Below are 461,373 nucleotides of genomic sequence, written 5' to 3' on the forward strand. Positions count from 1 at the left end.
GAGATGGTAGTACTTCAGATGAGGCTAACCCTAATTATACGTATTCTGAAGGTGGCCTTTATGATGTGAAATTAACGACTACGAGCTCAGATGGGTTAGTTGCTAAGGACTCTACTCAAGTAGGTCCAATATCAGTTGGTTTTACCTTTGCAGTTGAAGATACACAAGTAACTTTTACCAATGCTACTTCTGGGGCGGAGTCTTTAGTATGGGATTTTGGTGATGGTAATTCTACGGAATGGTCTTATGAAGACACTGAAAATGATCCTAGCTTTAGTCCTGTTCACACTTACAAAGATGTTGGTCCTTATGATGTGGTTTTAACGGCTACAAATTTTGCTGGTGATACATATGCTGTATCTCAAAAAGTTGAAGGCTTAGTACTTTCTACTGTACCAGATTTTACATTTGAAAATGTAACTGGTTTACAAGTACAATTTACAGATGCTTCAATTTTGGCAGAAACTCATGCTTGGGATTTTGGTGATGGTAACTCATCTACTGAATTAAATCCTACTCATACCTATGCGGCAGCAGGAACGTATGAAGTGACTTTAACAACCACTAATATTGAAGGTGTTGCCAAAAGTATTTCTTATTTCGTACCTGTTGGAGGTGTTCAGCCTACATTTAAAGCTATAGTGCTTAATGGTACAGGTGATGAATACATCGGGAATACAGGAGATAACGCTGATGCTTGGGATATGACACCTGGTTCAACGGTAATAGACGATAATTTAGGTGAAATTCCTAGTCCATATCAAGCTTTATGGAACAACGGGGCATTAAATACTTACATTGATGATAACTTTTGTACCAACGAACAACCTGGTTCTACTAGTGATGGAAACTATGTTAATGGTGTAAAAACTAGAGGTCTTAAACTTTATGAACCTTGTCGTAGATTGTATCAATTGCTTAAAGTTGAGCCTGGAGTGGAATATACCTTTACAATTGATTCTAGATCTGAAGCTCCTGGTATAAACACTGAAATCTTTATTCTAAATAATGAGATTACTACAGAAGCTGGAATTGATGCAGATCCAATGTCTGAATCTGATGCTTATTTTGTAATCAATAACGATTACAATCCTGATAAACCTTCTGCGGGTAATGATACGTTTACAACAAATACTTTCACGTTTAAAGCGTCAAGTGACATTATTGTAATTTATGTAAGAGCTACTAATGCCATTGATTCTAGTAATGAAGTGTTTTTTGATAACATAGACATCATCACTCCTGGATTCTAGTTTAAATACGGATCCAACAATTAAAAAAAAGTAAAATGAAAAATTTTCGAAAAGAAATTTTAGGATTATTACTTATAGTTTTTATATCTGTAAATGCTACTTGTCAAGATAAGACAAGTAGCAGTACAGATACAAAGGCCAAAACTGAAAAAAAATCTAAAAAGAAAAAGAGAAGAGGTAAAAAAGTAAGACTTCCAGATATTGACTTAAGTCATTGGAAGGTTACGCTACCAGTTCTTAATGAAAAGGGTAAGCCTTACGAAATTGACCCACCAGAAATTTTAGATTTTGCTTCTAATGAAGTTGCAAAACCTTATATGTATATTGATTCTACGGATGGTTCTATCGTTTTTCACGCTATGCCAACGAAATCAACTACAAAGAACACCAAATACACAAGGTCGGAGCTTAGAGAACAAATGGTTCCTGGTGAAAACAATGTGAATTGGACTTTTAAAGATGGTGGTTATATGAAAGGTACCATTGCCATGGATGCGGTTTCTAAAGATTCCAATGGGAAGTATCACAAAGTTATTATTATGCAAATTCATGGTCGCTTAACTAATGAGCAACGTGATTTAATAGGGCAAGATGATAATAATGCACCGCCTATCCTTAAAATCTATTGGCAAAATGGTAAAGTTCGAGTTAAAACGAAAGAACTTAAAAACATATCGGCTTCAAGTGAAGAGATTTTACATGAAGATGCTTGGGGCGATGATGAAGGATTTAATTTTGAACAAGAAGTTAACTTTAGAAAATTTACTTTAGAAGTAAAAATATCTGAAGGTAAAATGGTTATCGTCTTAAATGGTAATGAGTATAAAGTATATGAAAATATACATATGCAGCGTTGGGGTGTGTTTGAAAACTACTTTAAAGCTGGGAACTATTTCCAGTCTAGAGACGATGGGGCTTTTGCCAAAGTTAAGTTCTATGACTTAGAAGTAAGTCATTAAATAATAGAGTTAAGAAGTATAATTACTAAAAGGGTTTTAAAGTGGGATTGGTTAGAGTCAGAAGTGTCTCACAAGTCTCGTCAACAAAAGAATAATACTTGTTTGACTTATTGTTAAGTGTTAATTTAGCACGAATTTTTGAGTTTGTAAAAAGGTATAAACTGCGGTTATATATTTGTATATTTTAGAATTTAGAGAAATTGCTAAATTAATTTGGTTATAAAAATCACGTGATAAGATGAAATTAGACGTATTTACAGTAAGTGACAACAACAATAAAGCACAAAAGGCGATAATAAGTCAGATTAAAGAATTAATAAATTATAAAAATTTAGAACCCGGCGATAAGTTACCATCAGAGAGAATGCTTTCAGAAAAGTTTGGTGTTACTCGTGGATTAATACGTGACACTATTCAAAAGTTAGAATTTTATGGTCTTTTAAAGTCTATTCCTCAAAGTGGAACTTTTGTTGCCAATATTGGTGTTGTAGCGATGAACGGTATGATAGATGACATTTTAAGGTTGGAATCACCTGATTTTAAATCTCTAGTTGAAACAAGGATTTTGCTAGAATTAAAAACAGTGAGTTTAGCATCTTTACGACGTACAGAAGAGGATCTGAGAAATATTGAAGAAGCGTTACTTGCTTATGAAGTTAAAGCCCTAGCAGGTGAAGATGCTGTGCAAGAAGATTTGCTTTTTCACTTAGCCATTGCAAAAGCGAGTGGTAATGCTACCATGAATATGATGATGTTAACCATTATTCCACAAATAATTATGGATTTTGAGAAATATCATGTTTGTGATAAAGATCAATCTTTACTGGGTATTAAAGAACACCGAGGTATATATGAATCTATAAAAACTCAAAACTCGGCTGAAGCAAGAGAAAAAATGAAAGATCATTTTAATTTTTTGTATCAGTATTGTTATAGTACAGAACAATAAAAATAATATGGGTAATGGTTTGAATTACAAATTTTTAACTGTTACTTGTCATAACTTTATAAAGGAAGAAACATTATAATAATGTTCTTCCTTTATAATGTATTAAAAAATGCAAATAACGATTTGTATAATGCTTTTAAGACTTTTGTAAGTCTTCGAGGTTCATTAATGTTTATAAATAAATAAAAATATGAAAGTAAAAGGTTTACGTTGGTTTATCATAGGACTAATCTTTTTGGCAACGGTTATCAATTATATTGATAGAAGTGCCCTAGCAATTATGTGGGGGAGTAATGATCAGCCTGATTCAATCTCTGGAGCTTTAGGACTCACAAAAAGTGATTATGGTCTAATTCTAAATATTTTCATGGTGTTTTATGCACTAGGACAATTATTTTCAGGTAAATTATTTGATAAAGTTGGGACTAGAATAGGTTATGTAATTAGTATTGGTGTTTGGGGATTATCTTCATTCTTACACTCTACAGTGCGTGGTTTAGTTGGACTTACCATTTTTAGAAGTACATTAGGTGTTTCTGAAGCAGGTAACTGGCCAGGCGGTGTTAAAAGTAACGCCGAGTGGTTTCCAATTAAAGAACGTGCATTTGCACAAGGTTTATTTAACGCTGGAGCTTCTATTGGTTCAGTAATTGCGCCACCATTTATTGCTACTTTATTCGTTGCTTTCGGATGGAGAACTACATTCATGGTCATTGGTTCATTTGGTATCCTTTGGATTATTCCATGGTTAATTATTAACAAATCAGGACCTAAAACTCACCCTTGGATTACAGAAGAAGAACAAAAATTCATTATCGAAGGTCAGAGTAAAGCAGATCAAGCAGCTACAGCAGATACTAAAGGTTTAAGCTTAGGTCAAATTTTATCACACAGAGAGTCTTGGGCTATTGTAATGGGACGTTTCTTTTTAGAGCCTATCTGGTGGTTATTTGTAGGTTGGATGCCTCTTTACTTGGCCGATGTTTACGGTTTTGATGTAAAAGAAGTTGGTATGTTTGCATGGGTACCCTACGTTGGTGCTGCTCTTGGTAGTATCGCCGGTGGTTATGTTTCTGGACAAATTATTTCTAAAACACATTCTATAGATAAAGGTAGAAAATTAACCATTTTAATTGGTGGTATCATCATGTTCTTAGGATTAATTGCTACTATTATGTTTGGAGATTCTCCAGAACGTTTTGTGGCTATTGTATTCTTTGTATTATTTGGTTTCCAATTTGCTATCGGAAATGTTCAAACATTACCAAGTGATTTATTTAGTGGTAAATCTGTTGGATCATTAGCAGGTCTGGCTGGTATGGTTGGTGTATTCTCTGTAATCTTAATGAACTTCTTAGTTCCTATTATTCAAGAGAAATTTTCATACACGCCAATTTTTGTAGCCATTGCTATTGCGGTTCCATTAGGATTAGGTTCCATTTACTATTTCGCAAGAGAAATTAAATCAGTAGAAGAATAAATAAAAAAATAATCAAATTTAAATTATAATAAAAATGAGTAATTCAGGAAATAAAGTAGCGGTTGTAACCGGAGCCACAGGTGGTATTGGATTTGAAGTTGCAAAACGCTTAGGAAAAGACGGTTATACTGTTGTATTAAATGGTATTGAAGACGAAGCTGGAGCTAAAAGAATTGAAGAATTAACAGCTTTAGGTATTAAAGCTGAGTATTTCGGTTTTGATGTAACTAAAGATGAAGAGGTTACTGAAAATATTACTAAAATTGGTGAAAAGTATGGTAGAATTGACGTTCTTGTAAACAATGCAGGTGGTATTGGTGTGAGAGCTAGATTTGAAGAAATGACAACGGAGCAATACCGATTTGTTATGGCTTTAAACCTTGATTCTGTATTTTTTGCTTCAAGAGCTGCGATTCCTTTCCTTAAAAAAGGTGAGAATGCATCTATTATTAACTATACCTCTAATGCTGCATGGAATGGTGCAGGACCTGGTGCTGGAATCTATTCTGTATCAAAAGGTGGTGTACAATCTATAACAAGAGCATTAGCTAAAGATTTAGCTGAATATGGAATTAGAGTAAACGCAGTATCTCCAGGTACAATTGATACGCCTTTCCATGCGCAAATTAAAGCTACTAAGCCAGAAGTTTTCGCTTCTTGGGCAAATAGTGTTTTATTAGGAAGATTAGGTCAGCCAGAAGAAGTTGCTGGTGTTGTTTCTTTCTTAGCGAGTGACGATGCGTCTTTCATGACTGCTGAAACTGTCCAAATTGGTGGTGGTCAAGCTTTAGGTATCTAAGAATAAAATATTAGTTTAATTTAAAGGAATGTACTACTTAAATGGCACATTCCTTTTTTTGTATTTTTAAGTTATATCTGTGGTAATTCCCTCATTGCCCACTTGTTTAAAGAAATTTAATTCATGTTGTTATGAGTAAAATTACCCTGCTTATTGCTATTTTATTTTGTGTTACTCTAAGTTATAGCCAAACCAAAATTGCTAAACTTACCTTTGAAAACGACCCTACTAGCACAAGTCCTGAAATAACGGATATGTCGTATACGGTTAGTCCGGCTGAATTTACTGATTTTAGTAATTCAACTAAGCCGCGCTATTTTATCCGTTCAAAGGATGCTGATGTTATGCATACCAACCTGGTTAGAAATACAGACTTAGGGGAATACAGTTTTGGAGTTAGAGATAATAATCAGAATAGTAATGTAACGCCTTCTTTTTTAAACTTAGAGTCCGTTGATATTTCAGGTTATGACAATATTCAATTTAAAATTTATTTAGCAATTGATACTGATGCCCCAAGATGGGATGCAAGCAATTCTGCCGGTGGGACAACTAGAGACTATGTTGATTTTGAATATGGCCTAGATGGAGGTACGCCAACCCAATTCCTATACATCAGGTCTGATGATACTAATAACAATAATACAGAACCTTGGATTGATTTGGATTTAGATGGTGTTCAAGATGCCGAACTTACAAATACGTTCACGCAGTATACTATTGATATTCCAACGTCTTCTTCCAATATATTAGATATTAGTATTGAATTTAACTTAGACGGTCTAGGTGAAGATATCGTAATTGATAATATTGAAATATGGGGTACGCCAATAGGCTGTTCAGGTTCCGCAATTTGGGATGGTAATTTGTGGAGTAATGGTTCAGGACCAGATATTAATACACCAGCAAGAATTGAAGGGGATTATAATACCGATGTTGATGGTGATTTTTCTGCCTGCTATTTGATTGTAAGTAGTGGTGCTACACTAACAATTACGGAAAATCATTTTGTAGAGGTTTCCGGATTAGTCGATATTTCAACTGGATCGAACCTTATCATTGAAAATAAGGGCACACTGGTTCAACATGAAGATAGTGCTAATTTTATCCTTGTTCCTACAGCGACATCTAAATTTATCAAAACAACAGAATATTTAAATAACTGGTATGATTATACCTATTGGAGTTCACCTGTTCATGGCCTAACCATTAATACAAGTCCATTCGCTGATACATTTCGTCGTTATTGGTTTAATGGATCCAATTATGTTGATAATCAAATTGAAATTCTAAATACAAATACATACACTCCAGGACAAGATGATATCGATGATAATGGTGACGATTGGCAGGTCGCTGGTAACGCGATGACCATTGCCCCTGGTACTGGCATTGTTGCCTCTCGTAAAGCCGCTGGCTTTTCTCCGGGGACTTATGATTATGAGTTCTCTGGGCGGTTAAATACCGGTGTTATTGACGTAAATGTTAGTTACAACGCAACGAATAATGGCTTGTATTGGAATTTACTCGGAAACCCATATCCTGGAGCATTAGATTTTGATGCATTTGCGACACATAATTCTGATGTTATTGAAGGTGCCGCATATTTATGGTCGCAAGCGACACCTCCTTCATCAAACGCTAGTGGAAGCGATGCCAAAAACTTTGCACAAGATTATATCATCATAAACTCGGGGAGTGGAAGTGTTAATAACAACCCTGACACCTTATTGGATTACATTCCTTCAGCGCAGTCGTTTTTTGTGGTTATGAAAAAAACAGTACCAATAAATACCGTAACGTTTAATAATAGCATGCGTGTTACCAACCCAGCAAGTAATGCTCAGTTTTTTAAATCCTCGAATTCTAAACAAGCTTCTGCGAAAGCTAATAAACTATGGATTAATCTAACAACAAATAGTGGTGGGTTTAATCAGGTTTTATTGGCCTATGTGGACGGTGCCACAGATAAATTCGACGGTCTGGCTTATGATGCACCAAGAAATTTATCTAGTGGCTTGCCATTTATAATCTACACATCTATTGATGAGAAGTTAGGAGAGAAATACGCTATTCAAGGGAAATCGGTGTCTAGTTTGAATGCATCTGAAATTGTGCCTCTAGGGTTTTCAACTAGCATTAGTTCAGGAAGACTTTATACCCTTTCTATCGGTCATTTTCAAGGTGAATTCTTTAATACCAACAGTGTCTTTCTAAAAGATAATTTACTTGGTCTAGAACATAATCTTTCTGATAGTGAATATGCCTTTACTTCAGAATCAGGTGATTTCTCCGATCGTTTTGAGATCGTTTATACCAGTAAGGTACTATCCGATGACATCAGTAATGCAAATGAGGAGCTATTAAAAATATACAACCTACAAGACAAAAAACTCATGTTTAAGGCAGCAAAAGGCTTGTCAGTACAAGAAGTGGTACTTTATGATGTGTTAGGTAGAAAACTTTACGAGGTAAAAGGACAGAACAACACCGAGACGTTTTCGTTCAACAATTTAAGCCAAACGGCATATGTAGCAAAAGTTCGTTTATCTAACAATCAGTTACTAACAAGAAAAATAGTTTTGAATTAAACTTTTGCTGTTTTTTTTCTTAGCTACACTAGAAACCGTATATCAGTATACAAGATCCGAATAAAGCAAATTTCTAGAAATAAACCCATCTTAATGCATATATAAAGTAAAGGTATTATAATCTAAAAAGTCGATTTACTTTTTTACCAGTGATGAATCACGAACAATCAGCTCTGCCTCTAGAATCTTTTTATTCAAACTTTGTTTAATAACCGGCGCTTTCATGTGTTCTAAAAAGGTTTGAGCGGCCAATCTGCCAATTTCTTCACTGTGTTGGTTTATCGAAGAAATTGAAGGGGTCACCATGGACGTAAAAGGTTCGTTTCCAAAACCTACTAGAGCGATGTCTTGAGGCACTCTTATGTTATTTTCCTTAAGAACTTGTAAAGCACCTAAAGCGGCATAGTCACTGGCTACATAAACAGCATCGGGTCTGTTTTTTAATTGTAATAGCTGCGCCATTTTTGCTCTACCATCTTCTATGGTTAGGCTGCCCTCTAATAACAACTCGGGTTCTAGAGGCAAATGGTAGGTTTTTAATGCATCCATATAACCTCTAATGCGGTTATTGAAAATACGCGTGTGTTTGTAGCCTCCAATATGCGCAATGCGCTTACAACCCTGTTCTACTAAATGCTGAACAATAATGCCACTACTTTTATAATCGTCTATACCTATATAATCAACGTTTAAGTCATTTTCACCACGATCGAATAGAATAAGCGGAATGCCTTTAGTTTTAATTTTATTGTAATAATTTAAATCGATAGTTTCATTGGCCATCGAGGCTATAATGCCATCAACTTGGGTATATAATAAAGTATCAATATTGTCGCATTCCTTTTTGTACGATTCGTTGGAATGCGTCATAATAATATTGTACCCTTTCTTATTTAAAACTTCCTCCATACTCTGTACTACTGAAGAGAAAAAATGGCTGTTTGTACGTGGGGCAATAATGCCAACCAAATTACTTTTTCCTTTACGTAGGGCACTCGCCAAGTGGTTCGGGTGGTAGTTCAAGTTTTTAGCCACTTGCTTTACCGCCTTTTTAGTTTTCTCACTAATACGTGAATCGTCATGCAACGCTTTCGATACCGCAGCAGGCGAAATGTTAAGCACGTTGGCTATATCTTTTATGGTGGTTTTTCTTTTGATATTTATTTTTTTTATATATTTGCTTAAACGTTTAAGCAAATGTAATTCTTAAATTTTTATAATCAAAACAGATTAAGAAAACTGTTTTGAAGATGAAGCCTTTTACATAGTGATGCTTAATCGTTTAAGCAAAACATAATTTTTGAATATTAAATAATAAAAGAAATGAGTAAAGTAGTAACGTTTGGAGAAATCATGTTAAGATTAGCTCCTCAAGGATTTTTAAGATTTTCTCAAGCTAACAATTTTGATGTTGTTTATGGTGGTGGTGAATCTAACGTGGCAGTATCATTAGCTAACTATGGTGTTTCTTGTGATTTTGTAACACGTTTACCAAAGAACGATATTGGTGAGTGTGCGATGATGGAAATGCGCAAAAGAGGCGTTGGTGTTGATAAAATTGTTTGGGGTGGTGATCGTTTAGGAATCTATTTCTTAGAAACAGGTGCTGTTTCAAGAGGTTCTAAAGTGGTTTACGATAGAGCGTATTCTTCTATGTCTACTATTGAGTCTGGAATGATCGATTGGGATGCTGTTTTTGAAGGTGTTGAGTGGTTTCACTGGACTGGTATTACACCAGCGATTTCTCAAAGTTCTGCAGAAGTATGTTTAGAAGCTGTTAAAGCGGCTAGCGCAAAAGGTATTACAATCTCTACAGATTTAAACTACCGTGCTAAATTATGGAAGTACTGTGATGATGCACATAGAGAGTCTATCATGACTGAATTAACATCTTACTGTGATGTTGTTTTAGGAAACGAAGAAGATGCTGAAATGCACTTTGGTATCAAACCAGAAGGAATTACAGTTCAAACTGCTGGTCATGATGTAAAAGCTGAGGCTTTCTTATCTGTTTGTAAGCAAATGATGGAGAAATTCCCAAGAGCTAAAAAGGTAATTACTACTTTAAGAGGTTCTATCTCTGCATCTCATAACACATGGGCTGGAGTTTTATATGATGGAAAACAAATGTTAGAAACGCGTCAATACCAAATTACAGATATCGTTGATAGAGTAGGTGGTGGTGATTCATTCATGGGAGGTTTAATCTACGGATTATTAACGTACCCAGATGATGACCAAAACGCACTTGACTTTGCTGTTGCTGCATCTTGTTTAAAACACACTATTAAAGGTGATGCTAACTTAGCAACCGTTGATGAAGTTAAAAAATTAATGGGTGGCGACGCTTCTGGTCGTGTAGCTCGATAATAAATAAGTAAAAAGGTAATGAGGCAACTCATTACCTTTTTTTTATATATGGAAAAATCTATTGCAATTATATGTGGTGGTGGACCCGCTCCAGGCATTAATACTGTGATTAGTACCCTTGCAAAAACCTTTATTAAAGATGGTTATAATGTGTTAGGTGTACATCATGGGTATAAAGGCTTGTTTTCAGATGATCCTCAAGTTGAAATTTTCGATTTTAATAAAGCAGATCGCATTTTTAGTCGAGGTGGTTCAACTTTAGTAATGAGCCGTTTTAAGCCTAAAGATTCCGATTTTAAAGCCGATTTCTTCCAAAAAAACAATGTCAAATTATTGGTTACTATTGGTGGCGATGATACGGCCTCAACAGCAAGTCGATTAACAAAATTTCTTGTTAGTAAACAGCTGGATGTTGCCCATATTCACGTGCCTAAAACCATAGACAACGATTTGCCACTACCGGATAGAAACCCCACTTTTGGATTTCATACCGCAAAAGACGAAGGTGTACGTATAGGAAACACGGTTTATGAAGATGCTAGAACAAGTCAGAACTGGTTTGTTGTATCGGCCATGGGGCGATCAGCAGGGCATTTGGCCTTTGGTATTGCTTCAGCCTGTCATTTTCCTATGATGATTATCCCAGAAATGTTCAATAAAACGAACATTACTTTCGATAAGCTTATCAATATGATTATATCTTCAATCATTAAAAGCAAAATTAAAGGGATTGAATACGGCGTGGCTTTAGTAAGTGAAGGTGTTTTTCATTTTATGGATGAAGATGAAATCAAGAACTCAGGTATTAATTTTACCTATGACGATCATGGACATCCTGAATTAGGAAACGTTAGTAAATCACATATCTTCAATTACCTTTTACAAGTAAAACTGAAAGAATTAGGATTAGAAATTAAGTCGAGACCCGTAGAAATTGGTTACGAATTAAGATGTTGTAATCCTATAGCTTTTGATTTAACTTTGTGTACCTTATTAGGAATTGGTGTTAAAAAATTATTTGATGAAGGCGTAACAGGTTGTATTGTAAGTGCTAATTCAAGAGGTGATATAACCCCTTTATATTTAAGTGATTTTGAAGATGAGAACGGTAAAGTTCCTCCAAGATTGGTTGATATAAATTCAGATATGGCTCAGTTATTCATTAATCACCTTATTTATATTAGAGAGCGTGATTATGAAGAAGCAAAAAAATATGTAGTTAATCCAGAAGACTACGATGTTAAGAAAATTTTAAACTGGAATTAAACAAAATAAACAATTATGGCACAATTTTCAAGATTAGAAGTGGCGCAAGCCATGAAAGATACAGGAATGATTCCTTTATTTTTCCACAGTGATATAGAATTAAGTAAAAAAGTATTAAAGGCTTGCTACGATGGTGGTGCGCGTTTAATGGAGTTTACAGCTCGTGGAGATTTCGCTCACGAAGTTTTTGGAGAATTAACGAAGTATGCTATTGCTGAATTACCAGGAATGATTATGGGTGTTGGTTCTGTAACCGATGGCGCTGCAGCTTCATTATACATGGCTTTAGGTGCAAACTTTATCGTTACACCAGTGTTAAGAGAAGATATTGCAATCGCTTGTAACCGTAAAAAAGTACTTTGGTCTCCAGGATGTGGTTCATTAACTGAAATCGCTAGAGCGGAAGAATTAGGATGTGAAATCGTAAAATTATTCCCTGGTGATTTATACGGACCAAAATTCATAAAAGGTATTAAAGGTCCTCAACCTTGGACAAGCATTATGCCAACTGGTGGTGTTTCTCCAACTGAAGAAAACCTTAAAGGATGGTTCGATGCAGGAGCAACTTGTGTTGGAATGGGATCTCAATTAATCTCTAAAGATATTATTGCTAATAAAGATTACGCGAAGTTAGAGCAAGACGTAAAAGATGCTTTAGCTATTGTAAAGAAGGTTAGAAAATAATCAATATTTTATTGTAGTCTTAATTTAAGGTTACAACAATGAATAAAAGACAGTGAAGTTTGTTTCACTGTCTTTTTTTGTTTTAATCTATTACTAGATTACAAAAAAAAAGAGCTACCGTTTTAGGTAGCTCTTTTCGATTGAATATATACTTATTAATATTACTTTCTACACAATGGATCGGCTCCAATGGTACCTACTAAACTGTTTAGATAGGATTCAGAGCTTACTTCATTATAATGGTTTTTAACCTCCTCTAAACGATCGTCTATATGCATTTCTGCAGCGATATTCGTATTGTTAGGGTTTGTAATGAAAGCTTCTAAATAAGCTATTTCATTGGCGTAAAACTGAATGTCTTTTTGTTGTTTTAATTTCAGTCTTTCTTTATACCAATCACTATTTAATACATAGTCTCTATCAAATAATTTTCTTAATTCTGGATCACTCATTGGTTTTCCTTCATAATGACCATAAGCCATCATATGAATTAGAACTTTTAACGGTGGAATGGCAGCCTCAATACTTCCGTCTTCAAAATATCGTAAAGCTACTTTTTCTTGAGCTTCAACGATGTTTTTAATACCGTCAACATAATCTTCCATACCTTGCAGTTCTGGTTTCAACATTTCTTCGTTAAAAACAGCGGTAGGCTCATCAAACAAACGGTTTAAACATAAGTGCGAAAACTGTTTAGTGATTCTATACCCTAAACGGCTTGCCAAAATGGTTTCTCCGTTATATTCAAAATCATCTATTTTTTCTAAACATCCTGTTTCAATTAATTTTTTAGGATCACGGTCAGATGGTTCTAATCGTGCCCAAATTTCAGGGATAAGTAAACTAATATCATGGTCTACTTGATTGTTACCACCAACATAACCTGCAGCTGTACTAAACGCATCAGATTCCGTTAAAATATGCGACAGTAAAGCGTTGTTTAAGTCACTTGTAGGCGTTAGCATATTAAATGGCCCCTTAGTTAAAGCGCCCTCTGAACCTGCTCCAGTTGTTGATGGTGATTTACCTGTTAAGCTACAAATAAAGTCCATAAATAACTCTGGAGTTTCTTGGTAGTGAATCGGGTTGTACACAGCTAGTGCACGTATTCCAGCTTCCTTATCAGCAGGGTTATTTCGTCTACCAGGTAAAACAGCGTTTACAACATTAATAACAGGATCTTCAGATTTTATTTTTCTAACCAAACGTACACCAACTTCAGCTAAATAAGTCGCTTCAGTTTCGCTCACGTTTACATTAGGCTCTAAATATCTTGGGTTTTTCGTAGGTTCACCATTCACAATTCGCGTGTGGGACGGTAATACGAAATACTCTTCGTCTTTAGGGCTATTTACAATTTCAGTAATGAAATCTTTTACCGGCTGTGTGTATTTATCAAAATGAATCGTGTCATTATAAATATCGATAGCATCTTGTTTTTTCAACAACTCATAGTTTGTTAAAAAACGACCATCGGTAACAATATCTAACTCAGCATTTTTATCATAACCTCTCACCACAGCTTCATCAGGACGTTGGAAAAGGTGTGCCTCACAGTTTGTAACCACTTTTAAACTCTTGTTTGTAAACTCAGGGTTTAGGTTATTAATCTGCTCTCTTGGTAAGGTGATTGATGCTGTGATGTCATCTTCAGTCTGAATTTTTTCACAAGGCGAAAAGTCAGATCTTAATTTATTAAGCATCCAGTTTCCTTTTTGATTAAATCCAATACGCACATAACTACCAACTACAGGCGTGTTATTATGAAGTAAACCTGTACCGTTTTCACCGTTAATAATTTCAACCGACATGTAATCTTTCCAGTTTAAAACACCACGTGCTTGTCTGTATAAACGTTTTACAAACAATACTAACGATCTAATGTGAACTGGAATTTCTTCCAACATTTGGTTATACTCATCCGAATTTTCATCCGAAGGGGTTAATAATTTTACAGCCGAACTTAAAGTTCTTTCCTCACTTAAGAACGATCTTGATTTTGGTCTGTTCGGGTCTTTTACCTTCCAACGTGTGGTGTAATCAAATTCGATGATTTCATCTGCTTTTTTGAAATCCTCTTCTATATCCTGAATGTTAAATGTGCTATAAGTAATAGCATTTTGCATGGATTTTGAAATCTCCGATTTTCCACCACCAGAAACCGTACAAGGTTTGTGGCAAAAAATACCTTCAGCAAAGGTGTCTACAATACGCCATAAATCAACCGACTTATGCTTTTCAAGTCTAAATTTATTTCCTGTAGGGTGTACGTAAGTTTTACGAGGCGAAAGAATTAACTTCTCTTCTTTACCTTCGTGTTCCCAAGTAATGCTGTTAGTGTTTGTGTTAACATAAGCATGTTCTGGAATATAAATAATGTCTGGATATTTTTTATCAATCGCATAATTTCCAGGTTGTACTTCGATACGCTCACCTAATAAGGTTTTAACTTCTTCAAAACTGTGTTTGTTGTGATGGAATGCGGTATAATCTTTACCATCTAAAGTACTTCCCATTACACGTCTAGCAAAAGCAATGGCTCCACCAGCATGCTCCTCTTCAACTAAACCATAAAGGTTAGCCGAGTAGCTTATTTGTGTTTTTATTTCTTTTTTAGAATACCCGTAGTAGTTATCTGCGATGATGGTTACTACCACGCCGCGATCGTCTCTACAGGTAATTTTAAAGGCGCCACCATCGTTGTAAAGTTCATCTTCATTTTTCCAGCACATACCGTCATTTTTTTGACGTTCTGTAGCCTCATCAAAATGAGGAAGACCTAAATCTTTCTTTTTAAGTTTTAACAACTGTGGTGCTAAAATAATACAGCCGGTATGACCTGTCCAATGTTCAGGATCTAAAGCAGCATCATTTAAAGCTAAGTGTGGGTCGCCAGCATTACCAAAAATAGACTCCACGAAATCTAAATTACTCACAAGGCTTCCTGGAGCAAAGAAACGCACTTCTAATGATTTTTCTGAAATCACCCCTTTAACCTCTGGACAAACCACTGGTCTTAACATCATAGACACTAGTGTCTTGGCTTGCTCATCTTCAGGCTGACTAGATGTAAAAGGTAAGTTTTTTAACTCGTTAGAAGGGTTAAATGCAGCATGTAAAAAGTGTGCAAAAACTTCTCTTGGAACTTCTTTTTTATCTAAAGGAACAGGAAGTGGACCTTCTACAATATGAAACGTTCCTTTTGTTGTTCTTTTATCGTGTAAAGGATTATTTAAAATACCTTGTTTTATCCTTTTTGAAGTAACCATGTTACTTTCAAATGAATCGCCATCTGGTGGTAAACTCACTTCTCTAGCTTGACCTTTTCTAGATAGAATTAAGGTGTTGTTAGGGATGACATATGATTTACCAGTTTTTGTATCTTTTAAATAGTCGTTTAAAAAATTTTGAATACGAGAATCTGCAGGTGAATGATGTGTTGCTAAAAGTCTAGACTTGGCTTGTACATTCTTTATGATTCCACTTGTTAATTCTTCAAATTTCGGATTGCAAAATTTGACTGCACTATCCGGTTTGTCTTTAAAAGTTGGCAACCAAAGGGAAGCTAACTGTAAGTTCGTAAATTGGATAATGTCTTTTCTTGATTCTTCTTGCATGATGTCTAAAAGTTACTTTGTGGTATATTTAATACACTTATTCTAACACAAATTTATGTTGTTATACTTTCATAAAAGCTGTCAAAAGTCAGTCTTCCAAAGAATAATTTTAATTATTTTCTTCGAAAACGATTGCGTTTATGCTTTTAACGAAGATAAAACATATTGTAAGTAAAATAGTGCGATTTCTAATTGTTATTTAAAAGCATTTAATCCTGTAATATCTAATCCTGTAATTAATAAATGTATATCATGAGTCCCCTCGTAGGTAATCACACTTTCCAAATTCATGGCGTGTCTCATAATGGAGTATTCACCAGTGATGCCCATGCCACCTAAAATTTGTCGCGCCTCTCTAGCGATATTAATAGCCATATCTACATTGTTTCTTTTGGCCATAGATATTTGTGCAGATGTGGCTTTGTCTTCATTTTTTAAAACGCCTAAGCGCCAAGTTAAAAGTTGGGCCTTAGTAATTTCTGTTATCATTTCGGCTAGTTTCTTTTGTTGTAACTGAAACTGTCCTATAGGTTTGCCAAACTGTGTGCGCTCTTTACTGTATCTTAAGGCGGTGTCGTAGCAATCCATGGCCGCACCAATAGCACCCCAAGCGATGCCGTATCTTGCCGAGTCTAAACAACCTAGCGGAGCACCTAAGCCCGATTTATTGGGTAATATGTTTTCTTTGGGAACTTTTACGTTGTCGAATATCAATTCACCTGTGGCCGATGCCCGTAAAGACCATTTATTATGTGTTTCTGGCGTTGTAAAACCAGCCATGCCTCGTTCTACAATAAGGCCATGAACACGGTCTGTCTCATCTTTTGCCCAGACTATGGCAATTTGGGCAAAAGGCGCATTGCTAATCCACATTTTGGCTCCGTTTAGCAAATAGTGATCGCCTTGATCTTTGAAATTAGTAATCATGCCACTGGGGTTGCTGCCGTGATCAGGTTCTGTTAATCCGAAACAGCCCATCCATTCACCACTAGCTAGTTTGGGTAAGTATTTTTTGCGTTGTGCTTCGTTGCCATATTTCCAAATGGGATACATCACCAATGACGATTGTACCGATGCCGTGCTTCTAATGCCCGAATCACCACGTTCAATTTCCTGCAAGATAAGACCGTAAGAAATTTGATCCAATCCAGCACCGCCATATTCTAGAGGAATGTAGGGTCCAAAAGCACCAATTTCTGATAGGCCTTTTATAAGTTGTTTAGGGAATTTCGCTTTTTGAGCGTAACTTTCAATAATGGGAGACACTTCACGCTTCACCCATTGTCGGGTAGCTTCTCGAATCAGTTTGTGTTCATCTGTTAGTAGGTCGTCTAGTTTATAATAATCTGGTGCTTCAAATAAATCTGGACGCATAAAGATGAATTTAATTTGAGATTCGCTTTAAAATTGTAGAAAAAGCGGCTTGTTTTTGCTTTTTCTGTACATTTTCCTCTCAAATTTAATCAATCTTATCTATTAATTTACATTTTTAAATAGAAATCTTTTGTTAAGTTTATGTAATCTTCTGTGTAGTCATGTCGCTGATTTTCAATAATAAGCGTTTTGGTTTTTATGTCGCTTTCGCGGAAGGAGAACTCTAAAAGGCAACGCTTAATCTCCGAAGTGGGACTCCCTTTTACATGAAGCCTTTTATTAAGGAAAAGGTTGACTTCTGAAGCTAATGCGATAAATCGGGCCTCTTCTTTATAAGGAATAACAACCGTAAATACCCCTGTATCAGATAATAATGATGAAACTCCATGTAATAAGTGATCAAAAGGTAAAGCCTCTTGAAAACGTGCTAAATCGCGGGAAACATTATTGGTTTTATAATCTTCACTATAAAATGGTGGGTTGCAAACAATAAGGTCGTATTGATCCTCTATTTCATCTACAAACTCTTCTAGCGATGCATGGTAACAGAATAAGCGGTCACCCCAATCCGATTGTTCAAAATTGTCTACACATTGCTCATAAGCTTGGTCGTCAATCTCTAAGGCGTCAATAATTTCGGCGGCAGACCTTTGCGCTAACATTAAAGCTAAAACGCCTGTTCCAGAGCCAATATCTAAAATGGAAAAGGGGTGTTTTTCTAATGACGTCCATGCGCCCAAAAGCACGGCATCGGTGCCAATTTTCATGGCGCATTGATCTTGATTTACTTTAAACTGTTTAAATAAAAAAGGCTTTTCCGACATGCTCTAAATTTAAATGGCAAAACTAAGGAATAATGATTTTCCATGGCTATGTAATTTTTAAAATAGCGCTTTTTAAAAATGGTAATCCGTTTTTTTGTATATTGATGTAATACTCAATTTGATTAGTATGAGAGCTTTACGTTGTTAAAATCTGTGAATTTTGTGTTATTAAACCTGTTAAAATGTATTAAATATTGCTAAACAGTGTTAAATAAAATTTAACAAGACAGCGCATAATCTATTTTTGTAATACCAACTTGTTCTCTCTCTCCCTTAGTGTAGTTGGTACTAAGAACTTAAAAGAAGATAGCTATGAAAACAAAAGAAAAATTTATAAGCAACTTAAACAGCCTTTTAATTATGAATGCTGAAGTTGAAAAGATTTACACCGAACTTGTTGATAAGGTTTCCGATGAGGATTTAAAAACCTTTTTTAGTCAACAAGGGATGCAAAGAGGTGAATTCTCCAAAGACTTGAAAGCCAAAATTGTAAGCCTTGGTGGTTCTTACGAGAATAAAGGTCGTGTGCAGAGCGAATTGTATAAGTTCTGGATGAATATTAGAAACTTCGTCATGTTTAACAAAAGCGAAGAAAGCTTAATGAACGAAGTTCGTGATATGCAAGGTTTAACTATTAATAAGTATAACGACTTATTACGTATGTTAGGTTTGCCTCTTTCTATCTGCAAGCTTTTAATCAAGCAGCGCGATAGAATTCAAGATGCTAAAGATAGCATCGAAAGACACAGTTTAATCGCTTATGCTTAAGCGTTAATGTATTAGTATAAAAAGAAGCGTTTTAAAACAAGGTTGTTTTAAAAGTTAGATTTATGTTGTTCTAATTATCCAGAAAGATGTAAGTATAGCTTTTAAAGCAGCTTTTTTTTATGAATACCAGGTTTGTCTATTTTTTAGTTCTAGCTATTCTAAATATAAATCAATGAGGCCTTCTGGGGTTTCAACTACAATGGTTTTATTACTGCGGTCAACCTTCACAATAAATTCATCATTCATAGGAATTAGAATTTCTAAACCGTCACGATCAATTTCAAAAAGGGCTTGGGTCGTCGAGTCGTTTATCGCTTTGATGGTGCCCACTTTTCCAAAGTTTACATCTTCAATGGTAAATCCAATGACTTCGTGGAAATAGAATTTATTGCCTTCCAACTTTGGGAGTAAATCTAAAGGTAGGTATAAGTCAGTTTTCATAATCGCATCAGCATCGGCTTCGGTGTCTACTTCTTCGAATTTGATTCTAAGGAGTTCCGATTTGTGCAATTGTGAACTTTCAATAAAAAAAGGAATGAGGTTGTTTCTTAAATCTAAAAAAATAGCATCTAAATTTTCGTAAACTTCAGGTTCATCGGTGTCTAATTTTGCTAATACTTCACCCTTAAAACTGTACTTTTTTACAATTTTACCTAAATAGAAACAATCTTCTTTTTTCATTGTAAGTGCTTTTTTTCATTTCCGCGAAAGCGGAAATCTCTTCAAATTTAATCCTAGAGTAAAATACATTCCCGCCTTTGCGAATATCTCTTTACTTGTTTGTTCTGTAGCTGTGTTTTAATTATGAGATTCCGATTTGCATTCGGAGCGTCTTAAAAATTAAACAAAGGCTAATAATATAGAGATTCCCGCTTTCGCGGGAATGTTTAATAATGACCCTAAGAGTTATTATTAAACAAAAAACTCCGATATTTCTACCGGAGTTTAAAAGTATAAAAAAAAGTTTTTTTATTCTTCTTCGTTTGATGCTTCAGCTTCAGCAGCAGGAGCTTCTTCAGCAGCCTCTTCTACTACAGGAGCAGCGGCAGCAATTCTTGCTTCGTTAACAGCTTTCTCAGCAGCTAATGCTTCAGCTTTTGCTTTAGCTTGCTCTTCAGATAAACCTTCAACTTTAGCTTGAACTTTACCAGCTTTTTCTTCTAACCAAGCTGTGAATTTAGCCTCAGCTTGCTCTTCAGTTAAAGCGCCTTTTCTAACACCACCAGCAAGGTGATTTTTTAATAAAGCACCTTTTTCTGATAAAAGGTTTTTTGCAGTGTCAGTTGGTTGTGCACCATTCTGTAACCACTGTACAGCTCCGTCAACGTTTAATTCAACAGTTGCAGGATTTGTGTTTGGATTGTAGATACCTAATTTCTCTAAGTATTTACCATCTCTTTTCGCGCGAGCATCTGCTGCTACGATCCAGTAAAAAGGTTTTCCTTTTTTACCGTGTCTTTGTAATCTAATTTTTACAGGCATAATAATTAATTATTTGAGGTTCTCGACCTCGATTATTAATGAGGGCGCAAAGATACTATATTTTTTTAATTTTCAGTGGTTTATTGTTGCTTAAATTAAAAAAGTAAGCATACCGGTGTTGGTGTTTTATGGTCTTGTAAGAAACTGAGTTCTCCTGTGTTAGGATCAATTTTAAAAACTACCAAGTTGTTGCTTCTACGATTGGCTACGATTAGAAATTTACCTGTTGGGTCTATAGCAAAGTTTCTTGGCCAATCGCCATGAACTGATGCGTTTTGAATTTTTTCAATAGTGCCTTTTTTAGGATGACGTTTAAAAACCGCTATGGTATTTTCACCGCGATTGGAAGCGTATAAAAATTGCTCGTCTTTAGATAAATGGATGTCAGCCGAAGCATTTTCGCCTTTAAAATCTTCTGATAAAGTGGAGTCGAAATCAATTTCTTTAAATTTATTGTTCGATCTTTTTATTGAGGCAACACTGCTACCTATTTCATTAATCACATAAAAAAATTCACCATCTTGAGTCGTAGTAAAATGTCGAGGGCCCGGGTTGTCTTTTGTTTTTACAATAGCATCAGTGTCTAGTTTGTACTCGCCCTTTTTTAATTCGTATTGAAAAACAGAATTGGTACCTAAATCGGCAACAAACAAGTCGTCATTAATAAAATGTGCAGAATGTGCGTGTGATTTTGTTTTTTCTGAATTATGATCGAAAACCTGAGAGGCATCACTTAAAGTGCCGTCCTCATTTATTGGGAATATCGCAAGGGTGCCTCCTCTGTAATTTGAAACGGCGGCCTTAGTTCCTGCTTTGTTTAAAGCAATATGGCAAGGCAGTTCGCCATGACTACGCATTCTGGTAAGCATTGTTAGCGAACCATCCTCGTTAACGACATATGATGAAACAAATCCGCTATTGGTGGCATTGGTCGAGTATAAATATTTTCTGTTTGGACTGTATTCTAAAAACGACGGGTTGTCAATTTTTATAGCTAAAGTTTGCTTGCTTAACGTGCCGGTTTCGGTGTTAAATTGAAGTTGATAAATGCCTTCGGCATCTTCGTTGGTGTAAGTACCCACGTAAAGCGGGATGTTTTGAGCGTGCATTTTTGTTGTAAAAACGGCTAAAACCAATAATATAAGGTGTCTGTACTGCATGTGTTAAATTTTAATGGTCTAAATTATGATAATTTATCTTAATGGTAAAGGCTATTTTGTTAAGGGCTCTTAAACCTTTGGTAAAGTCTGTTAAATCCTTGTGTTTGCAAGGTGTTTGACTTACATTGATAATAGTGATGTGAAACAATACACATCCTAAAAGAAGTTATTGGAATTTAAAATGAAAGCGTTATTATGAAGTATACTGAAGAAATTTCAAATAAATTAAACGAATTATTAATCAAGAATTTTGATGCCGAGAAAGGTTATCTCAACGCGGCAGAAACCGTTGATGATCCTAAGCTTAAAATGTTTTTTAAAAGAAGAGCCATCGAACGTGGTGACTTTGCTAAAGCTTTAAGAATTGAGATTTTAAGATACGGTCAAATCCCTGAGGACGGCGGCAGCTTTAAAGCGGCCATGCACCGAAATTGGGCCATACTAAAAACCATGTTAGCGTCGGATGATGCTGAGGTGGTTTTAGAAGAAGCTATTCGTGGCGAAGAAGAAAGTTTAAAAGCCTACGATGAAATTCTTAAAGATAGAAACCTGCCACCAAGTATTGATGTGATGCTGAATAATCAGCGTCGAGCTATTCAAGCGGCAATAAATTCAGAAAAAGTTCACGAAGAGTTAATCTCTTAATACAGATTAAATAGTGGCTAATTGAGGTTGCCTTAAAAGTTAAAACAATCGTTATGCTGTATGTAAAACAGCGTCTCATGACATTCAAATGATTATGAGAATCTGAAACACATTCAGATTGACGTGAAATCGACTTTTAAGGCAGCCTCTTTTTTTTGTTTACAACTTTTAGGTAATCGGTTTTTAAAACTGTAAATTCTACGTATTTTTATGAGCTAAGATTTATTTTTCTAATCGCCTTATTTACAAACGCCTAAACTTCAAAAATGTACTTAATTTTCGATACAGAAACCACAGGATTGCCTAAACGCTGGGATGCACCCATAACCGATGTAGATAATTGGCCAAGGTGTATTCAAATCGCATGGCAGTTGCATGACGAAATGGGACGCTGTATTGAGAGTCAGGATTATTTGGTGAAACCCGAAGGTTTTAATATTCCTTATGATGCTGAGAAAATTCACGGTATTTCTACCGAATTGGCCGAAGAGCAAGGCGTGTCTTTAGCTGAGGTTTTAGAGAAATTTAATGAGGCCCTAGGAAAAACAAAATTTGTAGTCGGACAAAATGTGAAGTTCGATTTAAATATTATGGGCGCCGAATTTGTGCGTGAGGCCGTTGAAAATAACTTGCAAGAGCTCCCTGTTTTAGATACCTGTACCGAGCATACGGCCGAACTTTGTAAAATCCCCGGTGGACGCTACGGAAAATTTAAACTCCCAACCCTTACCGAATTACATGAGTTTCTATTTAACGAGCCATTTGCCGAAGCGCATAATGCGACTGCCGATGTGGAAGCGACAACCCGCTGTTTTTTAGAGCTTATTCGTTTAGAGGAATACACTAAAGAAGCACTGGACGTTCAGCCCGATTATTTCGAGAATTATAAAAAGGTCAATCCAGAGCCCATTCAACTTATCGGATTAAAGCATATCAACCTTAAACGGGAGAGTGCTAAAATCCAAGAACGCATCAAAAAGGCGCAAACCGTTGATGTGTCTTCCGAAGAAATCAAACAAAATATTTCTGAATTAGCCGATGTCGATTTTGTGCATCTGCATAATCACTCGCAGTTTTCGGTATTACAATCAACCATGGGTGTGGCCGATATTGTTTCGGCAGCAGCAAAATACAACATGCCGGCTGTGGCTTTAACCGATCATGCCAATATGATGGGGGCTTTTCACTTTGTGAATGCGGTAAACCGACACAATAGTGGGGTTCAAGCCAAAATTAAAGAGGCCGAAGCTACAGGAGCAACCGTTACTGCCAAAGAAATTAAACCCATTATTGGTTGTGAATTTTTTGTTTGTGAAGATCACTTAGATAAAACGCGAAAAGACAATGGGTATCAAATTGTCCTACTCGCTAAAAATAAAAAGGGTTATCATAACCTAGCCAAATTATCATCGCATGCCTTTGTAGATGGTTTTTATTATTTGCCTAGAATTGATAAAAAATTAATTCAACAATATAAAGAAGATATCATGGTGCTCACCGGAAACTTATATGGTGAGGTGCCAAGTAAAGTGCTTAATGTTGGTGAAAACCAAGCGGAAGAAGCGCTTTTGTGGTGGAAAGAAGAGTTTGGCGACGATTTGTACGTCGAGATTATGCGCCACAATCAAGAAGATGAAAATCGTGTGAATCCCGTGCTTATAGAACTGGCGCGTAAACATGATATCAAATTGGTAGCTTCAAACAACACCTATTATCAAGATAAAAAAGATGCTAATGCGCACGATATTTTACTTTGTGTAAAAGATGGTGAAAAGCAGGCGACACCAATTGGTCGCGGACGCGGGTACCGATTCGGATTGCCAAATCAGGAATACTATTTTAAGTCTTCCGAAGAAATGAAACAGCTTTTTAAGGATGTTCCTGAAGCGATTTCTAATGTGCAAGAGGTTGTAGATAAGGTTGAGGCTTATCAATTAGCACGTGATGTTTTATTACCAGCTTTTGATATTCCAGAGGAATTTAAGCATGATGAAGATTTAGTTGATGGTGGTAAGCGTGGTGAAAATGCTTTTTTAAGACATTTAACTTATGAAGGCGCTAAGAAACGTTACGGCGAACCCCTTTCGGAGGAAGTTATTGAACGTCTCGATTTCGAATTAAGCGTTATTGAAAATACCGGGTATCCAGGATATTTCTTGATTGTTGAAGATTTTATTCGCGAGGCCAGAAATATGGATGTTTCGGTGGGGCCAGGACGTGGTTCGGCAGCAGGGTCGGTGGTGGCCTACTGCTTATGGATTACCAATATTGACCCCATGAAGTACGATCTGCTTTTTGAGCGTTTCTTAAATCCCGATCGTGTGAGTATGCCCGATATCGATATTGATTTCGATGATGAAGGTCGAAGTCGTGTTATGGATTATGTCATTGATAAATACGGCTCCAATCAGGTGGCACAAATTATCACTTACGGTACCATGGCGGCAAAATCGTCTATTCGAGATACGGCACGTGTACTGGATTTACCGCTTTTTGATGCCGATAGAATTGCCAAGTTAATTCCGAATATGTCTAAGCTGAATAAAATATTTGGTTTAGATGAAAAAGCATTGGCTTCTAAATTTAGAGCTGAAGAATTAGAAAAAGTAAACGAGCTTTTAAATATTGCCGATGGAAGCGATTTGCAAGCTGAAACTTTAAATCTAGCCCGAACTCTTGAAGGTTCGGTTAGAAATACGGGTATTCATGCCTGTGGGGTAATTATCACGCCAGACGATATTACCAAATTCGTTCCGGTGTCTCTAGCTAAGGATTCCGATTTGTATGTCACCCAGTTTGATAACTCGGTGGTGGAAGATGCAGGACTGCTGAAAATGGATTTCTTGGGACTGAAAACCTTAACCCTTATTAAGGATACGGTTAAAATTGTAAAAGCCAAACATGGTATAGAGCTCGATCCCGATAGTTTTCCTTTAGATGATGAGAAAACTTACGAATTGTTCCAACGCGGTGAAACGGTTGGGGTGTTCCAATACGAATCACCCGGTATGCAAAAACACCTTCGCGATTTAAAACCTACGGTTTTTGAAGACTTAATTGCCATGAATGCCTTGTATCGTCCGGGGCCAATGGAATATATTCCGAGTTTTGTTAGAAGAAAGCATGGCGATGAAGAGATTGAGTACGATTTACCAGCCATGGAAGAGTACCTCAAGGAAACTTATGGTATTACGGTATATCAAGAGCAGGTAATGTTACTGTCGCAAAGTCTTGCAGGGTTTACAAAGGGTGAGGCCGATGTACTGCGTAAGGCGATGGGTAAAAAGCAAATTGCGGTACTTGATAAAATGAAACCTAAGTTTATCGAGCAAGCCAGCGCCAACGGTCATGATGCCAAAATTTTAGAGAAAGTTTGGAAAGACTGGGAGGCCTTTGCAAGTTATGCCTTTAATAAATCGCACTCCACCTGTTATGCTTGGATTGCTTACCAAACCGCTTATTGTAAAGCGCATTATCCTGCCGAATATATGGCGGCGGTGCTTTCAAATAATATGAATGATATTAAGCAGGTTACGTTTTTCATGGATGAATGTAAACGTATGAAGCTTGATGTATTGGGGCCCGATGTGAATGAGAGTTACTATAAGTTTTCGGTAAATAAAGATGGGGCCGTTCGTTTTGGAATGGGGGCGATAAAAGGTGTTGGTCATGGAGCTGTAATGACTATTGTTGATAATCGGGAAGATGGGCCATATAAATCCATATTCGATTTAGCAAAACGTATTGATTTAAGAGCAGCCAATAAAAAAGCTTTTGAAAACCTAGCTTTAGCTGGTGGTTTTGATGGTTTGGCCGATACACATCGCGCGCAATTTTTTCATGATGATGGCGATGGTATTACTTTTTTAGAAAAAGCCATTAAATATGCACAGAAACATAAAGAAAATGAAAACTCAGCGCAAGTAAGTCTGTTTGGCGAAGCTAGTGAGGTGCAAATTGCCGAACCCGAAGTGCCGCCTTGCGAGTCGTGGGGTACCATGGAAAAATTGAGTAAAGAGCGTGAAGTGGTAGGGGTATATATTTCTGGGCATCCTTTAGATGATTTTAAAACCGAAATGAAAACCTTCTGTAACGCGCAGGTAGGTATGTTTAATGATTTAGAAAAATATGTAAATCGCGAGTTGGTTTTTGGTGGTGTGGTAACCGATGTGCAGCATCGTGTGAGCAAGCAAGGTAAAGGATGGGCTTTATTTACTATTGAAGATTACTACGATAGTTTTGAGTTTAGAATTTTTGGCGAGGAGTATTTAAAGTTCAGACACTTTTTTATGCCTAATAATTTTGTGTTTGTAAAGGCTTTTATCCGTGAAGGTTGGGTGAATAAAGACACAGGGAAGAAAGGCGATCCGAGGTTGCAGTTTAACAGCTTTCAGTTGCTTCATGATGTGATGGAGAATTACGCTAAGAAGCTTTCTATTCAAGTGGATATTAATGATCTTGATGATAAAAAAGTGATGGATTTAAAAGAACTCATTCAAATGCACCCAGGAAATCAATCCCTTAATTTTGATGTTTACGACACTAAAGAAAAGGTGAAAATATCCATGCCTAGTAGAAGGCAAAAAGTAAGAGTGAGTCAGGAGTTGATTTCCGAACTTGAATCTCGATTTATAAGGTTTAAATTAAACTAATTTTTATAATCGTATCGACTCGGTGAAATTGGAAGTAATCTTAAATTATAATAACTCCGTTTTGTGATTTACGATGTTATAGATGAAGTGAAATATCACTTTTATAGAGGTGTTTTATGTCTAGAATTAAAGTAAGAAAGCGCTATTAATTGAAATTAATAGCGCTTTCTTAAGAATTGTAAATTATTTGTTGTGTGAGTTACATGCTACATTCGTTAAGTTCTTTGCCGAATCGAACTAATTCTTCAGGAGTATTTTTGAATTCATTGTTTTCTGCTTTTGCAACAATTTCAGGACATCCTTCGGCTATTTTCATTAATTTCTTTTTAAAACCAAATACAAAACCTGTAGACATCGTAGATTTTCCTTTGTCACTGTCTGGGGTAAGGATAACGGTTTCTTCGTTATTAAACATGTATAAGTTTAACTTTTTTGATTCGTAAATAACTTTACAAAGCTTCTCTGAAGCTCCTCCTAATAGCATTTGTCCGGCATCAATGCTTTCTCCTTTTATTGAAGATTCTTTAAAAGGAATGTTTTTGTAGTGTGTGCCATCAAGAAAAAGGACTTCATTGTACTTTTTAGCATTTTTAATTTTTGTGCCCACAAAAGCATTGTTGTCGTCGTATTGAATGGTTCTAATTTGATAAGCAATTTTGCTAATGTCTTTAGTTTCCATATCGACCAAAGTTGTGTCGCCAGCTTTAGATACTAAATATGCTTTAACTATTTCTAAGGCATCAGATTCTTCTTCAGGCTCCTCTTCGTTTGAAAGATCTTCAGTAACAACTTCAAAGTGTCTTGTTTTTATTTTGTTTGCTTCAAACTTTTCTAATAAATCATCAGCCATGCTAATGAAATTTTTTCCATCAGATTTGTCATAATCATTATCAATTATTTTTTGACCATATTCTTTAGTTTTCTCTGGCATATCAAGATAGTAGTACATTTTAGCTATATTGTAGTAGCTAGCATATCTTATTTTTCTAGCCTTTTTCTTGTCTCCGGTATATTTAGGGATTAAGCTTGTAAAATAATCTATTGAAGGTTGTAGCTCTGCTTTTAATTCATCAACAGTTATATTGTATTTCATTTTACTAAATGCGGTTTGCATAGATTCATAAACTTCATAATGTTTTACATGCTCAGGATGTTTTTTAGAGCCTAATATCCATAACTGCGCGTTTTCAGAACTCTTAATGACGTAGCCATAGGTGCTATTTAAATTTGAGTTTAATGTATTAATAAAAGCCTTTTTATGCTTGTTGGTGTAATCGTTTCTAATGGTATAGCGATTATTGTTATAGTGGTCTTGCGCTGCTTTATAAGAGCTAAATTCGCTACTTGTGTAATTATCACTTTCGGTATAATTTCTTTGGTAGTTATTTTCTGGGTTTTCTGAATTGTTTATAGTAATACTTGCAGAAGACGTATATGGTAATTGTACTTTGTACGTGTAGGATGTGGAAGTAACATTGCCCTCCTTGTCTTTGCTCTCGTGTTTGATTTTGTTAATGTTAACTTCTCCAATTTTTGTTCCAAGAAATGAAAAATTCACATCTAGAGTTCCATTGGTTTTTACTTTAGAAAAACCAGATAATGAGATGCCTCTAGTGTTTGTAGAATAGGTTCTTTTAGTGCTGTCTACGATTGGTTTTGAAGGAAGTTTCACATAAGAGATGTGGACATACTCTCTGTCTAAATTTGCGCTTTGGGAAAATGATAAAGCGTAGGTGGTTAATGCTAATACAATTGTAATTAGTCTAATCATAATTTTATGTTTTTAGTTGGGGTTTAAATGTAAAAAAAACGGAAGAAGGTCATCTAATTTTGAGTTGCTTTATTTAAATTTCAACGTTATTATTTGCGTATTGACGATAATTAGTTAAAAAACGTAGGGAATTTCTAAGGCATATGTGAAATATTTGTTAATATGATATTTTGTGTTTTGGCGTAATATTTTGTGTTAAATGGGGGTGTGAATTTGTTTTTTATTTTGAATTCGTTGAGCGTTGTTATAGAAGTTAAACTTCGCGCAAAGGATAGTAGCGGCATCCTTTTTTGTGTTTGAAGAGCTCGTTTATAAATGAATTTGGTGTTTGATTCTTAGTGTTTCCTTTGAAAAGGATACGGTTTTTAAACAAAAAAGATACAGCGGATAGCCTGGTTTATGCGCCCAAAACCTTATAGATAGTAGGAATTGATAACGCTATAAGTAAAACAAATTGTAAGATTGTAAGCTTTCGAGTTTTTTTTGACTAATTTTGTACTTTAACATTGAAGTAAAATAGATAAAATATAAATATTATGGCATTAGAGATTACAGATGCGACGTTTGAAGAAACGGTTTTAAAAAGTGATAAACCAGTTTTAGTTGATTTTTGGGCTGCATGGTGTGGACCTTGTAGAATGGTAGGACCAATTATCGAGCAAATTAGTGAAGAATACGACGGTAAAGCTGTTGTAGGAAAGCTAGATGTAGATGCTAACCAGGAATTTGCAGCCAAATATGGTGTTCGTAATATTCCAACAGTATTAGTTTTTCAAAACGGAGAAGTTGTTGGAAGACAAGTTGGTGTAGCGCCTAAAACGGCATATACTGAAGCTATCGACGCGCTTCTATAGTTTATAAGTCTATATTAATAAAAGAAAAGAGAAAAGGTTTGCCGTAATGGTAAACCTTTTTTTATTTTTAGAACAAAATTAAAATCAAAATGAGCGATAAAATAAAAGTACAGGATGCTATTGATAGCAAATTTATAGAACAACGTAAAGTGTTTTTATGGGGACAAGTTGATGATAAATCGGCAAAACATGTGATTGATCGATTGATGTATTTAGACAGTTTAGGAACAGAAGATATTGAGCTGTATATTAACAGTCCTGGTGGTTATGTGACTTCAGGATTTGCTATTTACGATTGCATTAAGGCGTTAAACAGCGAGGTGTCTACCATTTGTACAGGGTTTGCTGCGTCGATGGGTTCTATTATTTTATCGGCAGGAGCTAAAGGGAAACGTTTTATTCAGCCTCATGCTCGCGTGATGATTCATCAGCCTAGTGGAGGCGCTCGTGGACAGGCCAGTGATATTGAAATTACGGCTAAAGAAATTATTATCACTAAGGAGTTAAGCGCTAAAATTTTAGCAGACAATTGTGGTCAAGATTACGAGAAAGTAATGAAAGACTTTAATCGCGACCATTGGATGGGTGCCGAAGAATCGGTGGCTTACGGGATTGTTGATGGGGTGAAGTAAAAGCAAAGCCCCCTAACCCCTAAATAGGAACTTTCACTCATACGTAGAAAATATTTTCATAAAATTTTAAAACACACAGGTTCCACAAACGTGTTCCTCCCCTTCGGGGAGGCTAGGTGGGGCTCTTCTTATATGTTACAAAACGAACTCAACAAGGCGGAAGGTTTTAAAAACCTCGAACTTCTTGCCAAACAAGTGGTCGAGGGCTTTATTGCGGGTATGCATAAGAGTCCGTTTCATGGCTTTTCGGCAGAATTTGCCGAGCATAAAATTTATAATCAAGGCGAAAGTACCCGCCATATCGATTGGAAGTTGTTTGCAAAAACCGAAAAGCTATACACGAAGCGCTACGACGATGAAACCAACTTGCGTTGCCACATGATCATAGATAGTAGTAGTTCGATGCATTATCCTAAAAGGCAGTCTTTCTCTATAGATCATTTGAACAAAATAGGGTTTTCGGTACTAGCGGCTGCTGCGCTGATGCAAATATTAAAGAAGCAACGTGATGCTGTAGGATTGAGTGTGTATAGCGATCAGTACGATTATTACGCACCAGAAAAGGGGAGTGAGCGACACCATCAAATGTTGCTAAGTGCTTTGAGTGAGGTGGCTATTTCCAATTTGGAAAAGAAACAAACGGATACCTATAAGTATTTGCATGAAATTGCAGAGAAGATCCATAAACGCTCCATGATTTTTTTGTTTACGGATATGTTTCAAGCTTCGGAAGATGATTCTAAAATGTTTGAAGCCTTACGTCATTTAAAATATAACAAGCATGAAGTGGTGTTATTTCATGTTATGGATAAAAAGAAGGAGTTGGAGTTTGATTTTAACAATACACCAAAACGGTTTGTAGATGTTGAAACAGGGGAATATATTAATTTGTATGCCGATGCAGTTAAGGAAAGTTATCGGGATACTGTAGAAAAGTACTTTACAAATTTACGTTTGAAATGCGGACAGTATAAAATAAAGTATGTGGAGGCCGATATTAATGCTGATTTTAATCAGATACTAACGACGTATTTAATCGAGCGTCAAAAGTTCTCGTAAAAGGTCTTTTTTATTAAATAAAATGTGTTTAGTAAATATTTGATTTTCAGTACTTATAAAAATAAATGAAAATTTTTATAAAAAAAATTCAAAAAACGTTTGTGAAATTTAAAAAGGCGTGTATCTTTGCACTCGCAATAAAGCAACGGTCTGGTAGTTCAGTTGGTTAGAATGTCGCCCTGTCACGGCGAAGGTCGCGGGTTCGAGTCCCGTCCAGACCGCTAAAATTGCAAAAAGAAAGCTCTGAGAAATTAGGGCTTTTTTTGGCAATTATAATGAGGTTGTGTTGTTCACGCTATAAGCGTGATGTAGTTTACCAAAGTTATTTGGTATTCCAATGGAAAGCTTTCCTTTTTTCTGCGAAGAAGATGGGGATGCTTTTTTGTTTTAGGACGGTTTGTAGATTTCCAATTTTAAAAAAGCAGATACCCTTTAATCTTCAACAACAACAGCATCAAAGGTTTCAACGAGTGCAATAAATAATACACATGGACCATTGTTTAGGCACTTTGCTCGATGTGGTTTGCCTGCAGGTCCATATAAGTATGATCCTGCTTTAACAATTTTAGGAGCTTCGCCCTTGTATTGCACTTCCAAATCACCACTCATTAAAATCATCCGTTCCGGAGACTTATGTGTGTGTCGAACTACTTCAGTGTTGGGTTCAATTTTAAAAAACAAGTCTAAATTGGGTTTTGTCATTTCGCCGTGCAGAATGCTAAAAGAGCAGTTGGGGAAAAAATCTGGAGCATCATGCCATGTTAAGCTTTTATCAGATGGAAGTTTGGCAAAAGAAGCTTCTGTTGCGTAGTTGGCAGCTTGTTGTGCTTGTGCTATAGATAGCTGAAATAAAGCAATAAAACATATGGACTTAAGGGCGGATTTAAATGAGAGCGTTTTCATGATTTTTAGTTGAATGATTATTTCTAAAGATACGAAAATTATTTAAATCACTGACTGTTAAGTCTTTATGTTTATTTTTTGTTGATTGTGGTTGAAATTTTAAAAGTCGGATAAAGCTATCTTTCTATTGAAAATACTGGGTGTTTTTGATCTTAGTTGATATTGGATTAAGTTTTTAAAAAGCCTCCGCAAACCCAAAGTAAATCCCCGAAATGTTGTGAGGACCAAACCCGAAATCAATTCTAAGATTCGTATTGTTTTTAGAGTCCACTTTAATACGTAAACCGGCGCCGTAAGATAATTTCCATCCGTCAAGAGATAATTCTTCATAAGCACTGGCCACGCGTCCTGTTCCAATCCATGCTGCTGCTCCAAAAATATTCCAAATTGGCGCGCGGTACTCCACCTGCGAATCGACTAATACGTGGTCGCGATAAGCGCCTCTAAAGTAACCGCGCATTTGTGAATCGCTTCCAAGCATTGAAAGTTCGTAAAAGGGGGTGTTACCGGGCGTGTTACTCGTGGTGGCTTGAATGGCTACGATATGGTTTAACCACGGATTAAAATATTTTCTAGCATCAATTTCATATCTAGAAAATTGATAGGTGCTTCCTAAAAATTTAGGGTTGGTTATAATATACGTCATAATATACGCGCCCTGTTGGGGGTTGTATCTGTTGTCACGGCTATCATAAGAAAATGCTAAGCCAGTTCCTAAGGAAATCCCACCATCTAAACCTGTAACGTTATCCTGAATAAGGAAACTATCTGGTTCGGTTTCAATATTATAATAACTAGAAAAATTGATGGGAACCCCAACGTAATAGTATTTGTTAAAGCGGAACATGTAAGTTCCAAAGAACTTAATGCGTTCCAATTGTATTTCTTCTACGTCTTCTCGTTTAACATCATTGCCAATACCAAAAATAAAATCTGGCTGTTTCTGATAATTAATGTAGGCCACTACTACCCGGTCATTTTCCTTAAATATAAGTTCTGTAGAAATTGAGGCGTTAATTCTGCCCTTGGAGGATAATGTAAAGACTTCCGATAGTTTGGAAGGTTTCGATATGGTGTCTTTTTTAGAAAGGGCTAGCAAATTAAATTTAGTAAATCCATAAATATTTCCTGCTTCCGGATTGTGGGAATAAATAGGGACAGGGAATTTCTTGAAAAAGGCTTCAGCTTTCTTATTGAACTTATCAAATTTTGATTCGTGCTTAGTACTATCGGTCTCTTTTGTTTTTGTGATGGAATCATGCTGTGCGATAATAGTGTTCGTACAGATGAGAAGTAATAAAAGTATATGCCTTTTCATAAGCATTTGAATGATCTACAGAGAGGTTTTTTTAAAATTTAACTAGCATTAAGCTAAAGTAGGTTTAATTTTTTTAAATGGTGGTGCCCTATGAACTAATATACTGTGTTTTGAGTTCAGAATTTAGTGTTTCTTGATGTTCCGAGAAAAGGAGTTGTTGTTATTTTTTTAGTTATATTTAGGAAGTGTGACTTATGCTCTATCGTATGTTGAACTACGCAATTTAGTTCTAATGTTCATGTAGTATTTTAGAGAAAGCACTATCCCGAAAATTTCGGTGCTTTGTACCACGCATGCTTATGTTGTAGTAAGCTGTAAAATGATGACTGTAATACTTCGAGTTTGGAATGGTGATGCTTTTGTACAGTAAGTATAGCTAAAAATATTAATGTGGATCAGTTCTAGTTTTTAATGATAGCAGATTTTCAAAAAAAATAATTCATTAGTAGCAAAGAGTAATTTTGTACATTGCATGAGTTATACAATATTATAATAATTTATGGTGACCTTAAAACAATTGGCTAAAGAGCTAAATGTATCGATATCTACAGTTTCAAAAGCCTTAAATAATAGTACCGAAATAGGTGGTGAAACCGTAAAACGCGTTAAAGAGCTCGCCGAATTATATAATTATAAGCCGAACAAAGTGGCTTTAAGTTTAAAACAGAATAAAACCAAAACGATTGGTGTTATTATTCCGAATATTCTTAATCACTTTTTAGCTAAAGTGCTTTTCGGAATAGAAAGAGAAGCTACTAAAAACGGTTATAATATTATAACCTGTATTTCTAATGAATCTTTAGATAAAGAAAAAGAAGGTTTACAGTTACTTGCTAGCGGAAGTGTAGATGGATTTATTTTGTCGATGGCTGAAGAGACACAGGTTAAAGGTGAAGTTGAGCATTTTAAGAGAACCATCAGTCAAGGGTTACCTGTTGTTATGTTTGATCGCGTTGCTCATGATGTGATGTGTGATAAAGTAATTGTTGATGATTTTGAATCGACTTATAATGCTACAAAAACATTGTTGGCGGAAAACCGTAAAACCATTGGTTTTATTAGTAATATCAATGACTTAAGTGTTGGTAAGCTTCGAGAACGCGGTTACAATAAAGCGATTTTAGAAGCAGGAATGGAGCCCCTGGTTTTGAAAATTAAGAAAAAAGATGATCAGCAGAAAAAGATCAAAAATTTTTTCAAGAAAAATGGTCAACTAGATGGTATTATTGCCGCCGACAGTTCTTCAGGAATAATAGGTTTGAATATGGCTGTCAATTTTGGTTTGAAAGTACCAAAAGATGTCTCTGTAATTGGTTTTGCCAGTAAGTCTGATTCATATCATACGTTACCTAGATTAACCACTATTAGACAGCATGCTAAAGTTATCGGATCTAAAGCAGCCGAACTCCTTATTAATAGACTTCAGCAAACGCCTCAGGATGAGAATTTTCGCACTAAAATAGTGAAAACCAGCCTAATAAAAAACAAGTCTACACTTTAATTTGTTAAAATTTCATGTATTTCAGCGATTATAAGCCCCTTTTTTTTGAGGACTTAATAATTTAAAATATTTGTAATTATATTAGAACGCTGAATGATTAACAAATTGCTTCTTTATTTCCTTAAAAAATCATTCATGGCTATTTCTTAGCCATTTCCTCTCAATATCCATACGCTAATGGTCGTGTTTTTACACGCGATCTAAAATGTTTTGTCTAGGTAGTTTTTAGTGCTTAAAAACCAGACTATCTGTGCTTTAATTGTAAAATAGATATTAAACCTTAAATCCAAAAAAAAATGAAAATTTTAAAAATCACATTATTAGTAGCAGCCTTTATTACTTTACTCACGTCTTGTGCTAAAGAAGACTTTCACGAAGATGATATGTTGGTGATCAGTACTTCAACAACATTAATCACTGGCGGGAATATTCTCGAGCGCTAAATAATTCAAATAAAATTTCCAATAAAAAATAAAAGTAAAAAAATGAAAATTCTTAAAATCACATTATTAATAGCAGCCTTTATCACTTTATTCACGTCTTGTACCAAAGAAGACTTACATGAAGATGACATGTTAATAGACGATACCACAACAACTTATATTAATGGCGGGAATATTCTCGAGCGCTAATCAATTCAAATAAAATTTCCAATAATAAATAAAAGTAAAAAAATGAAAATTCTTAAAATCACATTATTAATAGCAGCCTTTATCACTTTATTCACGTCTTGTACCAAAGAAGACTTACATGAAGATGACATGTTAATAGACGATACCACAACAACTTATATTAATGGCGGGAATATTCTCGAGCGCTAAATAATTCAAATAAAATTTCTAATAAAAAATAAAAGTAAAAAAATGAAAATTCTTAAAATCACATTATTAATAGCAGCCTTTATCACTTTATTCACGTCTTGTACCAAAGAAGACTTACATGAAGATGACATGTTAATAGACGATACCACAACAACTTATATTAATGGCGGGAATATTCTCGAGCGCTAAATAATTCAAATAAAATTTCCAATAATAAATAAAAGTAAAAAAATGAAAACTCTTAAAATTACATTATTAATAGCAGCCTTTATCACTTTATTCACATCATGTACCAAAGAAGATTTGCACGAAGATGACTTGTTGATTGACGATACCACAACAACTTATATTAATGGCGGGAACATTCTTGAGCGCTAAAAAGTGTTTGTCGGTTAAAGGATCCTTTTGTTTAGGTTCTGGACTTAGTCTGTAGTTAAATTGAAAAATTATAGATACATTTGAAAGTGTTTACATTTTATGCTTTTGAAACGCTTCAACTACATTTTACTCTCGATTGTCTTTTGCGTTAATCTTTCTTTTGCTCAAAATTATAGTAAAGAAAAGTTTGATAGTATTTTGTTTTATCTGAATGATTCTAGTAATCCAAAATTTAGACAAGACCAAAGGAGAGACCTTGTTTTAAAAGCTAAAAAATTAGCTATAGAAATTAATAGTTATTCATTGCAGCTTCAGTGTAATAATAAATTATTGGAGTTAAATGAGGGGGTTGATAAAGCAGATTCTTTTTTAGAATTGAGTCATGAAAATCTAAAACTTGCCGAAAAGTATAAAGACACGGCTACCATTGCTCAAATAAATAAAAACATAGGCTATTACTATTTTGATAAACAGGTTGATAGTGCACATTTTTACAACCATAAAGCAGAAAAATTATTTAAGTCATTAAAAGATCACTTTAATACAGCTTCTGTATTGTTAGATATTGCTTTGCTTCAACGTGCTGCAAAGGACTTTACTGGTAGTGAGCTCACGTCCATTGAAGGAATCATGCTTCTAAATAAAATAAAAAATCCTACAAAAGAAGTTATTCGTAAAAAGGCATTCTTCTACAATAACTTAGGGGTGGTTTTCAATTTGTTGGAACAGTATGATAAATCTATTGAATATCAAAATAAGTCCATAGAACTCAAATTAAGGTTAAAAGGAAATAACAAAGCCGCTATTAGTATTTCAAAAAACAACTTAGGAAATGCTTTAAAAAATGCCGGACAGTATGAGTTGGCAATAAAGACTTTAGAGGAAATTCTTGAAGATGAGAATCTAGAAAAGGAAACACCTGATTCTTACGCCGTGGTTCTTGACAACTATGCACATACCTTATATTTATCGAACGATAGGGACGCCTTACCTGGTTTGTATCATAAAGCATTAAAAGCAAGCAAAACAGCTGGTGAAGATGGATATAATTCTATAATTATTCTACAACATTTAGCTGAATATTATAATGATATGGGATTCAAGGATTCTGCTAAATATTATGGATACGAGGCTAAGCGAGTTGCAGGTAAACATCATAACGATGCCTTATTGAAATCTTTGTTATTGCTTTCAAAAATTGAGGAAGGTGATATTGCCGCCAACCATTTAAGAAATTACGTGCGACTTAATGATAGTCTTCAGAAAAGTGAACGAGCTATCAGGAATAAGTTTACTAGAATTAAGTTTGAAACCAATGAGATTGAAGAAGAGAATATTAAAATAGCGAGGGAGCGCTTGTGGTTGTTAGTTATTTCTATTGTAGTTATTGTAGCTTCCTTTTTATTATACATCATATTTGCGCAGCGCAATAAAAATAAGAAGTTAGAGTTTATTCAACAACAACAGCAAACTAACGAAGAAATTTATAACCTTTTGCTTACACAAAATGAAGTCGTTGAGGATGCTCGAGCATTAGAAAAGAAGCGTATTTCTGAAGAATTGCATGATGGTGTTCTAGGGAAACTTTTTGGAGCTCGCTTAAGTTTAGATAGCTTAAACACCAATACGAGCCCTGAGGCTATGAAAACAAGAAGTCAGTATATCGCTGAGCTTAAAATGATAGAAGAAGACATTAGAAAAGTGTCGCATGAGTTAAATACCGATTTTGTATCTGGTTCTGGATTCAGAGATATTATTAAAACTTTAGTAGAAACCCAAACCGTGGCTTATGGGCTAGAATATAAATTAGAATGGCAGTCTACTATCGATTGGGATGAGGTTTCAAATAAAATAAAAATTCATTTTTATAGAATTATTCAAGAGGCGCTCCATAATATTTATAAACATGCCAAAGCTAACAAAGTGAGCCTTATTTTTAAACTTGAAAATAATGCTATTTGTTTAAGTATTATTGATGACGGTGTTGGATTTGATGTGAATAGAGCAAAATCTGGAATTGGTCTTAAAAACATGAATTCCAGAATCAAGGAAATAAACGGTAAAATACATATTACTTCTAAAAAAGTAGAAGGAACCACGGTAAATATAGATGTCCCCATATCTTAACCTAGAACTATGACTGAAAATATTAAAATACTCATGATTGATGATCACCCTATGATTATTGAGGGGTATCAAAACACGTTGCTTTATACTAAGCGCGACAATCAAGAACTAGAAATTGAAATTGCAAACAATTGCGACGAAGCGCTATTAGCGATAAACAAGGCCGTAAAAACAAATAAACCCTACGATGTATTATTTGTAGATATTAGTTTGCCGGCCTCATCTGATGGAAGTATGAATTCGGGCGAAGATTTAGCAGAGTTTGCTAGAAAGGTATTGCCTCAATCCAAAATAATCATTTTAACTATGTTTAATGAGTCGTTTAGAATTCATAACATTATTAAAACCATAAACCCTGAAGGTTTGTTAATTAAAAGTGATTTAACATCTAACGAATTAGCAAACGCTTTTCAAACGGTTATGGACAATGTGCCTTTTTATAGTGCTACAGTAAATCAATTAATACGAAGAACCATTAGTAGTGACATCGTGATTGACGATAAAAATCGAAAAATACTGCACCTGCTTTCACAAGGTGTTAAAACTAAAAATTTAGCGGCACATTTAGATATTTCATTAAGTGCTATAGAGAAAAGAAAAAAACAACTTCGTGACCTTTTTGAAGTTGAAGACGGACAGGATGAAACCTTATTAAATCAAGCGCGTAAAAAAGGTTTTGTGTAAGTAAAATCTATAAAAATATAAGGTTTTTAATTTTTTTTAAATTAAATTATATTTTTTACATCATGTAAACCCTTGTAAACTAAAGGTTTTCTGGGTTTCCGTAAGTTAGGTGTGGGTTTTCCGCAGTTTGAAAAGAATCATGTTATTTATCTTTGATGTATCAACAATTCAAAAATTAATTAATCCCTCAATTTTTTAGTTGATAATAGCAATTTACATAACCCTGTGGAGGTGAGAGACCCACAGGGTTCTTCTTTTTATAAAGTTTCCTTTTTTAATTAATGTCTTTGTTGCTTTGAAGCTATGTATTTCTGCCAACTTTAAATCCTAATTTACATAACACAAGACTCAGTGCATTAGGTTTTTCTTTTTTTTACCACCATAAAATCTAAAAATATTGTACTTTTCGGTTTCAGTTGTAATCCATGAAACACGCTATTGTTTTTTTATTGGTTTTAATGCTTTCATCTTGTGAGTATTTTAATGTGAAAAAAACATCTTCAGAAGCCATTTTAAATGAAGAGTTAAAAACTTTTAATTGGAATGATGTGGATGAGTATCCCAATTTTATAGTATGTGATGAATCAGCAAGTAAAGCAGAGCGACATCTGTGTTTTCAAAACACGTTAACCCATCATATCACCAATTTTTTGCAAAATGAAGGGATTATTGTCTCTCAAGATATTAATGATACCATTTTATTAGAATTTCAAGTGTCTAAAACTGGTGATTTGTCTTTAATGAGCTCTAGTGTTGATAGTCTAACGGTTGATGAAATCCCTAATATTGAAGAATTGCTAAATCAGAGTCTAACCGATTTACCTAAAATTTTTCCAGCCATTAAACGGGGTCAACAAGTCACTACAGAATTTAAGCTGCCTTTAATAATACGTGTTAATTAACCTAGCGTTTAAAAGTTCTGCCTTTCCAGTTGTAGTTTGAAAATAAAGCTATAAAAGCCACGTAAACACTAAAAAACGGGTAGAGAAAGGCGCTTAGTATGAAGTTTTTTAAAATAGAAGTCTGTTTAAAAAAACGAGCCGTTTTATAGAGCAGGTAAAAGTCAATCCCGCACTTTAGAATAAAGACTATGTTGAGGTTTTTAAATGAAAATAGACCAAACAGACTAAGTGCCAGGCCAATAACGAGGAGTAGGTTTGTAGCGAATACGAGAATTCCAGTAAGTTTCCCAAAACCATTTTTATAGGCCGTTGTTTTTGCGGCCCAACGTACCCGTTGTGAAATGAGTTGCTTCCAGTTTTCTTGAGCATTTGTTTTAACTATAGCCGCATCACATTTTAAATAATTAACACGATTTGCCTGCTTACTAAGCGCTTTTTCCAATAAAAATAAATCGTCCCCACTGGCAATATTCGAGTTGCCTTCAAAGCCAGAGACCTCTGCGAATAATGACTTTTTATAAGCAAAATTAGCACCATTACACATAAATGGTGTGTTTAAGCCGAATCCACCGATGGTAGCTCCTTGTAAACTTAAAACATCAAGACATTGAAAACGGTTTAAGAAAGACTCTTTTTCATGATAAGTTACAGGGCCAGCAATGCAATAAGAATCAGTTTTTTGAATATAAGCATCAAAGCAGTCTAACCAAAATTCTGGTAACACACAGTCGGCATCGGTGGTAATAATCCATTCGTGTTTGGACTGCCTTATGGCGGAAGTTATCGCGTCCTTTTTTGGAGAATTAGAGTGTCTTTCATTGGGTATTACTTTTAGATTGACGTTCTGGTCTTTAGTTAAATGCTGTATCAGCTTAACTGAGTCGTCTTCCGAGTCATCGTTAACTAAAATAACTTCAAATAGGGTTTTCGGGTAGTTAAGACTGTAAATCGATGTTATTAATTGGGAGAGGTTTTTAGCTTCATTACGAAATGGGATAACTATAGTAAACTTCGTTTTCGGCTTTTTGGTTACTACTTTAAAGGATTTAACCTGGCTGAAACCATACCCTAAGCTACCAATTAAAATACCGTAGGCGATAAGCACTGAAGTGAATAAAAACATCATGAGTCTATCTTGTTACTATGCTTAAAGTTGAGTACGTAAAAACATCCTATTAAGCTTGGAATCATAAAATTAAGCATCCACATCACCATGGTAATCGATAAAACAATAAGCTCGTGAGCGCCAACAAAAGCAAATAAATATACAGAAACACTACCTTTTATCAAGCCGTCAAAAAGTGTTATAGAAGGAATTATTGAGGCTATTAGGTACATGGAGGCTATTACGGAAATGGCCTCAAAATAAGGAAGGTGGATTTGGAAAATTTGTAACAAAAAATAAAATTGAAATGAGAAAACAGCGTAACGTAACAAGGATAATCCGAATCCATAGTAAAGGGTTTTTTTAGGAAATCGTTTAAAAAATCGCCTCAATTTTTTAATTGAAACCTGTTTGAATTTGAAATTTCCTTTTAAAATAAACCAACCAATAAAACTTAGAACAAGGACTAGAATTGTACTGTAAATGGCTAGATGCTCCAAGTTTAAAGGTGTATCGAAGCTTCGATAAAACCAAAATAAACCTATAAGGCCTATTATTGTAGTTACCGCTAATTGTAAAATATTATTAATAAAATTTATGGCTACAATATGTTTTCTAAAGGAAGCTTCATAATACATGGCTTTGGCACCATATTCACCAATGCGGTTAGGAGTTATTAGCGATGCAGTGAGCGATCCTAAGCATTGTTCGCAGGCCTGTTTTAATGAAATGTTCTTGAATGGACGAAGTAGTAATTGCCACTTAAAAAGTTCAATTAACCAGTTAATAGTGGATAAAATTAACAGAAAACTGAGTGTTTTGACCGAAAAAGCATTATTTTCAGACAAAATATTATAGAATTCAGAGAAATGTAACGTATTATTGTGTACAATTTTCTGATATATAAAGTAAAGCGCAGCAAGGACTATGCTTATTTTAATAAGCCTAAAAAGATATTGTTTGCTGCGGTATGAAAGTGTATGTGCTATGATGGTACAAATTAAATCAATATTACGAAATGATTGCTTATTTTAATCAAATTAAGAGTTCATGGGTGGTGGGTTTCTTGTTTTTGTGCTTTAATTTATCTCAAGCACAGGGCGAAACGAGTACATTTAAATTGCAGTTTGCAACGGGCGTTAATACCCCTATGTCAAATGGTTTTGTGAGTGATTTTGAAGCAAAGCCTATTAATTTTCCAACTATTAATTTAGGGCTGCAATATATGTTTAGCCAAGATTTTGGCGCTAAATTAGACTTAGGGTATATTCGATTTTCAAACAAAAATGAGAGTCCGGCGTTTAAAACAAATTATACCCGTTTAAATTTACAATTGGTTTATGATGCCACTCATATTATAAGATTCTCCCAACGTATGGCAACCTTTTTGCATGCGGGCCCTGGATTTTCCATGATTAGACCTTTGGATATTTATGGCGAAAATAAACTCAACTACCTTAATGCCATGGGAGGCATAGAATTTCATTACGCTATTAACGACGTTTTGTCCATTTATTTGGATGGTTCTTATATCTTTGGCTTCAGTAAAGACTATAATCAGGTGACTGATGGTTATGGTGCTTTTAACGGAGATATATTAACCGTAACAATTGGAGCGTCTATTTCGCTAAGCGGTTGTTACTTTTGTAATGATTAATGCAGGAAAGAATAATTTTAGGGATTGATCCTGGAACCACGATTATGGGTTTCGGACTTATAAAAGTGGTTGGTAAAAAGATGCACTTTTTGCAGATGAATGAGTTGGATTTGAAAAAATACGACGACCATTACATCAAGCTTAAACTTATTTTTGAACGTACTATAGAACTAATTGATACACACAATCCCGACGAAATCGCTATTGAAGCCCCCTTTTTTGGTAAAAACGTGCAAAGTATGTTAAAACTAGGTCGAGCACAAGGAGTGGCTATGGCGGCTGGTTTAAGTCGAGAAATCCCGATTACCGAGTATCTGCCTAAAAAAATAAAAATGGCCATCACAGGAAACGGAAATGCCAGTAAGGAACAGGTGGCTAAAATGCTTCAAAGTAATTTAGGCTTAAAAACTTTACCTAAAAACTTAGATGCTACCGATGGGTTGGCTGCAGCTGTTTGTCATTTTTATAATTCTGGACGCATCGAGGTGGGTAAAAGTTATTCAGGTTGGGCAGCATTTGTGAAGCAAAATAGTACAGAATCTCCAAAAGGAACTACAGTTATCAATCTGCGTTCTAAAAAGTAATCTTTAACAAATCGATATGGTATGAATAACTCTGCTCAAACAACACAGAGGTTTTCTCATTTGAAGCGCTCTAATGGTGCTGCCATATACATTCATATTCCCTTTTGTAAACAAGCCTGTTACTATTGCGATTTTCATTTTTCTACGTCTTTAAAAAAGAAAGATGAACTGCTACAGTCTTTAATTCTAGAATTAGAAATGCGTAAAGCAGATTTTGAAAATCTAATTATAGAAACCATATATTTTGGAGGAGGTACGCCTAGCTTATTGTCTCAGGAAGAGATTCAGGTGTTATTAGATGCCGTTTATAAACACTATACCGTTTGTGATGCTCCAGAAATTACATTGGAAGCAAACCCAGATGATTTATCGTCATCTAAAATAAGGGTATTGGCCCATTCGCCAGTAAACCGCTTGAGTATAGGTGTTCAGTCTTTTTTTGAAGATGATTTAAAAAGCATGAATCGTGCCCATAATGCCCATGAAGCCAAAGCTTGTTTAGAAGAGGCGATAGCTTATTTTGATAATATTACCATCGATTTAATATATGGTATTCCTAATATGAGTCTGGAAAAATGGGATGCCAATATAGCACTTGCTTTAGGATTTGGTGTGCCCCATATTTCCAGTTATGCGCTTACAGTTGAACCTAAAACAGCCTTGGATAGTTTTGTGAAAAAAGGCGTATTTCCGCCTATTGATGAAGATTTAGCGCTGCAACATTTTAATCATTTATTAAAGCGTACTCATGAAGCGGGTTTTGTGCATTATGAAATTTCAAATTTTGGGAAACCCGATTACTTTTCTAAACACAATACCAGCTACTGGCAAGGCAAACCGTATTTAGGTATTGGGCCTTCAGCACATTCATTTTTAGGTAATGAACGCAGTTGGAATGTTGCCAATAATAATAAATACATACAAAGTATAGCCAAAGGTGAATTGCCTAAAACAGTTGAGACCCTCTCGAAAATCGATAGGTTTAATGAGTATGTTATGACAGGCTTAAGAACCATTTGGGGCGTGTCGTTACCTCAAGTAGAAGCTGAATTTGGAGAGACGTTTCTTCAGTATTTACAAAAGCATGCAGCACCATTTTTAAACGATGATTTGTTGGCTATGTCAGAGGGTGTTAATGAAAATGGTCAAGTCATCAAAAGCCTTATAGCAACACAGAAAGGTAAATTTTTAATTGACGGAATTGCTTCAGAACTATTTATGATTTGATTATATTTGGATATGAATGCTACAATCCAATATAATTCACGAAAACTTCAAATTAATTTAAAAAAGCCCATAGATATTTCTATGCCGCTTCGTGCTTCCGAAAAAAATGTTCGGGCCTGGTATGTCGATTCGCCTAAAATAGAACCCGTAGAGGATGGCGAATGGAAAATAGCGGTTAAAAATGGCGCTTGTATAAATTTTAATAATGTTAGTTTTAATCCGCATGCCCATGGAACACATACCGAATGCGCAGGACATATTACTGAAGAAGTACACTCTATAAACGAACACTTAAAACAGTTTTTCTTTTTAGCTGAAGTCATTACCGTAGCGCCCGAGCGTTTAAATGGAGACTCGGTTATTTCTGAAAAGCAAATAAAGTTTGCATTAGGGAATAAAAAGCGTGATGCCTTAGTGATTCGTACCATTCCTAATACCTTAGACAAGTTATCGACGCATTATTCCCACACCAATCCGCCTTATTTACTAGAGGATGCAGCTATTTACTTAAGAGAAAAAGGTATAAAACACCTGTTAGTAGATTTGCCAAGTGTCGATAAAGAAAAGGACGAATGTATGTTATTGGCGCATAATGCGTTTTGGAATACCGCTGGTAAATTACGCCTTGACGCCACCATTACCGAGTTCATTTACGTGCCTAATCATGTTGAAGATGGTGAGTATTTTTTAAACCTCCAAATTGCACCTTTTGAGAATGATGCCGCCCCGAGCAAACCTATTTTATATGAGGTTTTAGATTAATTTTTAATTGTTTTGTAGCATGGATATTGAGCAAATTCGAGATTATTGTTTAAGCAAAAAAGGTGTTTCTGAAGATTTTCCGTTTGATGAGCATACTTTAGTTTTTAAAGTTTTGGGAAAGATGTATGCTTTAATTTCTTTAAAAAAGTGGGAGCAAGGCGAGCAGGCCATAAACTTAAAAGCCGATCCTGAATACGCTTTAGAACTACGCGCATCTCATAGTTGTATTCGAGCAGGTTATCATATGAATAAAAAACATTGGAATACAATCTATCTAAATGAAGAGGCATTACCATCCGATTTCATAAAAACATTAATCGATCATTCTTATGATATGGTTGTAAAAGGGATGACTAAAAAAATGCGAGATACTTTGTTAGAATGATAAACGTGTTGTTTTTTGTTGTATATTTGGTAACTCTCTAATTCACAATAACTTGTTGATAGTATAATCACAGCCCTGAAATCTTAAAGTCCTATATTATTAACTTTAATTTTATCAGATTATGAAAACTATCAAAACATTGTTTACAGCAGTAATTTGTTTATTGTTGCTGTCTCTTCCGATGCATGCTTTACAAGCTGAAGCGACACCCAATCAGAAAACCACCTACCTCACCGTTACCAAGCTACATTGGAATATGGATATGAAAGATTTTGATATGGACACGTGGAAGTCTATTGAGAAAGAGTATTTGAATAAGGTTGTTCGTAAGAATGAGCATATTTTAAGCGCTTCATATTATCTTCATCAAATGACACCAGACAGTCGCGATGTGTTGTACGTACAGTCTTTTGCTTCTTGGAATGATATAGAAAAATCCTGGAGTCGTAGTGCAGCATTAGAAAAGGAAGCTTGGACGAACGAAAAACACCTTAAAGAATTCAGAGGCAAAAAAAATGCCTATTTTGACATGGATCATTCTGATGAGATTTATGTTGTCTTACCGCATACCAAGCCTTTAAATTCCAAAGGAAAGGATATGATATGCTATATACGCACCAATCATATGCTACCTATTGAGAGAGGGTCTACTGATGAAATTAGAGGTTTAATTACAGACCATTTTGATAAAATGATTAAGGATAACCATTTAATTAAGGGCTATTATACGTTTAGACATGCTTGGGGATCGGATGGTAGTGAAATGGTTGAAGCTTACTTTTTTGATTCTATGACCGATATGGATAGTATGTTTGAAGGGATGAGTGCTCTTGAGAAAAAAATGTGGCCAAACGAGAAGGAGCGCAAAGACCGTATAGAGAAATTTAAAAAATATTTTACTCCAGTACATGGAGATGCCGTTTTTAAATACATCGCCGACCTTTCTAAATAGATTATTGGTTTTTGTTTATGATAAATCTTTTGATATTGTTCGCTGTCATATTTAATATTAACGTTGCAAACGGTGTTTATTAGCTGTATTTTTGAGCGTTCTACAAAATTATACCTATGAGCGTTTTACAGACACTAAAAGATCGAAGCAATAATACTTGCGAATTATGTACATCAGCGAATGATTTATCTCAATATACCATTCCGCCATCATTAAATGAAAATGTGGATAATGATATTTTGGTGTGTAAAACCTGTTTAGATCAAATAGAAGAAAGGGAAGAAATGAACCCTAACCACTGGCGTTGTTTAAACGATAACATGTGGAGCGAGCATGTGGCTGTTCAAATTATGGCTTGGCGCATGTTACAGCGTTTACGTCATGAGGGCTGGCCAAAAGACTTGGTAGATATGATGTATTTGGATGATGATGCTTTAGCGTTGGCACGGGCAACGGGCGAGCATGAAGATGAGGCTAATAAAATTATTCATCGTGATGTGAATGGCGTGATTTTAAGTAACGGTGATGCTGTGGTGCTTGTTAAAGATTTAAAAGTGAAAGGCTCTAGCTTGGTTGCAAAACAGGGTACGGCGGTTAGAAATATTCGTTTAGATCGAGATAATGATAAATATATTGAAGGTAAAGTAGGTGCTCAGCAAATTGTGATTATTACTGATTTTGTAAAGAAATTGTAAACTGGTAGTTCGTTTTGCTTGTGGCTACTTTTGACGCCTTCCAAGGTTCTCAATCTTAGTGATCCACTGACTTCTTTGATGCGCGCTAGCGTTTTTAATGATGCCAAAATATGACACTTTGGTGGTTTTTATACCGCAAAATTTTAATGTAGACTTTTTTAATTGGTTTACACTCGGTTTCCCGTAAACAAACCAATAGTACCAACTTGGTTGATCTAGGGTAGTGATGATATGCGCTGTTTTACCCTTTAAAAGTTTGTCCCAAAAAGGACTATTATCTCTGTATTTAAAAGCAAAGCCAGGTAAAAATAAGCGATCGATAAAGCCTTTCATAAGGGCAGGTAAGCCACCCCACCAGACGGGATGAATCCAAACCAAATGTTCGGCCCACTTTATTTTTTCCCAAGCTTCAAGAAGATCGGACTCTAGTTCGGTTCTTTTTTGAAAGCCAAACTCCAGATTCGGATTAAATTTTAAGTCGGAAATTGTAATATCTTTCACTTCTGCATGAGCTTCTAAGGCGCCTTTTTTATAGGCTGCTGCAAAGGCATGATTTAGGCTAGATTTATTGGGGTGACCGTTTATTATTAGTATGTTTTTAGACATGTTATTGTTTCTATTTGATGAGAAACAAAATTATACCGAATCCTTTAGGGCGAATAGGACAAATGTCTAAAAAGCAAATTCTTTACGGATGCGACTTAAATGTCTTTGTGTAACGCCTAAATACGAAGCTAAATATTGTAAAGGAATGTTTTGAAGGTAGGAGGGATGGTTTTTCACCAATTCGACATAACGCTTCGTGGCGTTACTTCCCTGCAAAAGAAAAATTCGTTTTTCCAATTCAATGTATTGTTGTTCGGCAATAACTTTTTGAAATTGTATCCAATTCGAACTGGTTTGAGACAGTTTTTCCATGTGATCTTTTGGAATAACTAAAAGTTCTGTTGTTTGGATGGCTTGAAGGTTTTCTTGGGTAGCTTGCCCTGTTAAAAACGATGAGTAGGCGGACATGAAATTATGAGGGAAAGTGATACAATAGGTCATGTCATCCCCTTTTTCAGTAATATAATACGATCTTAGAAGTCCGCTTAAAACAAAGCATACCGAGTTGCAGACTTCGCCCTCCTTAATATAATAATCTGATTTTTGAAGGGTTTTTGGGATAGCTAACCGAATAAACGCATCAATGTCGTCATCAGTTAAGATGTTATACGTTTTTAAAGTGTTTTTAAGGACTTCACTTTCCATTAGACTAATTTTGGTGGTCGTCTTAAATTTATTTTGTGGTAACTTGTTATTTCAATGCCATGAGTTTGCTTTCATTCTTCGTTAGAATGATATTGTCTTAAAAAACCGTATTAAGTAGAAGTGTCCGCAATGATTTTCCATGCGCCATCAATTTTTTTGAAAACAAGCATAAAAATGCCATCGGCATTGCCTACATCACGTTTAATATGGTATTCTCCTAAAACATAGTAAGCATCGTTACTAATTTTTGTGATATCATTTATTTTAAAGCTTAATTTTCCTGTGTGAGCTTCGGTAGGATATGCTTTTAAATAACGTTCTAGGGTATTATCCCAACCCAAAGTAACCCCGTGCGGACCATAAAATTTTAAAGAATCGCTTTTCCAGTAACCTTCCATGTAGGATTCGATATCGTTGTTTGACCAAGCCAGTCTTTGTTTTTTTAAAACTTTTTCGATGGCTTTTTGGTCTGATGTCTCTGGCGACTGTGCAAAGCTGGTCATGGCGAAGAGTAAACAAAAAAATAGGGCTAGTTTTTTCATGAACTGAAATCTGAATGTTAAAAAGGAAACGTATAAGCTAATAGTAAATGTAATGAAATCTTGAAATTAACATGTCTCTTGTCGATAAAATATGCAGGTAGATGTTTTTTGTCTAGACTTAAAATCTATTGGTCGATAAAATAGTTTATGAATGATTTTGGTTTTTTAAATTTACTGAGCAACCCTATAATGGACTTCTTAATTTTTTAGTTTAACCATTTAAAACATTTAGTATGGATTTAGTAATTACCAGCTGTAATAACTTTTACAAAGTTAAAGGCCACTTAAACAAAAGTAATGTTGGCATTTTTATCAACGAGTTTGATAATATTTTTAATAATCTAGATAGTCTTACTATTAGTATTAAGGACGTTGAGAGTATGGATAAATACGGCGTGGAGGCTTTATCTAAACTTCATAATGAGTCTATAATGAAAAACAAACAGTTTTCAATTATTGGTTATGGTTGTAAAGAACTTTATGACCACTTTAAAACAGAAGTTGCTGCCTAGAGCATTCTTCATTTTCGTTTTATAAATTTAGAAGAGGCTGTATAAAAAGTTTTAGTTTTTTTATTAGTTTAAGTTTGTTGAAATCCGAGTTAAGGATTGTTTTTAAGATTATTCGATAAGCTCAAAATAACAAAGAGGCTGTAATTTTTATATAGCTTTTTTTTGTGTTTTATTCTGCTTAAATCTAGTAAAACGTTTCAAGTTGACTGTGTTAGCGATAGGCGTGGAAAGCTTTTGGCGAGGCGTGCATCGAGCCAAAACTTGTAACAGATAGCGCGACGCCCTTTGGCTTCCTAAAAAAGCTAAAGGGCGTAACACCATAACCGACTTTAGATCAAAAAAATAAGTTTATTTTGAAAGTTCGGTGAAATATTTATAGAATAAAGGGATGGTTTCTATGCCTTTTAGATAGTTCCAGATGCCGAAATGTTCGTTTGGCGAATGGATGGCATCGCTGTCTAAACCAAAGCCCATTAAAATGGTTTTACTTTTTAATTCTTGTTCGAAAAGTGACACAATTGGGATGCTGCCACCACTACGTTGCGGTATTGGTGTTTTTCCAAAGGCGTCGCGATAGGCGTTTGATGCGGCTTGGTAACCAATACTATCGATAGGCGTGACGTAACCTTGTCCGCCATGATGCGGGTTTACTTTAACTTTTACACCTTCGGGAGCGATGGCCTCAAAATGTGTTTGAAATAAATTCGTGATTTCCTTCCAGTCTTGATTTGGCACGAGGCGCATCGAGATTTTCGCATAGGCTTTGCTGGCGATAACGGTTTTTGCACCTTCGCCGGTATAACCTCCCCAGATACCATTAACATCTAAAGTTGGTCTTATGGAGTTTCTTTCGTTTGTAGTGTATCCTGCTTCGCCATAAACAGCATCAATATCTAAGGCCTTTTTATAGTTCTCTAAATTAAAAGGCGCCTTGGCCATTTCGGCACGTTCTTCTTTAGATAGTTCTTCCACACGATCGTAAAAACCTGGAATGGTAATGTGATTGTTTTCGTCGTGAAGTTGTGCAATCATTTTGGTTAACACGTTTATGGGGTTAGCCACGGCACCGCCGTACAATCCAGAATGTAAATCGCGATTAGGGCCCGTAACTTCAACTTCTACATAACTTAAACCACGTAATCCTGTGGTTATTGATGGCACGTCGTTAGCTATCATACCGGTGTCGGATATTAAAATAACGTCGTTTTTAAGCTTATCGTGGTTGTTTTTAACAAAATCTCCAAGGTTAACGCTACCAACTTCTTCTTCGCCTTCAATCATAAATTTTACATTGCAGGGTAGCTGGTTTGTGTTGGTCATAAATTCCATAGCCTTAACATGCATGTACATCTGACCTTTATCGTCGCAGGCACCTCGGGCGAAAATGGCGCCATCGGGATGCTTATCGGTGGTCTTGATTACGGGTTCAAACGGTGGGGAATCCCATAAATTGATAGGGTCTGGTGGTTGCACATCGTAATGTCCGTAAACCAAAACTGTAGGTAGATTTTTATCTATTGTTTTTTCGCCATAAACGATAGGATTGCCTGGGGTTTCATTAATTTCAACAAAATCGCAACCGGCTTGTTCTAAACGAAGCTTAACGGCTTCAGCGGTTTTTAAAACATCGGTTTTATAGGCAGAATCGGCGCTAATAGAAGGGATTTTGAGGAGTTCAACCAGTTCGTTTAAAAAACGGTCCTTGTTTTGGGTGATGTACGTTTGAATATCTTTCATGCTATTTTTTCTTAAGATTGTATCAAAAGTATAAAAAAGAAACTTTTTTTGGTGTTATAAAGTTTGCAATTTAAAAATCTTGTTTATATTTGCAGTCCTTTAGCGGGCGTGGTGGAATTGGTAGACACGCTAGACTTAGGATCTAGTGCCGCGAGGTGTGGGAGTTCGAGTCTCCCCGCCCGCACTAATAAAGGAAAAGCTGACTATTTTATAGTTGGCTTTTTTGTTTTTTATACTTTTTTTAAAGGGGTAGCTAGTAGTATCTGGTCTCTCTATCTTTTCTTCGCTTAATCTTTGTATTAACCAAATAGCTATAAATTGCTAAGGATAATTAAATTTTTAGTTACTAAATCTTATGTAGTATTTATTCTCATTTTTTAATATGGGAATTTCGATTTGAGTTTAGAGATTATAATGACGACTTTAATTTTTTAAATTCTTGCTCTAAAAAAGCGAGTTTATCTAAAACTTGACTGTTTTTTAAATCGGGAACTCTATTGTAAAAAACGGATTTGATTTCCCAAAGTTCCTTAATTTCAGAAAACTTTAATACGCTTTCATCTATACCAACATGATCAGCTCTAAGGATAAAGGAGTTGTTGCTAGGATATACTCGTTTAAGTAAAAGGGCTTCGGCGGTGAGGATTAAATACACGCTAGGTGTTGTGATTTTTTCAAAATTGATTTTTGCAACCCATTGTCCTATAACAATATCCTTTGGGAATAAGCCGTTGTTTTCAGAGCTCATTTCGAGGTTGTTTACTACATAGGCTCTTAATTTATTATTGTTGGTAATGGGTAGGCTTAAATAATTTAAGTCCTTTATGTAATTCGGATTGCTAGCATGGTTTATATAAGATTCTTGGTCCTCAGGATTGATGCAAGGTATAGTGGTAAGTTTATTTCTATTTGGTAATTCAAGATTATCTTCCAAATCGCCTTTAAATTTTAAAAGTTGATTTACTGTAAGCTCTTTGGTTAAGATGGTATCGATTGGAATGCTAAAATGATTAGCAATTTTTATAATGGTCTCAATTTTTGGTTCGCTTCGGCCTTCTTCATAAGCACCTAAAGTACCTCGTTTAAGGTCGAATATATCAGCAAAAGCTTGTTGACTTAGTGCTTTTACACTTCTTATCTTTCTAATATTTTTTCCGAATAAAGACATATTTTTGCTAATTTTATTTGCAAATTAAAAATATTTGTGTAATTTAGTCTAACAATATTAGCAAAATATAGTATGAATAGCTAATGTTTTTAGTTTAAATCTGTTCGAACGGATAATTTATTAAAGTTAAATAATTGAAGGTTGTTTGTGATTTGTAACAGGCTTATTGATATTCTTTAACTTAATCTTAATACTTTTTTGTATTATTAAACTCTTAAAATTTAAGTGCTAACCATAAAAACCAACTATGAAAAATCATTTCAATATAACGAGAGATTTTTTACTTGAATTAAATTTTAACATCACAAGAGAAAACCATGAAGATGGGCTCTTGGTAATTCAAAAGGAAAATTTTGGAATTAAAAATCTTATAATAGGTGTTGCTCCACCAATATTAATAATGGAGCAGTTTATTTTTAAGATTAATAATCAGTCTGAGAAAATTTTTAAAAGTCTTCTACAAAAAAATAGAGATATCGTTCACGGTGCCTTTGTTTTGGATGATTCTGGCGAAAAAGTAATCTACCGAGACACATTACAAATAGAGAATATGGATTTAAATGAGCTGGAAGGTTCGCTAAACTCCTTAAGCCTCTTAATGAGTGAATACTCAGATAAAATCATTGAATTTTCAAAATATTAAAACAAAACATTATGAACATTTTTAGAAGATTATTTAAGATAGGTGAAGCAGAAACCAATGCTGCAATTGATAAAATGGAAGATCCCATTAAAATGACCGAGCAGGGCATAAGAGATATGAAATTGGATTTAGAAAAAAGTCTTGAGGCCTTAGCTCAGGTTAAAGCATTAGCTATTAGAGCTACGAACGAGCAGGAAGAATTTCAGAATAAAGTAGACGATTATCAAAATAAAGCCATTATTCTTTTAAAGAAAGCGCAGTCTAATGAAATAGATCCGACTGAAGCAGACAGGCTTGCTAAAGCGGCTTTAGTTGAAAAAGAAACGGCAGAGCAACAGGTAACTAGAGCTAAGGAAGAAACGACAAAATTTGAAAATAATGTAGCGCTGATGCAAAAAAACATTCAAACCATTAAAGCTAATATTGCGAATTGGGAGAATGAATTGAAAACCTTAAAAGCGCGTGTTAAAGTGAGCAATGCTACTAAAAACTTAAATAAACAAATGGCTGAGCTTGATAGCACAGGAACCGTGTCTATGCTTGAGCGTATGAAAGAAAAAGTGGCGCAAGAAGAAGCTTTAGCGGAAGCTTATGGCGATATTGCTAATGCATCAAAATCGATAGATGAAGAACTTGATAACGCAGCAGATACCTCTAAAGTTAAAGCTGATAGTGAGCTAGAAAAGCTTAAGGCGCAATTAGGAATGGGAACTTCTAAAGACGATTAATCTTGGAAGAGCTTATTAATATTCTTTTTTCTGAAGTCAATCTAATACTTAGCATTTTACTTATTATCCTCATTTTATATTGGATAATGACCATGGTAAGTGGTTTAGATTTTGATCCTGATTTCGATATTGATGTAGATGTTGATGCGGAAATTGATGCCGACTCGGGGATCGAAGGAGGTAACTTAGATTTTGAAGATATTTCGAATACCGAAGTAAATCAAGAGGATGTTGTTGGTAAAAGACGAAAGCCTTTAAAATGGTGGCAAATAGTATTGATATTTTTCAATTTTGTGGGGCTGCCATTTATGTTCACTTTTACTTTTTGGATTTTTATTTGGTGGTTTATAACTGTTATCACAACAGCTTTAACGCATACTTATGATAATTATTTAGGATTTGCAATAATGTTGATAGCTATCTTGCCAGCTTTAATTGTTACTAAAATTCTAACAAATCCTTTTAAAAGTTTCTTTAAACATCTAAACAAGGATGGTGATGCTCCCATAGACTATTTAGGCAGAAAAGCTACATTACTATCGTCAATTTCCCAGGACAAAATGGGTAATGCAGAGGTTAGTGTAAATGGTGATACCATGTCTATTTACGTGAAATCACTAGACGGCGAACCGCTTGTTTATGGTGCAACAATACTTATTATTAAAAGATCGGCCGATCGCAATTATTACCTAGTACAATCTTATAACGACTAATTAATCAAATTAAAATGGAATCAATTTTACCAATTATTGGAATTGGAATAGGCGTTTTACTATTCCTAATCATCGTTTATTTCGCGATAATCGCGATGTTTTACAAAAAAATACCGCAAGGACAAGCGCTCATTAGAACAGGGTTTGGTGGAACAAAAGTAGCGACCGACAAAGGTTTGTATACCGTTCCTGTTTTTCATAAAACAGAAATTATGGATATTTCGGTTAAGAAAATCCAAATTGAAAGACTGGCTCATGAAGGTCTTATTTGTAAAGACAACATGCGTGCAGATATCAAAGTGGCCTTTTTTGTTCGTGTTAATAATGATATTGAATACATCAAAAAAGTAGCGCAAACTATAGGGGTGGATCGTGCTTCGAAAATAGCAACTTTAGAAGATCTTTTTGAGGCTAAGTTTTCTGAAGCCTTGAAAACGGTAGGTAAGAAATTCGACTTTATCGAGCTCTATGAAGCTCGAAGAGAGTTTCGTGATGAAATTGTAAACATTATTGGTACCGACCTTAACGGGTATACTTTAGAAGACTGTGCCATCGACTTTTTAGAGCAAACTTCTGTAAAAGAATTAAAGGCTGATAATATTCTAGATGCTGAAGGTATTAAGAAAATCACCGAGCTTACTGCAGTTCAAAACATGAAAGCGAACCTGATTAAACGCGATGAAGAAAAAACAATCAGAAAGCAGGATGTGGAAGCTAGAGAAGCCATCTTAGAGCTAGATAAACAATTAGCCGAAAAAGAAGAGAAGCAAAAACGTGAGATTGCAAATATTAAAGCTAGAGAAGATGCTGAAACTTTAAAAGTTAATGAAGAAGAGCGATTAAAATCTGAAAGTGCTCGAATTGCTACTGAAGAAAAGGTTAAAGTTGCTGAAGAAAATATGCAACGTCAAGTAATCGTAGCGCTTAAAAATAAAGAACGTACTGAAGCTGTAGAAACTGAAAGAGTTGAAAAAGATAGGTTATTAGAGGCTACAGAGCGTGAGCGCGTTGTCACTCTTGCTCAAATTGAAAAAGAGAAAGTGGTTGAAGTTGAGAAAAAGAATATTCAAGATGTTATTAGAGATCGTGTGATGCTTGAAAAAGGTGTTGTTGAAGAGCAAGAAAACATGAAAGATATTCAAGCATTTAAAACAGCAGATAGAGATAAGCAAGTTAAAATTACAACTGCTGAAGGACTTGCTCAAGAAGATTTAATTAGAACAACTATAGCAGCCGAAGCTCAAAAAGAAGCGGCTAAACAAAAGGCTGAAGAGATTAATATTGAGGCATTGGCGCATAAAGAAGCTAGCCAGAAACAAGCTGAAGCGCGTAAAATATTAGCCGAAGCTCAAGCTAAAGAGGAAGCTACTGTTGGAATGTCTGAAGCTCAGGTGATGCATGCTAAAGCCGATGCTAATGAGCGTCAAGGATTAGTTGAAGCAACCATTATTGAGAAAAAAGCGAAAGCCGAAGCTGCTGGTATAGAAGCGAAAGCTGAAGCGAAACGTAAAGAAGGTATTGCGGAAGCCGATGTGATTAAAGAAAAAGCCATTGCCGATGCTTCTGGAATTGAAGAAAAAGCAGCAGCAATGAAAAAACTTGATGGTGTAGGTAAAGATCACGAAGAGTTTAAACTACGTCTTAATAAAGACCTTCAAATTGATTTAGCTAATATTAATATTCAAAAGGAGATTGCCGATGCACAAGCTCAAGTGATAGGGGATGCCTTAAAAGCTGCTAAAATTGATATTGTTGGTGGTGAAACCATGTTCTTCGATCAAATTGTCGGACAAATTACTAGAGGAAAAGGTTTTGATCGCTTAGTGCAAAACTCTAATAATATTCAAGAGGTTAAAACGGCTATTCTTGGTAGTGATGATGTAAAGGGAAATCTCTTAGAAAAAGTGAAGGATTTTGCTGTGAAATATAATGTTTCCACCGAAGATCTTAAGAATATTAGCGTAGCTAGTTTAATTGCAGATTTGAAAATGAAATCTAACGATAAGGAGGAGCATACCATGCTTGGAAATCTGTTAAACCTGGCTAAAGGTTTGGGCATTTCTGATAGTACCATTCCAAAGTTGAGAAAATAAAAGTAGAGGCTTTCTAAAAAGGCGATAATATTTGATTTGTCAGGTTGAGCTTATCGAAACCGATATTGATTGTTAATCAGTAAAACTATTTCGATAGGCTCAATAAGACAACTATATGCTCTTCAGCTTGCCTCAATTTTTAAAATTTAAAACGCTCAAACTAATTATAATTTAAAGTTTAGGACAGGATATAATGACAAAGGACCCTATAAAGGAAGCACATGCTCAAAAACTTGATGTTGGAACTTACGAGGTTATTCAAAACCGACTTCAAAAGCAAAAAACAGAATTACAGCAACGTCTTAAAAAACTTAACGAAGGTAGAAAGGTTGTTTTTGGATCCCTAGAAACAAAACTGATCACCAACGATCGTATTAATACAGAAAATAACTGTATTGCTAGAGATATAGTGTCTCTTGGAAACACTTGTTTGTTTGGTTATAATGTGCACTTTGGCTTACGAACAGATATTGCTTTAAATGATGTGTTGAGCATTTATCAATTTAAAGAAAATAGTTTCGAAGCTGTTTCTTTAGAGCTTCTTGAAGATGAGGTTTTTAAATTAGATTTCGAAAATCTCTTTAAATACTACCGCAATACTATTTTTTCAAAGTTCGCCATCATAGGGAATTACCTCTATATGGTTTTTCAGTTAAGTGATAGCGTTACAGATATTAAAACCTTTAAATGGTTAATAAAAGATGGTAGTCTTCAGTATATCGATAATCGAAGTGAACATGAGTACAAATTGCCATCACAACATGAATTTAATTGGCAGGACGTATCGCGAGATATGCATAGACACGGTGTACATGCCCATGTTTCAATCTTAGATCGAGTATTTGTAGAAACTATTGGAGGCGATTTAACTATTAAAGTTGAAGATAATACCGAAGATGGTAAAGGGATTTATTCTGAAGAAGTAAAATATAGAGACCAAACCCTAGATGATGCGCAGTATCGCTATGCAAATTTAGGCAACCTCATTGTTTTAGATGTAAAGCCATTTCAGGAAAGTTCGAGGTATTTTGTTTATAACCATAAACTGAAAGAAGTTCAGAAAATTGAAAGTATCAAGGATGCTTGTGTTTTACTTCCAGACGATCATGGCATTATTTTTCCTACAGGGTATTACCTTCAAACGGGCGAGTACCATATTTTCGATAACAGTATTTCCCATGTAAAATTTCAAGAAAAGGTAGCATCCCCAAATGGTGAAGATTATCTCTATGTGTTTTATTCTGCCGAAAACGGACTCTATAATTTAATGAGTTACAACGTGATTTCGCAAGAGATTCAAACACCCATAATTTGTAATGGATTTACCATTTTAGAAGATGGCGAGTTATGTTATTTCAGAAATGAAAATGAACAAACTAAACATCATGTTATTCAAATTTGGCAAACGCCTTACATGAAAAGCGATTTTATGCCTTCTGCGCATGAAGATAACTTGCTTTATAAAATTGGGAATAAAGATATTGTAAAGGCGATGGCCGAAGTAAATGGTCTTGTAAATCTTCTAAATAAAGCAGACGATTACGAGGGTTTGTATATTGATTTGGCTAAACAATCTAAGGATATTCTCGATGCTTATTATTGGTTAAAAGAAGCAGAAACCCAGCAATTAAACGAGCCTTTAAAAGAAATTAATCAAGCTGCAAATGCTGCCATTGATGAGTTTCAAAAAGTCTTGCAGTTAAAGAAAAATGCAGAACAACAAACTGCAGCGCTTGGTGAAAAGGCCGAGCTTTTATTTAATAAAATTAAAAGTACGGGGTTTAGAAGTATAAATGACTTTGTTAGTTTCCTTACGCAGTTAAGGGGTTTAAGAGGGGAGTCTATAAGTTTAAAGGAGGTGCGTTATGTTGATGAAAATTATATAGATGCGCTAGAAACGCAAATAGCCGAGCAAACCTCACGAATTTCAGAGCGTTGTGCTACCTTCCTTTTAGATGATAAAGCTTTAAAACCTTATGAAGATGAGGTTAAACTGAATGAAAAAGCTTTAGCGACCATTAAAAAAGTTGTAGATGCTAAAAATTTAGAGGAAAAGGTAAATGTAATATCTAAGGACCTCGAACTGCTTATCGACATTGTGTCGAATTTAGAAATTGAAGACACCTCACATTCTACCGGTATTATTAATAATATCTCATTAATATTTTCAACCATTAATCAGTTAAAAGCTGAAATTAAAAATAAGAGGAAATCTCTCGGGAGTGAAGAAGCTCAAGCCAGTTTTGCTGCACAGCTAAAGCTTATTGATCAGAGTATTATCAATTACCTTGATATTGCCGATGTGCCTGAGAAATGTGATGATTTTCAAACAAGAATTACCATTCAGCTGGAGGAGTTGGAAGGCAAGTACGCCGATTTCGACACCTTTATTAACTTGATTATCGAGAAAAGAGAAGAGGTATATAATGCCTTTCAGGCCCGTAAAAATAGTCTGGTTGAAAAGCGTAATAAACGGACTTTTGTTTTGCAAACTTCAGCAGAGCGTATTTTAAAAGGGATTCGTAAAAAGGCCGAATCGTTTTCGGAAGTTGCAGATATTAATGGCTATTTCGCCTCCGATATTTTGGTGAATAAAACCAGAGATATCGCCCAGCAGCTTCAAGACATGGATGATAGCGGTAAAGCGGAGGAAATTTTGTCTCTATTAAAATCTGCTCGTGAAGATACCTTGCGAAAACTTAAAGATAAAAAGGAACTGTATGAAGATGGGGATAATGTTATACGTTTAGGGAAGCACAAGTTTGGTGTTAATAATCAGGAATTAGATTTAACCATACTTTTTGCCGATGGCGGATTGAAGTACCACTTAACAGGAACCGATTTTTATCAAAAAATAGAAAATGAAACCCTTTTAGAGTCTGAAGAATTCTGGGATCAGGATTATATTTCTGAAAATAAAGACATCTATCGAGGGGCTTATTTGGCGTATAAAGTTTTTCAAAATAATAAAGCTTTAGTTCTAGAAAGTACCGAAGAAAACCTTTTAAACATCGTTCAAGAAGTAAGTAGTAAAGATTACTCGGAAGGTTATGTGAAAGGCGTTCATGATTTAGATGCGGTAAAGATTTTGTCTACGCTAGTTCAAAAACATAAAGCATTGGATCTTTTAAGATTTCATCCCGAAATTAGATCTTGTGCACAATATTTTTGGTATTTCACAGATAAGGAAAATCAGAAATACCTTGATGAAACTATAAAAGCTTCAGGAGAAGTGATTCAGTTTTTTCCAGCAACCCAAGAGTACGAATTCATATTAAGAAAACTTCAAAAGAGTATCTTTAAAATGGGAGAGACTTTGGGTATTTACGATGCGTCACTTTCCGCGGAAGCGGCAAAATACCTTTTTGATGAACTTCAAAACGACCATAGTTTTCAAAAGAGTGGTATTGCCATTCAAATAAAAGAAGCCTTTCTTAATAAATTAAAAGAAGAAAAAGCCGATCTTAAATTTAGGACAAGCATTGATAAATTAGAGTCTAACGAAGCAAAAGTGGCTTTAATTAGGCAGTGGGTTAAAGCCTTTTTAAGTAGTCAGCAAGATGAAGCGATTGGATTGAAGCTAAAATATGTTAACGAAGTAGTATGCCTCATTTTGTTTGAAGATGAAGCAGTCTTGAATACAAAATTTGTGTCTCCTTCGGAAAACATTGAAGGTTTGGCAGGCGAACATGAGACTATTCAAAATGGAGCATTCCATTTTAATTACCACGATTTTATAGCTGCGCATTCCAATTATTTTGAAGAAAAGGTTCCTGCTTACAATGCCTTTAGAAAGGCCAAGCATGAAGTGACCGTGCAGTTGAAAGAAGATTTAAAATTGGAAGAATTTAAACCGGGTATTCTGAGTTCCTTTGTAAGGAATAAGTTGATAGATCAGGTTTATTTTCCGCTTTTTGGTGATAATTTGGCGAAACAGTTGGGGGCTTTAGGTGACCAGAAAAGGACAGATAGAATGGGTTTATTACTGCTTATTTCTCCGCCCGGGTATGGTAAAACAACCCTTATGGAGTATATAGCAAATAGGCTTGGTCTTGTTTTTATGAAGATTAACGGTCCTGCTATAGGGCACGAGGTGACATCGGTTGATCCGTCGGCGGCAACGAATTCTGCAACTCGCGAAGAGCTAAAGAAATTAAACTTAGCCTTTGAAATGGGGAATAATGTGATGTTGTATCTTGACGATATTCAGCATTGTAATCCTGAGTTTTTACAGAAATTTATATCCTTATCTGATGGAACTCGAAAAATAGAAGGGGTTTACAACGGGAAATCCAGAACCTATGATCTTCGAGGAAAAAAATTCTGTGTCATCATGGCTGGGAACCCTTATACAGAAAGTGGTGAAAAATTTAGAATCCCTGATATGTTAGCTAATAGAGCCGATATTTATAACCTCGGGGATATTATAGGTGATACGGCGCATTTATTTAAGTTGAGTCTTATTGAAAACTCATTGACTTCTAACCCTATAATGCATCAATTAAGTAGCAAGAATTTTGATGATGTGTATCAATTACTCGATCGTATAGAGAACGGTAATCAAGAAGCGCAACTAACAGGTAATTATACCAGTCAAGAGGTTCAGGAATATGTTTCTGTTTTAGAAAAAATCATTCAAATTAGAGACACGGTTCTACAAGTTAATGCGAATTACATTAAAAGTGCTGCCATGGAGGATGAATATCGAACAGAGCCTTCTTTTAAACTTCAAGGTTCGTATCGTGATATGAATAAAATGGTTTCTAAAGTGGTGCCTGTTATGAATAATGAGGAATTAAAAACCTTAGTACTTACACATTATGAAAGCGAATCTCAAACGCTTACTTCCTCCGCGGAAGCGAATTTATTAAAGTTTAAAGAGCTCGTAGCACAATTAACAGATGTAGAACAAAAACGTTGGGCTGCTATAAAAGAAACGTTTCAAAAAAATAATAAACTTAAAGGTTTTGGGGATAAAAACGAAATGGCCCAGCTGCTTTCACAAATGATGCAATTTTCAGAAAACCTAGAAGGAATAAAGGAGGTGCTTCAAAGCGGATTGCAAAAATAGGACGTATCTCCCCGCCCGCACTAATAAAGGAAAAGCTGACTATTTTATAGTTGGCTTTTTTGTTTTTATGATGTTGATTTCATCAAGGTTAAGGGCAGATTCTGTTTTTATTATGGATTGTTTTAATGAGATTCTTATGGGAAAATTAAAAGAAGGAAGCAATTCATCACAATTTTAAATTCTGAAAATATTGTTTGTGAACAAACGGTCTTTTAAATGGAAGAGATTAGTGAAGGGGCTTTTGTTTATTCTACCACGTTTTTTCGGAGGATCGGTTAATACTCATTAAAAAGTCTTTATCACTTTAATTCTAAAAATAATATCATTTGTTTTATATAGCCCGCCGATATTCTGTTCGGTGTAATGGTAGGCTAACATGCCTTGTATTTTAAAGGTTTTATCGAATTGATAACCTGCGCCAGGAGTAATACGAATCACATCGCTAAATTGGGAGAGCTCTACAATATTAAAGAAAAACTCTACTCCCATAGGGAAGTAAAATCCGCGTTCTTCTTGAAATAGAAATCCTTGTAATCCAATATTAGCCATAATTTGATAGCGTAAACGTAAACCAAAATGGTTGCTAGGCTCTTGTTTTGTAATTAAAAAGCGTTCTTCTAAACGAAAATAATTAGTGAGATGTATACGTTGGGTGATATAAAAGCCAAGGCTGTAGCCTTGAAAAGGTCTAATTTCTAATGAATTATATCCCGATTTATTGTTGAAATAAAATAAACCTAGTCCGCCAATATAAGACTCAGTACGTTTTAAATTTTTAAATATAAATGGGCTAAATTGTTTCTCATAGCCAGCTCTTGCAATGTATCTATCCCAGCTATTTGAGTTTACTGTACGATAACCAATATCTGTTTTAAGGGAAACACTATCCTTTAACGTCCAGGTAGGGTTTAAAGACAGCCATAATTGTTGTGTAAAAGAATTGTCATCTTCAAGGGGTTCGTCTTGGGCATAGCTCATGTAGCTTAAGCAAAAAATAAAGCTATACAAGCAACGAATAAATATCGATTTAGATATGTTTTTATGAACAGGATTAAAACAATGCATGCATTTCAATGACTAGGGTAAGGTTATCGTAAAAATAAAGGATTTTTTTTACACTATGAAAGTAAATGTATAAAGGAAAGTAGTAAAGTTATCTGAATTTAATAGGTTTAAGTAGAGTCTTGTCGTCTATTTCCGGCATAAGGTAACTCCGTGTTATTTTATGGTAAAATACAGTTATTGGGCTTTGGGTTAAGTGGTTAGATTTGGAATATCTAAATTAATAACAACTAAACTTTAGTATTATGAAAAAAAATTACCTAATGATTTTATCATTTTTAGCTTGCTTAGTACTTCAAGCTCAAACGACCATTTATTCTGAAGACTTTACAGATCCAAGTTATAGTGCCATAGAAGCTCAAGATTTGGATTTGCATGCCGATTGGGCAGCTGGTCATTTTAACAACGCTAGTACTTGGATTTCAAGTGGAGCAAATTCCCAGATTTATACCCAAGCAAACTTTGCTTACAGCGTATTAAGTGCACCTATCACTGGTAGTGTAGGTGATGTTATTACTGTTAATTCTGTAATGATGTTAGGGTATAACAACCAAAACTTTAGTGTGTCAGACAAGGATATGGCTTTAGTTGGACTTACAGTTACAGCAAACCCTACTCAGGCTTCTGCTTTAGGCCAAACGCGTGACGGTGTTGTTATCAAAACCTTAATAGCCAATGGAGGTACAGTAGAACTAGTAAACACCATGGGAGGATTTGCTAACGCACTATCAATTAGTCAAGCTGATAAAAGTGCTTATGATATTGTTCAAGAGTACACGATAGGAGCAGATGCAGCTAGTACGACCAAAAAAGTTAGACTGCAAAACTTACTTAGTGGTGAAACTTCAATGGTAGAAGAGGTAACAGGAATTCAAGCTGATGTGTACAACGCTCTTGTAGGGTCTGGTGCCTATTATTTTAACTGGTCACTTGGTTTTTATGAAGCCGGAGGAACTAATATTAATACCTTGTTACAAAACAGAATAACAATCACTAGAAATGATGTGGTGCTTTCTACAGGTGAAAGAAACGAAGCTTTTGCTTTTAAAATGTATCCAAACCCTGTTTCAAATGCGTTGTATATTGATACACTAGAACCTCTTCAAAATGTATCGGTTTATAGCTTATTAGGAAAACAAGTATTATCCTTAAATAATGTTTCTAATAGTATTGATGTGTCTTCATTAAGTCCTTCAGTATATGTAATTAAGTTAACATCTGAAAGCGGTGTTGTAACTAAGAAATTTATTAAAAATTAAAAATAATAGTTAGTTTATTTAGTAGTTAAAGTTTTTAAGATTAAAGGCCGTTTAAATTCATTTTAAACGGCCTTTTTGGTTTTTCAGGTTTCAAGTAACAAAGTAACAAAGTAGCAAAGCGGCAAAGTAACAGAGTTTCAGAGCTTCAAAGATACTAGTGCCAACAGTCAATAATCAATAGTAAATATTAGATAGAAAATATCAAGTAGTTTGAAGCTGAGGTCTTGGGATTAAACAATCATGTTTTTTGAATGCCAACAGTCAACAATCAATAATCAACAATCAATATTAGAGTCAACGGTCAATAGCGATAAACAGTGTTTGATAATATTTTCGATGTTTAAATGTTGAGATGGATTTCGATTATTTTTTAATAAACTTTCCTGTTTTAATTTGATTGTTATGATTGGTTTTAATGAAATATATACCAGGTAATAAATGGCGAACATCTATTGGTTTAGTATGGTTTTCTAATTGTTTTTGAAAGACGCTTTGTCCCAATGAATTGAAAATAGTAATCTCAGCGTTCTGTGTGTCTTTTAAATATAAATAATCTTCTGTTGGATTAGGAAAAGCTTTTAGTTTGCTTTGTTTTGAATCTGAAACACTTAACGCATTATCTTTAGACCACACTCTTAAATAGTCCAAATACATGCTAACAGGCATTGCTGGTAGATTCTTGCTTGCTCTGCCATCTTCTTCGGGGTTTACTGGGACAAAGGCATTTCCGCTAAAAGTAACAAACGGAACACGCATACCTAGTGAAACGATAACTTGTAATGGGTTTTTGCTCCAGTGAGTATTATCTAAGGATTTTCCAACCTTAATACCATCGATATAAAAATGAATTTTATCTGGTGTTATTTCACAGCCGTAAGTATGCCATCCTTTAGCAGGGTCGAACCTGCCCGGAAGTTCATATTTGTTGAGCTGTGCATCTGGATTTTGTTTGGGACGTATAAAATTTCTACCATTTCCAGTGGCCACTTTAGTTGCTAAGTGTAAATTCGATTCTGCATCATAAATTAAATCTTGTACCCCGTTGTAATAGTCAAACTGTTGCAACTCGACTACATCAATTTCTGTATAGATGACCTCACCTACGGGTTTATCATCATAAAACTCACTATATAGCCAAAAAGCAGGGCATACGCCACGTCTTTTATCAATTCCTGAAGCTAGAGGTGCTTCTAGATCTGCGCCCCAAATACGGGCTTCTACATAGCCTACAAATCCGGTAGGTAATACGTTGGTGCTTTGTAAACAGCCCGTATTAAAGTACGTGCCATCAACAGGAGTGTTTCCAGTATTTTGACGTGCCGTAATTGATGCTGCTTGCTCGCCTTGATAGGAGGTAGGGAGGACATTAGTGTCGTTATTCCATTTCCAAGCGGCTACATTTGGTAGGTTGTTGGTTTTACTCCATTTTGTCCAGTTGATAGTGGTAGCATTAAATTCGTCGGTGTACTCCGGGAGTAAAGTCCACGTGTCGCTTGGGTTAAATGAATTTACAGGGTCTTGACCAAATAAACTCAGGCTTGTGAGTGCAAGGGTGGTAAATATGTAATGAGTTGTTTTCATTGTTTTTTTCGAATGGGGATTAAAAAAATAAAACCAATAACTTTAGAGGAGCTATTGGTTTTATTGTGGTTTTAATTAGGTAGTTAAATGGTAGTTGTAATACGTTTTTTTACTAAGTAATCTTCTAGTGCTAAATGCGAACAGTCGTGACCTATACCGCTATTTTTATATCCACCGTGTGGTAAATAAATCGCGTATTTTACACCGTTAATATGAATTTCACCAAACTCTAATTCTTCGGTAAATCGTTCAATACGTTTATGGCTATTGGTGAAAATGTACGAAGCCAATCCGAATTCGGTATCATTTGCTAGTTCAAGCACTTCATCGTCGGTTTCAAAAGGCATGATACCAGCAATCGGGCCAAAGGTCTCTTTTCTAAACAGATCCATATTTGTTTTAATGTCAGAAATGACAGTAGGTTCTATCCAGTTACCACCTTCAGGAAGGTTTTCTGGTATTTTCCCTCCGTATTGTAGTTTAGCTCCTTTGCTAACCGCATCGTCAATGAGGTCGAACATTCTATCGCGGTCTTTACGACTTACTACAGGACCCATAAATACTTCAGGGTTTTCTTTAATGCCGAAACCTATTTGGATTTCAGAAGCCTTTTTCACATAAGCTTCAATAAATGCATCGTAAATGTTTTTATGTACAAAAATGCGGTTAGCAGCTACACAAATTTGTCCGGTATTACCAAATTTAAGTCCGATAGCCAGATCTACAGCTTTGTCAAAATCAGCATCCTCAAAAACGATAAAAGGGGCATTACCTCCTAGTTCCATACCAAATTTTTTGATTGAAGTTGTACTGTCTGCAATAACGCGTAAACCTGTGTTTGTTGATCCAATCATGGTTAAAACAGCAGGGATATGACTGGTAGTCATTGTTGTTGCAACCTCGCTGCTTGGACCAGATAAAATGTTAACCACGCCAGCAGGGAAATTGATGCTATGCATAATTTCACCCACCATGTATGCCGATAAAGGCGATAGGTTAGAAGGTTTAATGATTAACGAACAACCAGCAGCTAAAGCAGGACCGATTTTATAACCCACATTTAAAAGTGGAAAATTCCAGGCTAAATAAGCCACAGCTACCCCTGCAGGTTTCGAAATCATTTTATGGGCATGGGTGTTCTCGTAATCTGGTATTTGCTCTTCGCGTAAATTTTGCATCGCAGCAGGATACCATTCTAAAGCTTCGGTAAGTCGGTCAATATCTTCTTGCGAGCCCGCATACGTTTTACCCATTTCATGAACCATAGCGGTTCTTAATTCATCTGCTTTATCTAAAATGGCTAGGCGCAATTTATGCATCCATTTAGTACGTTCGGCAAGCGAAAGTTTAGACCAATATTTAAATCCTTTTTGGGCTGTTTCAAGTGCTTTTAAAGCGTCTTCTTTTCCAGCTCGAGCTACTTGAGCGATAACTTCTCCTGTAGCCGGACAAATAACATCGTCACGTTCTTTGCTAACAGCATCTAGCAATTCGCCACCAATGTATAATTTTTTATATCCGAAATTTTGCGTTTTCATTTTCAATTTTTTTATATCAATTATATAGAAAATTCTTTTAAAACGGCCTCATCCACATCAATACCAAGGCCAGGTCGGTTAGGGACTTCAATATAGCCACCTTTCATTTCAATGGCAGGGTAAGTGAGTTTTTCACGTAATCCGTTTTCGGTTTGGTCGTATTCAATTAAGAAATTAGGTTGGTACATACGCCCAGGTACCGATTCGATATTAGCAATAAAATGCAGCGCCACATGAATTCCTATAGATGTGCCCCATGTATGCGGAATAATATCCACACCATTAGCACTAGCCAAGGCTCCAATACGTTTGGCTTCTGTGAGTCCGCCACTAGCACAAATATCTGGTTGGATGATGTCTACTGATTTGTTTTCAATTAGTTGTTGGAAACCAAATCGTAGGTATTCGCACTCGCCCCCCGATATAGGAATGGTAGTTTTTTGTCTCAATTCGTTATACTGCGAATAGAACTCTGGAGATATAGGTTCTTCAAACCAACCAATATCGTATTGTTCTATTTTTCGAGCCAACTCGGTAGCTTCCCTAAGGGTGTATGCGTGGTTGGAATCGACCATCAATTTAATATCTGGTCCGATGTACTCACGCATTTTTCTAACGTTTTCAATATCTTGTTTAATACCAAGACCCACTTTCATTTTCATGGCTTTAAAACCTTGAGAAATATAAAGTTTGGCTTCTTCCTCAAAATCTCTAGCAGGATTGTTATGGTCGGTAAAATACAATCCTGTAGCATAAGGTTGTATTTTGTTACGATGTGCCCCACCCAATAAGGTTGAAACGGGAAGGTTTAATATTTTACCTTTTAAATCCCAAATAGCAATATCTATGGCACTCATAGAAGCGACTAAAATACCACGTCTGGCAAAGTCTAAAGTTTTGCGGTACATGTGATTCCAGATTACTTCATTTTCTAAAGGATTTTTACCAATAACATGAGGTTCTAATAATTTAATACCAGAGGCTAACACGGTTGCAGGGCCATAACCCTCACCCCATCCGTACTGTCCGTTTGAAGCTGTAACTTTTACAACGCAAATGCAACGTTCGGCATATTCCCATTGTGAAAAGAAAAAACTCTTGGATAAGGTGTCTTTTAAAATAAACGTTTCTATTTTTTCTATTGTCATAATTTTGTTTTTTTTTATGCTTGGTTAGCCTTTGATTAAGAGGAATTAGTTATAAACTTCGGTGTCTGTTACCATAACATTATAAACGGTTGTTCCGTTTTCTGTTAAGGTGCCTTGTCCCGTTGTTTTATCGGCGTTAACCAAATAAGTAACCTCTTCTTCCCCTATATATTCGCCGTCCTCATCTAGAAGCTCAACTATTTTTGTTACCTCGATTTCATACGTTGTGTCGTTAGAGGTATCGCTATAGTCTTTAGTTGCATAATTAGATACGTTTACAGGCGTAGCGTATTCAATAATTAAGGGTTTTTCTTGGTATATGTTTATTTTAAACGGGCCATTGTTATTTATTTCTGTTAGACTGTAAACAGGTGTCTCTTCAGCATCAAAATCCTTAAAATTAGATTCGTCCTCACAAGCTACAAACATGATAACACATGCTAAAAGGCCAATTATATATTTCAATTTTTTCATTTTGTTTTGTATTTCAAATTATTAAGGTCTGTTTTCAATTACGACTAAGGAAAGCTCATCAAAATAGATCTCTTGTGGTCCTGATACGCCTGGATTATCCATGTCTAGAATACGTAAAGTGGTGCGTCGGTTGGCGTCAGATGATGTTATTTTACTAGCGACAACAAGTGGTGCATCGGCAGTTACTTTAACCCATTGTCCTCTTGGTGCAGTGGAAATATCGAAGTTTAAGTAGCCGTATGTTGGATTTCCGAATTCGGTTCTAAACGTGTTAATAGTAGTTCCTGGTTCAATGAATACCCAATAAGATACTTGGTAAGTTCCGGCATCAAGACCATTTGGGCTATCGGCCAAACCAAAGCCAAATAAGTTAATTAAGGGGATAGAAACATCTGGGATTTGGTAGCGCATACTCGCACTTCCTGTATAAGATTTCGTGGTTACACGCTCGTAAATTAAATCGCCATATTGACCATTACCTTGCCCTGGCGGAATCCAGTATTTTGATGATGCGAAAGCATTATCGACATTTCCTCCTGTAAGTTCAAAACTCGCCCAAGAGTTAGCTGGTAAAACGTTGTTGCCAAAATGCATTTGTACCAATTCTGGTCCAAATGGTTCTAAAGTTCTACTATCGGCCGATTCAATGCTAGATCCAGAATAGGAAACGGTAATTTCATCAGAATTGTAAATTGGAGCTGCTAAAATTAATTCAATAAAAGTCGCATCACTCGCACGAACTTTAGCGGTTTGAACAGGGATATCTTGATTAAATCCAGAAGTAGGATTGTTAACATGAACAGTGAAATTACTTTCTTGCCCAGCAAATGGAACGACTTCACCTGTTACCCTGAATGAGATGGTTTCGTTAGCCGCTTCGGTAAGCGCACCATCATAAACAAAAGGTTGTGAAGATTGAATGACTTTAACTTTTAAAGGAATAATTTTTTGTGCCGAATATTGTGGTGCAAGATCGCCTTGTATTGGTGTTCTAAACGATCTAAATATTCCAGCATTAAAAGTTCCTAGTTTGTAAAATTTAATTTCAGTTTCGGTTTGGGCATCTGTAATAATTTGATTTGGGACGCCTTGAACAATTCTCCACTCCGCTCTATTAGGTCGACCTGTTGTGGTATTGTCCTTAAAGGTTAACGAGCTGGCGGCTTCTACTTCAACTATCGGCCAAGTATTTTGGTCGTTAATGTCAATAATGTCGTCTTCCGAGACATTAATAATTTCATTACCATTTTGTAACACCGAAAAGGCAGGTAAAACGTCGGCATAGACATCAAATATAAATTTAGTGTCTACCACATACTCACCATTTTCTTCATAGGTGTCAATTTTCACCACTAAAGAGTCGTTTCCAGACATGTTTGGTGTAACGGGCTCTTTAAATTTGTTGATTAGTCTTACCGTGTTTGTGCCGCTATTTTTAAATAAAATAAAGGCCTTTTCATGGTCCATTGAGGTACCAAGATCTTCATCAATAAAGTTGTCTAATGTATCACTAGCTTTAAAGCCTGTTTTTAAAAAGTAGTTGCCTTCTTCAATCATCCATTCGCTGCTTGAAGCACCTTGAGATAAATTCATGAACGGAACATAACTACCTGTGTTGAGTTTGTACTTGGCTTCAGGACTGGGGTTGTTGGGGTCTAATCCCACTACCCACGACACATCCGATAAATCGTCTGGTGCTGTATAATCGGCGTACTCTTCTTCACAAGCAAAAACAAGTAGTAAGCTGAAAAAAAGCATATAGATATTAAAATTTTTCATGAGTTTTTGTTTTTTAGTTAAGGTTAGTGTTGGCATTTATTTCAGCAAATGGAATTGGGAAGTACCCATGTTTTTCTTCACTATAGTTTAAACTTGGGATATCGTATTCGTAATCTACCACGATATGTGCACCAGTTGGTTTCTGACTTTCAATAGAAGGGGAGTTACCTCGTGTGACAGTTGCGTTTTGTTTGTAGTTATAATAGATGAAATCGACACCGTAATATTCTTCGTTTGCTAATTCATCTAAGCGCTCTTTGAAGCCATAACCTTCTGATTTTTTCCATCTGCGGAAGTCTAAAGTTCTAATGCAATGTCCTTCAATTGACATTTCTAATGGTTTTTCAACACGCATGAGGTGTTGCATTAAAGATTGCTCGGTATAAACTTGCTCGTCGTAAGTATGAGCAATGTCTCCGTTTGAAGGTCCTAAAAGTACTAGACCCCATCTTTTACGAATCTCATTTATCAGATATAAAGCTTCGCTAACATTACCTGTTTTAATATCACACTCAGCTAGCATAAGAGCCACATCGGATAGTCGGTTTAGGGTGATGTTTTTTGATGAAAATTGTTGTCCGCCAGGAAGTTCACCTTCTACAGAAACAATATCGTGGTTTTGGTATTTTTTCCACCAAGCAAATCCCCAAGCTGTTCCGTTAAAACGACTGTATTCACTTGTTGTTCCGTCTAGATAATATGTGGTTTCGTTGTCGTCAACCAAAGCAATCATTGCTGATGCTCTTAAGGGTACATGTCGTAAAGACAAGTTTCCAGTAACAGGGTCGTTATAATAATTACGGTTGTCCAAAGGATCCATAGGTTCGTCTTTGTAAGCTGCAGCAATCCATGCAGGACCCGTTGCCGAACGTGTTTGAGATGTACGTACATTTAACCAGTTAGTACCAGATTCGCCGGTCCAAGGGGTTAAGTCGATACGCACCTGGTCTGGAGAAAAATTGATTTCGAAAATAGATTCACTGTTAAATTCACCTGCTGTAGTAAACATTTTAGACATATCGTACTCAAGGCTGTAACCATGGTTATTGATAACATCCTTAAAATAAGGTATAGCGTTAGAATAGTCCAACTCGTATAAATAACTGGTTCCTAAAATGGTTGCAGCGGCCCCAGATGTTACTCTACTTAAATCGTTATTAGGATAAGCGCCTTTTTTGTATAAATGTGCATAGGCATATTCTAAATCTTCACGGATAAAATCAATAACTTCTGATGCAGAAGATAGTGGTTTACTAAAATCTTCGTTAGTTTCAGGAACGCGATCACGAATGATTATGCTTCCTTCGTTAAATGACGTATACAAATAAAAGTGAAACAAACCTCTAAAGAAACGGGCTTGTGCCATTTGGGAAACCCATTCGGCAGGGTTTTCTTCTGCTCCCTTAATGTTTTCTAGAGCTTCAATAACTTGGTTGGCTCTAAAAATACCCGTGTAGTTGGTTTGCCATTTTTGTAAAACAGCATCTGTGCCACCATTGTAAAGGTGTAAATAAAACTCTTCGGTATTCTCAGGGTTTGGTCTTCCGTATCCTGGGTACCCCATATCCGAACGTAATATTTCTTCAAATTTAAGGATAACGCCAGGGTTGTGAAGTGTTTGATAAACGGCGTTAAGGCCTAGATTTGTATCCGATAGATTTCTCCAAAAGTTATCGGTAGACACTACGTTCGGGTTCTTTTCTTCTAAGAACTCGTTGTTTTCACAAGACGCCATAAAAGCGACTAGTAGTGATAGTGTTATATATTTTAGAATTCGTTGTTTCATAACAAATAAATTTCTCATTTAATTAAAAGTTGAAGTTGATACCGAACATATACGACGATGAAATTGGTCCTGTGTTTTTGTCTAGACCTCTTGCAGCAACGCCTCCACCTACTTCTGGATTATAACCAGAGTATTTCGTAATCGTTAATGGGTTTTGTGCTCTTACGTAAAATCGCAATCTGTTGAAGCCCCATCGCTCTACTGTTTTTCTAGGAATACTGTATCCTAAAGAAACCTGTCTTAACCTTAAGTACGATCCGTCTTCTAGCCATAAATCGCTGTATCCTAAGTAGTTTTGTTGTCTTCTCATATCATCGCGGTAAGCTGGAATAGGAGAATTTGAGTTGTTTTCAGACCATTGGTAGATTAAATCTTTATGACGTCCGAATCCATAAGCCCAAGCATCAAAACCATTCATGATTTCTTGTCCTAGTGCTGCGTACCAGTTCATAGAAAAATCGAAGCTCTTCCAATTGGCGTTAAAGGTGTATCCAATTTCGTAATCTGGCATTCCGCTACCGCTATAAACACGGTCGTTAACATCTAGTACACCATCGTTATTTTGATCAATAAATCTAGTGTCTCCCATACGGGCATTGTGATTAATTTTCTGTGCCTCGGCTAATTTTTCTTCGGTATCGATAATACCATCGGTTCTCCATAAAAAGAAAGATGCTACTTCATGACCTACTGCTAACGCTGTTATACGCGATTGTTGAGGTGCTCGACCTACAAGTCCAAAGTCGTTTGTTAATAAGAAGTCTGTACCTCCATTAATTTTAGTAATTTCGTTTTGGTTGGTAGCAAATGTACCGTTCATTCTAAAGTTAACTTTACCAATTTTGCCACGATATCCAATGGCTAATTCGGCACCGCTATTGGTCATGTTTCCAACGTTAAGGATAACACTAGCATTTTCTCCTCCTCCCGATGAAGGTGGTATGAAAACAGGGAAAAGCATATCGGTTTTATCAGCATTATAGTACTCGGCCGATAAGGTGATTTTGTTCTGTAAGAAGCCCATGTCTATACCAACGTTTCTTTGTACAGTCGATTCCCAACTTAAAACACGGTTTACAAAATCTTGTTGTGTAGCCCCTAATTCTAAAGATCCGTTTGCAGCAGCATAATTTACATCTTGAACGATACCAGCAGCGAATGCGTAATCTGGAATTCTATCAACACCTACGGTACCTTGACTGGCTCTAAGTCTTAGGTTATTCACAACGTTTTTATTCCAAAATTCTTCATCGGAAACGTTCCAAGCAAGCGCTATAGAAGGAAAGGTTCCCCAGTGGTTAAAACCTGGAAATTTTGATGAGCCATCGCGACGCACACTAGAACTTAAAATGTATTTACCTTTGTAGTTGTATTGTACTCTACCCATAATACCGATTCGTGTGGTTGTATAGTCGAATCCAGACGTAACACTTTGTGTTCCTGTAGCTAAATTTAAAACCTCACCATCAGGGTTCGTAGCACCGTTACGCCTAGCAGTAAAGGCCTCGCTTTGGTTTCTTTCTCCTGTTCCAAAAAGGGTGAAAGTTAGGTTGTGGTCGTCTACGATCGTTTTGTCATAGGTAGCACCAAACTCAGTAAGAATATTAGTTGTTGTTCTTGCTCTATTTTCAATGTAACTATCCTCTGGTTGACTTTGCAAGCGAGGCGGTGTTTGGTTGTTGTAGATTTCTTGATACGGACTAATCGTTTTTCCGTATTCATTTATCGTTGTAAGTCCTAAATTACTGGTTAGTGTTAAACCGTCAATAAGTTCATAGTTTAAATTAAGGCTAGCATTAGAACGGTTGGTTTTTAAAACATTCGTGGTTCTTAAACTTTCAATAACCCAACCTAATCGGTTTACATCATCTCCCCCTTGAGATAAATTATCAAAATTATCTAAGTTAATACCATTTTGTGTTGGTCGGTAAACAATAGACTGCGATAAAAGCATTTGTTGGGGTATCTCGCGTTGTTCTTTGTTTAAAGCTAAACTGGTTTGAATGCGTAATTTGTTTTTTTCGTAAACGGTATTCGCTCTTACGTTAAAACGATTAAAACCAGAGTTAATTTGTAAACCTTCTTGATCAAATAACCCTAAAGTTACATTATAGGTGATTTCTTCGGTTCCTCCAGCAATATTGATGTTGTAGTTTTGGGTAGGAACATTATTATTGAATATTAAGTCGTTTAGGTTGGTTTCGTTTTGAAACTGATTGGTTTGTTGTAAAATTTGTAACCCGACTTGATCATCAAAACCATTATTTACATTTCTACTTTGTACTACGTCAAAATACGTTTGCTCTACCGAATTCATTAATGGTACAGCTGCATTACGGTGTTGTATCGCGTAGCTACCGTTTAGACTTACCTCTAGAGTTCCAGGTTTACCTTGTTTTGTGGTAATTAAAATAACCCCCGTAGCACCACGAACCCCGTAAATAGCGGTTGAAGCCGCATCCTTTAATACGGTAAGGCTTTCAATATCACTTGGCGGAATTCTAGGGTCACCATTTTGGACGATGCCATCTACAACAAACAGTGGTGTGTTGTCTCCAGAAAGAGAAGTAATACCACGAATTAAAATTTCAGAATCTGCCCCAGGTTCAGAAGAAGAAACGACATTAACACCAGCCACTTGACCTTGTAATGCTGTTCCTAAATCGGGCGTTAAAATACTTTCAATTTCTTCAGAGTCTACAGTGGCGACAGCGCCTGTAACTTCTTTCTTTTTCACAGCACCGTATCCAATAACAACCACTTCATCCAAATCGACGAGACTTTCTTGTAAAATAATGTCATTTGTAGCATCTTTAATGACAACCGATTGCTCTTGGTATCCGATGTAGGTAAAAACAAGTGTTTCTCCTTTGGCTGCGTCGAGCGCATATTTTCCATCAAAATCACTTACAGCGCCACGAGTCGTTCCTTTCACAAGAATACTAACCCCAGGTAAGGGTATGCCGTCTTCTCCAGTAACAGTTCCGCTAACCGTAATGTTTTGGTTTTGTGCATAGAGGATGCTATGCGAAATAAAAAACAAAATAAGCAAGCACTTATTCCATGATGTTTTAAATCCTGTTGTTTTTTTTAAGTTCATTTGTTTAAGTTTAATTGGCAAATATTTATGAATATTTTGGGTCATACCTTTTTAAAAAATCAGTATACAATATTCGTAGAGCCAAAATTATTGGAATAGTGCCTATGTAAATCGGTAATATTTACCCTTAACTTAGCCAATATTACCTCCTTTAACTGTTTGTTAACGTTTTCATGATAAGAAGTCTAAAAGACGACTTTTAAGATACTAATTATTCTTATTAAATGAATTGAGGATTATGACTTAGGAAGTTTGAAAAAGCAAGATTATAATTGCTATGGAAATGACATAATGATAAAAAAAAGCGCTTCATAGCCGAAATTAATATTCGAACCATGAAGCGCCTTTAAGAAAAGTACGATTATAAAGATCGTTTTATTTTACATTTTTTAGTTCTATGCGCATTCGGTTTAAAAAAGGTTGAATTTCACTAAAAGGCCGATCAATAATGTCAGATAAAGCATCGTAATACTTTTTGTTTGCCGCCAGATTACGCTCATTTTTTTCGTCTGCGGTAATCAAAAACTTCTTTTGACGCTGTGCTGTTTCCATATAGGTTTCTGCCATTTCGGTTCTTGCATTAGCAATTTTTCGTTGTTGTCTCTTATTTAAATCAAACTCCTGGGTAGCTGCTCTAACAAAGTAGTTGGTTAACCGGTCTTGGTAATTTTCTTGTGCATAGCTTGATATACAAAAGACTGCAAAAGTTAGGGTTAAAAGTAGTTTTTTCATGATCATTTAATTTTAGGGATTATTCTGTATTTAATTTTTTTTGCCAGACTCTAACGTATTCAACTTCGAAGTCTATAATGCCATCATCTTTTTTGTTTTCAGGGCTATGGGCTTCAAGTTGAGCTTTCGTTTTTGGAATATCATGCCAAGGAAAAATTTCCATGTCTAACCATAGGTTTATAGGTTTGGTGGCTACATAGCCGTTATAGTCTTTTGGCAGTGGTTTTTCGGTACGATTTTTTTTGGCCCAAGCGGTAACTTCTTTTGCAGTTACTTCAGAGAAAAGCTTGCCGTCAATAAAGTATTTCACACCTTTTTCGCTCCATTCGACGCCCCAAATATGCCAGTCATCTGCAATTCTAAATCCAACGTCTTTTTTTTCGGTATAAGTAGGCTTTCCTCGTAAATTTTTCCAGTCTCTAATGGACCACCAAAGTTGGTTGTCAAGGTGTTTTTTGTTGGGGTTAATGGTGCCTCCGTAGGTTTCGAAGAAGTCGAATTCAAGGTTGTTGCCTGTAGCCCAAAATGCGCTAGAAACTGGCGCATTGGCTGCTTTACTTTTAATTTCAATATAGCCGTATTTAAAGTCTTTTCGACCTATAATACAGGGTGTTGTGATGTTCTCATAGGGCAAGGCTTCACCAAAAACAGGAGTAACTATATCTTCACTAAATGGGAAATCGGGTTCCCAGCGTGCTTCCAATATGAGTTTGCCGTTTTCTAGACGGTAGTTTCTTCCTGAAAATTGTGAAGGAGCGCGTCCTTTCCATACTTTTTTGTTGGGTTTGTCGGGGTGTTTGTAAACAGGTTTTCCGTTTTCAAATTTACCAACGATGTACCATTTTTCTTTATCGATTTCTTGGGTGTCAAACTCATCGCTTACTTCTGTATTTAATCTCCAGTCACCACTATTTTTAGGGTCTGAAAAAGGCACTACCTGCACTTGCTCTTTTTGAGGTTGATGAGCAGATTTTTGTCCGTTACATGCTATAGTCAAGCACGCTAGAAGTATTATAGTGGTGTAAAACGTGTATGTTTTCATTTTTTTAGAGTTCAAGTTCGCTTGGTAAGTACAAAATAAAGGGAAAAATGAGGTGCTGTATTCATAAGAATTACCAACTAATAAATAAAAATTACCATGCTATTCGTGATAAGGTAAAAAACTGCAATTAATGGGTAAATAATGGTAAGATTAAAAGGTGGTATTCCTGTTTTTTTGTGAATTGGATGCGGTTTGAAGTAAAATTCAAACTTATGCTCCTCTTAATTAACAAAGAAATTTATGGAACCAATACCTCAAAGTGCCATGGCACCAGAAATCATTAAAAAAATAGATGACTCTGGTATCATTGCGGTTTTAATCATTGATGAAGTCAAACACGCTGTGCCTGTGGCAAAAGCCTTATTAAAGGGTGGCGTTAGTGCAATAGAATTAACATTACGAACTCCGGCAGCTATTGAAGCTGCTATGCTTATTAAAAAAGAAGTGCCAGAAATAACTTTAGGTTTTGGTACGGTGCTAACTGTTGAACAAGTAAAGGCTGTTGTCGAGGCTGGAGCCGATTTTGCTGTAGCGCCTGGTTGCAACCCTGCTGTAATTGCTGAGGCTAAGAAATTGGGATTGTCATTTGCGCCAGGAATTATGACACCAACCGATATTGAATTTGCCATTGAACAGGGCTGTCGTGTTATTAAATACTTTCCAGCTGAAACCTCAGGAGGTATGGAGCATTTAAAAAATATGGTGGCGCCTTATCAATATTTAGGCTTAAAATTTATCCCACTTGGTGGTTGTAATATCGAAAATGCAGGGAGTTATTTGGAATCCGATTTAATAACAGCCATTGGAGGTTCATGGGTCGCAAAGCGACCTTTAATACAGTCGGAAGATTGGGATACTATTACTAAAAATGCCCAAGAAATCACCGATTTAATAGCCAAAATAAGATCAATACGTTAATAAAACGAATTTAGAATAAGACTCTAAATTCATAAAAATATATTTAAGAAGATGAAAAAGGTAGTAACATTTGGAGAAATTATGGGGCGTCTTGCGGCTCCGGCAAATTTACGTTTACGTCAAACTCGAAATCTAGAAGTAACCTATGCTGGTGCTGAAGCTAGTGTGGCAGCTTCCATTTGTAATTTTGGTGGCGAAGCGCGCTATGTTACGGCTTTGCCCAAACATGCATTGGCTGAAGCTACTTTAGATGCTGTACGAAGTGTGGGCGTTGATACCCAATTTGTATTAAGAACCGATGAGGGACGATTAGGCCTGTATTTTTTAGAAACAGGAGCGAATCAACGTCCAAGTAACGTGATTTACGATCGTGCCGATTCTGCCGTAGCGATTACTACACCAGATCAATATGATTGGACGGCTATTTTTAAAGATGCGCAATGGTTACATTTAAGTGGTATTACACCGGCCCTTTCTAAAACCTCTGCTGAAGCTACTTTGGTAGCGGCTAAAAAAGCTAAAGAGGCTGGAGCCATGGTTTCTATCGATTTAAATTTTAGAGGAAAATTATGGAAATGGGATTCTAGTAAATCTTCTAAAGAATTGGCTCAAGAAACCATGCGAACCATTTTACCATTTATTGATGTGGTGATAGGAAATGAAGAAGATTGTCATGATGTTTTAGGAATTCAAGCTGGTGAGACAAATGTACATTCTGGCGAATTGGATATCGAGCGCTATCCTGATGTTGCTCGTCAAGTAGTAAAACAGTTTCCTAATGTAAGTAAAGTGGCTATTACGTTACGCGAAAGTTTATCGGCAAGTCATAACAATTGGGGAGCCATGCTTTATGATGCGAAATTGGATAAGCCATTTTTTGCGCCTTTAGATGAGCAGGGCGATTATAAATCATTTCAAATTAAAAATATAGTAGACCGTGTTGGTGGTGGCGATTCTTTTGCTGGCGGATTAATATTTGCTTTAACAACACCAGACCTTAGTGAACCATCAATAGCGGTAAAATATGCTGTGGCGGCATCGTGTTTAAAACACTCCATTAAGGGGGATTTTAATTACTCAACTCGTGCAGAAGTAGAAGCCTTAATGGGCGGATCTGCCTCGGGTAGAGTTGTACGATAATTTTGTTAATTATTTAGTGGTTAAGTAAAATTCGGGGTTTTAATTGTTATATTACCTTTTTACTACGCCTATTGTTGTGATTTTTTAAAAATAATTATCTTTGAATTAATGAAACTAGTTTTAAAAAAATCGAATGAAACCTTATCAAAGAAATTGAATGTTTCTAGAAGAGACATTCCATGCTTTGATGTGGCTTGGCATTATCACCCCGAATTTGAATTAATCTACATCACTAAAAGTAACGGCCTTCGCTTTGTTGGCGATAGTGTTTCTCCTTTTCATCCTGGCGACTTGGTTTTAGTAGGTGCTTATTTGCCACACCTTTGGCGTAATGATGCTTCGTATTATGAAGAAGGTAGTGAAGAACATGTTGAAACCATTATTACTAAGTTTAAAAAGGATTTTTTAGGACCAGAGTTTTTTCAAATACCAGAGTTTAACGAGATCAATAAACTGTTGGGAGAATCTAAATTCGGAATCTGTTTTGGTAAATCGGTGAGTGAAAAACTTCATGATGAGCTCGTTAATTTACCCAGTTTAACGCCTGTTGAACAACACATTCAATTACTATCAATATTACAAAAACTGTCGCGAACTAAGGATATTACGATTTTGTCTTCTTCGGATATGCGTCAATCTACTACCGAAAGTTCAGAACGTATAGATAATGTACTTCGTTTTATTTCTGATAAATATGCAACGAATATTGGTTTGAATGATGTGGCCGATGTGGCCTGTATGACGACCAATTCATTTTGCCGATTTTTTAAGAAAACTACCAACAAGTCTTTTACCCAATTTTTAAACGAAGTGCGTATAAGAAATGCTTCTAGATTATTGGTTCAAGAAGATACTTCGGTTTCCTCGGTGTGCTATGCCGTTGGGTATAATTCCATTACTAATTTCAATAAGCAGTTTAAACAAATTATGGGTGTTACGCCTAAAGCATTTCGTGACGAAATATAACGCGAAAACCGCTTGAATGTAAAATTATAATTTTGGAATGTTACAGCTCCTTTGTCTGTAGATGAGACTCAATTATTTATTTGGTGTACATAATGTGGGACAAAAAGTCTCATATATGTTTTATTTGTACTGTTTTTTGTATTTTTGGTACACATGTAAATTATTAGCGATATAATGTCTCAGATTAAAAAACTTTCAAAACTTCCGCCAAAAAGAGAAAAAGTAGAAACAATTGAAATTCTTCGTCAATTAAGTAGGTCTTCAAATTCGTTAGGTGAATTAAAAGGTATCGCTAAAAGTATACCTAACCAGGAAATGTTGATAAATGCTGTTGTTTTACAAGAAGCTAAAGATAGTTCAGAAATAGAAAACATTATTACAACTCAAGACGAATTATATAAAGCCTTAGCAACAAACACAAAACAACCAACTCCAGTAAAAGAAGTTATAAATTATAGAAGTGCCATTTTTTCTGGTTTTGAATTAATACAAAAACAGGGTTTTTTAAAGCTAAGAGATATTGAAACAATTCAAAGAACCATTATGGAATATAATGCTGGAATTCGCTCATTGTCTGGCACTGTTTTAAAAAATGATAAAACAGGAGAAGTTGTTTATACACCTCCGCAAGAAAGAGAAGAAATATTAGATTTATTAGCTAATTTCTTAGAACATTTTAATGTTAAACAAGACGATTTACATCCATTAATCAATTTGGCTATTTTACACTATCAGTTTGAAAGTATTCACCCGTTTTATGACGGAAATGGAAGAACGGGAAGAATTCTAAACATCTTATATCTCATTATAAACGATCTTTTAGATATTCCAATTCTATACTTAAGTTCTTATATCAATGAAAACAAATCAGATTATTACCGCTTATTAAATACCGTTAATAATAAAGATGAGTGGTCTGAGTATATCATTTATATGCTAAAGGCAGTTGAAGTAACATCAAATAGAACCATTGAAAAAATAAATTCAATAAAAGCTCTATTAAATGAAACGGTATTGTTTGCTCAGGAAAAAGAACCAAAAATTTATAGAAAAGAATTAATTGAATTACTCTTTGAACAACCATACTCTAAAATAGAATTTGTTGTTGAAAAATTAGGCGTAGAAAGAAAAGCGGCTTCGCGTTATCTTAAAAAAATGGAAGAAATAGGAATACTAACTTCACAAAAGATTGGGAGAGAAAGTGTTTATGTAAATACAAAATTGATTGATATATTAAAAAAACACTAAGAATAATTCGGTATAGAACATATCATTAGTAATAAAACAGTTTTATGGGGAATAATTCTTGCCATAATTATCATAAGTACGGTTATTCACAAAATAAGATATTAATTAAACAGGGATAGCCAAAAGCTTGTAAGCACGCTGCTTTCCATAGATGAAACCAGTGTTGTCAAATCTTCAACCAAATGCCTCTTCTTTAGTGTAGGTACTATATACCAAAACATAGAACAAAAATTCCAATAAATACTTTTTTAGATTTTTAGCTTTAAGCTACAAATGTGCGTGTGGTTAGTAGGATCGTGTGGGTGTTTAGTAATTTGTTTTTCAGTGTTATACGAGGCTCGAGTCCGTTTTGAGTCTTTTTAATGTGTCGAGGAATCACCTTGTGATTTAGTGTTTTAAGGATTCTGAATGTATTTTCTTAAAAAGAAGATAAAATAGAGTTAGTGTAAGGTAATTTATTGAGATTTAACAAGAAATTAACTTCATTCCTTTGTAAAGGACATAAAAAAGGCTATTGGTAATTGAACTCAATTTAACACCAAACTCCGTATTTCTACACTTAAATATATAAAAACGGAGTTGCCTTTTTTTTTAACTGCATTATATAAAAATGACAGTAGGAAATCACTCTTAAAATTATTCTAATTCTAACTATTAATCGCTATGCCAATGGAGTAAAAACCACAAACCAATTACATTAACTAAAACAACATATCCTTTTTATAGGATAACAAAAACAACTTAACTAAACTTAAAAGAATCATGAAAAAAAAACAAGTAAATATTGAGTTTACAGGGTTTTCTGTGTTCAGGAAATTTTGGACTTGGAATTTATTGCTACTATGCCTATTTGCTATGCCAAGCAATATGTTTGCTAGCAACATAACGACAACGCTAGCGCCTTTGCAACAAACACAAACGGTAACTGGTAAAGTGTCTGATGCCGATGGGGTGCTTCTTGGGGTAACTATACTTGTAAAAAACACCACTAGAGGAGCTGTAACCGACTTTGATGGTGGTTTTACCATTGAAGCTAGTGCAGGAGAAACCTTAGTGTTTTCGTATTTAGGTTATATAACCAAAGAAATTAAAATCACTGAGGAAACCAATAATTTAAATGTCATTCTAGAGGCTGATGTGTCTGGATTAGATGAGGTCGTAGTTGTAGGGTATACCACTAGAAAACGTGGCGAACTTACCGGAGCGGTAAGTACTTTAAATACCGAAGAGGTTGAAAATACCACAAATCGCGATGTGGCCAAATCTTTATCAGGTAAAGTGGCTGGTTTAATCGTTTCAGATAGAGGGGGCTACCCAGGTTCTAACGATGATATTACCATGTTAATTCGTGGCCAGTCTACTTTAGGAAATAACGCGCCTTTAATTTTAATTGATGGTATCGTGGCCGGACAAGGGTCATTTTCGCAATTAGCACCTCAAGACATCGAGTCTTTAAGTGTATTAAAAGATGGTGCTGCTGCTATTTACGGTGCGCGTGCTGCCAATGGTGTGATATTAGTAACAACTAAAAGAGGTAAAATTGGAAAGCCTAAGGTTAATTTTTCTACGGCGTACAGTGTGGCGCAGTTGTCGGTTCAGCCTACATTAATGACTTCCGAGCAATTTGCTATTTATAGAAATGAGGTGGCCGATAGAAATGGGACACCGTTACCGTATTCACAAAGTGATATTGATAAATACGCAGCTGGTAACGATCCAATAAACTACCCAAGTACCGATTGGTATGATTTAACCTTCGCAGATTCTGCTCCCGAAATGAGAACGTCAGTTTCTATCTCTGGGGGTAGTGAAAACGTAAGGTATTTTGTTAGTGCCGATCACTTAGATCGTGAAGGTATGTTTGCTTCTGGCGATTTAAATTTTAAGCAAAACCAAGTGCGTTCTAATATCGATATTAACCTTTCCGATAACTTTAAAGTTGGTGTAGATTTAACTGGAAGATTTGGTGTGTCTAACGAGCCAGGTGTAGATGCGGCTTATATTTATAAGCATATTTATACCAACTTACCAACCGAAGTAGGTGTTTACCCTAACGGACTTCCTGGGTGGGGTGGTGAAAATGGAGGTAACCCTCTAGTCATGGCTAGTGATGAATCTGGTTTTGTACGCAGAACAGATAACGATTTACGAAGTAGATTTTCATACAATTGGGATTTAAACGATTTAGTAACCGGGTTGAGCGTTAATGGTTATGCTGGTGTACGCCGTATGAACAACGATGAAAAATCGTGGTATACCCCATGGACAGTTTATACTTACCAAGAAGGAACAGATACTTATGTGCCTTCAACAGGATACTCACAAAGAGGAGATCAACGTATTTTACAAGAAGCTTTCTGGAAGTTTGATGAGGTTTTATTGAATTCAACCATTCGATATTCCAATACTTTTAACGATGCACATTCGGTTAGTGCTTTTGTAGGGTATGAGCAACTAACGTCTAAAACACGTAGTTTTTCGGTTGAAAAATTAGATTTTCCTACCGCAGATCACTCAGAATTATTTGCTGGAAGTGATGAAGGGCAACGTTCTAATGGTGGATCGCTAGAAGCTGCTACCGTAAGTTACTTTGGTTCGTTTTCTTACGATTTCAAAAAGAAATATTTTGTTGATTTTACTATACGTCGAGATGGCTCAAGTAACTTTGGTCCAAGTAACCGTTTTGGTACATTTCCTGGGGTAGCTGTATCATGGGCAATTAACGAAGAAGGGTTCTTACAAAATGTAAACTGGTTAAATGCTTTAAAAATAAGAGGGTCTTGGGCTAAAATGGGTAACGACCGTATTGCGCCATTTCAATATTTAACACGTTATGACTATGGAACAGTGCCTAATGGTACGAATAATCCTCAAAATGTGCCGCAGCCTAATTATTACGTTTTTGGTGAGTCAGGAACAAGTTATAACGGCTATACCAGTGCAAACGTTCCTAATCCAAACATTACTTGGGAAACTGCTTATATGCGAAATGTAGGTTTAAGTTTCGCTTTGTTTAATAGTAAGCTTTCGGGTGACTTTAACTACTTCTATCAAAAAAGAGAAGGCATCCTAGAAACTAAAGAAGCTGCTATTCCAGATGCTACAGGTTTAACGCTACCAGATGAAAATATCGGTAAGGTGAATAATTTTGGTTTTGAAGTAGAAATGCAGTGGCGTGATAATATTGGTGCTGTAGATTATAATTTAGGTTTTAATTTCACCCAAGCTAAAAATGAAGTGGTGTATTTAGCCGAACCTGAAGATACTCCAGAGTGGTTGAAACAAGAGGGGAGACCAATCAATTCTTATGTGGTGTACCCAACCGATGGTATTTTCCGTGACCAAGATCAAGTAAATAATACAGCTGTTAAGCTAGATGGTACCGTAGAAGGTGAACCAGCATATCTAGATACTAATAATGATGGAGCAATTAATACGGCAGATAGAATTAGAACTTCGTCATCAAATGTACCAGAAATACAATATGGTATCAATGGAGGTCTGAGATATAAAAACTTCAATTTCAACTTCTTGTTCCAAGGACAGGCTGAAGCAGAAATTTTGGTGTTTTTCGATCAAATTGGAGCTAATCCTGATTTTATGTATACCGAAAGATGGACACCAGACAACAGAGATGCAGCCTACCCTAGAGCCTTCGGTCAAAATGATCCTTATAGTGGAAATCGAAATGATAACGTAGACAATTTTGAAGGTGCCGATTTCTGGCTTAAAGATGCGTCATTTTTAAGACTTAAAGAAGTGGAGCTTGGCTATACCTTAGGAAGGGATAAAATTAAAATAGCTGATATGAAATTATTCGTACGTGGATTTAACTTATTTACGATGTTTTCAGATATCTACGATATGGGCTTAGATCCAGAATCTACAGGTTATAACAACTTTAGAGGAGCGACTTATCCTTCTGTGAAATCTTTTACGTTTGGTGTAAACTTTAGTTTCTAATAAAATATAATTCAAAAATGAAAAATATAAAAATAATATATACGCTTGTAACGGTAGCATTTCTTGCCTTTACAGGCTGTGAAGATGTTCTTGATGTGGAAGCATCAGATGCATTTGCAGAAGATCTAATATATAGTGATCCCGTTCAAGTAGAGCGCCTAGTGTTTTCGGCGTATAACAGTACGGAAAGTTGGGGTGTTAATAAGTTTCAATGGTGGTCTAGACGTTTTAATATTGAAAGCGCCTCTATGGAAGCTAAATTTAATTTTAACGATTTAGATTTATTTAGACTTAGAGCAGGATGGGACCCGGCTAATATGGGAGTCCTTAGTGATAAGTGGCGTAATTACTGGGATTATGTGCGTTCTATTAATGAGTTTTTAGATCGTGTAGATGATAGTAAAGCGATGCAAGATAGTCCTTCAGAAGTTCTTATTTTAAAAGCTGAAATGAGGTTTTTAAGAGGAAATCTTTACAGTAAACTGCTTAAACTATACGGAGGTGTGCCTATTATGGAACATGCTTTAGGTTTAGATGATGACTACCAATTGGTAAGAAATACCTATGAAGAGTGTGTCGATTTTATTGTTAGTGATTTAGATTATGCTGCTAATATTTTACCGGAAACTAGACCGGGATCTGAGTTTGGTCGCGCAACAAAATTGTCGGCTTTGGCTGTTAAATCTAGAACGTTATTATATGCGGCTAGTGATTTACATGATCCAGCATTAGCACCTCAAGCAACTAACAAAGAACTTTATACCTATTCTAAAGCTTCGAAATGGCAAGATGCTGCCGATGCTGCAAAAGCCATTATCGATTTAGTTGGTGCCAGAGACTTAATTGCGGTGAACAACGATAAGGATTACCAAGACTTGTTTTTAGCTCCTAATCAAGATATTCTTTTTGCGAGATCTTATGGAAATCTATATTATGATTTTGGTACCGATGCAAATTCCTTACCAAACCAAACGCAAGCACCTAGTGGCTATGGCGGATGGGCGTTATCGTCGCCAACACACAACCATGCCTTATTGTACAGTATGGACGATGGTTCTCCTACAACATCTGGAAGTTACGATCCTAACGTCCCTAATGCTAACCGTGAAATGCGTTATTATGCGAATTTAAATTATAATGGGGCTGTGTTTAGAGAGCGTCAAGTAGAATATTTCCTTTCGGAAGACGTCAATGTTTATCCACATGGATTAGATTCGCCTGAAGGCTTAGGGAATGTATTGCACTCTTCTAAAACAGGTTACAATATGAGAAAGTTTCAAGACGAGAGTGTTGGTATGACAGAAACCTCTCCAGGCCGTCCGTTTATCTTATACCGTCTTGCCGAAATTTACTTGAACTATGCTGAAGCTCAATATCAATTAGGTAACGAAGCCGAAGCTAGATTGTTTCTTAACAAGAGTGTAACCAGAGCGTTATTGCCTGCTGTTACAGCAAGTGGAACAGATCTTTTGGAAGCTATAAAAAAAGAAAGACGTATCGAGCTGGCTTTCGAAGGGCATAATTTTTATGATGAAAGACGTTGGATGGAAGAAGATAAATTAGGCTTTGATGTTAGAGGTTTACAATGGACCAAGAAAACCGATGGAAGTTTAGTAAATACCGAATATACGGTAGTAAACAGACCATGGGATGACAAACAATATTATTTACCTATTCCTTCACTCGAAGTGGAAAAAGCACCTTCGTTATTGCAGAATGATGGTTACCTTTAATACCATGCTTTATTTAAACCGTAAATTATAGTTTACGTTTAATTATTAATTTGTTTAATTGGGAGATGCCGAGAACTTTTGTTCTCGGTATTTTTTTTGGCTTAACAATGTGGTAAAATGGGATTAGCAAGGGGTAAATTTCATTAATAATTAATAGGGGTTTTATGATTGTTTTGTATAAACTATATTTATAGGAATCACCAACGGTATGTTTGGGTAACTTTTACCGAGTCATACTATAACTAACACTATATGAAATCTTTATTTTATACCTTATTTTTAACTTGTTTCTTTCAGGTTGTTAGTGCTCAAAAACAGCCTAATATTATTTTGCTTTTTGCCGATGATGCCGGTTACGCCGATTTTGGCTTTCATGGTAGTAAAGTGATGATTACCCCAAATTTAGATAAGCTAGCCAAATCTGGAGTGCGTTTCCAGCAAGGATATGTTACCGATGCCACTTGTGGCCCGTCTAGAGCTGGTTTAATAACAGGGAAATACCAACAACGTTTTGGTTACGGCGAAATTAATGTGCCTGGTTATATGAGTGAAAACTCTAAGTTTTTAGGCGACGATATGGGCTTGCCTTTAGATCAGGTAACCATGGCCGATTATTTGAAAAAACTAGGCTATACTAATGCTATGTATGGTAAGTGGCACTTAGGTGATGCCGATCGTTTTCATCCGTTAAAAAGAGGTTTCGATGAGTTTTACGGATTTCGTGGTGGCGCAAGAAGCTACTTCCCGTATAAAGATTTTAAAGGCATTCACGACGACAATAAAATGGAGCGCGATTTCGGACACTTCGAAGAGCCAGACGGTTATGTAACAGATGTGCTTGCCGATAGAGCTATCAATTTCATTGAAAGACATCAAGATAAACCATTTTTTATCTACTTAGCATTTAATGCCGTGCATACACCTATGGAAGCAACACCAGAGGATTTAGCTAAATTTCCAAACTTAAAAGGGAAAAGACAAGAGGTTGCTGCTATGACCCTTGCACTCGATCGTGCTTGTGGAAATATTATGGATAAATTAAAAGAACTGGGTCTAGATGAAAATACTATCGTAGTGTTCTCTAATGATAATGGCGGTCCTACCGATAAAAATGCTTCTATAAATTTACCTTTAAGTGGTACCAAATCGAATCATTTGGAAGGTGGAATTCGCGTGCCTTATCTAATCAGTTGGCCTAAAGTACTAAAGAAAAACAGCACCTATAACTTTCCAGTAAGTACGATGGATTTATTACCTACATTTTATGCTGCAGGAGGTGGTAATGTAGCCGATTTAAAAGATGTTGATGGCGTTAATCTTATTCCTTTTGTACAAGGCAAAAATGATGAAAGACCTCACGAAACTTTATTCTGGAAAAAAGAAACCAGAGCTGTTTACAGAGAAGGCGACTGGAAATTAATTCGCTTTGCCGATCGTCCTGCCGAATTATATTTTGTGCCAGAGGATACTTCCGAATTAAACAATTTAGCTTCTAAATATCCAAGTCGTGTCAAAGACATGTATAAGAAATTATACGAATGGGAATTAACACTCGAGCGTCCTATGTGGATGTTAAAGCAGGAGTTTGAAAAATACGATAACGATCGTATGGACCGCTACCGTACTCCAGAAAAAGTACAGATAGAAATGTTTTCTAAACCTATTAAGGGGTAAAATAATTTTAATATAAAGTATATAGACAATATAATATAATGGGAACAAATCAAAAATTAAAGCAAATAAACATAGGGGATTGTAACTGGACAAACGGATTTTGGGCAGATAAATTTAAACTATGTGAAGAGGTTATGGTGCCTTATATGGGTGATGTTTTATGTGGAGATATCGGGCATGCTTTAAATAACTTTAAAATTGCAGCAGGAGAAAAAGAAGGCGAACACAAAGGGATGTTCTGGCATGATGGGGATTTCTATAAGTTTATGGAAGCCAAAACTTATGTGTATGCTTACTCCAAAAATGAAAGTCTTTTAAAAGAATTAGACGATTATATCGACCTGCTTTCTAGAGCACAGGAAGACGATGGGTATTTACAAACCCAAATTCAATTACGCGACGATGCCGATAGGTATGAAAACAGAAAGTACCACGAAATGTACAACAGTGGGCACCTTTTTATAAGTGCATGTACTCATTATAAAGTTACAGGACAAAGAAATTTCTTAGATCTAGCTATTAAGCACGCCGATTTAATGTACACCATTTTTATGCCGGATACTAAGCATTATGGTCGCTTCGGATTTAACCAAACGCAAATCATGGGTCTGGTTGAGTTATACCGTGTTACCCAAGATGAGCGTTATTTAAATCTTGCCGAAAAGTTTATAAATAATAGAGGGAAATATGAAATTAAGCACGACTCGACTACAGTAGGTTATCCAATTGGGGACATGGTTCAAGAACGTACACCATTACGTATTTCTGAAGAAGCTGTAGGTCATGCCGTTCTAGCCTTGTATTACTACGCGGGTGCTGCCGATGTGTATGCCGAAACCGGTGAAACAGCATTAATTGAAGCTTTAGATCGCCTTTGGTTAAATGTTACCGACAAAAAAATGTACGTTACAGGTGCTGTTGGTCAAGCACATTATGGAGCTTCTACCAATTTAGATATGATTGAAGAAGGGTTTATCGATGCTTATATGATGCCTAATATGACGGCCTATAACGAAACTTGTGCAAACCTATGTAATGCCATGTTTAGTTATCGAATGTTAAATATTCACGGTGAAGCTAAATATGCCGATATTATCGAGTTGGTGCTTTATAACAGTGGATTGTCTGGAATTAGTGTTGGAGGTAAAGAATACTTCTATGCGAATCCACTTCGTATGGTTAATAATTCTAGAAATTATGATGCTCATGCCGATGTGACTGAGACGCCAGACAGACAACCGTATTTAGATTGCTTCTGTTGTCCGCCAAATTTAGTGCGTACCATCGCTAAAGTATCGGGATGGAGTTATAGTGTAACCGATAATGGGGTGTCTGTGAACCTTTACGGAAGTAATACGTTAAACACGCAATTAGCCGATGGTTCAACCATAAAATTAAGTCAACAAACAGAATATCCATGGGATGGTAAAATTACCATTACCATCGATGAATGTAAAAATGAGGCTTTCGACATTAAGATGCGTATTCCAGGATGGGCTGAAAAAGCAAGCTTATCGGTTAATGGAGAAAAAATTAAAACTAAGCCAGTTTCAGGAACTTTCGAAACCTTATCTCGTGAATGGAAAAAAGGCGATGTGATTACGCTTAAACTTCCAATGGGAATTAAGTTAATGGAAGGACATCCTAGAATTGAAGAAGTAAGAAATCAAGTAGCCATAAAACGTGGTCCTATAGTGTACTGTATCGAATCTCCAGATTTACCTCTAGATACAAGCGTTCTTGAAGTGTATTTCAATGGTAATTCTAAACTAAAAGCGGTGCATAAACCAGACTTTTTAGGCGGTGTTACCGTAGTAGAGGGTGAATTTTTACTAAGAAAAGATAATAAGCAAGGCATGTATCGCAGTATTGATAAGCCTAATTTAGAAACGCATCAAACCCAATTTGTTCCATATTTCGCTTGGAGTAATAGAGGGCAAGCTGAAATGACAGTTTTCATGCCGGTAGTTTGGAGCTAATGATCTAATGAGAATTTTCAAAACATTTATGAAGTTTAATTTATTTTTATTCGCGTTTTTTTTGGGTTTTTCTTCTGTTCTTAGTGCTCAAGATGCTTCAGCCAATACGTTTGTTGAAGAGTTTAAAGCCTTTCCTAGAACAGAAAAAAACCTGAGAAAATGGGATGCCCCCGTAGTTGCCGATCTCGATCAAGATGGTTTCACCGATTTGATTATTAACGATCATGGCTATGGTGTGCAGGTGCTTTGGAATAATAACGGAAAATTTGCTAAACCTTTTGATGTGTTAATAGGTGATTTGCATGGTGTGTCTGTTGGCGATTTTGATGCTGATGGTAACCTTGAAATGATCATCTCAAGAGGTGGAGGCTCTGGCAGTAATGCTCGAAACTCTAAAATGTATAGAGTGAGCAAAAACCGCGAGTTTATACCGTTGCCAGATTTTAACGAACCCTTAGCTTTAATGCGCGGGCGCACTGTAAAATTTGTTGATGCCGATAACGATGGCGATTTAGATTTACTAAACTTCGCTTTTCCTGATTCAAATAAACAAGGGGAAAGCGAAAATTATGTTTACGAAAATAACGGGCAGGCCCAATTGGTTTTAAAAAACACCCTGCCTTCAAGTCACGGTGATGGCCAAAAGGTACTGCTTACCGATTTTAATCAAGATGGTATTTTCGATATTGTCATGTATGGCCATGGGAAGGTGAGAGCCTTTCAAGGCATAAAAGGGCTGGATTATAAAGAAGTTACCGAAACTATTTTTCCTTTTTCTTTAGAAAATGTGACCAGCATTTCTGAAATCGATGTCGATAACGATGGTAGATTTGATTTGTATTTTACTAGAGGTTTAGACTTTGAAAAAGGAGAAACTTTTTTTGATGCCGAAACTAAAACCTGGGGCTTTTATACCAAACGAGGTGAATTTGATTTTTCTAATTTAGAAGCTGGCGATGTTTTAAAGCTCACGAACTTTCAATCACAATGGCCTAATAACGCTACTTATTTCATTGGAGAATCGGCGTATAGCTACACTTTTGAAGGCGAAACGCATTCGGGCAAAAATATCACTTTAGTGAATAGCGATGCGCTAGGTTTTCCAGATCATCCCAATTTCAAAGAGAATACAGGCTGGTACATCGGGTATACAGGAAATGAAAGTTGGCGTATAGCGGGGTATTTATGGGCCCCAGCAACCGGGGTGGTGCAAAGTGTATCTCATTACCCAAAATACGAGCATCCAGAAGGATTAAGTGATGTGCTGTTAAAAAACACCGGAGGTAAATTTACCGATGTTACCAAAAAGTATAGGCTAGATAAAAAGGAGCATACTGTAGCAGCTTCAGTTGCCGATGTCGATAATAATGGTTTTAAAGATTTGGTGGTTATACCTCGTGGTGATCTGATTCATGAAAATAAGGCCATAGTTTATTTGAACACCGGGAAATCAGAGTTTAATCTGTTTGAAAATCACAGCATCATTTCAAAAGAACTTGGTGCTATAGGTATGGCAGTTGAAACTATAGATTACAATCAAGATGGAAGAATGGATGTGGTAGTTGGTAACGAAAGAGGTTTGTGGCATTTGTTTAAAAATCAGTTTCCAAAAAGCAAAAACTCAAACTTTATAAATGTTTCTGTTGGGCATTCCAATTCCGGGAATTGCACGGCTTTGGGAGCTAAAGTAACGCTATCGTCTTGTGGTAAAACACAGTCAACGGTTATTGGTTCTACAGGTGCGGCGTATTCATTAAGTTTTAATAATCTGGTTCATTTTGGATTGGGAGATTGTACAAAATCAGTAAAAATTAAAGTTTCTTATACCAATGGAGAGGTTATCGAGAAAAAAATAAAAACGCTCAATGGCGTAGTTTCCGTAGGGAAAAAATAAAATAAAGATATGAGTTCATTTAAGAAAAATGCGTTTTTATACGCTACAATTGTTGCCATAGGAGGTTTCGTTTTTGGTTTAGATGCCGCATTAATTTCGGGGGCTTTTAAATTTATAACTGCCGAATTTAATTTAAATGAATGGCAAGTCGGAGCCTTAGGTTTTGGGCCTGGAGTTGGTGTTTTGGTAGCTTTGCCTCTTGCCGCTTGGTCCAGTAATAAATATGGTCGTAAATCAACTTTAAAAATTATTGCAGCCATGTATTTAATTTCGGCAATAGGTTCCGCTTTGGCACCTTCATTTGCCGTACTTTTCGCCTTTCGTTTTTTAGGCGGATTAGCGTTTAGCTCCATTACTTTAGCCGCAATGTATATTGGTGAGCTAGCTCCAGCCGAATATAGAGGTGAATTGGTTTCTATGACGCAGATTAATATTGTAATCGGACTTACAGCTGCTTATTTTATAAACTATTGGATTTTACAGAAAACCAATTCTGATGCCCAGTGGGTGGTCGATTTAGGGTTAGACCGCTATACTTGGCGTTGGATGTTGGGTATCGAAATTGTTCCTGCCTTAATCTGGTTTGGGCTCTTGTTTATGGTGCCTCGTAGTCCAGCATGGTTGGTGTATAAAGGGAAATTTGATGAAGCTAAAGTTTCTTTGAGTAAAGTGATTCCTGAACATGAAATCGCTGGTCACTTAACCGATATGCAACACAGTGTGGAAGATAGTAGTTCCGACCGTTCTGTGATACATCAGTTAAAAGAAGTATTTAGTAAAAAAATGAGGGTGGTGGCTATTATCGCTTTAACCTTATCAATCGTTCAACAGTCTACAGGAATTAATGCCGTATTAACTTATGCGCCTACCGTAATGGAACAGCTAGGTTTAGGTGAGGAGGCAGCATTTCAACAAGCGATTTGGATTGGATTGGTTAGTATTGTATTTACTGTTTTATCTTTAGTATTAATCGACAAATTAGGACGACGCCCTATGATGATTTCGGGATTGATTTGGGTGGTTTTAAGTTTAGGTCTTTGTGCTTATGGCTTCGGAACGGCGAAATATCAATTAACCGAGAAAGCTATAGAAGAGATGCATGATATTCCTAATATTGATAAGTTATCGGTACTTGTTGGTAAAGAATATGCTACCGATATCGAATTTAAAGAAGCCGTAAAAGACCTTATAGGAGAAACTTCTGCAAGAGACAATTCTAGTGTTTTTATTCAAAAATCAGCAGTGCTAAATGCGACCTTAATTTTAATTGGAATCTTAAGTTTTATTGCCGCTTTTCACTTTTCGGTAGGCCCGATAATGTGGGTATTGTTATCCGAAATATTTCCTATTCACTTACGAGGAATGGCTATTCCGTTTTTCGCCTTACTTTCAAGTACGGTAAGTGCCTTAACGCAATTGTTCTTTCCTTGGCAATTGGCCAATATGGGGGCAAGTACCATCTTTATGTTTTACGGCGGTATTGTGATTATTGGTCTTTTAATTTTAGCGAAATTCCTTCCAGAAACTAAAAACTTAACCATAGAACAAATTCATGAAAAACTAGAGAAAAAATCTGGTTTAATGGGCTAGAGCCCTTTTCTAATGTCTTGGATATAAGCTGATAACTAAGGCTTATTATAAATTCATTTCTATTTTTTATTCGGTTTGTCGAAATACCCCAAAACTTTGGTGATGTTTTTGGGGTTCGGCAAACAATATCAGCTTATATCACCAGTGTAATTTCTTCTTCCTTTCATCATTTTATACCTATTAAAATCAAGGTAATTTTTAGTAGGTGTTAGGTAATTCCTAAACATTCTTTTAAATCAACTTCTAGTAAGTTTACTCTAAATTAAGTGGCGACTTTAATCCTTTGGTTTGGAGCTATCTTAATGAAACATTCTAATCAAATAGTTTTAATAAAGAAATGGGGTTATTAGACAGTAAAAAGCATGTGCTGGGGCCGTTTATGAAGATTAGCGATCCAGCTTTGGTTGAAATATCGGCATTCGCAGGATTCGATTTTGTAATCATCGATTTAGAGCATGGTCCTAACAATTTTCAAACCATTCAAGGTCATATAAGAGCAGCGCAAGCCAAAAATATTGTGCCTGTTGTTCGTGTTCCAGAAATTAATGAGAATATGATTTCGAAAGCTTTAGATATTGGTGCAGCCTACGTGCAAGTGCCTCAAATTGAAAATGCCGAAGATGCAAAACGCGTTGTAAAAGCAGCCAAGTTCTACCCGGAAGGGGCTCGTGGTGTTTGTAGGTACGTGAGAGCAGCCAATTATACTGCCATGCCTAAAGAAGATTATTTTTCTTCTGCAAATAAAAATACTGGGGTTATAATTCATATTGAAGGGAATATCGCTTTTAATAATATAGATGAGATTTTAAAAGTTGATGGGGTTGATGTTATTTTTATAGGACCTTACGATATGTCGCAGTCATGTGGCGTACCAGGGCAGGTAAATCATCCATCGGTAATCTCAAAAATGAAGGATATTGTTGAAAAAGCCAATGCTAAAGGTGTGGTTGTAGGCACCTTTGTGGAAAGCGCTAGTAGTGCTAAACAATGGATGGATTTAGGCGTGCAATATATTTCTTATGCCGTTGATGTAGGTATTTATTATGATGCTTGCAAATCGATTGTAGATGAGGTGAATACCTATGCTGAAAACACATTTTTAAAATCTTCATAATTCTAAAAATGAAAATGATACTAATTAAAAAAGCGTCTTTTAAAACAGCCTTATTATGCTTCGGATTTTTTGCCATCCTTGGATGTAAGCAAAAAGAAAACAAGGTTGGTGACACTGAAAAAACACAACAAAAGCCAAACATTTTATTTGTTGCTATTGATGATTTGCGTCCTGAAATTGGAGCATACGGCTCTAGTATTGCCGTTACGCCAAACATGGATAAATTAGCCAGTCAGGGGTTGGTGTTTAATCGTGCCTACTGTCAGGAGGCTATTTGTAGCCCTTCGCGAGCAAGTATAATGACAGGAGCAAGACCAGAATCGATAGGGGTTATTGAGAACTTTACTTATTTCCGCGATGCGAATCCCGATATTATTACTCTGCCGCAGCATTTTAAAAATAATGGTTACGAAACCACTTATACGGGTAAAATTTACCATAAAACAGGTTTTGCTGATTTAGACTTGTCTTGGAGTAGAAAACCGGCTTACGATAAAATGACCATCGAAAAAAGCAACACGCCTGGTGGTTTTGCAAAAAAAGAAAGTCAAGAAATGTTTCGAAAAAACCAAGCCGAGGTTATTGCTAAATACGGACCTAATGCGCCGAGAAATGGTTTAGGAAAAGGGCCTGCCTACGAAAATGCCGATGTGCCTGATCACTTTTACGAAGATGGTTATAATACCGAATTGGCTATAGTGACCTTAAAGGATATGCTAGAGAAAAACCCAGACAAACCATTCTTTTTAGGTTTAGGGATGAAAAAGCCACACTTAGATTGGTTGGCCCCTACGAAATATTGGGAGCTGTATAATCCAGAAGACATCCAGTTAACCAATCAACCAAATGCACCTGAGAATGGTGCGACTATGGGATTGCATCCTTCATTCGAGTTAAGAGCTCGATATGGGATTCCTAAAAAAGGTGACATAGACGATGAATTAGCCCGAACCTTGAAGCATGCTTATTTGGCTTGTATCAGTTATGTGGATGCGCAAATAGGAAAAATGATTGATGCCCTAGATGAGATGGGCGTACGCGATAACACCATCATTGTACTATGGAGCGACCACGGTTGGCACTTAGGTGAAATGGGTATCTGGGGAAAAGCTACTAACTACGAAATAGCTACTAGAGTACCATTAATGATATGGACGCCAGATATGCTTAAAGAAAATCGCGGGGTAAAGTCCAATGCTTTAGTTGAGCTGGTGGATATGTATCCTACTTTATGTGAATTGGCGGGCTTAGACCAACCAGAACATCTGGAAGGAAAAAGTTTTATGCCTTTATTAAGCGACCCAGACCAAGCTTGGAAACCAGCTGCTTTTAGTCAGTTTCCAACGCCGGCCTTACGCGAATGGGCAGCAAACCCATTGTCGCAAGGGATGCGAGAAACCTATTTTGGTCCGTTAATAGAAGAAGTAGAGGACAAAATTAAAAGTCAAGTAGGTGATGACTGGAATAGAGATCTTTTCGAAAATAAGCTCATGGGCTATGCCATGCGTACCAACGACTATAGATTTATTGTGTGGAAAGATTATACCAAAAAAGATAGCGAACCGCTTTTTTATGAGCTGTTTGACCATAGAACCGATCCCAATGAAACTAAAAATATTGCGAGTGAAAACCCAGAATTAGTAAAACAACTTTTAGAACAATTTAATAAAGGTTGGAAAGGTAATTACAAGCAGTAAAACTAAAATAAAATGAAAAAAACTAACAAACTTAAACAGCATGCTATTTGTTTATTCGTATTGAGCTTATCAATGAATAGCTTGTTAGCACAAAACCCAACAACCGACCCTACTAATTCAGAAGGCTGGATTTTAAATACTACGATTAGCGATGAGTTTAATGCCACACAATTAGATAAGTCTAAATGGTGGGTTTTAGGTGAAAATGGCGATTACCGTAACAAATGGAAAGGTAGAGCGCCAGGACAATACGCGCCCCATAATGTTAGGGTAGAAGGCGGTGAGTTAATCCTTACCAGCCAGTGGGAGCCTAGTTATAATTTTGCGAACGAAATACATGATGGTACGTGGTATGGAGGTTCTACAACCAGTTCCGATAACAGCAAACCTATCACCCAAGCTTGTGTGATGAGCGAAACTTTTTTTAAGTATGGTTATATGGAAATTAGAGCCAAAATTGCTGATGCCCCAGTGGTTTCAGCCTTTTGGACTACAGGATACCATTCTGAAATCGATATGATTGAAAATTTTGGAAAACTTCCTATAGGCAACCCAACGAACAGGCCTGCTAGTTTAACTAGAAAAATTCGTACTAATTTGATCAACTGGGATCCAGATATTCCTTCTAAACACCAAAATTGGAAAGTAGAAGACGATACTGGTGTGCAGTTAGCGGCCGAGTATCATGTGTATGGTTTTGAATGGGATAAAGATTATGTGAAAACCTATTTAGATGGTCAGCTTTTACGACACGTCACAAGACAAGAATTAGAATCCAAAGACCAATGGCGTCATGATGCGCCTCAAGAAATCTGGTTTGATAATGAGGTGTTTTCTTGGTATGGTTTACCATCACAGCCTGATTTAGCAACACCTGCCGAGTATAAAATTGACTATGTTAGAATCTGGCAAAAAAACATTACATCACCAGATTTTAATGCTCTAGGTTTTGAAGGCCCTTTTTATTTTCAGGGAAGAAGTCAGCCTTGGTGGAATGGCGCTGCAGCAAAATGGCGTATAAAAAATGAAAAACCGGCAACGGGCGATTTTAGTATGCGTTTTCAACATTCTGGAACTTTTACAGGTAATTACACCAGCTTTACGCCTAATGGTTCTTTAAACTTGCCTGCTGGTAGTAATGAAGTGAAATTTAAAATTTGGATAGACCCAAGTACCACCATTAGTGATATTAGATTGATTTTAGAAAAACCATGGACAATCATAGATGTTGATGTTTCTGGTGCTCAAAAAGGGCAATGGGTTGAGGTTTCTCAAAGCTTTAATCGAAGTGCAGCTTCCGACCCAAGTATTGTTGATGGCGATAGAATAAGATTACAGTTGCGTTCACAAAGCGTTACAGGCTCTCAGGCTTTATTTTATATCGACGATATGGAGTTCTCTAAAACATTAAGTATAGAACAACCTAAGGCTATGAAGTTTTCGGTGTATCCAAACCCAACTAGCGATGTATTGTACTTACAGTCACCTTTAAACGGTATCGTAAAAGTATATGATGCTTCTGGTCATTGGGTAAAAAGTTTCAATAAGGAGTCAAGAACAACCAAAATTGAAAACTTAGACTTAGCCTCTGGCATGTATATTTTTCAAATTCAATCTGAAAATCAATCTGCTTCTTCAAAAGTAATTATTAAATAAGTGATGATTAAAAGTAAAGGCATAATTCGAAATTGTTCCGTAATGGTGTTGCTCATGGCATGTTTTTTAGACATTTTAGAACCGGATATGCCTTTAACCTTTTTGGAAAATCCTGAAGTGATTCCTTTAGAAAACCGGTCTCGCCGAAAGTTTGATAATGCGGTTGTGGCCGATTTAGATCAAGATGGATTTCTAGATTTACTCTTAACAGAACATTCTCGGCGTGTGGAAGTTTTTTGGAATAATAAGGGTGTTTTTTCACAAGGAAAACCTTTTGTATTTGGGGATACGCACGGTATTGCTGTTGGTGATTATGACAAGGACGGCTTAATCGATGTTTTTGTTCAGCCTGGTGGTGGCGATGGGAAAAATCCGCGAAAGCTTAAGGGCTATTCTATAAGTAAAGATCGTAGCGTTTCAAAAGAAAAGGAATTTACACATTTTGAAGCCAGTCGTGGGCGTGCCGTAAAATTGGTAGATGCTAATAATAATGGCAATCTCGACTTGGTGTTAACCGCTTTCCCTAAAAATAATACCAGTGATCGTGCTCACTTTTTGTATAAAAAAGATGAAGCCCATGGTTTTTCGTTTTTAGAACTATTACCAACGGCTGATAGGTTTAATATGCGTACCCTAATAACCGATTTTAATAAAGATAATATTAAGGATTTTCTTTTTTATGGTGGCGCTAAAGTGATTGCTGTTCAAGGTGAAAAAGATTATGGTTATAAGGAAGTTACCAAGGATGTTTTAGGAAACTTGGCACATACCAATTTGGTAAGTAGTATGGCCGAAATTGATTTTGATAATGATGGTGATTTCGATTTGATTTTAACGCGTGCCAAGCATCCTTTTGACTCAGAAACGGATTACGATAAAACCCAAAAAACTTTCTATTTCTTAAATAGAAGAAAAACATTTTTGCATGATAGCCTTAAAATTAAAGGGGGTTTTAAGTTAGAAAATTTACAAATGGCCTATCCGCATTTTGATGTGTTTTTTGGAAAGGATAAGACCTTGTTCCAGAGAGAATCTGATGTTCATGGCGGACATAACTTAAGTGTTACAGCTAAAGAAGCTCAAGGTTGGCCTGAGGATACCTCACAAAAAGGTTTGTATATTGGTTATTTAGGTAACGGATATTGGCGAATAGCTGGATTTACTAGTGCGCCAACAACGGGAGTGATTCATAATGTTATGGAGCAACCAGAACTCGTGAAAATGCAGGACTTACCCGCAAAATTGTTAGAAAACAGAAACGGAAAATTTGTAGATGTTTCCGAAAAGTATGGTGTCGATGTTACAGAGCAAACCGCAGGAGTTACTGTGGCCGATTTCGATAATGATGGCTGGCAAGACATATTCATGGTGCGCTATGGACATTCGGCTTCACAGATCGAACAGTTTTTGTTTTTAAATCAAAAAGGTAAAGGCTTTTCATTAGCCCAAAATCATGGTATTATTAGAAAGGAGCTCGGCAGTACAGGTATATGTGCCGAAGTTTTTGATTATGATAAAGATGGCGATGTCGATATTATTTACGCCAATGAGCGTGGTAAGTGGCATTTATTTACCAATAATTTAAACCGTGCTAATAATTATATTACGGTGCATGTTGGTGATTCACCAATCCATAAAGTTTCGCCTATTGGGGCGGTATTAACCATAGAATCTGAGGGGTTGATATACCGACGCGTGGTAGGTGCAACCTCCTCATCCTATTCACAGAGTTATAATACCTATTTACATGTTGGTTTGGGAACTAAAAGAAAAATAGACAAGGCTTTTGTAACATGGAATAATGGCGAGTCTTTAGAACTGAACATTAAAGAATTTAATAAAACATACGAAGCTAATTAATCCTTAGAAATAAGACGACTAAAACTAAATCACATTGAAAACACTTAAAATCACACTTTGTTTCTTGCTTGTTAGCGCTTTCGCTACACATGTACGTGCTCAAGATAAAAATTTATTAACCGCAAAACTATTTGCTGATTTACCCGATAGTTGCCCGACGCCAGATGCGTTAGATATCGCTCCAGACGGTAGTTTAACACTGTCTTGTCCCAACTATGCCGATAGAAAAAAACCAGGTATTTTAATGCGAATTACTGAAGACGGACAAGTTGAAAAACTCGTAGAAGTTCCTGTTTTAGCCGCTTCGGGCATGTCGAGACCTATGGGGATTGCCTACGATGATGATGGAGGGCTTTATGTTTGCGACAACCAAACCAATAAAGGACGCTTATTAAAATTAACTTTTAAAGAAAATAAACTCAACTCGACCGAAGTTGTTGCTCAAGGTTTCAATTCTATAAACGGGATTCGATACCATAAGGGGTATGTTTATGTTACCCAAACGGCCTTGCCAAAGCTTAAAAAAGATAAGGTTGTTGGAGGTGTTTACCGTTTTAATATTAGCGACCGAAATATTCAGGTGAATAACGATAAATCGGATGCTAATTTAATTTACACTTCCGAAACCCAAAACAAAGACCGCCAAGTGGGGTTAGATGGTTTAGTGTTTAATAAACAAGGCGATTTGTTTGTTGGAAACCTTGGTGATGCTACCATTTATAAGCTTGTTTTAAATGACGAAGGCCAAGTGCAAAAGGAATCGGTTTACGCAAAACTTCCTTTAAATTCAGCTCCAGATGGCATTAATATCGACGCTAAAGGAAATTTATATGTTGCTGGTTTTGCACAAAATCAAATATTTAAAATTGATACCAATAAACAAGTAGAACTATTAGCGCAGTACCCAGATAACGATGGGACAGATGGCGGTCTAGATCAACCAGCCGATCTTATTGTTTACAACGGGAAGCTTATTATTTCTAATTTCGATTTAATGGTGGCAAAAGGGATGTTAAATTCCAAGCACGGTAAACCGTATACCTTGTCATCTATAGATTTAAAGGAATAATGTTTTATTCTAATAAGAACTAAAAAGCAATACAACATAAACTATTCAATCATATAAATTAAAATTATTAATCTAAAACTAAATTTTAATCACCTTAAAAACTAGTTTTAACACACAAATTTACAATCATGGGTATTTTAAAATCTTCACTCTTAAAACTAACTATTGGCTTATGTTTAGTTTTTAATTTTTTCGCTTGCGAGTCGGAAAAAACGTTAGAACAAGAGGCTTTATCTAAAATTGAAACTTTAGAAGGGCTTATGGAAAAAGCAAAAGCCAATTCTATTGATGTGGCTCGTGAAGAAACCACGGTTTGGTTTGCTAAAGAATTTTTGAAATTCGCCAATTGGGACGAAAACAATAAGGAAGCGGTAGAACTTTTGTTTAGTTACGAGCGCTACTATGCCGCAGATAAGGTGAAACTAGCGGAAGAATTACCCGATTTTGAGCGTGGAAAAGTGATTGAAATTTTAGATAAAAGTATAGACGACTTAAACAAAGAGCTTAAAGGTGACATTAAGCGTCGTCCTGTGCATAAAGTAGATTGGCACAATGCTAAAGCTGGCGACAATATGTTTGTAAGCAACGGAAAGCCATCGTTTCCCTACGATTATTTTTCGAAAACGGTAGGGCAGCCATTAACCAATACCGATGTGTATAACGATCACCTTGGTGCGCTTTATCACGGTGGAGAAAATTTGTATCCTGTAGATCACGATCGCGCTATTAATTCCTTTTTGCTGAAAGAAGACGGTACTTTCGATGAAGAACTCATGAAAGAGCTAACCGGTATTCCAGATACCAATATTGGGTTTTTAATCTACTGGTCTATGGGGATTCCAGAATGGATAGAAAAAAGAGAGCCTGAAATTAGAAAAGGAAGATCGTTGTTTACTGGTTTTGATATTGACAATCCATTAGCACGAGATACTTGGGGGAAAATAATTCGTCGAACTGGCGAACTTACTAAGGGTAAAAAAGTTACCGAATTGGGCTATATTTTTGCCAACGAACCACACTGGTATTCCGAAAAGGGACATTGGACGTATCAATATAAAGAAATGAATGGCATTTCTAAATACACCCTAAACAATTTTAGAGATTGGCTAAAAAACAAATACAATAACAACATTAATGCGTTAAATGAAAACTGGGAAACGAGCTTTAAAAATTTTGATGCCGTTGCTATTGAAATTCCAATAGCTAAGACATTACAAGGAAAGCCTATCTGGTTTGATTGGAACCGTTACAACATGCATCGTAGTACTTCTTGGTTTAAATTTATGCAAGATGAATTACATGCGGTTAATCCAGATGCCGATACCCATATCAAACTTTTTCCACGTACGTTTTACGAAGATTCACGTTCGCACGGAATGGATTTTGAAGCGCTTACCGAGCTAACAACCATGATCGGTCACGATGCTAAGGCCTTAGGAGGTCCAAGTATTCGTTCGCATATCAATTCCGATTGGCATAAAAACTACGCTTACAAATGGGATGGGATGGCCATTTTACATGATTTTTTAGAATCGGTTGGTCCAGATAAAATTAATGTGAATTCTGAGTCGCACTTTTTATCTTCAGGGCAGTGGCGCGAATTAGATACACGAACAAGTTACGTGCGTAATGTGTATTGGTTAGCAACCTTAATGGGTATGGATGCCAATATGGGATGGTTCTGGGCGCGTGATCCCGATGGATCGCCAGAAGATCGATTGGAAGGTGAATTGGATTTTTTCGATCCAGGTTTAGGAGGTGCTTTTGCTGGGTCTAACAATCAGCAACCGCACGTAACGAACGAAGTCACTCAGGTGATGTACGATCTTAATGCCTTTTCAGAAGAAATTATCGCGCTTAGAGAACAACCGCGTCCTTTACGTTTATTCTATTCCGAGACATCGGCAATAAACACGCCTAACTACATGACGCAAACGGGAAAACTTTACGAATCTTTGTTTTTTGAAGGTTTGTCGTTAGGTTTTGTAACTAAAAATATCATCGAAAAACAAGACAATGACCTTTGGAATACGGTAGTGGTTTATCAAACGAAATATGTAACCGATGCCGAATTTGCAGCTTTACAGCAATACTTAAACCAAGGCGGAAAAGTAATTTTAGATTCTGAAACGAGTTTGTCGATGAATGAATACGGTAAAAAAAGACAAGAGAAATTACACGCAGGAAACGGGCAACTTATCGTTTTAGAGACCGAAAATGTAGCTGCCATTAAGGAGAAAGCACTTGCTAAAGTAGCCGATGCTATGCCAGAAGTTATTGTAGAATCGGACAACGGACAGGATTTTAAAACCACCATTTCACGTGTTATGAAGCAAAAGGACGGATCGTACCTAGTTAACTTGTTAAACGTTGGGCACGATAGTGCTAAAATTAAGTTGTCATTAAAATCTGGAGCAGGGGTTTCTGTTAAGGATTTAATGACTCAAAACACTATGGAATCTGAATTTAATTTACCTTCCGAAGGGGTGTTGTTATTAGAAGTGAAGTAAAATTGTTATCATTTAAAAAGCTGTTCTTTTGAAAAAAATACATTATAGTATCGCTATTTTAGGGCTGGTAGCCCTAGGTTGCAAAACGAAGTTGGTTTCTCAAAACGAGGGTGTGCAACCTATGTCGGTGGTTGGTACATCCTCCAATTGGGAGCTTGTTAATGATTTGTCTGATGAGTTTAATACAGATGAAATCGATTGGAAAAAATGGTACAAAACCGACAAGTTACCCAATACTACAGGCTGGAAGTGGAACAATGAACAAAATGTGAAACTTGCCAATGGTGTTGCCGAACTAACCATGAGGCATAACGATAATAATCAAGCCGATGGGGAAACCTATTTTAAATCGGGGATTTTAAAATCTAAAGAAACTATGGTTACAGGTTATGTAGAGGCCAGGATTAAGGGAGCGGTAATCGACGTTCCTGGTCCTAAAAATGGTTTCGGGGTGTGTCCTTCATTTTGGTTGTACAGTGATTTTGATAAATCGGTTAAAAACGGAAAAACAATTTACTGTGAAATCGATGTGGTTGAATTGCAGCAGTTCGATTGGCATAATGGGCATCAAGATGATATTCAAGACTCCGATCATAACTTACATTTGGTAAAGATGGAAAAAGGGAAAGGTGTTTGGTATCGTCCTAAAAAACATCCAGAAACACAGCTTAATAAATTTAGAATAGCTGACGACCCTAGTAAAAACTACCATGTTTACGGCTGTGAGGTTAACGAAAAGGAAATTATTTGGTATGTAGATGGTAAAGAAATTGCTAGGAAACCTAATACCGATTGGTATAGACCCATGAATGTCACAGCGTCATTAGGCTTACGACGTCCTTTTGTGAAGTTTTCTAATAATGCGAATCGCGCCGTTAATCCTTTAGAGGATGAAGAGGCTAAAAAACAGCTAGCAGGCATTCCCACCAGTATGTATGTGGATTATATTAGGGTTTGGAAGAAGAAATAATTTGTTAACAATTCCTTACTTTTAAATATCCTTATTAATGCATTTTATAAGGCTTAACCAGATTATCGTTAATTATGAAAAGAAGCGTGCTATTGGGGTTAATTCTAGTGTTACTGCCAATCTATGCCTTTGCGCAACCGTTACAAAGGAAGCTTCCTGAGGATTCTTATTTTTTTAATCCTGATGTGGTAGCGTCCAATACCATGCATTTTCTAAGCCATGGGAATACCAAAATGCTTCAAGCTAGTATCGATGCGCTTTCAAATTCGGGAGGCGGGGTTTTAATCATTGAACCAGGCGTTTATGTGTTAGATCAAATTCATTTAAAATCTAATGTACATATTAAAGTGGCTTCCGGGGTGGTTTTTAAATCAACAGCAACAAACGCGTTATTTAGAGCGGGATATGTCAATAATTTTCAAGAAGTAACCAACTGGAGTGTACAAAGTTTAGATGGAACGGCATTCACTTTCGACTTTTCAAATTACAAGTCTAACGGTAAAATAAGAGCGTTTCAGCTTGGGAATACCAGAAATTTTAAAATATCAGACTTTAAAGTATTAGATAATTTTACCAAGTTTAACGCCATCACCACAGAGGCGGTTGGTGGAGAGCCTGCCTCATTTCCAACTTTTGGTATTGTTGAAAACATAGCGGTGGAACAAGCGCATTATGGCTATGGTGTGGTTCAAGTTCAGGTGGCTCAAAATATATTGTTTCGAAATTTATCGGGAACAGGCGGTGTCACTCTAAGATTAGAGTCAGGCTACAAGGGTTTAGCAGATCGCTATCTTACCGATAAAACTATTGTGATCGACCATATTTATGGAAGACAAATTTCTTGTAAAAACGGAGCACATGCGGTCATGCTTTCCCCACACACGATTCAGCAAGGGATGGTTGATATTAGAGATGTTAACAGTATAAGTTGTGAGGCTGCTGTAGCCATTGGGTTTGGTTTTTTATCAGCTAAAAAAGAGCAGCTTGCTCCGGGATATGAACCCGGAACGTTTTCAGAAGATTCGGTAATAGCTCATGTTTCGGCGACTTTTGGAAATGAAGCCCAGGTTAGAGCCATGCGCTTAAAATTTATTCCTTGTGCTTTGCGAAAACACATAAGTGTAACTAAAAATCCAGATGAAGAATCCTTTAAAGCGCCTTCTTTAGCAGCTGTATATAATTTAGCCGTAGATCAATATGAGTCTTTTAATAATCCTGTTGGAACTTATAAAATTGTTCTACACGATATTAAGCACACTGGTTTTTCTTCAGAAATAAGAAAAGATGGTATTATTGTTAGTAGTACAGAAAATGATTTTGAAAATTGTTCGGCCATAGAAGTTTCAGTATTTATAAAACCTAAAGAAAGAAATACGATCAATCCCTTACAAAAGCAATTTTAAAAGTGGTTTTAAATAGAAATAAAGGCACTCAAATTTTGGTGTTTTAAGATAATTTTGGATGTATTTTAGGTAATTCATGGTAAATCGAATTCAGAAGGCTTAGTTAATTTTGAAACCAAACTATTGTCAAACTCATTAGGATGATATGATTAATCGAAAAAAAACTAGCTTATTAGCGTTTTTGCTTTTAGCTATACTATCTGTTTCATGTAACGGAACAAAAGGGCAGTCTGTAAAAAAGCAAACGCACGAATCCTTAAAAAAGGTAAGTCAGAAACCAAATATTATTTTGGTTATAACCGACGATATGGGCTATGCCGATGTTGGCTTTAATGGTTCTAAAGATTTATTAACGCCAGAAATTGACCAATTAGCACATTCGGGAACAACTTTTTCTTCAGCCTACGTGGCGCATCCGTTTTGTGGGCCAAGTCGAGCAGGATTGTTAACAGGAAGATATCCGCATAAATTTGGGTCACAGTTCAATATTCCTGCTAACAGTCAGGAGCATCTAAAAACAGGAATTCCTAAAAGTGAAACGTTTTTAAGCAAAGAGCTTCAGAATTCAGGTTACTACACGGGAGCTATTGGGAAATGGCACCTAGGGGCGGTTAAAGGGTTTGAACCTCAAGATCGCGGTTTCGATTATTTTTATGGCTTTTTAGGAGGCGGACATAATTACTTTCCAGAACAATATCAAGCGGCTTATAAACGTCAAAAAGAATCGGGGAGCACTCATATTTTTGATTATTTATTGCCTTTACAGCGTCAGCGCGAAGAGGTTAAGGAAACCAAATATTTAACTGATGAGCTCTCTGATGACGCTGTTCGATTTGTGAAAGAAGCTTCAAAGAAAGATGAGCCTTTTTTCCTTTACTTAGCTTACAATGCACCACACACGCCGTTAGAAGCAACAAAGGAAGATATGGCGATGTTCCCTAAAATTAAAGATAAAAACCGCCGCACATATGCTGGTATGGTATATGCCGTAGATAGAGGTGTGGGGCAACTGGTAAAAGCCTTAAAAGAAACAAATGAATACGAAAATACTTTAATAGTATTTTTAAGTGATAATGGCGGGCGCCCAGACAAAGGAGCTAATAATGCACCCTTAAAGGGTAGAAAAGGCGATACCTTTGAAGGCGGATTTCGAGTGCCAATGTTTTTCCATTGGCCAAATTATGTACCTGCTGGTAAAAGCTACGACTACCCGGTATCGGCCTTAGATTTTTATCCTACTTTTTCTGCTCTGGCACAAGCTAACATAGCAACAGATAAACAATTGGACGGAAAGAATATTTGGGACGATGTAGTTTCAGGAACCAATGCACGTCAAGGCGATATGATTTTTGCCATGCGCCACCGTTCTGGGTTTTCCGATGTAGGTGTGCGTCAAAACCAATGGAAAGCTACTAAAGCCTATAGAGCGCCATGGAAATTGTATAATATCGATAAGGATAAAGGGGAGAATAACGATTTAAGTCAGCAGTACCCAGAACAATTACAAAACATGGTCAACGAAGCCGAAAAATGGAGCGACACCCATACCGAACCTTTGTGGTTTGACCCAGAAGCTTTAGAGCAAGTTTGGAGCGATAAGCATATGGCGCAGTTCCCAAATACCTTTACCATTAAAAAGTAAATCCTCAATCATTTTTTATATTTATTTAAGATCGAGGCTGCAAGTATACCTTGTAGCTGTTTTTTTTGTTGATAAAGGGTAAAATATAATAATGATGAGGTAAAAGATTCAAAGTAAGTCATTTTGGTTTCGGTTAGTTTTGACATCACTAAACTAAACCTGATCTATTTATGATAAATTTTACTCTTAGAAAAAATCTTTGTTTTCTAGTTTTTGCACTTTGCCTCAATAGCATATGGGCACAAACTACAAAAGGAAGTCGGCCCAATATTATAGTTATTCTAGCCGACGATTTAGGTTATGCTGATGTTGGCTTTAACCGCGATTCAAATTTTCCTGCAGATTTAGGAATCATTCCAACACCACATATCGACGCTTTAGCCGATCAAGGGGTGGTGCTTACAAACGCGCATGTAGCTCATCCTTTTTGTGGGCCAAGTCGAGCCGCTATTATGTCGGGCGTTATGCCGCATCGTTTGGGTGCACAATATAACCTGCCTAACGATACTACAACGCCTTTAGGGTTGCCAACTAGCGAAATTTTTTTTCCTGAATTATTACAAAATACGGGATATAAAACAGCAGCTTTTGGTAAATGGCATTTAGGTTTTGTTGAAGGCGCACACCAGCCCTTGGATAGAGGATTCGATTACTTTTTCGGCATGTTAGGTGGAGGAAAAGGATATTTTGAAGAAGGTTACGAAGACTCTTATTATAGAAGAGTTGGTAATGGTGTTGCTGTTACCAATGAATACCAAGATCCTTTATGGCGCAATAGAGATTACATTGATAGAAATGAATTTAGTAATGCTCCAGACGAAGATTATTTGACCGATATTCTTACCGATGATGCTATAAGTTATATTAGTACAAATGCAGGTGGCCAAGATCCATTTTTTATGTACTTAGCCTATAATGCACCGCATACACCTTTAGAAGCGCCTTCTGATGAAATAGCTGCTTTTAAAGCTAATAATCCGAATTTTGAGGATTTAATTCGAAATAGCGATTACATGACTACGGCTAATCAAGTAACAAAACATCCTGAGGCAGATAGACCAGCTGTTATCGAACAGTTTGTGCAAGACCGTGTCGTGTATGCTACTATGGTTACTAATATGGATGACAATATCGGACGCTTAATTGCCGAGCTTAAAAAAGACATGTCGGTGTATAATAATACCGTGATCATCTTTTTAAGTGATAATGGCGGTTATACTTATAGTAAAGGCGCTGTTAACTATCCGCTTGCGGCATTAAAAGGCAGTGTGAATGAAGGCGGGCATAAAGTGCCTATGTTTGTGCATTGGCCAAATCAAATTAGTGCTAATGTCACTTATGAACACCAAATTAGTTCCTTGGACCTTTATCCAACTTTAGTGAATTTAGCAGGAGGTGCCGTGCCAAGTGCAAAAACTCTTGATGGTGTAGATTTTATGGATAAGCTTATAGCTGGTGAAGACTCTAGATCTGATGCCCCATTAATAGTCATGAGACCTCAAAATGGTTTTCATAATGGAGGTATTGTTTACGATAAATGGAAAATTGTTAAAACCGGAGGGAATGGTTCGTGGCGTTTATATGATATTTCTACAGACCCTGGTGAAACGACTAATCTTAGAAACTCTGAACCTAATGCTGAACAGATTATTCAGGATATACTAGATAAGTCGGTGGCTATTGTTGCAGATTTTAAAGATGTTAAACCAGCCTGGTATGATAACGATGGCAATGGTAGTGGACATCCACACAGTTTTTTATGGGACGATGGTACTTTGCCAGCCTACGACAAGTTGTTTGAAAGTTCTGATTTAACCTTGGGGGTAAAAGAGATATTAGAATCGCAGTTGAGCATTTTTCCTAATCCAACATCCGATTTTTTTAACCTGAATTTTAATAAGCCGATTAGTAATTTGGAGATTGAGGTATTATCCATGTCTGGAAAAATAGTTAAAAAGGTTAAAGGAACCCAAACCAATTCGCCTAGAGTCAATGTTTCAAATTTAGAAACAGGTATGTATTTAATACGTGTTAAAGCCGATGGCGAAACAGCTATTGAAAAGCTCATGAAACTATAACCAACTAAAAAGTAACAATAAAAAGGTGATTGTAAAGCGTTTTATAAAAAAATAAGTTTGCATTATTAAACTTGTGGGAAGCATTTTATTTTAAAATGTATAAGCGGAGAAAAGGTTCGACTTTTATAGTTGAACCTTTTTTATGGAATTTAAATTCGGTTTTTAAAGGTATAGTTCTCTGGATATCATGAATTCTAATCTTTGATTTAACATTCTTAAAATTCATCGAAAACGCTTTCGTTAATTTTAATTAAATTCTATGGTTTTTTTTAACTCAACCCATTAAAGGTTATATATTTGCAAAAAAATCAATTAAAGTACCCTATTATAAGGAAATAAGAATCCATGTTAATACTTGGTTCTTAGGGCATATTAAGGTGTTAGGTTGAATTTTATGGGATTGGAATTAGTGTTAGTATGCGTTTATTTCTAATGAAAATCTTTAAGCTAAGATTATAATACACAAACTATAATTAAAAAATGAACAAACAAAATGATCAGCAAGCAGCAGATAATATTAGAGCATTAGCTGTTGCTATGGTAGAAAAAGCGAAATCAGGTCACCCAGGTGGCCCTATGGGTGGTGCAGATTTTATGCACATTTTATACTCAGAATTTTTTAATTATGACCCTACAGATATGGAGTGGCCTTTTAGAGACCGTTTCTTTATGGATGCTGGTCACTTGTCTACTTTAATGTATGCACAGTATTACCTATTAGGAAACTATGCTAAAGATGATGTTGCTAATTTCAGACAATGGGGTTCTATCACACCTGGTCACCCAGAAGTTGATGTAAAACGTGGTATTGAAAATACCTCTGGACCTTTAGGGCAAGGACACACGATGGGTGTGGGAGCTGCTATTGGTGCGAAGTTTTTACAAGCTAAATTTGGCGATTGGATGAACCATAAAGTTTATGGATTTATTTCTGATGGTGGTATTCAAGAAGAAGTTTCTCAAGGTGCAGGACGTATTGCTGGACACTTAGGGTTAAGCAACTTTATCATGTTTTTCGATTCTAACGATATCCAGTTATCAACATCTACTGATGAGGTAACTACGGAAGATACGGCTATGAAATACGAGTCTTGGGGATGGAAAGTTGTTACTATCGACGGGCATAACCACGATGAAATTAGAAAAGCTTTAAAAGATGCTAATGCTGAAACTGAAAAACCAACCTTAATTATTGGTAAAACCATTATGGGTAAAGGTTGTGTAACTGCCGATGGTGGTATGTTTGAAGGCTATTGCGAATTACACGGTCAGCCCATTGGAGCTACTGGTGCCGATTACGAAAAAACATTAGAAAATTTAGGTGCAGACGTTAATAATCCATTTGAGATTTATCCTGAAGTAGCCGATTTCTATAAAAATATTATTGCTGAAAAAACAGCCAAAGCTGCTGAAAAGAAAGCAGAAATTAATACGTGGAGAGAAGCTAATCCTGTATTAGCAGAGAAATTGGACTTCTTCTTCTCTGGAGAATTACCAGAATTAGATTTTAATATTCCTCAAAAAGAAGGTTTAGCAACTAGAGCAGCGTCTTCAGCGGTTTTAGGGTACCTTGCGGAAAATGTAGAAAACATGATTGTGTCTTCTGCCGATTTATCAAATTCAGATAAAACCGATGGTTTCTTAAAGAAAACTCACGCGATGAAAAAAGGTGATTTTTCAGGAGCCTTTTTACAAGCTGGTGTTGCCGAGTTAACTATGGCTTGTATCGCAAACGGTTTAGCTTTACACGGTGGTATCATTCCGGTTGTAGCAACATTCTTTGTGTTTTCAGATTATATGAAACCAGCCATTCGTTTGAGTGGTATTCAAGAATTGGGTGTTAAATATGTATGGACTCACGATGCCTTTAGAGTAGGTGAAGATGGTCCAACACACCAACCAATCGAGCAAGAAGCGCAAATTCGTTTACTTGAAAAATTAAAAAACCACAGCGGAAACCCAAGTTTCTTAGCCTTACGTCCTGCCGATTCAGCAGAAACAAACGTGGCTTGGAAAATGGCGTTAGAAAATAAAAATACACCTTCTGGTTTAATCCTTTCTAGACAAGGTATTAAAGATGTTGCTCCTCAAGGAGCATCAAGATATCAAGAGGCTTTAGCTGCCGAAAAAGGTGGGTATTTAGTGAAAGAAGTTGAAAACCCAGATGTGGTGCTTATCGCCAATGGTTCTGAGGTTGCGACTTTAATCGCTGCTGCTGAAATTTTAGAAGCTGAAAAAGGTTTAAAAGTAAACATCGCTTCTGTAATTTCTGAAGGTGTTTTCAGATTACAATCTAAAGCGTACCAAAACAGTGTTATTCCACAAGACAAACCATTATTTGGTTTAACAGCTGGTTTACCGGTGAACTTAGAAGGTCTTGTTGGTGCTAACGGAAAAGTGTTTGGAGTCGATCATTTCGGTTACTCTGCTCCTGCAGGGGTATTGGATGAGAAATTCGGATTCACAGGCGAAAAAGTAAGCAACGAAGTATTAGAATATTTAAAAACAGCATACAAAACTGCATAATTATGAAATTTTTTATTGATACAGCAAACCTTGATGATATCGCTGAAGCACAAGCTTTAGGAGTTTTAGATGGGGTAACAACAAACCCGTCTTTAATGGCGAAAGAAGGTATTACAGGTGCTGAAAATATTTTAGCACACTATACAAAAATCTGTGATATTGTTGAAGGTGATGTAAGTGCCGAGGTAATTTCAACCGATTTTGAAGGTATGGTTAAAGAAGGTGAAGCCCTTGCTGCTTTACACCCACAAATCGTGGTAAAACTTCCTTTAATTGCCGATGGTATTAAAGCTTGTAAATATTTTTCAGATAAAGGCATTAGAACCAACGTAACTTTAGTATTCTCTGCTGGTCAAGCTTTATTGGCTGCAAAAGCAGGTGCTACTTATGTGTCTCCTTTTATTGGTCGTTTAGATGATATTTCTACAGATGGTTTAAACTTTATTGCAGAAATCAGACAGATTTACGATAACTACGGTTTCGAAACTCAAATTTTAGCCGCTTCAGTACGTCACACAATGCACGTTATTGATTGCGCAAAATTAGGATCTGATGTCATGACAGGACCATTATCGTCTATTAAAGGCTTATTAAAACATCCTTTAACCGATATCGGTTTAGCGAAATTCTTAGAAGATTACAAAAAAGGAAATTAGTCCTTTAAAAGTATAAATTTTTAAAGCTTCTCTTTTCAGGATATGTTCTTGAAAAGGGAAGCTTTTTCTTTTTAAGATTTTTATGACCGCCATTGACAGAATAACAGATTCACAGTTTTTGTTTGTAAATTTATAGTCTATTTGAAATGTGGTTTTGGCGTCTTAAAGAAAGTTTTTAGCCTTATTTACGACTATTATCACCTTTGAAACTAATAAATTCTAATGAAACGAGCACTTATATGTTAACATGGAAAGATATTATGCATTTTGCAGTGAATGGTAATCCCGTTCCTAATAAACGCGTTGAAAAAAGCGAAGCCGAATGGCTAGAACAACTAACGCCAGAACAATACAGAATTACAAGGCAAAAAGGCACCGAGCGTGCGCATAGTGGCGATTTGTGTACCGCGTACGATGAAGGCAAATACAATTGTGTGTGTTGCGATGCGCCCCTGTTCGATTCTACTATAAAATTTAGTTCAGGAACCGGTTGGCCAAGTTTTACGCAGCCTATTACCGAGAATGCCATTAAATACGAAAAAGACACCACTTATGGTATGGTACGCGTGGAGGTGATGTGTAATGTATGCGATGCACACTTAGGACATGTTTTTCCTGACGGACCAGAACCTAGCGGATTGCGTTATTGCATCAATTCGGAGTCTATGGTTTTAGAAAAAGAAAAAGTATGAGCAATATACAAGTAGCAACTTTAGGTGGCGGCTGTTTTTGGTGTACCGAAGCGGTTTTTCAGGAAGTAGAAGGGGTTGAAAAAGTAGTCTCTGGATATTCGGGAGGAACTGTGCCTGGGCATCCTACTTATCGGGAGATTTGTTCCGGATTAACAGGACACGCCGAAGTGATTCAAATTACTTTTGATGCTGATGTGATTTCGTATCAAGATATTTTAATCATTTTTATGACCACACACGATCCTACCACTTTAAATCAGCAAGGAGCCGATCGCGGAACGCAATACCGTTCGGTGATTTATTTTCACGATGATAAACAAGAACAAATTGCTAAAAATGTGATCGACGAAATAAGCACCTATTACGAAAACCCTATTGTGACTGAAAATTCACCTTTAAATGTGTTTTATGAAGCTGAAGCTGAACATCAAAATTATTACCGCACGCATCCCACGCAAGGTTATTGTAGTTTTGTAATTACACCAAAACTGACGAAACTTCGAAAATTACATTCGGATAAATTAAAAGCATGAAACTAAATATAAACGACAATTTCACCAAAGAATTACCCGCAGACCCTATTCTGGAAAACAGCAGAAGACAGGTTGAAAAAGCCTGTTTTTCCTATGTGACGCCTAAAAAAACAGCACAACCAGAAATGCTTCATGTGTCTCCTGAAATGCTTGCCAATCTCGGACTTTCAAAAGAAGACAGTAAATCGGAAGCTTTTTTAAAGGTATTTACTGGAAATGAAGTTTTACTAAACACAACTCCATACGCCATGTGTTATGGCGGCTATCAGTTTGGGAATTGGGCTGGGCAATTGGGTGATGGTCGTGCTATAAATTTATGTGAAGTAATTTATAATAATAAAAACTGGGCGTTACAATTAAAAGGATCAGGTGAAACACCTTATTCAAGAACAGCCGACGGTTTGGCAGTATTACGCTCGTCTATTCGTGAGTATTTATGTAGTGAAGCCATGTTTCATTTAGGGGTGCCAACAACCCGAGCTTTGTCTTTGGCCTTATCTGGCGACCAAGTGTTGCGCGATGTGTTGTATAATGGTAATCCCGAATACGAAAAAGGTGCTATCGTTTGTCGAGCCGCCGAGTCATTTTTACGCTTTGGAAACTATCAAATATTCGCTGCAAGACAAGACCATAAAACACTTAAAACTTTAGTCGATTACACCATAAAACATCATTTTTCCCATTTAGGAAATCCTTCGAAAGACACTTATTTGGCATTTTTTAATGAAGTGACTCAGCGTACGCTTGACATGATAATTCACTGGCAACGGGTTGGTTTTGTGCATGGTGTAATGAATACTGATAACATGTCTATTCTAGGGCTAACCATAGATTACGGTCCTTACGGTTGGTTAGAGGGCTTCGATTTTGGGTGGACCCCTAACACCACCGACAGACAGCATAAACGTTACCGTTTTGGTAATCAGCCCAACATGGGGCTTTGGAATTTGTTACAATTGGCCAATGCACTTTATCCGTTAATTGAAGATGTGCCAGCTCTAGAAGCGATATTAAACACCTATCAAACCAATTTTGAAGCGGAGTCCTTAAAGATGATGCGCTCAAAATTAGGATTGTTAGAAGAGTCCGATTCCGATCTTGCATTGATTCAAGATTTAGAAGATGTGTTGCACCTCACGGAAACCGATATGACAATTTTCTTCCGATTGTTAGCCAATTTTAATGCTGAAAAAGCTGATGAAGGTTTCAGCGTAATTTCAGAAGCCTTTTATACGCCTGATACCATTTCCGAAGCGATTAAAACCCGATGGAGCCAATGGTTTCAAAGTTATGCCGAGCGTTTAAAATTGGAGTCTGTTTCTTCTTCAGAAAGGAAAGAAAAAATGAATGGCGTGAATCCGAAATACGTATTACGAAATTACATGGCACAATTAGCTATTGATGATGCCGATAAAGGCGATTATAAATTAATTGACGAATTATTTCAGCTTTTAAAACAGCCTTATGCCGAACAACCTGAATACGAAAAATGGTTTGCCAAACGGCCAGAATGGGCACGTAATAAAGTAGGCTGTTCCATGTTGTCTTGTAGCTCGTAGAATATAATTAATTAAAGACGTGCGTCACCCTGAACTTGTTTCAGGGTCGCATCATCAGGGATTATCATTATGTGATGCTGAAACAAGTTCAGCATGACGTATTATAGCGAAATAGATCATTTGTTAAAATAAAAATAAAAGTCATCAAAACATCAGTTACAAAAATAGGGTTAGGTTTAGCAGCTTTGGGCAGACCAGAATATATAAATATTAGAACAAATCACGATATTGATAAATCGGAAACAGCCTTTAAAAACACGACATTTTCGGTTTTAGATGAAGCCTATAAATTGGGTGTTAGGTATTTTGATACCGCACCATCGTATGGAAAAGGCGAAGCTTTTCTGCAAGAATGGAACACCCTGACTAACCATGAAGATGTTATTTTAGGAACCAAATGGGGGTATACGTATGTGGCCAACTGGCAATTGGGTTACCCTGGTAAGCATGAAATCAAGGAACATTCTTTAGAGAAATTACTGGAGCAATGGGCAGTTTCAAAAAAAATGATTCCCCATTTAAAATATTACCAAGTGCATTCGGCAACTTTTGATAGTGGTATTTTAGAAAATCAAAGTGTTCTAGAAGCATTGTTCCGAATTAAAGAAGACACGGGGCTGCACATCGGCATTACAACGAGTGGTGAAAATCAAAAAAAGGTCATTTCCGAAGCATTAAAAATTGAAGTGAATGGTAATCTTTTATTTGATAGCTTTCAAGTGTCTTATAATGTTCTTGAACAGTCTACATTTGATGTTTTACGCACGCTTATTAGAAGCGGAAAAACGGTAATTATTAAAGAAGCTTTGGCTAATGGACGTGTTTTTGAAAGTGAAAACTTCCCGAAATATAAAGTAGCTTATACACTTTTAAATAAGTTAGCAGATAAATACGACGTTGGAGTCGATGCCATGGCTTTGCGTTTTGTTATGGATAGCTTGCAGCCAGATTATGTGCTTAGTGGAGCCTCGAATGTAACCCAATTGAAAGAAAATTTAAAAGCGAATGCTTTTGAGCTAGAAGATGCCGATGTAAAGGCCTTAAAAGCACTAGCGGTTTCTCCAGGTTTTTATTGGCAGGAGCGAAGCGAATTAGACTGGAATTAAAGCGTGATTGTGTTTTAATGATAAATCTCATGGTTGATAATACCAAAAAATATGGTGTTTGGCGTTAGGCCCTTCAATAAATCGTAGTAATTTTTAATTTTGAACGATTTCAATAAGTAAACCTTCTATGAAGTTTACTGAGTTTGGTCTACGTTAATTCATAGTGCTGGTCTATAGAGGGTTAAATGTGTTATTATGATGAATGTCATGTTAGGAAATAACAAGATTTGTTGTAGTTTTAAGCGATAAGAGCGTTTTTGAATTCATTTAAAAACTAATTTTCAAGAATCTGTTAGCAAAACATTCTAATAGCCGCCTATTATTTAATAGATTTACTGCGAAAAAGAAGAATTAGCCATGACTACTGTTGATGATTTATTAAAACTATTGGTTTTAGAAAAGGTAAATGATTATGTGTTTAATGGCATAAGTAAAACTATTGGGAGTCCAATTGTTTTTGGTGGTCAAGTTCTGGCTCAGGCTATTAATGCTGCAAGTCGTACGGTGTCTGGCCAAAGAAGTTTACATTCCATGCATGCTTATTTTTTAGAGGCTGGAAATCTGGATTACCCCATTACCTATAATGTTACTGTGGTTAGAGATGGTGGTAGTTTTTCGGTACGTCGGGTTACGGCGCACCAGAGCGAAAATACCATCTTTATTCTGGCAGCATCTTTTCATATTGATGAGCTAGGTTATAGCCATCAAATCGAAATGAAATCAGGTTTAAAACAGCCTGAAGCGTTATTGAGTTGGACCGATATTTTAAACCAGTTTGGTGATTTTTTACCCAAGGGATTGAAAGCCTTTTTTGAAGTTGATCGCCCTATAGAATTTAAGCCTACCGAAATTGGAAACCCTTTAGAAAGAAAAGATTTACCACCATTTACCGATGTGTGGTTCAAATTAAAAGGTGATGCTAAAAATTTAGATTTAGCCACAAAACAGCAAATTTTAACGTATATTTCAGATTATAATATTTTAGTGTCTGCTCTTAATCCGCATGCCAGTAAAGCGCATTGGGGCAATACACAAACGGCTAGTTTAGACCATTCGATGTGGTATTTTAGAGACTTTGATTTTAACGATTGGATGTTGTTTTCAATAGAATCGCCCAGCTCTGCAAGTGCTAGAGGCTTTGCAAGAGGAAATATTTTCACGCGTGATGGTAAATTAATAGCCTCGGTAGCACAAGAAGGTTTAATGCGTCCAATTGAAAAAAAATGACAAACAAAGTATTGAAAATAGGGCATCGCGGAGCCAAAGGTCACCTTGCCGAAAACACACTAGAATCCATTAAAAAAGCCCTAGACTTAAAAGTTGATGGCATCGAAATCGATGTGCATCGCTGTGCCTCTGGTGAATTGGTGGTTTTTCACGATTTTACCCTAAATCGCGTTACCGATGGTTTTGGAGAAATTTCTAAACACACTCTAAACAATCTTAAGAAAGTTAAAGTTAAAGGCCGCTATCAAATCGCAACCTTATCGCAGGTGCTTACTTTGGTTGACAATAAATGCTTGTTGAATATTGAGCTAAAAGGTCAGGATACAGCAAAAGAAGCTTGCCGTCTTATTACATTTTTTGTTGATAAAAAAGGATGGGATTACAACAATATTATTGTGTCTAGTTTTCAATTTGATTTGTTAGAAGAGGTTTTTGAAATAAATAAAAACATTCCGCTTGGTGTGCTTACTAATACCAATTTGGAAGAAGCTGTCAACTTCGCGAAACAGATAAACGCCACATCTATTCATCCCAATTACACCATGCTAACTCCCGAAAATGTGGAAGAATTGCGTCAGGATTTCAAGGTTATTGCCTATACCGTGAATAACTTAAAACCTATTGAACGTATGATTGAATATGGTGTTAGCGGGATTATTTCTGATTATCCAGACAGAATATGATCAAAAAGGATGTCATAATTATTGGTGGCGGAGCCGCAGGTTTTTTCGCAGCCATTAATATTGCTGAAAACAATCCCCAATTGCAAGTTGCTATTTTAGAGCGAGCAAAAGAAGGCTTAGCTAAAGTTAAGGTTTCTGGTGGTGGACGCTGCAATGTTACTCACGCCGAATTTATGCCTTCAGAATTGATTAAAAATTATCCTCGCGGGGAGAAAGAACTCCTTGGTCCTTTTCATAAGTTTATGACGGGTGATACCATCGCTTGGTTTGAAGAGCGTGGTGTAGAGTTAAAAATTGAGGATGATGGCCGCATGTTTCCAGTTTCAAATTCGTCACAAACCATTATCGATTGCTTTTTAAGTGAAGCCCAGAAACACGGGGTTGATGTCTTGTATAATCAACCTGTAAAATCGATAGAAAAAGAAGGTGATGCTTTTGTTATTCAAACTTCCGATAATCGTTTTACTTCCTATAAAATATTGGTGGCAACAGGAAGCAATCCGAAAATATGGAAAATTTTAGAGGGTTTGGGGCACAGTGTTTCCGAACCGGTTCCTTCCTTATTTACTTTTAATATTAAAGATGAGCGCATACAGGATATTCCTGGTGTTGTGGCTTTAAATGTAGAGGTGAAAGTTTTAGGAACCAACCTGTGGAGTGAAGGGCCGTTACTTATTACACACTGGGGTATGAGTGCGCCTTCTATTTTAAAATTGTCGGCCTTCGGAGCATTAGAATTAGCTAAACGCGACTATAAATTTCTAATAGAAATTAATTTTATACGTCAATCTTCTGAAGCTGCTTTAGATGTTTTAAAAGACCTGAAACAAACCATGCCTAAAAAAACGGTATTTAAATCTACGCAGTTTGATTTGCCTAAGCGACTATGGCATAAATTGGTTTTAGCTTCAGAAATGTCAGAGACTACACGCTGGGCAGATTTAAATAAAATGCAATTAGAAGCCTTAGCAAAACAACTAACTTCTGCCGTGTTTAACGTAGATGGAAAAAGTACGTTTAAAGAGGAGTTTGTTACCGCTGGAGGTGTCAATCTAAAAGAAGTAAATTTTAAAACTTTTGAGAGTAAGTATGTTGAAAACCTTTATTTCGCAGGCGAAGTTTTAAATATCGATGCCGTTACAGGAGGATTTAATTTCCAAAATGCTTGGACTGGAGCTTTTATTGCAGCTCGAGATATAGCGAAGTCCGTTTAAACAATCATAGAACAGAATTTTTCACAACAGTTTCAACTCTAGTAAGAGGGGATTAAGGGGTGTGGTCAAAGTTTTTTAGAACCTTGAAATGAATACTAGGTTCAAAAATTAAGCAGTATTGTTTTACACCTCCCTTAGTCCCTCCTTATTAGGAGGGAAACTCATACACCAAAAAAACTCATAATCATACAACGATTTTTCGTAACAGTTTCCCCTCTAGAAAGAGGGGATTAAGGGGTGTGTTGTGGAAGTTTCTCAAACATGAAATGAATTTATGTTCTAAAATAAAAGGTATAGTTTTACACCTCCCTTAGTCCCTCCTTATTAGACGGGAAACTCATGCGCTAAAAGAAGTAACAATTTTATTGGAGATTTTTTCATAACAGTTTCTCCTCTAGTAAGATGGTATTAAAGATTGTTTTTGTTGGTTTTTCGTACATTTGTAAAATGAAAATAAACTATAATCCAAAACTCAAAGAGTTTGCAAGGCAGCTTCGAAATAATTCCACAAAATCAGAAATTAAACTGTGGACTTATCTAAGACGGAATCAAATGTATGGTTACGATTTTCATAGACAAAAACCGATTGATGAATATATAGTTGACTTTTTTTGCAACAAATTACAATTAGCAATTGAATGTGATGGCTATTCTCATCAAATATTAGAGGTTTATGAGAAAGATGTCAAAAAAACAAAACGTTTAAATGAGCTAGATATTCATGTTTTACGTTTCTCAGATTATCAAATTATGAATGATATTGATAATGTTATTAGAGCCATCGAAGATTATATTTTTAAATTTGAAGAGTATGGTTTTACACCTCCCTTAGTCCCTCCTTATTAGGAGGGAAACTCATACGCTAGAAAAGAGTAATAATTATAAAGTAAAATTATTCATAACAGTTTCCCCTCTAGCAAGAGGGGATTAAGGGGTGTGTTGTCGATGTTTTTTCTAACATGAAATAGAATTTATGTTCAAAATTTAAGGGTATGTGTTTTACACCTCCCTTAGTCTCTCCTTATTAGGAGGGAAACTTTTGCGTTAAATGAAGTAACAAATTAAAGGTAGTTTATTCATAACAGTTTCCCCCTCTAGTAAGATGGGGTAAGGGATTGTCTTTAATAAAAGTATAAAATCTATTCGTTTTAATATATTTTGTATATATTTAATATATAAAATATATATCATGGGAAAGACGAAAAAACTTATTGAATTAGACGATAAAGCTATTGAGATTCTAGAAAAGCAAGCCAAGCTCGAAAAGCGCTCGTTAAAAAATTATATAGAATATACTTTAGAGGAGCAAGCTGTGCGTTTTAGCGAACCTTCCGAAGCCTATAAGGCGATGATGGATGATATCTTAGATAAAATGGAGAAGAATGAAATAGATTTCATATCAATGGATGCTGTTAAGAAGAAGTATGGTTTATAAATTAATTATAACTCCAGAAGCTTTTAGGGAAATTGATTTAGCAGTTTGTTATTTTAAAACGAAAAACATTGAAGACTCGTTTTTGAAGGAGTTGAGTGAGCAAATAATATTTTTAGAAAAGCATCCTTTAACAAGACAAGTTCGCTACAAAAACATAAGAATCCATCTGTTTGAAAAATTCAATTATTCATTTCACTATGTAGTGGTTGATGATGAAGTGCGAATATTGAGCTTTCTTAACCAAAAACAAGATTTTTAAATGAAAACCTATATCGCCCTTTTAAGAGGGATTAATGTAAGCGGACAAAAGAAAATTCCCATGGTTGAACTTCGTGAGTTGCTTTCTGGTAGTGGGTTAGAAAACGTTCAAACCTATATTCAAAGTGGGAATGTTTTGTTTCAATCTTCTGAAGAAAATCTTCAAAAATTAGAATTAAAAATACATCAAGCGATTGAATCACATTTTGGTTTTGATGTGCCTGTTTTAATAAAAACTCATAAAGATCTGCAGTGTATTTTTGATGGGTGTCCTTTTTCCGAAGAAAAAAAGAAAAACAGTTATTTTACATTTTTATATGAGTCGCCGCAACAGGAAGTCATTGAAGGCGTTTCAGGATTAAGTTTTCCTAATGAGGAATTTGTAATCACTCCAGAATGCATTTATTTCTATAGTGCCATAGGATACGGGAAGGCAAAATGTAGTAACAATTTCTTTGAACGTAAACTCAAAATAACAGCCACCGCCAGAAATTATAAAACGATGGTTAAGCTTTTAGCTTTGTCTGAAGCTAATTAAAAAGTCCACCAGATATTTCCTTACTTTTGCCAAGCAAAATCCGTTTTACTGAACATTATAACATGACAGAAAATAATTTTATACCTAAACCATACACAAACCCTATCGAAAAAGGCGCTTTTACATGGTCGTCGCCAAGTAATATCGCTTTAGTAAAATATTGGGGTAAAAAGAAAGATCAGATTCCTGAAAATCCGTCTATCAGTTTTACTTTAAATAATTGTAAAACGACTACGACTTTAAGTTTTTCAAAAAAAGCTGATAAGGAAGCCTTTTCATTTGATGTGTATTTGGATGGTGAAAAAAAAGAGAGTTTTAAATCTAAAATAGAAACTTTTTTTAATCGTGTTGAGGTGTATTTACCATTTTTAAAAGCCTATCATTTTAAAATTGAAACGTCTAATACTTTTCCTCATAGTTCAGGAATTGCATCTTCAGCTTCAGGAATGAGTGCTTTGGCCTTGTGTTTAATGAGTATTGAAGAGGCGTTAATGGGTGGTTCTGTCATTCCGAGCGGAGTCGAGGAATCTCAAGCGGAAACTTATTTCATTCAAAAGGCCTCGTTTTTAGCCCGTTTGGGTTCCGGATCTGCTTGTAGAAGTCTGGAAGGTGATTTGGTAGTGTGGGGACAACATGAGTCTATTGAAGGGAGTTCCGATTTGTTTGGTGTGAAATTTCCACATCAAGTCCATAAGGCGTTTAAAAATTACCAAGACACCATTTTGTTGGTGGATAAAGGTGAAAAAGTGGTGAGTAGCACGGTGGGACATAATTTGATGCACGGACACCCTTTCGCACAAGAACGTTTTAAGCAAGCCGATAAAAACTTAAAAACGATTACCCAAATTTTAAAATCGGGTGATTTGGATGAATTTATCGCTTTGGTGGAAAGTGAAGCTTTAACGCTTCATGCTATGATGATGACCAGTATGCCGTATTTTATCCTGATGAAGCCTAATACGTTGGAAATTATTAATAAAATATGGGAGTTTCGCGCAGAAACAGGCTCTAAAGTTTGTTTTACACTAGATGCTGGTGCAAACGTTCATGTGTTGTATCCAGAACATGAAGCTAAGGCAGTAAGAATGTTTATTGAAATGGAGTTGGCAGATTTTTGTCAAAATAAGCAGTTTATTCATGATTCAGTAGGGTTCGGAGCCTGTCAATTGATAAATAACAATTGAAAATTAACAATGAAGAGGGATAATGTTATTAAAACTAAAAGTTTTAATTTTGCAGTAAGAATTGTTAATCTGTATAGGTTCTTAATAACAGAACATGAAGAATTTGTGTTATCAAAGCAATTACTTCGTTCGGGTACCTCAATTGGTGCTAACGTTAGGGAAGCGGAACATGCTGAGAGTAAAGCGGATTTTATTCATAAACTCTCGATTTCATTAAAAGAGGCAAATGAAACGGAATATTGGCTGGATTTACTTAAGGAAACAGGCTATTTAAATAATTCTGAGTATCTTAGCCTCGAATTTGATGTTAAAGAGATATTGAAGTTGTTGACAAGTATTATTAAAACGTCAAAACTTAAGTAATTATTAATTATTAACTATCAATTGTTAATTGAAAAAGATGAAAGGACCTTTATTCTATTCTAAAATTCTACTTTTCGGCGAATACGGAATCATCAAAGATTCTAAAGGCCTATCCATTCCTTACAATTTTTATAACGGTGCTTTAAAGAAGTCTGAAAACCCTTCGGAGGCTGCTATAAAATCGAATGCGAGTTTAAAGCGCTTTGCTGAATATATTCAGAATATCGATTCTGAATTGGTGCGTTTTGATTATGCGTTGTTGAAGGAAGATGTAGATTCGGGCATGTATTTCGATTCTTCTATTCCTCAAGGATATGGCGTAGGAAGTAGCGGTGCTTTAGTGGCTGCCATTTACGATCAGTATGCTTTTGATAAAATAACCGTTCTTGAAAATCTAACCAGAGAAAAGCTATTAAAACTAAAAGCTATTTTTTCGGAAATGGAATCGTTTTTCCACGGAAAATCTTCTGGACTAGATCCTTTAAATAGCTATTTAAGCATTCCTATTTTAATAAACTCTAAAGATAATATCGAAGCAACAGGCATACCAGCACAGCAAAGTGAAGGTAAAGGCGCTGTGTTTTTAATTGATAGTGGTATTATTGGAGAAACAGCTCCTATGGTGAGTTTGTTTATGGAAAATATGAAACAAGAAGGTTTCCGTAATATGCTTAAAACCCAATTCATAAAACATACCGATGCCTGCGTAGAAGATTTCCTTAAGGGTAACGTGAAGTCTTTGTTTAAAAATACGAAGCAATTGTCTAAAATTGTTTTAAGTCATTTTAAACCGATGATTCCACAGCAGTTTCATGAACTATGGGAAAATGGTATCAATACCAACGACTACTATTTAAAACTTTGCGGCTCTGGCGGTGGTGGCTATATTCTTGGTTTTACAGAGGATATCGAAAAAGCTAAAAAATCGCTTAGTGATTATAAATTGGAGGTGGTTTATAATTTTTAAATCTTAGAGTTATTCCTAACTTTAGGCTTTCAATAAAATACTTCTCCCATGTTAAGCAGAAAACAGAAGCTCATTCTACTTAAGTTTTTTAGTATGTTTTCTGTAGTGCGCGGTTATAATATTTTAATTGTTATCATAGCACAGTATTTAACGTCTATTTATATTTTGGCTCATGACAAGCCATTAAAAGAAGTCGTTTCCGACCTTAATTTGCTCATGCTAGTTTTGGCATCATCAGCAACTATTGCTGGGGGCTATATCATTAATAATTTTTACGATTCGGAGAAAGATTTAATCAATCGACCTATAAAATCGCGCTTGGATAAATTAGTGAGTCAGAATACCAAGCTTTCCTTTTATTTTGTGCTTAATTTTTTGGCAGTCATCATGGCGAGTTATGTGTCGTTTCGAGCCGTTGTGTTCTTTTCAATTTACATTTTCGGCATTTGGTTGTATTCCCATAAGTTGAAAAAAATGCCTTTTATTGGAAATTTGACTTCGGCCATACTTATGATCACGCCGTTTTTTGCCATTTTTATGTACTATAAAAACTATGAAACGGTCATTTTTGTACATGCCATTTTCTTGTTTTTAATGATTTCCATGCACGAGCTAACTAAAGATTTGGAAAATATTAAAGGTGATATTGCTCAGAATTATGTGACTATTCCAGTGGCATACGGCGAGCGCGTTTCTAAAGTGATGCTTACTATTTTAGCGTTGTTAACGTTGGTGCCAGCTTACCTGTTACTGTTTAAATTTGATGTTGGTCACATGGATATGTTTTTCTATTTGAGCATATTTTTACTTTTAATATTCCTGTTTTTGTTGTGGAAATCTAAAGCAAAATTACATTACTTAATCCTTCATAATATTCTAAAGCTCATTATTCTAGCAGGGGTGTTCAGTATTTTGCTAATTGATGTGCATGTGATATTGAATCGGATTTAGTGTCGGATTTCAAAAGCGCTATTGGTCATTTTTTTTACAAAAATCAAAAATATTAGATTTTTAAACTTACTAGTAAATAAAACGCTTAAACTTTGGGCATCATCATTAAGAAGTCATAATTTTAAGTATATCTTTGCATAAAATTATTAGTCATGAACAGACATCAAGGAAGTAAAGGAAAAGGAAAACCATCGGGACGTGGTAGTGGAAACCAACGTTCCACCAGTTATGCAAGAGGAAATGCTCCTATAAAAAAAGCCAATGTGGCACCTAAAAACACAACATCTAAGCCTGCAGGAAACCCTGGTGAAATTAGATTAAATAAATACGTAGCCAATTCGGGAATGTGCTCACGACGTGAGGCTGATGTACATATTGCCACAGGTTTAGTTTCTGTAAACGGAAAAGTTATTACAGAAATGGGCTATAAAGTGAAGCCTGGCGATGAGGTACGTTACGACGGTGCAAGAATTAACCCAGAGAAAAAAGCATACGTTTTACTAAATAAACCAAAAGGGTTTGCAACCACGACTAGCGAAGGTAAAGGAAGAACAGTTATGGATTTAGTAGCCAATGCAACCAGTTCTAGAATAAAACCGATTGGACGCTTAGGACGTAACTCTAAAGGCTTATTGTTATTTACCAATGATGATGATGTTGCTGCAAAATTCACCAATTCTAAAAATGGTGTGGCGCGTTTGTTCCATATCGAATTGGATAAAAACTTAAAGTTAGAAGATTTAAAAAAGATTCAAGCAGGCTTTAAATCGGAAGGAAAATTAATTGAAGTTGAAGAGATTAGTTATATCGACGGCGCTTCAAAAAAGGAAATAGGATTGAAAATTAAAAATACAGGAAACACTATTATCCGTACTATTTTTGATTATTTCAAATACGATATTATAAATTTAGACTGTGTTGCTATCGGGCATCTTACTAAAAAAGATATTCCGCGTGGTAGCTGGAAACACTTAACAGAGCAGGAGCTTAATACGCTTAAAATGCTTTAGTATTTAAGATATAAAATTTTGTAATCAGCACGCTTAACTTTATTGTTTAGCGTGCTGATTTTGTTTTACACGCTTCTGTTCCGTCACCCTGAATTTATTTTCAGGGTCTCATCAAACTTTTTTGATATTTACTCAAAATTGAAAAGTGATGTTTTGGATCGAGAAGCCGATAGCGCGGACTTGTACCTTAAATCCGTAGGTATAGAGTAAAAAACAACCGCAAACTATTTGTTTACAAAGGTTTGCGGTTTTGTGTGTTTTCACCTAAATTGGTGTTGCTACAAAAACACATTATGAAAATAATAAAATCTCAACGTATTAATCCTTTTGGAGGATTAAATTTTGTTATCAATGAGTTTGAACAGCTTGGTTTAGGCACATTGCTTGAAAACAATTTACCACATATAGTACAGCAAGCTTCTTATAGTTGGAAAGACTTATTATATTCCTTTTGGTCTATCTATTTTTGTGGAGGAGATTGTATTGAAGATATCTCGTTGAACTTAAAAGAGCATCTAAGAGATAATCCTTTTTTTAGAGTACCAAGTCCTGATAGGATTCTTGATAGATTCAAAGAATTATCACAGACAAAAGACCTTTTTACATTACCCAGAGGCACTAGTTTACATCAATTTGGCTTGAACTTTACTTTAAATGAGTTGAATTTAAGATTATTGAAAAAGTTGAACTTAACTACCACGAATGATCATATTTTAGATTATGACAATACGATTCTATACACCAATAAGAAAGACAGCATAAGAACTTACAAAAAGGGCTCTGGATACTGCCCAGGAGTGGGGATAATTAAGAATAATATTGTTTATGTTGAAAATCGAAATGGAAATAGTGCAGCCAAAGATTTACAGTTAGAAACATTAACTAGAATGTTTTATGAACTCGAAAATCAAGGAATACAAATTGATGCTTTTAGAGCCGATGCAGCTTCTTATCAAGTTAATGTGGTTGATTTTATTTCTACAAAAGTTAATCGATTCTTTATTAGAGCATGTATGAGCGACGCATTGGCTAAAAGGATATCTGAAATAACTAACTGGTCTGAACAAAGGGTCGGCTCCGAAACAATTTTCAGAGGAGAAATAAAATTCACTCCCTTTATAAGATCATTAAAACGAAAAAAACAACTCCATAAAACTAAGGAATACAGGCTTGTTGTAAGTAAAATAGAGCGTAATGACAAACAGGTAAATTTATTTACTAAAGATGCTTATTTGTATTCAGCGATATTGACCAACGACTTTTCGATGTCCATCAATGAAGTTGTTGATTTTTATAATCAACGTGGAGCGATTGAAAAAGAATTTGATATTCTCAAGAATGACTTTGGATGGAACAACTTGCCGTTTTCAAAATTAGAGCAAAATACAGTTTTTCTGTTATTTACTGCTATGTGCAGGAATTTGTATCAGTATATTATAGAACGGTTTTCCAAACGATTTAAGGGATTAAAGGCAAACTATAGAATTAAAAAATTCATCTTTAGATTTATATCCATTCCTGCCAAATGGATAAAAACGGCTAGGCAATATAAATTAAGGGTGTATGGAATTATTCACTTTAAAACTTAACAAAGAAAAGTGTCAAGCCCCAACAGTTTAATGTAAAAAAAATTAAACCCCAACAAAGTTGGGGCTATCCTATATACAGTAGCTTCCTTGTGTAAGCAAACAGATCAAACACAAACACAAGAACCTTAAAAACTTCAAACATTTAACACCTGAAAAAATGAGAAATACTACCAGAAATCATTACAGCTAAACAAAATACTATAACCTACGGATTTAAGGTACAAGTCCGCGCTATCGGATTTATTTGATAGGCTTTAACGCATTTTTAACAGCAATAACAAGGGTTTATGACATTTATCATAAACTACATCCTACCTTTTACGGAACTTTGTCTTGTTAATGTAAAACAGTGGTTCGTTTTTCATATAAAATGTTTGGTTAGTTTAAAACTGTTCAGTCTTTGCGAAGGTTGAACAGTTTTTTTTTTTTGCCGTTATTTAAAGGTAGGAAGGGCTGAAGAATCTGTTTGACTGTAAGTTGTTGTAACGTAGAGATTCTTAAAGAGGCACTGAGATACATAAAGTTCCTTTTATGTTGTTTTGATAGGCTTAAAATTTTATGATCTTCGAGCGGAGACGAGAAGGTGATTCTATTAAGAGTTTAACGGTTCTCGACTTCTCACCAACACCCTGGATTGGGGTTTGACGCATTTTGAATTTATTTGAAATGCTTTAACGCATTTTTAACAGCAATAGCAAGGGTTTATGACATTTATCATAAATCACATCCTGTCTTTTACGGAACTTTGTCTTGTTAATGTAAAACAGTGGTTCGTTTTTCATATAAAATGTTTGGTTAGTTTAAAACTGTTCAATCTTTGCGAAGGTTGAACAGTTTTTTTTTTTGTTGTTCATTCAGAGGGAGTAATGACTTAAGAATCTGTTTTCATAGAAATTTGTGGTAACGCAGAGATTCGCAAAGAGGCACAGAGTTACACGGAGTTAGCTTTATGCTGTTTTGATTGGCTTTAAATTTTAATGGTTCTCGACTTCGCTCGAACACCATGGTGTTGAAAGTTTTGTTGATTTTCAAGGTTGTGAATAAAAGGATTCAGACCCTTCAGGTTTTTGAAACCTGAAGGGTCTTATAGAAAAACCAAAAACCAAAAACCAAAAACCAAAAACCAAAAACCAAAAACCAAAAACCAAAAACCAAAAACCAAAAACCAAAAACCAAAAACCAAAAACCAAAAACCAAAAACCAAAAACCAAAAACCAAAAACCAAAAACCAAAAACCAAAAACCAAAAACCAAAAACCAAAAACCAATCTCCAACCTCCGGGTTAGGGATAGCAGTGGAAATCCTTTTTTTGCTGAATAATGAAAGGGAAATGCAACTGAAATTTCGGATTTCAATAAATTGAAATGGACATCCTAAAGCCTTGAAAAAAAGATTGTAACGGATAGCCCGACCCTTGGGTAACCCCCAAAATAGAGCTTTGAAATAGAGGTGAATTAAAATTTTCAAAAAAAAACTTAAAAAAAGTTTGTAATTCGATTTTTTGTTTTTCATTTGCACTCTATTTAGCTGAACAAATTGAACAATGTTTCTATGTTCGGGCTTTTGAAAATTAGGAAGTCATATTCAAAAGCAGCTTACAGATTAAGCGACCGAATTTTAAAGCTAACTTCCGTATCTCCCATATATGCGATTCAGCATGAATACGGCTTTGTGCCTACTACCGAAAAGGAAATTCAAATTTGATATTGTTTGTTTTTTATTAAATTAACGTGTAGTTAATCTACAGATTACATCTTTAACTTTTTAAAAATAAACAAATTGAATACAAAATATATTGATTTAATAAATCAGACTTACGATTTTCCACAAGAAGAATTTAAGGTTGATAAAGGACAGTTGCATTTTCATGATATCGATTTAATGGCCCTTACTAAGGAATATGGTGCGCCGTTAAAATTCACTTACTTGCCACAAATTTCTAATAATATTAATAAGGCGAAAAAGTGGTTTGCTGAAGCGATTGAAAAGCACAATTATAAAGGGAAATACAATTACTGCTATTGTACAAAAAGCTCACATTTTAAACACGTTTTAGATACCGCTTTAAAAAATGATATTCATATTGAAACCTCTTCGGCTTTCGATATTGATATTGTTGAAAGCCTAAAGGCCGAAGGTAAAATTACCGACGACACCTTTGTTATTAGTAACGGTTTTAAACGTGCGCAATACATTACTAACATCGCGCGATTGATTAATAACGGCCATAAAAATGCGATTCCGATTATTGATAATTACGAGGAAATCGATTTACTTTCTCAAGAGATTGAAGGCAAATTTAATGTGGGTATTCGTATCGCGTCGGAGGAAGAGCCTAAATTTGAGTTCTATACCTCAAGGTTAGGGATTGGTTATAAGAATATTGTACCTTTCTATAAAAATCAGATCGCTAACAATAAAAAGGTTGAACTTAAAATGTTACACTTTTTTATTAATACCGGTATTCGCGATACGGCTTACTACTGGAACGAACTTTTAAAGTGTTTGAAGGTTTATACCAGCTTGAAAAAGATTTGTCCGTCGTTGGATAGTTTAAATATTGGAGGTGGTTTCCCTATTAAAAACTCGTTGGCTTTCGATTTTGATTACGAATACATGGTTGATGAAATTATCAATCAGATTCAATTAACTTGTGAAGAAGAAGGTGTTGAAGTGCCTAATATATTCACTGAGTTTGGAAGCTTTACCGTAGGGGAAAGTGGTGGCGCGATTTACGAAGTGCTTTACCAAAAACAACAGAACGATCGTGAAAAGTGGAACATGATTAACTCGTCATTTATCACAACCTTACCAGATACTTGGGCCATAAATAAACGTTTTATATTATTGGCTGTAAACCGTTGGCAAGATACTTACGAGCGTGTTCTATTAGGAGGTTTAACTTGCGATAGCGACGATTATTACAACAGTGAGCAGCATATGAACGCGATTTATATGCCAAAATATAACAAAGATAAACCCTTGTATATCGGGTTTTTTAACACGGGCGCTTACCAAGAAACTATTGGTGGTTTTGGAGGATTGCAGCATTGCTTGATACCATCGCCAAAACATGTTTTAATCGATAGAGATGCCGATGGAAACATCACAACAAAATTATTTAGTGAACAACAAAAAAGTGAAGACTTACTTAAAATTTTAGGTTATGAGCAATAAAACCTACGCTGGAATTCCAGAAGAATTTGGGAAATTAGAAAATGCAAAAATCGTTTTAATTCCTGTGCCTTACGATGGTACCAGCACTTGGCAAAAAGGGGCTGATAAAGGGCCAAAAGCTTTTTTAGATGCTTCTGAAAACATGGAGCTTTACGATATCGAAACGGGAACAGAAGTATACCAACAAGGTGTATTTTTGGCCGATCCTGTTACCGAAAACGAGTCGCCAGAAGCCATGGTAGATGCTGTGCATAAAACCACTAAAAAATACATTAAAAAGAATAAATTCGTTACCATTTTTGGTGGTGAACACTCGATTTCTATAGGAACCATTCGTGCCTTTAACGATATGTACCCAAGTTTAACAGTGTTGCATATTGATGCGCATGCCGATTTACGTAAAAGCTACGAAGGTACAAGTTGTAACCATGCTTGTGCGGTGTACGAAGCGAGCCAAACGACCAACTTAATTCAGGTGGGCATTCGCTCAATGGATATCATGGAGAAAACTGTGATGGACGAAGAGAAAACCTATTTCGCTCATGAAATGGCTATGGATGATACTTGGATGGATTCGGCAATCGATCAAATGACCGATAACGTGTTTATTACTTTCGATTTAGATGCTTTCGATCCATCGATTATGCCAAGCACAGGAACTCCAGAGCCAGGCGGATTATTATGGTACGAAGCTTTAGATTTCTTAAAACAGGTTTTTGCCGAAAAGAATGTGGTAGGTTTCGATATTGTGGAACTATGCCCTAACAAAAAAGAAAAATCATCAGATTTCTTAGCTGCAAAATTGTATTATAAAATGTTAAGCTATAAATTTATGGACGAAGGTGTTGATGATGAGTATGATAATGCCTTCGATAATTCAAAACAAAAAAATAACGTTTCAAAATTCAGCGATAACGATGAGTACTAAAGGACCAATTTCACAATTTATAGAAAAACATTATTTACACTTTAATGCGGCTGCCTTAGTTGATGCTGCTAAAGGCTATGAAGCACAACTGGAATCTGGCGCTAAAATGTTAGTGTCGCTTGCTGGTGCTATGAGTACTGCCGAATTGGGTAAAAGTTTTGCCGAAATGATTCGTCAAGATAAAGTGCAAATTATTTCTTGTACTGGTGCCAACCTTGAGGAAGATATCATGAATTTGGTAGCGCACTCGCACTATAAACGTGTGCCTAACTACCGCGATTTAACGCCACAAGAAGAGTGGGACTTATTAGAAAAAGGTCTAAACCGTGTAACCGATACTTGTATTCCTGAAGAGGAAGCGTTTCGTCGTTTACAAGCGCATATTGTTGATATTTGGAAAGAAGCTGAAGCTAAAGGTGAACGTTATTTACCACATGAATACATGTATAAAATGCTATTGTCTGGCGTTTTAGAGCAGTATTATGAGATCGATTTAAAGGATTCTTGGATGTACGCTGCCGCGGAAAAAAACCTACCTATTGTTTGCCCAGGTTGGGAAGATAGTACTATGGGGAATATTTTTGCAAGCTACGTGTTAAAAGGCGAGTTGAAAGCAAGCACCATGAAATCTGGAATTGAATATATGACCTTTTTAGCCGATTGGTACACTGATAATTCTGAAAAAGGTATTGGTTTCTTCCAAATTGGAGGAGGTATTGCTGGCGATTTCCCTATTTGTGTCGTACCGATGTTATACCAAGATATGGAACGTACCGATACACCTTTCTGGAGCTATTTCTGCCAAATTAGTGATTCTACTACAAGTTACGGGTCGTATTCTGGAGCTGTGCCTAACGAAAAAATCACTTGGGGGAAATTGGATATCGATACGCCAAAATTCATTATCGAGAGTGATGCTACCATCGTAGCGCCACTTATTTTCGCCTATTTATTAGGTCAGTAAGACATGGATACGAACAGTATTGAAAATATAGAGCTTAAGTACCTTACGGTCGATGATTTTAAAGAACTAAAAGCTGCGACTTTAGAGTCGTATGCAGGGGTGCTTACGTCGTATTGGAAAAAAAAACATATTAAAGCTTTAACCACCATGTTCCCAGAGGGGCAGGTGGTTATTAAAGTTGATGGTGATATTGCAGGTTGCGCCTTATCCCTTATTGTAGATTACGATTCCATTGAAGATGAGCACACCTATGAAGATATTATTAGTGGCGAATCGTTTAAAAATCATAATGCCGAAGGCGATGTGCTTTATGGTATTGATGTGTTTATAAAACCACAATATCGCGGGTTGCGTCTAGGGCGTCGTCTTTACGATTATAGAAAAGAAGTTTGCGAGAATTTAAACTTAAAAAGTATAGTATTTGGCGGGCGTATGCCTAATTACTATAAGCATAAGGAGCTCACGCCAAAGCAATATATTGAGAAAGTAAAGCGCAAAGAAATTCACGATCCTGTTTTAAATTTTCAGATTTCTAACGATTTTCACCCCGTTCGTGTTTTAAAAAATTATTTAGAAGGCGATACCGCATCCAACGAGTATGCGGTTTTAATGGAGTGGGATAATATCTATTATGAAAAACCGAGCAAGAAAGCGAGCACCGTAAAAACCGTAGTGCGATTGGGTTTAATTCAGTGGCAAATGCGTCCGTATAAAGGCTTGGACGATTTAATGGAGCAGGCAGAGTATTTCATCGATAGCGTTGCTGCATATCGTTCAGATTTTGCAGTGTTTCCTGAGTTTTTCAACGCCCCTTTAATGGCGGAGTTCAACCACATGCACGAACCAGATGCTATTCGAGAACTTGCAAAGTTCACCGAAACTATCGTTAATAAACTGAAACAGCTTTCTATTTCTTACAATATCAATATCATTTCAGGGTCTATGCCCGAAGTGGTAAATGATAAGCTATATAACGTAGGTTATTTGTGTAGAAGAGATGGGAGTTTGGAGCGTTATGAAAAAATTCATGTGACGCCCGATGAAGCTAAAGTTTGGGGGATGCAATGCGGAAATAAATTGCAAACTTTTGAAACCGATTGTGGTAAAATAGGCATCCTAATTTGTTACGATTCTGAGTTTCCGGAGTTGTCGCGCTTATTGGCCGATGAAGGTATGGATATTCTATTCATTCCTTTTTTAACCGATACGCAAAACGGCTATTCTCGTGTACGTTTATGTGCGCAAGCGCGTGCTGTTGAGAACGAATGTTATGTGGCCATTTCGGGAAGTGTTGGTAACTTGCCTAATGTGAATAATATGGACATTCAATATGCACAGTCGGCTGTATTTACACCATGCGATTTTTCGTTTCCAAGTAACGGAATAAAGGCTGAAGCCACCACAAATACTGAAATGATTTTGGTTGCCGATGTCGACTTAAGTTTATTGAGAGAACTTCATTCTTTTGGAGCAGTAAAAAATTTAAAAGATAGAAGAAAAGATTTTTACGATGTTATTCGAATTAAAAGCGATAAATAGTATATTTAAACCTATTACAAACAACATTTTACTTAATAAGAATGAAAAATAGAAATGATAATTTAAAACGTGTCATTGTTGATTTTAAAAAGTTAACGCCTGAGATACTATCCTTATTGGTAGAACGCTACCCTGATGGCTATGACGATGATCAGATTATATCTTTTAGAAATCAGCACAACGAAATTATCGAAGCTGTAGAAGTGACGACTCATGATACCAAATACTTGGTAAAAGTAAGTACTAAACTTGCGATTACTATGGAGAATTATGATGAAGATGACTACGAAGATTTCGATAATAACGATCCTGAAGCTGTACAAGAGCCAGAGATCGAAGGTGATGACGACGAAAACGAATAACAATTAACAACATTTAGTGCTATGAGAATTGCCGCTTTTAAATCTTACAAAAACGGTTACTATAATTTTTGGTTTGAAAATGGCGAGGAACTTGCTTTTGAAGATGTTCACCCTCGCGTTTTAAAACAATTCGACTTAAAAAACGATAAAAGTCTTATCGATAAAGACTTTAAAATCACCTTCGTTGAAGATGAAGATGGCGACGATATTTTTTATCGTATCGAAAGTTTAAAGCCACTTTAAAAGTTTTTAATTAATACAGCATGTACTCTGTAGTTGCTTACCAAGTAGCTCGTGCTATCCATATAAAAAACTGTAAGCAGGAGTTGCCGTGGCAGCTCCTGTTTCAAGATAGCGATGAAATTTATTTTAAAAGTTCTAACCATAAATTCATCTATATTTTTCAATCTGGCATGGTAAGTTTTTTTAACCTGACCACCACTGAAATTGATGATGCCTTAAACAATATCCGTAAATTTTGCGATCACTATTTTTCTGAAAAGCTTTCAGAATCTCTCGAAATACGCGTTGAATCTGACACCTTAAAAGTACAGTTCGATCATGTTATTTTACCAGAACTGGACGAGGAAATGATTCGATTGGTACTGCTTAATACGTCGCAGTCGGTGGCTTTAAGCCGTTATTCGGAAATAACCGAAGAACTTATTATTGAAACCAATCAGCATACTTTATTCCTTGAAAAAAATGGAAAGCTTAATATTTCAGGAAATCAACTGAAGCGTTTTATTGGGAAGATCTTAAACATCAAAAACAAAATCTCTGAGAATTTGTACATTTTCGATGCTCCCGAAATTACCTGGGAAAATGCACAGCTTAACAAATTAGACTTAGGTCTAAAGCGTGTTTTCGACTTAAAGGACCGGTATCGTATCATACACGATCGCATTGAAATTATAAAAGAAAATTTAGAGCTGTTTAAAGACATCATGGATCACAACGAAAGTAGCCGTTTGGAATGGATTATCATCATTCTAATTGTTATTGAAGTGATTGATATGTTTATTACAAAAATCCTCACCTAAAACGGCTACTATGTAAAAAGTCTTTATCAAGAATGCTACTTTTCTATTGTTCAGTGAAGTAAACAACTGTACGTTTTTTCTTAATTGATAGTTTTGATCTAAATAAACTGTACATAAACTGAACATGCTGTAAAACCGTAAAATTTTAGTTAACAAAACTTATAAATTGGCAACAAAACCAACGTTTAAACAACTAAAATTGAATTAATTATGATTAAAACAGCAACTGTACATGATTTTGCTGTCCGAAAAAAGGGCAGCAATCATGTAAAAAAAAGAAACAACCAACTTATTTGGATGCTAACGGTTCTACTTGGTACTATGGGTATGCATGCTCAAGATTGGGCAGGAATCCCAATTCCAGCTAACGCAGGTGATGCGAAAGTGTGGGAACTACAAGAACAGGTTTCCGACGACTTCAATTATAATTTTAATTCCGCTTCATGGTCTAACTTCGGTTCAGGTAATAAGTGGTACAATTTTTACCATAATGCTTGGGATGGACCAGGTTATACCTATTGGAAAAACCAAAATGTTACCGTTGATGGTAGTGATTTGGTTATAAATGTAGGGTACACTGCCGAAAATCATAAGGGTGGTAATTACGGTGTGGCCTCAGGCTGTGTGACTTCAAATAGCAAAGTGAAATATCCGGTTTATGTAGAATCGGCCATTAGTGTGGCAAATATTTCATTGGCTTCATGCTTTTGGTTACTTAGCCCTGATGATACCGAAGAAATAGATATTATTGAAAACTACGGAGGCGTAAACGGTTATAAACATCTCACGCATATTAGTCATCACTCTTTTGTACGTAGTCCTTTTACCGACTATCAACCAAGGGACACGAATTCGTGGTATCCAGATAGTCGTGTAAATACCAGTTATGGATGGGGCGATTGGTGCTGGAACAATGGAGATCGTCGTTATATGCGTATGGGCGTAAATTGGATAGGGCCTAAGCATTTTGAATATTACATAGATGGTGAGTTGGTAAGGGTGATGTACTATAATGCTATTGCAACCAACTACAATGGTACATGGCAATATACCTACTTTAACTCTATGAATTGGAATGTTAACGGTTACAATTTGCCTACAAATAATGGTTCGGGTTACACCGATGTAACGGTGCATGCCACAACCGCAGCCTATAGTTTTGAAAAACTTCAAGAGGCTTCAAATGCGTCTAATGGTTTTAATGTTATTGATCCTGCTTGGTTTCAAGGTGGCGATGATCAAGACCTTGACGGAAACGGGGTAACGGTTGAAGCTAGAGGTTTTACCAAAGAGATGGATATTATCATCAATATGGAATCACAAAGTTGGTTGGCGGGTTCTACACCTTCTGCAAGTGATTTAAACGATCCGACTAAAAACACCATGAAAGTTGATTGGGTTCGTGTTTATAAACCTGTGAATTCGGGAAACGCTGATGTGGCGGTGACCGGAGTAACTTTGAGCCCTGCTACTTTAAGTATCGAACAAGGTGCTACAGCCAACTTAACTGGAGCTGTTACTCCTAGTACAGCAACCATTAAAACGATGACTTTTTCTTCTAGTAACACAGCGGTAGCTACCGTCAATCAAAGTGGTGTGGTAACAGCCGTTTCCATTGGAAATGCTGTAATTACGGCAACCACTACCGATGGTGGTTACACTGATACGAGTAGTGTTACCGTTACAGATAATTCAAATTCGGGTAACGACGATACGATTGTTATTGAAGCTGAAAATTTCGCAAGTACGACAGGGACTTATAATGATGGTTTCGTGCCTTATGGCGTGAATGCCGGAACAACAAAAATTAATTATGTGAATAGCAATGACAGTGCTACATATAATATTCAAGTGTCTGAAGCTGGAAACTATGAGATATCTTATGCGATTTCAACTCCAGTGGCTAATGCTGCTATTAGTTTTTATGCCGATAATGTGCTTGTTGGCGCAACTAATGTTGTAAATAACGGTCAGTGGGATGCTTATCAAAACTTAAATTCAGGGCATCAAGTGTATTTGAGTGCGGGAGCGCATACCATAAAAATTGTAGCTAGTGGTTCCAATGCCTGGCAGTGGAATTTAGATAAAATAACATTAACCAAATCGGTATCTGGAGGTACAACACCAGGTAATATCATTATTGAAGCTGAAAACTTTACAAGTACCACAGGAACTTATAATGATGGCTTTGTGCCTTACGGGGTTAACCAATCTAGTGTTGGCATTAACTATGTGAATTCAAATGATGAAGCGGTTTATAGTTTTTCTGTACAAAATTCGGGAGTATATAACATTCAGTATTTGATATCGACACCCGTTAATCAAGCGCAGATTTCTGCTTATGTGAATAATACTTTAATGGCTACCAATGCGGTTTCTAATAATGGTGCTTGGGATGATTATCAAACCTTAAACACTGCTTCAACTGTAAGTTTACAGCCAGGATCACATACGTTGAAAATTGTGGCTAGTGGTAGTAATGCATGGCAATGGAATTTAGATAAAATCATTTTAAGTTCTGGAGCGACATCAAAACAAAATGAAGATTCTAAACAAAGTGCCTCTACCGAAAAGTCGAGTCAGTTTGTGTTTTATCCAAATCCAGCTTCCGATGTGTTGAATATTTCAACCAGTGAAACCATCCAAAAAATACAAGTTTATAGTATTACCGGTGCCGTAGTTTTACAGCAAAAGGGCTATAACGGGGCTTTGGATGTTCGTGAGCTTTCCAATGGTTTATACTTATTACAGGTAACTACAGCCGAAGAGGAAGTCATTACAAAACGTATTGTCATAAGTCGATAGACTTATAATTATTTTATTAGTTAAGAAGAAAGCTCGCCCATTATACGGCGGGCTTTTTGTTTGATTTTAGGAAAACTTCCCAAATAAAAAAACCGTACACTACAAGGTATTCTAAGGAAATGATCCATAAGTTCTCCGATTTATCAGATTGATTAACGTTTACATAAGCCAAATAGCTTAAAATAATAACAAAACTCCATACCGATGGGAATTTATATTTTGTGAAAACCGAGAGTATAAGTAATGTTGCGACATACCAAGGGTGCACAGTAGTGGCTGTAAAATAATAAAAGGAAAGCGCGAAAAGCATGGCAGTAATAAGTTGTACTGAAGTTTTGTTTTTTCTGAATAAAGCCATGCCCATAACAACTGCAAAAACAAGTATCGCTATGGTTTTTCCTATAAAAGCAATTTCGTTATAGCCTCGAAAGGTATAACCTATCGCTCTAGCGATATAATATAAACTGGCGTTGAATTCAAATTTTTGAAACCACAGTGCCACTGTGGTCGCGTAATTATTGATAAATTGACTATTATAAAAAGGCAGGAATAATAACATGGTGCATAGGCCTATAATACTATAAAAACACAGCAGTTTTACTATGTTTTTACTTCTTGAAGTTCTCTGGTAATCTGGGTTCTTGGAAGATTCTAGATTATGATGTTTCTTTTCAAAATCACCTTTTAAAAACCATTGGAAAAATAAAGGCAGAAAAAGTAGTGGCATTAATTTCACTGAAATGGATAATGAAAAAACCACAGCTGCCCACATCCATTTTTGACTTAATAACAAGTATAAACTCCAAATTAAAAAGAAAATCATCACCCCTTCAAAATGTAAATTTCCAGTAAGTTCAATGATGATAAACGGATTTAATACATACCAAAATATAAGATAGGTGGGTTTTTGTAATTTAAGTAATATTTTTTTTCCGAAGTAAAGAGTGCCTAAATCTGCCGCAATAATAATAAGACGTAACACCACAACAGACCCCAAAATACTTTTGCTTGAAAAGAGTGCTGCTATGGCAAAACACAGTTGGTTTAAAGGTGGGTAATTCGAGAAATGGCTAGCATTCAATTCGCCCATACCTTTTCGAAGCTCTAATGCTTCAGCAATGGGGAATTCGGCCTGCTTCATAAAAAAATCTACCGTATTAAGATACGGATTGTAACCTTCTAAAATCAATCGGCCATCCCAAATAAAACGATAGAAATCTTGTGATAAATTAGGGAGCGCTAAAATAAAAACGGCTCTACATCCGAAGGCCAAATAGATTAAGGCTTTTTCGTTATGCTTCAGCATTTGCATCAGCTTATAAAATAAAAAGAAAAGTGCAGTATAAAGTGAAATGAGTTTGATGTAATCGGTACGTATGAGACGATAAGCAAAAGCCCAGTAGCATATGAAGCAGGAAACTACTAGTAGGATTGGGATTTTATACGTTTTTAAAAGGCTCGTGTTTGTAAGCATTCGTTAAAGATAAGTTTATTTGTTTTTCATAAACTACATTATAAATAAATATTCTGGTTTGTTTAAAGGGAATTAATTACCTACTTTTAAAAGCGCTGTTTACTTTTAACAGGACATCGAAATCATTTATGGTAGACTCTAATAGATCGCATTTACACTTTACCTTTTGCCACCAGAAACCTGAACGTTCTTTCTTCTATAAAGGACGACAGTTTCCTATTTGTGCAAGATGTACAGGGATACATTTAGGCTATTGCGTGTTTCCTTTTTTGGTTTTTGGTGTTTTTAAAATTCCTTTACTCTGGTCGATATTGATGGTGATTCCAACGTATTTAGATGGAGCGCTTCAAGCCTATTTTGATATTATGAGTAATAACAAAAGACGCTTTGTAACTGGAGTGATTAGCGGAGTAGGGAGTATGTCTCTAGTTTCAATTATTGGGATTTATATAGGAAACCAAATACTAACATTTATCAATTAAATTCAACATTATGACAGATCAAAACAATTCAAAAGATGAGTTAAACATTTTTTTAAAAATCATTTCATTTTTAATGCCAATAGTTGGAGCTATACTTTATTTTGTGCATAAAAGTGATAGCCCTAATAAATCCAAAGCCGCTTGTCATGCTGCTTTATGGGGATTAGGAGTTGGAATCGTTATTCAGATTTTAGTTACCGTTTTTGGAGGTTAAAATCATCCTGAATGCAAGTTGTTTGAATAGAAGCTTTGGTGAATAACTAGGTGCTTCTATTCAAATTTTTTAATACACAGAAAAGGCGTTGTACTAAACTTTAGATCGTAAAGATTTAAAGAACACATAGCCAAAACCAATAAAAAGCATCAAGTGAAAAGGAAATAATCCGAAGTCACCACCTTGATTACCTACCACAAAAGCACTGTACATACCAAAAGCGAAATAAAGCATTAATAAACCTTCAAAAATCACATTTATAGAAAGGTTTTTGGCAAGATATTTATTGCTTTTCCAACTATCCTTATACTTACTTATGTTGAATTTTGGAGTACGTACAAATTCCGATTTTTTCCCAATATGTCCTTCTACAACGGCAATGGAGTTATGTAATGAAAAGCCCATGGCTATCGAGAAAAAGACGAAAAACATACCAATGTATCGTATGAAATTCTTAAAGCCGCTACCATAAGTGTTTTTATACATAAACCAATAGCATATAAAAAAGATGATGGTACTCATCACAAAGAAACTCATCACATAAAAGTAAGGTCTTAAGTGGGCATATTCGTTCTTTATGTATAGCATAGGAATACTTAAAATCCCAACAATAAGCACGTTTAAAAACATGGTGCTATTAAGTAAATGTAGTAAGCCGTGTACTTTGGTTTTAGACGAAATTTCAGAGTTTTTAATAACTCGGCCTAACATTTTTCTAAAGTTTTCAGCGCCTCCTTTATTCCATCTAAATTGCTGCGAACGTGCTGCACTAATAACTATTGGTAATTCTGCAGGGGTTTCAACGTCTTCTAAATATTTAAATTTCCAGTGTTTTAATTGGGCACGGTAACTTAAGTCTAAGTCTTCAGTAAGAGTATCTCCTTCCCAGTTTCCTGCATCGATAATACAGGTTTTACGCCATAATCCGGCGGTACCGTTAAAGTTGATAAAATGTCCTTTACTATTTCGTCCTACTTGCTCTAGAGTAAAATGGGCATCTAAAGCAAAGGCTTGTATTTTAGTTAAGATAGAGTAATTTCTGTTGATGTGCCCCCAACGTGTTTGTACAACACCTATGGCTTCATCTTTAAAATAAGGCACCGTACGTTTTAACCAGTCTTTTTTAGGAAGAAAATCAGAATCAAAAATGGCAATAATATCCCCTTTAGCAATTTCTAAGCCTTCTTTTAGGGCTCCGGCCTTAAATCCTTTTCTGTCTGTACGAGTTATATGAGTGATATCAATGCCAGTAGCATGAAGTCTTTCAATTTGTTTTTTGGTACTAATAACCGTTTCATCAGTAGAATCGTCTAAAACTTGAATTTCAAGTTTGTTTTTAGGATATTCAAGTTCCACAATGTTGTCAAGTAAGCGTTCCATCACGTACATTTCGTTGTAAACGGGCAGCTGGATGGTAATGAAAGGTACCTCATCAGGATTTGATAAATCAAGTAAAGGAGACGTGTCTTCCTTCTTTTTTGATGACAAATAATTAAAAAGTAAATTTAGCTGAGCTAATGCATACATAAAAATAAGCAGTAACGAAATACTATAAATAACTATTATTGAGGTTTCTAAAATCATTTTTTTATACTGTATTTAAAAATCCAACCAAGAATTTTTGCGCCTGCAAATATAGCACCTTTTATCGTACCAGACACTTTTGAGACACCAATTCTATTTCTGTAATTTAGAGGGACTTCTGTGTATGAAAAATCGTGTTTCAAAGCTTTAAGTTGCATTTCTACCGTCCAGCCATAAGTTTTGTCTTCCATGTTGAGCGCCAATAGTTTGTCGTACTTAATGGCTCTAAACGGACCTAAGTCGGTGAATTTTGCATTGAAAAATAAGCTCATTAGTGATGTGGCTAGCCAGTTTCCGAAAATTTGAGGCGTGGTCATAGCGCCTTTTTCTCTAAGGTTTTTATCGCGTGCACCAACAACAAAATCAATATTGTCATTGATAATTGGTGCAACAATTTTATTTAATTCTTCGGGGTAATCGCTGTAGTCACCATCTAAAAAAACAACAATATCTGGTTTGGTAGGTTGTTCTGCAATGTACTGCATGCCCTTTAAACAGGCGTATCCATAGCCTTTATTGGATTCTGTTAATACAGTGGCTCCAGCCTTTTTTGCATTAATTTCAGTATTATCCGTAGAGTTATTGCTTACCACAATAATTTCATCAACTAAAGATGGAATAGCATTCACAACAAGGCCGATAGAGTCAGCTTCATTGTACGCAGGAATAATGACTTTAATATGAGTCATTTGCAGGGTTGTGGTTTGGGTTTTGGGTTAAGTTTGCCGCAAAGGTAATTTTTTAATTTAATTATTTGTTAAATTCCTGAATTCTAGTTGATTTTTTTTGTAAGGTATTTTGTAAGTGAAGCTTAGGTTTGCAAGGATTCACGGAGCTATTCAAGAAGAAACTCCTCTGTGTGTCATTTTGTATCTCCGTACAACTTCATATAATAATAGTTTTAACACAGAGATTCACAGAGTTTTCACAGAGATATTCAAGAAGAAACTCCTCTGTGTGTCTTTGTGTATCTCCGTGCAACTTCGTGTAATAATAAGTTTAACACAGAGACTCACAGAGTTTTCGCAAAGTTTTTACAGAGCTGTTTAAGAAGAAGCTCCTCGGTGTGTCTTTGTGTATCTTCGTGTAATAATAGTTTTAACACAGAGACTCACAGAGATTCGCAAAGTTTTCACAGAGATATTTAAGGAGTAACTCCTCGGTGTATCTTTGTGTATCTCTGTGCAACTTCGTGTAATAATCGTTTTAACACAGAGACTCACAGAGTTTTCGCAGAGTTTTCACAGAGCTATTTAAGGAGTAACTCCTCTGTGTATCTCCGTGTAACTTCGTGTAATGATAAGTTTAACACAGAGACTCACAGAGTTTTCGCAGAGCTGTTTAAGAAGAAATTCCTTGGTGTGTTTTTGTGTATCTCAGTGTATCTCCGTGTAATAATAATTGTAGCTGCAAAAATCACGAGTGTAACAATCAACTAGCATGACTTACCATTCACATAATCCATCAAATCCACATCATTCCCGAGTAAAATATCATTAGAATTGATACGCCCTTTCATGCTGTCGTTTTCAAGTTTTAAAACACCTCTAGGGCAAACCGCAGCACAAATACCGCAGCCCACACAACTTGAACGTACAATGTTTTCGCCTTTTTGGGCATAGGCACGTACATCGATACCCATCTCACAATAGGTGGAGCAATTTCCGCAGGATATACATTGTCCGCCATTGGTGGTAATTCTAAATTTTGAGAACATCCGCTGCTGAAAACCTAAAACAGCCGCCATCGGGCAACCAAATCGGCACCAAACACGGTTTCCTAAAATAGGGTAGAAGCCTGTACCTATGACCCCCGAAAAAATAGATCCAATATACAAGCCGTAGGCAGAACGTAGAACGCTAGATTTTACAAAGAACAGACGTTCACTCGTACCAGTGTAATGCATGATAAACAGCGCAGCGATAATAACGAAGAAACCTAAAGCTCCATATTTAGCGTCTTTACCCAATTCATGACGTTTAAAAATCATAGTTAACGCAAATACTAGGGTTAGTAAGCCGCCAACACCTATTAGGAAAGTAGATTTTGTAAGCCAATATTTAGTAGAGTCATGACCTAAATAACTGTAAATAACAGCCGTAGTCATAATCACCGAAAAGACTAAAACAACATGAATTAACCAGCGTTCCAATTTCCAAGCTGATAATTTTTTACTGCTTAATTGTCTGAATGGATCCCCAGCAGTTTCTGCTAATCCACCGCAACCACAAACCCATGAGCAGTACCAACGTTTTCCGTATTTATAAGTAAGAAAAGGCGAAATGACAAATATGGAAAGTATACCAAAAATTAAAAGTGCTAGCCCAAGGTTTCCAGAATTTATAAAACCGTTTACCGACCAGCGGTCAAATAAATAATAGTTAAGCGGCCACATACTTTTTATATCATAGTAAGGTAAATTGTATTCTGGCCTTTCGTTTAATCGGGCCATAAATTCAGGAATCAAAAAGGCGAAGCCTAACTGAAAAAACATCACGGAAACCGTACGTAGTTGTTGATACCGATTATGACGGTATTTTAAAATAAACTTATAACCGAATATTAAAATAGCGAGTGTGTACAAGGCGCCATAAACAAACCATTGGCTCGCTGGTCGACCGCTTAACAGAAAGCTTAAGGGATCGAAAAGCGCTATGAGTCCTGTATTAGCTTCTCCCGAACTTCCTTGTCCTAAATACTGCGGAAAGAAGTATAACACCAAATAAAACCCTGTTAACACGATGCCTAAAATCCAAGCACTTACACCACGTGAGGTTAAAGACTTAAACCAAACACCATCATTTTTTATTCCTTCCAATTTGGTGGTGTATAAACTGTGTGAAAAAAGTAGGGTGCCTGCAGTGATTAAACCCAAGGACAGACTTAAAAACAACGTTTTATTAGGGAAATTGGTGTTAAAAAGCGCTAGTGCTAAAATAAATAGCCCAACAACGCCTATAAAAACGGCGATTTTTTCTTTGGTAGAAAGGCTGAATGTTTCCGAGGGAGTTAACGAAATGCTATGTTGTTGTTTGTCGTTCATGTAGGGATATTATACAGTTTGCAATGTCTGGTTATAAGCTGAAAGAATGTCACCTTCGTAGGTTTTATAAAATTCAGGGTCGAAATTGGCTTCAGCTAAATGATTAATTACAAAATGAACATCTCGCTTTTCGGTGAGCCATTTGTCGAAAGTTTCGTGTCGCATACGAATACCAAAAGTATTGATGCCTAAAAATTGATTTGTATTTTCATCATAAGCTACCGTGATGCATTTGGTGTCATCGTCATGTATCCAATGGAAATGCTTTTCGTAATCTGGTTTGCCTTTTTTGCCATGAACCCAACCATACGTTTGATATTCAATATCTAAAAATTTGGCCGAGTTAAACCAATGTCCTGGATTGTAAGCCATACGATTTCCGCAAATGGTTTGGGCTAAAGCTTCACCCATCATACGCCCTGTGTACCACACCGCTTCAACTGGAGGGCGTTGGCCTACGGGTTCTATTTGTTCGGCACAATCGCCAATGGCATAAATATCAGGAATATTGGTTTCTAAAAAACGATTCACTTTAATGCCTTTGTTGGTTTCAATATCAGAATCTTTAATAAAATCGATATTCGGAGAGACACCAGCGGTAAGTCCAACAACGTTACAAGGAATTTCTTCGCCCGTTTCTTCAATAATTACCGATTTAACTTGGCTATTTTCATCAGAAACAATTTCCTTTAAGTTTGTGCCAAGGCGTAAATCGATATGGTGATTTTTAATGTGACGATTAATCATGTCACTTTCACCTTGCGGTAAAATACCGTTCCAGAAACTTTGCTCTCGCACTAAAAAAGTAACAGGGATGTTTCGAGAATTTAGCATTTCTGCAAGTTCAATGCCTATTAAACCGCCTCCAACAATAACGGCCCTTTTACAGGATTGATTATCGGGAGCATATTTTTCTAAAAGGTCTAAATCTTGTTTGTGATACAGGCCCATAACGCCTTCCAAGTCTTGCCCTGGCCAACCAAATTTATTGGGCTTGCTACCGGTGGCTATAATGAGTTTATCGTAATTTAGAGTTTCGCCATTTTCAAAATAAAGCGTTTTTGTGTCGCTTTCAACCTTTTCAACAAAAGCCTTTTTTAATGCTATGCGGTTTTTCTCCCAAAACCAATTTTCATAAGGCTGTGTATGCTCAAAGGTCATGTGGCCCATATAAATGTACATTAGTGCAGTTCTGGAGAAAAAATATTCGGTTTCCGAAGAAATGATGGTAATCTTCTTATTAGAAAATTTACGAATATGCCTAGCCGCCGTAACGCCCGCTATGCCATTTCCTATAATTACAACATGTTCTTCCATGGATAAAAAATGCTTGTTTTTTGTGTTTTGAAACTTTTAAAGCGTACTCTAGTATGCTAAAGTTGATTTATGGGTCGTAGTTAAAGGTAATAACTTAAAAGTGGACTTCAATTTAGAACTGGTTTAAATTGATAAATGAGATTTTTTTTTGGTTCGTTTCTTCATCATTGAAAAAAATCAAGCGTTAAACTATTTACTTAGAACGGGAATTATAATATTTCCTTAACCTTTCCATTTAATATTTTAAAAAGAAACTGTTAGTTTTGCTGAAAACAGATAATCATGAAGCGTACCATTGCTATTGGAGATATTCACGGCGGATTAAGAGCCTTAACTCAAGTGTTAAATAAAGTTGAAGTTAAAGATGAAGATAAACTTATTTTTGTTGGCGATTATGTTGATGGTTGGAGTGAAGCCGCTCAAGTTATTCAGCTTTTAGTCGAACTTTCCGAAAAAGTAACATGTGTATGCATAAAAGGAAATCATGATGTTTGGACTGAAGCATGGTTGCGTTCTGGAGAGGTGAATCCTGTTTGGTACATGCACGGTGGTAAAGAAACTATGGAAAGCTACGAAGGGTTTTCAGATGAAGAGAAACAGATTCACTTAAACTTTTTTGAAAACATGCCTTTGTATCATTTAGATGATGAAAACAGATTGTTTCTTCATGCTGGATTTACCTCTGTTAAAGGTGTAGAAGCCGAAATTAATCCGGAATACTTTTACCTAGATCGTACCCTTTGGGAAATGGCACTTACCATGAAGACCGATATTCCTGAAGACGATGCTATTTTCCCTAAACGATTAAAACTTTACAAAGAGATTTATATCGGACACACGCCTACTACAAATTTCGGTGTTGATGTTCCTATGAATGTACTGAATGTTTGGAATATCGACACAGGGGCCGCTTTTAAAGGTAAAGTAACAGCTTTAAATATCGATACTAAGGCGTTTTATCAAAGTGATAACTTACCCGATTTATATCCAGATGAACCTGGTAGAAATAAGAGTTAGGCTTATTCTATACTCTTAAAGTCCTTAATAGCTTGGTTAGGCTCAATAACATTATAGCCTTTCCAAAATTCGGGGTCGTAAGCAGGCAAGTACACTGGTTTTACTTTTGGTTTTTCGGTAAAGGCATCAAAATCTGCAGTTGTGAGTGCATCGTTATCAAAAATAATTAACTCACTTTTTTCGATATTGGCAACCTCAAAATGCACATCAGTAGACAATTCATTTTGTTTTCTTCGGCCTTTCGTGTTCTTGTTTTTTTCAATGATTTTTAACGGACGCTCGATCTCGAAAGTGGAGCCGTCTTCTCTATCGGCGTATTTTAAATCGTAAGAGCCTTCGCTGTTTTTGGCGTAAATGATGGTGCCTTTTTTAAGGTAATGTCTGTATGAAATGCCTAGTAAATTAAATTTTTTCAAAGGTTTTACATTTTCATAATCTAAACGTACAATGGCAAAATCGTCAACATTTACATAAATAACACCTTTGTAGTCTTCGCTGCGTTTGGGGTTAAATCGTATTTTATAAACGAAATTGTCATTTAAAAAGCTGTAATCTTCTAGTTTAAATTCGTAACGGTTGGATTTGCTAAGAAAGTTAAAATCGCTGTCTTCAAAAATAAAGCTTTCGCGCTGTAAGTCGGATATTGCAGATTTTCTATGTTTCAAAAAGTTTTCTTTACGCTCTTTTTCTTTTTTCTTTTCTGCTTCTAGCATGGCGTCTGTTTTGGAAACTTGGTCGTTGTCAATGGTATCAAAAAAGGTTGTGTCCATATCGCTTTTAGTTCCAAAAAAGCCAGATTTTATTTTAAAGTAAGAATCGCGTTTTATATGTTTTTTTAAAATGTTATTAAACTTTTCTTCGTAAGCCTCAAAAGTCACCTCATTGCTTTTGTCGTATAAATGGGAGGCTTTAATAATGTCTAATTTCTGCTCGCTTTTAATCCCAGATTTACCATAGATGTCGGCTAAGATTTCGGTATAATCATCGGCGTTTTTAGGTAAGTCAGATAATACGCTGTCTACAAATTGTTGGTTGAGTTCGGGAATGCTTGATTTTTTAATTTCGACGTCGTTTTTTAAAATATGATTAAAATTAGAAGCTCGATAAAAAAGTCTGCTTTTTATAGGGTTGTGGTTGTAATTACTTTCTAAGTTTTCGTTTATTTTTTCAATGATTTCCTCGGCAGAATAATTTTTATTAGACACCAAAACTTCTTCGAGTTCGATAGATTTTTCACTTAAAAGAATGATGGCATCTTGAAAACCTTCAATCAAATACTGTTTTGTTTCATAACCAAGAGACCTGATTTTTAAGGAATCGGTTTTCGATGGTTTTTCATTTAAATACAGCAGAAAATCGCCGTTTTCATTACTAATAACGCCCGCTTTTTCGTTTACAGAAATTGTAGCGTATGGAATGGGTTTTTTCGAAACCGAGTCTAAAATTTTAGCCTGTATCGCTTCTTGGGCTTGTAAATAAAAAGGACCTATAAAAAATAAAATATAAAGATGTTTCATGAAATTCGTTTTTATAAATGTATAACGAATAATAAACACATTTGTAACATTTAATTTTTTATTAAGGAAATTTATTACGTTTTAACATTTACATGTTTTTTGTAATAATCGTGTAAATCTTGGGCAGAAGCACCAAACCACTTTTTCACATAAATGGTCCAATACAAATATTGAAGTTTCCAAACGCCATGTTTTTTATAGCAACGAGCCGATGTTTGCAACGGTTTATTAATCACCACAAACTGCTTTCTAGCAAAGAGTTCATTAATCAAGATGTTGTCTTCGTAAATGATATAATTTTCATCATAGCCACCAATCTCATAAAAAAGGGATTTTGTGATAAACTGACTTTGGTCGCCGCCACGACAAGCCCGCCAGTTAAACTGGGTGAGCCAACCTGCCAATTGTAACCACCAATGGTTGCTGTCAAATTGCATTCTAAAACAGCCTGCTGCATGGCCTTTCTCTACTTCATTTATGATTAGTTGGTCGAAGTTTTTAGGCGGAAAAGAATCGGCGTGTAGAAAATAAAGAATATCACCGGTTGCGTGTTTGGCTCCAAAATTCATCTGCTTGGCACGGCCTTTTTCAGAATTTAATAAGCGTATTTTTTCATGAGTAAATGCCGAAACTAGCTTTGGGGTTTCATCGGTGCTACCACCATCAACCACTATAATTTCAGCAATATTTTCCGCGGAAGCGTTTTCTAAAAGGAGACTTAATAGCTTCTGGATAAAAGGTGCTTCATTTAAAGCCGGAATTATTATCGAAATTTGTTTACTCATTGAGTTTCCAAATATAGCTTTTAAATTGAATTTTCGCTTTCGCGGAAATGGGTACAGTTGTATAGTGGTTTATAAAATCGATTAACGTGCCGCTTTGTTTGAAATCGTTTGTAAACCACTGGAATATTTTTGAAAGTTCTAAGTCGTTTTCTGAAATGCTGTTCTTCGTTGAATCATTAAGGAAATCTGTAGCCGCTTGATTTAGCTGAAGCTCTAGTTTAGAAGCTGTAAAGGCACTGTTTTGGAGTTTCGGACACGATACTGCGGCACACACAATCGCGAAATGTATACGTGGCTCATCCATTTTTCTTAAGATTTTATGTTCAATATCATGAAGGTTGTAAGTATCTCCACCCAGCGTCCATAGTTTTTGTTTCCACGGATGTTTAATGTCTTTAATGCTTTCAATAGGGTAGTTTCTAATAATAAGATCTATGGTCAAAGCATTGTAAGCATTTATCCAATAGGCTAGTTTTTCTTCGCGACTCCATTCCGGTTGAGCTGTGTTTTTACCAAGTTGGTTGATGTAATCTTGTAATATTTTTTTATCCTTTATAAAACCTTTATAATTGACTTTACCTTGGTTTGATACATGTTTTTGAAGTAAATCATGCCATAAACCATGATCGAAAGTATTTTGATTTTCGGTTAAAAGCGTGTTTGTTTTAGAGGGTATATCTGGGGTTTGTAAAGAAAAACAAGCCATTGTTGATGCTAAACAAGCCAAAAAAGTGAACCATTTCATACGCTTATTTTTTTGTTTTTTGTAATGAAGAATCGCTTATGTAAAGCTCTTGATTGATAAAGTCTTTTGGGAAATTTTCATCACCTTCAAAACCCAGCTCAATATCTTTTCCGCTATGTGGTAAGTACTTGGTTTTAAAAAGATAGTCCCAAATGCTTAAGGTGAGTCCGTAGTTCATACCATATTTTAAATGTTTTGGTAAGGATTTCGCATGATGCCAAATGTGCATTTTGGGGTTGTTCAAAATGTATTTTAAAACACCATAGTCCCAGCCCAGATTGGCGTGATTTAAGTGTCCAATAACAATACTGAAAAAATATACAAAAGCAACATCCTTGGAACTGTAGTTTCCTATAACTGCCAACGGAATATATAGTAACGATTTATATACAATGGGTTCCATCCAATGGTATCGCAAATGTGCTGCAAAGCCCATTTCTTTAACCGAATGATGTACTTTATGAAAATTCCATAACCATGGGACACGGTGTAGTAGGCGATGGGTATTCCATTGAATAAAATCGGAAACCAGAAAGAAAATTAATAAGCCTAACCAGGTTGGTAATTGGTTTACATCGAAAATTTGAAAACTGGAAAGGGATAGCCCAAAAGTCCCCAAAAGGTCGTTCAGGATTTCGGCTGCCGTATTGGATAAGGCTATTAAAATAATAAGGTTTAAGAGGAAGAAATTGAAGAACATATAAAACGTATCCAACCAAAAATCTTTCCTGAAAATCGATTGGTTTTTACGCCAAGGAAACAAGATTTCCAAACCCCAAACAATTAATGAAATTATAATTAAACCATAAAAATAATTGTACCAGTGGCTCGGAAAAAATACTTCTTGTTTTAAGTAATTCCAATAGCCAGTATAGGCGTTTTTTATGATGTTAATGTATTTTTCCATCCAGTTTCCGCGAAGGCGGGAATCTTTGTGTTAATAATTCGTTTATGGTTTTTTTGAGTGGTTTCTAGACCCTTCAGGTTTTTAAAACCTGAAGGGTCTTTACTCAAGAATTAAATTTTCATTTTCAATATTTATAATAACTTTTTTTTGTTGATGAGTTTCTTTAAAATTAACTGATTCATCAAATAAATTAATGACTTCTTCTCGTTCTATGCTTGTTTTGCCTTGTGATATTAAAGCTTGATAAGAAGAATGTTTATAGGTGCTAAAATTGTTATGGATTTGGTGATTTTCAGGATTCAAGTGAATGTATAAAATCAGTGTTCTAAGATAATCTTCATTTGAAACGCATATTCTTTTGAAAGGCTTTTCTAGGAGGCTTCCTGTTCTATTGTATTTTTTATTGATTGCTTTCGTGTAGGCATTGAATAAATTTGATAGTTTTTGGGAAGGCCGAGGACAATCTTCATTTATCTTTAATAAGAGATGAAAATGATTTGGTAAAAGGCAATAGGTTAAAATTTTAAAATCAGGAATGAGGTGTTTTTTGATTAAATCTAAAAAATAAGTGTAATTAATATCTTCAAAGAAAATATTTTGTCCGTTATTTCCGCGATTGTATATGTGATAATAATGTCCTGATACAAGTTTTTCTATTTGCATTTTTTCGGTTCTAAAATTTATTAGAATAATTAGAGACCCTTCAGGTTTTTAAAACCTTAAGGGTCTACGCAGGAATTAACAACATCCACCACCATCATAATGAAAAGTCGACGGACTAATAAAAATATCATCTCTATTTAAATTAGCTAAAGCGGCAGCGGTTTTATCACAAACGGCTAAAGGCTGATTTTTAAGTAAAACATGGCCTTTTTTGTCATCAAAATAATCGGATTCACCGTAATAAATAGCGGCTTTTCCTGTGAAAACACATGGGCCATCTTCTGGCATTGGGTCTTTTATAGCGGCTACTTCAATCGATTCGATATAGATTAATTCGTCGGTTGGGTAATTTTTAGGATCGAGAATTCGGTAAGGTTTTCTAGCACGAATTTCAATGGTGCCAAAGCCAGCATCGGTAAGTGCTTTTACGTATTCGTTAATGGGCAAACTTCCGCTTAAACATAGGGCACGCAAGCGCTCGTCGTTACGTAAGGTATCATTCATAGGTTGTTCGCAAGTAGGGTCGCTCATTACCAGTTTGCCATGTGGTTTTAAAACGCGATACATTTCAGCAATGGCTTGCTTTAAATCTTCAGCTTTAAAAATATTAAACAAGCAGTTTTGTGCTGCAACGTCTATGCTATTATCTTCAACAGGAAGATTCATGGCGTCTCCTTTTTTCAGAGCTACAAATTCACTTTTAAACCAAGGGTTTTCGGCTTCAGCTTCAATAAAGTTTTTCCTAGAAGCTTCAAGCATTTCATCAACGACATCAACACCTATAACACCATTTTTCTGACGGTTAAAATAGGCGAATTGTAATAATTCCATACCGCCTCCAACGCCAACATAAAGCATTTTGGGGTTGTTAGATAAATCGCGCGCATGAACCGTAGAACCACAACCGTAATTCATCTCCTGCATGATTTTGGGGATTTTTAATCCCGGTAATTCCCAAATAGGGTTAGTGGTGCAGCATAAACCTACATCTGGGGTTAATGCGGCTTCTTTATAAACGTTGTGTGTAGTGTCTAAATAGCTCATTTTTTTAATGGTTTTTTTGTCAAGTGTCAATAGTCAAAGGTCAACGAGTTCCTAAAGACTCTTTATTAGCTCTTTAAATAGGGTGATCATATCTGGTTCGGCTTTATGTGCCATGGCGATGATGTCTTCAATATTTACAGGTTCTAAGTGGTCTGGGTCGCATTCATCGGTTAAAACTGACACAGCAGCCACTTTTAATTTTAAATGATTGGCCACAATAATTTCTGGAACCGTACTCATTCCAACGGCATCAGCACCTATAATTTTAAGCATGCGATATTCGGCGCGTGTTTCTAATTGCGGACCAACAACACTAGCGTAGACTCCAGAATGTAATGTGATGTTTTTTACTTTGGCAATGTCTTTAAATTTGGTGTTTATTTCTGCATCATAAGGAGCGCTCATATCAACAAAACGTTCGCCCATTTTTTCTACCCCATTAAAAGCAAGAGGTGAACTGCCTTGTAAATTGATGTGGTCTTCGATAAGCATAATGTCCCCTTTTTTAAAGTCTAAATTAATAGCTCCGGCCGCGTTGGAAACTAATAAGGTTTGAATGCCTAGTTTTTCCATAATGCGTACTGGGTAAGTCACATCTTGAAGCGTGTAGCCTTCATATAAATGGAATCGGCCTTGCATGACTATAACTTTCTTGTCTTCTAGTTCACCATAAATTAATTTTCCTTTATGGAACTCAACAGTCGCAGTTGGAAAATAGGGGATGTGGTTATAACTTATTTCCTTAATGATGTTAATGTGGTTAATCAGCTGTCCTAAGCCAGTACCTAGTATGATGCCGATTTCTGGTTTGTCAAATCCTTTTTCTATTAAATATTCGGTTGTTTTTTCTATCTGATTAATCATAATTGTGTTTTTATAGGTTTCAAAAGAAGCTGAAATTAGAATTTTTTAATGGTTTTGATACAGGATCTATTTTAAATAACGGTTTTATAGTTTGCTTAAACCTTCAGCCATATTTTTGTTTTATATTTGTTATAGGTGCCTTTTACTAAAACTTGACATCTTAATTTAAAAGCTTACCATATGGTTTTGAAAATTTCAAAAACTACATACGCACTATTCTTGTTTTTTTTTCTAACGGTTTCTATGAGTTTTGGTCAACAAGTGTTGCCAATTAAAATCTCCAAACTGCCAGAATTAAAAACAAACAAATGTAAGGCTCTAGAGAAGAATTTAAAAGCCGAACTGTCTAGAAATGCAAAATGGAAATCACTTATAGCCAATAAGAAAATGTCTATTGCTGTGGTCGATTTAAGTCATCACGACATGAAGTATGCTGGGATTAATGGAGATAACATGGTGTATGCGGCCAGTTTACCCAAAATAGCAGTCTTATATGCGGTTATGGACGCCATCGACAAAGGAGAGGTTAAAGACTCTCCAGAAATCCGTAAGGATTTAAAACTCATGATTGCCAAGTCTAACAACGCTGCGTCAACCAGAATGATTGATTTGGTAGGTTATAAAAAAATTGAAGCGGTATTACGTAAAGCGGGAAACTCTTTATATGATCCAGGGACAGGAGGCGGATTATGGGTAGGAAAACGGTATGCAGCAGCAGGAAAGCGCTATCCAGATCCTATTAAAGGGTTAAGTCATGCAGCGACCCCATATCAAGCAGCAAATTTTTATTACCATCTGGTTTTTGGTAAACTTATAAGCTTTCAGCGTTCTGCCGAAATGTTAGAAATATTAAAAGACCCAGAATTGGGGCATAAATTTGTGTATACTCTTCGAGATATTGCACCTAATGCTAAACTATATCGTAAATCGGGATCATGGAAAAATTATCATTCCGATTCAGTACTCGTTTGGGGGCCTGAAAGAAGGTATATTTTAGTGGCTTTAATAGAAGATCCTAGAGGGGAACAAATTGTTAGAAATCTAGTTAAGCCTGTAGAAAAAGTTTTAAAAAATTCGAAAACCTTAAATTGTTCAAAATAAACTAGCATAACATGGTAAAAAGACTGTTTCAGAAAACCTTTCATATTCGAGAAGGTGAATTTAAGATATCCATGTTCATGCAGCTGTATATCTTTCTAGTGATTACAGTGCTGCTTTTGGTTAAGCCTACAATAAATGCCTTATTTTTATCCCATTTAGGTGCCGAAGAATTGCCTAAAGCCTATCTTTTAGTGGCCTTTACCGCGGTTATAACGGCCTTTTTTTATGATAAATCTTTACAGTTTTTTAGCATAAAAAATATCGCCATAGTCTCTTTAGTCAGTTTTAGTTTATGCTTTTTTTTACTAGCCTATATCTTATATAATAATTTAAGTAACGATTTTATTCTATATGCCTATTATTTAAGTGTGGCTATTTTTGGTGTGGTGGTAACCTCTCAATTTTGGATTATCGCCAACATGATATATAACGCTAGGGAGGCTAAACGCTTGTTTGGTTTAATTGGAGCAGGAGCTATTATTGGTGGTATTGTTGGTGGGTATTTAACAACCATTTTATCTCAAACTTTTGGGAGTATTTATGTTATTCTGTTAGCTTCCATATTGTTGTTATTTTGTATTCCTATTATCATGTGGGTATGGAACCATAGATTGCATAATACTACCGATACAGAAACCGGTAAAACTCAAAAACCGACACCAAAAAAACACCATTCTGCATTAAAACTTATTTCAAGCTCAAAACATTTAACCTACTTGGCACTAACGGTTGGTGTATCGGTAATCATGGCTAAATTGGTCGATTATCAGTTTAGTGATTTTGCTCAAATAAAAATATCAGACCCCGATGAGTTGGCGTCGTTTTTCGGCTTTTGGTTCTCTACGTTTAACGTGTTGTCATTGGTTATTCAACTGTTTTTAACCAACCGACTTTTAGCATGGCTAGGGGTTACCTCTAATTTATTGTTACTTCCCTTGGGGATCGCAGCAGGTTGTTTATTATTCCTGATCTTTCCAGAATTATGGGTGCTTATCCTACTAAAAGGTATGGATGGTAGCTTTAAACAGTCCATTAATAAGGCCGCTGTCGAGCTATCTATTATGCCAATTCCTTACGAAGACAAAAAACAAGCAAAATCGTTTATTGATGTGGTGGTCGATAATATCGCTACGGGTATAGCAGGTTGCTTACTTATTTTTGTTGTAAAGAAATTAGATTTGCATTCGCATTACATCACTGTCATTATTTTATTCTTTTTGTTTGTTTGGATCATTTTAATCTATCAACTAAAAGGAGCTTATTTCGATACCTTCAAAAAGAATATTTTAAGTGCCATAGGGAGTCATGATATAGATGGTTTGCGAAGCACTAAAAAATCGCTTCATGCCTCGGTTATAAAAATCCTTAATAAAGGAACCGATCAAGAAATTATTTCCTTGTTAGAAAGCCTAGGCGATACCATTGTCGATGTGCATAAGCCTCATATCGAGAAGCTCCTAGATCATCCATCCAATGAAGTGAAAGCTGCAGCCATAAAAGAAATTTATTTCTTTAAACATGGCGCTGCCGCGGATAAAGTCGCTCAACTTATTGAAACTAATGATGATGCCGAGGTGGTTTATGAAGCCATGGAATACCTGCTGTTGCATACCCATATTGATGAAGATAAGCTGTTCAAGAAATATTTGGATCATAAGAAACCATATATAGCAGATGCCGCTTTATTATGTTTGGCGGAATTAGCGATTGACAATAAGAAATTGGTTAAAAATTATAATTTGTTTGAACGTATTGATAAACGAATTATCGCCATAAAAAATCCTGATATTGAACATACTCAAGAAGAAATTGCCGAGTTTTTAGTTACCATTGGTTATGCTCGTAACCCCAAGTTTTTTGATTTTATTACGGACTATTTAAAGTCGGATAACTATTATTTGTTGAAGCATGCTGTTAAGGGAGCTGGGGTATCACTGTATAAACCTTTTATAGGAACTCTTTTAGATTTATTGAAAATTGATGCCATTAGGCCGGCTGTAGTTACCGCATTAAAAAACTTTGGAAATGATGTACCTAAATACATTATAGAACATGATGTATATAATTCTTTCGATATTAATATAAGAAAGCATTTCCCTAAAGCGATAGCGTCTATTAGAACACAAGACTCTTTAAAAGTTTTAATGAGATTAGCGCTTTCTAGTGATCCGTTTATTAGACATGAAGCCGCTAAAACTATGGTTGATTTGCATTTTAAAGAGGGTGGTATTAAAATAGATAAGGAGCGTGTTACCCAAACCGTACTTAGTGAGTGTGGGTATTACCTAGAACATTTGGCCATTGTAAATATACTTCAGGAGTCTACATTAGTGTCAAATCCTAATAATGCCGAATTAGAAATTAGTTTAGAACAGCTAATTGGCTTATTACGCCTGGAATTAGACTGTAGTATGAATGTGGTTTTCGAAGTGCTAGCTTTAGTACTAAGTGAAGACGATATGGAAATCGCTTATTTTGGGTTAAGAGACGAATCGGAAAGTGTTAAAGTGAATTCTATTGAATTTTTAGACAACTTACTAAGCGTTGGTTTGAAGTCCGATTTAATGCCCATAATAGAGCATCATTTTATACAAGAACAAGAAATCAATGGGCTTGCTGAGGTAACAGAAGCCTTAGGAAGTGCTACAAACTGTATCAATAAGCTATTAAAGGATGGAACTATTGACGTGAAAAAGGCGGTGTTAAATTTGGTGGTTCATCTAGATGATATTAAGCCATTTAAAAACGCCTTAAAACAATTAACCCATCATAAAGATGACGTTATTTGTTCTAAGGCGTTGCAGATTTTAGAAGCCAATAAGTCTTAATCTAACTTAAGTTTTAACTCAAGGCTGATAACTTGGTTTTTTATGATGTTTTTCTGTTAGTATGAGCATCGAAGGTTTTAGTCTGCAATCTCTACTAATCTTGTAAAACATGCTACGACGAGATTAAACCTCAGGGTTTATAATCTCGTCAATTTTATTAGCTAAATTAAGGTGTTCCCAGGCCGAATTTTTATTTAATACATTGGTCATTAAACAAACCATATATTTTTTGCCGTTAGGGTGTTCCACGATAATAACCGAATTCATATAATTAAAAACGTTTCCTTGGTAGTCGCCACAACTCGGGTTTTTTGCACGATCACATTTATAGAAACTACCAGATTTAAAGTAAACAGCCGCTTCTTTTAGCTTTGGCGATTGCGCATAACGAATACGTCTATCTGTTAAATAAATAAGGCGCTTCATTTCTAAGCTACTTTCTTTGTCGTGAATGTTACCCTGCTCTAAGGCAACTAAAAATTTCATTAATCCTTTAGGAGTGGCGCTACTTCCACCTTTTCTGCCTACATATTTTGCCGAAGCATGGGTAAACATACCACCTAATTTCCATTCGTCTTCACTAATTCCAATATCTCTTAATGGTTGATTAATAACACGATGAGCACGGTTGGTTAGGGTGTCATGACGGTTTTCTTTAAAATAGTTTAAAGCTTCTTCATCGGTAAGTTTAGGGTAATCTTTTCCAAAGTGATTCATTAACATCACCTCTCTAAAAACAACAGTAGCTGCACCATTATTACTTACAGAAACCATATGATCCAACCATTCGTAAAGTGAAAACACATCACTAGCAACCACTTTACGTTTTACTTGACGATCTTTTTCAATGTCATAAACCGGAATCGTATGATGATCTCCAGTTCCGAAAATTCCAGAAGCGACGCGTTTATCACGCATTAATTCGGTTCTTTTATCCCATGAATCTGGATATATTTTTTTTAATTCTGAAAAGAAGGCGTTCAAAACAACAAGTTTACCCACACTTCCTGGCTGATAGCCACGGTTCTCGTTGTATGCGGCATATTTTAGATTGCTGGGATCGGTTATATCTAAAGCGGTAAGGGAGTAATTACCGTGAGGAATCACTTTTTGAATTTCATTCGAAAACGCCTTGTCTTCAACAAGCATATCTTCTACAGATTCGCCGTTACAGGATACTAAATTGAGTTTAATATCTTCAAGTTTTAAAAGCGCTCCTTTAGGAATTCGGCTATAGCCTTTTTCACTATTTACGGCTTTTTGCACATAGAGTAAACGGGCTATTCCTGTCGATTCGTAACCGTCAATAGGGTAAATTAGGCTTAAAAAGCCAAGAGATAAGCCAAGGCCTAAAAATAAAAGTTTTTGCATGGTTTTAAATTTTTGAATTTAGATCAACGTGTTGTTTGTAATCAATTTTTGGTGTGATTGATTTTAGATACTCCGAACTAGAAGCTTTTTTGTTTTCTACAAAAGGTCGAATTTGAAATAACCAAAGTTTATCATCTTTGAATCCCATTTCCATATCGTAAGGACCTCTATAGTCCGAGCCAGTTTGTTCAGGCATTTTTTTACGAACCTGAGCCACCATGTCTCTAACAGATTGCATGTTTTTCTCAGATAAGATAGGCGCTTCAAAGGTGGTGTATTCACGTTTGGTACCGCCTGTTTTTGGTAAGCTTAAAAAGCTTGGTTCTCTTGAAGGGGATAATAATTGGTTCGAATGACTCGCAACCATTCTTGTTTCTGCCGATTGCCCATCAACAGCACCACCAGCACCTTTACTAAAGGCTATGGTTAAATCATTTTTACCACCAGCATTAATTCCAGTCGTTACTACTACGCCAGAATAATCTACGTTTACACCTGGGATAACAAGAATTGAAGGGAAAACATATTCTGGGTTAAGTAAATATTTTTGACGCCATTTTAAACTTCTTTCCATATATGGTGAGGCCCAAACTTGTTTTATGCCATCAATAATGTTCTTTTCAGTAAGTACATTAAATAAGGTTAAGTTTAGTCCAGCACCGGTAAACTCTTTTAAGTCTTCCATATTGGTGTCACTTCGTAAAAACACAGGAGTTTCTCCAATAGGCTTGTTAAATGCTTTTTTGAAATGCTCACGTAACTGGGCAATAAAATCACGGTTTAAATCCATGTTAATGATGGCCGTTCTTAAAACACTTAGGCGACTAAACTGATAAGCTTCCACTTCATTTTCAGTTTTGTTAGCCTTTTTCATGTTTTCACATTCTTGATACGTTTGTTTTAAATATTCCCAGTAGGTCATATTTTGTCCCTTCATAGGGTTGTCAAGATGTTTTCTGAAAATTCCAAAAGGAATTACAAAGCCTTCAACAACGTGATCAGGAAACATGTGTTTTAATTGTGATAAGTTAGCTGCTTTTGGTCCGCAAAGTTTTCCTGAATCGGAAGCATCCACCTCGCGCATGTTTAAAATATCGGTTTGATCAAGTTGAATGCGATCTACAGGAACTGTAATTTTATTGGTGCTGCGTTCCACTTTACTGAAAAGGGCTTTTTCTTCGGAAGTCATTTGTTTTTCCGTTTTTAAAATAACATTCCCTTTTGTAGAAACAGCATAGAATACTTTTTTACCGTTGTATTTTGCCAAATCATCTAGGTTACCCTGCGAAAGTGCCGCATTAGGAACACCTAGGTTTCTTGCTAGTAACTGTACGTGTGAAACCAAGTTTCCTTCAGAAACTGTCATGATACCAGCTACAGGTTTTAAGCCTGAAGGCGGTCTGTTAAATACATAAATTTTATCTTTTGAAAAGTCGATGTTTTCTATAGATCCTTCTACTACTACCAATTCACCATAGGCATAACCAGGGTTTAACCCTCTAATGGTAGCTGGTTTAGAAACACCAATCACTTCATTTTTAATGGATGATTTTTCAGAGATATATTTACCTAAAATAGCCACGCTATTTCCTAAATCTAAGGCTATGGAAGAACGAATTCTATCATCAATAAAACCATAAGCTTTAGGCTCAAACTGCGAGTAAGTTTCAACAGTTTCACTATAAACCGCTTTTACCATACCAGCACTCCACTCTACAATACTTCTAGAGGTGCCTAAAACATCATTTAACTCGGCAATGGTTAAGTGATTTTTGTCTTTGTATAAAGTTAAATTGTGATTGGCTTTGTCGTATTCCCAAAGTTCAATAAGTCCAGTTGCAGCGGCGATGTAGCTTAAATAATCTATTTTTTCAAGCATGTCACTTAGGTGGCTTGGTTGCCATTCTTGTGAAGTTTGGAAAACTGTTTTTTCAATTTTATTAGAAATATTTAAGGCATAAAGTTTGTCTTTGGCCGAACTTAAAGCATCAAAGTGTTTTCTAATATACATCAAAACAGAGCCTAATGCAGAAATTTGATCTTTAGCAGAAGCGGTTTCGCTGTAAGCATTTAATAACTCAGTGATTTTAGATTTATGTGTTGAAGAAAGTTTATTCGTTAGGTTTTTAATGTCCTTGATATCAAGAGGTTTGTAGTAGTCCTCCATGGTGTTTATCAACGTATTGAACTCCTTTTTTTGGTTTGCAGAAAGTGTCGAATTGTGTTTAGATACATAGTCTTTTACTGAAGCGATATCTCTTTTTTCTGGATTTCCATGAATTTTAATTCTAAGCTTCATAAACGAAGGTACCTCGTTACCTAGAACTTTTGATTCGCTACGCATTTTTTGAGCCAAATTGGTATCTCCTGAATGCGGAATATCTGTTAAAGATTGCTTTAATAAAAAGAAATGGCCTATGGTGCGTTGGTTGCTTTTTAATAGCCATTCGTAAAACTCCAAGCCCCAATTCTGTTCGTCTTCCGATTGCATAGCCCCACGATAAAATCGTCCGCGTCTGTAAATCCAGCCGTCATCTGCATTCTGCAAAAACTTTACCAGTTGGTATTGTTTTAATCGGCTGTTGTTGTGTGCTTCATCCCAAAAGGCTTCGTTTTCATTTTGAGCAAGAATATTGGAAAAATATATATGATGATCTTTGCCTAGCTTTTCAACGTCAGTTTTAAGGCTGGCATGTTGAATACCTCCAATATTATCTGGACAAGGATCTTTAGGTTCGCGCATCGTGCCATCGTCGCAATACCATTTTATGCGGTGGTATGGCCCTCTAACATCTTTTTTGTAAGCTTCAATTTGAGATTTAATTTTTTCAATGGGTAAGTCCTGAGCAGTTACAAGCGAACTAAGTCCAAGACAACCCAATACCATGAGTTTGGTTGTAAACTTCTGGAAGGTTGGTAATTTCATATACGAATAAGGGAGTTTATGTTAGTTAAATTAATTTATAAGCAAATAAAGATATAAATTTTACAGCATAGATAACGTGTGAACATATCACTATTTGTGAATTAGCCTAAGTTTTTGTTTTAATAAGTGAACTTTAATGTTTTACTTTTCTGAAGAAAGCAGCTTTAAAAGTTGCTGATGCGGTTTTAAGTCTTCGAAAGTGTCAATATCATTTAAAGTTTCTAGCTTGGAAACAGAAATGTTTTTTTCTGATAGTTCTTGTAGAGTCTCTTCAAGTAACTGCGTTTGACTCCAAGGTTTGTTTTCGAAGATGCACGCATGCATTTTACTTAGACCAACAAGATAATAGCCGCCATCTTGTGCGGGGCCAAAAACAACCTCAGTTTTAAGAAGATTTTCTAAGGCATTGTTTAGGAGCTCCTTTGTTAAACTCGGTAAATCAGAACCTATTAAAACTACGCGTTGGTAGCCTTGTTTAAAGGCGTTTTCGAAGGCGTTTTTCATGCGATCACCTAAATCTTGACCTTGTTGGGTGGTTTTATGAGCTCCTTTCCATAGGCTGTTGTCTATAAATTCAGAATAATGTATGGAAACATCAGCCAAAATGTTTTCAGTGGCTTTTTCTGTGATTTCTAACAAAGCTTGGTAAATCTCAACAGCTTTTTCGTTTCCAATAGTTTTGGCCAATCGGGTTTTTACTTTGCCTGGTTTAGCGTTTTTAACAAAAACAATTACGAGTGCTTTATTCATAAACTTTTATACCATTTTTTAACCATTTGCGCCATGATTTTGAATAGGTATGGATGCTGTCGGTTTTTTTATTTTGCTTGTTGTAAACAGGGTAGTCGTTATTCTTCCATTGAAAAATACCGCCGTAAAGATTGTTTACATGGGTGTAACCTGCCTGTTTAAGTTCGTTAGCTATTTTTTCAGAACGCATACCCAAGGAGCAATACACGACAATTTCCGTTTGCTTGTCTGGTACTTTTTGAATCACAGAATCTATACTAAAAAAATAATAGCCAACAAATATAGCATTTTCAAGATGGCTAACTTGGTACTCCTTTTGTTCTCTAGAGTCTAAAAGCACAAATTTGTTATAATGCTTCGCAAGCGAATCAACATATAAATAAGGGATGTTGTTTTGATTGTGTTTATCTAAAAGTTTATCTATAGTTTTTTGACCATACAGTGGCAAACAGCTAATAAAACCGATGAAAAAAAGAATGTGTAATTTCATGTGTGCTAGACTTATATTTTGGTTTCCGTTTCCATAGAAATTTAAGTAACCACACCTTGGCAACTACTTCCAGCTCCAGCTGTACACCCATAACAATGTTGGGAAATCGTAATATGTCTCCCTTCTAACAAGTTTTCATTATAATCGGAAATATGTTTCACCGGACTATTTACTGGAAGTTCCAGCATTTGGTTAAAGTCGCAATCATATAAAAACCCGTCCCAACTAACCGAAATCGTGTTGGTACACATGACGCTTTTAACGGCTGTAGGGTTGTAGGCTTCCACTAAGGCGTACATATAATCTTCATAGTTTTCAGAAGCAATTAGATAATCTAAAAATCTTGAAATAGGAAGATTGGTAATAGCAAATAAGTGATGAAAATCGATGTTAAAATCTTCTTTTAAAGCCTTTTTGAAATCTTTTTCCATCGAAGCCTGGTCACCTGGTAAAAAGGCTCCCGATGGGTTGTAAACCAAATCTAATTTTAAATCACTTCCAGGCATGCCATAACCTATGGCGTTGAGGTCTTTTAATGCTTGAATAGATTTGTCAAAAACGCCATCACCACGTTGTTTATCCGTTTTTCCTCGTGTCCAATGTGGCATCGAACTTACCACGTGCACATGATGTTTTTTGAAAAATTCAGGGAGGTCGTGGTATTTTTTATTGGCACGAATAATGGTTAGGTTGGAGCGCACAATAAAATCTTGAATGCCGGCCTTTGCAGCTTCTTCAACAAACCATCTAAAATTCGGATTCATTTCTGGCGCACCACCGGTAAGGTCTAAAGTATGGGCCCCGGTTTTTTTTATAACATCCAAACACTGCTGCATGGTGTCGCGAGTCATGATTTCTTTACGGTCTGGACCAGCATCAACATGGCAATGTGCGCAAACTTGGTTGCACATATAGCCTAAGTTAATTTGTAAAATCTCTAGTTTTTTTGCTTTTAGAGGATATTGTTGGGTTTCCGAAATTTTAGCTTTAAAAGTGGGTAATTCACCGTTTTGGAAAATTCCGTTAGACAGAATCTTAAGCTGTGCTTCACTTTTCTTTAAGGCGCTTTCTCGTTTGTTTAAAGACTGTATGGGCATTGAGATGTTTAATTTTTAGTGTAGGTTATAAATTGGCAACGAAATAAACGTAATTTCTAATCAAATTACATTTCCAATTTATTCACCTTGTTCATCATTTGAACCCCATGGACTAAAGTGGCTCCGCTTTTAATGGCAGCGCCTACATGAACAGCTTCCATCATTTCTTCCTTGGTGATACCACGTTGTAAACTGTCTTTGGTATAGGCATCAATACAATATGGGCATTGTTCGGTGTGCGAAACCGCTAAAGCGATTAAAGCCTTCTCACGAGCGGTAAGCGCGCCTTCTTCGAAAACTTTTCCATAGTAATCGAAAAATTTTTCACCTAAAGTTTCATTCCATTCACTTATTTTGCCAAATTTTTTTAAATCGGCTGGGTCGTAATATGATTTCTTCATAATATTTTATTGTGTCTCGGGGTAAATCTAAAATTTTAAGTCGATAAGTTACTTTTAACATAACAAAATCCGTAGTAATATTTTGAAAATAGTTACAACGGATTTATAGGCTAACAGTTGAAATACGTATTAGTCACGCGTTATACTTCTTGAGATGATGATTTTTTGAATTTCTGAAGTGCCTTCGTAAATCTGAGTAATTTTCGCATCACGCATTAAACGTTCTACATGATATTCTTTTACAAAACCATTGCCGCCATGAATTTGAACGGCTTCCACGGTTTGCGTCATGGCTACTTTTGAGGCGTAGAGCTTGGCCATGGCACTAGAAAAATCGTAATTCATGCCTTGGTCTTTTTCCCAAGCTGCTTTCATAACGAGGTTTCTAGCAGCTTCAATTTCGGTAGCCATATCGGCAAGCTTAAAGGCTATAGCTTGATGATTGCAAATTTCAACACCAAAAGTTTTGCGTTCCTTCGAATACTTTAGTGCGAGTTCATAAGCGCCAGCAGCAATACCAAGCGCTTGGGCTGCAATGCCAATACGTCCTCCCGAGAGTGTTTTCATTGCAAATCGGAATCCTGAACCATTTGGGCCAATTCTGTTTTCTTTCGGAACCTTAACATCATTAAATTGAAGGGTATGTGTGTCGCTTCCGCGGATACCAAGCTTATCTTCTTTCGGACCAATATGAAAACCTTCGGTGCCTTTTTCAACAAGAAAAACATTGATGCCATGTGAGCCTTTTTCTTTATCAGATTGTGCCACTACTAGATATACATCGGCACGACCGCCACTTGTAATCCAGTTTTTTGTGCCATTAATTAGGTAGTGATCGCCTTTGTCTATAGCAGTTGTTTTTTGTGAGGTGGCATCACTTCCGGCTTCGGGTTCGCTCAAACAAAAAGCGCCTATAAATTCACCTGTTGCCAGTTTGGTTAAATATTTTTGTTTTTGTGCTTCTGTGCCATAACATTCAATGCCATAGCAAACTAAAGAGTTGTTTACCGAAACAATTACAGATGCCGAGGCGTCTATTTTAGAAAGCTCTTCCATAATGAGAACATAGGAAATAGCATCCATGCCGCTTCCGCCATACTTGGGGTCTACCATAACACCAAGAAAACCAAGTTCTCCCATTTTTTTGACTAATGCATCAGGAAAATGTTGGTTATTGTCCCTTTCAATGACCCCTGGGAGTAATTCGTTTTGAGCAAAATCGCGAGCAGCATCGCGAATCATGAGGTGTTCTTCTGAGAGTGTAAAATTCATAATTCGTAATTATTTAGTTTATTTAGTTGTTTTTTTTATCAAATATAGCTTTTTAGTATAAATTATTTAATTTGCTTTACTATTTTTACCATCATATGCTAAAGAAACAATACCACATTATAGGTGTCATGTCTGGAACGTCACTTGACGGAATAGATCTAGTTGAGCTGCAATTTAAATTAGATAAGACCTGGCAATTTCAAATTATTAATGTTGAAACGGTTGCCTATACCGAAGCCTGGAAAACTCAGTTAAGCGATTTGGTGTCGCTTTCACAAAAGGAGTTAGATGACATTGATATCGTGTACACCAACTACCTTGCTGATGTAATTAAAAACTTCATTCAAAAGCATAATATACAAGACATTGATGCCGTTTGTTCGCATGGTCATACAGCCTTGCATCAGCCTGAAAAGGAGTTGACTTTGCAAATAGGTAATCTGCCTGAAATTGCTAAAAAGCTAAACGAAAAAGTGGTGTGTGATTTTAGAGTTCAAGATGTAGAATTGGGTGGACAAGGAGCGCCATTAGTACCAATTGGTGATCATCTTTTATTTCCAGAGTATGATTTTTGTCTCAATTTAGGAGGTTTTGTTAATCTTTCTACAGCTATAGATGACCAGCGTATCGCCTATGATATTTGTCCTATGAATGTCGTACTAAATCATTATGTCAAACCATTAGGATTGGAATATGATGATGCTGGAAAAATCGCATCAAAAGGCTATGTTGATTATCAATTATTATCCGATTTAAATGAATTAGATTATTTTAAAAAACCACACCCTAAGTCTTTAGGGATGGAGTGGGTTAAGGAGGTGATTTTTCCACTTATTGATTCCTATGAGTTACGTGTTGAATACATTTTAAGAACGTTTGTTGAGCATATCGCAATTCAGGTGGCTACGGAGATTAATATTATAGATGACGCTTCCGTTTTAGTTACTGGTGGCGGTGCTTACCATAATTTTCTGTTGTATAGATTGCAGTATTATTCAGATAACAAATTTATAGTTCCTTCTCGAGAAGTTGTTGAATTTAAAGAGGCGCTTATATTTGGTTTTCTTGGTGTTCTAAAACTAAGAAATGAAGTGAATTGCTTACAAAGTGTTACGGGGGCTTCCAAAAATCATAGTTCTGGAAAAATTTTTCTTCCCTAAAAATTCCAAAAAAGTAAGGTCAAAGTGTTTTGTTTTTTATATTTGTTCGGTTGATGATTTTATGAAATCGACGGTCAATTAGCTTTTATTTAGATTCAGTGTAAACAATAATACTGATAAGTGTCTAAAAATAAGCTGTTTTCCAAAATGATGGACTTAAAGTTATTGAAGGTGTTGGATAATAACAACAGGGGTGAAATCTTTAGATTTAAAGAAACGATTAAGGTTTTTTTTTTGATTTTTTGATCACTCTGTTAAAAAACGAGGCTATTTTTATTGAACCACAATGAATAGCACGAGTTTGATATTATCTTTTTAAATTGAAAAATGGCTCATGTGTTTGTGTGTTTGAGGAAGGACATATAAATAACAATTGAAGCCTTTTTTGTTGATTTATAACGAACGAATTAATAAACAAACAAAATTAAAAAGCGGAAATATGTGCTGCCGTATTATAATAGCACACAACAAACTAACAAACAGAATTTATGGAAGCAGCAATTATTTTAGTATTTGTATTGGGCTATTTAGCCATTACAATGGAACATAGTATAAAGATAGATAAACTAATCCCTGCTTTGATCATGATGGCCATATGTTGGGCCTTAGTCGCTTTAGGATTAGATATGTTTCCTAACTGGTTTGATTCATCTACACATACTTTAATAGATACTTTTGGAGGTTTTCCTTTAGAGGAGAAAAAACACCTTATGGAGGAAACCTTATTACACCATTTAGGTAAAACAGCCGAAATTTTAGTGTTTCTTTTAGGGGCGATGACTATTGTTGAAATTATCGATTATTTTGATGGTTTCTCTACAATCAAAGGGTTTATTACCACGAAGAAAAAGACTAAAATTTTATGGATATTCTCAATCTTAGCTTTTATTTTATCTGCGATTATTGATAACCTTACAGCAACTATTGTACTAATTTCAATTCTGCAAAAAATTGTAAAAGAGAAAGAAGTACGTTTATACTATGCCGGTTTAATTATTATCGCGGCTAATGCTGGTGGGGCATGGTCTCCAATTGGTGATGTTACAACAACCATGCTTTGGATCGGTAACAAAGTAACTACAGGACATTTAGTAGGGTATTTATTTGTGCCTTCATTAATGTGTATGGCAGTGCCTACTTTTATAGCTTCTTTTTTACCAGTATTTAAAGGTGAACTTCAAACAGAAGAAGGTGTAAATCCAAAACCTTCTAGATTAAGCAGCATCATGTTGTATTTAGGTTTAGGAGCGATTGTTTTTGTGCCTATTTTTAAAACCGTGACGCATTTACCGCCTTATGTAGGGATGATGTTATCTTTAGCAGTGGTGGCCATTTTTGCTGAAATATATAGTAAGTCTAAATTTAGTATTACAGATATAGATAATGCTGAAAGTGAAGCGCATGCACACCACAGTCCTGTGCACCATTCATTATCTAAAATCGAGTTACCAAGTATCTTATTCTTCTTAGGAATTTTAATGGCTGTTGCAGCTTTAGAATCCTTAGGGATTTTATTTGGATTTGCTGGTGGTTTACAAGAAATGATGCCAATGATTGGTACGGAAATTCACAGTGGTGAAGGTGTTTCAGATCTTGTTGTTCTTTTATTAGGTGTAGGTTCGGCAGTTATTGACAACGTACCATTAGTGGCAGCAAGTTTGGGGATGTTCCATGAAGCTACAGATAATGAATTATGGCACTTTATTGCCTTTTCTGCAGGAACAGGTGGTAGTATGTTAATTATTGGTTCGGCAGCAGGTGTTGTTGCTATGGGAATGGAGAAAATCGATTTCTTTTGGTATTTAAAAAAGATTTCTTGGTTAGCCTTAATCGGTTTCTTAGTGGGATCTGCTGTGTTTATGGTAACTAGAACCTTATTCTAATCTTATAATTTATTAAACGAATTAAAAAAGGATGAGTCTTTTTAGATTTATACTTTAACAAAAAAAGCAGCGTTATAATGTTGCAATAAACCCCAAGTATATGCTGAATATTTTATTACAAGAAACACCAGATGGTGTTGATGCGATTCCAGAGGGAGAATCGGTTGAAAAAACACTTTCAATTATTGAATTAATTGCTAGCGGAGGCGTAGCAGGACAGGTTATCATCGCCATTTTGTTCTTATTGCTTGTCGCAGCTATTTACATTTATTTCGAACGTATTTTTGCTATAAAAGCGGCATCCACTATAGATGCTAATTTCATGAATCAAATTAAAGACCATGTGAGCCATGGTAAAATTGAATCGGCACAACAATTATGTAACCAAGTTAATTCTCCGGTGTCTCGATTAATCGGAAAAGGGATTTCTAGAATTGGAAAACCTCTTGCCGATATAAACACAGCTATTGAAAATGCTGGACGTTTAGAAATTTATGGCTTAGAAAAAAACGTTAGTGTTCTAGCGACTATTTCTGGAGCGGCACCTATGATTGGTTTCTTAGGTACGGTAGTTGGGATGATATTAGCGATTTTCGAATTAGCAAACGCTGGAGGAAGTATCCAAATGGATGTTTTAGCTAGTGGTTTATATACGGCTATGACTACTACAGTAGCTGGTTTAATTGTTGGTATTGTAGCCTATATGGCTTATAATCACTTGGTAGTGAAAACCGATAAGGTGGTGTATCAAATGGAAGCCCATTCTTTAGAGTTTTTAGATCACTTAAACGAGCCAACTTAGTATGAATCTTAGAGGAAGAAATAAAGTAACTCCAGAATTCAATATGTCGTCTATGACGGATATTGTATTTTTACTACTTATCTTTTTTATGATTGCTTCTACTTTAGTAACTACTAATGCTATTGATATTTTATTACCTAAGGCCAGTGGTAAAACGGAAAATAAAAAATCTATAGCGGTAAGCATCAAAAAAGATTTAACGTATTATATCGATCAAAAACGTGTTGGCGAAAGTGTCTTAGAAAATGAGCTGCTTACAGCTTTATCTTCTGCAGAAAAGCCAACTATTATTTTACGAGCAGAAAAATCGGTGCCCGTTGAAAATGTTGTAAAGGTTATGGATATAGCCAATAGAAATAAATTTAAAGTCATTTTAGCTGTTCAGCCTAAATAACATGAAATACTTAAGAACCAAACACGAACGAAATTCGGCAAAATTAACGGCGTTAATTAGTATCATTATTTTGCTGCTTTTATTTGTGGTTGGTACGAAATATATGGACCCGCCAGAGGAATATGGTGTGGCTGTAAATTTTGGTAATTCAGATTTTGGTAAAGGGGATGTACAGCCATTAAAACCTGTGAAATCAGAACCTCGAGAGGTTGAAGAACCACCACAACCTGATGTTCCTGAAGAAGCTGAGCCAGAGCCAGCAAAACCTGCTGAGACTAAAGAGGAGGTTTTAACAGCAGACAACTCGGAGGAAATAGCCATAAAAAAGCAAAAGGAAGCTGAAGCTAAAGCAAAGGCGGTCGCTGATGCCAAAGCTAAAGCAGAAGCCGAGGCTAAAGCGAAGGCAGAAGCAGAAAAAAAGGCTAAAGAAAAGCGTGAGCAAGACGAAAAAAAGAAAAGGTTAGACGCTCTAATAGGTGGTGTAAAAAAGTCTGATGGCTCAGAAACTGGCGGAGAAGGTAATGATAGTAGATCTGGTGATAAAGGTCAATTGGATGGAAACCCGTATGCTTCTAGCTATTTTGGTGGACAAGGTTCTGGCAGTGGTGGTGTAGGTTACGGATTGAATGGTAGAGGTAAGGCCTCTTTTACAAGGTTGAAGCAAGACTGCAATGAATCGGGCTTGGTTATCGTTAAGATTGAAGTGAATCAAGCAGGTAATGTTATCCTTGCAACTCCTGGAGTAAAAGGAACTACCAATACAGCCCCATGTTTGTTAGAACCGGCTAAAAAAATAGCCCTTTCCCATAAGTGGCCAGCCGATCCTAAAGCACCCGTACGTCAAGTCGGTTTTGTGAGTGTCAACTTTAAAATTAGTGAATAATACATGAGCTATAACGATACGCTTGAGTGGATGTTTTCTCAACTCCCCATGTATCAAAAACAAGGAGGTTCAGCTTTTAGAAAAGACTTAACCAACACAGTGCTGCTTGCAAAGCATTTAAATTTTCCTCATCATACATTCAAATCTATTCATGTAGCTGGAACTAATGGAAAAGGTTCTACAAGCCACATGCTTGCTTCAATTTTGCAAGAAGCAGGTTATAAGGTGGGTTTGTATACATCACCACATTTAAAGGATTTTAGAGAACGTATTAAAATTAACGGCCATCCTGTTTCTGAAAACTTTGTAGTCGATTTTATTGCGAAACATAAAGCTTTTTTTGAGTCACATACTTTGTCTTTTTTTGAAATGACCGTGGGTATGGCATTCGAGTATTTTTCAGAAGAAAAGGTTGATATCGCTGTTATTGAAGTAGGGATGGGCGGACGACTAGATTCTACTAATATTATTACCCCCGAACTGTCCGTTATTACCAATATAGGATTAGATCACACCCAGTTTTTAGGAGATACTTTAGAAGCTATTGCTTTTGAAAAAGGAGGTATTATTAAAGAAGGTGTACCTGTTGTGATAGGTGAAACTCAAATAGAGACTGCTCCTGTTTTTGAAGGTTTAGCTAAAGAACGTCATTCTAAAATTGTTTTTGCCGATCAAGAGGTTAAAACTATTTATCCTTCCGATTTGATAGGAAGTTATCAAATAAAAAATATTAAAACCGTAATGCAAGCGGTAGAAGAACTTCGTGAACAAGGTTTTTCTATAACCGAAACACAATTAAAGCAGGGCTTGTTACACGTGGTAAAAAACACTGGGCTTTTAGGTAGATGGCAAATTTTAAATGCCAATCCTAAGGTTGTTTGTGATACCGGTCATAACAAAGATGGACTAACAGAAGTCATGAATCAGCTTTCAAAAGAAGAATTTGAGCACTTGCATATTGTTTTTGGAGTGGTTAACGATAAAGATTTGACGTCAATTGTCGATTTGTTACCTAAAAATGCCACTTATTATTTTTGCAAACCAAATATTCCTCGTGGTTTAGCTGCGACTGACTTAAAAGCTACTTTTTCCGCTTACGGACTAGAGGGGGAGGCTTATAATTCTGTAAATGAGGCATATAATTCAGCTTTAAATCAGGCTAATTCTAACGACTTTATTTATGTTGGAGGGAGTACTTTTGTGGTTGCAGAAATAATTTGAAAATTTTTTTAAAAAAGTTTTTGCAAAGTGAAAAAGTAGTGTATATTTGCAGCTCCTAAGTGATAGGGCGCGTAGCTCAGTTGGTTCAGAGCACTTGGTTTACACCCAAGGGGTCAGGGGTTCGAATCCCTTCGCGCCCACAACGAATAGCAAACTTTGCTATTTTATAACAACATATTGCAGACTAAAGATTTGGAAAGCTTGTAAACACAAGCTTTCCTCTTTAATTTCTAACAATTCAGCGATATGTTATCTACCGAGAGATTTTTTGACACAAGAATTGACACACATAAAAAGTATGTGTCAATGAACTTTAATTTTTATTTGAGAAAAGATGTAAACAAGGCAGGTAAAGCTCCTGTTTACTTACACGTCACTTCTAAAAGAAAACGGAAACGTATTCATTTAGATTTATATGTTGATCCTAATATGTGGGATAAAGAGCAAGCTTGTTTGGTTGGTCCCAAACATGTTGTTTCGGATACTAACCTAATTTTGGATAATATCAAATCCAAAATAACAGATATTAGAACCGTATATAAACTCTCTTCAAAAACATTAACTATTGATAGTTTTATTGATGAATTCACAAACGAAATGCCTCGGCTTAATTTTGTTTCATTCTTTAACCGCGTTTTGGAAGACAGAAAAAACACTATCTCTGTAGCAACATACGCCAAGGAAAGATCTATTTACACTAAACTAAAATCATATAAAAAAGAAATTTTGTTTTGTGATATAGACAATTACTTCTTTCTGAAATTTAGAAATCATTTAGCCGGAATAGGAAATAATCACGCTACAAGAAACGGTAATGTTAAGGTTCTAAAAAAATATTTGCGCATTGCAACTAAAATGGGAATTAAACTAGGTATTGATCTTGATGACATTTCTGTAGGACCTACAACAGGCAATCGTACATACCTTACTTCATATGAAGTAAAATCGCTTTGGTTGTATTTCTGCTCATCATACATACCTAAAAACTTAAAAATAATGCTAGGCTACTTTTTATTTAGTTGTTTTACTGGCTTGAGAATATCCGATGTTTTGAATATTAAGCGACCGTTATTAAAACATGGAACTTATACCTTTACTCATGTTAAAACTAAAAAACAGCAAGTAATTCATTTAAACGAAAAAACGAAAGATATATTAAATAGGTGCCCAGAATTATTCGAAATCTTTTATTCCGAATCTCATATTAATGATAACTTAAAAAGTATCGCTACCCTTGTAAGCATTAATAAAAATATTAGCTTTCACGTGGCTAGACACACCTTCGCTACGAATTTTATTCTATTGGGTGGTAACGTGGTTAAATTGCAGCAACTTTTAAACCATAGCGACATAAAAGACACTATGGTTTATGTGCATTTAGCCGAAGCCGAACGAAATACCGAAATTAATTTATTAGATAAGTTATGGTAACAGACTTAAAGTTTCAAGCTCAACACTCCAAATGCCTTTATGAATAAGGTCTTTATTTATAGACTTTATTATATGCTTATTCTGATATGCAAAGACCTTATTCCTAATTATTATTAAACGTAGGTCCTCTTCAATCATTTTAAATCGCCATTTAAATAACACCCCTTTAATCCTAATGTTCAACCATTCGCTATAATCATTTTCATAAATAGCAGGAATTAACAAGGCTTCAATTTCTTGCGCAGTATTTCCGTTAGTTCCATCAAAAAGAATGAGTTTAAGCTTGGTTTTGTCGTCCACAAAATGATCGGCAGTATTAATACCTGCCTTGTTTACTATAGGTAAAGGAATAGCGTTTATAGGAATTTCAACAGTATCATTTTCGGTTACATATTCATTCAATAAAACATTGTTTCTAGAAATAAACAAAGAATCATACTTGTAATCTGTAGAAGTAATATCTGTAAATTTCAAAACATATGTATCCCCAGAGGCATATGTTAATTGAGGTTTCTCAACCTCATAAGATTCAATACTTTTAATATCGGTCGGCTCTAATTGGTTGCTTATATAATTTAGCCATACCTCTCCAGGTATAGAGTAATCTAAATCTAAGTTTTTCCAATTTTTAATAATAGTTAACAAATCACCAAAATTAAGATCTGGAACAGTTTCGGCTAAATCTATTTTGGTAGGAACAATTAAAGTAGGTTGAAATACACCATTAGCATCATATTCAGAAATTTTTGTTAATGAAACATCAAAAATAACCCCTTCGTCATCTTCATTAACATCAAAATCATGTCGATATCTGGACATGTTATAAGACTCAATTCGTAAATCTATTGCACCTTGTAAATGGTTGAAATTTAAATCTAATTGTTTGTAATAAGTACCTTCATCACTTCCTGAATTTTTACCGAAACGATAAATTAGGCTACTACCTAAATATATTTCAATGTAAGCGTAAACATAGGTTTTTCTTAAATATAGATTACCTGCTAATTTATATCGCCCAAATCCCGATAAAGGAATTGTTTGTTCGTATTTTCCATACCAGGTGTATTTAGCATATTGTTCTTCATAAAAATCAGCCATGACCATACGATGTTCTGTTTTCTCTGTATTAACAACAGAATAATATTCAGAAATCTCAGATAATAAGGCTTTTTTAAAATTAACGTCATTTACCAAATCGCCTTTTAACACGCGACCCGATTGAGCAAACCCAGCCTCTAATATATGCATTAAATAGGGTTGGGGCTGCATAATGTTTCTGTTAATTTGAATGTCATTAACGGCATCATATTCATTTTCAACAAAAGCCCCATTAACATACTTATTTATAACACCTTCAAAGAATTCCCATTGATCGGAATCTAAATCAAATTTATTTGTATGCACCATTACAAAATTATGAGATACATCTGGCCATGTTTGGGTTATAATGCTTTCAGCATACTCATAAATATTAGCAAAAGCCGTTTCGGTAGCAATATCAATCTTTTCTAAAGGGAGATCTCTTAATTTTGTTTTTGCGTTTGGTAACTCTTCATATCCAAAACGTATTTCAACCGAGATTTCACGCCCAATACGATCTACAACTTCTAAAACAGCTTCGTGTATTTCCCCTAAATGGGTGAAATAACCTTCTTCGTAAGTGTCACGATTTCCGCTTGAATAACTTAACAGGTCTCCAAATTTGTCGTTTAATTCGTCGGTAACGGTTAAGGTTATTGGATAGGTTTTTTTTGTTAGAAATCTATCGCTAAACCAATAGTTTTCTTCGGTTGTAGAAATGGCATAGTTAGCCAAATCTAATTCAAATTTAGAACAGGTAAACTTCGCCATCTTTTTTTCTATTTATATCAAATTCTAATACATAACCGTATAACTCTTCGTCTGAATCGTAATTATTAAACTTTTTCGCTTTTGGAACCAGCTCTATATCTGATTCACCGTTTCTAATTAACCAAGCTTTTCCACTATCTATTATAGCATCCACAATAGTTTGGTTTTTTCTGAATATTGCCCCAGTAACCACGGTTAATTTCATAGTTTTAGAACTTGTTACATTTTCGATAACTTTAGTAAGATTTCGGTAATAGGTAACATTTTCCTTTTTAAAATCGGTTTCTAAAACAATATCGCCTGTACACTCTAATAATTCTAAACAGTTAAAACTATTTACAAAGGCAATATGGTTTGAATACTGTCCTTCGGAGATTACCTTATATCCCTTAGAAAATATTTTCCCGTTGCAGTTAATATAAATTCTAACCACATCACCTGGAAGGTATTTAGAGAAATCAAAAAAGTATCTAAAAATATCGTCATCTGCAGCAGAACGTCCAAAAACAGTTTCGGCATCATCATTATTTACTTGTGTTTGCACCGCAAAATAACCTTCGGCAATTAAAAATGAAATAATTTCTTTACTGTTAGGTGTTACCCGTTTAAATCCTTCATTTTTTGAAAGAATACACTTGTTATCGGTAAATTCTAATGGCTTTAATCCAGCTACAAATTGAGTGCCTTCTATATATTTTTCGTAAAGTACCGTGTTGGTATCTTTATTAATTACTTCTACTCCTATATTAACCAGGGCAGGTCTATACACAGGAGCAACGGCGGTTGTAGTTGTTAAGTTTTGATTGAAACCAAAATCTAACAATTCCACTGGTTTGCGAAATAACCGTGTTATTATTTCACCTATATGAAGTTTAGCTTCATCTTGGAAAAATGGTAATAAATAATTGTAATTAAAATTAACCTCGGTAAACGTGGCATAGTTAAATGTTGTAACCTCTAATGTTAAACTAGCTACATTTCTAGTTTTGTCGTTGTTTTCGGCAGATACATTATGCACGCTTAAATAATCTGGTTCCTCGGTGAAATTAATCATTCCATCGTCTAACAAGCTATAAACAGTACCAGCCACTTCATACCTAACAGGTAAACTGTATTCGTTATTATTACTGTCTTTTAAAATAATGTTTCCAGTAAAAAGCCCTTCACTTAAGTTTGATGCTATAATTGGTGTTGCTGTTATTTCGCCTGTTCTGTTACCTGATGTATCCGATAACACCAGCCAAGAAGGAGCGCTTAAAGTAAAGCTACTAAAACCATTAACTAAAAACTTTAAAGGGGTAGCTTCTTTTAAGTTTTTAATAGCAAAAAAACTTAGTTTGTCTTTAGAAAATATAAAGGTATTACTTTCCAATATAGTGATGGCAACCTTTACGCTAGCGCTAAAACCATCGTTATTTACAAACAACATTTCGGTACTAATAGAGCTTCCAAAAACAGTATTTAGTTGCGACGTTGGCACTACATTTAACGTATTGTTGCCTGTACCCTGTAAAATGGTTTGATTTCCTACAGAAACATTACTCACGCCCGATCCTGTAGCGGTTATAATGTTTGAAGACACCATTTGCCAAGTAGATAAAGATGTAATACCTAAGCTTTTTGCTGGAGGTAAAGATCCGCCACGAACAAAAGAAAAGTTTAAACTAGGCAAAGTAGTTTCTAAAACTTGAGGGTTTAAAACGTTAAGCCTAACTTTATAGGTAATAGTTTCTATTAAGACTTCTGCAACTAAAGGGCCGTTTAAACCATAAACGTCAAAATTAAAGAAATCCTCATAAACACCTTCGGTAAATAAACTTAGGTTTTTTAAAGTAATGGTGGTTATTACGTTCAGGTTATTTTCGGTTAACTCGTATGCTAGAGGAAGCGCCGAAATAATATCTCCTGTTACATTAAAGAAATTTCTAGATCTGTTATTTGCTGATATGAATATAACAATCTTCTCGTATAAATCTTCGGGAAGCTCAGATATATAGTTTTTTATTTTAGTTGCAATATTTATTGGGGCAGGTACAGCTTCACCCATTTTATAATACACATCTAAAGGCGTATTTGGATTAAACTCCCAGCCGTTTGTTGAAGGAATATTAGAAGCTCCTGGAGAAAAGACTTGCGGATTTGCTAAAACTATATTATATGCCATGATTATAAAATGTTAGATGGTATTTCTGACGCTTCTTGACTATAAATACCGTTGGTATTAACTAAAGTTATGCTAGAAGATGATAGCCATACTTCAATATTCATGATGTTTGTAATGATTTGAATACGGTCTGAAAACACAACCGATCGACCTTTAATTTTATTGTTTAAATACTCTGTAGCGAATTGATAAAAAATATTTTCGTCTGATGTGATGTATGCCAATACAGGTACTTCAACCAAGGGCGCGCCTTGTATTATTCTAGCTACGGTACCTGTAATGCCAAAAGTAGTATTTAGTGTTGCGCTCCCGTACTTAGCCTCTAATACATCCATAATAATATTACCTATTACATTAGCATTAGGATTGTTAAACACCTCCTCTGATGTATATAAATTGTAAGCCATTATATTCTAGTTTTAGATTGAGATTTATTGTATTTATTTAGGTCGTCTTGTAATTTTTTTAGATTTCTAAAGTCGGTACTCATAACAGCAGTAACCCCATCGTTTAGCAACGCATCTAACAAAATATTGGTTCGTGATAATGTTGCCATTAAAACACCATTAGAATCTGAATTCGATACATTATTATCAAATTTGGGTGAACTTGTTTGACTCTGGTAATAACCATTCTCGAAACCTCTTATCCTTGATATTTCACCATATATGGCATCTTTAACCATAGGATTCATACTTTTCATGGTATTGCCATCTATTATCATTTCTGGGAAGTTTTTACCTCCTTCGCCTGCTAAAAAATATGTAGGCTCGTCTACTATTCCTGTTGATGCTGTGCCTCCATTTTTAGCATTGAATATTTTACCATCTTGAGCTCTTTGCACTGGATAGTAACCATCTTCAAAACCTTTGGCTGGTAGTGGTTGTTTTGCTATAGCGATTCCCTGAGCGATACCTAAGGCACCAACAATACCTGTTAAAATTCCCGCAGCAATACCGTAATCAGATTTATTTACTTGAGCCCAAATTCCCATAATTGCAGTAGCCGTATTTACAGCAACAGACATTAACGCGGCTTGTTTATCTCGTTTAGCTTGATTGTATGCTATTTCGGCTTTTTTACTCTCTAATTCTTTATCCATGGCAGCAATACCCTCGTTATATTGACGTTCGGATATCATGCCTGCGCTTAAAAGATTAGCATGTTTTTGTTTTTTCCTTTCTGTAGACGCCTCAAAATTTTGTAATTCTTTTTGTTGGCTTTGACTCACAAAACTATTATACATTCCCCACGCTTCTGCCATGGCGTTAATGCCCATGGTTATAGAATTAAGTTTTGCAGTGGTAGTATCTAAGTTTTCAAAAGTAATCATCCATTGTTCAGGAGTAAATCCTAAAACATCGGTTTGGCCTCCAATAAACTCTACAGCTTCATCTTCGCCACCTTCACCACGCATAACAGCAAGCAATTGATTTATTTCGGCAAGTGATAAACCTAATTCACTTAATCTGTCTCTAATAGACTGCAGCTGCTCTGCCGATAATATTTCTAGGTTTGCTCCTTCAAAAGATTGGGAAGAATATACTTTTTTGATTTCTTCAAGATGCTCCTTTTCGGCCTCTAATTGCTCTCTCTTATATGCTTCGGTAAGGGTCTTTTTTGCTCTTTGATTATTACCTAAGGCTGTTAAATCATTTAGGTATGTAGTTTCACGCTTTTGGGATTCACGAATAAATTGATCTTCTTGTAATTTTATACTGTTTTCAATCCCTCGTTCTATAATGGTAGCTTTACGTACTTCGTGCATTTCATTTTCATACTCTATTTGGGCGTTAAGCTCTTTGTTTTTGGCTATATAATCGTTTGCCACATTGGTTTTGCCTCCCGATATTGCTGTGTTAATATCTTTCTGGCTTATTTTACCTCCATTTAAATCTTCAACCTTACGGCGGTGGTTGGCTTCCTCTATTTCCTTTTCTCTTTCAAAACTATCTTGAATGAGTGCTAGTTTAGCGTCTTCCGTTGCACGTTGTAGTTTTAATAATTCGGCTGCACGTTGTTCTGCTTCGGTTAAAGCCTGTTCTTTGACTTTTTTATAATCCCCTGAAGTAATTGTTGGTTGCCAAGAGCCGCCTTTATATGTAAAGGAAACACCACCTTCTATTTTTATGTCACCTTCTTTTGGACCACTAGTTTTATCAGAATCTTTATATATGGCATCAACATCCGATTGACTAAAATCATTATCTTTTAAAGATTCTAGCAACAATGCTTGTTGTTCAAGATTCGTTGTTAATTGTTTTCTTATCTCCAAAACTTTAAGAGACTGCTCATATTCCTTTTCTACAGCTTCAGAAACTCTTCCTCCACTCACCAATTCAGGTCTTCTAGTAGCAGCCCTACCTCTTAAGTTTTCGGTAGGAGTAAAGGCTCCTTCAGATTTTTCGGCATTCCTAATCCTTACCTCTAATTCTTTTTCTTGTAAAGCAAGTTCCCTCTCTAGCTCCTTCTGCGATTCTTGTTTTCCTTTTAACCTCGAAGCCAAAGTAGCCGATTCCTCGTCAGCCGCAAGTCGTTTTAAACGGATTTGTTCTTTAACTGCAGCTGTATTTAAATCAAGAGCATTAGTTTCATTGTTGATACTCACAACACTTTCGCCCAGCCTATCACGTAGTAATAATGTAATTTCCTCTAAACGCTCTTTGGCCTCGGTTGTTGGTTCAACACCCTTTTTCGTTAAATCCTCATACTCTGAAAGAAGCGCTTCACTTTCATTAGCTGCACGTCGGTAACTCCTATTTAGTTCGTCGGTAGTTTTAACCTCCTTTTCAAAAGCTTCATCAACGTCCTCAATAGCTCCTATAAGTTTACCAAACCAATTAACAAAATTGTTTAAACCATCGTTAATACTTTTTGAAGAAAAAATACCGATAAGTTTTTTTTGCACCATTTCAAGCGATCCTGCTAAGTTGTTATTTTTTAAATTAAACTCATTAGTAAGTGAAGTCGCTTCTTTTATGGCTTCGTTTGATGTTTTTTGTCGCTGTTCTAAAAGCTGCGTATTACTAGCTAAAGCGGAAAGCGCTTGTACTCCACGAGCCCCGCCAACCTCTAAACCGTCTAATCGCTGCAACATAACCTCTAAACCTACATTATTACCGTTAAGCCCTTTTAAAAACTTAATCATGGCAGCATTAGCATCTGTATTTAATAATTGAGTAAAATCCTTTAAGGTTTCTCCGGCTATATTGGCATAAACATCGGTATTTTGGAACATGTCCATCCATATTTTATTCATGGCTGTGGCCGATACCTCTACGCTTTGTCCAATTTCATCGAAAGTAGCAGCATAAGCTATATTATCTTGAGCAGATAATTTTGCTTGTGCAGCTATCCCTGCCTGACGTTTTAAATAATCCACTAAAAAACCTGCTTGGTTGGCTCCAGATGCAGAAACTTCGTTTATTGCAGATCCCAACGCTAACATAGAATCTTTAAAGTTTTTACCTTCTTTTTCGCCTACTTTGTAAACATTCACCATCTTTCCAACTTCCCGAATAGCCGTTTCGCTTAGGTCATCGCCCAAGGCTACTTTCATTTGGTTAGCTACATCAACAAAGTCTTGAATATTCTGTACACCAGTTATACCTAAACGACCAGCTTCTTCAGCTAACTGCAATAATTCTATTCTAGTTGTACGTGTTTTTAAGGCTCCGAAAGATTTAGACAACTCATCTACTTCCTCACGTGTTAAACCCGTGGTTTTTTGCACGTTACTTTGCGCATCTGCTAGTTGGCCATTGTAATCTATCATTTTTTGAAATGATAACACAACTCCTGTAGCCATAGCAATAACAGACGCACCCATAGCAGCATAACGATTAAATCCATCGGCTACACTACCTATACTTATTCTAGTGGCATTAGCTCTTCCGCGTAGTTCGGTCATACGCGCAGAAACCGCTTGTAGTTCGGCTTGTAGTTTTTTGTATTCAGCCGTTCCAGGAACCATATTACGCAAAGCTAAACGTAATTGAGAAGCTTTACTTTGAAGTTGAGACATAGTTAAACCAGTTACCCCAATTTGTTTTTGGAGCTCGGTCATTTTAGCTTTATTGCTTGTAATGGCTTGGTTATTGGTTTTAATGGCAGCCGTAAGCTTTTTATATTCCTCGCTATTTTTCTTGCCTTGAGCCACTAATTTAGCTTGCTCTTCGCGATATTGTTTGTTTTGGGCTGTTAAATTACGAGTTGACTTTTCAAGCTCGAAAAGTTCTTTTTGAGCTTCATTACCATTTACCACAATGGACAGCTTCATTACTTCATCTAGAATTGTTTTACTCATGGTACAACTTGTATTTAAGCAATATTAGCGCTTGAATATGAGCTGCTTTAAGACATGAGAACACCCCTATAAAAAGAAAAGCACCAACTTGATGTTGGTGCTTTAACTATTAACCCTTGTTGATATGAAAAAAATTCGTGTATGTAAATATACAATAAAAGTTTACTTATTTGTAAATTATCTTAGAAATTTTAATGAACCATTGGTGATTATAGACCCCTTAAAGTGTTATAGGATTAAAAAATTTGATTGTATTTTTTTATCATTTCATTCATGCTATATACATCTTTATCCATATAATATTTGTTGAATTCCTTAAATAACTCTAACCCTTGTGGGTTTTTGTCTGGATGAAATAATTTAGCACCTACCCTTAAAGATGCTTTTAGTTGCTTAATATCTACATAAACAGGTGTCTTTTTGTTTTTTAAAGACATAGCCTTTTCTTTATAAAATCGCTTTTTGTGATCTATTGCAGTGGTTTTTTTAATTAAAACTTTAATGCATTCTATATAATGCTTTAAAAGTTCTTTTTGGTTTTTACTTAACGGATACTCTTCTAACAATAATAAGGTTAAATTGTAATAACTTAAACGGTATTCATTATCAATATTATCGTAATTAAGATAAGGGATGCTGTCTTGTCCAGTACTTAAATATGAGTTTATAACACTTGCCAAAAAAGCCGAATGCCTCCATTTTAATTGAGTTACACAAAATTTATAAACATCGAAAGGGTCGGCTAGTATGGCATCACTTAAATTAATTGTGTTTAAACTATGCGAATAATACTTCCCCGCAGGGCGATTATACATTTTTAAAGTATGCTTTTCGCCTTTTTTTAAATTAGGAAAATATTCGGTAGATTTTCTTACTCTATCCTTATGGTACTGAAAATAGCAATCTATAAAACTTGAAGTATCTATTTTACGATGCTTGCATAGTTGTAAAAATATTTCCCTATCCATGGATATCGTTTCTGCTCTTCGTGAAACTACTTTTTCGTATTCATTAAACAGTAAATGTTTGTAAAATTTTGGATTATCTAAATATCTTTTAAAATTTCTATGAATTGAATATTTAAAGAATTTAAAAAAATCTCCAGATGAAAAAGGATGTTTGCTATCTGTGTTTAACATTTTAGCTTTAATATCTTCTATCATGTATCGTGTTGCTTTAATTTCTTAATGCTCATTTTTTAGCCTTAAAAATGAGCATTAAGACTCTTGTTTAATCTAGCAGATATTCATCTAAATTTTCAAATAACGCTAATTGGTCTACATCTGCATCTGTGTTGATTAATTCCTCAAACCTCTTTTGAACAATTTTTAATTGCGCATTGGTTTCGTTTCTTTGGATTTTAAGTATTTTAATTTTTTCGTAGTACTTAGAAATTAATACTTGTTTTTTTTTAAATGACTCTAATGAATTCATAGTTTTTCGTTGTAAAAAATAAAGAACCCCTCAGAATAGCGCGTCGTAAAACTAAACTGAGGGGTCTTAAATAATATTTTTGCTAGATAGCTACGACGCTATCTTACAAATATATACAAAAAAGTATATAATGTAATTACAATTTACATAATAGTAAATTATTTGTTTACGTCTTCCCTATAAAAATGAATATTATTACCGGGTAATGTTACATATTGGTCATCGTCAACCAACACAAACAAATCGTTTTCTTTTTTCCAAAGCGAACCTTCGTCTACAAAAACGCCTTCGCTACTAAATACATCTATGCTGTTGCGGTAGTACATAAGTCTTGTAATTTAAGGTTAATACGATTTACTTGATTTAAGTCCTCTTCAGATTTTGAAGATAACAAGCCTAATACTGTTTTAAAGTTTTCTAGCACAACCATAAGTTCGTTACGGTCGTCCCTGTTGTCGGCAAAGGGAGTTGTTAACCAGTCGTTAAATAACTGGGTTAATAATTGCTTTTGATGTTCTGGGCAGTGTAATAGTGCCGTGTCTGTAGACCAATTTAGTAGCTCTCTTGCTAATAAACAGCCGTTTGTTGAATTATTTTCTTTAGACATAACTGAAAATATTAAACGCGAAGCTCACCCTATAGGTGTGTCTAAACAATTCAAGGAATCGAGTTGCCTCGCTTTCGCTATGGCCACCATAGATGAGCTTCTATTATAGAAAAATATGTATAAGGATTGCTCCTTGAAATTATTTAGACAAAGCAAACATATATATTTTTTCTATACAAAATGCGATTGCACACATAAAAAAAACAACTATATACTTATGTGTAAATAGTTGTTTTTAAATATATTAATAAGTAAATATATGAAAGAGCAAATGTTTAATTGCTATCTATAATTTCAAATATTTTACCATCCCTATCCGATTTAGCTACTATATAACTTTTGCGAATCGCTCCAAAACCATTTTCTGCACGATAAATCATTTTTACTTCAACATATTCTTTTCTTATAATGAAGCCAGTTTCAACATGTTTAAAACTGTCCGGATTATGCAGGTTTTTTTTAGTGTACTCTACTAAGCTAGGAAGAGATCCATCCCAATTACTTAATTTCGATTTAAACATCTCATTTGTTAGACCTGACATTTGAATCCTAGCGTATTCGGAAGGTTTTAATTTTTGCATTTGCTCTCTTTCTTTACGCCTAGTCTCTTTTATTTCAATCTCTTTTAAAACTTCAGCAAGACAAATACTATCTAACTCTTTAGTTCTAACTTTTGGGTTAACACCTCTTTTTTTTCTAGAAGGAAGAAACTTAAAAGAAAGATATTCTATTTTATCAATACTATCATTTTTACTTGCCAGTATTGAATCTTTTAAGAACATTTTTAATGCCTTTTCATAAGTTAAATAGCTAAGTTTTTCAGGAAGTGAAAATTCTTCAGTAAATACAGAATCTCTTTGTTTTTTTTTAAATATTATAGTGTCTTTTTTTGAATCTACATTACAAGACATAAAAAATAATATCATTAGAAAGTACATTGTTTTTCTCATTTCTTTTTAGGCTTTAGTAAGTAAATATAAAAAAACCCGCACAAAGTACAGGTTTAGGTTAATAATTAGTTTTTGCTTAAGCCTTTTAACTTTTTAAGAAAGAAATACATTTTTTCACGTTCTTTTTGGTTGTTAGCACCATGAGAATGCAAATAAGCTTCTAGTAATTCGGTAGTAAGCTCGTTAATTTCCTCGCTAGTGAAAAATGAAAAAAAATCGTTTGCCCAAGAATTGAATTGGTTGGTATTCATTATAATAAAGATTTAATAGTTCCGGGGCTTACTATTAGCTTTAATTACTTTTTAGAGAGATTATTGTACAGCTCTTGCATTTGCTCTTTTACAGCTTGTGTGTAACCGAAATGCATACGTTTAATAATATTATTTAAATGACCAAATATGATGCGATTGTGTATAGGATGGCTTGCTTTTTTAATTTTTGCATTGTTAACTTGGCGCGTTTTCATATCTACAAAACGGTGTTTTTGTAAATGAGAATAAGTTAATGTGGTTTGGTTTACAGCAAAATTACGATCGCTAAAAAACTCTGGTGAAGTAAAGCCTCGACTACTCATTAAACTGCTTTGCGCTTTATCTATTTCTTGAGCCTCTTCCTGCAACTGCTTTTGTATGAAAAGGTTTTTTAAAATATCGTCGTTTACCTTGGTTCTGTTATTCAGTAAATTCATCTTTTAACTGTAATTTATTGGCACGCCATAAAACCTCTAGTTTTGCCGAAACAGATAAACGGTGCCGTAAGTCGTAAGCGTAACGCTTATCTATATTTAACTCGTTTCTTGCAACTTTATTTTTTAGTATTAACTCTAGCGCTTCGTTTATTTGTTGTTCTGACATGTTTATTAATTTAGTCGTAAAATTTACGGCTTTTTAATTAACTATCAAAATTAAATTCTATACTCCAACCATTACATTCGGCTTTTCCCCAGACAGGCTTTATGGTTATACTATTTGCATTTAGTTGTTTCATGTATAAACAACCTGCTGCAGTATAATTTAATTTATCATCGATCATCTTTTCTTTAATAGCTACGGCCGTTAATAAAGTTTCTTGCATAATATCTAAAAACTCATCATGAGAGATATCGCTATAATTGGTTTTATATAACACCAACATAAGCGTTTGAGACTGGAACTGTAAGTTATCCAAATTTGTCCCCGTTGGATTAAAGTCTGGTATTACGGTGAATAGTAGCTGATTATCTAAACGCGACCTGTCTTGTAAAAAGTTTACCATTTGGGTGTCATCTACAATAACTTTATCGAAATTAATAGCAGGAATAAAATCTTTTAACCTGGTACTGTATCCTCTTAAAAAATTAATATCTATCATTTTTGTTGTGCTTTTTGTTTTGCTTCGGATTCTGCCTTTTTACTACGCGCCAAATGGTCCTTATGTGATTTATACATATCGTAAAGCTTAATAAGAATTTCCCATAAATTGGTGTTTCTTACATCTTTGTTTGTACCGAAAACACCCGATTCGGAAATTTGATATTCTATACTCTTGAATCCAATGCTTTCTAAATCACTAGATGCTTTTTCGGGGTCGTCGTTGCCAAATAATTTACCTATTTTAATTTGCTCTCCATTTAAGGTTATTTCGGCTGTAGTTAAATATTTATGAAAACTGCTAAAAAACAAGTAGAAACCATATACATACCCTTCTGGTAATACTTTTAATTTTTTAGCTCTCTTTTCTAAAAAAGTATCGTTATACCTTATTCTACGATCACCATTGTAATTTGGTAATGTTTTCCTAATAAAATGAAAGGGCTTAGTTTTTCGGTAAAAAACTGCCATTAATAAATATAAAAGCTCGGTATCTTTTGTTTTTTCGTACTCGAAAAAAAAATTTAAACCGTCGATATACTCACCAAAGGTTATGTTCTTAAAGGCGTTTGAAGGACCATAATAAGTGCACCATGTTGGCGCAATTTTTGGCAATGGATTATGTATAAAGTTTTGCTTTATTATTTTAGGGTCGTTAGGGTTATCGTTATCTATAGGTTCAAAAAATGACTCAATAAGCACCGATAGTAATGCAATGTTTTCGTTTTTAGTGACTTCATCTTCCTTACATAAGTTTTTGGTTAATTTTAAATTCAACAACTTATATAAAGCCAAACTTTTAAAGGCATCGAAATTTATTTCCTTCTCATTATATTTAAACATGAGGCTGCTTACTTCAATATACTGCCTAGTATCACACTCACTTAAATCTTCGGGTAGATACATGTTTAAATTTCGTTCTGGAAACTCTAAAGTATTCATGCTGCCTTTAATTTTAGGTTATTGGTTAGTATAATACCTGAAGCTTGCATGCGTTCGCCAAATTGCAACCTTACATTTTTTACTATAGTTTCACGATCTTTAAATTTGGTAGGAATGTATTGAGAGCGTCCACCTACTTTGTATTCCTCTAATAAGTATTGACGAATATCACGAATTAAAGTACCTGTATCATGACTTTTTTTAATTACAGCATCTTGTAATTTTTCGTTCACTTCTTTGATAATAGCTTTAGGGAAAAAATAAAACCAGACTTTTAAAATTAATTTTTTCATGTGTTTATTTATTTGATTCTTTGATTAATATTTTTTAGTAAATCAATAGCGAGCCCTTTGTTTATAGGGTATCGCTTATTTGATTGGGTTTTGACTCTACATGCTTACAAATCCGTCATCATCGTCGAATGCGAAATTTGGATTAGTAGGGCATAGGGAATCAATATCGGTTTGGGTTGGTGGTGAAACGATGGTTTGAAGCTCTGTTAAAACTTCACGCGCTCGTTTTTCTAACTCTTGAGCTGCTAATTCGGTTTCTAATTTTTCACTGGGCTTACGACCTTGAGTAGTCATACGTTCTGTAACAAAACTTTGCAATATGCCTTGAGGAAATAATGTTATTCTTAATACACGCATGCCCCATGCTAAAGCCGAATATATTGAGGCTTCTTTCAATAGTTCTAACAGATCCTTTTCGTCATCGTTGAATAGACCTCCCGTTTGCAGTCTCGTTTTAAAATCGGAATTAACAGCTGGAGTGATTATAGGAATGATGTGCTTTTTTTCAGCCCGACGGAATCCAGGTAATAATCGTAAAAATAAAAGCCTTGATTCGATAGGGTAAACATCTTCAAAATCGGATGTTTTTCTAACATAATATTTTTGGGTGGCTTTATATTCTTCGCTTGCCATCCATGTTGCACTAAACTCATCAAGGTAATCTAACATATTATCCAGGGCTTTATAATAACGGCGCTCTTGGGCTTCGTTATCGCGGTCTATCATCCACTCGAAAGGCACTTTATTATGCTCGTCTACTCTTATTTTTCGGCCATTATTTCCATGTACAACATCAGAAGAAATGGCAAAATGACGATACCCATCCAAAGCAATAGGATAGCGAACAGATTTAATAAGCTCGGCTTCATCGTCTGCGATGGTAGCCTGTCGGTATACGTTATAAATTTCCTCATAGGCATCTTTACCTATAAGTTTAATAACTTCCTTAGTTGCTTCCTCAATTTCTGGTTGAATGTTTGTGAAGGCTATGTTTTTATCAATGTTCCCTAATAAAGCATGTAGCTCTAAATCGGGATTCTCTCCTGGTTTTCCGAATAATAGTTTCATAACTTACAATTGTGGATTACGTTCTTTTGGTGTTGTGTCTTCCATTTTTTTGGTTCCTAAATGATAAAAGCCAAGCTTTAATTTTTTATTAGGGAAGTTTACTTTAATCGCATAGTTAATAGCTTTCAAAGCAATCATTTCTGGTATATCAACACTGGTTGCTAAATAGCCGTTTAGTGCTTGATATTGTTCGCTTCCACTATCGCTTTTCCCTTGCTGACCTACGTTTGCTAAGGCGCTATGTACACCAAGTGAACCGGTTAAAACATGGTCGGCACGCTCAGACACTTTTATTTGAGCTTCAATAAAATCTTTTACATTTTGATCAATCTTTTCAATTTTCCATCCATGTTCTAGTAAATTAGTGCCATCAACTTCTAGTTTTAAAGTGGTGTGTAAAAACTTACCAACGTTTTCGGCTCCAGATAGCACGCTAGTAATTTTCTGTAGGTATTTTTTTTGATACTCCAACAACATACTGTCTTGGTAGTTCTCACCTTTTAAAGTACATGCATCTTTTATTTTAGATTCGGCAACATCCCAAAAGTATTGAGGCGATTGTATGTGGTATTTTAAATTAATGGAGTTTTCGCTTAATGCTTTAAATATTAACGGCACTGCTGTACTTTGTTTAATCCACTCTAACGCTCCATAGATTTCTGGTATAGAATAATATTCAGTACAAAAGGTGTACATATTAGAATAGAATACTGCGTTTTTATGAGCAAAAGGTTTAAGCGGATCAAACTTATAATAAGCCTTAGATTTTAGAATAGAATCTACATTTTTAAAAGCCCAATCGGTAATAATAATGTGCGATGGATCTTTAATATCCTTATCTGTAATGTGAGATGCTAGGCGTGCCGTATCAGGCAACACATGTTCTAATTTGGCAATACCTTTATTGCTGCCGTCTCTATTACCACGTCTTAAGTAAAACTTAGTGAATACTCCTTTAAGGTAATTGAAATCAACCACACACCTTAAACAATAATCTTCGTAATCCCAAGAGTCAAGCCAAGCCTGTATTTCTTTATCTTCTTGCCACTCATATACAAGCTCACCATCTTTAAAGGTTTCTTTGTATAACTTAGGACCTTTACCCCATAGCATATTTGCCTGCTTGTTTAATGATCCAGGGGCTAAATGATTGTTAAGTACAACATCTTTAATTATGGTTGGTAAGTTGTTAGCATCACCATAAGGATGGATAATGTATTCACCAACAAAGTATCTTTGATGGTCCCACTCTAAACTATCCTTCGTTCCTCTGTACAGTTCAAAGTCTCTAGGGTTATTGGTTACTTCATAAGAGAAGGCAATATTATCTGCATGAACTATAGCGTTCTTACCAGTGAATTCAATTTCCATGTTTAAGTAGCTTTCCGTTAAACTTCATTATTAATGGTAAATGAACATGCTTAGGTTCATTTGTTGTTAAATCCGTATATGATAACAAACTATAAGCCTCTGTTTTACGTGCAGGGCGAAGCAAAGCCTTTGTTACTACAACCAAACCTTTACTTGCTTGCTTTTGATTGTTTAACGATATGTACTCCATACTAAATGGAATACCGTTATCGGATAGGTGTCTCATTTGTTTAATGACTTGATAGGTTACCATATTGATTTAATTAGTTACAATACTATCTATTCGTTAACTAATCTGTTAAGACATGGTACACCCGACACTATTGGTTGGTTGTATGCTTTGTTGTGTGCTATATGTATGAAATAAGGAGCAGCCAAGCCGTTGAGGGCTTAAAATCATATTTCCACAGTTTTAAAGGCGTGCATTTGCATATACGATTTTCAGCGGGACGGGGAGAGTAGTTTTATTTCAAGTCCAAAAACCTATGTTTAGTAGGTTTTTAGATTGAAAGTCAACATTTTATTGCAGGAAATATTTTAAAACTGTAATAATTTAAGAGCTTTTAATCTTAAATAATCACTTATTTAGAAAGGGTTTAAATATATAAAAATCAACAGTTTATGCGTTATTTTGTTCTTTAAAAAGTCGTTTATTTTGCGACTTTTTCGTATATTAGAGTATTCTTAATAACATAATATTTAAAATCATGAGTACACAAACAAAGGCGAGAGCCACAGAAAAAAAAGCCGTAAACCTTTCAACTGTTAAAAACAGCGAGCAACCCGAAAAAACAAAAACAACGGCAAACGATTTATTGAACCCAACCGCAGAAAGCAGGTTAAAACGTTTAGAAAATTTTCAAATTCTAGCTACTAGGCACCAATTTTTAAATGAAAAAAATGATGCTTTACAAAAGTTCATTGTTTCTAGTGATGGAACTAAAGAGCGTTTTATATTGGAAAATGCACAAGGATTTACTTTTGAAGTATCAAATTCACAAGTTATTGAAAAAGTGCTATATGTTGTAAAATCGGAATTACAACGCATTACCGATGTGAGCGAAAAAGAAGTATTAAGTTTTATTATATAAACCATAAAGCCCTGCATTTTGCGGATGCGGGGCTTTTAATAACATAATTTCATCATGACTAGACGACAAAATCTAAGCAAATATAATGCTTATAAACTATCCAATCAAGTAAAATCCATTCTACATAAAAAAGGATATTCAAGTGTTTTCAATTATTCGGATTATGAGTTTTTTAAAACTCAATGCAAAGATGCTTTTAATAAAGCCGTTTCTATTGCCGATAAATTTATTGAGGAAAACACAACACAAACCAACGATTTTAACGAATACATTTTTTAACTATGGAAAATTTACACCAACAAATTTTTAATTGCAAAAGCCGAGACGAAAGAAAACAACTTTTAAAAAATCTTAGTAAATCGGCGAAACAAATTATTGAAGCCACCAACGAAGGCACTGTAAACAGTGTGTTGTTAGATTGGTATAAAAGCAAAGAGCATCAAGAATTTAATTCCTTTTTAGGATGGAAAAAGAAAGGGTTTGCAGTAAAAAAAGGATCTAAATCTTTTTTTATATGGAGCAAGCCACAAAAGGCATCAAAAGAAAAACCAAACAACGAAGAAAACGAAGAATTTGAGTTTTACGGTATCGCTTATCTTTTTAGCAATGCACAAGTTGAACCTTTAAAAAATTAATATCGCGCGATAGGGGATGAATTTTCTTAGTCGTTCTTTTGAGACTTACCCCTTTAACAAAAACCTGAAAAGAGCACCGTAAAATATGGATTGATTAAGCCGAAAATAAACGAAAATATTTAACACATTAATCCCCAAAGGCGAGTTTTAAAAAATTCGCCCTATCGGGCGGACACTGCTAACACCTGTTAGCTTTTTTTACATCTAACTTAGCGATTACTCTTCCGCATTAAAAACGCTCTTTAATTGGCTCGTAAATACGTCTTCAACTATTTGCCAATTCCAGATTGCGAAATTCTCCAATCAATATACTTAGCTCTTTCTTCATCATTATCACCAACCACTTCGGTAGCATCATTTATTATAACATTTGCAAAATGCTTTGTCATATCTCTAAGATATTGCACCATTTCAATATCAGAAACATTTCCTGTTTTTATATCAACCTTAATTTCTTCATCCGGCATGATAACAATAGTAGCTTTTCTCATAGCTTTTTTAGATGGTTGCAACGGGGTTTTACTTTTCTGACTGGGATGTTTACGGTTTCGTTTTTCTAACATAATTATTTAAATTAAATTCATGATTCTACTAAACAATACTAGGCGCAGTCATTCCGGTATTAACCTTTCTGTCTGCTGTTTTAACCCAATTTGTACGATATATTAAATACTTAAAAGCATCACTAAAATTTGTAGAATATAAAGGCCTAAGGTGTAGCGCTAAACTTTCGCTACTCTTATCCTTATGGATACTCATACTACCAGTACGCGTATTTTTACGGATTTTAGTTTTAGTAAGTTCTAAGCTGCTTTTAAGCTCTTTACATTGATATTTGTCAATTTTAAGTTTAGGCAGTTCTTTGTAGTATTCGCCCATAAACTTTTTAGCAAAATTGTATTCCTCTTCTTGATAAATAACCGACTGATTACGGCTCATTAAATTAACAACCCAACCAGTACTTTTGCCATCATGTTTAATAATATGATCTTTTAACTCGTTAGCCCAATCTCTCTTTACCTTTTGGTATTGATTTCCCGACCTATCGTAATACATATTTAAAACCTTCGCGCCTTTATGATGATGCTCGAAAAAATCTAGAAACTTTTTAGCCAATTCCTTACTGCTTTCGGGAGCAAGGGTATAAAAGTTTTTTAAGCAATAATAAAAATTACCTCGTTCTTGCCCCACAACCATACTACACATATCGCCAAAATCTACACCACAATCTAAAGGCTTATTATGTTGCACATATTTAAGTCCAAGCGATACACTTTTAAATTCCTCGCCAATAGCGTATTTTTCGTAATACTTATCAATAACCCCATCATCATAAAAATGATGCTCACCTAAATTCATATAGAATTTTTCACCCTTTTTAATTTGGGCTTTAAAGCTTAAAACCGCAGTTTTAAATTCCTCTATACCTAATGCTTTTAAAGCATCAGAAAAGTAACCAGGTGTTAAAATATCGACATTAGACAAACTAGAAACCACATAGAAAAAAGTAGAATCTTTTCTAGCACGAATCCAATTAGCCTTCCAACGAACCATAGCCTTTTTTTGTCGCTCCAACTCGTTGTGATCTCTAAATTTTAAGGCCCTAAAATATTTCTTCTTAATATCGTTTAAAACCAAACCGCACTGCAAAGCCAGTTTAATTTGTTCGACATCCATGTTTTCAGATTGATTTAATATCCAATCATGGTCACCATCGGCAACATTAGGCATATCGGTAGTACACGTCATCCCTCTAAAGTAAGGGGAGTGCCCAAAGTGAACAAAATCACCACGCATGGCAGGAAACAACTTTTTAAGTTTCTCAAAATCTGTGTTTCTCGCTTCATCAACAAAAATATGTTGGTAGGAGTTTCCCGCCAATCCTGTAGGCTGCGATAAGGAGCCTAAGTTGTAAAAACAACCATTCCACATGCTAATAGTATGCTTATAAGTTTGAGGCGGCTTATATGGTTTTTCAAAATTAGACGGTGGCCGTTCATCAATCACATAATGCACACCTTCACGCAAGCCTTTTCTTTGGCTCCACCCCTCGATTAAAGTTGGTACAATATTACGCAATGCATTATCGTAAGTATCGGCAACAAAAGCCGAATAACTTCGAGGCATATCGTACATGATATCAATACTTCTATCGGCTATAATATCCGATGTTTTAGCACCACCACGTCCTAAAACCAAAAACAAGTTTTTAGGGCCAATTAAATCGATAGTCTGTTTAATCCAACTAGCATAACGGCCTTCTACATTTTCATTTTCAAGACTTACGTGGGTCTTCGTGCTCATCTGGGAATAATTTTAATGGTAAAACATTAGCCTCCTGCTTAAGCCTTATAATTTCTTTTTCGCTCATTTCAGGCAAGGCTTCAATTTGCTTAGCCAATTCTCTACGGTCAATTTTTGGAAGACCTAAAAACTCGGCATCAACACTATACATTTTAAACGGCTGTGTGTAAGCTGCATCATCAACCTCTACAGGGTCGGGGAGATCTAACTGCAATATTTTAGAAGTTTCAACCAATATTTTATTAGCTGTGGCAATATCAGAGGTCGTTTTCGCCATTTGAATAGCTGCAATGTAATTTTTACGCATATCTTGGGCTAGAATATTACGCCACGCATCCTTACTTACCTGCTTATCGCAATAAAAATACTCTAGAGCATCGTTATAAATATTATTAGCCTGGTAACGGCTTAAGCCTTCCACCTTAATAAGGTGTTTCATTATAGCCTCCTTATGCCCAAACTCATCAATACGGTTATACATCCCCCTAACTTTATCTAGTAATTCTAAATATTTAGGGATGGCCGGATCGGTAACTTCGTTACTTTCAATTTTTCCAGAACTCACGTATTCGTGAATTATACTAATATTGATATCTTCAATCTTCAGCCCCATAAAACACTTGCTTTTTTATATTTTCAACTCTGTTTTCTTCGGCTATTTTAAAATGAATTTGAGCCGATGTGATGTTGCCTTTTTTAGCATTCTCTAGTTGTTTCTGGTTTATTTCAAACTGCGCCACAAGCTCACCACGATCGTAATGGTATCTTACCAAAGATGTTTTATCATACCAGAGTTCTAAAAAGGCCTTTTTATCTACACTTAAGTATTTTGCAATGCGCTCTGGCGAATAATTAACCGCCGATAGGTCTTCGATTTGCTCATACTCTTCTTGAGAGAATTTTAATTTAGTTACTAAATCCATTCCTAAACCGCTTTTATAGCGCCACCTTCGGCAATATGCCTAACATGACTATTGGTAAATAATTCCTTTCTAAAATCAAATAACCCCTTACTATTCGCAAAAGTGTATTGCTCGTAATAGGCGTTTTCTGCCCAGTTACCCGAACCTTCAATAATAAAATGATCACTTTTTGTTTCCATTAAGCACACCTTAGCATGCACCCAAGCGAATAAAATATTCACATTCGGGCGACTGTTGGACACGCTACACAAATTATCAATCGTTTTGGGGTTTCTTTTAATCATACTATCGCTTATTAGCAACGTTATTTCATCTATTAACCCATTATCATGCATTTCTATTAAAGCATCTATTACACGCGACGAAATGGAGTAGGTGCAGGCGTATAAATGCAATATGCTAGTATGTTTTAAAACAAAAGGGATAAAGGTGAAAGCATTAAACGATGTGTCGCTTTGCAGGAAAAAAAATTCCTCTTTACTAGGAAGCCTGTTTAAATCTTTATCTAACCGACGTATTTTTTCATAATGAGACAATAAATATTTAGACTCAAATGATTCGCTCATTTTAGTCTGTAAAACTTTTTCTTTGGTTTTAGAAATGTCAAAAAAGTTATTCATTTACAATGGGGTGTAATTTTTCTATTAAACCAAACTCTTCTTTTTTAAGCTCCAAGGCATTCGCAAACTTTTCTTTTTTATCCTCGCTTATGGTTTTTAGTTTTTTAGTGTCTCTATAGATATAATTTCTAAGTAAATTATAGCGTTTAACCGCCGATGCTTCACGCATTTTTTTAATCTTTTGAGTTAATTTTAAAACCCTAAAAACAGGATGAATTCCTAATACTTGGTTCGTGTCCTGGTAAAAGTTGAATTCGTCATAAATAAGCTGATTTTCGTTAAAACTCGCTAAAGCTTCATGTGCTGTTTTATAAGTGGTTGTTAAGTCGGGTAATTCCTTTTTAATGCTGCCATCGGCATTATAATAAGCGTTTTGTAAGGCATTAAAGCGCTCAACATAGTTATCTAAAGCGATCTTTTTTTGAGCATACAACTCTTTATATTCGCGAGGACAATCCGTTTCATATAGAAACGGAAATTGCTCGCGTAAAGAGATATAGGCTCTACCTACTTTTTTTCAGCTTCAGGAGTTTCGTTTTCTGCAACCCCTAAATCGTCACCATCATTATCATTTGTTTCGCCAAAAATGTGGTTTTTAGCCGCTTTAACAATGTTTTCCTGCTCTTCCTTAGTTGTATCTGTATTTGTAAAAATATCGGCAACAATAGCCGGTTCTAAAGCTTGGCCACTAGCTAATACTTTCAAACAAGCATCATACGCTTTTTCTTTTTCGGTAGCTTTGCGCTGTAAGTCGCTTTCTTCGTCGCTTTCCTCTTCGGCTTGCTCTGTTTTTTCTTTAACAAATTCCGCGATAGCTTTATCTAAATCTTTATTTTTTCCTCCAAAAACAAAAATGCCATGTTCGGCACAAAATGCCTTACGTTCTTTATTTCCCGCAGCACCTTTTGTCCATTTAGGAATTTCAAAAACAGCACTTTTTAACGTTTCAGAAATTGGAGCATCAATTTTCTTTGCCGCTAAATCCGAAGGTTTAATTTCAAACGCTTGTTCTAAATCATAAAGCAATTCTTTTAAACGCTGTGGAGAATATCCTGCTGTATTATGAAAACGTATAATACCAGGGTTAGGCGTGTTAGCTTGCATGTAAAATTGTAACGCTAGGTTATACTTTTGTTGCGGAGTGTTTTTTGTTGACCTTAAAAAGTCGATTACTTGGTTTCTCATGAGAATACATTTTTAAGTTTTACTATAGTAGTTGTAAATATGACGACCTTTTATCTTTTATTTTAAGACATGAAAAAGCCTAACAAGGATTCCCCTGTTAGGCTTGATAAACAACTAACTAAATAAACACAAACTAATGTCTAGATTCTTCTATTAGATAAACGGTAGTACCGTCGTTAAATACTTTTAAGTTAATAACAGCATCATCTAAAGCTGTCCATGTTGTACCATTAGACAGTACAATAGTTGCAGCTGTACCAGCACCATTAGCTAAAGTTAAAGCACCAGCGCCACCGCCACCAATTAAGGTAACAACTTCGCCATGTTCTAAATCGATACTAGCAACATCGATACTTGCTGTAACGGCAGTACTTGGTAATTTATAAATATTACCATCGGCTACTAATAAATCAAGGTTTTCATCGGCAGGAGTTGCATAACCGGTAAAGGTTAATGCTCCCGTATAATAACCAGGCACATATTCCACTGGGTTTGGTTGCTCAAAACTAATAGTATGCTTCGTTCCTTCTTTATTACTAGTAAAACTAGGATTTAATTTTAAAGGAGAACATTGGGTCCCGTAAACATTCATGGTGTTATCTCGGCAATTTTCCTCAAACACAATTACAGGACGTCCTAACCAGTTTTGTATAAACTCTCTAATCTCTAAAGTTTCGCCTGGATGCTCGCCTTTAAACATTTGTTTAAACACTTTACCATCTTCTGGTCCTTCACTTTCAAAACTAGCTTCAATAGTTTCTGGTGTCATGTAAATACGAATCATGTTAGCATTGGCTTTAAGCACGTAACTACCCGTAACATTTACACCCTTGCTATCGCGCCCTGGATAACTTAATATATCGTCGGCATCAACAATAGCAACATTTGGTTTCTTGGCCTTATAAGCACCAGGGGAAGTTCCCCCGGTAGCTCTAGGCACACTTAATTTTATGTATGACATAATTTTAAATTTTACAGATTAATAGATTAAGCGATCGTTCTTGCCGTTTCTGTCCAAACGCCATCAACTAAAGCCAGAGTAATATTATCGGCACCATTGGCAAGAATTGCACCCGCAGACAAGGCAATATTTCCAGCCACATTAGCTAAGGTTAACGCACCATTAGCACCACCGTTAATCACAATAACCTTATCGGCTACACCTCCAGAAATACTAGCTAAAGTAGCAGCACCACCAGTGTAAGCAAACGAGTTACCGTTATTCACATCTAAAGCAGTAGTATCAAACTCTATAGTTCCAGATGGTAAGGTAGCAGGAGCAGCAGTACGACTAATTTCTGTAACCGAACCATCGGCCGCAGCAACTAAAGTTAAAGTTCCACCAGATTTTAAGTTAAAGGCAGTACCACCGGCTAAACTAATTTTAGCACCATTCGCTACGGTAGTTGCAGCACTTAAAGCCACATTTCCTTTAACACGAATAATTTGTCCTTCGTAAGTATTTGTAAACTCGGTAATACTTGTTGCCCAAGCATCATCTACAACCACATTACTATATTTTACACTCACTTTTCCTGTAGTATCGTCGTAAACCGGCACAAAGAAATCTGATTTAAACAATGGCGCATCATTACTCCAAATTGTTTGTACTTTAAACGCATCAGGATCGGTAGGTAAAACAGTAGTTCCAATATGAATTAAACGAATACCTAATTTGTAATCGGCAAAAATGTAAAGAATACGTTTAAGCATTTCAAAGTGGTACTTGCTTTTTTCTGCAGGAATGTTTTCTAGAATTTCAATGTTATCATCAAAAGTGATAAACATACAATCTAAACCAGATAAATCCACTAAAGGTTCAAACTCAATATTGTTATAATCTTTAGGATTTACAGGATACCCTTTGTAATCGTTGTAGGTACCGTGTAACTGCTCATATCTACGTTTGTAGGCTTTTAACCATTCTTTAGAAAGGTATAATTTTAAACCTTGTTGGTAACGCACATCGTCAGGTAAACGTTCGATAAGCGTATCTACATAATCAACAATATTCGCTGTTGTAGGTGTACCTAAAACAAAAGGCTTTAGCTTTCCTGTAATATTAATCGCTTTCCAAATTTGGTATAATAAACCATCTTGACGGTTAATATAACCTCCTGCAACTGTAGCATCGTCTGGTGTTTTTACATAAACCCCTTTAATAGACGAAACTCTATCTTCAACACGTGCTTTTTTGTCTAATTCCGACACTAAAAACATTACAAAGCTCATTTTATAAGCTTGCGAACCTTCTTTATTATAAGAGTTTAACCAAGAAGATTCCATTTTTTGAAGGTTGTACCCTATAAATTCGGCATCAATTTGAACTGGGAAAATTCTACCTTCTTCAGCTTCAATTTTTTGCTTGTTTTTAGGTAACCATGGTAATTTTCTAGCTTGAGTAATTTCAGCCGAAACAATAGTACCATCACTAACCTTATCATCAACCTTTAGTTTTTTAGGCCAAAATGAAGGAAGACCAAAGTTATCACGGTGTAATGACTTAATTTTCTCAGGATTCTCACGATAGTATAGCTCTAAATCGCCATTAAGTTTTTCAACTTGTACTTTATCGCTAAAATCGGTAGCATGAGTAGTCATACCCGCAGCACGTTGGTTCCATGGGCGACCATCAAACGCATCGTACGATTTGTTACTAGCAAATAAATGTGTTGCAGAGTGCATAATTTTTGAGGCTTGTTTTCCTGCTTCGATAATAGCCGCAGGAACATCTCCTTCAGCATCGGCAGACAATTGTTTTATTTGATCACGCATACCTTTAATTTCATTACTTAACTCGGTGTTAACAGCCTTTAATTGCTCCGACAGTGTAATGTTTTCGGACGCGCTAGGGCTTAGTAACTTTTCTTTTTCTTCGGCACCTAAAGAGGTTTGATCTAACAAAGCTTTTAACTCTTGTTGTGCCGCAGCAAGAGCTGTTTGTTTTCCTGCCTCAGCATCGGCTGCCGCAGCAATTTCATTGTTAATTTTACCTAAAATAGTTTCTAGGTTAAAATTTTCGCCAAGTGCTTCTTGCACTTGCTGTTTTTCTTGGTCGCTTAAATCTAGCGCATTGTCCTTAATTGGCACTTCCTCGGCTTTCCAACCTAATAAAGACCCCATGTAAGCAAGCGTAGTGGCAAACAATTTGGATTTGAATCTCATAACTTCACGTTTTTTTTAATTAATAATAATTTATAATTGAGTTTTTAACTCCGCATACATATGAGCCATGCGCAAGGCATCGGCAAAACTTCCAATAGCATCAATCATCCCTAAGCTTAATGCTTTTTCGGCATCAAACGTAGCTCCGGTAAGCACGCCATCTTCTTCAATTAAATTAGGGCGACCCGCACGCACAGCTGCTTGAAACTTTTTAGCCATGGGAGATAAATGTTCGTTTTTAATTTTTTCGTAATCACCATCTAAAGCCATTTTAAAAACACGGTTTTTATCTTTAGATTCATCTGGGTAGATTTCATGAAATGTATAGCCCTTTTCTTCCCAATGTTTTTTAGCATCAACAAACTGAGAAACAACACCAATACTTCCAAAGCGTGCCGATATATTATTGTCGGCCATAATGTAATCGCAAACACCTACAGCTGCCCAATAGTGAAGCGACATCGCAGCATCACATAACCCAATAACTGGTTTTGTTTTAGTGGCTGCAAATTGCAATAAGGGACCAATAGCACTTACAGCGCCTCCTGGTCCATCTATTCTTAGGATAATAGCTTTTATATTAGGGTTAGCATTTGCATAAGCCAATTCGTGAGCCACATCTATAGCACCAGGCGAACACATACCACCGTATTTCATAACCGCGCCAATCATGTCTACCACAGCAACCGAACCCTCTGGAAGATCTACACCACGAGGCACTCTATTGTTGTTAGAATCGTAAAAAGAAATGCAATTATTAGAAACGTTTTCGGTTTGCGCTACGGGCGTACCTTTAAGAAGACTGTCTACTAAGGGAGCTGCACCAGATATCCAATTAACATCTAAAAGCCACTCGCCACGAAGTAAATCGTTTAATACAGGATTGAAATTCATGATAATTCTATTTATCAGCGAATATGCAAAGCCCTGGTATATTTGTTTAAGACATGTTTTTTAAGGGTTAACAAAGGTTTTTCATTATTTAATCTTGAAAACCGTGAAATCGTAGCCTATTGTTATACGCTTTTCACTGTCGTAACCCACATTTAAAATGTTCCCTTTTTTATTTTGAAAACCTAATTTAGCAGAAAACAAAGGTTTATCCATCGCAATGGTATTACTAACACCCACACCCGCTAACAATCTAAATTTAACAGGCTTTATTAGTGCCGGCACTTGTCGTGGTTTTATGGTGTAATTAGGTGTAAGGCTTTGCACTTCACCTCTAACCAAACCATCTAACTCTAGTTTTATATAATCATCTTCAAAAACACTTTTAAACGCATTAATTGAAATCGCGTTTTTATACATTAAAATACGCTTCAAACTATCGTTTTCTTTAGCAAATTTTAATAATATGGTCTCGTTTTCTTTATTTAAAACATTTATATTTTCTAAATGTCCTTTACGCACCACCTCATGTTTAGATAGGTTTTCTTCTAAATCATTTAGCGCATTTTCGGCAGGAATATGCACAGGCTTTTGTGTGGGTAATTCCTTTTTTATTTCTGGAATTTCTACCGTTTTTGGGTCCTCATTATTTCTACAACCTTTAAACCAAAGACATATAAATAATAATATCCAACCTAACCATTTTACAAAATCTGTTTTCATAATATTAAAGCGTATAGTATAGAAATACAATTGATGCCGAAAACCAAATTAGCATGATTATAGCCCATATTTTGTCGTGTCGTGTTTTCATAGTTCTATGCAGTTAATCCAGTTAATTAAGGTATTAGCATACCTTTTTGCATCCATAAATTTTTTAGCTTCAACATTGCTACCAAAAAAAGGCTCTAATATTATGGCTGGAGCTTTTATTTTTTGAACAAAACCAAAACCACGATCTGAATCTTTTCTTAAAGGTTTAGCACCTCTACTAGAGCTGCCGTATTCCATTTTAACGGCTTCACAGAAACCTTTAGCAAACCTTTTGCCCTTTCTAGATGAATAAAAATATAGCGCCTCCACACCTTTAGCTTGTGGTATAGCAGCATTAAAATGAAGTTCCATAACAAGATCGTAATCTACCTTGTTAACACGTTCGGCAAGGTTGGATATTTCCTCTTTATAACCACTAGATTTAATTCTATTGTAGACATCTAACGAATCTCCAAAATAATCCTTTACATAGTTTGCTACACGAGTATTGTAATCAAACTCTGAATCATTTAAATAAAGAGAAAAAGCCCCTTTGTTTATTTTATTATGGCCAATACATATAGCTATTTTCATTTCTCTTCAATTTTATCCAACTTATATTCTGTCTCTTTCTGAAGTAAAAACACTTCCGATTTTAACCCCTCTAACTTCATTTTCTTTAAAGGTATTTTACTCAAGTAAAGTGTATCGCTAACCGTAATTCGGTTAATTGGCTTTTCATTTTTTTTCGGCTCTATATTCTTGCTTATAAAAATTGCAGAGAATATAACCGCTAGGTAAATTAACAGTGATTTCATTTTTTCTCTAGTTTTTCGGCTTTTCTATTAAGCTGTATGCCATTGTACAATAACGTTCTTACTTCCTTTTCGTTTTTTTGTAAATAATCAGAAAAGCTCTTCGCAATACTTTCAGCTTTCTCCTTATAATAAATAACGTCAGCAGAACATCTATCACGATCAGTACGTAAAGTGTTTTCATGAGTTTGCTCTATTTGTGGTATTCGTACTAAATGATCGTGACCTATTACCGAGGCTAATGCTACTATTACTACGCCGTAAAAAAATGTATAGCGCTGTTTTTCGGGCATTTCAGACCATGTTTTTATTTTTTCGAATAGGGGCATATTTATTTAATTTAAAATGGTAATTAACTTTAATAGGGTTAGTAGGTAAGATGGAGCTACAGTAAATGCGATATCCTTACAACTAAACCCCGTAGGCTTTGATTTTACTTTCCAATCGTATATCTCGGTAAAAATTGCTATTACGGTCACGATTTCGGCTGCGTGGTACCATTCAAGCCTTAGATTGCGCGCTAATAATGGAAGTATTGGTGTTAATACTAAAAGGATCTCCACACCGTAATGTATTAGGAATCCGTAAACGGTGTGGTTGGCTTTGTCTTGGGGGATTACTAATAAGGCTTTTAGTTTTTGTATCATGGTTTTAAATCTCTAAATAAGACACATTCTTAGCTTGTTCAGTTGGGTCAATAATGTCGGTTCCTGTGTAATCTGAATTATTACCATACAGGTTATTCGTACCCATAGTAGCGATACCACCTTCTTTTCTAATGCCTATAGTGTTATTTAAAATACTATTTCCATCTAAGTAATTATCCCCAGAATCTATTCTTACACCTGTGCCATTTTTAACTTTATTATCTTGAATTTCTCTAGTACCGTTTGATAATAATTGCATATAACCGCATCTATTTTTATAAATAGAACCATTCACAACACCTGTACCTCTTAGATTTATTTCAGAAGCCTTACAGTTGCTAATATTAATTATAACTGTACTTACGTTCGATGATAAATTCATTATTCCTGAGGCTATTATGTTGGAGATGTTTAAATGAAAAACATCATATGCATTTCCATTTATCTGATATTCTAAGCTTCCACACACAAAATCTTTATGCTCAACTTCAGCCCTATTAACATGAACAACATCAAATTTCGTGTTGTTTATATATACTCCACCATTAATTTCTCCTTTAGAGTTTTCATGAAAACTAATACCATCATTACCTGCATCTACTCCAAAATTACTTATAGCTTCACAGTTGTTAAACACAACATAACCAGCATTTTCTTCATCAAAAGCATGAATATTAAAGCCATCACCATCATTAAATGATGATGTACATCCTGAAACATCGAAGAAACTCCCGTTAAAATAAAATCCATTTGTCTCCGACCCATAGGATTTGCATCTTACTATTTTCCCAAATCCTTTTTCAAAAGAAAAACCGTGACCTTTTGAGTATAATTGAGTTACACCGAAAATGTTAATAATACTAGCATTTCTCTCAGCTTTTGAAACTCCATCAATGGAACGATTTAAAAAGTGAAGACCTTCAATTGAAGGTATAACTATGTTTATAGTTGAAATATTTGCAACTGGGTAAACATATAAGACACCAGCGCTGTAATAGAAACTACCCTGATTAGCAGCGCAGTCTGCTAACGAACTTCTTGAATATAGCCAACCTTCATAATCGTTTTCATAGCAAGCAATCACAGTTTCGGCGACATTTAACTGATATATATTTGAATGAGTGGAATTTTGAGTGAAAGAAGTTCCCGCATGTTTTTCTGATAAATCAATTACGGCTTGCCCCCCGCTGTATGTGGAAATGTTAATGTTATCTGTGATTGATAAATCGGTTTCATCTTCATAAGTGCCCTCAACTATTATTATGTTTTTTGACCCCCTTGTCAAAGCTTCAGTTATTGTTTTAACTGGACCATTGCTTATTAAACGCCCCCCACCAGATGGTTGTACGAATGGAAATTTACCAATATAAGAATCATCACCATCACTATCATTAACATATATAATATCTAAAGGCGGCTGAACTGATTTTTTTTCAAAAAAGAAATACGGGTTTTTAACACCCATTCCACTTCTTAATGCGTAATTTAATTGTGCGAATTCGTAATCATCTGATAAATACACCTCTGGAGAATAAACACCATTTACTGATGTTTTAATTTCAGTATGACCATTAATAATTGTAACACTTAACGACACTTTATCTCCTGAAACAAAGGTGTAAGAAGAAACCCCTCTAGGTGAAGCAATAGAAGATCCTGAGCCCTCTTCTTGCACTAATATTTGACCGTTATTACGGTATAAAACATAAACTTCAGACCCATTTAGGTTTAAAGAGAAACCAAACCCCTCATTAGCAGTAGGCTCACAAAACAATTCTACAGAATCAACTAATCCAGTTACATCCCACCCAGTAGTTATCTTTCTCGGCAGAGAATTTGAATTTACTAAATTAAAATCTGTGCCATCGTAATCAATTGTAACAGATGGTAGCGAACCAACCATATCAAAATAATCAAAAGGGTAAACTGGACTGCCAGATTCAATTAAGTTCTGAAAATTATTTAAAAAATAATTCTTAGAATCTATTACTTTTATGTAATCAAAAACCCCCTTACCATTAACACCTAACCCCTCATCATTTGGATCAACAACACTAGCCGTTAACCTAGAATCCTGCACCCATGAATCACTAGAAACTGTATAATAGCCATTATTAGAAGCAGTAGGATCATTAACAACTTTTGCGGCAGTACCATCGTCAGGAACAGGAATAGCCTGTAAGTCTGACAATGTTTGATAAGATTTAATCCCTTCAAATTGAATGGAATTAATATTAGACTCTAGCTTGTCTAACCCTAGAATCTTAACAAGTTCCTCTTTTTCAACTCTAAAACTAGATCCTTCTGGAGAATCTGTTTTGTCGTTTTCATCCACAACATAAAACTGTAAATTATCACTTGCTAGGGCAGCAAGTAATTTTCTTCTTTGGGTTAACCTTTGCGCTAAAGTAGAGCTCATGCTTTTAAATTTTAAGCTAACTTAAAAGCTTCGGTTATTTTATTTTAAGACATGAACTATACGTAATTTAAGCCTCTATTACTTACAGCTGTTTGAATTCTACGACAACTGGCATTGTTTTTTACTTCGCGTTCGTAGTATTTTTGCAGTGTGGGAGCCGAAAAACCATGCTCGCGTAAATTGTAAGTGTCCATAAACACATTAATAGCCTCTTGGGTGGTTCGTTTTTTCTCGAATAAACTCTTTTGATTTTCGCTACTGGTGTAACCCACTATAAACGAAACTAAAGCCAACCTAAAAACGTCCTCTAAATAATCGTTAATTAATTTAGCTCCTGCCTCTGGTAGTCTTAAAAACGTATGTGTACCGTTTTGAGATTTGTAAAAATGCCCAAAAAACTGATTGCGTTCTGAGTTCTGCACACTTAAAAACGCTTGAAATTTATCGGCTTGCAAGGGCTTGTCTGCCTTTACCATTAAAAGCCTAATAACTTTACCAAAAACCGATCGGGTACTTATTTTAGCGGCTTTTACTTTTTTTGATAGATAATTTGCTTCTATACCTTCAAATTCCTGATATAGGAAAGGCACCAGGTGCGGACGAATATTTACCGGTACAACACTTCTAGACATGTAATATTTTATATTTGAAAATTAACGCCATCTTGAAATAGAAATAAAAAGTCATCTTCATAAACAAATACCGAATCCCTTAAAAAGCCAAACGGGCTAATAGATCTTTGAGTGAATGTTATTTGTGTTAGTTTTTCGTCGGAAGTGATTTTTATTTTCGGAGCCGTATTCTGGTCCACATCATTGGCACCAAAAAAAATACGCTCTCCATTGGTTAGCTCTATAGCTAGAAACTTTACTTTTCTAAATTGGTCGATACGCTCGGCACGAAACGTATCAGAAGTAGGTAAAACAAACTGAAGTGTTTGTGAGTAAACCATCGAACCAATGCTTTTATTATATTGGCCCGACTCACTTACTTTTATAGATCCAGAGCTTGTATATAAAGCATCTTCATTCCCGCTGGTAATAGCAACATTAAAAAAACGACCTAAACTAGAATCTATTAAAGGAGTATATGCCGCCGAAAAAAATAAACCAACGCGACATGCATTTGGTGAAGTCGCTACTTTAATGCTATTATTCATAAACGAAATTTGGAAATATTAATAAAAGTAAACTTTTGAAGTGTATTTTACAAATATGTAAATATTTTATTTTTTTCTTCCTCTAGTAATATTTTCCCAAAAAAAGTGTAATTCTGTAACGCTATGCCTTAACCCTAGTAAATACAAGGGTTAAGGTGTTACAACCAAACTGTAACAACCAAGGTTTGAAAAAATGTAAAACTGTAACGTTTTTTAGTGTTACAGTTTTTTTGTAACTATTGTTACACTTTAAATATAAAACTGTAACAGTTAAAACCTTATAAATAAAGGGCTTTTCGCTATCTGTTACAAAATTACAGTTTTTATTGACTAGAAGTTGAGAGGGGTTAAAGGGGAGAAAAAACAGACGCTCTCGCGAGGGCATAAAATAAAAAAACCATCCTGTAAGATGGTTTTTAATTAAAAATAGAGGTAGTGCTATTAACCTACTTGTTTGAATTTAGATTCGTGTACTTCGTAGTATTCCTTTTCTACTGGTTTCCTGGAAACGATTTCTTTATTAAATGGCGCCCAACCGTGTTGACTATCCCATATAATATTGTTGCCCATACTTAACGCTTCTACAGTTTTGGTGGTCGTAACAAACAAACTAGGGTTGTATCTAAATGTAACCGAAGAAATGATACCAACACGTTTGTTTTGGCCAAATTTACAAACTACACCTTTCGCATAGCCGCGTTTCTTGGCTTCTTTAATAAGTTTCTGTTGTATTGCAACCTGAGCTGCTGTTAATGACTTATTCATGACTATTCGGTTTTTTCGGTAACATAAATGCCTTTGCCTTTAATTTCTATCTTATCGAAATTAATACGATCGGTGATTTCACCTTTCTCATTCTGAACTATAATATAGTTTTGTTTTTTTTCGTCACTCATGATTTCTAATTTTAATCGTTCCATTACTAAAAGGGCAATACTCTATTTTTTTGTTTGGCATTAACTCTGAATAATCCCTTATAATTTTCTCCTTAATAGCTTTCCGGATGAAATCGGAAACATCAACATTATAAGACTTCATTTTTTGTAAAGTTTCATGCTGCACCTCCGAAATTCTTAAAACCTTTACTTTAGTGTATTTCTGCATGATTGTAATACATTTTGTTGTGATATACCTTTGTTAGCAAACATTAAATTAAAGGCAGTACTAAATCCATACTTAGATTAAAACCCTCTGTATCTACTTTGAAATAGTCAATCGCTTTACCTAATGCCTCATGTTCATTTTCTGCGTTAGTTATTAAGCATTTTAAAAGGGTTTCTTTTGTATTTACAAACACAAGTGAAATAGAATAACGTTTGCTAACACCACCTATACCTAATAATTTTAATTTTTCTTGGTGTATGTCCTCAGCAAATTTGTATTTATGCTGTTCATGGAATTTATCTACTATTTTTTGGATGTAATCATCTTTATACCCTAAACTTTTTAATTTTTTGATATGTATTTCTTCTGCTGTCATTATTTGTAAATTAAAATTACTATGTATAGCCAAATTACGTTGTGCGTAATTATCCAAAGTAACCGCAAATAGCTGTTGGTTTTACTATAAAGTAATTTTTACCATCCAGTTTAAAACTGTTATTATACATATATTCAGCACATATAACTAAATCGCCAACTTCTATTTTCTTTCCAAGTGATTCGTAATTAACATTCTTGCTAACCTTTAAAACTTTGTAAATATGTGTATGCTCTGTCTTTTCCATAAGTACTCGACCATTTGCCATATTTAATTTATCCAATGTTGTTTTATTTCTAAACATAATTTAACTACGCACAACACTATATATAATTAATAGCCTGTGTTGTGCTTATTCTAAAGGCTATTAAGTGTTTAATAATTTAGTTTAAATTCAATAGGTAGTCGCTTGTTTACAGCTACTAATCATACACAACAACGTTAGGGTGCATTTAAGAAACAACATCCTTAACAATATAAAGCCTTTGTTTTTTATTATAAACTACTTGCTCTTTTGGTATAATCTTTACTTCACTAATCAATATTTTGCAAGGTTCGTCTAAATACCAAATATGTTCAGGGTCAGTTTCTGAAATCATACCTACTTCACAATATTTAGGCTTTATGCCTTGTGGTTGAAAATAAACTGTATTCATAATTCAATAACGCACCCTAACAACGTATAAAAACAAAAGCCTGTTAAGGTGCTTAATTTTAAAGCTTTTGCTTGTTTATTAATTTATCGAGATAAGTCGAGAATCTCGCTATTTTACGGCTTCAATTTTTATACAAACCGTTAGGGTGCATTAGAACAACCCTAAAAACCAAGCGTACAAGTCTATTTTCAAATGGTAGCTGTTTACTATCACAAAAAGCCCAAAGGCAAAACCAAGCAAAGAGTTAAACCAATGCAAGCCAGTGTACGCCCAACTGTATTGTGTTAGTTTAGAAATTGGTGCTATAATTATAAAGTTAAAGGCTATTTTAACAAGAAAAGCCAACCAGTTAAAAGTTAATAAACCACCAAACATCCATAAAGTAAACGTAAGGCTTGCTAAACCTTTAGTTTTTAATAGGCTTTTGTATTCTTCAGTATAATCATCCCATTTTTTGCCTTTGTTCTTTTTTCCTTCCTCTTTCATTTCTTTGGCTTTTTCTACTTGGTCTTTAGGGTTTAGTAACCAAATCATTTCATAGATAATAAAAGCAATTCCAATAAAGTAAAATATGTGTTTCATAAAATAACGCACCCTAACAAAGTATAAAAACAAAAGCCTGTTAAGGTGCTTAATTTTAAAGCTTTTGTCTGTTTATTAATACCATTTTGTTAACGTCAACAATATGGTCTATTTACGGCTTCAATTTTTATACAAGTCCGTTAGCCTCCATACTCAGAAGCTACTGCCTTATACAAATCTCTTAGTATTTCTTTTATAGTTGCTTCACTCATCCCAGCTTTTAGCATTTTTTCAGCACTGTCAATAAATTCGTGGTAGCCATCGCTCCACCATTCGCCCTTATTAGGTAATTCTGTTTCAATCCAAGTTTTTAAATTTTCCATCGCTCAAAAACGCACTACAACAAAGTATAACAGCAATAGCGGTTGTAGTGCTTAATTTTAACACTATTGCTTATCTAATTAATTAGTTTATCACTCCGAAATCCTGCGGATTTCTACGCTACTGCGGTTATACAGAATCGTTAGCCACAACTAATACATTTTGTGTGGGTTCGCTGCAATGTCATTTGCTGCTGCATTTGCACCATCTTCATAACCTTCTTTATATCCCTTTTGGAACTCTTCAGCTAGTTTACCTTTAGAGCAGTGGCTAACACTATCTATGGGTAATGATTGCCCTTTTTCTAGGGCTTCCATCATTGCTTCCATTATCTGCAATCTTATGTATTCCTCATCTAGTTCAGAAATGGTCATTCTCTTTTTTAACCATTCTATTCTTTTTGTTACATCTAGTTTTATGCTCATAATTTATCTGTATTTATTCGGGCAATAACTACCCATAGATTCAACGTTAGCATTAATTAGCAATCAATCCTTTTTTAAGCCTTTTAATTTGATTTAATATATTTTCGTTGTGTTCTGCATTATCAATAGGTACGCAAGTAAGCTCTAAACTATTTTTACAATATGGCACTGCTTCCTCTTTTGGGTAAACTCCAGCGTGTGTAGAATAAGAAACATATCCACATTTATTCCAGCCATAATAAGAACCTCTCTTTTTAATATAGCAATGTGTTATTTTAGGATCTTCTAAGTATTTCTCTATTTTGGCATTTTCTTCTTCAACTCTAATTTTATACTCAACTTGTTCTCTTCGCATTTCTTCACCTCTAAATAAAACTTTATCGTATTGCTTTGCTCTACGTACTGGCATATTTAAAAAAGTCATTTCTTCCTCCCAATCAAGCTTGTAATCCTCAATACATATTTGTCTACTTAATAAAGTTTTTGCTTTACCTCTTGATTCTGCAAATACAACTTCTTCGGGATAAAGATGCCCATTACTGATATTATCAAGGTTTAATTCGTATGCTTTTTCTACTATTTCTAATTTCATATTTCTTTTATTTTTTATAGTATAAATACCACCAATAACTGTTTAATGTTAATCCGCCGAGCATGAACTCTGAAACATGAAATAAATTTCGATTTAGAGCCGTAAGTAAAACCAGAGTTGTAATTGCTAAAACAATTGCTTTTAGATAATTTTTCAAAACTTATGAATTCAGGATTATGTTGTTGTATCTCTAGATTCATCTATCTCTTTTATGTACTTTATTAAGAGTTTTTGATTTTGGATTATTCTTGGATTGTAATTGTATCTTATAAAATCAACCAATTGAACATCCTCGGCTAATTTTAGGTATTCTTTTAAGGTTATTGTTTTGACAAAATCAGGTCTATCTATTCTTATAGTAGCAGTTCCGTTTTCGTGATACTTTTTAATTCTGCATTCAATATCGATACACATTACAAATTCATTTTCAATGTGCTTTTTTACAATATTCCAGAAACAGCAATCTATATCAATCCCAAATTTATCAGACCAAACGGCAAAGTTTTCTATTATTAACGTTTCGTTATCTTTAAGTTTAATATTTAAGTATTTAACAAGTTTTTCGGCTTCGGCATACTGTACTGTTATGTTTGCTATTTTAATTTCTGTCATATCTGTTATTTTTAAAATTATCAAGTACTAATATTACATCGGGCATTTTTACTTCTACACTTTTTTCTCCTGGAGTGTTAATCAATAATGTTTCAGAAAGGAATATGCTGTAGGATTCTTGGTAATGCTTAACATCATCTACAACTATAATTTCTGTATCATCATCCATTTGGGATGCCCAAAAAGGAGATTTCAACGAAACCTCCGATATAAATGATACTTTCTTTCCTTTACATAGTTTTTTAGCCAAGGTTGTTTTTCCTTCACTTGGTTTACCTTCAATTGTAATTATCATATTCATGTATGTTTAATTAAAAAAACTTGCCACAAAGTTTGCAGCTTTCTATAATGTCGAATTCATCTTGAGGAAAACATGGTTTTTTCGACTCTTTAGGGCTGCATTTAATATTTGTGTCGGTCGTGCTTCCTGTAATTTCGATATAAGTAATCATGCTGTTTTCCTTTTAATTTCTGAAGCTCTAAGCATGTATAATTTACTTATTACGGGGCGGTAGGTTTGCGCTCCAATAATAGTTAGGTATCCAAGTGAAGCCGAAGCTGTATCTAACTGCTCAATGGTATTGCAGTTTGCGTAAATCGTAACGATTTCGTCGTCGCGATAGGTTGTTTGTCTAGTCATAATTATTGTTATTAAATTAAAATGGTAAATCGTCTTGCTCTTCCTCGGTAAGCGGGCGTTCGTTTGGCTCCCAAATACGGCCGTTACCTAAGTAGATTCGTTCTATAGTTTCGCCTGCTTTAATGCGTTCTATTTCATCTTTTGTTCTACTCATACTCACGCTAAAATCGTTTCCGAATTTAGGCTCGTCGTAATCCCACGTTTCAATGTTTAAATACACTTTTCCGTTTTCGTGTTTCACTAACCTTTCTTTTGGTATCGCAGTTACATCAATAGATAGTGTTCTTTTTTTGCCTTGTTTCATTTTAGTATTTGTATTTAATTATTAGTTTCTAATTCAAAATGGGAAGCGATTACATAAACCATATTAAGCCTTATGTAATTTTTAAACTCATCCCAATCGGTATCTTCATTTATTTGATAAGCTTGATTATCTACCTTACCCGTAATCTTACTTTTTAAAAAATAGGTTTTCCCTTCGTTGGGTACTGTTTTGGGAACTGCTCGCATATCTTCATGTACCCATGTCGTTTTTTTAAAATCGGTAGCCACACCTAAACGTAGTTTTAACTCTACGTTTAGGGTATTAACTTGGCTTGTGGTAGTCTCTTGCTGTATCATAATTATTAGAATGGTAAATCGTTATCTAAATCATCATTAGCACCTTTGTTTTCACTTAGTTTACTTTTAGCTATAACTTCGGTTTGCTTTGCTGGAGGTGTTTTCATGAAAAACACTTCTTTAGTATTGCCATCTATTCGATGTATTATTCTTCCAGACGCATCTACACCAGACGAGGTTGGGTTAAATTCCCATTCGTTAAATTTGGCGTATGCTTTTAGGTTTTTCTTGAACTTATTAGGCGAATATTTAAAACCAGTTTTATTCTTTAAATCTTCGAAGGCATCATCCTTAACAACAAAGGTGTTTAGGTATTTAAACTTGTCGTTTTCGTCCTTTTGTGCGAAATACACATCTGCCCAATCTTTAAAATTGTCACCCATTTCAGACAATAGATTTCGCATAATAACATTATCCATTGGCGGGTCTATTTTTGCCGTTTGCGATAAATAAAACCTAATACATTGTGCGCAGAAGTTGTAAAATTGATTCCATTGGTTTTCTGTCCAGGAGTTAAATAGGGTAGCGCCTTCAAAATCGTGTTTAGGCTCTCTAACCTCATTATACTCGCCATCTTTATTGTTGTGGTAGTAATCACTAAATACCACATATAGTAAACGTCGTGCTAAACTTAAATCTAGATTGTTAGGAGGGTAATTACTTGAGAAAGCTATTTTAGGAACCTTATCAAAGTTTATTACAAAACGTAATCCGTTTTTGTTATTTACTTCCAAGTCACCCGTAATTGCAGGAAAGAAAAAACCATAATCTAAATGCATATGGCAATCGTCTACAAAAATATAGTCACACTCTTCGGTTACGCCATGGTAAATAAAATCGTCTTGCGTTTTTTTAGGATCTCTTCCTGGTATGTAATGATTGTTTTTTAATACTTTTTGAATTGCCTTCTGGAAGATAGACTTACCCGAACCCCCATGGCTTTCATTAACATCGCTAAGCTTATTGTCCATCGCATAAACCGCCCAAGGTTTATCTGGTGATTTATAAGTATGAAGCATATAGCCTAAAGCAAATATTTTATTAATAAGATGAAGTTTTTGCTCCAACTGCTCGGCAGCCTCTAAATTAGGCCCCGAAATATTAAACTTGTTTGCTTTTAAGTAGGCTTCCTTTTGCGAAGCGTTTAATTTAGCTAGGTTTGTTTCGGTTTCCTTTCTCCAATGTATGCGACTAGTGTTTATTAGGTAGTTAAAAAACATGTTGTCTTCTACATGTATTTTAATATCGGCATTACCATGAACATCTTTTCCTATTTCAAATTGCGGAAACTTGTCCAGGTTAATATTGTGTTCGATTTTTTTAGTTTCCCAAATGTATTTTTCAACTTCACCACGCTTTATTTTTTCGAGTCCATTAGCATCAATTTTGATAATGGCATTTTCAAAAAACATGTATTGTGTATCTGAAGCGGAAGTAGAAAATTCTATATTAAAAGAATCTAGTTTGTTAAGCTGACTTTGACTTAGTTGTTTGGAGTAAACTAAATCTCTTAATTTAACCGGTAATTGACGGCTTTTTAAAAATTGATGCACAAAGGTTTCAATTTCTACGGGGAGCACCTTACGTACTATATTCCCGTCTACATGTACAAAATGATAACCATCTTTAGTGTGCTCGTCTTTTATTCTTCCAAAACCATTAAGTTTTAAGAAGTTGTAAAATTGTGTTTGACGAAACACATACTTAAGTTCGTTTTTGGTATAAATTTCATCCCAAAATTGAGCAGGTAAAGCGTTTTCAACTAATTTTTTTAACCTATTAGTGAAAGACTTCGATTCACGACTATTATAGTACTGAACAACAAAATCTTTAAAATCCTTACAAGGATTACCTCGCTTATCTTTTTTCTTTTGAAGATAGCTAGGCAGCGTCATAATTTTTATATCCAAAAAGGTTAAAGCAATTTTAGACGCTTGCTTTCTTCCTGTGCTATCTAAATCCGGTATGTATATAATTTCCTTTGTATAGGTTTGAAGCTCTCTATACTCTTCAAAATTTAGCATTTCGGCTTCGCTATTATACCAAATAGGGAAGTAACCAAAAGAACGTAGGTTTAAACCATCGCTACCTCCTGAAACAATAAATACATGATCCAAACGAGGGTCTTCCATTTTCTTGTCTACCTCTGGGTCGTAATCCTCTTCAACTCTTTTTTTGTTTTTGGCAAATTGCTTTTTAACCAAGTCTAAACCATAAATAAAACGCTCTGGTTTAGTTCCTAAAAAGCGGAAACGGTACTGTTTTTTAAAACTTAATGGTTGGTATATTTTCATCCATCCATTATGTGTAAAACCATAAATAGGGTAGGTGTCGGTACTACTAGTAACACTAGCTTCATTTTCTTTACAATAGGTGAAGCTTTCTAAACTTTCAAAATTAAACTCCTTACAATGCGCCGCAGTAACACATGGACCTAATAAGGCAAGCTCTTCTTTTGTGAAATCCTTAAATACGTGAGAATACGATTTAGGAGTTTCATCATCTTTTAAGGGTCTTGTTTCCCAAACTGGTTTAATTTCTGTCCAAGCTTGATCTGATCCTTTCACATTAAAATGAGCTGCTAAAAAATTAACGGCCTCCGGAAACGTTTTTCCTGTTTCCTGCATGTAAACACCAATCGAATTGTATTCTTTCTGGTCGCCACCAAAATCGGTTACATGATAATGTCCATCTTTTAATCGTAATGATGCCGAAGCCGTTTTTTCTCCTGCTCTAGCTTTAAATTTTTTGTCTCTGCTATTTAACGCATCATCAATGTTCGGATAGACCATTCTAATTATGTCTAATCCGTTATTTGTTGCGTGAATAAGGTCTTTCCAGTCTACGTATCCCATTATATTACACTGTTTCTAAATTCTACACTTTCATTTGAAGTCATTAAAACAGCTTTAGGACGTTTAGATTCAACCCATGCTTCGGCTCTTAATTTAGTTTCATAAATATCTAGCTCCTTATTATTATATTTTAACAACACCTTTTTTTCGTCGTCTGAAAACATATCGCTAGATTCTATTTGATTGATTCTACTTTTTATAGCATTAATTTTAGACTGAAGTTTCATATTTTGTTTCATATTATTTAGTTTAAAAAAAACCGCTGCGTTAACAGCGGCTAACAACATATTGCCGCATGAGGCACTTAAAAGAACGTATTGGGTTTCATGCTATAAAAGGTTTAACATAACAGCCACCAAAACCGCTTCGGGCTTTGTTTGAATGTTTAGTTTTTGGTATAATCTTTTTTTGAATTGATGGAAAGTACCCATGGCCATATTAAACTCCTCGGCCAATGCTTCGTTAGTAAGAGGTGTGTGTACAAGCTTTAAAAACTTAATATCGTTATTACTTAAGTTTTGGTTGTTATAGGATAGTTGTCTGCAAACCTTGCCCTCTCCTTTGCAATTGCCTCGTAATGGGCAATCCCAATACTCGCCATCTTGCAATTCCATATTTTGTATATCTGGAGTATAATCCAAACCTCCAAAGCGACACTCTACAAACTTGTGTAATTGTTTTAGTTCGCTATTAGGTTCCCATTCCTTTAATATGGCATCGGTTTCAGGTTCATCATTAATAGCTTCGCGAAGTAATTGGTGATAGGTATATGGTAAATCTTCAAAATCAACCATTTTTCCTTTGGTAAATGCTTTAACCTTCCCTTCGTGGTTAAAAAATTCTAGATTGGCGCAAGTTAGTCCTGGGTAAATTCTGTTTTCTTTAGTCATGATTTTTGATTTGTTATTAGGCTTTTTTTAATATTTCAGTTAGTTTTTTACGAGCGTGTTTATTCTGAATCGCAACTTCCAGAAGCTCATTAAAAACAGCTAGATTTTTATATGTACCAAGTTTTACTTGTCTGATGGATTGTCTCGAAATTTCTATGCCTTCAGACAGCAGGTTATCTTGTACCTTTTTGGTGTAGTTACTAGGCAAATGATTGCTAAGAAGATCTTTAACCTTTCCTTTATTGTGCGAATGCACATCGTAAAGTGTATATAATTTGTTTAAATTTGTCATAATTCGTTAAAACTTATATACAAATATATACAAATAAGTAAATAACACATAATAAATTTACTTAAAAGTATAATAATAATTTTTTTATGACCTCATTTGGCACCAAACTCAAACCAATAATTAAGCATAAACACAAGACTATTAGTGCTTTTGCTGAAAAAAATGGCATCAATTACACGCAAGTCTCACAATATTTAAATAATAGAACTCCATCGATGGAATTTTTAGAGATCGTGATGAGGGAGTTTCCAGAAATAGATTTAAACTGGTTACTAAGAGAAGACAACGCTCATAGCTTTTTTCTACTTAATGAGCCCGACGAAAAGTACGAGATACAGATGTCTAATGAGGATATTGTTATTAAAATAGAGAAGCTTTTAGATGTTTTAAAATCTAATTTGTCACAAAAATGACACACAAACAATTAATGCCCCTTGATTATTAACGTGTTAAGTCTTGACGTCGAATCCCTTCGCGCCCACAGAGTAAAAAGCTTGATGATTTTTCATCAAGCTTTTTTTGTTTTTATTCCTATCGTTATTTCAAAATAATATTGTAATTTCAGATATTGTTGTTTTTATAAAAAATAATCACATGCCAAGCGATAGTATTCATGATACCTATAGAGCGATTTTTAGCTCACACGGTCATCCTTCTTTAGAAAAGCATATAGAGAAGCTTATCGAATTGGATACCTTTCTACCTTATAGTTCTACTTTTTTCTGTATTACAAATACTCAAGATTTATCTTTCGAATACGTTAGTAAAAATATACATGCCTGTTTGGGTTTAACCAGCGAGGAGGTCAAGTCTAAAGGCATGCGTTATTTTTGGAGTCGTATGCATCCTGATGATCTAGATTTATGGCTACATGCCCTAAGTGACCTTATGAAGTTTACATTAAATGAAATTAGTGTAGAGCAGCGTAGTAAAATGACTTACACTTGGAATTATAGGTTAAAGAATAATTGCGATAGTTATGTAAATATCGTTCAAAATACAACGCCATTAGAATTTGATAGTGGTAATAAGCCTATTATAGGTTTAGCTCACTACACCGTTTTAGTGCCCGAAATCAGCATGCCTATTTGTGCATCAGCAAAATTGCTGAATCATAATAATGAATACGAAACGGTATATTATAATAACTTTTCTCAAAAATTACTTTCTGAAGGTATTAGTAACCGCGAACGTGATGTCATTCGTCTTTTGGTCTTAAATCATTCAAGTAAAGTGATTGCTGAAAAGCTTAATATTAGCGCTAATACCGTAGATACTCATAGACGTAATATTCTTAAAAAACTGAATATTTCTTCTACAGGTGAATTGGTTGGTATGATTAAAATGAATACAAATCTCATTTAGATTCAGATCATATTCAAACGCTTTCTAAGAAACTAATTATCGAAAAAACATCTTTTTCTTGTTAACGGCATTTTTGGTACTTTATCGAAAAGTCCTGGATTTACTCAATTTGAGTATTGTTATACTGTCTATATAATTGCAACTTTGAATTGCTATTAATTAGTTCTTAGGGAGAATTATTTATAGATGTCTGTTTTATATTCGTTATAAGGCAGGCATTTTTTTATTGGGGCTTCTCTTGTTTAGTTTTTAAAAAAGATCTAAAACGCGCTCTAAAGCCATACCTCGTGATCCTTTTATTAACACTGTAGCATTTAAAATATCTTGTACTGGTACATTTTCTTTAAAAGTTTCGAAAGAAGGGTATAAGGCAAGCTTCTCGGAATGTTCTTGTACCTTGTTAAAATTTTCACCTAAAAAATATAATTTATCAATATTAAGTGAAGTCGCAAGTTTTACAATGTCGGCATGCTCTTTATCGGCTTCTGCACCAAGTTCAAACATATCCCCTAATATGGCTATTTTTTTACCATCTTGTTTTTCAAAATTGAGTAAAGCAGCCTTCATACTCGTGGGATTCGCGTTATAGGCATCCAGAATAATTTTATTTGTTGCTTTGTTTATAATTTGCGATCTATTATTTGTTGGGATATAGCTTTCAATTGCGGTTTTAATAGCACTGTCGTCGACTTTAAAATAATGTCCGATAGTAATTGCAGCTGCAATATTATTAAAGTTGTAATCACCTATAAGATGACTATGAATTGTTTTATTTTTATAAATGCAGTTTACAAAAGGTTGAGCTTCTTTAAAATCTATAGCGACATCATTGTCATGCTCTGATTTTCCGAAGGTGTATATTTGAGCTTCTTTGGTTTTTTCAATTTGAATGGGGTCATTTGTGTTTACAAATATGGTTTTGTTATACTTGATCAAATGTTGATACATTTCACTTTTCCCTTTTATAACACCTTCAACACCACCAAAACCTTCTAAATGGGCTTTTCCAAAATTTGTGATGTAACCATAATCAGGTTTAGCAATATTACATGAAAAAGCGATTTCTTTAAGATGATTGGCTCCCATTTCTACGATACCTATTTCCGTAGTTTTATTCATCGATAGAAGGGTTAGTGGTACACCAATATGATTGTTTAAATTCCCTTTGGTTGCTGTCGTGTTATATTTTTGTGATAGTACAGCGTTGATAAGTTCTTTGGTTGTTGTTTTACCATTGCTACCGGTTAAGGCCACAATAGGAATACCTAAATAACTACGATGATAAGAAGCGAGGTCTTGAAGTGATTCAAGGACATTAGCTACTAAAATGGTATGTTCAGAATTATGTGCTGATGCCTCGTCAATAACTGCAAATTTAGCTCCTGAATCTAAAGCTTGGGTAGCATAGTTGTTTCCGTTAAAATTATCGCCTTTTAGAGCGAAAAATATATCGTTTGATTTTAGGGCTCTTGTGTCTGTACAAACCCCGTTACAGGTTAAAAATAGATTATGTAATTCTGCTGTTTTCAAAAGGAAAGATTTTATTAAAATAAATGTATAAAAAAAGTCCTAACAACGGGCGTTAGGACTTTAATTTATTGTTTAAAAACTAGAATTAGTTTTTGGTTTTAGCTTTTGATTTACTTTTAGATCCAACTCTAGACATTGCACATCTAAATCCGATATAGTCTGTTGCCATATCTTGAGGGAAATAACGTCTTTGAGCAGGGTCTAACCAATACTCTCTGTCTTTCCAAGAACCTCCTTTGTATACACGTACTTCATCATTAATTAAAGATGTTCTGTGTGATGCTTTGTCATACTCTCTAATAATGTTACCTAATGAATCTCTTGAAATAGAGTGTTTAGGAGAGTTGTACATTTGTCTGGTTTCAGCTTCTGGATCTTTCCCAAGGTCTTCATCATTGAAGCTTTCAAAATAACGAGAAGAACGTTTATCACCATCACGGTAGTTAATGTGATTACTTCTATCGAAGTTAGTTCTTAAGTATGTTTCGTTTTCATCAACAGGAACTTGCAAAATCTCACCTGGTAAGTCTCTTGCGATAACTCTACCGTTAGATAAAGTGTCATAAACAATGTTTCCTGGAGTGACGATTTTTACAGTACCATCATCGTTAATAGCATTTTTAGTATAAACGTTACCACGGTAGTAGTTGAAATCGTTGAATTCATCATCGATAATCGGACGGTAAACATCAGATACCCATTCAGCAACGTTTCCAGCCATGTCATATAAACCAAAATCATTTGGATCGTATGATTTTACAGCATTTGTGATATCGGCTCCATCATCAGACCATCCTGCGATTCCACCATAATCACCTTTTCCTTGCTTAAAGTTAGCCAATTGGTCACCACGAATTTGACGTTTTCCAGAACGCGTGTATTGTCCATCCCATGGGTATTTTTTACGTCCACGGTATAAGTTATAATCTCTAATTTCACTTAATCCTAAAGCAGCATATTCCCACTCTGTTTCGGTTGGTAGTCTGTATTTAGGCGAAAGAATACCTGTTTCACGTGTAGCGTATACACCAGTTTCATTACCTTCTTCATCTACTCTTGCATTTCTACTTCTTGCACGACCATCATGAATTTCTTCATTTCCGCCATAAGTACTTGAAGGTGAATTGATATAAGTATCGGTGCTAAAAGTTTGGTCTGCGCTTACTTCAGTGGTTTTTGAATCACGTTGTAAATAACCGGCATCTTCTAAGTTTTTCTCATTAACACGATCAGATCTCCAGTTTGCAAATTCAACAGCTTGAATCCAGCTAACACCTACTACAGGGTACTCACCGTATCCTGGGTGACGTAGGTAGTTGTTTGTCATTACTTCATTAAACCCTAAACGATTTCTCCAAACTAAAGTATCTGGTAAAGCACCATTATAAATAGCTCTAAAGTTTCCTTCTGATGGTGGATAAACACGTTTTAACCAATCTAAGTACTCCATGTACATCATGTTGGTTACCTCAGTTTCATCCATGTAAAAAGATTGGACATGTTGTTGACTTGGACTGTTGTTCCAATCGTGCATTACATCGTCCTGAACACGTCCTTTTGTGAAAGTTCCTCCCTCAATAAATACCAATCCTGGAGCAGTTTCTTGTTCTCTAAAATTTGTATTGTACTGAAAGCCACCCTCTCGAGAATTTAGTTGCCATCCAGTAGCTCTTGAACTATTTCTAGAGCTCGAAGATTTTGAACAACTCGTTGAAGCTATAGCCAGTGCTAATACCGCTAAAACTTTGCATGCGACTACTTTTTTCATATCCATACTTTTAAGTAAGCTAAATCATGTTTTGGTGCTGCAATATAAGAATTATACCGAATATTGCAAGCTATTAATTACATTTTGACTAAAAAAACGTGTATTTCGTCCTGTTTTTTGCGCCTTACAACGATGATTTTATCTGTTTTCCGTTGCCTTTTGTGTTATGTTAACGAAGGTTTAACAAATTTATTATTGTATTTTTGAACTACTTTGTAAAAATGTTATTTGTTTAAATAATAACATATTGTTAATGACGTTATTTTATCAATGAAAAATAATTTTTTCCTTTTAATACTGCTAACCACAGTTGGGTTGTTTGCGCAACAAAAAAAATATACGATTTCATGGGAGGGCACTCAAACCATATCAGGAACGGGCTTTTCTTTTGAAGTGCCTCATTTTAATTCAGAAAACTTCACTTTTTCAGAGGAAGGTCTGCTCTTTACAGATCAGTGGGTAGCTTCAAATCTCGTTAATGAAGAATCAGCTACACTTAGTCAAGTGATTTATGAAGTTATTAGTGCTTCAGAATTAAAAGATCTTGATGTAAGTAGTATTCCAGGAGCCTTAGAATTTCAATTAAAAAATACTGCCGCTAGGAACAAGCGTTATGTTAGTTTTCAGTTAAAACCAATCATTAAGGATGCCAATGGAACTTATAAGAAAATTGTTTCTTTTCAATTGAACTATAGTTTGGGTGCCGTCACCAATAGAAGGGCATCCCAAAAGAATTATGTATCGTCAAAAGTTTTGACTAATTCAGTTTTGAATTCTGGAAAATGGTACCGTTTCTACGTTGATACCACAGGGGTTTTTAGGTTATCTAAAAGTTTTTTACAACGTCTGGGTGTCGATGTGAATAATGTGAACCCTAAAAGAATTCGTTTATTTGGTCATGGGGGCGATATGATTCCATATTCTAATGCTGAACCGTATCCTTATGATGTTCCAGAAAATGCTATAAAGTTTGTTGGTGAAGAGGATGGGGTTTTTAACGATCAGGATTATATATTGTTTTATGCTCGCGGTCCGCAAGGGTTTAATGCTGAAAGCAATACGCATATTAATTGTTATGCTGATAAGACCTATTATTATATAAATGTGGGTTCTATAGAAGGAAAACGTATTCAGAATTTTGCTCAGCCTTCGGGTACTCCTGATTTGGTTATTGATAATTATGAAGCATATCAGTTTCATGAGCTAGATGATTATAATTTAATTTCCTTAGGGAGACGCTGGTTTGGCGATCGTTTCGATGTTGAAAATCGCCAGGTTTTTGATTTTGATTTTCCGAATATTATTACATCTGAGCCCATTCAGTTAAAAGTTTTAGTTGGTGCCGTTAATAGTACCACATGTTCGTTTGATGTTGATGTAAACGGAGCTGCATTATCTACCATTACTTTACGTGGTGTTTCTAGTCCGAATTTGGCTTCGGGTAGTTCGCTTAATAGAGCAGTTAATGTGAGTAGTTCTAGGATATCGGTTGGGCTTAATTTTAACAATCAAGGAAATCCAAGTATTGAATCCTATTTAGATTATATTGCTATTGAAGCTAAGTGTGCCTTAAGTTTTTCGGGAAAACAATTTCAGTTTAAAAACAGTGCTGTAGAATCTGTATCTGGTATAGGGCAATATAATATATCTAACGCTACTGCAGTTTCGGAAGTGTGGGATGTTACCGATTTGTATAATGTTTCTAGTGTTGCAAACACCCAAAATGATGCTGTATTTAGTTTTACGTCAACCATGGGGAGTTTAAAAACTTATGTGGCCGTAACAGCATCCGATTATTTTACGCCTCAAGTAGATTCGAAAACCGAAGTCGTTAATCAGGATATCAAAGGGAATATATTTAAAAATGCTCAAGGGGATTTTCAAGATATTGACTATATCATTGTAGCGCCAAATAATATGCTTAATCATGCAGAACGTTTAGCAGGTATTAACCGAGAGCAGAATGGTTTGCAAGTTAAAGTGGTAGGCCTAGATGAAATTTATGCCGAATTTAGTACAGGCAATCAAGATGTTGGTGCTATTCGAAATATGGTTAAATATGTATATGATAATGCCAGTGAACCTAGTAAAAGGTTAAAGTACTTATGTTTGTTTGGGGATGGCTCTTTCGATTATAAAGATCGTATCCCTAATAATACTAATATTGTGCCTTCGTGGTATTCTTATAACAGTTTTAGTTTAGCTAATTCTTATGTGTCTGATGATTTTTATGGTATGATGGGAGACAATGAAGGGAGTATGGCTTCAACCGACATGTTAGACATTGCAGTAGGTAGAATTGTTGCCGATTCGCAACAACGTGCCAGAGAGCTTGTTGATAAAGTGGCTCAGTATTACGAAAAGGAATCTTTTGGAAGTTGGCGCAATAATTTTGTAGTGATTTCAGACGATGTCGATGCCGATTGGGAAGGTATTTTACAGGAAACAACCGATAATGTAGGTAATTTGGTTGCTGAGAAAAAGCCTTTTATAAATGTTGTTAAAATTCATAGTGATTCTTATCAGCAAGAAACTTCAGCAGGAGGAAACAGGTATCCTACTGTTAATACGGCAATATCTAATGCCGTTGACAATGGTGCATTGGTTGTTAATTACTTTGGTCATGGGGGGGAAGAAGGTTTAGCTCAAGAGCGTATTTTGGATAAAGTAAATATCGAAAATTTCAGAAATTATAATAAACTCAACTGTTTTGTTACGGTAACTTGTGAGTTTACCCGTTTTGATAACCCATATCGTGAAACTGCTGGAGAGTTTACTTTTTGGAATAAGCAAGCGGGGGCCATTGGTTTAATAACTACAACCAGACAAATTTATGTAAGTTTTGCCATTTCGTTTAATAATATTCTTGGGCAATATTTGTTTTCATATAACGAAAATGACAATTATGGAGATTATGAGTATCCATCTATGGGCGAATCTTTAAGGCTTGCGAAATCCGATCCCGCTGTATCAAATAACAGTCAGCGAAGATTGGTGTTTTTTATTGGTGATCCGGCCATGAAATTAAGCTTTCCTAAACCTAGCATCCGATTAACCAAAATTAACGATGTGCCATTAGCGCAATCAACGGATACATTAAAAGCCTTAAGTAAGGTTAAATTGTCGGGCGAGGTGGTCGATCTTTCTGGGAATGTTTTAAGCGATTATTCGGGATTGCTCTCTACTACTATTTATGATAAATATATTGATAGAAGTACTTTGGGGAACGATGGTACACGTTTAAATGGAGAGTTGGTTATTTTAGATTTTAAAACTTTAGGAGAAATTATTTTTAGGGGGCAGGCTTCAGTAAAAAATGGTGCATTTGATTTTGAGTTTGTAGTGCCTAAAGACATTGGTATTCCTGTAGGTTTTGGAAAAGTGAGTTTTTATTCGAAAAATGATGAACTCACTATCAACCAAACTGGAGCTAGTGAAAATACGGTTAAAATTGGTGGTTTGGATGAAAATGCTGCCGAGGACAATATTGGTCCGGTGATTAATCTTTACATGAATGATGAAAACTTTGTGTCTGGAGGCATCACTAACGAATCGCCAACCTTATTAGTGAAATTACAAGATGATAATGGTGTAAATACCGCCAGTGGCATCGGTCATGACATTGTAGCTATTATTGATGGTGATGAAAAAAATCCTATTATTTTAAATGATTATTATCAAACCGAAGTTGACGATTATACGCGTGGTGTTGTTAGTTTCCCAATGAGAGATTTAGAACCAGGATTGCACACCTTAACCCTTAAGGCTTGGGATGTATACAATAATTCTTCTATTTCCGAAATTCAATTTATAGTGCATGATCAAAATCAAGAATTGGTTATTAATAACGTTCTTAATTACCCAAATCCGTTTGTGAATTATACCGAATTTTGGTTCAATCACAATAGTTCGGAGTCTTTAAGCGTTTCAATACAGATCTTTACGGTGTCTGGAAAACTTGTACGCACTTTAAATGGAAAAACTTCAGGTGGTGCTGTGACAAATAGTTCCTTGTCGCGTGATATTGTTTGGGATGGGCGCGATGATTTTGGAGGTAAAATAGGGAAGGGTGTATATGTGTATAAACTTAAAGTACATTCCGAATTATTGAATAAAACCGTAGAAAAAATAGAGAAACTTGTAATACTGTAAGAAAAATTTATATTTGCTAACTAAACTATATTTCATGAAGAATAAACTATTGTTATTATTAGCTTTTGCGTTTATTTATAAACTAGAGGCCCAAACGACTACTTACATTGAACCAAATAGTAATGATACTAGAGTTATCACCACCGGAATGCCTTTCTTATTAATTGCAGGTGATGCGAGATCAGCGGGTATGGGTGATATGGGAGTAGCAACTTCTGTGGATGCCTTTTCTCAGCAATGGAACTCATCAAAATATGCCTTTTCAGAGACTAAGTCTGGAATAGGTGTGAGTTATACCCCTTATTTAGGAAAATTAGTTAATGATATTTTCTTAGGGAATTTAACGTATTACAATAGATTAGACGAGCGTAGTGCATTTGCTGCTAGTTTAAGATATTTTTCATTAGGAGATATTGAATTTACCGATAACGAATTTGCTACACCATATATCCAGAGACCTAATCAATTTGCTCTAGACGCCTCTTATGCATTACGATTAAGTGAGCGTTTTTCTATGGGTGTTGCGATGCGTTATTTAAGATCTGATTTAAAATTAAATGATGGAACTAGCGACACAACGCCAGCGAATACTTTTGGTGTTGATATTTCTGGTTACTACCAAAGCGAGGAAGAAGCTTATGCCGATTTTAACGGAAGATGGCGTGGTGGTTTTGCGATTCAAAGCATTGGACCGAAATTTAAATATGATGAAGGCGGAGAGGAGAATTTTCAACCTACAAATTTAAGACTTGGTGGTGGGTTTGATTTTATTTTCGACGATTATAACAAAGTATCAATTACGGCGGAGTTTACAAAACTACTGGTGCCAACCCCTCCAATTTTAGGAGACGAATACGAATTCGTTGATCTTAATGGTAATGGGGAGTATGATGCAGATACAGAGACTAGAAACCTAATCCAGGAAGATGTTATTTATAAAGGAAAGTCTGATGATGTTGGCTTTTTTAAAGGGATGTTCCAGTCCTTCGGAGATGCTCCAGGCGGATTTAAAGAAGAGATGCAGGAAATTACATGGGCTTTAGGGGCAGAATATATGTACCAAGATGCTTTTGCATTTAGAGCAGGGTACTTTCATGAATCACCAGAAAAAGGTGCTCGACAATTCATGGCTTTAGGTGCAGGATTTAAAGCTAGTGTTGTTAATATAGATTTGTCTTACTTGTTTTCAACGTCTCAAGTTCAAAGTCCTTTAGAAGGAACCTTGCGTTTCTCGCTTACGTTTAATATTGGAGCAGGAACATATACGGAATACTAATAGATATTATACTTAGAAAGAAGAAAACTATTGTGAGAGCAATAGTTTTTTTGTTTCTAGGACTTTCTTAAATTGTAGTAACAAATGAAAGCTCCATGAAAGAAATAAAAAAAGAGTCTACCATATATGTTTTTGATGATTTACAAGAATTGCCAAGTGATGTAGCGTATTTAATGGAAAAAGCGATGCAGGCTAGAAGTCGTGCCTATGCTCCCTATTCAAATTTTGAAGTTGGCGCGGCATTGTTACTGGATAATGGTGAAATCATTACAGGCAATAATCAAGAAAATGCTTCATACCCTTCAGGACTTTGTGCCGAGCGTACAGCAATTTACTATGCTGGATCGCAATATCCAGAAGCTAAAGTCATTCGAATGGCGATTTCTGCAAGTTCAAAAATGACTGCTACCGATACTCCAATTCCGCCTTGTGGTGCCTGTAGACAGGCAATGGTAGAATATGAAGTTAAACAAATACATGATATCGAGTTATATTTTATGGGCGCAAAAGGAGCCGTCGCTAAGTCAAATTCGGTCGTGAATTTGTTGCCTTTTGTATTTGATAAAACGGTGCTTTTTTAACTTTTTAGTCAGAATCTGCTTGTCGAATAAGGGCTTAAATTGAAAAAAATAGAAAAATAAGGTGAAAAATTGCAGAATAATCAGCGGAGGTTCTAATCACTAGAATTTTAATTTTTTTCTCACTTTAGTGAATTTGAGTTTTCCCATTTCTCCACAATGTGTTACTTTTGTAGTCGCTTATAAATTATCATAAAATTATTCCATGCAAAAAATAACAAAAGAGGTTTACCTCAAATGGTACGAAGACATGTTATTCTGGAGAAAGTTTGAAGACAAACTAGCTGCGGTTTACATTCAACAGAAAGTAAGAGGATTTCTTCACTTATATAACGGACAAGAAGCTGTATTAGCAGGAGCTTTACACGCAATGGACTTAAGTAAGGATAAAATGATTACTGCTTATCGTAATCACGTACAGCCTATAGGTATGGGAGAAGATCCTAAACGTGTTATGGCAGAATTATACGGAAAAGTAACAGGAACATCTAAAGGTATGGGTGGTTCTATGCATATTTTTTCTAAGGAATTTAGATTTTATGGTGGTCACGGTATCGTAGGAGGACAAATTCCTTTAGGTGCTGGTATTGCTTTTGGTGATAAATACCATGGTAGTGATGCGGTAACACTATGTTGTTTTGGTGATGGTGCTGCAAGACAAGGGTCACTTCACGAGGCTTTTAACTTAGCAATGCTTTGGAAATTACCAGTAATATTTGTTTGTGAGAACAACGGATATGCGATGGGAACCTCTGTTGAGCGTACTGCAAACCACACCGATATTTGGAAGTTAGGTTTAGGATACGATATGCCTTCTTCTCCGGTTGATGGAATGAACCCTGTTAAGGTTGCTGAAGCATTCGATGAAGCTATCCAAAGAGGACGTCGCGGTGAAGGACCAACTTTCTTAGAGTTAAAAACTTACCGTTATAGAGGTCACTCAATGAGTGATGCTCAACATTATAGAACAAAAGACGAGGTTGCTGAATACAAGAAAATTGATCCTATCACGCAAGTGAAAGATATTCTTTTAAAGAAGAAGTACGCAACTGAAGACGATATTAAAGTAATTGATAAACGTGTTAAAGACCGCGTTTTAGAATGTGAGAAGTTTGCAGAAGAATCTCCATTCCCAGAAAAGCAACAGCTTTACGACATGGTCTACGAACAAGAAGATTATCCATTCATTCAACACAAAATATAAGCTATGGCAGTAGTAGTAAATATGCCGCGTTTAAGCGATACCATGGAAGAAGGTACCGTAGCGGCTTGGTTAAAAAAAGTAGGAGATAAAATAGAAGAAGGTGATATTCTAGCTGAAATCGAAACCGATAAAGCAACCATGGAATTTGAATCTTTTAATGAAGGGACCTTATTACATATTGGTGTTCAAGAAGGTGAAACTACTAAAGTAGATGAGCTTTTAGCTATTATTGGTGAAGAAGGTGAAGATATTTCTGGTTTATTAAATGGTGGAGGAAGCGCTGATGCTACTCCAGCAACTGAATCTAAAGAAGAAGAAACCTCTGAGGCGGCTCCTTCAGAAGCATCTGCTCCAGCAGCTGAATTACCAGAAGGTGTTATCGTGGTTACTATGCCGCGTTTGAGTGATACCATGGAAGAAGGTACTGTAGCCACTTGGTTGAAAAAAGTTGGAGATACGGTTGAAGAAGGTGATATCCTAGCTGAAATCGAAACGGATAAAGCAACTATGGAATTTGAATCATTCCAATCAGGTACTTTATTAGAAATAGGATTACAAGAAGGAGAGTCTGCAAAAGTAGATTCTTTATTAGCAATTATTGGCCCTGCAGGAACCGATGTTTCTGGAGTTGCAGATAACTTTGGTGCTGCACCTGCTGCCGCTCCTGCTAAGGCTGAAGCCCCTAAAGCTGATGCTCCTAAAAAGGAAGCGCCTAAAGCAGCTGCACCAAAACAAGCTGCTGCACCTACACCAACTGCTGTTCCAGAAGGAGGTCGTGTGTTTGTGTCGCCGTTAGCTAAGAAAATGGCCGAAGAAAAAGGATTTAATATTGCAGATATTCCAGGATCAGGAGAAGGTGGAAGAGTTATTAAACGTGATGTTGAAAACTTTACTCCTAAAGCTGCTGCACCTGCTGCCGCTGCCGGAGCGCCTACAGCATCAGTTGTAGGAGAAGAGAGTTTTGAAGAAATTAAAAACTCTAACATGCGTAAGGCTATTGCTAAAAACTTAGCAAAATCTAAGTTTACAGCACCTCACTATTACTTAAATGTTGAGTTTAACATGGATAATGCTATTGCATTCCGTAAGGAAGTAAATGCTGTTCCAGATACTAAAGTTTCATTTAACGATATCGTGGTTAAAGCTTGTGCTATGGCATTAAAGCAACATCCTCAAGTAAACTCTCAGTGGTTTGACGATAAAATGAAATTAAATCACCATGTACATATTGGTGTTGCTGTGGCTGTAGAAGATGGTCTTGTTGTACCTGTTGTTAAATTTGCCGATGAGCAAAAGTTAACAAACATTGGTGCTGCTGTTAAGGATTTTGCTATTAAAGCTAAATCTAAAAAGTTATCGCTTGAAGAAATGGAAGGTAGTACATTTACTATCTCTAACTTAGGTATGTTTGGAATCGATAGTTTTACTTCTATCATTAATCAACCTAATTCAGCGATTCTTTCTGTTGGAGCCATTGTTCAAAAACCAGTTGTAAAAGACGGTGAAATTGTAGTAGGAAATACAATGAAACTATGTTTAGCAGCCGACCATAGAACGGTTGATGGTGCTACAGGTGCTCAATTCCTTCAAACCTTAAAAGGATTTATTGAAAATCCAATTTCAATGTTATTGTAAATTATTAAGGTCTCGAAATAGGCCATCTAATTATAATATAAAACCTGTTTCCGTTAAAAGAAACAGGTTTTTTTTATCTTTATTCCATGGTAAAAATATACGGATTGCTTTTAGCACTTGCAGTTTCAAGTTGCGGGGCACATAAAGAACAGAATGATTTAACTGATAACAAATCAGTTTCAAACAGTGAAAATATTACAGGGCCGATAGCGCTTAAAAGTATAAAGCACAGTGTACATCATTTGGCTTCAGATGGGCTTATGGGACGCAAGACAGGAAGTGAAGGCCTTGAAAAAGCTGCGGTTTATATCGAGAATTTTTTCAAGGATAACCAAGTTAAACCTTATTTTGAAACCTATAGAGATAGCTTTCAAACTAAAGAAAACTTTATTGGCTATAATGTTGTTGGCTATATTGAAGGTCAAGATCCCGTGTTAAAAAATGAATTTGTTATCCTTGGTGCGCACTACGATCATATTGGTACTGCTACTGCGGTTCAAGGTGATGTGATTGCTAATGGAGCTAATGATGATGCTTCTGGAACAGTTGCTGTAATGGAGTGGGCTAAGTATTTTCAGGAAATGAAAAACAACAAACGTAGCATACTATTTACACTTTATGATGCTGAAGAAATGGGTTTATTAGGCTCTCGTCATCTGGCAAAAAGATTAAAAGACGAAAATTTGGATCTTTACACGATGATTAATTTTGAAATGATTGGTGTGCCTCGTAACCCCGATCAATCTATGAGCTACATCACTGGATACGATCTTTCTAATATGGGAGAAAAACTCAATGTTTATGCAGAGCAAAAGATACTCGGTTATCTAGAAAAAGCTAAGGCTTATAACCTTTTTCAACGTTCCGATAATTTCCCTTTTTATGAAGTCTTCAATATTCCTGCACAGGCTATTTCAACTTTCGATTTTGCTAATTTTGAATATTACCATCATGTAGATGATGAACCTGATAAAATAGATTTTGATCATATGACAACGTTTATCAATAAAATGATTCCGGCGTTAGAAGGGATGATTAATGCACCAAATAAAGAGATTAAACTACATGAGTAAAAATATCATCATCACGGGAACAAGTCGCGGTATAGGCTTCGAATTGGTGCAATTATTCGCTAAGCAAGGCCATCAGGTGTTAGCGCTTTCGCGGAATGATAAACCTATACAAGATCTTAATTTATCTAATGTAACGTGCTTTTCCTTCGATTTGGCAGATGAAACAGCCTACTTAGGCATAGAAGAGTTTATCAAAGAAAATTGGACTCAAGTTGATGTGTTAATCAATAACGCAGGCGCCTTACTGAATAAACCGTTTTCAGAAATCTCTATGAAAGATTTTGAAAACATATATAGAACCAATGTTTTTGGGGTTGCCGAATTAACCCGTGTGGTATTACCGTTTATGGTAAAGCAAAGCCATGTGGTAACCATTAGCTCGATGGGTGGAGTACAAGGGAGTATGAAATTCCCAGGACTAGCAGCCTACAGCTCAAGTAAAGCAGCCGTAATTACTTTAACTGAATTGTTAGCCGAAGAATACAAGGAATCTGGAATTTCCTTTAATGTTTTAGCTTTAGGTGCCGTTCAAACCGAAATGCTTGAAGAAGCCTTTCCAGGATATCAGGCACCCATTACAGCTTTAGAAATGGCCGAATACATTTTCGATTTTGCTCTCAATGGAAATAAATATTATAACGGAAAAATGCTTCAGGTATCTAATTCAACACCTTGATTGTAGCTATGGATAAAAAATACAAATGTATCATTTTCGACTGCGACGGCGTATTGGTTGATAGCGAACCTACAAGTATTCAAGTTTTGGTTGATATCGCTAATGAATATGGAGCCAATATCGATTTAAATTATGGGATGAAGCATTTTAAAGGCAGTTTTTTTACGGCCTGTAAGCAAATGATAAGTGATTTAATCCAAAAGGAGCTTCCGGATAGTTTAGAAGCTGAATACCGAGACCGTAGTTTTGAAGCCTTTCAGAAAAAAATGGAACCTGTTGAAGGCGTAAAGGATGTTATTGAACATTTAAATTTGCCTTTTTGTGTGGCTTCTAGTGGTCCTGAATCTAAAATCAGACTTAATTTAGGTCTCGCTGGTTTATTACCTTTTTTTGAAGGACGGATTTTTAGTTGTTATGCATTAGAGAAGTGGAAACCCGATCCTGCTGTGTTTTTATGGGCAGCAAAAACCATGGGCTTTAAACCTGAAGATTGTTTGGTTATAGAAGATAGTCTTTCTGGCGTAAAAGCAGCCAAAGCTGGTGGATTTGATGTTTTTGGTTTCACCGCGCACGATCCCGATAATGAACTAAAAGCTTTTACAACGAAAACATTTTCTAAAATGAGTGATTTGTTGGCGCATATTGAGGACTAATGAGCTTTATGCTATGTTTACCTAAAACCTAAAACCTAAAACCTAAAACTTGAAACCTGTCACTGCCGTCTATTAGGCAATAAAGGAGGCGGTTCGCCCGAAAAAGGATTCCAACGGTTAATACTTTTGGCACCCATTCCTGCAGCACTTATAACAGCACGGTCACCATAGCGTTCGCGCATTCTGTCTATAGCATCCGAGAGGTTTAATTGTTTTTCATTGTCTTCAAACAAATTAATTTGATGTCCTCCAGCAACCAAATGGCTAAACTTTACACCAATAAGACGCACCAGCATGCGGCGGTTGTAAAGTTTATCAAACAAATTTAAAATCACCGGAATAATGTTATGATCCATAGCGCTGTAAGGAATACGTTGTTGTTGGGTATAAGTTTGAAAATCGGAGTAACGAATTTTAAACGTGACACAGGCGGTTAACTTATTACCGCGTCGTAATTGATAGGTCAAATTTTCGGTCATTGCTACAAGAATACCTCTTAACTTCACCACATCAATCGTATCTTTATTGAAAGTGCGCTCGGTTGAAATGGACTTGCGTTCGTGATACTGCACCACAGGGTTCGAATCGATTCCATTCGCTTTCTTCCAAATCGTGAGTCCGTTTTTACCCAACACACGCTGTATGAGATCCATAGGCATACCTTGTATGGTTTTAATCTGTTTCACGCCTAAATCGCATAAGATTTTATAAGTGACCTCGCCTACCATAGGAATTTTTTTTACCGAAAGCGGTGCTAAAAAAGGTTTTTCTTGACCTGTTAAAATCCTAATTTCGTTATTAGGCTTGGCTTCACCTGTAGCAATTTTAGAGACCGTTTTGTTAACCGATAAACCAAATGAAATGGGTAATCCTGTTTCCTTTATAATACGTTGTCGTAATTCGGAAGCCAGTTTATGACAACCAAAAAACTTATCCATTCCGGTAAGATCGATATAAAATTCATCGATAGAGGCCTTTTCGTAAAGCGGTACACTTTCTTTAATCACCTCGGTAACATCTTTGGAAAAATTACTGTAAATCCCCGCGTTTCCACGCAGTACAACAGCCTCAGGACACAGCATTTTTGCCATACGCATGGGCATGGCCGAATGCACGCCAAATTTTCTAGCCTCGTAACTACAAGAGGCTACGACACCCCTGTCGGAAGTACCGCCAATAAGCACTGGTCGCCCAATTAAACGGCTGTCTAACAAACGCTCGCAAGACACAAAAAAAGTGTCTAAATCCATGTGAACTATAGCTCTTTCTTTTAACATGATGCTGCAATGGTGTTTTTGGTTTCGGCGTATCTAGGGTCCTGAATGATTCCACACTTAACCATAGAAATCACTTCTATATTGATGCAGTCAAATTCATTTAAAACCTTTCCTGTAATGGTATAAACACCTTTGCCTCTAAAAGGAAATTTACTGGCTATAGGTGGAAAGTGTACGGTATCTAAAAAATGACCCTTCCGATCTAAAAAGGTACCGAAATACATGACTTTCTTATTTTTTGTTACACTGTATTTTGTGGTCACTAAATAACCTTCAACCGTAACGATTTTACCTGTGAAATTCATCAAATCTGAAGCCAGCCATACGGGGTTTGAAGGTGTTTCTAACAATTCAAAAGGATGACAAAGAGGAAAACCTAAAAGCTCTAATTCTTCAAAAGCATTTTCTAATAATGAACTTGATAGTTTGGGTATTGTATATTGAACTTTTTCGGTGGTAAACAGTGCTATTGTGGTGTTTTCTGTAGGTGTTTTTTTAATTTTTAAATGCGCTTCCCAGAGTAATTCTCGTTTATTAACACCTGTAAAACGAAAGGCATTAATTTTTATGAGAATAGAAATTTGCTCGATGGAAATAGGCAGGCGCTCTATAAAATCATCCAAACTTTTAAAAACACCATGTTTTGTACGTTCAGCGAGCAACATTTTAATGGTATTTTGCTCTAAAGCATGCAAAAACATGAAACCTAAATAAATGGTTTTACCCTGAATATAAGCTTCATTAAAGCTCGTATTTACACAGGGCGCTTCAATAGTAGCACCGTGCATTCTGGCCTCATGTACATAAAACTCGGTTTGGTAAAATCCGCCAAAATTATTAATGGTTGCCACCATATACTCTAAAGGGTAGTAGGCTTTTAAAAATAGGCTTTGATAACTTTCTACAGCATAAGACGCCGAATGCCCTTTAGCAAAAGCATAACCCGCAAAACTTTCTATCTGGTTCCATATTTGATGTATAACTACTTCGGGTTCTCCTTTTTGCATACAGTTATGGAAAAATTGCTGTTTAACACTTAAAAACGCTTTTTTAGAACGTAATTTTCCCGACATGCCTCGGCGTAAAATATCGGCTTCGGCCAAAGACAATCCGCCGTAATAATGCGCTACTTTTATCACATCTTCTTGGTACACCATAACCCCATAGGTTTCGGGCATAATATGAAGCAATACAGGATGTGCTGTTTTACGACGCTCGGGGTAACGGTGACGTAAAATAAACTCGCGCATCATACCAGAACGCGCCACTCCGGGGCGAATAATGGAACTCGCTGCTACCAAACTCAAATAATTGTCGACTTGTAATTTTTTAAGGAGCATACGCATGGCAGGCGATTCCACATAAAAACAGCCAATAGCCTTCGCGTTTCTAAGCAAATCTTTAATTTTTTCGTCTTGCTTAAATTTTTTTATATCGTGTATGTCTACAGGTGGCTTTTCGGGATGATTGTAAGCTATAATTTCTACGGCTTCTTTAATTTTTCCTAGGCCACGCTGACTCAAAATATCGAATTTATATAAGCCTATATCCTCGGCAGTAATCATATCAAACTGTGTTGTAGCGTAATCTTTAGGAGGTAAAAACGTGGCGGTATAATAGTGAATGGGCTTCTCTGAAATGATAATACCACTGGCATGAATACCCAAATAATTGGGAAAACCTTGAATATATTTACTGTAAACCAGTACCAGTTTAGATAATTTGTCTAAATCTTTCTCTTGGTATCGGCGTTTTGTAAGTCTGTCAATTTCCGCTTTTGGCAATCCAAATACTTTACCCAATTCGCGTACCGATGCTTTAAATTTAAAGGTATTGTACACGGCTAATAAGGCGGTGTTTTTGAAATTTTCAAATATAAATCGCGTGATATCATCGCGGTCTTTCCATGAAAAATCGATATCAAAATCTGGCGGATTTTTACGATATAAGTTGATAAACCGTTCGAAATACAAATCCAATTCTATAGGATCGACATCGGTAATTCTTAATAAATAGGCCACAATACTATTGGCGCCACTGCCACGCCCCACATAAAAATAACCTTTATTCCGTGCGTAGTCTAAAATTTTCCAGTTGATTAAAAAGTAGGACACAAAAGCCTTTTTTTTAATAACTTCTAATTCTTTTTTGATGCGATTGTATACCGCTTCATCGGGATTGTCATAACGATACGGAATACCTTCATAGGTTAGTTTTTTGAGCAATTGATAATCGGAGCTTTCACTTTCTGTATAGGATTTCTGATTATTAGGTGTTTCTTTCGAGAAGTCGAAATTAATGTGACAAGATTTTAAAAGCGCTGCTGTATTTTCTAAAAGCTCAGGGAATTCACTATAGGTTTTATATAATGTTTTGTACGGTAACATGCAATGGTTTGCCTTGCCTTCTTCACTTTTAGGTAACTTACTTAACAACGTATTATTAGCTATGGCACGTAATAGACGATGGGTATTGAAATCCTTTTTACTTTCAAAAGAAACGGTTTGTAATACCACCAATTTATCTCTTAAATGTTTCCACTGTGAAAATTTAAGCGCATTTAAATCTTCTGGTTTTATGCCTAAAAATTCGTGGTCCTCCAGATGAAATACCCGCTGATTGCGATAAGGATAAACCGTAAAAACACCGTCTAAAACAGGTGCTTTCTCTGGAATTTCTAAACGGTTATCATGCAAAAACTGCGACAAATACCGATTAATATTTTGAAACCCTTTATTGTTTTTAGCTAATAAAATAAATTGCTGTTGGGCTCCATTTCTAAAATCGATACCAAGTACGGGTTTTACATCATATTGTTCTGATAATCGTGCAAAATCTAAGCAGGCCGAAGTGCTATTAATATCGGTAAGTGCTAAGGTTTTATATCCGTTTTTAGCCGCTATAGCAAGCAGCTGTTCTGGCTTTATAGTGCCGTAGCGTAAGCTGTAATATGAATGACAATTAAGATACATAAGGCAAAATTAGCTACAATTAATAGCTGTTGTTGCTTGTATTTGTAGTAAAAAATGTTAAATTTTGAGATTGATGAATTGTATTAGGCTAGATGCAGTAGGCTGTATGCTTTAAGCTGCTTCTTCTTTACCTCATACTTTGAAACTTTGCAGCTTTGAAACTTTAAACCTCTACTGATTCATATCATTTACACGACCAAACAATTCAATAAATAACAATTACCCGATTTAACAATTAAACATAAATCCATTACTTTTGCTTTAATGCAGGACACACTTCAAAATTACATTCCCAAAAAAGCAGTACCTCAAATTTTACAGCTTTTAGAACATGAGCATTTAACGGTAAAAATTAAAAACGAACGTAAAACCCGTCATGGTGATTATAAACGTTTACCTAACGGCAAGCATCAAATTACGGTAAACTCCAATTTGAATTGCTACCGATTTTTAATTACTTTGGTTCATGAAATCGCCCATTTAGAGGCTTTTAATACTTATGGGAAGTTTATTAAACCACATGGTAAAGAATGGAAATATACTTTTCAGCGTTTAATGTTGCCATTTTTAAATCCAGAAGTTTTTCCTATGGACTTACTCCCTTTATTGGCGAGACATTTTAAAAATCCAAAGGCGAGTAGTGATACCGATACGCATTTATCATTAGCACTAAAACAATTTGATGAACCTAATGATAAAACCTATATTTTTGAGGTGCCTATGGGTCATCATTTTAAAATTTATAATGGTAAAATTTTCAAAATGATAAAAAAACGTGTTAAGCGTTTTGAATGTGTGGAAGTTAAATCAGGTAAAGTATATTTGTTTAGTCCGAATGCCGAAGTAGAACTTTTAAATTGAAAATATTTAAATATTAAAAAAATAATAAGATGAAGAAGAATTATTACGCGATATTAATGGCAGGTGGTGTCGGATCACGATTTTGGCCTGTGAGCACCGAGGAGTTTCCTAAGCAATTTCACGACATGCTAGGTACTGGCGATACGCTTATTCAGAAGACCTTCCACCGTTTAGCAAAACTGATACCTCAAGAGAATATATTTATTTTAACCAATGAGCGTTATAACGACTTGGTTTTAGAGCAGCTACCAGAGGTGACGCAACGCCAGGTTGTTTTGGAGCCAGCCATGCGAAATACAGCGCCTTGTATTTTATATGCTTCATTAAAAATTCAGAAAGAAAATCCAGATGCCGTAATGATTGTGGCACCAAGTGATCATTGGATTGAAGATGAAGATACCTTCTCTAAAAATGTAGAACAGGCCTTTGAATTTTGTTCCGAAAACGATGCGCTTATGACTTTGGGGATTCAACCTACATTTCCAAACACAGGTTATGGTTATATTGAATACGATAAGGCTTCCGCGGAAGCGATAAAACCCGTAAATCAATTTAGAGAAAAACCAGATTATGAAACGGCTAAAGCCTTTATATCTCAAGGTAATTTTCTTTGGAATGCAGGAATATTCATGTGGAGTGTGAAAACGGTATTGAATACGTTTCAGAAAAATCAACCAGAATTGTTCGAGCTTTTTGAATCTGGAATCAGTGCTTATAACACCGATGCTGAAACAGATTTCATAAAAGAAAACTATCCGAAGGCCAAAAACATATCGGTAGATTATGCCATTATGGAGAAGTCTAAAAATGTGTATGTGATTGCAGCAGAATTCGACTGGAACGATTTAGGGACCTGGGGTAGTTTATATGATAAACTTGATAAAACTAAAAACGGTAATGCTGTTGTAAACGCTAGAGTTTTACCTGAAGATGCTTCTGGAAATATGATTCGCACCAAAAAAGATAAAATTGTGGTTGTAGACGGTTTACAGGATTATATTATTGTAGATAAAGAAGAAGTTTTGCTTATCTTTCCTAAGTCTAAAGAACAAGATATTAAAAAAGTGCTCCAAAATGTGAAAGATGAATTTGGAGAACAATATGGTTAATAACATATGAGCGAAGAAAATAAATTTAGTTTTTCTGAAGAGGAAGCTGAAGCCAAGGCAAACAGGGTTGCTGAAGCTGCAGAGGCTGAAAAGGCCAAAAGTGTTGAGCAGTCGAAAGATGCCGTTAAAAAGGATGCCCAGGGGCTTTTAGAAAGTATTAAAGTGTTTTTACGAGAGTTGTTAGATTTTCGTGATGATACCGATCGAGAGGCGACTACCAAGGCTATTGTTGCCGATATTCCTTTTAAAGGGGCAACGGCTTGGATTTTGGTCTGTTCTATTTTTGTGGCTTCCATTGGGTTAAACGCCAACTCAACCGCTGTGGTTATTGGAGCCATGTTAATTTCTCCGCTTATGGGGCCTATTTTAGGTATAGGCTTGTCTATTGCCATAAACGATATTGATACGCTTAAAAAATCGTTGATAAACTTAGCAACCATGATTGTTTTAAGTTTACTAACGGCTTTTCTATTTTTCTGGTTATTCCCTTTAAGTGAAGATACTTCAGAGCTTTTGGGACGTGTACGACCAGATATACGAGACGTTTTAATTGCCTTTTTTGGTGGTTTAGCTTTAATTATTGCACGTACCAAAAAGGGAACCATTGCTTCTGTTATTTTTGGTGTGGCTATTGCAACGGCCTTAATGCCGCCTCTTTGTACAGCAGGCTACGGTTTGGCTAAAGGAAATTTTGTGTACTTCGGCGGTGCCATGTATTTATTTACAATTAACACGATTTTTATTGCCTTAGCTACATTTTTAGTATTGAAACTGCTAAGGTTTCCGATGCTTAAATACGCCAATTCTAAGCGTCGTCAATTCATATCTAGAGCGGCTATGTTGTTAGCTATTGTGGTTATGATTCCGGCGGTGTGGACCTTTTTAAACGTGTTGAATGAGAGTAATTTTAAGCGTGATGCTAGTGCTTTTATTCGTGAAGAACTCACCGATTTACCTCATGGTGAATACATAAAAAACAATGCGTCTTATACGTATGTTGATGATGAAAACTCGGTGATAGAACTGAATACTTTTGGCTTAGATGAAATTTCAGAAACTACCATTACCTTGCTACGTAATAGGCTAAAAGATTATCGTGCATTGTCTTCAACACAATTGAATATCAATCAGAATCGCTCTAAAAACTTAGATAATTTTAAGTACATGGAAGAGCTTAGAACACGAGATTCCTTAGATCTATTATCTCAAACCGAAAAAATCAGTTATTTAGAAGAAAAGTTAAGAGGGTTTTCAGAACTTGAAAGCAGTTATATGGCATTTGATGGTTTAACAGAAGAATTGAAAATCAACTACGAAAACATAGAACAGTTTTCTTATGGTAATGTGATTAATACCAATTTCACTAAAAAAGATACCACACCAGTTTTCTCTGTAAAGTGGAAAAAGGAGTATAAAGATGAACTACGCCAAAAGGATAAGGACAAACTTGAAAAGTGGCTAAAGCTTAAACTGGATTTAGATACCTTAGTGGTACGAAGAATTAATTAAGCATCATCGTTGTTTCAAACTTATTTGAAAGGTAATACTTGTTCGAAAAGAATGCCATGAGAATGAGGTTCGAGGATACAGAGTCTCTAAGAAATAATAAAATAACAAGGTTAAAGCGTGTTATATTATTATGGCTTAGAGGCTAATATTAAAATTTCAAAAAGCTTTTTTGATTTTAAGTTGATAAAGCACGAATTGCCGCTTTATTTTAAGAGAAGTGTTTTGTGTATAGTTATACTTCAACTTTACTCATCATGATCCTCCAAGTACATCTTACGTACCTTTTTAAAGAGGTTGGAAGAGTAAACAAAATCGGTAACCACTTCGTTATCGGTTCTAAAAATAGTGTCGTTAGAGCCTTCCCAAGCTTTTAAACCGTCTTTTAGAAAAACGATTTTTTCACCAATTTCCATCACCGAGTTCATGTCGTGTGAATTAATAACGGTTGTAATTTGGTATTCTTCGGTGATCTCTTGAATTAAATTATCAATTACAATAGCTGTTTTAGGATCCAGACCAGAATTAGGTTCATCACAAAACAGATATTTTGGTTTGTTTACTATGGCACGAGCAATAGCTACACGCTTTTGCATCCCTCCAGAAGCCTCACTTGGCATTTTGTTATGCGCATTTTCCAGGTTAACACGGTTTAAAACAAAGTCAACACGATCTCTCATTTCGCTTTTGCTTTGTTTGGTAAACATACGTAAAGGGAACATCACGTTTTCTTCAATGGTCATGGAGTCAAATAATGCACTTCCTTGAAAAACCATACCTATTTCGGCACGAATGTTTCTTTTTTCATCCTCACTTAATTTGGTTAGAATTTTACCGTCATAAGCGATAGAGCCGCCTTCGTAATCAAAAATACCTAATAAACATTTTAGGAAAACGGTTTTTCCTGCTCCACTTTGCCCAATAATAAGACTGGTTTTTCCTTTTTCAAAGTTGGTAGTGATACCTTTTAAAATCTCTGCGTCTCCAAACGATTTGCGTAATTCTTTAACTTCAATCATTAGCTTAATAACATTTGGGTTAGTAAATAGTTTAAAAGGATGATGAAAACACTAGTCCAAACAAAAGACGTTGTACTCGCTTTTCCTACTTCTAAAGCACCGCCTTTCATGTAATAACCATGGTAAGAAGGAATTGTTGCTAATAGAAACGCGAAAACACAAGTTTTTATAAAGGCATAGGTAATGTGAAACGGATCGAAATCTAATTGTACACCAGTGATATAATCTTCAGGCGCACTAAATCCGCCATACATACAGGCTACTAATCCCCCAACTATACCCAAAAACATTCCAATACAAATTAAAAACGGATATAACATTAAGGAAATAAACTTAGGGAAAACCAAATAGTTTATCGAGTTAATCCCCATAACTTCCAGGGCGTCAATCTGCTCGGTAACTCGCATAGTTCCAATACTAGAGGTGATAAATGAACCTACTTTACCTGCCATAACAATCGATACGAAAGTAGGGGCAAATTCTAGTAATATGGATTGTCTGGTGGCAAAACCAACCAAGTATTTCGGGATTAAAGGATTGTCAATGTTTAATGCCGTTTGTATGGTAACCACACCGCCAACAAAAAAGGATATGAAAGCCACGATTCCTAACGACCCTATAACTAAGTCGTCAATATCTTTTAATATCAGCTTTTTCATAACGCTCCACTTTGTAGGTTTGCGAAACATTTCAGCAATCATCAAAAAATAAGTTCCAATATTATGAAGGTATTTCATATGTAGTTTTGTAGCTGCTAAAGTAAAAAAAACTTAGTGGTATTTAACGTTAATTTTAAATTATGATATTTTGAATTGTGTATTTTTGAGGCTTACTTAAAAATTTATAATGAAAAAAATATACGTCTTACTTTTCACTTTAGCCTTATTTAGCTCTTCTTTTAAAAGTCATAGTCAGGCGAGTTCATCTTCTAAAAATGATTTAGCCGCTCCAAAACTTGTTGTTGGAATCGTTGTAGATCAAATGCGCTATGATTACCTAACAAGATTCTATTCGCGCTATGGCACAGGTGGTTTTAAACGCATGATGGATGAAGGGTTTAACTGCAAAAACAATCACTTCAATTACGTGCCTACCAAAACGGCACCAGGCCATGCGTCTATTTTTACAGGGAGTACACCTAAGTATCATGGAATTATTTCAAATTATTGGTATGACAAAGACACAAAAAAACAAGTGTATTGTGCCGATGACGATAGTGTGTTACCTGTTGGAACAAGTGATAAGGCAGGAAAAATGTCACCTAGCCGCATGTTAACTACCACTTTTGCTGATGAAAATAAACTGTTCACGCAAATGCGAGGTAAAACCATTGGAATTTCTGTAAAAGATCGTGGCGCTATTTTGCCAGCAGGTCATACAGCTGATGCGGCTTACTGGTTTCATGGAGACGATGAAGGGGCATGGATTACCAGTTCTTTTTATATGGAAGCACTTCCAAAATGGGTGGCTAAATTTAATACAAGTAAGCAAGCTGCATCATATTTAAAAAAGTGGGATACCTATTATGATATAGATACCTATACCGCGAGTGGTCCTGATTTAAATGAATACGAAGGTGGATTTAAAGGTAAAGAAACCGCCACTTTTCCTTATAATTTGAAGAAATTAAAAGATGAAAACGGAAACTTTAGTATCCTTAAAATAATACCGTTTGGAAATAGTTTAACCACCGATTTTGCTATTGCTGCCATTGAAGGCGAAGCTTTAGGTACTGATGAAGTTACAGATGTTTTAACGGTGAGTTATTCTTGTACTGATTATATTGGCCATAATTTTGGGGTAAATTCTAAAGAGATTGAAGATACTTATATTCGTTTAGATCAAGATTTAGAACGCTTTTTCAAGGTTTTGGATAAAGAAGTTGGAAAAGGGGAGTATGTTGTATTTTTAACTGCCGATCACGGTGCTGTTGATGTGCCGGCATATTTGCATGCTCATAATATTCCGTCGGGATATTTGGATAATAAGGCTCGCAAAAAACAGTTTGACGACTTTTTATTAGCAAAATATGGAACTGCTTCTGTGGTTGAAAATATTAGTAATGAGCAAATCTTTTTGAATAAAGATAAACTAGAGATTCTAGGATTAAATGCCATAGATGTGCAAAATGCGATTGTTGAAGAACAAATGACGTACCCGCACATTTCAAAAGCCTATACTAGAGAAGCCATTGTTTCTAGAGATTTTACTGAAGGCATTGAGGCCTTAATTCAAAAAGGCTTTAACCAGAAGCGTTCTGGAGATGTGGTTTTAGTGAATGATCCGGCTTATATTTCATACGGAAAAACAGGATCTACACATGGTAGTGGTTTAAATTACGACACGCATGTACCGTTATTGTTTTTCGGAAAAGGGATTAACCATGGAGCAACTACCGAAAGAACAAATATCACTGATATTGCACCTACCATTTCTAGTCTGTTAGGTATTAGTTTCCCAAATGCTTCTATCGGAAAACCTTTAGGATACGTTTTAAAATAATAAAATTTTTCTTTACTTGGTTGGATTGAAACTGTCTAAAGGGAGCTAGAAATCTAACTGAAGTTAAAATAGATGAATAAACGCAGTATATACGCCATTTTAGCCGCTATCATTATGATAGCGGTTTATGGTTATGAGCATTTTTTAGACACAAAAGTTCAAGCCGATATAGTTGCTGAAGGCGGCAGGCCTAAAACACAAACCAAAGAATTTTTCTTGCCAACTAGTACTACAGGACAAGTGATTCATCATAATGGCTATTCCTTATCTTACAGTGAAAAAGACGAACAAGCGGAATGGGTGGCATACGAATTGAAAAAATCGGATCTTTCAAATAGTAATTTTAAACGCCCTTATTTTGAAATTGACCCTGCTGTAAAAACCGGTGCTGCCCATTGGCGTAATTATAAAAACTCGGGTTATGATCGCGGACACCTTTGTCCGGCGGGCGATAGAAAATACAGTAAAGAAGCCTACGATGAAACTTTTTTAACCAGTAATATTAGTCCGCAAGAGCACAATTTTAATGCTGGAATTTGGAATACCTTGGAACAAAAGGTGCGTTATTGGGCTGTAAAATACGATGGTGTTTTTGTGGTTACTGGAGGTATACTTAAAGGAGACATGAAAACCATTGGAACCGAAAAGGTTGCCGTGCCTAATGCCTTTTATAAAGTACTTATAGATACCAATTCTGGTCCAACAAAAATGATAGGCTTTCTTATGCCTCATGAAAATTCTAACAAACCTTTATACCATTTTGTAGTGCCTGTAGATTCTATAGAGCAGTTAACAGGGATTGATTTCTTCCCACAATTAGATGATGAGTTAGAGGTTAAATTAGAGGCTTCAAGCAGTTATAAAGCTTGGAGTTTTAACTAAACTTGGAGCGCATGCCTTTCCAACGGAGGTTTCTAATAAACTGACCTTCTTTTTCATTGACTAGAAAATCCACTTGTTTCTTTTTTGCCTTAAAATAGCCGGCCATATAATCTTTAAATAAAGAAATGCTCTGTTTTTTATAAGCGAGTTTTGCTGCAGAAATTAGCGTGATCATAAAACCATAACGCATTTTGTACATGGCTTCACCCTGTAAATATTTTGAAGCTTTATTGTAACTGATACCAGTGGGTTTTAAATGCTTTACATGAAGAGTTTCGTCAGTTAAAATGGTCCAACCGTAATATTTAGCCAACAACTCATCAACGGTATCCCAGCCCATGGAAGGTTTTAATTTGCCGATTTCTATAAAACACTTTTTGCGATAGGCTTTTAGAGCACCGCGAATATGATCTTTTCGGGTTAGGTTTTCAAGAATCCAATCGCCATTTTTTTCAATATAACAAAATCCTGAAGCCATGCCTAAGTTGTTATCGGCTTCAAAATGATTGGCGAGTTGCACTAAATAGTTTTCAGGGAAAATCAAATCGGCATCAAATTTACAAATCACATCGTAATCATCATCCAGGGTTTCATAACCTTTATAAAAGGCATTAATGATTTTTGAACCTGGTAAATGTTTGTTGGATGATATGGAATTGACTAAGGATATGAACGGGTACTTTTCCGCGAAAGCGCTAACAATATTTTGAGTGTTATCGGTAGAATTATCATTCACTACCACCACACGTTTAGGCGACAGACTTTGTGCTGCTAAAGACTTTAAAGTGGCGCCAATAGAGGACTCTTCGTTATGTGCAGGAATGACAATATAAAAATTCAAAGTAGACAGGTTTTGGCGTAAAGTTAAACCCTTTCGGCATAAACGATGTAATATCTGGGGGTAAACCATCTTAAAATAGGACGAATCCCTAATTTTTTAGTAGGGTTTGTCCATTTTTGACGGTCGATAATCTTCCAGCCTGCTTTTTCTAATAGCCAATCGAATTGCCAATCTTCAAATTCGTGATAGTGTCGGTCCAACATATCGGTTTTACTTCTATAAGCAGAAGAAAACCAAAGTTTCAGCGGTACACTAGCCACTAATTTATCGGCTTTAATTGATTGAAGGACGGTAAAAGGGGAGAGCAGGTGTTCGAAAATCTCGAATGCCGTTACCACATCGGCTTTCGAATTTGTGATGTTTTGTGTGTCACGATCTAAATCTTCACCCTGGGTGTTTTCGACAGCATAACCATGTTGTGTCATAATTTCAGAAAACGGATTTACAACCCCTAAATCTAAGATGGATTTGGAGGTTGGGATGTGTTTTTCTAAAAAATTAATGGTATGCTTAAAACGTTTATTTGGAAATGTTTTTTCGTACATCAATCTGTTTTATTACTTCATTTCCATGACTATGGAAATCTCAAATAATGGCTCAATACTTTATACTTCGTAAACAATAGCATTAATGTTCATGCCAGCACCTACGCTTGCAAACATAACAATATCACCTTGATTAATGGCTTGTCCTTCCATTTTTTCGTTAAGAATCAAATCGTATAAAGTAGGAACCGTGGCCACACTAGAATTTCCTAATTTCCCAATACTCATAGGCATGATACCATCGGGCATGTCCATATTGTAAAGCTCATAAAAACGTTTTACAATGGCTTCGTCCATTTTTTCGTTAGCTTGATGGATGAGGATTTTCTTAAGTTTAGAAATATCAACACCACTTTTATCCAAGCAAGACTTCATAGCTAGTGGTACGTTGGTTAAGGCAAATTCGTAAATTTTACGTCCGTGCATTTTAATATAGCAACGATTATCATCTACCTTTGGGTTATAAGTTTCTCCAAAGAAAATGAAGTGGGCTTCTTCCAAAGAAAATGTTGCCGCTTCATGGGCTAATATACCTCCTGATTGCTCGGTGGCTTCTAAAACTACGGCACCAGCACCATCGCTGTAAATCATAGAGTCCCTATCGGAAGGGTCTAAGATTCTCGATAATGTTTCTGCTCCAATAACTAAGCATTTTTTAGCAATACCCGATTTGATAAAGGCTTCGGCTTGAATAACACCTTGAATCCATCCTGGGCAGCCAAAAAGTAAATCGTAGGCTACACACTTAGGGTTTTCAATACGTAAAAGATGTTTAACACGAGAGGCAATACTAGGAACCGTATCACTTTGAATGCTATCGTGTTTGATATCCCCATAATTATGGGCAACGATAATATAATCTAAGGCTTCTCCAGAAATATTTGCTTTTTGGAGGGCTTTCTCCGCAGCAAAAGTTGCGATATCCGAGGTAGTTAAATGTGGTTTTGCATAACGCCTTTCTTTAATGCCAGTAATGGCCTTAAATTTTTTAACGATAACCTCACTCGGGGCGTTTATTGTAGAACCATCACTATTTAAAAACTCATGATTATGAAAGTCTTCATTTCTTTCAATATCGGCAGGAATATAGCTTCCTGTTCCTGTTATTTTTATAGTCATAAAAAGGAAAATTGCCTGATTAAAATTAGTATCAAGCAATATATAAGTTTTTAAATCGTGATGGTTTCTATTTTACTAAAATTTACGATGTTCAACCGTGCTTTTACGCTTCAATATAGTCTTCAATCGGTGCGCAAGAGCAAATTAGGTTTCGGTCGCCATAAGCATCATCAACACGTCTAACACTTGGCCAAAATTTATTTTCCTTTACATAATCTAAAGGAAAAGCGGCTTGCTCGCGCGTGTATGGGAAATCCCAAGTTTCGCTAGTAAGCATGGCTAAAGTGTGAGGCGCATTCTTTAAAACGTTGTTAGTCTCGTCTTTAGAGGCGTTATCAATTTCACTTTTTATAGCGATTAATGCATCACAGAAACGGTCTATTTCAGCTTTACTTTCACTTTCGGTAGGCTCGATCATTAAAGTACCAGCAACAGGGAATGATAGGGTAGGTGAATGGAAACCGTAATCAATTAAACGTTTTGCGATATCGGTTACTTCAATGCCGTTAGCTTTAAACGGACGACAGTCTACAATCATTTCGTGAGCCGCTCTACCACGTTCACCAGAATATAAAGTATCAAAACTACCTTGAAGGCGTTGTTTGATGTAATTAGCATTTAAGATGGCTACTTTGGTAGATTCGGTTAAACCTTCAGCACCAAGCATTTTAATATAGCCGTAAGAAATCAAACAAACTAAAGCAGATCCGAAAGGCGCCGCTGAAATTCCAGTAATGGCATCTTTACCCCCTGTTTTCACAATTGGGTTTCCAGGCAAAAATGGTACCAGTTGTTCGGCAACACAAATAGGCCCAACACCTGGGCCACCACCACCATGAGGAATTGCAAAGGTTTTATGAAGATTTAAATGACAAACATCGGCTCCAATATTCCCTGGGTTTGTTAAGCCTACTTGGGCGTTCATATTCGCGCCGTCCATGTAAACTTGTCCGCCATTATCATGAATAATTTTGGTAATTTCTTTAATCGCAGATTCGTAAACGCCGTGTGTTGAAGGGTAAGTTACCATTAAACACGATAAGTTATCGGCGTGTAGTTCGGCTTTTTCGCGTAAGTCTTCCACATCGATATTGCCTTCTTCGGTCGATTTGGTAACGACCACTTTCATACCAGCCATAACCGCACTGGCAGGGTTGGTACCGTGAGCAGACGATGGAATTAAGCAAATATTTCTATGGTGATCACCACGAGATTCATGATAAGCCTTAATAACCATAAGTCCGGCAAACTCACCTTGAGCACCTGAATTTGGTTGTAATGATGTTGCAGCAAATCCTGTGATTTCGGTAAGTTGATCTTCTAAAGCTTTAAGCACTTTTAAATAGCCTTTAGCTTGTTTTAAAGGTGCAAAAGGATGTATGGTTCCCCAGTTCACCGAACTTAAAGGTAACATTTCTGAAGCCGCGTTCAACTTCATAGTACAAGATCCTAGAGAAATCATAGAATGGTTTAAAGATAAATCTTTACGCTCTAGCATTTTGATGTAACGCATTAATTCAGTTTCAGAATGATAACTGTTAAAAACAGGCTCGGTAAGGAAATCTGACGTACGTTGTAAATCCGCTGCAATGTTATTATGTTGTTCAACTTCAGAAATAACAATGCTCTTTTTATTTGCAGCTTTAGCAAAAACCGAAATTAGAACGTTTAAATCTGGAATTAAAGTTGTTTCATTAATAGAAATAGCTACCGTGTTTTTGTTCGGGTAGTAAAAGTTTACTTTTTTACCATTGGCTATTTTCTCAATCTTTTTAGCGTTGGCTTTAATAAGGATGGTGTCAAAAAACGAGCTGTTAACTTGTTCATATCCTAATTTTTCCAAAGCATTGGCAAGCGTAACCGCTTTATTATGCACACGGTTGGCAATAAATTTTAAGCCTTTTGGTCCGTGGTAAACCGCATACATACTAGCCATAACAGCTAATAAAACCTGCGCTGTACAGATGTTAGATGTGGCTTTATCACGTTTAATATGCTGTTCTCTGGTTTGTAAGGCCATACGAAGTGCACGGTTTCCGTTGGTATCTTTGGTAACCCCAATAATACGGCCTGGTAAATCACGTTTGTAAGCTTCTTTAGTAGCAAAATAGGCAGCGTGCGGACCACCATAACCCATCGGAATACCGAAACGTTGTGTGGTTCCAACCACTACATCGGCACCAAATTTACCAGGCGCTTCTAATTTTACCAAGCTTAAAATATCGGCAGCCACAGCTACTTTTATTCTGGCTTCATTGGCTTGTTCTATAAATGATTTAATATCGGTAATTTGACCTTCTTTTCCTGGATACTGTAAAATAGCTCCGAAAAATTCTGAAGAAAAGTTGAAATCTTCTTCGCTACCAACCACTAGCTCAATACCAATAGGTGTGGCTCTGGTTTGTAGTACCGATAGGGTTTGAGGTAAAATGTTTTCTGAAACGAAAAATTTATTAACGCCTGCTTTTTTCTGATCGCGTTCACGCACAGCAAATAATAAACTCATGGCTTCAGCAGCAGCAGTGCTTTCGTCAAGAAGTGATGCATTGGCAATTTCCATTCCTGTTAAATCGATAACCATAGTTTGGAAATTTAGTAAAGCTTCTAATCGACCTTGAGCAATTTCTGCTTGGTAAGGTGTATAAGCCGTGTACCAACCAGGGTTTTCTAAAACATTACGTTGAATAACTGCAGGTAAAACCGTTGGGTGGTATCCTAAACCAATATAAGTTTTATAAACTTTATTTTTTAGAGACAATTTATGAATATGAAGTAGGTACTCATATTCAGTCATAGGCTCGTCTAAATTAAGTGGTTTTTTTAAACGAATATCATCAGGAATGGTTTCGTAGATTAACTGATCTAACGAATCTACACCTAAGGTTTGTAACATTAAATTTTGGTCCTCCTGGTTAGGGCCAATATGACGCAAAGCAAACGCGTTTGTATTCATAAAAGTATATTTGAATAAATAATTCGCAAAAATACTGAATATTTGTTGTGTTTTATTGCGAAAAATAGAAAGTTTTCAACCAAAAGAATTCCTTAACATCGCATTAGTTACATTTGTGTTATGAATTTATCAAAGAAACTTCTCGAGTTTTATGTTAATAGTAGTATTCACGTGGCTTTAGCAGTGTGTGCTCTTGTGGGAGTTACTACTGTGGAGTTGGGGTTAAAGGCTGATAACGTAATCTTTTGCTTCGTTTTTTTTGCTACCATTTCGGGTTATAATTTTGTTAAATTTTTTGGTGTAGCAAAGTTTCACTACCAACGCTTAACAAAGTGGCTTAAAATGATACAGATTTTCTCTTTTTGTAGTTTTTTATTATTGTGCTTTTACGGCGTTCAGTTGCAGGTTGAAACTTTAGTGGTTGTTGGTGTTTTTGCGGTGTTAACTTTTTTGTATGCCATCCCTTTTTTGAAGGATAAGACCAAAAGTTTACGACATGTTGAAGGGGTGAAGGTATATGTTATCGCTTTGGTTTGGATGGGGGTTTCGGTGTTTTTGCCTGTTATAGATACAGGTTTTGAGATGACCACTAATGTCGGAATCATGGGGATTCAGCGGTTTGCCTATGTTTTAGTGCTTATGTTGCCCTTTGAAATTCGTGATTTAAGATATGATCCTGAGGGGTTACAGACCATTCCTCAGAAAATAGGAGTAAAAAGAACGAAGCAACTTGGGCTCTTTCTTTTAGTTTTTATAGTGCTGTTGGAATGTTTAAAAGTAGATTTAGAATATTCTAAACTAATAGTTTTAGGCATTGTAGCCTTAGTAACAGCTGGTTTTGTATGGAAAGCGGAGTTAAATCAAGGAAGATATTATTCGGCTTTTTGGGTAGAAACTTTACCCATTTTATGGTTGTTGCTGTTGCTGCTCTTTTAAGGCTTTATCGATGGTTTTTCGCATGGCTTCCTTGCAATCATGGTCCAGGCATTTTACCTTCGATCTTTTTATAAATTTAGTGAGCTTTGAATTGGTTATCGTGTGTTGCCTACACGTTTTACAATACATCACATGCAGGTTAAGTTTAAGTTTGTCCCATAGTGTAGCCTCTTTGTATTGGACTTTGTCACAAATCTGGCACACTTCCTCGCAAGGTGCAAAAACCTTTATCTTACTCATCATTATAACCAATTTTCTTTTAAACAATCTGCCATGGCGGTTCGTGCTCTATGAATGATAACCCATAGGTTAGACGCTGTAATATTCAGTTCATTACAGATGGTTTCTGTTTCGTAGTTTAAAATGGTTTTCATTTTAAAAACGTCGGCTTGTTTTTTAGGAAGCTTACTTAAACAGTTGTGTATAGCATCCCCGAGCTCTGAATTTTCCAGGGCATCTTCCGCGGTTTTATCGAAAGGATCGGCCACACGCTCTTCTAGCCAGTCGCCGTCACCATCAGCATCTTTGTAATGCATTCGCACTTCAGCTTTGCCTTTATTCGAATTTATTTTACGGTAATGATCTATAATTTTTCGCTTTAAAATGGAGATGAGCCAAGTACGCTCACTAGCTTCCCCTTTAAAGTTTTTCATGGCTTTTAAAGCCGCCAAAAAGGTATCCTGAACCAAATCTTGAGCCATATCCCTATCACTTACACGCGAAATGGTGTAATTGAATAAGTAATCGGAATACAAATCGATCCACTTATTGGGGTTAATTTGATGATCAGGCATTGTTGAACAGTTTTAGTGACTCAAAAGTAAGAGAAAAAAATGGATTTCTAATTAGTAATTAACCCAGCTCGCCTCAACAAAGCTTCCGGTTTTGGTTCTTGACCTCTAAAACGTTTGTAAAGCACCATTGGGTTTTCGGTGCCACCTTGGGACAATACATTATCTTGGAATTTTTTAGCTACAGTTTTATTGAAAATTCCTGTTTCTTTAAAGTATTCGAAAGCATCAGCATCTAAAACTTCCGCCCATTTATAGCTGTAATATCCAGAGGAATAGCCACCTTGGAAAATGTGTGAAAAAGCCGTACTCATACAGTTTTCTTCCACTTCAGGGTAAAGGGTTGTGTTTTTAAAGGCTTCTTTTTCATGTGCTTTTACATTGGTGATACCTGAAGGATCAATACCATGCCAGCTCATGTCTAATAAACCAAAACTTAACTGACGTAAAGTTTGCATGCCTTCGTGAAAAGCAGCTGAAGCTTTAATTTTTTCAATCAGATCCATCGGGATTACTTCGCCAGTTTCATAGTGTGTTGCGAATAACTCCAAGGCTTCTTTTTCATAACACCAATTTTCTAAAACCTGACTCGGAAGTTCAACAAAATCCCAATACACGCTTGTTCCAGAAATACTCGGGTAGGTCGTATTGGCTAGCATGCCGTGTAAGGCGTGACCAAACTCGTGAAACAATGTGGTAACTTCATTAAAAGTTAAAAGCGATGGTTTGCTTTTTGTAGGTTTGGTGAAATTGCAAACTATAGAGATGTGCGGTCTGCTATTTTCGCCATCTTTGATGTATTGTGGTTTAAAGGACGTCATCCATGCGCCATTGCGCTTTCCTGGTCTTGGGAAAAAATCGGCGTAAAAAATAGACACTAAGTTACCGTTTATGTCGGTAACCTTATAAGTTAATACATCGCTGTGATATTTGTCGATATCGTGAATTTCTTCAAAATTAAGATCGAATAATTTGTTGGCAATGGTAAAGGCGCCGTTGATAACGTTTTCTAGTTTGAAGTAAGGTTTAAGTAATTCATCATCCAAACTAAATAATTTTTGCTTCAGTTTTTCAGAATAATAAGCGCCATCCCATTTTTCTAAATGATCGATGTTATCTAAATCTTTAGCAAAATTTTCAAGGTTTTTAAATTCTTTTTCCGCCGCAGGCTTCGCTTTTTCTAAAAGCTCATTCAAAAAGGTTTTTACGGTTCCTGGTGTTTCAGCCATGCGTTCTTCCAGTACAAAATCCGCGTGAGTTTCATAACCTAAAAGCTTGGCGCGCTGATGACGTAATTTTACAATTTGAAGCACGTTGTCCTGGTTGTCCAAGGCGTCACCCTTAAAGGCTTTGGCTCCGGCCTCCAGGGCTAATTTTTTCCTTAACTCGCGGTTGTCGGCATAGGTAAGGAAAGGGATGTAACTCGGATAATCTAAAGTGAACATCCAGCCATCTTTATCTTTCGATTCTGCGAGTTGTTTTGCAGCTTCAACGGTACCTTCTGGTAATCCCGATAAATCGGCTTCTTCGGTAATAAGCATTTCAAACTTATTGGTTTCAGCCAGTACATTTTCTCCAAATTTAAGTTTTAGAGCGCTTAATTTTTTGTCGATGTCTCGAAGTTGTTGCTTCTTGTCTTCCGCAAGGTTAGCCCCATTTCTGGAAAAACCTTTGTATTTTTTATCTAAAAGCGTGTGTTGTTCTACGGTAAGTTTTAAGTCATCTTTAGCTTCATAAACGGCTTTAACACGTTTAAATAGGGCTTCATTTAGTGTGATATCGTTACTGAATTCCGAAAGTAATGGTGATACTTCTTGAGCTATTTTCTGAATGGTTTCATTCGTTTCAGCCGAATTTAAATTAAAAAAGATACTCGATAAACGATCTAAAGTTTCTCCCGAAAAGTCTAAGGCTTCAATCGTGTTTTCAAAAGTAGGTGCCTCGCTGTTGTTGGCAATGCTATCAATCTCTCTTTTAGCACTTTTAATGGCTTCTTTGAACGCAGGAAGGAAATCTTCGTTTTTAATTTTTGAGAAAGGAGCGGTGTTATAATTAGTGTTATACGGAGTTATTAATGATTTGTTTAGCATTTTTTTAATTTAAGTGTTAAATATTTATTTTGCTATGTGTGCATAATAAAATTTTCGTATTTTTGAAGTCATAATTGCAGAGTGACTAACTCAATAGAATTATTTGTTAATAGCTGAAAAGCCCTGAATTAATTTTCGGGGCTTTTTTCATTAACAGGTATTTATAAGTCTTTTGCAGATTCATGGACCTTTACTTTAAGGCCTTCTTTGTACATGACAATTTTATCGAGCACGCATTTATCGCTAGCCCCAATTATTTGAGCAGCTAAGATACCTGCGTTTTTAGCTCCGTTAAGTGCTACTGTAGCCACGGGAACGCCACCTGGCATTTGCAAAATGGATAAAACTGAATCCCACCCATCAATAGAGTTGCTACTTTTTACAGGAACACCAATTACAGGAAGTGGTGATAAGGAAGCAATCATACCAGGAAGGTGTGCTGCACCGCCTGCGCCAGCAACAATTACCGAAAAACCTCTAGTATGAGCGTTTTTACCATAATCGAATAATTTTTCTGGGGTGCGGTGTGCCGAAACAATATCGACTTCCACTTCAATATCAAATCCTTTTAAGATGTCTATTGCATCTTGCATAACAGGAAGATCACTTTTGCTTCCCATAATAACGCCTACTTTGCTCATATCTATTCGCTTATTACTTTAATACTATTTTTAACTTGTTCTGCAACGCGTCGCGCTTCATTTAAATCTTCGTTCACTATGGTCACGTGCCCCATTTTTCTAAAAGGTCGCGTTTGTTTTTTGCCGTATATGTGTGGGGTTACACCATCCATTTTCATGATGGTTTCGATGTTTTCGTAAACCACATTTCCAGAATACCCTTCTGCACCTACGAGGTTTACCATAACGCCTCCAACTTTGTTATCGGTACGCCCCAAAGGTAAGTCTAAAATAGCTCTAATATGTTGTTCGAACTGTGAAGTGTAACTGGCTTCAATGGTTTGGTGACCAGAATTGTGAGGTCTTGGTGCCACTTCATTAATTAGAATCTCGTCGTCTTGCGTTTGAAACATTTCTACAGCCAATAAACCAACATGATTAAAGGCTTGCGAAGTGCGTAAAGCAACAACTTCGGCTTTTTTAGCAATCTCGTCTGGAATCCTAGCCGGACAAATCACATATTCGACTTGGTTGGCTTCCGGATGGAATTCCATTTCCACAACAGGATAGGTTTTTATCTCACCCGAAGCACTTCGCGAGACGATTACCGATAATTCATTTTTAAAAGGTACTAAAGTTTCAGCAATGCATTCTACATTTGGCAAGTCTGTTAAGTCGTCAACCGATTTTACGATTTTCACTCCCGTACCATCGTATCCAAATTGTGCCGATTTCCAAACAAAAGGCAAGGTTAAACCACCGTTGTTTACAGCTTCTTTGATTTCAGAAGTATATGCGAAACGTGTAAAGGGTGCCGTTGGTAAATCATGATCCACATAAAATAACTTTTGTGTGGCTTTGTTTTGTATGGTTCTTAAGGTTTTAGAACTCGGATAAACTTTTACACCTTCCTTTTCTAAAGCTTCAAGAGCATCTACATTAATATTTTCAATTTCAAAAGTTAAAACATCCACTTGCTTTCCGAAGTTATAAACCGCATCGTAGTCCATTAAATCACCAAGCTGAAATTGATCGCAAGCAATCTTGCAAGGCGCTTCGTTACTAGCGTCCAAAACGGCGGTATAAATATCGAATTTGCGTGTGTTGTAAAGGAGCATTTTACCAAGTTGGCCGCCACCTAAAATACCAAGTTTAAAGTCTGATGAAAAATAATTCATTAATGTGTTTTTTTACTAAATCAAAATTTGGATAGGCAAAAATACGTTTAAATCTTAAAATACTTCCTAAAATCCTAAATCAAAAAATGGTTATTGCTCAATCTATTGATTATCTTTGCCTCTTTAAAAAAATATTTAAGTTTTGATAAAGCTACACGATAAGTTTTTTAAGCCCTTTATTTCAGCCAAACAAATTGATGACGCCATGGTACGGTTGGCTAAAGAAATTGCTGATGATGTGGGTGATGAAATTCCTGTTTTTATTGGAATTTTAAATGGTTCATTTATGGTGGTTAGTGATTTCGTAAAGAAATATCCGAACCCTTGTGAAGTGACTTTTATTAAGTTAGCTTCTTATGAAGGGGTGAAATCTACCGAAGATATTCAGCGTTTAATAGGCTTAACACAAGACTTAACAGGGCGAACGGTTGTTATTCTTGAAGATATTATCGATACAGGAAATACCCTCGCTGAGGTACACCGTATTTTTAAAAATGAAAATGTAAAATCTTTAAAAATAGCCACACTTTTCTACAAACCTGAGGCTTATAAAAAGGATTTTAAATTGCATTACGTCGGTATAGAAATTCCTAATAAATTTATTGTAGGCTATGGTTTAGACTACGATGGCTTAGGAAGGAATTTACCAGAAGTATATCAAATAAAACAAACTCAACATATGACAAACTTAGTGTTATTTGGCCCTCCAGGTGCCGGAAAAGGAACGCAAGCAGAATTTTTAAAAGAAAAATATAATTTAGTACACATTTCTACAGGCGATGTTTTTAGATTTAATATTAAAAACGAAACGGCTTTAGGGATGTTAGCAAAATCATACATCGATAAAGGTGAGTTGGTTCCAGACCAAGTAACTATTGATATGCTTAACGCAGAAGTTGAAAAAAATGCCGATGCCAATGGTTTTATTTTCGACGGATTTCCACGTACTAATGCACAAGCTGAGGCTTTAGATAATTTAATGGATTCTAAAGATTCGCAAATTAATGCGATGATTGCTCTAGAAGTTGAAGATGAAATTTTGGTTAAGCGTCTTATCGGAAGAGGAAAAACCAGCGGAAGAGCCGATGATGCCGATGAATCTATCATTAGAAATAGAATAAAAGAGTATTACGATAAAACAGCGATTTTAAAAGATTACTATTCAGCTCAAGATAAATATTTTGGTGTTGATGGCGTTGGTAGTATCGAAGATATTACGGTACGTTTAAGTGCTGCAATCGACAAATTATAAATTCCTAATCATCCGATAGCTATCGGAAAGGAATCTCATAACCAAAAACTATAGCTTTGAGATTAAAGTTATAGTTTTTGTGTTTTATATTTAAATAAAAATCTTTCGCTTACGCGGAAAAAAGAAAAGTTAGAGCACACAAACTTTTAACTTTTAACTCATAACTTTAACTTAAAATCATGACTGAAGGGAATTTTGTAGACTACGTAAAAATGTATGTGTCTTCCGGAAACGGCGGTAAAGGTTCTTCGCATTTACATCGCGAAAAGTATATTGCTAAAGGTGGTCCCGACGGTGGTGATGGAGGTCGTGGAGGCCATGTTATTGTTAGAGGGAATCCAAATTTATGGACGCTACTTCATTTAAAGTTTAAAAAGCATTTTCGCGCTGGCCATGGTGAACACGGTAGTAGTGGTAGAAGTTTTGGTGGTGATGGCGAAGATGTTTACATCGATGTGCCTTTAGGAACTGTAATTCGCGATACCGAAACGAATGAGATTCTTTTTGAAATTACCAAAGAAGGTGAAGAACGTATTTTGGCTGAAGGCGGAAAAGGTGGTTTAGGAAACTGGCATTTTAAGTCGTCTACCAATCAAACGCCTCGTTACGCACAACCTGGCATACCGATGGAAGAAAGGTACGTGACCATGGAATTGAAAGTTTTAGCCGATGTGGGCTTAGTAGGTTTCCCTAATGCCGGAAAATCGACTTTACTTTCAGTAGTGACTTCAGCAAAACCTAAAATTGCCGATTACGAGTTTACTACCCTGAAACCTAATTTGGGTATTGTTAAATATCGTGATTTTCAAACTTTCGTTATGGCCGATATCCCTGGGATTATAGAAGGAGCAGCCGAAGGACGCGGTTTAGGACATTATTTTTTACGTCATATTGAGCGAAATTCTATATTACTGTTTTTAATTCCAGCCGATGCTGAAGATATTAGAAAGCAGTATGATATTCTGTTAGACGAACTACGTCGCTACAATCCTGAAATGTTAGACAAAGAGCGCATCATTGCCATCTCTAAAAGTGATATGCTAGATAGCGAGCTTAAAGCTGAAATGAAAGCCGAATTGGATAACGATTTACCAGTGCCTTATTATTTCATTTCTGCTGTAGCCCAACAAGGGATTACCGAGCTTAAAGATGTACTTTGGAAGTTGCTTAATTAAACTTGTCCAGTTTATATTGAGGAAAGAAAAAAGTTCTGCTATGAAGATTATATTAAACAATTGTTCGGGATGATATTCCAAAGACTAATAAATAAAGAATCTTATTTTAATTAAAGTGAGACCTTAAGTCATATTTGATTTTCAATTAAGCTGCTTTTTACTTCTATATTCATTACGCATAATTTCACTAACTTTATCTCTAAAACAAGTAGAAATGCGGTGGCTTTCAATCATTTTATTGGCATTCATTATTGTAGCGTGCGCACCCATAAAAGTGCAGTACGATTACGATAAAAATGTTGATTTTTCAACCTATAAAACCTATCAGTATTTTGCAGATATGGACACCGGTTTGAGTACTTTCGATACTAAGCGATTATTAGACGCTATCGATTTAAAAATGCAAACACTAGGGTTTAAAATATCTGAAACCCCAGATTTCTATATCGATATTAAATCGAAAGCCTTTCAGACGAATCAACATAGTAGTGTTGGCGTCGGACTAGGAGGCGGTGGAGGTCATGTGGGTGGCGGACTCTCGGTTGGAATACCCATAGGGACTTCTCAAACCAATGAAGAACTTACCATCGATTTTGTAGATCATGGCAAAAATCAACTCTTCTGGCAAGCCATAAGCACCTTTAGTTTTAATGCCAATCAAACCCCAGAACAAAAGGAGGCTCAATTTAAGGCTCTCGTTGAAAAAGTACTAGCTGAATATCCTCCCAAAGGATTATAGACTTGATGCTTTTGGCTTTACGTTGAATACGATATGCGCAAAACAAATACGCGATGGCGATCAATAAATAACCTATAATTATTTTAATTTGTGTAATGAGGAGGTAAATGCTGTAAGCTTTATGCTATAGGCTTCATAGTAAATTATAAATAATCAATAAAAAATAAACGCATCATGAACACATTAAAAGATAAAGTAGCCTTAATTACAGGAGGAACAAAAGGAATAGGTTTAGGTATTGCGCGAGCGTTATTAAGTGAAGGGATTCATGTCGCTATAACCAGTAGAAGTGCTGAAGCCGCTGAAGAAGTTGCTAATCAATTAAATTCTAGTGCAAGCAAGGCAAAGGCCATAGGTGTTAAAGCCGATGTTCGTGATTTTGAAAGTCAGCAAAATGCTGTACGTTTAGTATTAAGTGAATTTAAACAATTGGATTTTGTGATTGCGAACGCTGGTTTAGGGCATTTTGCAAGTATTGAGGAGTTAACTTTAGAACAGTGGCAGGACACTATTGATACCAATTTAACAGGCGCTTTTTATTCGATAAAAGCCAGCGTTGAGGCCTTAAAAAAATCTAAAGGCTATTATATTTCAATTTCTAGTTTGGCAGGGGCAAACTTTTTTGCCAAAGGCGCGGCTTACAATGCTAGTAAGTTTGGCTTAACCGGATTTACACAAGCTGTGATGTTAGATTTAAGACAACATGGTGTGAAAGTGAGTACCATTATGCCAGGATCGGTTTCTACGCATTTCAATGGAAATGAGCCTGATTCTAGTGACGATTGGAAAATTCAAATTGAAGATATTGGCGAGTTGGTAGTCGATTTACTAAAAATGAATCCACGTACATTACCTAGTAAAGTAGAAGTGCGCCCTACGATGCCGCCATCAAAATAAAATGAAGAATTACCCTTGGTTGTGTTCGGTAATTAAATTTGAAATGACCTCCTCGGTTAATTCATGGCCTGGTAAGCTAGGCCAACCTTCCCAAACCACAATGCCTTCTGGGTTTACTATAATACAATGTGGTATGCCTTGAATTTCAAGTTTGTTATACATGCGTCGTTTGGTGTCTACCGCACTGTGGTATTCGATGTTAATGGCGGGATTGCTTTTAACTTTTTCAACCGGCTCATCACTTAAGCCAATAACCACCAAGTCTTGTTTAAATTGCTCTTGAAAACCGTTTAGTTCAGGAATAACTTTTCTGCAAGGCATACACCAAGTCGCCCAAAAATCAATTAACAGAAACTTGCCTTTGACCTCTGGAGATTCTGAAATCCATTGCTCCACCACTAATTTTGGTGCCTTTTGGTTAATGACAGATTTAGCCCATAATTGCTTATGCTGAGCGCTAGACATGTAAAAAGTTAAACTTAGGATTAATAGTAGGGCTATTTTTTTCATGTTGAAAAGTGGTTTGAGTTAACGACTTATTGTTTGATAAGTTGTTTGCTTGAAATTAAAACAGGACCTGAGTAAAATCGTGCTAAATAAATGCCAGTACTTAAAAAGCTTAAATCTATTTTTTGATCTGTTAAAGGTGATAAATTCATGCTTTTAATCAGTTTGCCATCCATACCAACAAGGTCTAATCTTAATGACTGTTGGTTATTATTTTCATAGGAGATATTTAAATAATCACTAACAGGATTTGGATAAAAAGAGAGGCTAAACTTTTGTGTGTCACTTTCAATATCCGTTAGCCCTAAAGTGTCGTAATTTAGAGTCCATGTCACCGTGTAAGCATGTATCGTTTCATGATTATCAACTTTTAATAAGCTAGTGTCATCGGTGATGACTGTTGTTAGGGTGTTTGTGCCTTTCAATAAATCAGCTTCAGAAATTGAAACCGCATCAACATTATTTGCTATGTCGTTGAGGTTTAAAGTCCAAGTACTTTGTAAAGTATTCGGATTAGGCTTGGTCAAATCTAAAGCAAACTCTAAAGGGAAGTCTTCGACTTCTACTAAAGATTCATTAGGTGTATAGGCGTTAATCGGACTGGTGAGTTCATGAATTTTTTCAACAATACCTTCTTTGCATACATGACAAAAAGGTTTGTCTACACTTTCCATAATACAAGTCCCGCTATTAGGCTTATACCAATCTTTAGGAGTGCCTTTGTAATGGTGTTGGTGTATTCCAGCTTGGTTAGCGTTGTACCAATTTTTCCAACGTATTTTGGCAGGGTCGGTCTCTTGGGTCATGTTAATGCCTTCACCAGCTATATCATCTCCAGGATAATACTCATCAAAAAGCTTAAAAAGGGAATGCCCCATTTCATGCATAGCCACGGCGGCGCCCCAGTAGCCTGAATAGCTTACGGGAAAATCACCTCCACTGCCTCCATAATGTTCTGTGTTTACCAATATTAAGCCCTGATCGTAATTTGGGAAATTATCGGCTAGTACATTGATGATTTTAGTTTCGGTATCGTTTGCAGAAGCGCCATCTATTTCATAATAGAGGAGGTAGTGGTTGCCAAAAGAATCGAAAGTCGCATTAAAATAAGTGTCGACATACTTTACCGGATGTAAAGGTTCGGTGTAGTCGGTAGCTGTTCCAGGATGATCGGCACCACTTTCATTAGATGGTATTTTTAAGGCATAAACATTAAAATAGCTACTGTATTCTTTAAAGGGGCTCGTGTTGAATATTCTATTCGTAAAGGTTGTAGCGTCAGAAATAAATTTATCCAATTCGCCCGCTTGATATCCTTCACTTAAAATTACAATATTGATTTTTTTGTCATCATCACCTGAATTTTTGATAACGGCAATAGGAAAGGTCTGTGCGGTAAGTCGACCGATGGTTAACAAAATGGAAATGACAAGGATAAGTTGTTTTTTCATTCTAGTGTTATCTTAGTACTAATCAGTTTTTTTGAGTCTGCAAAGTTACTAATTGTAATAATTTTAGTTTCGTTTTTTAACCCGATTCTAATTGAAAATTTTGTTTTTTGAAGGTTCAACGCTGTCGATTCAAAACTTTGAGATGGCGTTAAAGATTCAATGGTTTTATTTAACGGGTTTTTAATCAAACTACGACTTATAAGTTTTGATTGTCCGTCGAACTGCGAGCAAATTAAATCGCCTTCAGTTGCATTTTTTATGGCATTCGAACTGTTGCTTTTTATTTGTCCTTCAACCATTTTCTGACTTACAAAATTCATACTTCTTTCTCCCGAAGGGGCTTCAGATATCATGTAAGTTAGAAAGATGATTTTTGAATGTTCTTCATTTACTATAGGTTCTTCATTATTTGACTTTTTTATGCCGCAAGCACATAAAAACAACAAAAGTGTGCCAATCGTAAAAGTGGTGATATGTGGTTTTTTAATAAACCTATTCAAAATCATTATTCAATTTTAATTCTTAATCCATCACTATGACTGCTAAATTCTGGAGCATACATACTTTGTATGGTAGTGATGCCATTGCTCATACTGCCGGCGTTATTAACACGTAAATCATATTCAAAAACATATGCCCCTTTTGGTAAATAGTCCATAAAGAAGTTGGTACTGGCATCTTGAGTACTCTCATAATAGCCTAATCCATCTTGTCTTTTGTATTTAGAAATCACATTCACAGGCTCTAAACCTGAAGCGCGCATGTCTTTCATATGAAGAAATTCTAGGTTTCGGTCGCTTTTTAACTCAATGCGAACGCGCACTAAATCACCTACATGGAGTTTGGTATTCGTCGTGATTTCTGTGATTTCTTCACCAAAATCGGTATTCTTTTTAAGGAATAGTTTTTTGTTTAATTGCAGCGAGGTTTCTGCTGATGTGATATGATCTAAATCTTCAAAATACTGCCAATACAATCCTGCCCAAGCAATATCTTCACCCTTTTTAGAGAGCGTCACTTGTCCCATGTCAGGTGTGATTTCTGAAGCCTGCCAAGAGGTTTTAAAATAGCCGGTTCCCGCCTCAACTTTAACATCCTCCAATTTAGTTGGATTGATGGTTTTATTGCCAATTTTTACATCAACCATATCGGTAACCGATAGCCAATCGCTACCTTGAAGCAGTAATGCGTAAACGGCATCGGTAGTGGCTTTTGTGGTCTTCCATTGGTTGGTTTGCTTGTTTTTAAGTAACCAGATTTTTAAATTATCAATGGTTTTGGTGTCGTTTGTGATTTCTGAAAAGGCTTCAATTAAAAGGGCCTGAGTTTCAATTGGGGCTTGACTCCACTGCCAAGAGCTCTTGTTTTCTTTCCAATACATGCCCATTTCCTCGGAAGTGATACTGTTTTCTTCAAGCGATGCGATGATTTTATGCGCCGTTTTTTCCTGGTTATTTCTATAAGAAATTAGAGCCATTAATCCCTTCGCGTATAAAGGTTGACTTAGCCAATGCTTTTCAATTTGAGATAAGTAATATGCTTTAGTAGCTCCAACTTTATCTGATGCTTTAATTTCAGGGAAGAAGCTTCGTAGGTATAAATAATGCAGTTGAATCGGATTTAAATGATCGTCTTCTAAATTAACTTTTGGGTTCTGTAGCTTCAGGTTTTCGTAAGTCTTTACAAACTCTGAATCTAAATATACAAGGGCTTTTTCAAGCATTTCCGTAGGGTCTTCAGAAGTCACATTTAAGTGCTTTAGATGTCCGAATCCGGAAATGATATGTTGGGTGATGAAACGGTTCTCACGGCCGCCCTCAAACCAGGCCCACGCACCAGATTCTAATTGGTTTTTTGATAATTTTTGAAGGTCTGATTGGCTTTCAGAAACCATTTTATTCAAATCAAATAATAGGGCGATACGTTTTTTTTGCTCAGTTTCACTCTGTGCATCGCGTAACCAAGGGGTTTCCTGAATGAGTATGGATTTTAAATCTTCATTCTTTTCTAGGTTTGAAATTAAAACATCTTGATTTTTCCATTGTTCAAAAACTGCTTTAATTTTCGGATTAGCCTGCACCATAAAATGCCCCAAAGTATTGGCGTAGTATCGGCTAAACGTTTGTTCGTTGCACTGGTAAGGGTATTCCATTAAATAGGGTAAGACTTGAATAGCATACCAGGCAGGGTTTGAAGTAACTTCTAAAGTTAATTTATGGTTTTTCAAGGTGCTAGAGTTCGCCGAATGATTTTTAAGCTTGTCTAAACTGAAGGTTTTAGTATCGGCGCTTTTAATCCACATAGGCAAGGTTTCTGTAACCAAAATGCGGTTAGAAAGGACGGGAAGCGTGTTTTGTTCTCCGTCACTAAACGTTGCCGATTTAGCAATTACTTTGTAAACTATGGCTTGAATGTTTTTAGGAATATTTAAGCTCCAAGAAACTTCGGTATTACCATGCGCTTTGGTCGTAAAAGCTTTGCTGTTTATTGCATTTCCTAGGTTTACATTAATATCTGTTCCTGTAAGCGCATCGCTAAGCTTTAAAATAGCTTCGCCTGTAATAGATTTATCTGTAAGGTTTGAAATTTTAGAACTGATGGTAATTTGGTCGCCTTCACGTAAAAAACGTGGTGCATTTGGGGTAACCATTAATTCTTTTTGTGTTACCGTAGTTAAGGTTTTTGTGGCACTCTCCATACTTTTTGTATGGGCTAACAATTGCAGTTTCCACTGGGTTAAAGCTTCAGGTGTAGAAAAACTAAAACTGAGGTTTCCTGATTTGTCGGTTTTTAACTGTGGAAAGAAAAAAGCGGTCTCATTCAAGTTTTTCCTAACATCAACCTGCTGAATGTTTTTCAAACCTTGCTTAGTTTTAACTACCACAACACCATTTGAAGCCTGACTACCGTAAATGGCTGTAGCCTCATTAGCTTTTATAACATTTACGGATATAATGTCTTCCGGTGAAAGGTTGCTAATATCTTTTACAATTTTACCATCTACAACATAAAGTGGTTTATTGCTTGTAGAAAAACTGCTATGGCCTCTAATAGATACAACAGCATTTGTGACATTGGAAACATCGGCTTCGTCATCTAAACTGGTTATTTTACTAGTTGATTTTATCTCGGTTACTGCAGGTGGTGCCGCAGCATATCCTAAAACAACCACGTCATCTAAATGAGCATTATTTGAAGTTAAGTAGGTATGAAAAAAGTTTTTGTCTTTTATTTCAATGTCCTGAGTGTCAAACCCGATATAGCTAATTTCTAAAATATCTCCTTTTTTTGCTTCTAATGAGTAATTCCCATCAAAATTGGTCATTGTCCCTCGAGTTGTTCCTTTAATAATAACGTTTACTGCAGGAATAGGTGCGCCAGTTTCATCGTAAACCGTACCGGCAACGTGACCTTTTTTTACCGAGCTGCTGTATTTAGACTCATGTTTAGAGCGTATTTGGTTTAGGTAACGCTTGTGAGCTTTATCGTCATTCATATTAAAGCCATACCAATTGAATTCATCATATTCCTGTACGGGATATTTTGTAAGGTGCTCGGGATTGTAGACTTTAAAGTTTTGTGTCCCGAAACTGTTGTAGGCTCGAGTGAAATTTCGGGAGTAATATATAGGTTCAGAGATCGGTTTGAAATTCCATGTATGTGGTTTGAAAACATCCAATGAGGCATCGTACATGCTTACTAATAATTCGGTGCTTACTTTTTCACCTTGAGGCCCTTTAATTTTAAACTGCCAAGTTTCATCAGTTCCTGGTTGGATTTTGTCTCTAAATGTTATGGTTTGAATGTCCAATGAGGTACTTGGGTACGGTACTGAAATTGCAGTAATGCCTGAAACGAAACTATTAAAAACAGCAAAGCTATAGTGCACAGCAAAACCGCCAACATCTTCTTTTGTAACAGGAATACTAATGGTTTTCTTGTTGTTATTCAGTTTTATAATTTCTGTTTTAACAATCTGTTTGCCTTTCTCGATACTTAATTTCACTGAAACATTATCAGCAGATGAACCAATAGTAATAAGCGCCGTATCATTAACGTTGTAAGTGTTTTTGTTGGTTGTTATGCTAAATAATTGGTTGTCGGCTAAAGTTTTGTCTGTGTCGCTGTAAAGGGTTGTTTTTACTTCATCGGTTACAACTTGCCCAAATTTATCTTTGGTTTCTAGTGTAATCAAGTATTGTCCAGACTCCCAGTGGTTTATTTGGCCTAACTCTAAACTAGTGGCATCTTTTGTATCGAATTGTTTTTCTAAAACTAAGGTTCCTTTTTTCCAATGGTTGGAGTCGTTTTCATTGTTATAGGATTCAAAAGGGAACAGATCTCTAAAAGTCTTTTCAGGGATGTCTTGGTAGTCTGGCGCAGGCCATGGGCGTTTTCTTAATACGTAACTAGGCGCTTGCAGTTTGTAAATTTTTATCCTGCCTGTTGTTGGTACAAAACTACCGTTTAGGTTTTCGGTTACTATATCGATATGATGGTCGGTTTTAGTTTTATCTAATTCAGTGGCTAGCTGGATGGTCGCTGTTAAGGCGTGATATCCAACTTTTACAGTGGTGGTTTGGCTATGGGTTTCACCATTAATGTCGGTAACATCGGCAGTGACTTCATAATTAAAAATTGGTAAGCTTTTTGGATCCGTACTTTGGTCTGGAATGGCTTTAAAGACAATATTGAATTGTCCTGAAGCGTCTGTTGTGGTCTCGCCATGAGTTATCTCCTGACTCGAATAGGAGTTCTGGATAGGTTGATAAAAATAGAATCTCGGATATTCTACTTTACGTTGTACGCGGTACACCACTTTGGCATCGGAAATCTGACTTCCAGAAAAGGCCAAAGCTTGACCCTTCACCGTTATAGAATCGTTTACTCTAAAGGTTTCTGTAATCGGTTCAAAAGTCGTTTCAAACTTAGGGCGCTTGTAAGCTTCAACAGAAAAAAATGTGGTAGAAGCGAGAGGCAGCTTACTATCTTTCTCATCAATTCTAATAGAATAGCTTCCCGTTAGTCCGTTGTTTGGTAGGATAAACTCGCCCGAAATCGAGCCGAAATCATTGGTCGTTAGTATCAATTTTCCTACTTCTTCTCTATTTACATTGTAAAGGGTAGCTCGAATTGGGGTGTTTTCTAAAACTTGCGATTTTCCTCTATTCACTTGCATGGCAATCGCCTTAAAATAAACGGTTTGTCCGGGACGATAAATACTGCGATCGGTAAAAATAAAGGACCTATAAGTAGTATTTTCTTGGTCTTTTTGCGTGTATAGTTTGTTAAGATAGTAGTCACCAAAATAGGCCGTGTCTTGGTCTTTAGTAACTTTAAGTTTGATATTTCTTTGCCAGTTATCACCTTTTTTAATTCGAAATTCTCCTAAGTGATCCGTTTTATACGTTTTAGTTTCTAGTGTTTTTGAATTGTTCGGGTAATATGATGCTTCAACCTGTGCATTTACAATAGGCGCCCCATGATTGCGGTTTATAATTTGGATGGTTTTATACGCCTGACTTTCAGTTTCGAGAACTGCCAAATCTGTTACTTGAATATGTTCAAAAGCAAAGGTGTCTTCGTCTTTTTTTACGGTAGCAACCATTAAATAATTGCCACTGTGTAGCTTAGGTACAATGACTTCGGTGGAATGACTTTGGAAATCCTTTTCGTTTCTTAGCTTGCTAATCCAAGTTTCATTAGGTTTGAAATCTTTTAAAAAAGTGACTTTCTGATCTTTTCGGTATAAGTCATTAAAAGTTTTGCTCTGTTCTTTAGTGAATTTATAAACTTTAAATTCTAAACTATCTAAGTTTTTATAGGTAACAAGTAATCGTGATGGTTTTTGGATAGGAATTATTTTTTCAGAAAGCACCTCAAGTTGCAAGTTTTCAATTTGCGATTTTAAAACCACACATTTTTGTGCAGCTCTACTCTTTGGAAACGCCGAAATAATAGAGTTGCAAATATCTAGAGCTTCTTTGGCTTTCCAGCGATTGTTTTCACCAATTTGGGGTTCGTATAACTTGCTTTGTTCGAAGTAAATGGATGCGATTTCAAAACGATAAAGACCTGTGCTTTCTTGGTCTGTAATAGCGTTGCTTGCATTCTTAAGGGCTTTCAGTTCTAATGCTTCCTTGTTTTTAAAAGTGGCATGTTCCGATACAAAATTAATGCGTTCAATGTCTACATCACTAAGGGCTTGAAAATTGTTTTGTTTAAGATGAAATTTAATAAGCGATTGATAAATTTTTAAGGCATTATATTGAAGCGAAGTAGAATCTTTAGAAGTGATTTTTATTTCAGAAAATGTTTTGGCATCTGCTAAATACGCTGGATCATTCAATTCAAATTTATAAGATGGCTTGGTGATTTGGGTTTCATCTGTTTTATAAAATTCTAAGGCATTATGACTTAAAAAGTCAAATAAAGTAGGCCTGTAGGTGCTAGAGTTGTTCTTTTTTACAATGAGAACGTGATAATAATTTAAAGATTCCTGCTTTAAAACGTCTTCATTTCGTAAGGCATTTTGATAATGTATATGAATTTCATTAAAAAGGGTTTGTAAATCCCAAGTTCTAAAATCTTCTTGGTTTACTTTTTCAGACGTTTTACTGCGTTTATAAATTTGATGTTTATGCTGTGTGTAGTATTGCCAGTATAAATGTGCTAGAATATTTTCGAGAATGTTTTTAGTCGGACTCTCATTTTTAGTGATTTCAGATTTAAACTCTTCAATAATTTTAACTTGAGCATCTTCCTCTAAAATCAGGTTGAATTTGCTCTTGTAAAGCAAAACTTTTACAATTTGTTCGTGATTATCAGATCTTTTGGCCTTTTTTTCAATGCTTCGTAACGTTTTTAAAGCCGATTGCGGTAAGCCTTGTACTTCAAAAGCTTCAACTTTTGCCCATAAATCGGTGTAGTGGTTTTGTGCGTTCGAGAGGGTAGAAAAGAGAAGGGTTATAATTAATAATAGCGTATGCCTCATATATGCTGAATTTGTTTTCAGAATGTATTTATTTTGTAGTTTAGTGGGGTCTCAAAAGCCGTTCCAAAAGATAGTTTTTGAAAAAGCATTTGTTTAATCGCGTAAGTTAATGATTTTACCTAGAAATAAAGAGGCTAATTTACCATATTTATTTCATTGAATTCAATAGATTCTAGGATGTAAATAGCGATTACTTCAGATTTAATGCACGTAGTTATGTCTAAAATTTGGATTTTCATTTTTTTCCCTATCATCAGTTTTTCTCAAGTAAATAAAGCTGAGGTCGATGCGTTATTTCAACAAAAGCAGTATAAAAAGGCTGAAATATTTTTGCTGAATTACTTAAAAAACGATCCTAATAATATTCAAGCACAGGCGCTTTTAGGCGATGCTTATGGTTATCAAAAACAATGGGATGAAGCTATTGATAGTTATGAAAATGTGCTTGAAAAAGAAACCAAAAATGCGCAGTATTTTTACAATTACGGGATGGTTTTAGGCATGATGGCTATAGAGAATAAACTCAAAGCCATGATGTATGTAAGTGATATAAAAATGGCTTTTATAAGAGCATCCGAATTGGATAAAACACACATCGATGCACGTTGGGCGCTAGTTCATTTGTATATGAAAATGCCAGGCATTGTTGGTGGTAGTATGACTAAAGCACTTCAATATGCAGCGGAACTAAAAGCGCTTTCAAAGGTAGATGGTTATCTCGCTAAGGGTTTTATTTACGAGTATGACGACGACTTTGCTCAAGCCGAAGTCAACTACAAAAAAGCGGTTCAAGTAGGCGGCTCTCTAACCTGTTATTTTTCACTATTTAATCTTTATGAAGCTCATAATAAACCAAATAAAGCGATTGAAACTTTAGAAGAGGCACAGGAAAAACTCAATCAAAATATTCTTAAATATCAGATAGGAAAAGTGGCTGCTAAATTTCAAATCCAACTAGAAAAAGGGAAGCGGAATTTAACTTCCTATCTTGAAAATTTTAAAATTGGCGATGAAGCACCAGAATCATGGGCGCATTACCGATTGGCACAAATTTATCGCTATCAAAATAACAAAAATGTGGCGTTAAATCATATAAACCTCTCACTTAAAGCTTTGCCTAATCAGTCCGAATTTAAAGATGAAAAAATTGAGATTCTAGGCATGTAATTTTTTGGCGCCTGCCTGCCGACAGGCAGGCTACCACAAGGGTCGTGCTTTTCGTTACTAGTTTTGGCTCGATGCAGCCGCTCGCCAAAAGCTATCCTCTGCAATCACTAGCGCAGACTCTTTGCTAAAGGCATTGCAAGATTTAAAGTATAATTCTATATTTTCAAAGGCTTTCATTCGCGATTTCATCCCGAAAAAACTATATTTGGTACATTCAAAAATACAGCATGAACGTACACTTTATAGCCATTGGCGGCGCAGCTATGCACAATCTTGCCATCGCATTACATAACAAAGGATATCAGGTCACTGGGAGTGACGACACCATTTTCGAACCTTCTAAATCACGCTTAGAAGCGAAGGGCTTATTGCCAGAAGCTTTTGGGTGGTATCCAGAAAAAATAAACAATAGTTTAGATGCTGTAGTTTTAGGAATGCATGCTCAAGCCGATAATCCAGAATTATTGAAAGCTCAGGAACTCGGACTAAAAATATACAGTTATCCAGAGTTTTTATACGAGCAGTCCAAAAATAAAACACGGGTTGTTATTGGTGGAAGTCATGGTAAAACCACCATAACTTCTATGATTTTGCACGTTATGCATTATCACGATCGCGATGTCGATTATATGGTTGGTGCTCAGTTGGAAGGTTTTGATGTGATGGTAAAAATCACCGAAGAAAATGATTTCATCGTTTTAGAAGGCGATGAGTATTTAAGTTCGCCTATCGATAGACGTCCTAAATTTCATTTATACAAGCCGAACATCGCCTTATTAAGCGGTATTGCTTGGGATCATATTAATGTGTTTCCAACTTACGAGAATTACGTAGAACAGTTTAGTATTTTTGTGGATTCTATTGTAAATGGAGGTAATATTAATTATAACGAAGAGGATCCCGAAGTAAAGCGTGTTGTAGAAGCCAGCCCAAATCCAATTCGTAAAATACCATATCATACACCAGATTATACGGTTCAAAATGGCGAAACCATTTTAGAAACTTCCGAAGGCGATTTACCTATTGAAGTTTTTGGCAAGCACAACCTAAATAATCTTGCTGGCGCCAAATGGATTTGTCAGCATATGGGTATTGACGAAGATGATTTTTACGAAGCCATAGCAACCTTTAAGGGGGCCAGTAAACGTTTAGAAAAAATTGCCCAAGGTAAAACCAGTGTCGCTTATAAGGATTTTGCACATTCGCCTAGTAAAGTGGCTGCCACAACCCAAGCGGTTAAAGAGCAATATCAAGATAAAACATTAATTGCTTGTTTAGAGCTTCATACCTATAGCAGCTTAAATGCTGAGTTTTTAAAAGAATATAAAGGCGCTTTAGACGCTGCCGATGTTCCTGTAGTATTTTATTCTCCAGATGCCGTAGAAATAAAGAAATTGCAAAAGGTGACTCACGAACAAATTGCGCAAGCTTTTAAGCGCGATGATTTAATTATTTATACCAACCCTGAAGATTTTAAAAACTTCCTGTTTACTCAAGATTTAGAAAATAAAGCATTGCTTTTAATGAGTTCAGGGAACTACGGTGGTTTAAATTTTGAAGAAGTCAAGACTTTGGTTGTGTAAAGTGCTGGTTTTTGTTGTTTAATTTTTGATATGTTTAATCGTGTAATCGCGAGGTTAAAGCGTCAATTTGTAGCTTCCATTAACCATTAACCATTAACCATTAACCATTAACCTACTTAACAGGCTCAGCATCGGCATCTGGGCCATCACTGTCTCCATTACTGTTTGATCCATCAGAATCCATATCCGGTTTTAAAGGATCTACGATAGGACGTTTCATATTTTTGTTCAAATCTTCTTCCTTGGCCATGTTGGGAATTTCAGTTGGTGTTTGAGTAGGGTTTAATTGAAAAGATTCTGGGACATTTCTAATATTAAGATCACGTTGTGGAAACGGAATTTCAACACCTTCTTCTTTAAATCGGTTGTAAATACCTATTGAAATATCGCTTTTTGCTTGTAATCCTAATTCATAATGTACCCAAAATAGCAATCTGAAGTTTAATGAGCTGTCCCCAAAATCATTAAATAAGGCACGAGGCGCTGGGTCTTTTAAGATGTAATCACAGTTTTGAGCTACTTCAGTGAGTATTTTTAAAATTTCATTAGGGTCAGAATCATACGTTGTACCAATTAAAACTTCAATACGTTTGGTGTTGTTTGAAAGTGTCCAGTTTATTAAATCGTTGGAAATTAAGTTGTTGTTTGGTACCACAACTTCCGAGCCATCAAAAGTACTAATATTTGAAGCGCGAATTCCAATACGAGAAACGGTTCCTAAAAGGTTATTCACTTCAACGGTGTCACCAGGCAATATAGGGCGTTCAAAAACTAAAATTAATCCGGAAATAAAGTTGGAGACTATGTTTTGCAATCCGAAACCAATACCCACACCCAAGGCGCCAGCCATGAGGTTAAATTTGCTTAAATCAATACCTAAAGCCGATAAGGCTAATATGGTTCCAAAGCCAATAATGAAATAACGAATCACTAAGGAAATCGCAGCAGGAATCCCTTTAGGTAGTTTTAAAAAACGTAGTATCCCATCACCATCATTAATTAAAAAGGAAACTAGTTTGGTAAGTGTAAAAGATAAGAATAGGATCAACGAAAAACTAACAATAGCTCCCAAGGTAAAAGTGATGCTGCCTATTTTATAGGGTTCTGATAGCGTGTCACCTAAGAAAGTAAAGATTGGACGAAGTAAATCGACCATGCCTAAGAAGAATATGCCCCAGAGTATATAGGCCGTAATTCGTATGCGTTTTAAAGCTTTGTTCTCAATGTTTTTTCGTTCTACAAAACTGTAGGTTTGTTTTACTGTAAAATGTCGATGAATAACACTAATGGCTATGCCGTTAATAATTAGTGTTATAGCATAAAAAACCATGGTTATAATGCCACCTTGAGTACTAATTTTAAGAGTGATATCTGTTAAATTCGTAAAGCCTAAAATATTAGATATAATGGATACAAAACTTAAAAAATACACCACCGGAACCAATTGAAAAAGGAGTTTGCTAAACCCTTTTTTAAAAGTTTTTAATGTTCTAAGGTAGGGTGATGTGAAATGATAGAGAATGATAATTACGACAATGGCTTCTCCAAGAATATATAGTCGGTAACCCAATGAAGAATACCATAAATATGATTTTGTGGTATTTAAAATGAAAAATAGTACAACACAAAACAAAATTCTCTTATACTTTTCTGATATGATTGGCCTAATTATCGGGATGGCCGTTATAAGAGTGAAAAGCGTGATAAAATCACTAGCTAATTTAGGTAAGTTGCTAAAAAACAATTCGCCAAAGAGTAGCGATAAAAATAAAACACAAAGTTTGTCCTTTTCGAGTATAAGATTTTTGGCGTCTATGATTCTTTCATCTTTGTCTTCATAAGGATATTTTAAAAACCCAAGTTTGAAATATCGAAACAAAAAAGAGAAAAACACTACAAAAATAAGAAACATGATAAAGCTACTCACGTAGTTATCGTCCAAATTAGGGATAGAAGCCGACTCTTTTTCTAAATCATCAATTTGTTGCTGTTCCTCTAATTCTTTTGGGGTGCGTTTAAATGAAGTTTTCCAAATAGGAGGGTGTCTTAAATGGAATAAATCATAAACTTCAGAATTTTTTAAATTCAAAAGGTCGTTTCTAATATCCTCGACATAGTTGGTTTGCTCGCTTAATTTGGTCTCTAATCTTAAGTAATAATTATTATTTTCTAAAATGGTGTTTTTAGTGTTTTCAACGGCTTCTAGAGTTTTTCTAATACCATTTAAAACCTCTTCTGGGGCTTCATTTTCAATGGCATTTTTATAGCTTAAGCTCCAGACTTCCGATTTATTAAGGATATTTTCAATTAGAATAGAGTTACGCTTTTCTTGATCGTTAATGGTTTCCATCCATTTCGATAGGTAGGACAAGTAATCGCCCCAAGTAAGCATGGTATTGTTTACTTTCTGACTATTTGGATTGGCTTTAATAAAGTGTTCTGTACGTTGTCCTTCTACTTCTAGAAACTGGGAATATATAGGAAGAAGCGAATCAATTTTTTTTATGCTTTCAGGGATTTCAATTATCCTCTGAATGCTTTTAATTTCGTTGTTCGTTTCTTCTATACTCCGTACAATACTGATAAGAGGAATGGCCTCTGGCTGTACTTTAGTAGAATCTATTTTCGTTTTATCGGCTTGTTCTTGTTCAGGAATGATTCCTTGAGCGCTTGTTGTTTCTACGTTTACAAGAATAGAGAAACATAATAATAATGCTGATAAAAAATACTTAGGTGTCATTTTTTAGGCTGAATTTATCATACAAATATACTGTTTTGTATAATGTATTAAGAGGTTTCTGAGGCTTTAAAAACAGGGTTAAGCGACTGTAATTCGAATTAAACCAAGTTCTTTTTAAAAAAATCTATGGTTCTAGTCCATGCTAATTTTGCTGCAGCTTCATCGTATCTAGGAGTTGTGTTGTTATGAAAACCATGATTGGCTCCGGGATAGATAAAAGCTTCATAGGTTTTATTGTATTTTTTTAATGCGGCTTCATAATCAGGCCAGCCGGCATTTACGCGAGTATCTAGTTCTCCAAACTGAAGCATTAATGGGGCTTTAATCTTTGAAGTTTCTTCTTCTGTAGGTTGTCCGCCATAAAAAGGAACTGCAGCACCTAAAGTTGGAATTTTTACGGCCATCATATTAGAAATCCAGCCACCAAAACAAAAACCAACTACGCCAACATGTCCGTTACAATTGTCATGAGATTTTAAATAATAGTTGGCTGCAATAAAATCTTCTAGCATCTCATTTTTGTCTCTTTTTCGTTGTAAAGCTCTGCCTTCGTCGTCATTTCCTGGATAGCCGCCTAATGGTGTTAGGGCGTCAGGAGCTAGAGAGATAAAGCCTTCTAAAGCCGTGCGTCGTCCTACATCTTCTATATACGGATTTAATCCGCGATTTTCATGAACAACGATAACGCCAGGTAACTTTGTATCTACGTCTTTAGGTTTAGAGAGTAGGCCTTTTATAGAACCACCGCCTTGAGGCGAATTGTAATGAATGTAATCAGAATCTAAAGTAGGATCATTGGGATTAACCATTAAATTGTCCTTATAATTAGGAGAAACAAAGCTTAAAAGCGAAGGTAAGGTAAGTCCGCCAATCGCAAATAAAGAGAGCTTTTCAACAAATTGTCGGCGGTCTATTTTATTGTGAGCATAGTCATCGTATAAATCGTAAATGTCTTGGCTGAGATCTTCTTTTTTAATTGGTTTCATAAGAATAATGGTTTAAATAAATTACTATGAATAATAAAGGGCTTTTATGTTTTTGAAATTTAAAATTATCCATTGTTGATTTATAAATTTACAATATTTATATTTATCAGATGCAAGATAAACCAGCCTCCTTTTCCATAAAGCATTGGAGTCAAGACGATCAGCCCAGAGAAAAACTTCTTTACAAAGGAAAAACGGCTTTAAGTGATGCCGAGTTAGTAGCTATTTTGATTGGTTCGGGAAACCGTGATGAAAGCGCTGTGGCTTTATGTAAGCGAATTTTAGCTAGTACCAATAATAATTTAAGTGCTTTAGGACGCTTGTCTATAAAGCAACTTATGGCGTTTAAGGGCATTGGTGAAGCTAAGGCTATAACTATTTTAGCTGCCTTAGAGTTAGGAAGGCGACGTCGGGGAGAGGAAGCCTTAGAGCGCTATAAAATAAACTCTAGCCGTTCGGTATTCGAGTTGATGCAACCGGTTATAGGCGAACTTGATCATGAAGAATTTTGGATTATTTATTTAAATAATTCAAACAAGGTATTGCTAAAAAATCAGCAGAGTAAAGGTGGAATTACAGGAACTTTAGTGGATGTGCGTTTGGTTTTAAAAACGGCTTTAGAGGTAGGTGCAACGGGTCTAATTTTAACACATAACCACCCTTCAGGAACACTAAAACCTAGTGAAGCCGATAAGCAAATTACTCAGAAATTAAAAAATGCTGCCCAAAGTCTAGATATTCAGGTATTAGATCACTTAATCATAACAGAATCGGCTTATTTTAGCTTTGCTGATGAAAGCTTGTTGTAATGTTACTCGTATATACCCATCACATATCGCCCCGTTTAAACTATATCTTCAAGCATATATGCACAAGAATTTTAGGGTTTGAAGTCAAGTTTACAACAAAGATTGAAGAATTTATTGCGCACGATAGTTTGAAAATGTCCTATACCAAGCAGGCACTTGGGAATGAATTCTTTGTTAAAAGTCATGATATTTTATTTGAGCAAGGCTTGAGTGATGTCGATATCAATATTCAAAAATGGGATAATACCAAATGTTTTTTTTCCAATGGTGATAGGAGTGCCATTCCTTTCGATATATTCTCAGCTTCATTTTATATGTTATCGCGTTATGAAGAATATTTACCCCATGTAAAAGATGAGTTCGGACGCTTTACTGCCGAAGAAAGTTTGGCTTACAACTCCGGTTTTTTGCATCAACCTGTGGTCGATATTTGGGCCTATAAATTTAAGGCGGCATTGCAAGCACAGTTTCCTGATTTTAAATTTCCTAATAAAAATTATTCTGTGAAGCCAATTATTGATGTGCCTAGTCCCTATAAGTATAAACTTAAAGGGTTTTTGCGAACTGTAGTTGGGGTTTTGTCTGATTTTTCGAAGTTTAGAATTGTTAGCCTTTATGATAGGTTTGGGGTATTACTTCGGTTTAAAAACGACCCTCATGATACGTTTAAGTATTTGTTAAATAGACAAAAAAATACGCGATTTAAATTCCTGTTCTTTTTTTTAATTGGTGAGTTAACTACTTACGATAAAGGAGTAAGTCCTAATAAAAGAGATTTTATTTCTCTAATTAAGCACGTTGCAGATTACTGTCAAGTTGGTTTGAAAATTTCATTTTTTGCCCTGGAAGATGAAAAACGGTTGAAACGCGAAAAAGCAAAAATGGAAGATATTTTAAACACGAATTTAATAGCTTCCAGGCAATCTCATTCAAAATTAAATCTACCGGAAACCTACAGATATCTTATTTCTCTTGAAATTAAAGAGGATTTCACCATGGGATATCCTAATCATATTGGGTTTCGTGCGGGATCTTGCACACCTTTTTTATTTTATGATTTAGACTATGAAGTGCAAACACCGTTAAAAATTACACCTTATCAACTCATGGATGTAGCACTTTTAAAACAGTGGTCATTATTGGATAAAAAAAAGGTGCTAAATGAACTTATAAGTAGCATTAAAGCGGTAAATGGTGAGTTTGTTCCTGTGTTTCATAATTACACCTTTTCGGAAGATAAAGAATGGGAGGGCTTTAAAGAGTTATTTAATCTCATTTTAGACTCTGTAGATCAAAATTAATAATTGAGCCAATTCATTAAAGGCAAAATAATCTTTAGGTAATTGTGAGTTATGTAACTTTTTGAAAGGAATTGAACCTCTATAAAAATTGTATCTTTACAATCGTATCTTAACAAATAAGAAAAAAAATGAAATTGAAATTATTATCAATATGCTTGGCATTGTTCTCGGTATCGGTTGCAATCGCGCAGAAAAATTTAAACGCCTATAAGTATGTTATTGTACCTGGTAAATATGAGTTTTTAAGTGAACCCGATTTATACCAACTCAATTCTTTAACCGCCTTTTTATTTGAAAAATATGGTTTTACCGCGGTGATGGATAATGGCGAGTATCCACAGGATTTAGTAAACAACGGTTGTATCGCTTTAAAATCGAATGTTCTAAAAAGCTCAGGATTATTTAAAACGAAATTAACGGTAGTTCTTCAAAATTGTTCCGGTCAAACGGTATTTACCTCTAAAGAAGGAGAAAGTCGTGAAAAAGAGTTTAAAGCGGCTTATAATTTAGCCTTAAGAGATGCTTTTAAGTCATTTGAGACTGTTAACTATAAATATGATGGCACAGTAGCTACACCTCCGGTTCCTCCAGTTGCGAGCAATAATGTGCCTGCGCCTCCTGCTACGGCATTAGTGTCGGCAGCACCCGTAAAAACATCAGCACCAAACGGTACATTATACGCTCAAGAGACAGCCAGTGGTTATCAGCTTGTTGATAATACCCCTAAAGTGGTTTATAAATTACAGAAAACCAATGCTAAAGATGTGTTTTTAGTTCAGGGTAAAAGTGCAACAGTCTACAAAAAAGATAATCAATGGGTTTTAGAATATTATGAGGGGGATGTGCTAAAACAACAAGTACTTAATATTAAGTTTTAGTTTGCTTAAAGTCTAGTAGTTGTACTTATCTTTCCATCGATTTTTTAAAAACTCGCGATGCGACTGTTCTCTGGAATTGTTTCCAGGTTCGTATAATTTTGTGTTTTTTATGGCGTCTGGTAAGAATTCTTGAGAAGCAAAATTGTTTTCGTAGTTATGGGCGTACTTGTATTCTTCGCCATAACCTAATTCTTTCATGAGTTTTGTGGGGGCATTTCTTAAGTCTATAGGTACACTTAAATCACCAGTATGTTTTACTAATTGTTGCGCTTTACCTATGGCAGCATATGCAGCATTACTTTTAGGAGAGCAGGCCAAATATGTGGCACACTGACTTAAAATAATTCGAGACTCAGGGAAACCAATAGTTGATACAGCCTGGAAGGTGTTATTCGCAATTACTAATGCCGTTGGATTAGCATTGCCAATATCTTCGCTAGCAGCAATAAGTAAACGGCGGGCTATAAATTTAACGTCTTCACCACCTTCAATCATGCGCGCTAACCAGTATACAGCAGCATTAGGATCGCTACCACGAATGGATTTTATAAAAGCTGAAATAATATCGTAATGTTGTTCGCCTGTTTTGTCGTATCGAACTGTATTGTTTTGTATGCGTTGTAAAACGGCCTCATCGGTGATTTCAACCACATCCGAATCATAGGAGTTTACTAACAGTTCAAAAATATTTAGCAACTTCCTGCCATCACCGCCAGAGAGTTTTAAAAGAGCACTAGTTTCTTTTAAAATAATCTTTTTCTTTGAGAGGTAAACGTCGGTTTTAATAGCACGATTTAGTAGTGTTTCTAAATCATGTTTGTCAAAGGCATTGAGAATATAAACCTGACATCTGGATAGAAGTGCAGAAATAACCTCAAAGCTAGGGTTCTCTGTAGTCGCTCCTATAAGGGTAATCCATCCTTTTTCAACGGCTTGTAATAAAGAGTCTTGTTGAGATTTACTGAAGCGATGAATTTCATCAATAAATAAAATAGGGTTTTTAACCGTAAAGAGTCCGCCGCTATTTTTAGCCTTTTCTATAACGTCACGAATGTCTTTAACACCAGAATTTATGGCACTTAAGGTATAAAAAGGCCTTCCGGATTTTGTTGCAATAATATTAGCAAGGGTTGTTTTTCCAGTTCCTGGTGGTCCCCAAAAAATCATGGAAGGAATTAAACCTTGCTTGATATGCTGTGTTAACGAACCGGTTTCACCTACAAGATGGGTCTGACTCACATAGTCATCAAGTGTTTTTGGTCGTAGGCGTTCAGCTAAAGGTTCATTTACATTCATGTTGTAAAATTAAAACATTTATTATGCAATGCTTAGAAATCAGATAAACATTTTTTAAAGACTGAAAACATGCCAATTTAACATACAAACGAATTTGGATAACATTTTGCTATATTTATTTCGATGAAGCAAAAAGAGTCTTTTCAATTTAGTACAGGGGTTATAGCATATCCCTTGTTTTTTATTCTAACCATTTGGTTCGTATTTTGGTTTGAAGTGCGCTTTGGGCAGCATTTCAATACCTATGGTATTTACCCACAAACATTAAAAGGTTTAAGGGGTATCGTATTTAGTCCTTTTATACATGGCGATATCGAGCATCTATATCATAACACCATACCCTTGTTTGTGCTTTCTGCAGCCTTATTTTATTTCTACCGCCCCATAGCTTGGAAAATTTTGGCTTATGGTATTTTACTATCCGGTTTTCTAACTTGGTGTATAGGTCGTCCTTCTTATCATATTGGGGCTAGCGGACTCATTTATGTGTTAGTGAGTTTTCTTTTTTTCAAAGGCATATTTGCTAAATACTATAGATTAGTAGCCTTGTCTTTAGCTGTGGTTTTCCTTTACGGAAGTATGATTTGGTATACCTTTCCGATTAAAGAGGGGATATCCTGGGAAGGTCACCTGTCGGGTTTAATATGTGGATTGTTTTTCGCTATTATTTTTAAAAAGCAGATCAAAAAACCTATTAAGTATGTTTGGGAAGCGGAAGACTACAATGAAGCCGATGATCCTTTCCTAAAACATTTTGATGAAAATGGAAATTTTATCGAAAGTATTGATGACGATGAGGTTGAAGATACTGAAACCGTAAATCCTGTGACTTATAATTATATTTATAAAAGGGATAGTGAAAAGTGAAAAGACTTTTTTAAACACTTAGATTACAATTAGAATTTATACTTTTTAAGAGCCAAGAGCCAAGAGCCAAGAGCCAAGAGCCAAGAGCCAAGAGCCAAGAAAAAATTAACTACAATTTAAAATTGTATTTTTATTTTCCAATAACTAATCACGTCTCTGTCTGAGTACTTCATATAAGAAAGCACCACAAGCTACGGAAACATTTAAAGATTCAATTTCACCTAGTAGCGGAAGTTTAGCTTTAGCATCCGATACTTTTATGATGGATGGGTTGATACCGCGGCCTTCCGATCCCATGACAATCGCGCAGGGTTCAGTAAAGGATACATCGTATAGGGTGTCATTAGTTTTTTCGGTGGCAGCAATGACTTTTATTCCGGATGCTTGCATAAAAAACACGGCATCTTTAATATGATCTACTTTGCAAATAGGGACTTTAAAAACCGCTCCAGCACTAGTTTTTATGGTATCTCCGTTTACAGGAGCACCTCCTTTTTTCTGAATGATAATACCATCAACTCCTGTACATTCGGCAGTTCTAATAATGGCACCAAAATTTCTAACATCACTAAGTTGATCTAATAGTAGAAATAATGGGGTTTTACCAGATTCAATCACATTAGAAACTAAAGTTTCCATATCATGAAACGCAATAGGGGATATTTGAGCAACGGCTCCTTGATGGTTTCCTTTTGATAACTTATTTAGTTTCTCAACAGGAACATAAGACTTGTTTATCGACTTTTTATTAATTAAAGTCTCTAATTCTGAAAATAAATCACCTTGTAATCCTTTTTGAAGAAAGACTTTGTCTATAGTTTGATTGGCGTTAATGGCCTCAATGATAGCGCGAATACCGAATATTTGTGTCTGATTTTCCATTGGAGTAAAGGTATGAAAGAAAATACATTGCCTCCTAAATTTGTGATTATCTTTTGTTGATTATATACCAAAATTTAAAAAACCGATTTACACAAATGTAAATCGGTTTTTAGTATTAATTTTAGATTATTCTACTTAATTAGTTTGAATAATGTGGGTTTTCATCTTCAGCAAATCCAGTTCTTTTATGCCCTTTGAATTTGAATACTGTTCCTGGTGCCCAATCAAATTCAGCTTCAAAAGTAATTTCGTCAACCATAGTATTGCTGCTTGTTTCATAAGTAGCTTTGGTAATTACTCCATTAGTAACTGATACGGTACCTCCAGTAATAAGTTCATCTGAATTAGGTTCTCCTTCGAACGTCATAGCGTCTAAATCAGTTTCTACTTGAGTCTTAATTTCCATCCAATGTCCATGATCATCTACCCACATCATGTCATTGTTTGCTGCGGTATTGTACGTTGAGAATTGCACGTAGTCACCTCCGTAAGCTGGAGTTACTCCATCTGGTTCTAAGGCTATAACCCACCAATCTCCAGACATTTTTTCAACAGAGCTACCTCCTACATTTACATCCTCTACTTCATCACAAGAAGTAAAACTTAAAGAAACCATTAATATTAGGGCTCCAATAATTGATTTATATATTTTCATATTCTTAATTTTTTTAAAATTGAACTTGTTTTAACTGTACTTTAAATGTTCCATTTGCAAAATTTCCATTTCCTTGAAATGTAATCGCTTTTGCAGCAGCATCTACTTTAAAGTCAATTATATCAACCGTGTTTCCCCAGATAGGAAATACAGCTTGGCTAATAGAGAAATCATTACTTGCTATATCGTTAGCGGTAATAATAGCACCTCTGGCTGCATATCCAGGACCATAAGCTCTACCCATATCGTAGTAACCACCAATAGCATGAGTTATTTCATAAGTGTTTGTTCCTGTTTTGCTAATAATAACATATTTTAAATCATTAGTTGTTGCAACAAAATCAGGTGCTCTTTGTACATCAGATGTATAAAGACCTTCTATGCTATTCACTAAATCACCAGTGTTAGCTACCCAAACAGTTCTTGAATTTGTACCAGCAAATCCATCTGCATTTTCTGCAGCGTAAGTTACTAAATATTGGTCAGGCGAATTTGTGTCAACACCAGGTGCGCTGAAATAAGTTCCACTTGAAAACGATGTTTCAGTATCAATAACATCACTTCCAACCGTAGATACAGCACCTTCATCGGTATAAGTGTCACCTTGAGTTACAAGGACTACAGGATCACCTGTAAGCGTAATTATAGGGTAGGTCGTAACTTCTGATACATTGCCTGTACTATCTGTAGTACAAGAAGCGATTGTGCCAGAAATAAAAATCATCAGTATATATAAATATTGTATTCTTTTCATTTTTTTATTTTTTTTAGTTTATGTCATACCAAACGTTATCCGTAACAGCTGATGCAGCAGGTGCATTTGGATTACGTTGTCTTTCTTCTTGTGGGAATACTAAACGCTTCGGGAATTGACCTCCTGTTTTTCCTTCTATAGAATAAGAAAACTCACCAGCTACATATGCAGGGTCAACTTGAGGTACTGAAGAGATTTCAGGGTATCCAGTTCTGTTTTGTTCGAAGAACGATTCGTATCCATTTCCAGGGAAAGAAGCAACCCATTTTTGAGTAATTACAGCTTTAATATTATCTTCCATACTTCCATTAGGGTAAGCGTATGCAGTTGCCAACATAGCAGTTCCATCAAGCTCCCAGTTATCAAAAGCAGCCATTACACCTTCGTTGTAAACAGCTTCGGCTCCATTTCCACCTTTGTATCGAATTAAGGCTTCAGCATGTAAAAACTTAGACTCTGCTAATGACATTAAATATACAGCTGTAGTTGGATTTAAAATTACTACAGATGCTGTTGAAGATCCTTGGTCAAAATCGCCTTGATCTTGGAATGTTGTTCCGTCATAAAATAAAGCTAATCTTGGATCTAAATTAGTGTCTAAAAAGCTTCCCATAGTAGTACTTGCTCTTAGGTTAGTTCCAACATTTAATTGTCTTCTGTCAGTTTCATATAATGGATTACTTTTACTAGCTTCATCAGCAAAGTAGTTGCTTGCAATACCTGCATCCATTGTTAGAAATTGAGCACCAGAATTTAATAATTCATTAATGCCTGCTGAGGCAACGCTCGGTCTAACTTCTGTTTGTCTCATGTACAATTTCAAAAGCATACTGTTAGCAAACTGTGTCCATTTGTCCATGTCTCCTTGAAATAAGAAATCTGTAGTTCCAGGAACATTATCGATTGGTGACAGTGCAAGATTTTTACTTAAGGCTTCTTTTAAATCAGCGACCATTAAATCATATACTTCTTCACCAGATTCAAACTTAGGTGTTAAGATAGAGGTGTCATTCGCTTCAGTATAAGGAATAGAACCATAAGTATCTACTAATAGCTGCGAAGCATATACTTCGAGTGTCGTTGCAATTAAGTAATAATTCCAGTTTTCATCTTCGTTTGCAATACGTTTAATGTTTCTAATATCTGTAAGTGCATCATACATTGAAGACCATGCTCTATTAGTTATGGCACTTGAAGCTGGAATGGTATAATCGTCAATTAATATGTACTGGTTAGCTACAGCACTCTGTGTCCAAAATTGACTCCAAAACCCTCCTACAATAGCCATATAAGAACCAGCTGAAGCTGCTATTCCAGTAATTGCTGCAGGAAGTTGAGAGTTCATGGGTACTTGATCTGGTGATAAAGAATCAGGATCTCTATTAATGTCTAAGCTCGTTGTACAAGAAGATAGTATAAGTAGTCCAGCAACGATTAGACTTGATATTTTTATATATGTATTTTTCATTTTAATTTAATATTTTAAGTTAGAAAGAAAATTTTACAGACCCACCATATGCTCTTTGAGCTGGGTTAGTAGCAAATTCTCCAAATTCACTTCTAATACCTCTACCGTAACTTGTTGTTTCTGGATCAACATAAGGGTTTCCTGAAGGTGTCCAAAGCGCCAAGTTTTTACCGTATATAGAAAACACCATATTAGTGATTCCTGTATTTTGTAGTAACTTATTAGGAAGAGTATACGATAGTGAAGCATCTCTTAATCTAATAAATGTTTTATCTATTACGTGTGATCCTTCGATTGCTTGGTTTTGAGATGCGTTATAGAATGCTGTTACATCTTCAAAATTTACAGGATTCGTGTTTTCTGTATAACCACCACTACCATCTGGTACAACAGAACCAGGGATAACCCAAGGGTTTCTTCCGTTGTATGTTGTTTCAATGCCGTTTCCTACGAAATGGCTTAAACGTTTCGTGTACGAGTACATTTTACCTCCTTGCTTCCAATCAAAACCAAAGTTTAAAGCGAAATTTTTGTATTTCAAGGTGTTTTGTAGTCCCATAATGAAATCTCTTTGAGAAGTACCTAAGTATTCTTCTTCACCACTGTAAGTGTAGAATCCTGTATTTGGGTCAACAATGTAATTACCATCATCGTCTTTAGCCGGTTTTGGACCATAGAAAGAACCTAAAGGTTGGCCTTCTTCAGCATAAAAGTTAATATTGTAGGCGCTATAAATAGAGATTTTATCATCTTCACCAACTACGTTTGTAACCTCACCATTATTTTTAGTAAATGTGTAAGTTAAATCCCAAGAGAAATTTTTGGTAGCAATTGGTGTTGCTGTAAGTGCTATTTCAATACCTTTATTAGTTAGGTCAACAAAATTTCCAGTTACTACTGAATATCCAGTTGATCTTGCAACAGGTAAATCAACAATAAGATCAGATGTTGTTCTGTCATATAAAGCGACATCTAAACCTAAGCGACCATTAAAAAATCTAGCTTCAAGACCTACCTCTATCTCATCTGTGATTTCAGGAGCTAAGGATTGATTCTCGATAGTTCCAAAAATCTCATATCCGTTAACACCTCCAAAAGGGTAAGTGATTTGACCGAAATACCCGTCGTTAACTGCTTGTCCTGCTGTTGAAAAAACCGAGTATAAGTTCGTGTCATTACCAATTCTTGCAAAACCACCTCTTAACTTTAAAAAGTGCTCTCCGTTATCCAATACTATCGCAGCAAGTGAAGCAGAAGGGTAGAAGTAAGAGTTATTTTCGTAAGGTAAAGTAGAAGACCAGTCATTTCTAGCAGTAAGCGTTAAGAAATATCTGTCTAAGAAACTTAATTCAGCTTGAGCATATAAACCAAATACACGTCTCAAATAATTTTGTTGTTCTATTGCTGGTGTAGAAGCTGAATTTGATAATTCATAATAGTTAGGTAAATCCAAATCATTAACAGTAACAGTTAATTGATCTCCATTTCTTTCATTGTAGTTAAGACCTACAAGACCATTTACAGATAAGTTTTCTGTAATGCTAGTATCTAAAAAGTTGAAGTTTAAATATGTGTCATATTCTCTTCGTGTATACTTGTTTTCTTGAACAGCTCCAACAACTTCATTTGCTCCAGCTAAATCCTGAGCAGATCCGTCTATGTAATCAATTATAGCTCCATAACGTTTTACACTTTCATTGTCGATATCTGCACTTGTTTGGAAAGAAGCAGTTAAGAAATCAGTAAGATTATATGAGAAATTCACATTACCAAAAAATCTATCTTTTTTAATTTCAATATTATTACTTTCTAGTGTAGTGTAAGGATTTTGAGCATATGGAGTATAGAAATAACTAGGTGTATTCCAAATTAAGGAACGGTCTTCCATATCGATGATACTCTTGTCATTAGGTATTTGAATAATCTCTTGAGTTAAAGATTTACCGAAACCAGCATCATCTCCCTGTCCTGTAGGTACTGCTTTTTGCGTTTTGTGCGTATAGTTACCCGAAGCTCTAATTGAGAATTTATCATTTTTAATTCCGGCATTAAGACCTAAGTTGTTTTTTGCAAAACTATCTCTGTCGGTAGGTATTACACCGTCTACATCATTTCTTGAGTAAGTAAATGATACATCAGATTTTTCATTACCACCACTAATATTTAGCGAAGTTAAGTAAGACGTTCCGTTCTCATAAAAGTCTTTCATATTATTTTCTAATCCTACATAAGGCGCAATAAGTTGTTGGTTGTTTACAATTCTACTCCAAGGTCTTACTTGACCGTTAAAAGCAGGTCCCCAAGAACCATTTTCGTTACTAGCAGCTAAAGGTCCTTCACCTGAAACGTTAGAGTATGACGCTCCAGCCCAACCAGTTCCAAATTGATTTTGGAAGTGAGGTACACGAGATACTTCTGTTAAATCGATTGAAGTTGATACGCTTACTTTTAATTTGTTTTTACCTCTTTTTGTCGTAATAACAACAACACCATTTGAACCTCTAGATCCATATAATGCAGTCGCAGCCGCACCTTTTAGGAAGTTTATAGATTCGATTGTGTTTGGATCAAGGTCATTAATACCTGTACCGGCATCAAAAGAACTTGTTGAATCCACATTACTAGATGAACTATCCTGAATTGGAGAACCATCTACTACATAAAGCGGGGAGTTAGATCCTGTGATTGAGCCTATACCTCTAAAAACAACCTTTGTCGATGCTCCTGGTTGAGCAGGAGAAGAAATATCGACACCAGCAATTTTACCTGATAATGACTCTACAGGGTTCTGAGCAGAAACTTCAGTTAGTTGCTCACCCGTAATTTTTGTAGTTGCATACCCTAAAGCTTTGGAAGCTCTTGTGCTACCGAATGCCGTTACTACAACTTCATCTAAAGATTCTGCATCTTCAGCTAATGTTACATTAATACTGTTTGAAGCTGCTACAGTCACATCCTTTGTGGTGTAACCAACAAAACTAAAAACAAGAATGTCTCCAGTATTAGCTTCAATCGAGTATTTACCATCGAAATCTGTTGAAGTACCAGTAGTTGTACCTTTTACTAAGACTGTTGCTCCAGGAAGCGGTAAGCCTGTTCCGTCAGAAACCGTACCTGAAATTGTCTTTTCTTGTGCAAACGTTAGTTGCACAACTAGCGCTAGTAATAGCGTTAGAATTCCACTAAACTTTGTTTTCATTTTATAATTATTTGAATTAGTCAGGTCAAAAATCATAATAAAAAGTTAATAAAACAACAAATAATGGTTAAAATTTCGGAATTAGGTACTAAATTGCCATAAAACTGTAATCTAATACTAAAAATTAGCTATTAAACTTAAATGTATCTTTGAATTTGAAAGTTTCGCATTTTCGTTTTCTGTTTTTCCAAGTGCATAGTTGAATTTAAATAAACCAGCTTTGGTTAGAAGGCCAAATCCGAAGCCAAATCCGTAGAGTTTTTGGTGAATGTTTGTTATTTTATTTTCATAATATGCAGCATCAATAATTGAGTTAATATATATGGTGTTGCTTAATTGGAATCTGTATTCGTTATTTATAACACCGTAAAGTGAGGCGTAAATGCTGTTTTCTTCGAAACCTCTTATTGAGTTAATGCCGCCAAACCTTAGTAATTCATTTTCATAATAGGTATTAGAGATTAAGGCTCCTCCATTTACTCTTAGGAAGATGCTGTTTTTTTGATTTAGGTTAAATATTTTAAAGGCGTCTAGCAATGCTAAAGTTTGGTTTTCTTGTGAAGTGCTGGTTTTTCGATTACCTAGACTTACATCTGTGTAAATTTTGGAATTCCATGGGAATAGTATATTCATAGTTCTAGAACTTGTGAATTCGTAACCTAAGGTGTAATTAAATGTAGAGTAATCCGAAATTAAACTTGCTGTGTTCTCAGAAAGTAGGTTGTTTGATTCTGTTGAAGCGATGCCTGCAAATGTTTTGTTTTTAGCGTTTATTTGATAATGCAGTTTTACAGATTGGTTTGCTGTGGTGAATGAAGAGTCTTTTTTGAATAGACGTAACATCAACTCTACGCCAATAGGGGTTTTAAATAAGTATGGCAATGATAAGTTGGTTTCAAACGTTCTCTGGTCATTTTCATCACTTTTATATAAAATTCGAAATGCTTCTCCAAAATTCAAATTGTTTATGAGGTTTAGGTTTAAATAACCATCGAATTCTAGTTTGTTGGTGTCTTCATTAGTTCCAAATCCGATAAAACCATCAAAAGTGTTGCTCTGTGTTTTTTCTAAATAAAGGTAAAGGCTTGTGGAATCTTTTGAGAATAGCACTTCTGGACTTTTGGTTTCTCGAGCAAAATTTAAATTATTAAGTTGTTCTGTTTTTGATTTAATCTGATTTAAATCGAAAGTTTGTCCTGGTTTAATTTTTAAAAAATGTTTTAAATAGGACTTAGGGAACTTTTCATATCCTTTTATAATAATATGGTCTATGGTTCTTTTTTTCTTCGACGTGTCTAAAATTAAATGTGCTTTAAGTGAAGTTGAGTCGCGTTTTACAATGTTTGATAGTTTTAGGTTAGCAAAAGGGAAACCTTTTTTTGCATTCTCACTATTTATATAGCTTAAAGTGTTTTCTAAATTAGGAAGTGTTACTGCGAAACAGGTGTCGTTTATTATCTTGAACACATGGCTTATTTTGGATGTGTTTATTTCCTTTTTATTATGGTATATATATATGGTGTCGATTTTGTTCTTTAAATGGATTGCAGATTCGAATGTAGAATCGTTTATTTTTTTAATAAACTTTAATTCTTTTTCAATATATCCCATTTTTAAAAGGGTGTTTTGAATACTGTCAACCTCAGATTTTACAGACCGGTAGTTTTTGTGAAAGGAGGTGTAGTTTAAATTTTCAATAATTGAAGATTCAGAATCTGATTTACCGTATACTTTTAAACCTAAATTTTGTGCAAACCCATTCAGCGAAAAAAGCATGGAGAGTATGATTATGAAATAGATAGGTTTTTTCACGTTTTGGTAGGTCCTTTTTTTATTGTAAATCTAACGGAAAATACTACTTGATAATATAAGTCAATAAATAAATTTCATTTTAGGTTGAAAATTAATGAATTAGGATTTGAATAATAAAATTTAATTTCTACCTTTGCAGCCCTCTTAGAAGAGGATAATAAAATTTATATATAATATATATGCCAACAATTTCGCAATTAGTAAGAAAAGGAAGAGCCAAAATTACCAAGAAGAGTAAATCGGCTGCTTTAGATTCTTGTCCGCAAAGACGTGGTGTGTGTACTCGTGTTTACACAACGACACCTAAAAAACCTAACTCAGCAATGCGTAAGGTAGCAAGGGTTCGTTTAACAAACGGAAACGAGGTTAATGCATACATCGGTGGTGAAGGACACAATCTACAAGAGCACTCGATAGTATTGGTAAGAGGTGGAAGGGTAAAAGATTTACCAGGAGTTAGATATCACATTGTACGTGGTGCTTTAGACACAGCAGGTGTTTCAGGTAGAACGCAACGTAGATCTAAGTATGGTGCTAAACGCCCTAAGAAGTAAAATTAAAGTTAGAAGTTAGAAGTTAGACGTTTGAAAAAAAACGAATAGCTAATAGCTAAAAACTAAAAACTCAAAAAGAAGACATGAGAAAAAGAGCAGCAAAAAAGAGACCGCTTTTACCAGATCCACGTTTTAACGATCAGTTAGTAACTCGTTTCGTTAACATGATGATGTGGGATGGAAAGAAATCGGTAGCTTTTAAAGTATTCTACGATGCAATTGATATTGTAGATTCGAAAAAAACTGACGAAGAGAAAACGGCTTTAGAGATCTGGAAAGATGCTTTATCTAATGTGATGCCTCACGTAGAAGTACGTAGTCGTCGTGTTGGTGGTGCAACATTCCAAATTCCAATGCAAATTCGTCCAGACCGTAAAGTTTCTACGGCTATGAAATGGCTTATTAGCTTTTCACGTAAAAGAAATGAAAAGTCTATGGCGTTACGTTTAGCAACCGAGATCTTAGCAGCAGCTAAAGAAGAAGGTGCAGCGGTTAAGAAAAGAGTTGATACGCACAAGATGGCGGAAGCAAACAAAGCATTCTCTCACTTTAGATTTTAATAAGAAATGGCAAGAGATTTAAAATTCACTAGAAATATTGGTATCGCTGCACATATTGATGCAGGGAAAACCACTACTACAGAACGTGTACTTTATTATACAGGTGTTTCTCATAAAATTGGTGAGGTGCATGATGGTGCTGCAACAATGGACTGGATGGAGCAAGAGCAAGAAAGAGGTATTACAATTACTTCTGCTGCAACAACTTGTTCTTGGAAATTCCCAATGGAAAATGCACAACCATTACCTGAAACAAAAGATTACCACTTTAATATTATCGATACTCCGGGTCACGTTGATTTTACCGTTGAGGTAAACAGATCTTTACGTGTTCTTGATGGTTTAGTGTTCTTATTTAGTGCGGTTGATGGTGTTGAGCCTCAATCTGAAACTAACTGGAGACTAGCTGATAACTATAAAGTGCCTAGAATTGGTTTTGTTAACAAAATGGACCGTCAAGGATCTAACTTTTTAGGTGTTTGTCAACAAGTAAAAGATATGTTAAAGTCTAACGCTGTGCCAATCGTTTTAAACATTGGTGATGAGGCAGACTTTAAAGGAATTGTTGATTTAGTAAAAAACCGTGCTATTATTTGGCATGATGAAACTCAAGGGGCAACTTTTGATGTGATCGATATTCCAGAAGATATGAAAGAAGAAGCTCGTAAATACCGTGCCTTACTTATTGAAGAGGTTGCTGGATATGACGAGAATCTATTAGAAAAATTCATGGAAGATGAAGATTCTATTACAGAAGAAGAGGTGCACGCTGCACTTAGAGCTGCTGTAATGGATATGTCAATCATCCCTATGATTTGTGGTTCTGCTTTCAAAAATAAAGGAGTACAGTTTTTATTAGATGCTGTATGTCGTTATTTACCTTCTCCATTAGATAGAGATAGTGTTGTTGGAACAAACCCATCAACAGGTGACGAAGAAAAACGTAAGCCAGATGTAAAAGAGCCATTCTCGGCTTTAGCATTTAAAATTGCTACCGATCCTTTTGTAGGACGTTTAGCTTTCTTTAGAGCATATTCAGGTCGTTTAGATGCAGGATCTTATATCTTAAATAACCGTTCAGGTAAAAAAGAACGTATTTCACGTATCTATCAAATGCACTCTAATAAACAAAATGCTATCGATTTTATCGAAGCAGGTGATATTGGAGCAGCAGTAGGATTTAAAGATATCAAGACTGGTGATACTATGTCTGATGAAAAGAATCCTATCGTTTTAGAATCTATGGACTTCCCAGATCCAGTAATTGGTATCGCGGTTGAGCCTAAAACTAAAGCAGATGTAGATAAGATGGGTATGGCTTTAGCTAAATTAGCTGAGGAAGATCCAACGTTTACTGCTAGAACTGATGAAGCTTCAGGACAGACTATTATTTCTGGAATGGGTGAGCTTCACTTAGATATTATTGTAGACCGTCTTAAACGTGAGTTTAAGGTTGAAGTAAATCAAGGTCAACCACAAGTTGAGTACAAAGAGGCTATTACACAACGTGCAGAACACAGAGAAGTTTACAAAAAACAATCTGGTGGACGTGGTAAATTTGCTGATATCGTATTTACACTTGAGCCTGCTGAAGAAGGTAAAGTTGGTTTAGAATTTGTTTCTGAAATTAAAGGTGGTAACGTTCCTAAAGAATTTATCCCTTCAATTGAAAAAGGATTCAAAATGGCCATGATTAATGGACCATTAGCAGGATATGAAGTTGATGCTATGAAAGTAACATTAACTGATGGTTCTTACCACGATGTGGATTCGGATCAATTATCTTTCGAATTAGCTGCAAAATTAGGATTTAAAAACTCTGCAAAAGCTGCAAAAGCGGTTATTATGGAGCCTATTATGAAACTTGAGGTTATTACTCCTGAAGAAAACATGGGTGATATTGTAGGTGATTTAAATAGAAGAAGAGGTCAGGTTAGTGATATGGGTGATAGAGCTGGAGCAAAAACTGTAAAAGCTACTGTGCCATTATCGGAAATGTTTGGTTATGTAACAACATTAAGAACATTGTCATCTGGTCGTGCAACATCAACAATGGAATTTTCACACTATGCTGAAACACCTTCAAATATTTCTGAAGAGGTTATTAAAGCAGCAAAAGGAGAATAATCTTAAAAAGTTAAGAAAATGAGTCAAAAAATCAGAATAAAATTAAAGTCTTACGATCATAACTTAGTAGACAAGTCTGCTGATAAGATTGTAAAAACAGTAAAAAGTACTGGTGCTGTTGTAACTGGACCAATTCCATTACCAACACACAAGAAAATTTTCACTGTATTACGTTCTCCACACGTTAACAAGAAATCTAGAGAACAATTTCAATTAAGCTCTTACAAGCGTTTACTTGATATTTACTCTTCATCTTCAAAAACGATTGATGCTCTAATGAAATTAGAGTTACCAAGTGGTGTAGAAGTAGAAATTAAAGTATAAGTAGATTAAAAGTTTAAACTTTTAATACTTTATAAAGTAAAGCATCAGGATAAGTTATTATTCTGGTGCTTTTTTGTGTTTATAGTCGTTTTATTAGTGTTTCTGGAGCTTTTCAAGACACTTTATAGGTTTAAATCTCCTTGTTTTTGCTGTGCTTAATAATGCTAAATTGGTGCAAATTGTACTAATTACGTGGTTATAAAGAATTTATGCAGAATTATTTGATAATCATTTTTTTAAATCAAAATAAAACTCTACATTTGCACTCCTAAAATGTGGAGTTTAACTTCATATTTACATGTCCCACCAATGCGGTTGCGGGAAAAACGGCAAAAATACACTTCAAGGCTGAATGGTATTTTCAGCCTTAAATGTTTTTAATAAATAAGTAAATCATTAATAAATAATTAAATATGTCTGGGTTAATTGGAAAGAAAATCGGTATGACCAGCATCTTCGATGAAAACGGGAAGAATATTCCTTGTACAGTTATCGAAGCTGGACCATGTATCGTTACCCAAGTCAGAACTGAAGAAGTTGACGGTTATAATGCTGTACAACTTGGTTTCGATGACGCGACAGAAAAAAGCGCTACTAAAGCAGACTTAGGTCATGCTAAAAAAGCGGGTACTTCTGTTAAGCGAAAACTCGTTGAATTCAAAGGTTTTGATGCGGAGTACAAATTAGGAGATGCTGTTACTGTAGATCACTTTGCTGAAGGTGAATTTGTTGATGTAGCAGGAACATCTAAAGGTAAAGGATTTCAAGGTGTTGTAAAACGTCATGGTTTCGGTGGTGTAGGTCAAGCTACTCACGGTCAACATAACCGTTTAAGAGCGCCAGGGTCAATTGGAGCTGCATCTTACCCTGCAAGAGTTTTCAAAGGAATGAAAATGGCAGGAAGAATGGGTGGAGACACAGTTAAAGTTCAAAATTTAAGAGTTTTAAAAGTAGTTGCTGAAAAGAACCTACTAGTAGTGAAAGGGTGTGTACCTGGACACAAAAACGCTTATGTAATTATTAGAAAATAATGAAAGTAGCAGTTTTAGATATAAACGGAAAAGACACAGGTAGAAAGGCAGACCTTTCTAAAGATGTGTTTGCTATTGAGCCTAATAATCACGCTGTATATTTGGATGTTAAACAATATTTAGCAAACCAAAGACAAGGAACTCACAAGTCTAAAGAGAGAGCTGAGATTTCTGGATCTACGCGTAAGATTAAAAAGCAAAAAGGAACTGGTACTGCAAGAGCAGGTAGTATTAAGTCTGGTGTATTTAAAGGTGGTGGTCGTATGTTCGGTCCAAGACCTAGAAACTACAGCTTCAAACTTAATAAAAACTTAAAGCGTTTAGCGCGTAAGTCTGCCTTAAGTATCAAAGCAGGAGAAAAATCAATTACAGTTTTAGAAGACTTTAATTTTGATACTGTAAAGACAAAGAACTTTACAGCTGTTTTAAAAGCTTTAGAGCTTGAAAACAAAAAAACTTTGTTCGTATTAGGTGCTGCAAATAACAATGTTTATTTAGCATCTCGTAACGTACAACGTACAGAGGTTATTACTGCTTCAGAATTGAGCACTTACAAAATCCTAAATGCAGGACAAGTTGTTTTATTAGAAGGAGCATTAGCAGGAATTGAAACAAACTTAAGTAAATAAGAAACAGATGAGTATCTTAATTAAACCTATAATCACAGAAAAAGCGACTGCAGATAGCGAGTTAAGAAACTGCTATACTTTCGCAGTGAACACTAAGGCGAACAAGGTAGAAATCAAAAAAGCGGTTGAAGCTGCTTATGGTGTTTCTGTTGAAAAAGTTCGTACTATAAATGTCCGTCCAGATCGTAGTACCAAGTTTACTAAAACTGGTATTCAACATGGTAAAACAAATGCTGTTAAAAAGGCAATTGTACAACTGGCGGAAGGTGAAATGATTGATTTATACAGTAACATGTAATTAAAGACAAATGTCAGTAAGAAAATTAAAACCAATCACCCCAGGACAGCGTTTTAGAGTAGTAAATGGTTATGACGCCATTACTACTGATAAGCCGGAAAAGAGTTTACTCGTTCCGAATAAAAGGTCTGGTGGTAGAAACAGTCAAGGAAAAATGACCATGCGCTATATTGGTGGTGGTCATAAAAGAAAGTATCGTATCATTGATTTTAAAAGAGACAAAGCAGGAATTCCTGCTGAAGTAGCTTCAATTCAATACGATCCAAACAGAACAGCTTTTATCGCTTTATTGAATTATCAAGATGGTGAGAAAAGATACATTATTGCTCAAAATGGTTTACAGGTTGGACAAAATGTAGTATCTGGTACAGAAGGTATCGCTCCAGAAATTGGAAACGCCATGCCATTAAGTGAAATTCCATTAGGAACAATTATTTCTTGTGTAGAGTTACGTCCAGGTCAAGGTGCTGTTATGGCACGTAGTGCTGGTGCTTTTGCTCAGTTAATGGCAAGAGATGGTAAATTTGCTACAGTAAAATTACCTTCAGGTGAAACAAGATTAATTCTTGTAAACTGTATGGCTACTGTTGGTGTTGTTTCTAACTCAGATCACCAATTATTAGTAGGTGGTAAAGCGGGTAGAACAAGATGGTTAGGTAGAAGACCACGTACTAGACCAGTAGTAATGAATCCAGTTGATCACCCAATGGGTGGTGGTGAAGGTAAATCTTCAGGTGGACACCCACGTTCTAGAAACGGTGTGCCAGCTAAAGGATACAGAACCCGTTCTAAGACGAAAGCAAGTAATAAATATATTGTAGAACGTAGAAAGAAATAAGACATGGCAAGATCATTAAAAAAAGGACCTTACGTTCATTATAAATTAGAGAAAAAAGTTGCTGTAAATGTTGAAGGAAACAAAAAAACAGTAATCAAAACTTGGTCAAGAGCAAGTATGATTACTCCAGATTTTGTTGGACAAACAATCGCAGTACACAATGGCCGCCAATTTGTACCAGTATACGTTACTGAGAACATGGTAGGACATAAATTAGGAGAATTTTCACCAACACGTTCATTCCGTGGACATGCAGGTGCTAAAAATAAAGGTAAAAAGTAGTAAGCTATGGGAAGTCGTAAAAAACAAATGGCAGACGCTATTAAGGAAGGAAAAAAGCAAGTTGCTTTTGCTAAACTTAATAATTGTCCTACATCACCGAGAAAAATGCGTTTAGTAGCCGATTTAGTAAGAGGTGAAAAAGTAGAAAATGCACTTAATATCTTAAAATTCAACCAAAAAGAAGCATCTGGTCGTTTAGAGAAATTGTTATTGTCTGCAATTGCAAACTGGCAAGCTAAAAACGAAGAAGGTAACATCGAAGAGGCTGGATTAATAGTAAAAGAGATTAGAGTTGATGGTGGATCTATGTTAAAAAGATTGCGTCCAGCACCTCAAGGTCGTGCACACAGAATTAGAAAACGTTCAAACCACGTAACATTAGTGGTAGGAGCTAAAAATAACACACAAAGCTAAGATAGAAGTATGGGACAAAAAACAAATCCAATCGGAAATCGCTTAGGTATTATCAGAGGATGGGAATCTAACTGGTACGGAGGTAATGATTATGGAGATAAGCTTGCCGAAGACGATAAAATTAGAAAATACGTTCACGCGCGTTTATCTAAAGCTAGTGTTAGTAGAGTAATTATTGAAAGAACTTTAAAACTTGTAACCGTTACTATCACTACTGCTAGACCTGGTATTATTATCGGTAAAGGTGGTCAAGAGGTAGACAAGTTAAAAGAAGAGCTTAAGAAAATTACTGGAAAAGAGGTTCAGATTAACATCTTTGAAATTAAAAGACCTGAACTTGATGCATTTTTAGTAGGATCTAGTATTGCTCGTCAAATTGAAAATAGAATTTCATACAGACGTGCAATCAAAATGGCTATCGCTGCTACAATGCGTATGAATGCTGAAGGAATTAAAATCCAAATTAGTGGTCGTTTAAATGGTGCTGAAATGGCACGTTCTGAACACTACAAAGAAGGACGTATTCCTTTATCAACCTTCAGAGCCGATATTGATTATGCTTTAGTTGAGGCACACACTACTTACGGTAGATTGGGTGTTAAAGTATGGATCATGAAAGGTGAAGTATATGGTAAAAGAGAACTTTCTCCGCTTGTTGGTTTATCTAAGAAGCAAGGAAAAGGTGGAGCCGGAGGACGTGGCGGAAACAAATCTAACCCACGTCGTAGAAAGTAATTTTTTATAAAGTAAAGAAAAATGTTACAGCCTAAAAGAACAAAATTTCGTAAACAGCAAAAAGGACGTATGAAAGGTCTCTCTGGAAGAGGACACCAACTTTCAAACGGAACTTTTGGAATAAAAGCATTAGACGCAACTTTTATAACGTCTCGTCAAATAGAAGCAGCTCGTATTGCCGCTACACGTTACATGAAAAGAGAAGGTCAACTTTGGATTAAAATATTTCCAGACAAGCCGATCACAAAAAAGCCTCTTGAAGTACGTATGGGTAAAGGTAAAGGTGCCGTTGAATATTGGGTAGCCGTTTGTAGACCAGGTCGTGTTTTATTTGAAATAGGTGGTGTGCCTTTAGACGTTGCAAAAGAAGCATTACGTTTAGCAGCACAAAAATTACCTGTTAAAACTAAGTTTTTAATCGCTAGAGATTACGAAGCATAATTTATTTGATATTATGAAACAATCAGAAATTAAAGAATTATCTGTTGCTGAGTTACAAGAGAAACTTAGTGAAACAAAAAAGAGTTATTCAGACCTAAAATTGGCTCATGCAATATCTCCTTTAGAGAATCCAATTCAATTACGTACTGTAAGAAGATCTGTAGCTAGAATTGCGACCGAATTAACTAAAAGAGAATTACAATAATTCTGCCGAAAAGATGGAAACAAGAAATTTAAGAAAAGAACGTATAGGAGTTGTTACTAGTAACAAGATGCAGAAATCAATTGTGGTTTCTGAGGTTAAAAAAGTAAAACACCCTATGTATGGTAAGTTCGTGTTAAAAACTAAGAAATATGTTGCACACGACGAAACGAACGATTGTAATATTGGTGATACTGTAAAGATCATGGAAACAAGGCCTTTAAGTAAATCTAAATGTTGGAGATTAGTAGAAATCATAGAAAGAGCTAAATAATTATGTTACAGCAAGAATCAAGATTAAAAGTAGCAGACAATACAGGAGCAAAAGAAGTTTTGGTTATCCGTGTATTGGGAGGTACTAAAAGAAGATACGCTTCTGTTGGAGACAAAATAGTTGTTTCTGTAAAAGATGCAACCCCTAACGGAAACGTTAAGAAAAAAGCAGTTTCTACAGCAGTTGTTGTACGTACCAAGAAGGAAGTAAGAAGACCAGATGGATCTTATATAAGATTTGATGATAATGCTTGTGTATTATTAAACCCAACGGGTGAGATGAGAGGTACACGTGTATTTGGTCCTGTTGCTAGAGAGCTTCGTGATAAACAATTCATGAAGATTGTATCATTAGCACCAGAAGTGCTTTAATACATTAATAAGTAAGATGACAAAGCTTAAAATAAAAACTGGAGATACTGTAAAAGTAATCGCTGGAGACCACAAAGGATCTGAAGGTGTTGTACAAAAAGTATTAATAGAAAAGAACAAAGCGATCGTTGAGGGTGTAAACATGGTTAAGAAACATACTAAACCAAGTGCACAAAATCCTCAAGGAGGAATCGTAAAGAAAGAAGCACCTATTCATATTTCTAACTTATCATTGTTAACTTCAAAAGGAGAAACAACAAGAGTTGGATATAGAGTAGAAGGTGATAAAAAAGTAAGATTTTCAATAAAATCTAATGAAGTAATATAGTTATGGGATATTCACCAAGACTTAAAGAAGAGTATAAAAGCAAAGTAATTGCAGCTCTTACAGACGAATTTGGATATAAGAATGTAATGCAAGTTCCTAAACTTTCTAAGATAGTAATATCTAAAGGTGTTGGAGCAGCTGTTGCAGACAAAAAATTAATTGACTACGCTGTAGAAGAATTAACGACTATATCTGGACAAAAAGCGATTTCTACATTATCTAAAAAGGATGTTGCATCATTTAAATTACGTAAAGGTATGCCTATCGGCGCTAAAGTAACTTTACGTGGTGAAAAAATGTATGAGTTTTTAGACCGTTTAGTAACTTCTGCACTTCCACGTGTAAGAGATTTTAACGGAATTAAAGCTACAGGTTTCGATGGTAGAGGTAATTACAACTTAGGAATTACTGAACAAATCATCTTCCCAGAAATAAACATTGATAAAGTGAACAAAATTTCTGGTATGGATATTACATTTGTAACAACTGCCGAAACTGATAAAGAAGCGAAATCATTATTAACCGAATTAGGATTACCTTTTCAAAAGAACTAAGATATGGCTAAAGAATCAATGAAAGCCCGTGAGGTAAAAAGAGCAAAAACTGTAGCTAAATATGCTGAGAAACGTAAAGCTTTAAAAGAAGCTGGAGATTACGAAGCATTACAAAAGTTACCTAAAAATGCATCTCCTATTCGTCAGCATAATAGATGTAAATTAACAGGTAGACCAAAAGGATACATGAGAACTTTCGGGATCTCTCGTGTAACTTTTAGAGAAATGGCTAACCAAGGTCTTATACCTGGAGTAAGAAAAGCTAGTTGGTAATATTATTTAAATAATCAGATTTTAGGTTCGGCGCAAGGCCGAAAACCAAGATCACAAAATCAATTCATTATGTACTCAGATCCAATTGCGGATTATTTGACAAGAATTAGAAACGCGGTGCGTGCTAACCACAGAGTGGTAGAGATTCCAGCATCTAATTTGAAAAAAGACATAACTAAAATTTTATTCGAACAAGGATATATTTTAAGTTATAAATTTGAAGATTCTTCTGTACAAGGAACTATTAAAATAGCTCTTAAATACAATAAAGAAACTAAAGAACCTGTAATTAAAAAACTTCAAAGAATTAGTACACCAGGTTTACGTAAGTATGCTAGTTCTAAAGATTTACCTCGTATCCTTAACGGACTTGGTATTGCCATCGTTTCAACTTCTCACGGAGTTATGACTGGTAAACAAGCCAAAAGAGATAATGTTGGTGGTGAAGTTTTATGTTACGTTTACTAATTTTAAAACCAGAAAGAAATGTCAAGAATAGGAAATAATCCAGTAGCCATTCCAGAAGGTGTAACAGTTGATGTTAAAGACAACGTTTTAACTGTAAAAGGAAAATTAGGTGAACTAACTCAAAATTTCGACACTGTTGAAATTAAAGTAGAAGAAGGCGATGTTTTAGTAACACGTTCTTCAGATCACAAAGATCAAAAAGCCAAACATGGTTTATACAGATCTTTAGTAAACAATATGATTGAAGGTGTATCTAAAGGATGGACTAAAGAATTAGAATTGGTTGGTGTAGGTTATAGAGCATCTAACCAAGGACAAAAATTAGATTTAGCTTTAGGATTTTCTCATAACATTGTTATGGATATTGCTCCAGAAGTTAAGGTTGAAACCGTTTCTGAAAAAGGTAAAAACCCAATCGTTAAGTTAACATCATTCGATAAACAACTTGTTGGTCAAGTAGCTGCGAAGATCCGTGGATTTAGAAAACCTGAACCTTACAAAGGAAAAGGTATCAAGTTTGTAGGTGAAGAAATTAGAAGAAAAGCAGGTAAATCAGCTTAATAATTAAGTTATGGCATTGACAAAGAACGAAAGAAGACTAAGAATAAAAAACAGAATCCGTAAGGTTGTTTCTGGTACAGAAGCAAAACCACGATTAGCTGTTTATAGAAGTAATAAAGAAATTTATGCTCAATTAGTTGATGATGTAACTGGTATTACTATCAGTTCAGCATCTTCAAGAGATAAAGACATTAGTGCTGCAAATGCAACTAAATCTGAAGTAGCTAAGTTAGTAGGTAAGGCACTTGCTGAGAAAGCTTTAAAAGCTGGTGTAGAAACAATCTCTTTTGATAGAGGTGGTTACTTATATCACGGTAGAGTTAAATCATTAGCTGAAGGAGCTAGAGAAGCAGGACTTAAATTCTAATATATTATGTTTCAAAAATATAAAAGTGCAGAGTTAGTAAAACCAGGTGGATTAGATCTTAAAGATCGTTTAGTTGGTGTACAGAGAGTTACTAAAGTAACTAAAGGTGGTAGAGCATTTGGTTTTTCAGCAATTGTAGTAGTTGGTGATGAAGCTGGTGTTGTAGGACAAGGTTTAGGAAAATCTAAAGATGTTGCTAGTGCAATTGCAAAAGCAGTAGAAGATGCTAAGAAAAACCTTGTGAGAATTCCTATTATTAAAGGAACTTTACCACATGAGCAAAAAGGTAAATACGGTGGAGCTAGAGTTAATATTATCCCTGCTGCTCCTGGTACAGGAGTTATCGCTGGTGGTGCTGTAAGAACAGTGTTAGAAGCCGTTGGTGTACACGATGTATTATCTAAATCTCAAGGATCGTCAAACCCTCATAACGTAGTTAAAGCAACTTTTGATGCTTTATTACAATTAAGAGATGCAAACGTAATCGCTAAAGATAGAGGTATTTCACTTGAACAAGTTTTTAACGCTTAATAAAGACAGAAATGGCAAAGATTAAAGTAACAAAAGTTAAAAGCGCAATCAATCGTCCGCTAAGACAAAAGAGAACTTTAGAAGCTCTAGGTCTTAAAAAGATTGGTCAAGTAAAAGAGCATGAAGCTACACCAAATATACTTGGTATGGTTGCTAAAGTTTCACATTTAGTTTCTGTTCAAGAAGCTTAAAAATATAAACTGAAAAATGGATTTAAGTAATTTAAAACCTGCAGAAGGTTCAGTAAAAACCCAAGGGAAAAGAATAGGTAGAGGACAAGGTTCTGGTAAAGGTGGTACTGCTACACGTGGTCACAAAGGAGCTAAGTCACGTTCTGGTTATTCTAAAAAGCTAGGATTTGAAGGAGGGCAAATGCCACTTCAAAGACGTGTACCTAAGTTTGGTTTTACAAACATTAACCGTGTTGAATATCAAGGTATCAACTTAGATACTTTACAACAATTGGTTGATGATAAGAAGATTGGAGAAACTGTTGATTTTGAAACTTTATTCACAAACCGTTTAGTCGGTAAAAATGACCTTGTTAAAATTTTAGGTCGTGGTGAATTAAAATCAAAATTAAAAGTGTCTGCTCATAAGTTTACTGCTTCAGCAAAAGCTGCTATTGAAGCTGCTGGCGGAGAAGCTGTAACTATATAATACTCATTTTAAGTATGAAATTTATAGAATCAATTAAGAATGTTTGGAAAATAGAAGAACTAAGAAATAGAATCGTAGTTACACTCGGTTTATTATTAGTTTATCGTTTTGGTGCTCAAGTAGTATTACCAGGTATAGATGCTGCTCAATTGGAAGGTTTAGCTGATAAAACAGACGGTGGTTTGTTAGGTTTGCTTAATGCCTTTACAGGAGGTGCATTTGCTAATGCTTCGGTTTTCGCTCTAGGTATCATGCCTTACATTTCTGCTTCTATTGTGGTTCAACTAATGGGTATTGCCATTCCTTATTTGCAAAAACTGCAAAAAGAAGGCGCTAGTGGTCAGAAGAAAATTAACCAAATTACACGTTGGTTAACCATTGCTATCTGTTTACTACAAGCGCCTGGTTATTTAGCAAGTTTACCTGCATTAGGTATTCCTCAAAGCGCGTTTTTATTAGGGACAGGGCCATTATTCTATTTCTCTTCAGTATCAATCTTAGTTACGGGATGTATTTTCGCTATGTGGTTGGGAGAGAAAATTACCGATAAAGGTATTGGTAATGGTATTTCTTTATTAATTATGGTTGGTATCATTGCTACTTTACCTCAAGCATTTTTACAAAATGCAGCTACCAGATTAGAAGGTGGTGGAAACGGTGGTTTAATGATGGTATTAATTGAATTTGTTATCTGGTTTGTAATCATTTTAGCAGCAATCATGCTTGTAATGGGCGTTAGAAAAATTGCTGTACAGTATGCTAGAAGAACAGCTTCTGGTGGTTATGAGAAAAGTGCTATGGCAGGTTCAAGACAGTATATTCCTTTAAAGCTTAATGCTTCTGGGGTTATGCCAATCATTTTCGCTCAGGCTATTATGTTTGTTCCAGGTTTAATTGGTGGGTCTTCTTTCTTAAAGGAAACTGCTACCGGTGCTTGGTTACAAACAAACTACTCTGATATGTTTGGGTTTGTTTATAACCTTACATTTGCTTTATTGATTATTGTATTTACATACTTTTATACAGCAATTACGGTTCCTACAAATAAAATGGCCGACGATTTAAAACGTAGTGGTGGTTTCATTCCAGGCATACGTCCAGGATCTGAGACATCAGATTATCTAGATAAGATCATGTCCCAAATTACCTTACCAGGTTCTATCTTTTTAGCACTTATCGCTATCTTCCCTGCACTTATTGTTAAGTTAATGGGAGTTCAGCAGGGTTGGGCTTTATTTTTCGGAGGAACGTCGTTATTAATTATGGTTGGAGTTGCAATAGACACGATGCAACAAATAAATTCTTATTTGTTGAATAGGCACTATGATGGTTTGATGAAGACAGGTAAAAATAGAAAAGCAGTAGCTTAATTATTATACTATGGCAAAACAAGCAGCAATAGAACAAGACGGAACAATTATAGAAGCATTATCTAATGCGATGTTTCGTGTTGAATTAGAAAATGGTCACATTGTGACTGCCCATATCTCAGGTAAAATGCGTATGCATTACATTAAATTATTACCAGGAGATAAAGTAAAATTAGAAATGAGTCCTTATGATTTAAGTAAGGCTCGAATAACTTATAGATACTAATACGATGAAAGTAAGAGCTTCAGTTAAAAAGAGAAGTGCAGATTGTAAAATCGTGCGTAGAAAAGGTAGACTTTACGTGATAAACAAAAAGAATCCTAGATTTAAACAAAGACAAGGTTAATAATTAGATAAGAGCCATTAGTGAAAAAGTAGTTAGATGAGAATCTGTTCGAAATAGAAATGTTTAGGATTCTAACAACTAAAAACTAACAGCTAAAAACTAAAAGAATATGGCAAGAATTGCAGGTGTAGACATACCAAAAAACAAAAGAGGTGTTATATCATTAACTTATATCTACGGAATAGGTAGAAGTAGAGCTAAAGAAATTTTAGAAGCTGCTAAAGTTGATGAAAGCACAAAAGTTCAAGATTGGACAGACGATCAAATTAGTAACATTCGTGAAGCTGTTGGTAGTTTTACTATCGAAGGTGAATTACGTTCTGAAACGCAATTAAATATTAAGCGTTTAATGGATATCGGATGTTATAGAGGTATTCGTCATAGAGCTGGACTTCCATTAAGAGGTCAACGTACTAAAAACAACTCTAGAACAAGAAAAGGTAGAAGAAAAACTGTTGCTAACAAGAAAAAAGCAACTAAGTAATAATTAAAACAGTCATTAGTTCATTAGTATTTGGACGTTAGAAGAATCTGCTTGAAATGTTATAGTTTAGGATTCCAATAACTAAAAGCTAGCAACTAAAAACTAAAAGAATATGGCAAAAACAAGCACAAAAAAACGTAAAGTTATTGTAGAGTCTGTTGGTGAAGCTCACGTAACAGCATCATTCAATAACATTATCATTTCCCTTACTAATAAAAAAGGAGACGTAATTTCATGGTCTTCTGCTGGTAAAATGGGATTTAGAGGTTCTAAGAAAAACACACCTTATGCTGCTCAATTAGCTGCTGAAGATGCTGCTGCTGTAGCTCAAGAAGCTGGGTTAAAAAAGGTAAAGGTTTATGTTAAAGGACCTGGAAATGGTAGAGAATCTGCTATCCGTTCAATCCATAATGCAGGAATTGAAGTAACAGAAATAATCGATGTTACTCCATTACCACATAATGGTTGTCGTCCTCCTAAAAGAAGAAGAGTTTAATCTTTTTCTCTTTAGAGACTTAAATAAAGCAAATCAAAAATTAATATCACCTACATGCTAGGTGATATTAATTTTTTGTGTACATTTGCAAACTGAAAAAAAACAAGTATCAACGGGAGATCAAGAGATTATCGAAGGATAAGATTAAGACCTTAATTCATAATCACTCCCTTAATTAAATTTATTATGGCAAGATATACTGGTCCTAAAACTAAAATAGCTCGTAAATTTGGCGAAGCTATCTTCGGAGATGACAAATCATTCGAAAAAAGAAATTACCCTCCTGGGCAACACGGAAACAACAGAAGACGTGGTAAGAAATCTGAATACGCAATTCAATTAGAAGCTAAACAAAAAGCAAAATATACTTACGGTATATTAGAGCGTCAGTTTAGAGGATTGTTTAAAAAAGCGAGAGCTGCTCAAGGTATTACTGGTGAAGTATTACTTCAATTATGTGAGTCTAGATTAGATAACGTAGTATTCAGAATGGGTATTGCTCCAACTAGAAGCGGTGCAAGACAATTAGTTTCTCACAGACATATTACTGTAAATGGAGAAATTGTAAACATTCCATCTTACCAATTACAAGCTGGTGATGTTGTTGCTGTTCGTGAAAAGTCTAAATCACTTGAAGCTATCGAAAGATCTCTTTCTAACGCTAGCACTGTTTACGAGTGGATTACTTGGAACAACGACACAAAACAAGGAACTTACGTTTCTGTACCACAAAGAATTCAAATTCCAGAAAATATAAACGAACAGTTTATCGTCGAATTATATTCTAAATAATAAATTAACCATATTGGTATTTGGCCAAAGGGTTTATTCGTCTTTCTTCAAACTTATAAACCGCGCAACCAAATAACAATTAAAACGAAGAAACAAAATGGCAGTATTTAATTTTCAAAAGCCCGACAAAGTAATCATGATCGATTCTACTGATTTCGAAGGAAAATTCGAATTCAGACCTCTAGAACCTGGTTATGGTCTTACAGTTGGTAATGCATTAAGAAGAGTATTATTATCTTCTTTAGAAGGATTTGCAATCACTTCAGTAAGAATTGAAGGTGTAGATCATGAATTTTCAGCTATTTCTGGCGTTGTAGAAGACGTTACAGAAATTATCTTAAACCTAAAACAAGTACGTTTTAAGAGACAAATTGATGATATTGACAATGAGTCAATTTCAATTTCAATCTCAGGTCAAGATAGAATTACAGCTGGCGATTTTCAGAAATTCATTTCAGGATTTCAAGTGTTAAACACAGAATTAGTGATCTGTAATTTAGATCCTAAAGTTAACTTTAACATGGAAATCACGATTGAAAAAGGTAGAGGATATGTTCCTGCTGAAGAAAACAAAAAAGCTTCTGCACCAATTGGAACGATCTTTACAGATTCAATTTACACGCCAATAAAAAACGTTAAGTATAGTATTGAAAACTATCGTGTTGAGCAAAAAACTGATTACGAAAAATTAGTTTTTGAAATCATTACAGATGGTTCAATCTCTCCACAAGACGCTTTAACTGAAGGTGCTAAAACTTTGATTCACCACTTTATGTTATTCTCTGATGAGCGTATCACTTTAGAGGCTGATGAAATTGCACAAACTGAAACTTATGATGAAGAATCACTTCACATGAGACAGTTGCTTAAAACGAAGTTAATCGATATGGATTTATCTGTACGTGCTCTTAACTGTTTAAAAGCTGCTGAAGTTGATACTTTAGGTGACTTAGTATCATTCAATAAAAATGATTTAATGAAATTCAGAAACTTTGGTAAAAAATCTTTAACTGAGCTTGAAGAGCTTGTTAATGTTAAAGGTCTTAATTTCGGAATGGATTTAAGTAAATATAAATTAGATAAAGACTAAGGAATTTATTCGGGGTAACCCATTTAAGTTTCTAATTTATCAACAAATAATTATTAACGACTCATAATTTGCTCTCCAAAACGGATCTGGTAGCAAGATGATGTCAAATTTAAAATGTCATGAGACACGGAAAAAAAGTAAACCACTTAGGTAGAAAAACAGCACATAGAAAAGCTATGTTGGCTAATATGGCTTGTTCTTTAATCGAGCACAAGCGTATTAATACTACTGTTGCTAAAGCAAAGGCTTTAAAACAATTTGTTGAGCCAATGATTACTAAATCTAAAGTTGATAGCACGCATAACAGACGTATTGTTATGGCTAGCCTTAGACAAAAAGATGCAGTAACTGAATTATTCAGAGAAGTAGCTGTAAAAATCGCTGACAGACCAGGAGGTTATACTAGAATTATCAAATTAGGTAATCGTTTAGGTGATAACGCTGATATGGCGATGATAGAATTAGTTGATTATAACGAAATCTACAACGCTGATAAAGCTAAGAAGAAAACAACAAGAAGAAGTAGAAGAGGTGGTTCTAAACCAGCTGAAACGGCTCCTGTTGAAACTAAAGCTTCAAACGAAGAGGAATAATAGATGTTGATAAGCATTTAAAATATAAAGGATAAACTATTTTAGTTTATCCTTTTTTTTGCGCAATTTTGTAAAACTTTTTTCCTGAGCAGTCAGGAAGCTCATAAGAATAATATGAAATATCAAAAAAGACAAAAAGCCATCCTTCTTTTAGCAGATGGCACCATTTTTCACGGTAAGGCAGTAGGTAATAAACAAGGAACTTCATTTGGTGAGGTTTGTTTTAATACGGGAATGACTGGTTACCAAGAAATTTTTACCGATCCTTCTTATTACGGACAATTAATGGTAGCTACAAATGCTCATATTGGAAACTACGGTACCAATGCTGAGGAAGTGGAGTCAGATTCCATTAAAATTGCTGGGTTAATTGTTAAAAACTTTAGCTATGAATACTCAAGAGTAGATGCCGATGGTTCTCTAGAAGCGTTTTTAGATAAAAACAACTTATTAGCTATTTCTGATGTTGATACACGTGCTTTAGTAAGTTATATTCGTGACAATGGCGCTATGAATGCGGTTATTTCGACCGAAGTTGACAATATTGAAGGTCTTAAGAAGCAATTAGCAGAAGTTCCTAATATGGAAGGTCTTGAGTTAGCTTCTAAAGTATCAACCAAAGAACCTTACTATTACGGTGATGAAAATGCTACATACAAAGTAGCTGCTTTAGATATTGGTATTAAAAAGAACATTTTAAGAAACATTGCCAAACGTGATGTTTACATTAAAGTATTTCCATACAATGCTTCTTTTGCAGATTTAGAAGCTTTTAACCCTGATGGTTACTTCCTATCTAATGGTCCTGGTGATCCAGAGCCTTTAGTTGAAGCTCAAGAAGTGGCTAAAGAAATTATTAAAAGAAACTTGCCTTTATTTGGTATCTGTTTAGGGCATCAAATTATAGCGCGTGCTAATGGTGTTTCTACCTATAAAATGCACAATGGACATAGAGGTATTAACCACCCAGTAAAAAACATGATTACTGGTAAAGGTGAAATAACGTCTCAAAATCATGGTTTTGCTGTGAATAGAGAAGAGGCTGAGGCACATCCAGATTTAGAAGTTACTCATGTTCACCTAAATGACAATACCGTAGCTGGTTTAGCAATGAAGAGCAAAAACTGTTTCTCGGTTCAGTATCACCCAGAGGCTAGTCCTGGTCCTCATGATTCTGATTATCTGTTCGATCAGTTTATAGAAAACATCAAAAAATAAAACTTTTAAAACCCCTTTAATTACTTGCAATTAAAGGGGTTTTGTTTTACTAAAACGTTGTAGAGATTTTTCTGTTAATTTCTTTTGAATTTTGTCAAGAAAAACAAGATTTAGCCGTAAATTTGAAATAATATAAAGTTTTAAAATAAAGCAATTATGAGTATTATAATCAATGTCCACGCTAGACAAATTTTAGATTCAAGAGGTAATCCAACTGTTGAAGTTGATGTCGTAACAGAAAACAATATTTTAGGTAGAGCTGCTGTGCCATCAGGAGCATCAACAGGAGAGCATGAAGCTGTAGAATTACGTGACGGTGGAGATACTTACATGGGTAAAGGTGTTCTTAAAGCTGTAGATAATGTAAACTCTATAATTGCTGAAGAACTTTTAGGAGTATCTGTTTTTGAACAAAATCTAATCGACAAAATTATGATCGATTTAGATGGTACTGCAAATAAATCTAAATTAGGTGCTAACGCGATTCTTGGTGTTTCTTTAGCTGTTGCTAAAGCTGCTGCTAACGAGTTAAACATGCCTTTATATAGATATGTAGGTGGTGTTTCTGCAAATACATTACCAGTACCAATGATGAATATCATTAATGGTGGTTCTCACTCTGATGCGCCTATCGCATTTCAAGAGTTTATGATCATGCCAGTGAAAGCTAAAAACTTCACACATGCTATGCAAATGGGTACTGAGATTTTCCATAACCTTAAAAAAGTATTACACGACAGAAACTTAAGTACTGCCGTAGGTGATGAAGGTGGTTTTGCTCCAAACTTAGCTGGAGGTACAGAAGATGCATTAGATACTATTGCAAAAGCTGTTGAAAATGCTGGATACAAATTCGGTGATGAAGTGAAAATTGCATTAGATTGTGCTGCTGCTGAATTTTTTGTTGATGGTAAATACGATTACAAGAAATTTGAAGGTGATACAGGTGTTGTAAGAACTTCAAAAGAACAAGCAGAATATTTAGCTGAATTAGTTGGAAAATATCCTATCATTTCTATTGAAGATGGTATGGATGAAAACGACTGGGAAGGTTGGGCTTATTTAACGGAGTTAATTGGAGATAAAGTTCAATTAGTAGGTGATGATTTATTCGTTACTAACGTAGAGCGTTTATCACGTGGTATCGATGAAGGTATTGCTAACTCAATCCTTATTAAAGTAAACCAAATTGGTTCTTTAACAGAAACTATTGCTGCTGTAAATATGGCTAAGAATGCTGGATATACTTCAGTAATGTCTCACCGTTCTGGAGAAACAGAAGATAACACTATTGCCGATTTAGCTGTAGCATTAAACTGTGGTCAAATTAAAACAGGTTCTGCATCACGTAGTGACCGTATGGCAAAGTACAATCAATTATTAAGAATTGAAGAAGAATTAGGAGATGTTGCTTATTTTCCTCAAGAAAAGGCTTTTAAAATAAAGTAACATTTAATTTCTTTGAAGTATAAATAAAAAAGCGATTATTATTTTAATAATCGCTTTTTTATTTAACATCTATTTTGTCAATTTCCTAATTGATGAAAACATTCCAAATAATCTTTCTAAATAAGGCGATATATTTCTTAAATTAGCGTTCCGCAAAAATAAATTAAACTCACATTATAGTATGGCAGATAAAGCTACCATTGATATTGATGGTAAAAAATATGAATTTCCTTTAGTAAAAGGAACAGAAAATGAAGTAGCAATTGATATTACAAAATTAAGAGCCGCAACTGAAGGTGTAATCACAATAGATCCAGGGTATAAAAACACTGGTGCTTGTGAAAGTGCTATCACGTTTTTAGATGGTGAAAAAGGAATTTTAAGATATCGTGGTTATTCTATTGATGAAGTAGCTGAAAATGCAGATTTCCTAGAAGTAGCGTACTTATTGATTTTCGGTGAGCTACCTACAAAAGAACAAAACAAGAAATTTCACGATGATATTAAAGCTGAGTCTTATGTAGACGAAGATGTAAAGAAAATTATTGAAGCCTTCCCTAAATCGGCTCACCCGATGGGAATTATTTCTTCTTTAACAAGTGCATTAACAGCTTTCAACCCGTCTTCAGTAAATGTAGAGTCTGAAGAAGATATGTACAAGTCTGTAGTAAGACTTTTAGGTAAAATGCCTGTACTTGTAGCTTGGACTTACAGAAAAAAGGCTGGTTTACCATTAGATTACGGTGATAACTCATTAGGTTATGTAGAGAATATCTTAAAAATGATGTTCAAAAAACCTAACGGTGAGTATATTCAAAATAAAGTGTTAGTTGATGCTTTAGATAAGTTATTAATCTTACACGCCGATCACGAACAAAACTGTTCTACGTCTACAGTTAGAATCGTAGGATCGTCTCACGCAGGTTTATTCGCTTCTATTTCAGCTGGTATTTCAGCATTATGGGGACCTCTTCATGGTGGTGCTAACCAAGCAGTACTTGAAATGCTTGAAGCTATCCAAAATGATGGTGGCGATACGAAGAAATATATGGCTAAGGCTAAAGATAAAAACGATCCTTTCCGTTTAATGGGATTCGGACACCGTGTTTACAAAAACTTCGATCCACGTGCTAGAATCATTAAAAAAGCGGCCGACGACGTATTAAGTCAGTTAGGTATCGAAGATCCAATCTTAAGCATAGCTGAAGGTTTAGAGCAAGAGGCTTTAAAAGACCAATATTTTGTTGATAGAAAATTATATCCTAATGTAGATTTCTATTCAGGAATTATTTACAGAGCTATGGGTATCCCAACCGATATGTTTACGGTTATGTTTGCAATCGGGCGTTTACCAGGATGGATTGCTCAATGGAGAGAAATGCGTCTTAAAAAGGAACCTATTGGAAGACCAAGACAAATTTACACTGGAGCTACCGAAAGAAAATTCGTTCCAGAGGAAGAAAGATAATACAGAATTATTATTATATAAGGTTAAGTTTCACAGTTTTCTGTGAAACTTTTCTTTTTTATAAGAATATCTTTAAAAATCATACCGAAACCTTGTAATTATTACTAGTTTTGAACCTTTAATATTAATCTGTTTTTTTGGTTTAGTGTATGTTGAAATTAAATATTCAAAACGAAACATCTAGACTGCGTGCCGTTGTATTGGGTACAGCAGAAAGTAATGGTGCGATTCCTAAAGTTGAAGAGTGCTACGACCCAAAAAGTATTGAACATGTGAAAGCGGGTACTTACCCTAAGGAAGAGGACATGATTCGCGAGATGGAGGAAGTTGCCGCAGTGTTTAAAAAGTATGATGTTACGGTTTATAGACCTGAAATAATTAATAATTGCAATCAGATTTTCTCCAGAGACATTGCTTTTGTTATTGAAGATAAAATTATTAAATCCAACATATTACCTAACCGGGAGGAAGAAGTTGAAGCCATACAATACTTATGGAATCAAATCGATCCAGAAAATAGAATCATTCTTCCTGATGAGTGCCATGCTGAAGGTGGCGATGTTATCCCTTGGAATGACTATATTTTTATAGGGACTTACAGTGGCTCCAATTACCCCGATTTAATTACAGCAAGAACCAACCTTGATGCTGTAATTGCCATTCAAGAGTTATTTCCGCATAAAACGGTGAAATCATTTGAACTTCGCAAGTCGAATACCAATGCAAAAGAAAATGCTTTACATTTAGATTGTTGTTTTCAGCCTATCGGACATGATAAAGCCATTCTGCATAAAAATGGATTTTTAATTGAAAGTGAATATGAGTGGTTAGTCGATTTCTTCGGAAAAGAAAATATCTTCGAAATTACAAAACAAGAAATGTACGATATGAATAGTAACGTCTTCTCAATTTCAGAAGAGGTTATTATTTCAGAAAAAAACTTTACACGACTCAATACTTGGTTACGAAACCAAGGCTTTACTGTTGAAGAAGTTTCATATAGTGAAATAAGCAAACAAGAAGGACTATTACGTTGTTCTACCTTACCTTTAATTAGAGATTGATTACAATACCAGATAGCATGCAACAAATTACAAACACGATTTTAATGATTCGTCCCGTAAATTTTAGGATGAATGAACAAACAGCTGTTAATAATTATTATCAACAGGTTTTAGATAATACACTACCTGAAACGGTTAATTTAAAAGCGCAGCAAGAGTTTGATGCTTATGTTGAAAAGCTACAAAGTGTAGGTGTCGAGGTTATTGTTGTTACTGATACCACCGAAACCGATACACCCGATGCCTTATTTCCTAATAATTGGATTTCATTTCATGAAAATGGTGATGTAGGTTTGTATCCTATGTTTGCTGAAAACAGACGTTTGGAACGCCGTGAGGATGTTTTAGATATTATAGAAAGTAAAGGTTTTGAAATTAATAATGTGGTTGATTATACCAGCGCCGAAGAGGATGAGATTTTCCTTGAAGGCACAGGGAGTTTAATTCTAGATCGTGTTAATCGTAAAGCGTATTGCGGACTTTCAGCAAGAGCAGATGAGGATTTATTTATCGAGTTTTGTGAAGACTTTGAATATACTCCTGTTGTTTTTACAGCTTTTCAAACTGTAAATAATCAGCGTAAAGCTATTTATCATACCAATGTGATGATGAGTATTGGTGAAACTTTTGCTGTAGTTTGTTTGAGTAGTATCGATGATAAAAAAGAACGTAAAGCCTTGGTGAAACATCTTAAGGAAGATGGAAAAGAAATTATAGATATTACTGAAGACCAAGTTATAAATTTCGCTGGTAACATGTTGCAAGTTAAAGGTGCTAACGACACTTCTTATCTCGTGATGAGTCAGTCGGCCTATAACTCCTTAACAGCATCTCAAATTTCAACCATAGAAAAACATACCAAAATTTTATCAAGTTCATTAGATACTATTGAAGCCTGCGGTGGAGGTAGTGCACGTTGTATGATGGCAGAAGTGTTCTTGCCAAAAGTTAAGTAGGTTATGTTTAGGCATTGTATTAAAAGCTTTTTATTGGAGAAATGCTTTTAATCGAAGTACTGCGCTGTTTTATTTTCATTGTTTTTCATATATTAGAACGTACAACTGGTTTTAAAACAGGTTGTTATATCTTAAATGAAAGCAGGAGCAGTAAACATATCGAAGATAACCAATACCATAACCACTTCACAGCAGCCAGATAGTTATGCGGTATGCTGGATTAAAAATGAAGTGATGGATGTTGAAATAGATAACGTTTTCTATGAAAATGTATCCAATTCTATCTTTTTCCTAAACCCCAATTGTCACTGGAAAATCATTAAAAACGACCAAATTTCGCATGCTGGGTATATGCTTTATTTGTCTAGAGAAATTTTAAACCATCCACAACTTAGTAATCTTCATATTAATCAAGTAAGACTCTTTAGTCAGGGAGAAATACCTTTGTTTAAACTAAGTCCTGGAATTGAGTTGCGTACTCAAGCCATTCTAGAGATGATTGACGAACTTTTAGGTTCCCAACTTAACCATAAAAATGAAGCCATTCTTTCCTTATTGAATACCTTTTTTGTGTATTGCGACGGGCAGTGTAATATTAAATCTGTGATTTCTAATAACAATGCTAAAGCTAATGTGGTGTATAGTTATAAAAAAATGGTGGACAAGTATATTTTCAAATATCATGATGTTGCCGATTACGCCAAGCTTCTAAATATTTCTCCAAAGTATCTCAACGAATGTGTGAAAGGCGTTCTTGGAGTAGGGGCCAAACATATTATTATCGAACAATTGCTTATGCGCTCTCGGCACGCCCTAAAATTTTCCAATAAATCGATTAAAGAAATTAGTTTTGAATTAGGCTTTTCTTCTCCAGACTACTTTAGCTGTTTTTTTAAAACACATACGGCAACAACACCTTCTGCTTTAAGGAAAAGCTAAGGCAAAGCATATGGTGTTAGGCCTAAATTCTAAGTATTTACCGTAATTTTCACATTGCTATGGCTCTAATTTAATTCTAATTTGCAATAAAATTAGAGTTATGAAAAGAAAAGCATTTTTAGTGAAATCGGGGGCAGGTCTTGGATTTGCCTTATTTCCAAGTTTGGTACAATGCCAGTCTCAAACCCTTAAAACGAATCAAGTTACTCCTGCCACATCTAAAATTATTAAGGATGAAGAAGGTGTGGTTTTGAATGTGATTGGTGATATTCAAACGCATAAATTAACGGGTAGCGATACAGGAAATCAAATTGTAGAATGGGTGGATAACGTCGAACCTGGAGTAGGTATTCCTCCGCACACCCACAAGAGGGAAGATGAGATATTTCGTGTTATTAAAGGTCAAGTTGAAATTACAGTAGATGGCAAAACTTCAGTATTAAGTTCTGGAGATACAGCTTTTGCACCAAAAAATATACCTCATGCATGGAAGGTTGTCGGGACAGAAAAGGCTAAAATGATTACATCGGCCTTTCCTGCAGGCATTGAGTTTATGTTTCAGGAACTTGCTGCGCTACCTCAAGGACCACCAAATTTTGAAAAAGTAACAGAAATCTGTGCCAACTATGAAGTTTACTTTGTTTAAAAAAATAGAAGTTATACGGGTTGCGATTTAGGAAGTTGTACAAAAAAGGTACTCCCAATTTGAGGTGTACTTTCTACCCAAATTTTGCCATGATTTAAATCGATTAATTCTTTACAAATGGAAAGTCCTAATCCGGTGCCTTTTTCATTATCGGTTCCTAAGGTCGAGAATGAACTTTCTTTAAAAAGCTTACTTAAGTTTTCTTTGGAGATGCCAACGCCAGAGTCTGCAATACTGATAATGCAACATCCATTGTTGATGTGATTGGTTATAGTTATCGTATCGCCTTTTTTGCAGAATTTAAGGGCATTAGCCAATAGGTTCTGAATTACAATTTCAATCATGCTTTTATCTGCGTAAGCAAAATTTTTTATAGAACGATTAATGAGAGTTATGCCTTTGTTTTCCAAGCGCTGTTCTATAAGTTTAATTTTACTATTAAAAACTTCTTGAACATCAAACAAAGTAGGTTTAGGGTCTAGTGATTGCATCTGAGATTTAGACCAATTGAGTAAGTTAAAAAGGAGTAAAGAAGCATTGTTGGCATTTTCACTTAGCTCAGGAATTAAATTGTCAAACTCTTCCCGGGACAACGAACCGTCTTTAAGTAAGTCAATGAAACCATTTATAGATGAAAGTGAGTCGCGTAAATCATGAGATACAATAGAAAACAGCTTGTCTTTTACATTATTAACACTTTCTAAATGTTTAGTTTGTTGGGAAAATGCTTCGTTTTGTAAAGCAATGCTAAGGTTTTTCTCTTCTAACTCTTGAGTGTATTTAATGTTGCTATTTCGTTTCAAATACGAGAATACTAAAAATATAGATACCAATACCAAGGCGCCAACCACACTGTATAAAGACATTTTAAGTCTGTCGGTATTTTCTTTTGTTTCAGAAAGCATGTTTACAACAACTTCAGGTGACGAAATATTCTCAACTAAGCTGTGCGGTTCATGTTCGATATGGCTTAAAGGTTTGTATAAGCGCTCCTTTTGGATGGCTTTTTCTTCGTTAAGTTTAGCATTTAACTCGTAGTAAGCTCGCTGCCACTCAAAAGCTTTGGTGAATCGGTTTCTGGTAGAATCGAGAGCTATTAATAGTTTATAAAGTTTCAGTAATTCAAATTTATTTGTGGTAGTTTCGGCCGTGTTACGCGCTTCTGTTAAATGAGTATCTGCTTCAGATAACCTGTTTTGTCTCAAATTTAAATCCCCAAGGTTATTCAGTGTTATTAATAAATCTTCTTTGTTTTCTTTTGTGGTATTGATGGCATAAGCTTCATTCAGATATTTTGAGGCTTTTTCATAGTCGTTAAATTCCAGATATTCAGCGCTTATTCTGGGGTAAATGTGCCCTAAAATTGAATCGTTGGAGCTGTGGTTGTCTATAATGTTTTCGTAAATTTCTATAGCTTTTCGATGCTCTTTTCTGCTAGCATACAGTTCGGCTAAAGTGTTTTTGGTTTTATAAATAGCCTGTTCATCGTTAAGTGACTCCTGAACTTCAAGTGTTTTTATATAAAATTCGATGGCTTTGTCGGTAGCTCCAATACTATTGTAGGCCTGGGCCAGATTGCTGTAAGCTAAATTGAGTTCGGCTTTGAGATGCCTTTTTTCTAATTCTCTTATAGCTGAATGAGAAAAAGACATGCCTTTAGAAAAATGACCTCTTTTAATTTCGATTAATCCGATACTGTTGTTCACTTTAGCAATGCCCAAGGTGTCTTTAAGGCCTTCGAATAATTGTTTCGATTTTTCATAGCCACTTATGGCATTGATATAATCATTCTTTTGGGCATAAATTAAGGCTTTATAATAGACCATATTGGCAATGCCTTTTTTGTGATCTAATTTTTGACACAACTTTTCGCTAGCAAGGATGTATTTGAAGGCACGATCATATGCGTTAATATCATAGAGCGATTCAATAAGTTTAAGCGAGATGTCTACTTTTAAGGAATCTTGATCTTGAAAAGCTAATTGCAGGGCAAGGCTTTCTATGTCATTGGATTGAGAAGTTCCAATACTAATAGATAGCATCATTAAAATGGAAAATAATAATCGCCTCATATTGCATGTCAATTACCACTAAATAATGCTATAACGAGGTCTTAGATTTGAGGAAAATAAGACAGCTTTATTTAGCTGTAATTGTAAAAAATTTACATTGATTTTCAATCAATTGATAATAATAGCTTTACTTAACAAATGTTGCAAAAAGGGTTCTTAAAATCTAATTTTTAGGATTTATTACCAAATAATTAGTTGAAGTGGATGATAACTTGATATTTAATCCTTTTTCATATATAAATAGTCGAAAATTTAGTACATGGGTTGTAAGAAATATAAAAAATGTAAGTTGTTTTATAAGGTGACACGATGTGGCTGTTGTAGATGCTAGGATATCATTTTTGTATGGGAAGGTTTTTCGTTTTTAGCAGAAAAACTTGCTATCTTTGCTGGCTTAAAAAGACACTAGAATGAACCTTCAGGATACTTTATCAAAATACGTTAAACAAGCGGTAAAAGCAGATTTTAATATTGACTTACAAACGGTTGAATTTCAAGCAACAAGAAAAGAGTTTGCTGGGGATATCACCGTAGTTATCTTTCCGATGTTGCGATTTATTAAAGGTAATCCTGTGCAAATTGGTGAAACTATAGGGCAGTATCTGGTTAAGGAAGTTGCCGATGTTAAGGCTTTTAACGTCGTAAAAGGCTTTTTAAATGTTGAAATTAACGATTCATATTATATGAGTTTTTTCAACGGCATAAAACAAGACGAACGTTTCGGACTGGTTTTACCTAATCCTGAAGACAAAGCTATTATGGTGGAGTATTCTTCACCGAACACCAATAAACCACTGCATTTAGGTCATATTCGAAATAATTTATTAGGGTATAGTGTTGCTGAAATTTTAAAAGCTTCAGGAAAAAAAGTATATAAAACACAAATTATAAACGATCGTGGTATTCATATTTGTAAAAGTATGTTGGCATGGAAACGTTTTGGAAATGGTGAAACTCCAGAAAGCACCGGGTTGAAAGGCGATAAATTAGTAGGGAACTACTATGTGAAATTCGACCAAGAATATAAAAAGGAAATCGAAGCTTTAGTGGCTCAAGGTGAAACACTAGAAGACGCTAAAAAGAAAGCCCCTATTTTATTAGAAGCTCAAGACATGCTTTTAAAATGGGAGTCTGGAGATGAAGAGGTGGTAGCGCTTTGGGAAAAAATGAACAACTGGGTTTATGATGGTTTTGATATCACATACAAGGATTTAGGTGTTGATTTTGATACCCTATATTATGAAAGTAACACCTATTTATTAGGAAAGGAATTTGTTGAACAAGGATTAAATTCGGGCGTTTTTCATAAGGAAGAGGATGGTTCGGTATGGTGCGATTTAACCGAAGAAGGTTTGGATAAAAAAATCGTACAACGTGCCGATGGTACGGCAGTTTACATGACTCAGGATATTGGTACGGCCATTCAACGTATTAAGGATTTTCCAGATGTAGGCGGTATGGTTTACACTGTTGGAAACGAGCAAGATTACCATTTTCAAGTGTTATTTTTAATTCTGAAGAAACTTGGTTTCGAATGGGCAAAAAATCTATACCATCTAAGTTATGGTATGGTTGATTTACCTAGTGGAAAAATGAAAAGTAGAGAAGGAACCGTTGTTGATGCTGACGATTTAATTGCTGATATGGCTAATACTGCCGAAGTAATCTCTGAAGAATTAGGAAAACTTGACGGTTACTCTGAAGATGAGAAAAAAGAGCTTTATAAAATTATAGGTTTAGGCGCTTTAAAATATTATATCTTAAAAGTAGATCCTAAAAAACGTATTCTTTTTGACCCTAAAGAGTCTATCGATTTTCAAGGGAACACAGGGCCTTTTATTCAGTATACTTATGCGAGAATTCAATCGATTTTAAGAAAAGCCGATGTGGATACTCAAGTGAATTTAGAAGATATGACGCTTCACGCAAAAGAGAAAGCCCTTCTTAAACAACTACAGTTATTCCCTGAGGTTGTTCAAAATGCAGCTGATAATTTTAGCCCAGCCATTATCGCTAATTTCACGTATGACTTGGTTAAAGAGTTCAATTCATTTTATCAAAACGTTTCAATTTTAGGAGCCGATAACGAAAACGAGAAAACCCTAAGAATACAATTGTCAAATAGCGTTGCAAACACCATTAAAAACGGATTTCAACTATTAGGTATTCAAGTGCCAGAACGCATGTAATTACTCTATTTTCTCATGAAGGGCGATGGCGGTTATCCAACCTTCAATTCCGGTTAGTGTACTCGAAATAAGTTCGCCAGTTCGTGAGCTGTTTTGGTTAATTTCATTAAGGTTAGATACCGTAACGAGTTTGTTTTCTATAAATGATAAACAATAGGTGCCAGAGGTTTCTATGGTGTTTATAGGAGTTTCAGATTTTGAAGTTAAATTCAGTTTAACGATAGGCCCGGTTTCAGCATAACGTAAATAATATAGCGTGTTCTCGCTAATAGCAATGTCTGATATATTTAAAGCTGTGTTTTCAGTTTGAATACTTTCTACTAAAGTGCCATTTTTCATAATTTTATGAATGGCATTTTCATTCGAATAATAAATGTATTCGTCTTGAATGGCTAGGCCTTCAGTAATAATATTTGGTATTTCAGATAGCACATCACCACTTACAGGATCAAGCTGATAAATGGATTCGTTCTCACCAATGCCGCCAACCCAAAGCGATGCGCCGTCAAAAGCCAAAGCATGTGGCGATTGTAATCCTTTAGGAAGTTTTAGCTCCACTTCTATGGCGCCAGTTTGTTCGTTATAAAGGTAAATACCTGGTTTTTGATAGTTTTTATGCGTTAAAATCCACCATTTATAGGTGGCCGTTAAATGCATGTCACTTCCTTGTCCTTCCAAATCATCAGGGACATTTCTGTTACAGCTAGAGCATAAAATCACCAACAGTGTAAAAGGGATTATTATTTTAAAAATTTTCATGTAGGCTTTTCTTAAATTTATATTTTAACAACTTTATGGACTTCTTTTTCACTTCCAGAAAGTATAACAAACAAGTACATGCCACTACTAAAATGTCTTAAGTTTAGAGTTATTTTACCTTCATCTACAAGGTCTGTGCTTTCAATTAATAGTACTCCAGCAGCATTGTAAATACGGTATGAAATGGTTTCTACGCGCTGTACACCTGTAATATGGACAATGTCTTTAAAGGGGTTTGGATAGACTAACCATTTTTTGTCTTCTCCTAACGGATTGTTCGTAATAGGAACACAACCATTGGATACATTATAGACACTCTTTACAAGATCGTCTATTTTTAAGTCGTTAAAACTTTGGTTTAGTGAGTTGTTAAAAAAGGTGGCATCGATTATGGCATTATCAGCACCAATAAAATCTTGAAGAAGCGTCGCAAAGGTTTGTCGGTAATCATATTGCACGGTTTTTATTTGGAAGTTATTACGATCTGTAGCTTCACTTAAATCTGGATTTGTGCCTGAGACGCCTCCTTTTACGGGTTTTCCGAAAACAAACATAGGAGCAATTTCACCATGGTCGGTTCCTAAATTACCATTTTCTTTTACTTTTCTTCCAAACTCAGAAAAGGTTAACCCGACCACATCTTCAGCAAGGTTTTGTGATTCTAAATCGCTTATAAAAGCTTCAATACTATCCGAAAGACTGGATAATAATTCATGGTGTTTCCCGATAACATTACCTAAATCTTGAACTTGCGAATCGTGTGTGTCGAAACCAGAAATACGTACCATATAAACTTTCGTTTCCAGGTCGCCACTCATCAATCGCGCCACTGTTTTTAATTGGTTTGATAAATCGGTATCCGGATAACTGATATTATTTTTTCCCTTTTGGAAGGCATTAGAAATCGATTGTGCATAGGTGTTGGTTAAGGAATCGGTATTGGTTAAATACCTTAATTGGTCACCGTAATCGGAATCTGGAATATTTATAGGCGGTGGGCCACCTAAACCATTTAATATGGAATAAAAACCAGCAGGATCCTGCCTTGTAAGGTTAATGGACAAACCATGGGCTTCTTCACCATGAAATCCTAAGGATGTTTTGTTGGAACCAATTTGTATTCCTAAAGGAAATGGCTCTACAACTAAATTATCGTAATACCGCTCCATAAATCGGCCAATCCACCCGGTATCACTACCATTAAGTAAACTATTACCATCGTTTCCTGTTGAATAGAGATCGGCAGAGGAAAAGTGGCTTTTATTTTGACTCGGGTATCCAACAGATTGTAGAACTCGTAGCCACCCCTTGTCGTATAGCGACTTCATACCTGAAAGGGCAGGGTGTAAGCCAACTTGTTGATTTTCGGGTAATGAGCTATCAAGCGTGATGAACTTATTAGTTCCCGAAATGGGCACCTTTATAGTGGGGCGTAAATTACTATATGCATCGTATTGGTTTAATGGAATTACGGTATTTAATCCATCATTACCGCCAGCTAAATTTATCAATACCAGTTTTCGATTAGAAATATCTGGACAATCAAAATAAGGCGTAAATGTTTTTAAAGCGGCTTGTAATTGCAGTGGGGTTAGTCCTATTACTGATGCTGAAGCGGACAGTTTTATAAAATTACGTCTGTTCATACTTTACATTAATTGAAATTCGGCAGCATTTACCATAGCGATAACTAAGGCGTCTAATCTGGTTTTTACGGTTGTTGCGTCGTTGGAACTCAAATATTTATTCCAAGCACCTGACCAGTAGTAATCAGGAAAGCCTTCGTCAACCAAATAGCTTTTAAAATAATTGGTGCGATCACTATCTATGGATTCGGGATATAGAAGGTCGGCCATTTCGGTGATCAATAGATTCGGGTCACTCGCGTTTGGAAGGTTGTTTTTAACAAATAAAACCGTATCCAAAGAGGCGTATATGGCTCCGTTACCTATAGTGTTTTCTCCCGCAATAAGACTTTCAATAAGTCGGTAGCGACCAATAATGGTATTTGAAGAAAACCAGTTGCGATCGTAGTGCGGCTCTTGGTAATATGCGGGGTATCCGGCAACTTCTTCAGGGCTAAATAAATTGGTGCCTGAAAAAACGAAATAGTTATTATGAATAAATTTGTAGAAAAATTCGTTGTAATAGGTTAATGCATTGGTTGTAGGATCGGGAAATGTGACTTGAAAAACGGTGCATATTTCAGATAATAATTGCAGCGGACTTTTAATAATACTTCCAATAATCTCATCTTGATTATTGCTATCATCCGAGTCAAAAAAGTGTTCACTCGATAGTAATGTTTTTACCACAGGAATGATATCGTAGTCATTAGCAATTAGTTCCTGAGCTAATGGCGTAATAATGTCGTTTTCAACCTCTTCATTCCATGTGCTTTTTACAAAATAACGATATAGTTTTCTGCAATATGATTTTGCTGTTTCTGGCTGGGCAAAAACCATATCTACAAATTCACTTAATTCAGTTAAGATTTCTGTTGGCGTGCCTTGCCCTGTAATGGTAGTGTTGTTAAATGCTGGACTAAAGGTTTTATTGTCGGGATCGTGTAATTCAAAATCAATGTATCCCGTCGGAATTCCGGTGTCTGGGTCTATAAAACTTCGGGTTTCATCAACTTTATATCCAGAAAATACTCTGGTGGCTTGTTGAATGTCTTCTTCGGTGTAATTCGTGTAATTACCTTCACCAACTTGTTCGCCTTCCAAAATCGTAAACAATTCGAAAAACTCACGAGCATAATTCTCGTTAGGGTTATTTTTATTATTTCTCGTATTATCCAGATAAACCAACATTGCATTGTCCATGGTTATCTTTTTGGCTAAGGTTTTAAGGTTTCCATAAGCATAGAAGTCCAGTAACCTGAGGTAGTCATAATAAAAAGATGAAGGTCCTGCACCATCATCTTTGGCTACATTAAAACAAGTGTGTAGGAAGAAGGATAGTTTGTGTTTTAAGCTCGTTTCGCTTACGGCGTTGTACCACCACCAACCAGCGACCAAACCTCGTTTTCGCCTTTCATTTTCAAATTCATCTGTTGCCGTTGTAGCTGAAGTCCAAAATCCATCTGGGTTGTCCATAGGAAGTGGATCATAAGGCTCGGCTAAGGCATTGGTTGTGGGGGTTATGAGTTTATCAATAACATCACGTGGTGTCATACCAGTACATGCATCAATTTGATTTTTAGTATAATTAAAAGTAGATCGCCGAAGTAGATGCTTGGCTTTTCTTTGGTCTAGATTACTGTTTAGCGGATTAAGGGACGCCATAAGTTTTAATCTTTTATAAAATGTAAGTATTGAATTTAATGGTCTAAGGTAGTTTTTTATTTACAAAGTACTGCCATTAAACTGATTTTTTGGCGTATTGTCTATGAAAACGTATTTTTTCATGGTTTATTTTAGTGGTTCGATTGGTTAATCGTATGTTATCTTAATAAATAAGTAGGATTTTTCTTTTGAAATAAATCAAAAGCACCTTGATTTTTCTAAATACGTCTTTTTACACACTTTAGGACTTCAAGCTTCCATAATTACACATCAAATTACTAAATTTGCAGTTCTTAAAATTTCGAGAGTCATATGTTTAATAATTTAAGTGATAAATTAGATAAAGCCTTACACGTTCTTAAAGGACATGGTAGTATAACCGAAGTTAACGTAGCCGAAACTTTAAAAGAAGTTAGACGCGCCTTATTGGATGCCGATGTTAATTTTAAAATTGCAAAGCAATTTACAAATACGGTTAAAGAGAAAGCGCTAGGGCAAGACGTATTAACAACCCTGCAACCAGGGCAGTTAATGGTTAAAATTGTAAAAGATGAGCTTACCCAACTTATGGGTGGAGATGCTGCAGGGATTAACCTTTCTGGTACACCAAGTGTGATTTTAATGTCTGGTTTACAGGGGTCTGGTAAAACAACCTTCTCTGGTAAGCTTGCTAATTATCTTAAAAATAAAAAGACTAAAAAACCATTATTAGTAGCTTGTGATGTGTATCGTCCAGCTGCGATCGACCAATTGCATGTTGTAGGAGAGCAAATTGGTGTTGAGGTTTTTAGTGATAAAGGCAATAACGATCCTGTTGCGATTTCACAAGCTGCGATTGCGCATGCTAAGGCAAACGGACATAATGTTGTTATTATAGATACCGCTGGTCGTTTAGCTGTTGATGAGGCGATGATGACCGAAATATCGAACATTCATAAAGCCATTCAGCCACAAGAAACTTTGTTTGTAGTGGATTCTATGACAGGGCAAGATGCTGTTAATACCGCGAAAGCCTTTAACGATGTCTTGAATTTTGATGGGGTTATCCTTACCAAATTAGATGGTGATACCCGTGGTGGTGCCGCTATTTCTATTAAATCTGTGGTTAATAAACCTATTAAGTTTATTGGTACAGGTGAAAAAATGGAAGCCATCGATGTGTTTTACCCTTCACGTATGGCCGATCGTATTCTTGGTATGGGGGATGTGGTATCCTTAGTAGAACGTGCTCAAGAACAGTTTGATGAAGAAGAAGCAAGAAAACTTCAAAAGAAAATTGCTAAAAATCAATTCGGTTTTGATGATTTCTTAAGTCAGATTCAACAGATCAAGAAAATGGGTAACATGAAGGACCTTATGGGAATGATTCCTGGTGCTGGAAAAATGATGAAAGATATTGATATTGATGACGATGCCTTTAAAGGTATTGAAGCCATTATCCATTCCATGACTCCGAAGGAACGTACCAACCCAAGTATTATCAACGCCAGTAGAAAGAAACGTATAGGTAAAGGGTCTGGAACTTCGGTTCAAGAAGTGAATCAACTTTTAAAGCAATTCAACCAAATGAGCAAAATGATGAAGATGATGCAAGGTGGTGGCGGCAAAAAGATGATGCAGATGATGAAGAATATGAGATAAGTTAGTCTCAGTTTACAGTTTCAGTTATCAGTTCCATAAATTAGACTTTAATGGATTTCAAAAAACTATTAGCTTATCAAAAATCATTTGAGCTAGCAATGTCGATTTTTGAAATATCAAAATCGTTTCCTAAAGAAGAAATATATTCGTTAACAGATCAAATAAGAAGAAGTTCACGTTCTGTATCTGCTAATATTTCTGAAGCTTATAGGAAAAGAGTGTATCCAAAGCATTTTATAAGTAAGTTAACAGATGCTGATGCTGAAAATTCTGAAACTAATACATGGCTAGAATTTGCATTAGCCTGTCAATATATATCATCTGAAAATTATTCTAAATTTTCGGAACAAGGAAAAGAAATAGGAAAATTGATCAATTATATGATTAATAATCCAGAAAAATTCGGAGTAAAAGTAGAACAATAAAAAAGCAAGAGTAGGTTTTGCAGCTGAAAACTGCGACTGAAAACTAATTGACCGCAAGAGTAAGCTCTGAGACTGAAAACTGCGACTGAAAACTAATTTACTGCAGGAGTAAGCTCTGAGACTGAAAACTGCGACTGAAAACTTATATAAGATGATCATTTTAGACGGAAAAAAAGTTAGTAACGATATTAAGGAAGAAATCGCCGCTGAGGTTAAACAAATTAAAGCCAAGGGTGAAAAAGTGCCGCATTTAGCAGCGATACTAGTTGGAACCGATGGCGCAAGTATGACCTATGTTAACGCTAAGGTTAAAGCCTGTGAGAAAATTGGTTTTAACTCGACATTAATTGATTTGCCAGAGGAAACAACTGAAGCTGTTTTATTAGAGAAAATTCAAGAATTAAATACGAATCCAGATATCGATGGTTTTATCGTGCAATTACCTTTACCAAAACATATCGACGAGCAAAAAGTTTTAATGGCTGTTGATGCTGATAAGGATGTAGATGGATTTCATCCTACAAACGTTGGGAAAATGGCTTTAGATTTACCAAGCTTTTTACCTGCAACGCCTTATGGAATTTTAGAGCTTCTAGAGCGTTATGAGGTTGAAACTTCAGGGAAAAACGTGGTGGTAATGGGACGTAGCCATATCGTTGGTCGCCCGATGAGTATTTTAATGAGTCAGAAACGTAAGGCTGGTGATGCTACGGTAACTGTAGTTCATAGTCGTACTAAAGATCTTGCTGAAATAACAAAACAAGCCGATATTATTGTTGCTGCCATTGGAATTTCAGAATTCTTAAAAGGAGACATGGTGAAAGATGGTGTTGTAATTATTGATGTTGGAATCACGCGTGTACCAGATGAAACTAAAGAAAGAGGTTACCGTTTAGCTGGTGATGTTGACTTTGAAAGTGTGAGCCCGAAAGCAAGCTATATTACGCCTGTGCCTGGTGGTGTAGGACCAATGACTATTGCAATGCTTCTTAAAAATACCTTGCTAGCCCGCGATATTCGTAGCTAGTACATATTATTCGATATTAAAAAGCCTTCTAAATTTATTTAGAAGGCTTTTTTTATGACCGGTTGTTGTATGATTTTATTCTTGTGTGATTTTCTTTAAGATGATAAATTCAGATCTTCTGTTCATATGATGTTCTTCAGGTGTACATTTTACACCATTGGAACAATGATTAAGTAATCTAGTTTCACCATATCCAATGGCGCTTTCTATGCGGTCGCTCGCAATGCCTTGAGAAATGATATAATCTCGGGTCGATTTAGCGCGTCGGTCGGATAGCGCTAGGTTATAAGCATCGCTGGCACGGGAATCGGTATGCGATTCAATTTTGATATGCATATCAGGGTACTCATTCATGATCTTAACAACTTTATTAAGTTCCTCTGTAGCTTGCCCAGGTTTTATATCCGATTTATCTAAATCAAAATAGATGTTATTAATCTTAATTTTTTGTAGGCCATCTTCTTCTACAATTAATTTATGTGCTAAACCTAAAGGCACCACTGTTTCACCAGATTGTGCTAGGGTGATTACAGCTTTATCTTTAGGGTCGTAGTCTTCTTTAGAAACTTCGATGTTGAAATGAGCAGCACAAGGTAAAATTCTATTAAAATTATACCTACCGTTTATATCTGAAAGTGTAGAATCTATTATTTTTCCATTCTCACCACATAATACCAGTTTGGCATTGCTAATGGTTTCCCCAGTAACCGTATTAGAAACATGACCGCGGATGCGTTGTTCACAAGTTATATTTTCACGGATAAACGAATAAATGTCGTCGTCACCTTTCCCTGATAATCGGTTGGATGAAACGAAACCTTTATTTTTTTCTTCATTCACAATAAAGGCAAAATCATCTAAATCACTATTTAAAGGAGCACCTAAGTTGCTAGGTTTTTCAAAAATACTGTCTTGAATCTTGCTTTCAAAAACATCAAGACCTCCAAGCCCTAAATGGCCATCGGAAGCAAAATACAGTGCTTTTTCAGTAACAAAAGGAAACATTTCTCTCCCCGTCGTGTTTATATTGTCACCTAAATTTCTTGGTTTCGAATAGTCAATATTTCCGTTATCATCTAAAATGTCAACAACGAAAATATCGGTTTCACCTATAGAACCTGGCATGTCTGACACAAAATAGAGTTGCTTACCATCTGGGCTTACAGAAGGGTGTCCTACAGAGTAGCTATCGTCATTAAAAGGGAGTTCTTTTATATTATGCCATGCAAAACTGCTGTCTTTACCAGTAGACCGTTCAGCTCGGTAAAGTTTCAAGTTATTTGTGCCTTTACCGTCACGACCTAATTTGCCATTGTAATTGTTTCTAGTGAAATAAACAACCGATTCGTCTGGCGAAAATGCTAATGAAGCTTCATGGTATTTTGTATTTATTTCTTTTGAAAACTCGCCAACTTGGGTAGCGTCAGACTCCATACCGTCTAAGTTTCCTATAAAAAAGTTTAGGTAAGGTTGCTTGTTCCATTGGTATAGTCTGGTGTGAAAATAGGAGGAATCTACAGAAGAATAGACCAGCTGCCCATTGTAATACATAGCTCCAAAATCGGAATATCTAGTATTTAAAGACAGGTTTTTAAGTAGAAACCTGGGTTCTAGAGCGAGAATGTCTTCAATTTTTAATTTGGTTTGACTAAACTCTTCAGATCGCATATCGCTGTTTTCAGTGCGGTTTGCAAATTCCTTCATCCAATATTTGGCATCTCGATATTTATCGGTGCCTTCCAGGGTGTGCACATATCTAAAAAGATATTCGGCTGGGATTTCGGTATTAAATTGTGATACGAGTTTGTCATAAAAACGATATGCATTTTTCATATCGGTGTTAAAATAATACGAATCACCGGCTCTTTTCAAGACCCTGAAATATTCTTGACGCTGCTCCTGAGAGACTATAGGTTTGCCGTTTTCTAATTTTTTTACCTCATTCTCATATAAGACAGCAGCTTCTTTATACCACAACTTATCAAATAAGCGGTCGGCTCGTTCGGTGGAACTGTTTTGTGCGGAAGCAGCTGTGAGGGAACATAATATGAATAGTGTAATTATTTTTTTCATGTAGCAGAATTTTAAAAGAATCGAGGGGATTTTAATTGCTTTTCACTAGATATTAAATCGAAGCGTAGCATGATTTCATGAGTTCCGGTATTAAAATCTTGTAAAGGCGTCGTAGTATAATCGTAGGCATAACCAACCATAAGTCTTGGTGTTATTTGCATGCCAACCAAGGCACTAACCGAGTCGTTCCAGCGGTAAGCGACACCTGCGCGAAACACTTCATGAAATAAGAAATTGGCAGATAAATCTACAATAACAGGAGCGCCTACTACGAATTTCCCTAAAAAGGCAGGTTTAAATTTTACGCTATGGCTCAGATCAAATACATACCCACCAATAAGGTAGAAGTGTAGTTTTTCTGTGTCAACCTCGTTTTGCACACCATCATAATATTGATTGGTTAAAAAGTTAGGCACGGATAAACCCAAGTAACTTTTGTCGGTATGAAAATATATCCCAGCACCAATGGTAGGTAAAAATTCATTGTCTATGTTTTCTTGAAAAATGTTTTCATTCTCCTGAAAGGAACCTTTGCTCCAATCGATATTTAGAAATTTACCACCAGCTTTTACACCGAAAGAAAGCCTTTTGTTATATGATAAATTTAAGGTATATGAAAAATTGGCATCAAAGTTAAATTGATCTGAAGGTCCTAATTCGTCATTCACAATAGAAACTCCTAATCCCACGTTTTTTCCAATAGGGGAGTCGACACTAAAAGATTCTGTTTTTGGAGCTCCATCTAGTCCAACCCATTGGGATCTATATAAACCGAGTATAGAAAGGTGACCTTTAGATCCGGCATAGGCAGAGTTTACCGTCATGGTGTTAAACATATAATCAGTGTATTGCGGATCTTGCTGAGCAAAGCTTCCTAGTGTCACGAGGAACACTAAGAAGCTGATTATTATTTTATTCTTTATTTTCATATTTTGATTTTTTATTTGAGGCCTTATCCCTTTTTAAGTTTTGTAAATATTATCGCGCTAAGTATAACCATCCCGCTTTTCTTTCTGAACCATCACCTAGATCAAGAATGTAATAGTACGTTCCTGCTGGTAACTCTTCACCATTTTTGAAAACCGATTGTCCGTTCGACTCACCATTAAACGTGTTGTCGTAACCTTTTTTACTATAGACTAAGTTCCCCCATCTGTTGTAAATCTCTAACGCATTATCTGGGTAGTTAGAAATACAATCGATATGGAAAAATTCATTTTTACCATTTCCATTTGGTGAAAATTCGTTGTAAATAGTTAAACAAGACGGTGAAATAGTGGCTTCACCTGTATTGTTGCTATCGTTAGAATCAATTTGATCTAAGAATTCAAGCGAGGCAATATTTACATAATCATTAACATCTTTAACACTCACGGTGATGTTTAATGTTTCTGAGGTTCCTGTTACCACGGTAGGGATTAACCAAGACCCTGAAGTATGATCATAAGTTCCCGAGGAAACTGTATGACTTTCATACTGATAACCCATTGGCAGAATGTCCATAATTTCTACTGTAGTAGCATCAATATTTCCAAGGTTAGTAGCTGTGATGGTAAATATGATATCATCACCAATATTAGGCGTATCTATACTAACTGATTTTTGCACCTCAATATCTGTCATTGGAACATTGATACTTACATTGGACTCATCATCTTCACTTTGATCGCCATCATCATTGTTTGGCGTACTATCAATATCGAATTGATCACTTGCTGTGATTTGTGCGATGTTGAGGTATTCGCCATCTACTAAACTTGGCATATTCACCGTAGCTTCAAAAGTTAAGGTTAACCCGCTTAAAGGCACATCTAAATTCGACCAGTTAATGATGTTGTTAATCATGGTTCCGCCGTTAGAAATATTTGAAATATCGCGGTAACCTACAGGTAAAATATCTTGAACAGCAACTCCTGTTGCTGGGCTCGGTCCGTCGTTATTAATCTGTAATGAGAAAACAATGGTTTCATCAACATTGGCATTTAAGTTATTTACTGATTTCACTAAACTTAAATCGGCTGATGCTGCCATGATTAAAATAGAATCCTCATCGTCCTCACTTTGATCGCCATCGTCATTATCAGGCGTAGAATCAGGGTCTCTATGATCCGAAGCTGTAACTTGAGCAACATTAAAGTACTCGTTAGTCGTACCTGTTGGGGTATTTACAACCGCACTGATTAATAGCGTTTGCGACCCTCCGTTGGCAATAATGCCCACAGTCCACAATCCTGTGGTAGGATTGTATGTCCCCGAAGTCGAGCTGTACAGAACATAGTTAAATCCAGAAGGGAGTAAGTCGGTTACTTCAACCCCAGTAGCTATGTTTGGCCCGTCGTTAGAAACAGTGATTTCAAAGGTAATTTGGTCACCAACATTCGGCGTCGTGTTGTTATTAACAACAGTTTTAGAAAGTGATAAATCTGAAACGATATCCACAGGCGTAACAAGTACAGCGTCTTCATCATCTTCACTTTGATCGCCATCGTCATTATCAGGAGTAGAATCACTATCTATAACATCTGAAGCTGTGACTTGGGCCACATTGAAAAATTCATTGTTGGTTCCAGTAGGTGTATTTACTCTAGCATCAATTAATAAAGTTTGTGAGCTGCCAGTAGCAATTGCTCCTACAGTCCATAATCCAGTTGACTGATTATAGGTTCCTGAAGTGGCACTAAATCGAACATAGTCAAAACCAGAAGGTAATAAATCGGTCACTTCCACGCCGGTAGCAATGTTAGGTCCGTCGTTACTAACAACAATCTCAAAGGTTATTTGAGAACCTACAATAGGGGAGGTGTTATTATTAACTACGGTTTTAGAAAGTGATAAATCGGCAACTCTATCAATAGGCGTAATTAATACACTATCCTCATCATCCTCACTTTGGTCACCGTCGTCGTTTCCAGGACTTGAATCTGGGTCGTTCATGTTGCTTGCGGAAACTTCGGCGATATTTAAATGCTCGTTTGTTGCTCCAGTAGGGGCATTAACGCGGGCATCGATAAGTAAGGTTTGTGAGCGTCCGCTTGCGATAACTCCAATAGACCATAATCCTGTGGCTTGATTATAAGTTCCTGAAGTGGAATTGAACAGCACATAGTCGAAACCGCTAGGTAATAAATCGGTCACTTCAACACCAGTAGCAAGGTTTGGTCCATCATTGGTCACCGTAATTTGGAAAGTGATTTGTGAACCAATTAATGGCGATGTGTTACCTCCAACAACTTCTTTTGTTAAAGTTAAATCGGCCATGGCGATAACCGGTGTTATAAGAATACTATCTTGATCGTCTTCTGTATCGATGCCATTTCCAGGTGTAGAATCTGAATCTGCGATATCAGAATGTGTAATCTCTGCTATATTTAAATAGTCTCCCGAAGTATTAACTCTAACATCAATTAATAAACTTTCTGAAGCGCCATTGGCGATATGTCCTAAGTTCCAAATTCCGGTTGATGCATTATAAGAACCAGAAGACGTACTGAAGTTTTCAAAATCAAAACCACTAGGAAGTAAATCAGTCACTTCAACCCCTGTTGCATCCTGCGGACCGTCATTGGTCACCGTAATTTGGAAGGTAATTTGTGTTCCAGCTAAAGGCGTTGTGTTACCATCTACTACGGTTTTTGTAAGTGATAAATCGGCATTTATAGTTACTGGTGTAATAGTTACGATATCATAATCATCTTCTGTCGGATCACCATTACCAGGCGTAGAATCCGCGTCAGCAATATCAGAAGCCGATACTTCTGCAATGTTGGTGTAATCACCAGTTGGGTTTACGATGGCTACAATAGAAAGTGTTTCCGTAGCACCATTAATCACCGTTCCCGTGTTCCAGATTCCCGTCGTATCATCATAAGTTCCCGAAGAAATGATAGATGACACATAAGTAAATCCGCTCGGTAATAAATCAGTCACTGCAACCCCAGTCGCATCTTGCGGACCATCATTAGTCACTGCAATTTGGAAAGTGATTTCTGTTCCAACAAGCGGTGATGTGTTTCCGCCAGCAACTGTTTTAGTTAAAGATAAATCAGCATTTATAGTTACCGGCGTAATGGTTACACTGTCATAATCATCTTCCGTCGCATCACCATTACCAGGTGTCGAATCCGCATCAGCAATATCCGAAGCCGATACTTCAGCGATGTTTACATAATCACCAGTTGGGTTTACGATGGCTACGATAGAAAGTGTTTCTGTAGCACCATTTATAACCGTTCCCGTATTCCAAATGCCGCTAGTTTCATCATAAGTTCCCGAAGAAATGATAGAAGACACATAAGTAAATCCGCTCGGTAATAAGTCCGTTACGGCAACGCCCGTTGCATCTTGCGGACCATCATTAGTCACAGCAATTTGGAAAGTGATCTCTGTTCCAACAAGCGGAGAAGTATTTCCACCAGCAACGGTTTTTGTAAGTGATAAATCAGCATTTATAGTAACCGGCGTAATAATTACGCTATCATAATCATCTTCTGTCGGATCACCATTATTAGGCGTCGAATCAGAGTCAGCAATATCGGAAGCCGATACTTCAGCGATGTTTGTGTAATCACCAGTTGGGTTTACAGTAGCTACGATCGATAAGGTTTCTGTTGCACCATTAATCACAGTTCCCGTATTCCAAACTCCACTAGTTTCATTATAAGTTCCTGAAGAAATGATAGATGATACATAAGTAAATCCGGTAGGTAATAAATCCGTTACTGCAACACCAGTCGCATCTTGCGGACCATCATTGGTCACTGCAATTTGGAAAGTGATTTGTGAACCGACAAGTGGCGAGGTGTTTCCACCGGCCACGGTTTTGGTTAAAGATAAATCGGCATTGATCGTGACAGGCGTAATGGTTACACTATCATAATCATCTTCAGTATCAACTCCGTTACCAGGTGTAGAATCCGCATCAGCAATATCAGAAGCCGATACTTCAGCAATGTTGGTATAATCACCAGTTGGGTTTACGATGGCTACGATAGAAAGTGTTTCCGTAGCACCATTATTGACGATACCTGTATTCCAGATTCCCGTCGTTTCATCATAAGTTCCTGAAGAAATGATTGACGATACATAAGTAAATCCGCTAGGTAATAAATCAGTCACTGCAACGCCAGTCGCATCTTGCGGACCATCATTAGTCACGGCAATTTGGAAAGTGATTTCTGTTCCAACAAGCGGAGTCAAATTATTACCAGCAACTGTTTTAGTAAGTGATAAATCAGCATTAATCGTGACAGGCGTAATAGTCACGCTGTCATAATCATCTTCAGTATCAACTCCATTACCAGGCGTAGAATCCGCGTCAGCAATATCAGAAGCCGATACTTCAGCGATGTTGGTGTAATCACCAGTTGGGTTTACGATGGCTACGATAGAAAGTGTTTCGGTAGCACCGTTAATCACAGTTCCCGTGTTCCAGATTCCACTAGTTTCATCATAAGTTCCCGAAGAAATGATAGATGATACATAAGTAAATCCGCTAGGTAACAAATCAGTTACAGCTACTCCCGTCGCATCTTGCGGACCATCATTGGTCACTGCAATTTGGAAAGTGATTTGTGCACCAACAAGCGGCGAGGTGTTTCCTCCGGCTACGGCTTTTGTAAGTGATAAATCAGCATTTATAGTTACTGGCGTAATAGTTACACTATCATAATCATCTTCCGTCGGATCACTATTACCAGGCGTCGAATCCGCATCAGCAATATCCGAAGCCGATACTTCAGCGATGTTGGTATAATCCCCAGTTGGGTTTACAATAGCGACAATAGAAAGTGTTTCCGTAGCACCGTTAATCACAGTTCCTGTGTTCCAAACTCCACTAGTTTCATCATAAGTTCCCGAAGAAATGATTGATGATACATAAGTAAATCCATCAGGTAATAAATCCGTTACTGCAACACCCGTCGCATCTTGCGGACCATCATTAGTCACTGCAATTTGGAAAGTAATCTCTGTTCCAACAAGCGGAGTCAAATTATTACCAGCAACTGTTTTAGTAAGTGATAAATCAGCATTAATGGTGACAGGCGTAATGGTCACGCTATCATAATCATCTTCCGTTGCATCGCCATTACCAGGCGTAGAATCAGAGTCAGCAATATCGGAAGCCGATACTTCAGCGATGTTTGTATAATCACCAGTTGGATTTACAGTAGCTACAATAGATAAAGTTTCCGTAGCACCATTTATAACCGTTCCTGTGTTCCAAATACCACTAGTCTCATCATAAGTTCCTGAAGAAATTATAGAAGACACATAAGTAAATCCAGAAGGTAATAAATCCGTCACTGCAACCCCCGTCGCATCCTGCGGACCATCATTAGTCACAGCAATTTGGAAAGTGATCTCTGTTCCAACAAGCGGAGTCATATTATTACCAGCAACTGTTTTAGTTAAAGATAAATCAGCATTTATAGTTACAGGCGTAATAGTTACGCTATCATAATCATCTTCTGTGTCAACTCCATTACCAGGTGTTGAATCCGCGTCAGCAATATCGGAAGCCGATACTTCAGCGATGTTGGTATAATCACCAGTTGGGTTTACGATGGCTACGATCGATAAAGTTTCTGTAGCACCGTTAATCACAGTTCCTGTATTCCAAATACCACTAGTTTCATCATAAGTTCCTGAAGAAATTATAGAAGACACATAAGTAAATCCGCTAGGTAATAAGTCCGTTACAGCAACACCCGTGGCATCTTGTGGACCATCATTGGTCACTGCAATTTGGAAAGTGATTTGCGAACCAACAAGCGGCGAGGTATTTCCACCAGCAACTGTTTTCGTAAGAGATAAATCAGCATTGATAGTGACAGGCGTAATGGTTACACTATCATAATCATCTTCCGTTACATCACCATTTCCAGGCGTAGAATCAGAGTCCGCAATATCCGAAGCCGATACTTCAGCGATGTTGGTATAATCACCAATTGGGTTAACAATGGCTACGATAGAAAGTGTTTCGGTAGCACCATTTATAACCGTTCCTGTATTCCAAAGTCCACTAGTTTCATCATAAGTTCCTGAAGAAATTATAGAAGACACATAAGTAAATCCGCTAGGTAATAAGTCCGTTACAGCAACACCCGTGGCATCTTGCGGACCATCATTGGTCACTGCAATTTGGAAAGTAATTTGTGAACCAACAAGCGGAGAAGTATTTCCACCAGACACGGTTTTCGTAAGTGATAAATCAGCATTGATAATCACCGGCGTAATAGTCACGCTATCATAGTCATCTTCAGTGTCAATACCATTACCAGGTGTCGAATCTGCATCAGCAATATCGGAAGCAGATACTTCAGCGATGTTTGTGTAATCACCAGTTGGGTTTACGATGGCTACAATCGATAAAGTTTCCGTAGCACCATTATTTACGATACCTGTATTCCAAATACCGCTAGTCTCATCATAAGTTCCCGAAGAAATGATTGACGATACATAAGTAAATCCGCTAGGTAACAAATCAGTCACAGCAACGCCCGTCGCATCTTGTGGACCATCATTGGTCACGGCAATTTGGAAGGTGATTTGAGAACCAACAAGCGGTGAGGTATTTCCTCCAGCAACCGTTTTGGTAAGTGATAAATCAGCATTTATAGTAACAGGTGTAATAGTTACACTATCATAATCATCTTCAGTATCAACTCCATTACCAGGCGTAGAATCTGCATCAGCAATATCAGAAGCCGATACTTCTGCAATGTTGGTGTAATCACCAGTTGGGTTTACAGTTGCTACGATAGAAAGTGTTTCCGTGGCACCATTTATAACCGTTCCTGTATTCCATATTCCACTAGTCTCATCATAAGTTCCTGAAGAAATGATAGAAGACACATAAGTAAATCCATCAGGTAATAAGTCCGTTACAGCAACCCCAGTCGCATCTTGCGGACCATCATTGGTCACAGCAATTTGGAAAGTGATCTCTGTTCCAACAAGCGGAGTCAAATTATTACCAGCAACTGTTTTCGTAAGAGATAAATCAGCATTAATAGTTACTGGCGTAATAGTTACACTATCATAATCATCTTCCGTATCAATACCGTTTCCAGGTGTTGAATCCGGATCTGTAATATCGGAAGCTGTTACTTCTACGATGTTTTCGAAGTTCCCTGTTTGGTTTACTAAAACATCAATAAGTAGGATTTCAGTAGATCCATTGGTTACGGTTCCAGGATTCCATATTCCTGTATTCTGGTCGTAAAGTCCTTTAGAGGAGCTGTATGAAATATAATTAAAACCAGAAGGCAGTAAATCGGTGACTTCAACACCGCTAGCATCACTAGGTCCGTCGTTTGTTAAAGTGACTTGGAATGTAATTTGTGACCCTACTTGAGGTGACGTGTTACCCGTAGTAACCGTTTTAGTTACGGAGAGGTCTGCAATCTCTGGCAGAGGTGTTACTAACACATTATCTTCGTCATCTTCACTTTGATCACCGTCGTCGTTTCCAGGAGTAGAGTCGGAGTCTCTAACATTACTAGCTGAAACTTCAGCAATGTTTAGGAATTCGTTAGCTGCCCCGGTTGGTCGGTTTACAGTGGCATCAATCAGTAAAGTTTGTGAACCGCCACTAGCTATGATTCCGGTAGTCCATAATCCCGTAGTTGGATCGTAGGTTCCTGACGTAGAACTGTATCGGTTATAACTAAATCCTGAAGGAAGTATGTCTGTAACTTCAACACCAGTAGCAATATTTGGTCCGTCATTAGAAACTGTGATTTCGAAAGTAATTTGATCACCTACATTCGGACTTGTATTATTATTGACAACGGTTTTTGAAAGTGATAAATCGGCTATGATATCGGTTGGTGTTATAAGTACACTATCTTCATCATCTTCACTTTGATCCCCGTCATCATTTCCAGGTGTCGAATCGCTGTCGGCTATATCTGAAGCAGAAACTTGAGCAATGTTTAAATATTCATTAGCAGTTCCTGAAGGTGGGTTCACGAAAGCATCAATTAAAAGCGTTTGGGAGTTGCCGTTAGCAATAGCACCCACTATCCATAATCCCGTAGCCGGGTTATAGGTTCCTGAAGTGGCACTAAAAACAACATAGTTAAAACCAGAAGGCAGGATATCGGTCACTTCTACTCCTGTAGCAGGATTCGGACCGTCATTAGTAACAACGATTTCGAAGGTGATTTGTGATCCTACGATAGGGGTGGTGTTGCCATTGACTACTGTTTTGGTAAGTGATAAATCGGCAACAGCAGAAACAGGGGTTAAGCGTACACTATCTTCATCATCTTCACTTTGATCGCCATCATCATTTCCAGGAACAGAATCAGGGTCATTAATACTGCTTGCGGAAACTTCAGCGACATTAAAGTACTCATCTGTAGCTCCAGTAGGTGCATTAACAGTAGCGTCGATTAATAAGGTTTGTGCGTTGCCATTGGCTATAGGGCCTACAATCCATAATCCCGTTGTGGGGTTATAGGTTCCTGAAGTTGAGTTAAATTGTACATAACTAAATCCAGAAGGCAGTAGGTCTGTAACCTCTACACCAGTCGCAGGATTCGGACCGTCGTTAGAAACCGTAATCTGGAAGGTCACTTGCGATCCGATTAACGGTGATGAAATACCATTAACAACTTCTTTAGTTAGAGACAAGTCGGCTAAAGCAACTGTAGGAGTTAATAAAATACTGTCTTGATCGTCTTCTAAAGCAATATTGTTACCTGGCGTTGAATCGCTATCAACTTGATTTGAAGCAGTTATTTCGGCAGTATTTAAATAGACTCCAGAAGGTTTTACGCGAGCATCAATCAATAAGGTTTCGGAATCACCGTTGGCAATACTGCCTAATGTCCAAATTCCTGTAGTCATGTCGTAAGTTCCTGATGAGGTACTGAAGGTATCAAACTCGTAACCCGAAGGTAGTAAATCGGTAACTTCTACACCGGTTGCATCTTGAGGCCCCGAATTGTTGACTGTAATAAGGAAACTTACTATGGTACCTTGTATTGGTGATGTATTACCATTAACCACGGTTTTAGTAAGTGATAAATCGGCTACCACTTCAACTGGTGTGATGAGGACGCTATCTTGGTCGTCTTCGGTGTCAATACCATTTCCAGGTGTTGAATCTGGATCGGCAATATCTGAAGCGGTAACTTCAGCAATATTTAGGTAATCGCCAGTAGCATTAACCACGGCTAAAATGGTTAAGGTTTCACTGGTTCCAGTATTAACTAAACCTGTGTTCCAAACACCTGTTGTGTTATTGTAAGTTCCTGAAGTGGTAATGGCTGAAACAAATGTAAATCCGCTAGGTAATACATCGGTAACTTCGACACCAGTTGCGTTTTGTGGTCCATCGTTAGTCACTGCAATTTGGAAAACAATTTGAGAGCCAACTAAAGGCGATGTATTTCCGTTTGCTACCGTTTTAGTTAATGATAAATCCGCCATGTTTTGAACAGGAGTGATGATGATATTATCCTCATCATCTTCACTCTGATCGCCATCATCATTTCCAGGAGTTGAATCTGGGTCTAACAGGTCGGAAGCGCTTACTTCAGCAATATTGATGTAATCACCTGTGGTGTTTACAGTAACAATAATAGAAAGTGTTTCGGTTGTACCATTTAATACAGAGCCCGTATTCCAAATTCCAGAGACATCATTGTAGGTTCCAGAGGAGGCTACAGAGGACACATAAGTAAATCCGCTAGGTAATAAATCCACCACTTGAACACCAGTGGCATCTTGTGGACCATCATTAGTCACTGCAATTTGGAAGGTGATTTGTGATCCTACCTGAGGTGATGTATTTCCGTTAGCGACTGTTTTTACTAAGGATAAATCGGCCATAGGCACTACAGGTGTAGTTGTAATACTGTCCTGATCATCTTCACTTTCGATGTGATTATTAGGTGTTGAGTCAACATCAGCGACATCCGAAGCTGTAACTTCCGCAGTATTAAGGTATGTCCCCGTAGCGTTAACTATAGCATCAATTAATAGCACTTCCGTTGTTGAAGCTACTACGGTGCCTACCGACCATAAACCTGTGGTGTTATTGTAAACGCCTTCCGTAGAACTATAGGAAACATAACTGTATCCTGAAGGAATTAAATCAACAACTTCAACGCCGGTTGCGTTTTGCGGACCGTCGTTAGTCAATCGAATTTCGAAGGTAATTTGTTCACCTATTAAAGGTGTAATATTATTGTTGATTACTGTTTTAGTTAAAGATAAATCGGCCATGTTTGGTGTAATAGTGACGGTATCTTCGTCATCATCAAAACCATCGCCATCACCATCTTCATCTACCGTTTCATCAGTAGTAGGATTACTGTCAGGGTCAAATTGGTTACTTGCTGTAATTTGAGCTACATTGGTAAATTCACCAGCAGTTCCTGTTGGCATGTTCACTGTGGCTTCATAGCTTAGTACGCGTGTGCCATTGTTTGCACCAATAATTAAGCTCGACCAGGTTGCTGTATTACCACTTTGAGTACCACCATTATTTACTGTGGTTAAGGTTAAACCTGAAGGTAAAACATCTTCAACAGCTACACCTGTGGCAATATTCGGACCAGCATTAACAACGGTTAAGGTGTAAATTACGGTATCACCAACATTCGGACTGGTATTGCTTACTGTTTTTGTGATGCTTAAATCGGCTTGTTGAATACTGATGTTTTCGGTGTCTTCATCGTCATCGGCAATACCGTCATTGTAATCATCAATATCGAAGCTTGTACTCGGATCACTATCTGGATCAAATTGATCGCTAGCTGTAATTTCTACCGTGTTAAGGTATTCGTTGGTAGCTCCTGTTGGAGCGTTTACCGTCGCATCAAAAGTTAGCGTTGCGGTATTATTTCCTACAGGTACTGTTAATCCTGTCCAAGTAATTTGATTTCCAGAATCTGTACCACCTCCACTAATATTAGCGATATTACTATAACCAATAGGAAGTACATCAAGTACCGATACATTGGTTGCGGTAACTGTTCCTGCATTACTAAGGTTTATGGTGAAAGTGATCGCGTCACCTACATTAGGCGTGTTATCATTAACGGATTTATCTATTGATATATCAGCTGTTTGTGGATTGATGGTAAAAGATGTTTCATCATCTTCACTTTGATCACCATCATCATTATTTGGTATACTATCAGGGTCAATTAAATTACTTGAAGTTATTTGAGCCGTGTTAGTATAGGCATTAGCACTACCTGTTGGGCTATTCACAATAACATCATAAGATAATATCATGTTTGCACCATTGGTAAGGCTAAGATTACTCCAATTAATGGTATTGCCAATAAGGGTACCGCCATTATCAATAGTTCCTGCGGAAAGCGTATAACCTGCAGGTATAATATCTTCCACCGATACACTGCTCACATCGTTAGGACCATTATTAAGAAGTGTTAATTCGAAAGTAACAGTATCACCTATATTAGGCGTAGCACTACTTGAAGCACTGATGTTTTTTGTTAATTCTAAATCGGCTTCTTCAATAACAAAGGTCGCATCGTCTTGGTCGTCTTCACTAGAAATGTTGTTATTAGGTGTACTGTCAGGGTCGGTTAAATCACTAGCGATAATTTGAGCGATATTGGTGTAATTGCCAGAATCATTTACAACAGCTTGGTAGGTTAGTGTAACCGAAAGACCGTTTGCAATACTCAAGTCATCCCATTCTATAGCATTATTTCCAACGAGGTAAACACCCGAATTAGAAATTGAACCAGGAACTAAATTGTAACCACTTGGTAGAACATCTTGTACATCAACTCCTGTAGCATTTCCTGTGCCTTGGTTTTCAACTAAAACAGTAAATGTTACCGTGTCTCCAACCGATCCAGACATTGGAGCGATGGTTTTTGTAAGTTCAAGGTCGGCAACATCAAGTGTGATTTCAGCATTATCTTCATCATCTTCACTTTGATCACCATCGTCGTTGTTTGGTGTACTATCAGGGTCTGCTTGATCGCTGGCAGTAATTTCTGAAGTATTAAAATATGCATTCGTATTTCCTGAAGGCGCATTTACACTAACTGTTATGTTTAAGGTTTTATCATCACCTGAAGGGATTGAACCTACATTCCAAATACCAGACGTAGCGTTGTAATTACCTCCCGCATCGTCGCTTTGATAAGTGTAACCAGAAGGAATATGTTCAAAAACTTGTACGTTAGTAGCTTCGTCAGGCCCCGAGTTAGTCACCGTTAATGTAAAAACAACGTTATCACCCACACTAGCTACAGCAGTAGATATGCTTTTGTCAAGTGATAAGTCTGCCGATTGAATGGTAATCTGTGCGTTATCTTCATCATCTTCGCTTTGATCACCATCATCGTTGTTAGGTGTACTATCACTATCAAAATTATCGCTGGCCGTAATTTGAGCCGTGTTTAAATACGATCCTGATGCATTTACTGTCGCATCAAAGGTGAGGTTTAAAGTGGCACCGTTTACGATGTTAAGGTTCGTCCAACTAATGGTTTGCGAAGCTAAATCATAGGTTCCACCATTGGAAACACTTCCCGATACCAAGCTGTAGCCTAAAGGTAAAACATCTTGAACAGCAACACCTGTAGCATCTGCATTGGTTGTGTTGAAATTATTGTTAAAAACAGACAGCGTGAACGTTACAATATCTCCCACATTAACACTTGAAGACGATGCTGTTTTGGTTAGTTCTAAATCTGAATTAGCTAAAATGTTAATGGTTACTTGATCGGAAACTGGCGTACAAATACCATTAGAAATACTCCATTCGAAAACATATGTACCTACAGTTGTTCCTGTAATTTCTGTGTTTGGGTCATTTATATCAATGAAATTGGCAGTTGTCGGTCCAGAAACTTGAGACCATACACCTGTACCTACTGTTGGAGCTGTTGCAGCTAAAACGACATTAGAAAATTCTGGTAATGTTTGGTCTGGTCCAGCATCGGTTGTTCCTGGGTTGGTATAATTAAGCACCTCCATACTGTCTGAAGATGAACATCCGCCGCCGGTAGCTGTCCACGTAAATTCATAATTCCCTGGAGTTAGCCCTAATACTAAACTATTAGGATTATTTGGTGCTGTAATGGTCGTTGGATTTCCTGAAGTTTGTACCCAAGTCCCGGTTCCAACTGTTAATGGCGTAGCATTTAAGTAAAATTGTGTAACATCGCAGTACTCTTGGTCTTGACCTGCATCTGCCAGTGAAGGCGGGGTACCTGTATAAGTAAGGGTTACCGTATCCGACTGTGGCGCACAGGCACCAGTGGTTAGAGGACCAGAAGTAACAGTCCAAGTTAGGATGTAGACATCATCTAATCCGTCATTTCCAGCATCATCAGGAATGTTTGATAAGGTAGTTTGTGGGTTATTCGGACTGTCAATAACAACTGCTCCATTGGAAGGATCATCACTTGGATTAGCAAACGACCATTCACCGATGCCTACAGTTGGAGCTGTAGCATCAAGTTGCGTGGTTTGTTGACAGGCTAAATCTTGATCTGGTCCGGCATCAATTGGTCCGGGGGCATCATAAACCGTGACTCTTACGATATCGGCATCATCTGTACAAAAATTACTTTGGAAATTAAGCTCAAAAACATAAACTCCTGCAATGGTTAATCCTGATGCATCTGTAGTGATACTGTTATCGGGTGTTGTAAACGTAACGGTAGCGCCTCCAGGCTGAGAAAGTAATCGCCATTCTGAAGTTACATCACTAGGAATAGCTGTGTTTCCTGCAGTAAGCGTTACTGTGGTAGTATCAGATGTACAAATCGATTGGTCTGGTCCAGCATCAGCATCTTCACTTGGTCCGTTGGAAACCGTTACCGTAGTTTGTTGAGAAGCGTTACAGGAACTTCCAGCTCCGGTGTAATTCGTTGTATATTCAAATACATAAGTATATCCGGGATCTACAAAGGCGTTAGCAATATTACTATCACTTGGAGATTGCGTCGGGGTATAAGGGGTCAAATCTGATACTGGGTTCGAGGTCCCTGTTTCCGTAGCTGAAACGATGCTCCACGTTCCTGTGGTTCCAGGAGTGGCTTCTAAAAATACACTAGAAACTTCACAAAGATTTTGATTAGCAATAGGTTGCAGTTGTTCAAAAACATCAACGGTAACTTCATCGAAAGAATTTGGACATAACGATGAGCTTCCTATTATAGTCCAACGAAATACATAAGATCCCGTAATTAAGTTGCTTACATTGATATTGTTGTTGCTAGGGTCATCTATATTTGGCGAGTTAGGACCAGAAATGACGGTCCAACTTCCTGTTTCTGTATTTGGATTTATTACAGGATCCGCTTCAATAGAAACCGTGGTGCCACATGAAGGCTGATTGACATTCGTGATATTGGCTGGCGTAGGTTCGATTCCGATTTCAATTTGAACTTGATCTGGCGTTGCAGCTGTGGTACAATTACCATAAGATACTACCCATTCAAAAACATAAGTGCCTTCGAATAAATTTGAAAAGGTTGCTGTAGGACTGTTGATATCATCTACAGTATAACCGCCTAAGCCTGAAACTAAATTCCATGTTCCAATTCCTCCTGAAGGCGCAGGATCGGTAGCATTCATGGTTACAGAAACACTTGAGCGGTCTAAACACAAACTTTGATCTGGACCAGCAGAAATTACTGCAGCAACATCGGCAACAACAACATTTACGGTGTCCGTGGTTGTTGTAGCACAAGAGCTAGCGGCAATTGGTCTGAAGGCAATTTCCCATTGAAATTCATATTGTCCGTCTATTAAACCAGTTACTTCGGTTTTAGGGTTGTTCGGATCTGTAAAGGTTACTGTTGAAGGCCCTGATAGTTGAGACCAAGTCCCGATTTCGTTTAAGTTAGACGTGTTAGCATCCAAGCTAGCAATGCTTGTCGTACCTGAAGCAAGGCAAATGTCGTTACCAGCATCAGCTGCCGAAGGTGATTCTTCAGAATTTGTTGAAATAACCACGCTACCCACTGCCGGTGGACCACAGTCCGTATACTTGTTTTCAATGGTCCAAGTCAGCGTATAATCTGTGTTTGGTGATGAGAATCCTGTAGCAATAGCATTAGGATCGTGAATATCTGAAAAAACAATACTAGGGTCTGAAGCAGTCCAAGTTCCTTCCAATACAATTACAGGTTCGTTAGCTGCCAATTGCAAAGGTGTATTTACACAAATATCGGGGTAGCTACCAGGATCGGAAACTCCATTGTCTGCAGGTGATACATAAACGGTGGTTACCGAAGTCGCATCGGGAGAGCAACCAACGCCTCCAGAAACAGTATATCTAAAAACGTAAATACCGTTAGCCATGCCGGTAACGGTTGTGATTTGCGCATAAGGGTCGGTGATGTTAGCTGTTACCGGCCCTGAAACTTGCGACCAAAAGGAGGTTTCTCCCGGTTGAGTAACACTCCCTGCTAAAGTTCCATTGTCTTGTCCGCAAATAAAAGCCTGGTTAGAACCAGCACTTGAACCTGAAGCAGGTTTTGAAATAAACACCGTAATTTCGGCATTTGCCACATTACAGCCTTGTGTTAAATTTCCAGAAGTCGATCGTCTAAAGTTAATTTTGTAAGCACCAGGTACATCAAAATTATTTATGGTAACGGTTCCGCTTGCGCCGTTGGTGTTTTCATAATTTGTAGGGAAGGAGATAGAAGAATCTGCCGGACCGCTAATAATACTGTATTCTGTTTTCGTTCCTCCGGATGAGGTGTAAGGCACATCAACCGAGGTTTCTCCACAAGCAGCAACAATATCGTCTCCAGAGTTTACATCGATACTTACCGAACTTGCATTATATCTAACATTTACCGTGGCATTCGTTTCACAACCTGTTGCGTTATTTATAATGGTATATCTAAATTCATAAGATTCTGTAGATAATAATCCAGTAACTAGTGTTGTTGGGCTATTGGGATCTTTAATATCGATATAAGGCGCTGCAGAAGGTGCCGGTTGTATGAGTTCCCATAGAACAGTTTCGTTGGTAAAATTAGGATTCGACCCTGTTAAAGTCGTTTCTGTAACACTGGGGTCGCAAAAATGTTGGTTGCTGTTTGCAACGGTGGCTTGAGTAACATCTTGAGTTGCTGGTGGTACAGTAATGGTTACGGTATCACTTCCATTGACACAGGTACCACTTACGTCCCATCTAAAAACATATACACCTTCTATAAGTCCGCTAACATTGGTGTCGTTTTGATTTGGATCGGCTATGGTTGGCGTTGATGGACCACTTACAAAGGTCCAAGTTCCTATTTGTACATTGGGATCTGAACCTGCAAATGAGCCGTTTAAGTCTGTGTTTTCACTTACTGTATAGCAATTGGATAGGGTTTGATCTGGACCAGCATCAACGGGTTGAACACCACCGTAATTGGTGATGGAAATTTCAGAAGTTGATTCACAAAAAGTTCCAGGTTGGTATTGAGGACCTGTAATGGTCCATCTTACTGTGGTTGTTCCGGCACTGCCTTCAGGTAAGGTGATGGTTGAAGTAGGGGAGTTGGGTTGGTTTATAACAACACCTGCACTATTGTTTCCTACAATCGACCAGTTGCCATCCTCACCAGGACCAGGCGTGTTTCCACTAATAATGAGGGATCCTGAACTATCGGGGCATGATGCGATATCTGTACCAGCATCAGCCTCAGTTACAGGTTCAACGGTAATGGTGACGGTTTGTTTAGGATTGGCGCCATTTAAACAAGTCGCTGAAAGTTCGAAGGTATAACTGTTTCCTCCTGTAAACCCTGTAATAATAGGATCGTCTATGGTGGGGTCACTAATTATTACCGATGGTCCTGATATTTGAGTCCAAATAGGAGCGGTAGCATAGGAGTCTGGCGTTTCACCGTTTAACTGCATGACATCTTGAGCACAAATGGTTTGGTCAAGACCAGCATTTAGAGTACATGATTGTGCGTACGTAAAAGTGGCGCTTAAGCTTAAAAGGAAGGTTAAAAATGTTAACTTAATGGCATGGGTACCTCTTTTAGAATTTCTGCTAGGGTAGTTTTTTTGCATGTATTATAATTTAAGGGCATTGAGGGATTAAATAATAAAGTCAGACCTATATGTCTTTTGTTAGGATAAATTTAACAAATATTTTTATAAAAAAGGCTATGGAGTGCTATAAGTGAGTAAGGTTAATATTTTGATAATGAAATGATTCTTGTTTAAGAAACGTTCTTGTTTCTGATTTTTAAAGTCAAACCAAAGGTTTTTAGTGGAAAAAATAATATGATAACTAAACATGTTAATTTGTAAGCTGTTGATTTTTAGAAATTTGTTTTTAGTTTGGTAAAGGCTTATAAAAAAGAAAAAGCCTGTAAATGATATTACAAGGCTTTTGGTATATATATAGATAGATAATCTATTTTCTTATTTTTTATGCTTCGATGTTTTTGTCTTGGCTCCTAAATACTCTTTTGTAGAATCGCTAATCAATTGATTAAGTTCGCTAAATTCAGTTTCTGTGAGTTCGCGGTATTCACCAATAGGCATGTCTAATTTAATATTCATAATTCTAACACGCTTTAAGGTTTGTACTTCGTAATTGAGGTAGTCGCACATACGACGAATCTGACGGTTTAAACCTTGAGTTAGAATAATTTTGAATTTGTATGTGCTTAGTTTTTCAACATAACACTTTTTAGTAGTTTTATTTAAATCGGCAAGATGAATACCTCCAGCCATACGTTCTACAAAAGTTTGAGAAATAGGTTTGTCTACCGTAACGACATATTCTTTTTCGTGATTATTGCTGGCTCGAAGAATCTTATTTACGATATCGCCATCATCAGTTAGCAGAATTAAGCCTTCACTGGGTTTGTCTAATCTTCCAATCGGAAAAATACGTTTGCCGTAGTTGATAAAGTCTATAATGTTATCTTTTTCAACTGAAGTGTCGGTGGTACAAACGATACCAACGGGTTTGTTAAACGCTAAGTAAACGAAACGCTCCTTGGTATTTTTAATGTTTTTTCCGTCTACAGCCACTTCATCAATAGGAGCTATTTTTGTGCCTTTTTCAGGGATGACACCATTAATGGTTACACGACCAGCTTCAATGAGTTTGTCTGCTTCACGGCGTGAGCAAAATCCAACTTCACTTAAAAATTTATTGATACGCTTTAATTGTGGTTCTTCCATGGTACAAAAATACAATAATTAAACCCAAATTAACTATTAGGAATCGTAATGAGGGTTGAAATCCCAATAAAATTATGGCTTTTGAGATTGCGCCCTAGCATCGCTAAGGTGCATGAGCAAAGGTCAACGAAGTGCTTGATTTTGCAGGGGTTTCAGGTCGTAATAGATTTTCTAATGCATATTTTGGTTAAACCTTAAGAAACTCTAAAATGTGCTGACATACAGCGTCCGATTTAAGTCGGTGACCCAAACCTTGAGTTTTTATAAGTTCGGCATTTTTATAGTGACGTTTAATGTCTAAGGCTTCACGATAAGATATAATTTTATCTTTTTTATCGTGGATGATGATGCCTTGTGTTTCGTTGTTTTTGTAAAAGTTTTCCGCACAATAATAACTAGGCAAATGTTTAAAGTATTTTAAATAGTAAGCATCTATAGCCTTTCGAACTTTTTTATTTAGCCCCATAAAATCGGCATAATTTTTAACCGAAATCGCTAAATTGGATGGCGCTCCTAGTAAAACATTTTTTTCAACCGAAGGTAAATTATGGTTTTCTTGGGCTATGATACTTGCCGTTGCACCTATAGAATGCCCAATAATGACATTGGGTTTATAGGTTTTAACAACTTCACTAATACATTCCGAATACATCGGCGCATTAAATATTTTGTTACTAGAGTCGCCATGTGCAGGGGCATCTATAGCCAAAATGTTATAATCTTCTGCTTTAAGTAATGCGATTAAATCTTTCCAACGGAAGGCATTGCTTTCCCAACCATGAACCAGTAATACGGTATCTTTGGATCCGCCCCATAGGTAGGTTTTAATTTGGATGTCCTTATAGTTTACTGTATCGTGAACGGCTGTATTTAAAAATGCGCGTTGATCTTCGGTTATTTTACCTTTTTGTGGTGTTGAAAATAATTTAACAGCAAATTTTGCTGCAAGTTTGGGTTGGAAATAACTTAAAGCATTAATCGTTTTTCCTATAAGTTGAGGTGTTATTTTACTCATGTATTAATCTTCTCTATGCACTAAATCCATTGAAAAAGCAGGCGTGCAAATAGCGATGTACTCACAGGTTTCTTTAAAGGGATTTGAATATTGCACTCTGGTGTTTTTTTCAATTTTAATGGATTGTCCGGCTTCTAAGATGACAGTTTCATCTTCAATAATAAATTGTTTTTTGCCTTTGATGATAAAAGTGAATTCATCAAACTCTGGTGTTTGAAAAGGTTCGCTCCAGCCAGCAGGGGCTACCATATGAGCGATACTTATATCCGAATTGCCATCGGAAGTTTTTCCAAAATGTTCTTTAATAATTTTGCCATCGGTTGTAGGAACAACAAAAGGCATGTTTTGAAGCGTGTATTTTTTTCGAGACATCTGTTATGCTATTAACAACCATTTTAATGGTCTTTCATGGGCTTTTTCTTTATCATGCCGCCTTTTAAATCTTTTACAATACCCATGATAATAAAAGCGTTTCTATCAATTTTGTCAATTTCAGTTTGAAGCCTTGCCAATTCTAAACGGGTTACCACGGTGTAGATAATGTCTTTGTCGTAACTTTCGCCAGAACTTCCAAAACCACCTTTTCCAGCGTAAATGGTGCAAGCGCGCTGAAGTTTCTGGGTAAGCATAATGCGTAAATCCTCGTGCTTATTGGAAATGATAGTAACCCCAACATATTCTTCAACCCCGTCGACTACAAAATCTACCGTTTTTGCTGCCGCCATATAAGTTAAAATCGCATACAGCGCGGTTTCTATAGACAGTAAATAGGCACCTACTGAAAAGATGACGATATTAATTAATAATAGTACATCACCAATGGTAAGGGATAGTTTTCGTCCAAGGAAAATGGCTAAAACTTCGGTGCCATCAATAACACTGCCGCCTCTCATCGACATTCCGATACCTAAACCAAGGAAGAAACCACCAAAAACAGCAATTAAAAGTTTGTCTTCGGTTATGGTAGGGTATTCAACAAAATGAACCACAAAGGCTAACATGGCAATGGCAATAATGCTTTTTAAGGCAAACTTCATACCTATGGTTCTGGCTGCCAAAATTATAAATGGTAAGTTGACAATAACCAGGAGTATACCCAGTTGAAGAGACGTTACGTGCTCTAACAATAAGGAAATACCTGTAGCACCACCATCGATAAATTTATTGGGCAGTAAAAAACCTTTTAACCCAAAACCCGCTGAAAATACACCAAGAATTATAAAAATATATTCTTTAATTGCATGGGTGAATTCAACTTGTAAAATTCTTACTAACGGGACAATATCCCTTTTAGAAATAGGTTTGTCAGCGCTCGTTTTTTTTAATTTCTTTCGAGCAACGTCTACTATAAGCTTAGATAAGAATGGGTTCATTTACAGTCGTTTAATTATCCCAATTTAGAAAAAAGTATTTTACTTTAGCGTTGTCTGGAATATGTGTTGGTTCAAATTTTAAATTCATATCAAATCTTAAATTTGAAGGTAATTCAGCCTTGTCAATTGTAAAACCAGCATTAATTTCATTAACAGTAATCAAAACAGAATTAATTAAATTACTAATTTTTGAAATTTTATATTGGCTGTGAATATCTTTAAAAGTACTAATTGAAGATATGTTTTTGTCTGTTTTGTAACGTGGATCTATAACCTGAACACTTGAAATTACAGAAGTAGAATCTAAAGCAAATTTAGGTGTTAGTTTAAGCAGTTTTTTTCCGCCTTTTTCAAAGATTTCAATGTTGTCGATATTACCCAAAAATTCATCGCCAGCGATAAATTTAACAATCGAATCGTTAGGGAAAACGCTATTTAAGTCTTTTACTTGAGTAGAATCTGTAAGCAAACCAATGTGTTGTTTAGAGATCTCAAAAGGGTTTTGTGTTTTGCTACAGCTTGATAATAATAAAGTTAAGGCTATTCCGCCTAATAAAAGTTTACGCATTAGGTATAATTAAGGTTAGTAATTTTCAGTGGTCAAATATCGGTTTATTTTTTCATGACTTTAGTTAAAATTCCAAAAACACTTCTAATAAATGTAGCGCTCGTAAGAACTTTCACAATAGGGTTCATGGCCGTGCTTCGAGAACGGGTGCTTCTAGATCGTTTTTTTGATGCCGCTTTTTCTATCGCTTCTTGTTCTTTTTTTGCTTTTTCTTTGAGTTCATCGGCTTCAGCTTGCTTTATTTTGTCATTCAGCATTTCGTAAGCACTCTCACGATCGATGGTTTCATTATATTTTTTTACCAACTTAGAGTTTGACTGAAGTGCTTTTAATTCGTCATCCGTTAATATATCCATACGACTCATCGGGGCACGCATCATCGTGGCAGCCAATGGTGTTGGTCGTCCTTTTTCATCTAATGCCGAAACTAAAGCTTCGCCAATGCCGAGGGACGTGAGGATTTCTTCGGTATCGTAATATTCAGAATCTGGGTAGTTTTGGGCTGTTAATTTTATAGCTTTTCTGTCTTTTGCTGTAAAGGCTCTTAATGCATGCTGAATTTTTAAGCCAAGCTGACTTAAAACATCTTCAGGGACGTCGGTTGGGTTTTGGGTGACAAAATATAAACCAACGCCTTTACTACGGATGAGTTTTACAATACTTTCAATTTGATTTAATAAGGCTTTGGAAGCTTCATCAAAAATCAAGTGCGCTTCGTCAATAAAAATGATCAGTTCGGGTTGGTCACTATCACCTTGTTCTGGAAAGGTAGAATAAATTTCAGCCAAGAGGCTTAACATAAAGGTTGAAAATAGTTTAGGCCGATCCTGAATGTCGGTTAGCCTAATGATGTTTATATAGGCGCGGCCGTTCTCATCAATCCGTAGTAAGTCTTGGGTGTCAAAGGAGGTTTCTCCAAAAAATAAATCGGCACCTTGCTGTTCCAGTTCTACAATTTTCCTTAGGATGGCTCCAGTTGAAGACGTCGAAATTCTGCCATAAGCTTCGTTAAACTCGTCCTTACCTTCTTGGGTGGCATATTGGAGTATTTTTTTGAAATCTTTTAAATCTAAAAGAGGGAGTTTGTTATTGTCGCAGTACTGAAAAATAACAGAAACAATACCCGACTGGGTTTCCGATAAATCTAAAATTCGCGATAATAATACAGGGCCAAATTCACTAACGGTGGCTCTAAGTCGCACGCCGTTTTGTTCCGAAAGGGTTAATAATTCTACAGGAAAAGCACTAGGTTCGAAAGGTAAGCCTATCTTTTCGTGGCGTTCGGTTATTTTAGCATGTCCAGGACTGGGTTGTGCCAATCCGCTTAAATCACCCTTAATATCCATGAGTAAAACAGGAATGCCTTTGTTGCTTAGATTCTCTGCCAGCACTTGAAGGGTTTTTGTTTTCCCGGTGCCTGTAGCTCCAGCAATTAAACCATGTCGATTTAAGGTCTTTAATGGGATTTTTACATGGGCTCCTGTAATGGTTTCTCCATCTAACATGGCAGCGCCAATTGGTATATAATCGCCTTTTGTAGTATAGCCCTCGGTTATGTATTTAAAAAAAGAGTCTCTGCTGCTCATGGGTTTAGTTTTTGTTTAAATCAGTTCTTAAAAATACACGAAATAAAAAGAATGAAAAAATTAGTTTGTGATGCTATATAGGGCCATTTTTTAAGCTGAATTAATTTGAAATCTAAAAGCAAGAATTTGAAATAAGTAATATGTATCTTTGCAGCTTATGAAAGAAGAGATAAAATCACAGGTTGACAAAGGTGATATGCTGCCTTTAATGGAAGAGTTTTATACTATTCAAGGGGAAGGTTTCCATAAAGGAACAGCAGCTTATTTTATTCGTGTTGGTGGTTGCGATGTAGGTTGCCACTGGTGTGATGTTAAAGAAAGCTGGAATGCAGATCTACATCCTCCTACCGAAACCGCTAAAATTGTTGAAAACGCAGCAAAATATAGTGATACCATTGTAGTCACTGGAGGAGAGCCTTTAACTTGGGATATGACCCCGCTTACTACGCAATTAAAAGCTAAAGGATTGCAAGTACATATTGAAACTTCTGGTGCATATAAATTAACCGGTGTTTGGGATTGGATTTGTTTATCTCCAAAAAAAATGAAGCTGCCAACGCAAGAGGTTTACGACAATGCTAATGAGTTAAAAGTGATTGTTTATAACAAGGATGATTTTCGCTTCGCGGAAGAACAAGCGGCAAAAGTGAATAAAAATTGTATCTTGTACCTACAACCGGAGTGGAGTAAACGCGATAAAGTAGTGCCTGAAATAGTGGATTATGTGATGGCTAATCCGAAATGGAAGGTATCGCTACAAACTCATAAATATTTGAACATCCCTTAAAAAAAGTAACTCATGAAACTCTTACGTTTTGGTCGTGATTTTAAACCAGATGAAAAAGTTATCCTAAGAGATTATTTAGCTATTGAACGTACCCGTTTGGCAAATGAACGTACCTTATTATCTTACATTAGGTCGTCTTTGTACTTGCTCATTGGAGCTTTTGCCTTTTTTGAATTAAAAGGCTATCCGAATTTTAAATACTTTGCCTTAGTGTGTTTGGTGTTTTGTATCATCTTTTTAGTGATAGGTGTGATGCGTTTTAGACTGCTGAAGAAAAGCTTGAAAAAGCTGTACTATATGTCTGAAGAATCTAAAGATAAATAGGTGTTAGGCTATATGCCTTAAACGTAAAGCATACAGCCTAAAGCCTACAACTTATTTTGTAAAAGGTACAGAAACTCTTGTTTTGTCCCAAGCTAAAAACAGCGTTCCGTTTTCATCAAAGGCCATTGAAAAAGCTTCAACAGCATCCTTTGCAGTAGAAACATCAGCTTTAACACGTACCACATCGTTGGCTTCATTATAAGCGTAAGCACCCCAAACATTAATATCTTTACTTAATATGATGGTCCAAGTTTTTTCACCAGGAATGGTAAACAACGAATATTCACCTGCTTTTATAGCTTTTCCGTCAATTTTCATGTCTTTATACAAAGTAATCACCGGCGCTTCGTTAGCTCCTGTTCTCCATACTTTATCGTTTGGTGCCAACTTACTTAACTCGCGACCTTTAAGTTGCGGACGGCTATAAACCACTTTAATAAGTTTGTTTGGTTCTTTATTGCTAGTAGGGTAGGCCGTAACGTCTAACGGACTCTTATCTAATTTTGCAAATTTTTGTGCATTAACGTTAGTAGATAAAAACAATAAGCATGCAAAAGCAAGGCTTGAAATAAAAGTTGAGTTTTTCATAATAAGATTTTAAGATTTAAGATTTTAAAGTTAAATGGAAATATTCTTAATGATATGGTAAATGTCGGATTTAGATGTTAAAGTTTACGGGTGAATAGCTGCAAACCACCTATAACTATTATTAGTTGTAGCGTTTCGTAGTTTTTAATTGCATACTATATTAAATGGCATCATGTTATTTTAGGATATTATAAAGATATAGGTTATTTTGATAAGAAATTTTCGCTCTCAATGATAAGTCCTGAATTACCTGATAATGAATACCAAAGGCAGTTAGCAGTTAATAAATATCAGCTATTAGATACTTTGCCAGAGGAAAGTTACGATAACATTACGGCTTTGATGGCTTATATATGCGAGGTTCCCATCTCATTAGTGTCGTTATTAGACAGAGATCGTAATTTTTTGAAATCGCATCATGGTGTGCCATTTAATGAATCGCCTAGAAATATTTCATTTTGTGGGCATGCTATTAATTCTGATGATGTGATAACCATCATTGAAGATTCACGGGAGGATATTCGTTTTCATGATAACCCTTTAGTAATAGATTTTCAAGCGATTTTCTATGCAGGTGTTCCAGTCGTTAATACCGATGGTTATAAACTAGGAACCCTTTGTGTTTATGATACCAAGCCGAGAAGGCTAACAGAAGACCAGAAAAATGCTTTAATAGTCATGGCTAAGCAAGTTGCTCATTTATTCGAGCAGCGTTTTCAAAACATAAAACTTATACAGCTTCAGGAAAATTTAAAGAAAAGGAATGACAACTTAAAAAAGTTTGCCAGGGTAGTATCCCACGATCTTAAATCGCCATTATCCAATATTATTTCTTTAACCGAGTTGTTAGAAAGTAAAAATCAGGACGCATTAGATGAAGATTCTCAGCAATATCTGGAATACCTCAAGACCTCTTCATATACATTAAAAAATTACATTGATGGCTTATTAAAATTTTATAATAATGATGAAATACTAAGCAAGCAAAATGAAGCTATTTTAGTTGATGATATTCTAACCGAATTGAAACAGATTACCAATTTAGATCATACGGTGTCTTTTCATTTAGAAGGAAACTCCACGGAAATAAAAACGAATAAATCAGCCTTAATGCAGGTTTTGGTGAATTTAGTAACGAATTCGATAAAGTATAATAAAAAGCCAAAAACGGAAATTACCATTTCAATTTCGGAAACGGAAACTGAATATTTGTTTTCTGTAGCAGATAATGGCGATGGGATTCCTAACAAGTTCATTGCTAAAATCTTTAACCTATTCAGCATTGCTGGTTCCGAAGATAAATATGGCAATATAGGCACAGGTATCGGTCTGGCTACAGTAAAGAATATTATAGATAATCTGGGTGGAGAAATAATTGTGTCCTCTGAAATGGGCCAAGGAAGTACTTTTTCATTTTCTATTCTGAAGAATTATAGTCCTAATTAGATGCTCAGTATAGTTTTTATGGATTGTTAAAAAGCATTACAGTTGCTACTGTTTTGGTTGTGTGCAAGCTTTGGTATAAGTAGAGAAGGTTTGACTACTAGATTATGATTGTTCAGTTGTAAATTCGATATCTTGCCCTTCCGCTCTTTCCTTTTTTTAATTGGTATTGTTGTCGTCAGAAGCTTATTCCTCACGGCCGTTTGTTCGGTTATCAGTTGGCATTCCAACTAATTCATAATTTGTACTTCTTCCACCTGCGACTTCTTTTTTTAATATGCCTTTTTCAATCAGGTCATTAATATCTCTTACAGCTGAATCTTTAGAGCATTTCGCGATTTTTGCCCATTTTGATGATGTCAACTTTCCTTCAAAACCATCCATTAATTTATTTAGTAATTTTTTTTGACGATCATTAATCGTTGTATAGACGTGTTTTTGCCAGAAATCGGCTTTGAATAATGTTTTGATTAGTATTGAATCTGTCGATTTTAAAGCGTTAATTAAACAGGTTAAGAACCAAACCATCCAATCGGTTATGTCTAAATTTCCTTTTTGAGTTTTTTCTAAAATCTCATAATATTGCTTTCTTTCCAACCGAATCTGAGCAGACATACTGTAAAAGCGTTGATTACTTTTGTCGGCTTGCGCCAGAAGCATGTCTGTTAATGCTCTAGTAATCCTTCCGTTTCCATCTTCAAATGGGTGAATAGTTACAAACCATAAATGAGCGATTGCAGCTTTAATAACTAAGTCCATATTACTATTGTTGAACCATTTAAGAAATCGAGTCATTTCTTTCTCAACCAAATCAGAATCCGGTGCTTGAAAATGTATTTTTTCTTTTCCGATTGCTCCAGACACCACCTGCATAGGTCCTGTAGTATCTTTTCTCCAGTCTGCTACGGTTATTTTGTACATGCCACTTCTTCCTGTTGGAAAAAGGGCGGCGTGCCAATCAAAAAGCCTTTCGATTGTTAAAGGACTAAAACAATTTTGAGTAGCATCGAGCATCATTTCAACAACACCTTCTACATTTCTGTCAGAATCAACAGCTCCGGCTATTTCTATACCTAATCTACGAGCGATTGACGATCGTACTTGGTCAGGGTTGAGAAATTCTCCTTCAATCTCTGATGATTTTAACACATCAAGAGTCAATGTGTCAAGTAAAGCTTCATTTCTCAAATCGAAACCTAATGTTTCCATTTTTCCAATAAGTCTACCTTGTAAATTTCTGGCCTCACTTAATAAATCCAAAAATTCATTAGTGTTCCAAGTAAATTCAGGCCAATTGTCTTTTTGGTGTATAAAAGCTTTCATTTGATGCGTTATTTGCAACGAAAATAGCTTTTATTCGTCGCAAATTAAAATTAATCGTTGCTTATTTTGCATCAAATACTGCTTTTATTTGTTGCACAATCATTTCTAGACGCTTTGGAATCCATTTTTAGAATTTCGCCGGAACAACTGAATACAATGCATAAAGATCATTTAATTTGTTCATCTAAATATATTATAACAAAAAAAGCCTCAGAAAATCTGAGGTTTTTAGTTTGATTGAGAGGAACCGAATCGATTTCCATGTGTTCAAGAAAAATACTTAGGATTTTAAGTGTTCAAGCATTTGTAATTGATCATCCATAAGTATTGATCTTTTCGCTTCCGAATCTTCATTTTCTAAAGCTGTTTCAATTTCGATGAATTTATTAGTGAAATCATTAAATGTTTTGGTGTTTGTTAAGTCTTTCAACCATATTGTAAAATCATGGAGTTCTTCTTGATCTTTAGAATATTCTAAGTTTTCGATGATGATAGAATATTCCCAATTGGCATTTTCAGAATGATCTAAATGAATTAATTCATTGCTTAAAAACACGTCAATTATAAATCTATTGCAGCAAAAAGTTTCTAAAGCCTTTTTTTCAGCATCTTTAATCTTTTTCCTTTTGAAAAGCGTTATTGTCCACTCAAATAGAAAAATTGGATAGCAAGAGTCTTCGGGGAAGTTTTTATTAAACCAATTAAAATAGCGTAAAGCGCCTGTATAATCGTTTATTTTTAAATATAATGCAGGCGGTAAATATCTAAGACCTCGACCATCATGATAGTAGCCACCCCAATGTTTTTTATCAGCAGCAAGCTCCTTTTTAATCTTCTTGATTTTATTTTGAATCCTTTCGACTTGTTTTGGGGTCATTGTTTTAGGTTGGTTTAATTTACAGTCAAAGCTGAGCAAAGTATTTTATTCAAAGGTTATTTCTTGAGTTTGATTTACTATTTCAGCCCCTGATTCGAGAGAGATTATAACTGTAAATAGAGACCTATCTGGAATATTGTCATATTCTGACATGTCCACTTGAAATCCATCCATCCAATCTTCCCGAATTTCAAATAATTCACTTATGGTCAATTGTTCTCCATTATAATTATAAGTTGTAAAATTGTCTGTAACATCAGTAATCTCTTGGGTTTCTAAATTTACTACATTTATTTTTATTGAAGAGATAGGGTCTAAAGTGATATACTCATCCATAGGACAATCACAATCACTCATTGCAAATGCCGATGTAAATCCAAATGAGCTTATATTCCATATTGGTTTTGAATATGAAATTTGATTTAATTCAAATTGTACAGAAATTGTTAATCCGAAAGCATTTTTATAAGCAGAATTTAATACTTCTGTATTTTGAAATCCAGAAGTATCCCAAGCCTTTAAATCCAAATCATTGTACATTTTTTCAAATGTATTTATTGGGTCGCAATCACAAGAACAACAAGAAGTTGCAATAGACTGTATAAAGTAGATTAGAAAAATTATTATTACTTTTTTATTCATTTTATTCAATATTAAGCACAACCTATATTATAAACTTTTTTATACGACTTACGCACAAACAAATACCTTAAAATAGTGTTAGCCTTATAATTTTTGTGTAAATATAATTATTAAAAATCCTACAAAAAAACAAAATCCCAATAGGCGTACCTATCGGGATTTAACGTGAAACTGTATGATTAGTGGCCTGTAAAATACAATATCTTACACTAAACAATAAATTTATATAAATGAACTTACCTTAAAGCTAGTTCTTTGTAGCTATTAATTATATAGGATGTTGGCAAATAGTGCTATCTTTTTATAACTTTCTTTGTTATATTTTTGGTGTTATTTTTTAAATTCACAAAATATACTCCATTTGCTAATCCAGATAAATCAATTGAGTTATTTTCAAATATTACATTTTGTTTTCTTCCATTTATATCATAAACTGAAAGTTTAAAGTTATCAATTTGTTCAAGGTAAATTTTTCCATCTGTAATTGTTGGATAAATATTAAAATTCTCTTTACTGTCTACCTCATTAACGCTCAAACTTAAAGGGTCAAAAACTTGAATGTCATCTATTAAAACATCAAAAGGTTGTCCATCATAAGTTGCAATAGAAAAACTTAAATCATATTCACCAGTTTGGTCAGGTGTGAATTTTATCGACTTGTCAATCCAATTATTATTTGAAGCAAAAGAATTGCTTGTTCTAGTTGTTGCACTTCCTGCTCGAATAATTTTTAAAGTTATAGGATGCGTTCCGTTATAGTTAGCACTAACATATTTAAATTTATAGGATATGGTGTATTCTATTCCATTTGTTAAAGGAACTTTTGCAAGTATTAGAGGTTTTAAAGTATTATCACTAATTGAGAAAAAAGCACTTGATGTTCCTTCAGCAACATCAGTAGTATTTTGAGAAACATTATTCTCAATTGTCCAATTATCTAATGTTGTAGAATTTGTCCAGCTTTCTAAATTTCCGTTAGTTGCTAAATTCGTTTGAGAAAATGATAGAATTGAATAAAAAGTAAATAAAAAAAGTAATTTTGTTTTCATAAGATTTAATTTAGTATTTGGGGTTAATTTTTTCGTCAATATTGCCAACTTGTATTTGTGTTATTTAAAAAAAACTTATTTCTTCATCACACGCACATTCATTTCTTCAACCTTTTTATCAGATAGGATAGAAGGTGCTCCGAATAATAAATCTTCGCTAGTTCCTGTTTTTGGGAAAGCCATCACCTCTCTAATGGATGCTTTTTTCTCTAAAATCATCATTAAACGGTCTACACCCCAAGCGATGCCGCCGTGTGGTGGCGCGCCGTAATGGAAGGCTTTATACATGGTACCAACGCTTTTTAGCATCTCTTCTTTATTGTAGCCCATGTTCTTGTATGTGGCTTCAAGAATTTCAGGTTTATGGGCACGCACAGAGCCACCACCAATTTCGTAACCGTTTAAGATTAAGTCGTATTGTTGGGCGATAATGCTGCCTATTTCTTCCTCTTTACCATTCATGTGCTTGTCTAAATCGTAAATCGCAGGCATCGAGAAAGGGTTATGCGTAAAGGTCCAACGGCCTTCGTCGGTTTTCTCAAACATCGGGAAGTCAATAACCCAAGCAGGTCTTAATTCCTTAGGATTGATTAAACGTAACATGCTTCCTAGTTCTTGACGTACGGCATCTAAGGCTTTGTTTGCAGTCGCGTAATCGGCAGCAGAGAAGAATACAATGTCTCCAACTTGTGCTCCCGTGGTTTTTATAATGCCTGCAGCAATCTCTTCACCTAAGAATTTAATGATTGGCGATTGTAAATCGTTTTCATTTACAATAATATAAGCCAAACCTCCTAAACCATGCTGTTGGGCAATACCTGTTAATTTTTCAATTTGTCCTTTAGATAAACGTTTGTTGCCTTGCTCTTCGGCAGACACTTTAATACATTTTACAATACCGCCTTCTTCAATAGGTTTACTAAAGACTTGGAATGTGGTATCTTTTACAATCTCGGTGATGTCTTGTAATTTCAATCCGAAACGTAAATCTGGACGGTCGCAACCGTAGTAATCCATGGCTTCTTGGTAGGTAAGCACTTCAAACGGATGTAAAATCCATTTTTTACCATATATTTTTTCAACAATCGCGTTAAACATATTCGTGTTTAAATCGATGATTTGTTGCATGCTGGCATAAGCCATTTCAATATCCAACTGTGTGAATTCTGGCTGGCGATCGCCACGAGAATCTTCATCTCTAAAACAACGTGCTATTTGAAAATACTTTTCGTAACCCGAAACCATCAGCATTTGTTTGAATTGTTGTGGTGCTTGTGGTAGCGTGTAAAACGAACCAGCTTGCTTACGCGTTGGTACGATAAATTCACGCGCCCCTTCATCGGTTCCGGCACTTAAAATAGGCGTTTCAATTTCTAAGAAATCTTGATCGTCTAAAATATCGCGCATCATTTTAATCACCTTATGGCGATTTACAATAACACGACGCACATCGTCATTTCTATGGTCTAAATATTTATACTGAAAACGAACATTTTCATTCGTTTTAGTCGCTCTTTTTATTTCGAAAGGCAGCGTTTTAGAAAGGTTTAAAATTTCTAAATCGTTCGCCTCTAATTCGATTTTTCCGGTGCGTAAAGCTGCGTTATAATCGTCTTCTTTACGCTGAAGAATGGTTCCTGAAACGGTAATTACCGACTCTGGTTTAAGTTTTACCAATTCATCTAAATTCGGGAATGACTCACGACTTAAGCGTACTTGAAAAATTTGTGTGCTAGAATCGCGTAAATCGATAAATATTAATTCCCCATGATCACGAACACTAGATACCCATCCAGAAAGTGTTACTTTTTCTGAAATACTTTCTTCTGAAATATCAGAAATTAAGTGCGTTCTGTAGGTGTCCTTAATTACGATTGGAATTTGCGGCAGAACTTCTTCTTCTTTTTTGGTTGTTGGTTGCTGGTTGTTGGTTGCTGGTTTGTTTTCGTTTTGTGAAGCACTGTTAACTGTTAACTCTTCACTTTTAACTTGCTTCAAAATCCCTTCACGAATCACTTTTCCTGAAGCACCTTTTCCTATAATCGCAATAACTTTTCCAACAAGAATACCTGCTTTACCTTGGTTCCCCGATTTAATATCGTTGGCAATCGCTTCATTTTCTGAAATGACTTTAGCAATCGCTTCCTCTATTTGAGATTCGGAAATGGTATTCTCTTCAAAATATTTATTGTAATCAAACTTACGGTCTTTTAAATAGGCGGTAATCGCATTCTGAACTAAAACAGAAGTGATTTTTTCGTCTTTAAAAAGCTGAAAGATTTCAATTAAATGTTCAATACGGTGAATATCGGCATACTCATCGGCGCCAATATTATTCACTAAAGTTTTAGCTACAAACGACGGATCTTTAATCACGTTATTAATAGCCACAAAAGTTTCCGAACGTAAGGAATCGGCTGTAAAAAACTTAGCGTCTTGCGGTAAAACGCCACCTTTAATTAAAATGGATTCTACGGCATAAGGCAAAGTGCTTACATCGACATCAATCGATTCTACCACCTCTTTAATGCTTACAAAAGGCAAGTCTGGTTCCGAAATAAAACGGTAATCGGCTTCAAATTCCTTTTTACGCATGGTTTTGGTTTGCTTCAATTCGGCATCCCATAAAACCGTGGTTTGATCTGGTCTAAATTCTTTGTGTTCGATGTAGTAATTCAGTTGTTTTTCAACTTCCTCTTTTAAAGCATCGACCATAAACTTAAACGAGTTCAAGTTTTTAATTTCGGTACGCGGATTTAACTCGTAAGTGTGTTTTTTACGAAGCGACACCGAAACATCCGATTTAAATTCGCCTTTTTCAAGGTTGGCTTCAGATATTTTTAAATTCTGAACAATACGCTGAATGTACTGCGCGTATGTTGAAGCGTCTTCGATATGACGAATACACGGTTCGGTAACAATTTCAATTAAAGGCACACCGGCTTTGTTAAAATCGACCAAAGAGATTTTCTTCTCGTGCATTAATTTTGCGGCATCTTCTTCAATGTGTACCTGAGTTAAATTCACTGTAAACTGCGAGCCATCATTACGGTAACAAGATACTTGTCCGTCAGGAATCACAGGGTTGTGAAACTGTGTAATTTGTATGTTTTTCGGGTTGTCTGGGTACTCGTAGTGTTTTCTGTCCCAAGAAATCACTTCGTTAGAAAAAGTCGATTTTACCGCTTTTCCAAAGTAAATCGCTTTTGTAACGGCTTCTTTGTTAATGGCGGGTAAAACACCCATTTGTCCAGTACAAACCGAACATATATTTTGATTTGGTTGTTCTATTTCGCTATTGGAGCAAGAACAAAATAATTTGGTTTTGGTATTTAATCGAACGTGTGTTTCCAGACCGATTACTAACTCTAATTCGTGCTTTTTCAGCAGGTCGTTTAATTGTTCCAGTTCCATTATATCGTGTCTTTTAAGAAGTTAGCAAACTTCAAAACGAGTTCGTCATTATTTTTTGCAGCTGTAATTTGTAAGCCTGTAGCGGTGCCTTGTGGTATGGTTAACGTAGGTAATTGTCCTAAGCTAAAACCAACGGTATAAGCATCAGATAAGTACATGGCTAAAGGATCTTTTAAGCTATCACCAATTTTAGGTGGTGTGCTAGGTGTAACCGGTGAAAGGATGATATCCACTTCGTTGAAGTCCTTCTCGAAATTTTCTGAAATTTGATCACGAAGGTTTAGTCCTTTTAAATAAATTTCATCTGAAAATCCTTGAGACAATACTTGGTTTCCACCCACGATTCGGCGTTTTGTCTCTTCAGAGAAATTCTCAGAACGTGTTACCGCATAGGTTTCTTTTAAGTTTTCAGCTTCAATACGATTGCCGTAATTAGTACCGTCTAAACGTGAAAGGTTAGAAGCGGTTTCAGCCATGGCTAAAGTATAGTAAGTGGATACTAAAGTGTTTGATTCGAAGAAATCTAAAGCTTTCACTTCAATACCTTTGGCTTTTATTTTTTCGATAGCCGCTAAAAAATCAGCTTTTATTTCAGAATCAATCGCATCGCTTTCAATAAAATTTTTGAAGTACCCGATAGTTTTAATGGCTTCGGAAGATTGAATCGCTTCTGGAGTGATTTCCGCGGAAGCGTAAGTCGTTTGATCCTTAACATCTTTACCACTCATCACATTTAAAACAATGCGAATATCTTCAATCGATTTTGCGATAGGCCCAACACAGTCGGTCGATGAGGCATACGCCATGAGTCCGTAACGCGAAATACGTCCGTAAGTCGGTTTTAAACCATAGACGTTGTTATAACCTGCTGGCTGACGGATAGAACCTCCGGTGTCGCCACCAATAGAAAAAACAGTGTAGTCTTTTGCAACGTTTACGGCCGATCCTCCACTAGAACCACCACCCACTAAATCGGGGTTTATAGCGTTTTTAACCGCGCCAAAAATGGTGTTTTCGCTAGAGGAACCGTGACCAAAACTATCGCAGTTTTCTTTAACCAACGGAATGGCTCCAGCATCCAATAATTTTTGAATGGCAGTTGCTGTATAAGCCGATTTGTAATTTTTAAGTAATTCGGAACTCGCTGTGGTAAGCGTGCCCTGAACCATGTAAACGTCTTTAATACCAAAAGGAATCCCTTCCAGCAAACCAATGGTTTCGCCGTTGGCAATTTTAGCGTCTACTTTTGCTGCTAGCTCTAAAGCTTTTTCGTCTAGTAAAGCATTTACGGTATGGTTGGTGTTTGGTTTTAAGGCGTCTAATTTACTTTGCACAAGCGCTGTACAAGTAATATCTTTATTCACCAATTGTTGGTGAATTTTGTGTATTTGAGAGTCCATAACTATTCTTCTATGACTTTAGAAACGACTAAATAACCGTTTTTTTCTTTAGGAAAGTTTTCAATAATGATTTGTTTTTCTAGCTCTGAACTAGCTATCACAACATCTTCTCTCAAATTATTTAAAGACACGCTATTATTATGATTATTATTAAAAGAATTATTATTGGTAAGATTGGCATTCTTAATAACCTCAAATAACTTGTTCACAGTCTCGGAAGGCTGTGCTCCTTTAATACTCGACAAAACGTCGACTGTCATAATTTTACTCATGTCTTTTTTATCTATTTTAAAGTGAAACTTTTAAGCGGGTAAAATTACAAAAGATTTTAGGTAGTTTTTGTAATACTAAGAGTAAAGTTAAAATTATGCTAGGATTATTAAAAAATGGGAGTAAAGTGTTATAATCATTGAAATATTAGTAACAATGATGTGGGTATTATGCATTTTTTGCTTTCAGATTGGGATAAAAATAAGCTGCGTGTCGTTTTTAGAGCTTAAATAGCTTAGAAAAGCATGGTTTTAAAGTCGAAATTTGGTCTTAAAAACCCTTATTTTAGGGCGATTTGGTACTGTAAAACGGCCATGCCTTTATGGTCGATGTTCGTTAAAGATACGACATCGAAAATCGGACGGGATTGATATCCTAGGCTAATTTTATTACTATGCGAGCCATTAATTAGAAAGTTTACTGTAAAATCGTAAACCGTCATAGGGTCGGCTAAGGCGTCCCAATTTGCATGTTGGATGGCTACGTTTGGTTGTATGATTACAGGACTGTGGAATACATTTTTTGCTTTAAACGCATAACCAAATTGCATGTACCAAGTGCTTCCCGTTCCCATCATAGGAAAGGCTATGCCTGGTCCGTTAAAATCACCGTTTTCTACATCGGAAGTTATGTTGTCAGCACCAAGGTTTCTTACATAATCTTTACCATAGTCGAAATCGTAATAGCCTAAGTAAGCCGTAATGGCTTGTTCGTGTTCGAGCGGTAAGTTTATAAAAGAATCGATCGCCCAATGTTTCATATCATAGAACGTTGTTAAAGGGTCTTGGGTATCACCATCACTAAATGCTTTTTCTTGATATTGAAAACCAGCTCCTACATTGAAAACTTTTTTGTTAGCTAAGTAGGTGCCTGCATGGTAAGCCGATTTATTAGATTCGTTTTCAAAGAATTGATACTTGACATACGATGAGGTTTTCCAACGCGGTTTATTGTTGGCAAAATCCACTTTGCCGTTTGGGGTCGTTGTTATTTCTTTAGGTTGATTAAGTGAAAACCTGTAATCGAAATGGCCTGCTTGGCCTTTAAACCAAACACCGAATTGGCGTCCTAAATCATCGTTTTTCTCCACCGTGTTTAAAGGGAATAGTGGTGAGTCGAGTCCCATTAGCGAATTGCTAGAGCGTATATTCCAACGGCTTAAGCCCTGCCAGCCAGATTTCCCCATGCCAACCTCCAGGTATTTCGAAAAGCTGTATTCTACGTAAAAGTCTAAAATGCGTATGCCCGCTGTATTGTGTCTTAAATTGTAATTGTTATCACCAAACATAGCTACGGCGTATACTCGTGGTGTGATTTGAGCTGAAATAGGTATTCTAATACGACGTATTGATACATCGGTAAAACTAGAGGTAGGTTCGTTATTGATTAATGATCCGTTGTTTAAGTCGGAGTAACGTAACCAAATTTGTGCGCGTAAATTCCAGTTGAATGATGGTTTGAAAGAAGCTTCTTTTTTTACTTCATTTGGCCGTATAATCGTGTCTTGCCCAAAAGAAAATAGAGGAAGTACCAAAAGTAAGAGAAGTAAAAATAGGTTAGCTAATTTTGTCATGGTTATGAATTCTGCCTTCAATCTCGTACAAAATTAAAATTAATACAGAGGCCATCTTGTGATTTTCATCATATTTCTAAAAAAAATGTGTTATTCTGAAGAATTTAACCGAAATAGGTGGTAGATTCTCCTATGAAACATTTAAAATCGAAGCGATTTAAAGCAATTTGAGCGTGTTTTTTATTTTTAGATTTGACAACAGGCGAAAAAGGGTGTTGTTTCGCGTTTAAGACGGTTTTTAAGCGATTTAAGCGCGTTTTGAATAATTAACAAATGTTGATAATTTAATAAGTCACTCGATGAAATGCTTTAATTTAAGGACATAAAGCCGTATATTTGTTTGTATTCAAAAGGATGCTAAAAGGCATCTTTTTTTATGCATATGTTTCAGAGGTATCCTGATTTTAAATTATAGATACTTTGAGACTTGTCATGCTTCCGAGGGAGCGTGAAAAAATTATTAAGTAGAACATTAATTTAGAAAACATAAATTATGAGCGAACCTAAAGAAGAATTTAATAAACATAATTATTCTGCTGATAGTATTCAGGCCCTAGAAGGTATGGAGCACGTACGTATGCGTCCATCCATGTATATTGGCGATGTTGGTGTGCGCGGACTGCATCATCTCGTTTATGAAGTTGTAGATAACTCAATTGATGAAGCTTTGGCAGGACACTGTAACAATATTACAGTGATTATTAATGAAGACAACTCGATAACTACAGAAGATGACGGACGTGGTATTCCGGTTGATTTACATAAGAAAGAAGGCGTTTCTGCCCTTGAGGTGGTAATGACCAAAATTGGAGCAGGTGGAAAATTTGACAAGGATTCTTATAAAGTTTCAGGTGGTTTACACGGTGTAGGTGTGAGTTGTGTGAATGCTTTATCAGATCATTTAAAAGCTACCGTTTATAGAAATGGTGAAATTTGGGAACAAGAATATGAGCGTGGAAAAGCGCTTTACCCTGTAAAAAAAGTAGGTGAAACCGAAAAGCGCGGGACCATCGTTACTTTTAAGCCAGATGCTACCATTTTTACACAAACTTTAGAGTATAGCTACGATACACTAGCCAGTCGTTTACGTGAATTGGCTTATTTGAACAAAGGGATTACCATTCATTTGGTTGATAAGCGTGCCGTAAAAGAAGATGGTGAGTTTGAAGGTGAAACGTTTCATTCTGAAAATGGATTACCTGAATTTGTGAAGTTTTTAGATGCCACTAGAGAGCCTTTAATGAAAGATGTTATCGCTTTTGAAGGGGAGAAAAATGGTATTCCTGTTGAGGTAGCGATGCTTTATAATACATCGTATTCTGAAAATTTACACTCTTACGTAAACAACATTAACACACACGAGGGAGGAACACACTTATCTGGTTTCCGTCGTGGTTTAACACATACGCTTAAAAAATATGCCGATGAATCGGGTATGTTAGATAAGCTAAAATTTGATATTGCTGGTGATGATTTCCGTGAAGGTCTAACAGCCATTATTTCGGTGAAGGTGCAAGAACCTCAATTTGAGGGGCAAACTAAAACCAAATTGGGTAACCGTGAGGTGTCAGCGTCTGTAAGTCAGGCTGTTTCTGAAATGTTAACCGATTATTTAGAAGAACACCCAGACGATGCTAAAATTATTGTTCAGAAGGTTATTTTAGCCGCTCAAGCACGTCATGCAGCCCAAAAGGCTCGTGAAATGGTACAGCGTAAAACCGTTATGAGTATTGGTGGATTACCTGGAAAACTGTCTGATTGCTCTGAGCAAGATCCATCAAAATGCGAAGTATTCCTTGTAGAGGGAGATTCGGCGGGTGGAACAGCCAAGCAAGGTAGAGACAGAGCTTTTCAAGCGATTTTACCATTAAGAGGTAAGATTCTTAATGTTGAAAAGGCGATGACACACAAAGTTTTTGAAAACGAAGAGATTAAAAATATTTTCACGGCGCTTGGTGTAACCATAGGAACCGAAGAGGATAGTAAAGCTCTAAACCTTTCAAAATTACGTTACCATAAAGTGGTTATTATGTGTGATGCCGATATTGATGGTAGTCACATTGCAACCTTAATCTTAACTTTCTTCTTTAGATATATGAAGGAGCTTATTGAAAACGGACATATTTACATTGCAACACCACCATTATATTTGGTTAAAAAAGGAGCTAAAAAGCAGTATGCTTGGTCAGATAAAGAACGTGATGCTATTATTGCTGAGTTTGGCGATGGTTCAAAAATCCAACGTTATAAAGGTCTTGGAGAGATGAACGCTGAACAACTTTGGGATACCACAATGAATCCTGAATTTAGAACCATGCGTTTAGTGCAAATTGATAACGGTACGGAAGCCGATAGAATTTTCTCTATGCTTATGGGTGATGAGGTGCCACCACGTCGAGATTTTATTGAGAAAAATGCCATTTATGCTAATATTGATGCATAAATAAAACCTATAAATGACTAAGTCTTGTGCTTAGTGATAAATTTGTAACCCCGTCACTTTTGTGATGGGGTTATTTTTTTTGCCATACTTTTTTTAGATTTAAAGCGGATTGATTAAAATATTTGGGTTTAATCAGCATTTTGATAGCTTAATGAATAATTTATGAAATTTTAACATAAAATTTTTAGGTACTCTCAAAAAAGAATTGAATTACCTATTACTTTTTTATTAAAAGGGTTTTAATTCGTAAATTAGCACGGTTTGAACTATAATGAGTTGTATTTCGAGCTTAAAAACAAATTAAATACTAATAATAAATAATAAAAAAAATGAAAGTAACTGTAGTAGGAGCAGGAGCAGTAGGTGCTAGTTGTGCTGAGTATATTGCTATTAAAAATTTCGCTTCAGAAGTCGTAATTCTTGATATTAAAGAAGGTTTTGCTGAAGGAAAAGCAATGGATTTAATGCAATGTGCATCTTTAAATGGTTTTGATACTAAAATAACTGGTGTAACTAACGATTATAGCCAAACAGCAAATAGTGATATTTGTGTGATTACTTCAGGGATTCCACGTAAACCAGGTATGACTCGTGAAGAGCTTATCGGTATTAATGCTGGTATTGTTAAAAATGTATCAAAAAGTTTACTTGAGCATTCTCCAAACATGATTCTTATTGTGGTTAGTAATCCAATGGATACCATGACCTATTTAGCACATAAAGCAACAGGAATGCCAAAAAATAGAATTATTGGTATGGGTGGTGCTTTAGATTCTGCTCGTTTTAAATACCGTTTAGCAGAAGCTTTAGGTGCGCCTATTAGCGATGTAGATGGAATGGTAGTTGGTGGACATAGTGACACTGGTATGGTACCATTAACAAGTCACGCTACTAGAAACAGTATTAAAGTTTCTGAATTCTTAAGTGAAGAGCGTTTAGCACAAGTTGCTGAAGATACTAAAGTTGGTGGAGCAACATTAACGAAGTTATTAGGTACTTCTGCATGGTACGCGCCAGGAGCAGCTGTATCAGGAATGGTACAAGCCATTGCTTGTGATACGAAAAAGATTTTCCCTTGTTCTACTTTCCTTGAAGGCGAATATGGTTTAAATGATATCTGTATCGGTGTACCAGTAGTATTAGGAAAAGACGGTATCGAAAAAATAGTTGATATTCCTTTAAGTGATGCTGAAAAAGCACACATGAAAGCTAGTGCTGAAGGTGTAGCAAAAACAAACGGATTATTAGAGCTATAGGCTGAATAATCTTTATAAATAAAAAACGTCTGAAATTAATTTTTCAGACGTTTTTTTTATGATTGAAATGGTATAAACTCAAATTAAAGGCCTACAACCTTCAAGGCTTGTTTAAGTAATTTCGGGTTTTTAGAAATATAATCAATCGCATAAGTTGCTAAAGAATTATTCCCTAAAATAGATTTCATAAGATCTGTGTTTCCTGAGCTTTTAGAGGCCAAATCTAAAACAGATTTTGACGTTTCAGGGTTAGATTTTAAGTAATCAATTGTTTTAGATTGTAAATCTTCATCGGTAAGTAAAGCTTTTTCAACTTTTTCAGTTTGAGATTCACTTAATTTCGTTGTTGTACTGATGCTTTTTAGATCAGAAGAACTAATTGGAAGTTGTGCAGACATTGTAAATGCCGAAAACATAAGTCCTAATGTTAACCAGATAACTTTTTTCATATTGTTTTGTTTTTTATGGTAAAAAAGGGTAGAACTTAGTCTACCCCTTATTTAAAAATTTTTAATTATTTGTAGGAGTGGCTAGTTTATCCATTACTTTATCTAAACTAAAACTTGCTGCTTTAGCTCTAGGCGGATAATCTTTAAATGTTCCTAGGAATTTAGCAACATAAGCTTGAGCTGGTACAAGTAAAAATGCGTGATCTAATAACCAATCGTAATAGGTGTTTGATGTGATGCTTGCAAACTCATATGGGTCTCTTCTTAAGTTGTAAATCATTGGTAAACGTAATACAGTAAATGGCTCAGCCCATACTTGTAATGTTCCAGGACTTCTTTGTTCCATGAAAATTAATTTCCAATCATTGTAACGTAACGCAGTTAAGTCACCATCATCAGAGAAGTAAAATATTTCTTCACGTCTTCCTTTTTTCTCCTCACCTTTTAAGTATGGTAACATGTTGTAACCATCTAAGTGTACTTTAAAGGTTTTACCGTTTGCAGAGTGACCTTTTAATAGTTTTTCTTTTACCTTATCATCTCCAGCAGCAGCTAAGAAAGTAGGCATCCAGTCCATGCCAGAAAAGATATCGTTAGCTACAGTTCCAGCAGGGATTTCACCTGGCCATCTTATCATGGCTGGTACTCTCCATCCACCTTCCCAGTTGGTATTCTTTTCTCCTCTAAACGGATTGATACCAGCATCTGGCCATGTGTTTTTGTGTGGTCCATTATCTGTAGAATACATCACAATGGTATTGTCAGCAATTCCTAATTCATCTAATAAATCTAAGAATAAACCGATATGCATATCGTGCTCAACCATACCGTCACCATATTCATTTTGACCAGAAATTCCTGTATGCTCTGCTTTTACGTGTGTTCTAAAGTGCATACGCGTACCATTCCACCAGCAAAACCATTGTTTACCAGCTTTATGTTGTTTTCTAATCCAGTCCATGGCAGCTTTTGATGATTCGTCATCAATAGTTTCCATACGCTTTTTAGTTAATGGTCCTGTATCTTCTACTTTACCATCAGCAGTCGAGTGAATAACACCACGAGGTCCAAAATTCTTTCTAAAATTCGGGTATTTAGCTGGGTCTGGGTAATCTCTTAATTCTGGTTCTTCTTCAGCATTTAAGTGATATAAGTTACCGAAGAACTCATCAAAACCATGGTTTGTAGGTAAGTGTTCATCACGGTCACCTAAGTGGTTTTTACCAAATTGCCCACTAATGTATCCTAGTGGTTTTAAAAGCTCTGCAATAGTAGGGTCTTTTTCACTAATACCTTCTTTTGCACCTGGCATACCAACTTTACTTAAGCCCGTACGAAATACACTCTGACCTAAAATGAAAGATGAACGACCAGCTGTACAACTTTGTTCCGCATAGTAATCGGTAAACATGGTACCTTCTTTGGCGATACGGTCAATGTTTGGGGTCTTGTAGCCTGTAATTCCAAAGGTATAAGCACTAATATTGGATTGTCCAATATCATCCCCCCAAAGAACTAAAATGTTCGGTTTTTTTTGAGCTGTAACAGATGATGCTAGAAGGGAGAACATCATCAGAACTCCAAGTTTTCGTAAATTTGTCATAAAATTAGGATTGATTAAAGCTTAAAGGTAATTATTTTGAATACATTTTATGTGCATAAATTTTGTTAAAAGATGGTTATCATTTTTTTTATGTTACCAATATTTGAGTTTTGGGTTTATTTTCGTTCGTTTATGTCTGTGTTTTCTTCTTTTAAACCATAACTTATTTTAAATTTCGGGAAAGTTCCGGTGTTTTCGGGATCTTCAAGTTTTCCTTTTTCGATTTCAATTTTGCTAAATGGGGCTTGTGCTTTAATATAGCTTTCAGTACTCTGAATTAAATGAGTTTCAAAAGCTGTAACGAGGCTGTCTTTTTGAGCTTGACTTACCAGTTTGTTTATGGCGCCGTTAAAATCTAACGAATCGGACTCTACTTTTTTTAATACGAACTTTTCGAAATCTTTTTCTTGTTTTTCGAAGTCTTTACCAGTTTCTTGTTTAAAAGATTTTCCTATTTCAGCTTTGGCCAGGGCTTCAGCTTGTAGGTTTCTATCAGAGAAATACGTTAGGTTAATTTTTAAGTCTGGTTTTTTCTGTTCCAGTTCTATGAGTTTGCCTAGCTGTTTATATGCTTTTTCAGTAGGAATACTGTCGGTATAAGTCAAATCGATTTCTTCCAAGTCCTTTTTTTCACCGCCTACTAAGCCAACAAGAAAATTTACAGGGGCAGCAACGGTTTTTCCAATAACATTTTTAAAGGTCTGCCAAACAATTTTACCGACGTTAATATCTGGATCGTTTAAATTTCCTCGAACTGGAACATCTAAATGGATGTCACCGTTTTTGTCGGTAAGCAGGAAGAATGCGAATTTTAAAGGCAAGTTATAGAGTCCGCCCTTAGTGTTTTCTAACGAAGCATTTTTTACGAGTAATTTGTTTTCGCTTTCAATTTGGCCATCTACTATTTTTGATTTGGAAGTATAATACATGTCACCTTGTAAGATACTATGTCCCATATAATAATTTGTGTAAATGTTTAAATCTGGTAGCAGAAAGTTTTCAATCGAAATATCTAAAGTGGAGTTGTAATAATCGTTCGGGTTAATGCCTAAATTGGCTTTTAAGGTGCCTCGATTATTAAGTAGCATGGTGGAATAAATATCGATCCATTTGGCGTTACTTGTTATGGCTTTAGAATTGATTTCAATATCGGTTAGAAGGTAGTTAAAAGCTTGTCCGGTTAAATTATCGGTATAGTCTAAAATGCCGTTTTGAACGATTAGGTGGTTTATAGCATAATGTATTCCATTATTAGAAGGGGGATTTGAATGGATTAAGGTGTCGCCTTTGTTTTCTACAACTTCAGGTGTTGCTGCGTCTAGTTTAAAAATTCTAAAAAAATTATTTGATGTAGAATCCAATTGAAAAAAGGAATACGAACCGTTTATTTTTAAGGTTTCTAAGGTGTATGAGCTGTTAAAATAATCGATTTCTTTTAAATCGGATGCGATATGTTTAGCTGCTAAAAATGGCTTGTTGTAAGTATCGGTCATTTCAAAATTACTGATGTCAACCTTGCCCGATACGATTGATTTTAAGACTTCATTAGTGTTGCCTTTAATTTGTATTTCAGAATTTATAAGCCCTTCTAGACTATTAATATGAGCGTGCTCGGCAACGTATTCGTAAAAAGGTTTTAATTGTAAGTCGCTAATGGTGAAATGAGCATCAAATTCGCCGCTCGAAGGATGTACATTTAATATAGATTTAAAATAACCTCCATTTTTCAAATTGAATTTTAGGTCGGCATTACTCTTTTCTTCTTGATCCCAACTAACATAGGGGATGATGAAATCGAAGTCTTCAATATGGGTTTCCTTATTAATATTTTGGTCATCGAAATAAAAATTAGCATGTTTTAATGAAATATCTGAAACGCTAAATTTTAGAGGTTCGCTTTCTGTTTCAGTGATGGTGTCTGTACTAGAATGAAAGGCAAGAAGATCATCAAAATTAAAAGTAGAATCTTTCATAACTGTATTTACAGTTAAATGGCTGAGGTAAAGTTTATCGATTTCAACTTTATCTTTAATAAGTTTAAGCGGATTTAAATTTAAAATAAAGGTGTCTAATGAAACGAAATAATCTTGTTCGTTAGCCTCATATAATTTAAAATCGTAAACCTTAACAGTACTTGTGAAGTAGTTGTACTTTAAATCTCCAATGTTAATTTGTCTACCTAAGAGAGCTTTACTATTTTTTATAGTGTAGTTTTTCACTAGGGTAGGTAGTATCGCTAGCGCAATTAGGATAACGCCTAAAATAGAAAGAATGACGATTTTTGTTTTTTTATTCATTCGAGTCCTTTTGAATTATTTCAAATGAGAAATGTTTAAACCTTTAGTAACAAAAAAACAAGCTTAAATAGTTAATTATAAGCTTGTTTTTTTGACCTGTTGCATGCTTTATTTAAGTAATATTTATTCTTCTTTTACTTCAACAATTTCATACATGTCTTTACCGTCTACTTGTATGGGTTGGTAATAGGTTTCTCCAAATTGAACATAAGTCACATCGCCTATTTTTACTTCCTCGCCACCTTCTGGTAATCCCGGAACGATGGTTCCAGCTGTAGCAGGAACTACAATATAACCATCTTTGTTTTGCTCGTAAAAAGCGCCACCGTAATAGTAATTGTTTGTTTCGTTAACTTTAACCTCTTGAGCTTCTTTTGGAATGGAAGGTACTTGCGCGCCAACAGGTGCTTGAACAGCAACAAAACCTTCTTCTGTTTTTAGGTAATAGGTGCCATTATCATAATGATATTCTTCTTTTTTGTCTTCTTCGTTGTCACTAATAATAGCTACAATGATAGCAGTTCTTGCCAAAGAGGCTACAAAATATCCCCAAGGATGCCACACAGGCCCCCAGTAATAAGGTCTGTAAGGGTGGTAATAATATGGTCGGTGACAATAATATCCACGACCACCGTAGCGATATGGAGGTCTTGTGTAACGCACATGACTTGATCTTACACGGGTATTTCTAATATTGTTGTTATGGTGGCTGTTATTAACATTAATATTAACATTGTTGTTACCGATATGCGTTTTATTACCGACCTTATTTCCGCTGTTATTTCCTATTTTATTGTTAGAAGTACGCTTTACCGTTGAGGTTTTTCTATTAGTACTAAGGTTAGGTCTTGAAGTTGATTTATTAGTAACTTTTCCCTTTGAATTTCCAGAAAAGCTTCGACTCTTGTTAGCGCTCCCTCCATTAATAGTTCTTTTAGGCGTGGCTCTATTGGTTGTTGTTGCTCTATTGTTGGATCTGCTAGGCGTGGTTTTAGGTCTCGACATGCTATGGCTAGCTGCCCCACCACCTCTAGACATAGTTCTACCGCCTCCACGTGAAGCGCCATGGCTCATGCGTTGAGCTATCAGATCGGCAGGAAAAGCTAAAGCTAAAAATACGAGAAGAATGCCTAATTTATGTTTTATGTTTAATGAATATGTGGTCATGATAATGATGTTTTATTGATTAAGAATTCCCCTTTTTTAATATGCTAATTAGTTTTGCATTTGGAGGCGCTAAGAAATGAAACTTCGATTCTGGGATAACGGGATTTAATGTCCAGTTGCTAAAAGTAGACTCATATTGCAAATTAGATTTGTTTTTATAAATAATAACAAAGTGTTTTGGTAAAACGTCGGGTTGAGCTGAAACCCATATTTGCACATTTAAATTTTTATTAATGGCTTGAATGTGGTAGCAGTCTTCTCCTCTTAATGTTTTTCTTCCTAAGAATTTAATACTATCAAAGGCTTCAATTAAGTCATCAGTAAAGGCAGGATAGAAAAAATCGGCTGCAGGAAACTGGAAATCATATTGATGGTGCATGTCATCTATCATTTCTAGTGTGGTCTCTGGAGCTTCTAAAGTCACATAGTTGTTTTCGTTGTAGTTGTAATAAGTAATGAAAGAGCCATCATACCAATAGGCTAGGTCTTCATCTGACCCATTAACACGAATATGAAGTTTGTCTGGTCCAGAAATTGAAATATTACTTTCGTGATATTCTTTTATAATGTCTTTGTCCTCATTAATTTTATCGTTAGAACTGCTTAAATGAAAATTAACAGACTCTAAATCCCCGATAACAGCACTCATTTTGTCAAGAATGAAGATGGCCGTCGAGTCAATTTCTTTGGTGGTTTGAGCAAACCCCAAGGAGGTGATAAGGAGGAGGGTAAGCGCGAATAAATGGTTTTTCATAATTTTTGAAGGTTTTTTTAGTGTTTTATGAACAACTTTAATGAATTAATTTAATGCCATGTGCTAAAGCTTGTTAAATGATTGTAAATTAAATAGTAGACTTACAGCCATGGCGTCTTGTAAATATAATAAAAATCGTGATATGTAAAGCTGTAATTACCGCTTAAGGCAATAAACGGTTTTTTGAGAGGAAAAAGTGGTTTGTTTTAGTAGCCTCAATGCTATTTTGTAGTGAACTGAATGCTATCACCAATTTTAAGATTCCAGGTGTTAACCAATCCGGCATTAATTTCTAAAACAAACTGTGCAGGAACATTAGATGGTAATGATGATTCATCGAATGGCTTGGCGTTTTCTTGAAAACTTACGATTTTTTTATTTGCATCAATATAAACTAAGTCTAATGAGATCTTAGTGTTTTTCATGTAAAAAAAGCGCTCTTGTTCATCATCAAAAACAAAAAGCATGCCTTGGTTTTTTTGCATAGAATTTCTATACATTAATCCAGTTTGAATATCAAAATCGGTGTCTGCAATTTCTATGTCCAAAGTGGTTTTAGGTGTGTTTTCCGTACTAAAAATGGTGAGTTCACCTTCTTTGCTAAACGACACCTCGGTTTGTTTAATGTCTTTTTTTTGGTCTTTACATGCTGAAAGGACTAATAAAGCAATGATAAAATAGAGGTGTCTTTTGAGGAACATATTATTTTACTTGAGATTTTGGCTTGTAAACAAACATGAAATAGAGTCCTATTAATACAAAAGGAATGCTTAACCATTGTCCTGTGTTAAGGTTAAACCAGTTAATGTATTCTTCGCCTTGAGGTTCTTTAGTGAATTCAATAAAGAATCGGATGCTCCATAGAAGAACTAAAAACAATCCGAACAAAAATCCTGTTTGATCTTTTTTAGTGGTTTTAGAATAGAAATACCATAAAATTAAAAAGACAAAAATGTAGCAAAACGACTCGTAAAGTTGCGAAGGGTGTCTGTAAGGCACAGCATCTAATAAGTTTTGGAATTTAGGGTCCGTGGCAACGGCATCATAGGCTTTTTGTACGTCATTAATACCTGTAAGCTGCATTACTTCTCTCTTGTAATATTGGTCTTGAATAAAGCGTACTCCAAAATTAGAATCGGTTATTTTACCTATAATTTCAGAGTTTATAAAATTTCCAATACGGATAAAAATGGCTCCAGATGCTACGGGAATTACTACGCGGTCTAAAATCCAAAGGAGTGACTTGTAGTTGTATTTTTTACGATATAAATACATGCCAATAATAATTCCAATAGCAGCACCATGACTAGCAAGTCCTTGAAATCCAGTAAACTCAAAACCACCCTTGAATTTGAAAGGTAAAAAGATGCTAAAAAAGTCTTCTGATATCAATTCCGATTGATAAAATAACACGTGGCCTAATCGGGCACCAATCATAGTGGCTAAAACCGTGTAAATAAAAAGCGGATCTAGATAAGTTAGAGATATTTTTTCTTTGGTGAAAATGCGTTTCATGATATACCATCCTAGAATAAACGCAGTAACCCACATGAGGCTATAAAAGTGAATTTTGAAACTTCCTGCGATATCTATTCCAGAAATAGGATTCCAATCGAATTTTAATGCATGCATAGATTTTGAGCTTATTTTATTTTAAAAGTTCTAACACTTCAACTTCAAAAATGAGGTTTGATTTACCAGGGATCCCTTTAGTACCACTATCGCCATACGCTAAATGATAAGGAATAAATAAAGTAGCTTTATCGCCAACATGTAATTGTTGTAAACCTTCTTTAAATCCAGGAATCATGTGAGCATTGGGTTTTAGTTCGGCAGTGATGGGATGGTATTTGTTGGCAAATTTACGTTTTTTATTTACGGCACCAAGGGCTTCTGCGACATCTAATTTACTAGTGCCAATTAATTTTCCGTCAACAAAAAACACCGAGTAGTCCACGAGTGCTTTGGAGTTTTTAGGAAGTTTTTTTCCTTCGCCTTTCTCAGAGATATAAAACTGTAATCCAGAATCAAGTGTAGTCGCTTTTGCTTTTTGAGCTTCAAATTTATCATGAGTAGCCTTTAAGATAGCTGCTGCTTTTTCAATTTTCTCTTTTTCGAGACGTTCTTGTTCAGCAAAATGTTTTTGAAAAACTTTTGGTGCATTAAATGACTCTGCTGCTTTTCCTTTTCGAATGATTCTAACATGCTTTAAAACGACATCGGTTAGAGGTCTGTGCTTTTCGTTAGTTTTAACAGTTGAAATTGATTCTAAAACATCAAGACCTTCTATCACTTCACCGAAAACAGTATGTACATAATCTAGATGAGGTTTCGCAACATCGGTGATGAAAAACTGACTCCCATTACTGTTCTTTCCAGGGTTGGCCATGGAAAGCATGCCAGGTTTGTCGTGTTTTAAATCGGAGTGAAATTCATCCATAAAACGGTAACCTGGATTTCCTTTACCAGTACCGGTTGGATCACCACCTTGAATCATAAAATCGTTCATGACACGATGAAAAACAGTGCCATCATAATATTTTTTGTCTTTATAAGGTGCTTTCACTAAGGTGTTAGTGCCTTCGGCAAGTGAAACGAAGTTCGCTACAGTTACAGGTGTTTTTTCAAAACTAAGCTTCGCTAACATGGTTCCTTTTGAAGTTTCAAGCTCGGCGTACAGGCCGTCTTCAAGCTCTGGGTAGGAATGATCCTTGCAAGAACTCAAACCTACGCAAAGGAGTAATAGTAAAACTTTAATGGATTTTTTTAAGAGATTCATTCGTTTTGGGTGATTGAATTTACAGTGACTTCACAAACTAGTGGCATATTGCTACCAATTTTATTGTTATCGCCATAATAGCCATATGCTTTTTGAGAAGGGAAGTAAAAGGTTACGGTTTCGCCTGTCTTCATAAGTTTCAAACCTTCACGAAGTCCTGTGAACAGCTCTTCTTTATCCATGGCGTAATTTTGTGTGCGTAATTCTTCCGCAGAATAAATTAATTTACCATTTAGGGCTTTTACATTGTAATTATAATTCACCAAATCACCAAAATCGGGTGTTGCTAAAGTGTCGGCTTCAATTTTAGTGTTGTAATAGTACCAAAAACCACTATCAGAAGCTAGATAGTCTTGTTCTTGTTGCTTTAAAAGGTTCTCGATAGTAGCGTGTTCTTTAGCATTCAGTTTTTTATTACGTTCTACAGAGGCATTAATAAATGAACCTGATTTTACTGAAACAGGTCGACGTGGTTCAGGTGTTTTGCAGCCTAAAACAGTGAGTGCTAAAGCGAATATTAGAAGTTTATGCATGGTTTAAAGCTTGGTTATAACTAGGCAATATACTAATAAATTTTTCAATTGTTTTATTTAATGATATCTCACTTCGTCCACCGGCAGCATTGGTATGGCCACCTCCGTTAAAATGAGCACGTGACATATCGTTTACAGAAAAATCACCTTTAGATCGTAACGAGATCTTTATAATGCCTTCCTGTTTATCTTCAATGAAAATAGCGGCGAGGATGATGCCGTCTAAAGATAGCGCATAGTTTACAATGCCTTCGGTATCGCCCTTTTTGTAATTGAAACGGTTAAGTTCTTCTTGAGATAAAGTAATATAAGCTGCTCGCGATTCAGGAATCACTTTTAAGTTGGTTAAAGCACAGCCTAATAGTTGTAGGCGCTCGTAGCTGTTGGTGTCGTATACATTGTTGTGAATGTCTGAGTTTTGTGCGCCTTTATCAATAAGCTCAGCAATAATACGGTGCGTTGTACTCGTGGTACAAGAAAATCTAAAAGATCCCGTATCCGTCATAATACCAACATATAAACAAGTTGCGATTTGGGTATCAATGAGTTTTGCGTCACCCAATAAATCAATAAAATGATAAACCATCTCGCAAGTAGAACTCATACTAACATCACTATACATGTAAGTGGCGTAATCGTCTGGCGCTTGGTGGTGGTCAATCATAATTTTTAAAGCCTTACTTTCAGATAAAACTTGCTCCATGTTTCCTGTGCGATGAAAGGCATTGAAGTCTAAAGTAAAAATAATATCGGCCTCATTAATGAGTGTCTCAGAAGCGCTGGTTTGCGCATCGTGAATTAGGATATGATCATTTCCAGGTACCCATTTTAAAAAATTAGGGTAATCGTTTGGTACGATAACTTGTGCTTTATGCTGGTGCTTTAATAAATAATGGTAAAGTCCTAATGTGGATCCAATAGCGTCACCATCAGGGTTTTTATGCGGAACAATGACTATTTTTTTTGGGGTTGCTAGTAATTGTTTTATACTTGAAATATCTTGATTGTTCATAGAGGGCGAAGATACGATTTTTTAAAACTGGATTTATTGCTTTTTTGTATAAATAGGTTACTTTTGCAGCCGAAACCGTAAGAGCGTTTATCGGTTTGTTTTCAGGAAATTATCATTTTATGAAAGCATATTTACATAGAAATTAATAAAAATAAAATTTAAAAAATGGCAACAAATAGAACATTTACAATGATTAAGCCAGATGCGGTTGAAAAAGGACACATTGGAGCGATCTTAGAAAAAATTTCTTCTGCGGGCTTTAAAATTGCAGCCTTAAAATTAACACAAATGACAAAGGCTGATGCCGAAGCTTTTTATGCTATTCATAGTGAGCGTCCGTTTTTCGGTGAGTTGGTAGAGTTCATGACTCGTGGCCCTATTGTAGCTGCCATTTTAGAAAAGGAAAATGCTGTTGATGATTTTAGAACTTTAATTGGTGCAACAAACCCAGCTGAAGCTGCTGAAGGAACTATTAGAAAATTATACGCAGCCTCTATTGGAGAAAATGCCGTTCACGGTAGTGATAGCGATGAAAACGCTGCTATTGAAGGTGCTTTTCACTTTGCAGGAAGAGAGCAGTTTTAGTGTAAATAAAACTCTAAACATATTGAAAGTCCGAAGCCAGTTGGTTTCGGATTTTTTTTGTGGCTGATAAAAATAATCAAGGGTAGAAGCGTCCATAAAAAAAGCCTATCAAATTTTGATAGGCTTTTATTGTAATTGTTAAATAGTATATCGTTAGACTACTTTTACGTTTACGGCGTTTAATCCTTTTCTTCCTTCTTGAAGATCGAATTCTACAACATCACCTTCACGAATTTCATCGATAAGTCCTGAAATGTGTACGAAATGTTCTTTGTTGTTGTCTTCTTCAACGATGAAACCAAATCCTTTAGAATCGTTGAAAAATTTTACGGTACCTTTACTCATTGTATTTGTATTAAAATAATTTAAGTTTCAAAGATAATGTAAATAATTGTACCAAGATGTTTTTTATCAAATATTTTGAAATTTATTATTTTATGTAATTATCTTAAAATCAATTTTTTAATAATTTCTTTCCCTAATTCTTCATTAAGCATGGTAATTATTTTTTGTTTGCCGTAACTTAATTCTTCTCTTAATACACTCGAGTTCAGTTGAATGTAAAGGGTATCTCGTTCAAGGTTTACAGAAGAGGTGTAATTGTTAACGCCGTTACCCATAAGTTTTGCCCAAGCATCGGCAACATTTACTTTGTTTAATCCTTTTTCTAATCTGTTGGTTTCTACAAATTCTTTTAGGGCGTCAGAAATACTTAGGTGTTCGTTGTTGCGTTTGGCCATGATTATAATTTAAATATTTCGTAAGATTGATGTACTTGTTTTACGGCTTTTTCCGTGCGATCGGCATGGGTGTCACTAATAAACAACTGACCGAAATTTTCATCGTCCACTAATTTAATGATTTGTGAGACACGTTGTTCGTCAAGTTTATCAAAAATATCATCTAAAAGTAAAATGGGATTAACACCACTTAGGTTTTTTAAAAAATCGAACTGCGCTAATTTTAAGGCGATTAAGAATGATTTTTGTTGGCCTTGGCTACCAAATTTTTTAATAGGGTGCTCCTCGATGTTAAAATTTAAATCATCTTTATGAATGCCTACACTGGTATATTGTAGTGCTCGGTCCTTACTTAAAGCTGTTTTTAAAAGCGTTTGTAAGTCGTTTTCTTCTAATTGACTGCTATATACTAAATTGACAAGTTCCTTTCCGTTGCTTATGGCTTCATACCGCGATTTGAATATCGGAATAAAGGTTTCTAAAAAATGCTTGCGCTTTTCATAAATCTGGGCGCCAAAATTGTTAAGCTGTTCGTTGTAAACGTCTAAGGTGTCTGCGTTAAAGGTGTGATTTAGAGCAAAATATTTTAGTAGAGCGTTACGCTGTGCTAGGGTTTTGTTGTAGCTTATTAATTGATTGAGGTAGTTTTTGTCGCTTTGTGAAATAACACTATCAATAAATTTTCTGCGTGTGTCGCTGCCTTCAATAATAAGGTCTCTATCCGCTGGCGAAATAATAACTAAAGGCAAAAAGCCAATATGCTCACTAAACTTATCGTAAACTTTACCGTTACGCTTAATCACTTTTTTTTGTCCGCGTTTTAGGCTAATGGCAATTTTTTCAACTTTATCATCCTTTTCATAATCCCCATTAATAACAAAAAAGGCTTCGTCATGCTTAATATTCTGTGAAGCAATAGGATTAAAATAACTTTTTCCAAAGGATAAATGATAAATAGCATCCAACACATTCGTTTTTCCAATACCATTATTTCCAACAATACAATTTATTTTGTCGTTGAAAACAAACGATTTGCTGTCGAAATTTTTATAATTGAGAAGAGAAAGTGATTTTAAAATCATATAAATAGCAACTTAACGAAGGTTTTGGAGCTTTACCGATAAAAAGAAGTGCAAATTATTGAAAAATATCAAATAAATACGCTTTTAGTTATAAAGAAAAATTATATTTTTGCGCGACAATAAATTAGACGGAATACATGGCAACTTATAACAAAAGAGGTTACAAACCAAAAACAAAGGAAGAGAAGCAAACGAATATTGAGGAAGAATCAACTACAGCCGAGGTATTTAACGCCCTTGATGAGTCAGCTTCTAAAACGGAAGACTTTGTTGCGAAAAATCAAAAATACATTTTCATTATTATCGGTTTAGTAGCTATCGTGGTTTTGGGTTCTTTAGGATATAAAGAATTTATTTCTAAGCCTAAGCAAACTTCAGCAATGAACGATATGTTCCAAGCTCAAAAGTATTTTGATCAGGCGGTTACAGGAGCGAAAAAAGATTCTTTATACAATTTAGCACTTAACGGTGGTGAAGGTAAATTTGGAATGCTTGATATTATCGACCAATACAGTGGAACGCCTTCTGCTAATTTAGCAAACTATTACGCGGGTACAGCTTACCTAAGATTAAAGGATTACAAGAATGCTGTAAAGTATTTAAATGACTTTAATAGCGAAGATGAAATTTTAGCACCTTTAGCTAAAGGTAATATTGGTGACGCTTTTGTTCAATTAGGACAAAAAGAAGATGCATTAGGTTATTATGAAGAAGCTGCTGAAATGCGTGACAACGAATACACGACGCCAATGTACTTATTTAAAGCTGGAACTATCGCTTTAGATTTAGGTCAAGCCGATAAAGCTTTAACTTACTTCGAAAGAATTAAAGATGATTATTCAAATTCTTCTGAAGCTGCTAAAGTAGAAGTGTTTATTGGAAAAGCAGAAGTGTTGGTAAACAAATAAATTGCTATTATATGGCTACGGCAAATAAAAATTTATCAGAATACGATAAAGCAACAATCCCAAACGCGAGTAACTTTCGGTTTGGGATTGTTGTTTCAGAATGGAACAATACCATTACTGAAGGGCTTTATAAAGGGGCTTACGATGCGCTAATTGATAATGGTGTAGATGCCCAGAATATCATTCGTTGGGATGTTCCAGGGAGTTTTGAGTTAATCTATGGATGCAAAAAAATGCAAGAGCAGATGGTAAATGCTGTTATTGCTATTGGAAGCGTTATTCAAGGGGAAACCAAGCATTTCGACTTCGTATGCGAGGGGGTAACACAAGGGATTAAAGATCTTAATGTTTTACATGAAACGCCTGTTATTTTCTGTGTACTTACCGATAATAACATGCAACAATCTATAGAGCGCTCTGGCGGAATTCACGGTAATAAAGGAACAGAAGCTGCTATTGCGGCTATAAAAATGGCGAAATTACGTCAAGATCACTAAGCATTTTACTTAAGGTATTTTTCAAACCTATGGGTTTGTAACTTTAGTAGTTTGTTTTTAATGATTTTAGAATGAGGTCATGCCCTTCACTTATGTGCTGTTGTTAACAATTTTTAGCATTGCAGTTCATATTATCTGTCTATTTTTAAGTACTTTTGAAGGATAACGGTATCCTTATTTTGTTTAAACAACGCAAACATAAAACGTTCAACTATCAGCCTAGGTTTTCAAAAGAAAATCAGGGCGATTTGTCTGATTCTAAAGATGCTGATGCGTCGCGTGATTTTGTTTCAAAATGGCGCAAATCCAGTGGCTCTAAGCCTAAAATGCGTGGGGCAATGTCCACGAAAATATTAGTTTTAATCTTGGTATTATTATTGATTTGTATGTACATATTAGATAAAAAGTACCTCTAAACTAAAAACTCATGGGAATTTTAAAGACACGTAAGAATAAAAAATTTAGCTACACCCCGCGTTATTACGACAATAAAGGAGAGGATGGGAGTCCGTTTGAAATTAAACATAAGTTCGATGATTACCGAAAAACCGTTGGCGATAATAAAGGCTTAAAGGCTAAGTTTGTTGATGCTTTAGATGATTTAAAAAATAATCGCGATAAAGAAGTTAACAGGCGCCTTATCATTATCATTGCCATTCTAGTTTTAATATTTTTATTCATCATCGAATTCGATTTATCTATTTTCTTTTCAAAATAATTTATGGCAGACATTATACAGCTTTTACCCGATCATGTTGCAAACCAAATTGCCGCAGGAGAAGTTGTACAACGCCCAGCTTCAGTAGTCAAGGAACTTCTTGAAAATGCCATTGATGCTGGTGCAGATACGATAAAACTTATTATTAAAGATGCTGGAAAAACGCTCGTTCAAGTTATCGACAACGGTAAGGGCATGAGTCCTACCGATGCACGACTGAGCTTTGAGCGTCATGCGACATCTAAAATCAAAAGTGCAGAAGATTTATTTCAACTGCATACTAAAGGATTTCGTGGTGAAGCACTTGCTAGTATCGCCGCCATTGCACATGTAGAATTAAAAACCAAACAAGCATCCAACGATGTAGGAAACACGTTGGTTATCGAAGGTAGTCACGTTGTTTCACAAGATGTTGTGGTGACACCTACCGGAACTTCGGTTGCTGTAAAAAACTTGTTTTTTAATATTCCGGCTCGACGTAATTTTTTAAAGTCAGACACGGTGGAGTTACGCCATGTTGTCGATGAATTTTATCGTGTAGCCCTCGCACATCCCAGTATTAGTTTTGTGATGTATAATAATGGGAGCGAGTCCTTTAATTTACCTATTAGCAACTACCGCCAACGTATTGTCAATATATTTGGTAATAAAACCAATGAAAAATTGGTTCCTGTTGATGAAGATACCGAAGTGCTTAAAATATCAGGGTTTGTAGGAAAACCTGAATTCGCTAAAAAAAGTAGAGGCGAGCAGTATTTTTTTGTGAACGATCGTTTTATTAAAAGTGCTTATCTCAACCATGCCATTGCCTCAGCTTTTGAAGGTTTGTTAAAACCAGGCATGCATGCTAGCTACTTTTTAAATTTACAGGTAGACCCACAGTCTATTGATATTAATATTCATCCCACAAAAACGGAGATTAAATTTGATGATGAGCATACGCTTTATGCCATTTTAAGAGCTGCAGTAAAACACAGTCTAGGGCAATTCAATATTGCGCCGGTTCTTGATTTTGAAAGAGATCCTAATTTAGATACACCTTATAATTACAAAGAAACTGTAATAAGTACGCCAAAGGTTGAAGTGGATAGAAGTTTCAATCCCTTTAATGATGCGTCACAACCTGCGGTGTCTAGTACGCAGCGTTCAAGTCATACCTCGTCGTTTAGTCGACAAGAGGGGCATAAAAGCTCATCCGATTGGGAAGGCTTGTATGTGGGACTGGAATCCAAAAGTAATGAGAGTGAAGCCGATTTTAGTGAAGTGGAATTTGAAAGTGAAGAAGAAACACTGTCGATTTTTAATGGCGATCATCAGGTTGAACAAACTCATACTACCTATCAGTTACACAATAAATACATTGTAAGTACGATAAAGTCAGGCATGTTAATTATCGATCAATTTCGAGCGCATCAACGTGTTTTGTATGAGGAGTTTTTAAGAAACATGACGAGTAGAGAAGGGGTAAGTCAGCAATTATTATTTCCATTACAGCTCCATTTTTCGCCTCAAGATATCGACATTGTCAACCAACTAAAAGCCGATTTAGAACATACTGGATTTGTGTTTTCTAACGTTGATGAAGAATTGGTTGAAATTACGGGTGTTCCTGTTAACGTTCCTGAAAGCGAAGTGTCTATCATATTAGAACAGCTTATAAGCGATGTTGAACACGAAGTGCCTGATAGTAACTTTAGTGCTACCGATTTATTAGCGAAATCCATGGCAAAAAGTTTAGCCATTAAAACGGGACAGTCTTTACAAAAAGACGAGCAAGAACATTTGGTCAACAAGCTTTTTGCTTGTAAAGATCCCAATGTATCGCCCGCAAATCGAGTTACTTTTGTAACGATGAGTGTCGATGAGTTAGACAAAAAGTTTATATAATATTATACTAAAATTATTGGTTGTCTATTTAGATGTTATCACTTTTGTAACAGCCAGTTCTTTTAATAACTAAGATTTTAAATTATGATGAGGATTTCTGAAACGGTAAAGCATTTAATAATCATAAACGTGATTATGTTTGTTGGTACTCTATTTATTGCAAATGGCTCTTTTTACGAGTGGTTTGCTATGTACTTCCCAAAGAATGAAGCTTTTCGACCTTGGCAAATTATAACACATATGTTTATGCATGGAGGTGCGGACATGCATCAATTTAGTATTACACATATCTTGTTTAATATGTTTGCGCTTTGGATGTTTGGAACCCCAGTAGAACAGGTTTTAGGTTCTAAAAAGTTTCTTTTTATTTACCTCTCTGCAGGATTGGGAGCCGTATTATTGCAAGTAGGCTTTTATTATTTTCAATACATTCCCAATTACAATGCTTTGATAGCGTCTGGTCTTTCTCCAGAAAACATTAAAAGTGCGCTTGTTTCTGGTCAAGCTAGCGGCGTGTCTCAAGCACAGTTGGAGTCATTAAAAGCTGTGTTTTCGGCTTATAACGCCAGTATGGTTGGTGCTTCGGGTTGTATTATGGGTATTATGGCCGCTTTTGGTATGATGAATCCAGAAGCTAAACTCATGATGATATTTTTGCCTATCCCAATAAAAGCGAAGTATTTTATTCCAGGTATTATTATTTTAGATCTTATTTCAGGACTCACAGGACAATCATTTTTTAGTCCGAGTAATACAGCATACATGGCACACGTTGGTGGTGCATTAACAGGCTTTTTTATTATGTGGTACTGGAAAAAAAATCAGTTTAACCAAAACCGTTGGTATTAATGAATACCTTAGTAGACGACATAAAATATAAGCTTTCTAACCTAAACGTGTTAGAGAAAATTATAGCCATTAACGTGGTGGTTTTTGTACTGTCTTTATTACTTAAACCTTTTTTGGTTTGGTTTGAACTTCCTAGTCAATTTTTCGAATTTATTGCCGTACCGTGGACGATAATGACCTATGCTTTTTTGCATTACGATTTTATTCACCTGCTGTTTAATATGTTATGGCTCTACTTTTTAGGTCGTATGTTTTTAAACTTGTTTAACCCCAAACTGGCTTTAAACGTTTATTTTTTAGGTGCCATTTCAGGTGGTTTTTTGTTTGTGATTTGTTACAGCTTGTTACCTTCAGTTTTTAAAGGGAATCCGACTTTGGTCGGGGCCTCTGGTGCGGTGCGCGCACTTTTAATTTTCCTTTGTGCTTATATGCCTAAGCAAGAAGTGCGTTTGTTCGTTTTTAATATCAAATTATGGCATGTCGGGGCGGTTATCGTTGCCTTGGATGTTCTAGGGCTTTTTGGAACCAATTCAGGAGGTAGTTTAGCGCATTTAGGTGGATCGCTATTGGGTTATGCTTATGCACAACAGCTGCTTAAAGGGAATGATATCGGAAAAGGTTTCGAAAGCATGGCCGATACCGTTTCTGGCTGGTTTAAAAGTTCTAAAAAAGGGCCTTTAAAAACGGTTCATAAAAATAAAAGTAAAATTGGTGGCTATTCCAAATCTGATTTTAATGCCTTTAATAACCAAAAAAAGATTGATGTTATTTTAGATAAAATTAGCAAAAGTGGTTATGAGAGTTTAACTGCTGAGGAGAAGGAATTTTTATTTAGAGCTGAAAAATAATCAGATGAAAAACTTAAGTTTTATAAATAAAATCATCTATTTCATTAATGTGATTTTTGCTGTATTGCTTTTGTCGTCTTTCATTTTACCTTATTTACCTCCAAAAACTTTTGCCGTGCTTGCGGTGCTTAATCTTGGTGTTAGCTTTCTTATTGGTATAAATTTCCTGTTTGTTTTATACTGGTTGATCAAATTAAAACGCCAGTGTTTTATGTCAATGATCATTCTGCTTTTAGGGTATTTTTTATACGGTTCCTTGTATCGATTTTCATCTACTACAGAAGTAGAGAGCCCTGGAAACATTAAAATCATGAATTATAATGTGCGGCTCTTTGATTTGTATGATTGGATTCCCGAAGATAATACATCAGATAATATTGTCGCTTTTATTAAAAAAGAATCTCCAGATATTATTTGTATAGAAGAATTCCATCCGCGTGAAAATCTGGATTTTTCTTTTTATGATTATCAGTATAAAAAAATAGCAGGAAAAAAGGTTAAACATGGTCAAGCCATTTTTTCAAAATTTCCAATAATAAACTCGGGCTCTTTAGGATTTCCAAATACCTCTAACAATGCTATTTTTGCTGATGTTGTGAAGGGTGTAGATACTTTTCGTGTGTACAATGTGCATTTAGAATCTATGCATATCAATACCCAAGTGGATAGTTTACGAAAAGAAACTTCCGAAAAACTCCTAAAGCGAGTAGGAACGAGTTTTAAAATGCAACAATCTCAGGCTGAATTGATTTTAGAACATCAAAAACAATGTCACTATAAAGTGGTTATTTGTGGTGATTTTAATAATACGGCCTTTTCGTATGTGTACCGTACGATTAAGGGGGATTTAAATGATACTTTTGATGTGGCAGGAAATGGTTTCGGACGTAGTTATGATTTCCGGTTTTTCCCAATTCGAATTGATTTTATTTTAACCGATAAAGCCTTTAAAATTAACGGTTTTAAGAACTACGATGTGCATTATTCCGATCATTATCCTATTATGGCGACTTTGAGTTTGGAGGAGTAAATGTGGATTAACACCTCCCTTACTCCCTCCTTATTAGGAGGGAAACTGTAGCGCCTTAAAATCTACTTTAAAGATTAGAACAAAAACTTTACGTTTGAGTTTCCTCTCTAAAAAGAGTAGATTAAGGGGTGTGTCCTGTGATAGTTTAGTTTATCGTGTAATTTTATAATACGGCTTTATGTAGGTGTATCGAAGTTTCTAAGCTACTTTGAGTTTGGAGGAATAATAGTGGATTAACACCTCCCTTACTCCCTCCTTATTAGGAGGGAAACTGTTGCGCATTAAATTTTACCTTAAAGATTAAACGGAAGTTTTGAGTTTGAGTTTCCCCTCTAAAAAGAGGGGATTAAGGGGTGTGTCCTGTGATAGTTTAGTTTATCGTGTAATTTTATAATACGGCTTTATGTAGGTGTATCGAAGTTTCTAAGCTACTTTAAGTTTGGAGGAATAGGTTTTAGTCTCCGTCTCAGTTCCAGTCACAGTTTACAGTTTTCAGTTGTAAATCTAGTTCTAGAATTTAATACTTTCTCTCTGTGCGTCTCTGTGAAACTCCGCGCATCTTTGTGTAGCAATTTTTAGTTTCAGCAGATGTAAAATTGTTACATTAAAGCACAATCAACAGCATCGGAAATGATGTGAATGACTAAGCCCAAACCTATTAAGCGGGTTTTCTTCGGAAGAAGTAAAAGTACATAAACGACTATGGCATAATAGGAGTGTAGCGGATGAAAATTAATACTACAGCGATTTGGTTCAAAAATAGGGGTGGCTAAGAGATGATCTAAATCGATGAGCATCCCACAAATCATGATGACATAAGCCATTTTCCATTGTGGTTTATACCAAATGAGTGCTACGGCGAGTGGTAGTAAAAAATGACAACCGTAATGTATAAAAGGCTGAATCATTTATGTGTTATAACAGTCTGTGATTCTAAATAATTTAATGCGTTTGGGCCTTCATTAAAAAGTAAATCTAAAATACTCAAATTAGGAATAAAACCATGTTTGTCGGCAAAAACTTGGGTGTATGTTTCAAGCTCTTGAGGGATTTCTTTTTTAGCATGCACTAAAAACCGAAAGTCTTCATGCTGCTCTTCAACAGGGTGGTAAACTTCCGTTTTAGACGTGTTTAAATCGAGTTGTAAGCAATCTGAAATAACCTCTAAACACTTGAAGTTATGGTCTAAAATGAACTCCGATTTTGTAGTGAATAAAGGCTGAAGTTCGTCTTCATAATATTCAAAAAAAGGCGAAGTGCGATAGGCCGATAAAAGGGATTTCCAGTGTAGACTTTGCCAGTTTTCTTCATTAAAAATGCGGACATCTTTGTAGAGCTGACGATTTTTTTGGCTGTGTATCACCGGGATGTTCAAGGTGAGTTTTCCGTTAGCTCCGTAAATGTAAGTACGATTTCTATAGGTTTGTTTTAGGAAATTATCGGCAGTTTCAAAAACGACATGATCGGTATTGGTCATGGCCACGAACTGCGCGATATTCGGAAAATATGTTGGGTGAATGAGTACAGACATGGCTTATAAAAAACAGTTATGATGCTGAATTAATGCAGCAGCATCATAACCGAAGGTCATTTTAGCTATTTAATTTTTTATGATTGCGCCATTTGCTAAATCCGAACCAACCTAAAAGTAGGATAAGGAAAGGAATTAAATAAGAGGTCGCTTTTCCTTCACCGCTAACGGTTGTAAAGAAACGCTCCCATCTTGGTTTCGAACCGTCCCAGCTCATCCAAATAAACACCGGTTTTCCTACCACGTGATCGAAAGGAACAAAGCCCCAAGCACGAGCATCAATAGAGTTGTGGCGGTTATCACCCATCATCCAATAGTAATTTTGCTTGAAGGTATAATTTGTAGCGACTTCACCGTTGATTAAAATCTGATTGCCTTGAACTTTCAAATCGTTTCCTTCATACTCCGTGATAACACGTTTGTAAAGTGGTAAGTTTTCTACAGTTATAGCGATGCTTTTTCCTTGCTCCGGTATGTAAAGCGGACCGAAAAAATCCACATTCCAGTTGTATGCAGGATCATGAGGGAATATATTCGGATCTCTTAAGCCTTTTTCCTGGATGTTAGGCGTAATACTAGCCACATTCGGGTTGTTTTTAAACTTCGCTAAGGCTTCATCTGAAATGGCTGAGAAATAATAGGTGTTTTCATTGTTTATAATACCAAAACCATCGGTAATATCATAGCGTTCTTTTAAGTAAGCTGGATTAAACTGATTGGTTTTTGGTTGTACAAAATAACTGAATTGTAAGTGTGCACGATCGGGTAATTCATTTTTCTTACCGTTAATATAAACAAATCCATTGCGTACTTCTAAAGTGTCACCAGCTACACCAACGCATCGTTTAACCAAATTAGTCTTTTTATCGATTGGCTTGTAGTAGTTTCTGTCTGGCTTGAATTTATTCATGTCCAACAAGGTATCGGCTGGTTGATTGAACACAACAATGTCGTTACGTTCAATATCTTCAAAACCAGGGAACCTTAAATAGGGGAGCTGAAACTTATTTTTAAATGACGTTTTACGATCTTCATAATGATCGTCAAATAAATACGATTTCGATCCAATAACAGGAATGGTATCATGAACCATAGGAGCGGCTACCGTTGTCATAGGCACACGAGCTCCGTAGTGAAATTTACTAACAAACAGAAAGTCACCAACTAATAAAGATTTCTCTAAAGATGACGACGGAATAGTAAAAGGTTGAATAATATACGTGTGAACTATAGTAGCAGCAACGATGGCAAACAAAATGGAGCTAATCCAATCGCCTGATCCTGTTTTAGGGGTAAGGCTTCGGTTTTCTATATAGTTAACATCGGCAACATAGTTTAAATAGTAGTTATAAAAACCTAGCGAAACAACAGCTAAAAAGGTGTCTACGGTTTGGTTCTTGCCAAAACTTCTAGCGGTTTCTACCCAAATCACCGGGAACATAATGAGATTTACAATAGGTAAGAATAGCAAAATAACCCACCACACAGGTCGGTTAATGATTTTCATTAAAACGATGCCATTGTAAAAAGGTACAAAAGCCTCCCAAGCTTGTCTTCCTGCTTTAATATATAATTTCCAGGTGCCTAAGCCGTGAATAACCTGAATAATTAAGATGAAAATAAACCACTGTGTTAATGTCATAATCTAAATGTTTTTATTTTATGTAGGTAGATGTCGCTTGCTTTATGTTACAGGATGAGAAGTGATTAACTTATGTTTAACACGTCTTTCATAGTGAATACACCAGATTTTCCGAAAATCCATTCAGCGGCAACGACAGCGCCTAAAGCAAAACCTTGACGTGTGTGAGCCACATGCTCAATGTTTATAGTATCGACCTCACTTTCGTAAGTCACGGTATGCGTTCCTGGAACATCTTCAATACGTTTGGCTACAATAGGAATGGTTGTTTCGTCGCCTTCATCGAGTTTCCATTGACTATAGTTTGCGTTTTGATCAATCACATCGTTAGCTAATGAAATAGCTGTTCCGCTAGGAGCATCTAGCTTTTGAGTATGATGAATTTCTTCCATAGACACATTATACTGCTTTAAAGAACTCATCATTTTAGCTAGGGTCTTATTCAGTTCGAAAAAGATATTCACGCCTAAACTGTAGTTAGAAGCATAGATGAAAGCACCCTTTTTTTCTTCACATAAAGCTACGGCTTCATCATAGCGGTCTAACCAACCTGTTGTTCCAGAAATCACAGGAACATTATTGTTTAAACAATTAGAAATATTGTTAAAGGCTACATTAGGGATGCTAAAATCAATGGCGACATCTGCTTTTGTAATATCATAATCGCTGTCGTTTTTATCTATGGTTAAAACGATTTCATGCCCACGACTAATCGCGATTTGCTCAATTGTTTTTCCCATTTTCCCGTATCCTAAAAGTGCTATTTTCATGTGTTATTTTATTTATTAGACATCACAGTGGATGCATATTGGCCTAAATCTTTTCCTTTAAACAGATGTGTTTTTGGCCTTTTTTCATATTAAAAATTAAAATTAAGTGTAAGTCCGAGGTTACTAGACGCATCAAATTCGTTAATTCTATAATGTGGCGCTAACGATAAGTTTTCGTCAATATTATATTGCATGAGGTGTGCGTCTACGTTAGCATCAATGATATTTAAAGCGTATAAACCCAGGGTGACTAAAAGTGATATCTCTTTGTTACGACGGTAGAATTTTTGTCCGCGTTCCAGACCATCGTCGGTTACTGTTGGCGTTGTTAATTTATTGCCGTTGCCGTCATAGTAGAATTCATCGTTTGTAAAGCCAGCTAATCTACTTTTGTAGGCGTCGCGGTAACGGTGGTACTCTTTATTATTATCGACGTAAAAGTAGATTCCAGTACCAATGGCCCCCCAAACAATTGGAATTTTCCAGTACTTTTTATTGTAAGCTTGCCCTAAACCAGGAAGTATGGCCGAATAAAAAGCAGCTTTGGCAGGAGCGAGAGGATTAATAGGGTCTCTAATTTCTACAATAGAATCGGTTGCAATAATTTTAGGAGCTTCCGATTTTTTTTTGGTAGGTTCTTTTATAGCTGTGTCTTTTTCTTCCTGAGCTTGTAATATTGAAAAACAGCACAAAAAAAGGAAAGCACAAACTAATAGAGATTTATTTGGAATCACCTTGAACTAATTTTTTAATGCGGTTAAAATCTTCTTCTGAATGAAACGGAATAGTGATTTTTCCTTTACCGTTTCTTGAGACTTTAACGTCAATTTTATGTCCAAAGTATTCTGAAAAGGCCTTAACCCCAGTTTTTACAAAATCTGGCATGCCATCTTTGTTGACTGGTTTTTCTGCTGGTATTTCCGTCTCTTCGGAAGTATTATAATCTCGAACCAATTGTTCTGTTTCTCGAACAGACAGTTTATTGGCTAGAATTTTCTCGTAAATATCAAGTTGAATGTTTTGATCTTCAACTGTAATTAAAGCACGACCATGACCCATGGAAAGAAAGCCATCGCGCATACCCGTTTGAATAATAGGATCTAATTTTAAAAGACGTAAATAGTTAGCAATGGTAGAACGCTTTTTCCCAACACGCTCACTCATTTGCTCTTGTGTTAAGTTAATCTCATCGATTAAACGTTGGTATGACAAGGCAATTTCTATCGGGTCTAAATCTTGGCGTTGAATGTTTTCAACTAAAGCCATTTCTAAAGATTCCTGGTCGTTTGCAATTCTTACATAGGCAGGAATGGTTTCTAAACCTAATAATTTAGAAGCTCTAAAACGACGTTCACCCGACACCAATTGGTAAGCGTTTCTATCTAATTTTCTAACCGTTATCGGTTGAATAATCCCTAGTTCTTTTATCGAAGACGCTAATTCGCGTAATGACTCTTCGCTAAAATTGGTTCTAGGCTGGAATGGGTTAACTTCAATAAAATCGATGTCCAATTCCACTATATTACCAACAACTTTATCTGCGTTTTTATCTTGTGCCGATTGTATATCGTTACTAGGATCGTTTAAAAGAGCAGATAAACCTCTTCCTAAAGCCTGTTTCTTTGTTGCCTTAGCCATAATTTTTAAGAGTTTTTATTGATAATTTCCTTTGCCAAACTTAAGTAATTTGTTGCCCCTTTACTGCCGGCGTCATAATTAATGATGCTTTCGCCGTAACTAGGCGCTTCACTTAAACGTACATTTCTTTGAATGATGGTTTGAAAAACCATATCGTTGAAATGTTTTTGAACTTCTTCTACCACCTGGTTAGATAAACGTAAGCGCGAATCGTACATGGTGAGTAAAAGGCCTTCGATATCTAGCTCGGAATTGTGTATTTTTTGAACACTTTTTATCGTGTTTAAAAGTTTACCTAAACCTTCCAATGCAAAATACTCACACTGAATAGGAATAATAACCGAATCTGCAGCAGTAAGCGCATTTAAGGTTAATAAACCTAGGGAAGGCGCACAATCAATTAAGATATAATCGTAATCTTCTCTAATGTTTTGTAGCGCATTTTTCAGCATGTATTCACGCTGATCTTTATCTACAAGTTCGATTTCGATGGCTACCAAATCAATGTGTGCGGGAATAATGTCTAAATTGGGCGTTTCGGTTTTTACAACGGCATCTTTCGCAATATTTGAGTGCTCAAGAAGTTGATAAGTACCGATTTCAACGGTTTCTACGTTTATACCAATTCCAGACGTGGCGTTTGCCTGAGGGTCTGCATCAATTAATAATACTTTTTTTTCAAGCACGCCTAATGAAGCTGCTAAATTTATAGAAGTCGTTGTTTTACCTACGCCTCCTTTTTGATTAGCGATCGCTATGATTTTACCCATAAAGTGATTTGGTTTTATTAGCGCCAAAAATACGATTATTTAATTAGGAATAAAAATTGAACTTATTAACAAATTGTAAGTGGAATTCGGGCTTTTTTTTGAATAATTAAAGGCTAATCAATTAAAATATTTAAAATATTTATGGCTGCATCACTAATTTTAGTACCCGGACCAAAAATAGCCACGGTGCCTGCTTCAAATAAAAACGGGTAATCTTGCTTTGGTACCACGCCACCTACGATAACCATGATGTCATCGCGGCCATATTTTTTTAAGGCTTCAATAACTTGAGGAACGAGGGTTTTGTGTCCAGCAGCTAAGGATGAAATGCCTAGGATGTGTACATCATTTTCAACGGCTTGTTTGGCGGCTTCCTCTGGAGTTTGGAACAAAGGTCCAATATCCACATCAAAACCTATATCGGCGTAAGCTGTGGCAACAACTCTGGCACCGCGATCATGACCGTCTTGACCTATTTTAGCAATCATAATACGGGGGCGTCTGCCGTCCTGTTCTGCGAACTTGTCGGCTAGTTTTTGTGCCTCTAAAAATGATGCGTCGTTATTTATGGCTTTGCTATACACGCCTGAAAATGATTTTGTTTCTGCTTTATGTCGGCCGAAAACACTTTCTAAAGCGTCGCTTATTTCGCCTAAAGTGGCTCTAGCTTTACTGGCTTCAATCGCCAAGGCGAGTAAGTTTGAAGTTTCCGGTTTTTCCGAATTTACTGAAAATTTTGCAGCTTCCGTTAATTGGGATAGGGCGGTTTTTACTTTTTCAGAATTTCTTTCAGCTTTTATTTTTTTTAATCGCTCAATTTGGGCCTCACGTACCATGTGGTTGTCTACTTCTAAAGTAGAAATAGGCGTGTCCACTTTTGGTTGGTATTGGTTCACTCCAACAATAATATCTTGTTGCGAATCGATGCGTGCTTGCTTTTTTGCTGCGGCTTCTTGAATTCTAATTTTGGGAATTCCGGCTTCAATAGCCTTGGTCATACCACCTAGGGCTTCAATTTCTTCAATGTGTTTCCAAGCCTTTTCTGCAATATCATGAGTTAGCTTTTCAACAAAGTAGCTACCAGCCCAAGGATCGACCGTTTTGGTAATTTGTGTTTCTTCTTGAAGAAATAACTGGGTGTTTCTAGCTATTCGGGCCGTAAAATCGGTTGGTAAGGCCATAGCCTCATCTAGGGCGTTGGTATGTAAACTTTGTGTGCCTCCAAAAACTGCTGATGCCGCTTCAATCGTGGTTCTTGTTACATTATTAAACGGGTCTTGCTCGGTTAAACTCCAACCCGAAGTCTGACAATGCGTGCGAAGCATGAGTGATTTTGGGTTTTTCGGATTGAAAGGTTTTATCAATTTGGCCCACAACATTCTTGCGGCTCGCATTTTGGCTATTTCCATGAAATGGTTTAAGCCAATACCCCAAAAGAAGGATAATCGCGGCGCGAAATCATCAATATTCATCCCCGTAGCTAGGCCTGTTCTTACATACTCTAAACCATCGGCTAGGGTGTAAGCCAATTCAATATCGCAGGTAGCCCCAGCCTCTTGCATGTGGTAACCAGAAATGCTAATGCTGTTAAATTTAGGCATGTGCTTACTGGTATATTCAAAAATATCTGAAATGATTTTCATGGAAGGCTCTGGCGGATAGATGTACGTGTTACGCACCATAAATTCCTTGAGAATATCATTTTGAATGGTGCCTTCTAATGCATTTAAAGCCACGCCTTGTTCCTGAGCGGCTACAATATAGAAGGCTAAAATGGGTAAAACGGCCCCATTCATAGTCATAGAAACCGAAATTTCATTTAATGGAATTTGGTCGAAAAGGCGCTTCATGTCTTCAACCGTATCAATGGCGACACCTGCTTTGCCAACATCTCCAATAACGCGTCCATGATCGGAGTCATAACCGCGGTGCGTCGCTAAATCGAAAGCTACAGATAGTCCTTTTTGTCCCGCTTTTAAGTTCCGTAAGTAAAAAGCGTTGCTTTCTTCTGCCGTTGAAAATCCTGCGTATTGCCTGATAGTCCAAAGTTTATGAACATACATGGTGCAATAAGGTCCGCGAAGATATGGGGAGAGGCCTGCAGCGAAATTTAATTCTAATGATTCAACATCCGTTTTGGTATATTGAGATTTTAGAGGAATGCCTTCAGGGGTGTTAAAAGTATCGTTTGCGCCTGTTGTCTCGCTAGATGCTTTTCTGGTTATGGTAATATGTTGAAGGTTTTTTCTCAAAACGGTGCTGTTACAAGGTCTATGTTATTGATTTAAATTCGTGTCTATCAGTTGAGCATAGGACAAATCTAAACCATTATTTGGTTTGACTGATTTTGTGTTTCATGCTTTCGTATGCAAAGCTATAAGTTACGCTATTAAATAAAGTCAATAATATCAGGTTTAAGATGTTTTTAATTTTCATTTTTTAAACGTTTTTGCTCATGCAAAGCTGCTAATCGTTTTTCTATGATAGGTTCAATTAGCGTTTTTCTGGGATTTGTTTTTACAAAAGGATAAAGTTCTAGTTTATCCTTCATTTTATCCTCAGGGTTTGGGTGCAAATTACTGCCAATTAAAATATGGTCTCCTTGATCGAATTGCTGAACTTCTTTTTGCTCACTTTCTTTAATTTTTCTTTGAATCGTGCCTGCTTTGAGCTGTCTTAAAAAGCCGCCGTTTCTCTCGATGTCTTTAAATAAGTTTAAAGCTTTTTCAGCAAGTTGATTAGTCAGGCTTTCTACGTAATAAGCGCCATCAGAAGGGTTGTTTACCGCGTTAAAATAACTTTCGTGTTTTAAAATAAGCAATTGGTTTCTGGCAATACGTTCGCTAAATTCATTGGTTTTTTTAAAAAGATCGTCATAGGGTAGGTTGTAAATCGTATCTGCGCCACCCAATATGGCACTCATGCATTCTGTGGTACTTCGTAGTAAATTATTGTAGGCCTCGTATATGGTTTTATTGCGCTTTGTAGGGGTTGCTGTAATATTACAAGTACTTGGTATGCCGTATTCTAAAGCGAGGCTTTCCCAAAGAAGGCGTAGTGCTTTAAGCTTGGCGATTTCAAAAAAGTAATTGCTACCTATAGTAACCTTGAAAGTGACTTGGTAATTTGTTAAGTCAACCTGATTGTTGTCAAGGTTTGTTAGGTATTCATGAGCATGCGCTAAAGCGTAGGCTAGTTGCTGTACCATATTAGCGCCCGCATTTTGATAAAGCGATGCATCTACTGAAAATGATGCGGTTTTGGGTGATATTTTTCTGAATGACTGAAAGTCCGATTGGAGATTTTCAAACCAATTTCCGGTTTCAGCAAGCCGATTGATAATGTCTATCTCAATACTACTGTTAGGACATGTTTTTAGTAGGTTTTCGATGTAAGATTCTGAAAGAAATTGAAGTTGAAAAAGAATTGTGGTCGTTTTTGTATCGATATTTTCAATTAATCTTTCAACTGAAACGTTTTCTGAAGGGATTATAAAAGTTATAACATCAGCTCCTCGTTTTAATACATCAACGGCATGAAGATTGGATTTTTCAACATCGGCAACAAAAATTTGCTGCGCTATTTTCCAAGCGGTGGCTTTGGTATTTGAAATTTCAGGGAAATCACTAAAATCATCAGCGTGATAAAAAGGTTTTACGGCAATATCTTCATTGGAATTCCAAATGAGTGCGCTGTTATAGTCGGCGCCCATTAAATCATACTGTATTTTTTGTTTCCATTGTTTGGAAGATACAGGATCGAATTCGCTGAATAGCCCTTTAGTCATCTGCATTGGTTTTTAAACTGTCTTCGTATTCAATGATATAAATTTCTTCATTGTCATATTTCATATAATACTTTTCGCGAGCAAATTTTTCTAAACCATTAGCTGTTTCTAATTCTTTTAGGGCTTTTTTATCTTTAATAATTTCTTTTCTGTAGTAATCCTTTTCGTTTTCTAGGTCGTCTATTTCTTCGTTTAATTCACTGTGAATGATCCATGAATTGGCATCAAAAAAAAGCATCCAAACAATGAATACGGCTCCGATAAGGAGGTAAACATTTTTAAAAGGTTTTAAATATTTATTTTTTTTGAATTTCATTCTACAATTTTTGGGCAATAATGTTTTTAATGATATCTACAGCCACGATGTTGTGTTTGTTGTTTGGTATTATTATATCGGCATACTCCTTAGTGGGTTCTATAAATTGGGTATGCATGGGTTTTAATGTGTTTTGGTATCGTGTTAAAACCTCGTCGAGATCACGGCCACGCTCGGCAATATCGCGTTTTAATCGGCGTATTAGACGTTCGTCGCTATCGGCGTGCACATAAATTTTAATATCGCACAAATCTCTTAATTCAGGATTGGTTAATATTAAAATGCCTTCCACAATCATCACCTTTCTAGGGTGGGTTAAAATGGTGTCACCTGTTCTATTGTGTTTCACAAAGGAATACATGGGCTGCTCAATGACTTTATTGTCTTTTAAATCTTTGAGATGTTTGGTTAGCAGGTCAAAATCGATAGAGCGGGGGTGGTCAAAATTAATGGTAACACGCTCATCATAACTTAAATGTGTGGTATCTTTATAGTAAGAATCCTGAGAAATAACGCCTACCTCGCCATCGGGAAGTTCGTTAAGTATTTTATTGACAACCGTTGTTTTTCCGCAACCGGTGCCGCCAGCGATTCCTATTAAAAGCATAATTTTTAGTTTTGTTCCCTAGTTTGCAAAGTTAGTTAAAGTACTGATTGAAACTTTTTCCATTTGTTAAAAAAATGGCTCTTTTTCACCTGTTTTTTATCTTTTTTTCTATCCGTAGCTCAGCTATGGAACTCAAAAAAACGTTCAAATTATCAAAAAATGTTTAATTTTCGCTTAAACTCAAAAAGGTTAAATCCGTTCAAATGTAAAAATGAAATTAGGCAAATGTTTACTTTTTAACAGATTCAACTTCGGCTTCGGTAATCATTTTAGAATTGGTATTACTCCATGAATTGGTAATGTAGTTCATAACATCGGCAATCTCAACATCGTCTAAGCCCATAGCAGGCATATTGCCTTTATAGGTTATGCCATTTACTTTAATTTCCTTATTGATGCCGTATTTTAGCAGGTGAATACTCGCTTTTCTGTTTTTCATAAGAAAATCAGATTTTGCTAATGGCGGATAAGTATTTTTAATGCCTTGACCATTGGGGAGGTGACAAGTTACACAGAAGTCTTCGTATATCACTTCTCCGCGTTGGATACTCACTTTCAGCGGATCTTGGCTTGTAAGATGCAGCGTTAAAAAGGAAGAAAAAGTTAAAATGCTTATTAGAATCGTTTTCATACGTATGATTATTTTTTTTCAGGAATGATTTTATAAATTCCTTGACCTTCTACTGCGATATAAATGTAACCATCTGGAGCTTGTACGACATGGCGTAATCGTCCGATGTCTTCAAATAGTTTTTCGCGCTTTATCACTTTTTGGTCTTTTAAAGTAAGTAGTTCTAAATAGCTAAATTTTAAAGACCCAACTAACAGATGGTTTTTCCATTCTGGATATTTGTCTGAAGTCACTAAAGTCATACCACTAGGAGCAATAGATGGCGTCCAATAAAAAAGAGGTTGTTCCATACCGTCTTTATGAGTGAGCTCGGTAAAAGAGGTGCCACCATAATTAACACCGTATGAAATAACCGGCCAGCCGTAATTTTTGCCTTTTTTAATGATATTAATTTCGTCTCCGCCTTGCGGACCGTGTTCGTGAGACCAGAGTTCTCCAGTTAAAGGGTTTTTAATAAGACCTTGCGGATTGCGATGACCGTAACTATAAATGGCGATTTTGGCTTGTTTGGAATTTATGAAAGGGTTGCCTGAAGGGATGCGTCCATCGTCATGAAGACGGTAAATTTTGCCGCCATCTTTAGTGATGTCTTGAGGGTTTACATCGCGTTGGCCGCGTTCGCCAATTGAAAAGTACAGATAGCCGTCGTCGTCGAAAGCGATTCGGGAACCCCAGTGCTGACCTTTTCTAGTATTGGGTTCCGCTTTATATAAGCGTTCGTTTCCGAATAATTTATGGTTGGCAGAGTCGAAATGGGCTCTCATAATCGCGGTGTTTCCTCCATCACCTTCGCCTTCCGCGGAAGCGTAAGAGAAATAAATCCAATCGGTTTCCTCGTAATAGGGATGTAATTGAATGTCTAGAAATCCGCCTTGGCCACGCACATAAATGTCTGGTACCCCTGAAACTTTATGTTTTGTGTTATCTTTAAAATGAATGAGTTCACCCGATTTTTCGGTGATGAGCATGCTGCCATCGGGAAGAAAAGCCATGCCCCATGGGATATCTAAATCTGGGACAATCAATTCGGTTTTATAATTATAATGAGATGCGGTTGCAGGAATCGACTCCTTTTGCTGCGAACATGCGGTGAGCGTGAGTAGAAGTATAATTAAGAACGTGATGTGCTGCTTTTTCATATTGACTATTTTGTGCGGTTCAAGGTTAAGCAATTTACTAAATTATTTTGCGAGAATCTGATCGCTACCATGTTTAAAAAAGATGGAGCTTTAGACTGAAATCAAAACAGCAAATAAAATATAAAAAAACATTTGTGAAACAAATAAAAAGAGTATATTTGCATCCCGTTAGAGATAACCAATGATTCGGGGTGTAGCGTAGCCCGGTTATCGCGCCGCGTTTGGGACGCGGAGGTCGCAGGTTCGAATCCTGCCACCCCGACAAAAAAACACTAATAGTCTTAAAAGATTATTGGTGTTTTTTGCTTTAAGGGTATTTTGTTATTTGCGTTTGTTATGGGTTGGTAGACCATAAAGCCCCACTTTTAAGCATGGCTCTTCTTGGAAGTTTTAGACCTGCTACTATTAATTCTGCAAAATCTTCTGGTTGAAGTACGCTTTCTTGAGAACCTTTAGTGGCTATTCCTGCATTTATGGACATGTCGGATTCAAAGGTGCTTGGTGTATAGGTAGACACTCTAATATTATCTTTACGGACTTCTTTCATTAATGATTCCGACATACCTATAACAGCAAATTTTGAAGCAGAATACGCAGAAGTATTCGCATTACCGTTTAAACCCGCAGTAGAAGCTATGTTGATAATATCACCTTCGTCTTGTTTGAGTAAATGCGGCAAAACTTCTTTAGTTACATAGTACATTCCCATTACATTCGTTTGAATAATATGAGTCCATTCTGAAACCGCCATGTCTTGAAATGATCCGAATCCGCCTATGCCAGCATTATTCACCAAAATATCTACATTTCCTATAGTGTCTAAAACGCTTTTAATACTGCTTTTTACGTCTTCATAATTTCCAACATCAAATACGACATAGGTCGCCTTGACATCAAAGGCTTCTAATTCGGAAACCGTTTCTTTTAAAACACGTTCTGTTCTTCCTGTAATAACAATATCAATACCTTCTTTCGCAAATGCTAAAGCGATAGCTTTTCCTAATCCTCTGCCTCCTCCTGTTATAATGGCTTTTTTATTCTTTAAATGGCTCATTTTCTATAAATATTAAAACGTTTTTATGAAAAGTAGGTTGTTATTTTGTCCAGTAATCTAGCACTAAAACATCGGCAATAATAGGCCCTATTTTACTCACCAAATCTAAATGTGCTTTATGAAATAAGTAAATTTCTCTAGCATGCTCATCGTTAAAGGTTAAGGTAAAACAATGGGTTAAACCTTTGGTATGCCCTTCGGTGCTATCATTTAATCCCCATTCCAAGTTTGCAATTTCAGGAATTTCATTTTTAAGATTTACAAAAGCTTCAACAGCCTCATTTACCTGTTCTGGTGTGGCGTCTTCTTTATATTTTAAGTTAACCATGTGTCTTAAAACTTTGCCTTCTCTATTGATTTTAGGCGCAAGTTTATAGCTTACAATCTTTCTTAAATCATTACGAAAAGAGCCAGCAATTAAGAAGTTGTCTTCACCTATTTTAAGAGCTCTTAAACCGTAATAAATAGAGTATCCTGTTTCTAAATAATTTATAGGACTAAGTATACCTTCTTTATTTAACTTAAGCAATTGAATACTTTCATCGTCTCTTGTACCTACAGCCAATACCGCTTCATTATTTTCAACTGAAACAACTTCAATTCGAGTTTGCCCTTGGAGTTTTGTATGTTCATCATCTTTTAAAACCGAATGAGGAACTAAAGCACCTTTTTTATCCACTTTAAAAACACTAACACCATCACCATGATATACAAAATCGGTTCTTTTTATAAAACCTCCTCTTTTGTAATATTTATGATGTCTGTGACCAACAATTACATAATTATTATCCCCAAAAGTGACACCTGTTACAGGGTAGGCTCCTGTTAAATATCTATCGGTTGTATTATCGCTTATATTATTAATGTTTTTAAAAGTTCCATCTTCAAAAACCCTAAAACTACTAACCCCATTATCTTGAAACCCGCCTGTATATAAATAGGTTTTTCCTTTTATTTTATGCACAAACATTCCGATAATGCCATCGGTATGAATGGTTTCATCATCTTTCACCGACTGAACATGGGTGAGTTTCCCATCGTTTTCAATCTTAAAAGCACTTAGTCCTGGTGTTTCTTCTAGTCCTCCAACAAAAAGATAGGACGCTTTCTTCATATGAATAACTTGTAAGGTAATAGCAGTACCAAGGTGTGTTTCGTCGGTGTCTTCAATTGACGCAACCCGTTCAAGGGAGCCTCCTTCTAAAATTTTAAAAGTTTCTACAACATCACCATGCTTATTTGCCACAAATAGAAAATCTGTCCCATTAATACGATCGGCAACCATACCTCTTGCAGGGCCTTTTTTCATATAAAGTTCATGATTACTAATTGGCGTAAGGATACCTTGTTTATCTAAACTATAAACATCAATATTTCCAATACCGCCAGCATATATATAATGTGCGCCATCTTTTTCATAACTGGTAACAGACACGGTATTGGTTCCTGATATGCTTTTAATGTCTTGCCTATAAAGCATTAAATCATCAAAACCTTGAGCTAAACAAATTTGAGAGACTAGCCATGTAATGGTTAGAATACCTTTTTTTATACGATTCATAATTTTATTCCTTTTCAAGTTTAATTAATCTATAATAGCTTTTGCTCCAGCAATGGCTATGGCTCGGTCTTGGTCTATGGTACCTCCACTTACACCAATAGCTCCGATAATTTTACCTTCTTTATTTTTAATAGGGACACCTCCAGGGAAGGATACCAGACCATTATTGGTTAATTCTATATTGTAAATAATGCCTCCAGGCTGAGTTAGTTCACCTAATTTACCTGTATCGATATTAAAATAACGAGCTGTTTTTGCTTTTTTAATGGCGACATCTATGCTTCCTAAAAAAGACTCATCCATTCTTATAAAAGCTTTTAAGTTAGCACCAGCATCTACTACGGCAATGTTTACTAAAACATGAGATTGTTCAGCGTTCTTTTTTGCTTCCAAAAGAATTTTTAGAGCTTCATCATGTGTGACATTAAAATTTGACTGAGCTTCAATGTGCCCCATTTTCAATAGGAATAGGAAAACGAAAATTATTTTAAGTTTTAATGGTGATAGTATGCTTTTCATCTAGATTATGTTTTATGAGGACAAAACTCTAAAATGAAAATGACAAAAAAATAGAACAAGTTCAACACTTCAAAATTTTATTGATTTTTAAAATGTTTCTTTTTGATTTTACTCAAAAATTCATGAGTAATTCCTAAATAACTAGAAATTTGTCGGTCGGTAAGTTTAGACGCTATCTCTGGATAGGTTTGTATAAAATGATAATAGCGTTCTTCCGCCGTAAGGCTATGATTTCTAATCAACCTGCGCTGCCAAGCCACTAATGCTTTTTGAGACATTATTCTAAAAAGTTTTTCTACTGCAGGAACTGAATCATAAAGTGCTAATTTATCCTTTCTATCGATTAGTAGCACCTTACTATCCTCTAAAGCCTGGATATTTAAGTCTGATGGTTTTTGATTCATAAAACTATCTATATCCATGAGCCACCAGTCTTTAACCGCAAAATACAAGGTGTTTTCATTGCCTTTATTGTCTAATACGAAAACCCTAAAACAACCTTCTAATACAAAACCTTCAAATTTACAAACACTACCCTGAGTTAATAAAAACTCTTTTTTCTGAATCACCTTGGGTTTAAAATAACTACATAATTGCTCTAATTCAGGCTTAGAAAGTTGTATGCTTTTTTCAATATTTTGAATTAATACATCGTTTTCCATATCATAATTTACCGCTTTTTGAAAATTTCAACCGCATGATGCACTAAATTTATCGAGGGATGTCTGAACTTTTTTTTCATAATTATAATATATTTAATAAAACATAACCTGCTCTTAAAATCGACTAGATTTAAACTATACACTATTGAAGTTTCTCAATGCCCATGGCACATTTGAGACTTGAAAACTTAAATTAAGCCTACCAACTCTATATTCTCCTAATTCTTAAAAATACCATTTCTATGGCATGAAATAATATCATCACTCCATAAATATTAGACATGTCAAGTTTAAATCGAGTAGGCAAACCACGACTAAGGCATGAAAAAGGGTAATTTCACATTTTGAGTTATAAAAAATGAACTTAAGGGTGTTCAAAAACCACCACAACTTGTATATCATTTTAACACCTAATAAACCCCATTTTCAACTACATTATAAAAACTATGAAAAAAATTAAACTATTAGCTTTATTGTTATTTACTGTCTTTAGTTATGGACAAAACACATTTTCTTGGGACAATTCCTCTGATTATGGCCCTAAGGGATCACAAAACTTTTATCCTGGGCAAGTTATTAATATGACCTTATCCTATAGCACCCCAGGTGACTTTAGTTATATACAGGTGATTTTACAAGAAAAAAATTCAGCAAATGTCATTGTAAACAGTTATGGCAGTGATTATGTGCGAAATGAGAATTCAGGACAACAACCTGATTCAGATTCATTTTCTACAACCTATACCATAGCTTCAAATGCGCCAACAACATTACCCGCAGGAAACTACTACTTTTTACATATGTTTATGTGGACCGTAAGTAATGGTGGTGCAAATGACAGTAGAAATGTTAATTTAACCACTGCAAACACGGTAAATACCAATGTAAGTATTACTCTAAATGCTAAACACATCGTAGGCGGAAAAGAAACCTTCGAACGATCTAAATATATTGGTATTCATGCTAACCAAGGGGAAGCAGAATGGGACGGTAACAACGTTGATGCTAATGGTAACCCGATTGATTTACGCGATGATCTTTTAAATGGTTTAGATGTGTATTTAGGTAGAGATACTGGAGGTATTACCTATAATTTAAATCAAGTGGATGAAGATCCTGCCAGAACAGGGTTTGCTAAGCCTACTGGCTCCAATAGTATCGCTTCCAGAGGATTGAACGCAAGAAATATTTATGCTTCAAAAACAGCCATACACCCTTATGAAAGCAGAAACGAACTTATTCTTGCAGGACAATTAAATCCGTTTTGGACAGGTCATGATCAGGTTCCAACAGGGCAAGGCTGGCTTTTGGCTAACGGAACTGCAACAGGCGAGTATATGGGACGCTATATTAATGAATTCCACAGCGGAAATGGCGAACCTGCACCTAGTTGGGTTGAGGTTATTAATGAACCTGCTTATGAAGGATACGGTGGTCCGGGAGACTTTACTCATGATATTCAAGATATTGCCGATTTTCATAATGAGGTTGCTGCTGCTATTAAAACACAAACACCAAACGCTTTGGTTGGTGGCTATACGACGGCTTTTCCTAATTTTGAAAAAGGAGATTTTCAACGTTGGCATAAACGATGGAAACTTTTTATGGATGTAGCCGGAGCTAACATGGATTTCTTTTCAATTCACCTATACGATATAGCATCTAAACCAGATGGCACAATTGATTTAAGGAGTGGTAGTAATATTGAGGCTACTTTTGATATGATGGAGCAATACAGCACCATGTTATTTAATAATGTAAAGCCTATTATAGTATCTGAAATGGGTGGTGTTATGAATGGTCAAAGAAACCAAGATTGGTCTCCATACAGGGATTGGCTTTGGGTGAAGAGTGCTAACGCGCAACTCATGTCTATGATGGAACGCCCAAATATTATTGCTAAAGCACTACCGTTTTTAGTTTTAAAAGCACAATGGGGAAGTACACCACAAGGAAATCCTTATAACAACAGGTTAATGAGACAAGAGAATGAACCTGCTACTTTTGTACCTGGTTATGGATATACTGGAAATTGGGTGTATTCTGATATGATTAAATTCTATCAACTATGGAGTGATGTAAAAGGTACAAGAGTAGATACCACGACTGATGATTTAGATATTCAGGTAGATGCTTATGTTGATGGCAATAAGGCTTACATAATTCTAAATAATTTAGAATTTGTTTCAAAAGATGTGGATTTAAAATTTATTGACACGCAGTACGGTACTATAAATTCCATAAATAAAAAACACTTTTATTTAAATAATGTAACTCCTGTTTTATTGGAGGAATCCATTCCAACAACCACTTCAACAGTAACTGTAGGAGCTGAAGGCACCATGATTTTAGAGGTTACTTTTGACAATGCAATAACCCTTAACGACTCGAATACAGAAACGAAATACTATGCAACAGACTATTTAAAACCAATCGTCGCTAATAAAACTGAAACTTTTCAAGTTAACGGGGTGTCGAAAAACACTTATGGAGAAGCTGTTTTACGATTAGGTGTTGGTAGACCGCATAGCAGACTTGTTTATCCTTCTTCAATTACCGTTAATAACACATCAATTACAATTCCTTCTGATTGGAGAGGATACGACCAAGCCCAAAGAGAACGCTTTTTTGGTGTATTGGAAATACCAGTTCCATTTAACCTAATTCAAGCTAATAACACGATTGAGGTAACTTATCCAGATGCAGGAGGACATATAAGTAGTGTAACCATGCAAATCTTCAATTTTAATCGAGATATTCGTACACCAAATACAGCAAGCGTAGAAGGCAACGGAAAACTAAAGCAAGTGAAGATTTACCCAAACCCAACAAAAGGTATATTTAACCTTTCGGCCATACATAACACAACAGAAGTTAAAATTTACACCATTTCTGGGGTTGAAGTAAAAAAATTCACAAACCTAAAAGACATGGATATTTCTGATTTAGCAGCAGGGATATATTTTGTAAAAACAAATACTGGCGGTGTTGCTAAGCTGATTAAAAACTAGTGAGCTTGAACACCCAAAAGATGGGTGTCCATTTATAATTAATTCAAAACAAGAGGCTGTCTGAAAAGTTAAAACAGTCGTCATGCTGTGCTCGACACAGAATCTCATCACATTGAAATTCAATGATAATGAGAATCTGAAATAAATTCAGATTGACGTAAATACAACTTTAAAGACAGCCTCTTTATTTATAATTATCCATACTATTAGTAGTTGAACCACTTTCTTTTAAGATTACTAAAATATTACACTTAGTTTATGATGATCTTAAATAAAACCGCAGACTATTTTCTAAAAATTTCTATAAAGTAAATACAACTTTAATAGTTTCTAAGGTTGTTATTTTATAAAGACTAAAAACGTCTAGTAGTGTTATAGTTAATTCCAAAAAAAATAAGGCTGCATAACATTATTATGCAGCCTTTAAGTATGGATTTTTATATCTGTTAATTAAAAACAACTTTTCTAGAAGCTGTTCCTTCTTTTGCAGAAACTTCCACAATATAAATTGTTCCTTCTTCAAAATTAAAATCTAAAGTTTCTTGAGCTCTTACTTGCTTTGACGCTAAACGTCTTCCTAGCAAATCAAATACTTGTACATTTCCAGATAGAGATTTTAAGCTAACGCCAGTTTTAGAAACTGTAAAATTATTTTTAATAAAATCGTTAGAAGCTGTAGTTAAACTGTTAGCTGGTGCTTTGTTAAGCGTATAATCATCAACATAAAAAACCGCTCTATCTGTACCATTGTTTTTACAGACTAACCTCAAGTAAACACTGCCTCCTCCTGTATCATCAGAGGTATAAGTAGGTGATGCTATTTCTACCCATCCCGATTCTGTAGCATAGTCAATTGTAGTTATTGCACCAGTAGCTACTTTAGCATTGTCTACCCATAATTCAGCAAAAAAATCTGCCGCAGGGGATGCCGCATCTAATTGTACCCATATTGAGCCTTGGTAATCCATAGCTGCTGACTCTCTTACATGTCGAAAGGCTGGACCTTGATTAAATGTTGCAGTAGCTCCAACGGTATTACACATCAAAGCATGTCTTCCACTTTTAAAATTGGTAGTTACTCGAGAAATAGGATTGATTTGATTCTTTTGATATACCTGGGTGTAAGACGTCGTTGCGCTATTGGACAAAAACTGAATCTCCATATCGCCATTTACTGTTAATGGGTTTTGAACGAGTTCAACATCATCATAATTAATAATATCGTTTGCTATAGGATTATCAACACGAACTTTTACGTCAATGTCTGCTGCAGGCGTATACTGAATCATCATTATTTTATTCCATGAATCGATATATTCTGCATTATTCCACACAACAGCTTGTCCTCCGATCAGGTCGGTAGTCCCGTCGGATTCCATCAACCTTAAAGCAGATCTGTCGTTATTAGCTGTAGGCTTCACCCATACCGTTAAATAAGTTGGCAGTCCAGCTGTTAAACTATAAGTCTCATCGTTTATAATATGGTTATTCGGACTACCCGAAGAACTCGTTAGCAAGGCGCCATTAGCACCAGCATAAGCATCGCCATCTGTTAAAGTTCCTAATCCCGCTGTCCAGCCATCAGGAACACCTCCCGTTGATGTTTCAAAATCCCCATTTGTTACTGGGTGGTTAACTTGCCCCAATACACCTAAGGGAAGTAATAATAGTAGTAATGTTTTTTTCATAATGGTAAATAATTTAGTTAGTATTCTCTGTCCTAAATTTATAGTTAACCATTATTATTCGCATGAATATAAACTTGACTAAAACTGTACAGCGCATTTTTATTTCTAAAAGCAAATTTTAATACGCGATAAAAACTTAACACAAACTCAATGTCTGTTTTATTAAATCTTCAATATAAAATCGAAAAACTAAATGCTCACATCTCTTTAATAACGGTGGTTTCATCTTTTTTCAGTAAAAATTACCGATCACTATAGGAGCATCATATTCATTAAAAAAAACTACGCATGAGCTAGACCGGGTATAAAAACCTAAATAAGGACACTTATAAGTTTGATTTAAAACTAAGCAAAAACACATTTGGTTTTTATAAATAGGAAACAAAAACCTTTTCATAAAAGTCACTTCAAAATTTTAATTAAGGAATGAAAATCAATATTGTACAGTTTAAGTCTAGTTGCTTCTTATTTCTAAACCAGAACTAAACAGTAGTTTTAAGGACTAATAATTCTAAACTTAAATTCTTATGAAAAAAATTACTTTATTATTTGTTGCTTTAGTTGTTAACACAGTAACATTTGCTCAAACTATTAGCCTAAACAATTTAGGTACTATTGGAACAGAATTCTATCAAGGTCAGACTATTTCATTGGAAATAGCATTAACTGGTATCGATGGCAATTTTGAAGTTGGTTTTACAGGCGGACCTGATTTAGCAGGTAGTGCCGTATCCATTGATGCAGCGAAAACTACTGCTGAATTAAATGCATTTGTAGGCGCTTTTGGAGATACTTCTAGTTCAACCAATACGTTTATTAACCTTGCTGGTCGTACGGTTCAATCTGGTACCGTTACTCTTAATGTAACTGTGCCTTCTGATTTTACTTTTACTGGTGGTGGCCAAACGGTTTCTGAATTTATAGTGTTGACATTAAATGGAGGTTCTGCTACTGGCAACGAAGCGGTAACTATCCATTTTGATCAATCTACTTTATCTACCAACAACTTTAACAAAGACAAACTAGCAGCTTACTACAACGCTAGTACTGATGCTTTAGTAGTTGATAGCAAAATAAGTGGAGACTATGCGATTTATAATTTAACCGGAAAATTAGTTTCTAAAGGTATTATCTCTAATCAAATTAGTCTGAATACATTAAAAAGTGGCAGTATATATGTTTTTGCTACTAAAAGTGGTGTATTAAAATTTGCCAAGTAAAAACATAAATTCATCAATTGGATTAAAACGGTTTAGTGTCTGCTAAACCGTTTTTTTTATGTCTTATTTTATTGAATTATTTAGCTTAAAGTACCGATACGAACACGGGTTGTTATTTAATTGAGATTTTTTCTTGCGCAAAATCTAAACTAAAAAAGGCGATTTAAGTAAGTGTTGGTTTGTGAATTATAGTTTTAGAAACCTTAGAAATGGCTTAATAGAGTGTATGAGGAATATTAATAACCTCAGATGTTTTATATTTAGTAAAATCATTGATGTTTTTAAACTACTGACAGAGATTTGCCAATCCAACTTCAAAAACAAGGATATCCTAACCGCTTTATTTAGTTTTAAAATAATTACTTTTGATTAATGAGTTAACACTGATTTTGTTCTCAGTAATAAAAATAATCCAACATCAATCATTAGAATCATTATTAAAACGCATCATTAATGAAACCATTGAATACCCCACCAATCACATTTAAAACTTTTTTATTTTCTGCAGCACTTCTAGGCATAACGGCATGTAAAAACCAATCGCCCGTAGACAAAATTAAAGATTCTAATATTACACAAGAACCTTCATCTGCTCCAGCTACAACAGATACACCTCATTCTAGTGTTGCCGAAGAAACTCCTGTAGGTTCCGATAAAGCTGTAGCGCATTTTGAAGCAGGACTTGAAGCGGCTAATACTAATAATATGCCTCTAGCGTATAAAGAATTTTTAGAAGCAGCAAACGAAGGCCATGTTTATGCACAATATAACATCGGCTTGATGTACGAGCAAGGACTGGGCATTGATAAAAATGCCGAACAAGCGGTGAACTGGTATGAAAAATCTGCTGAACAAGGAAACTCGGCGGCACAATTTAATCTTGGTGTGTGTTACGAAAATGGCATAGGCACTGCGGTAGATTTCAGTAAAGCCAACGACTGGTACCGAAAAGCATCCGAGCAAGGTGACGGTTTAGCTGTTGGTAACCTAGGCATGTTATATATTCGTGGGCAGGGTGTGAAAGTGAATAAAGTTGCAGGGATTGCACTTCTACTCATGTCATCAACTATGGATACTTCCCCTCAAAATCTAGCACGAAAAAATATTTCATCAACTAAAGGTTTAACACCAGAGATGGTTTCCGAAGCTCAAGTGCTTTCCGCTGAAATGAGCGATACCAATAACATTTTAGGACCTCTTGATAATTATTTAAATATTTCAGGATAGTTAATTGGTTTTTGGGATTCGGTGTTTATTTCTTTTAGAGGTTTTTAGCTTTTTTAATAAGTACACACCTTGCTATGCTTAAAACCTTGATTAAATGGGGTTTCTGTAATTTCAGCGTTAAGCTGCCATTAATCAATGAATTTTATAGCTGACTCCTTCTGGTGCCTATAAATCCTACTCACAGTTAGCTTATTAACTAAAACCATTGATGCATACTCTCAAAAAAAGATGCAAAACATCCTGTGGAGTTATTAAAATTATGAGTAAATTGAATCGTTAATTTTTACTTATAAAAATACAGTTATGAAATGGAAAGGTAGAAGACAAAGCTCTAATGTTGAAGATCGTAGAGGTCAAGGAGGCGGTTCTAGTCGCGGATTTGGCGGATTTAACCCCATGATTTTAGGGCCTTTAATTAGACTCTTATTTTCTAAAACAGGTTTGATTATTGTTGGTATCTTTCTAATAGGATCCTTTCTAACAGGAAACAATCCGTTAAATATTATTAGTCAGTTTTTCACTGGAGCTCCTATACAAACTGAAAATTCGGCTCCATACCAAGGCACCGAAAAGGAAAACGAATTAGCCGCTTTTAGTGCTACGATTTTAGCCAATACCGAAGATGTTTGGAATGCCCAGTTAGAAAATTACCGCAATCCTACGCTTGTGCTTTTTACTGGAGCTGTGTCTTCTGCCTGCGGATCGGCCTCTAGTGCTACCGGACCTTTTTACTGCCCTGGTGATGAGAAACTCTATCTCGATTTAAGCTTTTTTAGTGATATGGAACGTCAGCTTAACGCGCCGGGTGATTTTGCGCAGGCTTATGTTATTGCCCACGAGGTAGGACACCACATTCAAAAAATTATGGGAATTACCGAAAAAGTAGATCGCTTACGCGGAACAATAAGTCAGACTGAATATAACAAGTACTCCGTTAGATTAGAGCTTCAAGCTGATTTCTTAGCTGGGGTTTGGGCACACCACTCACAGGAAATGACAAAAATGATGGAAACAGGTGATTTGGAAGAAGCCTTAAATGCAGCTAATGCCATTGGTGACGATCGTTTGCAGAAAAATGCCTCAGGACGTGTGGTTCCCGACTCTTTTACCCACGGTACCTCAGCCCAACGTATGCGTTGGTTTAAAAAAGGTTTTGATACCGGTGATCTTTCTCAAGGTGATACTTTTAATGCGGATCCGTTGTAGGCTGGAGGCAGTGAGCTTTATGCTATAGGCTGTAAGCAGTAGGCATAAGCATATGGCTTACAGCTTATAGCCAAAACCATTGTCTTCTTTATAGTTTTACTATCTTAGTTCTGAATATTAATCACTTAAGATACTTATCCCAAATCATGATACCATTAAACTACTTGTATTATGAAAAACCTTTAGCTAACCACAATAACCAACCCTCACAATAAATGAAAAAACACAATAAACTTTCTGAATTAGCTTCCACTGCCATTTGCGGTAATGATATCAGTTCTTCCGTATTATATGTTTCAGCCTTAGCCATTGCATTTGCAGGACAGTATGCTTGGATCACTTTACTAATTGTTTCACTGGTTCTATTTCTATTCAGGAAAATTTATGGCGAAGTAGTTGGCGCTTTACCTTTAAATGGTGGTGCTTATAACGCTTTATTAAATACAACAAGTAAATCTGTAGCCTCCTTTGCGGCTACTTTAACTTTACTCTCCTACATGGCCACAGCGGTTATCTCTGCTAATGAGGCGATACATTATTTACATCATCTTATTCCAGCTATTCCAATCATTATAGCCACTATTGTTTTACTTAGTATTTTTGCTCTATTAACTATAGGAGGGGTTTCAGAATCGGCTAAAGTGGCTATAGGTATTTTTCTTTTTCACCTAGGTTCTTTTGTTTTATTAAGTGGATTTATAGTGTTTTTTCTTGCAAATAATGGTTTCGGATTGTTTTTTGAGAACTGGCATTTACCAACTACAGGAGGAAGCATCACCAATGCCATTTTTCTTGGTTTTGCAGCTTCTATGTTAGGAGTTTCTGGTTTTGAAAGCTCGGCAAATTTTGTAGAAGAACAGAAAAAAGGGGTATTTCCTAAAACCCTTAAAAATATGTGGATTGTAGTAAGTGTTATCAATCCGCTAACAGCAATTTTTGCTTTGGCCTTATTCACTTTACCGGTATTACAAAGTGATGCCTACCAAAACACCCTTTTAATAGAAATGGCATCGTATGTAGGTGGAGATTGGTTAGCCATAGTAATTGGCGTCGATGCTTTTTTAGTATTAAGTGGTGCCGTATTAACCAGTTTTGTTGGTGTTTCCGGTTTATTGGAACGTATGGCTTTAGATAGAATTTTACCTCAGTTTTTTTTAAAGAAAAACAAAAAAGGAAGTTCTTACCGTATCATTCTAGTCTTTTTGCTTTTAACCGTTTCGGTATTATTAATTACAAATGGCAACGTTAAGCTTCTTGCAGGGGTTTATACGATTTCATTTTTATCGGTGATGGCGCTATTCGGCATTGGAAACATTCTACTAAAAGTTAAAAGAAACCGTTTACCACGCCCAGAAAAAGCCAGTTGGGGCGCTATTATATTTGCCATTATTGCTGTAATCGTCGCTTTAATAGGTAATATTATTATGAAGCCTGCAGAGGGTGTTCCTAGTAATTTATCGGTATTCCTTGAGTATTTTGTGCCTTCGATATTGTTTATCGTGATTATGCTAAACAGAACCGTATTACTGAAATTCGTATTAAAATTAATCCATTCGATATTCGATCCGTTTAGAAACTTTGTTTTTAAATCTGATAAAAAAATTCTATCCTTAATACACACGATTAACTCCCAGGAGTTTGTCTATTTCACTAAAAACGATGATGTTGCTACTTTAAACAAAGTCTTGCTTTATATTCAGAAAAACGAACATACTAAAAAGATAAAAGTGGTTACCGTTACAGGACATGGCAATGAAATAAACGACCAATTTAGAAATGATATTCGTGTGGTAGATCGGGAATACCCCGCTATTAGTATCGATTTCGTTGAAATTGACGATAAATTTGGACCACAACTCATCAACCGACTGTCTAAAGAATGGGGAATTCCAATCAACTTTATGTTTATTGGCTCTCCTGGAGACCGTTTTCCTTATAAAGTGGAAGAATTAGGAGGGGTCCGATTGATTATTTAGTTTTTAAGAATTAGGCGGTCTTAAAAAGTTATAATTATTGTCATATTGAGCTTGTCGAAATATCTTAAAGCAGGTGTTAACCAAAAGGGTTTCGACAGGCTCAACCTGACAAATACAATATTAAAAGTCTTTTTGAAAAGCCTCAATTTCTGTTTTTACAATACTATAAACTTCCTAAAAGTTCGGCCATTTTTTGGGCACGTGCTTTAACTTCTTCTTCCGTCCATGATAATTTGATTAAGCAAGAAATATTACGTGCTATAATCGCATCGGAAGCTTCGAAAGTTTTATTTTCTAAATCTTGTAAGCCATTTTTTATTTCTTTTGATAACGGGAACAATGATTTCTGTTGTGTTAAATGCTGCCATCTTCTCACATAATGCCAGTTATTATCGAAATAATGGAAACACCCATCGATGCCATTTTCCTTAAACAAAGTCATCGCTTTTTGCGTGGTTTCCAAGTCTTTTAAAAAGAAACTTAAAAAGGAATAGTTTTCTACACCACCCTGAGGTACCGTTCGGAAGGTAAGTCCGGAAACGCTTTTTAAAGCTTCTTTTATGATGTTGAAGTGTCGTTCTTGAATGTTTAAAATTTCAGGAAGGCGTTTAACTTGAGCCAAACCTACAGCGGCATGAAGCTCTGAAATTCTATAGTTGTAGCCTAAAAACGGATGTGTTTCGGCGCCTCTATCATTCCCAATATGGTCGTGACCATGATCGCTATAATGATCGGCATTAACATAATAGTCTTCATTGTTGGTAATAACGGCTCCGCCTTCGCCACAGGTAATGGTTTTTACAAAATCGAATGAAAAACACCCTAAATCGCCAATACTTCCCAATGGTTTATTATTGAAAGTGGCTCCAATAGCTTGGCAGGCATCCTCTATAAGTAAAAGGTTATTCGTTTTACAAATATCTTGAATAGCTTGCATATCGGCCATACCACCACACATTTGTACGACCATAATACATTTTGTGTTTGGGGTAAGTGCTTTTTTTATGGCTTCGGGATCGAGGCCTAAGGTGTCATCGATATCTACAAGAACTGGTGTTGCTCCAACTTGCATGACAGCTTCGAAACTTGCCACAAAAGTAAAGGTTGGTAAAATAACCTCATCGCCAGCTCCTATGCCGGCAGAAGCTAATGCTACTGATAAGGCTGCCGTTCCGCTGGAAACAAGTTGTACGTGATTGGTTTGAAGTGTTGTTTGTAAAGCGCTTTCTAGTTCTTTCGCTTTCCAATGACCATTACGCATGCCGTCGAATCCGTAACGCATAAGCACGCCATTATCTAATACATCGTTTACTTCTTTTCGTTCTAAATCTCCAAATAATTCGAATCCTGGCATAATTTTATTTATTTCTTATAGGTTTGTTTGTATGATATATGGTGCGCTGCGTTAGGGATGGAGGCCTTGTTGGAGCTCTTTTTGTGTGGCTTGCCTGCCGATAGGTAGGTATGGCTCACAAAAAAGCGACGGCCGAGAGCCCGACCCTTGTGGTAACGCCCTAATGATTTATAGTTCTATAATCGCCTCGCTTAGTGGGCGTCTTACTTTTTTAAAAGTTGAAAACATATCGTCGTCGGCGCGATAGCCAATAGGTAATAGTAATACCGATTTTAAACCTTGCTTTTCGAGGTCTAAAATACGATCGTATTCTTGAGGGATAAAACCTTCCATCGGGCAAGAATCGATACCTTCCATGGCGCATACCGTCATTAAATTTCCTAGGGCAATATAGGCTTGGTTGGCCGACCATTGCAGGCGTTGATCGATGGTTTTATTGGACATCATATTGACCAAATCCTCGCGATAAGGTTTTAAAATGGTTTCGGAGGTTTGGCGAATACCTTTGATGTTTTTGTAATAATTATCGATATCGGTGCTGGTAATATCTGTTTGCACACAGATTACGAGTAAATGTGACGCATCTACGACTTGTTTTTGATTGAAAGATGCTTTTACAAGTGATTGGCGTGTTTCTTGGTTTTTTACAACCACCAATTTAATAGTTTGCAACCCATAAGATGTTGCAGTTAGGTTGAAAGCTTGCTTTATGAGGTTTAATTTTTCTTCGGAAAGCTTTTTTTCTGTATTAAATTTTTTGGTAGCATATCGCCATTGTAGCTGCTTTATCGTATCCATTTTGGCTTAATAATTTGAGCAAAAATAAGATATGCACATGGCATTTTACCATATTAAAGCGAAAAAATACAAGTGAGATCGTGCCTGAATCAATATTTTTAAAAAAAATGATTTTTTGTTTGACAGATTTGAAAAAGGTTTCTATATTTGCACCCGCATTCAGGGAATACCTGATGAGGCACTCAGGAGAAATGGCAGAGTGGTCGAATGCGGCAGTCTTGAAAACTGTTGAGGGTCACACCTCCGGGGGTTCGAATCCCTCTTTCTCCGCAAAAAACCCCGTAAACATCATGTTTATGGGGTTTCTTTTTTTGTAATTAGTCTTAAAATGTTTCACTTCTTTCATTAAGCTTTTTAGGTTGAGCATAGAAAAGGTTGTTCTTATGTAATTTTGCAGTGATAGATTAAAATTAAAAACGCTAAGCTTTGTCTTTTCAAAACATGAGCTGTAAACCTTTGTTATTTTGCATCATTTATTTCATTCATGATTTCAGCAAATAAAACATAAGATTTTATGCGGTCTTGATGATTATAAATATGGGAAACAGCAATAAGTTCTTCTATTTGTGTTTCTGCAATAAAGGCTTTTACTTTATTTTTAACAGTAGCTTTACTTCCAATAAAGGTATACTTAAGCATTTGTTGAACAGAGGGGTGATTACTCATACTGCGAAGCTCTTCGGTCATTTCAGAAGGTGGTTGCATGTAATCACGTTTTCCTGTAATTAAATTGATAATCATTTTATAGAGTGATGTAGAAATGCGTTCTGCTTCTTCATCGGTATCGGCGATAACAATGTTAACCCCAGCAAGGGTATAAGGTTGTTTTAAAGCTTCTGAAGACTTGAATTCTTTACGATAAACATCTAGGGCGCTGTGAAGTAGGGGCGTAGCAAAGTGGCTAGCAAAGGCATAAGGCAGGCCTTTTTTTGCTGCTAAATGTGCGCTGTCATGACTAGAACCTAAAATATAAAGCGGGATGTTAATGCCTTCGGCAACATTGGCACGTACATTTTTAGACGCGCTATAAGGTGAAAAATAATCTTGTAATTTTTGAACTTCTTCAGGAAATGATAAAGCGGCTTGATAAAAGTCCGACCGAATGGCACTAGCCGTTTCTCTGTCTGTACCAGGGGCACGCCCCAAGCCTAAGTCAATGCGGTCTGGGTACAAAATACCTAAGGTTCCAAATTGCTCAGCAATAATTAAAGGGGAGTGGTTGGGTAACATAATACCACCGGAACCAACGCGTATGTGTTGTGTGCCTTCAGCAATTTTACCGATTAAAATGGATGTCGCGCTACTGCCAATGGCATCAGAATTATGGTGCTCGGCGAACCAAAAGCGTTTGTACCCTGCTTTTTCGGCTGTTTGTGCTAAAGCTAATGAATGCTCGAAAGTTTCGGCTAAAGTGCTGCCTTTGGAGACAATAGCGAGTTCTAATATGGAGTAGGCGATGTTTTTATCTTGCATGCGTCTGGCTTGTTTAAATATGTAACGGTAAGTTTTAGGTAAAAATAGTAAAGAAGACTTTCCTATTTAGAAGCATAGGATGATTTAAGAAATATTTAAGGTATTGGTTTTAATGAATTTCTTGCCAGAAGTATTTTAAGACGTTATAGGGTTTTGCTATCTAATTACATGTTACCTCCAAGGGCTACAAAAAGATTTACACGTTGAATAATTTTTTGTGTTTGAAGATGAAGTAAGTCTGTTTCACTTTTATATAAATCCATTTGTTGATCTAAAAGATCCCTCATGTCGCTTTTACCAACCTTAAATCTAATTTCTTCCAACTCGAAAGCCCTTTTATTACTACTCGTGGCAGCAAAAATATAATTTTCACGTTGCTCTATATTTTTAACAGCATCTAAGGTGTTCTCCACATCGGCCATGGCGTTTAAAACGGTTCTCGCATAGTTTTCTACCGCTTGTTTTTGCTGAGCTGTTCTTATGGTAACATTAGCTTTTAATTGACCTCCAAAATAAACTGGTGCTATTAATTCCCCACCGAGACTTCTAATCGGATTAGAAAAATCATCCGAAAGCTGGATTAAAGGACTATCTATTATACCAAAACCTGCCGTTATATTGAGGCTAGGTAATCTGGCAGCCTTAGCTTCACCTACGCGATAGAAGGAACTGTTAAATTGGTATTGGGCTGCAAGGACATCTGGTCTGCGTTCTAAAATTTGTAATGGGATGCCGTTGGGTATTTTAGAATGAAGTTCAATTAATTTGTTTTTGACTTCTATTTCAGCTTTGGGATATCTGCCAAGTAAAAGTTCCAGTGCGCGTAATTGGTTACTATAGGCCAACTCTAATTGCTTATAAGCGTCTTTAATTTGGTTTAAGTTTGCTTTAGCGATAACGACATCTATTTCAGTTCCGGTACCAATATCGAATCTATGTTGGGCGATGGTTTTTAAATTTTCAGAAGACATCACCATTTGTTGTGCAAGTTGTAATTGTAAAAACGTTGAGGAAGCCAAAAAATAAGTACGGGTTACATGCGCAGCAATTGAAAGTCTAGCAAAGGAATATTGACTTTTAATAACTGCAAGGTTTGCTTGTTCGGCGTTTCGTGCGTTTCGTAATTTTCCCCAAATATCGATTTCCCACGAGGCCTCGAAAATAGCACCATTTAAGCCACCGCCTAGGTTGCCTCCTAGTTTCGTGGTTTCTCGTCCAAAAATAGAAAGTGCTGGTCGTAACGCAGCCTGAGCTACTTCAACATAACCAATAGCTTCTTCTATACGAGCGCTGCTAATGCGCAGGTCGGGATTGTAATGCAGGGCTTCTTTTACTAAGGTATCTAAGACAGGATCATTAAAAGAATCGAGCCAATTGTTGTTTACTGCTGTTGTGTCGGCACTGTTTTGCCACGTAGAAGGTAAAATGAAATTTGCATAAGCTAGTTCCTGTAAATCTTCACCCGTTGGAGGGGCTTTAACAGCGCAACTTTGTACCAAACAAAAATTTGATAATAGGAGGGTAATCAAACAAAGATTTCTTAAAATAACTTGCATTTTTAGTGAAGTTTAGGAACGATCCAATCTAATTTCGTGTTTATACGCATTATGACCTTTCTAACCAAGTGAATGATAACGCCTCTTTCTGTGTAAATGGCGCCAACACCTACTGCTCCAGGGGCTAGAAATAAATCCTTATCAGATTCTGATACTTTTAGTCTCACTGCAAACCGCCCTTCTTCTGAGTGATCAGCTTGTGTGTCCGGTAATCTACCACTTGCTGTTAACTGGCCTTGAGCGTTGGCCCAAACGATGTGATCAACCTCACATTTAATGATGTGATTCGGGTGTGTTTTTAAGGTAATTTCAGCATGGTCACCATCTTTTACATAGCGAATTTCATTTTGTTTAAACAAGGCAATAAGCCATTGTTCATCTTCTATAAAAGTTAAAACAGGTTTAATGGGAAACTGAACTGCCATGGCTCCTGGACGTAATTGTAAATTTATTACGCGACCATCGGCAGGGGCACGATATACGGTTTGTTCTAAATGCCATTCGGCTTCTTTTAGCTGAACTTTGGCTTGTTCTAAATCTGCTCTGGCTTGTGTGATCTCTGATAGTTCCCCTTCCGATGAAACTGCTGAAATTTTTTGTAGATATTGCGATTTTTCAGATTGAGCCATGGCCTTTTGGGCTTGTAAATTTTGCAGATTAGCTTGAGCTTGTTCGTAGTCAAATTTTGAACCCGCTCCTAAATCTGCTAATTCTTTAGTTTGCTGTTGCCTTTTAATAGCTAAATTTAATTGCGCATCAATTACTTGTATTTTGTTTTCAGCGGTTGTAATTTGATCTTCTAATTCTCGGTCGTAAGCTTTGGCACTTACTACTTTGGCTTCTAAAAGAGGAATTTTAGATTTTAGGTTTTTAACCTTAAGTAAGAAGGGTTCAGGATCTATTTTGAATAAAATGTCTCCTTTTTTTACATGCTGGTTGGGTTTAATAGGAACTTCAGTAACTTGTCCAGTAACAGCAGGTACAACTTCTACATTATAGTTCATAACACGAACGTCATGCGAAGAAGGTGCAAAAATATTAAGAAAAAGTATGAGTAGGGTTATAGCCGCTACAGGAATGATATAAGCTATGACTTGTGTAACTGTATTCCAAGGTAATAATTTAAATTTGAAAAAGATAAGCCAAACAATGCCACCGTATATAAGGAGTAATAGTATTTCCATTTAAGATTTTTTTTGTTGCTCGTTATTTGTTTCGGTTTCGGATATTTCGTTTTTGTCAGGTTGTGTCTCTGCTTGGGGGCTTTTCCCTTCTTTAAACTCTTTTAAAGTGGTCTCGTGATAGTCTCCTTTATCCGTGCCATAAGCCATTTTGTAAAATACAGGTTTGCTGTAAGCCCATAGCCATGCAAGCGGCCAAAGAAGTCCTCCAAAAAATAAGGACAGGATACAAAGAACCTTTATGGCTTCAGCTTGTGGATGATTTCTTTTTTCGGCTATTTTTTCTGGAAGTACGTGAACAAAAAGAAATAAGCCTATACAAACGAAAGGCACAATAATAATAACTATCCAACTAACAACTTCGGCTATGGTGTCTTCTACACCACCTTCTTGATTGTTGGCTGAAATTAAGAGAGGCAGTAAAAATAATAAAATACTAAGGTGTCTTTTTTTTGAGGGTTGAAAGAGCATGGTATTCAGTTTTAAACAAAAATAATAAATTTGGTTTTTGAGTTTATTTAGTTAATATATTAATTGAAACATTTTCAAGTGGTTATGTTTGCGGTAATTTACAATTTTGTTTAAAAAAAGCAGTTTAAAATTCTTTATTTTTTTAAACTGCTTTCTTAAAATATGCGTGTCAAACTAAATCATTTAACATAACTTCTTGAGTATTTATCGTTTCAATGCTCCAGACGTATCACCGCCCATTAAACTTTTTATGTTTTCTAATGAGACCATATTAACATCTCCGATTACCGTATGTTTTAAGGCACATGCAGCGGTAGCAAAGTCTAAGGCTTCAAGATCGGTATCATAATGAAGTAAGCCATAGATGAGTCCGGCGGCAAAGGCATCGCCTGTACCAACACGATCTATCACATGCGAAATGTTTAAGGTTTCTGTTTTTATGTATTCGGTGCCCGTCCATATTCTACCTTGTATTTCCTGCTCAGATGCGCTTATAGATTTTCGTTTTTTACCTACAACTTTTTTAATTCTTGGAAAAGCGTCCATAAGTTCTTGAGCCGAATTTTTTAGCTTTCCACCAACTTCTCCAAGTCCGAACATTTCATTGATACCACGCGGACTAGTAATTACAATATCACAATGTTGAACCAGTTCAGGCATAACTTCTTGCATGGTTTTACCATATTTCCACATGTTTTTTCGCGAGTTTATATCGCCAGAAACCATGATGCCCATTTTGTTAGCCGTTTTTATGGCCTCCAAGCAGCATTGGGCCGCACCTTCAGAAATGGCAGGGGTAATACCTGTCCAATGAAACCAATCGGCGTCTTTTAAAACATCCTCCCAATCGACCATGCTTGGTTGTATTTTGGAAAATGCCGAGCCTTCTCTTTCATACACAACCACACTAGGTCTGTGCACGGCACCTTTTTCTAAGAAATACATGCCAAGCTTATCATCACCATATATTATTTGATCACTGCTCAACCAGTTTTTTCGTAAAAACTGTGTAGCCGCTCGGCCTAAGGCGTTATCTGGAAATCGTGTCATGTGTGCCGCTTTCATACCTAGATAAGCACATGATATAGCTACATTTGCTTCACCACCACCGTATACCAATTCGAATGAGTTGGCTTGTGAAAATTTTAAATATCCAGGAGGCGATAAGCGCATCATGACTTCTCCAAAGGTTACCAGTTTTTTATTCATATTTAATGTTTTGTTTTAGCTATTTAATATTTTTAGTGACTAAAAATACAATTTAATATAAGAAAATTTAAAATCATTTCAGGCAATTGTTGGATTTCAGTTGTCAATTTGGTTGGCATTTTCATTTTAAAAATGATTATTTGAGTTAATAATAATGTAACCCCAAGTTAAAAGAGCACTTGTTTTATTTCTTAACAATAAAAATTAATATTAATTTCATTGAAATTTTTAAAAACAACCTCAATCTTTATGCTTAAGCCGTTTCTTATCATGCTTTGTTTGATCATGTTTGTGCCGTTTTCTTATGCACAAAAAAAGAAGTTAGATTCTTTAAATGCCAAACAGATCATAGATACCTTACTTATCGATAGAGAATTGAAAAATTGGTCTATTCGGTTGTTTACCAATTACAAAGGGCAAAGTTTTAATCTTAGAAATGGCGAAAATAAATTGTCATTTAAACCCAATAACAGGGCTGGAGTTGGTGTAGGATTAGGGACGAGTAAACTGATTGTAGATGTTGCTTTTAATTTAAAGGGGCTTGAAGAAAATCCTACAGAACGCTTTGATCTACAAGGTGCCGTTATTGTAGGTAATAATCATCTTGTTGGACTGTATATTCAGCATTATAAGGGGTTTAATGTGACTAGTAATTTTGGGGAACCGGAGTTTTTTAGCAGCGACATCACTTCCTTTTCAATGGGGGTTAATTATTTGCATACTTTTGATGAAATTTCCTTTTCCACTGCTACATTAAGGGCAGGCCTTATGAAAGCTGAAAAAAAACATTACATCTCATATGGTGTAGGTGGATTTATGATTTACGATAATTTCTCGGCAAACGATGCGCTTATTCCTGATCGTGATTTTTTTGACAGTGAAGCGTATATAAATGAGTTTAAAGGTGTGGGAGTAGGTGTTTCAGCAGGCGTGTTATCTGTTTTCGTGCTTCCAGCTAATTTTTTTGTAACTCTAAATGTCATTCCGGGAATAGGTTTGATGCATAAAAGAACCTTCACCGAAGAAGACAAACACACCGTTTCAAATCCGCTTATCTATAAATTGGACTATAATGCTGGAGTTGGCTATGTTTATAAGCGTTTTTATGTGACGTTTGTGTATGGAAGTGGGGTTTATACGAGTAGTTTAGACCATGGATTAGATTATGTGTTTAGCAATACCAAAGCTAAAATAGCTATTGGTTATAAACTAAATTCTAAGAAAAAGTTGAAGCTGCCTTTTGAAGGGAAGTGATTTCTAGTAACTCTCGTAGTCTGAATGAAAATAAAAATATATAGTGATTTATGATGCCTCAAAAAACTACAGAAAAATTTAAATTAAAACATTTTCCATCGCTTATAGTAGATACCTATAAAGCATGGACCGCCGATGATCCCTTTCGATTAAGTGCTGTCGTTGCTTATTATGCCGTACTATCGCTTCCTGGGCTTTTAGTGATTATTGTTAATACGGTTGGTTATTTTTGGGGCGCTGATATTGTGCAAGGAAAGCTTACCCAAGAAATATCGAATGCTTTAGGGCATGATGCTGCCGATGCCATTAAAACTATGATGGTTGAAACGCAGAACAAAGAAAAAAGTACTGCCGCAACACTTGCAGGTATTGGGTCGCTATTGTTTGGTGCTACGGGTGTTTTTTACCATTTACAACTTTCACTAAATCAAATTTGGAATATTGTTCCAGATAAAGATTCTGGTTTCACGAAGATGCTTCTTGATCGTACAAGAAGTTTTGCGTTTATTTTAGTGATTGGTTTTTTGTTACTGATTAGTTTTTTAATCACTACAGCGATTTCTTCCTTAAATAATTACGTACAAAGCTTTATGCCCGATTTTATTGTGTATATCGCTTTCGTATTGGACGCGGTTTTGTCTATTAGTGTAATAACCGTCTTGTTTGCGTTGTTATTTCAGTATTTGCCAGACGCAAAGATTAAATGGAAAACCGTTTGGATTGGCGGACTCATAACGGCTATACTTTTTGTTTTTGGTGAGTTTATTCTTGGTTTGTATTTAGGGACAGCTAATCCAGGATCGACTTATGGAGCAGCAGGAACTATTGTATTAATTTTACTTTGGGCTTCCTATTCGTGTCTGATTTTGTTTTTTGGCGCCGAGTTTACTTATGTCTATGCCAAACGCTACGGTTTGGGTATACAACCAAATGCGAATGCTAAAATAATTGAGAGTTCTTCATAATTAGAATTTTTGGTAATTTATAAATAGTCATTATGTAGTGTTGCAATAAAAAAATAAGGCCATCTAAATCATGTTTAGATGGCCTCTAGGATTAATTAATTTGCATGTTGTTGAGAGGTTTACCACTCGGCAATTTCTTTTTCAATAGCTTCTCTTTCCTTTCCTGTTTTCTCTTGTAGTTTACCTAACATCTCATCAAATTTACCTTCTGAATAGGTAATGTCGTCGTCGGTAATTTCACCATATTTTTGTTTGAAGTTACCTTTAATTTGTTTCCACTTACCTTCTAACTGATCTCTGTTCATAATTTCTAACTTTTAGTTTAATATTCGTTTAGGGCTAAATTACTTGTATAGAGATGCTTGGATTGACTCAAAAAAATAATATCTTAATCTAAAAAATTAATGGCCATGAATATTGAAGGCAGTTCATGTTTTGTGTGATTAGGTTAAGGCGGTTTCTATTTTAAATGAATATTTGTAGTTACGAGCTTAAAAAGAACTAAAAAACGAAGCGATATGGCAGCGATTATAAAAAATGAAGCACAATATGAAGCCTTACGAGAAAAGGGTTACAGTAAAGAAAAGTCGGCAAGAATAGCCAACACTCCCGATGCTGGAGTAAAAGGAGGTAAAGCCAAGGCTTATGAGGAACGTACCAAAGCAGATCTATATGAACAAGCTAAAAAAATAGGCATTGATGGACGTTCTAAAATGAATAAACAACAACTTATAAAGGCTTTAAGAAACCATTAATTAATAGTACTAACCACATTTATATGAATATGATACAACCAAGAATAATTCGTCAAATTTTTATTTTGCTTCTCATACTGCTTATTGGGGGCTTAATTTTTAAAGAAATGGCGCCTTATTTGTCAGGCGTTTTGGGCGCAATTATCATGCATGTTTTACTTAGGAAACTCATGTCCACACTCGTAAAAAAGAAGGGGTGGTCTCCTAATTGGGCGGCAGGATTACTCATGTTTATGTCTTTTATGGTTATTTTACTTCCGGTAGCTGGTATCGTGATGATGTTGGGGAATAAAATTGGTGCGGCTGTAGATAATTCAGAGAAAGTTATTGCTGTTGTTGAATCCCAATTAGATGCCATCGAAACACGATTTGGTTACGACATAACCTCACAGTTTGATCCTCAAGCGGTCTCAGGTTGGCTTTCTGAAAACCTACAGGGTTTAGTAGGCGGCACTTTCAATACGTTTATTACCATTTCCATCATGTATTTTTTGTTGTATTACATGTTAACCAATAGAAAACAATTAAGAGAATCCTTGTATGATTACATTCCTATTAGTGATTCTAGTCTGAAAATTATAGGAACAGAAACCCGTCAAATGGTTAAGGCCAATGCCTTAGGAATTCCATTAGTAGCCTTAGCACAAGGGGTAGTAGCCCTTATTGGTTTTTTGATTTTTGGTGTTGAAAATCCGTTTTTTTGGGGAGCTATTGTCACTTTTGGATCTATGGTTCCTTTTATTGGTAGTATGTTGGGAACACTACCTGTTTTTATTTTAATGTTATCTAGTGGAAGTCCATTTCAAGCTTGGGGTATTTTAATTTACGGTATTGTGGTGGTTGGGTCTACTGATAATTTAATTCGCTTATTCGTGCTAAGAAGGTTAGACGATGTGCATCCTTTAATTACCCTTCTAGGGGTTATAATTGGATTACCTTTATTTGGTTTTGTGGGATTAATTTTCGGACCATTATTAATTAGCTTGTTTTTAATTATTGTTCGAATTTATAAGAAGGAATATGGTAAAGGTGAGGAGCATACGTTGTAGAAACTTAAATCGCATGCTTCTTTTGGACTAAGATTTTAAGGCATCAAGCTAATGGGATTAAGAGATGATGATTAACTTTTATGAGCGTTAATTTTTAGAAAAGAAATCATGACAATAGGCATTATAGGAAAAGGAAAGATTGCAGGGAGTTTAGGAAAACATTGGGCGAAAGCAGGCCATGAGATATTGTTTGGTTCTAAACATCCGGATGAGTTACGAGGATTGGTGGAATATGCAGGGCATGATGCTGTAGGGTTGAGTTTGAATGCTATTTTTAAAGCCCAAACGGATGCCTATTTATTGGCCATGCCATTTCATACCATGCATCAAATAGCCGAATTGTATGCCGGTAATTATGAAAATAATGTGATTATTGATGCTACAAACCCTGACCCTGAAAGCGATGGCGAGTTGGCCACAGAGGTGTTAAACGCGAATTACAATGCTTCAGAGTATACCGCCATTAAGTTTGGAACGGCCAAAACGGTTAAGGCTTTTAATTCTATAAATCCTGAAGATTTGGAACAGAAAGCTTTCCGAAGTAATCATAAAATGGCTATTCCTTTTGCGACTCAGGAGTCAGAAGGAAAAAAATTAGCCATAAAACTTATAGAAGATATAGGTTTTGATGCGTTTTATATTGGCGATTTAAGCCATTCGAACATCATGGAGCCGCAGCAAGCCCTTTTTGGGAAGTGTTTAGAGTATACTGAATTAAAGCGCTTGGTGGCCGCCACCCGAAGTTTTTAGTGCGCTGGCCAAATTGTTGTATTTTTATAAATAGTTGAGTTTTTAACACATGTGTTCCAGCTTATGACGTGGGAAATTATTTTAATGTTTGTCGTGCTTCTTACAACCATACTCTTGTTTGTATTTGAAGTATTTCCTATTGATAAAATCGCTTTTTTTATCATCATATCTCTTATTTTACTGGGTTTAGTAACGCCAGAAGAGGGGATAAGTGGTTTTTCAAACAGTGCGACTATAGCTGTTTTGGCGCTTATGATTTTAGCCATTGCCATGGAGGAAAACGGCGTTATTCATTGGCTTACTTCGGGCATGGGAAAGGTGAAGTCACTACCCCTAGCCGTGATGGCACCCATTTTTATGTTTGTAAGCGCCTGTATTTCTGCATTTATTAGCACTACAGCAGTTGTTATAGTATTTATTAAAATTGTAAATCAGTTGTCGGAAAAATTTAATGTCCCTCAGTCTAAATTGCTATTGCCTATTTCTTTTGCAGGGATATTAGGAGGGTCGTGTACCTTAATGGGGACTTCTACCAATTTAATAGTGAATTCGGTATCTAGTAATTTGGGAGCCGAACGCTTGGGCTTTTTTGAGTTTACGTGGTTAGGGCTTACTTTTCTAGGTATTTCTATGGTATACTTAACCATTTGTTTAAAATGGTTACCTCGAGAAAAGCAGAAAAACCTGAATGAAAATTATCATATCGAAGAATATTTTACCCATGTTAAAATTAATGCCGAATCTGCACTCGTTGGAAAAAAAATTAAAGATGGATTTCTGTATAACAATCCAGATGTGTCTCTGTTAAAACTTATACGTAAAAACCGTGTGCACAATGCGCCAGGTAAATACATCACTCTTAAAGCAGGTGATGAATTGGTTTTGGTTTGTGATTTGGAAAATTTATCGCGTATTAATCAGTCGGAGAATCTAGATATTTGTGATAAAGACAAAGTAGATGTTTATTATCAGACTGCAGTAACATCTACAGACGAAGATCAAGATCAAGTTCACGCTGAAACTGAAGAATTTGAGTTAAATAACCGGGTTTTTGTAGAACTACTGATGCTTCCAGGCGCTATTTTGTTAGGGAAAACTCTTGGTGAACTGCGTTATTTTATGCTTCAGGACGCTACGCCAATAGCTATTAAAAAACGAAAAACACTTACACACTTTAAAGAACGCATGATTAGAAATAGCACCGATAAATTGTTGCTCAAGGCTGGCGATCGTTTGCTTGTAGAAGTTTCTAAAGAAAAAATGTTAGCCTTTGAAAGTATGGAAAATGTGGTGATGCTTCAGGAGTTTGATGAGGTAGAACAGCCCTCTAAATTTAAAAAATACTTTTCACTAGCGGTTTTAGTTGCCGTGGTAGGCATGGCGGCAAGTGGATTGTTCTCTATTATGGTCAGTGCTTTAACAGGGGTGGGTGTCTTGTTGTTAACCAAGAATTTAGATTTAGAAAAAGTTTACAAGAAGGTTAATTGGCAAATATTTTTCCTGTTGGCAGGCATGATTCCTTTAGGTGTAGCCATGCATAATACAGGAGCCGATATGTGGATTTCAGAACAACTATTAGGATTGTTAAGCGGTCAGTCGAAATATGTCATTATAGGCGTGTTGTTTTTTATAACAATGTTTATGAGTGGTGGTATTAGTAATAATGCCACAGCCATTATTATGACACCCATTGCTATGGCGGTGGCTCAAGGAATGGATCTCGATTATACACCGTTTATTCTAACGGTATTGTTTGCCTCAAATTTTAGCTTTTTTACACCTGTAGGCTATCAAACCAATACCTTAATTTATAGCGTAGGTAATTATAAGTTTAAACACTTTTTTATAATTGGTGGGATACTAAGTTTAATTCTTTGGTTAACAGCCACGTTTTTGTTAACCAATATGTTATAAAATTTAATAAGATGAAAGATAATTTTAAAATTGGCGATGCCTTTAACAAACTTTGGGATAAACTCGATGACTGGTTTAGCACCATTATCTTAAAACTGCCTAACTTTATTTTGGCAGTTGTTATTATGATTCTGTTTTACTTTATCGCTCGCGGCGTTAGGAAACTGCTACTTCGATTTTTGCTAAACCGTATCAGTCAGAAATCCATTCAAGATATCATTGCAAAAATGGTTTTTTTAAGCATTATTTTGATTGGTTTTTTTATCGCATTGGGAGTTTTAGAACTCAATAAAATACTTACTAGTATTTTAGCCGGTGCCGGTGTGGTAGGACTTGCTGTTGGTTTGGCGCTTCAAGGCACATTAAGTAATACGGTTGGTGGTTTGGTTCTGTCCTTTATGCCTAAAATTCGCATTAACGATTATATTGAAACCAGCGAAGCCAAAGGTTTTGTGAGTGAAATAAGCTTGCGAAACATTGTGTTGCGACGACCTGATAATAATTACACTATTGTGCCCAACTCTAAGTTTGTAGACAACAGTTTTACTAATTATTCATTAAGTAAACGAAGTAGAATATCGGTAACTTGTGGTGTGGGTTATGAAAGTGACTTGCAGGAAGTGGAAGATGTTGTTAAACGCGTGATTTCTGAAAATTTTGAACAAAAAAACGGGGAGGACGTAGAGTTTTTCTATACCGAATTTGGAGACAGCTCGATTAATTTTATGACCCGATTTTGGATTGATATGGTGAAAAATAAACAGGAATACGAAGGCAAGCATAAGGCGATAAAACTTATAAAATCTGAGTTTAACGCTAAAGGTATTAACATTCCGTTTCCTATTCGAACGTTGGATTTTGGTAAAAACAACCTTCAAATTAATCGAGATAATCCGGAAGAATAAGTTTTTATGTCTTGGTTAATTTTTGTGATATAACCGATAGCGTTAAACATTAAAGCGCTAGAGTTACGGTTTGAAGCGTTTTTGTTAGAACTTGTGTAAGTAAACAGATTATAAACAAAAAATATATACCGATGGAACTAGCAAAAAATGAAAAAGATTATATAAAAATATATGAGGAAAAGGGTTACGATGCGAACTTTAGAGTTGAAAATAATAAGCTCATAAATAATGAAACGAAGGAAGCTTATACTCCAGAGGATGTTAATATTGTAGCAGAGCACCGTTATGAAGGGATGAGTGATCCTTCGGATTCATCTATACTGTATGTGCTTGAAACTAATAAAAATGAAAAAGGCACTTTTTTAATGGGCTACGGCCCCAGTGCAGCATTAGAAGTTGCTGAATTCTTTAAGGACATCCCTAAGTCCAATATTTCAAACAAAGCGAATATTAATAATTAAGCTGTTTGATAGATTATTAACTCTAGATTAGTAGCAATCTGGTAAAGTACTCACCTTGGTTTTTTAAAATCTGGGTGGGTATTTTTTTTGTTTTAAAGTTAAAAAAGTTACAAAGTTACAAAGTTACAAAGTGGCAAAGAGACAAAGTTACAGAGTTACAGAGTTCAAAAAAGTTATAACAGGTGTATCTATCATTGTATTACCATGAAACTTCCGCGTTAGGGATAGTAGTGGAAATCCTTTTTTGAGGTATGAGAAAAAGATTGCAACGGATAGCCCGACCCTTGTGGTAACGCCCACCAACAGATGAATTGAGATATTGGCGATTTTCGTACATTTGTTATTTCGTAGATTTTAGGTTAAAAAAGAAGGGTTTAAATATTAATTAGCCTTGTTTTTTGACTTTGTATTGATTCGTATACTAAAAAGCCATTTTTAGGAATTTTTCGTATATCTTTCGTAAACGAAACGCTAACATATAAAGCACGAGATTTAAATGACATTTTTTGTAAAGTATGATTTTAATACCTTGTGTAAAACGTTCCTAGAAACCCATTTAAATGCTTTAGGAATTTCATACACATTGCATAGCATTAACGAGATCTCAATTGAAGAGGAATTGTCACATGAGAAACAAGCAGCCCTTATAGATGCTTTAAAAAAGTGTGGCGTTGGTATTGAAACCGATAAAAAATCGACTTTGGTGGATCGTATAAAAAACGTGGTTGATGGTATGTTGCGAGACTCGTCGCAAACCTCGGGAACACTTTCTACTTATTTGTCTGAAACCTTACATTATTCCTACGCGCATTTATCGGCTGTTTTTTCTGAAAGCACGTATACGTCTATTGAAAACTATGCGATTTTAAGACGTGTGGATTTGGTGAAAGAGTATTTGTGTAACACGGATTTAACCCTTACCGAAATTGCCTTTAAACTGGAATATAGTAGTGTGGCTCATTTATCGGGCCAGTTTAAAAAAACAACAGGCTTAACGCCTAGTGCTTTTAAACGTATTATGAATAAAAAACAAACGCAAAACACTTAAATATTTATAAGTAATCCATGAGTACATCCCTTTTAAATATAGCCTTGGCAGACGATGACGACGATGACAGAATGTTATTTAGTGAAGCTATTGAAGAAATCGCCATACAAACTAAATTGATGCTGTTTAACCATGGGCAAGAGCTAATGGATTATTTAACACAGCCGAAAATAGAATTGCCAAACTTGATATTTTTAGACTTGAACATGCCTATAAAAAACGGTATGCAATGTTTGAAGGAGATTCGTAATAATCCCGTTTTAAAGGATTTATGTGTGGCTATTTATTCGACATCTTCCTCGGAAGTTGATATAGAAGAAACTTTTTTAAATGGGGCAAATATTTATGTGAATAAGCCCAATAACTATAGTAAATTGCGAGAAGCTATAGAGAAAGTACTGCAACTTAATTGGCAGTACCATACGTCCAACCTAAATAAAGACACCTTTTTATTCCGTATTTAAATTCTATGGATTTTAAACACGTATATACTTCCACCAAAACTTATATCATTTTATTGATTGTAGCCCTCGCTCTGCTTTTATTTACGGCTAGTACGGCTTATAAGCAAATTATGCGCATGCAGGAATCGGCCGATATGGTGGCGCAAACTTTAAAGGTTTACAATGCTATTGGGAGTCTTACCGAGCATTATTCTCAAGCCGATTCGGATGAATTTCGTGAGACGCTTTTAGAGGACGCGTATTTAAGTCATACGCTTAAAAATTTTAAAGAAGAAGGTCGGTTAGTTTTAGATAGTTTAAAAATATTAACCCAAGACAATCATTTACAGCAAGCCAGGTTACAACCCATGGAGGCTTTGCTAAATAAAATGAACAATCAGCTTCATGTTTTAGATACCCTAAATATTGAAAATGAAGATGCATTTTTTAAAGCTAAAGAAGCCCAGAAGCTTGAAATAAATAAAACTATAGGAAACATTCGATTGTTAAAAAATCAGGTGCTGCAAAATGAAAAGTATCTGATGCAAGAACGGCAGGCCGATTATGATTCACATAAGTTTTTGGCACCACTAACATCCTTGATTTTAGCTTTTTTAGCCCTTTTTATTTGTGTTCTGACCTTTATAAGAATTTATAAAAATAAGCTTAGGATAAGGCAGTCTGAGGCTTTTTTAAAAAATATACTGGCTACTACAGACAATATTATCAATTATTTTGAACCTGTTTTTAATTCCGATGAAGAGGTTATAGACTTCAAGGTTGTTTATGCTAACGATTGTAATCGGGACTATTTAGGTTTAGACCCCGATGCTATTATAGGAGAAATGGTTTCTGAGGTTTTTCCGTTTTTCTACGTTGATGGCAAGTTTGACGAACTTTTACAGGTTTATAATGAGCAAACTAAAATTGACTTTGAAAGAAAGGTTTTTATTGATGAAAAAAACATGTGGTTTAGCTGCTTTGCAACACCTTTAACTGAAGGTGTTTTGTTAACAGCCCGAAACACAACTCTCGAAAAAGAGGCTGATGCGGCACAGGCAATCTTTAAAAAACGTTTGGAAAATCAGAATCTGGAATTGTTGGATAGTCGTGCGTTTCTAGGGAATATTTTTAAGAGTATTTCCCACATCGTGATGCATTTTAAAAGTATTCGAGATGCTGAAAATAATATTGTAGACTTCGAGATTTTATTTGTTAACGAACGTATCAATCCGGTTACAGGAGATTTACCTGAGGATGTTAAAAACAAAAAGGTTTCTGAAGTTTACCCCGCCATTTTTGAAATGGGCGTTTTTACGCATTTGAAAGAAGCTATTGAAACGAATAAACCCATGTTTTATGAAGTGCCTTATAACGGTAACGATTACGCACAATGGTTTAGTGCTACCGCTATTAAGTTGGGCGATGGGGTTACGGTAACGCTAAGGGATATTACCGAAGAAAAGAAAAAGTCGGATGAGTTAAAACAGGTTAACGAGACGCTTGTTATTCAGAATTCGATATTGTCGGATGCCGAAAGTTTAGCTAAAATTGGTAGTTTTATTTGGGATATGGATAGTGATTCCTCCGAACTCTCCGATAATTTTTACGCCATGCTTGGTTGTGAGGCTAATGAGTTTAAGTCGTCTCTAGTGCGGTATAAAGATTTTATTCATCCAGATGATGTAGAACTCTATGAAAAGCGAGGTGCTGAAATTGTTTCTGAATTAAAGGCTTCGGAACATACGTACCGTGTTATTACTAAGCAAGGCGAAGTGAAACATTTTAAAACCAACGGACAGTTTGTTATTAAAAACGACAAAAAGGTTATGATTGGTGTGGTTCAGGATGTTACCGAAAGTATAGAAGCCGAAGAGCGTCTAGTAAAAAGCAACCTGCGATTAAAACAAAGTAATGCCGAATTGGAATCGTTTAACCGTGTGGCAAGTCACGATTTACAAGAACCTTTACGTAAAATACAACTGTTTATTTCACGAATTGAGGATCGGGAAGGCGACCATTTTTCAGAAAAGGGGAGATTTTATTTTGAAAAGGTGGTTAGCGGTGTAAAGCGCATGGAATCCTTAATTAAAAACTTGTTAGCCTATTCTAGAATTGATAGCAGTAAGAGTAATTTTGAAAAAATCGATTTAAATGAGATTTTCGAAAAAGTTGAAGACGATTTAGCCACCCGAATACAAGATGCCAACGCCGAGATTGTTGTTGATAAACTTCCTCAGGTAAAAGCAGTGGTTTTTCAAATGGAACAACTGTTTACCAATCTAATATCAAATGCCTTAAAATATCGAAGTCTAACGGATGCGCCAAAACTTGAAATACGCTATAAAAAAGTGAAATCGTCCAAGTTACCAGGTCATGTGTTAAAAGTAAAAAAGCGTTATCATAAAATATCATTTATAGATAACGGTATTGGTTTCGATGCAGAACATGCCGAAAAAATCTTTGAAGTTTTTCAGCGCCTTCACCAAAAGACAGAATATTCAGGAAATGGCATCGGCTTGGCCATCTGCAAGAAAATTGTAGAAAACCATAACGGATTTATTCGCGCTAAAGGCGAACCAGGGGTAGGTGCGACCTTTATTATCTACTTACCGTTTTAAATGGTTTAACAGGTTAGCTTTTCCTTGAGAGCTATACTTCTTTATTAATCATCACATTTTACAAATGCATGCTTTTGTGGTTATAAGGACTATAGAAACGCTATATGCCTTAGTTTTAAGGGTAGTACTTCCAAATAATTCATATAAAAGGTATAAATGATCTTAAAGGAGGGCTTGCCGGATTAATACGGCTCTTTCAATACCTCTCAATACCTTTTTTAACTCTTTTTAACACAAAATGCTCTCGAATCCGAAAGTTGTATAACACAATCCAAAAGTTGCATAACAGATAAGCTTCTCTTCCTAGCGATCTTTGTCATGTAGGTTTTTGGTAAGTCTACATAATTAAAAATTTAAATACATAAGATTATGGAAGGGACTTTAAAAACAACAAAACAATTTGCCAGAGTTGGTAAATCGTGGCCGAGTACCGGGTTTATGAAAACACATTTTCTAAAAAAAATTCTAGAGAGAATAAACAGAAATCACAGTGCTCGAATTGAAAAATAAGACTAAAAATTTAAAAGTAATATCATGTTTAGAGCAACAGCATTTTTAATCATTTTGTGTTTATTCGTTTGGGCAGTAGGCTTCTTTGTCTACGGTCTGGGTGTAGAAATTCATTTGTTATTATTGGCTGCCGTTGTTATTGCTTCAATTAGAGTACTTAGAAATTAAAAAAAACAAACTTAAAATATCATATTATGAAAACCACACATTTAAATACCACGACAATAGATGCGATGTTTAATCAATTGAAACTTAGTTTTGGAGGTTCGGTTGTAAAAAACGCTAAAGAGTATATTTTAGAAACGAATAGTGATATTGCTTCAGGAAAAATTCAAGGAATCGCCTTGGCTGGAGGTATTTCGTTTGTTGAATTTGATATGACGTTTCCAGAAGATGTTACCATTTCAATAAGCACACCAAATAAAAATCCTATCTATTTTGCTTACTGTTCAGAGGGGCAATTAGAGCATAGTTTTGGTGCAGGGAAGCCTACTGTAAGTTTAGAAAGTTTTCAAACTGGTATTATTGCTAGTCCTTCAGGAGATGAAAATCTATTACATTTTAAGAAAGATAAGCGTTTAAAAGTAGCCTTGATTACGGTTCAAACAACTAAACAAGCACAAAATTCTAATAAAGAAGGCTTAAAAGGCAAGCTTTATAAAACGTTCTATAAAGATGAGGCTGTAGAGAATTTTGTTTATGTAGGTTCTCAAAATTTAAAAATTGCTGAAAAAATTCAACAAATTAATGCGATTAAGCAAGAAGGTATCGTAAAAACCTTGCTTATTCAAGGTTTGGTTCATGTTATTTTAGCACTTGAAATCCAACAACATACTGAAGATTTAAGAAATGAAGATAAGCAATTAGGTACATTAACGACTAGAGAAATGGAAGCCATAAGAGAAGCTTCAGCTTATATTGATAAGAATTTCGATAGTCAGATTTCAATTTCAATGCTGTGTTCAGATTTCGGAATTTCACCATCGAAACTTCAAGAAGGTTTTAAATTAATGCATGGTAAAACCGTTACCGATCATATTAGAACCGTTCGTGTGCAAAAAGCTGAAGACTATCTGAAAAATACCGATATGAATATTTCAGAAGTGGTTTACAGTATTGGTTTTTCAAGTAGAAGTTACTTCTCTAAAATCTTTAAAGAAAGTTATAACTGTAGCCCTAGCGAATATAAAATGGCACAACGCGACATGCCTATTTCTGCATAAGTCAAAACGATATATATTTTAAGTAAAAACCACGTCTTTTAATGGCGTGGTTTTTTTATTGTATTGTCTGGCGTGGCTTTAATAATTGTAAAGTCTGAAGGATAATGTTGGTTGATATGGCTTAGGGAAAAAAGAGGCTGCCATAAAAGTCGGTTCACGTCTATCTGAATTTATTTCAGATTCTCATAATTATTGGATTTTAATATTATGAGAATCTCTGTTGCACACAGAATGGCAATTATTTAAATCTTTAAGAGAAGAACCCTTTACTAAATTAGATAACTAAAAAAGGTTCTCCATAAACTGAAGAACCTTAATTTAGTAACTGAATTATTTGGTTTTTAAATTAGAATTCAGCTTCAATTTTAAGTCTTAATTTTTATATAAACCTCTCATCCTCGGTAGTTGATGAGGTTGTTGGGGTTTCTCCACTTTGCTTTTTTTCTAACCCAGCCGAATCGACACCAAAAAAGGTTAATATGTCCGATCGATGTTGTATTTGCTTAACTTCTTTACCAAGAACCGCAATAGGTTTTTGTAATAACTCGGGTTTGTTGTTTAGAATTTTAAGCCAATCTTCGGCATGAAAATTTTCGGAGTCTCCGAAATTATCATCTTCAATGGATAAAAGTTTTTTGAAAGGCATATTTAACTGCTCGCAAAGTTCTATCCATATGGTGTCACCTATTTTTTCGTTGCTAATATCAATGGCTTCAAACTTTTTGTCTATCCCTTGAATATAACCTAAAACCTGTTTTCCTAGGTGTGATTTAGAGCTGTATATATAAGTAAGTTGGTTTTTATCTCTTGCTAAAATCGACATATTTTTCATAATTTTTATTTTAAGTTTCAGATTTGTATTACTAAAAGTGGCTAGGTTTATAGTGCTTTTGTTTCTTTTTTTAAACCGACAGCACTAATGCATCAGAACCCATTTTATTTTCCTCCTCTTGCTGGGTAGTCATTTTCGGTAACAAAATCAATGGCTTTTAAAATATCGTTCCATTGCGGTCTGGCGAATGGCATGGTTTGTATAGAACTCGCATATAATGTGAAATCTGGGCGAATTATAAATAAACCTGGCTCAGAAAACTGCTCGGGTTCTTTATCTGAAATGGCTTCAGAAATAAATAAATCCCATGATCTTGCTTTTTTAATGGGTAGGTTATATGCAATACGTAACTTTGAAAGCCCCCATTCTTCGGCTGCTTTTTTAGCGCGTTTTTCACTATCGCAACTCACAGCTATCAGGTTTACACCGCGGTCGCTAAATTTTTCATAATCTTCTTCTAAAGCCTTAAGTTGTATTTTACAAACGGGACAGTGTAAACCTCTATAAAAAACTAAAATGGTGAAGTTTTCACTTTTTTCAGATTTTAAATCCCATGAGGATCCATTGGTTAGAGGTAAACTTAATTCAGGTACTTCTGTTTTTGGAATTATCATATCAATATTTTTTTGTGATTTATAATGGTGCTCAAGATGCGGCTGTCTGTAATGTTAGTTTAGATGCCATATTGAACTTGGTGAAACTTCTTCGTAGACAACATGCCATGGAAGGCTTCAACAAGCTCAACTTGACAACTAATTAATAGGTGTCCTAGACGGCCTTAAGATTAATGGTTACTTTTTATTTTGTTGTTCCTTAATGGTTTTCTTATCAATATCAAAAGTGTTGTTTTTTATATCGGTATTTCCATTAGGGTTGGTAGGATGTTTTTGCTCTATTTTTCTTTTAAATTTCTTTTTGTCTTTTATATCTCCCATGATTTTAGGTTTTTATGTTATTAATCAAATGACATCACTTTGATGTAAGTGTAAATTACAATTTTAGACTGCTTTCCTTTAGCGCTTATAAAAAGATCCTTAACTCAAACGCTGTGGTATTGTAAAGTGTTAAAAATGAGTTTGATGTCGTTAATTATTTGTGTTTTAGAGCAAAGGTGCTTTGCCTGAAAGGTTTAGATTTAAACAGGCTCTTTTTATGAAGTTTAAAAGAAAGAGTCAATTATTAGAGTATGAATTTAAACCTTAGAAATTATGGTGCGTAGCTATGAAAATTGTATTGAAGCTTGCCAAGCATGCTTAATTGAGTGTCAAAAATGCCTTTCGGAAATGATGGGTAAAGCAAGTGATAATGATTGTCCAACCTGCTGTATGCTTTGCATTGAAGCCTGTATGGTTTGTATAAAATTTATGATTGCAGATTCGGTATTTGTTAAAAAATATAGCCGCTTATGTGCGGAAGTATGCGAATGGTGTGCCGAGCAATGCGCACAACACGAGCATGAGCATTGTCAAAAATGTGCCGAGGCTTGTGTTAAATGTGCACAAGAATGTAGAGTTCATATGGTTTAATACCATTTCTGCTTTGAAATTACCGTAACAAAACGTCTTTTCCTGCCAGCCTGCAGGCTGATTTCCTTTCTATTTCAGAATAAAAAGAAACCGTAGCTAAGACTATGCTTTATTTTTCTTCTTCATATAAAGAAAAAAATCACAGTTTTCTTTTACACTAATTTCAAAGCAGAACTGGTATAATTGCTTAAATATGATTAGATTTATATCAGTTACATTATTATCTTTTTTAATTTAGAAATGATTCACCTATTGCGCGACTTCTCTCAAACTTATAAAACTTCAGGCTTCAAGTCTTTGTGTTTCAGTGGAATTCACCTCAAGCTGAAATCATTAATAATTTTTATCATTCTTACCTGTACAGTAAACCGTTCTATGTCTCAAAACCTTAAACACACCATACCAAATAGTATTGCCAAAGAAGTTAGTAAAGCTTTGTCTTTTTATCCAGAACTCAGTGATGTTGCCATCACTTTTAAGTTCAAAAAAAACATTAAAAAATCGACTATGCAGGCTCAGCCGGTGTTTGGAAGCTTTTTTAAAAGTAGAAAAAACCGCTCTTACTTGGTGCGGATTAGTGAAAGAATAAAAATTGCCGATCGCGAGTTTAAAACTGAAGACATTCCTGAAGACGTTATGGTAGGTTGGATAGGCCATGAATTGGGGCATATTATGGATTATCAGAATATGAGTAATTCTCAACTCATGTGGTTTGGTGTAAATTATTTATTGTCTGATAAGCACATTGTTGAAGCCGAGCGTGCGGCCGATACCTTTGCTGTTTCTCATGGTATGGCCGATTATATTGTGGCTACAAAAAACTTCATTTTAAACCATGCTGATATCGATAATACTTATAAACTAAGAATTAAGAAATATTACCTCTCTCCCGAAGAAATCATGGAAATGGTTGAAGAAAAAACCAAAGAAAAGGAAGAAACAGAACAAGAGGCCAGTTAGTGGCCTTTTGCAAAGTCTTCCCATGCTTCAAATTTTTCTTCGTTCATTACGCGCTCCATTTTTACTTGTCCGCCCTTTTTCTTGTTAGAACCACTCCACTCGTGAAAAATAGCTGGTTTTACAACAGTTACTTTAACGCCTTTTAGAGCTTTAGATCGAGCAACTTTATAATTCTTATTGGCTTCAGCAAGAAAGTCATCTAAGTATTTAGCGATTTGTTCGGTATCGGGATTATCCATTTCAGAACCCAAATACCAGCAGTGATAAAATTCATCATTAATACGTTTAGCCGCTAGGGTGTATTCTGGAATTTTTACATCCAACTTTTCTTCCAAATATTGCACCGCATCATCCATTTTGTTTACAGAAAGCTGAGATCCCACTGTATTCAGGAAGAATTTTGTGCGTCCCGTGATAACAATTTCGTGTTTTTCAAGATTGGTAAATGCTATGGTGTCGCCAATTAAATAGCGCCAAGCACCACTTACTGTAGATATAATTAATACATAATCTTGATCTAATTCCACATCGGCAATACTTAAACAAGGGGCACTTTCCTTAATAGAACCATCTTGGTTCACGTACTCCGGTTTGAATGGTACAAACTCGAAGTAAATACCGTTGTCAACTATAAGTTTCATCGCCTTAGTGTCTGGACGCACTTGATAAGCGATAAAACCTTCAGAGGCTAAATAGGTATCAATAACAGTAATGGGTTTTTCTAACAAGGCATTAAAACTTTTTTCGTAAGGTCCAAAAGCAACGCCGCCCGAGGTGTAGACCTGTAAGTTTGGCCAGACATCGTGAATGGTCTTAGCGTTATGGTATTTAATAACCTCCGATAACATGAGCTCTAGCCATGAAGGAATTCCGCTTAAAGCGCCAATATCCCAGTTTTTAGCATTTTTGGCAATATGGCTAACCCGTTCATCCCAGTCGTCTATTTTTGCAATTTTTTCTCCAGGTTTGTAGTAACCTCTAAACCAATCGGGTATTCTGCTTGCGCTAATACCACTAATTTCGCCTTCCAGGTGTTCCTTGTTCTGATTTAAATCTGTGGAGCTGCCCAGCATCATAATTTCTTTTTCAAAAAACTCGGCAGGCAAATCAAAATTGCTAAGCGCAAAAACCTGTTTGATTCCGGCTTGTTGTATGGCTTCAATCATATCGTCGGTTACAGGAATGCGTTTGCTTGTTTTTCCAGTAGTTCCAGAGCTTAACGCGAAATAATCTGGTTTTCCTGGCCAGGTAATATCACTTTCGCCTTCTACGAGTTTATGCCACCACTCTTCACTCATTTTATTATAATCGTGAAAGGGGATGTTTTTAGAAAAGGCCTGTTCAGGATTTTCACTGTCCAGAATATCTTGAAATTTATAGTGTTCCCCAAAGGCTGTGTTTTTAGCTTTTTCTAGTAAATCTTTAAGTACTTTTTGTTGCGCTTCAACAGCATTGGGTTCAAAAGTTATCGCATCCTTTAGATTAATAACGCCTTTAATAATATTACCTATAATAGCCATGTTGTTTTCTTTTAAGATTAGCTTATTATTTAATGTATACTGTTTTTTTGTTGGTAAATGCCAAAAGGCCTTCTTTTGAAAGTTCGCGTCCGTAACCAGAATTTTTAGTGCCACCAAAAGGCAATCGCGGGTCCGATTTAACCATTTCATTGATAAAAAAGGCACCATCTTCAATATGGATGATGTTTTTCTTAGCATCCTTTATATTTTCGGTAAAAATCATTGTGCCTAAGCCAAAACTGGTGTCACTAACCATCTCGTAAGCGGCTTCTTGGTTGTCAACTTTAATAACAGCAGCTACAGGGCCAAAAGTCTCTTCCTTAAAAACAGGCATATCTGCGGTGACTTCTGTAATTATGGTAGGTTGGTAATAGGCGCCATTTCGGTGGTTTCCAAAATGAACTTTAGCACCCTTTTCAATCGATCTATTTATTTGGTCTTCAAGTGTGTCGGCGAAATCAGCTTTGGCTAAAGTGCTTATTTGTGTAGTGTCTAACAGCGGATCGCCATGTTTTATGGTTTTAATTTTTGCTGTGAACTTTTCAATAAAATCATCGTAAATACCACTTTCAACAATAAATCGTTTTGCTGCGATGCAGCTTTGCCCTGCATTTTGCATACGGGCATTGACCATGGTGTCTAAGTGTTTGTCTAAATCGGCGTCATTTAAAACCACGCAGGCATTATTTCCGCCTAATTCTAAAACGAGTTTTTTGAGTTGTGAACCAGCGATTTCGGCAATTTTTCGACCAGCAGCTTCACTTCCAGTTAGTGAAACGGCTTTTATAATGTCATTTTTAATGAGGTTTTCAATCGTGTCATGATTGGCTAAAACCGTAGTAAAGCAGCCTTTAGGATAGCCTGCTTCTTCAAAAATATCTTGAATAACTAAGGCGCATCCGGTAACATTAGAAGCGTGTTTTAAAATGGCGGTGTTTCCCGCTGTTAGTGTTGGAAGAGCAAAACGAAAGGCTTGCCAAAAAGGGTAGTTCCATGGCATTACGCCTAAAATAACACCTAAGGGGTCGTAAGAAATAAAACTCTCTTGCGCTTCAGTTTCAATAAGCTCGTCGGCTAATAAATCTTCAGCGTTTTTAGCGTAGAATTCACATAATAAAATGCATTTTTCAATTTCAGAATGACTCTCCTTAATAGGTTTGCCCATTTCTGTAGTAATCAGTTTGGCGTATTGATCACGGTGTTCCCATAAATTGTCGGCCACTTTATTTATAAACGGGCTTTTTTAGAAAGCTTTACGGTTTTCCATTTGTGAAACCGGTTATCAGCTTGTTTTAAAATATCTGCTATGGTTTGCTCAGAGAAATAATCGTAAGACTTTATAATATCGTTGGTATAGGGGTTTGTTGTTGTAATGGCTTTTTTCATCTGGAATTCCTTTTCAAAATTGAAGTCTAAATATAGGTATTTATAAGGGTGGAGTTTAACGTTATAATTAAAAAAGTGAACGATTTTAAATGTTTTCAAAGCAGCTCATATTCTATTGAATTGCGTTAATAAAGCTTTAGCGATGTCTTTAAATTTGTGATATTAACAATTAATATTAACCTTTTAAATTTTATGAATATGAATAATAATGAGAGTACAGCATTAGGAATTATTGCAGGAACCTTAGTAGGAGCAGCTGTAGGTGTGTTGTTTGCACCAGATAAAGGAAGTAAAACAAGACAAATGATAGCTGATGAAGCTGTTACTGCAAAAACTAAACTTGAAGCCGAGTTGGCTGCAGCGAAAGATGTTATTGCTAAAACGACAGTAGATTTAAAAGACCGTGTGCTAACTAATACATCGGCTAAAAAACAGACTTTAGAGGAGCAGGTTGATGCTATTGTTTCAGATGTAACTCATAAAGCCGATGATGTAATAGGTACTTTAGAAAAGAAACTTACAGAGTTAAAAGCTAAAAATAAAAAGTTGCAAAAAACTTCATAATATATGGGATTGATAGACGCTATAAATGAAACTAATAATAAGGCTGTAAACTTGGGGGGACGTTATGCGGAATCCTCATACAAATACTATCGATTAAAAGTTTTTAAGCATTTTTCTATGTCAGTTAGTCTGATGCTTAAAGTGCTTTTTATTGGGTGTTTATGTGGGATTTTTGCAATACTTAGCGCCGTAAGTTTGGCCTTGTATATCGGTGAGGTTATCGAGAGTTATCCCTTGGGATTCATTATTGTAGCCTTGGGTTTTATGGTTTTATCAATCCTAGCTTTTCTATTTCGACGGGTCATCAATCACTTGGTAGTTCGCAAATTATCGGAGTTTTTCTTTGATTAACCCTCGATTAATTACTAGTCACTAAAATTAAATAATCTTTTAAACCTTTATAAATGAAACGATATAAGGATATGAAACATGTAGATCAGGAGTTGAAAATTTTAAAATTACAACGCGCTATTGCATGGGAGGAAATTAAAGGCTTAAAGGAAGACTATAAAGAAGATTTTAAATTAGAACACTGGTTGCATACGGCACTTCGTTTAGGAGGTCAGTATGGACTCGTACTTTTGTTTAAAAAAATAATGAATAGGTAAAGCTTTCTATGCAACTATATAATTTCCTCTGAATTAAAAAAAACTTCTTCAATCCATTAAAACTTAAAAACATGACAACCATATTTGAAGCCTTAAGAAAAGACCACGATACCCAAAGAAATTTATTGGAGCGTTTGGTGGCCACCTCTGGCGATACCGAGTCAAGAGATGTGATATTTAAACAGTTGAAACACGAATTGGATATGCATGCCAATGCTGAAGAACGCCATTTCTACAAGCCCTTAATCAGTAGCGATAAAATGCAAGAAAAAGCCAGACATGGAATTGCAGAACATCATGAAATTGATGAGTTGATTGAAGCTTTAGAGGAAACAGACTATACGTCGTCGGCTTGGTTAAAAATAGCAAAAGACTTAAAGCATAAAGTGGAACACCATTTAGAAGATGAAGAGCATGCTTTTTTTCAATTAGCAGGAAAGGTTTTTACGGAAAAACAAAAAACAGAGCTGGCAAAAGATTACCAAGCCTATATGGCTGAAAATGTTTAAGGTTTCCTGAATTAGGTCAAAAATATTGAAGACTGTCTAGAGCGTTTAGTTTTAGACAGTCTTTTTTTATTTAAAAGGATTAATAGTTCGTTTTATTGGGTTAATGGGTTGATTTTCTAAGGTTTAATTTTGATATGTGACAGGTGAATAACATGATGTGTTTAAGCCTAAAAGAGAAAAAATTAAACTAAAATCAAAATTATTATGAGCACTTACACAGAAAAAGTTAGCGATAAGCTAAATGATTTATTAGAGAAAACTTATGATGCTGAAAAAGGTTTTAAAACAGCCGCAGAAAATGTTGAAAATCCAGCATTAAAAAATTATTTTACGAAAAAATCTGATGAACGCTATAGCTTCGGGCACGCTTTAAAAACCGAAATCAAATCCTACGGTGGCGATGTCGACAAAGGCGGTAGTGCTACAGGAACCGCACACCGTGTTTGGATGGATATTAAAGATTTTCTTAGTCTGGATAGTGAAGAAGCCATGCTAGAAGAAGCTATTCGAGGAGAACGCGCGGCGGTTGAGGAATATCAGGAAGCACTTAACGATATGTCTATACCGTCTAGCACAAAATCCTTGCTGTTAAATCAAAAGAAACAAATTGAAAACGATTTGTCAAACATCAAAACACTAGAAGATTTGAGATAATCTTTTAGCTTATTAGTTCCGAAAACTAATTTTAAGAGCTGTCGAATTTATCGGCAGCTCTTTTTTGTGTAAAACAGTTCATTATAAAATGTATAGAGAACATCAATACTCCAGAAGCGTTTTATCTTTGAATCGGTTGGTTAGTATGAAAAGACCTTGGCTAAATTCTTTAAAGCTGGGGTCTTTTTTTTGTCTGAAACTCAATGAAAACCCAGTAAATAATCACTTGTTTTAGGGTTGAAAATATTTTCATCATTCACTAAAATTTTATCATTTTCAAACGTTTTTATTTATAAATTTAGTTATGATAATCTAACACGGTTGAAATCAAATAAGACACGGTATGTCGTTATCAGAAAGCGTCCTTTAAACTAATTTTGTTAGTAGGTAAAATGATAAAACGATGAAACTTTTTATGAGTGATTTAATTGGGGTGGAAGATCCCGTTAAATTTTTAATGTGGTTTTTTATAGTGTTAATGACTGTTTTTTTCTTGTTTTTGGTGACTCAAAAACCTGGAAAGAAACGAGGAATAAGGCATGTTGGTGAAAAAAAAGCATCTCCTTTAATCTTTTCTACGCTTCTAATTGGAGCTATTATTATAGGTGGCATTACGGCTTTGGAGGTAAGTAGTCAAAATGAATCTGGACAATTTGTGAGAACTGCCGAAGAGATTGAGGCTATAGAAAGTTTGGAGCATATCGGTCACGAAAATTCACATTACCTTTTTGGAATTGATATTTCACACTATCAAGGTGAGATAAAATGGCATGAGGTTAAAGGATCAGACCAGCCTGTAGAGTTTGTGTTTATTCGTTCAACGATGGGTAAGGATGGAAAGGATACGCATTATCACAAAAACTGGGATGATGCTAAGGAGCATGACTTTGTTCGAGGGGCTTATCATTATTATCGTCCGAATGAAGATTCTACCAAGCAATTTCAAAATTTTGCAGAAACGGTTTCTTTAGTAGATGGTGATTTTCCACCAATATTAGATATCGAAGAGCGAAGTAAATTTGGTGATAAGAAATTGAGAGAAGGTGTTTTAAATTGGTTGCATTTGGCGGAAGCTAAGTACGGTATTAAACCTGTAGTTTATACGGGGAAACATTTTTATGATACGCATTTAAAAGGGTATATTGAAGATTATCCTTTATGGATTGCAGCATACTCAGGAAAAGGTAGGGTAAGTGATGTAAACTGGACCTTCCATCAGTTTTCTGAAACGGTTAAAATTCCAGGTATCGATACGCATGTCGATGGAAATAGTTTTAATCTTAGTATGGATGATTTAAAAAGTATGTGCTTAGGTGAGCAAGACCACTCTAAGAAATACTGGAAACCATATAAAATTAAATAAAAATAAAAAAAGCCCTGAAAATATTTTCAGGGCTTTTACTTGTGTGGTACCTCCAGGAATCGAACCAGGGACACAAGGATTTTCAGTCCTTTGCTCTACCAACTGAGCTAAGGTACCTCGCTAAAGCGGTTGCAAATATATATCCTATTTTAGATTCTGCCAAATCTAAAAGCTAAAAAAATCAATTATTTTTTAATTTTTTTTAATTCAAAAGCTAACTAATTTAATGTTAATTAAATACGGTATACCTTTGTTATTGTTTCTTCTTTTGTAAATTTACCCTTTTTTGATTTATAGATGAATTTAGTTATTGATGTTGGAAATTCTTTCGTGAAACTGGCGGTATTTGATGCCGATGAGCTTCAGGAAAAAAGAATTGTAGCGTTAGAAAATCTTTTAAATGCTGTTAGTACCTTAAAAGCAGATATGCCCCAGCTTAATAAAGCGGTGGTTTCTTCCGTAGGTCATTTAAATTCCGACCAAATAGATGCCTTAAAAAAAACATTCAACTTATTAATTCTAGACGCGCAATTAAATTTTCCATTCATTAATGATTATGGGACTCCTAATACCTTAGGGGTAGATCGTATTGCATTAGTTTGTGCTGCCGTAAAACACTTTCCGCATAAAAATGTACTTATTATAGATGCCGGAACTTGTATTACTTACGATTTTATAACAGCCGAAAACAGATATCTGGGTGGAGCTATTTCCCCCGGATTAAACATGCGCTACAAAGCTTTAAATAATTTAACTGCAAAATTACCGTTGTTAGAATTATCAGTTCCAGAAGATCTTATTGGTAACTCTACTGCAGCTTCAATTCATTCGGGCGTGGTTTATGGTGTGCTTAATGAAATTGAAGGTGTTATAGCGAATTATAAAAATAAATATTCAGATTTAACAGTTATTTTAACAGGAGGCGACACGAAATTCTTGTCTAAACAATTAAAAAGTAGCATATTTGCCCATTCAAATTTTCTTTTGGAAGGATTGAACTATATTTTACAACTTAACTCAAACGAATGATAAAAAAACTTGTATTAGTTTTTATTGTAATTTTTGCAATTAAAGGTCATAGCCAGCAATCAACAGTTTCTCCGTATTCATATTATGGGATTGGTAATCTCAATTTTAAAGGTACTGTAGAAAATAGAAGTATGGGTGGTTTGAGTATATATAATGATAGTATTCACGTTAACTTACGAAATCCAGCTTCTTTTGCCGGTGAGAATCTTGCTTCTTGGGGCGGACAAAGTAGACCAGTTAAGTATACGGTTGGAGGGTCTTACCAAAGTACAACCTTAAAGAGTGAAACTGATACAGGAAAAACATCGTCTACAACTTTTAATTATTTAGCCATGTCATTCCCAGTGGGGAAGTTCGGGTTTGGTGTTGGTATCATGCCGTATAGCTCGGTAGGATATAAACTAGATAATTTAAATGATAATGGTAACATTGGAAATCGTTTTAGAGGTGAAGGCGGCATTAACAAGGTGTTTGTTGGTGTGGGCTATCAAGTGATGAGCGGACTTTCAGTTGGTTTTGATGCACAATATAATTTTGGGAATATTCAAAATAGTATTATCGCTTTTCAATATGATGGCGATGTTCCTACACAATTCCAAACTCGTGAAGATAACCGATCGGATTTAAGTGGCGTTAATTTTAATCTTGGGGTGTCTTACAAAAGAAAGATTACCGAAAGATTAGAGATCGTATCAGGATTAACATATACGGCTCAAAGTAATTTGCATTCTGTGAATGAACGTAGCTACTCATCTATAATTATCAATTCAAGTACAGGGGTAGAGTCTATATTCAATACGGTTGAAGACAATTTAGAGGCTAAAGGTTTAAGAGAAACCGATTTAACTTTGCCTTCAAAAATTACTTTTGGGGTAGGGATTGGCCAGCCAAGAAGTTGGTTTTTAGGAGCCGAATATATGGCTCAAAACACAAGTGAATTTTCAAACCCTTTGTATACTACCACAGGAGCCGTATACGAAAACGGTTCCAGATTTTCTTTAGGAGGTTTTTTAATTCCGCAGTATAATTCCTTCTCAAACTACTTTAAACGTATTGTTTATAGAGGAGGTTTAAGATTGGAAAACACAGGGTTAAATATTAATGGTGAGACCATTAAAGAGTTTGGCATATCTTTTGGAACAGGATTACCAGTTGGAGATGCTAGACTTTTTTCAAATGCAAACTTAGGACTTGAATTTGGTAAACGCGGAACAACAAAAAGCAATTTGATACAAGAGAATTATATAAATTTTCAAATAAGTCTATCTTTGAACGATAGATGGTTTCAAAAGAGAAAGTACGATTAACAGATTAAAATAATTATGAAGACAAAAATCACATTTTTAACACTTTTATTTATTGGATTAAATTTTGGTTTTGCACAGCAAGATGAAGAGTGCATCTCAAAACTTTCAATATTTCATGAGTATGCTAAAGCGAAAAATTACGACGCGGCTTACGAGCCTTGGATGGCCGTTAGAAACAAATGTCCAAAGTACAGTAATGCCATTTATTCAGATGGGGAGAAAATTTTAAACCATAAAATTGATAACGCAACTGGAGCAGATAAAATAGCTTATATTAATGATCTTGTAAAATTATGGGATGAGCGTGCATTACATTATCCTTCTAAAACACCTAAAGGAGAGTATGCAGCTAAATCTTGTCAGTTGTTATACGATAACAGAGATGTGTTAAAGAAGACTGATGAGGAGTTATACAAATGTTTTGATGACGCTTATAACTTAGATAAAGATACTTTTACAAACCCTAAGAGTTTATATACCTATTTCTCTTTAATGGTTGATTTGTATGATGCTGGTAAAAAACCTGCAGCCGATTTATTCAATAAATATGATGATATCGCTGAAAAAGTTGAAGGAGAAATCCAAAACTACTCTGAAGACTTAAACAAATTAATCGAAAAGGAAGAAGCTGGTACAGCTTTAACTAAAAAGGAAGCTAAATATAAAAAGTACTATGAAAGTTACTTAAAAGCTTACGATCAAATTGCTTCTGGTATCGATCAAAAGTTAGGGGATAGAGCAAACTGTGAAAACCTTATTCCTTTATATACAAAAGACTTTGAAGCTAATAAAACCAATGCTGTTTGGTTACAAAGAGCTGCAGGGAAAATGTCTGAAAAAGAATGTACAGACGATCCATTATTCTTTAAATTGGTAAATGCTTACCATGAGTTAAGTCCGTCTGCAAACTCGGCTTATTACTTAGGGATCTTAAAGGATAAAGAAAATAAAACTAATGAAGCTATTAAGTTTTACGAACAAGCGATTAGCTTAGAAAAAGATAGCTTTAAGAAATCTAAACTTTACTACAGAGTAGCAACTAAGTTTAAAGCAAAGCACAGCTATTCTAAAGCAAGAGATTATTATAGAAAAGCACTTAGTTTGAACCCTTCTAACGGAAGACCTCACATCGCTATTGCTGCCATGTATGCTGCGAGTGCAAATAACTGTGGAGAGACTAACTTCGATAAAAGAGCTGTTTACTGGTTAGCTGCAAGTGAAGCAAGAAAAGCTTCTAAAGTAGATCCTACAATGTCTAGTGCGGCATCTAAATCTTCAGCAAGTTACGAAGCTAAAGCACCACAAAAATCTGAAATTTTTAGTTCAGGAAGAGCAGGTCAAACAATCAACATCGGATGCTGGATTGGTGCTTCGGTAACTGTACCAAGTATCTAATGAAAACATGTATTTCATATAAAATTTTAAACATAGTCACAGTTTTTACTGTGGCTATGTTTTTTTCATGCCAAGATAATTTCAAAGAAGTACAAAAAATTGGGATTTCTGAAAATGAACCCATCGGTGTCGATTATAATCTTAATTTAAAATATACCGATTCAGGCAGAGTAACAGCTAATTTGATTAGTACAAAAGCTTTAGACTATTCAAATAGAGATTTTCCTTTTCATGAGTTTGTTGATGGAGTTGAATTAGATATTTTCGATGAAAAAAACCAAAAAAGTGTCGTTATAGCCGATTACGCTATTGTTTATACCGATACCGACTTAATCGACATGCAAAGTAATGTCGTAATTACTACCCACGATAATCGTGTTTTAAAAACTGATCAATTGTATTACGATCAAAAAAATGAATGGCTGTATACTAATGAAGCTGTTTCATTCAAATCGGAGCAAGATATTATTAATGGTCATGGCTTCGATTCCAATACAAAATTCACAAACGCGGAAGTTCTGGAAGTTACTGGAATTATCACTCTCGAAGAATAAACGCTTTATTAAAAAGCGGCTTTCTCAATTTTAATTACCTTTACACATTAGTAAAATTAAATATCAATCATGAAATATTCTAAGATTTTTCAATATGCTTACTTAGTATTCGCTGCTTTGTTTTTATATGATGGCGCAGTAAAGTGGGAAGTCAATCCTGATAAAGCTTATATATCTATGGCGTTAGGAGGCTTGGCTATTTTTATGTTTTTCTTCCGAGGAAAATTTAGAAAGAAATATGATGATAATGATAATTCAAAGTAAATGAGCGTTTATGTAATTATTATAATTGCATCTTTAATACTTTCTGCTTTTTTCTCAGGTATGGAGATTGCATATGTGTCTTCAAATAAAATCCATGTCGAGATTGAAAAGAAGCAGGATGGTGTACTGGCAAGGGTGTTAAGAAAACTTACCGCCAAACCATCAAAGTTTATTACAACCATGCTTATTGGTAATAATATTGCCCTAGTAGTATATGGTTTTTTTATGGGTGATTTATTAGTGAGTTGGTTTCAATCCCTATTACCAACTTCTTATGGGTTTCTAGATTATCTATTAACCGATTTAAGTTTGCTCTCACAAACCATTATTTCAACTTTAGTAATCTTAATTACAGCGGAGTTTTTACCTAAAGTTTTTTTTCAAATTTATGCCAATAGCCTTATTAAAGCCTTGGCTATTCCTGCGTATTTTTTCTATTTCTTTTTTTCAGTAGTGTCGGATTTTATTATTTGGATTTCCGATTTCATTTTAAAAGTATTTTTTAAAACGGAAGGTGATCAAATACAATTGGCTTTTACCAAAGTCGAGTTAGGGAATTACATCAGTGAACAAATGCAGTCTGTAGAAGCGCATGATGATGTTGATAGTGAGATTCAGATTTTTCAAAATGCTCTAGAGTTTTCAGAAGTAAAAGCTAGAGAGGTGATGATTCCTAGAACAGAAATTATTGCCGTTGAAATTAACGATTCCATAAAATCATTAAACGCTTTATTTACAGAAACAGGGCGTACCAAAATTTTAGTATATAAAGAAACCATCGACGATGTTATAGGCTACGTACATTCCTTCGAATTGTTTAGAAAATCTACAAACATCAAATCAATGATTACCCCTGTTGAATTCGTTCCAGAAACGGTACTAATTAAAGATGTGCTTAGTGTGCTTACTAAAAAAAGAAGAAGTATCGCCGTGGTGCTGGATGAGTATGGTGGCACTTCAGGTATGATGACTGTAGAAGATATTGTTGAAGAATTATTTGGTGAAATTGAAGATGAGCACGATTCGGTAGATCTTATTGAAGATGTAATGGATAATGAAACCTATAAATTCTCTGCGCGTTTAGAAGTTGATTATCTTAATGAAAATTATAAGCTAGAACTTCCTGAAAGTGAGAATTATGAAACACTAGGAGGGCTTATAGTTAACCATACCGAAGAGATTCCTGCACAAAATGAAATCGTAAAAATAGACAACTTTCAATTCACGATTTTAGAAGTCTCCAATACTAAAATTGATTTGGTCGAACTTATTGTGTTAGATGACGATTAAAATACAAAGTTCTACTTTTATTATTAAAAGGAAAATGGTATTTTCGCGCACGATATTTTTGTCAGTTAGTCTATAATTGACAGCAACTTAACTAGAAATCCCCCATGGGGACATTAAAAATTTAATTTACAAATGGCAGTTTTAAACAAGATTAGACAACGTTCACTATTCTTAATATTAATTATTGCGTTAGCACTTTTTGCTTTTGTATTAGCAGATTTGTTCAGAAACTCTGATGCGCTAACCGCAAAATCTCAAAATGTTATTGCTACGGTTAACGGTAAAGAAATTACACGTGAAGCCTTTTTACAAAAAGTTGAAGTCGCACAAAGACAAGCGGGACCAACAGCAACAAACACTCAAGTTATGAACCGTGTTTGGGAGCAAGAAGTAAGACAAGCCATTATGGAAACTCAGTTTGAAGAGCTTGGAATTACTGTAGAGAAAGATCAAATGAGAGATTTATTAAGAACATCTTTAGCTACAAGCCCGGAGTTTTTAAATGAAGCTGGCATTTTCGATGAGAATAAATTAAATGAATATATCGCTAACCTAAAGGAAACTTCACCTGAAGGTTTTGAAAGCTGGGTAAACTACGAAAAGCAAATCGCAGCAAACGCGCTTAACCAAAACTATTATAATATGGTTAAAGCTGGTTTAACAGGAACTTTAGCTGAAGGTGAATTAGAACACCAATTAGAAGGTAATAAAGTAGATTTGAAATACGTGCAAGTGGCATATACAACTATTCCAGATAACCTTGTAAAAGTTAGTAAATCAGATATCTCTGATTATATTAATGACAATAAAAAACAATTTGAAGTTGAGGCTTCAAGAGATATTCGTTTTGTTGAGTTCAAAGAGGAAGCATCTGTGGAAGATGAAAACATGATTAAAGAAGAACTTAACAGATATAAAAAAGGACAGTTGGTTGATGCTAACGGTAGAAAAAATGTTATTACAGCTTTTGCTGAAGCTACCGATAATGAAGATTATATCAACTCTGTTGCTGCTTCAGATATTAAATTCAATAAGAGTTTCTTATTTAAAGAAAACTTGCCTGAAGAATTTGCTGATAATATTTTTAATTTAGAAGAAGGTCAAGTTTACGGACCATACAAAGAATCAGGATTCTTCAAAATCTCAAAGGTTGTTGCTGTAAAACAAATTCCAGATTCAGCTAAAGTTAGACATATTTTAATCCCTTTCTTAGGGTCTAGAAGTGCTACTGCTGAGGTGACACAAACTGAAGAACAAGCGAAATCTACTGCCGATAGTTTATTAGCTGTTTTAAAAACTGATCGTTCTAAATTCCCAGAATTTGTTACAGAGTATTCTTCAGATCAAGGAAGTGTATCTAATGAAGGGCGTTACGATTGGCACGCTTACGGTTCTATGGTACCAGAATTCAACGATTTTGAATTTGGTGGTAAAGTAGGTGATTTAGGTGTGGTTAAAACCGTATTCGGTTTTCATATTATAGAAATTGAAGGTCTTAAAGATCCAAAAAGAGCCGTTCAAGTAGGAACGATTGCTAGAAAAATTGAGCCATCGGAAGCGACTACAGATAAAGTGTTTAGAGACGCTTCTAACTTCGAAATAAAAGCTGGTGAAGGTGATTTTGAAGCTGTTGCTAAAGAAAACAAATTCACAGTTAGACCTGTTAACGGTATTAAAGTGTTAGACGAAAGTATTCCTGGTGTTGGTAACCAAAGACCAATTGTACGTTGGGCATTTGAAAAAGATATTGAAGTAGGAGATATCAAACGTTTTAATATTCCTGGAGGTTATGTTATCGCACAGGTTGTTGCTCAAAATGAAGCAGGATTAATGTCTGTTGATGATGCTACTGCTAGAGTTTTACCAATTCTTAGAAAAGAAAAGAAAGCTGAAATGATTAAAGATAGAATTTCAGCAACTACTTTAGAAGATATCGCTGCTGCGGAAAAAACGTCTGTTAAAACAGCTACAGGAATCAATATGAAAAACCCAACAATTTCTGGAGCAGGAAGAGAGCCTTTCGTAGTTGGTGCCGCTTTCGGATTGAATGAAGGTGAAACTTCTGGTTTATTAGAAGGTGAAAAAGGGGTGTATGCTGTTCAGGTTACTAAAGTAATACCAGCAGTAAAATTAGAAAATTATCAAGCGGCTGCTAATCGTGTTGAGCAACAAAAAACGAGTATCGTAAATGCGAGACTTTACAATGCTTTAAAAGATGCTGCCGAGATTGAAGATAACAGAGCTGAAGCGCAAATTCAGTAAAAGTTATTACTTTAAAATATAAATTTAAAAGCCCCGTTTTTCGGGGCTTTTTTGTAGCTATAAGTTATTATTATCAACATATAAAAACTGTTGATAAATTAACTGTAAGTTTTCTAACAAAAAAGCTACTTTTGTGATGTTAAAAAGTTAAGATTATGTCTGAAACAATAGAAAAAGTAAAATGCCTTATTATAGGATCAGGACCTGCTGGTTATACAGCAGCCATTTATGCAGCACGTGCTAACATGAATCCTGTTTTATATCAAGGTACGCAACCAGGAGGTCAGTTAACAACAACGAATGAAGTTGAGAATTTCCCTGGATATCCACAAGGTGTTACAGGTCCAGAAATGATGATGGAATTGCAAAAGCAAGCCGAGCGTTTCGAAGCCGATGTTCGCGATGGATGGATTACCAAAGTTGATTTCTCTGGCGATGTACATAAAGTTTGGGTAAACGACGAAAAAGAGATTCACTGTGATACCGTTATTATTTCAACAGGTGCTTCTGCTAAATATTTAGGATTAGATTCAGAACAAAAATATTTAAAACTAGGTGGCGGAGTTTCTGCTTGTGCGGTTTGTGACGGATTCTTTTATAGAAATCAAGAAGTTGTAATTGTAGGTGCAGGAGATTCAGCTTGTGAGGAAGCTCATTATTTATCAAAACTTTGTAAAAAAGTAACGATGCTTGTTCGTAGAGATGAGTTTAGAGCTTCTAAAATTATGGCTAATCGTGTTAAGAATACCGAAAACATCGAGATTTTGTTTAACACGGAGACCGATGAGGTTTTAGGTGACGGACAAGTTGTAAACGGTGTGCGTGTTTATAATAAAGTAACTAAAGAAAAGCACGAGATTCCAGCAACTGGTTTCTTCGTGGCTATTGGACACAAACCAAACACCGATATTTTTAAAGGGTTCTTAGATTTAGATGAAACAGGATATATTATTAATGTGCCTGGTACTTCTAAAACCAATATCGAAGGAGTATTTGTTTCTGGTGATGCAGCCGATCATGTATACAGACAAGCTATTACAGCAGCTGGTACTGGTTGTATGGCAGCTCTTGATGCAGAACGTTACTTAGCGTCTAAGGATGCCGATTTTGAAGTAGCGACTTCAACTTACAATTAAAATTTTTTTGTATTAAATATGACACCCAAAGTTTAGACTTTGGGTGTTTTTAGTGTGGTTTTCTTCTAGATGTTTTGAAGTAACCAAAACGGGATGTGGCGCAGTCCGGTTAGCGTATCACGCTTGCAGCGTGATGGTCGTTTTGAAAGCCAAAAAATTAAATGGAGTATTTAGTTTACATCATATTTAGTGAGACACTTAATCGATATTATGTTGGACAAACCAATAATTTAGATAAACGTTTAGCTACTCATAATCAAGGAGGAGCTAAATATACAAGTAAAGGCGTTCCTTGGATTTTGATCAAAACTTATAGTTTTAGCAGTCGTACAGAGGCTATATTGATAGAAACAAAAATAAAGAAACGTGGAATTAAGAGATATTTAGAAGATAACAGTTGATTTTATTTTGAGTTGTCCATCTAATGTCAAGTATGTTAAATAAATTAAAGTAAATATCGGGATGTGGCGCAGTCCGGTTAGCGTACACGGCTGGGGGCCGTGTGGTCGCAGGTTCAAATCCTGTCATCCCGACTAAATGATCTATACTGTTTTGTGTAACATGTTTTTCACATTTTTAAGCAACATAATATAGAGTATTTGTAACGACGTTTTTTCTGGATTATTTAAATCCTGTCATAGCAAAATAAACAAAAGTGATTCTGAAAAGAGTCACTTTTTTTGTTTTCAAAGCTGATTTAAACAAGAGTTAGAAGTCTATGAGCTAAAAAACAGTAAAAGTATTTTATTCAGTTTCTCCTTAACGGGTTTTCTGAAATATCTTGGTGCTGTACTATCAATAGCTCTTTTGTTAAGTGAAATATTTTACACACCCTTAAAGATTTGCTAACTTCTGAAGTTTTTAAATAAACCATTTTTGAACAAAAAGAAAAATGGCAATTAAAAATACAGGAAGAAGAGGCTTTATTAAGCAAGCTTTAATAGCAACGGGAGGTATTATATTAGCTCCAAATTTTATGAGTTGTAGTAGTGATGACGATAATTTTCAAGAAGATTACGACTCTACTCACTTAACCCACAAAAACTTCAATCAGGGCGTTGCTAGTTTCGACCCTTCAAGTTCTAGCGTGATTATATGGACGCGCTATGCTACCGCAAACAAAGACATCATTTGGGAAGTTTCTAAAGATTCTAGCTTTTCTAGCATTTTGAGATCTGGGAAAATCACCACAGATGCGTCTAGAGATTTAACCATTGCTGTAGAATTAACAGAATTAGAAGCCGATTTAAAATTGTATTACCGTTTTATTAGTAGTGATGATAATGCCGTTTCGGTAACAGGTGAAACGATAACGTTACCAACCGAGGCTTCACAAATAAAATTAGCGGTTTGCTCATGTTCTAACTACCAAGCAGGCTTGTTTAATGCCTACGATGCTATGGCCAATTCAGAAGCTGATATTATCGTGCATTTAGGGGATTATTTTTATGAATACGAAGCGGGAGGTTACGGCGCTTCAGCAGAAAATGCTTTTTTAAACAGATTTCATGAGCCGGCCCACGAAATCCTTTCATTAGAAGATTATAGAACCCGTTATAAGCAGTATCGTTCCGATGTTTCCTTACAGTTGGCACATCAAAAGAAACCTTTTATTTGTGTTTGGGATGATCATGAAATTGCTAATGATACTTATATCGATGGTGCCGAGAACCACGATGAAGCAACCGAAGGCCCATTCGAAACCCGTAAACAATATGCGCTTCAGGCTTATAGCGAATTTTTACCCTTTACTCAGCGATCCAAAGACCAAAAGGATATTATTTATAGAAATATAAATATTGGAAACTTGGTTAATTTAGTGATGTTAGATACCCGAGTTATTGGTCGTGATAAGCAGTTGAATATCACCGATTATTATACAGCAACAGGATTTGATGCTCTGGTCTTTCAAGCTGCATTAAGCGATACGTCCCGTTCATTATTGGGGGCAGAACAGCTTAATTGGGTGGTGAATGAAATTCAAAGCAATAACGCAAAATGGCAAGTTTTAGGACAGCAAGTACTTATGGGCAACATGTATATTCCTGCGGAATTATTATTGGCTTTTGGGAGTGCGGCCTTTGCTCAAACCCTTACCGAGCTTACAACCATTAAAGCAAGAATGTTACAGGAAGATCCTACTTTAACCAATGAAGAAAAAGCTAGGGTGTTAACAGCTATTCCATATAATCTTGATGCATGGGACGGTTATCCTGTAGATCGCGAGGTGATTTATAATGCCTTAAACGGAAAAAAACTAGTGACTTTAGCTGGCGATACACATAACGCTTGGCATAATGTGTTAAGATCTCAAAACGGAACCGAGGTAGGTGTAGAATTAGCAACTTCGGGCGTTAGTTCCCCAGGATTTGAAACCTATTTGGGAGCGACAAGTCCTGAAATGATCGCAGGTTTTGAGCAAGCCATGACCACCCTAGTTGATGGATTACAGTATTTCGATGCTTCGCGTCGTGGGTATATGATGGCTACTTTCACCGCAACAGAAGTGACCTCAGAATGGATTTTTGTTGATACGATTCTCTCAGAGTCTTACTCAGCTAATGTGGGGCATACCACCACTTTTTCATAAATATTATTTTTGAGATAAGTTTTACGA

Annotated in this window: 413 protein-coding genes and 7 tRNA genes (1 of these 420 only partly in view); 223 read left to right on the top strand and 197 right to left on the bottom strand. The window is 35.8% G+C overall.

What is annotated here, in order from left to right; translation table 11 throughout:
• The 6 genes from JJL45_RS04350 to JJL45_RS04375 form a co-directional block, all read left to right on the top strand.
• Window positions 1-1,253, top strand: the 3' portion of a protein-coding gene (locus JJL45_RS04350) for a PKD domain-containing protein (RefSeq protein ID WP_068603537.1). 235 nt of this gene lie to the left of the window's left edge; the window shows 1,253 of its 1,488 coding nt (coding positions 236-1,488); its start codon lies off the left edge, out of view; the stop codon is at window positions 1,251-1,253.
• Between the two features lie 35 nt (window positions 1,254-1,288).
• Window positions 1,289-2,212, top strand: coding sequence for a polysaccharide lyase family 7 protein (locus JJL45_RS04355; RefSeq protein WP_068603539.1), 924 nt, complete (start codon window positions 1,289-1,291; stop codon window positions 2,210-2,212).
• A 238-nt stretch (window positions 2,213-2,450) separates the two neighbouring features.
• Window positions 2,451-3,161 (top strand): FadR/GntR family transcriptional regulator, encoded by a 711-nt coding sequence (locus JJL45_RS04360; RefSeq protein WP_068603541.1) that lies wholly within the window; start codon window positions 2,451-2,453, stop codon window positions 3,159-3,161.
• Window positions 3,162-3,351: 190 nt separating this feature from the next.
• Window positions 3,352-4,641 (top strand): MFS transporter, encoded by a 1,290-nt coding sequence (locus JJL45_RS04365; RefSeq protein ID WP_068603544.1) that lies wholly within the window; start codon window positions 3,352-3,354, stop codon window positions 4,639-4,641.
• A gap of 34 nt (window positions 4,642-4,675) precedes the next feature.
• A complete protein-coding gene (locus tag JJL45_RS04370; protein ID WP_068603546.1) occupies window positions 4,676-5,440 on the top strand; it encodes an SDR family NAD(P)-dependent oxidoreductase in 765 nt (254 codons plus the stop codon).
• A 131-nt stretch (window positions 5,441-5,571) separates the two neighbouring features.
• Window positions 5,572-8,031 carry a hypothetical protein gene (locus JJL45_RS04375; RefSeq protein ID WP_202664269.1) on the top strand — a complete coding sequence of 820 codons (2,460 nt, stop codon included), beginning with the start codon at window positions 5,572-5,574 and terminating at the stop codon, window positions 8,029-8,031.
• A 135-nt stretch (window positions 8,032-8,166) separates the two neighbouring features.
• Here the strand turns inward: JJL45_RS04375 and JJL45_RS04380 are convergent, their stop codons facing one another.
• Window positions 8,167-9,228: a LacI family DNA-binding transcriptional regulator gene (locus JJL45_RS04380; RefSeq protein WP_082935940.1), complete on the bottom strand. Its 1,062-nt coding sequence runs from the start codon at window positions 9,226-9,228 to the stop codon at window positions 8,167-8,169.
• Window positions 9,229-9,354: 126 nt separating this feature from the next.
• Between JJL45_RS04380 and JJL45_RS04385 the strand changes: the two genes are divergently transcribed.
• From JJL45_RS04385 to JJL45_RS04395, 3 genes are read left to right on the top strand one after another with little or no spacing between them, the layout of a single operon-like run.
• On the top strand, window positions 9,355-10,401 hold the full coding sequence (locus JJL45_RS04385; protein WP_202664270.1) for a sugar kinase: 1,047 nt from the start codon (window positions 9,355-9,357) through the stop codon (window positions 10,399-10,401).
• 18 nt (window positions 10,402-10,419) lie between these two features.
• A complete protein-coding gene (locus JJL45_RS04390; RefSeq protein ID WP_242521415.1) occupies window positions 10,420-11,667 on the top strand; it encodes a 6-phosphofructokinase in 1,248 nt (415 codons plus the stop codon).
• A 15-nt stretch (window positions 11,668-11,682) separates the two neighbouring features.
• On the top strand, window positions 11,683-12,351 hold the full coding sequence (locus JJL45_RS04395; RefSeq protein ID WP_067147016.1) for a bifunctional 4-hydroxy-2-oxoglutarate aldolase/2-dehydro-3-deoxy-phosphogluconate aldolase: 669 nt from the start codon (window positions 11,683-11,685) through the stop codon (window positions 12,349-12,351).
• Window positions 12,352-12,512: 161 nt separating this feature from the next.
• Here JJL45_RS04395 and JJL45_RS04400 read toward each other — a convergent pair whose 3' ends face one another.
• From JJL45_RS04400 to JJL45_RS04410, 3 genes are all read right to left on the bottom strand, one after another.
• Window positions 12,513-15,968 carry a hypothetical protein gene (locus JJL45_RS04400; RefSeq protein WP_068603553.1) on the bottom strand — a complete coding sequence of 1,152 codons (3,456 nt, stop codon included), beginning with the start codon at window positions 15,966-15,968 and terminating at the stop codon, window positions 12,513-12,515.
• Between the two features lie 195 nt (window positions 15,969-16,163).
• Window positions 16,164-17,342: an acyl-CoA dehydrogenase family protein gene (locus tag JJL45_RS04405; RefSeq protein ID WP_068603555.1), complete on the bottom strand. Its 1,179-nt coding sequence runs from the start codon at window positions 17,340-17,342 to the stop codon at window positions 16,164-16,166.
• Window positions 17,343-17,449: 107 nt separating this feature from the next.
• The gene (locus JJL45_RS04410) at window positions 17,450-18,166 is read right to left on the bottom strand and encodes a tRNA1(Val) (adenine(37)-N6)-methyltransferase (RefSeq protein WP_202664271.1); all 717 of its coding nucleotides are present in this window, start codon (window positions 18,164-18,166) and stop codon (window positions 17,450-17,452) included.
• Between the two features lie 312 nt (window positions 18,167-18,478).
• On the opposite strand from JJL45_RS04410, the gene JJL45_RS04415 reads away from it, so the two are divergent.
• Complete coding sequence (locus JJL45_RS04415; RefSeq protein WP_202664272.1) at window positions 18,479-18,934, top strand: PA2169 family four-helix-bundle protein; 456 nt, start codon at window positions 18,479-18,481, stop codon at window positions 18,932-18,934.
• 153 nt (window positions 18,935-19,087) lie between these two features.
• Here the strand turns inward: JJL45_RS04415 and rimM are convergent, their stop codons facing one another.
• From rimM to JJL45_RS04430, 3 genes are all read right to left on the bottom strand, one after another.
• Complete coding sequence (gene rimM / locus JJL45_RS04420; RefSeq protein ID WP_068603561.1) at window positions 19,088-19,615, bottom strand: ribosome maturation factor RimM; 528 nt, start codon at window positions 19,613-19,615, stop codon at window positions 19,088-19,090.
• A gap of 288 nt (window positions 19,616-19,903) precedes the next feature.
• Window positions 19,904-20,416: a 30S ribosomal protein S16 gene (locus JJL45_RS04425; protein WP_067147027.1), complete on the bottom strand. Its 513-nt coding sequence runs from the start codon at window positions 20,414-20,416 to the stop codon at window positions 19,904-19,906.
• Between the two features lie 95 nt (window positions 20,417-20,511).
• A complete protein-coding gene (locus tag JJL45_RS04430; protein WP_068603563.1) occupies window positions 20,512-21,576 on the bottom strand; it encodes a lactonase family protein in 1,065 nt (354 codons plus the stop codon).
• 195 nt (window positions 21,577-21,771) lie between these two features.
• Here JJL45_RS04430 and JJL45_RS04435 point away from each other — a divergent pair, with 195 nt between their 5' ends.
• Window positions 21,772-22,221 carry a ferritin-like domain-containing protein gene (locus tag JJL45_RS04435; RefSeq protein WP_068603565.1) on the top strand — a complete coding sequence of 150 codons (450 nt, stop codon included), beginning with the start codon at window positions 21,772-21,774 and terminating at the stop codon, window positions 22,219-22,221.
• A 266-nt stretch (window positions 22,222-22,487) separates the two neighbouring features.
• A complete protein-coding gene (dnaE, locus tag JJL45_RS04440; protein WP_068603567.1) occupies window positions 22,488-26,873 on the top strand; it encodes a DNA polymerase III subunit alpha in 4,386 nt (1,461 codons plus the stop codon).
• A 199-nt stretch (window positions 26,874-27,072) separates the two neighbouring features.
• Here dnaE and JJL45_RS04445 read toward each other — a convergent pair whose 3' ends face one another.
• Window positions 27,073-28,644, bottom strand: a complete 1,572-nt coding sequence (locus JJL45_RS04445; RefSeq protein WP_068603568.1) for a hypothetical protein — start codon at window positions 28,642-28,644, stop codon at window positions 27,073-27,075.
• 536 nt (window positions 28,645-29,180) lie between these two features.
• On the opposite strand from JJL45_RS04445, the gene trxA reads away from it, so the two are divergent.
• From trxA to JJL45_RS04465, 4 genes are all read left to right on the top strand, one after another.
• Window positions 29,181-29,498 carry a thioredoxin gene (trxA, locus tag JJL45_RS04450; protein WP_067147038.1) on the top strand — a complete coding sequence of 106 codons (318 nt, stop codon included), beginning with the start codon at window positions 29,181-29,183 and terminating at the stop codon, window positions 29,496-29,498.
• Between the two features lie 89 nt (window positions 29,499-29,587).
• Complete coding sequence (locus tag JJL45_RS04455) at window positions 29,588-30,130, top strand: ClpP family protease (RefSeq protein WP_067147040.1); 543 nt, start codon at window positions 29,588-29,590, stop codon at window positions 30,128-30,130.
• Window positions 30,131-30,262: 132 nt separating this feature from the next.
• Window positions 30,263-31,189, top strand: coding sequence for a DUF58 domain-containing protein (locus JJL45_RS04460; RefSeq protein WP_068603570.1), 927 nt, complete (start codon window positions 30,263-30,265; stop codon window positions 31,187-31,189).
• A gap of 147 nt (window positions 31,190-31,336) precedes the next feature.
• Window positions 31,337-31,410, top strand: a tRNA-Asp gene (locus JJL45_RS04465).
• Window positions 31,411-31,621: 211 nt separating this feature from the next.
• Here JJL45_RS04465 and JJL45_RS04470 read toward each other — a convergent pair.
• Window positions 31,622-32,092: a cupin domain-containing protein gene (locus JJL45_RS04470; protein WP_068603572.1), complete on the bottom strand. Its 471-nt coding sequence runs from the start codon at window positions 32,090-32,092 to the stop codon at window positions 31,622-31,624.
• Window positions 32,093-32,267: 175 nt separating this feature from the next.
• Window positions 32,268-33,410 carry a BamA/TamA family outer membrane protein gene (locus tag JJL45_RS04475; RefSeq protein WP_068603574.1) on the bottom strand — a complete coding sequence of 381 codons (1,143 nt, stop codon included), beginning with the start codon at window positions 33,408-33,410 and terminating at the stop codon, window positions 32,268-32,270.
• 499 nt (window positions 33,411-33,909) lie between these two features.
• On the opposite strand from JJL45_RS04475, the gene JJL45_RS04480 reads away from it, so the two are divergent.
• The 9 genes from JJL45_RS04480 (at window position 33,910) to JJL45_RS04520 (ending at window position 39,823) form a co-directional block, all read left to right on the top strand.
• On the top strand, window positions 33,910-34,911 hold the full coding sequence (locus tag JJL45_RS04480) for a LacI family DNA-binding transcriptional regulator (protein WP_068603576.1): 1,002 nt from the start codon (window positions 33,910-33,912) through the stop codon (window positions 34,909-34,911).
• A 296-nt stretch (window positions 34,912-35,207) separates the two neighbouring features.
• Window positions 35,208-35,354: a hypothetical protein gene (locus JJL45_RS04485; RefSeq protein ID WP_202664273.1), complete on the top strand. Its 147-nt coding sequence runs from the start codon at window positions 35,208-35,210 to the stop codon at window positions 35,352-35,354.
• Window positions 35,355-35,396: 42 nt separating this feature from the next.
• Window positions 35,397-35,543, top strand: coding sequence for a hypothetical protein (locus tag JJL45_RS04490; RefSeq protein ID WP_202664274.1), 147 nt, complete (start codon window positions 35,397-35,399; stop codon window positions 35,541-35,543).
• Window positions 35,544-35,585: 42 nt separating this feature from the next.
• Complete coding sequence (locus tag JJL45_RS04495) at window positions 35,586-35,732, top strand: hypothetical protein (RefSeq protein ID WP_202664274.1); 147 nt, start codon at window positions 35,586-35,588, stop codon at window positions 35,730-35,732.
• A 42-nt stretch (window positions 35,733-35,774) separates the two neighbouring features.
• Window positions 35,775-35,921 carry a hypothetical protein gene (locus JJL45_RS04500; RefSeq protein WP_202664274.1) on the top strand — a complete coding sequence of 49 codons (147 nt, stop codon included), beginning with the start codon at window positions 35,775-35,777 and terminating at the stop codon, window positions 35,919-35,921.
• A gap of 42 nt (window positions 35,922-35,963) precedes the next feature.
• Window positions 35,964-36,110 carry a hypothetical protein gene (locus JJL45_RS04505; RefSeq protein ID WP_202664275.1) on the top strand — a complete coding sequence of 49 codons (147 nt, stop codon included), beginning with the start codon at window positions 35,964-35,966 and terminating at the stop codon, window positions 36,108-36,110.
• Between the two features lie 99 nt (window positions 36,111-36,209).
• Complete coding sequence (locus tag JJL45_RS04510) at window positions 36,210-38,237, top strand: sensor histidine kinase (protein ID WP_068605277.1); 2,028 nt, start codon at window positions 36,210-36,212, stop codon at window positions 38,235-38,237.
• Window positions 38,238-38,246: 9 nt separating this feature from the next.
• A complete protein-coding gene (locus tag JJL45_RS04515) occupies window positions 38,247-38,921 on the top strand; it encodes a response regulator (protein WP_068605275.1) in 675 nt (224 codons plus the stop codon).
• Window positions 38,922-39,346: 425 nt separating this feature from the next.
• Window positions 39,347-39,823 (top strand): hypothetical protein, encoded by a 477-nt coding sequence (locus tag JJL45_RS04520; protein ID WP_068605273.1) that lies wholly within the window; start codon window positions 39,347-39,349, stop codon window positions 39,821-39,823.
• Window position 39,824: 1 nt separating this feature from the next.
• Here the strand turns inward: JJL45_RS04520 and JJL45_RS04525 are convergent, their stop codons facing one another.
• Together JJL45_RS04525 and JJL45_RS04530 are read right to left on the bottom strand one after the other, a co-directional pair.
• Window positions 39,825-40,949, bottom strand: a complete 1,125-nt coding sequence (locus JJL45_RS04525) for a glycosyltransferase family 2 protein (protein WP_202664276.1) — start codon at window positions 40,947-40,949, stop codon at window positions 39,825-39,827.
• On the bottom strand, window positions 40,946-41,938 hold the full coding sequence (locus JJL45_RS04530) for a lysylphosphatidylglycerol synthase domain-containing protein (protein WP_317191996.1): 993 nt from the start codon (window positions 41,936-41,938) through the stop codon (window positions 40,946-40,948). The genes JJL45_RS04525 and JJL45_RS04530 overlap by 4 nt, the downstream gene beginning before the upstream one ends.
• 8 nt (window positions 41,939-41,946) lie before the next feature.
• Between JJL45_RS04530 and JJL45_RS04535 the strand changes: the two genes are divergently transcribed.
• From JJL45_RS04535 to JJL45_RS04565, 7 genes are all read left to right on the top strand, one after another.
• Window positions 41,947-42,585, top strand: a complete 639-nt coding sequence (locus JJL45_RS04535; protein WP_068605268.1) for a cell envelope biogenesis protein OmpA — start codon at window positions 41,947-41,949, stop codon at window positions 42,583-42,585.
• Complete coding sequence (gene ruvC / locus JJL45_RS04540; protein ID WP_068605266.1) at window positions 42,585-43,169, top strand: crossover junction endodeoxyribonuclease RuvC; 585 nt, start codon at window positions 42,585-42,587, stop codon at window positions 43,167-43,169. Before JJL45_RS04535 ends, ruvC begins: the two co-directional genes overlap by 1 nt.
• A 21-nt stretch (window positions 43,170-43,190) precedes the next feature.
• Window positions 43,191-44,396: a radical SAM family heme chaperone HemW gene (gene hemW, locus JJL45_RS04545; RefSeq protein ID WP_202664277.1), complete on the top strand. Its 1,206-nt coding sequence runs from the start codon at window positions 43,191-43,193 to the stop codon at window positions 44,394-44,396.
• Between the two features lie 12 nt (window positions 44,397-44,408).
• A complete protein-coding gene (locus tag JJL45_RS04550; RefSeq protein WP_068605262.1) occupies window positions 44,409-45,158 on the top strand; it encodes a cyclase family protein in 750 nt (249 codons plus the stop codon).
• Between the two features lie 19 nt (window positions 45,159-45,177).
• Window positions 45,178-45,543 (top strand): MmcQ/YjbR family DNA-binding protein, encoded by a 366-nt coding sequence (locus JJL45_RS04555; RefSeq protein WP_068605260.1) that lies wholly within the window; start codon window positions 45,178-45,180, stop codon window positions 45,541-45,543.
• A gap of 121 nt (window positions 45,544-45,664) precedes the next feature.
• A complete protein-coding gene (locus JJL45_RS04560) occupies window positions 45,665-46,495 on the top strand; it encodes a hypothetical protein (protein WP_202664278.1) in 831 nt (276 codons plus the stop codon).
• Window positions 46,496-46,611: 116 nt separating this feature from the next.
• Window positions 46,612-47,190, top strand: a complete 579-nt coding sequence (locus tag JJL45_RS04565; RefSeq protein WP_202664279.1) for a PhnA domain-containing protein — start codon at window positions 46,612-46,614, stop codon at window positions 47,188-47,190.
• Window positions 47,191-47,214: 24 nt separating this feature from the next.
• Here the strand turns inward: JJL45_RS04565 and JJL45_RS04570 are convergent, their stop codons facing one another.
• From JJL45_RS04570 to JJL45_RS04580, 3 genes are all read right to left on the bottom strand, one after another.
• Window positions 47,215-47,796, bottom strand: a complete 582-nt coding sequence (locus JJL45_RS04570; RefSeq protein WP_202664280.1) for an NAD(P)H-dependent oxidoreductase — start codon at window positions 47,794-47,796, stop codon at window positions 47,215-47,217.
• Between the two features lie 66 nt (window positions 47,797-47,862).
• Window positions 47,863-48,441 carry a Crp/Fnr family transcriptional regulator gene (locus tag JJL45_RS04575; RefSeq protein WP_068605251.1) on the bottom strand — a complete coding sequence of 193 codons (579 nt, stop codon included), beginning with the start codon at window positions 48,439-48,441 and terminating at the stop codon, window positions 47,863-47,865.
• A 110-nt stretch (window positions 48,442-48,551) separates the two neighbouring features.
• Entirely contained in the window at window positions 48,552-48,983 is a 432-nt protein-coding gene (locus tag JJL45_RS04580; RefSeq protein ID WP_202664281.1) for a YybH family protein, read from the bottom strand.
• A 233-nt stretch (window positions 48,984-49,216) separates the two neighbouring features.
• Between JJL45_RS04580 and JJL45_RS04585 the strand changes: the two genes are divergently transcribed.
• A complete protein-coding gene (locus JJL45_RS04585) occupies window positions 49,217-49,495 on the top strand; it encodes a hypothetical protein (RefSeq protein WP_068605248.1) in 279 nt (92 codons plus the stop codon).
• Between the two features lie 348 nt (window positions 49,496-49,843).
• Here the strand turns inward: JJL45_RS04585 and JJL45_RS04590 are convergent, their stop codons facing one another.
• The gene (locus JJL45_RS04590; RefSeq protein ID WP_202664282.1) at window positions 49,844-51,232 is read right to left on the bottom strand and encodes a dipeptidase; all 1,389 of its coding nucleotides are present in this window, start codon (window positions 51,230-51,232) and stop codon (window positions 49,844-49,846) included.
• Between the two features lie 102 nt (window positions 51,233-51,334).
• Between JJL45_RS04590 and JJL45_RS04595 the strand changes: the two genes are divergently transcribed.
• Window positions 51,335-51,416: transfer RNA gene (locus JJL45_RS04595), tRNA-Leu, on the top strand.
• Between the two features lie 225 nt (window positions 51,417-51,641).
• On the opposite strand, the gene JJL45_RS04600 is transcribed toward JJL45_RS04595, so the two are convergent.
• Window positions 51,642-52,400 (bottom strand): helix-turn-helix domain-containing protein, encoded by a 759-nt coding sequence (locus JJL45_RS04600; protein ID WP_202664283.1) that lies wholly within the window; start codon window positions 52,398-52,400, stop codon window positions 51,642-51,644.
• A gap of 247 nt (window positions 52,401-52,647) precedes the next feature.
• Here JJL45_RS04600 and JJL45_RS04605 point away from each other — a divergent pair, with 247 nt between their 5' ends.
• The 5 genes from JJL45_RS04605 (at window position 52,648) to JJL45_RS04625 (ending at window position 61,648) form a co-directional block, all read left to right on the top strand.
• On the top strand, window positions 52,648-53,043 hold the full coding sequence (locus tag JJL45_RS04605) for a molecular chaperone Tir (RefSeq protein ID WP_067147128.1): 396 nt from the start codon (window positions 52,648-52,650) through the stop codon (window positions 53,041-53,043).
• Window positions 53,044-53,054: 11 nt separating this feature from the next.
• The gene (locus JJL45_RS04610) at window positions 53,055-53,771 is read left to right on the top strand and encodes a PspA/IM30 family protein (RefSeq protein WP_202664284.1); all 717 of its coding nucleotides are present in this window, start codon (window positions 53,055-53,057) and stop codon (window positions 53,769-53,771) included.
• Window positions 53,772-53,773: 2 nt separating this feature from the next.
• A complete protein-coding gene (locus tag JJL45_RS04615; protein WP_202664285.1) occupies window positions 53,774-54,484 on the top strand; it encodes an OB-fold-containig protein in 711 nt (236 codons plus the stop codon).
• Window positions 54,485-54,498: 14 nt separating this feature from the next.
• Window positions 54,499-56,577, top strand: a complete 2,079-nt coding sequence (locus tag JJL45_RS04620) for a flotillin family protein (protein WP_067147132.1) — start codon at window positions 54,499-54,501, stop codon at window positions 56,575-56,577.
• 193 nt (window positions 56,578-56,770) lie between these two features.
• The gene (locus tag JJL45_RS04625; protein WP_202664286.1) at window positions 56,771-61,648 is read left to right on the top strand and encodes a DNA repair ATPase; all 4,878 of its coding nucleotides are present in this window, start codon (window positions 56,771-56,773) and stop codon (window positions 61,646-61,648) included.
• Window positions 61,649-61,933: 285 nt separating this feature from the next.
• Here the strand turns inward: JJL45_RS04625 and JJL45_RS04630 are convergent, their stop codons facing one another.
• Window positions 61,934-62,626, bottom strand: a complete 693-nt coding sequence (locus JJL45_RS04630) for a DUF2490 domain-containing protein (RefSeq protein WP_202664287.1) — start codon at window positions 62,624-62,626, stop codon at window positions 61,934-61,936.
• 329 nt (window positions 62,627-62,955) lie between these two features.
• Here JJL45_RS04630 and JJL45_RS04635 point away from each other — a divergent pair, with 329 nt between their 5' ends.
• Window positions 62,956-63,969: a T9SS type A sorting domain-containing protein gene (locus JJL45_RS04635; RefSeq protein ID WP_202664288.1), complete on the top strand. Its 1,014-nt coding sequence runs from the start codon at window positions 62,956-62,958 to the stop codon at window positions 63,967-63,969.
• 363 nt (window positions 63,970-64,332) lie between these two features.
• Here the strand turns inward: JJL45_RS04635 and JJL45_RS04640 are convergent, their stop codons facing one another.
• The 9 genes from JJL45_RS04640 to JJL45_RS04680 form a co-directional block, all read right to left on the bottom strand.
• On the bottom strand, window positions 64,333-65,550 hold the full coding sequence (locus JJL45_RS04640; RefSeq protein WP_202664289.1) for a T9SS type A sorting domain-containing protein: 1,218 nt from the start codon (window positions 65,548-65,550) through the stop codon (window positions 64,333-64,335).
• Between the two features lie 83 nt (window positions 65,551-65,633).
• Window positions 65,634-67,088: an NAD-dependent succinate-semialdehyde dehydrogenase gene (locus JJL45_RS04645; protein ID WP_202664290.1), complete on the bottom strand. Its 1,455-nt coding sequence runs from the start codon at window positions 67,086-67,088 to the stop codon at window positions 65,634-65,636.
• A gap of 20 nt (window positions 67,089-67,108) precedes the next feature.
• On the bottom strand, window positions 67,109-68,236 hold the full coding sequence (locus tag JJL45_RS04650) for a mandelate racemase/muconate lactonizing enzyme family protein (RefSeq protein WP_202664291.1): 1,128 nt from the start codon (window positions 68,234-68,236) through the stop codon (window positions 67,109-67,111).
• A 45-nt stretch (window positions 68,237-68,281) separates the two neighbouring features.
• A complete protein-coding gene (locus tag JJL45_RS04655) occupies window positions 68,282-68,701 on the bottom strand; it encodes a hypothetical protein (protein WP_202664292.1) in 420 nt (139 codons plus the stop codon).
• A 30-nt stretch (window positions 68,702-68,731) separates the two neighbouring features.
• On the bottom strand, window positions 68,732-70,489 hold the full coding sequence (locus tag JJL45_RS04660) for a hypothetical protein (RefSeq protein WP_202664293.1): 1,758 nt from the start codon (window positions 70,487-70,489) through the stop codon (window positions 68,732-68,734).
• 13 nt (window positions 70,490-70,502) lie between these two features.
• The gene (locus JJL45_RS04665; RefSeq protein WP_202664294.1) at window positions 70,503-72,293 is read right to left on the bottom strand and encodes a RagB/SusD family nutrient uptake outer membrane protein; all 1,791 of its coding nucleotides are present in this window, start codon (window positions 72,291-72,293) and stop codon (window positions 70,503-70,505) included.
• Between the two features lie 4 nt (window positions 72,294-72,297).
• On the bottom strand, window positions 72,298-75,375 hold the full coding sequence (locus JJL45_RS04670; RefSeq protein WP_202664295.1) for a SusC/RagA family TonB-linked outer membrane protein: 3,078 nt from the start codon (window positions 75,373-75,375) through the stop codon (window positions 72,298-72,300).
• 375 nt (window positions 75,376-75,750) lie between these two features.
• Window positions 75,751-76,107 (bottom strand): hypothetical protein, encoded by a 357-nt coding sequence (locus tag JJL45_RS04675; RefSeq protein ID WP_202664296.1) that lies wholly within the window; start codon window positions 76,105-76,107, stop codon window positions 75,751-75,753.
• A gap of 19 nt (window positions 76,108-76,126) precedes the next feature.
• Window positions 76,127-77,149 carry a family 16 glycosylhydrolase gene (locus JJL45_RS04680; RefSeq protein ID WP_202664297.1) on the bottom strand — a complete coding sequence of 341 codons (1,023 nt, stop codon included), beginning with the start codon at window positions 77,147-77,149 and terminating at the stop codon, window positions 76,127-76,129.
• 240 nt (window positions 77,150-77,389) lie between these two features.
• On the opposite strand from JJL45_RS04680, the gene JJL45_RS04685 reads away from it, so the two are divergent.
• The 38 genes from JJL45_RS04685 to JJL45_RS04870 all read left to right on the top strand — a co-directional run bounded on the left by JJL45_RS04685 (window position 77,390) and on the right by JJL45_RS04870 (window position 128,744).
• A complete protein-coding gene (locus JJL45_RS04685; protein ID WP_202664298.1) occupies window positions 77,390-78,067 on the top strand; it encodes a bifunctional 4-hydroxy-2-oxoglutarate aldolase/2-dehydro-3-deoxy-phosphogluconate aldolase in 678 nt (225 codons plus the stop codon).
• A gap of 51 nt (window positions 78,068-78,118) precedes the next feature.
• Window positions 78,119-79,207: a sugar kinase gene (locus JJL45_RS04690; RefSeq protein WP_202664299.1), complete on the top strand. Its 1,089-nt coding sequence runs from the start codon at window positions 78,119-78,121 to the stop codon at window positions 79,205-79,207.
• A 108-nt stretch (window positions 79,208-79,315) separates the two neighbouring features.
• A complete protein-coding gene (locus JJL45_RS04695; protein WP_202664300.1) occupies window positions 79,316-80,173 on the top strand; it encodes an AraC family transcriptional regulator in 858 nt (285 codons plus the stop codon).
• A gap of 174 nt (window positions 80,174-80,347) precedes the next feature.
• Window positions 80,348-81,421 (top strand): Fic family protein, encoded by a 1,074-nt coding sequence (locus JJL45_RS04700; protein WP_202664301.1) that lies wholly within the window; start codon window positions 80,348-80,350, stop codon window positions 81,419-81,421.
• A gap of 762 nt (window positions 81,422-82,183) precedes the next feature.
• Window positions 82,184-85,384, top strand: a complete 3,201-nt coding sequence (locus tag JJL45_RS04705) for a SusC/RagA family TonB-linked outer membrane protein (protein WP_202664302.1) — start codon at window positions 82,184-82,186, stop codon at window positions 85,382-85,384.
• Between the two features lie 17 nt (window positions 85,385-85,401).
• The gene (locus JJL45_RS04710; RefSeq protein ID WP_202664303.1) at window positions 85,402-87,117 is read left to right on the top strand and encodes a RagB/SusD family nutrient uptake outer membrane protein; all 1,716 of its coding nucleotides are present in this window, start codon (window positions 85,402-85,404) and stop codon (window positions 87,115-87,117) included.
• A 252-nt stretch (window positions 87,118-87,369) separates the two neighbouring features.
• Complete coding sequence (locus tag JJL45_RS04715) at window positions 87,370-88,791, top strand: sulfatase-like hydrolase/transferase (protein ID WP_202664304.1); 1,422 nt, start codon at window positions 87,370-87,372, stop codon at window positions 88,789-88,791.
• A 38-nt stretch (window positions 88,792-88,829) separates the two neighbouring features.
• A complete protein-coding gene (locus tag JJL45_RS04720) occupies window positions 88,830-90,770 on the top strand; it encodes a glycoside hydrolase family 127 protein (protein ID WP_202664305.1) in 1,941 nt (646 codons plus the stop codon).
• Between the two features lie 28 nt (window positions 90,771-90,798).
• Window positions 90,799-92,664, top strand: a complete 1,866-nt coding sequence (locus tag JJL45_RS04725; RefSeq protein ID WP_202664306.1) for a CRTAC1 family protein — start codon at window positions 90,799-90,801, stop codon at window positions 92,662-92,664.
• A gap of 9 nt (window positions 92,665-92,673) precedes the next feature.
• Window positions 92,674-94,254, top strand: a complete 1,581-nt coding sequence (locus tag JJL45_RS04730; RefSeq protein ID WP_202664307.1) for an MFS transporter — start codon at window positions 92,674-92,676, stop codon at window positions 94,252-94,254.
• 337 nt (window positions 94,255-94,591) lie between these two features.
• Entirely contained in the window at window positions 94,592-95,368 is a 777-nt protein-coding gene (locus JJL45_RS04735) for an HpcH/HpaI aldolase family protein (protein ID WP_202664308.1), read from the top strand.
• A gap of 8 nt (window positions 95,369-95,376) precedes the next feature.
• Window positions 95,377-97,065 carry a sulfatase gene (locus JJL45_RS04740; protein WP_242521416.1) on the top strand — a complete coding sequence of 563 codons (1,689 nt, stop codon included), beginning with the start codon at window positions 95,377-95,379 and terminating at the stop codon, window positions 97,063-97,065.
• Window positions 97,066-97,077: 12 nt separating this feature from the next.
• A complete protein-coding gene (locus JJL45_RS04745; RefSeq protein WP_202664309.1) occupies window positions 97,078-98,721 on the top strand; it encodes a T9SS type A sorting domain-containing protein in 1,644 nt (547 codons plus the stop codon).
• Between the two features lie 54 nt (window positions 98,722-98,775).
• Complete coding sequence (locus JJL45_RS04750; RefSeq protein ID WP_202664310.1) at window positions 98,776-100,581, top strand: CRTAC1 family protein; 1,806 nt, start codon at window positions 98,776-98,778, stop codon at window positions 100,579-100,581.
• 34 nt (window positions 100,582-100,615) lie between these two features.
• The gene (locus tag JJL45_RS04755) at window positions 100,616-101,650 is read left to right on the top strand and encodes an SMP-30/gluconolactonase/LRE family protein (protein ID WP_242521417.1); all 1,035 of its coding nucleotides are present in this window, start codon (window positions 100,616-100,618) and stop codon (window positions 101,648-101,650) included.
• A 128-nt stretch (window positions 101,651-101,778) separates the two neighbouring features.
• A complete protein-coding gene (locus JJL45_RS04760) occupies window positions 101,779-104,160 on the top strand; it encodes a beta-galactosidase (RefSeq protein WP_202664311.1) in 2,382 nt (793 codons plus the stop codon).
• 28 nt (window positions 104,161-104,188) lie between these two features.
• The gene (locus tag JJL45_RS04765; RefSeq protein ID WP_202664312.1) at window positions 104,189-105,130 is read left to right on the top strand and encodes a family 16 glycosylhydrolase; all 942 of its coding nucleotides are present in this window, start codon (window positions 104,189-104,191) and stop codon (window positions 105,128-105,130) included.
• Between the two features lie 74 nt (window positions 105,131-105,204).
• Window positions 105,205-106,533, top strand: coding sequence for a hypothetical protein (locus JJL45_RS04770; protein WP_202664313.1), 1,329 nt, complete (start codon window positions 105,205-105,207; stop codon window positions 106,531-106,533).
• Between the two features lie 145 nt (window positions 106,534-106,678).
• The gene (locus JJL45_RS04775; protein ID WP_202664314.1) at window positions 106,679-108,175 is read left to right on the top strand and encodes a sulfatase; all 1,497 of its coding nucleotides are present in this window, start codon (window positions 106,679-106,681) and stop codon (window positions 108,173-108,175) included.
• A 170-nt stretch (window positions 108,176-108,345) separates the two neighbouring features.
• Complete coding sequence (locus JJL45_RS04780; protein ID WP_202664315.1) at window positions 108,346-110,253, top strand: sulfatase-like hydrolase/transferase; 1,908 nt, start codon at window positions 108,346-108,348, stop codon at window positions 110,251-110,253.
• Between the two features lie 480 nt (window positions 110,254-110,733).
• Window positions 110,734-112,779, top strand: a complete 2,046-nt coding sequence (locus JJL45_RS04785) for a transketolase family protein (RefSeq protein WP_202664316.1) — start codon at window positions 110,734-110,736, stop codon at window positions 112,777-112,779.
• A gap of 2 nt (window positions 112,780-112,781) precedes the next feature.
• A complete protein-coding gene (gene fsa / locus JJL45_RS04790; RefSeq protein WP_202664317.1) occupies window positions 112,782-113,435 on the top strand; it encodes a fructose-6-phosphate aldolase in 654 nt (217 codons plus the stop codon).
• A 239-nt stretch (window positions 113,436-113,674) separates the two neighbouring features.
• Window positions 113,675-114,127 carry a peptide-methionine (R)-S-oxide reductase MsrB gene (gene msrB / locus JJL45_RS04795; protein WP_202664318.1) on the top strand — a complete coding sequence of 151 codons (453 nt, stop codon included), beginning with the start codon at window positions 113,675-113,677 and terminating at the stop codon, window positions 114,125-114,127.
• Window positions 114,124-114,660 (top strand): peptide-methionine (S)-S-oxide reductase MsrA, encoded by a 537-nt coding sequence (gene msrA, locus JJL45_RS04800; RefSeq protein WP_202664319.1) that lies wholly within the window; start codon window positions 114,124-114,126, stop codon window positions 114,658-114,660. The genes msrB and msrA overlap by 4 nt, the downstream gene beginning before the upstream one ends.
• Window positions 114,657-116,219, top strand: a complete 1,563-nt coding sequence (locus tag JJL45_RS04805) for a protein adenylyltransferase SelO (protein WP_202664320.1) — start codon at window positions 114,657-114,659, stop codon at window positions 116,217-116,219. The genes msrA and JJL45_RS04805 overlap by 4 nt, the downstream gene beginning before the upstream one ends.
• A 164-nt stretch (window positions 116,220-116,383) precedes the next feature.
• Window positions 116,384-117,325: an aldo/keto reductase gene (locus tag JJL45_RS04810; protein WP_317191997.1), complete on the top strand. Its 942-nt coding sequence runs from the start codon at window positions 116,384-116,386 to the stop codon at window positions 117,323-117,325.
• A 357-nt stretch (window positions 117,326-117,682) separates the two neighbouring features.
• Window positions 117,683-118,552, top strand: a complete 870-nt coding sequence (locus tag JJL45_RS04815; protein ID WP_202664321.1) for an acyl-CoA thioesterase — start codon at window positions 117,683-117,685, stop codon at window positions 118,550-118,552.
• On the top strand, window positions 118,549-119,235 hold the full coding sequence (locus JJL45_RS04820; protein ID WP_068605228.1) for a glycerophosphodiester phosphodiesterase: 687 nt from the start codon (window positions 118,549-118,551) through the stop codon (window positions 119,233-119,235). The genes JJL45_RS04815 and JJL45_RS04820 overlap by 4 nt, the downstream gene beginning before the upstream one ends.
• Window positions 119,232-120,449, top strand: a complete 1,218-nt coding sequence (locus tag JJL45_RS04825) for an NAD(P)/FAD-dependent oxidoreductase (protein ID WP_202664322.1) — start codon at window positions 119,232-119,234, stop codon at window positions 120,447-120,449. Before JJL45_RS04820 ends, JJL45_RS04825 begins: the two co-directional genes overlap by 4 nt.
• 447 nt (window positions 120,450-120,896) lie before the next feature.
• A complete protein-coding gene (locus JJL45_RS04830; protein ID WP_082936005.1) occupies window positions 120,897-121,295 on the top strand; it encodes an endonuclease domain-containing protein in 399 nt (132 codons plus the stop codon).
• A gap of 343 nt (window positions 121,296-121,638) precedes the next feature.
• Window positions 121,639-121,884, top strand: coding sequence for a hypothetical protein (locus tag JJL45_RS04835; RefSeq protein ID WP_068605224.1), 246 nt, complete (start codon window positions 121,639-121,641; stop codon window positions 121,882-121,884).
• A 259-nt stretch (window positions 121,885-122,143) separates the two neighbouring features.
• Window positions 122,144-122,680 carry a DUF1697 domain-containing protein gene (locus tag JJL45_RS04840; RefSeq protein WP_202664323.1) on the top strand — a complete coding sequence of 179 codons (537 nt, stop codon included), beginning with the start codon at window positions 122,144-122,146 and terminating at the stop codon, window positions 122,678-122,680.
• Between the two features lie 62 nt (window positions 122,681-122,742).
• Window positions 122,743-123,864, top strand: coding sequence for a diphosphomevalonate/mevalonate 3,5-bisphosphate decarboxylase family protein (locus JJL45_RS04845; RefSeq protein WP_202664324.1), 1,122 nt, complete (start codon window positions 122,743-122,745; stop codon window positions 123,862-123,864).
• A gap of 9 nt (window positions 123,865-123,873) precedes the next feature.
• Window positions 123,874-124,227, top strand: a complete 354-nt coding sequence (locus JJL45_RS04850; protein ID WP_202664325.1) for a four helix bundle protein — start codon at window positions 123,874-123,876, stop codon at window positions 124,225-124,227.
• Window positions 124,228-124,264: 37 nt separating this feature from the next.
• Window positions 124,265-125,194: a mevalonate kinase gene (locus JJL45_RS04855; protein ID WP_067147170.1), complete on the top strand. Its 930-nt coding sequence runs from the start codon at window positions 124,265-124,267 to the stop codon at window positions 125,192-125,194.
• A 48-nt stretch (window positions 125,195-125,242) separates the two neighbouring features.
• Window positions 125,243-126,145: a geranylgeranylglycerol-phosphate geranylgeranyltransferase gene (locus tag JJL45_RS04860; RefSeq protein WP_202664326.1), complete on the top strand. Its 903-nt coding sequence runs from the start codon at window positions 125,243-125,245 to the stop codon at window positions 126,143-126,145.
• Window positions 126,146-126,297: 152 nt separating this feature from the next.
• Window positions 126,298-127,155 (top strand): pseudouridine synthase, encoded by an 858-nt coding sequence (locus tag JJL45_RS04865; RefSeq protein ID WP_202664327.1) that lies wholly within the window; start codon window positions 126,298-126,300, stop codon window positions 127,153-127,155.
• Between the two features lie 293 nt (window positions 127,156-127,448).
• Window positions 127,449-128,744, top strand: coding sequence for an IS1380 family transposase (locus JJL45_RS04870; protein WP_202664122.1), 1,296 nt, complete (start codon window positions 127,449-127,451; stop codon window positions 128,742-128,744).
• 1,028 nt (window positions 128,745-129,772) lie between these two features.
• Here the strand turns inward: JJL45_RS04870 and JJL45_RS04875 are convergent.
• On the bottom strand, window positions 129,773-130,099 hold the full coding sequence (locus JJL45_RS04875) for a hypothetical protein (protein WP_202664328.1): 327 nt from the start codon (window positions 130,097-130,099) through the stop codon (window positions 129,773-129,775).
• A 424-nt stretch (window positions 130,100-130,523) separates the two neighbouring features.
• On the opposite strand from JJL45_RS04875, the gene JJL45_RS04880 reads away from it, so the two are divergent.
• The 8 genes from JJL45_RS04880 (at window position 130,524) to JJL45_RS04915 (ending at window position 139,562) form a co-directional block, all read left to right on the top strand.
• On the top strand, window positions 130,524-131,921 hold the full coding sequence (locus tag JJL45_RS04880; protein WP_202664329.1) for an arginine decarboxylase: 1,398 nt from the start codon (window positions 130,524-130,526) through the stop codon (window positions 131,919-131,921).
• A complete protein-coding gene (gene speB / locus JJL45_RS04885; RefSeq protein ID WP_202664330.1) occupies window positions 131,911-132,849 on the top strand; it encodes an agmatinase in 939 nt (312 codons plus the stop codon). The genes JJL45_RS04880 and speB overlap by 11 nt, the downstream gene beginning before the upstream one ends.
• Window positions 132,839-133,813, top strand: a complete 975-nt coding sequence (locus tag JJL45_RS04890; RefSeq protein WP_067147181.1) for a deoxyhypusine synthase family protein — start codon at window positions 132,839-132,841, stop codon at window positions 133,811-133,813. The genes speB and JJL45_RS04890 overlap by 11 nt, the downstream gene beginning before the upstream one ends.
• A gap of 3 nt (window positions 133,814-133,816) precedes the next feature.
• Entirely contained in the window at window positions 133,817-135,352 is a 1,536-nt protein-coding gene (locus JJL45_RS04895) for a bifunctional GNAT family N-acetyltransferase/carbon-nitrogen hydrolase family protein (protein ID WP_068602805.1), read from the top strand.
• A gap of 41 nt (window positions 135,353-135,393) precedes the next feature.
• A complete protein-coding gene (locus tag JJL45_RS04900; RefSeq protein WP_067147183.1) occupies window positions 135,394-135,714 on the top strand; it encodes a hypothetical protein in 321 nt (106 codons plus the stop codon).
• A 21-nt stretch (window positions 135,715-135,735) separates the two neighbouring features.
• Window positions 135,736-135,957 (top strand): hypothetical protein, encoded by a 222-nt coding sequence (locus tag JJL45_RS04905; RefSeq protein WP_067147184.1) that lies wholly within the window; start codon window positions 135,736-135,738, stop codon window positions 135,955-135,957.
• A 20-nt stretch (window positions 135,958-135,977) separates the two neighbouring features.
• Window positions 135,978-136,757: an RMD1 family protein gene (locus tag JJL45_RS04910; protein ID WP_202664331.1), complete on the top strand. Its 780-nt coding sequence runs from the start codon at window positions 135,978-135,980 to the stop codon at window positions 136,755-136,757.
• Between the two features lie 210 nt (window positions 136,758-136,967).
• Complete coding sequence (locus JJL45_RS04915; protein WP_202664332.1) at window positions 136,968-139,562, top strand: carbohydrate-binding protein; 2,595 nt, start codon at window positions 136,968-136,970, stop codon at window positions 139,560-139,562.
• Between the two features lie 40 nt (window positions 139,563-139,602).
• Here the strand turns inward: JJL45_RS04915 and JJL45_RS04920 are convergent, their stop codons facing one another.
• Complete coding sequence (locus JJL45_RS04920; RefSeq protein WP_202664333.1) at window positions 139,603-141,036, bottom strand: mannosyltransferase; 1,434 nt, start codon at window positions 141,034-141,036, stop codon at window positions 139,603-139,605.
• Between the two features lie 128 nt (window positions 141,037-141,164).
• Between JJL45_RS04920 and JJL45_RS04925 the strand changes: the two genes are divergently transcribed.
• Entirely contained in the window at window positions 141,165-141,518 is a 354-nt protein-coding gene (locus JJL45_RS04925; protein ID WP_202664334.1) for a DUF2085 domain-containing protein, read from the top strand.
• A gap of 10 nt (window positions 141,519-141,528) precedes the next feature.
• On the top strand, window positions 141,529-141,732 hold the full coding sequence (locus tag JJL45_RS04930) for a hypothetical protein (RefSeq protein ID WP_068602800.1): 204 nt from the start codon (window positions 141,529-141,531) through the stop codon (window positions 141,730-141,732).
• Between the two features lie 93 nt (window positions 141,733-141,825).
• On the opposite strand, the gene JJL45_RS04935 is transcribed toward JJL45_RS04930, so the two are convergent.
• From JJL45_RS04935 to JJL45_RS04950, 4 genes are all read right to left on the bottom strand, one after another.
• Window positions 141,826-143,316 carry a cellulose synthase family protein gene (locus tag JJL45_RS04935; protein WP_068602799.1) on the bottom strand — a complete coding sequence of 497 codons (1,491 nt, stop codon included), beginning with the start codon at window positions 143,314-143,316 and terminating at the stop codon, window positions 141,826-141,828.
• Window positions 143,313-144,005 carry a glycosyltransferase family 2 protein gene (locus JJL45_RS04940; RefSeq protein WP_068602798.1) on the bottom strand — a complete coding sequence of 231 codons (693 nt, stop codon included), beginning with the start codon at window positions 144,003-144,005 and terminating at the stop codon, window positions 143,313-143,315. The genes JJL45_RS04935 and JJL45_RS04940 overlap by 4 nt, the downstream gene beginning before the upstream one ends.
• A 746-nt stretch (window positions 144,006-144,751) precedes the next feature.
• Window positions 144,752-146,359, bottom strand: a complete 1,608-nt coding sequence (locus tag JJL45_RS04945; protein WP_202664335.1) for a 4Fe-4S binding protein — start codon at window positions 146,357-146,359, stop codon at window positions 144,752-144,754.
• Window positions 146,360-146,368: 9 nt separating this feature from the next.
• Window positions 146,369-147,676 (bottom strand): NAD(P)/FAD-dependent oxidoreductase, encoded by a 1,308-nt coding sequence (locus tag JJL45_RS04950; RefSeq protein ID WP_202664336.1) that lies wholly within the window; start codon window positions 147,674-147,676, stop codon window positions 146,369-146,371.
• A 282-nt stretch (window positions 147,677-147,958) separates the two neighbouring features.
• On the opposite strand from JJL45_RS04950, the gene JJL45_RS04955 reads away from it, so the two are divergent.
• Complete coding sequence (locus tag JJL45_RS04955) at window positions 147,959-148,693, top strand: metallophosphoesterase family protein (RefSeq protein ID WP_067147203.1); 735 nt, start codon at window positions 147,959-147,961, stop codon at window positions 148,691-148,693.
• Window positions 148,694-148,695: 2 nt separating this feature from the next.
• Here JJL45_RS04955 and JJL45_RS04960 read toward each other — a convergent pair whose 3' ends face one another.
• The 7 genes from JJL45_RS04960 to JJL45_RS04990 all read right to left on the bottom strand — a co-directional run bounded on the left by JJL45_RS04960 (window position 148,696) and on the right by JJL45_RS04990 (window position 155,218).
• On the bottom strand, window positions 148,696-150,210 hold the full coding sequence (locus tag JJL45_RS04960) for a carboxypeptidase-like regulatory domain-containing protein (RefSeq protein WP_068602795.1): 1,515 nt from the start codon (window positions 150,208-150,210) through the stop codon (window positions 148,696-148,698).
• Window positions 150,211-150,284: 74 nt separating this feature from the next.
• Window positions 150,285-150,995, bottom strand: coding sequence for a TIGR04283 family arsenosugar biosynthesis glycosyltransferase (locus JJL45_RS04965; RefSeq protein ID WP_068602794.1), 711 nt, complete (start codon window positions 150,993-150,995; stop codon window positions 150,285-150,287).
• On the bottom strand, window positions 150,988-151,740 hold the full coding sequence (locus JJL45_RS04970) for a DUF547 domain-containing protein (RefSeq protein ID WP_068602793.1): 753 nt from the start codon (window positions 151,738-151,740) through the stop codon (window positions 150,988-150,990). Before JJL45_RS04970 ends, JJL45_RS04965 begins: the two co-directional genes overlap by 8 nt.
• A 4-nt stretch (window positions 151,741-151,744) precedes the next feature.
• Window positions 151,745-152,647 carry a sterol desaturase family protein gene (locus JJL45_RS04975; RefSeq protein ID WP_068602792.1) on the bottom strand — a complete coding sequence of 301 codons (903 nt, stop codon included), beginning with the start codon at window positions 152,645-152,647 and terminating at the stop codon, window positions 151,745-151,747.
• A 99-nt stretch (window positions 152,648-152,746) separates the two neighbouring features.
• Window positions 152,747-153,310: a transposase gene (locus JJL45_RS04980; protein ID WP_068602791.1), complete on the bottom strand. Its 564-nt coding sequence runs from the start codon at window positions 153,308-153,310 to the stop codon at window positions 152,747-152,749.
• 75 nt (window positions 153,311-153,385) lie between these two features.
• On the bottom strand, window positions 153,386-154,354 hold the full coding sequence (gene arsM / locus JJL45_RS04985) for an arsenosugar biosynthesis arsenite methyltransferase ArsM (RefSeq protein WP_068602821.1): 969 nt from the start codon (window positions 154,352-154,354) through the stop codon (window positions 153,386-153,388).
• Window positions 154,355-154,405: 51 nt separating this feature from the next.
• Window positions 154,406-155,218 (bottom strand): purine-nucleoside phosphorylase, encoded by an 813-nt coding sequence (locus JJL45_RS04990; RefSeq protein ID WP_068602790.1) that lies wholly within the window; start codon window positions 155,216-155,218, stop codon window positions 154,406-154,408.
• Between the two features lie 243 nt (window positions 155,219-155,461).
• Between JJL45_RS04990 and JJL45_RS04995 the strand changes: the two genes are divergently transcribed.
• Window positions 155,462-156,319 (top strand): serine hydrolase, encoded by an 858-nt coding sequence (locus JJL45_RS04995; protein ID WP_242521419.1) that lies wholly within the window; start codon window positions 155,462-155,464, stop codon window positions 156,317-156,319.
• A gap of 11 nt (window positions 156,320-156,330) precedes the next feature.
• Window positions 156,331-159,147 carry an Npt1/Npt2 family nucleotide transporter gene (locus tag JJL45_RS05000; RefSeq protein WP_068602788.1) on the top strand — a complete coding sequence of 939 codons (2,817 nt, stop codon included), beginning with the start codon at window positions 156,331-156,333 and terminating at the stop codon, window positions 159,145-159,147.
• A 123-nt stretch (window positions 159,148-159,270) separates the two neighbouring features.
• Here JJL45_RS05000 and JJL45_RS05005 read toward each other — a convergent pair whose 3' ends face one another.
• The 7 genes from JJL45_RS05005 to JJL45_RS05035 all read right to left on the bottom strand — a co-directional run bounded on the left by JJL45_RS05005 (window position 159,271) and on the right by JJL45_RS05035 (window position 167,454).
• Complete coding sequence (locus tag JJL45_RS05005) at window positions 159,271-160,518, bottom strand: serine hydrolase (RefSeq protein WP_068602787.1); 1,248 nt, start codon at window positions 160,516-160,518, stop codon at window positions 159,271-159,273.
• 4 nt (window positions 160,519-160,522) lie between these two features.
• Window positions 160,523-163,444 carry a PEP/pyruvate-binding domain-containing protein gene (locus tag JJL45_RS05010; protein ID WP_082935892.1) on the bottom strand — a complete coding sequence of 974 codons (2,922 nt, stop codon included), beginning with the start codon at window positions 163,442-163,444 and terminating at the stop codon, window positions 160,523-160,525.
• Window positions 163,445-163,585: 141 nt separating this feature from the next.
• A complete protein-coding gene (locus JJL45_RS05015; protein WP_068602786.1) occupies window positions 163,586-164,194 on the bottom strand; it encodes a TIGR04282 family arsenosugar biosynthesis glycosyltransferase in 609 nt (202 codons plus the stop codon).
• On the bottom strand, window positions 164,187-164,684 hold the full coding sequence (locus JJL45_RS05020) for a rhodanese-like domain-containing protein (RefSeq protein WP_068602785.1): 498 nt from the start codon (window positions 164,682-164,684) through the stop codon (window positions 164,187-164,189). Before JJL45_RS05020 ends, JJL45_RS05015 begins: the two co-directional genes overlap by 8 nt.
• A 41-nt stretch (window positions 164,685-164,725) precedes the next feature.
• Complete coding sequence (gene arsS / locus JJL45_RS05025) at window positions 164,726-165,781, bottom strand: arsenosugar biosynthesis radical SAM (seleno)protein ArsS (RefSeq protein WP_202664337.1); 1,056 nt, start codon at window positions 165,779-165,781, stop codon at window positions 164,726-164,728.
• Window positions 165,782-165,846: 65 nt separating this feature from the next.
• Complete coding sequence (locus JJL45_RS05030; RefSeq protein WP_068602783.1) at window positions 165,847-166,182, bottom strand: arsenosugar biosynthesis-associated peroxidase-like protein; 336 nt, start codon at window positions 166,180-166,182, stop codon at window positions 165,847-165,849.
• A gap of 129 nt (window positions 166,183-166,311) precedes the next feature.
• The gene (locus tag JJL45_RS05035; RefSeq protein ID WP_202664338.1) at window positions 166,312-167,454 is read right to left on the bottom strand and encodes an acyl-CoA dehydrogenase; all 1,143 of its coding nucleotides are present in this window, start codon (window positions 167,452-167,454) and stop codon (window positions 166,312-166,314) included.
• A gap of 95 nt (window positions 167,455-167,549) precedes the next feature.
• Here JJL45_RS05035 and JJL45_RS05040 point away from each other — a divergent pair, with 95 nt between their 5' ends.
• From JJL45_RS05040 to JJL45_RS05075, 8 genes are all read left to right on the top strand, one after another.
• Window positions 167,550-168,614 carry an anhydro-N-acetylmuramic acid kinase gene (locus JJL45_RS05040; RefSeq protein ID WP_202664339.1) on the top strand — a complete coding sequence of 355 codons (1,065 nt, stop codon included), beginning with the start codon at window positions 167,550-167,552 and terminating at the stop codon, window positions 168,612-168,614.
• A 488-nt stretch (window positions 168,615-169,102) separates the two neighbouring features.
• Window positions 169,103-170,497 (top strand): sodium:proton antiporter NhaD, encoded by a 1,395-nt coding sequence (gene nhaD / locus JJL45_RS05045; RefSeq protein WP_068602780.1) that lies wholly within the window; start codon window positions 169,103-169,105, stop codon window positions 170,495-170,497.
• A 100-nt stretch (window positions 170,498-170,597) separates the two neighbouring features.
• Window positions 170,598-171,299 (top strand): MotA/TolQ/ExbB proton channel family protein, encoded by a 702-nt coding sequence (locus JJL45_RS05050; RefSeq protein ID WP_067147227.1) that lies wholly within the window; start codon window positions 170,598-170,600, stop codon window positions 171,297-171,299.
• Window position 171,300: 1 nt separating this feature from the next.
• Window positions 171,301-171,693 carry an ExbD/TolR family protein gene (locus JJL45_RS05055; RefSeq protein ID WP_067147229.1) on the top strand — a complete coding sequence of 131 codons (393 nt, stop codon included), beginning with the start codon at window positions 171,301-171,303 and terminating at the stop codon, window positions 171,691-171,693.
• 1 nt (window position 171,694) lies between these two features.
• Window positions 171,695-172,576 carry an energy transducer TonB gene (locus JJL45_RS05060; protein WP_068602779.1) on the top strand — a complete coding sequence of 294 codons (882 nt, stop codon included), beginning with the start codon at window positions 171,695-171,697 and terminating at the stop codon, window positions 172,574-172,576.
• A 3-nt stretch (window positions 172,577-172,579) separates the two neighbouring features.
• Window positions 172,580-173,797 carry a bifunctional folylpolyglutamate synthase/dihydrofolate synthase gene (locus JJL45_RS05065; protein WP_068602778.1) on the top strand — a complete coding sequence of 406 codons (1,218 nt, stop codon included), beginning with the start codon at window positions 172,580-172,582 and terminating at the stop codon, window positions 173,795-173,797.
• A gap of 65 nt (window positions 173,798-173,862) precedes the next feature.
• Window positions 173,863-173,937: transfer RNA gene (locus tag JJL45_RS05070), tRNA-Val, on the top strand.
• Window positions 173,938-174,103: 166 nt separating this feature from the next.
• Window positions 174,104-175,228, top strand: coding sequence for a site-specific integrase (locus JJL45_RS05075; RefSeq protein WP_202664340.1), 1,125 nt, complete (start codon window positions 174,104-174,106; stop codon window positions 175,226-175,228).
• Here JJL45_RS05075 and JJL45_RS05080 read toward each other — a convergent pair.
• The 18 genes from JJL45_RS05080 to JJL45_RS05165 form a co-directional block, all read right to left on the bottom strand.
• The gene (locus JJL45_RS05080; RefSeq protein WP_068602776.1) at window positions 175,220-177,079 is read right to left on the bottom strand and encodes a hypothetical protein; all 1,860 of its coding nucleotides are present in this window, start codon (window positions 177,077-177,079) and stop codon (window positions 175,220-175,222) included. The two genes, JJL45_RS05075 and JJL45_RS05080, sit on opposite strands and share 9 nt — an antisense overlap.
• Window positions 177,057-179,243, bottom strand: coding sequence for a hypothetical protein (locus JJL45_RS05085; RefSeq protein ID WP_068602775.1), 2,187 nt, complete (start codon window positions 179,241-179,243; stop codon window positions 177,057-177,059). The genes JJL45_RS05080 and JJL45_RS05085 overlap by 23 nt, the downstream gene beginning before the upstream one ends.
• Before the next feature lie 2 nt (window positions 179,244-179,245).
• Complete coding sequence (locus tag JJL45_RS05090) at window positions 179,246-179,650, bottom strand: hypothetical protein (RefSeq protein ID WP_068602774.1); 405 nt, start codon at window positions 179,648-179,650, stop codon at window positions 179,246-179,248.
• Entirely contained in the window at window positions 179,650-183,549 is a 3,900-nt protein-coding gene (locus JJL45_RS05095; RefSeq protein ID WP_068602773.1) for a phage tail tape measure protein, read from the bottom strand. Before JJL45_RS05095 ends, JJL45_RS05090 begins: the two co-directional genes overlap by 1 nt.
• Window positions 183,550-183,785: 236 nt before the next feature.
• Window positions 183,786-184,712, bottom strand: coding sequence for a hypothetical protein (locus JJL45_RS05100; protein WP_068602772.1), 927 nt, complete (start codon window positions 184,710-184,712; stop codon window positions 183,786-183,788).
• Between the two features lie 67 nt (window positions 184,713-184,779).
• A complete protein-coding gene (locus JJL45_RS05105) occupies window positions 184,780-184,983 on the bottom strand; it encodes a hypothetical protein (RefSeq protein WP_068602771.1) in 204 nt (67 codons plus the stop codon).
• Between the two features lie 158 nt (window positions 184,984-185,141).
• Window positions 185,142-185,309 carry a hypothetical protein gene (locus tag JJL45_RS05110; protein ID WP_202664341.1) on the bottom strand — a complete coding sequence of 56 codons (168 nt, stop codon included), beginning with the start codon at window positions 185,307-185,309 and terminating at the stop codon, window positions 185,142-185,144.
• Window positions 185,288-185,590: a hypothetical protein gene (locus JJL45_RS05115; protein WP_068602770.1), complete on the bottom strand. Its 303-nt coding sequence runs from the start codon at window positions 185,588-185,590 to the stop codon at window positions 185,288-185,290. Before JJL45_RS05115 ends, JJL45_RS05110 begins: the two co-directional genes overlap by 22 nt.
• A 275-nt stretch (window positions 185,591-185,865) precedes the next feature.
• Window positions 185,866-186,540, bottom strand: a complete 675-nt coding sequence (locus JJL45_RS05120; RefSeq protein ID WP_068602769.1) for a hypothetical protein — start codon at window positions 186,538-186,540, stop codon at window positions 185,866-185,868.
• A gap of 65 nt (window positions 186,541-186,605) precedes the next feature.
• Window positions 186,606-186,791 (bottom strand): hypothetical protein, encoded by a 186-nt coding sequence (locus tag JJL45_RS05125; RefSeq protein WP_068602768.1) that lies wholly within the window; start codon window positions 186,789-186,791, stop codon window positions 186,606-186,608.
• A 44-nt stretch (window positions 186,792-186,835) separates the two neighbouring features.
• The gene (locus tag JJL45_RS05130; RefSeq protein ID WP_068602767.1) at window positions 186,836-187,228 is read right to left on the bottom strand and encodes a hypothetical protein; all 393 of its coding nucleotides are present in this window, start codon (window positions 187,226-187,228) and stop codon (window positions 186,836-186,838) included.
• The gene (locus JJL45_RS05135) at window positions 187,212-187,394 is read right to left on the bottom strand and encodes a hypothetical protein (RefSeq protein ID WP_068602766.1); all 183 of its coding nucleotides are present in this window, start codon (window positions 187,392-187,394) and stop codon (window positions 187,212-187,214) included. Before JJL45_RS05135 ends, JJL45_RS05130 begins: the two co-directional genes overlap by 17 nt.
• 37 nt (window positions 187,395-187,431) lie before the next feature.
• Window positions 187,432-187,890, bottom strand: coding sequence for a hypothetical protein (locus JJL45_RS05140; protein WP_068602765.1), 459 nt, complete (start codon window positions 187,888-187,890; stop codon window positions 187,432-187,434).
• A complete protein-coding gene (locus JJL45_RS05145) occupies window positions 187,887-188,831 on the bottom strand; it encodes a hypothetical protein (RefSeq protein WP_068602764.1) in 945 nt (314 codons plus the stop codon). Before JJL45_RS05145 ends, JJL45_RS05140 begins: the two co-directional genes overlap by 4 nt.
• Window positions 188,828-189,124 carry a hypothetical protein gene (locus tag JJL45_RS05150; RefSeq protein ID WP_068602763.1) on the bottom strand — a complete coding sequence of 99 codons (297 nt, stop codon included), beginning with the start codon at window positions 189,122-189,124 and terminating at the stop codon, window positions 188,828-188,830. Before JJL45_RS05150 ends, JJL45_RS05145 begins: the two co-directional genes overlap by 4 nt.
• A 96-nt stretch (window positions 189,125-189,220) precedes the next feature.
• Complete coding sequence (locus JJL45_RS05155) at window positions 189,221-190,192, bottom strand: DUF6712 family protein (protein ID WP_068602762.1); 972 nt, start codon at window positions 190,190-190,192, stop codon at window positions 189,221-189,223.
• A 3-nt stretch (window positions 190,193-190,195) separates the two neighbouring features.
• Window positions 190,196-191,563, bottom strand: coding sequence for a hypothetical protein (locus JJL45_RS05160; RefSeq protein ID WP_068602761.1), 1,368 nt, complete (start codon window positions 191,561-191,563; stop codon window positions 190,196-190,198).
• A complete protein-coding gene (locus JJL45_RS05165; protein ID WP_202664342.1) occupies window positions 191,553-191,789 on the bottom strand; it encodes a hypothetical protein in 237 nt (78 codons plus the stop codon). The genes JJL45_RS05160 and JJL45_RS05165 overlap by 11 nt, the downstream gene beginning before the upstream one ends.
• Window positions 191,790-192,270: 481 nt before the next feature.
• Between JJL45_RS05165 and JJL45_RS05170 the strand changes: the two genes are divergently transcribed.
• The 3 genes from JJL45_RS05170 to JJL45_RS05180 are packed head-to-tail and all read left to right on the top strand — an operon-like array spanning window position 192,271 to window position 193,289.
• Complete coding sequence (locus JJL45_RS05170; RefSeq protein WP_068602759.1) at window positions 192,271-192,654, top strand: hypothetical protein; 384 nt, start codon at window positions 192,271-192,273, stop codon at window positions 192,652-192,654.
• A gap of 54 nt (window positions 192,655-192,708) precedes the next feature.
• Window positions 192,709-192,933 (top strand): hypothetical protein, encoded by a 225-nt coding sequence (locus JJL45_RS05175; RefSeq protein ID WP_068602758.1) that lies wholly within the window; start codon window positions 192,709-192,711, stop codon window positions 192,931-192,933.
• Between the two features lie 2 nt (window positions 192,934-192,935).
• A complete protein-coding gene (locus JJL45_RS05180; protein ID WP_068602757.1) occupies window positions 192,936-193,289 on the top strand; it encodes an ArdC-like ssDNA-binding domain-containing protein in 354 nt (117 codons plus the stop codon).
• 269 nt (window positions 193,290-193,558) lie between these two features.
• Here the strand turns inward: JJL45_RS05180 and JJL45_RS05185 are convergent, their stop codons facing one another.
• The 37 genes from JJL45_RS05185 to JJL45_RS05360 form a co-directional block, all read right to left on the bottom strand.
• Window positions 193,559-193,852, bottom strand: coding sequence for a hypothetical protein (locus tag JJL45_RS05185; protein ID WP_068602756.1), 294 nt, complete (start codon window positions 193,850-193,852; stop codon window positions 193,559-193,561).
• A 28-nt stretch (window positions 193,853-193,880) separates the two neighbouring features.
• Complete coding sequence (locus JJL45_RS05190) at window positions 193,881-195,593, bottom strand: hypothetical protein (protein ID WP_068602755.1); 1,713 nt, start codon at window positions 195,591-195,593, stop codon at window positions 193,881-193,883.
• Complete coding sequence (locus tag JJL45_RS05195) at window positions 195,565-196,206, bottom strand: hypothetical protein (protein WP_068602754.1); 642 nt, start codon at window positions 196,204-196,206, stop codon at window positions 195,565-195,567. Before JJL45_RS05195 ends, JJL45_RS05190 begins: the two co-directional genes overlap by 29 nt.
• Window positions 196,190-196,516: a hypothetical protein gene (locus JJL45_RS05200; protein WP_068602753.1), complete on the bottom strand. Its 327-nt coding sequence runs from the start codon at window positions 196,514-196,516 to the stop codon at window positions 196,190-196,192. Before JJL45_RS05200 ends, JJL45_RS05195 begins: the two co-directional genes overlap by 17 nt.
• 2 nt (window positions 196,517-196,518) lie before the next feature.
• Complete coding sequence (locus JJL45_RS05205) at window positions 196,519-197,136, bottom strand: hypothetical protein (protein WP_068602752.1); 618 nt, start codon at window positions 197,134-197,136, stop codon at window positions 196,519-196,521.
• Complete coding sequence (locus JJL45_RS05210; protein ID WP_068602751.1) at window positions 197,129-197,569, bottom strand: hypothetical protein; 441 nt, start codon at window positions 197,567-197,569, stop codon at window positions 197,129-197,131. The genes JJL45_RS05205 and JJL45_RS05210 overlap by 8 nt, the downstream gene beginning before the upstream one ends.
• 74 nt (window positions 197,570-197,643) lie before the next feature.
• A complete protein-coding gene (locus JJL45_RS05215; protein WP_068602750.1) occupies window positions 197,644-198,321 on the bottom strand; it encodes a hypothetical protein in 678 nt (225 codons plus the stop codon).
• A 133-nt stretch (window positions 198,322-198,454) separates the two neighbouring features.
• The gene (locus JJL45_RS05220; RefSeq protein ID WP_068602749.1) at window positions 198,455-199,282 is read right to left on the bottom strand and encodes a hypothetical protein; all 828 of its coding nucleotides are present in this window, start codon (window positions 199,280-199,282) and stop codon (window positions 198,455-198,457) included.
• A gap of 26 nt (window positions 199,283-199,308) precedes the next feature.
• Window positions 199,309-201,486 (bottom strand): hypothetical protein, encoded by a 2,178-nt coding sequence (locus JJL45_RS05225; RefSeq protein ID WP_202664343.1) that lies wholly within the window; start codon window positions 201,484-201,486, stop codon window positions 199,309-199,311.
• 30 nt (window positions 201,487-201,516) lie between these two features.
• Window positions 201,517-202,380 carry a S49 family peptidase gene (locus JJL45_RS05230; RefSeq protein WP_068602747.1) on the bottom strand — a complete coding sequence of 288 codons (864 nt, stop codon included), beginning with the start codon at window positions 202,378-202,380 and terminating at the stop codon, window positions 201,517-201,519.
• Between the two features lie 84 nt (window positions 202,381-202,464).
• On the bottom strand, window positions 202,465-203,100 hold the full coding sequence (locus tag JJL45_RS05235) for a hypothetical protein (protein ID WP_068602746.1): 636 nt from the start codon (window positions 203,098-203,100) through the stop codon (window positions 202,465-202,467).
• Between the two features lie 87 nt (window positions 203,101-203,187).
• Window positions 203,188-203,724 (bottom strand): N-acetylmuramoyl-L-alanine amidase, encoded by a 537-nt coding sequence (locus tag JJL45_RS05240; protein WP_068602745.1) that lies wholly within the window; start codon window positions 203,722-203,724, stop codon window positions 203,188-203,190.
• Window positions 203,721-203,948, bottom strand: a complete 228-nt coding sequence (locus JJL45_RS05245; protein ID WP_068602744.1) for a hypothetical protein — start codon at window positions 203,946-203,948, stop codon at window positions 203,721-203,723. The genes JJL45_RS05240 and JJL45_RS05245 overlap by 4 nt, the downstream gene beginning before the upstream one ends.
• Window positions 203,945-204,274 carry a hypothetical protein gene (locus JJL45_RS05250; protein ID WP_068602743.1) on the bottom strand — a complete coding sequence of 110 codons (330 nt, stop codon included), beginning with the start codon at window positions 204,272-204,274 and terminating at the stop codon, window positions 203,945-203,947. Before JJL45_RS05250 ends, JJL45_RS05245 begins: the two co-directional genes overlap by 4 nt.
• Window positions 204,275-204,280: 6 nt before the next feature.
• Window positions 204,281-204,592: a hypothetical protein gene (locus JJL45_RS05255; protein WP_068602742.1), complete on the bottom strand. Its 312-nt coding sequence runs from the start codon at window positions 204,590-204,592 to the stop codon at window positions 204,281-204,283.
• Between the two features lie 4 nt (window positions 204,593-204,596).
• Window positions 204,597-207,011: a hypothetical protein gene (locus tag JJL45_RS05260; protein WP_068602741.1), complete on the bottom strand. Its 2,415-nt coding sequence runs from the start codon at window positions 207,009-207,011 to the stop codon at window positions 204,597-204,599.
• A gap of 56 nt (window positions 207,012-207,067) precedes the next feature.
• On the bottom strand, window positions 207,068-207,643 hold the full coding sequence (locus JJL45_RS05265; RefSeq protein WP_068602740.1) for a hypothetical protein: 576 nt from the start codon (window positions 207,641-207,643) through the stop codon (window positions 207,068-207,070).
• 8 nt (window positions 207,644-207,651) lie between these two features.
• Window positions 207,652-208,170, bottom strand: a complete 519-nt coding sequence (locus JJL45_RS05270) for a hypothetical protein (protein ID WP_068602739.1) — start codon at window positions 208,168-208,170, stop codon at window positions 207,652-207,654.
• A gap of 441 nt (window positions 208,171-208,611) precedes the next feature.
• Entirely contained in the window at window positions 208,612-208,935 is a 324-nt protein-coding gene (locus tag JJL45_RS05275) for a hypothetical protein (RefSeq protein ID WP_068602738.1), read from the bottom strand.
• 2 nt (window positions 208,936-208,937) lie between these two features.
• Window positions 208,938-209,066, bottom strand: coding sequence for a hypothetical protein (locus JJL45_RS16220; RefSeq protein WP_262895029.1), 129 nt, complete (start codon window positions 209,064-209,066; stop codon window positions 208,938-208,940).
• Window positions 209,059-209,274 carry a hypothetical protein gene (locus tag JJL45_RS05280; RefSeq protein WP_068602737.1) on the bottom strand — a complete coding sequence of 72 codons (216 nt, stop codon included), beginning with the start codon at window positions 209,272-209,274 and terminating at the stop codon, window positions 209,059-209,061. The genes JJL45_RS16220 and JJL45_RS05280 overlap by 8 nt, the downstream gene beginning before the upstream one ends.
• Before the next feature lie 43 nt (window positions 209,275-209,317).
• Window positions 209,318-209,650: a hypothetical protein gene (locus tag JJL45_RS05285; RefSeq protein WP_202664344.1), complete on the bottom strand. Its 333-nt coding sequence runs from the start codon at window positions 209,648-209,650 to the stop codon at window positions 209,318-209,320.
• Between the two features lie 49 nt (window positions 209,651-209,699).
• Window positions 209,700-209,954 (bottom strand): hypothetical protein, encoded by a 255-nt coding sequence (locus JJL45_RS05290; protein ID WP_068602735.1) that lies wholly within the window; start codon window positions 209,952-209,954, stop codon window positions 209,700-209,702.
• A gap of 148 nt (window positions 209,955-210,102) precedes the next feature.
• Entirely contained in the window at window positions 210,103-210,306 is a 204-nt protein-coding gene (locus tag JJL45_RS05295) for a hypothetical protein (RefSeq protein WP_068602734.1), read from the bottom strand.
• Between the two features lie 150 nt (window positions 210,307-210,456).
• A complete protein-coding gene (locus JJL45_RS05300; RefSeq protein WP_068602733.1) occupies window positions 210,457-210,888 on the bottom strand; it encodes a hypothetical protein in 432 nt (143 codons plus the stop codon).
• 140 nt (window positions 210,889-211,028) lie between these two features.
• On the bottom strand, window positions 211,029-211,211 hold the full coding sequence (locus JJL45_RS05305; RefSeq protein ID WP_068602732.1) for a hypothetical protein: 183 nt from the start codon (window positions 211,209-211,211) through the stop codon (window positions 211,029-211,031).
• 150 nt (window positions 211,212-211,361) lie between these two features.
• Window positions 211,362-211,634 (bottom strand): hypothetical protein, encoded by a 273-nt coding sequence (locus JJL45_RS05310; protein ID WP_068602731.1) that lies wholly within the window; start codon window positions 211,632-211,634, stop codon window positions 211,362-211,364.
• Window positions 211,635-211,686: 52 nt separating this feature from the next.
• Window positions 211,687-212,226 (bottom strand): hypothetical protein, encoded by a 540-nt coding sequence (locus JJL45_RS05315; protein ID WP_068602730.1) that lies wholly within the window; start codon window positions 212,224-212,226, stop codon window positions 211,687-211,689.
• A 174-nt stretch (window positions 212,227-212,400) separates the two neighbouring features.
• Window positions 212,401-212,838 (bottom strand): hypothetical protein, encoded by a 438-nt coding sequence (locus JJL45_RS05320; RefSeq protein WP_068602729.1) that lies wholly within the window; start codon window positions 212,836-212,838, stop codon window positions 212,401-212,403.
• Window positions 212,825-213,133, bottom strand: coding sequence for a hypothetical protein (locus JJL45_RS05325; protein ID WP_202664345.1), 309 nt, complete (start codon window positions 213,131-213,133; stop codon window positions 212,825-212,827). The genes JJL45_RS05320 and JJL45_RS05325 overlap by 14 nt, the downstream gene beginning before the upstream one ends.
• A 153-nt stretch (window positions 213,134-213,286) precedes the next feature.
• Complete coding sequence (locus tag JJL45_RS05330) at window positions 213,287-213,478, bottom strand: hypothetical protein (protein ID WP_068602727.1); 192 nt, start codon at window positions 213,476-213,478, stop codon at window positions 213,287-213,289.
• Between the two features lie 16 nt (window positions 213,479-213,494).
• Window positions 213,495-213,782 carry a hypothetical protein gene (locus JJL45_RS05335; protein WP_068602726.1) on the bottom strand — a complete coding sequence of 96 codons (288 nt, stop codon included), beginning with the start codon at window positions 213,780-213,782 and terminating at the stop codon, window positions 213,495-213,497.
• 14 nt (window positions 213,783-213,796) lie between these two features.
• Complete coding sequence (locus tag JJL45_RS05340) at window positions 213,797-214,099, bottom strand: hypothetical protein (RefSeq protein ID WP_068602725.1); 303 nt, start codon at window positions 214,097-214,099, stop codon at window positions 213,797-213,799.
• Window positions 214,100-214,104: 5 nt separating this feature from the next.
• Complete coding sequence (locus JJL45_RS05345; protein ID WP_068602724.1) at window positions 214,105-216,954, bottom strand: hypothetical protein; 2,850 nt, start codon at window positions 216,952-216,954, stop codon at window positions 214,105-214,107.
• A complete protein-coding gene (locus JJL45_RS05350; RefSeq protein ID WP_202664346.1) occupies window positions 216,954-217,193 on the bottom strand; it encodes a hypothetical protein in 240 nt (79 codons plus the stop codon). Before JJL45_RS05350 ends, JJL45_RS05345 begins: the two co-directional genes overlap by 1 nt.
• A 90-nt stretch (window positions 217,194-217,283) precedes the next feature.
• Window positions 217,284-217,844 carry a LuxR C-terminal-related transcriptional regulator gene (locus tag JJL45_RS05355; protein WP_068602722.1) on the bottom strand — a complete coding sequence of 187 codons (561 nt, stop codon included), beginning with the start codon at window positions 217,842-217,844 and terminating at the stop codon, window positions 217,284-217,286.
• Between the two features lie 16 nt (window positions 217,845-217,860).
• A complete protein-coding gene (locus tag JJL45_RS05360) occupies window positions 217,861-218,136 on the bottom strand; it encodes a hypothetical protein (RefSeq protein ID WP_068602721.1) in 276 nt (91 codons plus the stop codon).
• An 86-nt stretch (window positions 218,137-218,222) separates the two neighbouring features.
• On the opposite strand from JJL45_RS05360, the gene JJL45_RS05365 reads away from it, so the two are divergent.
• Together JJL45_RS05365 and JJL45_RS05370 are read left to right on the top strand one after the other, a co-directional pair.
• Complete coding sequence (locus tag JJL45_RS05365) at window positions 218,223-218,549, top strand: helix-turn-helix domain-containing protein (RefSeq protein ID WP_068602720.1); 327 nt, start codon at window positions 218,223-218,225, stop codon at window positions 218,547-218,549.
• Window positions 218,550-218,730: 181 nt separating this feature from the next.
• Window positions 218,731-219,501: a LuxR C-terminal-related transcriptional regulator gene (locus JJL45_RS05370; protein ID WP_068602819.1), complete on the top strand. Its 771-nt coding sequence runs from the start codon at window positions 218,731-218,733 to the stop codon at window positions 219,499-219,501.
• Window positions 219,502-219,750: 249 nt separating this feature from the next.
• On the opposite strand, the gene JJL45_RS05375 is transcribed toward JJL45_RS05370, so the two are convergent.
• Both JJL45_RS05375 and gldJ read right to left on the bottom strand, forming a co-directional pair.
• Entirely contained in the window at window positions 219,751-221,031 is a 1,281-nt protein-coding gene (locus tag JJL45_RS05375; RefSeq protein WP_068602719.1) for a UDP-N-acetylmuramoyl-tripeptide--D-alanyl-D-alanine ligase, read from the bottom strand.
• An 85-nt stretch (window positions 221,032-221,116) separates the two neighbouring features.
• Entirely contained in the window at window positions 221,117-222,805 is a 1,689-nt protein-coding gene (gldJ, locus tag JJL45_RS05380; protein ID WP_202664347.1) for a gliding motility lipoprotein GldJ, read from the bottom strand.
• Between the two features lie 264 nt (window positions 222,806-223,069).
• Between gldJ and porU the strand changes: the two genes are divergently transcribed.
• The 8 genes from porU to JJL45_RS05420 all read left to right on the top strand — a co-directional run bounded on the left by porU (window position 223,070) and on the right by JJL45_RS05420 (window position 234,046).
• Window positions 223,070-226,951, top strand: a complete 3,882-nt coding sequence (gene porU / locus JJL45_RS05385) for a type IX secretion system sortase PorU (protein ID WP_068602718.1) — start codon at window positions 223,070-223,072, stop codon at window positions 226,949-226,951.
• A 34-nt stretch (window positions 226,952-226,985) separates the two neighbouring features.
• The gene (gene porV / locus JJL45_RS05390) at window positions 226,986-228,227 is read left to right on the top strand and encodes a type IX secretion system outer membrane channel protein PorV (RefSeq protein WP_068602717.1); all 1,242 of its coding nucleotides are present in this window, start codon (window positions 226,986-226,988) and stop codon (window positions 228,225-228,227) included.
• Window positions 228,228-228,322: 95 nt separating this feature from the next.
• Window positions 228,323-228,808 carry a cytidine deaminase gene (cdd, locus tag JJL45_RS05395; protein WP_202664348.1) on the top strand — a complete coding sequence of 162 codons (486 nt, stop codon included), beginning with the start codon at window positions 228,323-228,325 and terminating at the stop codon, window positions 228,806-228,808.
• Between the two features lie 202 nt (window positions 228,809-229,010).
• Complete coding sequence (gene pdhA / locus JJL45_RS05400) at window positions 229,011-230,009, top strand: pyruvate dehydrogenase (acetyl-transferring) E1 component subunit alpha (RefSeq protein ID WP_068602715.1); 999 nt, start codon at window positions 229,011-229,013, stop codon at window positions 230,007-230,009.
• A 3-nt stretch (window positions 230,010-230,012) separates the two neighbouring features.
• Window positions 230,013-231,644, top strand: coding sequence for a dihydrolipoamide acetyltransferase family protein (locus JJL45_RS05405; RefSeq protein ID WP_068602714.1), 1,632 nt, complete (start codon window positions 230,013-230,015; stop codon window positions 231,642-231,644).
• Between the two features lie 86 nt (window positions 231,645-231,730).
• The gene (locus JJL45_RS05410; RefSeq protein ID WP_068602713.1) at window positions 231,731-232,717 is read left to right on the top strand and encodes a M28 family metallopeptidase; all 987 of its coding nucleotides are present in this window, start codon (window positions 231,731-231,733) and stop codon (window positions 232,715-232,717) included.
• Window positions 232,710-233,393 (top strand): SDR family NAD(P)-dependent oxidoreductase, encoded by a 684-nt coding sequence (locus JJL45_RS05415; protein WP_068602712.1) that lies wholly within the window; start codon window positions 232,710-232,712, stop codon window positions 233,391-233,393. Before JJL45_RS05410 ends, JJL45_RS05415 begins: the two co-directional genes overlap by 8 nt.
• An 8-nt stretch (window positions 233,394-233,401) precedes the next feature.
• The gene (locus JJL45_RS05420; RefSeq protein ID WP_068602817.1) at window positions 233,402-234,046 is read left to right on the top strand and encodes an HAD family hydrolase; all 645 of its coding nucleotides are present in this window, start codon (window positions 233,402-233,404) and stop codon (window positions 234,044-234,046) included.
• Between the two features lie 59 nt (window positions 234,047-234,105).
• On the opposite strand, the gene dinB is transcribed toward JJL45_RS05420, so the two are convergent.
• Together dinB and JJL45_RS05430 are read right to left on the bottom strand one after the other, a co-directional pair.
• Complete coding sequence (gene dinB / locus JJL45_RS05425; RefSeq protein WP_068602711.1) at window positions 234,106-235,323, bottom strand: DNA polymerase IV; 1,218 nt, start codon at window positions 235,321-235,323, stop codon at window positions 234,106-234,108.
• Entirely contained in the window at window positions 235,317-238,295 is a 2,979-nt protein-coding gene (locus JJL45_RS05430; protein ID WP_068602710.1) for a DNA polymerase III subunit alpha, read from the bottom strand. Before JJL45_RS05430 ends, dinB begins: the two co-directional genes overlap by 7 nt.
• A gap of 264 nt (window positions 238,296-238,559) precedes the next feature.
• Here JJL45_RS05430 and JJL45_RS05435 point away from each other — a divergent pair, with 264 nt between their 5' ends.
• Genes JJL45_RS05435 through JJL45_RS05445 form a run of 3 tightly spaced genes read left to right on the top strand, consistent with a single transcriptional unit; the run spans window position 238,560 to window position 241,774 of the window.
• Complete coding sequence (locus JJL45_RS05435; RefSeq protein WP_068602709.1) at window positions 238,560-239,156, top strand: SprT-like domain-containing protein; 597 nt, start codon at window positions 238,560-238,562, stop codon at window positions 239,154-239,156.
• A 29-nt stretch (window positions 239,157-239,185) separates the two neighbouring features.
• Window positions 239,186-240,265, top strand: coding sequence for a mannose-1-phosphate guanylyltransferase (locus JJL45_RS05440; protein WP_068602708.1), 1,080 nt, complete (start codon window positions 239,186-239,188; stop codon window positions 240,263-240,265).
• A 6-nt stretch (window positions 240,266-240,271) separates the two neighbouring features.
• The gene (locus JJL45_RS05445; protein WP_068602707.1) at window positions 240,272-241,774 is read left to right on the top strand and encodes a DUF389 domain-containing protein; all 1,503 of its coding nucleotides are present in this window, start codon (window positions 240,272-240,274) and stop codon (window positions 241,772-241,774) included.
• A gap of 245 nt (window positions 241,775-242,019) precedes the next feature.
• On the opposite strand, the gene JJL45_RS05450 is transcribed toward JJL45_RS05445, so the two are convergent.
• Together JJL45_RS05450 and JJL45_RS05455 are read right to left on the bottom strand one after the other, a co-directional pair.
• Window positions 242,020-242,790: an ABC transporter ATP-binding protein gene (locus JJL45_RS05450; protein ID WP_068602706.1), complete on the bottom strand. Its 771-nt coding sequence runs from the start codon at window positions 242,788-242,790 to the stop codon at window positions 242,020-242,022.
• A complete protein-coding gene (locus JJL45_RS05455; RefSeq protein WP_068602705.1) occupies window positions 242,790-243,527 on the bottom strand; it encodes an MlaE family ABC transporter permease in 738 nt (245 codons plus the stop codon). Before JJL45_RS05455 ends, JJL45_RS05450 begins: the two co-directional genes overlap by 1 nt.
• 109 nt (window positions 243,528-243,636) lie before the next feature.
• Between JJL45_RS05455 and pafA the strand changes: the two genes are divergently transcribed.
• Complete coding sequence (gene pafA / locus JJL45_RS05460) at window positions 243,637-245,292, top strand: alkaline phosphatase PafA (RefSeq protein WP_068602704.1); 1,656 nt, start codon at window positions 243,637-243,639, stop codon at window positions 245,290-245,292.
• A 72-nt stretch (window positions 245,293-245,364) separates the two neighbouring features.
• Window positions 245,365-246,174, top strand: coding sequence for a DNA/RNA non-specific endonuclease (locus tag JJL45_RS05465; RefSeq protein WP_068602703.1), 810 nt, complete (start codon window positions 245,365-245,367; stop codon window positions 246,172-246,174).
• Here the strand turns inward: JJL45_RS05465 and JJL45_RS05470 are convergent.
• The 4 genes from JJL45_RS05470 to gcvP form a co-directional block, all read right to left on the bottom strand.
• Entirely contained in the window at window positions 246,167-247,015 is an 849-nt protein-coding gene (locus JJL45_RS05470) for a glycosyltransferase (RefSeq protein ID WP_068602702.1), read from the bottom strand. The genes JJL45_RS05465 and JJL45_RS05470 overlap by 8 nt on opposite strands.
• 23 nt (window positions 247,016-247,038) lie before the next feature.
• Window positions 247,039-247,560: a methyltransferase gene (locus JJL45_RS05475; RefSeq protein WP_068602701.1), complete on the bottom strand. Its 522-nt coding sequence runs from the start codon at window positions 247,558-247,560 to the stop codon at window positions 247,039-247,041.
• Window positions 247,561-247,620: 60 nt separating this feature from the next.
• The gene (locus JJL45_RS05480; RefSeq protein ID WP_068602700.1) at window positions 247,621-248,679 is read right to left on the bottom strand and encodes a 3-oxoacyl-ACP synthase III family protein; all 1,059 of its coding nucleotides are present in this window, start codon (window positions 248,677-248,679) and stop codon (window positions 247,621-247,623) included.
• Window positions 248,680-248,782: 103 nt separating this feature from the next.
• Window positions 248,783-251,632 carry an aminomethyl-transferring glycine dehydrogenase gene (gene gcvP / locus JJL45_RS05485; RefSeq protein ID WP_068602699.1) on the bottom strand — a complete coding sequence of 950 codons (2,850 nt, stop codon included), beginning with the start codon at window positions 251,630-251,632 and terminating at the stop codon, window positions 248,783-248,785.
• A gap of 120 nt (window positions 251,633-251,752) precedes the next feature.
• Here gcvP and JJL45_RS05490 point away from each other — a divergent pair, with 120 nt between their 5' ends.
• Window positions 251,753-252,568: a hypothetical protein gene (locus JJL45_RS05490; protein WP_068602698.1), complete on the top strand. Its 816-nt coding sequence runs from the start codon at window positions 251,753-251,755 to the stop codon at window positions 252,566-252,568.
• Between the two features lie 242 nt (window positions 252,569-252,810).
• Here JJL45_RS05490 and JJL45_RS05495 read toward each other — a convergent pair whose 3' ends face one another.
• From JJL45_RS05495 to JJL45_RS05510, 4 genes are all read right to left on the bottom strand, one after another.
• On the bottom strand, window positions 252,811-253,362 hold the full coding sequence (locus JJL45_RS05495; RefSeq protein ID WP_067147284.1) for a sigma-70 family RNA polymerase sigma factor: 552 nt from the start codon (window positions 253,360-253,362) through the stop codon (window positions 252,811-252,813).
• A gap of 47 nt (window positions 253,363-253,409) precedes the next feature.
• The gene (locus tag JJL45_RS05500) at window positions 253,410-255,449 is read right to left on the bottom strand and encodes a M3 family metallopeptidase (RefSeq protein WP_068602697.1); all 2,040 of its coding nucleotides are present in this window, start codon (window positions 255,447-255,449) and stop codon (window positions 253,410-253,412) included.
• A gap of 161 nt (window positions 255,450-255,610) precedes the next feature.
• A complete protein-coding gene (gene purE / locus JJL45_RS05505) occupies window positions 255,611-256,090 on the bottom strand; it encodes a 5-(carboxyamino)imidazole ribonucleotide mutase (RefSeq protein ID WP_067147288.1) in 480 nt (159 codons plus the stop codon).
• Window positions 256,091-256,092: 2 nt separating this feature from the next.
• Entirely contained in the window at window positions 256,093-257,247 is a 1,155-nt protein-coding gene (locus JJL45_RS05510) for a 5-(carboxyamino)imidazole ribonucleotide synthase (RefSeq protein WP_068602696.1), read from the bottom strand.
• 142 nt (window positions 257,248-257,389) lie between these two features.
• On the opposite strand from JJL45_RS05510, the gene JJL45_RS05515 reads away from it, so the two are divergent.
• From JJL45_RS05515 to JJL45_RS05530, 4 genes are all read left to right on the top strand, one after another.
• Window positions 257,390-258,499, top strand: a complete 1,110-nt coding sequence (locus JJL45_RS05515) for an adenylate kinase (RefSeq protein WP_082935890.1) — start codon at window positions 257,390-257,392, stop codon at window positions 258,497-258,499.
• 179 nt (window positions 258,500-258,678) lie between these two features.
• A complete protein-coding gene (gene obgE, locus JJL45_RS05520) occupies window positions 258,679-259,674 on the top strand; it encodes a GTPase ObgE (protein WP_068602695.1) in 996 nt (331 codons plus the stop codon).
• 214 nt (window positions 259,675-259,888) lie between these two features.
• Window positions 259,889-260,413 (top strand): DUF4136 domain-containing protein, encoded by a 525-nt coding sequence (locus JJL45_RS05525; protein ID WP_068602694.1) that lies wholly within the window; start codon window positions 259,889-259,891, stop codon window positions 260,411-260,413.
• A gap of 174 nt (window positions 260,414-260,587) precedes the next feature.
• Window positions 260,588-261,310 carry an SDR family oxidoreductase gene (locus JJL45_RS05530; RefSeq protein WP_068602693.1) on the top strand — a complete coding sequence of 241 codons (723 nt, stop codon included), beginning with the start codon at window positions 260,588-260,590 and terminating at the stop codon, window positions 261,308-261,310.
• Between the two features lie 9 nt (window positions 261,311-261,319).
• On the opposite strand, the gene JJL45_RS05535 is transcribed toward JJL45_RS05530, so the two are convergent.
• From JJL45_RS05535 to JJL45_RS05550, 4 genes are read right to left on the bottom strand one after another with little or no spacing between them, the layout of a single operon-like run.
• Window positions 261,320-261,820 (bottom strand): TlpA family protein disulfide reductase, encoded by a 501-nt coding sequence (locus tag JJL45_RS05535; protein ID WP_068602692.1) that lies wholly within the window; start codon window positions 261,818-261,820, stop codon window positions 261,320-261,322.
• Between the two features lie 26 nt (window positions 261,821-261,846).
• A complete protein-coding gene (locus JJL45_RS05540; RefSeq protein ID WP_068602691.1) occupies window positions 261,847-263,268 on the bottom strand; it encodes a M64 family metallopeptidase in 1,422 nt (473 codons plus the stop codon).
• On the bottom strand, window positions 263,265-263,774 hold the full coding sequence (locus JJL45_RS05545; protein ID WP_068602690.1) for a hypothetical protein: 510 nt from the start codon (window positions 263,772-263,774) through the stop codon (window positions 263,265-263,267). The genes JJL45_RS05540 and JJL45_RS05545 overlap by 4 nt, the downstream gene beginning before the upstream one ends.
• Complete coding sequence (locus JJL45_RS05550) at window positions 263,774-270,262, bottom strand: MG2 domain-containing protein (RefSeq protein ID WP_068602689.1); 6,489 nt, start codon at window positions 270,260-270,262, stop codon at window positions 263,774-263,776. Before JJL45_RS05550 ends, JJL45_RS05545 begins: the two co-directional genes overlap by 1 nt.
• A gap of 216 nt (window positions 270,263-270,478) precedes the next feature.
• On the opposite strand from JJL45_RS05550, the gene JJL45_RS05555 reads away from it, so the two are divergent.
• On the top strand, window positions 270,479-271,429 hold the full coding sequence (locus tag JJL45_RS05555; protein WP_068602688.1) for a tetratricopeptide repeat protein: 951 nt from the start codon (window positions 270,479-270,481) through the stop codon (window positions 271,427-271,429).
• A 227-nt stretch (window positions 271,430-271,656) separates the two neighbouring features.
• Complete coding sequence (locus tag JJL45_RS05560; RefSeq protein ID WP_068602687.1) at window positions 271,657-273,012, top strand: UDP-N-acetylmuramate--L-alanine ligase; 1,356 nt, start codon at window positions 271,657-271,659, stop codon at window positions 273,010-273,012.
• Between the two features lie 112 nt (window positions 273,013-273,124).
• On the opposite strand, the gene JJL45_RS05565 is transcribed toward JJL45_RS05560, so the two are convergent.
• Both JJL45_RS05565 and JJL45_RS05570 read right to left on the bottom strand, forming a co-directional pair.
• Window positions 273,125-275,752, bottom strand: coding sequence for a mechanosensitive ion channel domain-containing protein (locus tag JJL45_RS05565; RefSeq protein WP_202664349.1), 2,628 nt, complete (start codon window positions 275,750-275,752; stop codon window positions 273,125-273,127).
• Window positions 275,753-275,850: 98 nt separating this feature from the next.
• The gene (locus JJL45_RS05570) at window positions 275,851-276,738 is read right to left on the bottom strand and encodes a dienelactone hydrolase family protein (protein WP_068602685.1); all 888 of its coding nucleotides are present in this window, start codon (window positions 276,736-276,738) and stop codon (window positions 275,851-275,853) included.
• A gap of 110 nt (window positions 276,739-276,848) precedes the next feature.
• Between JJL45_RS05570 and radC the strand changes: the two genes are divergently transcribed.
• The 3 genes from radC to JJL45_RS05585 all read left to right on the top strand — a co-directional run bounded on the left by radC (window position 276,849) and on the right by JJL45_RS05585 (window position 279,726).
• Window positions 276,849-277,547, top strand: coding sequence for a RadC family protein (radC, locus tag JJL45_RS05575; RefSeq protein WP_068602684.1), 699 nt, complete (start codon window positions 276,849-276,851; stop codon window positions 277,545-277,547).
• Window positions 277,548-277,681: 134 nt separating this feature from the next.
• On the top strand, window positions 277,682-278,848 hold the full coding sequence (locus JJL45_RS05580) for a polysaccharide deacetylase family protein (RefSeq protein WP_317191991.1): 1,167 nt from the start codon (window positions 277,682-277,684) through the stop codon (window positions 278,846-278,848).
• A 128-nt stretch (window positions 278,849-278,976) separates the two neighbouring features.
• Complete coding sequence (locus JJL45_RS05585) at window positions 278,977-279,726, top strand: hypothetical protein (protein ID WP_068602682.1); 750 nt, start codon at window positions 278,977-278,979, stop codon at window positions 279,724-279,726.
• Window positions 279,727-279,738: 12 nt separating this feature from the next.
• Here JJL45_RS05585 and JJL45_RS05590 read toward each other — a convergent pair whose 3' ends face one another.
• A complete protein-coding gene (locus JJL45_RS05590; RefSeq protein WP_202664350.1) occupies window positions 279,739-281,022 on the bottom strand; it encodes a replication-associated recombination protein A in 1,284 nt (427 codons plus the stop codon).
• Between the two features lie 123 nt (window positions 281,023-281,145).
• Here JJL45_RS05590 and JJL45_RS05595 point away from each other — a divergent pair, with 123 nt between their 5' ends.
• The gene (locus tag JJL45_RS05595) at window positions 281,146-281,889 is read left to right on the top strand and encodes a rhomboid family intramembrane serine protease (protein ID WP_068602680.1); all 744 of its coding nucleotides are present in this window, start codon (window positions 281,146-281,148) and stop codon (window positions 281,887-281,889) included.
• Between the two features lie 144 nt (window positions 281,890-282,033).
• Here the strand turns inward: JJL45_RS05595 and rlmB are convergent, their stop codons facing one another.
• From rlmB to JJL45_RS05625, 6 genes are all read right to left on the bottom strand, one after another.
• Window positions 282,034-282,771: a 23S rRNA (guanosine(2251)-2'-O)-methyltransferase RlmB gene (gene rlmB / locus JJL45_RS05600; RefSeq protein ID WP_068602679.1), complete on the bottom strand. Its 738-nt coding sequence runs from the start codon at window positions 282,769-282,771 to the stop codon at window positions 282,034-282,036.
• 139 nt (window positions 282,772-282,910) lie between these two features.
• Window positions 282,911-283,426: a lipid-binding protein gene (locus tag JJL45_RS05605; protein WP_068602678.1), complete on the bottom strand. Its 516-nt coding sequence runs from the start codon at window positions 283,424-283,426 to the stop codon at window positions 282,911-282,913.
• A gap of 13 nt (window positions 283,427-283,439) precedes the next feature.
• On the bottom strand, window positions 283,440-284,180 hold the full coding sequence (locus JJL45_RS05610) for a BT_2262 family domain-containing protein (protein WP_082935889.1): 741 nt from the start codon (window positions 284,178-284,180) through the stop codon (window positions 283,440-283,442).
• 13 nt (window positions 284,181-284,193) lie between these two features.
• Entirely contained in the window at window positions 284,194-285,648 is a 1,455-nt protein-coding gene (locus tag JJL45_RS05615) for a SusD/RagB family nutrient-binding outer membrane lipoprotein (RefSeq protein WP_082935888.1), read from the bottom strand.
• Between the two features lie 19 nt (window positions 285,649-285,667).
• On the bottom strand, window positions 285,668-288,847 hold the full coding sequence (locus JJL45_RS05620) for a SusC/RagA family TonB-linked outer membrane protein (RefSeq protein ID WP_068602675.1): 3,180 nt from the start codon (window positions 288,845-288,847) through the stop codon (window positions 285,668-285,670).
• Window positions 288,848-288,964: 117 nt separating this feature from the next.
• Window positions 288,965-290,623, bottom strand: coding sequence for a POTRA domain-containing protein (locus JJL45_RS05625; protein WP_068602674.1), 1,659 nt, complete (start codon window positions 290,621-290,623; stop codon window positions 288,965-288,967).
• 215 nt (window positions 290,624-290,838) lie between these two features.
• On the opposite strand from JJL45_RS05625, the gene rpsL reads away from it, so the two are divergent.
• From rpsL to JJL45_RS05820, 39 genes are all read left to right on the top strand, one after another.
• Complete coding sequence (gene rpsL / locus JJL45_RS05630; RefSeq protein ID WP_019386263.1) at window positions 290,839-291,213, top strand: 30S ribosomal protein S12; 375 nt, start codon at window positions 290,839-290,841, stop codon at window positions 291,211-291,213.
• An 83-nt stretch (window positions 291,214-291,296) separates the two neighbouring features.
• On the top strand, window positions 291,297-291,773 hold the full coding sequence (gene rpsG / locus JJL45_RS05635; RefSeq protein ID WP_067147332.1) for a 30S ribosomal protein S7: 477 nt from the start codon (window positions 291,297-291,299) through the stop codon (window positions 291,771-291,773).
• Window positions 291,774-291,779: 6 nt separating this feature from the next.
• Window positions 291,780-293,900: an elongation factor G gene (gene fusA, locus JJL45_RS05640; RefSeq protein WP_068602673.1), complete on the top strand. Its 2,121-nt coding sequence runs from the start codon at window positions 291,780-291,782 to the stop codon at window positions 293,898-293,900.
• Between the two features lie 18 nt (window positions 293,901-293,918).
• The gene (rpsJ, locus tag JJL45_RS05645; protein WP_007650482.1) at window positions 293,919-294,224 is read left to right on the top strand and encodes a 30S ribosomal protein S10; all 306 of its coding nucleotides are present in this window, start codon (window positions 293,919-293,921) and stop codon (window positions 294,222-294,224) included.
• A gap of 413 nt (window positions 294,225-294,637) precedes the next feature.
• Window positions 294,638-295,255 (top strand): 50S ribosomal protein L3, encoded by a 618-nt coding sequence (gene rplC, locus JJL45_RS05650; RefSeq protein ID WP_067147336.1) that lies wholly within the window; start codon window positions 294,638-294,640, stop codon window positions 295,253-295,255.
• Window positions 295,255-295,884, top strand: a complete 630-nt coding sequence (gene rplD / locus JJL45_RS05655) for a 50S ribosomal protein L4 (protein ID WP_067147338.1) — start codon at window positions 295,255-295,257, stop codon at window positions 295,882-295,884. Before rplC ends, rplD begins: the two co-directional genes overlap by 1 nt.
• 7 nt (window positions 295,885-295,891) lie before the next feature.
• Window positions 295,892-296,182, top strand: coding sequence for a 50S ribosomal protein L23 (gene rplW / locus JJL45_RS05660; RefSeq protein WP_019386269.1), 291 nt, complete (start codon window positions 295,892-295,894; stop codon window positions 296,180-296,182).
• Between the two features lie 10 nt (window positions 296,183-296,192).
• Entirely contained in the window at window positions 296,193-297,020 is an 828-nt protein-coding gene (gene rplB / locus JJL45_RS05665; protein ID WP_067147340.1) for a 50S ribosomal protein L2, read from the top strand.
• A gap of 3 nt (window positions 297,021-297,023) precedes the next feature.
• Window positions 297,024-297,302, top strand: a complete 279-nt coding sequence (gene rpsS, locus JJL45_RS05670) for a 30S ribosomal protein S19 (RefSeq protein WP_067147342.1) — start codon at window positions 297,024-297,026, stop codon at window positions 297,300-297,302.
• A gap of 6 nt (window positions 297,303-297,308) precedes the next feature.
• The gene (rplV, locus tag JJL45_RS05675) at window positions 297,309-297,716 is read left to right on the top strand and encodes a 50S ribosomal protein L22 (RefSeq protein ID WP_067147344.1); all 408 of its coding nucleotides are present in this window, start codon (window positions 297,309-297,311) and stop codon (window positions 297,714-297,716) included.
• A gap of 9 nt (window positions 297,717-297,725) precedes the next feature.
• Complete coding sequence (gene rpsC, locus JJL45_RS05680) at window positions 297,726-298,451, top strand: 30S ribosomal protein S3 (RefSeq protein WP_068602672.1); 726 nt, start codon at window positions 297,726-297,728, stop codon at window positions 298,449-298,451.
• Between the two features lie 21 nt (window positions 298,452-298,472).
• A complete protein-coding gene (gene rplP / locus JJL45_RS05685) occupies window positions 298,473-298,892 on the top strand; it encodes a 50S ribosomal protein L16 (protein ID WP_067147348.1) in 420 nt (139 codons plus the stop codon).
• 13 nt (window positions 298,893-298,905) lie between these two features.
• Window positions 298,906-299,097, top strand: a complete 192-nt coding sequence (gene rpmC, locus JJL45_RS05690; protein ID WP_067147350.1) for a 50S ribosomal protein L29 — start codon at window positions 298,906-298,908, stop codon at window positions 299,095-299,097.
• A 13-nt stretch (window positions 299,098-299,110) separates the two neighbouring features.
• Window positions 299,111-299,368 carry a 30S ribosomal protein S17 gene (rpsQ, locus tag JJL45_RS05695; RefSeq protein ID WP_054729566.1) on the top strand — a complete coding sequence of 86 codons (258 nt, stop codon included), beginning with the start codon at window positions 299,111-299,113 and terminating at the stop codon, window positions 299,366-299,368.
• 2 nt (window positions 299,369-299,370) lie between these two features.
• Entirely contained in the window at window positions 299,371-299,739 is a 369-nt protein-coding gene (gene rplN, locus JJL45_RS05700) for a 50S ribosomal protein L14 (protein WP_067147352.1), read from the top strand.
• A gap of 16 nt (window positions 299,740-299,755) precedes the next feature.
• Window positions 299,756-300,067, top strand: a complete 312-nt coding sequence (gene rplX / locus JJL45_RS05705; RefSeq protein ID WP_068602671.1) for a 50S ribosomal protein L24 — start codon at window positions 299,756-299,758, stop codon at window positions 300,065-300,067.
• 2 nt (window positions 300,068-300,069) lie between these two features.
• Window positions 300,070-300,621 carry a 50S ribosomal protein L5 gene (gene rplE / locus JJL45_RS05710; protein ID WP_067147356.1) on the top strand — a complete coding sequence of 184 codons (552 nt, stop codon included), beginning with the start codon at window positions 300,070-300,072 and terminating at the stop codon, window positions 300,619-300,621.
• A 3-nt stretch (window positions 300,622-300,624) separates the two neighbouring features.
• On the top strand, window positions 300,625-300,894 hold the full coding sequence (gene rpsN, locus JJL45_RS05715) for a 30S ribosomal protein S14 (protein WP_040278732.1): 270 nt from the start codon (window positions 300,625-300,627) through the stop codon (window positions 300,892-300,894).
• Window positions 300,895-300,963: 69 nt separating this feature from the next.
• Window positions 300,964-301,362 carry a 30S ribosomal protein S8 gene (rpsH, locus tag JJL45_RS05720; protein ID WP_067147358.1) on the top strand — a complete coding sequence of 133 codons (399 nt, stop codon included), beginning with the start codon at window positions 300,964-300,966 and terminating at the stop codon, window positions 301,360-301,362.
• Between the two features lie 18 nt (window positions 301,363-301,380).
• Window positions 301,381-301,923, top strand: coding sequence for a 50S ribosomal protein L6 (rplF, locus tag JJL45_RS05725; protein WP_067147361.1), 543 nt, complete (start codon window positions 301,381-301,383; stop codon window positions 301,921-301,923).
• Window positions 301,924-301,933: 10 nt separating this feature from the next.
• Complete coding sequence (gene rplR / locus JJL45_RS05730; RefSeq protein WP_068602670.1) at window positions 301,934-302,290, top strand: 50S ribosomal protein L18; 357 nt, start codon at window positions 301,934-301,936, stop codon at window positions 302,288-302,290.
• 6 nt (window positions 302,291-302,296) lie between these two features.
• On the top strand, window positions 302,297-302,821 hold the full coding sequence (gene rpsE, locus JJL45_RS05735; RefSeq protein ID WP_067147371.1) for a 30S ribosomal protein S5: 525 nt from the start codon (window positions 302,297-302,299) through the stop codon (window positions 302,819-302,821).
• An 11-nt stretch (window positions 302,822-302,832) separates the two neighbouring features.
• Entirely contained in the window at window positions 302,833-303,012 is a 180-nt protein-coding gene (rpmD, locus tag JJL45_RS05740) for a 50S ribosomal protein L30 (RefSeq protein WP_067147374.1), read from the top strand.
• Between the two features lie 16 nt (window positions 303,013-303,028).
• A complete protein-coding gene (gene rplO / locus JJL45_RS05745) occupies window positions 303,029-303,481 on the top strand; it encodes a 50S ribosomal protein L15 (protein WP_067147377.1) in 453 nt (150 codons plus the stop codon).
• Between the two features lie 14 nt (window positions 303,482-303,495).
• Window positions 303,496-304,851: a preprotein translocase subunit SecY gene (gene secY / locus JJL45_RS05750; RefSeq protein WP_067147380.1), complete on the top strand. Its 1,356-nt coding sequence runs from the start codon at window positions 303,496-303,498 to the stop codon at window positions 304,849-304,851.
• A gap of 10 nt (window positions 304,852-304,861) precedes the next feature.
• The gene (infA, locus tag JJL45_RS05755; protein WP_028289261.1) at window positions 304,862-305,077 is read left to right on the top strand and encodes a translation initiation factor IF-1; all 216 of its coding nucleotides are present in this window, start codon (window positions 304,862-304,864) and stop codon (window positions 305,075-305,077) included.
• 4 nt (window positions 305,078-305,081) lie between these two features.
• Window positions 305,082-305,198 carry a type B 50S ribosomal protein L36 gene (ykgO, locus tag JJL45_RS05760; RefSeq protein ID WP_013305171.1) on the top strand — a complete coding sequence of 39 codons (117 nt, stop codon included), beginning with the start codon at window positions 305,082-305,084 and terminating at the stop codon, window positions 305,196-305,198.
• Window positions 305,199-305,307: 109 nt separating this feature from the next.
• The gene (gene rpsM, locus JJL45_RS05765) at window positions 305,308-305,682 is read left to right on the top strand and encodes a 30S ribosomal protein S13 (protein ID WP_068602669.1); all 375 of its coding nucleotides are present in this window, start codon (window positions 305,308-305,310) and stop codon (window positions 305,680-305,682) included.
• A gap of 112 nt (window positions 305,683-305,794) precedes the next feature.
• Window positions 305,795-306,178, top strand: a complete 384-nt coding sequence (gene rpsK, locus JJL45_RS05770; RefSeq protein WP_067147387.1) for a 30S ribosomal protein S11 — start codon at window positions 305,795-305,797, stop codon at window positions 306,176-306,178.
• A gap of 186 nt (window positions 306,179-306,364) precedes the next feature.
• The gene (rpsD, locus tag JJL45_RS05775) at window positions 306,365-306,970 is read left to right on the top strand and encodes a 30S ribosomal protein S4 (protein WP_067147390.1); all 606 of its coding nucleotides are present in this window, start codon (window positions 306,365-306,367) and stop codon (window positions 306,968-306,970) included.
• 97 nt (window positions 306,971-307,067) lie between these two features.
• On the top strand, window positions 307,068-308,060 hold the full coding sequence (locus tag JJL45_RS05780) for a DNA-directed RNA polymerase subunit alpha (RefSeq protein WP_067147393.1): 993 nt from the start codon (window positions 307,068-307,070) through the stop codon (window positions 308,058-308,060).
• 119 nt (window positions 308,061-308,179) lie between these two features.
• A complete protein-coding gene (gene rplQ / locus JJL45_RS05785; RefSeq protein ID WP_067147397.1) occupies window positions 308,180-308,653 on the top strand; it encodes a 50S ribosomal protein L17 in 474 nt (157 codons plus the stop codon).
• A 114-nt stretch (window positions 308,654-308,767) separates the two neighbouring features.
• A complete protein-coding gene (gene carA / locus JJL45_RS05790) occupies window positions 308,768-309,871 on the top strand; it encodes a glutamine-hydrolyzing carbamoyl-phosphate synthase small subunit (RefSeq protein WP_067147400.1) in 1,104 nt (367 codons plus the stop codon).
• Window positions 309,872-310,027: 156 nt separating this feature from the next.
• Window positions 310,028-311,320: a phosphopyruvate hydratase gene (eno, locus tag JJL45_RS05795; protein WP_068602668.1), complete on the top strand. Its 1,293-nt coding sequence runs from the start codon at window positions 310,028-310,030 to the stop codon at window positions 311,318-311,320.
• A gap of 181 nt (window positions 311,321-311,501) precedes the next feature.
• Window positions 311,502-312,788 carry a citrate synthase gene (locus tag JJL45_RS05800; RefSeq protein ID WP_067147406.1) on the top strand — a complete coding sequence of 429 codons (1,287 nt, stop codon included), beginning with the start codon at window positions 311,502-311,504 and terminating at the stop codon, window positions 312,786-312,788.
• 149 nt (window positions 312,789-312,937) lie between these two features.
• Complete coding sequence (locus tag JJL45_RS05805; RefSeq protein ID WP_068602667.1) at window positions 312,938-313,852, top strand: dimethylarginine dimethylaminohydrolase family protein; 915 nt, start codon at window positions 312,938-312,940, stop codon at window positions 313,850-313,852.
• A 17-nt stretch (window positions 313,853-313,869) separates the two neighbouring features.
• Window positions 313,870-314,808 carry a citrulline utilization hydrolase CtlX gene (gene ctlX / locus JJL45_RS05810; RefSeq protein WP_068602666.1) on the top strand — a complete coding sequence of 313 codons (939 nt, stop codon included), beginning with the start codon at window positions 313,870-313,872 and terminating at the stop codon, window positions 314,806-314,808.
• Between the two features lie 135 nt (window positions 314,809-314,943).
• Window positions 314,944-315,747 carry a helix-turn-helix domain-containing protein gene (locus JJL45_RS05815; RefSeq protein WP_068602665.1) on the top strand — a complete coding sequence of 268 codons (804 nt, stop codon included), beginning with the start codon at window positions 314,944-314,946 and terminating at the stop codon, window positions 315,745-315,747.
• Between the two features lie 100 nt (window positions 315,748-315,847).
• A complete protein-coding gene (locus JJL45_RS05820) occupies window positions 315,848-316,393 on the top strand; it encodes a cupin domain-containing protein (RefSeq protein WP_068602664.1) in 546 nt (181 codons plus the stop codon).
• Between the two features lie 11 nt (window positions 316,394-316,404).
• On the opposite strand, the gene JJL45_RS05825 is transcribed toward JJL45_RS05820, so the two are convergent.
• Entirely contained in the window at window positions 316,405-318,465 is a 2,061-nt protein-coding gene (locus JJL45_RS05825; RefSeq protein ID WP_068602663.1) for an ATP-binding protein, read from the bottom strand.
• Between the two features lie 410 nt (window positions 318,466-318,875).
• Here JJL45_RS05825 and argS point away from each other — a divergent pair, with 410 nt between their 5' ends.
• Window positions 318,876-320,654 (top strand): arginine--tRNA ligase, encoded by a 1,779-nt coding sequence (gene argS / locus JJL45_RS05830; RefSeq protein ID WP_068602662.1) that lies wholly within the window; start codon window positions 318,876-318,878, stop codon window positions 320,652-320,654.
• Here the strand turns inward: argS and JJL45_RS05835 are convergent, their stop codons facing one another.
• From JJL45_RS05835 to JJL45_RS05845, 3 genes are read right to left on the bottom strand one after another with little or no spacing between them, the layout of a single operon-like run.
• Window positions 320,655-321,413 (bottom strand): DUF5050 domain-containing protein, encoded by a 759-nt coding sequence (locus JJL45_RS05835; protein ID WP_068602661.1) that lies wholly within the window; start codon window positions 321,411-321,413, stop codon window positions 320,655-320,657.
• Between the two features lie 17 nt (window positions 321,414-321,430).
• The gene (locus JJL45_RS05840; protein WP_068602660.1) at window positions 321,431-323,059 is read right to left on the bottom strand and encodes a DUF1501 domain-containing protein; all 1,629 of its coding nucleotides are present in this window, start codon (window positions 323,057-323,059) and stop codon (window positions 321,431-321,433) included.
• A 3-nt stretch (window positions 323,060-323,062) separates the two neighbouring features.
• Entirely contained in the window at window positions 323,063-324,703 is a 1,641-nt protein-coding gene (locus JJL45_RS05845; RefSeq protein ID WP_082935884.1) for a DUF1800 family protein, read from the bottom strand.
• Between the two features lie 312 nt (window positions 324,704-325,015).
• Between JJL45_RS05845 and ffh the strand changes: the two genes are divergently transcribed.
• From ffh to JJL45_RS05860, 3 genes are all read left to right on the top strand, one after another.
• Entirely contained in the window at window positions 325,016-326,344 is a 1,329-nt protein-coding gene (gene ffh, locus JJL45_RS05850) for a signal recognition particle protein (protein WP_067147436.1), read from the top strand.
• A 50-nt stretch (window positions 326,345-326,394) separates the two neighbouring features.
• Window positions 326,395-326,769 (top strand): four helix bundle protein, encoded by a 375-nt coding sequence (locus tag JJL45_RS05855; RefSeq protein ID WP_068602658.1) that lies wholly within the window; start codon window positions 326,395-326,397, stop codon window positions 326,767-326,769.
• Between the two features lie 151 nt (window positions 326,770-326,920).
• Entirely contained in the window at window positions 326,921-327,796 is an 876-nt protein-coding gene (locus JJL45_RS05860; protein WP_068602657.1) for a bifunctional 5,10-methylenetetrahydrofolate dehydrogenase/5,10-methenyltetrahydrofolate cyclohydrolase, read from the top strand.
• A 75-nt stretch (window positions 327,797-327,871) separates the two neighbouring features.
• Here JJL45_RS05860 and JJL45_RS05865 read toward each other — a convergent pair whose 3' ends face one another.
• The 9 genes from JJL45_RS05865 to JJL45_RS05905 all read right to left on the bottom strand — a co-directional run bounded on the left by JJL45_RS05865 (window position 327,872) and on the right by JJL45_RS05905 (window position 353,575).
• On the bottom strand, window positions 327,872-329,869 hold the full coding sequence (locus JJL45_RS05865; RefSeq protein ID WP_068602656.1) for an OmpA family protein: 1,998 nt from the start codon (window positions 329,867-329,869) through the stop codon (window positions 327,872-327,874).
• 11 nt (window positions 329,870-329,880) lie between these two features.
• Complete coding sequence (locus JJL45_RS05870) at window positions 329,881-330,798, bottom strand: type IX secretion system membrane protein PorP/SprF (protein WP_068602655.1); 918 nt, start codon at window positions 330,796-330,798, stop codon at window positions 329,881-329,883.
• Between the two features lie 49 nt (window positions 330,799-330,847).
• Window positions 330,848-347,905, bottom strand: a complete 17,058-nt coding sequence (locus JJL45_RS05875; RefSeq protein ID WP_068602654.1) for a PKD domain-containing protein — start codon at window positions 347,903-347,905, stop codon at window positions 330,848-330,850.
• Window positions 347,906-348,262: 357 nt separating this feature from the next.
• On the bottom strand, window positions 348,263-349,033 hold the full coding sequence (locus JJL45_RS05880) for a pseudouridine synthase (protein WP_068602653.1): 771 nt from the start codon (window positions 349,031-349,033) through the stop codon (window positions 348,263-348,265).
• 187 nt (window positions 349,034-349,220) lie between these two features.
• Complete coding sequence (locus JJL45_RS05885; RefSeq protein ID WP_068602652.1) at window positions 349,221-350,048, bottom strand: alpha/beta fold hydrolase; 828 nt, start codon at window positions 350,046-350,048, stop codon at window positions 349,221-349,223.
• A gap of 3 nt (window positions 350,049-350,051) precedes the next feature.
• On the bottom strand, window positions 350,052-350,420 hold the full coding sequence (locus tag JJL45_RS05890; protein WP_068602651.1) for a cupin domain-containing protein: 369 nt from the start codon (window positions 350,418-350,420) through the stop codon (window positions 350,052-350,054).
• A gap of 23 nt (window positions 350,421-350,443) precedes the next feature.
• Complete coding sequence (locus JJL45_RS05895; RefSeq protein ID WP_068602650.1) at window positions 350,444-351,421, bottom strand: YitT family protein; 978 nt, start codon at window positions 351,419-351,421, stop codon at window positions 350,444-350,446.
• 10 nt (window positions 351,422-351,431) lie between these two features.
• On the bottom strand, window positions 351,432-351,989 hold the full coding sequence (locus JJL45_RS05900) for a hypothetical protein (protein ID WP_068602649.1): 558 nt from the start codon (window positions 351,987-351,989) through the stop codon (window positions 351,432-351,434).
• A 44-nt stretch (window positions 351,990-352,033) separates the two neighbouring features.
• On the bottom strand, window positions 352,034-353,575 hold the full coding sequence (locus tag JJL45_RS05905; protein WP_068602648.1) for a helicase HerA-like domain-containing protein: 1,542 nt from the start codon (window positions 353,573-353,575) through the stop codon (window positions 352,034-352,036).
• A 157-nt stretch (window positions 353,576-353,732) separates the two neighbouring features.
• On the opposite strand from JJL45_RS05905, the gene JJL45_RS05910 reads away from it, so the two are divergent.
• The gene (locus JJL45_RS05910) at window positions 353,733-354,362 is read left to right on the top strand and encodes a 7-carboxy-7-deazaguanine synthase QueE (protein WP_068602647.1); all 630 of its coding nucleotides are present in this window, start codon (window positions 353,733-353,735) and stop codon (window positions 354,360-354,362) included.
• Between the two features lie 12 nt (window positions 354,363-354,374).
• Window positions 354,375-354,686 (top strand): DUF202 domain-containing protein, encoded by a 312-nt coding sequence (locus tag JJL45_RS05915; RefSeq protein ID WP_068602646.1) that lies wholly within the window; start codon window positions 354,375-354,377, stop codon window positions 354,684-354,686.
• A 51-nt stretch (window positions 354,687-354,737) separates the two neighbouring features.
• Here the strand turns inward: JJL45_RS05915 and JJL45_RS05920 are convergent, their stop codons facing one another.
• Complete coding sequence (locus JJL45_RS05920; RefSeq protein ID WP_068602645.1) at window positions 354,738-355,274, bottom strand: DUF2911 domain-containing protein; 537 nt, start codon at window positions 355,272-355,274, stop codon at window positions 354,738-354,740.
• 231 nt (window positions 355,275-355,505) lie between these two features.
• On the opposite strand from JJL45_RS05920, the gene JJL45_RS05925 reads away from it, so the two are divergent.
• Window positions 355,506-356,720, top strand: coding sequence for a sensor histidine kinase (locus JJL45_RS05925; protein ID WP_068602644.1), 1,215 nt, complete (start codon window positions 355,506-355,508; stop codon window positions 356,718-356,720).
• A 183-nt stretch (window positions 356,721-356,903) separates the two neighbouring features.
• Here JJL45_RS05925 and JJL45_RS05930 read toward each other — a convergent pair whose 3' ends face one another.
• The 8 genes from JJL45_RS05930 to JJL45_RS05965 all read right to left on the bottom strand — a co-directional run bounded on the left by JJL45_RS05930 (window position 356,904) and on the right by JJL45_RS05965 (window position 367,265).
• Window positions 356,904-358,040, bottom strand: coding sequence for a Fic family protein (locus tag JJL45_RS05930; protein ID WP_068602643.1), 1,137 nt, complete (start codon window positions 358,038-358,040; stop codon window positions 356,904-356,906).
• A 280-nt stretch (window positions 358,041-358,320) separates the two neighbouring features.
• Complete coding sequence (locus JJL45_RS05935) at window positions 358,321-358,917, bottom strand: hypothetical protein (protein WP_068602642.1); 597 nt, start codon at window positions 358,915-358,917, stop codon at window positions 358,321-358,323.
• Window positions 358,918-358,962: 45 nt separating this feature from the next.
• A complete protein-coding gene (locus JJL45_RS05940; protein ID WP_202664351.1) occupies window positions 358,963-359,559 on the bottom strand; it encodes a hypothetical protein in 597 nt (198 codons plus the stop codon).
• A gap of 293 nt (window positions 359,560-359,852) precedes the next feature.
• Entirely contained in the window at window positions 359,853-360,608 is a 756-nt protein-coding gene (locus JJL45_RS05945) for a T9SS type A sorting domain-containing protein (protein ID WP_202664352.1), read from the bottom strand.
• Window positions 360,609-360,683: 75 nt separating this feature from the next.
• Window positions 360,684-364,022 (bottom strand): bifunctional amidotransferase subunit GatB/aspartate--tRNA ligase AspS, encoded by a 3,339-nt coding sequence (gene gatB/aspS, locus JJL45_RS05950; protein ID WP_068602639.1) that lies wholly within the window; start codon window positions 364,020-364,022, stop codon window positions 360,684-360,686.
• On the bottom strand, window positions 364,022-365,422 hold the full coding sequence (locus tag JJL45_RS05955; protein WP_068602638.1) for an amidase family protein: 1,401 nt from the start codon (window positions 365,420-365,422) through the stop codon (window positions 364,022-364,024). Before JJL45_RS05955 ends, gatB/aspS begins: the two co-directional genes overlap by 1 nt.
• 2 nt (window positions 365,423-365,424) lie before the next feature.
• Window positions 365,425-365,694, bottom strand: a complete 270-nt coding sequence (locus JJL45_RS05960; protein ID WP_067150505.1) for a hypothetical protein — start codon at window positions 365,692-365,694, stop codon at window positions 365,425-365,427.
• A 278-nt stretch (window positions 365,695-365,972) separates the two neighbouring features.
• Window positions 365,973-367,265 carry a hypothetical protein gene (locus JJL45_RS05965; RefSeq protein WP_068602637.1) on the bottom strand — a complete coding sequence of 431 codons (1,293 nt, stop codon included), beginning with the start codon at window positions 367,263-367,265 and terminating at the stop codon, window positions 365,973-365,975.
• Between the two features lie 493 nt (window positions 367,266-367,758).
• Here JJL45_RS05965 and gyrB point away from each other — a divergent pair, with 493 nt between their 5' ends.
• Together gyrB and mdh are read left to right on the top strand one after the other, a co-directional pair.
• Window positions 367,759-369,708, top strand: a complete 1,950-nt coding sequence (gyrB, locus tag JJL45_RS05970; RefSeq protein WP_068602636.1) for a DNA topoisomerase (ATP-hydrolyzing) subunit B — start codon at window positions 367,759-367,761, stop codon at window positions 369,706-369,708.
• A gap of 329 nt (window positions 369,709-370,037) precedes the next feature.
• Window positions 370,038-370,964: a malate dehydrogenase gene (gene mdh, locus JJL45_RS05975; RefSeq protein WP_067150496.1), complete on the top strand. Its 927-nt coding sequence runs from the start codon at window positions 370,038-370,040 to the stop codon at window positions 370,962-370,964.
• An 83-nt stretch (window positions 370,965-371,047) separates the two neighbouring features.
• Here mdh and JJL45_RS05980 read toward each other — a convergent pair whose 3' ends face one another.
• The 10 genes from JJL45_RS05980 to JJL45_RS06025 form a co-directional block, all read right to left on the bottom strand.
• On the bottom strand, window positions 371,048-371,413 hold the full coding sequence (locus tag JJL45_RS05980; protein ID WP_068602635.1) for a hypothetical protein: 366 nt from the start codon (window positions 371,411-371,413) through the stop codon (window positions 371,048-371,050).
• Between the two features lie 61 nt (window positions 371,414-371,474).
• The gene (locus JJL45_RS05985) at window positions 371,475-373,016 is read right to left on the bottom strand and encodes an arylsulfatase (RefSeq protein ID WP_068602634.1); all 1,542 of its coding nucleotides are present in this window, start codon (window positions 373,014-373,016) and stop codon (window positions 371,475-371,477) included.
• Between the two features lie 116 nt (window positions 373,017-373,132).
• Window positions 373,133-375,313, bottom strand: a complete 2,181-nt coding sequence (locus tag JJL45_RS05990; protein ID WP_068602633.1) for a DUF748 domain-containing protein — start codon at window positions 375,311-375,313, stop codon at window positions 373,133-373,135.
• A gap of 123 nt (window positions 375,314-375,436) precedes the next feature.
• Window positions 375,437-376,480 carry a DUF6515 family protein gene (locus JJL45_RS05995; RefSeq protein ID WP_068602632.1) on the bottom strand — a complete coding sequence of 348 codons (1,044 nt, stop codon included), beginning with the start codon at window positions 376,478-376,480 and terminating at the stop codon, window positions 375,437-375,439.
• Window positions 376,481-376,499: 19 nt separating this feature from the next.
• Complete coding sequence (locus tag JJL45_RS06000; protein ID WP_068602631.1) at window positions 376,500-377,234, bottom strand: DUF2092 domain-containing protein; 735 nt, start codon at window positions 377,232-377,234, stop codon at window positions 376,500-376,502.
• Window positions 377,235-377,455: 221 nt separating this feature from the next.
• Complete coding sequence (locus JJL45_RS06005; RefSeq protein WP_068602630.1) at window positions 377,456-377,935, bottom strand: DUF192 domain-containing protein; 480 nt, start codon at window positions 377,933-377,935, stop codon at window positions 377,456-377,458.
• Between the two features lies 1 nt (window position 377,936).
• Window positions 377,937-378,866 (bottom strand): prolipoprotein diacylglyceryl transferase, encoded by a 930-nt coding sequence (gene lgt, locus JJL45_RS06010; protein ID WP_068602629.1) that lies wholly within the window; start codon window positions 378,864-378,866, stop codon window positions 377,937-377,939.
• Between the two features lie 16 nt (window positions 378,867-378,882).
• A complete protein-coding gene (locus JJL45_RS16255) occupies window positions 378,883-380,013 on the bottom strand; it encodes a peptidylprolyl isomerase (RefSeq protein WP_068602628.1) in 1,131 nt (376 codons plus the stop codon).
• Window positions 380,010-380,546, bottom strand: a complete 537-nt coding sequence (gene gldI, locus JJL45_RS06020; RefSeq protein WP_068602627.1) for a gliding motility-associated peptidyl-prolyl isomerase GldI — start codon at window positions 380,544-380,546, stop codon at window positions 380,010-380,012. Before gldI ends, JJL45_RS16255 begins: the two co-directional genes overlap by 4 nt.
• The gene (locus tag JJL45_RS06025; RefSeq protein WP_068602626.1) at window positions 380,539-381,558 is read right to left on the bottom strand and encodes a DHH family phosphoesterase; all 1,020 of its coding nucleotides are present in this window, start codon (window positions 381,556-381,558) and stop codon (window positions 380,539-380,541) included. Before JJL45_RS06025 ends, gldI begins: the two co-directional genes overlap by 8 nt.
• 165 nt (window positions 381,559-381,723) lie before the next feature.
• Here JJL45_RS06025 and JJL45_RS06030 point away from each other — a divergent pair, with 165 nt between their 5' ends.
• A complete protein-coding gene (locus tag JJL45_RS06030) occupies window positions 381,724-382,143 on the top strand; it encodes a nucleoside-diphosphate kinase (protein WP_067150463.1) in 420 nt (139 codons plus the stop codon).
• A gap of 153 nt (window positions 382,144-382,296) precedes the next feature.
• On the opposite strand, the gene JJL45_RS06035 is transcribed toward JJL45_RS06030, so the two are convergent.
• From JJL45_RS06035 to recF, 3 genes are all read right to left on the bottom strand, one after another.
• Entirely contained in the window at window positions 382,297-382,488 is a 192-nt protein-coding gene (locus tag JJL45_RS06035) for a cold-shock protein (RefSeq protein ID WP_067150460.1), read from the bottom strand.
• Between the two features lie 98 nt (window positions 382,489-382,586).
• Entirely contained in the window at window positions 382,587-382,883 is a 297-nt protein-coding gene (locus JJL45_RS06040) for a DUF721 domain-containing protein (protein WP_067150457.1), read from the bottom strand.
• Window positions 382,884-382,885: 2 nt separating this feature from the next.
• Window positions 382,886-383,965, bottom strand: a complete 1,080-nt coding sequence (gene recF / locus JJL45_RS06045; protein ID WP_068602625.1) for a DNA replication/repair protein RecF — start codon at window positions 383,963-383,965, stop codon at window positions 382,886-382,888.
• A gap of 137 nt (window positions 383,966-384,102) precedes the next feature.
• Here recF and JJL45_RS06050 point away from each other — a divergent pair, with 137 nt between their 5' ends.
• The 7 genes from JJL45_RS06050 to JJL45_RS06080 all read left to right on the top strand — a co-directional run bounded on the left by JJL45_RS06050 (window position 384,103) and on the right by JJL45_RS06080 (window position 390,702).
• On the top strand, window positions 384,103-384,873 hold the full coding sequence (locus JJL45_RS06050; protein WP_068602624.1) for a tetratricopeptide repeat protein: 771 nt from the start codon (window positions 384,103-384,105) through the stop codon (window positions 384,871-384,873).
• An 11-nt stretch (window positions 384,874-384,884) separates the two neighbouring features.
• Window positions 384,885-385,370 (top strand): 6,7-dimethyl-8-ribityllumazine synthase, encoded by a 486-nt coding sequence (gene ribH / locus JJL45_RS06055; RefSeq protein WP_068602623.1) that lies wholly within the window; start codon window positions 384,885-384,887, stop codon window positions 385,368-385,370.
• Window positions 385,371-385,797: 427 nt separating this feature from the next.
• The gene (locus tag JJL45_RS06060) at window positions 385,798-386,088 is read left to right on the top strand and encodes a riboflavin synthase subunit beta (protein WP_067150445.1); all 291 of its coding nucleotides are present in this window, start codon (window positions 385,798-385,800) and stop codon (window positions 386,086-386,088) included.
• Window positions 386,089-386,091: 3 nt separating this feature from the next.
• The gene (gene mutL, locus JJL45_RS06065) at window positions 386,092-387,975 is read left to right on the top strand and encodes a DNA mismatch repair endonuclease MutL (protein ID WP_068602622.1); all 1,884 of its coding nucleotides are present in this window, start codon (window positions 386,092-386,094) and stop codon (window positions 387,973-387,975) included.
• A gap of 84 nt (window positions 387,976-388,059) precedes the next feature.
• The gene (locus JJL45_RS06070; RefSeq protein WP_068602621.1) at window positions 388,060-388,824 is read left to right on the top strand and encodes a rhomboid family intramembrane serine protease; all 765 of its coding nucleotides are present in this window, start codon (window positions 388,060-388,062) and stop codon (window positions 388,822-388,824) included.
• Window positions 388,824-389,672 carry a rhomboid family protein gene (locus JJL45_RS06075; RefSeq protein WP_068602620.1) on the top strand — a complete coding sequence of 283 codons (849 nt, stop codon included), beginning with the start codon at window positions 388,824-388,826 and terminating at the stop codon, window positions 389,670-389,672. Before JJL45_RS06070 ends, JJL45_RS06075 begins: the two co-directional genes overlap by 1 nt.
• 4 nt (window positions 389,673-389,676) lie before the next feature.
• A complete protein-coding gene (locus tag JJL45_RS06080) occupies window positions 389,677-390,702 on the top strand; it encodes an endonuclease/exonuclease/phosphatase family protein (RefSeq protein ID WP_068602619.1) in 1,026 nt (341 codons plus the stop codon).
• A gap of 599 nt (window positions 390,703-391,301) precedes the next feature.
• Here JJL45_RS06080 and JJL45_RS06085 read toward each other — a convergent pair.
• From JJL45_RS06085 to JJL45_RS06145, 13 genes are all read right to left on the bottom strand, one after another.
• Window positions 391,302-391,610: a DUF6122 family protein gene (locus JJL45_RS06085; RefSeq protein WP_068602618.1), complete on the bottom strand. Its 309-nt coding sequence runs from the start codon at window positions 391,608-391,610 to the stop codon at window positions 391,302-391,304.
• A complete protein-coding gene (locus JJL45_RS06090) occupies window positions 391,607-392,233 on the bottom strand; it encodes a WbqC family protein (protein WP_068602617.1) in 627 nt (208 codons plus the stop codon). The genes JJL45_RS06085 and JJL45_RS06090 overlap by 4 nt, the downstream gene beginning before the upstream one ends.
• Before the next feature lie 61 nt (window positions 392,234-392,294).
• Window positions 392,295-393,875: a signal peptidase I gene (lepB, locus tag JJL45_RS06095; protein WP_068602616.1), complete on the bottom strand. Its 1,581-nt coding sequence runs from the start codon at window positions 393,873-393,875 to the stop codon at window positions 392,295-392,297.
• 65 nt (window positions 393,876-393,940) lie between these two features.
• Window positions 393,941-394,645, bottom strand: a complete 705-nt coding sequence (dapB, locus tag JJL45_RS06100; RefSeq protein ID WP_068602615.1) for a 4-hydroxy-tetrahydrodipicolinate reductase — start codon at window positions 394,643-394,645, stop codon at window positions 393,941-393,943.
• Window positions 394,646-394,734: 89 nt separating this feature from the next.
• Window positions 394,735-395,376, bottom strand: coding sequence for a DUF5683 domain-containing protein (locus JJL45_RS06105; protein WP_068602814.1), 642 nt, complete (start codon window positions 395,374-395,376; stop codon window positions 394,735-394,737).
• Window positions 395,366-396,283 carry a ParB/RepB/Spo0J family partition protein gene (locus tag JJL45_RS06110; protein WP_068602614.1) on the bottom strand — a complete coding sequence of 306 codons (918 nt, stop codon included), beginning with the start codon at window positions 396,281-396,283 and terminating at the stop codon, window positions 395,366-395,368. Before JJL45_RS06110 ends, JJL45_RS06105 begins: the two co-directional genes overlap by 11 nt.
• Before the next feature lie 5 nt (window positions 396,284-396,288).
• Window positions 396,289-397,053, bottom strand: a complete 765-nt coding sequence (locus JJL45_RS06115) for a ParA family protein (protein WP_068602613.1) — start codon at window positions 397,051-397,053, stop codon at window positions 396,289-396,291.
• 113 nt (window positions 397,054-397,166) lie between these two features.
• Window positions 397,167-399,305 (bottom strand): methylmalonyl-CoA mutase, encoded by a 2,139-nt coding sequence (scpA, locus tag JJL45_RS06120; RefSeq protein ID WP_068602612.1) that lies wholly within the window; start codon window positions 399,303-399,305, stop codon window positions 397,167-397,169.
• A 173-nt stretch (window positions 399,306-399,478) separates the two neighbouring features.
• A complete protein-coding gene (locus JJL45_RS06125) occupies window positions 399,479-400,840 on the bottom strand; it encodes a methylmalonyl-CoA mutase subunit beta (RefSeq protein WP_068602611.1) in 1,362 nt (453 codons plus the stop codon).
• Window positions 400,833-401,156 (bottom strand): FtsB family cell division protein, encoded by a 324-nt coding sequence (locus tag JJL45_RS06130; RefSeq protein WP_068602610.1) that lies wholly within the window; start codon window positions 401,154-401,156, stop codon window positions 400,833-400,835. The genes JJL45_RS06125 and JJL45_RS06130 overlap by 8 nt, the downstream gene beginning before the upstream one ends.
• Window position 401,157: 1 nt before the next feature.
• Window positions 401,158-401,763, bottom strand: a complete 606-nt coding sequence (gene udk / locus JJL45_RS06135) for a uridine kinase (protein ID WP_068602609.1) — start codon at window positions 401,761-401,763, stop codon at window positions 401,158-401,160.
• A gap of 229 nt (window positions 401,764-401,992) precedes the next feature.
• Window positions 401,993-402,394 carry a c-type cytochrome gene (locus JJL45_RS06140; protein WP_068602608.1) on the bottom strand — a complete coding sequence of 134 codons (402 nt, stop codon included), beginning with the start codon at window positions 402,392-402,394 and terminating at the stop codon, window positions 401,993-401,995.
• A gap of 8 nt (window positions 402,395-402,402) precedes the next feature.
• Entirely contained in the window at window positions 402,403-403,533 is a 1,131-nt protein-coding gene (locus JJL45_RS06145; protein ID WP_068602607.1) for a PQQ-dependent sugar dehydrogenase, read from the bottom strand.
• 187 nt (window positions 403,534-403,720) lie between these two features.
• On the opposite strand from JJL45_RS06145, the gene JJL45_RS06150 reads away from it, so the two are divergent.
• Window positions 403,721-403,795: transfer RNA gene (locus tag JJL45_RS06150), tRNA-Pro, on the top strand.
• Window positions 403,796-403,867: 72 nt separating this feature from the next.
• Here JJL45_RS06150 and JJL45_RS06155 read toward each other — a convergent pair.
• The 4 genes from JJL45_RS06155 to JJL45_RS06170 all read right to left on the bottom strand — a co-directional run bounded on the left by JJL45_RS06155 (window position 403,868) and on the right by JJL45_RS06170 (window position 407,329).
• Window positions 403,868-404,587 carry a 3-ketoacyl-ACP reductase gene (locus JJL45_RS06155; protein ID WP_068602606.1) on the bottom strand — a complete coding sequence of 240 codons (720 nt, stop codon included), beginning with the start codon at window positions 404,585-404,587 and terminating at the stop codon, window positions 403,868-403,870.
• Window positions 404,588-404,627: 40 nt separating this feature from the next.
• Window positions 404,628-406,148, bottom strand: coding sequence for a Dabb family protein (locus JJL45_RS06160; RefSeq protein ID WP_082935882.1), 1,521 nt, complete (start codon window positions 406,146-406,148; stop codon window positions 404,628-404,630).
• 24 nt (window positions 406,149-406,172) lie between these two features.
• Window positions 406,173-406,604 carry a GlcG/HbpS family heme-binding protein gene (locus tag JJL45_RS06165; protein WP_068602605.1) on the bottom strand — a complete coding sequence of 144 codons (432 nt, stop codon included), beginning with the start codon at window positions 406,602-406,604 and terminating at the stop codon, window positions 406,173-406,175.
• Window positions 406,605-406,744: 140 nt separating this feature from the next.
• Entirely contained in the window at window positions 406,745-407,329 is a 585-nt protein-coding gene (locus JJL45_RS06170; RefSeq protein ID WP_068602604.1) for a Crp/Fnr family transcriptional regulator, read from the bottom strand.
• A 446-nt stretch (window positions 407,330-407,775) separates the two neighbouring features.
• Here JJL45_RS06170 and JJL45_RS06175 point away from each other — a divergent pair, with 446 nt between their 5' ends.
• A complete protein-coding gene (locus tag JJL45_RS06175) occupies window positions 407,776-410,340 on the top strand; it encodes a T9SS type A sorting domain-containing protein (protein ID WP_068602603.1) in 2,565 nt (854 codons plus the stop codon).
• A 446-nt stretch (window positions 410,341-410,786) separates the two neighbouring features.
• On the opposite strand, the gene JJL45_RS06180 is transcribed toward JJL45_RS06175, so the two are convergent.
• Window positions 410,787-412,028 carry a T9SS type A sorting domain-containing protein gene (locus JJL45_RS06180; RefSeq protein ID WP_068602602.1) on the bottom strand — a complete coding sequence of 414 codons (1,242 nt, stop codon included), beginning with the start codon at window positions 412,026-412,028 and terminating at the stop codon, window positions 410,787-410,789.
• 527 nt (window positions 412,029-412,555) lie between these two features.
• On the opposite strand from JJL45_RS06180, the gene JJL45_RS06185 reads away from it, so the two are divergent.
• The 4 genes from JJL45_RS06185 (at window position 412,556) to JJL45_RS06200 (ending at window position 417,657) form a co-directional block, all read left to right on the top strand.
• Window positions 412,556-413,248, top strand: coding sequence for a hypothetical protein (locus JJL45_RS06185; protein WP_068602601.1), 693 nt, complete (start codon window positions 412,556-412,558; stop codon window positions 413,246-413,248).
• 453 nt (window positions 413,249-413,701) lie between these two features.
• Window positions 413,702-414,475 (top strand): tetratricopeptide repeat protein, encoded by a 774-nt coding sequence (locus JJL45_RS06190; RefSeq protein ID WP_068602600.1) that lies wholly within the window; start codon window positions 413,702-413,704, stop codon window positions 414,473-414,475.
• Between the two features lie 303 nt (window positions 414,476-414,778).
• Window positions 414,779-415,681, top strand: coding sequence for a neutral zinc metallopeptidase (locus JJL45_RS06195; RefSeq protein ID WP_068602599.1), 903 nt, complete (start codon window positions 414,779-414,781; stop codon window positions 415,679-415,681).
• Window positions 415,682-415,896: 215 nt separating this feature from the next.
• The gene (locus tag JJL45_RS06200; protein ID WP_068602598.1) at window positions 415,897-417,657 is read left to right on the top strand and encodes an APC family permease; all 1,761 of its coding nucleotides are present in this window, start codon (window positions 415,897-415,899) and stop codon (window positions 417,655-417,657) included.
• 163 nt (window positions 417,658-417,820) lie between these two features.
• Here JJL45_RS06200 and JJL45_RS06205 read toward each other — a convergent pair whose 3' ends face one another.
• Both JJL45_RS06205 and JJL45_RS06210 read right to left on the bottom strand, forming a co-directional pair.
• Window positions 417,821-419,011 carry a DegT/DnrJ/EryC1/StrS family aminotransferase gene (locus JJL45_RS06205; protein WP_068602597.1) on the bottom strand — a complete coding sequence of 397 codons (1,191 nt, stop codon included), beginning with the start codon at window positions 419,009-419,011 and terminating at the stop codon, window positions 417,821-417,823.
• 168 nt (window positions 419,012-419,179) lie between these two features.
• Window positions 419,180-419,809 carry an NAD(P)H-dependent oxidoreductase gene (locus JJL45_RS06210; protein ID WP_068602596.1) on the bottom strand — a complete coding sequence of 210 codons (630 nt, stop codon included), beginning with the start codon at window positions 419,807-419,809 and terminating at the stop codon, window positions 419,180-419,182.
• A gap of 185 nt (window positions 419,810-419,994) precedes the next feature.
• On the opposite strand from JJL45_RS06210, the gene JJL45_RS06215 reads away from it, so the two are divergent.
• Window positions 419,995-420,079 (top strand) — tRNA-Ser (locus JJL45_RS06215).
• Between the two features lie 189 nt (window positions 420,080-420,268).
• On the opposite strand, the gene JJL45_RS06220 is transcribed toward JJL45_RS06215, so the two are convergent.
• The 5 genes from JJL45_RS06220 to JJL45_RS06240 all read right to left on the bottom strand — a co-directional run bounded on the left by JJL45_RS06220 (window position 420,269) and on the right by JJL45_RS06240 (window position 425,699).
• The gene (locus tag JJL45_RS06220; protein ID WP_068602595.1) at window positions 420,269-421,282 is read right to left on the bottom strand and encodes an LLM class flavin-dependent oxidoreductase; all 1,014 of its coding nucleotides are present in this window, start codon (window positions 421,280-421,282) and stop codon (window positions 420,269-420,271) included.
• Window positions 421,283-421,446: 164 nt separating this feature from the next.
• Entirely contained in the window at window positions 421,447-422,838 is a 1,392-nt protein-coding gene (locus tag JJL45_RS06225; protein WP_068602594.1) for a TolC family protein, read from the bottom strand.
• Window positions 422,839-422,840: 2 nt separating this feature from the next.
• Window positions 422,841-424,022, bottom strand: a complete 1,182-nt coding sequence (locus JJL45_RS06230; protein ID WP_068602593.1) for an HlyD family secretion protein — start codon at window positions 424,020-424,022, stop codon at window positions 422,841-422,843.
• A complete protein-coding gene (locus tag JJL45_RS06235; protein ID WP_068602592.1) occupies window positions 424,023-424,490 on the bottom strand; it encodes a DUF3302 domain-containing protein in 468 nt (155 codons plus the stop codon).
• 204 nt (window positions 424,491-424,694) lie between these two features.
• Window positions 424,695-425,699, bottom strand: coding sequence for a sugar kinase (locus tag JJL45_RS06240; protein WP_068602591.1), 1,005 nt, complete (start codon window positions 425,697-425,699; stop codon window positions 424,695-424,697).
• 249 nt (window positions 425,700-425,948) lie between these two features.
• Between JJL45_RS06240 and JJL45_RS06245 the strand changes: the two genes are divergently transcribed.
• Together JJL45_RS06245 and JJL45_RS06250 are read left to right on the top strand one after the other, a co-directional pair.
• Window positions 425,949-426,953, top strand: coding sequence for a DUF4421 family protein (locus JJL45_RS06245; protein ID WP_242521420.1), 1,005 nt, complete (start codon window positions 425,949-425,951; stop codon window positions 426,951-426,953).
• Window positions 426,954-427,003: 50 nt separating this feature from the next.
• Window positions 427,004-427,918 (top strand): YihY/virulence factor BrkB family protein, encoded by a 915-nt coding sequence (locus tag JJL45_RS06250; RefSeq protein WP_242521421.1) that lies wholly within the window; start codon window positions 427,004-427,006, stop codon window positions 427,916-427,918.
• 119 nt (window positions 427,919-428,037) lie between these two features.
• Here the strand turns inward: JJL45_RS06250 and JJL45_RS06255 are convergent, their stop codons facing one another.
• The gene (locus JJL45_RS06255; protein WP_067150332.1) at window positions 428,038-428,223 is read right to left on the bottom strand and encodes a CsbD family protein; all 186 of its coding nucleotides are present in this window, start codon (window positions 428,221-428,223) and stop codon (window positions 428,038-428,040) included.
• A 213-nt stretch (window positions 428,224-428,436) separates the two neighbouring features.
• On the opposite strand from JJL45_RS06255, the gene JJL45_RS06260 reads away from it, so the two are divergent.
• From JJL45_RS06260 to JJL45_RS06310, 11 genes are all read left to right on the top strand, one after another.
• A complete protein-coding gene (locus JJL45_RS06260) occupies window positions 428,437-428,673 on the top strand; it encodes a Rho termination factor N-terminal domain-containing protein (RefSeq protein WP_068602588.1) in 237 nt (78 codons plus the stop codon).
• A gap of 23 nt (window positions 428,674-428,696) precedes the next feature.
• Window positions 428,697-429,722 carry an AI-2E family transporter gene (locus JJL45_RS06265; RefSeq protein ID WP_068602587.1) on the top strand — a complete coding sequence of 342 codons (1,026 nt, stop codon included), beginning with the start codon at window positions 428,697-428,699 and terminating at the stop codon, window positions 429,720-429,722.
• Window positions 429,723-429,830: 108 nt separating this feature from the next.
• The gene (locus JJL45_RS06270) at window positions 429,831-430,472 is read left to right on the top strand and encodes an NADPH-dependent F420 reductase (RefSeq protein WP_068602586.1); all 642 of its coding nucleotides are present in this window, start codon (window positions 429,831-429,833) and stop codon (window positions 430,470-430,472) included.
• A 63-nt stretch (window positions 430,473-430,535) separates the two neighbouring features.
• Window positions 430,536-432,386 carry an SLC13 family permease gene (locus JJL45_RS06275; RefSeq protein ID WP_068602585.1) on the top strand — a complete coding sequence of 617 codons (1,851 nt, stop codon included), beginning with the start codon at window positions 430,536-430,538 and terminating at the stop codon, window positions 432,384-432,386.
• A gap of 11 nt (window positions 432,387-432,397) precedes the next feature.
• Window positions 432,398-433,291 (top strand): mechanosensitive ion channel family protein, encoded by an 894-nt coding sequence (locus JJL45_RS06280; protein ID WP_068602584.1) that lies wholly within the window; start codon window positions 432,398-432,400, stop codon window positions 433,289-433,291.
• 131 nt (window positions 433,292-433,422) lie between these two features.
• Window positions 433,423-433,752: a hypothetical protein gene (locus tag JJL45_RS06285; protein ID WP_067150315.1), complete on the top strand. Its 330-nt coding sequence runs from the start codon at window positions 433,423-433,425 to the stop codon at window positions 433,750-433,752.
• A 496-nt stretch (window positions 433,753-434,248) separates the two neighbouring features.
• Window positions 434,249-434,800 carry a helix-turn-helix domain-containing protein gene (locus JJL45_RS06290; RefSeq protein WP_068602583.1) on the top strand — a complete coding sequence of 184 codons (552 nt, stop codon included), beginning with the start codon at window positions 434,249-434,251 and terminating at the stop codon, window positions 434,798-434,800.
• 17 nt (window positions 434,801-434,817) lie between these two features.
• On the top strand, window positions 434,818-435,264 hold the full coding sequence (locus JJL45_RS06295; RefSeq protein ID WP_067150309.1) for a response regulator: 447 nt from the start codon (window positions 434,818-434,820) through the stop codon (window positions 435,262-435,264).
• A 5-nt stretch (window positions 435,265-435,269) separates the two neighbouring features.
• A complete protein-coding gene (locus JJL45_RS06300; protein ID WP_068602582.1) occupies window positions 435,270-437,864 on the top strand; it encodes an ATP-binding protein in 2,595 nt (864 codons plus the stop codon).
• Between the two features lie 534 nt (window positions 437,865-438,398).
• Window positions 438,399-438,542, top strand: a complete 144-nt coding sequence (locus JJL45_RS06305) for a lmo0937 family membrane protein (protein ID WP_157614219.1) — start codon at window positions 438,399-438,401, stop codon at window positions 438,540-438,542.
• 26 nt (window positions 438,543-438,568) lie between these two features.
• Complete coding sequence (locus JJL45_RS06310) at window positions 438,569-439,597, top strand: helix-turn-helix domain-containing protein (RefSeq protein WP_068602581.1); 1,029 nt, start codon at window positions 438,569-438,571, stop codon at window positions 439,595-439,597.
• A gap of 379 nt (window positions 439,598-439,976) precedes the next feature.
• On the opposite strand, the gene JJL45_RS06315 is transcribed toward JJL45_RS06310, so the two are convergent.
• The 3 genes from JJL45_RS06315 to JJL45_RS06325 all read right to left on the bottom strand — a co-directional run bounded on the left by JJL45_RS06315 (window position 439,977) and on the right by JJL45_RS06325 (window position 441,364).
• Window positions 439,977-440,429, bottom strand: a complete 453-nt coding sequence (locus JJL45_RS06315; RefSeq protein ID WP_068602580.1) for an arsenate reductase family protein — start codon at window positions 440,427-440,429, stop codon at window positions 439,977-439,979.
• 104 nt (window positions 440,430-440,533) lie between these two features.
• A complete protein-coding gene (locus tag JJL45_RS06320; protein WP_067150298.1) occupies window positions 440,534-441,043 on the bottom strand; it encodes a peroxiredoxin-like family protein in 510 nt (169 codons plus the stop codon).
• Window positions 441,044-441,220: 177 nt separating this feature from the next.
• A complete protein-coding gene (locus JJL45_RS06325) occupies window positions 441,221-441,364 on the bottom strand; it encodes a hypothetical protein (protein ID WP_202664353.1) in 144 nt (47 codons plus the stop codon).
• 429 nt (window positions 441,365-441,793) lie between these two features.
• Here JJL45_RS06325 and JJL45_RS16120 point away from each other — a divergent pair, with 429 nt between their 5' ends.
• Together JJL45_RS16120 and JJL45_RS06335 are read left to right on the top strand one after the other, a co-directional pair.
• Entirely contained in the window at window positions 441,794-441,955 is a 162-nt protein-coding gene (locus JJL45_RS16120; protein ID WP_242521425.1) for a four-helix bundle copper-binding protein, read from the top strand.
• 375 nt (window positions 441,956-442,330) lie between these two features.
• The gene (locus JJL45_RS06335; RefSeq protein WP_067150293.1) at window positions 442,331-442,915 is read left to right on the top strand and encodes a hypothetical protein; all 585 of its coding nucleotides are present in this window, start codon (window positions 442,331-442,333) and stop codon (window positions 442,913-442,915) included.
• On the opposite strand, the gene JJL45_RS06340 is transcribed toward JJL45_RS06335, so the two are convergent.
• Genes JJL45_RS06340 through JJL45_RS16260 form a run of 3 tightly spaced genes read right to left on the bottom strand, consistent with a single transcriptional unit; the run spans window position 442,912 to window position 445,920 of the window.
• Window positions 442,912-444,435, bottom strand: coding sequence for a GH3 auxin-responsive promoter family protein (locus JJL45_RS06340; RefSeq protein ID WP_068602578.1), 1,524 nt, complete (start codon window positions 444,433-444,435; stop codon window positions 442,912-442,914). The two genes, JJL45_RS06335 and JJL45_RS06340, sit on opposite strands and share 4 nt — an antisense overlap.
• A gap of 25 nt (window positions 444,436-444,460) precedes the next feature.
• The gene (locus tag JJL45_RS06345; protein ID WP_317191992.1) at window positions 444,461-445,657 is read right to left on the bottom strand and encodes an NAD-dependent succinate-semialdehyde dehydrogenase; all 1,197 of its coding nucleotides are present in this window, start codon (window positions 445,655-445,657) and stop codon (window positions 444,461-444,463) included.
• Between the two features lie 5 nt (window positions 445,658-445,662).
• Window positions 445,663-445,920: a hypothetical protein gene (locus JJL45_RS16260; protein WP_317191993.1), complete on the bottom strand. Its 258-nt coding sequence runs from the start codon at window positions 445,918-445,920 to the stop codon at window positions 445,663-445,665.
• 99 nt (window positions 445,921-446,019) lie between these two features.
• On the opposite strand from JJL45_RS16260, the gene JJL45_RS06350 reads away from it, so the two are divergent.
• From JJL45_RS06350 to JJL45_RS06375, 6 genes are all read left to right on the top strand, one after another.
• Window positions 446,020-446,385 carry a YtxH domain-containing protein gene (locus JJL45_RS06350; protein WP_067150557.1) on the top strand — a complete coding sequence of 122 codons (366 nt, stop codon included), beginning with the start codon at window positions 446,020-446,022 and terminating at the stop codon, window positions 446,383-446,385.
• Between the two features lie 3 nt (window positions 446,386-446,388).
• On the top strand, window positions 446,389-446,736 hold the full coding sequence (locus JJL45_RS06355) for a hypothetical protein (protein WP_068602577.1): 348 nt from the start codon (window positions 446,389-446,391) through the stop codon (window positions 446,734-446,736).
• 53 nt (window positions 446,737-446,789) lie between these two features.
• Window positions 446,790-446,993 carry a hypothetical protein gene (locus JJL45_RS06360; protein ID WP_068602576.1) on the top strand — a complete coding sequence of 68 codons (204 nt, stop codon included), beginning with the start codon at window positions 446,790-446,792 and terminating at the stop codon, window positions 446,991-446,993.
• 71 nt (window positions 446,994-447,064) lie between these two features.
• On the top strand, window positions 447,065-447,502 hold the full coding sequence (locus tag JJL45_RS06365) for a hemerythrin domain-containing protein (protein WP_067150282.1): 438 nt from the start codon (window positions 447,065-447,067) through the stop codon (window positions 447,500-447,502).
• A 204-nt stretch (window positions 447,503-447,706) separates the two neighbouring features.
• Window positions 447,707-448,156: a ferritin-like domain-containing protein gene (locus JJL45_RS06370; RefSeq protein WP_068602575.1), complete on the top strand. Its 450-nt coding sequence runs from the start codon at window positions 447,707-447,709 to the stop codon at window positions 448,154-448,156.
• 415 nt (window positions 448,157-448,571) lie between these two features.
• On the top strand, window positions 448,572-449,519 hold the full coding sequence (locus JJL45_RS06375; RefSeq protein ID WP_202664354.1) for a glycoside hydrolase family 25 protein: 948 nt from the start codon (window positions 448,572-448,574) through the stop codon (window positions 449,517-449,519).
• 44 nt (window positions 449,520-449,563) lie between these two features.
• Here the strand turns inward: JJL45_RS06375 and JJL45_RS06380 are convergent.
• Window positions 449,564-449,636: transfer RNA gene (locus JJL45_RS06380), tRNA-Phe, on the bottom strand.
• A gap of 180 nt (window positions 449,637-449,816) precedes the next feature.
• Between JJL45_RS06380 and JJL45_RS06385 the strand changes: the two genes are divergently transcribed.
• From JJL45_RS06385 to JJL45_RS06435, 11 genes are all read left to right on the top strand, one after another.
• Window positions 449,817-450,548 (top strand): type III pantothenate kinase, encoded by a 732-nt coding sequence (locus JJL45_RS06385; protein WP_068602573.1) that lies wholly within the window; start codon window positions 449,817-449,819, stop codon window positions 450,546-450,548.
• Window positions 450,545-451,855 carry a hypothetical protein gene (locus tag JJL45_RS06390; protein ID WP_068602572.1) on the top strand — a complete coding sequence of 437 codons (1,311 nt, stop codon included), beginning with the start codon at window positions 450,545-450,547 and terminating at the stop codon, window positions 451,853-451,855. Before JJL45_RS06385 ends, JJL45_RS06390 begins: the two co-directional genes overlap by 4 nt.
• Before the next feature lie 15 nt (window positions 451,856-451,870).
• Window positions 451,871-453,250 carry a hypothetical protein gene (locus JJL45_RS06395; protein ID WP_068602571.1) on the top strand — a complete coding sequence of 460 codons (1,380 nt, stop codon included), beginning with the start codon at window positions 451,871-451,873 and terminating at the stop codon, window positions 453,248-453,250.
• The gene (lptC, locus tag JJL45_RS06400) at window positions 453,250-453,804 is read left to right on the top strand and encodes an LPS export ABC transporter periplasmic protein LptC (protein WP_067150203.1); all 555 of its coding nucleotides are present in this window, start codon (window positions 453,250-453,252) and stop codon (window positions 453,802-453,804) included. The genes JJL45_RS06395 and lptC overlap by 1 nt, the downstream gene beginning before the upstream one ends.
• Window positions 453,805-453,873: 69 nt before the next feature.
• A complete protein-coding gene (locus tag JJL45_RS06405) occupies window positions 453,874-454,068 on the top strand; it encodes a hypothetical protein (RefSeq protein WP_068602570.1) in 195 nt (64 codons plus the stop codon).
• Complete coding sequence (locus JJL45_RS06410; RefSeq protein ID WP_068602569.1) at window positions 454,069-455,358, top strand: hemolysin family protein; 1,290 nt, start codon at window positions 454,069-454,071, stop codon at window positions 455,356-455,358.
• Window positions 455,359-455,490: 132 nt separating this feature from the next.
• Window positions 455,491-457,620, top strand: coding sequence for a peptidylprolyl isomerase (locus tag JJL45_RS06415; RefSeq protein WP_068602568.1), 2,130 nt, complete (start codon window positions 455,491-455,493; stop codon window positions 457,618-457,620).
• A gap of 155 nt (window positions 457,621-457,775) precedes the next feature.
• Window positions 457,776-458,756 (top strand): thioredoxin-disulfide reductase, encoded by a 981-nt coding sequence (gene trxB, locus JJL45_RS06420; RefSeq protein ID WP_067150191.1) that lies wholly within the window; start codon window positions 457,776-457,778, stop codon window positions 458,754-458,756.
• 161 nt (window positions 458,757-458,917) lie between these two features.
• Entirely contained in the window at window positions 458,918-459,157 is a 240-nt protein-coding gene (locus tag JJL45_RS06425) for a GIY-YIG nuclease family protein (RefSeq protein ID WP_068602567.1), read from the top strand.
• A 57-nt stretch (window positions 459,158-459,214) separates the two neighbouring features.
• Window positions 459,215-459,289 (top strand) — tRNA-Pro (locus JJL45_RS06430).
• A gap of 359 nt (window positions 459,290-459,648) precedes the next feature.
• Window positions 459,649-461,346, top strand: a complete 1,698-nt coding sequence (locus JJL45_RS06435; RefSeq protein ID WP_068602566.1) for an alkaline phosphatase D family protein — start codon at window positions 459,649-459,651, stop codon at window positions 461,344-461,346.
• Window positions 461,347-461,373: the final 27 nt, after the last annotated feature.

The organism is Tamlana sp. s12, assembly GCF_016767215.1.
GTDB lineage: Bacteria > Bacteroidota > Bacteroidia > Flavobacteriales > Flavobacteriaceae > Pseudotamlana > Pseudotamlana agarivorans.

What these genes read in the sequence shown, in the direction of transcription:
- JJL45_RS04355 (WP_068603539.1), top strand. Translation starts at nt 1,289, where the DNA reads ATGAAAAATTTTCGAAAAGAAATTTTAGGATTATTACTTATAGTTTTT.
- JJL45_RS04360 (WP_068603541.1), top strand. Translation starts at nt 2,451, where the DNA reads ATGAAATTAGACGTATTTACAGTAAGTGACAACAACAATAAAGCACAA.
- JJL45_RS04365 (WP_068603544.1), top strand. Translation starts at nt 3,352, where the DNA reads ATGAAAGTAAAAGGTTTACGTTGGTTTATCATAGGACTAATCTTTTTG.
- JJL45_RS04370 (WP_068603546.1), top strand. Translation starts at nt 4,676, where the DNA reads ATGAGTAATTCAGGAAATAAAGTAGCGGTTGTAACCGGAGCCACAGGT.
- JJL45_RS04375 (WP_202664269.1), top strand. Translation starts at nt 5,572, where the DNA reads ATGAGTAAAATTACCCTGCTTATTGCTATTTTATTTTGTGTTACTCTA.
- JJL45_RS04385 (WP_202664270.1), top strand. Translation starts at nt 9,355, where the DNA reads ATGAGTAAAGTAGTAACGTTTGGAGAAATCATGTTAAGATTAGCTCCT.
- JJL45_RS04390 (WP_242521415.1), top strand. Translation starts at nt 10,420, where the DNA reads ATGAGGCAACTCATTACCTTTTTTTTATATATGGAAAAATCTATTGCA.
- JJL45_RS04395 (WP_067147016.1), top strand. Translation starts at nt 11,683, where the DNA reads ATGGCACAATTTTCAAGATTAGAAGTGGCGCAAGCCATGAAAGATACA.
- JJL45_RS04400 (WP_068603553.1), bottom strand. Translation starts at nt 15,968, where the DNA reads ATGCAAGAAGAATCAAGAAAAGACATTATCCAATTTACGAACTTACAG.
- JJL45_RS04405 (WP_068603555.1), bottom strand. Translation starts at nt 17,342, where the DNA reads ATGCGTCCAGATTTATTTGAAGCACCAGATTATTATAAACTAGACGAC.
- JJL45_RS04410 (WP_202664271.1), bottom strand. Translation starts at nt 18,166, where the DNA reads ATGTCGGAAAAGCCTTTTTTATTTAAACAGTTTAAAGTAAATCAAGAT.
- JJL45_RS04415 (WP_202664272.1), top strand. Translation starts at nt 18,479, where the DNA reads ATGAAAACAAAAGAAAAATTTATAAGCAACTTAAACAGCCTTTTAATT.
- rimM (WP_068603561.1), bottom strand. Translation starts at nt 19,615, where the DNA reads ATGAAAAAAGAAGATTGTTTCTATTTAGGTAAAATTGTAAAAAAGTAC.
- JJL45_RS04425 (WP_067147027.1), bottom strand. Translation starts at nt 20,416, where the DNA reads ATGCCTGTAAAAATTAGATTACAAAGACACGGTAAAAAAGGAAAACCT.
- JJL45_RS04430 (WP_068603563.1), bottom strand. Translation starts at nt 21,576, where the DNA reads ATGCAGTACAGACACCTTATATTATTGGTTTTAGCCGTTTTTACAACA.
- JJL45_RS04435 (WP_068603565.1), top strand. Translation starts at nt 21,772, where the DNA reads ATGAAGTATACTGAAGAAATTTCAAATAAATTAAACGAATTATTAATC.
- dnaE (WP_068603567.1), top strand. Translation starts at nt 22,488, where the DNA reads ATGTACTTAATTTTCGATACAGAAACCACAGGATTGCCTAAACGCTGG.
- JJL45_RS04445 (WP_068603568.1), bottom strand. Translation starts at nt 28,644, where the DNA reads ATGATTAGACTAATTACAATTGTATTAGCATTAACCACCTACGCTTTA.
- trxA (WP_067147038.1), top strand. Translation starts at nt 29,181, where the DNA reads ATGGCATTAGAGATTACAGATGCGACGTTTGAAGAAACGGTTTTAAAA.
- JJL45_RS04455 (WP_067147040.1), top strand. Translation starts at nt 29,588, where the DNA reads ATGAGCGATAAAATAAAAGTACAGGATGCTATTGATAGCAAATTTATA.
- JJL45_RS04460 (WP_068603570.1), top strand. Translation starts at nt 30,263, where the DNA reads ATGTTACAAAACGAACTCAACAAGGCGGAAGGTTTTAAAAACCTCGAA.
- JJL45_RS04470 (WP_068603572.1), bottom strand. Translation starts at nt 32,092, where the DNA reads ATGAAAACGCTCTCATTTAAATCCGCCCTTAAGTCCATATGTTTTATT.
- JJL45_RS04475 (WP_068603574.1), bottom strand. Translation starts at nt 33,410, where the DNA reads ATGAAAAGGCATATACTTTTATTACTTCTCATCTGTACGAACACTATT.
- JJL45_RS04480 (WP_068603576.1), top strand. Translation starts at nt 33,910, where the DNA reads ATGGTGACCTTAAAACAATTGGCTAAAGAGCTAAATGTATCGATATCT.
- JJL45_RS04485 (WP_202664273.1), top strand. Translation starts at nt 35,208, where the DNA reads ATGAAAATTTTAAAAATCACATTATTAGTAGCAGCCTTTATTACTTTA.
- JJL45_RS04490 (WP_202664274.1), top strand. Translation starts at nt 35,397, where the DNA reads ATGAAAATTCTTAAAATCACATTATTAATAGCAGCCTTTATCACTTTA.
- JJL45_RS04495 (WP_202664274.1), top strand. Translation starts at nt 35,586, where the DNA reads ATGAAAATTCTTAAAATCACATTATTAATAGCAGCCTTTATCACTTTA.
- JJL45_RS04500 (WP_202664274.1), top strand. Translation starts at nt 35,775, where the DNA reads ATGAAAATTCTTAAAATCACATTATTAATAGCAGCCTTTATCACTTTA.
- JJL45_RS04505 (WP_202664275.1), top strand. Translation starts at nt 35,964, where the DNA reads ATGAAAACTCTTAAAATTACATTATTAATAGCAGCCTTTATCACTTTA.
- JJL45_RS04510 (WP_068605277.1), top strand. Translation starts at nt 36,210, where the DNA reads ATGCTTTTGAAACGCTTCAACTACATTTTACTCTCGATTGTCTTTTGC.
- JJL45_RS04515 (WP_068605275.1), top strand. Translation starts at nt 38,247, where the DNA reads ATGACTGAAAATATTAAAATACTCATGATTGATGATCACCCTATGATT.
- JJL45_RS04520 (WP_068605273.1), top strand. Translation starts at nt 39,347, where the DNA reads ATGAAACACGCTATTGTTTTTTTATTGGTTTTAATGCTTTCATCTTGT.
- JJL45_RS04525 (WP_202664276.1), bottom strand. Translation starts at nt 40,949, where the DNA reads ATGATGTTTTTATTCACTTCAGTGCTTATCGCCTACGGTATTTTAATT.
- JJL45_RS04535 (WP_068605268.1), top strand. Translation starts at nt 41,947, where the DNA reads ATGATTGCTTATTTTAATCAAATTAAGAGTTCATGGGTGGTGGGTTTC.
- ruvC (WP_068605266.1), top strand. Translation starts at nt 42,585, where the DNA reads ATGCAGGAAAGAATAATTTTAGGGATTGATCCTGGAACCACGATTATG.
- hemW (WP_202664277.1), top strand. Translation starts at nt 43,191, where the DNA reads ATGAATAACTCTGCTCAAACAACACAGAGGTTTTCTCATTTGAAGCGC.
- JJL45_RS04550 (WP_068605262.1), top strand. Translation starts at nt 44,409, where the DNA reads ATGAATGCTACAATCCAATATAATTCACGAAAACTTCAAATTAATTTA.
- JJL45_RS04555 (WP_068605260.1), top strand. Translation starts at nt 45,178, where the DNA reads ATGGATATTGAGCAAATTCGAGATTATTGTTTAAGCAAAAAAGGTGTT.
- JJL45_RS04560 (WP_202664278.1), top strand. Translation starts at nt 45,665, where the DNA reads ATGAAAACTATCAAAACATTGTTTACAGCAGTAATTTGTTTATTGTTG.
- JJL45_RS04565 (WP_202664279.1), top strand. Translation starts at nt 46,612, where the DNA reads ATGAGCGTTTTACAGACACTAAAAGATCGAAGCAATAATACTTGCGAA.
- JJL45_RS04570 (WP_202664280.1), bottom strand. Translation starts at nt 47,796, where the DNA reads ATGTCTAAAAACATACTAATAATAAACGGTCACCCCAATAAATCTAGC.
- JJL45_RS04575 (WP_068605251.1), bottom strand. Translation starts at nt 48,441, where the DNA reads ATGGAAAGTGAAGTCCTTAAAAACACTTTAAAAACGTATAACATCTTA.
- JJL45_RS04580 (WP_202664281.1), bottom strand. Translation starts at nt 48,983, where the DNA reads ATGAAAAAACTAGCCCTATTTTTTTGTTTACTCTTCGCCATGACCAGC.
- JJL45_RS04585 (WP_068605248.1), top strand. Translation starts at nt 49,217, where the DNA reads ATGGATTTAGTAATTACCAGCTGTAATAACTTTTACAAAGTTAAAGGC.
- JJL45_RS04590 (WP_202664282.1), bottom strand. Translation starts at nt 51,232, where the DNA reads ATGAAAGATATTCAAACGTACATCACCCAAAACAAGGACCGTTTTTTA.
- JJL45_RS04600 (WP_202664283.1), bottom strand. Translation starts at nt 52,400, where the DNA reads ATGTCTTTATTCGGAAAAAATATTAGAAAGATAAGAAGTGTAAAAGCA.
- JJL45_RS04605 (WP_067147128.1), top strand. Translation starts at nt 52,648, where the DNA reads ATGAAAAATCATTTCAATATAACGAGAGATTTTTTACTTGAATTAAAT.
- JJL45_RS04610 (WP_202664284.1), top strand. Translation starts at nt 53,055, where the DNA reads ATGAACATTTTTAGAAGATTATTTAAGATAGGTGAAGCAGAAACCAAT.
- JJL45_RS04620 (WP_067147132.1), top strand. Translation starts at nt 54,499, where the DNA reads ATGGAATCAATTTTACCAATTATTGGAATTGGAATAGGCGTTTTACTA.
- JJL45_RS04625 (WP_202664286.1), top strand. Translation starts at nt 56,771, where the DNA reads ATGACAAAGGACCCTATAAAGGAAGCACATGCTCAAAAACTTGATGTT.
- JJL45_RS04630 (WP_202664287.1), bottom strand. Translation starts at nt 62,626, where the DNA reads ATGAGCTATGCCCAAGACGAACCCCTTGAAGATGACAATTCTTTTACA.
- JJL45_RS04635 (WP_202664288.1), top strand. Translation starts at nt 62,956, where the DNA reads ATGAAAAAAAATTACCTAATGATTTTATCATTTTTAGCTTGCTTAGTA.
- JJL45_RS04640 (WP_202664289.1), bottom strand. Translation starts at nt 65,550, where the DNA reads ATGAAAACAACTCATTACATATTTACCACCCTTGCACTCACAAGCCTG.
- JJL45_RS04645 (WP_202664290.1), bottom strand. Translation starts at nt 67,088, where the DNA reads ATGAAAACGCAAAATTTCGGATATAAAAAATTATACATTGGTGGCGAA.
- JJL45_RS04650 (WP_202664291.1), bottom strand. Translation starts at nt 68,236, where the DNA reads ATGACAATAGAAAAAATAGAAACGTTTATTTTAAAAGACACCTTATCC.
- JJL45_RS04660 (WP_202664293.1), bottom strand. Translation starts at nt 70,489, where the DNA reads ATGAAAAATTTTAATATCTATATGCTTTTTTTCAGCTTACTACTTGTT.
- JJL45_RS04665 (WP_202664294.1), bottom strand. Translation starts at nt 72,293, where the DNA reads ATGAGAAATTTATTTGTTATGAAACAACGAATTCTAAAATATATAACA.
- JJL45_RS04670 (WP_202664295.1), bottom strand. Translation starts at nt 75,375, where the DNA reads ATGAACTTAAAAAAAACAACAGGATTTAAAACATCATGGAATAAGTGC.
- JJL45_RS04675 (WP_202664296.1), bottom strand. Translation starts at nt 76,107, where the DNA reads ATGAAAAAACTACTTTTAACCCTAACTTTTGCAGTCTTTTGTATATCA.
- JJL45_RS04680 (WP_202664297.1), bottom strand. Translation starts at nt 77,149, where the DNA reads ATGAAAACATACACGTTTTACACCACTATAATACTTCTAGCGTGCTTG.
- JJL45_RS04685 (WP_202664298.1), top strand. Translation starts at nt 77,390, where the DNA reads ATGGAACCAATACCTCAAAGTGCCATGGCACCAGAAATCATTAAAAAA.
- JJL45_RS04690 (WP_202664299.1), top strand. Translation starts at nt 78,119, where the DNA reads ATGAAAAAGGTAGTAACATTTGGAGAAATTATGGGGCGTCTTGCGGCT.
- JJL45_RS04695 (WP_202664300.1), top strand. Translation starts at nt 79,316, where the DNA reads ATGAAACTAGTTTTAAAAAAATCGAATGAAACCTTATCAAAGAAATTG.
- JJL45_RS04700 (WP_202664301.1), top strand. Translation starts at nt 80,348, where the DNA reads ATGTCTCAGATTAAAAAACTTTCAAAACTTCCGCCAAAAAGAGAAAAA.
- JJL45_RS04705 (WP_202664302.1), top strand. Translation starts at nt 82,184, where the DNA reads ATGAAAAAAAAACAAGTAAATATTGAGTTTACAGGGTTTTCTGTGTTC.
- JJL45_RS04710 (WP_202664303.1), top strand. Translation starts at nt 85,402, where the DNA reads ATGAAAAATATAAAAATAATATATACGCTTGTAACGGTAGCATTTCTT.
- JJL45_RS04715 (WP_202664304.1), top strand. Translation starts at nt 87,370, where the DNA reads ATGAAATCTTTATTTTATACCTTATTTTTAACTTGTTTCTTTCAGGTT.
- JJL45_RS04720 (WP_202664305.1), top strand. Translation starts at nt 88,830, where the DNA reads ATGGGAACAAATCAAAAATTAAAGCAAATAAACATAGGGGATTGTAAC.
- JJL45_RS04725 (WP_202664306.1), top strand. Translation starts at nt 90,799, where the DNA reads ATGAAGTTTAATTTATTTTTATTCGCGTTTTTTTTGGGTTTTTCTTCT.
- JJL45_RS04730 (WP_202664307.1), top strand. Translation starts at nt 92,674, where the DNA reads ATGAGTTCATTTAAGAAAAATGCGTTTTTATACGCTACAATTGTTGCC.
- JJL45_RS04735 (WP_202664308.1), top strand. Translation starts at nt 94,592, where the DNA reads ATGGGGTTATTAGACAGTAAAAAGCATGTGCTGGGGCCGTTTATGAAG.
- JJL45_RS04740 (WP_242521416.1), top strand. Translation starts at nt 95,377, where the DNA reads ATGAAAATGATACTAATTAAAAAAGCGTCTTTTAAAACAGCCTTATTA.
- JJL45_RS04745 (WP_202664309.1), top strand. Translation starts at nt 97,078, where the DNA reads ATGAAAAAAACTAACAAACTTAAACAGCATGCTATTTGTTTATTCGTA.
- JJL45_RS04750 (WP_202664310.1), top strand. Translation starts at nt 98,776, where the DNA reads ATGGCATGTTTTTTAGACATTTTAGAACCGGATATGCCTTTAACCTTT.
- JJL45_RS04760 (WP_202664311.1), top strand. Translation starts at nt 101,779, where the DNA reads ATGGGTATTTTAAAATCTTCACTCTTAAAACTAACTATTGGCTTATGT.
- JJL45_RS04770 (WP_202664313.1), top strand. Translation starts at nt 105,205, where the DNA reads ATGAAAAGAAGCGTGCTATTGGGGTTAATTCTAGTGTTACTGCCAATC.
- JJL45_RS04775 (WP_202664314.1), top strand. Translation starts at nt 106,679, where the DNA reads ATGATTAATCGAAAAAAAACTAGCTTATTAGCGTTTTTGCTTTTAGCT.
- JJL45_RS04780 (WP_202664315.1), top strand. Translation starts at nt 108,346, where the DNA reads ATGATAAATTTTACTCTTAGAAAAAATCTTTGTTTTCTAGTTTTTGCA.
- JJL45_RS04785 (WP_202664316.1), top strand. Translation starts at nt 110,734, where the DNA reads ATGAACAAACAAAATGATCAGCAAGCAGCAGATAATATTAGAGCATTA.
- fsa (WP_202664317.1), top strand. Translation starts at nt 112,782, where the DNA reads ATGAAATTTTTTATTGATACAGCAAACCTTGATGATATCGCTGAAGCA.
- msrB (WP_202664318.1), top strand. Translation starts at nt 113,675, where the DNA reads ATGTTAACATGGAAAGATATTATGCATTTTGCAGTGAATGGTAATCCC.
- msrA (WP_202664319.1), top strand. Translation starts at nt 114,124, where the DNA reads ATGAGCAATATACAAGTAGCAACTTTAGGTGGCGGCTGTTTTTGGTGT.
- JJL45_RS04805 (WP_202664320.1), top strand. Translation starts at nt 114,657, where the DNA reads ATGAAACTAAATATAAACGACAATTTCACCAAAGAATTACCCGCAGAC.
- JJL45_RS04815 (WP_202664321.1), top strand. Translation starts at nt 117,683, where the DNA reads ATGACTACTGTTGATGATTTATTAAAACTATTGGTTTTAGAAAAGGTA.
- JJL45_RS04820 (WP_068605228.1), top strand. Translation starts at nt 118,549, where the DNA reads ATGACAAACAAAGTATTGAAAATAGGGCATCGCGGAGCCAAAGGTCAC.
- JJL45_RS04825 (WP_202664322.1), top strand. Translation starts at nt 119,232, where the DNA reads ATGATCAAAAAGGATGTCATAATTATTGGTGGCGGAGCCGCAGGTTTT.
- JJL45_RS04830 (WP_082936005.1), top strand. Translation starts at nt 120,897, where the DNA reads ATGAAAATAAACTATAATCCAAAACTCAAAGAGTTTGCAAGGCAGCTT.
- JJL45_RS04835 (WP_068605224.1), top strand. Translation starts at nt 121,639, where the DNA reads ATGGGAAAGACGAAAAAACTTATTGAATTAGACGATAAAGCTATTGAG.
- JJL45_RS04840 (WP_202664323.1), top strand. Translation starts at nt 122,144, where the DNA reads ATGAAAACCTATATCGCCCTTTTAAGAGGGATTAATGTAAGCGGACAA.
- JJL45_RS04845 (WP_202664324.1), top strand. Translation starts at nt 122,743, where the DNA reads ATGACAGAAAATAATTTTATACCTAAACCATACACAAACCCTATCGAA.
- JJL45_RS04850 (WP_202664325.1), top strand. Translation starts at nt 123,874, where the DNA reads ATGAAGAGGGATAATGTTATTAAAACTAAAAGTTTTAATTTTGCAGTA.
- JJL45_RS04855 (WP_067147170.1), top strand. Translation starts at nt 124,265, where the DNA reads ATGAAAGGACCTTTATTCTATTCTAAAATTCTACTTTTCGGCGAATAC.
- JJL45_RS04860 (WP_202664326.1), top strand. Translation starts at nt 125,243, where the DNA reads ATGTTAAGCAGAAAACAGAAGCTCATTCTACTTAAGTTTTTTAGTATG.
- JJL45_RS04865 (WP_202664327.1), top strand. Translation starts at nt 126,298, where the DNA reads ATGAACAGACATCAAGGAAGTAAAGGAAAAGGAAAACCATCGGGACGT.
- JJL45_RS04870 (WP_202664122.1), top strand. Translation starts at nt 127,449, where the DNA reads ATGAAAATAATAAAATCTCAACGTATTAATCCTTTTGGAGGATTAAAT.
- speB (WP_202664330.1), top strand. Translation starts at nt 131,911, where the DNA reads ATGAGCAATAAAACCTACGCTGGAATTCCAGAAGAATTTGGGAAATTA.
- JJL45_RS04890 (WP_067147181.1), top strand. Translation starts at nt 132,839, where the DNA reads ATGAGTACTAAAGGACCAATTTCACAATTTATAGAAAAACATTATTTA.
- JJL45_RS04895 (WP_068602805.1), top strand. Translation starts at nt 133,817, where the DNA reads ATGGATACGAACAGTATTGAAAATATAGAGCTTAAGTACCTTACGGTC.
- JJL45_RS04900 (WP_067147183.1), top strand. Translation starts at nt 135,394, where the DNA reads ATGAAAAATAGAAATGATAATTTAAAACGTGTCATTGTTGATTTTAAA.
- JJL45_RS04905 (WP_067147184.1), top strand. Translation starts at nt 135,736, where the DNA reads ATGAGAATTGCCGCTTTTAAATCTTACAAAAACGGTTACTATAATTTT.
- JJL45_RS04910 (WP_202664331.1), top strand. Translation starts at nt 135,978, where the DNA reads ATGTACTCTGTAGTTGCTTACCAAGTAGCTCGTGCTATCCATATAAAA.
- JJL45_RS04915 (WP_202664332.1), top strand. Translation starts at nt 136,968, where the DNA reads ATGATTAAAACAGCAACTGTACATGATTTTGCTGTCCGAAAAAAGGGC.
- JJL45_RS04920 (WP_202664333.1), bottom strand. Translation starts at nt 141,036, where the DNA reads ATGCTTACAAACACGAGCCTTTTAAAAACGTATAAAATCCCAATCCTA.
- JJL45_RS04925 (WP_202664334.1), top strand. Translation starts at nt 141,165, where the DNA reads ATGGTAGACTCTAATAGATCGCATTTACACTTTACCTTTTGCCACCAG.
- JJL45_RS04930 (WP_068602800.1), top strand. Translation starts at nt 141,529, where the DNA reads ATGACAGATCAAAACAATTCAAAAGATGAGTTAAACATTTTTTTAAAA.
- JJL45_RS04935 (WP_068602799.1), bottom strand. Translation starts at nt 143,316, where the DNA reads ATGATTTTAGAAACCTCAATAATAGTTATTTATAGTATTTCGTTACTG.
- JJL45_RS04940 (WP_068602798.1), bottom strand. Translation starts at nt 144,005, where the DNA reads ATGACTCATATTAAAGTCATTATTCCTGCGTACAATGAAGCTGACTCT.
- JJL45_RS04945 (WP_202664335.1), bottom strand. Translation starts at nt 146,359, where the DNA reads ATGAACGACAAACAACAACATAGCATTTCGTTAACTCCCTCGGAAACA.
- JJL45_RS04950 (WP_202664336.1), bottom strand. Translation starts at nt 147,676, where the DNA reads ATGGAAGAACATGTTGTAATTATAGGAAATGGCATAGCGGGCGTTACG.
- JJL45_RS04955 (WP_067147203.1), top strand. Translation starts at nt 147,959, where the DNA reads ATGAAGCGTACCATTGCTATTGGAGATATTCACGGCGGATTAAGAGCC.
- JJL45_RS04960 (WP_068602795.1), bottom strand. Translation starts at nt 150,210, where the DNA reads ATGAAACATCTTTATATTTTATTTTTTATAGGTCCTTTTTATTTACAA.
- JJL45_RS04965 (WP_068602794.1), bottom strand. Translation starts at nt 150,995, where the DNA reads ATGAGTAAACAAATTTCGATAATAATTCCGGCTTTAAATGAAGCACCT.
- JJL45_RS04970 (WP_068602793.1), bottom strand. Translation starts at nt 151,740, where the DNA reads ATGAAATGGTTCACTTTTTTGGCTTGTTTAGCATCAACAATGGCTTGT.
- JJL45_RS04975 (WP_068602792.1), bottom strand. Translation starts at nt 152,647, where the DNA reads ATGGAAAAATACATTAACATCATAAAAAACGCCTATACTGGCTATTGG.
- JJL45_RS04980 (WP_068602791.1), bottom strand. Translation starts at nt 153,310, where the DNA reads ATGCAAATAGAAAAACTTGTATCAGGACATTATTATCACATATACAAT.
- arsM (WP_068602821.1), bottom strand. Translation starts at nt 154,354, where the DNA reads ATGAGCTATTTAGACACTACACACAACGTTTATAAAGAAGCCGCATTA.
- JJL45_RS04990 (WP_068602790.1), bottom strand. Translation starts at nt 155,218, where the DNA reads ATGATTAATCAGATAGAAAAAACAACCGAATATTTAATAGAAAAAGGA.
- JJL45_RS04995 (WP_242521419.1), top strand. Translation starts at nt 155,462, where the DNA reads ATGAGTTTTGGTCAACAAGTGTTGCCAATTAAAATCTCCAAACTGCCA.
- JJL45_RS05000 (WP_068602788.1), top strand. Translation starts at nt 156,331, where the DNA reads ATGGTAAAAAGACTGTTTCAGAAAACCTTTCATATTCGAGAAGGTGAA.
- JJL45_RS05005 (WP_068602787.1), bottom strand. Translation starts at nt 160,518, where the DNA reads ATGCAAAAACTTTTATTTTTAGGCCTTGGCTTATCTCTTGGCTTTTTA.
- JJL45_RS05010 (WP_082935892.1), bottom strand. Translation starts at nt 163,444, where the DNA reads ATGAAATTACCAACCTTCCAGAAGTTTACAACCAAACTCATGGTATTG.
- JJL45_RS05015 (WP_068602786.1), bottom strand. Translation starts at nt 164,194, where the DNA reads ATGAATAAAGCACTCGTAATTGTTTTTGTTAAAAACGCTAAACCAGGC.
- JJL45_RS05020 (WP_068602785.1), bottom strand. Translation starts at nt 164,684, where the DNA reads ATGAAATTACACATTCTTTTTTTCATCGGTTTTATTAGCTGTTTGCCA.
- arsS (WP_202664337.1), bottom strand. Translation starts at nt 165,781, where the DNA reads ATGCCCATACAGTCTTTAAACAAACGAGAAAGCGCCTTAAAGAAAAGT.
- JJL45_RS05030 (WP_068602783.1), bottom strand. Translation starts at nt 166,182, where the DNA reads ATGAAGAAATCATATTACGACCCAGCCGATTTAAAAAAATTTGGCAAA.
- JJL45_RS05035 (WP_202664338.1), bottom strand. Translation starts at nt 167,454, where the DNA reads ATGAATTTTACACTCTCAGAAGAACACCTCATGATTCGCGATGCTGCT.
- JJL45_RS05040 (WP_202664339.1), top strand. Translation starts at nt 167,550, where the DNA reads ATGCTAAAGAAACAATACCACATTATAGGTGTCATGTCTGGAACGTCA.
- nhaD (WP_068602780.1), top strand. Translation starts at nt 169,103, where the DNA reads ATGGAAGCAGCAATTATTTTAGTATTTGTATTGGGCTATTTAGCCATT.
- JJL45_RS05050 (WP_067147227.1), top strand. Translation starts at nt 170,598, where the DNA reads ATGCTGAATATTTTATTACAAGAAACACCAGATGGTGTTGATGCGATT.
- JJL45_RS05055 (WP_067147229.1), top strand. Translation starts at nt 171,301, where the DNA reads ATGAATCTTAGAGGAAGAAATAAAGTAACTCCAGAATTCAATATGTCG.
- JJL45_RS05060 (WP_068602779.1), top strand. Translation starts at nt 171,695, where the DNA reads ATGAAATACTTAAGAACCAAACACGAACGAAATTCGGCAAAATTAACG.
- JJL45_RS05065 (WP_068602778.1), top strand. Translation starts at nt 172,580, where the DNA reads ATGAGCTATAACGATACGCTTGAGTGGATGTTTTCTCAACTCCCCATG.
- JJL45_RS05075 (WP_202664340.1), top strand. Translation starts at nt 174,104, where the DNA reads ATGAACTTTAATTTTTATTTGAGAAAAGATGTAAACAAGGCAGGTAAA.
- JJL45_RS05080 (WP_068602776.1), bottom strand. Translation starts at nt 177,079, where the DNA reads ATGGCGAAGTTTACCTGTTCTAAATTTGAATTAGATTTGGCTAACTAT.
- JJL45_RS05085 (WP_068602775.1), bottom strand. Translation starts at nt 179,243, where the DNA reads ATGGCATATAATATAGTTTTAGCAAATCCGCAAGTCTTTTCTCCAGGA.
- JJL45_RS05090 (WP_068602774.1), bottom strand. Translation starts at nt 179,650, where the DNA reads ATGGCTTACAATTTATATACATCAGAGGAGGTGTTTAACAATCCTAAT.
- JJL45_RS05095 (WP_068602773.1), bottom strand. Translation starts at nt 183,549, where the DNA reads ATGAGTAAAACAATTCTAGATGAAGTAATGAAGCTGTCCATTGTGGTA.
- JJL45_RS05100 (WP_068602772.1), bottom strand. Translation starts at nt 184,712, where the DNA reads ATGATAGAAGATATTAAAGCTAAAATGTTAAACACAGATAGCAAACAT.
- JJL45_RS05105 (WP_068602771.1), bottom strand. Translation starts at nt 184,983, where the DNA reads ATGAATTCATTAGAGTCATTTAAAAAAAAACAAGTATTAATTTCTAAG.
- JJL45_RS05110 (WP_202664341.1), bottom strand. Translation starts at nt 185,309, where the DNA reads ATGTACTACCGCAACAGCATAGATGTATTTAGTAGCGAAGGCGTTTTT.
- JJL45_RS05115 (WP_068602770.1), bottom strand. Translation starts at nt 185,590, where the DNA reads ATGTCTAAAGAAAATAATTCAACAAACGGCTGTTTATTAGCAAGAGAG.
- JJL45_RS05120 (WP_068602769.1), bottom strand. Translation starts at nt 186,540, where the DNA reads ATGAGAAAAACAATGTACTTTCTAATGATATTATTTTTTATGTCTTGT.
- JJL45_RS05125 (WP_068602768.1), bottom strand. Translation starts at nt 186,791, where the DNA reads ATGAATACCAACCAATTCAATTCTTGGGCAAACGATTTTTTTTCATTT.
- JJL45_RS05130 (WP_068602767.1), bottom strand. Translation starts at nt 187,228, where the DNA reads ATGAATTTACTGAATAACAGAACCAAGGTAAACGACGATATTTTAAAA.
- JJL45_RS05135 (WP_068602766.1), bottom strand. Translation starts at nt 187,394, where the DNA reads ATGTCAGAACAACAAATAAACGAAGCGCTAGAGTTAATACTAAAAAAT.
- JJL45_RS05140 (WP_068602765.1), bottom strand. Translation starts at nt 187,890, where the DNA reads ATGATAGATATTAATTTTTTAAGAGGATACAGTACCAGGTTAAAAGAT.
- JJL45_RS05145 (WP_068602764.1), bottom strand. Translation starts at nt 188,831, where the DNA reads ATGAATACTTTAGAGTTTCCAGAACGAAATTTAAACATGTATCTACCC.
- JJL45_RS05150 (WP_068602763.1), bottom strand. Translation starts at nt 189,124, where the DNA reads ATGAAAAAATTAATTTTAAAAGTCTGGTTTTATTTTTTCCCTAAAGCT.
- JJL45_RS05155 (WP_068602762.1), bottom strand. Translation starts at nt 190,192, where the DNA reads ATGAAACTATTATTCGGAAAACCAGGAGAGAATCCCGATTTAGAGCTA.
- JJL45_RS05160 (WP_068602761.1), bottom strand. Translation starts at nt 191,563, where the DNA reads ATGGAAATTGAATTCACTGGTAAGAACGCTATAGTTCATGCAGATAAT.
- JJL45_RS05165 (WP_202664342.1), bottom strand. Translation starts at nt 191,789, where the DNA reads ATGAGACACCTATCCGATAACGGTATTCCATTTAGTATGGAGTACATA.
- JJL45_RS05170 (WP_068602759.1), top strand. Translation starts at nt 192,271, where the DNA reads ATGAGTACACAAACAAAGGCGAGAGCCACAGAAAAAAAAGCCGTAAAC.
- JJL45_RS05175 (WP_068602758.1), top strand. Translation starts at nt 192,709, where the DNA reads ATGACTAGACGACAAAATCTAAGCAAATATAATGCTTATAAACTATCC.
- JJL45_RS05180 (WP_068602757.1), top strand. Translation starts at nt 192,936, where the DNA reads ATGGAAAATTTACACCAACAAATTTTTAATTGCAAAAGCCGAGACGAA.
- JJL45_RS05185 (WP_068602756.1), bottom strand. Translation starts at nt 193,852, where the DNA reads ATGTTAGAAAAACGAAACCGTAAACATCCCAGTCAGAAAAGTAAAACC.
- JJL45_RS05190 (WP_068602755.1), bottom strand. Translation starts at nt 195,593, where the DNA reads ATGAGCACGAAGACCCACGTAAGTCTTGAAAATGAAAATGTAGAAGGC.
- JJL45_RS05195 (WP_068602754.1), bottom strand. Translation starts at nt 196,206, where the DNA reads ATGGGGCTGAAGATTGAAGATATCAATATTAGTATAATTCACGAATAC.
- JJL45_RS05200 (WP_068602753.1), bottom strand. Translation starts at nt 196,516, where the DNA reads ATGGATTTAGTAACTAAATTAAAATTCTCTCAAGAAGAGTATGAGCAA.
- JJL45_RS05205 (WP_068602752.1), bottom strand. Translation starts at nt 197,136, where the DNA reads ATGAATAACTTTTTTGACATTTCTAAAACCAAAGAAAAAGTTTTACAG.
- JJL45_RS05215 (WP_068602750.1), bottom strand. Translation starts at nt 198,321, where the DNA reads ATGAGAAACCAAGTAATCGACTTTTTAAGGTCAACAAAAAACACTCCG.
- JJL45_RS05220 (WP_068602749.1), bottom strand. Translation starts at nt 199,282, where the DNA reads ATGTCATACATAAAATTAAGTGTGCCTAGAGCTACCGGGGGAACTTCC.
- JJL45_RS05225 (WP_202664343.1), bottom strand. Translation starts at nt 201,486, where the DNA reads ATGAGATTCAAATCCAAATTGTTTGCCACTACGCTTGCTTACATGGGG.
- JJL45_RS05230 (WP_068602747.1), bottom strand. Translation starts at nt 202,380, where the DNA reads ATGAATTTCAATCCTGTATTAAACGATTTACTTCGTGGCGAGTGGCTT.
- JJL45_RS05235 (WP_068602746.1), bottom strand. Translation starts at nt 203,100, where the DNA reads ATGAAAACAGATTTTGTAAAATGGTTAGGTTGGATATTATTATTTATA.
- JJL45_RS05240 (WP_068602745.1), bottom strand. Translation starts at nt 203,724, where the DNA reads ATGAAAATAGCTATATGTATTGGCCATAATAAAATAAACAAAGGGGCT.
- JJL45_RS05245 (WP_068602744.1), bottom strand. Translation starts at nt 203,948, where the DNA reads ATGAAATCACTGTTAATTTACCTAGCGGTTATATTCTCTGCAATTTTT.
- JJL45_RS05250 (WP_068602743.1), bottom strand. Translation starts at nt 204,274, where the DNA reads ATGCCCCTATTCGAAAAAATAAAAACATGGTCTGAAATGCCCGAAAAA.
- JJL45_RS05255 (WP_068602742.1), bottom strand. Translation starts at nt 204,592, where the DNA reads ATGATACAAAAACTAAAAGCCTTATTAGTAATCCCCCAAGACAAAGCC.
- JJL45_RS05260 (WP_068602741.1), bottom strand. Translation starts at nt 207,011, where the DNA reads ATGAGCTCTACTTTAGCGCAAAGGTTAACCCAAAGAAGAAAATTACTT.
- JJL45_RS05265 (WP_068602740.1), bottom strand. Translation starts at nt 207,643, where the DNA reads ATGTCTAGAAGTGTTGTACCGGTAAATATTCGTCCGCACCTGGTGCCT.
- JJL45_RS05270 (WP_068602739.1), bottom strand. Translation starts at nt 208,170, where the DNA reads ATGAATAATAGCATTAAAGTAGCGACTTCACCAAATGCATGTCGCGTT.
- JJL45_RS05275 (WP_068602738.1), bottom strand. Translation starts at nt 208,935, where the DNA reads ATGAATAAGTCATTAACAGCAGCTCAGGTTGCAATACAACAGAAACTT.
- JJL45_RS16220 (WP_262895029.1), bottom strand. Translation starts at nt 209,066, where the DNA reads ATGAGTGACGAAAAAAAACAAAACTATATTATAGTTCAGAATGAGAAA.
- JJL45_RS05280 (WP_068602737.1), bottom strand. Translation starts at nt 209,274, where the DNA reads ATGCAGAAATACACTAAAGTAAAGGTTTTAAGAATTTCGGAGGTGCAG.
- JJL45_RS05285 (WP_202664344.1), bottom strand. Translation starts at nt 209,650, where the DNA reads ATGACAGCAGAAGAAATACATATCAAAAAATTAAAAAGTTTAGGGTAT.
- JJL45_RS05290 (WP_068602735.1), bottom strand. Translation starts at nt 209,954, where the DNA reads ATGTTTAGAAATAAAACAACATTGGATAAATTAAATATGGCAAATGGT.
- JJL45_RS05295 (WP_068602734.1), bottom strand. Translation starts at nt 210,306, where the DNA reads ATGAATACAGTTTATTTTCAACCACAAGGCATAAAGCCTAAATATTGT.
- JJL45_RS05300 (WP_068602733.1), bottom strand. Translation starts at nt 210,888, where the DNA reads ATGAAACACATATTTTACTTTATTGGAATTGCTTTTATTATCTATGAA.
- JJL45_RS05305 (WP_068602732.1), bottom strand. Translation starts at nt 211,211, where the DNA reads ATGGAAAATTTAAAAACTTGGATTGAAACAGAATTACCTAATAAGGGC.
- JJL45_RS05310 (WP_068602731.1), bottom strand. Translation starts at nt 211,634, where the DNA reads ATGAGCATAAAACTAGATGTAACAAAAAGAATAGAATGGTTAAAAAAG.
- JJL45_RS05315 (WP_068602730.1), bottom strand. Translation starts at nt 212,226, where the DNA reads ATGAAATTAGAAATAGTAGAAAAAGCATACGAATTAAACCTTGATAAT.
- JJL45_RS05320 (WP_068602729.1), bottom strand. Translation starts at nt 212,838, where the DNA reads ATGACAGAAATTAAAATAGCAAACATAACAGTACAGTATGCCGAAGCC.
- JJL45_RS05325 (WP_202664345.1), bottom strand. Translation starts at nt 213,133, where the DNA reads ATGATAATTACAATTGAAGGTAAACCAAGTGAAGGAAAAACAACCTTG.
- JJL45_RS05330 (WP_068602727.1), bottom strand. Translation starts at nt 213,478, where the DNA reads ATGACTAGACAAACAACCTATCGCGACGACGAAATCGTTACGATTTAC.
- JJL45_RS05335 (WP_068602726.1), bottom strand. Translation starts at nt 213,782, where the DNA reads ATGAAACAAGGCAAAAAAAGAACACTATCTATTGATGTAACTGCGATA.
- JJL45_RS05340 (WP_068602725.1), bottom strand. Translation starts at nt 214,099, where the DNA reads ATGATACAGCAAGAGACTACCACAAGCCAAGTTAATACCCTAAACGTA.
- JJL45_RS05345 (WP_068602724.1), bottom strand. Translation starts at nt 216,954, where the DNA reads ATGGGATACGTAGACTGGAAAGACCTTATTCACGCAACAAATAACGGA.
- JJL45_RS05350 (WP_202664346.1), bottom strand. Translation starts at nt 217,193, where the DNA reads ATGAAACAAAATATGAAACTTCAGTCTAAAATTAATGCTATAAAAAGT.
- JJL45_RS05355 (WP_068602722.1), bottom strand. Translation starts at nt 217,844, where the DNA reads ATGACTAAAGAAAACAGAATTTACCCAGGACTAACTTGCGCCAATCTA.
- JJL45_RS05360 (WP_068602721.1), bottom strand. Translation starts at nt 218,136, where the DNA reads ATGACAAATTTAAACAAATTATATACACTTTACGATGTGCATTCGCAC.
- JJL45_RS05365 (WP_068602720.1), top strand. Translation starts at nt 218,223, where the DNA reads ATGACCTCATTTGGCACCAAACTCAAACCAATAATTAAGCATAAACAC.
- JJL45_RS05370 (WP_068602819.1), top strand. Translation starts at nt 218,731, where the DNA reads ATGCCAAGCGATAGTATTCATGATACCTATAGAGCGATTTTTAGCTCA.
- gldJ (WP_202664347.1), bottom strand. Translation starts at nt 222,805, where the DNA reads ATGGATATGAAAAAAGTAGTCGCATGCAAAGTTTTAGCGGTATTAGCA.
- porU (WP_068602718.1), top strand. Translation starts at nt 223,070, where the DNA reads ATGAAAAATAATTTTTTCCTTTTAATACTGCTAACCACAGTTGGGTTG.
- porV (WP_068602717.1), top strand. Translation starts at nt 226,986, where the DNA reads ATGAAGAATAAACTATTGTTATTATTAGCTTTTGCGTTTATTTATAAA.
- cdd (WP_202664348.1), top strand. Translation starts at nt 228,323, where the DNA reads ATGAAAGAAATAAAAAAAGAGTCTACCATATATGTTTTTGATGATTTA.
- pdhA (WP_068602715.1), top strand. Translation starts at nt 229,011, where the DNA reads ATGCAAAAAATAACAAAAGAGGTTTACCTCAAATGGTACGAAGACATG.
- JJL45_RS05405 (WP_068602714.1), top strand. Translation starts at nt 230,013, where the DNA reads ATGGCAGTAGTAGTAAATATGCCGCGTTTAAGCGATACCATGGAAGAA.
- JJL45_RS05410 (WP_068602713.1), top strand. Translation starts at nt 231,731, where the DNA reads ATGGTAAAAATATACGGATTGCTTTTAGCACTTGCAGTTTCAAGTTGC.
- JJL45_RS05415 (WP_068602712.1), top strand. Translation starts at nt 232,710, where the DNA reads ATGAGTAAAAATATCATCATCACGGGAACAAGTCGCGGTATAGGCTTC.
- JJL45_RS05420 (WP_068602817.1), top strand. Translation starts at nt 233,402, where the DNA reads ATGGATAAAAAATACAAATGTATCATTTTCGACTGCGACGGCGTATTG.
- dinB (WP_068602711.1), bottom strand. Translation starts at nt 235,323, where the DNA reads ATGTTAAAAGAAAGAGCTATAGTTCACATGGATTTAGACACTTTTTTT.
- JJL45_RS05430 (WP_068602710.1), bottom strand. Translation starts at nt 238,295, where the DNA reads ATGTATCTTAATTGTCATTCATATTACAGCTTACGCTACGGCACTATA.
- JJL45_RS05435 (WP_068602709.1), top strand. Translation starts at nt 238,560, where the DNA reads ATGCAGGACACACTTCAAAATTACATTCCCAAAAAAGCAGTACCTCAA.
- JJL45_RS05440 (WP_068602708.1), top strand. Translation starts at nt 239,186, where the DNA reads ATGAAGAAGAATTATTACGCGATATTAATGGCAGGTGGTGTCGGATCA.
- JJL45_RS05445 (WP_068602707.1), top strand. Translation starts at nt 240,272, where the DNA reads ATGAGCGAAGAAAATAAATTTAGTTTTTCTGAAGAGGAAGCTGAAGCC.
- JJL45_RS05450 (WP_068602706.1), bottom strand. Translation starts at nt 242,790, where the DNA reads ATGATTGAAGTTAAAGAATTACGCAAATCGTTTGGAGACGCAGAGATT.
- JJL45_RS05455 (WP_068602705.1), bottom strand. Translation starts at nt 243,527, where the DNA reads ATGAAATACCTTCATAATATTGGAACTTATTTTTTGATGATTGCTGAA.
- pafA (WP_068602704.1), top strand. Translation starts at nt 243,637, where the DNA reads ATGAAAAAAATATACGTCTTACTTTTCACTTTAGCCTTATTTAGCTCT.
- JJL45_RS05465 (WP_068602703.1), top strand. Translation starts at nt 245,365, where the DNA reads ATGAATAAACGCAGTATATACGCCATTTTAGCCGCTATCATTATGATA.
- JJL45_RS05475 (WP_068602701.1), bottom strand. Translation starts at nt 247,560, where the DNA reads ATGTACGAAAAAACATTTCCAAATAAACGTTTTAAGCATACCATTAAT.
- JJL45_RS05480 (WP_068602700.1), bottom strand. Translation starts at nt 248,679, where the DNA reads ATGACTATAAAAATAACAGGAACAGGAAGCTATATTCCTGCCGATATT.
- gcvP (WP_068602699.1), bottom strand. Translation starts at nt 251,632, where the DNA reads ATGAATACAAACGCGTTTGCTTTGCGTCATATTGGCCCTAACCAGGAG.
- JJL45_RS05490 (WP_068602698.1), top strand. Translation starts at nt 251,753, where the DNA reads ATGAATTTATCAAAGAAACTTCTCGAGTTTTATGTTAATAGTAGTATT.
- JJL45_RS05495 (WP_067147284.1), bottom strand. Translation starts at nt 253,362, where the DNA reads ATGCCTGATCATCAAATTAACCCCAATAAGTGGATCGATTTGTATTCC.
- JJL45_RS05500 (WP_068602697.1), bottom strand. Translation starts at nt 255,449, where the DNA reads ATGCTAAACAAATCATTAATAACTCCGTATAACACTAATTATAACACC.
- purE (WP_067147288.1), bottom strand. Translation starts at nt 256,090, where the DNA reads ATGAGCAAAGTAGGCGTTATTATGGGAAGCAAAAGTGATCTTCCTGTT.
- JJL45_RS05510 (WP_068602696.1), bottom strand. Translation starts at nt 257,247, where the DNA reads ATGAATTATTTTTCATCAGACTTTAAACTTGGTATTTTAGGTGGCGGC.
- obgE (WP_068602695.1), top strand. Translation starts at nt 258,679, where the DNA reads ATGACTGAAGGGAATTTTGTAGACTACGTAAAAATGTATGTGTCTTCC.
- JJL45_RS05525 (WP_068602694.1), top strand. Translation starts at nt 259,889, where the DNA reads ATGCGGTGGCTTTCAATCATTTTATTGGCATTCATTATTGTAGCGTGC.
- JJL45_RS05530 (WP_068602693.1), top strand. Translation starts at nt 260,588, where the DNA reads ATGAACACATTAAAAGATAAAGTAGCCTTAATTACAGGAGGAACAAAA.
- JJL45_RS05535 (WP_068602692.1), bottom strand. Translation starts at nt 261,820, where the DNA reads ATGAAAAAAATAGCCCTACTATTAATCCTAAGTTTAACTTTTTACATG.
- JJL45_RS05540 (WP_068602691.1), bottom strand. Translation starts at nt 263,268, where the DNA reads ATGAAAAAACAACTTATCCTTGTCATTTCCATTTTGTTAACCATCGGT.
- JJL45_RS05545 (WP_068602690.1), bottom strand. Translation starts at nt 263,774, where the DNA reads ATGATTTTGAATAGGTTTATTAAAAAACCACATATCACCACTTTTACG.
- JJL45_RS05550 (WP_068602689.1), bottom strand. Translation starts at nt 270,262, where the DNA reads ATGAGGCATACGCTATTATTAATTATAACCCTTCTCTTTTCTACCCTC.
- JJL45_RS05555 (WP_068602688.1), top strand. Translation starts at nt 270,479, where the DNA reads ATGTCTAAAATTTGGATTTTCATTTTTTTCCCTATCATCAGTTTTTCT.
- JJL45_RS05560 (WP_068602687.1), top strand. Translation starts at nt 271,657, where the DNA reads ATGAACGTACACTTTATAGCCATTGGCGGCGCAGCTATGCACAATCTT.
- JJL45_RS05565 (WP_202664349.1), bottom strand. Translation starts at nt 275,752, where the DNA reads ATGACACCTAAGTATTTTTTATCAGCATTATTATTATGTTTCTCTATT.
- JJL45_RS05570 (WP_068602685.1), bottom strand. Translation starts at nt 276,738, where the DNA reads ATGAAACCAATTAAAAAAGAAGATCTCAGCCAAGACATTTACGATTTA.
- radC (WP_068602684.1), top strand. Translation starts at nt 276,849, where the DNA reads ATGCAAGATAAACCAGCCTCCTTTTCCATAAAGCATTGGAGTCAAGAC.
- JJL45_RS05580 (WP_317191991.1), top strand. Translation starts at nt 277,682, where the DNA reads ATGTCCTATACCAAGCAGGCACTTGGGAATGAATTCTTTGTTAAAAGT.
- JJL45_RS05585 (WP_068602682.1), top strand. Translation starts at nt 278,977, where the DNA reads ATGAAATTGAAATTATTATCAATATGCTTGGCATTGTTCTCGGTATCG.
- JJL45_RS05590 (WP_202664350.1), bottom strand. Translation starts at nt 281,022, where the DNA reads ATGAATGTAAATGAACCTTTAGCTGAACGCCTACGACCAAAAACACTT.
- JJL45_RS05595 (WP_068602680.1), top strand. Translation starts at nt 281,146, where the DNA reads ATGAAGCAAAAAGAGTCTTTTCAATTTAGTACAGGGGTTATAGCATAT.
- rlmB (WP_068602679.1), bottom strand. Translation starts at nt 282,771, where the DNA reads ATGGAAAATCAGACACAAATATTCGGTATTCGCGCTATCATTGAGGCC.
- JJL45_RS05605 (WP_068602678.1), bottom strand. Translation starts at nt 283,426, where the DNA reads ATGAAAATATATAAATCAATTATTGGAGCCCTAATATTAATGGTTTCT.
- JJL45_RS05610 (WP_082935889.1), bottom strand. Translation starts at nt 284,180, where the DNA reads ATGAAAAGAATACAATATTTATATATACTGATGATTTTTATTTCTGGC.
- JJL45_RS05615 (WP_082935888.1), bottom strand. Translation starts at nt 285,648, where the DNA reads ATGAAAAATACATATATAAAAATATCAAGTCTAATCGTTGCTGGACTA.
- JJL45_RS05620 (WP_068602675.1), bottom strand. Translation starts at nt 288,847, where the DNA reads ATGAAAACAAAGTTTAGTGGAATTCTAACGCTATTACTAGCGCTAGTT.
- JJL45_RS05625 (WP_068602674.1), bottom strand. Translation starts at nt 290,623, where the DNA reads ATGCTTTTTTCGCTGAATGGGTTTGCACAAAATTTAGGTTTAAAAGTA.
- rpsL (WP_019386263.1), top strand. Translation starts at nt 290,839, where the DNA reads ATGCCAACAATTTCGCAATTAGTAAGAAAAGGAAGAGCCAAAATTACC.
- rpsG (WP_067147332.1), top strand. Translation starts at nt 291,297, where the DNA reads ATGAGAAAAAGAGCAGCAAAAAAGAGACCGCTTTTACCAGATCCACGT.
- fusA (WP_068602673.1), top strand. Translation starts at nt 291,780, where the DNA reads ATGGCAAGAGATTTAAAATTCACTAGAAATATTGGTATCGCTGCACAT.
- rpsJ (WP_007650482.1), top strand. Translation starts at nt 293,919, where the DNA reads ATGAGTCAAAAAATCAGAATAAAATTAAAGTCTTACGATCATAACTTA.
- rplC (WP_067147336.1), top strand. Translation starts at nt 294,638, where the DNA reads ATGTCTGGGTTAATTGGAAAGAAAATCGGTATGACCAGCATCTTCGAT.
- rplD (WP_067147338.1), top strand. Translation starts at nt 295,255, where the DNA reads ATGAAAGTAGCAGTTTTAGATATAAACGGAAAAGACACAGGTAGAAAG.
- rplW (WP_019386269.1), top strand. Translation starts at nt 295,892, where the DNA reads ATGAGTATCTTAATTAAACCTATAATCACAGAAAAAGCGACTGCAGAT.
- rplB (WP_067147340.1), top strand. Translation starts at nt 296,193, where the DNA reads ATGTCAGTAAGAAAATTAAAACCAATCACCCCAGGACAGCGTTTTAGA.
- rpsS (WP_067147342.1), top strand. Translation starts at nt 297,024, where the DNA reads ATGGCAAGATCATTAAAAAAAGGACCTTACGTTCATTATAAATTAGAG.
- rplV (WP_067147344.1), top strand. Translation starts at nt 297,309, where the DNA reads ATGGGAAGTCGTAAAAAACAAATGGCAGACGCTATTAAGGAAGGAAAA.
- rpsC (WP_068602672.1), top strand. Translation starts at nt 297,726, where the DNA reads ATGGGACAAAAAACAAATCCAATCGGAAATCGCTTAGGTATTATCAGA.
- rplP (WP_067147348.1), top strand. Translation starts at nt 298,473, where the DNA reads ATGTTACAGCCTAAAAGAACAAAATTTCGTAAACAGCAAAAAGGACGT.
- rpmC (WP_067147350.1), top strand. Translation starts at nt 298,906, where the DNA reads ATGAAACAATCAGAAATTAAAGAATTATCTGTTGCTGAGTTACAAGAG.
- rpsQ (WP_054729566.1), top strand. Translation starts at nt 299,111, where the DNA reads ATGGAAACAAGAAATTTAAGAAAAGAACGTATAGGAGTTGTTACTAGT.
- rplN (WP_067147352.1), top strand. Translation starts at nt 299,371, where the DNA reads ATGTTACAGCAAGAATCAAGATTAAAAGTAGCAGACAATACAGGAGCA.
- rplX (WP_068602671.1), top strand. Translation starts at nt 299,756, where the DNA reads ATGACAAAGCTTAAAATAAAAACTGGAGATACTGTAAAAGTAATCGCT.
- rplE (WP_067147356.1), top strand. Translation starts at nt 300,070, where the DNA reads ATGGGATATTCACCAAGACTTAAAGAAGAGTATAAAAGCAAAGTAATT.
- rpsN (WP_040278732.1), top strand. Translation starts at nt 300,625, where the DNA reads ATGGCTAAAGAATCAATGAAAGCCCGTGAGGTAAAAAGAGCAAAAACT.
- rpsH (WP_067147358.1), top strand. Translation starts at nt 300,964, where the DNA reads ATGTACTCAGATCCAATTGCGGATTATTTGACAAGAATTAGAAACGCG.
- rplF (WP_067147361.1), top strand. Translation starts at nt 301,381, where the DNA reads ATGTCAAGAATAGGAAATAATCCAGTAGCCATTCCAGAAGGTGTAACA.
- rplR (WP_068602670.1), top strand. Translation starts at nt 301,934, where the DNA reads ATGGCATTGACAAAGAACGAAAGAAGACTAAGAATAAAAAACAGAATC.
- rpsE (WP_067147371.1), top strand. Translation starts at nt 302,297, where the DNA reads ATGTTTCAAAAATATAAAAGTGCAGAGTTAGTAAAACCAGGTGGATTA.
- rpmD (WP_067147374.1), top strand. Translation starts at nt 302,833, where the DNA reads ATGGCAAAGATTAAAGTAACAAAAGTTAAAAGCGCAATCAATCGTCCG.
- rplO (WP_067147377.1), top strand. Translation starts at nt 303,029, where the DNA reads ATGGATTTAAGTAATTTAAAACCTGCAGAAGGTTCAGTAAAAACCCAA.
- secY (WP_067147380.1), top strand. Translation starts at nt 303,496, where the DNA reads ATGAAATTTATAGAATCAATTAAGAATGTTTGGAAAATAGAAGAACTA.
- infA (WP_028289261.1), top strand. Translation starts at nt 304,862, where the DNA reads ATGGCAAAACAAGCAGCAATAGAACAAGACGGAACAATTATAGAAGCA.
- ykgO (WP_013305171.1), top strand. Translation starts at nt 305,082, where the DNA reads ATGAAAGTAAGAGCTTCAGTTAAAAAGAGAAGTGCAGATTGTAAAATC.
- rpsM (WP_068602669.1), top strand. Translation starts at nt 305,308, where the DNA reads ATGGCAAGAATTGCAGGTGTAGACATACCAAAAAACAAAAGAGGTGTT.
- rpsK (WP_067147387.1), top strand. Translation starts at nt 305,795, where the DNA reads ATGGCAAAAACAAGCACAAAAAAACGTAAAGTTATTGTAGAGTCTGTT.
- rpsD (WP_067147390.1), top strand. Translation starts at nt 306,365, where the DNA reads ATGGCAAGATATACTGGTCCTAAAACTAAAATAGCTCGTAAATTTGGC.
- JJL45_RS05780 (WP_067147393.1), top strand. Translation starts at nt 307,068, where the DNA reads ATGGCAGTATTTAATTTTCAAAAGCCCGACAAAGTAATCATGATCGAT.
- rplQ (WP_067147397.1), top strand. Translation starts at nt 308,180, where the DNA reads ATGAGACACGGAAAAAAAGTAAACCACTTAGGTAGAAAAACAGCACAT.
- carA (WP_067147400.1), top strand. Translation starts at nt 308,768, where the DNA reads ATGAAATATCAAAAAAGACAAAAAGCCATCCTTCTTTTAGCAGATGGC.
- eno (WP_068602668.1), top strand. Translation starts at nt 310,028, where the DNA reads ATGAGTATTATAATCAATGTCCACGCTAGACAAATTTTAGATTCAAGA.
- JJL45_RS05800 (WP_067147406.1), top strand. Translation starts at nt 311,502, where the DNA reads ATGGCAGATAAAGCTACCATTGATATTGATGGTAAAAAATATGAATTT.
- JJL45_RS05805 (WP_068602667.1), top strand. Translation starts at nt 312,938, where the DNA reads ATGTTGAAATTAAATATTCAAAACGAAACATCTAGACTGCGTGCCGTT.
- ctlX (WP_068602666.1), top strand. Translation starts at nt 313,870, where the DNA reads ATGCAACAAATTACAAACACGATTTTAATGATTCGTCCCGTAAATTTT.
- JJL45_RS05815 (WP_068602665.1), top strand. Translation starts at nt 314,944, where the DNA reads ATGAAAGCAGGAGCAGTAAACATATCGAAGATAACCAATACCATAACC.
- JJL45_RS05820 (WP_068602664.1), top strand. Translation starts at nt 315,848, where the DNA reads ATGAAAAGAAAAGCATTTTTAGTGAAATCGGGGGCAGGTCTTGGATTT.
- JJL45_RS05825 (WP_068602663.1), bottom strand. Translation starts at nt 318,465, where the DNA reads ATGAGGCGATTATTATTTTCCATTTTAATGATGCTATCTATTAGTATT.
- argS (WP_068602662.1), top strand. Translation starts at nt 318,876, where the DNA reads ATGAACCTTCAGGATACTTTATCAAAATACGTTAAACAAGCGGTAAAA.
- JJL45_RS05835 (WP_068602661.1), bottom strand. Translation starts at nt 321,413, where the DNA reads ATGAAAATTTTTAAAATAATAATCCCTTTTACACTGTTGGTGATTTTA.
- JJL45_RS05840 (WP_068602660.1), bottom strand. Translation starts at nt 323,059, where the DNA reads ATGAACAGACGTAATTTTATAAAACTGTCCGCTTCAGCATCAGTAATA.
- JJL45_RS05845 (WP_082935884.1), bottom strand. Translation starts at nt 324,703, where the DNA reads ATGGCGTCCCTTAATCCGCTAAACAGTAATCTAGACCAAAGAAAAGCC.
- ffh (WP_067147436.1), top strand. Translation starts at nt 325,016, where the DNA reads ATGTTTAATAATTTAAGTGATAAATTAGATAAAGCCTTACACGTTCTT.
- JJL45_RS05855 (WP_068602658.1), top strand. Translation starts at nt 326,395, where the DNA reads ATGGATTTCAAAAAACTATTAGCTTATCAAAAATCATTTGAGCTAGCA.
- JJL45_RS05860 (WP_068602657.1), top strand. Translation starts at nt 326,921, where the DNA reads ATGATCATTTTAGACGGAAAAAAAGTTAGTAACGATATTAAGGAAGAA.
- JJL45_RS05865 (WP_068602656.1), bottom strand. Translation starts at nt 329,869, where the DNA reads ATGAAAAAAATAATTACACTATTCATATTATGTTCCCTCACAGCTGCT.
- JJL45_RS05870 (WP_068602655.1), bottom strand. Translation starts at nt 330,798, where the DNA reads ATGAAAATAAAGAATAAAATAATAATCAGCTTCTTAGTGTTCCTCGTG.
- JJL45_RS05875 (WP_068602654.1), bottom strand. Translation starts at nt 347,905, where the DNA reads ATGCAAAAAAACTACCCTAGCAGAAATTCTAAAAGAGGTACCCATGCC.
- JJL45_RS05880 (WP_068602653.1), bottom strand. Translation starts at nt 349,033, where the DNA reads ATGGAAGAACCACAATTAAAGCGTATCAATAAATTTTTAAGTGAAGTT.
- JJL45_RS05885 (WP_068602652.1), bottom strand. Translation starts at nt 350,048, where the DNA reads ATGAGTAAAATAACACCTCAACTTATAGGAAAAACGATTAATGCTTTA.
- JJL45_RS05890 (WP_068602651.1), bottom strand. Translation starts at nt 350,420, where the DNA reads ATGTCTCGAAAAAAATACACGCTTCAAAACATGCCTTTTGTTGTTCCT.
- JJL45_RS05895 (WP_068602650.1), bottom strand. Translation starts at nt 351,421, where the DNA reads ATGAACCCATTCTTATCTAAGCTTATAGTAGACGTTGCTCGAAAGAAA.
- JJL45_RS05900 (WP_068602649.1), bottom strand. Translation starts at nt 351,989, where the DNA reads ATGCGTAAACTTTTATTAGGCGGAATAGCCTTAACTTTATTATTATCA.
- JJL45_RS05905 (WP_068602648.1), bottom strand. Translation starts at nt 353,575, where the DNA reads ATGAGCAGCAGAGACTCTTTTTTTAAATACATAACCGAGGGCTATACT.
- JJL45_RS05910 (WP_068602647.1), top strand. Translation starts at nt 353,733, where the DNA reads ATGAAAGAAGAGATAAAATCACAGGTTGACAAAGGTGATATGCTGCCT.
- JJL45_RS05915 (WP_068602646.1), top strand. Translation starts at nt 354,375, where the DNA reads ATGAAACTCTTACGTTTTGGTCGTGATTTTAAACCAGATGAAAAAGTT.
- JJL45_RS05920 (WP_068602645.1), bottom strand. Translation starts at nt 355,274, where the DNA reads ATGAAAAACTCAACTTTTATTTCAAGCCTTGCTTTTGCATGCTTATTG.
- JJL45_RS05925 (WP_068602644.1), top strand. Translation starts at nt 355,506, where the DNA reads ATGATAAGTCCTGAATTACCTGATAATGAATACCAAAGGCAGTTAGCA.
- JJL45_RS05930 (WP_068602643.1), bottom strand. Translation starts at nt 358,040, where the DNA reads ATGAAAGCTTTTATACACCAAAAAGACAATTGGCCTGAATTTACTTGG.
- JJL45_RS05935 (WP_068602642.1), bottom strand. Translation starts at nt 358,917, where the DNA reads ATGACCCCAAAACAAGTCGAAAGGATTCAAAATAAAATCAAGAAGATT.
- JJL45_RS05940 (WP_202664351.1), bottom strand. Translation starts at nt 359,559, where the DNA reads ATGAATAAAAAAGTAATAATAATTTTTCTAATCTACTTTATACAGTCT.
- JJL45_RS05945 (WP_202664352.1), bottom strand. Translation starts at nt 360,608, where the DNA reads ATGAAAACAAAATTACTTTTTTTATTTACTTTTTATTCAATTCTATCA.
- gatB/aspS (WP_068602639.1), bottom strand. Translation starts at nt 364,022, where the DNA reads ATGGAACTGGAACAATTAAACGACCTGCTGAAAAAGCACGAATTAGAG.
- JJL45_RS05955 (WP_068602638.1), bottom strand. Translation starts at nt 365,422, where the DNA reads ATGGACTCTCAAATACACAAAATTCACCAACAATTGGTGAATAAAGAT.
- JJL45_RS05960 (WP_067150505.1), bottom strand. Translation starts at nt 365,694, where the DNA reads ATGAGTAAAATTATGACAGTCGACGTTTTGTCGAGTATTAAAGGAGCA.
- JJL45_RS05965 (WP_068602637.1), bottom strand. Translation starts at nt 367,265, where the DNA reads ATGACAAAATTAGCTAACCTATTTTTACTTCTCTTACTTTTGGTACTT.
- gyrB (WP_068602636.1), top strand. Translation starts at nt 367,759, where the DNA reads ATGAGCGAACCTAAAGAAGAATTTAATAAACATAATTATTCTGCTGAT.
- mdh (WP_067150496.1), top strand. Translation starts at nt 370,038, where the DNA reads ATGAAAGTAACTGTAGTAGGAGCAGGAGCAGTAGGTGCTAGTTGTGCT.
- JJL45_RS05980 (WP_068602635.1), bottom strand. Translation starts at nt 371,413, where the DNA reads ATGAAAAAAGTTATCTGGTTAACATTAGGACTTATGTTTTCGGCATTT.
- JJL45_RS05985 (WP_068602634.1), bottom strand. Translation starts at nt 373,016, where the DNA reads ATGACAAATTTACGAAAACTTGGAGTTCTGATGATGTTCTCCCTTCTA.
- JJL45_RS05990 (WP_068602633.1), bottom strand. Translation starts at nt 375,313, where the DNA reads ATGAATAAAAAAACAAAAATCGTCATTCTTTCTATTTTAGGCGTTATC.
- JJL45_RS05995 (WP_068602632.1), bottom strand. Translation starts at nt 376,480, where the DNA reads ATGACCACATATTCATTAAACATAAAACATAAATTAGGCATTCTTCTC.
- JJL45_RS06000 (WP_068602631.1), bottom strand. Translation starts at nt 377,234, where the DNA reads ATGAAAAACCATTTATTCGCGCTTACCCTCCTCCTTATCACCTCCTTG.
- JJL45_RS06005 (WP_068602630.1), bottom strand. Translation starts at nt 377,935, where the DNA reads ATGTTCCTCAAAAGACACCTCTATTTTATCATTGCTTTATTAGTCCTT.
- lgt (WP_068602629.1), bottom strand. Translation starts at nt 378,866, where the DNA reads ATGCATGCATTAAAATTCGATTGGAATCCTATTTCTGGAATAGATATC.
- JJL45_RS16255 (WP_068602628.1), bottom strand. Translation starts at nt 380,013, where the DNA reads ATGAATCTCTTAAAAAAATCCATTAAAGTTTTACTATTACTCCTTTGC.
- gldI (WP_068602627.1), bottom strand. Translation starts at nt 380,546, where the DNA reads ATGCATAAACTTCTAATATTCGCTTTAGCACTCACTGTTTTAGGCTGC.
- JJL45_RS06025 (WP_068602626.1), bottom strand. Translation starts at nt 381,558, where the DNA reads ATGAACAATCAAGATATTTCAAGTATAAAACAATTACTAGCAACCCCA.
- JJL45_RS06030 (WP_067150463.1), top strand. Translation starts at nt 381,724, where the DNA reads ATGGCAACAAATAGAACATTTACAATGATTAAGCCAGATGCGGTTGAA.
- JJL45_RS06035 (WP_067150460.1), bottom strand. Translation starts at nt 382,488, where the DNA reads ATGAGTAAAGGTACCGTAAAATTTTTCAACGATTCTAAAGGATTTGGT.
- JJL45_RS06040 (WP_067150457.1), bottom strand. Translation starts at nt 382,883, where the DNA reads ATGGCCAAACGCAACAACGAACACCTAAGTATTTCTGACGCCCTAAAA.
- recF (WP_068602625.1), bottom strand. Translation starts at nt 383,965, where the DNA reads ATGATTTTAAAATCACTTTCTCTTCTCAATTATAAAAATTTCGACAGC.
- JJL45_RS06050 (WP_068602624.1), top strand. Translation starts at nt 384,103, where the DNA reads ATGGCAACTTATAACAAAAGAGGTTACAAACCAAAAACAAAGGAAGAG.
- ribH (WP_068602623.1), top strand. Translation starts at nt 384,885, where the DNA reads ATGGCTACGGCAAATAAAAATTTATCAGAATACGATAAAGCAACAATC.
- JJL45_RS06060 (WP_067150445.1), top strand. Translation starts at nt 385,798, where the DNA reads ATGGGAATTTTAAAGACACGTAAGAATAAAAAATTTAGCTACACCCCG.
- mutL (WP_068602622.1), top strand. Translation starts at nt 386,092, where the DNA reads ATGGCAGACATTATACAGCTTTTACCCGATCATGTTGCAAACCAAATT.
- JJL45_RS06070 (WP_068602621.1), top strand. Translation starts at nt 388,060, where the DNA reads ATGATGAGGATTTCTGAAACGGTAAAGCATTTAATAATCATAAACGTG.
- JJL45_RS06075 (WP_068602620.1), top strand. Translation starts at nt 388,824, where the DNA reads ATGAATACCTTAGTAGACGACATAAAATATAAGCTTTCTAACCTAAAC.
- JJL45_RS06080 (WP_068602619.1), top strand. Translation starts at nt 389,677, where the DNA reads ATGAAAAACTTAAGTTTTATAAATAAAATCATCTATTTCATTAATGTG.
- JJL45_RS06085 (WP_068602618.1), bottom strand. Translation starts at nt 391,610, where the DNA reads ATGATTCAGCCTTTTATACATTACGGTTGTCATTTTTTACTACCACTC.
- JJL45_RS06090 (WP_068602617.1), bottom strand. Translation starts at nt 392,233, where the DNA reads ATGTCTGTACTCATTCACCCAACATATTTTCCGAATATCGCGCAGTTC.
- lepB (WP_068602616.1), bottom strand. Translation starts at nt 393,875, where the DNA reads ATGACATTAACACAGTGGTTTATTTTCATCTTAATTATTCAGGTTATT.
- dapB (WP_068602615.1), bottom strand. Translation starts at nt 394,645, where the DNA reads ATGAAAATAGCACTTTTAGGATACGGGAAAATGGGAAAAACAATTGAG.
- JJL45_RS06110 (WP_068602614.1), bottom strand. Translation starts at nt 396,283, where the DNA reads ATGGCTAAGGCAACAAAGAAACAGGCTTTAGGAAGAGGTTTATCTGCT.
- JJL45_RS06115 (WP_068602613.1), bottom strand. Translation starts at nt 397,053, where the DNA reads ATGGGTAAAATCATAGCGATCGCTAATCAAAAAGGAGGCGTAGGTAAA.
- JJL45_RS06125 (WP_068602611.1), bottom strand. Translation starts at nt 400,840, where the DNA reads ATGACTAAAGGGCTATTCAGCGAATTCGATCCTGTATCTTCCAAACAA.
- JJL45_RS06130 (WP_068602610.1), bottom strand. Translation starts at nt 401,156, where the DNA reads ATGAAATTCAAAAAAAATAAATATTTAAAACCTTTTAAAAATGTTTAC.
- udk (WP_068602609.1), bottom strand. Translation starts at nt 401,763, where the DNA reads ATGCTTTTAATAGGAATCGCTGGCGGCACCGGTTGCGGAAAAACAACG.
- JJL45_RS06140 (WP_068602608.1), bottom strand. Translation starts at nt 402,394, where the DNA reads ATGAAAACGATTCTAATAAGCATTTTAACTTTTTCTTCCTTTTTAACG.
- JJL45_RS06145 (WP_068602607.1), bottom strand. Translation starts at nt 403,533, where the DNA reads ATGAAAAAGCAGCACATCACGTTCTTAATTATACTTCTACTCACGCTC.
- JJL45_RS06155 (WP_068602606.1), bottom strand. Translation starts at nt 404,587, where the DNA reads ATGAGCCATTTAAAGAATAAAAAAGCCATTATAACAGGAGGAGGCAGA.
- JJL45_RS06160 (WP_082935882.1), bottom strand. Translation starts at nt 406,148, where the DNA reads ATGAATCGTATAAAAAAAGGTATTCTAACCATTACATGGCTAGTCTCT.
- JJL45_RS06165 (WP_068602605.1), bottom strand. Translation starts at nt 406,604, where the DNA reads ATGGGGCACATTGAAGCTCAGTCAAATTTTAATGTCACACATGATGAA.
- JJL45_RS06170 (WP_068602604.1), bottom strand. Translation starts at nt 407,329, where the DNA reads ATGGAAAACGATGTATTAATTCAAAATATTGAAAAAAGCATACAACTT.
- JJL45_RS06175 (WP_068602603.1), top strand. Translation starts at nt 407,776, where the DNA reads ATGAAAAAAATTAAACTATTAGCTTTATTGTTATTTACTGTCTTTAGT.
- JJL45_RS06180 (WP_068602602.1), bottom strand. Translation starts at nt 412,028, where the DNA reads ATGAAAAAAACATTACTACTATTATTACTTCCCTTAGGTGTATTGGGG.
- JJL45_RS06185 (WP_068602601.1), top strand. Translation starts at nt 412,556, where the DNA reads ATGAAAAAAATTACTTTATTATTTGTTGCTTTAGTTGTTAACACAGTA.
- JJL45_RS06190 (WP_068602600.1), top strand. Translation starts at nt 413,702, where the DNA reads ATGAAACCATTGAATACCCCACCAATCACATTTAAAACTTTTTTATTT.
- JJL45_RS06195 (WP_068602599.1), top strand. Translation starts at nt 414,779, where the DNA reads ATGAAATGGAAAGGTAGAAGACAAAGCTCTAATGTTGAAGATCGTAGA.
- JJL45_RS06200 (WP_068602598.1), top strand. Translation starts at nt 415,897, where the DNA reads ATGAAAAAACACAATAAACTTTCTGAATTAGCTTCCACTGCCATTTGC.
- JJL45_RS06205 (WP_068602597.1), bottom strand. Translation starts at nt 419,011, where the DNA reads ATGCCAGGATTCGAATTATTTGGAGATTTAGAACGAAAAGAAGTAAAC.
- JJL45_RS06210 (WP_068602596.1), bottom strand. Translation starts at nt 419,809, where the DNA reads ATGGATACGATAAAGCAGCTACAATGGCGATATGCTACCAAAAAATTT.
- JJL45_RS06220 (WP_068602595.1), bottom strand. Translation starts at nt 421,282, where the DNA reads ATGCAAGATAAAAACATCGCCTACTCCATATTAGAACTCGCTATTGTC.
- JJL45_RS06225 (WP_068602594.1), bottom strand. Translation starts at nt 422,838, where the DNA reads ATGCAAGTTATTTTAAGAAATCTTTGTTTGATTACCCTCCTATTATCA.
- JJL45_RS06230 (WP_068602593.1), bottom strand. Translation starts at nt 424,022, where the DNA reads ATGGAAATACTATTACTCCTTATATACGGTGGCATTGTTTGGCTTATC.
- JJL45_RS06235 (WP_068602592.1), bottom strand. Translation starts at nt 424,490, where the DNA reads ATGCTCTTTCAACCCTCAAAAAAAAGACACCTTAGTATTTTATTATTT.
- JJL45_RS06240 (WP_068602591.1), bottom strand. Translation starts at nt 425,699, where the DNA reads ATGAATAAAAAACTGGTAACCTTTGGAGAAGTCATGATGCGCTTATCG.
- JJL45_RS06245 (WP_242521420.1), top strand. Translation starts at nt 425,949, where the DNA reads ATGCTTAAGCCGTTTCTTATCATGCTTTGTTTGATCATGTTTGTGCCG.
- JJL45_RS06250 (WP_242521421.1), top strand. Translation starts at nt 427,004, where the DNA reads ATGATGCCTCAAAAAACTACAGAAAAATTTAAATTAAAACATTTTCCA.
- JJL45_RS06255 (WP_067150332.1), bottom strand. Translation starts at nt 428,223, where the DNA reads ATGAACAGAGATCAGTTAGAAGGTAAGTGGAAACAAATTAAAGGTAAC.
- JJL45_RS06260 (WP_068602588.1), top strand. Translation starts at nt 428,437, where the DNA reads ATGGCAGCGATTATAAAAAATGAAGCACAATATGAAGCCTTACGAGAA.
- JJL45_RS06265 (WP_068602587.1), top strand. Translation starts at nt 428,697, where the DNA reads ATGAATATGATACAACCAAGAATAATTCGTCAAATTTTTATTTTGCTT.
- JJL45_RS06270 (WP_068602586.1), top strand. Translation starts at nt 429,831, where the DNA reads ATGACAATAGGCATTATAGGAAAAGGAAAGATTGCAGGGAGTTTAGGA.
- JJL45_RS06275 (WP_068602585.1), top strand. Translation starts at nt 430,536, where the DNA reads ATGACGTGGGAAATTATTTTAATGTTTGTCGTGCTTCTTACAACCATA.
- JJL45_RS06280 (WP_068602584.1), top strand. Translation starts at nt 432,398, where the DNA reads ATGAAAGATAATTTTAAAATTGGCGATGCCTTTAACAAACTTTGGGAT.
- JJL45_RS06285 (WP_067150315.1), top strand. Translation starts at nt 433,423, where the DNA reads ATGGAACTAGCAAAAAATGAAAAAGATTATATAAAAATATATGAGGAA.
- JJL45_RS06290 (WP_068602583.1), top strand. Translation starts at nt 434,249, where the DNA reads ATGACATTTTTTGTAAAGTATGATTTTAATACCTTGTGTAAAACGTTC.
- JJL45_RS06295 (WP_067150309.1), top strand. Translation starts at nt 434,818, where the DNA reads ATGAGTACATCCCTTTTAAATATAGCCTTGGCAGACGATGACGACGAT.
- JJL45_RS06300 (WP_068602582.1), top strand. Translation starts at nt 435,270, where the DNA reads ATGGATTTTAAACACGTATATACTTCCACCAAAACTTATATCATTTTA.
- JJL45_RS06305 (WP_157614219.1), top strand. Translation starts at nt 438,399, where the DNA reads ATGTTTAGAGCAACAGCATTTTTAATCATTTTGTGTTTATTCGTTTGG.
- JJL45_RS06310 (WP_068602581.1), top strand. Translation starts at nt 438,569, where the DNA reads ATGAAAACCACACATTTAAATACCACGACAATAGATGCGATGTTTAAT.
- JJL45_RS06315 (WP_068602580.1), bottom strand. Translation starts at nt 440,429, where the DNA reads ATGAAAAATATGTCGATTTTAGCAAGAGATAAAAACCAACTTACTTAT.
- JJL45_RS06320 (WP_067150298.1), bottom strand. Translation starts at nt 441,043, where the DNA reads ATGATAATTCCAAAAACAGAAGTACCTGAATTAAGTTTACCTCTAACC.
- JJL45_RS06325 (WP_202664353.1), bottom strand. Translation starts at nt 441,364, where the DNA reads ATGGGAGATATAAAAGACAAAAAGAAATTTAAAAGAAAAATAGAGCAA.
- JJL45_RS16120 (WP_242521425.1), top strand. Translation starts at nt 441,794, where the DNA reads ATGATTGCAGATTCGGTATTTGTTAAAAAATATAGCCGCTTATGTGCG.
- JJL45_RS06335 (WP_067150293.1), top strand. Translation starts at nt 442,331, where the DNA reads ATGTCTCAAAACCTTAAACACACCATACCAAATAGTATTGCCAAAGAA.
- JJL45_RS06340 (WP_068602578.1), bottom strand. Translation starts at nt 444,435, where the DNA reads ATGGCTATTATAGGTAATATTATTAAAGGCGTTATTAATCTAAAGGAT.
- JJL45_RS06350 (WP_067150557.1), top strand. Translation starts at nt 446,020, where the DNA reads ATGAATAATAATGAGAGTACAGCATTAGGAATTATTGCAGGAACCTTA.
- JJL45_RS06355 (WP_068602577.1), top strand. Translation starts at nt 446,389, where the DNA reads ATGGGATTGATAGACGCTATAAATGAAACTAATAATAAGGCTGTAAAC.
- JJL45_RS06360 (WP_068602576.1), top strand. Translation starts at nt 446,790, where the DNA reads ATGAAACGATATAAGGATATGAAACATGTAGATCAGGAGTTGAAAATT.
- JJL45_RS06365 (WP_067150282.1), top strand. Translation starts at nt 447,065, where the DNA reads ATGACAACCATATTTGAAGCCTTAAGAAAAGACCACGATACCCAAAGA.
- JJL45_RS06370 (WP_068602575.1), top strand. Translation starts at nt 447,707, where the DNA reads ATGAGCACTTACACAGAAAAAGTTAGCGATAAGCTAAATGATTTATTA.
- JJL45_RS06375 (WP_202664354.1), top strand. Translation starts at nt 448,572, where the DNA reads ATGAGTGATTTAATTGGGGTGGAAGATCCCGTTAAATTTTTAATGTGG.
- JJL45_RS06385 (WP_068602573.1), top strand. Translation starts at nt 449,817, where the DNA reads ATGAATTTAGTTATTGATGTTGGAAATTCTTTCGTGAAACTGGCGGTA.
- JJL45_RS06390 (WP_068602572.1), top strand. Translation starts at nt 450,545, where the DNA reads ATGATAAAAAAACTTGTATTAGTTTTTATTGTAATTTTTGCAATTAAA.
- JJL45_RS06395 (WP_068602571.1), top strand. Translation starts at nt 451,871, where the DNA reads ATGAAGACAAAAATCACATTTTTAACACTTTTATTTATTGGATTAAAT.
- lptC (WP_067150203.1), top strand. Translation starts at nt 453,250, where the DNA reads ATGAAAACATGTATTTCATATAAAATTTTAAACATAGTCACAGTTTTT.
- JJL45_RS06405 (WP_068602570.1), top strand. Translation starts at nt 453,874, where the DNA reads ATGAAATATTCTAAGATTTTTCAATATGCTTACTTAGTATTCGCTGCT.
- JJL45_RS06410 (WP_068602569.1), top strand. Translation starts at nt 454,069, where the DNA reads ATGAGCGTTTATGTAATTATTATAATTGCATCTTTAATACTTTCTGCT.
- JJL45_RS06415 (WP_068602568.1), top strand. Translation starts at nt 455,491, where the DNA reads ATGGCAGTTTTAAACAAGATTAGACAACGTTCACTATTCTTAATATTA.
- trxB (WP_067150191.1), top strand. Translation starts at nt 457,776, where the DNA reads ATGTCTGAAACAATAGAAAAAGTAAAATGCCTTATTATAGGATCAGGA.
- JJL45_RS06425 (WP_068602567.1), top strand. Translation starts at nt 458,918, where the DNA reads ATGGAGTATTTAGTTTACATCATATTTAGTGAGACACTTAATCGATAT.
- JJL45_RS06435 (WP_068602566.1), top strand. Translation starts at nt 459,649, where the DNA reads ATGGCAATTAAAAATACAGGAAGAAGAGGCTTTATTAAGCAAGCTTTA.